This is a genomic window from [Borrelia] turdi, from assembly GCF_030439285.2.
GTDB classification, from domain to species: Bacteria; Spirochaetota; Spirochaetia; order Borreliales; family Borreliaceae; genus Borreliella; species Borreliella turdi.
Genome location: NZ_CP124018.1, coordinates 346,029 through 807,401, shown reverse-complemented (window position 1 = coordinate 807,401; position 461,373 = coordinate 346,029). Strand labels below are relative to the sequence as shown.

The 461,373-nt window shown below is 28.4% G+C and carries 405 protein-coding genes, 25 tRNA genes, 6 rRNA genes, 2 other RNA genes and 4 pseudogenes (2 of these 442 running past the window's edge); 186 read left to right on the top strand and 256 right to left on the bottom strand.

The genetic code is table 11. The features are described from left to right. The 5 genes in view from murG to QIA31_RS04380 are tightly spaced (at most 10 nt apart) and all read left to right on the top strand, a layout consistent with a single transcriptional unit that may run on beyond the window. Positions 1–118, top strand: the 3' portion of a protein-coding gene (gene murG, locus QIA31_RS04400) for an undecaprenyldiphospho-muramoylpentapeptide beta-N-acetylglucosaminyltransferase (RefSeq protein ID WP_301394386.1). It extends 974 nt beyond the left edge of the window; 118 of the gene's 1,092 nt are visible here — the last part of the coding sequence; the start codon falls outside the window, past its left edge; its stop codon occupies positions 116–118. Then, positions 115–603, top strand: a complete 489-nt coding sequence (locus tag QIA31_RS04395) for a CvpA family protein (RefSeq protein WP_301394385.1) — start codon at positions 115–117, stop codon at positions 601–603. The genes murG and QIA31_RS04395 overlap by 4 nt, the downstream gene beginning before the upstream one ends. 10 nt (positions 604–613) lie before the next feature. Further along, positions 614–1,663, top strand: a complete 1,050-nt coding sequence (locus tag QIA31_RS04390; RefSeq protein WP_301394384.1) for a hypothetical protein — start codon at positions 614–616, stop codon at positions 1,661–1,663. Next, positions 1,660–2,808 carry a two-component system sensor histidine kinase NtrB gene (locus tag QIA31_RS04385; RefSeq protein WP_151060405.1) on the top strand — a complete coding sequence of 383 codons (1,149 nt, stop codon included), beginning with the start codon at positions 1,660–1,662 and terminating at the stop codon, positions 2,806–2,808. The genes QIA31_RS04390 and QIA31_RS04385 overlap by 4 nt, the downstream gene beginning before the upstream one ends. Before the next feature lie 2 nt (positions 2,809–2,810). Then, positions 2,811–4,169 carry a sigma-54-dependent transcriptional regulator gene (locus QIA31_RS04380; protein WP_301394383.1) on the top strand — a complete coding sequence of 453 codons (1,359 nt, stop codon included), beginning with the start codon at positions 2,811–2,813 and terminating at the stop codon, positions 4,167–4,169. Between the two features lie 244 nt (positions 4,170–4,413). Here QIA31_RS04380 and QIA31_RS04375 read toward each other — a convergent pair whose 3' ends face one another. Beyond that, positions 4,414–5,298 carry a LysM peptidoglycan-binding domain-containing M23 family metallopeptidase gene (locus QIA31_RS04375; protein ID WP_301394382.1) on the bottom strand — a complete coding sequence of 295 codons (885 nt, stop codon included), beginning with the start codon at positions 5,296–5,298 and terminating at the stop codon, positions 4,414–4,416. A gap of 110 nt (positions 5,299–5,408) precedes the next feature. Here QIA31_RS04375 and QIA31_RS04370 point away from each other — a divergent pair, with 110 nt between their 5' ends. Beyond that, positions 5,409–5,738 carry a nucleoside triphosphate pyrophosphohydrolase family protein gene (locus QIA31_RS04370; RefSeq protein WP_151060402.1) on the top strand — a complete coding sequence of 110 codons (330 nt, stop codon included), beginning with the start codon at positions 5,409–5,411 and terminating at the stop codon, positions 5,736–5,738. A gap of 39 nt (positions 5,739–5,777) precedes the next feature. Further along, positions 5,778–6,635, top strand: coding sequence for a DUF368 domain-containing protein (locus QIA31_RS04365; RefSeq protein WP_301394381.1), 858 nt, complete (start codon positions 5,778–5,780; stop codon positions 6,633–6,635). Between the two features lie 13 nt (positions 6,636–6,648). Here the strand turns inward: QIA31_RS04365 and QIA31_RS04360 are convergent. From QIA31_RS04360 to QIA31_RS04350, 3 genes are all read right to left on the bottom strand, one after another. Then, a tRNA-Leu gene (locus QIA31_RS04360) sits at positions 6,649–6,732 on the bottom strand. Positions 6,733–6,799: 67 nt separating this feature from the next. Continuing rightward, a complete protein-coding gene (locus tag QIA31_RS04355; protein ID WP_301394483.1) occupies positions 6,800–7,459 on the bottom strand; it encodes a hypothetical protein in 660 nt (219 codons plus the stop codon). 46 nt (positions 7,460–7,505) lie between these two features. After that, a complete protein-coding gene (locus tag QIA31_RS04350; protein ID WP_301385884.1) occupies positions 7,506–8,102 on the bottom strand; it encodes an ATP-dependent Clp protease proteolytic subunit in 597 nt (198 codons plus the stop codon). Positions 8,103–8,300: 198 nt separating this feature from the next. Here QIA31_RS04350 and QIA31_RS04345 point away from each other — a divergent pair, with 198 nt between their 5' ends. The 6 genes from QIA31_RS04345 to QIA31_RS04320 all read left to right on the top strand — a co-directional run bounded on the left by QIA31_RS04345 (position 8,301) and on the right by QIA31_RS04320 (position 14,729). Beyond that, on the top strand, positions 8,301–9,368 hold the full coding sequence (locus tag QIA31_RS04345; RefSeq protein ID WP_301385883.1) for an NAD(P)/FAD-dependent oxidoreductase: 1,068 nt from the start codon (positions 8,301–8,303) through the stop codon (positions 9,366–9,368). Between the two features lie 189 nt (positions 9,369–9,557). Then, complete coding sequence (locus tag QIA31_RS04340; RefSeq protein WP_301385882.1) at positions 9,558–10,517, top strand: ribonuclease Z; 960 nt, start codon at positions 9,558–9,560, stop codon at positions 10,515–10,517. Positions 10,518–10,525: 8 nt separating this feature from the next. Then, positions 10,526–11,455: an ABC transporter ATP-binding protein gene (locus tag QIA31_RS04335; protein WP_301385881.1), complete on the top strand. Its 930-nt coding sequence runs from the start codon at positions 10,526–10,528 to the stop codon at positions 11,453–11,455. Beyond that, positions 11,452–12,186, top strand: a complete 735-nt coding sequence (locus QIA31_RS04330; RefSeq protein WP_151060396.1) for an ABC transporter permease — start codon at positions 11,452–11,454, stop codon at positions 12,184–12,186. Before QIA31_RS04335 ends, QIA31_RS04330 begins: the two co-directional genes overlap by 4 nt. A gap of 4 nt (positions 12,187–12,190) precedes the next feature. Further along, positions 12,191–13,699 carry a GldG family protein gene (locus tag QIA31_RS04325; protein ID WP_301385880.1) on the top strand — a complete coding sequence of 503 codons (1,509 nt, stop codon included), beginning with the start codon at positions 12,191–12,193 and terminating at the stop codon, positions 13,697–13,699. 16 nt (positions 13,700–13,715) lie between these two features. After that, entirely contained in the window at positions 13,716–14,729 is a 1,014-nt protein-coding gene (locus tag QIA31_RS04320; RefSeq protein ID WP_301394380.1) for a DUF4340 domain-containing protein, read from the top strand. A 249-nt stretch (positions 14,730–14,978) separates the two neighbouring features. Here the strand turns inward: QIA31_RS04320 and QIA31_RS04315 are convergent, their stop codons facing one another. Further along, positions 14,979–16,088, bottom strand: coding sequence for a hypothetical protein (locus tag QIA31_RS04315; protein ID WP_301394379.1), 1,110 nt, complete (start codon positions 16,086–16,088; stop codon positions 14,979–14,981). 98 nt (positions 16,089–16,186) lie between these two features. Here QIA31_RS04315 and QIA31_RS04310 point away from each other — a divergent pair, with 98 nt between their 5' ends. The 3 genes and pseudogenes from QIA31_RS04310 (at position 16,187) to QIA31_RS04300 (ending at position 18,488) form a co-directional block, all read left to right on the top strand. After that, on the top strand, positions 16,187–16,642 hold the full coding sequence (locus tag QIA31_RS04310; protein WP_301394378.1) for a septum formation initiator family protein: 456 nt from the start codon (positions 16,187–16,189) through the stop codon (positions 16,640–16,642). A gap of 6 nt (positions 16,643–16,648) precedes the next feature. Next, positions 16,649–17,629, top strand: coding sequence for an ABC transporter permease subunit (locus tag QIA31_RS04305; RefSeq protein WP_301394376.1), 981 nt, complete (start codon positions 16,649–16,651; stop codon positions 17,627–17,629). Next, positions 17,629–18,488: pseudogene (locus QIA31_RS04300) on the top strand (ABC transporter permease subunit). The gene QIA31_RS04305 and the pseudogene QIA31_RS04300 overlap by 1 nt, the downstream one beginning before the upstream one ends. An 8-nt stretch (positions 18,489–18,496) precedes the next feature. Here QIA31_RS04300 and QIA31_RS04295 read toward each other — a convergent pair. Beyond that, the gene (locus tag QIA31_RS04295; protein WP_301394482.1) at positions 18,497–19,132 is read right to left on the bottom strand and encodes an endonuclease III domain-containing protein; all 636 of its coding nucleotides are present in this window, start codon (positions 19,130–19,132) and stop codon (positions 18,497–18,499) included. A gap of 97 nt (positions 19,133–19,229) precedes the next feature. Between QIA31_RS04295 and QIA31_RS04290 the strand changes: the two genes are divergently transcribed. Both QIA31_RS04290 and QIA31_RS04285 read left to right on the top strand, forming a co-directional pair. Further along, positions 19,230–19,303 (top strand) — tRNA-Arg (locus tag QIA31_RS04290). A gap of 7 nt (positions 19,304–19,310) precedes the next feature. Next, positions 19,311–19,383, top strand: a tRNA-Pro gene (locus tag QIA31_RS04285). 81 nt (positions 19,384–19,464) lie between these two features. On the opposite strand, the gene QIA31_RS04280 is transcribed toward QIA31_RS04285, so the two are convergent. From QIA31_RS04280 to QIA31_RS04270, 3 genes are all read right to left on the bottom strand, one after another. Beyond that, entirely contained in the window at positions 19,465–21,543 is a 2,079-nt protein-coding gene (locus QIA31_RS04280; RefSeq protein WP_301394375.1) for a P83/100 family protein, read from the bottom strand. A gap of 104 nt (positions 21,544–21,647) precedes the next feature. Beyond that, entirely contained in the window at positions 21,648–23,327 is a 1,680-nt protein-coding gene (locus tag QIA31_RS04275) for a PQQ-binding-like beta-propeller repeat protein (RefSeq protein WP_301394374.1), read from the bottom strand. 35 nt (positions 23,328–23,362) lie between these two features. Beyond that, positions 23,363–24,994 carry an ABC-F family ATP-binding cassette domain-containing protein gene (locus tag QIA31_RS04270; protein WP_301394373.1) on the bottom strand — a complete coding sequence of 544 codons (1,632 nt, stop codon included), beginning with the start codon at positions 24,992–24,994 and terminating at the stop codon, positions 23,363–23,365. 143 nt (positions 24,995–25,137) lie between these two features. On the opposite strand from QIA31_RS04270, the gene groES reads away from it, so the two are divergent. From groES to QIA31_RS04255, 3 genes are all read left to right on the top strand, one after another. Then, positions 25,138–25,410: a co-chaperone GroES gene (gene groES / locus QIA31_RS04265; protein WP_151060385.1), complete on the top strand. Its 273-nt coding sequence runs from the start codon at positions 25,138–25,140 to the stop codon at positions 25,408–25,410. 308 nt (positions 25,411–25,718) lie between these two features. Continuing rightward, a complete protein-coding gene (gene mnmC2, locus QIA31_RS04260) occupies positions 25,719–26,411 on the top strand; it encodes a tRNA (5-methylaminomethyl-2-thiouridine)(34)-methyltransferase MnmC2 (protein WP_301394372.1) in 693 nt (230 codons plus the stop codon). A 95-nt stretch (positions 26,412–26,506) separates the two neighbouring features. Then, positions 26,507–27,103 carry a hypothetical protein gene (locus QIA31_RS04255; RefSeq protein ID WP_301385869.1) on the top strand — a complete coding sequence of 199 codons (597 nt, stop codon included), beginning with the start codon at positions 26,507–26,509 and terminating at the stop codon, positions 27,101–27,103. Between the two features lie 177 nt (positions 27,104–27,280). Here the strand turns inward: QIA31_RS04255 and valS are convergent, their stop codons facing one another. From valS to QIA31_RS04240, 3 genes are all read right to left on the bottom strand, one after another. Then, a complete protein-coding gene (gene valS, locus QIA31_RS04250; protein WP_301394371.1) occupies positions 27,281–29,908 on the bottom strand; it encodes a valine--tRNA ligase in 2,628 nt (875 codons plus the stop codon). Then, positions 29,905–30,900 (bottom strand): tRNA-dihydrouridine synthase family protein, encoded by a 996-nt coding sequence (locus tag QIA31_RS04245; RefSeq protein WP_301394370.1) that lies wholly within the window; start codon positions 30,898–30,900, stop codon positions 29,905–29,907. Before QIA31_RS04245 ends, valS begins: the two co-directional genes overlap by 4 nt. A 185-nt stretch (positions 30,901–31,085) precedes the next feature. Beyond that, complete coding sequence (locus QIA31_RS04240; RefSeq protein WP_301394369.1) at positions 31,086–31,871, bottom strand: septal ring lytic transglycosylase RlpA family protein; 786 nt, start codon at positions 31,869–31,871, stop codon at positions 31,086–31,088. A gap of 105 nt (positions 31,872–31,976) precedes the next feature. Here QIA31_RS04240 and QIA31_RS04235 point away from each other — a divergent pair, with 105 nt between their 5' ends. Continuing rightward, a complete protein-coding gene (locus QIA31_RS04235) occupies positions 31,977–32,984 on the top strand; it encodes an L-threonylcarbamoyladenylate synthase (RefSeq protein WP_301394368.1) in 1,008 nt (335 codons plus the stop codon). A gap of 151 nt (positions 32,985–33,135) precedes the next feature. Here the strand turns inward: QIA31_RS04235 and plzA are convergent, their stop codons facing one another. Then, positions 33,136–33,921 carry a c-di-GMP-binding receptor PlzA gene (gene plzA / locus QIA31_RS04230; protein WP_301394367.1) on the bottom strand — a complete coding sequence of 262 codons (786 nt, stop codon included), beginning with the start codon at positions 33,919–33,921 and terminating at the stop codon, positions 33,136–33,138. 309 nt (positions 33,922–34,230) lie between these two features. On the opposite strand from plzA, the gene QIA31_RS04225 reads away from it, so the two are divergent. From QIA31_RS04225 to QIA31_RS04205, 5 genes are all read left to right on the top strand, one after another. Beyond that, positions 34,231–37,137 carry a penicillin-binding protein 1A gene (locus QIA31_RS04225; RefSeq protein ID WP_301394366.1) on the top strand — a complete coding sequence of 969 codons (2,907 nt, stop codon included), beginning with the start codon at positions 34,231–34,233 and terminating at the stop codon, positions 37,135–37,137. 6 nt (positions 37,138–37,143) lie between these two features. Next, a complete protein-coding gene (locus tag QIA31_RS04220; RefSeq protein ID WP_151060376.1) occupies positions 37,144–37,545 on the top strand; it encodes a ParB N-terminal domain-containing protein in 402 nt (133 codons plus the stop codon). Between the two features lie 22 nt (positions 37,546–37,567). Further along, complete coding sequence (locus tag QIA31_RS04215; protein ID WP_301394365.1) at positions 37,568–39,160, top strand: glucose-6-phosphate isomerase; 1,593 nt, start codon at positions 37,568–37,570, stop codon at positions 39,158–39,160. Positions 39,161–39,231: 71 nt separating this feature from the next. Beyond that, on the top strand, positions 39,232–40,623 hold the full coding sequence (locus QIA31_RS04210; RefSeq protein ID WP_301394364.1) for an L-cystine transporter: 1,392 nt from the start codon (positions 39,232–39,234) through the stop codon (positions 40,621–40,623). 14 nt (positions 40,624–40,637) lie between these two features. Next, positions 40,638–41,969, top strand: a complete 1,332-nt coding sequence (locus QIA31_RS04205; RefSeq protein WP_301394363.1) for a CoA-disulfide reductase — start codon at positions 40,638–40,640, stop codon at positions 41,967–41,969. A 16-nt stretch (positions 41,970–41,985) separates the two neighbouring features. On the opposite strand, the gene QIA31_RS04200 is transcribed toward QIA31_RS04205, so the two are convergent. The 4 genes from QIA31_RS04200 to QIA31_RS04185 are packed head-to-tail and all read right to left on the bottom strand — an operon-like array spanning position 41,986 to position 46,451. Next, complete coding sequence (locus QIA31_RS04200; protein ID WP_301385860.1) at positions 41,986–43,329, bottom strand: ATP-dependent 6-phosphofructokinase; 1,344 nt, start codon at positions 43,327–43,329, stop codon at positions 41,986–41,988. Positions 43,330–43,359: 30 nt separating this feature from the next. Next, positions 43,360–44,331: a MinD/ParA family protein gene (locus tag QIA31_RS04195; protein WP_301385859.1), complete on the bottom strand. Its 972-nt coding sequence runs from the start codon at positions 44,329–44,331 to the stop codon at positions 43,360–43,362. A gap of 9 nt (positions 44,332–44,340) precedes the next feature. Then, a complete protein-coding gene (locus QIA31_RS04190; protein WP_301385858.1) occupies positions 44,341–45,123 on the bottom strand; it encodes a potassium channel family protein in 783 nt (260 codons plus the stop codon). A gap of 5 nt (positions 45,124–45,128) precedes the next feature. Beyond that, positions 45,129–46,451 carry a TrkH family potassium uptake protein gene (locus QIA31_RS04185; RefSeq protein WP_301394362.1) on the bottom strand — a complete coding sequence of 441 codons (1,323 nt, stop codon included), beginning with the start codon at positions 46,449–46,451 and terminating at the stop codon, positions 45,129–45,131. A 96-nt stretch (positions 46,452–46,547) separates the two neighbouring features. Here QIA31_RS04185 and cyaB point away from each other — a divergent pair, with 96 nt between their 5' ends. Beyond that, a complete protein-coding gene (gene cyaB, locus QIA31_RS04180) occupies positions 46,548–47,075 on the top strand; it encodes a class IV adenylate cyclase (RefSeq protein ID WP_151060368.1) in 528 nt (175 codons plus the stop codon). On the opposite strand, the gene QIA31_RS04175 is transcribed toward cyaB, so the two are convergent. From QIA31_RS04175 to QIA31_RS04090, 18 genes are all read right to left on the bottom strand, one after another. Continuing rightward, positions 47,053–48,501, bottom strand: a complete 1,449-nt coding sequence (locus QIA31_RS04175) for a hypothetical protein (RefSeq protein WP_301394361.1) — start codon at positions 48,499–48,501, stop codon at positions 47,053–47,055. The genes cyaB and QIA31_RS04175 overlap by 23 nt on opposite strands. After that, a complete protein-coding gene (gene pgsA / locus QIA31_RS04170) occupies positions 48,498–49,118 on the bottom strand; it encodes a CDP-diacylglycerol--glycerol-3-phosphate 3-phosphatidyltransferase (RefSeq protein ID WP_301394360.1) in 621 nt (206 codons plus the stop codon). The genes QIA31_RS04175 and pgsA overlap by 4 nt, the downstream gene beginning before the upstream one ends. Positions 49,119–49,122: 4 nt before the next feature. After that, positions 49,123–50,868 (bottom strand): threonine--tRNA ligase, encoded by a 1,746-nt coding sequence (thrS, locus tag QIA31_RS04165; RefSeq protein ID WP_301394359.1) that lies wholly within the window; start codon positions 50,866–50,868, stop codon positions 49,123–49,125. A gap of 166 nt (positions 50,869–51,034) precedes the next feature. Continuing rightward, entirely contained in the window at positions 51,035–52,351 is a 1,317-nt protein-coding gene (gene rodA / locus QIA31_RS04160) for a rod shape-determining protein RodA (RefSeq protein WP_301394481.1), read from the bottom strand. A gap of 4 nt (positions 52,352–52,355) precedes the next feature. Continuing rightward, positions 52,356–54,155, bottom strand: a complete 1,800-nt coding sequence (mrdA, locus tag QIA31_RS04155) for a penicillin-binding protein 2 (RefSeq protein WP_151060365.1) — start codon at positions 54,153–54,155, stop codon at positions 52,356–52,358. Further along, positions 54,155–54,637 carry a rod shape-determining protein MreD gene (mreD, locus tag QIA31_RS04150; protein WP_301394358.1) on the bottom strand — a complete coding sequence of 161 codons (483 nt, stop codon included), beginning with the start codon at positions 54,635–54,637 and terminating at the stop codon, positions 54,155–54,157. The genes mrdA and mreD overlap by 1 nt, the downstream gene beginning before the upstream one ends. Next, entirely contained in the window at positions 54,637–55,482 is an 846-nt protein-coding gene (mreC, locus tag QIA31_RS04145) for a rod shape-determining protein MreC (RefSeq protein WP_301394357.1), read from the bottom strand. Before mreC ends, mreD begins: the two co-directional genes overlap by 1 nt. A 3-nt stretch (positions 55,483–55,485) precedes the next feature. Then, the gene (locus tag QIA31_RS04140) at positions 55,486–56,535 is read right to left on the bottom strand and encodes a rod shape-determining protein (protein ID WP_002557301.1); all 1,050 of its coding nucleotides are present in this window, start codon (positions 56,533–56,535) and stop codon (positions 55,486–55,488) included. Between the two features lie 10 nt (positions 56,536–56,545). Beyond that, positions 56,546–57,514 (bottom strand): tetratricopeptide repeat protein, encoded by a 969-nt coding sequence (locus tag QIA31_RS04135; protein ID WP_151060362.1) that lies wholly within the window; start codon positions 57,512–57,514, stop codon positions 56,546–56,548. Between the two features lie 26 nt (positions 57,515–57,540). After that, positions 57,541–57,889: RNase P RNA component class A (gene rnpB, locus QIA31_RS04130), an RNA gene on the bottom strand. A 28-nt stretch (positions 57,890–57,917) separates the two neighbouring features. Beyond that, the gene (locus tag QIA31_RS04125) at positions 57,918–58,676 is read right to left on the bottom strand and encodes a zinc ribbon domain-containing protein (RefSeq protein WP_301394356.1); all 759 of its coding nucleotides are present in this window, start codon (positions 58,674–58,676) and stop codon (positions 57,918–57,920) included. Between the two features lie 13 nt (positions 58,677–58,689). Next, positions 58,690–60,582, bottom strand: coding sequence for an RNA polymerase sigma factor RpoD (gene rpoD, locus QIA31_RS04120; protein WP_301394355.1), 1,893 nt, complete (start codon positions 60,580–60,582; stop codon positions 58,690–58,692). Positions 60,583–60,585: 3 nt separating this feature from the next. Continuing rightward, positions 60,586–62,367, bottom strand: coding sequence for a DNA primase (dnaG, locus tag QIA31_RS04115; RefSeq protein ID WP_301394354.1), 1,782 nt, complete (start codon positions 62,365–62,367; stop codon positions 60,586–60,588). Between the two features lie 5 nt (positions 62,368–62,372). Continuing rightward, positions 62,373–63,404 (bottom strand): endolytic transglycosylase MltG, encoded by a 1,032-nt coding sequence (gene mltG, locus QIA31_RS04110; protein WP_301394353.1) that lies wholly within the window; start codon positions 63,402–63,404, stop codon positions 62,373–62,375. Between the two features lie 162 nt (positions 63,405–63,566). Next, positions 63,567–63,648 (bottom strand) — tRNA-Tyr (locus QIA31_RS04105). 4 nt (positions 63,649–63,652) lie between these two features. Continuing rightward, a tRNA-Thr gene (locus QIA31_RS04100) sits at positions 63,653–63,726 on the bottom strand. An 87-nt stretch (positions 63,727–63,813) separates the two neighbouring features. Next, the gene (locus QIA31_RS04095) at positions 63,814–64,137 is read right to left on the bottom strand and encodes a hypothetical protein (protein ID WP_301394352.1); all 324 of its coding nucleotides are present in this window, start codon (positions 64,135–64,137) and stop codon (positions 63,814–63,816) included. A 5-nt stretch (positions 64,138–64,142) separates the two neighbouring features. Beyond that, positions 64,143–65,915 (bottom strand): hypothetical protein, encoded by a 1,773-nt coding sequence (locus QIA31_RS04090; RefSeq protein ID WP_301394351.1) that lies wholly within the window; start codon positions 65,913–65,915, stop codon positions 64,143–64,145. Between the two features lie 118 nt (positions 65,916–66,033). On the opposite strand from QIA31_RS04090, the gene QIA31_RS04085 reads away from it, so the two are divergent. Then, entirely contained in the window at positions 66,034–67,266 is a 1,233-nt protein-coding gene (locus QIA31_RS04085; protein WP_301394350.1) for a CCA tRNA nucleotidyltransferase, read from the top strand. Here QIA31_RS04085 and rnc read toward each other — a convergent pair. The 14 genes from rnc to QIA31_RS04015 all read right to left on the bottom strand — a co-directional run bounded on the left by rnc (position 67,237) and on the right by QIA31_RS04015 (position 77,437). After that, entirely contained in the window at positions 67,237–67,983 is a 747-nt protein-coding gene (gene rnc, locus QIA31_RS04080; RefSeq protein WP_301394349.1) for a ribonuclease III, read from the bottom strand. The genes QIA31_RS04085 and rnc overlap by 30 nt on opposite strands. After that, complete coding sequence (gene acpP / locus QIA31_RS04075) at positions 67,983–68,225, bottom strand: acyl carrier protein (RefSeq protein WP_006068702.1); 243 nt, start codon at positions 68,223–68,225, stop codon at positions 67,983–67,985. Before acpP ends, rnc begins: the two co-directional genes overlap by 1 nt. A gap of 23 nt (positions 68,226–68,248) precedes the next feature. Continuing rightward, positions 68,249–68,431 carry a 50S ribosomal protein L32 gene (gene rpmF, locus QIA31_RS04070; protein WP_002557290.1) on the bottom strand — a complete coding sequence of 61 codons (183 nt, stop codon included), beginning with the start codon at positions 68,429–68,431 and terminating at the stop codon, positions 68,249–68,251. A gap of 53 nt (positions 68,432–68,484) precedes the next feature. Next, the gene (gene coaD, locus QIA31_RS04065) at positions 68,485–68,985 is read right to left on the bottom strand and encodes a pantetheine-phosphate adenylyltransferase (protein WP_301394348.1); all 501 of its coding nucleotides are present in this window, start codon (positions 68,983–68,985) and stop codon (positions 68,485–68,487) included. Position 68,986: 1 nt separating this feature from the next. Next, positions 68,987–69,526, bottom strand: coding sequence for a hypothetical protein (locus QIA31_RS04060; protein ID WP_301394347.1), 540 nt, complete (start codon positions 69,524–69,526; stop codon positions 68,987–68,989). Positions 69,527–69,857: 331 nt separating this feature from the next. Next, positions 69,858–70,223, bottom strand: coding sequence for a 50S ribosomal protein L19 (gene rplS, locus QIA31_RS04055; protein ID WP_301394346.1), 366 nt, complete (start codon positions 70,221–70,223; stop codon positions 69,858–69,860). After that, positions 70,201–70,917, bottom strand: a complete 717-nt coding sequence (trmD, locus tag QIA31_RS04050) for a tRNA (guanosine(37)-N1)-methyltransferase TrmD (RefSeq protein WP_301394345.1) — start codon at positions 70,915–70,917, stop codon at positions 70,201–70,203. The genes rplS and trmD overlap by 23 nt, the downstream gene beginning before the upstream one ends. After that, a complete protein-coding gene (rimM, locus tag QIA31_RS04045; RefSeq protein ID WP_301394344.1) occupies positions 70,914–71,414 on the bottom strand; it encodes a ribosome maturation factor RimM in 501 nt (166 codons plus the stop codon). Before rimM ends, trmD begins: the two co-directional genes overlap by 4 nt. A gap of 3 nt (positions 71,415–71,417) precedes the next feature. Beyond that, a complete protein-coding gene (locus QIA31_RS04040) occupies positions 71,418–71,666 on the bottom strand; it encodes a KH domain-containing protein (protein ID WP_004791279.1) in 249 nt (82 codons plus the stop codon). Then, complete coding sequence (gene rpsP, locus QIA31_RS04035; RefSeq protein WP_151060348.1) at positions 71,667–71,927, bottom strand: 30S ribosomal protein S16; 261 nt, start codon at positions 71,925–71,927, stop codon at positions 71,667–71,669. A 12-nt stretch (positions 71,928–71,939) separates the two neighbouring features. Continuing rightward, complete coding sequence (ffh, locus tag QIA31_RS04030) at positions 71,940–73,274, bottom strand: signal recognition particle protein (protein WP_301394343.1); 1,335 nt, start codon at positions 73,272–73,274, stop codon at positions 71,940–71,942. Between the two features lie 62 nt (positions 73,275–73,336). Beyond that, entirely contained in the window at positions 73,337–74,545 is a 1,209-nt protein-coding gene (gene badR / locus QIA31_RS04025) for a host adaptation transcriptional regulator BadR (protein ID WP_151060346.1), read from the bottom strand. A gap of 277 nt (positions 74,546–74,822) precedes the next feature. Beyond that, the gene (fusA, locus tag QIA31_RS04020) at positions 74,823–76,832 is read right to left on the bottom strand and encodes an elongation factor G (protein WP_301394342.1); all 2,010 of its coding nucleotides are present in this window, start codon (positions 76,830–76,832) and stop codon (positions 74,823–74,825) included. Positions 76,833–76,906: 74 nt separating this feature from the next. Continuing rightward, positions 76,907–77,437 carry a Dps family protein gene (locus QIA31_RS04015; RefSeq protein WP_151060344.1) on the bottom strand — a complete coding sequence of 177 codons (531 nt, stop codon included), beginning with the start codon at positions 77,435–77,437 and terminating at the stop codon, positions 76,907–76,909. Between the two features lie 89 nt (positions 77,438–77,526). On the opposite strand from QIA31_RS04015, the gene QIA31_RS04010 reads away from it, so the two are divergent. Further along, positions 77,527–77,994 carry a BB0689 family surface lipoprotein gene (locus tag QIA31_RS04010; protein WP_301394341.1) on the top strand — a complete coding sequence of 156 codons (468 nt, stop codon included), beginning with the start codon at positions 77,527–77,529 and terminating at the stop codon, positions 77,992–77,994. A gap of 40 nt (positions 77,995–78,034) precedes the next feature. Beyond that, positions 78,035–78,108: transfer RNA gene (locus QIA31_RS04005), tRNA-Val, on the top strand. Positions 78,109–78,116: 8 nt separating this feature from the next. On the opposite strand, the gene mvk is transcribed toward QIA31_RS04005, so the two are convergent. The 6 genes from mvk to QIA31_RS03975 are packed head-to-tail and all read right to left on the bottom strand — an operon-like array spanning position 78,117 to position 84,399. Next, positions 78,117–79,010 carry a mevalonate kinase gene (gene mvk, locus QIA31_RS04000; protein WP_301394340.1) on the bottom strand — a complete coding sequence of 298 codons (894 nt, stop codon included), beginning with the start codon at positions 79,008–79,010 and terminating at the stop codon, positions 78,117–78,119. Continuing rightward, positions 79,004–79,957, bottom strand: coding sequence for a GHMP family kinase ATP-binding protein (locus QIA31_RS03995; protein ID WP_301385838.1), 954 nt, complete (start codon positions 79,955–79,957; stop codon positions 79,004–79,006). The genes mvk and QIA31_RS03995 overlap by 7 nt, the downstream gene beginning before the upstream one ends. Next, positions 79,948–80,886: a diphosphomevalonate decarboxylase gene (gene mvaD / locus QIA31_RS03990; RefSeq protein ID WP_301394339.1), complete on the bottom strand. Its 939-nt coding sequence runs from the start codon at positions 80,884–80,886 to the stop codon at positions 79,948–79,950. Before mvaD ends, QIA31_RS03995 begins: the two co-directional genes overlap by 10 nt. Then, positions 80,870–82,138 (bottom strand): hydroxymethylglutaryl-CoA reductase, degradative, encoded by a 1,269-nt coding sequence (locus QIA31_RS03985; RefSeq protein WP_301394338.1) that lies wholly within the window; start codon positions 82,136–82,138, stop codon positions 80,870–80,872. Before QIA31_RS03985 ends, mvaD begins: the two co-directional genes overlap by 17 nt. Then, the gene (gene fni, locus QIA31_RS03980; protein ID WP_301394480.1) at positions 82,128–83,192 is read right to left on the bottom strand and encodes a type 2 isopentenyl-diphosphate Delta-isomerase; all 1,065 of its coding nucleotides are present in this window, start codon (positions 83,190–83,192) and stop codon (positions 82,128–82,130) included. Before fni ends, QIA31_RS03985 begins: the two co-directional genes overlap by 11 nt. Next, positions 83,176–84,399, bottom strand: coding sequence for a hydroxymethylglutaryl-CoA synthase (locus QIA31_RS03975; protein ID WP_301394337.1), 1,224 nt, complete (start codon positions 84,397–84,399; stop codon positions 83,176–83,178). The genes fni and QIA31_RS03975 overlap by 17 nt, the downstream gene beginning before the upstream one ends. Positions 84,400–84,493: 94 nt before the next feature. Here QIA31_RS03975 and mnmA point away from each other — a divergent pair, with 94 nt between their 5' ends. Then, the gene (gene mnmA, locus QIA31_RS03970; RefSeq protein ID WP_301394336.1) at positions 84,494–85,561 is read left to right on the top strand and encodes a tRNA 2-thiouridine(34) synthase MnmA; all 1,068 of its coding nucleotides are present in this window, start codon (positions 84,494–84,496) and stop codon (positions 85,559–85,561) included. 42 nt (positions 85,562–85,603) lie between these two features. On the opposite strand, the gene QIA31_RS03965 is transcribed toward mnmA, so the two are convergent. From QIA31_RS03965 to QIA31_RS03945, 5 genes are all read right to left on the bottom strand, one after another. After that, entirely contained in the window at positions 85,604–87,505 is a 1,902-nt protein-coding gene (locus tag QIA31_RS03965) for a methyl-accepting chemotaxis protein (protein WP_301394335.1), read from the bottom strand. 30 nt (positions 87,506–87,535) lie between these two features. Continuing rightward, positions 87,536–89,806, bottom strand: a complete 2,271-nt coding sequence (locus tag QIA31_RS03960) for a methyl-accepting chemotaxis protein (protein WP_301394334.1) — start codon at positions 89,804–89,806, stop codon at positions 87,536–87,538. A gap of 150 nt (positions 89,807–89,956) precedes the next feature. Next, positions 89,957–90,883: an ABC transporter permease gene (locus tag QIA31_RS03955; RefSeq protein ID WP_301394333.1), complete on the bottom strand. Its 927-nt coding sequence runs from the start codon at positions 90,881–90,883 to the stop codon at positions 89,957–89,959. Next, positions 90,855–92,006: an ABC transporter permease gene (locus tag QIA31_RS03950; RefSeq protein WP_301394332.1), complete on the bottom strand. Its 1,152-nt coding sequence runs from the start codon at positions 92,004–92,006 to the stop codon at positions 90,855–90,857. Before QIA31_RS03950 ends, QIA31_RS03955 begins: the two co-directional genes overlap by 29 nt. Beyond that, positions 92,007–93,596 (bottom strand): ABC transporter ATP-binding protein, encoded by a 1,590-nt coding sequence (locus tag QIA31_RS03945; RefSeq protein ID WP_301394331.1) that lies wholly within the window; start codon positions 93,594–93,596, stop codon positions 92,007–92,009. Between the two features lie 256 nt (positions 93,597–93,852). On the opposite strand from QIA31_RS03945, the gene QIA31_RS03940 reads away from it, so the two are divergent. Genes QIA31_RS03940 through QIA31_RS03925 form a run of 4 tightly spaced genes read left to right on the top strand, consistent with a single transcriptional unit; the run spans position 93,853 to position 96,927 of the window. Then, positions 93,853–94,515 (top strand): HAD family hydrolase, encoded by a 663-nt coding sequence (locus QIA31_RS03940; RefSeq protein ID WP_301394330.1) that lies wholly within the window; start codon positions 93,853–93,855, stop codon positions 94,513–94,515. Continuing rightward, a complete protein-coding gene (locus tag QIA31_RS03935) occupies positions 94,512–95,375 on the top strand; it encodes a hypothetical protein (RefSeq protein ID WP_301394329.1) in 864 nt (287 codons plus the stop codon). The genes QIA31_RS03940 and QIA31_RS03935 overlap by 4 nt, the downstream gene beginning before the upstream one ends. Then, positions 95,369–96,415 (top strand): hypothetical protein, encoded by a 1,047-nt coding sequence (locus QIA31_RS03930; RefSeq protein WP_301394328.1) that lies wholly within the window; start codon positions 95,369–95,371, stop codon positions 96,413–96,415. Before QIA31_RS03935 ends, QIA31_RS03930 begins: the two co-directional genes overlap by 7 nt. Beyond that, the gene (locus tag QIA31_RS03925) at positions 96,412–96,927 is read left to right on the top strand and encodes a hypothetical protein (RefSeq protein ID WP_301394327.1); all 516 of its coding nucleotides are present in this window, start codon (positions 96,412–96,414) and stop codon (positions 96,925–96,927) included. Before QIA31_RS03930 ends, QIA31_RS03925 begins: the two co-directional genes overlap by 4 nt. A gap of 40 nt (positions 96,928–96,967) precedes the next feature. On the opposite strand, the gene QIA31_RS03920 is transcribed toward QIA31_RS03925, so the two are convergent. The 8 genes from QIA31_RS03920 to QIA31_RS03885 form a co-directional block, all read right to left on the bottom strand. Next, positions 96,968–97,408, bottom strand: coding sequence for a response regulator (locus QIA31_RS03920; protein WP_002557259.1), 441 nt, complete (start codon positions 97,406–97,408; stop codon positions 96,968–96,970). Between the two features lie 39 nt (positions 97,409–97,447). Beyond that, on the bottom strand, positions 97,448–97,933 hold the full coding sequence (locus tag QIA31_RS03915) for a chemotaxis protein CheX (protein WP_075552324.1): 486 nt from the start codon (positions 97,931–97,933) through the stop codon (positions 97,448–97,450). An 11-nt stretch (positions 97,934–97,944) separates the two neighbouring features. Next, entirely contained in the window at positions 97,945–99,345 is a 1,401-nt protein-coding gene (locus tag QIA31_RS03910) for a CheR family methyltransferase (protein ID WP_301394326.1), read from the bottom strand. Positions 99,346–99,352: 7 nt separating this feature from the next. Beyond that, positions 99,353–101,953, bottom strand: coding sequence for a chemotaxis protein CheA (locus QIA31_RS03905; protein WP_301394325.1), 2,601 nt, complete (start codon positions 101,951–101,953; stop codon positions 99,353–99,355). A 68-nt stretch (positions 101,954–102,021) separates the two neighbouring features. Continuing rightward, positions 102,022–103,047: a flagellar filament outer layer protein FlaA gene (gene flaA / locus QIA31_RS03900; protein WP_301394324.1), complete on the bottom strand. Its 1,026-nt coding sequence runs from the start codon at positions 103,045–103,047 to the stop codon at positions 102,022–102,024. 91 nt (positions 103,048–103,138) lie between these two features. Then, positions 103,139–103,693: a flagellar filament outsheath protein gene (locus tag QIA31_RS03895; protein WP_301394323.1), complete on the bottom strand. Its 555-nt coding sequence runs from the start codon at positions 103,691–103,693 to the stop codon at positions 103,139–103,141. Then, complete coding sequence (locus tag QIA31_RS03890; protein ID WP_301394478.1) at positions 103,683–104,681, bottom strand: N-acetylmuramoyl-L-alanine amidase; 999 nt, start codon at positions 104,679–104,681, stop codon at positions 103,683–103,685. The genes QIA31_RS03895 and QIA31_RS03890 overlap by 11 nt, the downstream gene beginning before the upstream one ends. Then, positions 104,674–105,633, bottom strand: coding sequence for a glycosyltransferase family protein (locus QIA31_RS03885; RefSeq protein ID WP_301394322.1), 960 nt, complete (start codon positions 105,631–105,633; stop codon positions 104,674–104,676). The genes QIA31_RS03890 and QIA31_RS03885 overlap by 8 nt, the downstream gene beginning before the upstream one ends. 57 nt (positions 105,634–105,690) lie before the next feature. Between QIA31_RS03885 and QIA31_RS03880 the strand changes: the two genes are divergently transcribed. Beyond that, the gene (locus QIA31_RS03880) at positions 105,691–106,365 is read left to right on the top strand and encodes a hypothetical protein (RefSeq protein WP_301394477.1); all 675 of its coding nucleotides are present in this window, start codon (positions 105,691–105,693) and stop codon (positions 106,363–106,365) included. A 4-nt stretch (positions 106,366–106,369) separates the two neighbouring features. Here QIA31_RS03880 and QIA31_RS03875 read toward each other — a convergent pair whose 3' ends face one another. From QIA31_RS03875 to QIA31_RS03865, 3 genes are read right to left on the bottom strand one after another with little or no spacing between them, the layout of a single operon-like run. Then, on the bottom strand, positions 106,370–106,819 hold the full coding sequence (locus tag QIA31_RS03875; protein WP_301394321.1) for a DUF192 domain-containing protein: 450 nt from the start codon (positions 106,817–106,819) through the stop codon (positions 106,370–106,372). 19 nt (positions 106,820–106,838) lie between these two features. Next, positions 106,839–107,249, bottom strand: a complete 411-nt coding sequence (locus QIA31_RS03870; protein ID WP_301385815.1) for a hypothetical protein — start codon at positions 107,247–107,249, stop codon at positions 106,839–106,841. A gap of 9 nt (positions 107,250–107,258) precedes the next feature. Next, positions 107,259–107,615, bottom strand: a complete 357-nt coding sequence (locus tag QIA31_RS03865) for a hypothetical protein (protein ID WP_301385813.1) — start codon at positions 107,613–107,615, stop codon at positions 107,259–107,261. Positions 107,616–107,719: 104 nt separating this feature from the next. Between QIA31_RS03865 and era the strand changes: the two genes are divergently transcribed. Together era and lysS are read left to right on the top strand one after the other, a co-directional pair. Beyond that, positions 107,720–108,592 carry a GTPase Era gene (era, locus tag QIA31_RS03860; protein WP_301394320.1) on the top strand — a complete coding sequence of 291 codons (873 nt, stop codon included), beginning with the start codon at positions 107,720–107,722 and terminating at the stop codon, positions 108,590–108,592. Positions 108,593–108,664: 72 nt separating this feature from the next. Further along, the gene (gene lysS, locus QIA31_RS03855; protein ID WP_301394319.1) at positions 108,665–110,236 is read left to right on the top strand and encodes a lysine--tRNA ligase; all 1,572 of its coding nucleotides are present in this window, start codon (positions 108,665–108,667) and stop codon (positions 110,234–110,236) included. Between the two features lie 61 nt (positions 110,237–110,297). Here lysS and gpmA read toward each other — a convergent pair whose 3' ends face one another. Further along, positions 110,298–111,044 (bottom strand): 2,3-diphosphoglycerate-dependent phosphoglycerate mutase, encoded by a 747-nt coding sequence (gpmA, locus tag QIA31_RS03850; RefSeq protein ID WP_301394318.1) that lies wholly within the window; start codon positions 111,042–111,044, stop codon positions 110,298–110,300. A 145-nt stretch (positions 111,045–111,189) separates the two neighbouring features. On the opposite strand from gpmA, the gene rpiA reads away from it, so the two are divergent. Further along, positions 111,190–111,876 carry a ribose 5-phosphate isomerase A gene (rpiA, locus tag QIA31_RS03845; protein ID WP_301394317.1) on the top strand — a complete coding sequence of 229 codons (687 nt, stop codon included), beginning with the start codon at positions 111,190–111,192 and terminating at the stop codon, positions 111,874–111,876. On the opposite strand, the gene psgB is transcribed toward rpiA, so the two are convergent. After that, positions 111,863–112,996, bottom strand: coding sequence for a HemN-related non-iron pseudo-SAM protein PsgB (psgB, locus tag QIA31_RS03840; protein WP_301394316.1), 1,134 nt, complete (start codon positions 112,994–112,996; stop codon positions 111,863–111,865). The genes rpiA and psgB overlap by 14 nt on opposite strands. A gap of 108 nt (positions 112,997–113,104) precedes the next feature. Here psgB and QIA31_RS03835 point away from each other — a divergent pair, with 108 nt between their 5' ends. Beyond that, complete coding sequence (locus QIA31_RS03835; protein WP_301394315.1) at positions 113,105–113,935, top strand: DnaJ domain-containing protein; 831 nt, start codon at positions 113,105–113,107, stop codon at positions 113,933–113,935. Here QIA31_RS03835 and QIA31_RS03830 read toward each other — a convergent pair. The 6 genes from QIA31_RS03830 to groL form a co-directional block, all read right to left on the bottom strand. Beyond that, on the bottom strand, positions 113,932–115,074 hold the full coding sequence (locus QIA31_RS03830) for a hypothetical protein (protein WP_151060310.1): 1,143 nt from the start codon (positions 115,072–115,074) through the stop codon (positions 113,932–113,934). The genes QIA31_RS03835 and QIA31_RS03830 overlap by 4 nt on opposite strands. Positions 115,075–115,099: 25 nt before the next feature. After that, a complete protein-coding gene (gene secF / locus QIA31_RS03825) occupies positions 115,100–115,999 on the bottom strand; it encodes a protein translocase subunit SecF (protein WP_301394314.1) in 900 nt (299 codons plus the stop codon). After that, entirely contained in the window at positions 115,983–117,743 is a 1,761-nt protein-coding gene (gene secD / locus QIA31_RS03820) for a protein translocase subunit SecD (protein WP_301394313.1), read from the bottom strand. Before secD ends, secF begins: the two co-directional genes overlap by 17 nt. Positions 117,744–117,818: 75 nt before the next feature. Next, positions 117,819–118,157, bottom strand: a complete 339-nt coding sequence (yajC, locus tag QIA31_RS03815; protein ID WP_301394475.1) for a preprotein translocase subunit YajC — start codon at positions 118,155–118,157, stop codon at positions 117,819–117,821. Continuing rightward, positions 118,150–118,446, bottom strand: coding sequence for a hypothetical protein (locus QIA31_RS03810; RefSeq protein ID WP_301394312.1), 297 nt, complete (start codon positions 118,444–118,446; stop codon positions 118,150–118,152). Before QIA31_RS03810 ends, yajC begins: the two co-directional genes overlap by 8 nt. A 67-nt stretch (positions 118,447–118,513) precedes the next feature. Continuing rightward, on the bottom strand, positions 118,514–120,154 hold the full coding sequence (gene groL / locus QIA31_RS03805) for a chaperonin GroEL (protein ID WP_151060299.1): 1,641 nt from the start codon (positions 120,152–120,154) through the stop codon (positions 118,514–118,516). A gap of 190 nt (positions 120,155–120,344) precedes the next feature. Here groL and QIA31_RS03800 point away from each other — a divergent pair, with 190 nt between their 5' ends. The 3 genes from QIA31_RS03800 to QIA31_RS03790 all read left to right on the top strand — a co-directional run bounded on the left by QIA31_RS03800 (position 120,345) and on the right by QIA31_RS03790 (position 123,636). Next, positions 120,345–122,033 (top strand): histidine kinase, encoded by a 1,689-nt coding sequence (locus tag QIA31_RS03800; RefSeq protein WP_301394311.1) that lies wholly within the window; start codon positions 120,345–120,347, stop codon positions 122,031–122,033. Positions 122,034–122,131: 98 nt separating this feature from the next. Further along, complete coding sequence (locus QIA31_RS03795; protein WP_301394310.1) at positions 122,132–122,656, top strand: transcriptional repressor; 525 nt, start codon at positions 122,132–122,134, stop codon at positions 122,654–122,656. After that, entirely contained in the window at positions 122,653–123,636 is a 984-nt protein-coding gene (locus tag QIA31_RS03790) for an alpha/beta hydrolase (RefSeq protein ID WP_301394309.1), read from the top strand. The genes QIA31_RS03795 and QIA31_RS03790 overlap by 4 nt, the downstream gene beginning before the upstream one ends. Before the next feature lie 29 nt (positions 123,637–123,665). Here the strand turns inward: QIA31_RS03790 and QIA31_RS03785 are convergent, their stop codons facing one another. Both QIA31_RS03785 and QIA31_RS03780 read right to left on the bottom strand, forming a co-directional pair. Beyond that, positions 123,666–125,210, bottom strand: a complete 1,545-nt coding sequence (locus QIA31_RS03785; RefSeq protein ID WP_301394308.1) for a maltose/glucose-specific PTS transporter subunit IIC — start codon at positions 125,208–125,210, stop codon at positions 123,666–123,668. Positions 125,211–125,256: 46 nt separating this feature from the next. After that, the gene (locus QIA31_RS03780; RefSeq protein WP_301394307.1) at positions 125,257–125,955 is read right to left on the bottom strand and encodes an N-acetylmannosamine-6-phosphate 2-epimerase; all 699 of its coding nucleotides are present in this window, start codon (positions 125,953–125,955) and stop codon (positions 125,257–125,259) included. A 166-nt stretch (positions 125,956–126,121) separates the two neighbouring features. Here QIA31_RS03780 and ylqF point away from each other — a divergent pair, with 166 nt between their 5' ends. The 5 genes from ylqF (at position 126,122) to QIA31_RS03755 (ending at position 130,756) form a co-directional block, all read left to right on the top strand. Further along, a complete protein-coding gene (gene ylqF, locus QIA31_RS03775; protein WP_301394306.1) occupies positions 126,122–126,964 on the top strand; it encodes a ribosome biogenesis GTPase YlqF in 843 nt (280 codons plus the stop codon). Between the two features lie 78 nt (positions 126,965–127,042). Beyond that, entirely contained in the window at positions 127,043–128,086 is a 1,044-nt protein-coding gene (locus tag QIA31_RS03770; protein WP_301385789.1) for an ABC transporter ATP-binding protein, read from the top strand. A 5-nt stretch (positions 128,087–128,091) separates the two neighbouring features. Beyond that, positions 128,092–128,895 (top strand): ABC transporter permease, encoded by an 804-nt coding sequence (locus tag QIA31_RS03765; RefSeq protein ID WP_301385788.1) that lies wholly within the window; start codon positions 128,092–128,094, stop codon positions 128,893–128,895. A 3-nt stretch (positions 128,896–128,898) separates the two neighbouring features. Further along, positions 128,899–129,690, top strand: coding sequence for an ABC transporter permease (locus tag QIA31_RS03760; RefSeq protein ID WP_301385787.1), 792 nt, complete (start codon positions 128,899–128,901; stop codon positions 129,688–129,690). Between the two features lie 19 nt (positions 129,691–129,709). Then, on the top strand, positions 129,710–130,756 hold the full coding sequence (locus tag QIA31_RS03755; RefSeq protein ID WP_301394305.1) for an ABC transporter substrate-binding protein: 1,047 nt from the start codon (positions 129,710–129,712) through the stop codon (positions 130,754–130,756). 46 nt (positions 130,757–130,802) lie between these two features. Here QIA31_RS03755 and QIA31_RS03750 read toward each other — a convergent pair whose 3' ends face one another. From QIA31_RS03750 to zwf, 3 genes are all read right to left on the bottom strand, one after another. Next, positions 130,803–132,158, bottom strand: a complete 1,356-nt coding sequence (locus tag QIA31_RS03750; protein WP_301394304.1) for a Na+/H+ antiporter NhaC family protein — start codon at positions 132,156–132,158, stop codon at positions 130,803–130,805. A 99-nt stretch (positions 132,159–132,257) separates the two neighbouring features. Further along, positions 132,258–133,601: a Na+/H+ antiporter NhaC family protein gene (locus tag QIA31_RS03745; RefSeq protein WP_301394303.1), complete on the bottom strand. Its 1,344-nt coding sequence runs from the start codon at positions 133,599–133,601 to the stop codon at positions 132,258–132,260. Between the two features lie 253 nt (positions 133,602–133,854). Further along, on the bottom strand, positions 133,855–135,291 hold the full coding sequence (zwf, locus tag QIA31_RS03740; RefSeq protein WP_301394302.1) for a glucose-6-phosphate dehydrogenase: 1,437 nt from the start codon (positions 135,289–135,291) through the stop codon (positions 133,855–133,857). Positions 135,292–135,436: 145 nt separating this feature from the next. Here zwf and QIA31_RS03735 point away from each other — a divergent pair, with 145 nt between their 5' ends. From QIA31_RS03735 to QIA31_RS03710, 6 genes are all read left to right on the top strand, one after another. Then, positions 135,437–136,882 (top strand): nicotinate phosphoribosyltransferase, encoded by a 1,446-nt coding sequence (locus QIA31_RS03735; protein WP_301394301.1) that lies wholly within the window; start codon positions 135,437–135,439, stop codon positions 136,880–136,882. A 3-nt stretch (positions 136,883–136,885) separates the two neighbouring features. Beyond that, on the top strand, positions 136,886–140,125 hold the full coding sequence (locus QIA31_RS03730; RefSeq protein WP_301394300.1) for a PD-(D/E)XK nuclease family protein: 3,240 nt from the start codon (positions 136,886–136,888) through the stop codon (positions 140,123–140,125). A 5-nt stretch (positions 140,126–140,130) separates the two neighbouring features. Next, on the top strand, positions 140,131–143,637 hold the full coding sequence (recB, locus tag QIA31_RS03725) for an exodeoxyribonuclease V subunit beta (RefSeq protein WP_301394299.1): 3,507 nt from the start codon (positions 140,131–140,133) through the stop codon (positions 143,635–143,637). Beyond that, a complete protein-coding gene (gene recD / locus QIA31_RS03720; protein WP_301394298.1) occupies positions 143,634–145,466 on the top strand; it encodes an exodeoxyribonuclease V subunit alpha in 1,833 nt (610 codons plus the stop codon). The genes recB and recD overlap by 4 nt, the downstream gene beginning before the upstream one ends. A gap of 36 nt (positions 145,467–145,502) precedes the next feature. Further along, positions 145,503–145,576: transfer RNA gene (locus QIA31_RS03715), tRNA-Asp, on the top strand. 154 nt (positions 145,577–145,730) lie between these two features. Further along, positions 145,731–146,045: a hypothetical protein gene (locus QIA31_RS03710; RefSeq protein ID WP_301385774.1), complete on the top strand. Its 315-nt coding sequence runs from the start codon at positions 145,731–145,733 to the stop codon at positions 146,043–146,045. 74 nt (positions 146,046–146,119) lie between these two features. Here QIA31_RS03710 and pfkB read toward each other — a convergent pair whose 3' ends face one another. Continuing rightward, positions 146,120–147,043: a 1-phosphofructokinase gene (gene pfkB / locus QIA31_RS03705; RefSeq protein ID WP_301385772.1), complete on the bottom strand. Its 924-nt coding sequence runs from the start codon at positions 147,041–147,043 to the stop codon at positions 146,120–146,122. Positions 147,044–147,136: 93 nt separating this feature from the next. Here pfkB and QIA31_RS03700 point away from each other — a divergent pair, with 93 nt between their 5' ends. After that, positions 147,137–149,026: a fructose-specific PTS transporter subunit EIIC gene (locus QIA31_RS03700; RefSeq protein ID WP_301394297.1), complete on the top strand. Its 1,890-nt coding sequence runs from the start codon at positions 147,137–147,139 to the stop codon at positions 149,024–149,026. 22 nt (positions 149,027–149,048) lie between these two features. On the opposite strand, the gene QIA31_RS03695 is transcribed toward QIA31_RS03700, so the two are convergent. After that, positions 149,049–149,774, bottom strand: a complete 726-nt coding sequence (locus tag QIA31_RS03695; protein ID WP_301394296.1) for a hypothetical protein — start codon at positions 149,772–149,774, stop codon at positions 149,049–149,051. Between the two features lie 89 nt (positions 149,775–149,863). Here QIA31_RS03695 and QIA31_RS03690 point away from each other — a divergent pair, with 89 nt between their 5' ends. Both QIA31_RS03690 and rnmV read left to right on the top strand, forming a co-directional pair. After that, positions 149,864–151,135, top strand: a complete 1,272-nt coding sequence (locus QIA31_RS03690; RefSeq protein ID WP_301394295.1) for a M18 family aminopeptidase — start codon at positions 149,864–149,866, stop codon at positions 151,133–151,135. 2 nt (positions 151,136–151,137) lie between these two features. After that, positions 151,138–151,689: a ribonuclease M5 gene (rnmV, locus tag QIA31_RS03685; protein ID WP_301394294.1), complete on the top strand. Its 552-nt coding sequence runs from the start codon at positions 151,138–151,140 to the stop codon at positions 151,687–151,689. Here rnmV and QIA31_RS03680 read toward each other — a convergent pair. The 3 genes from QIA31_RS03680 to QIA31_RS03670 all read right to left on the bottom strand — a co-directional run bounded on the left by QIA31_RS03680 (position 151,671) and on the right by QIA31_RS03670 (position 154,803). Continuing rightward, positions 151,671–151,742, bottom strand: a tRNA-Asn gene (locus QIA31_RS03680). The genes rnmV and QIA31_RS03680 overlap by 19 nt on opposite strands. Positions 151,743–151,784: 42 nt before the next feature. Next, on the bottom strand, positions 151,785–153,881 hold the full coding sequence (locus QIA31_RS03675; RefSeq protein WP_301394293.1) for a LysM peptidoglycan-binding domain-containing protein: 2,097 nt from the start codon (positions 153,879–153,881) through the stop codon (positions 151,785–151,787). After that, positions 153,841–154,803, bottom strand: coding sequence for a hypothetical protein (locus QIA31_RS03670; protein ID WP_301394292.1), 963 nt, complete (start codon positions 154,801–154,803; stop codon positions 153,841–153,843). The genes QIA31_RS03675 and QIA31_RS03670 overlap by 41 nt, the downstream gene beginning before the upstream one ends. Positions 154,804–154,899: 96 nt before the next feature. Here QIA31_RS03670 and mfd point away from each other — a divergent pair, with 96 nt between their 5' ends. Further along, entirely contained in the window at positions 154,900–158,277 is a 3,378-nt protein-coding gene (mfd, locus tag QIA31_RS03665; protein ID WP_301394291.1) for a transcription-repair coupling factor, read from the top strand. Positions 158,278–158,301: 24 nt separating this feature from the next. Continuing rightward, complete coding sequence (locus tag QIA31_RS03660; protein WP_301394290.1) at positions 158,302–159,519, top strand: acetate kinase; 1,218 nt, start codon at positions 158,302–158,304, stop codon at positions 159,517–159,519. Positions 159,520–159,580: 61 nt separating this feature from the next. On the opposite strand, the gene QIA31_RS03655 is transcribed toward QIA31_RS03660, so the two are convergent. Together QIA31_RS03655 and QIA31_RS03650 are read right to left on the bottom strand one after the other, a co-directional pair. Next, positions 159,581–160,135, bottom strand: a complete 555-nt coding sequence (locus QIA31_RS03655) for a DJ-1 family glyoxalase III (protein ID WP_301394289.1) — start codon at positions 160,133–160,135, stop codon at positions 159,581–159,583. Between the two features lie 12 nt (positions 160,136–160,147). Continuing rightward, positions 160,148–160,221 (bottom strand) — tRNA-Met (locus tag QIA31_RS03650). A gap of 211 nt (positions 160,222–160,432) precedes the next feature. On the opposite strand from QIA31_RS03650, the gene QIA31_RS03645 reads away from it, so the two are divergent. Continuing rightward, positions 160,433–162,028 (top strand): glycoside hydrolase family 3 N-terminal domain-containing protein, encoded by a 1,596-nt coding sequence (locus QIA31_RS03645; protein WP_301394288.1) that lies wholly within the window; start codon positions 160,433–160,435, stop codon positions 162,026–162,028. Here QIA31_RS03645 and QIA31_RS03640 read toward each other — a convergent pair. After that, positions 162,006–162,968, bottom strand: a complete 963-nt coding sequence (locus QIA31_RS03640) for a DHH family phosphoesterase (RefSeq protein WP_301394287.1) — start codon at positions 162,966–162,968, stop codon at positions 162,006–162,008. The genes QIA31_RS03645 and QIA31_RS03640 overlap by 23 nt on opposite strands. Positions 162,969–163,085: 117 nt before the next feature. Between QIA31_RS03640 and cdd the strand changes: the two genes are divergently transcribed. Next, the gene (gene cdd, locus QIA31_RS03635) at positions 163,086–163,544 is read left to right on the top strand and encodes a cytidine deaminase (protein ID WP_301394286.1); all 459 of its coding nucleotides are present in this window, start codon (positions 163,086–163,088) and stop codon (positions 163,542–163,544) included. A 1-nt stretch (position 163,545) separates the two neighbouring features. Here cdd and QIA31_RS03630 read toward each other — a convergent pair whose 3' ends face one another. Continuing rightward, positions 163,546–163,917, bottom strand: a complete 372-nt coding sequence (locus QIA31_RS03630) for a hypothetical protein (protein ID WP_301394285.1) — start codon at positions 163,915–163,917, stop codon at positions 163,546–163,548. A gap of 120 nt (positions 163,918–164,037) precedes the next feature. On the opposite strand from QIA31_RS03630, the gene QIA31_RS03625 reads away from it, so the two are divergent. The 3 genes from QIA31_RS03625 (at position 164,038) to rpsD (ending at position 166,182) form a co-directional block, all read left to right on the top strand. After that, positions 164,038–165,387 carry a cation diffusion facilitator family transporter gene (locus tag QIA31_RS03625; protein ID WP_301394284.1) on the top strand — a complete coding sequence of 450 codons (1,350 nt, stop codon included), beginning with the start codon at positions 164,038–164,040 and terminating at the stop codon, positions 165,385–165,387. Between the two features lie 67 nt (positions 165,388–165,454). Continuing rightward, positions 165,455–165,527, top strand: a tRNA-Met gene (locus tag QIA31_RS03620). A gap of 28 nt (positions 165,528–165,555) precedes the next feature. Next, positions 165,556–166,182 carry a 30S ribosomal protein S4 gene (gene rpsD / locus QIA31_RS03615; RefSeq protein WP_301394283.1) on the top strand — a complete coding sequence of 209 codons (627 nt, stop codon included), beginning with the start codon at positions 165,556–165,558 and terminating at the stop codon, positions 166,180–166,182. A 59-nt stretch (positions 166,183–166,241) separates the two neighbouring features. On the opposite strand, the gene QIA31_RS03610 is transcribed toward rpsD, so the two are convergent. The 13 genes from QIA31_RS03610 to QIA31_RS03550 form a co-directional block, all read right to left on the bottom strand. After that, positions 166,242–166,394, bottom strand: a complete 153-nt coding sequence (locus QIA31_RS03610) for a hypothetical protein (protein ID WP_301394282.1) — start codon at positions 166,392–166,394, stop codon at positions 166,242–166,244. 39 nt (positions 166,395–166,433) lie between these two features. Continuing rightward, a complete protein-coding gene (gene lon, locus QIA31_RS03605; protein ID WP_301394474.1) occupies positions 166,434–168,824 on the bottom strand; it encodes an endopeptidase La in 2,391 nt (796 codons plus the stop codon). Then, a complete protein-coding gene (gene clpX / locus QIA31_RS03600; protein ID WP_301394473.1) occupies positions 168,811–170,103 on the bottom strand; it encodes an ATP-dependent protease ATP-binding subunit ClpX in 1,293 nt (430 codons plus the stop codon). Before clpX ends, lon begins: the two co-directional genes overlap by 14 nt. A 23-nt stretch (positions 170,104–170,126) precedes the next feature. Continuing rightward, the gene (gene clpP / locus QIA31_RS03595) at positions 170,127–170,711 is read right to left on the bottom strand and encodes an ATP-dependent Clp endopeptidase proteolytic subunit ClpP (RefSeq protein ID WP_151060243.1); all 585 of its coding nucleotides are present in this window, start codon (positions 170,709–170,711) and stop codon (positions 170,127–170,129) included. 14 nt (positions 170,712–170,725) lie between these two features. Further along, the gene (gene tig / locus QIA31_RS03590; protein WP_301394281.1) at positions 170,726–172,084 is read right to left on the bottom strand and encodes a trigger factor; all 1,359 of its coding nucleotides are present in this window, start codon (positions 172,082–172,084) and stop codon (positions 170,726–170,728) included. A gap of 40 nt (positions 172,085–172,124) precedes the next feature. Next, positions 172,125–172,196, bottom strand: a tRNA-Gly gene (locus tag QIA31_RS03585). Positions 172,197–172,201: 5 nt separating this feature from the next. Next, positions 172,202–172,282, bottom strand: a tRNA-Leu gene (locus tag QIA31_RS03580). Between the two features lie 78 nt (positions 172,283–172,360). Then, positions 172,361–172,434: transfer RNA gene (locus QIA31_RS03575), tRNA-Arg, on the bottom strand. A gap of 23 nt (positions 172,435–172,457) precedes the next feature. Beyond that, positions 172,458–172,530: transfer RNA gene (locus QIA31_RS03570), tRNA-His, on the bottom strand. A gap of 132 nt (positions 172,531–172,662) precedes the next feature. Further along, the gene (gene pepD / locus QIA31_RS03565) at positions 172,663–174,093 is read right to left on the bottom strand and encodes a beta-Ala-His dipeptidase (protein WP_301394280.1); all 1,431 of its coding nucleotides are present in this window, start codon (positions 174,091–174,093) and stop codon (positions 172,663–172,665) included. Positions 174,094–174,201: 108 nt separating this feature from the next. Then, the gene (locus QIA31_RS03560; RefSeq protein ID WP_418905278.1) at positions 174,202–176,178 is read right to left on the bottom strand and encodes an ATP-dependent helicase; all 1,977 of its coding nucleotides are present in this window, start codon (positions 176,176–176,178) and stop codon (positions 174,202–174,204) included. Positions 176,179–176,180: 2 nt separating this feature from the next. Continuing rightward, positions 176,181–176,672 (bottom strand): chemotaxis protein CheD, encoded by a 492-nt coding sequence (locus QIA31_RS03555; protein WP_151060237.1) that lies wholly within the window; start codon positions 176,670–176,672, stop codon positions 176,181–176,183. A 5-nt stretch (positions 176,673–176,677) separates the two neighbouring features. Then, on the bottom strand, positions 176,678–177,892 hold the full coding sequence (locus QIA31_RS03550) for a D-alanyl-D-alanine carboxypeptidase family protein (protein WP_301394279.1): 1,215 nt from the start codon (positions 177,890–177,892) through the stop codon (positions 176,678–176,680). Positions 177,893–177,962: 70 nt separating this feature from the next. Between QIA31_RS03550 and QIA31_RS03545 the strand changes: the two genes are divergently transcribed. Together QIA31_RS03545 and QIA31_RS03540 are read left to right on the top strand one after the other, a co-directional pair. Further along, positions 177,963–179,465, top strand: coding sequence for a lactate permease LctP family transporter (locus QIA31_RS03545; RefSeq protein ID WP_301394278.1), 1,503 nt, complete (start codon positions 177,963–177,965; stop codon positions 179,463–179,465). Positions 179,466–179,704: 239 nt separating this feature from the next. After that, positions 179,705–181,564: an integrin-binding adhesin P66 family protein gene (locus QIA31_RS03540; RefSeq protein WP_301385745.1), complete on the top strand. Its 1,860-nt coding sequence runs from the start codon at positions 179,705–179,707 to the stop codon at positions 181,562–181,564. A 59-nt stretch (positions 181,565–181,623) separates the two neighbouring features. Here QIA31_RS03540 and QIA31_RS03535 read toward each other — a convergent pair whose 3' ends face one another. Genes QIA31_RS03535 through QIA31_RS03520 form a run of 4 tightly spaced genes read right to left on the bottom strand, consistent with a single transcriptional unit; the run spans position 181,624 to position 186,664 of the window. After that, on the bottom strand, positions 181,624–182,376 hold the full coding sequence (locus tag QIA31_RS03535; RefSeq protein WP_301385744.1) for a J domain-containing protein: 753 nt from the start codon (positions 182,374–182,376) through the stop codon (positions 181,624–181,626). Positions 182,377–182,402: 26 nt separating this feature from the next. After that, positions 182,403–183,656 (bottom strand): serine hydroxymethyltransferase, encoded by a 1,254-nt coding sequence (gene glyA / locus QIA31_RS03530; protein ID WP_301394277.1) that lies wholly within the window; start codon positions 183,654–183,656, stop codon positions 182,403–182,405. Continuing rightward, a complete protein-coding gene (locus tag QIA31_RS03525) occupies positions 183,656–185,218 on the bottom strand; it encodes an IPT/TIG domain-containing protein (protein WP_301394276.1) in 1,563 nt (520 codons plus the stop codon). The genes glyA and QIA31_RS03525 overlap by 1 nt, the downstream gene beginning before the upstream one ends. 3 nt (positions 185,219–185,221) lie before the next feature. After that, positions 185,222–186,664 carry a cysteine--tRNA ligase gene (locus QIA31_RS03520; protein WP_301394275.1) on the bottom strand — a complete coding sequence of 481 codons (1,443 nt, stop codon included), beginning with the start codon at positions 186,662–186,664 and terminating at the stop codon, positions 185,222–185,224. A gap of 51 nt (positions 186,665–186,715) precedes the next feature. Here QIA31_RS03520 and murB point away from each other — a divergent pair, with 51 nt between their 5' ends. Next, positions 186,716–187,636: a UDP-N-acetylmuramate dehydrogenase gene (gene murB, locus QIA31_RS03515; protein WP_301394274.1), complete on the top strand. Its 921-nt coding sequence runs from the start codon at positions 186,716–186,718 to the stop codon at positions 187,634–187,636. Here murB and QIA31_RS03510 read toward each other — a convergent pair. Continuing rightward, positions 187,633–189,840, bottom strand: coding sequence for a methyl-accepting chemotaxis protein (locus QIA31_RS03510; RefSeq protein WP_301394273.1), 2,208 nt, complete (start codon positions 189,838–189,840; stop codon positions 187,633–187,635). The two genes, murB and QIA31_RS03510, sit on opposite strands and share 4 nt — an antisense overlap. Positions 189,841–190,106: 266 nt before the next feature. Here QIA31_RS03510 and QIA31_RS03505 point away from each other — a divergent pair, with 266 nt between their 5' ends. Genes QIA31_RS03505 through argS form a run of 3 tightly spaced genes read left to right on the top strand, consistent with a single transcriptional unit; the run spans position 190,107 to position 194,625 of the window. After that, the gene (locus QIA31_RS03505) at positions 190,107–192,254 is read left to right on the top strand and encodes a methyl-accepting chemotaxis protein (protein ID WP_301394272.1); all 2,148 of its coding nucleotides are present in this window, start codon (positions 190,107–190,109) and stop codon (positions 192,252–192,254) included. Positions 192,255–192,275: 21 nt separating this feature from the next. Next, positions 192,276–192,875, top strand: a complete 600-nt coding sequence (locus QIA31_RS03500; RefSeq protein WP_301394271.1) for a hypothetical protein — start codon at positions 192,276–192,278, stop codon at positions 192,873–192,875. Continuing rightward, complete coding sequence (gene argS / locus QIA31_RS03495) at positions 192,868–194,625, top strand: arginine--tRNA ligase (protein WP_301394270.1); 1,758 nt, start codon at positions 192,868–192,870, stop codon at positions 194,623–194,625. The genes QIA31_RS03500 and argS overlap by 8 nt, the downstream gene beginning before the upstream one ends. 28 nt (positions 194,626–194,653) lie before the next feature. On the opposite strand, the gene QIA31_RS03490 is transcribed toward argS, so the two are convergent. Then, entirely contained in the window at positions 194,654–196,591 is a 1,938-nt protein-coding gene (locus tag QIA31_RS03490) for an AMP-binding protein (RefSeq protein WP_301394269.1), read from the bottom strand. A gap of 25 nt (positions 196,592–196,616) precedes the next feature. Continuing rightward, positions 196,617–197,330, bottom strand: a complete 714-nt coding sequence (locus tag QIA31_RS03485; RefSeq protein WP_301394268.1) for a CPBP family intramembrane glutamic endopeptidase — start codon at positions 197,328–197,330, stop codon at positions 196,617–196,619. Positions 197,331–197,446: 116 nt separating this feature from the next. On the opposite strand from QIA31_RS03485, the gene QIA31_RS03480 reads away from it, so the two are divergent. Together QIA31_RS03480 and rsmA are read left to right on the top strand one after the other, a co-directional pair. Further along, on the top strand, positions 197,447–198,706 hold the full coding sequence (locus QIA31_RS03480) for a ComEC/Rec2 family competence protein (protein ID WP_301394267.1): 1,260 nt from the start codon (positions 197,447–197,449) through the stop codon (positions 198,704–198,706). Between the two features lie 27 nt (positions 198,707–198,733). Further along, positions 198,734–199,579, top strand: a complete 846-nt coding sequence (rsmA, locus tag QIA31_RS03475) for a 16S rRNA (adenine(1518)-N(6)/adenine(1519)-N(6))-dimethyltransferase RsmA (protein WP_301394266.1) — start codon at positions 198,734–198,736, stop codon at positions 199,577–199,579. Here the strand turns inward: rsmA and pta are convergent. Together pta and QIA31_RS03465 are read right to left on the bottom strand one after the other, a co-directional pair. Further along, on the bottom strand, positions 199,562–200,599 hold the full coding sequence (gene pta, locus QIA31_RS03470) for a phosphate acetyltransferase (RefSeq protein WP_301394265.1): 1,038 nt from the start codon (positions 200,597–200,599) through the stop codon (positions 199,562–199,564). The two genes, rsmA and pta, sit on opposite strands and share 18 nt — an antisense overlap. Positions 200,600–200,659: 60 nt before the next feature. Continuing rightward, a complete protein-coding gene (locus tag QIA31_RS03465; protein ID WP_301394264.1) occupies positions 200,660–201,454 on the bottom strand; it encodes a 5'-methylthioadenosine/adenosylhomocysteine nucleosidase in 795 nt (264 codons plus the stop codon). 163 nt (positions 201,455–201,617) lie between these two features. On the opposite strand from QIA31_RS03465, the gene metG reads away from it, so the two are divergent. Together metG and QIA31_RS03455 are read left to right on the top strand one after the other, a co-directional pair. Continuing rightward, positions 201,618–203,792, top strand: coding sequence for a methionine--tRNA ligase (gene metG, locus QIA31_RS03460; protein WP_301394263.1), 2,175 nt, complete (start codon positions 201,618–201,620; stop codon positions 203,790–203,792). A gap of 9 nt (positions 203,793–203,801) precedes the next feature. Beyond that, complete coding sequence (locus QIA31_RS03455; protein ID WP_301394262.1) at positions 203,802–204,845, top strand: lipid II:glycine glycyltransferase FemX; 1,044 nt, start codon at positions 203,802–203,804, stop codon at positions 204,843–204,845. Here QIA31_RS03455 and murD read toward each other — a convergent pair. The 3 genes from murD to QIA31_RS03440 form a co-directional block, all read right to left on the bottom strand. Continuing rightward, a complete protein-coding gene (gene murD / locus QIA31_RS03450; protein ID WP_301394261.1) occupies positions 204,842–206,197 on the bottom strand; it encodes a UDP-N-acetylmuramoyl-L-alanine--D-glutamate ligase in 1,356 nt (451 codons plus the stop codon). The two genes, QIA31_RS03455 and murD, sit on opposite strands and share 4 nt — an antisense overlap. A 12-nt stretch (positions 206,198–206,209) precedes the next feature. Next, positions 206,210–207,562 carry an MATE family efflux transporter gene (locus QIA31_RS03445; RefSeq protein WP_301394260.1) on the bottom strand — a complete coding sequence of 451 codons (1,353 nt, stop codon included), beginning with the start codon at positions 207,560–207,562 and terminating at the stop codon, positions 206,210–206,212. 163 nt (positions 207,563–207,725) lie between these two features. Continuing rightward, positions 207,726–209,075, bottom strand: coding sequence for an MATE family efflux transporter (locus QIA31_RS03440; protein ID WP_301394259.1), 1,350 nt, complete (start codon positions 209,073–209,075; stop codon positions 207,726–207,728). A 131-nt stretch (positions 209,076–209,206) separates the two neighbouring features. Here QIA31_RS03440 and QIA31_RS03435 point away from each other — a divergent pair, with 131 nt between their 5' ends. Further along, on the top strand, positions 209,207–209,995 hold the full coding sequence (locus QIA31_RS03435; RefSeq protein WP_301394258.1) for a M15 family metallopeptidase: 789 nt from the start codon (positions 209,207–209,209) through the stop codon (positions 209,993–209,995). Here the strand turns inward: QIA31_RS03435 and recG are convergent. The 5 genes from recG to QIA31_RS03410 all read right to left on the bottom strand — a co-directional run bounded on the left by recG (position 209,992) and on the right by QIA31_RS03410 (position 218,224). Further along, positions 209,992–212,052 carry an ATP-dependent DNA helicase RecG gene (gene recG / locus QIA31_RS03430; RefSeq protein ID WP_301394257.1) on the bottom strand — a complete coding sequence of 687 codons (2,061 nt, stop codon included), beginning with the start codon at positions 212,050–212,052 and terminating at the stop codon, positions 209,992–209,994. The genes QIA31_RS03435 and recG overlap by 4 nt on opposite strands. A 10-nt stretch (positions 212,053–212,062) precedes the next feature. Beyond that, on the bottom strand, positions 212,063–212,617 hold the full coding sequence (locus tag QIA31_RS03425; RefSeq protein ID WP_151060494.1) for a YggT family protein: 555 nt from the start codon (positions 212,615–212,617) through the stop codon (positions 212,063–212,065). 35 nt (positions 212,618–212,652) lie between these two features. Continuing rightward, on the bottom strand, positions 212,653–216,138 hold the full coding sequence (dnaE, locus tag QIA31_RS03420) for a DNA polymerase III subunit alpha (protein WP_301394256.1): 3,486 nt from the start codon (positions 216,136–216,138) through the stop codon (positions 212,653–212,655). Between the two features lie 87 nt (positions 216,139–216,225). Further along, positions 216,226–217,398: a methyl-accepting chemotaxis protein gene (locus tag QIA31_RS03415; RefSeq protein ID WP_301394255.1), complete on the bottom strand. Its 1,173-nt coding sequence runs from the start codon at positions 217,396–217,398 to the stop codon at positions 216,226–216,228. Positions 217,399–217,633: 235 nt separating this feature from the next. Beyond that, positions 217,634–218,224: a hypothetical protein gene (locus tag QIA31_RS03410; protein ID WP_301394254.1), complete on the bottom strand. Its 591-nt coding sequence runs from the start codon at positions 218,222–218,224 to the stop codon at positions 217,634–217,636. Between the two features lie 201 nt (positions 218,225–218,425). Between QIA31_RS03410 and QIA31_RS03405 the strand changes: the two genes are divergently transcribed. Beyond that, positions 218,426–218,950 (top strand): DUF1761 family protein, encoded by a 525-nt coding sequence (locus tag QIA31_RS03405; protein WP_301394253.1) that lies wholly within the window; start codon positions 218,426–218,428, stop codon positions 218,948–218,950. A 16-nt stretch (positions 218,951–218,966) separates the two neighbouring features. Here QIA31_RS03405 and pyrG read toward each other — a convergent pair whose 3' ends face one another. From pyrG to QIA31_RS03385, 4 genes are all read right to left on the bottom strand, one after another. After that, complete coding sequence (gene pyrG, locus QIA31_RS03400) at positions 218,967–220,568, bottom strand: glutamine hydrolyzing CTP synthase (protein ID WP_301394252.1); 1,602 nt, start codon at positions 220,566–220,568, stop codon at positions 218,967–218,969. 166 nt (positions 220,569–220,734) lie between these two features. Further along, positions 220,735–221,586 (bottom strand): hypothetical protein, encoded by an 852-nt coding sequence (locus QIA31_RS03395; protein ID WP_301394251.1) that lies wholly within the window; start codon positions 221,584–221,586, stop codon positions 220,735–220,737. Next, entirely contained in the window at positions 221,574–222,398 is an 825-nt protein-coding gene (locus QIA31_RS03390; protein WP_301394250.1) for an ATP-binding cassette domain-containing protein, read from the bottom strand. The genes QIA31_RS03395 and QIA31_RS03390 overlap by 13 nt, the downstream gene beginning before the upstream one ends. 69 nt (positions 222,399–222,467) lie before the next feature. Continuing rightward, on the bottom strand, positions 222,468–223,544 hold the full coding sequence (locus QIA31_RS03385; RefSeq protein WP_301385719.1) for a glycosyltransferase family 2 protein: 1,077 nt from the start codon (positions 223,542–223,544) through the stop codon (positions 222,468–222,470). Positions 223,545–223,743: 199 nt separating this feature from the next. Here QIA31_RS03385 and pyrH point away from each other — a divergent pair, with 199 nt between their 5' ends. Together pyrH and QIA31_RS03375 are read left to right on the top strand one after the other, a co-directional pair. Continuing rightward, a complete protein-coding gene (gene pyrH, locus QIA31_RS03380) occupies positions 223,744–224,433 on the top strand; it encodes a UMP kinase (RefSeq protein ID WP_301394249.1) in 690 nt (229 codons plus the stop codon). An 8-nt stretch (positions 224,434–224,441) separates the two neighbouring features. Beyond that, positions 224,442–224,525 (top strand) — tRNA-Leu (locus QIA31_RS03375). Between the two features lie 195 nt (positions 224,526–224,720). On the opposite strand, the gene QIA31_RS03370 is transcribed toward QIA31_RS03375, so the two are convergent. Genes QIA31_RS03370 through QIA31_RS03345 form a run of 6 tightly spaced genes read right to left on the bottom strand, consistent with a single transcriptional unit; the run spans position 224,721 to position 231,152 of the window. After that, positions 224,721–225,095 carry a response regulator gene (locus QIA31_RS03370; RefSeq protein ID WP_002557158.1) on the bottom strand — a complete coding sequence of 125 codons (375 nt, stop codon included), beginning with the start codon at positions 225,093–225,095 and terminating at the stop codon, positions 224,721–224,723. A 41-nt stretch (positions 225,096–225,136) separates the two neighbouring features. Then, a complete protein-coding gene (locus QIA31_RS03365; RefSeq protein WP_301394248.1) occupies positions 225,137–226,909 on the bottom strand; it encodes a BB0569 family chemotaxis protein in 1,773 nt (590 codons plus the stop codon). 2 nt (positions 226,910–226,911) lie between these two features. After that, a complete protein-coding gene (locus tag QIA31_RS03360) occupies positions 226,912–228,069 on the bottom strand; it encodes a CheB methylesterase domain-containing protein (RefSeq protein ID WP_301394247.1) in 1,158 nt (385 codons plus the stop codon). A 57-nt stretch (positions 228,070–228,126) separates the two neighbouring features. Continuing rightward, complete coding sequence (locus QIA31_RS03355; protein ID WP_301394246.1) at positions 228,127–230,271, bottom strand: chemotaxis protein CheA; 2,145 nt, start codon at positions 230,269–230,271, stop codon at positions 228,127–228,129. A gap of 15 nt (positions 230,272–230,286) precedes the next feature. Next, a complete protein-coding gene (locus tag QIA31_RS03350) occupies positions 230,287–230,598 on the bottom strand; it encodes an STAS domain-containing protein (protein WP_301394245.1) in 312 nt (103 codons plus the stop codon). Positions 230,599–230,609: 11 nt separating this feature from the next. Next, positions 230,610–231,152 (bottom strand): chemotaxis protein CheW, encoded by a 543-nt coding sequence (locus QIA31_RS03345; RefSeq protein ID WP_151060199.1) that lies wholly within the window; start codon positions 231,150–231,152, stop codon positions 230,610–230,612. Between the two features lie 205 nt (positions 231,153–231,357). Between QIA31_RS03345 and QIA31_RS03340 the strand changes: the two genes are divergently transcribed. The 3 genes from QIA31_RS03340 (at position 231,358) to QIA31_RS03330 (ending at position 233,212) form a co-directional block, all read left to right on the top strand. Next, a complete protein-coding gene (locus tag QIA31_RS03340) occupies positions 231,358–231,936 on the top strand; it encodes a BAPKO_0422 family outer member beta-barrel protein (RefSeq protein WP_301394244.1) in 579 nt (192 codons plus the stop codon). A 98-nt stretch (positions 231,937–232,034) separates the two neighbouring features. Continuing rightward, positions 232,035–232,553 carry a DUF3996 domain-containing protein gene (locus tag QIA31_RS03335; RefSeq protein WP_301394243.1) on the top strand — a complete coding sequence of 173 codons (519 nt, stop codon included), beginning with the start codon at positions 232,035–232,037 and terminating at the stop codon, positions 232,551–232,553. 119 nt (positions 232,554–232,672) lie between these two features. Further along, positions 232,673–233,212 (top strand): DUF3996 domain-containing protein, encoded by a 540-nt coding sequence (locus QIA31_RS03330; protein WP_301394242.1) that lies wholly within the window; start codon positions 232,673–232,675, stop codon positions 233,210–233,212. 19 nt (positions 233,213–233,231) lie between these two features. On the opposite strand, the gene gnd is transcribed toward QIA31_RS03330, so the two are convergent. Continuing rightward, entirely contained in the window at positions 233,232–234,626 is a 1,395-nt protein-coding gene (gene gnd, locus QIA31_RS03325) for a decarboxylating NADP(+)-dependent phosphogluconate dehydrogenase (protein WP_301394241.1), read from the bottom strand. 112 nt (positions 234,627–234,738) lie between these two features. Between gnd and htpG the strand changes: the two genes are divergently transcribed. Further along, positions 234,739–236,589: a molecular chaperone HtpG gene (htpG, locus tag QIA31_RS03320; protein ID WP_301394240.1), complete on the top strand. Its 1,851-nt coding sequence runs from the start codon at positions 234,739–234,741 to the stop codon at positions 236,587–236,589. Positions 236,590–236,625: 36 nt separating this feature from the next. Here htpG and crr read toward each other — a convergent pair whose 3' ends face one another. The 6 genes from crr to QIA31_RS03290 all read right to left on the bottom strand — a co-directional run bounded on the left by crr (position 236,626) and on the right by QIA31_RS03290 (position 242,515). Further along, positions 236,626–237,195 (bottom strand): PTS glucose transporter subunit IIA, encoded by a 570-nt coding sequence (gene crr / locus QIA31_RS03315; RefSeq protein WP_151060193.1) that lies wholly within the window; start codon positions 237,193–237,195, stop codon positions 236,626–236,628. Positions 237,196–237,197: 2 nt separating this feature from the next. Further along, positions 237,198–238,919: a phosphoenolpyruvate--protein phosphotransferase gene (ptsP, locus tag QIA31_RS03310; RefSeq protein WP_301394239.1), complete on the bottom strand. Its 1,722-nt coding sequence runs from the start codon at positions 238,917–238,919 to the stop codon at positions 237,198–237,200. 20 nt (positions 238,920–238,939) lie between these two features. After that, complete coding sequence (locus QIA31_RS03305; protein ID WP_002557145.1) at positions 238,940–239,200, bottom strand: HPr family phosphocarrier protein; 261 nt, start codon at positions 239,198–239,200, stop codon at positions 238,940–238,942. Positions 239,201–239,336: 136 nt separating this feature from the next. Further along, complete coding sequence (locus QIA31_RS03300; protein ID WP_301394238.1) at positions 239,337–240,206, bottom strand: FAD binding domain-containing protein; 870 nt, start codon at positions 240,204–240,206, stop codon at positions 239,337–239,339. Next, positions 240,199–240,666 (bottom strand): hypothetical protein, encoded by a 468-nt coding sequence (locus QIA31_RS03295; RefSeq protein WP_301394237.1) that lies wholly within the window; start codon positions 240,664–240,666, stop codon positions 240,199–240,201. Before QIA31_RS03295 ends, QIA31_RS03300 begins: the two co-directional genes overlap by 8 nt. Further along, the gene (locus tag QIA31_RS03290) at positions 240,653–242,515 is read right to left on the bottom strand and encodes a hypothetical protein (protein ID WP_301394236.1); all 1,863 of its coding nucleotides are present in this window, start codon (positions 242,513–242,515) and stop codon (positions 240,653–240,655) included. The genes QIA31_RS03295 and QIA31_RS03290 overlap by 14 nt, the downstream gene beginning before the upstream one ends. 281 nt (positions 242,516–242,796) lie before the next feature. Between QIA31_RS03290 and QIA31_RS03285 the strand changes: the two genes are divergently transcribed. Then, entirely contained in the window at positions 242,797–244,302 is a 1,506-nt protein-coding gene (locus tag QIA31_RS03285; protein ID WP_301394235.1) for a coiled-coil domain-containing protein, read from the top strand. Positions 244,303–244,326: 24 nt separating this feature from the next. Here the strand turns inward: QIA31_RS03285 and ligA are convergent, their stop codons facing one another. Then, entirely contained in the window at positions 244,327–246,309 is a 1,983-nt protein-coding gene (gene ligA, locus QIA31_RS03280) for an NAD-dependent DNA ligase LigA (RefSeq protein WP_301394471.1), read from the bottom strand. A 256-nt stretch (positions 246,310–246,565) separates the two neighbouring features. On the opposite strand from ligA, the gene QIA31_RS03275 reads away from it, so the two are divergent. From QIA31_RS03275 to QIA31_RS03250, 6 genes are read left to right on the top strand one after another with little or no spacing between them, the layout of a single operon-like run. Beyond that, positions 246,566–246,946, top strand: a complete 381-nt coding sequence (locus QIA31_RS03275; RefSeq protein ID WP_301394234.1) for a response regulator — start codon at positions 246,566–246,568, stop codon at positions 246,944–246,946. A gap of 8 nt (positions 246,947–246,954) precedes the next feature. Next, complete coding sequence (gene fliS / locus QIA31_RS03270; protein ID WP_151060186.1) at positions 246,955–247,374, top strand: flagellar export chaperone FliS; 420 nt, start codon at positions 246,955–246,957, stop codon at positions 247,372–247,374. Next, a complete protein-coding gene (locus tag QIA31_RS03265; RefSeq protein WP_301394233.1) occupies positions 247,364–247,765 on the top strand; it encodes a hypothetical protein in 402 nt (133 codons plus the stop codon). Before fliS ends, QIA31_RS03265 begins: the two co-directional genes overlap by 11 nt. Continuing rightward, entirely contained in the window at positions 247,762–250,488 is a 2,727-nt protein-coding gene (gene polA, locus QIA31_RS03260; RefSeq protein WP_301394232.1) for a DNA polymerase I, read from the top strand. Before QIA31_RS03265 ends, polA begins: the two co-directional genes overlap by 4 nt. Continuing rightward, positions 250,470–251,087, top strand: a complete 618-nt coding sequence (gene coaE / locus QIA31_RS03255) for a dephospho-CoA kinase (protein WP_151060183.1) — start codon at positions 250,470–250,472, stop codon at positions 251,085–251,087. Before polA ends, coaE begins: the two co-directional genes overlap by 19 nt. After that, on the top strand, positions 251,071–251,820 hold the full coding sequence (locus tag QIA31_RS03250; protein WP_301394231.1) for an SPOR domain-containing protein: 750 nt from the start codon (positions 251,071–251,073) through the stop codon (positions 251,818–251,820). The genes coaE and QIA31_RS03250 overlap by 17 nt, the downstream gene beginning before the upstream one ends. Here the strand turns inward: QIA31_RS03250 and QIA31_RS03245 are convergent. From QIA31_RS03245 to QIA31_RS03225, 5 genes are all read right to left on the bottom strand, one after another. After that, a complete protein-coding gene (locus QIA31_RS03245) occupies positions 251,803–253,167 on the bottom strand; it encodes an FGGY-family carbohydrate kinase (RefSeq protein WP_301394230.1) in 1,365 nt (454 codons plus the stop codon). The two genes, QIA31_RS03250 and QIA31_RS03245, sit on opposite strands and share 18 nt — an antisense overlap. Before the next feature lie 3 nt (positions 253,168–253,170). Next, positions 253,171–254,391, bottom strand: coding sequence for a ribose-phosphate pyrophosphokinase (locus QIA31_RS03240; protein WP_301394229.1), 1,221 nt, complete (start codon positions 254,389–254,391; stop codon positions 253,171–253,173). Between the two features lie 173 nt (positions 254,392–254,564). Beyond that, positions 254,565–255,215: a hypothetical protein gene (locus tag QIA31_RS03235; RefSeq protein WP_301394228.1), complete on the bottom strand. Its 651-nt coding sequence runs from the start codon at positions 255,213–255,215 to the stop codon at positions 254,565–254,567. Positions 255,216–255,337: 122 nt separating this feature from the next. Continuing rightward, positions 255,338–255,865 carry a tetratricopeptide repeat protein gene (locus QIA31_RS03230; RefSeq protein ID WP_151073581.1) on the bottom strand — a complete coding sequence of 176 codons (528 nt, stop codon included), beginning with the start codon at positions 255,863–255,865 and terminating at the stop codon, positions 255,338–255,340. Between the two features lie 238 nt (positions 255,866–256,103). Then, complete coding sequence (locus tag QIA31_RS03225) at positions 256,104–256,331, bottom strand: KTSC domain-containing protein (protein WP_004789464.1); 228 nt, start codon at positions 256,329–256,331, stop codon at positions 256,104–256,106. Positions 256,332–256,627: 296 nt separating this feature from the next. Here QIA31_RS03225 and fusA (QIA31_RS03220) point away from each other — a divergent pair, with 296 nt between their 5' ends. The 6 genes from fusA (QIA31_RS03220) (at position 256,628) to QIA31_RS03195 (ending at position 260,817) form a co-directional block, all read left to right on the top strand. After that, a complete protein-coding gene (fusA, locus tag QIA31_RS03220; protein ID WP_301394227.1) occupies positions 256,628–258,715 on the top strand; it encodes an elongation factor G in 2,088 nt (695 codons plus the stop codon). A 15-nt stretch (positions 258,716–258,730) separates the two neighbouring features. Then, entirely contained in the window at positions 258,731–259,429 is a 699-nt protein-coding gene (locus QIA31_RS03215; protein WP_301394226.1) for a Bax inhibitor-1/YccA family protein, read from the top strand. Positions 259,430–259,473: 44 nt separating this feature from the next. Then, a complete protein-coding gene (locus QIA31_RS03210; RefSeq protein WP_301394225.1) occupies positions 259,474–259,872 on the top strand; it encodes a bactofilin family protein in 399 nt (132 codons plus the stop codon). Continuing rightward, complete coding sequence (locus QIA31_RS03205; RefSeq protein ID WP_301394224.1) at positions 259,869–260,513, top strand: tetratricopeptide repeat protein; 645 nt, start codon at positions 259,869–259,871, stop codon at positions 260,511–260,513. The genes QIA31_RS03210 and QIA31_RS03205 overlap by 4 nt, the downstream gene beginning before the upstream one ends. Positions 260,514–260,561: 48 nt before the next feature. Beyond that, positions 260,562–260,634, top strand: a tRNA-Lys gene (locus QIA31_RS03200). A 110-nt stretch (positions 260,635–260,744) separates the two neighbouring features. Continuing rightward, positions 260,745–260,817 (top strand) — tRNA-Lys (locus tag QIA31_RS03195). Positions 260,818–260,944: 127 nt separating this feature from the next. On the opposite strand, the gene QIA31_RS03190 is transcribed toward QIA31_RS03195, so the two are convergent. Genes QIA31_RS03190 through QIA31_RS03175 form a run of 4 tightly spaced genes read right to left on the bottom strand, consistent with a single transcriptional unit; the run spans position 260,945 to position 266,071 of the window. Then, on the bottom strand, positions 260,945–263,752 hold the full coding sequence (locus tag QIA31_RS03190) for a M16 family metallopeptidase (RefSeq protein WP_301394223.1): 2,808 nt from the start codon (positions 263,750–263,752) through the stop codon (positions 260,945–260,947). After that, a complete protein-coding gene (locus QIA31_RS03185) occupies positions 263,733–264,506 on the bottom strand; it encodes a hypothetical protein (RefSeq protein WP_301394222.1) in 774 nt (257 codons plus the stop codon). Before QIA31_RS03185 ends, QIA31_RS03190 begins: the two co-directional genes overlap by 20 nt. Before the next feature lie 15 nt (positions 264,507–264,521). Then, the gene (gene xth, locus QIA31_RS03180) at positions 264,522–265,289 is read right to left on the bottom strand and encodes an exodeoxyribonuclease III (protein WP_301385698.1); all 768 of its coding nucleotides are present in this window, start codon (positions 265,287–265,289) and stop codon (positions 264,522–264,524) included. Between the two features lie 20 nt (positions 265,290–265,309). After that, entirely contained in the window at positions 265,310–266,071 is a 762-nt protein-coding gene (locus QIA31_RS03175) for an MBL fold metallo-hydrolase (RefSeq protein ID WP_301385697.1), read from the bottom strand. Between the two features lie 191 nt (positions 266,072–266,262). Here QIA31_RS03175 and QIA31_RS03170 point away from each other — a divergent pair, with 191 nt between their 5' ends. The 4 genes and pseudogenes from QIA31_RS03170 to QIA31_RS03155 all read left to right on the top strand — a co-directional run. Continuing rightward, entirely contained in the window at positions 266,263–267,558 is a 1,296-nt protein-coding gene (locus tag QIA31_RS03170; protein WP_301394221.1) for a hypothetical protein, read from the top strand. Positions 267,559–267,560: 2 nt separating this feature from the next. After that, positions 267,561–268,175 carry a glucosaminidase domain-containing protein gene (locus tag QIA31_RS03165; protein WP_301394220.1) on the top strand — a complete coding sequence of 205 codons (615 nt, stop codon included), beginning with the start codon at positions 267,561–267,563 and terminating at the stop codon, positions 268,173–268,175. Next, entirely contained in the window at positions 268,159–268,968 is an 810-nt protein-coding gene (locus QIA31_RS03160) for a TIGR02757 family protein (RefSeq protein WP_301394219.1), read from the top strand. The genes QIA31_RS03165 and QIA31_RS03160 overlap by 17 nt, the downstream gene beginning before the upstream one ends. A gap of 175 nt (positions 268,969–269,143) precedes the next feature. Beyond that, a pseudogene (locus tag QIA31_RS03155) lies at positions 269,144–269,299 on the top strand (aldo/keto reductase); the annotation flags it as partial. A gap of 21 nt (positions 269,300–269,320) precedes the next feature. On the opposite strand, the pseudogene QIA31_RS03150 reads toward QIA31_RS03155, so the two are convergent. Both QIA31_RS03150 and QIA31_RS03145 read right to left on the bottom strand, forming a co-directional pair. Continuing rightward, positions 269,321–270,110, bottom strand: a pseudogene (locus QIA31_RS03150) (type III pantothenate kinase). Then, complete coding sequence (locus QIA31_RS03145; RefSeq protein WP_301394217.1) at positions 270,103–271,923, bottom strand: hypothetical protein; 1,821 nt, start codon at positions 271,921–271,923, stop codon at positions 270,103–270,105. Before QIA31_RS03145 ends, QIA31_RS03150 begins: the two are co-directional and overlap by 8 nt. A 104-nt stretch (positions 271,924–272,027) precedes the next feature. Between QIA31_RS03145 and QIA31_RS03140 the strand changes: the two genes are divergently transcribed. Next, a complete protein-coding gene (locus tag QIA31_RS03140) occupies positions 272,028–272,450 on the top strand; it encodes a hypothetical protein (protein WP_301394216.1) in 423 nt (140 codons plus the stop codon). A 1,005-nt stretch (positions 272,451–273,455) separates the two neighbouring features. Here QIA31_RS03140 and nadE read toward each other — a convergent pair. After that, complete coding sequence (gene nadE, locus QIA31_RS03135; RefSeq protein ID WP_301394215.1) at positions 273,456–274,994, bottom strand: NAD(+) synthase; 1,539 nt, start codon at positions 274,992–274,994, stop codon at positions 273,456–273,458. Between the two features lie 389 nt (positions 274,995–275,383). Between nadE and grpE the strand changes: the two genes are divergently transcribed. Genes grpE through rlmB form a run of 4 tightly spaced genes read left to right on the top strand, consistent with a single transcriptional unit; the run spans position 275,384 to position 279,714 of the window. Further along, positions 275,384–275,947, top strand: a complete 564-nt coding sequence (gene grpE, locus QIA31_RS03130; protein WP_151060162.1) for a nucleotide exchange factor GrpE — start codon at positions 275,384–275,386, stop codon at positions 275,945–275,947. A 23-nt stretch (positions 275,948–275,970) separates the two neighbouring features. Beyond that, positions 275,971–277,878, top strand: coding sequence for a molecular chaperone DnaK (dnaK, locus tag QIA31_RS03125; protein ID WP_301394214.1), 1,908 nt, complete (start codon positions 275,971–275,973; stop codon positions 277,876–277,878). Continuing rightward, complete coding sequence (gene dnaJ / locus QIA31_RS03120; protein ID WP_301394213.1) at positions 277,878–278,972, top strand: molecular chaperone DnaJ; 1,095 nt, start codon at positions 277,878–277,880, stop codon at positions 278,970–278,972. Before dnaK ends, dnaJ begins: the two co-directional genes overlap by 1 nt. 1 nt (position 278,973) lies before the next feature. Continuing rightward, positions 278,974–279,714 (top strand): 23S rRNA (guanosine(2251)-2'-O)-methyltransferase RlmB, encoded by a 741-nt coding sequence (rlmB, locus tag QIA31_RS03115; RefSeq protein ID WP_301394212.1) that lies wholly within the window; start codon positions 278,974–278,976, stop codon positions 279,712–279,714. Positions 279,715–279,763: 49 nt separating this feature from the next. Here rlmB and trxB read toward each other — a convergent pair whose 3' ends face one another. The 7 genes from trxB to der form a co-directional block, all read right to left on the bottom strand. Further along, a complete protein-coding gene (gene trxB, locus QIA31_RS03110) occupies positions 279,764–280,744 on the bottom strand; it encodes a thioredoxin-disulfide reductase (RefSeq protein ID WP_301394211.1) in 981 nt (326 codons plus the stop codon). Between the two features lie 70 nt (positions 280,745–280,814). Continuing rightward, positions 280,815–282,515, bottom strand: a complete 1,701-nt coding sequence (gene pheT, locus QIA31_RS03105) for a phenylalanine--tRNA ligase subunit beta (RefSeq protein ID WP_301394210.1) — start codon at positions 282,513–282,515, stop codon at positions 280,815–280,817. After that, on the bottom strand, positions 282,503–284,068 hold the full coding sequence (gene pheS / locus QIA31_RS03100; protein WP_301394209.1) for a phenylalanine--tRNA ligase subunit alpha: 1,566 nt from the start codon (positions 284,066–284,068) through the stop codon (positions 282,503–282,505). The genes pheT and pheS overlap by 13 nt, the downstream gene beginning before the upstream one ends. 11 nt (positions 284,069–284,079) lie before the next feature. Beyond that, on the bottom strand, positions 284,080–290,568 hold the full coding sequence (locus tag QIA31_RS03095; protein WP_301394208.1) for a SpiroCoCo family coiled-coil protein: 6,489 nt from the start codon (positions 290,566–290,568) through the stop codon (positions 284,080–284,082). Positions 290,569–290,587: 19 nt separating this feature from the next. After that, positions 290,588–291,274, bottom strand: a complete 687-nt coding sequence (locus tag QIA31_RS03090; protein WP_301394207.1) for an HAD family hydrolase — start codon at positions 291,272–291,274, stop codon at positions 290,588–290,590. Positions 291,275–291,279: 5 nt separating this feature from the next. Beyond that, entirely contained in the window at positions 291,280–292,530 is a 1,251-nt protein-coding gene (locus QIA31_RS03085) for a hypothetical protein (RefSeq protein ID WP_301394206.1), read from the bottom strand. Next, the gene (gene der / locus QIA31_RS03080) at positions 292,527–293,831 is read right to left on the bottom strand and encodes a ribosome biogenesis GTPase Der (RefSeq protein ID WP_301394205.1); all 1,305 of its coding nucleotides are present in this window, start codon (positions 293,829–293,831) and stop codon (positions 292,527–292,529) included. The genes QIA31_RS03085 and der overlap by 4 nt, the downstream gene beginning before the upstream one ends. Positions 293,832–293,917: 86 nt before the next feature. Between der and QIA31_RS03075 the strand changes: the two genes are divergently transcribed. After that, entirely contained in the window at positions 293,918–294,664 is a 747-nt protein-coding gene (locus QIA31_RS03075) for a GerMN domain-containing protein (RefSeq protein WP_301394204.1), read from the top strand. On the opposite strand, the gene QIA31_RS03070 is transcribed toward QIA31_RS03075, so the two are convergent. The 31 genes from QIA31_RS03070 to tuf form a co-directional block, all read right to left on the bottom strand. Next, a complete protein-coding gene (locus QIA31_RS03070) occupies positions 294,661–295,452 on the bottom strand; it encodes a TlyA family RNA methyltransferase (protein ID WP_301394203.1) in 792 nt (263 codons plus the stop codon). The two genes, QIA31_RS03075 and QIA31_RS03070, sit on opposite strands and share 4 nt — an antisense overlap. Next, positions 295,433–296,221, bottom strand: a complete 789-nt coding sequence (locus QIA31_RS03065; protein ID WP_301394202.1) for a TIGR00282 family metallophosphoesterase — start codon at positions 296,219–296,221, stop codon at positions 295,433–295,435. Before QIA31_RS03065 ends, QIA31_RS03070 begins: the two co-directional genes overlap by 20 nt. Then, complete coding sequence (gene rny / locus QIA31_RS03060; RefSeq protein ID WP_151074182.1) at positions 296,211–297,743, bottom strand: ribonuclease Y; 1,533 nt, start codon at positions 297,741–297,743, stop codon at positions 296,211–296,213. The genes QIA31_RS03065 and rny overlap by 11 nt, the downstream gene beginning before the upstream one ends. A gap of 74 nt (positions 297,744–297,817) precedes the next feature. Next, the gene (gene rplQ / locus QIA31_RS03055; protein WP_301394201.1) at positions 297,818–298,189 is read right to left on the bottom strand and encodes a 50S ribosomal protein L17; all 372 of its coding nucleotides are present in this window, start codon (positions 298,187–298,189) and stop codon (positions 297,818–297,820) included. 21 nt (positions 298,190–298,210) lie between these two features. Beyond that, positions 298,211–299,245, bottom strand: a complete 1,035-nt coding sequence (locus QIA31_RS03050) for a DNA-directed RNA polymerase subunit alpha (protein WP_301394200.1) — start codon at positions 299,243–299,245, stop codon at positions 298,211–298,213. Positions 299,246–299,259: 14 nt separating this feature from the next. Beyond that, the gene (gene rpsK, locus QIA31_RS03045) at positions 299,260–299,652 is read right to left on the bottom strand and encodes a 30S ribosomal protein S11 (protein WP_151060146.1); all 393 of its coding nucleotides are present in this window, start codon (positions 299,650–299,652) and stop codon (positions 299,260–299,262) included. Between the two features lie 27 nt (positions 299,653–299,679). Beyond that, positions 299,680–300,057, bottom strand: coding sequence for a 30S ribosomal protein S13 (gene rpsM / locus QIA31_RS03040; RefSeq protein WP_301394199.1), 378 nt, complete (start codon positions 300,055–300,057; stop codon positions 299,680–299,682). 17 nt (positions 300,058–300,074) lie between these two features. After that, the gene (gene rpmJ, locus QIA31_RS03035; protein WP_151060144.1) at positions 300,075–300,188 is read right to left on the bottom strand and encodes a 50S ribosomal protein L36; all 114 of its coding nucleotides are present in this window, start codon (positions 300,186–300,188) and stop codon (positions 300,075–300,077) included. Between the two features lie 12 nt (positions 300,189–300,200). Beyond that, positions 300,201–301,505, bottom strand: coding sequence for a preprotein translocase subunit SecY (gene secY, locus QIA31_RS03030; protein WP_301394198.1), 1,305 nt, complete (start codon positions 301,503–301,505; stop codon positions 300,201–300,203). A gap of 12 nt (positions 301,506–301,517) precedes the next feature. After that, positions 301,518–301,961 carry a 50S ribosomal protein L15 gene (gene rplO / locus QIA31_RS03025; protein ID WP_301394197.1) on the bottom strand — a complete coding sequence of 148 codons (444 nt, stop codon included), beginning with the start codon at positions 301,959–301,961 and terminating at the stop codon, positions 301,518–301,520. After that, entirely contained in the window at positions 301,954–302,265 is a 312-nt protein-coding gene (gene rpmD / locus QIA31_RS03020) for a 50S ribosomal protein L30 (protein WP_301394196.1), read from the bottom strand. The genes rplO and rpmD overlap by 8 nt, the downstream gene beginning before the upstream one ends. Before the next feature lie 3 nt (positions 302,266–302,268). Beyond that, positions 302,269–302,766, bottom strand: coding sequence for a 30S ribosomal protein S5 (rpsE, locus tag QIA31_RS03015; protein ID WP_301394195.1), 498 nt, complete (start codon positions 302,764–302,766; stop codon positions 302,269–302,271). Between the two features lie 12 nt (positions 302,767–302,778). Further along, a complete protein-coding gene (gene rplR, locus QIA31_RS03010; protein ID WP_301394194.1) occupies positions 302,779–303,138 on the bottom strand; it encodes a 50S ribosomal protein L18 in 360 nt (119 codons plus the stop codon). An 18-nt stretch (positions 303,139–303,156) separates the two neighbouring features. Then, positions 303,157–303,699, bottom strand: coding sequence for a 50S ribosomal protein L6 (gene rplF, locus QIA31_RS03005; RefSeq protein ID WP_301394193.1), 543 nt, complete (start codon positions 303,697–303,699; stop codon positions 303,157–303,159). A 17-nt stretch (positions 303,700–303,716) separates the two neighbouring features. After that, on the bottom strand, positions 303,717–304,115 hold the full coding sequence (gene rpsH, locus QIA31_RS03000) for a 30S ribosomal protein S8 (RefSeq protein WP_301394192.1): 399 nt from the start codon (positions 304,113–304,115) through the stop codon (positions 303,717–303,719). Positions 304,116–304,124: 9 nt separating this feature from the next. Continuing rightward, positions 304,125–304,310, bottom strand: coding sequence for a type Z 30S ribosomal protein S14 (locus QIA31_RS02995; protein ID WP_151060136.1), 186 nt, complete (start codon positions 304,308–304,310; stop codon positions 304,125–304,127). 16 nt (positions 304,311–304,326) lie between these two features. Next, the gene (gene rplE, locus QIA31_RS02990) at positions 304,327–304,875 is read right to left on the bottom strand and encodes a 50S ribosomal protein L5 (protein ID WP_151073553.1); all 549 of its coding nucleotides are present in this window, start codon (positions 304,873–304,875) and stop codon (positions 304,327–304,329) included. A gap of 5 nt (positions 304,876–304,880) precedes the next feature. Next, positions 304,881–305,186 carry a 50S ribosomal protein L24 gene (gene rplX / locus QIA31_RS02985; protein ID WP_301394191.1) on the bottom strand — a complete coding sequence of 102 codons (306 nt, stop codon included), beginning with the start codon at positions 305,184–305,186 and terminating at the stop codon, positions 304,881–304,883. 15 nt (positions 305,187–305,201) lie between these two features. Next, positions 305,202–305,570 (bottom strand): 50S ribosomal protein L14, encoded by a 369-nt coding sequence (gene rplN / locus QIA31_RS02980; RefSeq protein ID WP_301394190.1) that lies wholly within the window; start codon positions 305,568–305,570, stop codon positions 305,202–305,204. A gap of 27 nt (positions 305,571–305,597) precedes the next feature. Further along, the gene (gene rpsQ / locus QIA31_RS02975; protein ID WP_002557078.1) at positions 305,598–305,852 is read right to left on the bottom strand and encodes a 30S ribosomal protein S17; all 255 of its coding nucleotides are present in this window, start codon (positions 305,850–305,852) and stop codon (positions 305,598–305,600) included. 2 nt (positions 305,853–305,854) lie between these two features. Then, positions 305,855–306,055 (bottom strand): 50S ribosomal protein L29, encoded by a 201-nt coding sequence (rpmC, locus tag QIA31_RS02970; protein ID WP_014023713.1) that lies wholly within the window; start codon positions 306,053–306,055, stop codon positions 305,855–305,857. 2 nt (positions 306,056–306,057) lie between these two features. Beyond that, on the bottom strand, positions 306,058–306,474 hold the full coding sequence (rplP, locus tag QIA31_RS02965) for a 50S ribosomal protein L16 (protein WP_301394189.1): 417 nt from the start codon (positions 306,472–306,474) through the stop codon (positions 306,058–306,060). Positions 306,475–306,478: 4 nt separating this feature from the next. Next, entirely contained in the window at positions 306,479–307,354 is an 876-nt protein-coding gene (gene rpsC / locus QIA31_RS02960; RefSeq protein ID WP_301394188.1) for a 30S ribosomal protein S3, read from the bottom strand. A 3-nt stretch (positions 307,355–307,357) separates the two neighbouring features. Next, positions 307,358–307,720, bottom strand: a complete 363-nt coding sequence (gene rplV / locus QIA31_RS02955; RefSeq protein ID WP_151074184.1) for a 50S ribosomal protein L22 — start codon at positions 307,718–307,720, stop codon at positions 307,358–307,360. Between the two features lie 7 nt (positions 307,721–307,727). Next, positions 307,728–308,006 (bottom strand): 30S ribosomal protein S19, encoded by a 279-nt coding sequence (rpsS, locus tag QIA31_RS02950; RefSeq protein ID WP_002557073.1) that lies wholly within the window; start codon positions 308,004–308,006, stop codon positions 307,728–307,730. Between the two features lie 9 nt (positions 308,007–308,015). Further along, positions 308,016–308,849, bottom strand: a complete 834-nt coding sequence (gene rplB, locus QIA31_RS02945) for a 50S ribosomal protein L2 (RefSeq protein WP_151060129.1) — start codon at positions 308,847–308,849, stop codon at positions 308,016–308,018. Between the two features lie 21 nt (positions 308,850–308,870). After that, on the bottom strand, positions 308,871–309,167 hold the full coding sequence (rplW, locus tag QIA31_RS02940; RefSeq protein ID WP_151060128.1) for a 50S ribosomal protein L23: 297 nt from the start codon (positions 309,165–309,167) through the stop codon (positions 308,871–308,873). A 20-nt stretch (positions 309,168–309,187) separates the two neighbouring features. After that, positions 309,188–309,817 carry a 50S ribosomal protein L4 gene (gene rplD / locus QIA31_RS02935; protein ID WP_301394187.1) on the bottom strand — a complete coding sequence of 210 codons (630 nt, stop codon included), beginning with the start codon at positions 309,815–309,817 and terminating at the stop codon, positions 309,188–309,190. A gap of 9 nt (positions 309,818–309,826) precedes the next feature. After that, positions 309,827–310,447: a 50S ribosomal protein L3 gene (gene rplC, locus QIA31_RS02930; RefSeq protein ID WP_301394186.1), complete on the bottom strand. Its 621-nt coding sequence runs from the start codon at positions 310,445–310,447 to the stop codon at positions 309,827–309,829. Positions 310,448–310,482: 35 nt separating this feature from the next. Then, complete coding sequence (rpsJ, locus tag QIA31_RS02925) at positions 310,483–310,794, bottom strand: 30S ribosomal protein S10 (RefSeq protein ID WP_002557068.1); 312 nt, start codon at positions 310,792–310,794, stop codon at positions 310,483–310,485. A gap of 51 nt (positions 310,795–310,845) precedes the next feature. After that, entirely contained in the window at positions 310,846–312,030 is a 1,185-nt protein-coding gene (gene tuf / locus QIA31_RS02920) for an elongation factor Tu (RefSeq protein ID WP_301394185.1), read from the bottom strand. Positions 312,031–312,519: 489 nt separating this feature from the next. On the opposite strand from tuf, the gene QIA31_RS02915 reads away from it, so the two are divergent. Beyond that, positions 312,520–312,909, top strand: a complete 390-nt coding sequence (locus tag QIA31_RS02915) for a hypothetical protein (protein ID WP_301394470.1) — start codon at positions 312,520–312,522, stop codon at positions 312,907–312,909. Between the two features lie 199 nt (positions 312,910–313,108). Here QIA31_RS02915 and QIA31_RS02910 read toward each other — a convergent pair whose 3' ends face one another. The 16 genes from QIA31_RS02910 to QIA31_RS02835 form a co-directional block, all read right to left on the bottom strand. Next, positions 313,109–314,473 (bottom strand): MATE family efflux transporter, encoded by a 1,365-nt coding sequence (locus QIA31_RS02910; protein WP_301394184.1) that lies wholly within the window; start codon positions 314,471–314,473, stop codon positions 313,109–313,111. Positions 314,474–315,029: 556 nt separating this feature from the next. Further along, positions 315,030–316,313 carry a UDP-N-acetylglucosamine 1-carboxyvinyltransferase gene (gene murA, locus QIA31_RS02905; RefSeq protein WP_301394183.1) on the bottom strand — a complete coding sequence of 428 codons (1,284 nt, stop codon included), beginning with the start codon at positions 316,311–316,313 and terminating at the stop codon, positions 315,030–315,032. A gap of 118 nt (positions 316,314–316,431) precedes the next feature. Continuing rightward, positions 316,432–317,253: a TIGR00282 family metallophosphoesterase gene (locus QIA31_RS02900; protein ID WP_301394182.1), complete on the bottom strand. Its 822-nt coding sequence runs from the start codon at positions 317,251–317,253 to the stop codon at positions 316,432–316,434. A gap of 13 nt (positions 317,254–317,266) precedes the next feature. After that, positions 317,267–317,461 carry a hypothetical protein gene (locus QIA31_RS02895; RefSeq protein WP_363325309.1) on the bottom strand — a complete coding sequence of 65 codons (195 nt, stop codon included), beginning with the start codon at positions 317,459–317,461 and terminating at the stop codon, positions 317,267–317,269. A gap of 36 nt (positions 317,462–317,497) precedes the next feature. After that, complete coding sequence (gene lspA / locus QIA31_RS02890) at positions 317,498–318,004, bottom strand: signal peptidase II (protein WP_301394181.1); 507 nt, start codon at positions 318,002–318,004, stop codon at positions 317,498–317,500. Positions 318,005–318,023: 19 nt separating this feature from the next. Beyond that, positions 318,024–318,770 carry a Nif3-like dinuclear metal center hexameric protein gene (locus tag QIA31_RS02885; RefSeq protein ID WP_301394180.1) on the bottom strand — a complete coding sequence of 249 codons (747 nt, stop codon included), beginning with the start codon at positions 318,768–318,770 and terminating at the stop codon, positions 318,024–318,026. A 1-nt stretch (position 318,771) separates the two neighbouring features. Then, positions 318,772–319,461, bottom strand: a complete 690-nt coding sequence (gene pgeF, locus QIA31_RS02880; protein WP_301394179.1) for a peptidoglycan editing factor PgeF — start codon at positions 319,459–319,461, stop codon at positions 318,772–318,774. After that, positions 319,458–320,249: an LPS export ABC transporter ATP-binding protein gene (gene lptB, locus QIA31_RS02875; protein ID WP_301394468.1), complete on the bottom strand. Its 792-nt coding sequence runs from the start codon at positions 320,247–320,249 to the stop codon at positions 319,458–319,460. The genes pgeF and lptB overlap by 4 nt, the downstream gene beginning before the upstream one ends. Then, positions 320,227–320,922 (bottom strand): LptA/OstA family protein, encoded by a 696-nt coding sequence (locus QIA31_RS02870; RefSeq protein ID WP_301394178.1) that lies wholly within the window; start codon positions 320,920–320,922, stop codon positions 320,227–320,229. Before QIA31_RS02870 ends, lptB begins: the two co-directional genes overlap by 23 nt. Next, on the bottom strand, positions 320,919–321,446 hold the full coding sequence (locus QIA31_RS02865; RefSeq protein ID WP_301394177.1) for a hypothetical protein: 528 nt from the start codon (positions 321,444–321,446) through the stop codon (positions 320,919–320,921). The genes QIA31_RS02870 and QIA31_RS02865 overlap by 4 nt, the downstream gene beginning before the upstream one ends. 285 nt (positions 321,447–321,731) lie before the next feature. Continuing rightward, positions 321,732–322,241: a nucleoside-diphosphate kinase gene (locus tag QIA31_RS02860; protein WP_301394176.1), complete on the bottom strand. Its 510-nt coding sequence runs from the start codon at positions 322,239–322,241 to the stop codon at positions 321,732–321,734. 173 nt (positions 322,242–322,414) lie between these two features. Continuing rightward, positions 322,415–322,714, bottom strand: a complete 300-nt coding sequence (locus tag QIA31_RS02855; protein WP_301394175.1) for a YbaB/EbfC family nucleoid-associated protein — start codon at positions 322,712–322,714, stop codon at positions 322,415–322,417. 4 nt (positions 322,715–322,718) lie between these two features. After that, entirely contained in the window at positions 322,719–324,401 is a 1,683-nt protein-coding gene (gene dnaX, locus QIA31_RS02850; RefSeq protein ID WP_301394174.1) for a DNA polymerase III subunit gamma/tau, read from the bottom strand. Positions 324,402–324,628: 227 nt separating this feature from the next. Next, positions 324,629–324,724: signal recognition particle sRNA small type (gene ffs / locus QIA31_RS02845), an RNA gene on the bottom strand. 3 nt (positions 324,725–324,727) lie between these two features. Further along, a tRNA-Ser gene (locus tag QIA31_RS02840) sits at positions 324,728–324,813 on the bottom strand. 16 nt (positions 324,814–324,829) lie between these two features. Continuing rightward, a tRNA-Arg gene (locus QIA31_RS02835) sits at positions 324,830–324,903 on the bottom strand. A 74-nt stretch (positions 324,904–324,977) separates the two neighbouring features. Here QIA31_RS02835 and QIA31_RS02830 point away from each other — a divergent pair. Beyond that, positions 324,978–325,691, top strand: a complete 714-nt coding sequence (locus QIA31_RS02830; RefSeq protein ID WP_301394173.1) for a hypothetical protein — start codon at positions 324,978–324,980, stop codon at positions 325,689–325,691. Between the two features lie 43 nt (positions 325,692–325,734). Here QIA31_RS02830 and QIA31_RS02825 read toward each other — a convergent pair. The 4 genes from QIA31_RS02825 to QIA31_RS02810 form a co-directional block, all read right to left on the bottom strand. Continuing rightward, a tRNA-Ser gene (locus QIA31_RS02825) sits at positions 325,735–325,821 on the bottom strand. A gap of 57 nt (positions 325,822–325,878) precedes the next feature. Continuing rightward, a tRNA-Ser gene (locus tag QIA31_RS02820) sits at positions 325,879–325,967 on the bottom strand. A 63-nt stretch (positions 325,968–326,030) separates the two neighbouring features. After that, positions 326,031–327,341 (bottom strand): tetratricopeptide repeat protein, encoded by a 1,311-nt coding sequence (locus QIA31_RS02815; RefSeq protein WP_301394172.1) that lies wholly within the window; start codon positions 327,339–327,341, stop codon positions 326,031–326,033. Then, positions 327,334–328,851, bottom strand: a complete 1,518-nt coding sequence (locus tag QIA31_RS02810; protein WP_301394171.1) for a fibronectin type III domain-containing protein — start codon at positions 328,849–328,851, stop codon at positions 327,334–327,336. Before QIA31_RS02810 ends, QIA31_RS02815 begins: the two co-directional genes overlap by 8 nt. Before the next feature lie 120 nt (positions 328,852–328,971). On the opposite strand from QIA31_RS02810, the gene uvrC reads away from it, so the two are divergent. After that, positions 328,972–330,783, top strand: a complete 1,812-nt coding sequence (gene uvrC, locus QIA31_RS02805) for an excinuclease ABC subunit UvrC (protein WP_301394170.1) — start codon at positions 328,972–328,974, stop codon at positions 330,781–330,783. A 34-nt stretch (positions 330,784–330,817) separates the two neighbouring features. Here uvrC and QIA31_RS02800 read toward each other — a convergent pair whose 3' ends face one another. Together QIA31_RS02800 and holA are read right to left on the bottom strand one after the other, a co-directional pair. Further along, positions 330,818–331,459, bottom strand: a complete 642-nt coding sequence (locus tag QIA31_RS02800; protein ID WP_301394169.1) for a hypothetical protein — start codon at positions 331,457–331,459, stop codon at positions 330,818–330,820. A 3-nt stretch (positions 331,460–331,462) separates the two neighbouring features. Beyond that, positions 331,463–332,452, bottom strand: coding sequence for a DNA polymerase III subunit delta (holA, locus tag QIA31_RS02795; protein WP_301394168.1), 990 nt, complete (start codon positions 332,450–332,452; stop codon positions 331,463–331,465). A 56-nt stretch (positions 332,453–332,508) separates the two neighbouring features. Between holA and QIA31_RS02790 the strand changes: the two genes are divergently transcribed. After that, positions 332,509–333,657 carry a glycosyltransferase family 4 protein gene (locus tag QIA31_RS02790; RefSeq protein ID WP_301394167.1) on the top strand — a complete coding sequence of 383 codons (1,149 nt, stop codon included), beginning with the start codon at positions 332,509–332,511 and terminating at the stop codon, positions 333,655–333,657. Here the strand turns inward: QIA31_RS02790 and QIA31_RS02785 are convergent. Beyond that, positions 333,651–334,496: a mechanosensitive ion channel family protein gene (locus tag QIA31_RS02785; protein ID WP_301394166.1), complete on the bottom strand. Its 846-nt coding sequence runs from the start codon at positions 334,494–334,496 to the stop codon at positions 333,651–333,653. The two genes, QIA31_RS02790 and QIA31_RS02785, sit on opposite strands and share 7 nt — an antisense overlap. A 209-nt stretch (positions 334,497–334,705) precedes the next feature. On the opposite strand from QIA31_RS02785, the gene QIA31_RS02780 reads away from it, so the two are divergent. Genes QIA31_RS02780 through aspS form a run of 7 tightly spaced genes read left to right on the top strand, consistent with a single transcriptional unit; the run spans position 334,706 to position 341,547 of the window. Next, positions 334,706–335,293, top strand: coding sequence for a chromate transporter (locus tag QIA31_RS02780; RefSeq protein ID WP_301385656.1), 588 nt, complete (start codon positions 334,706–334,708; stop codon positions 335,291–335,293). A gap of 15 nt (positions 335,294–335,308) precedes the next feature. Further along, on the top strand, positions 335,309–335,842 hold the full coding sequence (locus QIA31_RS02775; RefSeq protein WP_301394165.1) for a chromate transporter: 534 nt from the start codon (positions 335,309–335,311) through the stop codon (positions 335,840–335,842). 2 nt (positions 335,843–335,844) lie between these two features. Further along, positions 335,845–337,104: an RNA polymerase factor sigma-54 gene (gene rpoN, locus QIA31_RS02770; RefSeq protein ID WP_301394164.1), complete on the top strand. Its 1,260-nt coding sequence runs from the start codon at positions 335,845–335,847 to the stop codon at positions 337,102–337,104. Beyond that, positions 337,094–337,387 carry an HPF/RaiA family ribosome-associated protein gene (locus tag QIA31_RS02765; protein ID WP_301394163.1) on the top strand — a complete coding sequence of 98 codons (294 nt, stop codon included), beginning with the start codon at positions 337,094–337,096 and terminating at the stop codon, positions 337,385–337,387. The genes rpoN and QIA31_RS02765 overlap by 11 nt, the downstream gene beginning before the upstream one ends. Positions 337,388–337,399: 12 nt before the next feature. After that, positions 337,400–337,681 carry an HPr family phosphocarrier protein gene (locus tag QIA31_RS02760; protein ID WP_301394162.1) on the top strand — a complete coding sequence of 94 codons (282 nt, stop codon included), beginning with the start codon at positions 337,400–337,402 and terminating at the stop codon, positions 337,679–337,681. Further along, positions 337,678–339,783 (top strand): cation:proton antiporter domain-containing protein, encoded by a 2,106-nt coding sequence (locus QIA31_RS02755; RefSeq protein WP_301394161.1) that lies wholly within the window; start codon positions 337,678–337,680, stop codon positions 339,781–339,783. The genes QIA31_RS02760 and QIA31_RS02755 overlap by 4 nt, the downstream gene beginning before the upstream one ends. A 3-nt stretch (positions 339,784–339,786) precedes the next feature. Beyond that, the gene (gene aspS / locus QIA31_RS02750; protein WP_301394160.1) at positions 339,787–341,547 is read left to right on the top strand and encodes an aspartate--tRNA ligase; all 1,761 of its coding nucleotides are present in this window, start codon (positions 339,787–339,789) and stop codon (positions 341,545–341,547) included. Between the two features lie 294 nt (positions 341,548–341,841). Here the strand turns inward: aspS and fbaA are convergent, their stop codons facing one another. The 9 genes from fbaA to dnaA form a co-directional block, all read right to left on the bottom strand. Further along, positions 341,842–342,921 (bottom strand): class II fructose-bisphosphate aldolase, encoded by a 1,080-nt coding sequence (fbaA, locus tag QIA31_RS02745; protein WP_301394159.1) that lies wholly within the window; start codon positions 342,919–342,921, stop codon positions 341,842–341,844. Positions 342,922–343,082: 161 nt separating this feature from the next. Continuing rightward, positions 343,083–344,150 carry an NAD-dependent epimerase gene (locus tag QIA31_RS02740; RefSeq protein WP_301394158.1) on the bottom strand — a complete coding sequence of 356 codons (1,068 nt, stop codon included), beginning with the start codon at positions 344,148–344,150 and terminating at the stop codon, positions 343,083–343,085. Between the two features lie 44 nt (positions 344,151–344,194). Then, positions 344,195–344,923 carry an RNA-binding cell elongation regulator Jag/EloR gene (gene jag / locus QIA31_RS02735; protein ID WP_301394157.1) on the bottom strand — a complete coding sequence of 243 codons (729 nt, stop codon included), beginning with the start codon at positions 344,921–344,923 and terminating at the stop codon, positions 344,195–344,197. A gap of 13 nt (positions 344,924–344,936) precedes the next feature. Continuing rightward, entirely contained in the window at positions 344,937–346,571 is a 1,635-nt protein-coding gene (yidC, locus tag QIA31_RS02730) for a membrane protein insertase YidC (RefSeq protein ID WP_301394156.1), read from the bottom strand. A 13-nt stretch (positions 346,572–346,584) separates the two neighbouring features. Next, positions 346,585–346,920, bottom strand: coding sequence for a ribonuclease P protein component (rnpA, locus tag QIA31_RS02725; RefSeq protein ID WP_151060093.1), 336 nt, complete (start codon positions 346,918–346,920; stop codon positions 346,585–346,587). Continuing rightward, positions 346,901–347,056: a 50S ribosomal protein L34 gene (rpmH, locus tag QIA31_RS02720; RefSeq protein WP_004791483.1), complete on the bottom strand. Its 156-nt coding sequence runs from the start codon at positions 347,054–347,056 to the stop codon at positions 346,901–346,903. Before rpmH ends, rnpA begins: the two co-directional genes overlap by 20 nt. Positions 347,057–347,147: 91 nt before the next feature. Further along, entirely contained in the window at positions 347,148–347,447 is a 300-nt protein-coding gene (locus tag QIA31_RS02715; RefSeq protein WP_301394155.1) for a hypothetical protein, read from the bottom strand. Positions 347,448–347,505: 58 nt separating this feature from the next. Beyond that, positions 347,506–348,663, bottom strand: a complete 1,158-nt coding sequence (dnaN, locus tag QIA31_RS02710) for a DNA polymerase III subunit beta (protein ID WP_301394154.1) — start codon at positions 348,661–348,663, stop codon at positions 347,506–347,508. A 237-nt stretch (positions 348,664–348,900) separates the two neighbouring features. Continuing rightward, a complete protein-coding gene (gene dnaA, locus QIA31_RS02705) occupies positions 348,901–350,358 on the bottom strand; it encodes a chromosomal replication initiator protein DnaA (protein WP_301394153.1) in 1,458 nt (485 codons plus the stop codon). Between the two features lie 177 nt (positions 350,359–350,535). Here dnaA and gyrB point away from each other — a divergent pair, with 177 nt between their 5' ends. The 3 genes from gyrB (at position 350,536) to QIA31_RS02690 (ending at position 355,786) form a co-directional block, all read left to right on the top strand. After that, on the top strand, positions 350,536–352,440 hold the full coding sequence (gyrB, locus tag QIA31_RS02700; RefSeq protein WP_301394152.1) for a DNA topoisomerase (ATP-hydrolyzing) subunit B: 1,905 nt from the start codon (positions 350,536–350,538) through the stop codon (positions 352,438–352,440). An 11-nt stretch (positions 352,441–352,451) separates the two neighbouring features. Then, positions 352,452–354,884: a DNA topoisomerase (ATP-hydrolyzing) subunit A gene (gene gyrA / locus QIA31_RS02695; protein ID WP_301394151.1), complete on the top strand. Its 2,433-nt coding sequence runs from the start codon at positions 352,452–352,454 to the stop codon at positions 354,882–354,884. 119 nt (positions 354,885–355,003) lie between these two features. Then, entirely contained in the window at positions 355,004–355,786 is a 783-nt protein-coding gene (locus QIA31_RS02690; protein WP_301394150.1) for a ParB/RepB/Spo0J family partition protein, read from the top strand. A 268-nt stretch (positions 355,787–356,054) separates the two neighbouring features. Here QIA31_RS02690 and QIA31_RS02685 read toward each other — a convergent pair whose 3' ends face one another. The 3 genes from QIA31_RS02685 to QIA31_RS02675 all read right to left on the bottom strand — a co-directional run bounded on the left by QIA31_RS02685 (position 356,055) and on the right by QIA31_RS02675 (position 358,226). Beyond that, the gene (locus QIA31_RS02685) at positions 356,055–356,768 is read right to left on the bottom strand and encodes a hypothetical protein (RefSeq protein WP_301394149.1); all 714 of its coding nucleotides are present in this window, start codon (positions 356,766–356,768) and stop codon (positions 356,055–356,057) included. Between the two features lie 2 nt (positions 356,769–356,770). Then, positions 356,771–357,523, bottom strand: a complete 753-nt coding sequence (locus tag QIA31_RS02680; RefSeq protein ID WP_301394148.1) for a ParA family protein — start codon at positions 357,521–357,523, stop codon at positions 356,771–356,773. Positions 357,524–357,620: 97 nt separating this feature from the next. After that, positions 357,621–358,226, bottom strand: a complete 606-nt coding sequence (locus QIA31_RS02675) for a YigZ family protein (RefSeq protein ID WP_301394147.1) — start codon at positions 358,224–358,226, stop codon at positions 357,621–357,623. 119 nt (positions 358,227–358,345) lie between these two features. Here QIA31_RS02675 and QIA31_RS02670 point away from each other — a divergent pair, with 119 nt between their 5' ends. Further along, complete coding sequence (locus tag QIA31_RS02670; protein WP_301394146.1) at positions 358,346–358,735, top strand: DUF1893 domain-containing protein; 390 nt, start codon at positions 358,346–358,348, stop codon at positions 358,733–358,735. 29 nt (positions 358,736–358,764) lie between these two features. On the opposite strand, the gene QIA31_RS02665 is transcribed toward QIA31_RS02670, so the two are convergent. Continuing rightward, positions 358,765–359,082 (bottom strand): hypothetical protein, encoded by a 318-nt coding sequence (locus tag QIA31_RS02665; RefSeq protein ID WP_301394145.1) that lies wholly within the window; start codon positions 359,080–359,082, stop codon positions 358,765–358,767. A gap of 225 nt (positions 359,083–359,307) precedes the next feature. Here QIA31_RS02665 and rsmI point away from each other — a divergent pair, with 225 nt between their 5' ends. The 5 genes from rsmI (at position 359,308) to QIA31_RS02640 (ending at position 364,245) form a co-directional block, all read left to right on the top strand. Further along, on the top strand, positions 359,308–359,982 hold the full coding sequence (rsmI, locus tag QIA31_RS02660) for a 16S rRNA (cytidine(1402)-2'-O)-methyltransferase (RefSeq protein ID WP_301394144.1): 675 nt from the start codon (positions 359,308–359,310) through the stop codon (positions 359,980–359,982). A 93-nt stretch (positions 359,983–360,075) separates the two neighbouring features. Continuing rightward, positions 360,076–360,624 (top strand): nucleoside 2-deoxyribosyltransferase, encoded by a 549-nt coding sequence (locus QIA31_RS02655; protein WP_301394143.1) that lies wholly within the window; start codon positions 360,076–360,078, stop codon positions 360,622–360,624. A 214-nt stretch (positions 360,625–360,838) separates the two neighbouring features. Continuing rightward, a 16S ribosomal RNA gene (locus QIA31_RS02650) occupies positions 360,839–362,373 on the top strand. Positions 362,374–362,550: 177 nt separating this feature from the next. Further along, positions 362,551–362,624 (top strand) — tRNA-Ala (locus tag QIA31_RS02645). 157 nt (positions 362,625–362,781) lie between these two features. Continuing rightward, positions 362,782–364,245: ribosomal RNA gene (locus QIA31_RS02640) — 16S ribosomal RNA — on the top strand. Positions 364,246–364,504: 259 nt separating this feature from the next. Here the strand turns inward: QIA31_RS02640 and QIA31_RS02635 are convergent. Beyond that, positions 364,505–364,578: transfer RNA gene (locus tag QIA31_RS02635), tRNA-Ile, on the bottom strand. An 846-nt stretch (positions 364,579–365,424) separates the two neighbouring features. On the opposite strand from QIA31_RS02635, the gene QIA31_RS02630 reads away from it, so the two are divergent. The 8 genes from QIA31_RS02630 (at position 365,425) to QIA31_RS02595 (ending at position 378,950) form a co-directional block, all read left to right on the top strand. Then, positions 365,425–365,985 carry a DNA-3-methyladenine glycosylase gene (locus QIA31_RS02630; RefSeq protein ID WP_301385639.1) on the top strand — a complete coding sequence of 187 codons (561 nt, stop codon included), beginning with the start codon at positions 365,425–365,427 and terminating at the stop codon, positions 365,983–365,985. 132 nt (positions 365,986–366,117) lie between these two features. After that, the gene (locus QIA31_RS02625; RefSeq protein WP_301394142.1) at positions 366,118–366,960 is read left to right on the top strand and encodes a Cof-type HAD-IIB family hydrolase; all 843 of its coding nucleotides are present in this window, start codon (positions 366,118–366,120) and stop codon (positions 366,958–366,960) included. A gap of 168 nt (positions 366,961–367,128) precedes the next feature. Then, positions 367,129–370,057, top strand: a 23S ribosomal RNA gene (locus QIA31_RS02620). Between the two features lie 23 nt (positions 370,058–370,080). Continuing rightward, a 5S ribosomal RNA gene (rrf, locus tag QIA31_RS02615) occupies positions 370,081–370,191 on the top strand. Positions 370,192–370,367: 176 nt separating this feature from the next. Then, positions 370,368–373,296 (top strand): 23S ribosomal RNA (locus tag QIA31_RS02610). A gap of 23 nt (positions 373,297–373,319) precedes the next feature. Then, a 5S ribosomal RNA gene (gene rrf / locus QIA31_RS02605) occupies positions 373,320–373,430 on the top strand. Positions 373,431–373,526: 96 nt separating this feature from the next. Next, on the top strand, positions 373,527–378,011 hold the full coding sequence (locus tag QIA31_RS02600) for an ATP-binding protein (protein ID WP_301394141.1): 4,485 nt from the start codon (positions 373,527–373,529) through the stop codon (positions 378,009–378,011). Between the two features lie 15 nt (positions 378,012–378,026). Then, entirely contained in the window at positions 378,027–378,950 is a 924-nt protein-coding gene (locus tag QIA31_RS02595; protein ID WP_301394140.1) for a GGDEF domain-containing response regulator, read from the top strand. A gap of 21 nt (positions 378,951–378,971) precedes the next feature. On the opposite strand, the gene QIA31_RS02590 is transcribed toward QIA31_RS02595, so the two are convergent. The 5 genes from QIA31_RS02590 to QIA31_RS02570 all read right to left on the bottom strand — a co-directional run bounded on the left by QIA31_RS02590 (position 378,972) and on the right by QIA31_RS02570 (position 383,953). Next, entirely contained in the window at positions 378,972–379,949 is a 978-nt protein-coding gene (locus tag QIA31_RS02590; RefSeq protein ID WP_301394467.1) for a hypothetical protein, read from the bottom strand. Positions 379,950–380,022: 73 nt separating this feature from the next. Continuing rightward, positions 380,023–380,658, bottom strand: a complete 636-nt coding sequence (locus QIA31_RS02585; RefSeq protein WP_301385634.1) for an adenylate kinase — start codon at positions 380,656–380,658, stop codon at positions 380,023–380,025. A gap of 38 nt (positions 380,659–380,696) precedes the next feature. Beyond that, positions 380,697–381,911, bottom strand: a complete 1,215-nt coding sequence (locus tag QIA31_RS02580; RefSeq protein WP_301394139.1) for a TraB family protein — start codon at positions 381,909–381,911, stop codon at positions 380,697–380,699. Between the two features lie 24 nt (positions 381,912–381,935). After that, the gene (locus QIA31_RS02575; RefSeq protein ID WP_301394138.1) at positions 381,936–383,063 is read right to left on the bottom strand and encodes a chemotaxis protein CheB; all 1,128 of its coding nucleotides are present in this window, start codon (positions 383,061–383,063) and stop codon (positions 381,936–381,938) included. Between the two features lie 32 nt (positions 383,064–383,095). Further along, complete coding sequence (locus QIA31_RS02570; RefSeq protein ID WP_301394137.1) at positions 383,096–383,953, bottom strand: protein-glutamate O-methyltransferase; 858 nt, start codon at positions 383,951–383,953, stop codon at positions 383,096–383,098. Positions 383,954–384,189: 236 nt separating this feature from the next. Between QIA31_RS02570 and QIA31_RS02565 the strand changes: the two genes are divergently transcribed. Next, positions 384,190–384,810 carry a diacylglycerol/polyprenol kinase family protein gene (locus QIA31_RS02565; protein ID WP_301394136.1) on the top strand — a complete coding sequence of 207 codons (621 nt, stop codon included), beginning with the start codon at positions 384,190–384,192 and terminating at the stop codon, positions 384,808–384,810. Here the strand turns inward: QIA31_RS02565 and QIA31_RS02560 are convergent. Genes QIA31_RS02560 through QIA31_RS02550 form a run of 3 tightly spaced genes read right to left on the bottom strand, consistent with a single transcriptional unit; the run spans position 384,798 to position 387,081 of the window. Then, entirely contained in the window at positions 384,798–385,577 is a 780-nt protein-coding gene (locus QIA31_RS02560) for a hypothetical protein (protein ID WP_301394135.1), read from the bottom strand. The genes QIA31_RS02565 and QIA31_RS02560 overlap by 13 nt on opposite strands. After that, positions 385,574–386,455 (bottom strand): DNA/RNA non-specific endonuclease, encoded by an 882-nt coding sequence (locus tag QIA31_RS02555; RefSeq protein ID WP_301394134.1) that lies wholly within the window; start codon positions 386,453–386,455, stop codon positions 385,574–385,576. Before QIA31_RS02555 ends, QIA31_RS02560 begins: the two co-directional genes overlap by 4 nt. Further along, positions 386,452–387,081: a hypothetical protein gene (locus QIA31_RS02550; RefSeq protein WP_301394133.1), complete on the bottom strand. Its 630-nt coding sequence runs from the start codon at positions 387,079–387,081 to the stop codon at positions 386,452–386,454. Before QIA31_RS02550 ends, QIA31_RS02555 begins: the two co-directional genes overlap by 4 nt. 170 nt (positions 387,082–387,251) lie before the next feature. On the opposite strand from QIA31_RS02550, the gene QIA31_RS02545 reads away from it, so the two are divergent. Together QIA31_RS02545 and manA are read left to right on the top strand one after the other, a co-directional pair. Next, positions 387,252–389,129: a fructose-specific PTS transporter subunit EIIC gene (locus tag QIA31_RS02545; RefSeq protein ID WP_301394132.1), complete on the top strand. Its 1,878-nt coding sequence runs from the start codon at positions 387,252–387,254 to the stop codon at positions 389,127–389,129. Next, positions 389,130–390,245 (top strand): mannose-6-phosphate isomerase, class I, encoded by a 1,116-nt coding sequence (gene manA, locus QIA31_RS02540; RefSeq protein WP_301394131.1) that lies wholly within the window; start codon positions 389,130–389,132, stop codon positions 390,243–390,245. 51 nt (positions 390,246–390,296) lie between these two features. Here the strand turns inward: manA and QIA31_RS02535 are convergent, their stop codons facing one another. The 3 genes and pseudogenes from QIA31_RS02535 to QIA31_RS02525 all read right to left on the bottom strand — a co-directional run bounded on the left by QIA31_RS02535 (position 390,297) and on the right by QIA31_RS02525 (position 391,861). Further along, positions 390,297–390,908, bottom strand: coding sequence for a DUF3996 domain-containing protein (locus QIA31_RS02535; RefSeq protein WP_301394130.1), 612 nt, complete (start codon positions 390,906–390,908; stop codon positions 390,297–390,299). A gap of 10 nt (positions 390,909–390,918) precedes the next feature. Further along, the gene (locus QIA31_RS02530; protein WP_301394129.1) at positions 390,919–391,524 is read right to left on the bottom strand and encodes a DUF3996 domain-containing protein; all 606 of its coding nucleotides are present in this window, start codon (positions 391,522–391,524) and stop codon (positions 390,919–390,921) included. Further along, positions 391,521–391,861, bottom strand: a pseudogene (locus QIA31_RS02525) (hypothetical protein). Before QIA31_RS02525 ends, QIA31_RS02530 begins: the two are co-directional and overlap by 4 nt. A 213-nt stretch (positions 391,862–392,074) precedes the next feature. On the opposite strand from QIA31_RS02525, the gene QIA31_RS02520 reads away from it, so the two are divergent. Together QIA31_RS02520 and proS are read left to right on the top strand one after the other, a co-directional pair. Then, positions 392,075–392,752 (top strand): DUF2259 domain-containing protein, encoded by a 678-nt coding sequence (locus tag QIA31_RS02520; protein ID WP_301394127.1) that lies wholly within the window; start codon positions 392,075–392,077, stop codon positions 392,750–392,752. 52 nt (positions 392,753–392,804) lie between these two features. Then, on the top strand, positions 392,805–394,271 hold the full coding sequence (gene proS, locus QIA31_RS02515; RefSeq protein ID WP_301394126.1) for a proline--tRNA ligase: 1,467 nt from the start codon (positions 392,805–392,807) through the stop codon (positions 394,269–394,271). Between the two features lie 26 nt (positions 394,272–394,297). Here proS and QIA31_RS02510 read toward each other — a convergent pair whose 3' ends face one another. Continuing rightward, complete coding sequence (locus QIA31_RS02510; RefSeq protein ID WP_301394125.1) at positions 394,298–395,485, bottom strand: dicarboxylate/amino acid:cation symporter; 1,188 nt, start codon at positions 395,483–395,485, stop codon at positions 394,298–394,300. Positions 395,486–395,609: 124 nt separating this feature from the next. Here QIA31_RS02510 and QIA31_RS02505 point away from each other — a divergent pair, with 124 nt between their 5' ends. Further along, positions 395,610–397,133: a hypothetical protein gene (locus QIA31_RS02505; protein WP_301394124.1), complete on the top strand. Its 1,524-nt coding sequence runs from the start codon at positions 395,610–395,612 to the stop codon at positions 397,131–397,133. A 9-nt stretch (positions 397,134–397,142) separates the two neighbouring features. Here the strand turns inward: QIA31_RS02505 and QIA31_RS02500 are convergent, their stop codons facing one another. After that, on the bottom strand, positions 397,143–397,802 hold the full coding sequence (locus tag QIA31_RS02500; RefSeq protein WP_301394123.1) for an ankyrin repeat domain-containing protein: 660 nt from the start codon (positions 397,800–397,802) through the stop codon (positions 397,143–397,145). 238 nt (positions 397,803–398,040) lie between these two features. On the opposite strand from QIA31_RS02500, the gene QIA31_RS02495 reads away from it, so the two are divergent. The 23 genes from QIA31_RS02495 (at position 398,041) to QIA31_RS02385 (ending at position 420,685) form a co-directional block, all read left to right on the top strand. Beyond that, entirely contained in the window at positions 398,041–399,072 is a 1,032-nt protein-coding gene (locus tag QIA31_RS02495) for a hypothetical protein (protein WP_301394122.1), read from the top strand. Positions 399,073–399,085: 13 nt separating this feature from the next. Beyond that, positions 399,086–399,934, top strand: a complete 849-nt coding sequence (locus QIA31_RS02490) for a hypothetical protein (protein WP_301394121.1) — start codon at positions 399,086–399,088, stop codon at positions 399,932–399,934. 73 nt (positions 399,935–400,007) lie between these two features. Beyond that, positions 400,008–400,080, top strand: a tRNA-Thr gene (locus QIA31_RS02485). Positions 400,081–400,107: 27 nt separating this feature from the next. Continuing rightward, positions 400,108–400,287: a 50S ribosomal protein L33 gene (rpmG, locus tag QIA31_RS02480; protein ID WP_301394120.1), complete on the top strand. Its 180-nt coding sequence runs from the start codon at positions 400,108–400,110 to the stop codon at positions 400,285–400,287. 8 nt (positions 400,288–400,295) lie between these two features. Further along, a tRNA-Trp gene (locus QIA31_RS02475) sits at positions 400,296–400,368 on the top strand. A gap of 25 nt (positions 400,369–400,393) precedes the next feature. Then, complete coding sequence (gene secE, locus QIA31_RS02470; RefSeq protein WP_301394119.1) at positions 400,394–400,564, top strand: preprotein translocase subunit SecE; 171 nt, start codon at positions 400,394–400,396, stop codon at positions 400,562–400,564. A 23-nt stretch (positions 400,565–400,587) separates the two neighbouring features. Then, entirely contained in the window at positions 400,588–401,142 is a 555-nt protein-coding gene (gene nusG / locus QIA31_RS02465) for a transcription termination/antitermination protein NusG (RefSeq protein ID WP_151073503.1), read from the top strand. 52 nt (positions 401,143–401,194) lie between these two features. Then, on the top strand, positions 401,195–401,626 hold the full coding sequence (gene rplK, locus QIA31_RS02460; protein ID WP_004791542.1) for a 50S ribosomal protein L11: 432 nt from the start codon (positions 401,195–401,197) through the stop codon (positions 401,624–401,626). Further along, positions 401,626–402,306 carry a 50S ribosomal protein L1 gene (gene rplA / locus QIA31_RS02455; protein WP_301394118.1) on the top strand — a complete coding sequence of 227 codons (681 nt, stop codon included), beginning with the start codon at positions 401,626–401,628 and terminating at the stop codon, positions 402,304–402,306. Before rplK ends, rplA begins: the two co-directional genes overlap by 1 nt. A 4-nt stretch (positions 402,307–402,310) precedes the next feature. Next, positions 402,311–402,799: a 50S ribosomal protein L10 gene (rplJ, locus tag QIA31_RS02450; RefSeq protein ID WP_301394117.1), complete on the top strand. Its 489-nt coding sequence runs from the start codon at positions 402,311–402,313 to the stop codon at positions 402,797–402,799. Positions 402,800–402,869: 70 nt separating this feature from the next. Continuing rightward, positions 402,870–403,244, top strand: a complete 375-nt coding sequence (rplL, locus tag QIA31_RS02445; protein WP_301394116.1) for a 50S ribosomal protein L7/L12 — start codon at positions 402,870–402,872, stop codon at positions 403,242–403,244. Positions 403,245–403,326: 82 nt separating this feature from the next. Next, positions 403,327–406,794 (top strand): DNA-directed RNA polymerase subunit beta, encoded by a 3,468-nt coding sequence (rpoB, locus tag QIA31_RS02440; protein ID WP_301394115.1) that lies wholly within the window; start codon positions 403,327–403,329, stop codon positions 406,792–406,794. Positions 406,795–406,809: 15 nt separating this feature from the next. Further along, positions 406,810–410,943, top strand: coding sequence for a DNA-directed RNA polymerase subunit beta' (gene rpoC, locus QIA31_RS02435; protein WP_301394114.1), 4,134 nt, complete (start codon positions 406,810–406,812; stop codon positions 410,941–410,943). Between the two features lie 67 nt (positions 410,944–411,010). Then, positions 411,011–411,385 (top strand): 30S ribosomal protein S12, encoded by a 375-nt coding sequence (gene rpsL, locus QIA31_RS02430; protein ID WP_151060048.1) that lies wholly within the window; start codon positions 411,011–411,013, stop codon positions 411,383–411,385. 24 nt (positions 411,386–411,409) lie between these two features. Further along, a complete protein-coding gene (gene rpsG, locus QIA31_RS02425; RefSeq protein WP_151060047.1) occupies positions 411,410–411,883 on the top strand; it encodes a 30S ribosomal protein S7 in 474 nt (157 codons plus the stop codon). Between the two features lie 100 nt (positions 411,884–411,983). Beyond that, the gene (gene bmpD, locus QIA31_RS02420; RefSeq protein WP_301394113.1) at positions 411,984–413,009 is read left to right on the top strand and encodes a nucleoside ABC transporter substrate-binding protein BmpD; all 1,026 of its coding nucleotides are present in this window, start codon (positions 411,984–411,986) and stop codon (positions 413,007–413,009) included. A gap of 319 nt (positions 413,010–413,328) precedes the next feature. Continuing rightward, positions 413,329–414,390: a nucleoside ABC transporter substrate-binding protein BmpC gene (gene bmpC, locus QIA31_RS02415; RefSeq protein WP_301394112.1), complete on the top strand. Its 1,062-nt coding sequence runs from the start codon at positions 413,329–413,331 to the stop codon at positions 414,388–414,390. Positions 414,391–414,430: 40 nt separating this feature from the next. Then, positions 414,431–415,450: a nucleoside ABC transporter substrate-binding protein BmpA gene (gene bmpA, locus QIA31_RS02410; protein WP_301394111.1), complete on the top strand. Its 1,020-nt coding sequence runs from the start codon at positions 414,431–414,433 to the stop codon at positions 415,448–415,450. 93 nt (positions 415,451–415,543) lie between these two features. After that, a complete protein-coding gene (bmpB, locus tag QIA31_RS02405) occupies positions 415,544–416,569 on the top strand; it encodes a nucleoside ABC transporter substrate-binding protein BmpB (protein ID WP_301394110.1) in 1,026 nt (341 codons plus the stop codon). Positions 416,570–416,680: 111 nt separating this feature from the next. Next, on the top strand, positions 416,681–418,105 hold the full coding sequence (locus tag QIA31_RS02400; protein ID WP_301394109.1) for an MGH1-like glycoside hydrolase domain-containing protein: 1,425 nt from the start codon (positions 416,681–416,683) through the stop codon (positions 418,103–418,105). A 56-nt stretch (positions 418,106–418,161) separates the two neighbouring features. After that, positions 418,162–419,526, top strand: a complete 1,365-nt coding sequence (gene mgtE, locus QIA31_RS02395) for a magnesium transporter (protein WP_301394108.1) — start codon at positions 418,162–418,164, stop codon at positions 419,524–419,526. 50 nt (positions 419,527–419,576) lie between these two features. Then, on the top strand, positions 419,577–419,996 hold the full coding sequence (locus QIA31_RS02390; RefSeq protein ID WP_301394107.1) for an HIT family protein: 420 nt from the start codon (positions 419,577–419,579) through the stop codon (positions 419,994–419,996). 26 nt (positions 419,997–420,022) lie between these two features. Next, the gene (locus tag QIA31_RS02385; RefSeq protein ID WP_301394106.1) at positions 420,023–420,685 is read left to right on the top strand and encodes a hypothetical protein; all 663 of its coding nucleotides are present in this window, start codon (positions 420,023–420,025) and stop codon (positions 420,683–420,685) included. A gap of 10 nt (positions 420,686–420,695) precedes the next feature. Here the strand turns inward: QIA31_RS02385 and QIA31_RS02380 are convergent, their stop codons facing one another. From QIA31_RS02380 to pdeB, 4 genes are read right to left on the bottom strand one after another with little or no spacing between them, the layout of a single operon-like run. After that, positions 420,696–421,169: an S-ribosylhomocysteine lyase gene (locus tag QIA31_RS02380; RefSeq protein ID WP_151074247.1), complete on the bottom strand. Its 474-nt coding sequence runs from the start codon at positions 421,167–421,169 to the stop codon at positions 420,696–420,698. Then, positions 421,166–422,344 (bottom strand): methionine adenosyltransferase, encoded by a 1,179-nt coding sequence (gene metK / locus QIA31_RS02375; RefSeq protein ID WP_301394105.1) that lies wholly within the window; start codon positions 422,342–422,344, stop codon positions 421,166–421,168. Before metK ends, QIA31_RS02380 begins: the two co-directional genes overlap by 4 nt. Beyond that, positions 422,341–423,054: a 5'-methylthioadenosine/adenosylhomocysteine nucleosidase gene (locus QIA31_RS02370; RefSeq protein WP_301394104.1), complete on the bottom strand. Its 714-nt coding sequence runs from the start codon at positions 423,052–423,054 to the stop codon at positions 422,341–422,343. The genes metK and QIA31_RS02370 overlap by 4 nt, the downstream gene beginning before the upstream one ends. Before the next feature lie 22 nt (positions 423,055–423,076). Continuing rightward, the gene (gene pdeB, locus QIA31_RS02365; RefSeq protein ID WP_301394103.1) at positions 423,077–424,216 is read right to left on the bottom strand and encodes a cyclic di-GMP phosphodiesterase PdeB; all 1,140 of its coding nucleotides are present in this window, start codon (positions 424,214–424,216) and stop codon (positions 423,077–423,079) included. A 125-nt stretch (positions 424,217–424,341) separates the two neighbouring features. On the opposite strand from pdeB, the gene QIA31_RS02360 reads away from it, so the two are divergent. From QIA31_RS02360 to QIA31_RS02335, 6 genes are read left to right on the top strand one after another with little or no spacing between them, the layout of a single operon-like run. Then, on the top strand, positions 424,342–425,109 hold the full coding sequence (locus tag QIA31_RS02360) for a hypothetical protein (protein WP_301394102.1): 768 nt from the start codon (positions 424,342–424,344) through the stop codon (positions 425,107–425,109). Positions 425,110–425,121: 12 nt separating this feature from the next. Next, on the top strand, positions 425,122–426,591 hold the full coding sequence (gene gltX, locus QIA31_RS02355; RefSeq protein WP_301394101.1) for a glutamate--tRNA ligase: 1,470 nt from the start codon (positions 425,122–425,124) through the stop codon (positions 426,589–426,591). A gap of 20 nt (positions 426,592–426,611) precedes the next feature. Beyond that, on the top strand, positions 426,612–427,949 hold the full coding sequence (locus QIA31_RS02350) for a glycine--tRNA ligase (protein WP_301394100.1): 1,338 nt from the start codon (positions 426,612–426,614) through the stop codon (positions 427,947–427,949). After that, positions 427,946–429,163: a tyrosine--tRNA ligase gene (gene tyrS / locus QIA31_RS02345; protein ID WP_301394099.1), complete on the top strand. Its 1,218-nt coding sequence runs from the start codon at positions 427,946–427,948 to the stop codon at positions 429,161–429,163. The genes QIA31_RS02350 and tyrS overlap by 4 nt, the downstream gene beginning before the upstream one ends. A 10-nt stretch (positions 429,164–429,173) precedes the next feature. Beyond that, positions 429,174–431,471 (top strand): AAA family ATPase, encoded by a 2,298-nt coding sequence (locus QIA31_RS02340; protein WP_301394098.1) that lies wholly within the window; start codon positions 429,174–429,176, stop codon positions 431,469–431,471. A 17-nt stretch (positions 431,472–431,488) separates the two neighbouring features. Further along, the gene (locus QIA31_RS02335) at positions 431,489–432,547 is read left to right on the top strand and encodes an NAD(P)H-dependent glycerol-3-phosphate dehydrogenase (RefSeq protein ID WP_301394097.1); all 1,059 of its coding nucleotides are present in this window, start codon (positions 431,489–431,491) and stop codon (positions 432,545–432,547) included. Positions 432,548–432,568: 21 nt separating this feature from the next. Here QIA31_RS02335 and QIA31_RS02330 read toward each other — a convergent pair whose 3' ends face one another. Together QIA31_RS02330 and QIA31_RS02325 are read right to left on the bottom strand one after the other, a co-directional pair. Next, positions 432,569–432,847: a PTS sugar transporter subunit IIB gene (locus tag QIA31_RS02330; RefSeq protein WP_301394096.1), complete on the bottom strand. Its 279-nt coding sequence runs from the start codon at positions 432,845–432,847 to the stop codon at positions 432,569–432,571. Between the two features lie 7 nt (positions 432,848–432,854). Then, a complete protein-coding gene (locus QIA31_RS02325; RefSeq protein ID WP_301394095.1) occupies positions 432,855–434,231 on the bottom strand; it encodes an aminopeptidase in 1,377 nt (458 codons plus the stop codon). Between the two features lie 132 nt (positions 434,232–434,363). Between QIA31_RS02325 and p22 the strand changes: the two genes are divergently transcribed. After that, complete coding sequence (gene p22, locus QIA31_RS02320; RefSeq protein ID WP_301394094.1) at positions 434,364–434,951, top strand: lipoprotein P22; 588 nt, start codon at positions 434,364–434,366, stop codon at positions 434,949–434,951. Positions 434,952–434,993: 42 nt separating this feature from the next. On the opposite strand, the gene mgsA is transcribed toward p22, so the two are convergent. The 5 genes from mgsA to QIA31_RS02295 all read right to left on the bottom strand — a co-directional run bounded on the left by mgsA (position 434,994) and on the right by QIA31_RS02295 (position 440,061). Then, on the bottom strand, positions 434,994–435,377 hold the full coding sequence (gene mgsA / locus QIA31_RS02315) for a methylglyoxal synthase (RefSeq protein ID WP_301394093.1): 384 nt from the start codon (positions 435,375–435,377) through the stop codon (positions 434,994–434,996). A 93-nt stretch (positions 435,378–435,470) separates the two neighbouring features. Next, the gene (locus tag QIA31_RS02310) at positions 435,471–437,483 is read right to left on the bottom strand and encodes an EAL domain-containing protein (RefSeq protein WP_301394092.1); all 2,013 of its coding nucleotides are present in this window, start codon (positions 437,481–437,483) and stop codon (positions 435,471–435,473) included. 20 nt (positions 437,484–437,503) lie between these two features. Further along, on the bottom strand, positions 437,504–438,490 hold the full coding sequence (lgt, locus tag QIA31_RS02305; protein ID WP_301394091.1) for a prolipoprotein diacylglyceryl transferase: 987 nt from the start codon (positions 438,488–438,490) through the stop codon (positions 437,504–437,506). Beyond that, positions 438,490–439,632 (bottom strand): MinD/ParA family protein, encoded by a 1,143-nt coding sequence (locus tag QIA31_RS02300; RefSeq protein WP_301394090.1) that lies wholly within the window; start codon positions 439,630–439,632, stop codon positions 438,490–438,492. Before QIA31_RS02300 ends, lgt begins: the two co-directional genes overlap by 1 nt. A gap of 3 nt (positions 439,633–439,635) precedes the next feature. Next, complete coding sequence (locus QIA31_RS02295) at positions 439,636–440,061, bottom strand: hypothetical protein (protein WP_363325306.1); 426 nt, start codon at positions 440,059–440,061, stop codon at positions 439,636–439,638. A gap of 64 nt (positions 440,062–440,125) precedes the next feature. Between QIA31_RS02295 and QIA31_RS02290 the strand changes: the two genes are divergently transcribed. Genes QIA31_RS02290 through QIA31_RS02265 form a run of 6 tightly spaced genes read left to right on the top strand, consistent with a single transcriptional unit; the run spans position 440,126 to position 446,203 of the window. Then, positions 440,126–441,559 (top strand): S41 family peptidase, encoded by a 1,434-nt coding sequence (locus QIA31_RS02290; protein ID WP_301394089.1) that lies wholly within the window; start codon positions 440,126–440,128, stop codon positions 441,557–441,559. Between the two features lie 3 nt (positions 441,560–441,562). Continuing rightward, complete coding sequence (locus tag QIA31_RS02285; protein ID WP_301394088.1) at positions 441,563–442,291, top strand: 16S rRNA (uracil(1498)-N(3))-methyltransferase; 729 nt, start codon at positions 441,563–441,565, stop codon at positions 442,289–442,291. Further along, positions 442,284–442,877 carry a hypothetical protein gene (locus QIA31_RS02280; RefSeq protein WP_301385598.1) on the top strand — a complete coding sequence of 198 codons (594 nt, stop codon included), beginning with the start codon at positions 442,284–442,286 and terminating at the stop codon, positions 442,875–442,877. Before QIA31_RS02285 ends, QIA31_RS02280 begins: the two co-directional genes overlap by 8 nt. Before the next feature lie 39 nt (positions 442,878–442,916). Beyond that, positions 442,917–443,405, top strand: a complete 489-nt coding sequence (locus QIA31_RS02275; RefSeq protein ID WP_151060018.1) for a CarD family transcriptional regulator — start codon at positions 442,917–442,919, stop codon at positions 443,403–443,405. A gap of 32 nt (positions 443,406–443,437) precedes the next feature. Continuing rightward, a complete protein-coding gene (locus QIA31_RS02270) occupies positions 443,438–444,391 on the top strand; it encodes a hypothetical protein (protein WP_301394087.1) in 954 nt (317 codons plus the stop codon). Positions 444,392–444,403: 12 nt separating this feature from the next. Then, complete coding sequence (locus QIA31_RS02265; RefSeq protein ID WP_301394086.1) at positions 444,404–446,203, top strand: hypothetical protein; 1,800 nt, start codon at positions 444,404–444,406, stop codon at positions 446,201–446,203. Here the strand turns inward: QIA31_RS02265 and QIA31_RS02260 are convergent. Then, the gene (locus tag QIA31_RS02260; protein ID WP_301394085.1) at positions 446,200–447,333 is read right to left on the bottom strand and encodes a hypothetical protein; all 1,134 of its coding nucleotides are present in this window, start codon (positions 447,331–447,333) and stop codon (positions 446,200–446,202) included. The genes QIA31_RS02265 and QIA31_RS02260 overlap by 4 nt on opposite strands. 111 nt (positions 447,334–447,444) lie before the next feature. Between QIA31_RS02260 and QIA31_RS02255 the strand changes: the two genes are divergently transcribed. Further along, positions 447,445–449,007, top strand: coding sequence for a PI-PLC domain-containing protein (locus QIA31_RS02255; protein ID WP_301394084.1), 1,563 nt, complete (start codon positions 447,445–447,447; stop codon positions 449,005–449,007). Positions 449,008–449,027: 20 nt separating this feature from the next. Beyond that, positions 449,028–449,306 (top strand): 50S ribosomal protein L28, encoded by a 279-nt coding sequence (rpmB, locus tag QIA31_RS02250; RefSeq protein ID WP_301385593.1) that lies wholly within the window; start codon positions 449,028–449,030, stop codon positions 449,304–449,306. Between the two features lie 19 nt (positions 449,307–449,325). Here the strand turns inward: rpmB and amrB are convergent, their stop codons facing one another. The 3 genes from amrB to QIA31_RS02235 all read right to left on the bottom strand — a co-directional run bounded on the left by amrB (position 449,326) and on the right by QIA31_RS02235 (position 453,034). After that, on the bottom strand, positions 449,326–450,066 hold the full coding sequence (amrB, locus tag QIA31_RS02245; protein ID WP_301394083.1) for an AmmeMemoRadiSam system protein B: 741 nt from the start codon (positions 450,064–450,066) through the stop codon (positions 449,326–449,328). 17 nt (positions 450,067–450,083) lie between these two features. Further along, positions 450,084–451,517, bottom strand: coding sequence for a pyruvate kinase (gene pyk, locus QIA31_RS02240; RefSeq protein WP_301394082.1), 1,434 nt, complete (start codon positions 451,515–451,517; stop codon positions 450,084–450,086). A gap of 98 nt (positions 451,518–451,615) precedes the next feature. Continuing rightward, positions 451,616–453,034, bottom strand: coding sequence for an NFACT RNA binding domain-containing protein (locus QIA31_RS02235; protein WP_301394081.1), 1,419 nt, complete (start codon positions 453,032–453,034; stop codon positions 451,616–451,618). A 191-nt stretch (positions 453,035–453,225) separates the two neighbouring features. On the opposite strand from QIA31_RS02235, the gene QIA31_RS02230 reads away from it, so the two are divergent. The 8 genes in view from QIA31_RS02230 to rplM are tightly spaced (at most 52 nt apart) and all read left to right on the top strand, a layout consistent with a single transcriptional unit that may run on beyond the window. Beyond that, positions 453,226–453,876, top strand: coding sequence for a LolA family protein (locus tag QIA31_RS02230; protein WP_301394080.1), 651 nt, complete (start codon positions 453,226–453,228; stop codon positions 453,874–453,876). Positions 453,877–453,887: 11 nt separating this feature from the next. Next, positions 453,888–455,087, top strand: coding sequence for a BB_0345 family helix-turn-helix protein (locus QIA31_RS02225; protein WP_301394079.1), 1,200 nt, complete (start codon positions 453,888–453,890; stop codon positions 455,085–455,087). 2 nt (positions 455,088–455,089) lie between these two features. Beyond that, entirely contained in the window at positions 455,090–457,186 is a 2,097-nt protein-coding gene (locus QIA31_RS02220; protein WP_301394078.1) for an ATP-dependent helicase, read from the top strand. A 9-nt stretch (positions 457,187–457,195) separates the two neighbouring features. Continuing rightward, positions 457,196–457,471, top strand: a complete 276-nt coding sequence (gene gatC, locus QIA31_RS02215; protein ID WP_151060006.1) for an Asp-tRNA(Asn)/Glu-tRNA(Gln) amidotransferase subunit GatC — start codon at positions 457,196–457,198, stop codon at positions 457,469–457,471. Between the two features lie 10 nt (positions 457,472–457,481). After that, positions 457,482–458,927, top strand: coding sequence for an Asp-tRNA(Asn)/Glu-tRNA(Gln) amidotransferase subunit GatA (gatA, locus tag QIA31_RS02210; RefSeq protein ID WP_301394077.1), 1,446 nt, complete (start codon positions 457,482–457,484; stop codon positions 458,925–458,927). Further along, positions 458,917–460,374, top strand: coding sequence for an Asp-tRNA(Asn)/Glu-tRNA(Gln) amidotransferase subunit GatB (gene gatB, locus QIA31_RS02205; RefSeq protein WP_301394076.1), 1,458 nt, complete (start codon positions 458,917–458,919; stop codon positions 460,372–460,374). Before gatA ends, gatB begins: the two co-directional genes overlap by 11 nt. After that, positions 460,367–461,176, top strand: coding sequence for a hypothetical protein (locus QIA31_RS02200; protein ID WP_301386057.1), 810 nt, complete (start codon positions 460,367–460,369; stop codon positions 461,174–461,176). Before gatB ends, QIA31_RS02200 begins: the two co-directional genes overlap by 8 nt. A 52-nt stretch (positions 461,177–461,228) precedes the next feature. After that, positions 461,229–461,373 carry the 5' end (the start) of a 50S ribosomal protein L13 gene (gene rplM, locus QIA31_RS02195; RefSeq protein WP_301394075.1) on the top strand. The gene runs 320 nt beyond the window's last position, so 145 of the gene's 465 nt are visible here — the first part of the coding sequence; the start codon lies at positions 461,229–461,231; its stop codon lies beyond the right edge, outside the window.

Genomic DNA, 461,373 nt, shown 5'->3' with positions numbered 1-461,373 from the left:
AGATAAAGAAAAAATCAACTCTCTCAAAACAAATATCAAAAAATTCAATAATAAGCATTCTTCAACTTTAATAGCCAAATTGCTAATAAAAGATATTAAGGAGACAAAATCTAAATGATAATAAACGATCCTGTAAAAATAACCGGAATAGTAGATATACTAATAATAATAATTTTTACATCTTTGGGGTTTAGAGGATTTTTAAGAGGATTTATTAAAGAAATTAGCGGATTTGCCGAGGTTTTTGTTTTAATACTACTACTTTACAAAAAAACTGAAGAATTTAGAAAACTGGTTGAACCTATTATTGAACTATCTTACATTCAAGCGCTACTTGTATTTTTTCTGCTCATACATATAGGATTTTTAATACTACAAGCCTTAATAGAATCAATAATAAGCCAACTTAAATTATTATTCTTCAATAGAATACTAGGTTTAATGCTCGGCCTACTTGAAGCTTTTGGAATAATTGCAATCGTGGTTTACATAATACACTCACAACAAATATTTAAGCCTGAATATTTTCTAAAAGAAAGCAAACTCCTTGATTATTTAAACCCCGGAATAAACTATCTCTTTAAAATCTCAAAAACAAAATAAGGACCTAATAATGACAATACTCCCAAAAATTGCCAAAGACATAATAAACGCATATGATCAAAAAATATTGCCAAATGCAATTCTTTTGCTAGGAGAAAAGTTTTCATCAAAAAAGGTCAGTGCAATTGAGCTTGCAAAAAAAATATTAAATGAAAAAAACTTAACAAACCCTAATTTGCTCATTTTTTCAAATATCGATACAATAGAAACAAAAGCACATCTTTCTGTAGATTCGCATAAGGTAATAAATAGATACTTAGAATACATTAAAACTATAATTTTTACCAAATGTTATTTCAGTAATGAAAAAAATTTAAAAAAAATAGAAAAAAATATAAACTACATCAATTCTGTTTATTATAAAAAAGAATATAATATAAACATAAAAAATGAGCTTATAAAAAATATAGAAAATATAAACAAAGAACTAAATCATAGCATTACTATTTATAATATAAAAAAAATTCAAACTTGGATTTTTTCCGAAAAAGAAAAACCAAAAGTAATCTACATAAACGAAATCGAAAATTTATCATTCAATGTACACAACTCACTTTTAAAAATACTAGAAGAACCTCCTTTAAATATTTACTTTATCTTAGCAGCAAGAAATAAAAACAAAATACCAAAAACAATACTTTCAAGACTTAGGATCTATAATTTTACAAAACCAGAAAGAAGCCTAGGAATTAAAAGATTCAAAGAAAGTTTTCTAATAAACAAAGATATAACAATTGAAGAGTATTTCGCCTCATTTTACAAAGAAGAAAGCAAAAAAATAAAAAAAGAAGTGATAAAAATTTTAAATATAATAAAAGAAAAAAAATCTATATTTAACCTTGAAGAAATCGACTTCTTTATAAAAGATGATCAAAGCTTAAAAATATTTTTAAACGAACTTACAATTAATATTAGAAAAGATTTTTTAGAAAATAAGATAAATATTAACCAATATCTCAAATACACAGAACATTTAAAAAATATTTACAAATATCGCCCTTATAATCAAAATAAAAAATTAATAATAGAAAACTTAATGCTAAACTACGAGGAGATATGAATAATTTTTTTAAAAAAGCCTTAACAAAGCTAAACAAATTATCTAATGAACAAAAAACCAAATTTATTGAACAAATTTATAAAAAAATAGAAATATATGATGGTATATTTGCATCAATTAACGAAGGGATCATTGTACTTGATAAACAAAACAATATAATCTATTCGAATAAGATTTTATACCAAATTTTAGCTTTAACATCTAAATCAAAAATAGAAATTCTTGATGATATTCAAATTCCAATCTTAATAAATTTAATAAAAGAACTGGTTAGAACAGAAGATAAAATAATAGGATTAGAAGTTCCAATCTCAAACAACATATATATTAAAATTTCATTTATGCCTTATGTAAAAGAAAAAAAACTTGAAGGCAATATTATTTTAATTGAAGACATTAAAGAGAAGAAGAAAAAAGAGGAACTGTTTAGAAGAGTTGAAGCTTTAGCCTCTTTTACAAGACATGCAAGAAATATTGCTCATGAAATCAAAAATCCACTTGGAGCAATCGATATAAATTTACAACTGCTAAAAAAAGAAATAAAAAAACAAAAAATAAAAAATGGTAAAGCTGACAATTATTTTAAAGTAATAAAAGAAGAAATAAACAGGGTAGATAAAATAGTAACAGAATTTTTATTAACTGTCAGGCCAATAAAAATCAACTTACAAGAGAAAGACATTAAACAAGTAATAAACAGTGTGTGTGAATTGTTAAATCCTGAATTAGAAAACAAAAATATAAAACTATTGCTTAATTTAAACAAAATAAGCAATATTCTCATTGATGAAAAACTATTAAAACAAGTTATTATAAACATCGTTAAAAACGCAGAAGAAGCGCTACTTGAAACAAAAAAAGAAATAAAAAAAATAGAAATTTTTCTTTTAGAAAAAGATAATAAAATACATATCAACATAAAAGATAACGGAAACGGAATAAAAGATGAAGTAAAAGAGGAAATATTTAAACCCCAATTTAGCACAAAAGAAAAAGGAAGTGGAATAGGTCTTACTATTTCTTATAAAATAATAAAAGAGCTTGGGGGTGAAATTTTTGCTGAAAGCAAAGAGGGTAAGGGCACTATTTTTACAATTACACTTCCCAAACTAAATAAAAAAAATATTTTAATTGAAGGGTATTGAAAATGAGCAAAATACTTGTAGCTGATGATGAAAAAAACATTAGAGAAGGAATTGCTACCTATCTTGAAGATGAAGGATATTTTGTTTTCACTGCTAGCGACGGAGAAGAAGCTCTTGAAACAATTGAAAATGAAAATCTTGATGTAATAATATCTGACTTGAGAATGCCCCAGATATCTGGAGAAAAATTGCTCAAAATAGTTAAGGAAAAAAATTTAGAAATACCTTTTATTATTTTAACAGCCCACGGAACAGTTGATTCTGCTGTAGACGCCATGAGAGAAGGTGCTTACGATTTTTTAACAAAGCCTTTAGATCTTGAAAGACTTTTACTAATAATAAAAAGATCGTTAAATAAAAAAGAACATAACAATGAAGAAAATATCAATTTAAAAAATATACTTATAAGAAAAGATTTAAAATACTATGAAAAAATCATGGGAAAATCACTGTTAATGCAAAAAATTTTTGAACTTGTAATAAAAATAGCAAAATCAAATGCATCTGTTCTTATAACAGGCGAAAGCGGTGTTGGCAAAGAAATAATAGCCGATGCCATTTTTGATCTTTCAAACAGAAATGACAAACCATTTATAAAAGTAAATTGCGCTGCACTTTCTGAGAGCATTCTTGAAAGCGAACTTTTTGGCCATGAAAAAGGAGCATTCACTGGTGCAATTTCCAAAAAAAAAGGCAGATTTGAACTTGCCAACAAAGGTACAATTTTTCTTGATGAGATAGCAGAAATTTCACCTGAAATTCAAGTTAAACTTTTAAGGGTATTGCAAAACAAAACTTTTGAACGTGTTGGGGGAGAAAATACAATTAAAGTTGACATTAGGCTTCTAGCTGCAACAAACAAAAACCTTGAAGAGGAAATTAAAAAAGAAAAATTTAGAGAAGATTTATTTTATAGATTAAATATCATTAATATAAACATACCGCCCTTAAGAGAAAGAAAAGATGACATATCCTATTTGACAAGCATACTAATAAAAGACGTAGCAAAGGAAAATAATAGAAAAGAAAAAACCCTGTCTAATGATGCAATGAAAGCCCTCTATTATTACGATTGGCCAGGAAATATTAGAGAATTAAAAAATGTACTTGAAAGCGCATTGATATTATCAAAGGGTAAGCAAATCACCAAAGAAGACTTACCGGCAAAAATTAAGAATAATGAAAATCTTATATTTAAGATAACACTTCCGATAGGAATTAGCCTAAAAGAAGCTGAAAAAGAGATAATAAAACAAACACTTTTTCATTGCAAAAACAACAAAAGTAAATGCGCAGAAATATTAAAAATAGGAAGAAAAACTTTACACAATAAAATAATCGAATATCGCATTGATCAATAAGATTTATTTTAAATTATCAAATTATAATCAATATAAAAAAATAACATTAATTTAAATTAAATGTATAGTTTTGAAACCAAAAAATTTTTTAATATCAATAATTATATTAAAATGAAACACTTTCTTTCAAAGATCTGATAAAAAAGTGTAAAAATATTTTTATCAAACAATTAATTATATATTATTATCTATTAATAATCAATACAATTTAATAATATTGTATTTAGCTGACTACAAGTTAGTTTTACTTTAAAAGCTTTAAAGGGTTAATAGGAATATTTTTTTTTAATATTTCAAAGTGTAAATGAGGTCCCGTTGAACGCCCCGTTTGACCTACCTTTCCAAGAAATTCGCCCGATTTAATCAAATCCCCTATCTTTACAGAATATGAATTTAAATGCCCATAAAGAGATTTGATATTATTTTTGTGGCCAACTACAACAAAATTACCATAAAGATCATTGTATCCAACTTCAATAACTATTCCAGAAGAAGAGGCATATACTTCTGTATTCATTGGAGCTGCAAGATCTATTCCAGTATGAAAACTTTTATTGCCAGTAAAAGGATCATTTCTAAATCCAAAATCAGAGCTAACAATAAATTTTTTTAAAGGAAAAATAAAGTTGGCATTTAAGAAAAAAAGTAACTCCGTACCTGAAAAAAGTCCATAATCTGAATTCTTAATAAAATCAAAAAAATAAAACTCATAAACTTTGCCATTCCTTTTAATTTTTATTTTTTCGGCCTTGGTAAGATCCCTTGTTGCTAAAAGCAAATTATTAAACCTATAATCTTTACTATCAAAAACAAAAACTCCTTTTTTACTAGGAATAAGAATCTCTTGACCAACACTCACAAAAGGAGAATCTAATAAATTAACGGTAGCAATGCCAGACTGCCATCCATTTATTTTATTAGCAATTTTAAAAAAAGTATCTCCTTTTTTAACCTTATATAAGTAAAAAAACAGGGGAATATGCTGTTTTTTATTATATTTTAAAACTTTAATTTTAAGATCAGAAAAAATAGGATCTTTTCTTGAAAAATTTTTTATTTCTGGATAAGAAAAAACACAAATTATTTTAAAAAAAAAGAAAACTACTTTAAATAAAAAAAAATTATTCATACTGCAAACCATTTCCCGCTTAATTAATCAAATATAATAAAAAACATAAAAAAAATAAATCGGGATTGGACTTGTAAATAATAACAAACTATAATAAACTGTCTCTTAACATGGAGCTAAACGAATACCAAGAAAAAGCAAAAAAAACTGCTAAGTACAAAAACAAAAAAGAAGAATTAATTTTAACAACACTTGGTCTTGCTGGCGAAACTGGAGAAGTTGTTGAAAAAATAAAAAAATTAGGAAGAGACAAAAATTATATTATTGATGATGAATATTTAATATCAATTAAAAAAGAGCTTGGGGACGTTTTATGGTACTTGTCAACTTTAAGTAATAATTTAGGCATTACGCTTGAAGATGTTGCCCTTACAAACCTAAAAAAAATAAAAAAGCGACATGAAGATGGAACGATAAATGGCGAGGGTGATGACAGGTAAAGCATTTAAATTGAAAAAACTTAAAGTCCAAAAATAAAAATGCTTAGTACTTATATCAAGGGAATTTTACTTGGAATTGCAAACATAATTCCAGGTGTTTCCGGAGGAACGTTAGCTTTAATATTAAGAATTTATTACAAAGTTATAAACTCTATTTCAGATCTCCTAAAATTCAAAGAAATTAAAAAAAATTCAACTTTTTTAACTATTTTGGTAACAGGAATGTTAACCTCCATATTATTGACTGCAAAAACATTTAAAACTTATGCATTTGATAATGGAATAATAGAAGCATTGCTAATAATGTTTTTCATAGGATTAACATTCGGGAATATGCTAACACTAAAAAAAGAAATATCTATAAAAGAAATAAATAGTAATACAAAAATATTAAAGCATTTATTGTTTTTTATTGGTATGGCCATCATTGTATTTTTCTTAATAATTAAAGAATCTAATATACAATTGCAAAGTATAATATCTAAAGACAAAAACTCAATAAAATATTACTTATTATTAATATCCTCTGGGACAATAAGTGGAGCATCAATGATCTTGCCAGGAATCTCGGGATCTGCAATGCTTTTACTACTTGGATTTTATAAAGAAATAATACTTATTATATCTGAATTTAACATTGCCCTTATTATAATATTTGCAACAGCTGTACTAATAGGAATAGTTACATCAATATTAATAATAAAAAAAATAATAGATAATCACCTCAATAATTTTATTTATTTATCAAGAGGCTTAATTTTTGGATCAATTCTACAAATGATATTAATCGTTTTAAAATTAAACTTTAAAATTAGCCTTACATCTTTTACATCTTTAGGAACATTATTTATGCTAGGAATCTTTATAAACAAAAAAATAGCTGAAAAATGTAAATAAAAAATTTGGGAAATACCGAAGACCGGACTTGAACCGGTACGGAGCTTCCTCCTCAGGATTTTAAGTCCTGTGTGTCTACCACTTCCACCACTTCGGCATAGAATAATATAATAAATAATAATATATTGCGATGTCAAGTTAAACAAGAAAATAAATCTAAAAACTCAATTGATAACTATTTTTTGGGGAAAATTTTCAATAGAATAGTTGTTATGCAAATAATCTGTAATTACAGACATAAATGAATATAGAGAAACCCTGGCAAAAAAATTAGAAAAAACTCTAAAATCAATTTTATTTGCCAACATTGAAACATTGTTTGAATCATTTATTAGGCTAAAAAATCCATTATTGATTAATAAATCAATAATAACAAATTCAGATTTATCTAAAATAAACATCAATTTATCCATTTGGTCTTTTAAATATAAAATTTGCTCACTAATTTGCAAGCTAGTAGGATTTTTAATAAAATCATTGCTTAAATTATAAATAACAATACCATAACGGGTATCCTTAAATTTAAAATCAACAAGCAATCCTAATTTTAAATCGTCATAATCTTGAATTACACTTAAAACTTTAATTTTTATTTTACGCTTAGAAAGAATGCTAACAGAAAGCCCTTTCCCTTGATCAATAAAATAAGCATTCTTAAAAGTTCTAAATAAAAGTCTATTATTGATTAAATCAAGAACATTTTTATCCTCAAGATTCTTAATAATTATTAAATCAAAACTTTGATTTAGAATATTATAAGCAGAATCTAATAATTCCTGAGAAAAATTATCATTTAAATTAAAATTTGCAACCTTAAGCTCCAAAACACTAAAATCTATATTTACAAAATTACAGGAAAAAAATAAAACACTAAGCAGAAATAAACTCTTCAAGTTGACGCTTTGTCTCAACAACTTTAAATACAAGTCCATACTTTTTTGCAGCACTACTGTCTAACCAAAAATCCCTATCAGTATCCTTTTCTACTTTAGAAATCTTTTGTCCTGTTTCTTTTGAAATAATATTATTAAGCTCTTTTTTAACTTTATTTAACTCATTAGTATAAATCTCAATATCTGTGGCAACTCCTTTGAATCCACTCAAGGGCTGATGCAATAAATACCTGGCAAAAGGTAGTGAAAATCTATTTTCTAATTTTGCAGCCAAAAAAATTAAAGCGGCAGCACTAGCAACAAGTCCTACTCCAACTGTAAAAACTTTAGGCTTAACAAAACGGATCATATTAAAAATAGCAAATCCAGCATCAATATCGCCTCCTTCTGAATCAATATACACGAATATAGGCTTCTTAAAATCTAAGGTCTCCAACAATAATATTTTTTCCTGAAAAAGTCGAGAAACATCCTTAGTAATCTCACCAGCAATAACTATTGATCTACTCTTTAAAGCCAATTTCAATGATTTATCATGCAAAACACAAATATTATCATCTTCTCTACCAGTCATAAAACATCCCTTATACAAAAACATCATGATATATTATAATTGAAAATAAAAGGTTTTTAAATAATAAGAAAGCATAAAAACTAAACACTAGCACCTAATTTCTGAAAATCAAAATACTAATAAATCTTTATTAAACTTCATTATATTTAAAAAATACTCTAAATTTATAAACAAGTAAAATCTAAAAAGGGGTTTATAGTGCATCATGAATTTGCAGTTATCGGGGGAGGAATAGCAGGAAGCACCATTACTTATGAACTACTTAAAAGAAATAAAAGGGTAATTCTTTTTGATGACGAAGATACAAAAGCAACAATAATATCAGGTGGACTTATTAATCCTATTATGGGTAGAAAAATGAATATTGCCTGGAAAGAATCGCATATTTTTGAATTTGCAAAAAACTACTATCAAGAGGTTGAAAAAACTATTAAATCCAACTTTTTTATAGAAAAAAATATTTTTAGACCCTTTACCACTGAAAATCAAAAAAATGAACTGGTTGATAAACTTAAAAATGATAAAAACATGACAAACTTTATTTTAAATATAAAAGATGAAAAAATTTATGATTTCTCAAATGACTCTAACGGCGGAATGATAATAAAAGGCGCTAGGATTAACACAAAAATCTATATAAAAAATATTAAAAAATATTTAATCAAAAAAAATTCATACATAAACAAAAATATCGACGAAAATAAAATTAAACCTGAAGAAAATCTTTTTAAAATAGAAAACTTCAAATTTGAAAAATTAATATTTGCAAAAGGATATAAAGAAAAAATTAAAGGATTTTTTTCCTACCTTCCATTTGAACCTGCAAAAGGCGAAATCATTATATTAGAATGCAAAAAATTAAATTTTAAAGAAGTTTACAATAGGCACGTATCTTTAATTCACTTAAAAGGCAATAAATTTTACCTTGGGGGCACTTATGAATGGAACACTTGGAATACGCTTACAAATGAATGGGCAAAATTAGAATTATTGAAAAAATTTAAAAAAATAACAAATCTAAAATGCAAAGTCATTGATCAAAAAGCACACATAAGGCCCTCAACTCTTGATAGAGAACCTTTCTTAGGAGAACACCCCAAGCATAAAAATATATTTATATTAAATGGTTTTGGAACAAGAGGTATATCTATGGCGCCATACTTATCCAATTTATTAGTTAATAATATTGAAAAAAATGAAAAAATTCCAAATCATTATAATATTAAAAGGTACGCAAAATATTACAATATTTTGTATCATCCTTAAAATCAAAAATTTAAATCCGTGCTAACAAACGATTACATATCTTAATATTTCTAAATTCATAAAAAAATAATATAATGTTTAGGTTAAGCTAGAATAATTCTTATCCAAAGAGAAACTAAAAGTGAAGCAAGATTTAATAAAACAATTAAAATTAATTAACACTTTCAAAACAAACCAGGAGAATAATCTTTGGGATTCAATATTAATATTATAGGAACTGGAGGAACAAGACCCCTCCACAATAGATATTTGTCATCCGTACTAATCGAATACAATGGAGATAATTTTTTATTCGATTGTGGAGAAGGAACTCAAATGTCTTTAAGGAAACAAAAAATATCTTGGCAAAAAATAAAAATGATTTGTATTACACACTTACATGCTGATCACATCACGGGGCTACTTGGAATAGTAATGTTAATGTCACAAAGTGGAGAAACAAGAAAAGATCCATTAATAATTGCTGGACCTGTTGGAATAAAAAACTATACAAAAGCTAATATAGATATGCTTAAAATCTATAAAAACTATGAAATAATTTATAAAGAAATAATCATAGACGAAACCGAAAAAATAATATATGAAGATAAAACAAAAAAAATTGAATATACTAGACTAAAACATTCAATAGAATGTATTGGATATTTATTTATAGAAAAAGATAAACCTGGTAAATTCAATACAGAAAAAGCAGAAGAGTTAAATATTCCTAAAGGACCTATTAGAAAATCCTTGCAAGATGGAAAAGAAATACTAATAAACGGAAAAATTATAAAACCATCAGAAATACTTGGAAAATCTAAAAAAGGATTAAAAGTCGCATACATTACAGATACTGGTTATTTTAAAGAGCTCATAGAACAAATCAAAAATTTTAACCTTGTAATAATTGAGAGCACATTTAAAAATGAGCTTAAAAAAGAAGCAGATAAAAAACTCCACTTAACAGCTAGTAGAGCTGCAAATATTGCAAAGCAAGCAAAAGTTTTACAAACAGGACTTATTCATTTTAGTGAAAGATATACATTAAGAAAAGATCTTGAAAACTTACTAAAGGAGGCAAAATTGGAATATCCAGATGGAGAAATTTTTTTAACAAAAGATGGAATGAGACTTGAAGCAAACAAAAATAAATTTATTATTAAATAGGAGGGTATATGATAAATGTAGAAAAAGTTACCAAAATGTATGGTTCATTTACAGCGCTATTTAATGTTAGCTTTAAGGTTGAAGAAGGAGAAGTGCTTGGCATACTTGGACCAAATGGAGCCGGAAAATCCACATTAATCAAAATCTTAACATCATTTCATTATCCAAGCAAAGGTAATGTAAAAATTTTTGGAAAAGACATTGTAGAGCATTCAAAAGAAATATTACAACAAATAGGATATGTTCCTGAAAAATTAGCTCTTTATCCAGAGCTTTCTGTTAAAGAATATTTAAAGTTCATATCAGAAATAAAAGGTGTTAAAAAAATAAAAAAAGAGATTGACAAGGTAATAAGCATATTCAAATTAAAAGAAGTTGAAGATAAGTTGATTTCTCAACTTTCAAAAGGATTTAAACAAAGAGTAGGAATAGCTGGTGCTTTAATAAACAATCCTAAACTTGTAATACTTGATGAACCAACAAATGGTCTTGATCCAAATCAAATAATTGAATTTAAAGAATTCTTAAGAGAACTTACAAAAGAAAGTACAATATTATTCTCTTCACACATACTAAGCGAAGTAGAATCCATTTGTAAAAGAATAATTATTGTCAACAACGGAGTAATTGTTGCTGATGACACAAAAGAAAATATTATTAAAAATAAGCTCAAAGAGATTGAAATAGAATTAATAGTTTTAAAAAAATCTGAAAATGAAAAAAAAATTTTCAATAGTAAAAATGATATTTTTACATTAATACAACTTGAAGAACACAAGAAAGACTTAAACATTTCATTAAAACTATCTCAAGGCAAAACAGAAGAAGATCTCTTTAGTTACATAGTAAAAAATAATATAATCTTAAAAGCAATGATTCCAAAACACGAAAGCCTTGAAAAAATATTTAGCAAATTAACCAAGGAGAGAGAAAAATGAAAATAGATTTAAAGCAATCTTTATCGCTTTCTAAAAAAGAACTAAAAATATTATTTGGAACTCCAACTGCATACGTTGTGATGCTATTTTTTTTAATATTTATAAACTTTTCATTTATTTTTTTATCAGGATTTTTTATTAAAGACAATGCATCTCTTACCTCTTATTTCTCTTCAATGCCTATTATTTTGATGTTAGTACTGCCAGCACTTAGCATGGGAGTATTCTCAGAAGAGCACAAAACAGGCAGTATTGAGCTTCTTTATGCTCTACCACTAAGTCCTCAAGAGATAGTCTTGGGTAAATTTATTACTCTTAAAATATTTACCCTAATACTATTCTCACTTACCTTACCTCTTACAATAATGACAATTTTCATGGGTGAATTTGATCTTGGGATAATATTGCTTCAATATATAGGGATAATTCTTTATTCTCTTTCTGTACTAAGCATGGGAACATTTATCTCCTCTATTACAAAAAGTCAAATAGTCTCTTACATTCTAACTGTATTTACCCTAATATTAATATTATTTTCTGGAAAATTGGTCATGATCTTTGGTAAAGAAAATATAATAGGAGAAATGCTTAATTTCATTTCAATAACTAATCACTTTAGCTATTTTAATATGGGCATATTAAACTTATCAGACTTTATTTATTTTATTACATTCACAATCACATTTTTAATACTAAGCACACACAGCATAACGCTAAAAAAATGGAGATAAAATTATGAAAAATAAAGAAAATGAGGTTTTAAACCTAACTTTAAACCTTACAATAATCTTTTTGATTTTTTGCAATATATCTATTTTCATTTTTAAAATAGACTTTACAAAGCACAAAGCTTTTACAATATCTAAAGTTACAAAAAATTTGTTCTCAAGCGCAAATGAAACAATATATATAACATATTACAATTCAGGAAGCCTTGAAAACTATTTTGCGTTTCCAAATCAAATAAAAAATTTTTTAATAAGCTTTTCTGATGCTTCAAAAGGTAAGGTAATTTATAAAGAAGTTGATGCTGATAAAATTTCAACACCATTAGAGCACATTGGAATTCCTTCTCAGCAAATCGACTTAAGAGATATTAATCAACTCTCAATACTTAAAATATACTCGGGAATTGAAATTATTTACGAGGGAAAAAGAGAAATAATACCGGTTGTAACAGAAATCAGCAATTTAGAATATGACCTTGCAAATGGACTTGACAAACTAATAAACAATACAAAAAAAGTTTTAGGACTTGCTTTTGGAGATAGCACTTTAAAAGAAGCACACAAAAACTTTTCTGAAATAATGAAAAAAGCATTTGATATTGAAATAAAAGAAATAGATTTAAAAACTGAAAAATTAGAAGACATAAGAAAAGAAATAAATGGATTATTCATTATCGGAGCTAAAGAAATTGATGAAGAGATTGCAAAAAAAATTGACGATTTTATTGTTAATGATGGAAAAATATTTGTTGCAACAAGCACAATTGACTACAACCCTCAAAATCCATATGGCATAACTCCTATTAAATCTAAACTATTTGATCTATTTGAAAGCTATGGTATAAAATACGGCGAGAATATTATTCTTGATAAAAGAGCGCCTACAATCTTTTTAGGTGGCAATTTCCAAATTTACTATCCATGGATCTTAATAGACAAAAGTAATATTGTAAAAAAAGACATACCGCTTCTGAAAAATTTTTATTCTGCTACAATCCCTTGGAGTAGCTCATTAGAACCTGTAAAAAAAGATACAGCAGAAGTAAAATTTTTACCTCTATTTGCAAGCTCCAAACAATCATGGCAAGTTAAAGAGCCTAATCTTTCAAACATATCTTTGAATGCATTTGAAGTTCCAAATAAATTTGAAGAGAATAAACTCAAAATACTAGGATACGCAATTGAAGGAAAAATTAAAAGCCTTTATAAAGAACAATATTCCAAAAATTCTAAAATCATCCTAACAGGATCAAGCATGATATTTAGTGATTATATGTACAATGGTTCTCCATCAAACTTTGAACTATCAGGAAGAATTTCAGATTATTTAATGCAAAAGGAAGAATTTTTTAATATTAAGTCCAGAGAAGTACGAGCTAAATTAAAATTCACAGGCTCTTCAAACGAAATGGTCAATGCAAAGTTTTCATTAATAATTGTTAATTTAATTATTCTTCCAACGATAATATTAATATTTGGACTTGTTAGATTTACTAGAAAAAGAAAAGCAAATTAAGAATAAAGGAGTGAGCATGACAAATCTAAAAATATTCTCAATCAATAAAGAAAAAATAAAAATATTGATAATAATAGTGTTAACATCTACGTTCTTATTGGGAATAATTTTTTCAAATGAAAATAAAGTAGCAAGAATACTGGAAGAAAAATTTTTTGATTTTGACTTGAATTTAATTTCTAAAATTGAAACAGAACTTGAAGGAACACTAACAAAACTTGGCAAAGATTGGATACTAACATATAACAAGCAAAATATTCCCGTTGACAATAAAAAGGTTAATTCTCTAATCAAGGCATTAGACGAGCTTCAAAAAAATAAACTTGTAAGTAGAGATCAAAAAAAACATAAAGAACTGGGAATTGGAGAAAACCCAAGTTTCAAATTATTTGACAATAATAATAAACTGTTAACAGAAATTTTTGTTGGAAAATCAGGAGAAGGCGATTCAAGATTGGCATACATCAAAGGTAGTGACAAAAATGTCTACTTAACAAAAAATATTTTCTTATCATACAAAGGGAATTCTTATAATACATTTTCAGATACTACATTATTTCAAGAAAAAAACACAAAATTAGAAAATTTATCATTCAAAATAATAAGAAAATTAAACAAAGAAAATGAAAACAATATAAATAATAACTATGAGGTTACAACTAAAGATGGTCTTTATTTTTTAAATAATCAAAAAATATCAAAGGAAAGGCCTTTAAATATTATTGCTGAATTTAAAGCTGATGGACTTGAAATTGATAAATTTAAAATAAATGACTATAAGCTTCAATACAAAATTGAAATCAAATGGAGCAATAAAAGTGTTAACAATATGGAGGTTTATTTTAATAAAGACGAAGAAAATGACAAAGACATATTAATCAAAAAAGATAAAGATGAATATTACTATATGACTAGTAAATGGACTTTTTTTGATGTATTTAACTTAGAAAAAAAATTAATGGAAAAAGATAATACCTCTAACAATGATAATCAAGAAGATAGCCATGAACATCACAATAATACAGATTAATTTTGCTATGCATTAAAAAAAATAAAAAACAAAACATATAAAAATAAATATAATAAAATGCAACCATAACAATAAACAACATTTTATCAAAAAATAAGATGTTGTTTTGTTTTTTACCGATAAGTTAATCTTTTAAATTAAAATTAATATGTTGGTTAAAACAAAAAATAGTCTGTCTGTCAAAAATTGACTTAATAAAAACTTTAATACTTTAATAGAAAAAAATAAAATTTAAATGAATAGATTCTTTTAACCTTTGGTGTCTTTAGTAAGTAAAAATTTAACTTTTTTTAAAACTTCATACTCTTGTTTAATTTTAAAAACATTTCTATTAGGATTTAATTCAAGCTCACTTTCTACCCTATCAATGAAATTTATTAATATGGCTTTTTCATCGTTATTTAGCACAACGTTACTTAAAGATTCTTCAGCATTAAATTTGTTCACAACTTTTTCAACATCATTAAAATTAATATTAGAAAAAGAATGATCCTCAGTTATATTTTGAGAACTGGGCTTTTCACAATTAGCAATATCACTGCTTTTACCTTGATCTGCTTCATCTCTCAAATTTTTATCTGAATAGTTAGAAAAAGAGCCTTCAATAGCTTGAGAATTCAAGTCCTTTTTTAAAATGCTTTCAAAGTCATCAATTTCTTTTAACTCAAGACTTTCATCAGAACTCTTAAGAATAGTGGAATTACCACTGTCCTCATGCTCAATGTTTTCATTCTCATCAATTAAATCTAAATGCTGTTTTTTATCTAAAGAACTCTCCAATTTTTCATTATGATTTAACTCAATATTTTCTAAAAAGAAGTTATCGCTTGCAAAATCAATACCTTCTTTTTCAATAAAATTATTAGACATATGTAAATTGTTGGTCAAATTAGAATCTTTATCTCTATTAAATTTAACACCGTGTCGAACCCCTTCATTTTCTTTTGGAACATAATTGATACCTTCAAGCAACGCATCTAATTCTTCTTGTCCAATAGAAATATTAGGCAAATTGTCTTCTTTTTTAGAAAATGAATCGTCAATCTCAGAAGAATTTTTTTCAAAATCTTTCGAATCAGAAGCAATAAAATCTCTTTTTACAAGCTTGAGCCCATTATCAAGCATTTCTTTTTCAACTCTCTCAACACGAAGCTCAACATCCTTTAAACAATTAATCAACTCGCCATGCCTTTCTTTTAATATGTTATCTAGTTTTAAAAGCTTTTCATCCAAAAAAAATTTAATATTATCTGATGCTGTAGGACCAATATCAACAGAATCATTTCTTAAGAATACTTTTTCTATATCAAAATCAACTTCCTTAGGACCTTCTTTGATAAAAAAAATGTTTTTCTTCATGCCAAACCTGCTCTCCAAAACCAACCAATATAACTACAATCTAAATCAACTTTAACTACTTGTAAATATAGTATATTAAGAATATAATTACAAGCTATATGACTATTTATAAAAAAATTGCAATGTCTTTTTACTCAGGAATACTAAGCTATTTTATAATAGCTCCCATATTTGGAGAGAGAGGATTTGTCAATTATCAAAAATTGGACAACAATTTAACATTAATAAAAAATCACATCGAAAAACTAAAAGAAATTCAAAAAGAATTAAAAGCAAGATATATTAATTTGCAAGTATCTAAATCCGAAATTCTAAAAGAAGCCAGCAAATTGGGCTACTACCCAAAAAACTCAACAGTAATAAAGATTAATAATAAAGATCAATATAACCAAGGGCAAATATTAACCTTACAAAAACCCATTTCCAAGAATCAAAATTTTTTCCTTATATCAATAGCAATAGGTTTAATTTATTATTTTTTATCAAGCTGCATTATCCAAACCAAAAAAATTACAAAAAGCAATAACCTTGCTTCCGACAGTTCTAAGGATTAGTTTTTATTGAAAGTATTTATTTTTAAAAATATAATATATTTATTAATTAATTTAATTTGTGCATCATTTTTTTGCATATCGTTAGTAAATTTTTTTTCAAATGAAAGTCAGTACAATCCTTTTGTTAAAACAAATATCCTAAAAAAATATTTGCAATACATTGGAATATGCAAAAGTATAAAAAAATATACCCTGATACATGATTTCAATCCTAAATTAAAATTAGAAAAAAATTGCTTTTTAAAGCATATAGCCGGCAATTCATATATAGTATACAAAACAAAAAATGAAGGAATACTATGGGGTGATTATCGGTACTCTTTACTGAGTAAAGGAAAATCAACCACTAAAATAATTTTTAACAAATTATTTAATACTTTAAAAATCTCAATTCCAGGCGCCCTACTCTCTTATATTGTAGCAATAGTCCTTATTATAATTTGGAAACTTTACATAAAAAATAACCTAATAAATAATTTTCTAGAATATTTAATGCTATTACTCCACTCCATGCCAAGAAACTTAACAGTATTTTTAATACTGTCTTTAATATATTGCTTAAATTTAAATCCAAAAAATTTAATAATAGGTGGATTTGCATGGTTTTTTTCATTCTTTATATTCAATTCTGTAATTTTTAAACAATCTCTTGACAAAACTTTATCAGAATTTTACATAAAAGCTGCAAAATCAAGAGGAATAAATAAATTACAAATAATCTTAAAACATGCATTAATTCCATCAATAACACCATTACTTACAAACATGAGGCCTATTATTACAACTGCTTTTTTTGGAGCATCGATGATTGAATCAATGTTTGAAATTGATGGAATTGGGGCCTTATATTTAAATGCTTTAAAATACAACGATTATGTTATTTCTAAAGATTTGATTTTTATTGGTGTTTTCATTATGCTTATTCCAAATATAATAACAGATATACTAATTTACAAAATCAACCCATATAAGGATACACTAAGCTAATGAAATCAGATATAATCATAAAAAAAATTTATATAGCACTCTTCAACATATTTATTATATTGTTAATCATTACTCCAGAATTGGTTAATGAAAATTCAAAAATTGCAATCTACAAAAAAAATCCAAATAAAGTTTATTTAAAATCTATCAAAAAAATTCCTATGCCACCCACAAAAGATAATCCACTAGGAATTGACAAAATGGGAAGAGATATTATGGCAAGATTAATAATTGCAACCAGAAATTCTATTCTACTATCACTAAGCTACGCAACAATTTCTGCAATAATTGGAATCTTAATTGGAACAATAATTGGCATGTTTAGTTTTGAAATTTGCATGCTAATTTCAAAACCAATCGAAGCGTTGCAAACATTACCTTTTTTTTATATTGTGTCTCTAGTTTTTTACTACTTTTTAAAACAAAAAACTTACAATATGCTTCAAACAGCAACACTATTGGCATTAATTCATGGATGGATTAGGTTTGCTTTTATTGCAAGAAACAATACATTGATAATAAAAAATTTAGATTATATTAAAGCCAGTGAAGCTATGGGAGCAAGCAAAATTAGAATAGTATTAAATCACATTTTTCCAGAAGTATTCTCATCAATATCATCTATAATCCCATTGCAAATGGCAAGAAGTCTTACCACTTTTGAAGTAGTAAGCTTTTTACAAAAACAAAATAAAAATTTATATCCCAGTCTTGGAGAACTACTCAACTATGTGGAAATGGGTAACGAATATCTATGGATATGGATCAATCCCCTACTCATATTAATAAGTATAAACATAATACTAGCAATAATAAATTTAAAGCTGAAAAAAAAATGAAACATTTAATCTCATCTTAACTAAAAAATTAACAAACTCTTGGGGCAAGTTTTTCTAAAAAACAATTAACACAACTTAAATTTCTAGAAGTGCAAATTTCTCTTCCATGCTTATTAATAGCCATAGAAAATCTATACTGTTTACAAGGTTCTATTTTTCTTTTTAGGTCCAGTTCAATCTTAGTAGGAGACTTTTCCAAAGAAAGAGCATGTCTTGTAATAACTCTGCTAAAATGAGTATCTACAATAATTGCGGGCTTATTGTAAACAGATCCAAGAATAACATTTGCCGTTTTCCGACCTACTCCGGGTAGCTTAACAAGATCAAAAATATTATTTGGAATAACACCATTAAATTTTTCCAAAACATCAATAGCGCAATTTACAATATTTTTAGCTTTCCTTGAATAAAAACCGGTCTTATAAATTAATTTTTCAACATCTCTCACATTTGCTCTTGACAAACTTTCAAAATTTCCATACCTTTCAAAAAGATCCGGAGAAATTTTATTTACCAAATTATCTGTTGTTCTTGCACTTAAAATTACCATTATTAAAAGTTCATAATGATTTTTATAATTTAAGAAAGGTTTAACATCAGGATACCTAAACAAAGTTTCATCAACAATCAAATCAAGATTAATCATAAAAAAATTATAAAACATTATAAACACAAAACAAAAAATATACAAAGTAAAGGTATCTAGATTTTATTGACAAGGATTTTTCAAAATGATATACTCATCATTAGCGTTTTAAAAAGCACTAATAGCTCAATTGGATAGAGCAACAGACTTCTAATCTGTAGGTTTTAGGTTCGAGTCCTAATTGGTGCGCTTCATTCGGGATGTGGCCTAGTGGCTAAGGCACCTGCTTTGGGAGCAGGGGATCGTGAGTTCGAATCCCACCATCCCGAAAAAATACTTAAAACTTAAAAAGCTAAAAACAAAGTTTTTAGCTTTTTAATAATTTTCACAAATCCAATAAAACTACAAAATCATTCAACTTTCTTTAAAGAATTTAAATCTAAAGTAATAAGGCTCTTAAACTCGTCTTGCAAATAAATAAAATTATTTCTCACAGAAAAGCTAGTAAAAGGCAAGATTTTATTCTCTGAAAGAATAAACTGATCCAAACTTTTAGGAGAGAATTTAGCCAATCTCCAATCATTATTACTATCCTTAACAACTACCAAAATCATTTTAGAGTCAACATAAAGAGATGAATTTTTATTAATCTCAAAATTAGACTCTGATATCACTTTTAAATTATCAAGTTTATTGAGTATCTGAAGCTTGGCTTTCCCTGAATCCATTTTAATAACAACTAAATCTTTTTCACGTTCATAAATTCCATACCGATGAATGCCTTGTTGAGTACTTTTTTGGAGTCTAACACCAGTAGTTAAATCAATAAGTTGGAGCGTTCCTAAATTTGTAATTGGATCTATAACCTCCAAAAATACAGGACTACTGGAATCTATAGACATAGTAGTCAAATCTCCATTTAAAAAATCAGATTGGCTTTTAATTTGGGACTTAGTTTCTTGCAAATCAACATCTTTGTTATCTACGCCCGATTTTGAATCAATGTCTTTATAAGAAAACTTATCTAAAGGTAATGATTCGCTAACCTCATTGTTGTTAGACTTGGAAATTTTATCTATTTTATCAACCTCAGAAACAAGTTTTAAATCTTTTTTACTATCTATTTTTTTATCCCCAGATAATTTTTCATCTTCAAGTGTCATAAGATTTTTGTTATTATTTAAATCGTCTAAACTTGCCTGTGATTTACCTTTGATTACTTCTTCTTCCTTGCCTTCAATTTTTTCTTTACTAGAATCTTTAGAATTTAAATCTCGATTAAGATCTAATGCTTTATCTTTACTTTTTAAAAGCTCTTCATCATTTTTTTTGATTTCAATTTGCTTTTCAATTTCTCTTTTTTGATTTTCATCACTAGTTTCTTTAAGCTGCTCCTGCAAATCTTCTAGGCTCTCTTTTATCTGTAGCTGTTTATCAGCTTTAGGAGAACTTACATCACCAGGTTTTGGTAAATTCTTTTCTTTATTAATCTCGTTAATATCATCTTGAATCTTCTCTCTAACAGTATCCCTTTGAATATCTAAATTATCTTCATAAGAATCTAATTTTTGTTGGGCTTTATCAAGATTGATTATCTTTTTATCCAGTTCTTCTTTTTGTTTCTTTTTAGCATCAACCTGACTTTCAATCTCTTTTCTATGTTCTTCATCTGTAGCCTTTTCAAGCTGATCTCTTAAATTCTCAATAGTCTCTGTTATATTAGAATCACTTTCATGAATATTGTCTAATTCAAGATCAATTTTATCTTGATCTGCTTTATGAGTTTCACCTTGAATGTCTGTAATATCTCTTGCAAAGTTAACACCTGCTTCATTCTCACTCAAAAGAGCTGACACCACTTTATCTGTAACTAAACTATCAATATCAATGTCAGACTCAACATTTCCAGATAAAATATTTTTTTTAAGAGGAATAAATATTTGTGTATTACCAGCCCATTGACTGTACACCCTGGAAAGACCTGCATTTCCTTTGGCTAAAGACTTCAAAGCAGGCTCAATATAAAAACCTTTATAATAATCCAAATCTCCCCTATAAACAGCATTATATATTGTAATAACCTTAGCAATTAATTCCGCACTAGATCTCTCATAATCGAAAGACTTCATTAAATACCCTGTAAGAATTCTTCTTAGATTCAAGATGCTATCAAGCTGCGACTTAATGCCAATAGAAAAAACATCAACACTTGCTTTTTTATCTTGATCATCAATAAATCTATTAATAAAATATTTACCATAATAGCTTGAGCTACTATTGGAATTAATTAACGGCCTTGCTAAAAACTCCCCAATACCCACTATCTGTTCGTATGTATTTGTAGAATCATAAGGACCTTTATAATTTACAAACTCAAGATCCATATTAACAAAATCCTTTAATTTCTCCTTATCAACTTCCCTTGCATTAAGAGTAAATGCATTCAAAAAGATAAGAAAAAAACTAAAGATTAGTAACATTTTTTTCATAAAAGAAATTCTCCTATAAATTTAATTATAATCTACCTTACCAACTAAATTCACTAATTTAAACCTAATTTTAACATAATCAGATTTATATGCAAAACAACTATTCAGTCTTGAATGCTTGAAATAATTTCATTAATATACTTGTTAATATTTTCAGAAAAATTTTGCCGTCTCATAAACATTAATAAATTTAGATACTTATGTTTACAAAGTTTAAGAAGTTTGTCTGTTGAATTTAAAATTATATTTCTCAAATTTAAGATTACAGAATAAGCTATTTCTAAATTGCCTTGGTAATTTAACACTATATGCTGGATGTAGTTATATATAATACAATTTTGCCCATAATAATTTTCAAACTTGGTAATAGTTTGCACTATGGTAATTATATTATTAATATCTCTTTCTCTAATTGCTAAATTAATAAAACTCTTAATTGAAAATTCATCATTAACATATACAAAATATCTATAAAGCTTGCCCCTTGAAATAATTCTATCAAATCCCTTTTCTGGCAAAAGCCACACATTAAAAGCTTTTTCATATAAATTTAAATATTTTTTGGGGAAATTTCCATCTTTATTTGCAAGAAAATCTAAAATCCCTAAAAATTTATCATAAGCAGCATCACTATAGCTAGAATTAAGAATTCTATCAAGAAGTAAATAATTTTCATCATAATCTACAAAACCCTTCTCTTTTAAATCTATCCTACCTTGATTATATTTATTACCTCTAAAATGATTCCATACACTAACATCAAACTCTTTGTCGTATTCGTAATAATAAGTACTAAGAACCCAATCACCCCCCCCTACGACAATAATACCCGAATTAGCAGTAAGTCCTGACAAATCCTTAAGATTAGCATCTATAAAAGATGGCTCAAAATCTTCTTCAAAAGACAAAATTCCATTTGATTTGGTTGAAATTAAAAGATTTCTATTATTATAAAGAATAGCTTTCTCAATCTCAAGGTTTCTTTTTTTTTTGAATTTAAGCTTAAAATTTCTACTTAAATTAAAAAATATACCAACACTTGAAATTGCTACATATTCACCATTAAACTTTTCAAACAAAAAATTAATAGGAAAGCCTAGCTTAACAGAGCTAACAACTTCCCCAAAATCTCTACCATAAGCAACAATATGACCTGACTTATGACCAACAACTATCTCTTTTTTTGTATTTATCATTAACAAAAAAGGAAAAGCAACCAGCCTGGAAAACCATTTCTTATTACCCAAAGAATCAAACAAAAATATTTCATCATTTTCACTTGCAATGCAAAAATCACCATTATCAAAAACTACAGGAGAAGTAACAGATCTTCCACCTAAGTTGACTTCAAATATTTTTTTCCCACTATTTAAATCAATAGAAAGAACTTCCTTATTAACAAGAGGGATTAAAATGCTAGCATTACCTATGGCAGGAGGATGCAAAGGTGAAAATTTGAGCTTGTACTTCCAAACAAGCTTTCCTCTTTTGATCTTTTGAACTTCATTTCTAACTGTAATAACATAATACCCATTATCAAAATCTTTCAAAAGAAAAGGATGTGGAACCCTATTTAATCTATAAGAATATTTTTTTTCAAATGACATTGTATAAGTAGTCAACCACCTATCTTTTGTTAAAACCGTAATAGTATCACGTTTTTCATCAATAATTGGACTGCCCACAATTTTACCAGTTAATGCTTTTTGAAAATATAAATTAATATTAGAATAAAGCCTTAAAAAAGAAGTTGAAAAGACAAATATGAAAAGTACGCATCTCAAAATAAAAAACCTTTTAACTTTTAAAAAAACTGCTGCTAAAGACTAAAACCAGCATTATCACCATAAAGGCTATTTCTCAGATCCCTAATCTTAGTATCATCAACATACTCAGAAAAATTCATGTGTCGATCAATTATTCCATTGGGAGTAAACTCGATAATTCTATTAGCAATAGTATCTATAAATTGATGGTCATGTGATGTAAAAAGAACAACTCCCTTAAACTCTTTAAGCCCAGCATTTAAAGATGTAATTGCTTCAAGATCTAAGTGGTTTGTAGGCTGATCTAGTATTAAAACATTTGCTCCACTAAGCATAACCTTAGCAAGCATGCATCTTACTTTTTCTCCTCCTGAAAGAACATTTACCTTTTTTAAAGCTTCGTCTTGACTGAAAAGCATTCGACCCAAAAAGCCTCTAATATAAGTTTCATCTTGTTCTTTTGAATACTGACGCAACCAATCAACTAAATTCAAATCTAAATCGAAATATTTTCCATTATCCTTATTAAAATATGAAAAATTAACAGTAGAGCCCCATTCATAATGACCTTTATAATTTTTATCTTCATTTGTAATAATGTCAAACAAAAAAGTTGCAAACATGGGATTTCCCAAAAAAATAATCTTTTGCTGGGGTTCAACAACAATACTAAATTTATTTAAAATTAAATTCCCTTCAAATTCTTTTATCAAATTTTTAATTGTAAGAACATTTTTACCAAGCTCTCTTTCGCTTTTGAAATTAACATAAGGAAACTTCCTTGAAGAAGGTTTCAAATCTTCAACCCTTATTTTTTCAATCAACTTTTTCCTTGATGTTGCTTGCTTAGACTTAGACGCATTGCTAGAAAATCTTTGGATAAATGCCTTAAGTTCAGCAATTTTATCTTCAGATCGCTTTTTAGCATCTTTTAGTTGCTTGTTTAAAATCTGGCTTGTTTCATACCAAAAATCATAATTTCCAAGATACACTTGAATCTTTCCATAATCAATATCAACAATATGGGTACAAACTTGATTTAAAAAATGTCTATCATGAGACACAACAATAACTGTATTTTCAAAATTAATTAAAAACTCTTCTAACCATTTAACAGATTGTAAATCAAGATTATTGGTAGGCTCATCAAGAAGCAATATATCAGGATCACCAAAAAGCGCTTGCGCTAAAAGAACTCTAACCTTTAAAGACCCTTCAATATCGCTCATTAAATTATTATGAATTGACTCATCTATTCCAAGACCTTTAAGAAGAACTGCCGCATCAGATTCAGCCTCGTATCCTCCAAGCTCTGAAAATTCTGCTTCGAGCTCCCCGGCTCTAATTCCATCCTCATCGCTAAAGTCAAGTTTAGTGTAAATTTCATCTTTTTCCCTTTGAACAGAATAAAGTCTTTTGTGACCCATAATAACAGTATCTATAACCTTATATGCATCATAGGCAAATTGATCTTGCTCAAGAGCCGCTACTCTTTGATTTTTAGGAATAAATATTTCACCCTTAGTAGATTCAATCATTCCACCTAGTACTTTTAAAAAAGTGCTTTTTCCTGCCCCATTAGCACCAATTATTCCATAACAATTTCCAGAAGAAAATTTAATATTTACATCTTTGAATAAAACTCTCTCTCCAAATGCAACTTCCAAATTATTTACAGTTATCAAACTATTACCCTGCCTAAAATTGATATTCTAATAAGAAAATTATCTTGAAAATTAATTTAATTTTCAAGCACTATATAAATATATTGACTCAACTCTCAATTTTTTCGTATATTTAATATTATTAACATAAGGAGATGTTTGAAATGAAAAATATTAAGCCTTTAGCTGATAGAGTTTTAATAAAAATCAAAGAAGCTGAGAGTAAAACAATCTCAGGGCTTTACATACCAGAAAATGCAAAAGAAAAAACAAATATTGGAACAGTTATAGCCATCGGCTCTAAGAAAGAAGAGATCACTGTAAAAGTTGGCGATACTGTACTTTATGAAAAATATGCAGGAGCTGCTGTAAAAATTGAAAATAGAGAACATTTAATACTAAAAGCAAAAGAAATAGTTGCAATAATAGAAGAGTAAGAAGCTAAGTTTAGCCACTTAGCTTTAAGCTTAATAAAAAAATGTATCATAAAAATTACTGAAAATAGGGTTTTAGTATGAATAAAAAAATGACTGCGACTTAAAAAGAAAGTAAAAATGGTACAAAGTTTTGTATTTTTAAAAGAAAAATTATTAAAATTTACAAATACTTATAAATCAAAATTTTTATTAAGACTTGCGGCCTTGAATTAAGATTGCAAGCTTATCATAGAAACTTATTATTCTGATCAATCAAATTAAAAATTTCAAGCTTACAGAGTGCTGTAAGCTTGAAAAAGTGAACTTAAATGAGAAATCTAATTTTTAAAGAGAAAACCATATATTCAAGCAAATTCGATGACATATATTACAGTCCAAAGTATGGAATTGAAGAAAGTTTTTATACATTTATTAAAGGTTGCAATCTGGATTTAGAATTAAAAACAAAAGAAAATTTTTTAATAGCAGAGTTGGGGTTTGGAACAGGATTAAACTTTATATGTCTTTTAAAATTCATAAAAGAGAACAACATAACCTCAAAGATTAATTATTATTCTATAGAAAAATTTCCACTTAAAAAACACACAATAATGCAAATTTCAAAGTTCTTCACTAAAGAGATCCCTTATTTCAAATTATTGTTAAAACGTTATCCTAAAATTCCAAAAAAAAATTTAAAACTAAAAATAACAGAAAATGTTAATTTAAAAATTTTAATTGGAAGCGCTAAAATAAAAATTAAAGAAATTCCAAAAAATGTCGAATACTGGTTTTTAGATGGATTTAATCCTAAAAAAAACCCTGAAATGTGGAACAATGAAATATTTAATTTAATTGCTAAAAAAAGCAGCCCAGAATGCAAACTTTCAACATTTTCCTCTGCGCGAATCGTAAAAGATGGCTTAAAGCTTGCTAATTTCAAATACATCCATATAGAAAAAGGATTTGGAAATAAAAGGCATATGATAAGGGCTCAAAAAACTAAAAAATTACTTTTTTAATGCCTTAGACAAAAATCAAAATTTTAGACAAAAACCTAATACAAAAATATTCAACAAATATGATACACTATAAGATAGCAAAAAGGAGAAATTTAATGTCAAAAAAAGTATTTGCTATAGTTTTACTATTTTTAATATCTAATAATTATATCTTTGCAAAAGACACAATCAAGGATTTGTTTTTTATAAAAGATATATCAATAAAAAAAGAAAAATATTCTGAAGTCCTAAGTAATGCGAGCCTTGAGGGTATTATTGAAATTGAACATAAGGGATCATACATTAAAGATTATGATTCAAAAGTTAAACTTATCCTAAAAGAAAACGGATATAGAAGAAATTTTAGTTTTTTCAATCTTTTAAATACTAGCAATATAATCAGAAGTTTAAGCTTATTTGATGAGAGACCAAAAAGCATTAAAGAAAATGAAATCATATTATTGGGCGCAAAAATGATTAAAGAAAATCCCAATAGACGATACAAAGACGATGATGATTTTGAATTAAAGCTGAGCACAACTCGAAAAGGTAATCAAATTTATTTAATTCTTGATTTTGATTTTCTCTTTAGTCGAAGAAAAACGTTTCCATCAATTTATATCAAAGAAGAAGATGTATCAACAATAATAAACAGCTTCATAAAACTACAAGATTCAAACTTTTTATCCCCTCAAACATTCCCTAACAATTAGGAATGCAAAATAGCTATTAACAAAAAGCATAACTTTTGCTTAAAGTTAAAAGCTAGCCCAATAAATTAATTACATAAACAATTAGGAGTGCAAATGCTATTAACAGGAAGCACACCTTTTTGCTTAAAGCTAAAGGCTAGCCCAATAAATTAATTACATAATAATTTTTCACCTTTTTTACAGATTTTTTAAATTAATAATATACCTATTTATCTTATCAATTAAAGAAGAAAATTCTACAAATTTTAATTTTTCAGATTCAATAATTTCTTTAGGAGCATTCATTAAAAAATTTTCATTTTCAAGTTTCTTTGAAACAGAAATCTTAAGCATTTTATACTTTTCAAGCTGCTTTTTAAGCCTTATTAACTCCTTAGTTTTATTTATTAATGACCTAACATCTGCATAAATTTCAAAACCAACTGCAGGCACACCAAGCATATCATCATAATTTTCATTATAAAATATATTTTTAAAATTAATCATCTTTTTTGCAATGCTTTCATTGGCCCTAAAGTATCTCTCATATTTAAAGTCAGCATCAAACTTCAAAGCAACATCGATCTCAACACTAGAAGATATATTAAATTCACTCTTAAGTGTTCTAACAGCCACAATAAAAGTTTTAAATACTTTAAAACTTTCAAATTCTTCTTGAAAATTGTTAGCAATATCAAAACTTGGATATTCACTTAAGGCTAAAATATCTCCTTTTTCTGAAAATTCAGAAAAAATTTTTTCTGTAACAAAAGGAATGAACGGATGTAAAATTAACAATGCTTTTTTAAGAAAAAATAACAACTTAGAAACAGCCATATTCTGAATATCAACATTTTCACTATTCAAATCAATTTTACTAATTTCAATATACCAATCACAAAAATCATTCCAAAAAAACTCGTAAACAAATTTTGAAGCTTCATTGTATTTATAATTTGAAAAAGAAGACTCTACGCCAAGAATGGTTGAATTTAAGCTTGTAAGCAACCATTTGTCAATGTCATTAAATTTCAAATCATTTACTATTTCTCTATTTTTTAAATTTAAAAGAATAAATTTAGAAGCATTAAAAACTTTGTTTGCAAATTTAGCTCCAAGCATAAAATCTTTAGCATCAATATTTAAATCTTGACCTTGAACAGATAAAAAAGATAAAGTAAATCTCAAAGAATCACTTCCATACTTATGAATAATGTCAAGAGGATCTATTCCATTGCCTAAAGACTTTGACATTTTTTTACCTTGTTTATCACGCAAAAGAGGGGTAATATAAACATCTTTAAAAGGAATTTGCCCTGTAAATTCTAATCCCGCCATTACCATTCTTGCAACCCAAAAAAATATTATATCGTAAGCTGTAATCAAGGTATTTGTTGGATAATAATTTTTAAAATCAACAGCATCATCAGGCCATCCAAGCGAAGAAAAAGGCCATAGCCAAGAAGAAAACCAAGTATCAAGAACATCTGGATCTTGAATAAACCTCTTGCCCTTATTCTTTTCATCTAAAGAAGGATCAGTATCACTAACAACAATCTCAGATGTATCAATATTGTACCAAGCTGGTATTCTATGTCCCCAAACAAGCTGCCTTGATATACACCAATCTCTAATATTTGATAACCAATATTTATATGTATTTTCCCACTTTTTAGGATAAAATTTTAATTCACCATTCTCTAAAGCCTTTAACGCTTTGTCTGCTAAGGGCTTCATACTCACAAACCACTGAGTAGACAAATAAGGTTCAATAACCTCACCCGATCGATAACAATGACCAACCTGTTGTCTATGTTTTTTAACACATTGTAAAAATCCTTTTTCCATTAATTCTATCTCTATTTTAGATCTTGCATCCTTTATCCTTAATCCTTGATACTGTAAAGGAACATTTTTATTAAGTTTCCCATCTTGAGTTAAAATATTAACCTTAGGAATATTATGTCTTTTTGAAATTTCAAAATCATTAGGATCATGTGCAGGAGTAACTTTTAAAGCCCCAGTACCAAAGGTACTGTCAACATAAAAATCTGCAATAATTTTTATTTTTTTAGTTGTCAAAGGAATAGTAACATCTTTGCCAACTAAAGACTTATATCTCTCATCATTGGGATTAACAGCAATAGCAGTATCCCCAAACATCGTCTCGGGTCTAGTTGTTGCAATCTCAATAAAAGAAGAATCATCAATAAAATATTTAACAAAATAAATTTTACCATCAATTTCTTTGTATTCAATCTCTTCATCACTAACAACACTGCCAGATCCAGGATCAAGATTAACAAGATACTCACCCCTATAAATCAAGCCCTTAGAATATAAATCCTTAAAAACCCTGTTAACAGCCTTGCAAAGACTCTCATCAAGAGTAAACCTTTCTCTTGAGTGATCATAAGACGCCCCAAGTTTTTTTATCTGATTAACAATTATGCTTCTATGCTTATCTTTTAATTTAAAAATTTCTCGAACAAGCTCTTCTCTTTCAAAATCATCCTTACTTTTACCAATATTTTTAAGATGTCTTTCAAAAACAGCCTGTGTTGCTATTCCTGCATGATCTGTTCCAAAAAGCCACAAAGTATTGTGTTTTTTCATTCTTTTATACCTTACAAGAACATCTTGTAAAACAAAATTAAGAGCGTGCCCCATGTGCAATATACCAGTAACATTAGGAGGAGGCGCAACCATACTAAATTTTTTAAATAAAGAATTGTCTGGAAAAAAAACATTATTTTTAAGCCACTTGCTATAAATTTCATCTTCAAATGCCTTAGAATCATATTTTTCAAGAGATATACAATTCATTGTTTTAAATCTCCTACCATATCAATAACGTTTAAATTTTCAAAAAGCTCTTCATAAGTTTTTGAATTTATAAGATTTGAGAAATACTTACTCTGTTTTTCCTTCTCAGTAAAATATATCTTAAAATATTTTTTAAGTTTATTAAAATCTTTTCCAAGCTCCCAAGTAGCATGAAAATCCTTTATATGGAATTTTAATATATTTAACCTAAAATTTAAATTACTATCCAAAAAGTGTTTTGAAGAGAATTTGAATAAATTTAAATTCTTAAAAATTCCACGACCAAACATAATTCCATCAATTAAATATTTATCAACATAATATCTAGCATCCTTGAGACTCAAAACATCCCCATTGCCAATAATCAGAGTAGAAGGACTAATATCATTTCGCAATTTAACAAGTTTATAAAAAATATCAAAATTAACAGGACCTTCGCTCTGATTAACGGCAAGTCTTGGATGAACCGTTAACATATCAATTCCAAAGCCCAACAAAAAGCCTAGCCAATCATCAACTTCTGGATATAAAAATCCATGCCTGGTTTTAACACTAAGGGGTAAATTAAATCTCGCGCAAGCTTCTTTGCTTGCTAGGATTATTTCTTTAGCCAAAGATTTATTATTAATTAAAGCTGAACAAACTCCTTTTTTAATTATCTTACTCTTAGGACAACCCATATTAATATCAATCCCCCAAAACCCCTTGCCTCCTAATATTTCTATTGCTCTATAAAATTGCTCGGGAATATTGCCCCAAATTTGAGCAATTAAAGGCCGATTAAGTTCATTGGGCTTTAAAAAAATATGCTGAATAGATTGTTTTGAACCATTTAAAATTCCTTTTGCAGAAATAAATTCAGTAAAATAAATATGGGGCTCTCCTTCTCCAGATCCTATTAAGTGAATTAAATTTCTAAAAACAGTATCGGTAACATCCTCCATTGGGGCCAAAATCATAATTGGAAGAGGAATATCAAATAAAAACTTCATAAAATAACTATATAATAATAAAATAGAACTTTAATCAAAACAAAACAGTTGCTTAATAGATTTAAATTTTTTTTAAAAAACATTGCAATTTTTAGAATAAAAAACCACTATAAAAGAATTGACAATAAATGTCATCGTAAAATTTTAAAAAGTAGATAAACAATTTTTATAAAAAAATTTAAAAATTAATCCATAACAAGACTCTCGCCTGGAACCCTGGTCTTTCTTACTAAAGTATCTTTATATCCAGCAGATTTAATCAACTCTATATTTCTTTGAACATTATCAGCACTCGTAGGAATAAAAACAGTATAAAACGGCCCATGAGAATTTACCACAACAAAAAGACCTGCTTTTTTCAATATTCGATAAGCTCTATTAGCATAATCTTTTTTTCTATAAGATCCAACTTGTATATAAAAATCTATTTCTTTGTCAGCAGAAATTGAATAATCGACTGACAAATTTGGAGATTTATCAATAGAAATATTCTTCTCTGATTGCCTAGTTTTCTCTTCTTCTTCAATCTCAGGAGTATTAAATGCTTTTTTAAAATCACCAGATTTTGATACAGAAGGTCTTTTTTCATTTACACTTTCAATGACTTCGATTTTTACAGGAGCAACCCCTATTCCTAAAAAATCAAGCTTCTCAGCGGCATGTTTTGATAAATCGATTATTCTATCTTTCCTAAAAGGACCTCTATCGTTAATTCTTACAACAACTGATCTATTATTTAAAAGATTTGTAACCTTTACAGCAGTGTTAAAAGGTAATTCTTTGTGAGCAGCAGTAAGAGCCATCATATCAAATTTTTCGCCATTAGCAGTAGTTTTACCATGAAAAGCTTCGCCATACCATGAAGCAAGACCTACTGTAGCGGAATTTATATAAGAAGTAACAAAAAAAAATATAAACAGAAAAATAAAGCTTCTATTATCTCTTAAGATGGCATCAATTAAATTTCTCATAATGTTCATTATAATATAAAAACATATTTCAATAAACAATTGAACTCACAAATTGCTTATTTGCATTTTTTTTGATTTAATTATAAAAAGAAAAAAGTCTAAAAAATGATATCAACAGAAATAATCACCAGCAATCAAATACAAAAAGCAGCAAAGCTTATCAAAACAGGAGAGCTTGTTGTGTTCCCAACAGAAACCGTTTACGGAATTGGCGCGAATGCTTACAATGAAGATGCTGTAAAAATGATTTTTTTAGTAAAAAAAAGACCTATTAACAATCCTTTGATAGTACACGTCGACACAGTAAAAAAAATAAAAGAATTATCCGAATATATTCCCAAAAGTGCACTAATGCTAATTAAAAGATTTAGTCCAGGCCCTTTAACTTATGTTCTTAAAAAATCTGTAAAGATATCCAGATTTGTAAGTGGAAACTTAGACACAGTGGCAATAAGAATTCCTGCAAATAAAATAGCTTTAAACTTAATCAAAACATCTAAAGTCCCCATAGTAGCGCCATCTGCAAATATATCAAAAAGACCTAGCTCAACAAACTTTGAAATGGCCTTAAAAGAATTAAATGGACTTGTAAAGGGAATAATAAAGACAGAAAAAAGCAAAGACTTTAACATTGGAATCGAATCAACTGTAATTGGATTTGACCCAAAAGATAATGTGCTAATATTAAGACCGGGCGCAATAACAAAAAACATGATAGAAAAAGAGCTAAAAGGAAAATATACAGTAAATTATGCACAAACAAAAATAGAATTAGAAAAATCACCCGGCAACGTAATAGAACATTACAAACCAAAAATTCCTGTCTATTTATTTAAAAGTCAAGACAACATAAGAAGATATTTAAACAAAGATACAAAAATACTTATCACAAAACCTACTCTAAAATCCTATTTATTTAACTTTTTGTGGGATAAAAAAAATATTACGGTATTTAATACTCTTGAAGAATATGCACAAAATCTTTACAAAGAGTTAGTCAATTCTGAGAACAACTATAAACAAATCCTTAGTGAATTCTTAAAAGACGAAGAACTTGGATACTCGATAAACAATAGAATCAAAAAAGCTAGTTCAAATAGATTTATTAAATAAAAATAAAGCTAAATTATTCTTTTAAGAATTTAAATCGTCTAAAACATAGTACAACAAACTTCTTCCCCACACAACCTTAACAAACCAGTAAATTACCAATCAAACAAACTTAACCCAAGTTATTACAAAAATAAGAAATTCAATCTTTTGACTAATTAAAATAATCATGGATTAGCATAGTATATTCAAGGGGTATTTTGTCCTCATCAAAAGCAATACCAAGCGCAAAAACCTTTCCATTGGGCGTCTGAATAACACTTAAACTTTTTGATTTACCCTCAATAAAAATCTCTTTATCCATAAATTCAAAACTAAAAATCAAATCAATTGAATCATCTTTGACATTCCCATAATCAAAATAAGAAATTATTAAAGCACCCCCATAAGATAAATCTTTTATTAAGCATTTATGTTTTAATCCATTAAACTTGATAAAAGCTTTATCAGAGTCGATTTTTAACTTTCTAATAGAGTCTTTATCAACAATAATTCTCTCATGAATTCTTTGATTTTGCCCAAGTTTTAAATCAAGAAGTTTTCCAACCTTAATAGCAATCTCTTCTGGCACAGGAGATAAAAATTCCAACGTTAATAAATTGTATTCTTTATCTTGAGAAGAATAAGCAGAGGCGCTTAACAGTTTTACAGACAAAAAGGGAAAAAAAGCCGCGCTATTCTTGGAATCTGAATTTTTCTTAAGTTGAATAGAGCCTAAATTTTTATTTTTAGCCAAAGCGGGCAATACAGTATCTTCTTGAAAAATAAGCTTAAGAGAATCCATAGAAATAGAATAAATTACTCCAAGCGCAGAATAAACACCTATCTTCATCTCAATAGTATTGCGAAGATTTAAAAAACTATTTATCTCTGTACTCATTTTAATTTCTTTGCCCCTATACTTAGCTCCATAATCTCTTATTTTTCTAGATAAAAGCATAAACCTCTCCTTTCTCCTTTTTTTTAATATAAAAAATAAAAATACTAAACGGAGTTTAAAACTGCTTTAAATAGCTTTAAACCAATAAAATTATAAACAAACTTAATCAACAATCAATAAATCTACTCTTAAAATCAAAACATAACATCACCCAACTCTTATAACTTACAACATACAGCATTTGTTTAATTAATAAAATTAAAAATGATGTTTACATAGTGTAAAATTATAACAGTAATTTTACACTATAACAATCAACTTATAATATTATTAATTCTTATACACTTATAGTATACTTTAGTAAAAAGTATGAAATTAAATAGGATTAATTTGAAAAAAATAAATAAGCATAAACTACTTATTTATTTAACATGTTTCACAGTTAGTTTTTCTATTATCGCAGTGTCATTAGCAATATCTAAGACTATAAACATACAAAAAGATAAAAATTTCGGATATGTAAACCCAGCAATTCCTTCAAGGCTTTTAGATATCAATGGAAAACAAATAACTCAATTTATATCTGATGAGAATAGAGAATTAATGCCTTTGAGAAAAATGCCTGACAATCTAATTAATACACTCTTAATACGAGAAGATATTGGTTTTTTTTCTCATCGAGGTTTTTCCTTGATAGGAATATTTAGAGCCGCATTTAATATTATTCTTGGTAGATATTTTTCAGGAGGCAGCACACTAACCCAACAACTTGCAAAGCTTCTCTACACAAATCAAGCAAGAAGATCTATTTTGAGAAAATTACATGAAATATGGTGGGCAATTCAACTTGAAAAAAAACTCTCAAAATACGAAATACTAGAAAAGTACCTTAATAAAGTTTATTTTGGAAACGGCAACTATGGAATAGTTGCAGCATCAAAATTCTTTTTTGGCAAAAGCGTAAATAAAATCAATACAGCAGAATCCGTGATGATGATAATCCAACTCCCAAATGCAAAACTTTATTCTCCTCTTTACAATCCAGAATTTTCAAAAAAAATACAGCGTGCGGTTTTAAACCAGGTTGTATCAAATGGAATAGTAAAAGCCGAAATTGCCGAAAAAGAATTTAATGAATATTGGCAAAATTATGATTGGACTAGAATGGCTGATACATCTGCAGTTTCAAACAAAAAAGACCAGGCCCCTTATTTCTCTGAATACATAAGACAAAAAATACTAAAATATTTACCAGATGGCGCAAATATATATAAAGACGGATACTCAATATACTCAACTCTTGACCTTGAAGCACAAAAATATGCAGATAAAGTTACAAACGATATGATTACTAAAGCAAGAACAATGCACAATTTAAATAGATCATCTGAAACAATAATTATTAATTCAGAAATTGTCCCTGTAGTAGATGCAATATCAGATTTATTAGGAATTAAAAATTTAAGAATAAATGGAAGGCAATATAAAAAATTAAGAAAAAGAAAATTTTACGAAGACAATATTGATCTAATTGCAAGCTTTGGGGCAATACTTGGAATTGATAAAATAGATAAGGCAACAAAAGAATATATTATTAAAAATAAATTAACACCAAAACTCATTGCACAGCCTGAAGGAGCAATGATAGCAATAGACACAACAAGCGGAGCAATAAGAGCAATGGTTGGAGGAAGTGGCCATGCTAAAGACAATGAATTTAATCGAGCCACACAAGCAAAAGTTCAACCTGGAAGTGCATTTAAAACATTATATTTTGCAGCCGCAATAGATCTAAAAAAAATAACAGCTGCCACGATGTTTTCAGACTCCCCGGTAGCATTTCTAAATAAAAACGGAGAAGTTTATGCTCCAGAAAATTATGGTGGCAAATGGCGAGGTAACGTTTTAACACGACAAGCATTAGCTTTGTCTTTAAATATTCCATCATTGAGAATATTAGACAAACTAGGTTTTGACTCTGCGATTAGCTACTCCTCAAAACTACTAGGAATAAAAGATCCAAAAGAAATAGAAAAAACATTCCCAAAAGTTTACCCACTAGCACTCGGTGTAATATCAGTTTCTCCAATCCAAATGGCAAGAGCCTTTGCAATTTTAGGAAATAGTGGTAACGAAATTGAACCTTATGGAATAAGATACATTGAGGACAGAACTGGAAGAATAATAACAAATGAAGAAGCAAACATATTAGCTAAAATAAAAAATAAAGAACATCAAACTCAAATAGTGTCTCCTCAAACTGCTTATATCATTACAGATATGATGAAATCAACAATTCAATACGGAACCTTAGCAAATCAAAGATATACAAATCTCAAAAATTTTAAATCTGACATTGCTGGAAAATCAGGAACAACCCAAAATTGGGCAGACGGATGGGCAATAGGATACTCCCCTTATATAACAACAGCATTTTGGGTTGGATTTGACAAAAAAGGATATTCACTAGGAATATCTGGAACAGGAACAGGATTGGCGGGGCCTAGTTGGGGAGAATTCATGGCAGAATATCACAAAAACCTACCTAAAAAAGTTTTTGTAAAACCTTCAGGAATAATTAGTATCCCCGTACAAGCAGAAACAGGACTATTACCAGAAGAAATTGCTGAGGAGAAAATAATAAATGAACTATTTATTTCTGGCACCCAACCAATTGAAAAATCAAAATATTATGAAAATAAATTGGAATTTAAAAATACAATGGAATTTAATATATATGGAATTGATGAGATTAACAACAATGAAATTAATTTTGACACTCCAGAATTTGAATATCTTGATAATAATCTTGAAAACCTAAATAATAATAATCTTGAAAACCTAAATAATAATAATCTTGAAAACCTAAATAATAATAATAATCTTGAAAACCTAAATAATAATAATAATCTTGAAAACCTAAATAATAATAATAATCTTGAAAACCTAAATAATAATAATAATCTTGAAAGCCTAAATAATAATAATCTTGAAAGCCTAAATAATAATAATAAAAATAAAGATGAAATAGAAATTAACATTCAAGAACCCTTAAATGGAATAGAAAATAAAAATTTACAACAAGGTCCAACAAACATTAACAACGATAACAAAGAAGAAATGTTTATTAAAAACACCAAAGAAATTAAAGACGAAGTCATTGTTAATGAAAGAAAAACAGAAGAACAAGACAAAAAAGAATTAGATTTACACAACAATGAAAATAAGAAAATTAACAATAAAGACGTCAACGGAGAAGATATCCAATTGGATTAAAACAATATGTTAATAGATATAGATCAAATAAAAATAAAAAAAAGAATTAGAAAAAATGTAGGAGACATTGAAACTCTTAAAAACAGTATTATAAAGCATGGATTAATTTATCCAATAATAATAGATAAAAATAAAAATTTAATAGCGGGATTTAGAAGATATCAAGCCTTAAAAGAAATCGGATATAAAGAAGCTGAGGTAAAGGTAATCTCAATTGAAAACAAAAAAACTTTACTTGAAATTGAGCTTGATGAAAATAATGTCAGAAAATCATTTACAAAAAGTGAAGCAAACGAAGGTGAAGCCTACTTAAAAATTTATTCTGAAAGTAATTTAATAATAAGATTCCTTAAATTTATTATCTTAAAAATTAAAAACATATGGAAAAGAAAAAATAGAAAAATTTAAACCATAGAAAAGGGGTGTGTTTATGATAAATTACAAAAATCTTAATGAACTTGAAAATTTCAAAGTTCTTGAAGGAATTGCTCCAGAAATGCTAAAAACCGCATTAACTGAAAAAAGAATAAAAGAGTACGACATTACACTAGAAGGAGATAAGGTGCATTACAATTATGCTTCAAAGCAAATTAATGAAAACCACCTTAAAATTTTTCAAAATTTAAGCGATGAAGCAAATTTAATAGAAAAATATAAAGAAGTACTTGATGGGAAAAGAGTCAATATTAGTGAAAATAGAAAAGTCCTACATCACCTTACAAGAGGACAAATTGGTAAGGACGTAATAGAAGACAATAAAGAAAATATGGGGGAATTTTTCCAATCAGAACTTGAAAAAATATATAATTTTGCAAAGCAAATCCATTCTGGAAATATTAAAAGTGCAAATGGTAAAAAGTTTAAAAATGTAGTTCAAATAGGAATTGGTGGATCCAGCCTAGGACCTAAAGCGCTTTATAGCTCAATAAAAAATTATGCAAAAAAACACAATCTGGCTTTAATGAATGGCTATTTTATTTCAAACATTGATCCAGACGAATCAGAAGAAGTGTTAAATAGCATTAATGTTGATGAAACGCTTTTTATTATTGTCTCAAAAAGTGGAAACACATTAGAAACCAAAGCTAATATGCAATTTTTAATAAACAAATTAAAATTAAATGGCATAAAAGAATATAAAAAACAAATAGCCATCATAACACTAAAGAATAGCATGTTAGCACTAGAGGAAAAAGGATATCTTAAACATTTCTTCATGCACGATTCAATAGGTGGAAGATTTTCTCCAACATCATCAGTTGGGCTTACGCTACTTACTCTTTGCTTTACAGAAAAAATTGTAAAAGAAATTATAAAAGGGGCCAATAAAACTGATAAAAAATCATTAAATAAAAACGTAAAAGATAATGCACCTCTATTAGCAGCACTAATTAGTATATACGAAAGAAATGTTCTCAACTACAGTAGCAACTGCATCATTGCTTATTCTAAGGCAATGGAAAATTTTTATCTTCACTTACAACAGCTTGAAATGGAAAGCAATGGAAAAAGTGTAAACAGATTTAACGAAACAATAAACTATAAGACTGTAAGAATAATTTGGGGGGGCATTGGAACAGATGTTCAACACTCATTCTTTCAAATGCTTCATCAAGGAACAGATATAGTTCCAATGGATTTCATAGGCTTTAGTGAAACACAACTTAAAGAAGATGTAATATTTGATAATAGCTCAAGTAATGATAAACTAAAAGCAAATTTAATAGCCCAAATAATAGCATTTTCAAAAGGAAAAGAAAATAGCAATAAAAATAAAAATTTTAAAGGTGAGAGACCTTCTGCATTAATATATTCAAAAGAATTAACACCTTATACAGTAGGGTCAATACTCTCCCATTATGAAAATAAAGTAATGTTTGAAGGATTTTTATTAAATATAAACTCATTCGACCAAGAAGGGGTTCAACTGGGAAAAATTCTTGCTAATCAAATTTTAAAAAATGACACCTCTGAAGATGAAATAATAGAATCTTATTCTAAAAAAATATTAAAACAAGATTAATTAATTTTAAATTTTAAATATATACCCTTAAGTTTAAAAAAGAATGCACTAAGCTTATACAAGAGGTAAGAATGGATAAGGTAAGTATATTATATACATTGATCAATATTGTGGCTATGTTTATTCTAATAAGCATAATTTATCTTTGTAAAAGAAAAAATGTTTCTTTTACAAAAAGAGTGTTTATATCGTTAGGGCTAGGAATAGCATTTGGAATGACTATCCAATATTTTTATGGCACAAATTCATCTATAACAAACGAAACTGTCAATTGGATAAATATTTTGGGTGATGGATACGTAAGACTTCTTAAAATGATTGTAACCCCTTTAATAATAACATCAATAATATCTGCAATAATAAAATTAACCAACAGTAAAGATGTTGGGAAAATGAGCTTATTTGTAATATTAGTACTAGTATTTACAGCAAGCATTGCTGCTGTAATTGGCATTTTCACTGCTTTAATATTAGGATTAACAGCTGAAGGACTGCAAGCAGAAGCGAGCGAAATTTTACAAGGTGAAACATTACAAAAAGGCCTTGAAATATTAAATCAAACACCAATTACAAAAAAAATCGCAGAGCTTATTCCACAGAATATATTTGAAGATATGGCCGGACTTAGAAAAAGCTCAACAATTGGAGTTGTGATCTTGTCAGCTATCATAGGAATAGCTGCCCTTAAAACATCTATCAAAAAACCAGAATCAATAGAATTTTTTAAAAAAATAATATTAACGCTTCAAGACACAATATTAGGAATAGTAACTTTAATTTTAAAGCTAACACCTTATGCTATATTAGCTTTAATAACAAAAATTACAGCAACCAGCGAAATTAAAAGCATAATAAAACTTGGAGAATTTGTAATTGCTTCCTACATTGCCATAGGCCTTACATTTCTTATGCATATGACATTAATTGCAATAAACAAATTAAACCCAATTACTTTTATAAAAAAAATATTTCCAGCACTAACATTTGCATTCATATCTAGATCTAGTGCTGCAGCTATACCTATTAATATAGAAATTCAAACTAAAAACCTAGGAGTAAGCGAAGGAATAGCAAACTTATCAAGCTCCTTTGGAACATCAATTGGGCAAAATGGTTGCGCAGCAATTCACCCCGCTATGCTTGCCATAATGATAGCACCAACTCAAGGAATAAACCCTACAGATACTTTATTTATACTCACACTTCTTGGATTAATAATAATAACTTCATTTGGAGCTGCTGGAGCTGGCGGGGGTGCAACAACAGCTTCACTAATGGTGCTCTCAGCAATGAACTTTCCAGTAGGCTTGGTAGGACTTGTAATATCTGTTGAACCTTTAATTGACATGGGAAGAACAGCTCTTAATGTAAGCGGTTCAATGCTTGCCGGGGTTATATCTGCTAAAAGGCTTAAGCAACTCAACCCAAATATATACAACAAAAAAGAGTTAATAAATAAATAAATGGAAAAACAATTATGAAAATAATAATTATTGGGGGCACAGCAGCAGGAACTAGTGCAGCAGCCAAAGCAAAACGCTTAAACAAAAAACTAGACATTACTATATATGAAAAAACAAATATTGTATCTTTTGGAGCTTGTGGCCTACCCTACTTTATAGGAGGATTTTTTGACAATCCAAATACAATGATCTCAAAAACACAAGAAGAATTTGAAAAAACTGGAATCTCTATTAAAACTAACCACGAAGTTATCAAAGTCAATGCAGAAAGCAATGCAATTGTAATAAAAAATCAAAAAACAAAAAGCATTTTCAACAATACTTACGACAAACTCATGATAGCAACTGGTGCAAAACCTATTATCCCAGCAATCAATAATATCAATCTAGAAAATTTTTATACACTGAGAAATTTAGAAGACGGTCAAAAAATAAAAAATTTAATGGACAAAGAAGAGATTAAAAATATAGTAATAATTGGTGCTGGATATATTGGAATTGAAATGATAGAAGCAGCAAAAAATAAAAGAAAAAATGTAAGATTAATTCAACTAGACAACCACATACTAACAGATTCCTTTGACGAAGAAATAGTTAAAATAATGGAAGAAGAGCTAATACAAAAAGGAGTTGATCTTCATACAAGCGAGTTTGTAAAAAGTTTAATGGGAGAAAAAAAGGTAGAAGGAGTAATAACAAACAAAAACACTTATCAGGCTGATGTTGTTATACTTGCTACTGGAATAAAACCTGCTACTGGATTTTTAGAAAATCAGCTTAAGACTACTACAAATGGAGCAATAATTGTAAATGAATATGGCGAAACTAGCATAAAAAATATTTTTTCTGCAGGAGATTGTGCAACTATTTATAATATAGTAAGCAAAAAAAATGAATACATTCCCCTGGCAACAACGGCCAACAAATTTGGAAGAATCGTCGGTGAAAATTTAGCTGGAAATCGTGTTCCATTTAGAGGAACATTGGGCTCAGCTTCAATTAAAATACTATCTTTAGAAGCTGCAAGAACAGGGCTTACAGAAAAAGATGCACAAAAGCTTCAAATAAAATATAAAACAATTTTTGTAAAGGATAAAAATCATACAAATTATTATCCAGGCCAAGAAGATCTTTATATTAAATTAATTTATGAGGAGAATACCAAAATAATCCTTGGAGCACAAGCAATAGGAAAAAATGGAGCTGTAATAAGAATCCATGCTTTATCAATTGCTATTTATTCAAAACTTACAACAAAAGAATTGGGAATGATGGACTTCTCATATTCTCCACCATTCTCAAGAGCCTGGGATATATTAAATATTGCTGGAAATGCTGCCAAATAAAAAAAATTTAATTAATTTAATTCTTCATGCTAATCGGCTGTCCCGTACTTGAGAGAACATCTCTCCAAAAAGAACCATTTGGATTAACCTTATTTCTGTCGATTACTGCCATCTTAATCGGTATATGCACAAATTTTGTACTCCACAAACTAATTAGCATTTTTGTCTTACCAGACATTGCAGCATGCACAGCGTTTGACCCAAGTCTAGCACAATAAAGAGAATCGCTAGCATTAGCAGGCGAACTTCTAATAATATAGCTAGGATCAATGTATTTAAGAGTAAATTGTATATTTTTTGCTTTAAAATATTCTGTAATTTTATCCTTAATATAAAGCCCAATATCTTCATAAAGCAAATTCCCAGAATCATCTTTCTTGCGAGGAAAATGATCAAAATACTTTTGACCTGCTCCTTCTGCTATCAATATTACTGCATGGGGAATTTCTTCTAAGCTTTCTTTTTCTAAAAGTCGTCTTTCAAGATGCACAAGAAATCCATTAGGACCCTCTATGTCAAAATCAAGCTCTGGAATTAAACAAAAATTAACATCATTAGAAGAAAGCGCGGTATGAGCAGCTATAAAGCCAGAATCCCGTCCCATAACTTTAACAAGCCCAATGCCATTATAAGCGCTATTAGCTTCAAAATGAGCACCAGCAACAGCTGCAACAGATTGTTCTACAGCTGTCTCGAATCCAAAAGATTTTTGAACAAACATAAAATCATTGTCCACGGTTTTAGGAATACCCACAACTGCTATTTTTAAATTTCTTCTTTCTATCTCCTCAGCAATAAGAAGAGACCCCTTTTGAGTACCATCTCCACCAATATTAAAAATCATATTAATATTCATTCTCTCCAAAGTATCAACTATTTCCACAGGCTTAATACCACCTCTTGAAGATCCAAGAATTGTACCTCCAAATTTATTAATATCATCAACAACATCTGGATTAAGATTAATAAAAGGCGAATTTGACTCAGGAAGAAGACCTTGATATCCAAACTTTACACCATAAATATTGCGAACTCCATAAATTTTCCATAAAGTTCTCACAATAGAACGAATAACATCATTAAAGCCGGGACAAAGCCCACCACAAGTAGTAATAGCAGCTTTAACGTGTCTGGGTACAAAATAAATTTTTTCTCTAGGCCCGGCTTTCTCTAAAAGAACATCTTCATATTTATCTCCCTCATCCTCATTTCTATATACACTAAACTTAATTTTATTTTTTTCATTAACAAAATGTGAAGAACCCTCGCCAGCATAAAAATCAATCAAAGGATTGTTTTGCTTGCATTCTCCTAAACTATCTATTTTAAAATCTAAATTTTCATTTTTAATTCTATACACCAAATGCTCCTTTATAGTATTATAACCTATTTACTTTCTAATAAATTGACTTTGATCTTTAATCATATCGTATATGTCATCGTAAATATAAGGAGACCCTTCAACAGGAGATTTAATTAAATTGCCAGCTATGAATTCAAAATATTTATTCAATTTTGAATTTTTCTCAAAATCAATAAATGGTACTCTATTATTAATAGCCTCTCTAAAACTTTTTGCAAAAGGCACAAATCCTATAAACTCTATTGGTATATTAATATTATTTTTAACAACATTAATCAAATTTTCACACATGGCAATCTCTTCGCTAGTTTCTATTCTATTTAACACCACTCTAGGATAAAAATTATTCATCATCTTCTTAACCTTCAAAGAAGAACTCAAAGAAATAAATTCAATCCCAACAACCAAATCTTTAAACCCAAGCTTTGTTCCTTCAATCTTATCTTTAAAAAAATTACCAATATAATCTCGCTCAGGACTTTTTTGTGGAAAGCCTAAATATAAAAGACGGAAAAGAGCATTCTTTAAAAAAGAATAAGCATTAAGTATGGAAGGGGTTTCTGGTACTGTAACAATTATACCGCTATAAGATGCTAAATAAAAATCTATTGTATTATAAGAAGTTCCAGATCCTAAATCTAAAAAAATAAAATCAGCAACAAGATCTTTTTGAATGGCTTCTATAATCTTTTTTTTAGCAGAAAAAGGAAGATTTGCTGTTCCTGTATAAAGAGCATCGCCTGGAATAAGATAAAGTTTATCATAAGATGTTTTACATACTAAATCTGAAAAACTTTTATCCCTTCTATTAATAAAAGAACCAATGCCCACGCCCTTATTTTTAACACCCAAACACGTATGTAGATTAGAACCTCCAAGATCAAGGTCAACAAGTATTACGGTTTTACCTAAAGTAGAAAGCTTATATCCAACATTTGCAACAAAAGATGTTTTTCCAACGCCACCTTTGCCACTTGCTACAGGAATAATTTTAGTCATTATTAAGTCCTAATTATCCTTACGATCTTTTTGAAAAATTTTCATAAAATTAAAAATCCCTACAAATCTTGATTTTTTCTCAGTATCTTTATTTAAACTTTCATCCTCCTTAGAAACCGAAATTAAATCTTTAATTAAATCTTTATTGTTTGTAAAATTTTCAATACTATCTGGTTTCCCACAAATTACAATTTTATCATCTTTTAAAAAAAAATAATCGCCATCGACAAATTCATATCTAGAATTACTTAAATTCCTAACAGCAATAACTGTAATCCCACATTCTCTTCTAAGATCAGCCTCAAAAAGAGTTTTACCAACATATTCTTTAGGAATAACAGTTTCAGCAACAATAATATCATACCCAATAATATTATAAGTTGAAAGATTAGGAGACACTAATAATGGAGTTAATCTTCTTGCAGCATCTTTACTTGGAAATATAATTTTTGTTGCACCAAGAGTTTTTAATATTTCAGCATCATCTCTATTTTCTGTCTTAACACATATTTCCCTTAAACCTAAAAGATTGCAATAATGGGTTACAAGAGCACTTTTGCCAAGATCATCATCAAAGTCAATCACAACAGCATCTGTATCTACGGGAATTATTTTTTTCAAAGCATTTTTAGTAAATTGCTCAATAACAAAGCTTTCTGTAGATATCACATCATATTCTTCAACAAGCTCTTTAGATGTATCTATGATAATAATTTGACAATCAAGCCTGCTTAAATCTTCAAGTAGGTGAATTCCTAAATTACTAAGCCCAATAATAACAAATGTCTTCATATGCTTCAACCAACCAAAATATCTTGCCTTGGCCTTGTAAATTCTTCAAAACGCGACTTTCTTGAAACAAAAACAGCCATTGAAAAAAGCCCTATTCGTCCTGCAAACATAGTAAAAATTATAATAACTTTACCCCAAAATGACAAATCCCTAGTTACTCCAACTGAAAGACCAACTGTTCCAAAAGCAGAAAATACTTCATAGCCCAAATCAATAACTTTCCAATTACCAGATCCGCCCTCAAAAAAAAGAAGCATAAAAAAAGAAAAACTTACAATAAAAATAGCTCTTGCAAAAAATAAAAGCGCAAATCTTATACTGTCTATTGAAACCTTGTAAGACCCAATAATATATCCATTGCCGTTTTGATTTTTAACAACAGCTAATATAATTAAAAAAAATGTCGTAATCTTAATTCCTCCTGCAGTTGAACCGGGTGCCCCACCAATAAACATAAATGGCAAAGAAACTATTTGAGTTCTTCCACTTATCAAAGAATTATCAAGATAATTAAAGCCTGCTGTCCTGGTACTAATCGAATAAAAAATTGAATTAAATATTAAAGTAATCACGGAATAGCCATCTTTTAATTTGTGCATCTCTGTAAAAAAAAATAAAATTGCACCAAATATAATTAAAACAAAACTTAAAGAAAAAACTATTTTGGCATGAAGTGATAGTTTTTTTTTGTTCCTAATAGTATTCCTTACATCTCTATAGACCATAAACCCAAGCCCACCACAAATTATTAAAATAGAAACCACAACTATAGCCTCAGGAACATCTTTCCATGCGTAAATACTCTCAGAATGCATGGAAAAACCCGCATTGCAAAAAGCAGAAATTGTTGTAAATAAAGCCTCTAGAAATGAAATATCAACCCCTCTAAGTTTAAAACAAATAAGTATCAATATTAAACCTATCATTTCAATTGAAAAAGTTATAAACAATATACTTTTTAAAATTCTAATAGGATTATATTCTATATTTGAAAGGGAATACTGCTTTATTATTCTTGCATCTGTTAAATTCATTTTCTTTTTAGGTATAAGCAAATAAAAAGTAGTAATACTTATAAATCCAAGCCCCCCAAGTTGAATTAATAACATTATCAAAATAAATCCAAAAGTAGAAAAACTTTCTATTTTAACCGTTATAAGCCCTGTAATACTTACAGCAGAAACAGCAGTAAAAAGAGCATCAATGTATGCTAATTTGCCATCACCCCCCCAAGAAATAGGCAGCATTAATAAAAGAGAACCTATAAGCATAATTAAAACAAAATAACTAAAAAGTAAAAACTTATCGCTAAATTCAAATTTCAACATATCATACAAAAAGCTGTTTAAATTATTAAAAATCTATCTTATATAGCATAATATTTTAACATTGAAATATTATCATAATTACATTATTTTTAATATATGTTAGAAATAGAATTAAAAGCATTTATTCCCCCAAAAGAGTTGAAAAGAATTATCAAGTTAGCAAATAAAAAATTCAAGTTTATTAAAGAAGAAATAAAAACTGACATCTATTACTCAAACCTAAAAAAAATTATAAGAATAAGAAAATTAAATACCCTAGAAAAAATTGTTACATTTAAAAAGAAAATATTAGACAATAACAATGCTATAGAAATTAATAAAGAAGTAGAATTTAAAATAGATAATGTTAACAATTTTTTAATCCTTATAAAAGAACTTAAATTTAAAAAACTATACAAAAAGATAAAAAAAAGTTTAGTTTATCAAACTAATAATTTAAATATAGAAATAAATGAAATAAAAAATCTTGGATTTTTTTTAGAAATAGAAAAAATAATTAACAATCAAAATGATATAGATTTAGCAAAAAAAGAAATTATCAATATAATTAATCAATTTGGCTTAAAAGAAAATCTTGAAACTAGAACTTACTTTGAATTACTTAAATTGGCAAAACTAAAGTAAAAAATAATTCATTGGAATTAGTACTTAACGTAGAAACTAAAAGCCCTTGATTGCCATAAATTCCAATCTGGGGACTAGTAACATTACTCTTAAAATACTCCAATTTATTTAAAAAATACCAATTCTTATTTTTAAAATAAATTAATCTCACATTGTTACTGTCTTCAAAAGCTAAAAACAAATTATTTTTATAAAGCCCAATATCAATACTTAAACCTTCCACTTCAACATTAGGGCTTATATTAATCCATCTATTGCTTTTCAAAGGACAAATGCTTACAATGGGCCTATTCTCAGAAAGAAAACTCATAATTATTTGATTAAAATTAGAATCAAAAAAACCTTTAATAAAATTAGCCATATAAACAGAAGAAATATTTGCATTTACCCAAGCATTCTCCTTGTTTACAATAAATTCAGATTTAATTTCATTATTTGACTTATAATTATAAAAAATGCCCAAAAAAGGTTCAGATATTAGCCCAATGTTTGATGAATTAACATTAGCATCACCTTTGCTTAAATAAGAATGTATTACATCAGTCCAAACACTTCCATAGCCCATATTTGATATTAAATTTATTTTATATTCACCTTCAATTTCCCTTAAATATGTCAAATACAATCTATCTTTTAAATCAATACTAATATTTAATAAAGATCCAAAATTTTCTATGTACCCAGGACTAATATCAATCCATTTTCTACTATTAAACTTTTTAACTACAAGTTCACTAGCGAAATCAGAGCCCGATTTAGTAACAAAAGCAATATATAAATTTCCTTTTGAATTAATTGAAAAATCAAAATTAACTATATTAGTAATATTTCCATTAACAGATGAATCAAGATTAAACCAACCAACATTCTCAATAAACTCAGCAACTTTAATATCATCGCTATTTTCTAGCTGATAAGCAATATAAATATTGCTTTTATAGATCCTTAATATATGCTTTTTAAGCTTGTTGGTTAAATTTAAAACAGGCAAATCTTTTAAAGTAAAAAATAAATCTTCTTTTTCAATCTTAGGTGTTTTAGCTTTCAAGGAATTGCTATTTAAAATTGAAAAATCTAAATCTGTAAGCGAAAACTTTATGTTTTCATTTTTAGTGCCAACGTATATTATTGCGTAAAGAGAATTTTTATCTAATCTTATTTTAAAATCTCTTCTTTTTATTTTATCAGTTATGTACTTTTTATTAGAAATATCATAAATTTTAAAAACAAAATCGGAATTTGAACTCTTATCTAAAGTCAAAACATAATCAGAAGATTTGCTAACTTTTAAATAAACGCTTCCTTTCCCATTTCTGCTTAAAATACTCAATGGACTAATTTCTGTTAATATTTGATTTACTTGAGCTTGAATAAAAGAAAGATTTATAAATAAAAATAGCAAAATTAATATCTTATTTGTCTTCATATTTTTTTTACATTAAAGAATATTAATACATAATCTAAAAATGATAAAATTGCAAAAAAAGCAGCACAAACATACGTTGTTTGAACAATAAATAAAAATTTGAATTCAAAATTTAAAATGTAGCTAATAAAATTTTGAGTCGGCTCTGTAAAACTTAGTTGATTTAAAGTATAAAACAAAAGACTTGCAAAAGTAGAAACAGCATAAAGAATTGACTTTAATTTTCCCAAAAAATTGGCTTGTTGAACTATATTAAACTGAATAATTAAATTTCTAACAAAACCAATAGAAATTTCACGATAAATAAATATTACAAAAAAATAATAAGGGGTTATGCCTTTGTAAAAGAAAAAAACAAAATATGTTAAATGCTGTAAAACATCCGCATAAGGATCTAAAATTTTACCCACATTACTAACAAGATCAAATTTTCTTGCAAGGTGCCCATCAATAAAGTCAGTAAATTCATTAAAAATGATTAAAAACCAAATAATTCCAAAAAACAAATATGGGGAAAAAACATTTTCCAAAAAAAATAAAATTAATATAATAAAAGAAAGTATAATCCTGGCTAATGTTATTTTATTAGGAGTAATAACCTTGATTAAATTATTCAATTTATCAAATCTCCTTATCTCTTATTTTTAATAAAATAAGCTTTAGAGCTTCATCAAGTTCAATTCCATTTATTTGCTTATTTGTTCTTGTTCTAATAGATATTTTCTCTTCTATTGCTTCTCTTTCTCCAATTATAAACATATAAGGTATTTTTTTAGTCTGATATTCTCTAATTTTAGCATTCATTCTTGAGGAGCTATTATCAAGTTTTATTCTAATCCTTTCATTTTTAAATTTATTAAAAACATTAATAGCATAATCTTCTACAGCATTATTAACAGGAATGATTACTACTTGAACAGGAGACAACCATAAAGGAAACGCTCCACCATAGTGCTCTACAAGAATTCCAAAAAATCTTTCAATAGAACCTAACAAAGCTCTATGAATCATAAATGGTCTTTTTTCTTTACCATCCTCAGCAGTATAAGTCATATTAAATCTCTCAGGGAGATTAAAATCAAATTGAATTGTACTCATCTGCCACTCTCTCTCAAGCGAATCGACTATCTTAAGATCAATTTTAGGTCCATAAAAAGCGCCTCCTCCTTCATCAATTTCATAAGGAACTTCAAAATCAATTAACGCCTCTTCAAGAACTTTTAAAGACATTTCCCAATCAGTATCATTTCCAACAGACTTGTCAGGCTTTGTAGAAAGATACGCCTTTAAGTTATTAAAGCCGAATTTACTCCACATATAAATAGCAAACCTAAGCACTTCTTTAATCTCATCTAGAACTTGAGAATGAGTACATATAATATGAGCATCATCTTGAGTAAAACCTCTTGCTCTCATCATGCCATGCAAAGCGCCTATCTTTTCATAACGATATACAGTACCAAGTTCAGCCCATCTAAATGGCAAATCTCTGTAAGAATGCTTGCCTGTATTGTAAATTGCAATATGAAAAGGACAATTCATGGGTTTAAGATAATAATCGCTTTTATCCATTTCTATTTTTTCAAACATGCTATCCTTATAAAAGTCTAAATGACCAGAAATTTGCCAAAGCCAAGATTTACCAACATGAGGAGTATAAAGAATATCATACCCATTTTTATAATGCTCTTCTCTCCAAAAATCTTCTATTAAAGCTCTTATTTTGGCCCCATTGGGATGAAAAAAAACAAGCCCCGGACCAATCTCTTCATGAATAGAAAATAAATCAAGCTCTTTTCCAAGCTTTCTATGGTCTCTTCTTTTTATTTCCTCTCTCAAATTAAGATAAGATTTTAGATCTTTTTCATTATTCCATAAAGTCCCATAAATTCTAGTGAGCATTGTATTTTTTTCATTACCTCGCCAATAAGCTCCAGCAATACCAGTAAGCTTAAATGCCTTTGGATCAATTTTATTCATATTCTCAACATGAGGACCCCTACAAAGATCAATAAAATTGTGACTCTTGTAAATAGAAATTTCATTTTGTAAATCAAAATTTTTAATCAAATCAATCTTGTAAGGCTCATCTTTAAAAATTTCAAGAGCCTGCTCTACGCTTATTATCTTTTTTTCAAAAGAACTGCCGGTCTTTAAAATCTCTCTCATTCTATTTTCTATATCCAAAAGAGAGTCTTCTGTAATTTGCTTTTTAAATTCAAAATCATAATAAAACCCATCTTTAATAGGGGGCCCTATTGCAATTTTGGTATTTGGAAATAAATCACGCACAGCTTCTGCCATAACATGAGCGATTGAATGTCTTTTTCTGTAAAGAATATCTGCTTTATCTAAATCTTTGCTCACAATAATACCTTTAATCTTTCGATTTTTATTAAAAAATTAAAATTTACATTTATTACTTTTAAGTAAAAATACTTACCTCGAATATTTATAATTACTAAATTTAAATATACAAAAAAATTTTCTAAAAAAATAGAGATAAGAAAACAAAAAAATTAAAAATAAATTCTCAATCCATAGCAACTATTGATTCAATATTAAAATAAAAAGACATTGCTAAAAAAAATGTAATAGTAGAAGAACCCCCATAAGATAGGAAAGGAAAAGGAATCCCAGTAATAGGAAGAACTCCTAAAGACATTCCAACATTAAAAGAAGTATGAAAAAATAAAAGCCCCAAAATTCCAGATATTACCAAAGCCATATACCTATCTTGACATTTATTCATTATTATCAAAAATTTTAAAAAAATAAAAAAAAATAATATTAAAATAGTACTAACACCTAAAAACCCAAACTCTTCAGCAAGAATAGAGAAAATAAAATCTGTGCTTTGAGACGGCACATAATTAGCATGAGTATAAGGCCCCTTTAAAAATCCTTTGCCCAAAAGACCCCCAGAACCAATTGCTATTTTAACCTGATTTAAATTCCAACCAGCACCCTTAGCGTCAATAGCCGGATCTAAGAAGACTAAAAAACGTTTAATCTGATAAGTCTTCATTAACTTTGAAAGGATTTTTGAAAACACTATTGAAACCAATAAAATAGAACTTGCAAAAAATACATAAAAATAAATTATTTTAATACTCAAGCCATATTTAGCAATAAAAAATCCTAAAACAGAAATCAAAAGTATTAATAGCAACACTCCTATTATTACTCTAAAATAAAAAGGATTTGAAAAAATAAGATAAAATACATTGCCCATATTCACCTTATATTCATACCAAACTGGCAAAATTGCAAAAACAAAAGAAAAAAACCCTATCAATGCAAATGCTAAAACGTAATGTAAATCTATCCCTGCAAAAAAAGAAATAAATATAAAAATAGTTAAATATACTATTGCTGTACCAAAATCAGGTTGTAATAATATAAGAATTACCGATGGAAAAATTAACAAAAATGCAGTAGTAAAGATAAAAAATTCATTATAACCTTTTTTTTCAGTATAAAATTTTGAAAGGGTTAAAATAATAATAACTTTACCAAATTCAGAAGGCTGTCCTCCAAGCTTCCATATACCAATCCAAGACCTTGCTCCGTTTATAGTCATTCCAAAAAATGCAGTAAAAATTAAAGCCAATATTAATAAAAAATATAAAGGATATACCATGCTATAAACAAATTTTAAATCATATTTACCTACTATAAAAATTATAAAAAATCCAATAATTACCCAAAAAGTTTGTTTTATATATTCATTCTTAGTTAACAATCCACTAATATTATAATCGCTAGAATAAATCAGCAATATACCAACAAAAGAAACTATAAGCAAACTTATTAAAGCTAAATAATCATAATTTTTTCTAAAAACCATTAATCTACCTGATATACCATGGCCTATAACCTTTAAGAATATCTTCATAACTTTGATTTGCGAAAATACCCTGCATTATTAAATCTGTAGATTTTGCAGGCCACCAATCTACATTGCTTTTTGCCTCAACTAAACTAAAAACAATAATTTGATTCTCAACTGAACCATTATAAGGAGCAAGTCCAATAAAAGAGCTATTTTCAAAACCATCTATACCGGTTTGACCAGTACCTGTTTTGCCTCCAACTTTAACAGCTTTAGTAAGAACCGCGTATCTTGCTGTACCATAAGTTACAACACTTCTCATATATTTTTTTAAAAGCTTAAATGTGTTCTTACTAATAAGATTTGTCTTTCTTAGTATTTCTGGCTTATTCTCAAGAATAACCTCACTTGTACCACCCTTTAAAATTTTATTCACAATTCTAGGCTTATATATAACACCTTCATTTGCAATCATAGCAACCATATTAACAATCTGAATAGGAGTAGCATTTAAAAACCCTTGACCTATTGAAAAATTTACAGTATCTCCTCCTACCCAAGGCTGATTAAAAGTTTTTTCTTTCCACTCAGGACTAGGAAGAAGCCCAGATACTTCATTTGGCAAATCAATTTCTGTTTTTTCTCCAAACCCAAATTCCTTTGCATATTTTCTAATTTTATCAACCCCAAGATACTTAAGTCCAAGTGTATAAAAATAAACATTAGAAGAATGTGCAATTGCCTCTTCTAAATTAACATAACCATGACCACCGGGCTTCCAACAATGAAAAATTCTATTTCCAACTTTAAAATATCCAGGACAATAAATTTTACGATCTTTATCTATAACTCTCTCCTCAAGAATAGCAGCAGCAACAACCAATTTAAAAATAGATGCTGGTGGATAAACAGATTGAATAGCTTTATTTAAAAAAGAGTAATCTTCCTTATTATATTTATTGTAAACATCTTTCATAGAATAATAAGGATAATTGTGAAGAGCAAGTACAGCGCCTGTTGATGGTTTTAATACCACAACAGAACCATACCTTTTCCCTAAAGCATTCTTAACAAGATCTTGAATATCTTTATTAATATTAAGTACAACATCATTACCTGGTACCATATTCCTTATAATAGAACCGTCGTCTATTCTTCTCTCCTTAGAATCCACTTTGTATTTAATTAACCCCTCTTGACCTCTAATATAATTATCATAAACTTGTTCAATACCCAACTTTCCAATCGTAGAAGTATTATCATACCCACTAACATTATAAAACGTTCTAAGTTCTCTTTGATTTATTTGCCCAACATAGCCTATTGAATGCGAATATGAATCGTCGACTAAATAGTTACGCTTAAAAGAATAGGCCCATAAAAGAGCGGGATAATAAAACTTTTTTTCAGAAATTTTAAACAACATCTTCGGAGTAAGTTCGACTATCTCAACATCTTTGAGATATCCACCAGGCTCTTGAAGCTTAGATAAAATAATTGATTTATCAATATCCAAAGTGCTTGATAAAAAGTCTATCATCTCAATTCTAGTAGCAACAGGCATATTATAATACTGTTGCAAACTTATCTTTAAAACAAACATAGTTAAATTATTTGCCAAAATATTAGAATTAGAGTCTAAGATTTCGCCCCTTGAGGCATTGATTTTTTCTAATCTTGTTAAAAAAACATTAGCTTCTCTATCGTAAAATAAATGCTTACCAATTTGCATTTGAAATAAAATCGCTAGATAAAGCACCATAATTGCTATTAAAAAGAATATGCCGAACTTGTATCTAAAATTTGTTATAACACCCACTAATAATCCTCTTTAAAGGTATAAAAATTTCTAGTAAAATAATTTTGAATTGGATATAAAAAGTTAATAACCATTATATTCACAACAAGATCAAGGTTAAAAATTGAATAATTAAAAGATTTTAAATCTATTAAATCATAAAATAAAATAGCTAAAAACCATAATATAACTTTTGAAAGAATAAAAAATATTGTCATGCTAAGCATATTTTTAGGCATTAATAACTTTATTTTATTGTTAAAATAAAATATTATTGTATACCCAAAAACAAAAAATCCAAGTGACAATCCTGTAAAATAATCCATAAGAAGACCATATAAAATGCCGGATAATAACCCCACATTAAAAATAAAATTTAAAGAATTAAAAACTAGAAAAATTAAAAAAATATCTATTGAAAAATAAAAATAAGTTGCAAAATAGTGTTGAAAAATTTTACCTAAAAATGCACTAGAAATAAAATATGTTAAAAATGCTACCATTATTCACCAATCTCTTTGTTGTTTTTAATAAGAAAAACATACTCAAGCTTATCTAAAACTATCGCTGGCTCTACTTCTATTTTTAAAAGAGAATTGTAATCAAGAATATGAAAATTTGTAATCTTTCCAATATAAATGCCAACTGGATATTCACTAAAACCAGCAGTAACAATAGAATCACCTATCTTTAAATCTTTTTCAGCAAGTCTATTAACATAATTCATTTCAAGTCTTTTGCCATAACCATTGCCTTCTACAAGGCCTATAAACCGGCTACTTTGAATCCTTGCCGATACAAAATTTTCATAATTAGTTAAAGGCAAAATTTTAGCAGTATTAGAATAAACCTTTACAACTTTGCCTACAAGACCACTAAATCCATCTTGATATGCAACTGCTATCATATCCTTTTCTATCCCATCATTGAACCCTTTATTAATAGCCATTAAAGTCGATATATTTGAATAATTTAGATATATAATCTCTGCTGAAATAAAATCATTAGGGCTTGAGGAATAAAAATTTAATTGCTCTTTAAGCCTAACATTCTCTTGCCTTAATGATTGTATATTCTTAGTTACTATTTCAAGCTGTTGTATCCTTTTTTTATAAAATTCTATTTTGTCTTTATAATTCTTGTATTCACTTACAGTTTTAAAAACATTGGAAATAAAACTAAAAATTCCATGCATTCTACTTTGAATATAAGAATTAAGAGTAAAAAACAAAAAATTATCAGGCTTTCTCCTTTGAATACTGCTTGAATCATAAATCATAAAAACAAAAGAAACTATCAACACTAAAAATACTTTGATAAAATTTTTGAATTTAACAAGAAAATTCATAACTTATTCATTGATAAAACTGTAAATATTCTTACTAATATCTATTCTGTTAGCATAATCATAAAATAATCCGGCACCAACAGCCACAGAGAGAAGTGGATTGTCTGCAACATAAACAGGAACTCCTGTCTCTTTTGAAAGAAGTCTATTTAAACCCTTAAGAAGGGCACCTCCTCCTGTCAAAATGATACCACGCTCAACAATGTCTGTAGCAAGCTCTGGCGGAGTTGCACCAAGAGTACGCTTAACTTCATCTACAACAACATTAATAGGTTCTTGCAAAGACTCTCTTACCTCCATAGAATCAACAAGCTGCTTTCTAGGAAGACCTGTTACAGCATCTGTGCCCTTAATATCTATTTTTTCTACCCTTAAATTTTGAATATCAGGATATACATTTCCTATTTTAATTTTTAATTTTTCTGCTGTCTGTTGACCAATTATAATATTATGAGAATTTCTCATATACTTTATTATACTCTCGTCAAATTCATCACCACCAGTTCTAATTGCTCTACTTACAACCATACCACCAAGAGAAATAACCGATATTTCTGTAGTTCCACCCCCAATGTCACACACCATGTGGCCTGTAGGTTCAAAAATAGGAATATCAGACCCAATAGCAGCTGCAAGAGATTCTTCTATTACCTTAACTTCTCTTGCACCTGCATTCATTGCACTCTCTTTTACAGCTCTTCGCTCAACCTCTGTAATACAAGTTGGGACACCTATTACCATTCTTGGCTTAAAAAACAATTTTTTACGAGAAAAAATTTGATTAATAAAATATTTAATCATCTTCTCTGTATTTTCAATATCAGCAATAACTCCATCTCTAAGTGGGCGAACAGCTTTAATATTTTCTGGAGTTTTCCAAAGCATCTTTTTAGCATTTCGGCCAACTGCAACGACCTTATTGCCTTTAGTAATATCTATTGCAACAACAGAAGGCTCACTCATAACCACACCATAATCTTTAATATAAACTAACGTATTACATGTTCCAAGATCAATACCAATATCTATCAAAAAAGACTTAAACAAATTCAAATCAACCTCCCTAAAAGTCTTCCAAAGTAATTCCAAGCCTCTCTCTTGCTGATTCTAAATAAGGATTAAGATTGAGAGCTTCTCTCCAGTATTTTCTAGCTTTAGGATAATCTTTATCTCTTTTCCTATATATATCTCCTATTTTAACATAAACACTAGAATTTGAACTATTAATTTCTAGAACTTTATTATAGTAATTAAAAGCATTGTCATAGTCACCTTTATCTAATAGAATGTCTCCATATAGCAAATATACCTTTTGAATTAAATTTTCATCTGTTTTCTCACCCTTTGACAATTTTTCCTGCTCTTCTTTTATTATTTTTTTTATATACTCAATGCTTTTGTTTACATCATTCAACTTATAATTAACATAAGCTAGACTCCAAAGCACTAAATCAGATTTATTTTCATTATAAGCTTTTTCAAAAAACTTTAAACTGGACCTGTAATCTCTTAAAAGCTGATACGAATACCCCAAATATTCAAAAATATCTTCTTTAATATTCATGAAATCAAAATTATCAACACTTAAAGCCTTCTTCAAAAATTTTACAGCAAGTTCACTATAAAACTCTCCTTTATGAGAATATGCCTTTCCTAATATATAATACAAAGGACCTATAGAAACTCCATTATTTATAGAAATTAAAAATCTTAATCTTTCTATGGATTTATCTAAAAATTCTCCTTTTAAATATCCTTCATTTACTATCAAAGAATAATAAAAGTATGAAAATCCCAAAAGCAAATTTAAATTAAAATCAAATCTATGATTTTTAATATCATTCTCAGCATAATCTATTATTTCTTTATATTCTTTTTTATCCCATAGTAAAAGCAAATCAACTTCTGTTGGCCCTGCTTTTAAATAAGAATTAGAAAAAGATTTAAAATATGACAAGATATAATAAATTAAAAAAACAAAAATGAAAATCATAAATAAATAAACAATGTATCTTAAATACCTTATTTTCATTTAAAACTCTCTTTTGGGCTTATGAAATTAAGCTGACACCCATAAGCCGAGTTCTGTACTATGCCATCATCTCTCTTGTTTTTTTATCGCTAAAAAAATCATGCGATCTACCCGTAAACATGTCCTCAAGAACAAAGGAAGCTTACATACTTGATCTTGCTCCTAATGAGGTTTATCTTGCCTGTATTTATTGCTAAATAAGCGGTGAGCTCTTACCTCACCTTTTCACCCTTGCCTTTTTGGCGGTAATTTTCTGCGACACTTTCTTAGGTTTAAAACCCCTAGGCATTACCTAGCATTATGTTCTTATTGGAGCTCGGACTTTCCTCTTAAGCTTTAATTATTATAAAACTAAGCGATGACTGGCTGTCAGCTTAAATAAAAAGTATCAAATTAATAAATTTTATTCAATAAGATCTGCTAAACTGCCAGGAATTATTTCATCACTTATTTGAATTTTATCCTGATAATAGAGTATTCTGCTGCAATAAGGGCAAAATTTAATATCATTGGGCTCCCGTCTTACTTTATTTGCAAATTCAATAGGAAGTATCATATTACAGCCTTTGCAAACATTGTTAATCAAAGGCACAACGCCATTTGATTTATTTCTTATTATTCTTTGAAATTTAAATAAAAAATCCTCATTCATTTTAGAAGTACAATTTAACTCTTCGCGCTCTATTTCTAAAAGTTTCTTTTCAATTTCTAAAAGCTCTAACTCCAAACTATTGCTTTCAGACCTAAAACATTCTTCTTCTTTGCTATGCTTCTCGTTGATATCTAATATTTCCTTTTCTATTTTAGTTTTAAGCCCATTAACATGTGTCATCTTTTTTCTAATTGTAACTTCATCATCAATAATAACCTGAAGCTCTTTTTCAAGAGCCTCATATTCTCTTTGCGTTTTAATGCTATCGATTCTTTCTTCTGCCTTACTCTTTCTTGAATTAATATCTTGAATATCTAACTTTAAAGCAGAGTCTTCTTTTTGATATTCTTTAAACTTTTGTTGCAAATCAATAAGAACTTTAGATAATTCTTCAATCTGATTTTTTTTCATCTCCAAATACTTGGGAATACTTTTTCGCCTTTCCTCAAGCTCAAACTTAGACTTATATATAACTTCAAGTTTTTTTAATGTATCAATATTATTCTCCATCAATCCTCCATTTTCAATTTAAATCTTCAAGATAATCTTTTAATTTTTGAGTTTTTTTGGGATTTTTAAGACGCCTTAATGCCTTAGATTCAATTTGCCTAATTCTTTCTCTTGTAACATTAAAATGAAGTCCAACCTCTTCAAGAGTTAAAGAATAACCATCTTCAAGGCCAAATCTCATTTTTACAACTTCTTGCTCTCTTTCGGGAAGAGTTCCAAGAATCGCCCTTATTTGATCTTGTAAAACTACAAAGGACGTATGATTTGCGGGATTTTTTATTGCCTTATCCTCAATAAAATCACTAAGAACAGAATCCTCTTCTTCTCCAATTGGTGTTTCAAGAGAAACCGGCTCTCTTGAAACACTTTTTACAGTTTTAACCTTTTTAAGTTCCCACCCAAGTCTGTCTGAGAGCTCTTCATCTGTAGGATCCTTCCCTAAAACTTGGATTAAATATCTGGTTTCTCTATTAAGTCTATTTATTTGTTCAATCATATGTACAGGAACTCTAATTGTTCGAGCTTGATCAGAAATAGATCTTGTTATAGCTTGTCTAATCCACCAAGTAGCATAAGTTGAAAACTTAAAACCTCTCTTATATTCAAACTTTTCAACAGCTTTAATTAATCCAATATTACCTTCTTGAACAAGGTCAAAAAAATGAAGACCCCTATTTGCATATTTTTTAGCAATACTTACAACAAGTCTTAAATTGGCCTTAATCAACTGATCTTTAGCATGTTGCATCATTTGTTTCCCTTTAGCAATCTCTTCTGACATACTTATTATTTTATCCATTGGATATTCATAATACATTTCAATTCTCTCAAGTTCTTTTTGAGCAAGCTGAGCCTCTGTAATCTGCTCTTTAATAGCATCTTCTTTAAGTTTAAGAGATTTTTCTATCTCTATTCTTTTTTCAGTAATAGTCAAATCCCTTCCTAGCACCCTTAAGTCTCTTATTTTTTCAATTTTCAACCTGCCTAGAATTATTCTTTGCTGTCTTTGCAAATCCTTTATTTTGTTAGCAGAGTCAATATAATCATCTGAAAAGATCCTTAATTCATCTTGATACAAAGGAATGTCTCTTAAAAGCTCTTTTAGGGCTAATCTTTCCATTTTTAAATTTTTTTCAAAAATATCCCCCCCAAGCTCGTATACCCTATGCTTATTATCTACATAACTTATTAAACGATCTTGAATTGGTTTTAAAGGAATTTTGTAAAAAGAGGCAATTCTTTTTTTTTTATTATAATAATCGGGATTGCTCTCTTTATCCTTATCTTTTTCTCTTTTAAAAAACTCTTCTCTTTCCATTCTTGAATAAATAGTATTAACAAGATTATAATAGTTTTCTATAACAAGTCCTTCATTCTTGAGAATATTCTCAATTATACTCTCCCCAGAATCCATTTGCTTTGCAAGTTCAACTTCTTGATTTCCTGTTAATAGGAACTCTTTTCCTATTTCCTTTAAATAAAGCTTTATTGGATCTTCTGAGTGACTATCTTTCAAGACATTGTTTTTAATATAACCTGAACCTAAATCATCCTTAACGGAAATATTTTCTTCATCACAATCATCCAGCTTTCCATCAATATCAATATCCTCCTCATCACTTTGAAAACCATCATCTAAAATCATAAAATTTCTATCAGATTCAATATCTTCCTCTTCTTCTTCATTTCCATCTTCGGTGCTGACCAGATCTAATTCTGAAATTTTATTAACTAACCTTATTCCTCTATCCTCAAGCATTGAACAAATACAATCAAGTATCTCTGGCTCTAATATGTCATCAGGAAGCAAATTTGATAATTCACTAAAACTAAGAGATTTTCTATCTCCCAAATGAATAATAATACTCTCTATCAGCTTCGAATATTTCTTTTCCAAATCGGACAAAACTTAACTCCCCGAAACATCATCTGTATAGATTTTTAAATTTTTTCTTTGCATATTTAAAAACATTAACTCATTTATTTGAATCTTGGCATCTATCAAAGAGTCCCCATCACATCTTTTTTTGCAAAGCAAAACACGGGACTCTAATTTTCTTCTCTTGATTGCAAGTAAAATATGAACAAGTGTCTCATTATCCACTTCAAATTCAGAATTTAAAATTTCTTCAAAAAAAAATTCACTAACTTTGTAGCTATCCTTTAAAGTTCTTTTTAAATCCATTAATGAAAAATCTTTATTATTTTCAAATAAATACTCAAAGCACATAAAAATTTTTCTGACATTGATATCAATTAAATCGCTATCAATAATGTTGCGCCTTATTATACCAAAATAACTAAAATTCTTCAACAAAGCTACTATTAGATACCTCTCATAAGAATCATCATTATGAGCATACAAATTTCTTTTATTATTGTCAACTACAAATCTTTCTTTTATCCTATAATAATCTTTTAATAAAGTTGCCATGCCAATACCAAGCTTATTGCTTAGTTTGTCTAAAAAAATTTTTTTCTGAGTATCTATTTTTGATAAATTTATCAAATTTAAAAATAAATTAATCATTGCATTTAAATCTGCAGTCTTATTTAAATCGTATTTATTAAAATAAACATCTAAGAGATAATCAAAAGCATCACATCTATTATTTAAAATTTTATGCAAAAAGCTTTCACCTTCATCTTTAAGAGCATCTGCGGGATCACGACCAAAATCCATTTTAACAACACTAACATTAATATTAAACGGCAAACAAATTTGATACGCCTTTAAAGTCGCAGAAAGTCCAGCATCATCACCGTCAAAAGAAAATATTACCTCATTAGCATATCTTTGAATCAAAGCCAAGTGTTCTTTTGAGAAAGAAGTGCCAAGAGTAGATACGGCTCTCTTAACCCCAGATGTAAAAAAAGCAAGAACATCTATATATCCCTCTACTAAGATAACTGACTTTGTAGATTTAATCTCATCAAGCCCTTCGTAAAATCCATAAAGAAGCTCCTTTTTTTTAAAAACTTCAGTTTCGCTTAAATTAATATACTTGGGACCTTTCTCATCTAAATCTCGACCCCCAAAGCCAACAACATTTCCTTTAAAATCTTTAATTGGAAAAATTAATCTTTGAGATAAAATGGAAGCTTTAGGATTTGCTTTTGAGAATAACCCACTTTTTTTTAGTATTTCAGAAGAGTACCCCTTTGAAACTAAAAAACTATAAAGATCTAACCCATCTTTAACATTAAATGGTAGATAACCAAGCTCAAATAAATCAATAACTTCTTTAGATATTGACCTATTCTTTAAAACGTAATCTAAAGCTTTTTTGTTTTTATTTAAAAAAAATTTAATAGTATTTATTAATCTAGAATTCAAAGAGTAAATTTTTGAAACTATGTCTTTATTTTCATTTTTTTTTTCACTTTCTCTATTTATTTTTAAATCATTATAATAAATACCAGATTTTTCACATAAAATCTTAAGAGCATCATTGTAATTAATTTTTTCCATGTCCATTAAAAATCCAATAACATCTCCACTCTTCTTACATCCAAAACAATAAAAATATCCCTGCAAAGGGTTTACAAAAAAAGAAGGGGTTTTCTCAGCATGAAAAGGACAAAGCCCTTTATAAGTAGATCCCGATTTAATAAGCTTAATATACTGCTCCACAATAGCTACAATGTCAAATTTGGCTTTAATTGAAGTTGCAGTTTGCAAATATTCCATACTTTCTAATCCTTAGTAATAAAATTTTTAATATAATCTTTTGCTCCTAAAAGATGTGAAGAATAATCTGATGAAAATTGATGTGTACCTAACTTAGAGTCTTTAACCACAAAAAATAAATATTGCGTATTTTTTGGGAAAAAAGCTGCTTGTAGCGAAATAATACCAGCATTTGAAATTGGAGTAGGAGGATACCCTTTATTAATATATGTATTATAAGGAGAATTTATTTCTAAATCTGAAAAATAAATTCTTTTAGGATGACTTCGTCCTAGCTCCTCTGTAATAACATATTCAATAGTAGCACAAGATTGTAATGCCATACCAGATTTTATTCTGTTATAAAAAACCGAAGACATTATTGAAGCTTCACTTTTAACTCTATATTCACGCTCAACAATAGATGCTATTATTACTCTATTGTAAAAATCTTTACTTGAATAATCACTAAAAACAATACCTATAGATTTAAGCTTATTCAAAAAATTATCAACAAACATGCGAACAATATTCTTTATTTCCATACCCTTATAAAATTTATAAGTATCTGGAAATAAAAATCCTTCAAGAGAGTCATAATCAAATCCAAGCTCATAAATAAACGATTTTTCTTTGATCAAAAAAATAAAATCTTTAACATCATCAATTAAAGCACATTCTTTAAGCTTAAAAGCAATTCTTCTACTGGAATACCCTTCGGGTATTGTAACATCAATATTTATATTAGAAGATCCCCTTAACAATTCTTTATATATCTCAAATGTAGAAAGATCACTATTGATTAAATATCTTCCCTCTTTAAATTGTTTGTCACTATCAAAAATATAAGAAATAAAAACAAGAAGTAATTCGGATTTAATTAATTTCTGCTTTTTCAATTCTTTAGCTATTTTTCTGACTCCCCAACCTTTTTCAACATCAAATTCATAAACTAAACCATTTGATAGATAAGATAGATTTAAAAAATATATAAAAATTGACAAAACAGATCCCAAGAAGAACAAAAGAATAAATACTTTCCCGATTTTAATAAGCACAAGAATCTCCTAGCTAAACAAAAGTATTTGCTAATATAAGTAATAAGAACTTTTCTAAATAAGCAAAAATACAAGAACCGCAATTAAACGACATAACGCATTAAAAGATCATAACCAAAAAATCTTAAAAGGGCAACCAAATCATTTATAATTCCACTAAATTGGGGAGGGTGGGATTCGAACCCACGTAGGCAAAGCCAACAGATTTACAGTCTGCCCCGGTTAACCACTTCGGTACCGCCCCTAAAAGCCGACTGTCGGAGTCGAACCGACGACCTGCGGTTTACAAGACCGCTGCTCTGGCCAGCTGAGCTAAGTCGGCAAATAAAAAACTAATAGTTAGTTTATAAAAATAAAATTCATTAGTCAATAGAATAATAAAAAACAATTAATGCAATTTTTTATCAATCTATTTGTTACCAGAAAGAAAAATTTTAAAAACAAGAGCACAGGAAAAAATCATAAAACTAAAAATTAAAATTAAATAATAATTAATTTTTTTATTTCTCAATAAATAAAAAAATATCAACCTAGTAGATTCAAGCCCAAAAGAAACAGAGCTTAAAATAATAGTAAGATCAAGGTAAAATTTCTGAAAATTGTAAACAAAAATATTGTAAGAACCAGCCAAAAAAACGAATAAACTCAACAAAGAATTTAAAAACAATACAATAACCGAAATTCTAATAAAATTTGAAAAACGTCTTAAATTTTTTACTTTAAAAGCTCCCATGAAATTTATAAATTTTTTATTATAAAAAGTGCTTGGTTGATGATTTCTAAAAGATTACCAATAACATCAGCTAATGTAATTTTTTTATTTTCATTTCCCATTGACTTATAAGAAACTGTTAAAGATTTTCTAATAAAAGCATTTTGATTTTCCAAAAGAGTCAAACATCTCTTTTTAAGCTCAATAAAACAATCTACAAATCTATTTGAAACCTTATCAATAAAAGCAGATTCATTTAAACACCACTTTAAAATCCTTTCTTTATAAGAATCATCAATTTTGCTCTCTCTTTTGTGCCTTTCAAACTCCTCATTTTTATAATCAATCTCAAAGTAAATATTATAAATTTCTTTTTTTAAAACAGCAATATTATTTTCAATATCAACATATATATTTCTCAAATCATGATTATTAATTAATACGACATTATTTATAGTTCTTAAAACTTCCATCATTCTAACATCATATATATTTTTAAAAAAATAATTAAGAAAATATAGCTTTTTAAAGCTATAGCGACTAAGATTTAATTCGTTAAAAATCTCACCCTTTAAATTTAAAATTATACTAGGATCTCTAATAAGACTTTTCATCTCTTTAATCACAAGAACTTTTAAAGAACTATCACGCCTTGTAATAGCTTGTCCCATAACATTTAAAAATAAAATATTCTCATAAAAATTTTTTATATCAAAAAAGGGTACATATTTTTTAGGAGATGCAACTGGGTTTTTGCAATATACCCTAAAAACATCCAAATAAGGTAAAGTTCTCGATAAGCTAACAATCTTAGATACAATAGATAAAACATTTTTCAATACATATTCTACTCGAGATAAATGATCTTCTCTTGAAATTATTTCTGAATTACTAATATCATCGGATATTAAAAAATAGTTTGATATAATACTTTTAACGATATCCTCATCTATCTCAACATCTTTTAATGTATACAAAATGTCAAAAAAATAATTCAAATACTTACTAACACTTGAAAAGCTAGTTCCAAATCCAACCTCAAGATCAACAATACTAATATTTTCAACATTATCTAAAAGATCTACATTGAAAAATGAAAAAAAAGATTTGTAAGGAAAAAACGCTAAACTATTAAAAACATAATAAAACTCAAACATATCAGAGACAGTTTTATAAGTATCTGCTGGGATTGAATTAATATACTCATTTATCTTGATCTTAAGCGATTCTTCTAAATCGTTTTGGGTCTTTTCTTTTTTTAAAAAAAGCTCATATTCGCCTTCGTCCAAAAAATCTTCCAAATTTTCCTTAAAATGAAGAACTTTATTTTGAATAATTTCTAAAATAGTCTGTTCAACAGCAATGCCGCCTTTTTCTAATTTCTTAAAAAATTCTTTCAATTCCATTGAATATCGACAAACGCCAAAAAACATTTCTACAAAACCAACATACAAACATTCTCTCTTAAAATCTATTACTGGATTTTTACACATTTCATTAATTTGATTTTCTAGGCTCTTTATAACATAAGCTTTATAAATATCTTCTTTACTCTTATCCTTCTGAAAAAAATTTAAAATGGTTAACCAAATTCTTATAAGAAATGATTCTTCCATTAAACGCCCTGAAAGAAATTTTTCAAGCTGAGAATCAACATAAGGCTCATTACTACAATTGGGCAAAACAAACTCAGAAGAATTTAAACCCAAACTTTTTCTTATATCATTCATCAACCTATTTTTAGTCTCTTTTGAAAGCTTACATATAGCGTTGTATACACTATTGTTATTACCACTCATAAAACCTCAATAAAACCATTTAAAAAAAATAAATGCACTATTTATAACATAGTTCAAATAAATTAAAATTGTAAATCAATTTTAGAAAAAAATTATTTACACTATAATATAATTTTATATGAATCTGGGCAAAAATAATCAAAATATAATTAAAATTGCTAGAATATTTAAAAAAAACAACTACGAATTTTATTTAGTTGGAGGCGCTTTAAGAGACTTATTGCTTAATAAACAACCTTGCGATTTTGATTTTGCAACAAATGCAACTCCCGAAGAAATAATAAGATTATTTCCAAATAACATTAAAACAGGAATAAAACATGGCACAATTAGTATTATTTTTAATAAAAAAATCTTTGAAATTACCACATATAGAATAGAAAAAGAATATAAAAACAAGAGGGCCCCTAAACAAGTAGAATATACTAAAAATTTAATTAAAGATCTTAAAAGAAGAGATTTTACAATCAATGCAATTGCAATGGATATTTTTAACTTTAACATAATAGATTGCTATGATGGGAAAAAAGACCTTAATAAGAGAATAATAAGATGCATAGGAAACCCAAATAAAAGACTTGAAGAAGACGCCCTTAGAATACTAAGAGCAGCAAGATTTTCATCTACACTCAATTTTAACATTGAAAAAAATACTTTAATTTCAATGAAATATAAAAAAGAAAATATTTTAATGATTTCAAAAGAAAGAATAAAAAATGAATTTCAAAAATTATTAGAAGGTACAAATATACAAAAAGGAATTTATTATCTTAAAAAAGTTGATTTTTTTAAGAATTTTTTTAATTTAGAAGTAAAAACAAAATTAATTAAAAAAACTGCCCTGCTCAACAAGGATAAATTTTATCTAAAGGCAATAACTATATTGACAATTAAAAAACCCATAAAAGAACTAAAAGAAAAATTAACTTTGCTTAAATTTTCAAATAAAGAAATTAAATTAATTTTAATTTATAGAAATATAATCGATAATAGCAATATTTTTAATGTCAAAAAATTGAGTGATATTAGATATTTGCTTAGCAAAAGCACAAGAGAACATTATAAAGAAATAATTGATATATACAAGGCACTCAAAGGAAAAAAGAAAAAATATTTATTTATAATAAAAAATATCAAAAGAAAAAAATTACTAAAAAATCCCCTCTCTTTAAAAGATTTAAAAATAAACGGAACAGATATCCAAAATCTAGAACAAATAGAAAGTAAAAACATAGGCAAAATTTTAAACATGCTCCTAAGCTATGTAATTGAAAATCCCAAACTTAATACTAAAAATCGCCTTATTGAAAAAATCAAGACCCTAAAGATTAATATTTTCCATGGCTTTTAAAGCTACTTCGGCCGCTCTCATTTCAGCCTCTTTTTTAGACTTACCCTTTCCATTTGATATAAACTTTTCTCCAACATAAAGCTCAACGCAAAAAACTTTATCATGATCTGGCCCTATTTCCTTGTCTAACTTATAACTTGGTGAGATTTTATATTTCTTTTGAACATATTCCTGCAACAAGCTCTTATAATCTTTAAAATCTCCCCTATTAAACATCAATCTTATATACATGTCAAAAAGTTCAACTACAAATTCTGTTGCTATTGAAAACCCACTATCAAGATAAATAGCGCCTACAAAAGCTTCAATAGCATCTGCAAGAATGCCTTTTTTATTGCGACCATCATTACTTTCCTCTCCCCTGCCAAGTAAAATATAAGAACCAAGATCAATCTCTCTAGCAATACTAGATAAAGAATCTTCGCTAACAATATAAGATCTGGCCTTACTAAGCTCTCCTTCACTTTTATTTGGATAAGTTTTATAAAGATAATCCGTGATAATCAAATTAAGCACAGAATCTCCTAAAAATTCTAATCTCTCATTATTGTCAGATTTTTGATCCAGCTCATTAGAATACGAGGAATGACTCAATGCTGTATTTAATAAATCAAAATTATTAAAACCAATACTCAAATTTTCCAAAAATTCACTCAATTGGGCTTTTCTTTCACTATCAAAACAATCAAAACAAAAATCGGAAGATTTTTTTTTCATCAACCTTTTCTCTTTTTAATAAAATTAACAACATCGCCTACCGTCTCAAATTCATTGGCTTCGTTCTCTGGGATCTTATCATCAAAAGCCTCTTCAAGCAAATATAAAAGTTCATAAATATCAAGACTATCTGCACTAAGATCTTCAACAAATCTAGAGTCTAGGGTAATTTCATCTTCTTTTTTATCAAGCTGCTCAGATATAATAGACCTAACCTTGCTAAAAATTTCATCATTATCCATGAATACACCTTCCTTGCTACAAACTATAACCCTATTTCTAGATATTGATTATTCCTATAATATCCACATTTTAAACAAATTCTATGCCTAACTCCAAGATTACCACAATTAGAACATTCTTGAAATTGCGGAATTTTCTTTCTCATATTTATGCTACGCCTTGTTCTACTTCTAGATTTTGAAGGCTTAAATTTTGGAACAGCCATTACTTTCTCCTACTACTTTTAAACTAGATTAAATTATCTTAATAATATATATATTAACCAAGGCATTTGTCAATAAACTTAGATTTCAATCTGTTGAACACCAATTCTGGAACAAAATTAGAAAGATCAACATCCTTTTTCCCTATCAACTCCTTTACAAACTCTGACCTTACATATAAATGTTCTGCACTACTTGGTAAAAATATAGTATCAATTTTAAAATTTAACTTATTATTAACAAGATACCTTTCAAACTCTATATCAAAATCATTAAAAGCCCTAATTCCCCTAACAATAAATCTAATAGAATTAATTAATGCATAATCAACAATAAACCCATTGTACCTATCTACAAATACATTTAAAAGATTTAAAGACAAAATAACATCTTTTGTAAGACTAAACCTCTCAATATTGCTTAGCAAATATTTTTTTGATTTGTTTTCAGCTACTAAAACAACAACTTTGTCAAAAATAGCCAATGATCTTTTAATTAAATCAATATGGCCCCAGGTAATTGGATCAAAAGATCCTGGAAAAACTGCCACCTTCATATCAACGAAGCCTAACCCCTCTATTGACATCTTTGAGAATTTTTTTGCGCCATATTGGATGTTCTTCTAAATTTTCAAACTCAATTTCTTTAATAATTTTGAAATATAGATATTCTCCCCTAGAAGATGTATCCACAACAAAAAATTTACCAACACCCCTATAAACTAATTTTTCATTACTTGAAAGATTATTTTCAACTGTTAATTTATTTATAGCACAATCAAAATGAACAGGCCTATCTTCATTTTCAACCTTTAAAGACATACTGCAAACAATATCATTAATTTTTTTTTCACAAATAGCACAAGTAATATCAAGATTTATTCTTGTTTTAAATTTTATATTTTTTCTTCTAAATTTACCTTTAAAACCATTTTGTTTATCTGTACTTAAAACAGTAGATCTATTATTGAAACTATTTAAAGGGGCAACATTTTGACTTTTGCTCTCAGAATTTAATCTTTTATTTTTAAAACCATAAAAACGCTTATTGTATTTATGAAAATTGCTACCCTTAAATTTACTTTGAGTATATTCCAAAATCAACTCTCCTTAACGATAACAAATAAATATTTGCCGTCAAACAAAAACTTAAAGACGAATACTTACACAACTTAAAAGCTTTTCAACAAATCGGGATTTCAAACCCTTGGCTTTTTAAAGGACAAAAGCGAAATTGAAGCCTCATTGAAATTAATAAGAATAATTAGTTAATTAATGCTTTTAATCGTAACAAATACCCAACCAAACTTAACAAGTTAATTTTAAAAACAGTAAAAATTCTAAATTTTTGAATAAAAACTATTAAAACAAAAGCACATTCAAAAATAATTTTTAATCTTAATCTAATTTGCCGCTAAAAACTTAAAAACTAATGCTTAACTTTTTTAATATTAAGGCGCTCCTTTATCTTCATAGCAGCTTTACCAATTCTATTTCTCATATAATAAAGCTTTGCCCTTCTAACCTTTCCCCTTCTTAAAACTTCAACTTTTTCTATAATAGGAGAATATACTGGAAAAATTTTTTCAACACCTATTCCTGAAGAAATTTTTCTAACCAAAAATGTTTTACCAATTCCCTTATTTTGAAAAGAAATAACAATCCCTTCAAAATTCTGTAACCTCTCATTACTACCTTCAATAATTTTATAAACAACCCTAACAGTATCACCCACATTAAAGACAAAACCCTTATTTATCTTATTTTGGGCTTCAATTTTTCTTATCAAATCCATTATCTTCTCCTATTATCTTTAAATATTTAAGGTATAAATCATATCTATTTTTCTTAGTTTTTTCTCTAGCCTTAAAAAGCCTCCAATTCTTTATATTTTCATGATGCCCTGAAACAAGAACTTCTGGAACCTTTATTCCCATGAAATTATAAGGCCTAGTATAATGAGGATATTCAAGCAACCCTTTCATACCAAACGATTCCTCTAATAAAGAATTAGGATTTATTACTCCATCCAACAATCTATATACACTATCTATTAAAACAAGAGCTGCGATCTCTCCAGAAGATAAAACATAATCTCCAATAGAAATCTCAAAATCAACATACAAATCTACAATACGTTGATCAATTCCCTCATATCTTCCACAAATTATAACAATTTCTTCTTTTTTTGACAAGGAATACGCCAAGTCTTGAGTATACTTTATACCAGAAGGGGTTAAAAATATTGTTGTTTTCTTAATAGCTTCTACATGCTCAAGAGCAAAAAACATGGGTTCAGCCTTTAATACCATCCCAGCACCGCCTCCATAAGGCAAATCATCACATCTTTTATGTTTATCTTTTGAGAAATCTCTAACGTCAACAAACTCAAAATCTACTATTCCTTTGTCAATAGCTTTTTTCATTATTGAATTTTCGAAAAATGGTTTAATTATTACTGGGAAAAGGGATATAACTGTAAATTTCATCTTAAAAGATCTAAAACCTTAAGCTCAATTGTTCTTTCTATTACATCTATATCTCCAATATAAATGCTTAAAAAGGGAATAAAAAAAAATTTAATACCCACTTTAACTTCAAGAAATACGCTATTTAAATATTCAAAGAAAGCTACAACTTCTCCGAGCTTTCTATTGTCATTAACAATAGCATAGCCAATCAATTTTCCCAAATAATATTCCCCTTCTTTCAAACTCGATGCAAGCGAATCATCAACCCATAATTCAAAACCAATCAAAGACCTGACCGACTCTGGAGTATTAATCCCTTCAAACTTTAAAAATAAGGAATTGCTCTTTATATTAACATCCACAACCCTAACTTCAAGGGTAAGCCCATTGCTTTTTTTTAAAAGGACTTTATTGTCTTTTAGATTAATAAAATCACAAAAATTATTGGATATGCTTTTAATCTTAGCATATCCATTAACTCCATAAGACGATAATATCACGCCTTTAATAAACATAAATCAATCTAAAATTTCTAATTGCACTCGCCTATTGGTTTTAGCAGCACAAGCTCCAAGCAAGGTTCTAATAGCTCGTGCAATACGACCTCGTCTTCCTATTATCTTGCCCACATCACTTTGAGAAACCCTTAATTCTAAAATAGTTGATTTTTCCCCTTCAATTACATTTAGTTTTACTTCATCTTGTTTATCTACAAGAGACTTTACTATAAACTCTATAAGTTCAATCTCATTTCCATACTCTTTCATTTAAACCTCCTGACTTTTCACATTCAAGTTGTTTTTATTTAAAAGCATTTTCACTGTATCGCTTAAAATTGCTCCCTTGTTTATCCAATCTTTCATTCTATCTTCCTTAATTTTTATTTGTTTTTGCTTTTCAACAGGATGATAATAACCAAGTTCCTCAATTGCTCTACCATCTCTAGGAGAAGCAGAATTCATAACTACAATCCTATAATAAGGTCTTTTCTTAGCCCCCATTCTCTTCAATCTTATCCTAACACTCAAATTTATTCCTCCTTATTTCCCCAAAAGGGATGCAATCTTATTTTGAAAATCTTTATTTTTCATTTTTTTCATAATCAAAGTTGTTTGACTAAACTTTTTTATGAGTTTATTAACATCAAAAATAGTTGTTCCACTTCCCAAAGCTATTCTTTTTTTTCTTGAGGGATTGTTCAAAATCACTGGGTTTATTCTTTCTTTTTTAGTCATAGAAAGAATAATAGCTTCTTCTTTATTAAAACTTTCTTCGGTTAAATTATTGATATTCAGCATTGATTTTGAAACACCTGGTAAAAAACTCACAAAATTAGAAAACCCTCCTACTTGCCTTATACGTCTAAATTGGCTTAGATAGTCTTCAAAATTAAAACTAGCTTTATTAATTTTTTCCTCAAGCTTAATAGCCTCTTCTTTATCAACAACACTTTGAATCTTCTCTACAAGACTAACAACATCCCCCATGCCAAGAATTCTAGAAGCAATTCTTTCTGGATAAAAGGAATCAAGATCTTCAATTTTTTCTCCAACTCCAATAAATTTAATAGGAACTTCACAAATACTTTTAAACGATAGTACAGCGCCACCTCTAGTATCTGAATCAAACTTAGAGAATATAGCACCAGTAAGTCCAACATTTTCATTAAATTCCTTAGCAATATTTACCGCAACTTGTCCCATCATAGAATCTACCACTAAAATGGTTTCTGAGGGCTGTAAAATCTCTTTAATCTTTTTTATCTCTTCAACTAAAAAAGATTCAACCTCAAGGCGACCTCTAGTATCAACTATTACAGAATCAAAAAACTCAGCCTTAGCAAATTTCATGGACGATTTAACAATTTTAATAGGATCTTTTTCACCCTCAAGTGAAAATACTGGAACATCTATTTGGCTACCTAATATTTTTAACTGTTCCGTAGCCGCTGCTCTAAATGTGTCAGCGGCTACAAGGAGCACTTTTCTATTTTCCCTTTTAAGCCTTAAAGAAAGCTTAGCACATGTTGTGGTCTTACCAGAACCTTGAAGTCCAATCATAAGAATATAAGATTGTTTATTAACAGGATTTAAGCTAAGCTCATAATTCTTGCCTCCCAAAAATTTAACAAGATTATCATTGACAATTTTAATAAACTGAGACTTAGGATCAATACCTCTTAAAACTTTTACTCCCTTGGATTCCTCAATTATAGAATTTAAAAAACGTCTTATAACCCTTAAGTTAACATCAGCATCAACTAAAGAATTCTTAATAATCTCAATAGCCTCTGCAATGTTTTTATCATTTATTGTAGATTTTCCAGAAAGATAGTTTATAAAATTTTTAAAATTCGACCCCAAACTTTCAAGCATTAAAAATAACCCTTATTCTCAAAAATAATCTTATCAAATATAAGATACAAAAAAAGGCAATATTAATCAATATCTCCTCCTGTCAAATAAAATTTATTAAAAATAACACTAGAGGCGGGCCCAACAACAGAAACTTCAGTATCTAATGAACTAAGCTTTAATACTATATTCTCTTTATTTCGCTTTTTAATCTCTTCTTTTAGCAAATCGAAAAAAACTTTTAATTTAAAACTTTGACCATAGAGTACTAAATAATTAAAATCAAGCATTCTTTGAATATTGATAATAATTATTGCCAAATATTTAACCGTATCTTCCATAATTTTATTTATAAAATCATATTTTTCATAAAGAGAAAAAACATCATATATTGTAACCTTTTTCAATTTACCCTCATACTTTTCATAAAGTTCAGGAATCTCACCATTCATAAACTCTTTTGAAATCAATCTCTGCAAAGCAAAATTAGATATTAGCATATTAACACAACCCTTATTACCACAAGTTGGACAATTTTTCTCTCCCTCATAATCAATTATCATGTGGCTAACCATACCTGACTTATTATTAAAACCGGGATAAACATTGCCATCTGACCAAATCGAAAGTTCAGCAGTGTCTGTATAGTCAAAAAACATAATATTATCTATATTTTTACCCATAAATTCAGCAAGAGATAAATTTTTAACATAACTTTCAAGATAAACTGTAAGTGAAAAATATTCCTCAAGTATCCTTTTAACAGGAACATCTTTTTCAATCCATGCTCCATAACTATCATTAACAATGCCTGATTCTTTATCTTTTATTAACCCTGTAATGCTAAAACCTAAGCCAATAAATTTATCTCTTGAGAAATTATGTTTCCAAATAATTTCTATCATATGATCTTTTATTTTTTCTAAAATGTCATAAGCGCTAACTGGGGGTTCAAAAGAATGAGTTTCGCTTATTAAAACCTCACATTTAAGATTAGCAATACCTATTTGAAAATAATTGCTAGAAATAATAACTCCCATTGAATACGCATAATCTTTATTAATATCAAGAAGTATTTCTTTTCGTCCATGTTTTTTAACATCAGACACTCTAGACCCAACTTCAATCAAAAGATTTTCTTTTATCATTTGATTAGTTAAAATAGTAACCGCAGCATTCGTTAAAGTTAACTTACGGGCTAAGTCTGTTCTTGAATATTGCATATTTTTCAAACTAAGAAGAATTTTTCTTCTATTCCCACCCCTAATCGAAACCATATTTTCACCCTGCATAATGCACCTCCTTTGTTTTTTAAAATAAAAAAATATTATAAAATATAATATTAAAATCCAATATCATATCCTATATATTCCCAAAAGACAAACATACCTTTATAAGGCTAAAAAATAATTTTATATCATAAAATCACATTCATAAACTATCAGAAACTTAAAGCTTAACAAAAAAAGTAATAAAGTCATTTTTATATAAAAACTAATCAATAAAAATTAATTAAATTTAAAAAATAGCAAAAACAAAAAAAGCTAATTTGCCTTGAAACTAATAAATTTAACTTGCTTTTTCCTTAAAATAAGAAAATTCCATAGTAAAACTGCCTCTTCCCTTGGTAGAACTTCTTAAAATAGAAGCATACCCAAAAAGTTTTTCAAAAGCTGCCTCTGATTTTATCAAATCATACTCCCCAATATTGCTAACTGAATGAATAACGCCTCCTATAATATTTAATGTAGAAATAATTTCTCCTGTATGCTCAATGGGTGTTCTAATCTCCAATAACATTATTGGTTCAAGTCTAATAGGATCTGATTTTTGAAAAATACTATGAAAAGCAAACCCCGAAATTGATTCAAAAGCACTCTCGCCAATTTTGTTAATCTCACAAACAATAGAAAAAACACTAACATTAATATCAATAATAGGATATCCAAAAACTCCACTTACAAATGCCGCTGTAATTCCCCTCAATATTGCAGACTTAATTGAAGAGTCAATAACGCATTCAAAATCAATTTTATTTCCTTCACCCCGTGACAAAGGTTTAATGATCATTCCAATTTTAAAATCAATATTTTTGCCAGCAAAAATATTATTAAACTCAAAAACTTCTTTCACAACTTTACTTGAGCTCTCTCTGTAACTTACTTGGGGTTTCCCCGTATAAACATTAAGATTAAATTCATCTTTAATTCTTGTCAAAATAATCTCAAGATGTAATTCACCCATTCCAGATATAATAAGTTGCCCTGTTTCTTTGCTCTCAGAATAACTAAAAGTAGGATCTTCTTTAGATATTATTTCAAAAATTTCCTTTAGTCTAACCTCATCTGATGATCTTTCAGGCTCAATAGACATTAAAACAACTGGCTCTGGAAACGTAACAGATTCAAGTAAAACATTATTGTTTTCCTCAACAAGAGTATTCCCTGTAACAGAAAACTTTAATCCTAAAACAGCACCAATATCCCCTGGCTTCACAAAATCTATTTGTTCATTTTTATTTGAAAAAACTCTAAAAATTTTTGTAAACTTTTCACGCTTACCATTTGAAGCATTGAAAATTTTTTTACTAGAATTAATCTCTCCAGAATAAACTCTAACAAAATAAAGATGCGCAGCAATTACACTTGAATATTGAACTTTAAAAACAAGAGCTGATAATTTTTTATTTTCATTAGGATCAACTAAAATTTTTTTATTTGTATCTAAAGAAAAAGCTTCAAAACTTTTTTCAAAAGGACTTGGCAAGTAATCTACAATCGAATCAATCAAAGGCTCTATTCCAATATTTTTTAAACTGGTTCCCATTAAAACAGGAACAATAAATCTAGAAATAGTCCCTCTTCTAATCTCACTCTTAATAATGTCTAAACCAATCTCTTTATCTTCAAGAAATAATTGGGTAATCTCTTCACTAAATTGACTAAGAACGTCTATTAACTTTTTTTTAAAAACCCCCACTTTTTCAGCAAATTCTTTTCTAACTTGAGTGTAAGTTAATTTTGGAGTTCCATTTTCCATTGTAAAATGGAACTCTTTATTTAAAATAATATCAACTACTCCTTCAAAATTGCTTTCATTTCCAATTGGAATTTGCAAAACTAAAGGAATAGTTTTAAACTTATTCTCAATATCTTCTACAACTTTAAAAAAATTAGCGCCTAATCTGTCCATCTTATTAACATAAGCAAGTCGTGGAATTTCATATTTTTCTGCTTGCTTCCAAACAGTTTCTGTTTGAGCTTGAATTCCATCAACGGCGCTAAAAATAACAACACCCCCATCAAGAACTCTAAGGGACCTTTCAACTTCTGCTGTGAAATCAACATGTCCCGGAGTATCAATAATATTTATTTGACAATCCTTCCAATAGCAAGTAATAGCAGCTGAACTAATAGTAATTCCTCTTTCTTGCTCTTGAGGCATCCAGTCAGTAATAGTGTTTCCAGAATCTACATCCCCCATTTTATGACTTTTACCAGTATAATAAATAATTCTTTCTGTAGTAGTAGTTTTACCAGCATCAATATGAGCCATAATTCCAATATTTCTAATACCCATAAATCCCTAAAACAACTACAACCTTAATTCAAATAAACCAATCATTATGCAAGTTAAACCTTTTAATACAATTATTATTGCATATCGCACTCACAACATTTGTGCTCATCATGACAAATACAATCACAATTTTCAAGCAATGCCTTATGCATCCATAAATGCTTCTCAAGATCACTCATAATGTCATCTATAATATTACCAGTACCATAATCACAAGCAGCATCAATAAATTTTCTCATTTCAAAAATATTTTTCAAAATCTCAGTAAGGCTGCAAACAATGTTTTGCATTGAAGGTAAAAAATTAGAAGTCGATTCAATATTAAACTCCTTAATAAAGGACTTTTTTATAAACTCAGAATATCTAAATTCAGAATCATATCCAAGCATTCTTGAGCGTTCTGCAACAATATCAATAATCTCTTCAATATATTCATAAAGATCTTGGGCTTTTTTGTGAATAACAAAGAAATTGGTATCTTTTATATTCCAATGAATACCTCTTAAATTAGAATAAAAAATATGCAAACTCGCTAAGAGTTCTTGTAATTTTGAGTGTATTTCATCTAAGTCATCTTTTTTTATATAACTTAAATACTTTTCCATAACTACCTCCTTGATATAATCATTATAATACATAATGATATATAATTATGATTTTAATACCATAATATAATAAATAAAAAGGATCTTTAATGAAAAAATTGATTTTGATTTTTGCACTATTTCTATCTCAAGCATGCAATTTGAATACAATACACCCAATAGATACAAAAGAAGATATGAAAATTCTATATTCAGAAATTGCTGAATTGAGAAAAAATTTGAATCTAAATCACCTAGACATAGATGATACTCTTGAAAAAGTTGCAAAAGAATATGCTATTAAACTAGGTGAAAATAAAACACTAACTCATACACTTTTTGGCACCACACCAATGCAAAGAATACACAAATACGATAAATCCTTTAATTTAACAAGAGAAATACTAGCATCAGGAATTGAACTTGAAGGAGTAGTTAATGCATGGCTTAACAGCCCAAGCCACAAAGAAGCTCTTATCAATAAAGATACTAATAAAATAGGTGGCTATAGATTAAAAACAAATAACAATATAAATATATTTGTGGTTCTTTTTGGAAAAAGAAAAGAGAAGAATTGACACCATTAAAGATTATACTGTATACTACTTATTAGTAAAAGGGCTCATAGCTCAGTTGGTCAGAGCGCCTGCCTTACAAGCAGGATGTCGGGAGTTCGAATCTCTCTGGGCCCAAAAATAACCTAAACTTCAATTATTTTTAGTTGCAAGACTAAGTTTATTTTATAATTTTTAATTATGTTATTAAGCTCTTTTTTAACTGTATTGGCTTTTTCTTGACTTTCAAAAAGAAAAATAAACGCTCCTCCTTTACCAGAGCCACTTAACTTTCCAGAAAGAGCGCCTAATTTAATCCCCCTGCTTATCAACCAATCAAGAGTATCATTAGACAACCCCAAATGCCTTAAACAATAATGCGCAACATTCATTTCATTAGCCAAAGAATATACATCCTTATTCTTAAAAGAAATATAAGCATTGTCTACAACAAGACCAAGCTTTTCAATAAAACCAAATAGATCAGCATTAAATAATAACTGTTTTTTTAAATTAACAACTATTTCTTTAGTTGTAAAATCTCTTTTTATAGCTCCAATTAAAAAATAAAAACCAGAATCTTTTAATTTTCTTGAATTAAAAACATCTTCTTTTTTCTCTAAATAAAAGGTTCCACCAAGATCAATTAGTCTAATATCCATTCCAGAAGATTTGCCATGAAAAATATTTTCAATTTGATTTGCCAATAAAATTTTATTACAATCCCTATATTCAAAATGACTTGTAATATATTCTGCAAAACACAAACTAAGACTAGCAGAAGAACCAAGACCAACTCCAATAGGAATTTCAGAAAGAATAGTAAACTCAATCGGATTAACTTTATTGTAATTTGAAACAATAAAGCTTATAAGGCTATTTAATTTAGTACTAGGTTTTCCCAAATATTTCCAATTTTTAGACACACTACAAATAAGATCCATATAAATTGGAACTGTAGCCCCAATAACTGGAAACCCATAAACAGCACTATGTTCCCCTAAGAACAATATTTTAGCGGGCTTTCTTATTCTTAACATTTATTGCTTTCAAACTTAATGCTTTCATGCTCTAAAACAATTGGAATAATTTTTGATAAATCAAAAGCTTTAATATTAGGTCTATAAACTAAAAAAGTTTCGTTTCCGGCTCCCAAAGCTTTAATCAAATCGCATTGATCTCTAAGATGCTCAAAATTTGAAGGCAAGGCTGCAGAAACTCCTATTGCCTCTCCTATTTCCAATCCTAATTCTTTAGCTCTTCTTAAACTAGAAATTAATTTGGAGTTAGAAGTACCAACACTTAAAACAAGTTTTTTTATCTCCAAATTGCATTTCAATATCAAATCTAAAATAGAATTTCTATGTTTATTGTATTCACAAATAGAAGCGGTGGTTTTAACGGCTTTCAAACCTTGCATCAAATAAAAATCATCAAACTCAACAATGCCCAGCTGCCTGCATTTAGGAGTAAAACCGCCTTCAAACTCAACAACACCTCCAAAAATACTAGTAGCAATATCATATCCGCTACCCATCCCTCCTTGAGAGTGCCTGTAGGCCTCTAAACAATATTTAAAGATTTCATTCTTATTAACAACATTAGTAGAATTGTAAATTAAAAAAAGACCACACACTATACCAATAGCAACAACAGCGCTTGAACCAAATCCCTTTTTAGTTCCATCATTAAAGAAAAAATTACTTGTATCAATGTAAACATCATATGCAAAGCTTTCTAGATTAAAAAAATATTTTTGACTCAAGTAAGAAAACATTTTAAAAACAAAATCATCTCTATTTTCTATTAAAGAAAAATCGTCTATCTCTTTCTTTTTGCTAAAGAAACGCCAAAAATCGCTCTTTTTAAAAGAAAAAAATGCTCTCTTGTTAATCGCAATTGCCAACCCCAAGCCCTTTTCCTCTAAAATAGTATACTCCCCCATTAAAAGCAAATTTCCAGGCACAGAAAAACTAATCAAATCCATTCTAAGTCACGCCCAACCTTTGAAACAATAAAATTAATGCCAGTAAAATTTTGCTTAAGTCTTTTTAAAATAGTATTTAAATTTTTTTCCAAACAAAGAAACTTTACCTGGGGGCCTGCATCCATTGTCTCAAATACAAAAATTCCCTCATTTCTCAAATTAGCAGCATATTTAATTAAATCTATTGTACTGCTTTTAAAATAAAAAATAGAAGATGCAAACATTAAAGCAAACATATTTTGATAACTTTTTACAACATTTGCTCCAAAGTGTATAAAATCTTTTTTTAAAAAAAAATATAAAGCATCTTTAAAAATCTTTTTACTAGAGGCAATCCAAGCATCATAATAAAACTCATGAAGTTTACAAATATTCATTGCAACTCTTGAAGACAATTCTTTTTCATTACTATCAATTACGGCAAATATTATGCGTAAATCATTAAAATAAGATCGATCCCTTAATTGAAAAGATTCTTTTGAACCTTCTTTTAAAATGGTAAACCCCCCATAAATAGCCCTTGCTGCAGAAGCTGATCCTACTCTTGCAAGACTAGATGCACTGCTAAAAGAATATTTATTAAAATATTTCAAAATACAAGCAGCAATAGAAGCAAAGCCTGAACTAGAACTTGCAAGGCCCGCTGCTGTTGGAAAATTGTTTTCACTTTTAATTTTAAATCTAACATTCGGCTCACTAAGAATTTTTCTTGCATAATCAAAAAATACCTTTTCTCTATTTTGCAATACAATTGGCTTTGAATTTAAAATTATTTCATCTTGATCTGAAAGTTCAAGCTCACTTATTGAATAAAACTTATCAACACTAACAGCAAGACTAGAAGTAGCGGGGATGTTTAAAAAAATATCCTTCTTACCCCAATATTTAATTAAAGCTAAGCTTGCATTAACTTTACACTTTACCTTCATTCTCTAACCTTATTTTCTTTAGAATTTTAAAAGCAAAATCAAAAGAATAAATATCCACTTTTTGCATTTCTAATAATAATTTGTCTTTCTCAAAATCAGAAATATTATATTTCATCTTTAAAAAGTAGAGTATTTTATTAACATGCAATCTCATGTGACCCTTTTGAATTCCGTTAAATGCAAGAGCCCTTAATGCAGCAAAATTACTGGCAAGTCCAACACAAGATAGAATACCCATAAATTCAGTCTTACTGCTTACATTCATAATTCTAAAACTTAAAATTGAAGCTTCGCTAAAAGACGTAACCCCGCCTTTAGTTCCAACTTGCAAAGGAATTTCAATTTCTCCAACCAAAGCATTATCAATAGTATAAAATTTACTAAGAGGAAGATATTTGCCGCTTTTTGAAGCAAATCTGTGAACAGAAGCCTCAAGTGCTCTTGTATCATTAAAAGTAGCAAGACACATCCCCGTAATTCCATTCATAATACCTTTATTATTAGTAACAGCTCGCTCCTCTTCGTAAAAACCTATACTAGAAATAAGTTCAATTTTTTTCGCCAAATTAAAAGAATCCTCTTTACTTGATAATAAGTGCTTAAAATCTAAAACAAAACAAGCTTTGGTTGTAAATTCACTAACATCATTGCTTAAAATTTTTAAAACACACTCATATCCAAACTCTAAAAAAATACATTCTGCTACACGCTCTGCAATTGAGTTTAACAAATTAGCACCCATAGCATCACAAGTATCCAAATAAAGATTCAATTTCTGAATACCAAGTTCTTTAATATATTTAGTTGACAATCTCTTAAATCCACCTCCCCTTTGATTCATATTGGATAAAAGAGGTTCAATCCAAGTCTTGATTTTATCGCCAAGATTAACAAGAATTTTACTTAAGTCTTTTTCCGATTTTATATAAATTTGAGAAATTCCCAACACTTCACTCAAAGAATAACTCAAATTAGCATTTTCAAGGGTTTTTGCTGCAAAATTCAAGGCAGCAATAACAGAAGATTCTTCTGTTGCAATAGGCAAAGAATAGTATTTACCATTTATTTTTAAATTTTTTACAATTCCAACAGGAAAAGATAAGTATCCAATATAATTTTCTATCATATTAAAAAGAAAATCTTCATTGGTATTATTATAAAAAAAATCATTAAAAGATAATCCTAAAAAACTTTTTATCTCTTTCCTTTTTTCTAAAATACTTTTATGTCTAAAATTTTTACTAAGTTTCATAAAACTGCTTAAAGACTCCAAGCTCAGTAAGCAAATAGCTACTCAAAAAATACTTATTATTTTTAAATTCAGACAAACTTCTGCTTCCACTTAAAAACATAGACATTTTTAAAACATGCTCATAATCAGAAAAAAGACTAAATACGGCATCTTCTCCTGAATTGTAAAAAGCTCTAAGAACAACAGCTGCAACGCCTATAAGTTTAGCTCCAAGAGCAATGCCTTTAGCAATATCCATGCCTGTCTCATACCCACCAGATGCAAAAACATTGGCCTTTAGAGAATCATCAATGCTAAGCAAAGTAAAAATCGAAGGAATTCCCCAATCAGCAAAACAAGATGCAATATTTAGATTATTGCCCCTCATGCCTTCTACTAAAACCCAATTAGTCCCTCCACTACCCGCAAGATCAATACAAGAAACACCAAGTTTAAATAACTCCTTAACATCATTTGGTGAAATTCCAAAACCTGTCTCTTTGACAATTAATGGAACACTTAAAAAGTCGGACAATTTGGCTATTGATTCTTTTATTCCTTTAAAATTCCTCTCTCCATTAACATTCATTAATTCCTGCCCTGCATTAAGATGCACAATAATTGCATCAACTTCCAATCTCTTGATCATTTCAGCTATCCTAGAAATACCAAACTCAACAATTTGAACAGCACCAATATTGGCAAACAAAGGAATATTGTGGGCATACCTTTTAAGGGTAAAATCTTTTATATACTCCGGATACTTAAACAAAAGCTTAAAAGAACCTAAACCAATAGGAATTTTTAAATAATTTGCAATCTTAACTAAAGATTTATTAAAGTCATTCCCTTCTTTACTGCCTCCTGTCATGGAAGAAATAAAAACAGGCATGCTAATATTGTATCCAAATATTTCTTCTTTTATGTCTATCTCAGAGAAATTAAAATCGCTCAGAGCATTATGTTTTAGCTTAATAAATTTTAAAAAATTACAGCTGCTTTTAACATTGTTCTTATTTAGACAAATCTCAATATGTTTTTTTTTATTTTCTAATATATTAGGCTCGATACCCATAAACTCGGTATCCGTCATTCCTTAGTTCTTTTAAATAAAATCCTCTGGATTCAGCAGGAACTATTTTATTTTGAAAGAAATCTTTATATTCTTCAAAATTTGCATTATTTCTATTTTTTATAAGTCCATCAAGATCCCATGATTTAACAACATCAAAAGCACTTTTTTCAATGGTAAATTCATAAACAATCATAATATTGCCAGATCCATAAGAACAAAATAATATTTTTTCTCCTGTAATATCCTTCTTGGAAAATACTCTTTTTAAATAAAATGCTAAAGATAAAAAAATTGAACCCGTATACAAATTTCCCACCTCCATAGCAGCTTCAACTCCATCGTAAAAATCTATTGACTCTAAATAAGTATTTCTAACAGATTCATCATCACTATAATATTTTTTTAAAATATAATGCATTGAATCTATTGGCATCTTAGCAAAAGGAACATGTAAAATAAACCTATAATTAGAAAATAAATCTTTCATATTAAGTTGCTTTTTGAGAGCAAAATCTCTTAAAGCATTTTCATTTGCATTATTGTAACATTCAACTGAATATTGACCGCGCACCTTGGCCTCAACACTTCCAAAGGGCCTAAAAAAATCATCAACATCATCGGTATAAACTCCAAATTCAGATAAATTGATAGAAAGTAGCTTTGGATTTTTTTCAACAAGCATTGCAGTTGCACCAGCTCCTTGAGTAATCTCAGCTGTAGTAAGATTGCTATAGTGCGCAATATCTGAAGAAAAAACTATACCATATTCAGAATTATTAGAATGACTTAGAACACTTGCTACACTGTGCAAAGACATAGCAGCGCCAGCACATGCATGTTGAACTTGAAAAGTTAAAAAATTATTCCCCAGACAAATGCCAGACTTCTTTAAAGCTCCAAAAACATAAGAAGAAATTGACTTTGAATGATCAACACCTGTTTCAGTTCCGCCTAAAAGTATTCTAATTTTACTCAAATCAAGATTATTGTTGTCAAAAATAAGCTTAACAGCTGAACTTGCCATGGTTACACTATCCTCATTGGGGCCTGTAAATCTAAAACCTTTTTGCAAGGTTGTATCTATTGCTCTATTGATTTTTTTAAAAAAAACTTCATTAGAAGAATATAAAGGATTCTCCAAAAGAACAGAAAAATCTAAATAATTTAAAGGTAAAAAAATCCTAATATCACTAATGCCTATTTTCATATATTCCTCAATACATTAATGGATTTAAGTTATTATATTATAATTTACAAAAATTAGCAAAATATTATATAATAAAACCTAAAAAGGGAAATTTATGAAAATAGCCGTACTTTTATCTGGAGGAGTTGATAGTTCTGTTGCCCTTTATAGAATTGTAAACAAAGGATATACAAGTATAAAATGCTACTATTTAAAAATTTGGCTTGAAGATGAGCTGTCTTATATTGGAGACTGCCCATGGCAAGAAGATTTAAATTACGTTGAAGCTGTATGCAACAAGTTTAATGTACCATACGAAATAATAAACTTTCAAAAAGAATATTATAACAAAGTAGTAAGCTATACTATTGAAGAACTAAAAAACGGCAATACCCCAAGTCCAGATATTTTCTGTAATCAAAGAATAAAATTTGGAGCATTTTTTGAGAAAATCAACGAACAATATGATTTGGTTGTCACAGGACATTACGCTAAAATACAAATAAAAGAAAAAAAATTCTTACTAAAACAAGCCAAAGACAAAATTAAAGACCAAAGCTATTTTTTATCTCATCTATCTCAAAAACAAATGTCAAAACTATACTTCCCCTTAGGAACATTGCTTAAAAGCGAAGTGCGACAAATAGCTAAAAGTATAAATTTGCCCAACAAAGATAGAAAAGATAGTCAGGGCATTTGCTTTTTAGGAAAAATCAAATATAACGAATTTGTAAAATATCATCTTGGCGAAAAAAAAGGCAATATAATTGAAAAAGAAACGGGGAAAATAATAGGAATTCACAACGGATATTGGTTTTTTACAGTTGGACAAAGAAGAGGAATAAAACTTAGCAACGGACCGTGGTTTGTCATAGAAAAAGACCTAGAAAAAAATATTATATATATCTCCCATAACGAGAATTATTTAAAACAAGCAAAACGCAAATTTTTAGTCCATGAAATACATTGGATAAATGGCATACCTTCAAATTTTGAAAATTTCAAAATTAAAATAAGACATGGTGAAAAGAAATACTCGTGTAAATTAAAACTTATCACAAATAACTTAATTGAAATTGCTTTAAATAAAAAAGATCATGGAATATCCTCAGGGCAATTTGCAATCTTTTACAAAAATACAGAATGCCTGGGGGGTGCTAAAATTTTTAAAATAATAGAATAATAATCAGCCAAAAAGTTAGAGAAGATTTTCTTAAGTCTTCCCTTACTTTTCAATCTTAAAGTAATCAACAGATTCTTTTAAATCTTTTACACTCTCTAACATCTTTTCAGACATTGCAGAAAGTTCCTCACTACTTGAAGCTGTAGTCTGAACTAGCTGACTAACCTGTTCTATTGCATTTTTAAATTGCTCTATCTGAACGCTTTGCTTAGAACTTTCATTAGAAATATTTTTTACAAGCCTAGCCGTTTGCTCCATACCAGGAACTATTTGTTCAAAATTTTCCCCAGCACGACTTGCAACAGTTAAGCTTCTATTTGCAATATCAATAATTTCTCTTGCTGATTCCTTACTTTGATCTGCAAGCTTTCTAACCTCAGCGGCTACTACTTCAAATCCCTTACCTTTTTCTCCTACTCGTGCAGCCTCAATTGAGGCATTTAAAGCAAGCAAATTAGTTTGTCTTGTTATCTCATCAATAATTCCAATTTTTTCAGTAATTACAGTCATTGCCTCAATAGCTTTAACAACAGATTTATGCCCTTCTTTAGTTCTCTCATTAGTATTAACAGCAATTTTTTCAGTAGTAGCTGCATTATCAGTATTCTCAGAAACACCTTGTGATATTTGCTCAATATTTGCCGTCATTTGCTCTAAGGTAGAAGCCTGTTCAACAGCACCAGAACTTAAATTTTGGCTTGCATTGGCTATTTGAATTGCATTTTCATAAAGATAATCTAGGTTTTCAATAACCCCCTTTGCAACTGAGGAAAAATTGGTTCTCAATTGCTCAAAACCTTTGTACAAGCTATACAGCTCTATAGTACCCCATCTACAAAAATTAATATCAGCGGTAAAATTACCAGAAGCAAGTCGCTCAGAATATTCTAATATCTTATTCAAAGAAGAGCTCAGCTTTTTCACAAGATAAAGAGTTACAATAGCAAGAATAAGCAATGTAAATACGAAACTAATGCCTAAGATTAAGGATGTAACTCTAGACATGTAATGAAAATCATCCTCTGAGGTCCTCATTAAAAGAATAAATTTATTATTAGACAAGTTTAATGACACCTTTTGACTAATTCCCACATATTTTTTACTGGTATTAGGATCATAATAATAAACAGTTGAAATTTCTTTATTTTTTTGCAACAAATCTTCAGAAGTTTTCTTAAGAATATTGGCATAAGAAGCACTAAGGTCAGTTAAAACATCACCTGGAAATACTGTATGATGAACCAAAAATCTACCTGTAGCATCATAAGCTAACGCACGGCCGCTAGAGAGTATTCCAAAATTAATACCTCTAAAAGACCTATATATATAATCCAATGAATAAAAAAACATAAAATAACCAAAAATATCGCCTGTACCAAAATCTCTTAATGGTATCCCTATTAATATGTAAGGAATCTGGCCTTTTTTATTTTTTATCTTGGAAATGTTTTTAAGTAAAGACTCCTCAATAGACCCAGAATCTGCCAACATAACAAATGAATTATAAACAATGCTTTGAGACTCTTTAAGTTTTGTAAAATATTCTCTATCTCTAATAGACTTGCCAAAATCACTATTATCTTTAACAGCTGTAGTAAAAACTATTTCACCTTCTTTGTTTGTAACCATCATATTGCTACCAGTTTGAACAATTATTTCAGATTGATCTGAAATAAAGCCCAACCTTTTAGATCTAATCTTGCTAGCCCTATTAAATTTTTCAGCAGAATTAAAATACATGGAACTAACCCTAACTTTCTCTTCCATTGAAGAAATATAAAGGTTAAAAGAACTTTTAATGTTTCCAATAAGATTTATCATAAGATCAAACTGCTGATCTACCAATTTACTATTAATTAACATTCCAAACACAAAAAACAATATTGATATAAAGAATGCTATCAGAATAAGAACAAGTAGCAACATCCTAACTTTTAGCTTCATACTAACACCTCTTTTACCAAAAAATAAATTCTAAAACTCTGAAAAATCATCATCAAAATTCAAATCCTTATCAGCAATATCTATAGCTTTTTTAGGATCAACTCGCTTATTAATAGTTCTTACAGGAGTCTCATCCTCAATACTTAAATGGCTATTATGCCCAGTATTATTTAAAATCGAAATTCCATTACTTTTAAAATTTTGATTTTCATCTTTAAAAGAATTTTCAGGACAATCCATTAACCTGAAATCATAATTATCATCATCTTCTAGATTTTCAATCTTAGAATCTTTAATTTTGAAAAATAATACAGATTTTCTGAGTTCTTTAGACTTTTCTAGCATTTTATCGGACATACTAGAAAGTTGCTCACTACTTGAAGCTGAAGACTGAACAACTTCTCCAACCTGGTCTAAAGCCATTTTAAATTGAGCAATCTGATCACTCTGCTTAGAGCTACCTTCTGAAATCTTTTTAACAAGATTAGCTGTTTCTTCTATTTCTGGCAACATTTCTTTAAAGATCACTCCAGCTTCAGTTGCTATCTTAGAGTTATCTTCGACCAACTCTCCAATCTCAAGAGCCGAAATTTTACTAAGATCCGCCAATTTTCTAATCTCACTAGCTACAACAGCAAACCCCTTTCCTTCATCACCTGCTCTTGCAGCTTCAATAGCCGCATTTAAAGCAAGCAAATTAGTCTTTCTGGCTATTTCTTCAATAACACTAACTTTCTCTACAATATCTTGCATAGCAATAACAGATTCTTCGACAGCCTTGCCACCTACCTGGGAACTTTCATTTGTCTTTAAAGCTATTTGCTCGGTTTCATAAGAATTATTTGCGCTCATATTGACACCTGACGCTATCTGCTCAACATTAGCTGCCATTTCTTCAAGAGCAGATGCCTGCTGTAACGCACTAGAACTTAAATTTTGACTTGAACTGGCAACTTCTAAGCTTGCTTTATTTACATAACTAATATTTCTCAAAACACTTGCAATTGCTACAGAAATAGCTTTTTTCATTTTCACAACCTGAAGACTTAACATACTAAGCTCATCAGAAAAATAATCACTATCATCAAGACCCTCAAGAGCATAGTCTTTAGCTAAATTCCCCTTGGCCATATCCTGAACTAAAACTCTAATTGCATTTAAACGAAAACTAATAACCCTATCTATTCTCGCCAAGAGAACCATGCTTAATGCAATAACACCTAAAACAGAATATAAGATATACTGAAATCTTAAGCTAGATATTACTCCGTAAATATCTTTATAAGGAAGCCTGGCTATAAGTATTCCGCTTTTTTCTCCTAATTTACTAGTTATGGGTAACAGTGTATAATAACACTCTTCTCCCATTTCGGTAAAAAATATTCTATCAATAGTATAAACTGCCACTTCAGTAGGCGTATTTGATAAAAGAGGTGGCTTAGAAAAAACATCTTTAAGAACATTTAAAAATTTAGAACTAACCCTGCCAATTTCATTGTATTCTTCAAAAGGATTAACTGCTATATTATTAGGATCTATATAAATAAAATTGCCTCTTTTATAAAAACCAAATCTAAATCTATCAAAACTATCTGCTAAAACATCATTAAGCAAATATCCAGCCAAATATCCACAAACGAGTTTATCTTCTGGAGAGTATACAGGCACAATTATTGCAAAAGCCTTTTTTTCGCTTTGTCTAGACCTAATAGCAACCTCTGCGGATATTCCTTCAGAAAGATTTGAATACCAGCCTATAAATTTTAATTGTTTTTGCTTATAATCCTCAATCGCTTTTTTAAAATAATTAGTATTAGCCTCAGAATGTCCAAAATCCATATTATTTTCATGCCTTGTACTAACAATTATTCTCCCTTCAAAATCAAAAAATGCAAATTCTTCAAAAAGGGTATCATTTTTAAGATTAATCATAAAATTGTATAAATATTGTCGATATTTTTTATTAACCTTTACAGAATCAATAACAAATTTTGAATTTTTTCTTAAATCTACCAATTCAGACTCAGAGAAATCTTTTCCTTTATTCTCAGAAATTGCGAATTCTGATATGGTTTCAAGCGCCAAATTAGAAGCTGCGCCATTGATTATAACATACAGAGTGTCTAAAAAAGATTGCGTAGAAAAAGCGGCTCTTCTTAATTGTGCCCTTGTAAGTTGCTTATAATAATCCTCCAAATAGCCGCATAAAACAAAATTAAAAATCATAGAAAAAAGTAACAGTATGAAAATTAAAGACAATAATAAAAATCCAACAAACCTGTACTTAAGCTTCAAAAGCATAATAAACTACCTCACAAATCATCTACTTATTTAATTAAACTCAAGACCAAAAGGGTATTAAAAAAATAATACAGCAAAAAATTAAAAACTCTTGAAAAATTAAAAGAATTTTCACAATATGCAAAACAAATTATAAGCTATTATTGAATTTTAATGCTTCTTATAAGGTACTCCTAAGAACTTAGGAGCATAATTCTTTTTTGAAAAAAAGATAAGACTTAAAATAACAATTAAATATGGAATAATAACTAGTATTTTAGGAGACATTATTAAAGATAAAAAAGGCGATTGAGCCAAAACAATTGTCAAGGTTTTCACAAATGAAAACAAAAAACTGCCCATTAAAATTCCCAAAGGAGTCCATTTCCCAAAAATTAACATTACAATGGCAATAAAACCTTGCCCACCTGTAACCCCTTGCACATAACTTGATGCAATCACAGTTGTAAGAATAGCACCTGAAATCCCCGCTAAAAAACCGCTCAAAAGAACACAAAAAAATCTAATTTTATTTACACTAACTCCAACAGACTCTAATACCTCTGGATTTTCACCACTAGCATCAATTCTAAGCCCAATCTTAGTATATCTGAAAATAATATGAAACAAAACCACACCTAGCATTGCAATGTATACAGAATATCTTTTACCAAAAATTTGGAATATAAAAGACGTTTTACTTAAAATTCCATCAAAAAGTATCGGCAACTTTATTTCTATAAGCGGAGTTGAAATAGAAGAAAAAATCAAAGTGCCTATAAAAACAGCAATAGCGGGTCCTAAAAAATTAAGCGCCATTCCGGTTATAATTTGATCTGATTTTAAAAAAATTGTAAAAACAGCGTGCAAAATAGCAAGCGCAAGCCCCGATAATCCACCAACAAAAATTGAAAATAATGGGGCATTTGTAAAATATGCGACTGCAGCTCCTGAAAATGCTCCTACTGTCATCATTCCTTCAAGTCCAATATTAATAATTCCACTTTTCTCACTTATAAGCCCTCCCAAGCCAGCTAAAATTAAGGTTTGAGAATTTATTAAAGTTTCACTAATTAAGAATATTATTATACTTGACACCCTTAACACCTTTTAAAAAGATTTTATTTAAAAAATAACTAGCAGAAATTACAAGAACAATTATTCCCATCATTAAAGATACAATTGAAGATGGAAGGCCCATTAAACTTTGAACCCTACTGCTTCCATAAAGCAACATAGAAAAAAGAATACTAGAAAATATTATGCCAATAGGGGAATTGTTTCCTATCAAAGAAGTAGCTATCCCATTAAAACCAATTCCTTCCATATAAGAAAGCTTAAATATAGCTTTATTAACACCCATAATTTGAACAGCTCCGGCAAGACCCGCAACAGCTGCTGAGAGAAACATTGAAAAAATTAAAACAGCTTTTACATTAATACCCATACGCCTTGAAGCCTCAATATTGTTTCCTATGGCATTTATTTTAAATCCAATAATAGTTTTATTAAGCAAAAACCATATTAAAATAGCAAAAATTATACCCAAAATTATTCCAAAATGAAGAGGCGCTTTTAAAAGCTCATTAACAAAAGGATGAGAAGATCTATAAGCAAGACCTTCTGGTGAAAGCTTCCAAGAACCTAAAAAATCAATAAATGCACTTTCTTTAATGGACTTTGAAAAGTCGCTATTATCTCTTTTAATAAAACTAAAATCTAAGATTATATTATTTAAATGAAATAATATCCAATTAAACATTATTCCTGAAATCACTTCGCTAATATTGAATTTAGCTTTTAGATATCCAATTAAAATTCCCAAACTACCTGACGCTAAAAAAGTAATAACAAAAATAGAAATTACATGTAAAATTGGTGGCAAATCAAGCAAAATCGATGCTATTAAAGCAACAATAGATCCTAGTATAAACTGGCCTTCAACTCCAATATTGAAAAGACCTGTTTTTAAAGAAATAGCAAAAGAAAGGCCTGTAAAAATCAAAGGGGCTGCATAACTTAAAACATAGCCTAAATGCTTGGGAGATGAAAACATAATCTCTAGTATTATAAAATACATTCTAAAAGGAGAATAACCAAACACCATCACTACTAATCCAACAATTAAAAATCCAACAACCAAAGCAAAAACACTAACAAATGCTGAAGAATTCAAAAATTTCAATATAAATTTACTGCATACGTTTTTACTAATACCCATTTAACTTAAACCTATCATCATTTTGCCAATAACATCAATATCAAAATTGTCCTCTAGAATACCCACTATCCTTCCATCGTGCATTACAGCTATTCTGTCGCAAACATTAACAAGTTCATCAAGTTCAAAAGAAACTAACAAAACAGACCTCCCGGCATCTCTTTGCTCTATTATTCTTTTATAAATATTCTCAACAGCTCCAACATCAAGACCTCTTGTAGGCTGAATAGCTAAAAGGATATCTGGCTCTAAACTAACCTCACGAGCAATAATAACTTTTTGCTGATTGCCTCCAGATAAATACTTTACCTTATTTAAAGTATCTCTTGGCCTAATATCAAAATAATTTATAAGTTGATTGCTTATTTTTTTTAAGATATTAAGATCAAACCCTACAAATTGTCTTTTAATAAAATTGAAAAAATTAAATTTTAAATCACAATTGCTCTTTGAATAATTTTTTTTAAATCCTAAATAATAAGGATTATCAAAGCTCTTAAGCCCAATATTTTGCATAACACTGAATTCTAAAATAAGACCATGCCTTTGCCTGTCCGAAGGAATATTGCCAATTTTTTTATCTATTATTTGCTTAATAGTTAAACCTTTTAAAGATTCTAAACTCCCTGAAGAATTTTTTTTAAAAATATCGCCTTTAAATATGCTTTTCAAACCTAAAATTGCATCAACTAAATCTTCCTGGCCACTTCCCTCAATACCTGATATCCCAAGAATTTCACCATTTCTCAGATTAAGATTAACATCTTTAACTTTTAAAACACCCCTCTCATCTTTAACGCTTAAATTTTTTATTTCAAGAACATTAAAATGATTGTTAAATTGAATTTTAGATGAACGAAGCGAAATCTCTTTACCTATCATTAATTTTGTAAGATCCCTGTCATCAATCTCAGAAATATTAACAGTTTTAACAATCTTCCCAAGGCGAATAATTGTACAGCGCTTTGCAATAGACCTAATTTCTTTTATTTTATGAGTAATAAGTATTACAGTATGACCCTCTTGGGTGAGAACCTTTAAAATATTTATAAAATCATCAACTTCGCTTGGAGCAAGCACTGCAGTAGGTTCATCAAAAATAATAATATCTGCATTTCGATAAAGAACTTTCAATATTTCTATTTTTTGCTCCATGCCAACACTCAAATTTTTAACCTTTTTCTCTAAATCTATCTTTAAACTATACTTTTCTGAAAGATAATTTATTTTTTTTCTAGCCTGTTTGTAATCAAGAAAACCAAATTTTGAAGTTTCATACCCTAAAATAATATTTTGAACAGCAGTAAATTGTGGAATTAACATAAAATGTTGAAAAACCATTCCAATCCCATTTCTAATAGCCTCGCTTGAATCCTTAAAGCTTACTTCTTGACCTTTTAAAATAATTCGACCGCTATCTACTTGATGAATCCCATAAATAGTCTTCATTAAGGTAGTCTTTCCAGCACCATTTTCTCCAAGAATAGCATGAACTTCGCCCGCTTTAAATTTAATAGAAACATCGTCATTGGCAATAAAATTACCATACTTTTTTGTAATATTTTCTAATATTAGTATATCTTTTTCCATTAAACTTTAAATCCTAATAAATATTAAACATGAATGGCTTACAATATTTTATTCTAATGAAATATAATAAAACTTAAAGTTTATATTTTCAATAGTATTTTTGGATTTCAATAAACAAAATAAATTATTCATAAAGATTGATTTATATAGGATTGATTTATAGAAGATAAAAAATGCTTAAAACATAAAACTTAATAAAGAGAGCAAATAAATGCTAAAATAAAAGAATGATTAAATTATTATAAAAGGGAGTACTATGAAAATCAAAGCCTGCATTTTTGATATGGATGGAACCCTGGTAAATAGCATTATGGATATTGCATTCTCAATGAATTCTGCTCTTTCAAACTTGGGATACGATCAAATCGAACTAAACAAATTCAATGCTCTTGTTGGTAGAGGATTTGACAAGTTTGTAATAGACACTCTAAAGCTATTATCTCTTGAATATAATAATCTCAATTTAAAAGACAAGCTTTACAAAGAATTTGTAAAAGAATATAATAAAAACCTTTCATCTCAAACACAACCATACAAAAACATAAAAACACTTCTAGAAAATATGAATAAACTTAAAATTCCAATTGGAATTTTAAGCAATAAAAACCACGAAGAATTAATAAATTTAGTAAAAAATATTTTTGAAAATATATTTTTTTTTGAAATCAGAGGTTATTCTAAAAAATTTTTACCAAAGCCAGACCCTAAAAATGCTCTTGACATGATATTAGGGTTAAATGTTTGCAAAGAAGAAATTGCATATATTGGAGACAGCGATGTAGACATGCTAACTGCAATAAACGCTGGATTTATACCAATAGGGGTTTCCTGGGGATTTAGAGGTGTCCAAGAATTAAAAGAAAATGGAGCAAGGCACATACTCTATAAACCACTTGAACTATTGGAACTAATCAAATGAATGCAAAACCATATTTCCCTTACCTATATCATTACCTATTCAATCATAAAAGCATAAAAAGTTTATCTGCTATAGAAAAAGAAATTGAAATGCTCAACTATTTAAAAGAAAACAAAAAAACTATTGCTACATTCATTAAGAATGATTTTGAATCAGAAGTAAAAGATCTAATTCAATACATCAAAGATAAAACAGATATAATGATTACGCCATTTGTTTTGTCTGGTATTGAAGCTATTGATTTTAACATTGTAAAGCCTCTTTTTAGCAAAGAATTAACAAAAAACGACTTAAATTTGATATTTAACTTCGTTAAAGTCAACTCATCTTTAAGAAAAGAATTCTTTTATAATTTTAATACTATAAGCAATGGATATATTACATTTTACATAAACAAACTATTTGAAGGAAAAAATTCCTATACAATATATTTAATACAAAAGGAAAATAAAGCCCTTTGTTCATCAGACATTATAAAAAATTATATAAAGATATTACTTCTCTTAAAAGTATTAGTAATTAAATACTGTTTTGAAAAAGGAATAGAATTAACTACCAAAAATATTGAATCGACTTCAAAAGCAATAAGCAATGATACTGATTTTCTAGATGAAAAAACAGCCAGGCTCATAATTGAAAGCTTTTTTAAATATGAGATTTTACAAACAATGTCTCCAATCTCAACATTAATTGCCATTTTTTCAGCTAGAGCAAGAATTCCAAAATATAAAAACAATCCGATCAAAGGTTTTATTGGGTATGATGAAAGTTGGTTTTCAATAAAACAATCGGGCTCTAAAGAGTATGATTCAAGAATAATTAAAGAATTATTAGAAATAGCCAAGGGAAATAAATGGTAAAAAAATTTTCGATTTTCTTAAAAGCAATAATAATTTTTTCAATATTTGAACTTTTAATCGAAGAACTCTCAATAATTCTTTTTTTACCATACAAAATACGATTTGCATTAATATTTCTTGGTTTTCTATTTGACACAATTTTTATTTTTATTTTTTTATACAAAATAACCAAGGCTTACCTTTCTAAAAGATTAGAAATTTATGTTAGAAACAATCTATTCTTCGATATAATCCACTGCCTTATCCCTTTAATATTTTATAGTTCATATCAGCTTAAAAACATAATTGTGGCCCACGAAACCATATTAAATCCAATAATGCTATCACTTTTCAAACTAAGATTTTTAAGACTTCTTAGGTTTAATGACCTAATAATAGAAATCTATTACAATTCAAAAGAAAAAAACTTAATACTAATAGCATTTGCCAGAACATTTTCAATGAGCTTGTTAATACCATTTACATTTTTTATAATAATATCAAGCTCAAAAATTGGAAATTCAATACCAGAAAAACAAGAATTTAATATAATTAAAAATATATCAATAATAAATGAAAAAGCTTACATTAAAGAAAAATATCCTTTCATCTTAATAATCAAAGAAAAAGAAGAAATAATATACTCAAAATCGGACGAAATTTTTGTTTACTATAGTCCCAGTGAATACAGAGTAATAGAAATAGAAAAAACAAAATTTTATATAGATAAATATTTGCAAAGAAAAAGCGATTCTATTCTTGGAATTTTTCTATTTACGTTGTTTGCATCATTTACTATTTTTTTAATGAATTTTTATAAATTTTTTAAAGCAAGCTTTTTAAATCCTATTATTTTAATGACAAAAATTTTACAAGACCCATTAGAGTATCGAAAAATTCAAATTCCTTTTACTTTAAGCGAAGAAAAAGTATATGAACTTGCAAAATCATTTAACAATCTTTTACTAAAAGAAAAGCTAAATTCAAAGCGAAAAAGCAAAATACCTTTAGAAATTGAAAAAGTAAAAAAAATAATTAATAAAAACGAGGAACTACAATGAAAATTCAAATAATTGCAATGCCACTTATATTGTTATATTTTCCACTTAATGCTAGACTTTTAAACATCTCAATTGAAAAAAAAGTAAAAGAAGAAATAAAAAAATATTCATCTTTTAATTTAATTTTAGAAAAAGAATACTATACCGATTTTCCAACAAGCGAAATAGAAAAAAATATTTATAAACTAACCGAAAATTTTGTAAAAAGCATAATACTCAACAAACCTGACTATAACTTGTTAAATTCAAACTACAAGGAAGCAAATAAATATTTAATTCAAAGCGAGCTTATTGATAACAAATTTTTAAAATATAAAATATTTAAAATTAAAAATATAAATGGAATTTTTAAAAGTTATTCACTAATATACACAAAAAAAGGATTTTATAAATTAGAACTTTATATAGAAAAAAATACAGAACCTATAAAAATATTCAATCTTAACATTACTTATTTTTTAAAGAATTTAGATAAAATAAGTAATGAAATGATTTTTTCTTTAAAAGAATGAAAATAATAAAATTAAAGCTTACACTAATTTCATAAACAATTTATTTAACAAATACAGACATTACTCTTTGAAGAACCTTTGCCCTATCCAACGGCTTAACAATAAATGTTTTTGCTCCTTTTATTAAACAATCTTTAACTAATTGTTCTTTACCTAAAGCCGATATCATTATTACTCTAGCATTTTTATCAAATTCCATAATATTAGAAAGACAAGTTATTCCATCCATTTTAGGCATGGTAATATCAAGAGTAACAATATCAATATTAGGATAATGATTCTTGTATTTTATCACAGCCTCTTCCCCATCAGCTGCCGTATCAATAATATTAAAACCCTCTGATGTAAAAATTTGCGTAAGCTGCTTTACGGTAAAAACAGAGTCATCAACAATTAAAACATTAAAAGGAATACCTGTATCATAATTAATTCCCCTAGGTTTAGATGAAGAATCTGCGGCAATTGTAGTCTTTTGAATCATATTAACCTCTCTTTTTTAATAAAAAGAATTTTTTTCATATCAAACCCTCTCTCTTATTGCAATATTAACTTCTATAATTTTACCATCAGGCAAAGAAAAAGGAACAATTAAGGCCTCAGAACCTTTATTGCTTATTTTCATATTTTCTCCATAAATAAAAGCTGGTGGGGTTATATCAAATACAAAACCTTTGGCATGCAAAGTAGTGACAAAATTTCCAGCAATAATGTTGCCAACCTCGGTAAGAGTTGCAGCGACCATCTCTTTTGTTTCCTCATCATCAAAATTATCATACTCTTCAAAATTTAACTTAGAAGCAACAAAAAGAGCTGTTTCTATATCCATATCAATAATTATACTACCCTCAACAGACCCAGCAAGCCCTACTATTACAGAAACACCTTTTATCTTTTGATTTATTGATTTAAGCCCCGGCTTACCCATTTCTATATTCTCAACAAGTAACATATCCCTTAAAACCGAAGAAGCGGCATCCAAAAATGGCTCTATATAATCTATTCTCATTAATTTCTCCTTTAGACTTTCCTGTACAAGTTAAAATATTTTGTGGATTTCTCTTTTATAAAAACATCATTATTTTTAAGCTCTTCGTTATCTCCTAAAACCAAAAGAGCTCCTTTGATAGTTTTAGAAGCGATGATATTTAAAATCAAAACTTGATCTTTACTGTCCAAAAAACATAAAACATCTTTTAAAAAAACCATTCCCAAATTATCAGGCAAATCTGAAAAAAGAGCATCAGAATATTCAAACAAAACACTATTTAAAATTTCTGATTTAAATTTATAAAATCCAGGACTTTGTTCAAAAGAGTTCCTACGATAAATTTCACTAATGCCAATTTCTGACTCTGAAAAAATCAACCTAGAAGTTTCAACAACTTTTGATAAATCATTATCAATAGCTGTCAATTTAAACGGTTTTAAATAATATTCAGACAAAGCGTTAACTAGCGCCATAGTCTCCTTTCCACTACCACAACCAATCTCCAATACATTAAAAATAGAATTTAAATTATCCATAAAATCTAAGCGATTCTTAACAATTTCATTTTGAAATTCTTCCAAACAATCAGCTCCCCACAAATTTCCCGATGATTTTGAATAAAATTCATTTAAAAAACTATCGTAAGGCAAGCAATCAGTATCAACCATATTAAATTTTACTCCAACTTTTTCTAAAAACACATCATTTACTAAAGAAGCATTAAACGAGTATTTCAAAAGATTTCTTTTAATATCCTCCAAATTAAAAGTTGCAATATTATTTAAAGTTAAATTTTCATTGCTATTACTATTTTTTGAAAAGCTATCATTGGAAAAATTACTTTTACAATTCTCTAGTATATTTAAATCATTAAAGCCGCTTACAAAATCGGTGTTTTCAACAGAATTTTGATTAGATTTTATTCTCCCCTCTTCTTCACCATAATTAAAAACTTTAAAAACATCAAGGAGTATATAAAGTTTTTCATTATAATCTACAACGCCTTTTATATAATTTATTAAAGAATCCTGAGATAAAACTGGATGTGGATCTTGAATAAGGCTAGAATCTATTGAAAAAACATTATTAATCTTATCAACAATAACGCCTATAAGAAGATCTTCATTTTTTAAAACCATAATATCTTCAAGATCTTTTTTATTAAATTCCAAATTAAACATTATTCTAAGATCTATAATAGGAATTATTTCACCTCGTAAATTATCAAGCCCAGCTACATATTTTTTAGCATTTGGCACATAAGTAAAATTACTAGATTTTCTAATCTCTTTAACCTGCATAATGTCTACTAAATAATGATCCGATCCAAGCTCAAAAGAAACAACCTTAAAATCGAAATTGGTCAATTTAGAATTACAATTTTTATCATCTAAAATTTTAGGTCCAAAATAAATTTCTTTTATCTGCACAAGAGATTCACTCCTTAGTATCCTTTTTTAAATCAAAAAGTTTAAAAACATCAATTATTAATACAACCTTACCATTGCCAAGCGTAGTAGCTCCGACTACACCTGTAGTTGCTGAGAATTTATCCTTAATAGGCTTTACTACAAAATCTTCCTCACCAAGAATAGAGTCTACAACAATTGCGGTCTTTATATTGTTAGTATTTACAACTATTAAAAATTTCTCTATTAATGAATCATCTCTTATTATATTAAAAAGTTTATCAAGCCTGAGAACAGAAATGATTTCGTCTCTTAAATTATAAACTTCATGATAATTTTCAAGCAATTTTATATCATGCTCAGTTATTCTATGAGTTTCAAGAACATTATTCAAAGGAATAACATAAGTCTCAGATCCCGACTTTACTAAAAGACCTTGTATAATTACCAATGTCAATGGTAGTTTAATTTTAAAAATTGTTCCAATACCAATTTCTGATTCTACTAAAATAGTTCCATTAAGCTTTTCAATGCTTTTTTTCACAACATCAAGACCAACCCCTCTACCTGAAAGGTCTGTTACTTGAACTGCTGTTGAAAATCCGGGAGCAAAAATTAAGTTAATAAGTTCAAAATCAGAATAAACTGCATCTTCTTTTATAGTCCCCTTTTCAATTAATTTGCGCTTAACAACCTTTGGATCTATACCAACACCATCATCTTCGATTTCAATTGATATTACATTACCCTCATTCCTAGCACGTAAAATTATAGTACCTGCTTTGTTCTTCCCCTTTTTAATTCTCTCCTCAACTGTTTCAAGTCCATGATCCATTGAATTTCTAACACAATGCATCAAAGGATCTACAAGATCATCTATAACAGATTTATCAAGCTCAGTCTCTTCTCCTTCCATTTTAAGATTTACAATCTTGTTCAATTTCTTTGAAAGATCTCTAACGACTCTTGTAAACCTTGAGAATATATTAGATATTGGCAACATTCTAGTCTTTAAAACACTCTCATGCAAATCTGTAATTATTCTGGATAATCTCCCAGAAGTCATTTTAAAATTTTGAAGAAGCCTGAAAAAGGAATTTCTCAATTCTGATATATCATTAAGAGCCTTTTCCATTTTAAAATTCATCAAAGAATTAATCTGAGATTCGACCTCATCTTCTAATGTTAAGCCTATATCTTTAAAAATTATCTTTAAATCAATTAAAAAGTTTCTCTGAAAACTTTCTTGATAATCATAAAAATAATTAAAATTATAAAATAATGTAATCATTTCTGAATTTATTTGATTATAAGATGATTTGCTTATTACAGCCTCACTGACAAGATTTAATATGTAATCTATTTTTTTACTATCTATTCTAATTAAATTAACGCTAATTGGACTGTTTTTTTTAATACTTTTATCGGCCTTAAAAGGCACTTCATCGTTTTCTTTTAGATTTACATTTTTAAAAGATTCTAAATCAACATTTTCAATTTCAAAATGACTAACAACATCTGGCAAATTAATCTTTTTAGCAATACTGTCTTCACTAACATTTGATATTAAATAATATATAACAAAATCAAAAAACTTATCTGCCAATAATTCACTAGAATCTGGAATAGACTTAAAAATTTTCCCAAGACTTTTTAATGCCTGAAGCATTTGAAAACCACTAATAGTAGACATGGGATTGTCTTTTACAAAATTTAATCTAACTTTAAATAACTTTTGATCTTCAATCTCAAGAAATAAATCAGAAATTTCATTCTCTGTAAAATCAAAACCATCATTTAAAACATAATTAGAATTTAAATCAATATCTTCAATGCCTCTGTGTTCAAGCTTTTTTAATTCTTCTTTTACATTAAATTCTTCAACCAAATAGCTTTCAATTAAACTAGAGGCATCTAAACTTTTTTTCACGACCTCTATATCTGAATATATCAGATAATAATCTACTCTTGTTAAAAATTTATCTTCGATGATTTGCTCATATTTAGGAATTGTATGTAACACAGACCCTAGATTTTTTAAAATATTAAATATCTTAAACCCACCATTTTCAACTTCAAAATCATTATTTGCATTAAAAATAACACTGATCCTTAAAACCTTTTGTCCAATTCCTAGCCCCTCTCTTATCTCCTCAAAATCTAATTTTGAAAGACAAAAATCGTTTTTAGTTTTAGTTGAATTTTCATCAAACCTCTTAAGATAAGCTTGGTCGTCAATTACTAAAAATTGCTTTAATTTGCTCTTAAGATTACTTATATCGTTCAAATAAACCTTGCCATCAAGGCGAAGTGCAAGCATTTCCTTAATAACATCTAATGAATTTAAAAGCAAATCAATAAGATTGTTGTTTATATTTATTTTATCATCTCTAATAGCATCAAAAACATCTTCGACAATATGAGTAAAATCAGATAGCTCCATCATATCAAGAGAAGCAGAGCTTCCTTTTAAAGTGTGAGCTGCCCTGAATATTTCATCAATAGTATCAGAATTATTAGGATCATCCTCTAATGACATAATATTCTCTTCAAGGATATCTACAAGATTTTGAGCCTCTTCAAAAAAAACTCCTAAAAGCTCTTCATTTTCCAAATCTAATATTTCCATACCATTTCCTATTAACCTTATATATATAAAGCTAACCTTTTAGGTTAGCTTTATATATTAATTTAAACCTACTTTTTTTGGGATGATTCTTCGGGTTTTTCGCTCTCAACCTTTTCTATAAAGTCTTGAAAAGAACCTTCAGGCATAGAAATTTTTTCTCGAAGCTTTAAAACTCTTTTAAAAGTTTCATGTGCCTTTAACTTACGAAGGGATTCAGTTCCACTAGTCTCATAAACTTTAAATACAGACTCACTATCAATGTCAGAATCTATCGAAACACTCAGCTTATCGTAAAGAACTCTTAAATCTTTAACATAAAAGATAAAATTTTGCTCTTTTGAACTGTGTGATTTTGAAACTCTAAAAGCCTTAAATCTCATTTTGCTTGAAGCAAGAGGATAATTTGGAACATCGTCTTTAATTATTCTAGATGATATGTTGGGAATATAGTTAGGATTTGACCAAATTAAATCCGCCCACCCTTTAAACTTTAAAGTTCCCATAGAGTAAGCATACTCCATGCCATTCATATCTTCAAATAAAACTTCAAGATCTATTTCATATCCTAAGCTATATACTGATACTTTAATCTCTTTCATGGTTTTAATATTATCAATAAGGCCTTTACCCAAGAATTGATTCCCACTTTCCCCCGAATAAAAAGGAATTTTAAATGGCGGCATAATCATAGCAGATGATTGAGAATAGCTTGGAAATAAAACTCTTACCCCTAAAATAGTATCACCCGCATACCTTTTTGACTCACTCTTAACAACAGCAGGCGCAACAACTGAATTTTTGACATAAGCCTGCAACCTTGCAGAAGGAGTAAGCAAGACACTCCAATTGTTTATTCCAAGATCCACAACCATATCTTCAGGCTTAACAATACCAGAAGCACCCGAATACACATAATCAACATAATTTGTAAGATCAAGTTTAGTTGGACTTGGATCTCTTGCAAGTTCGGCAAAATCCAAAACTAATTCTCCGGGCTCTAGCCTTTTAGAGCCCCCTGACAATCCATCAGTCTCTTGAGCAAAAAGAGCAGTGGATAATAAAAAAAATAAAATACTTCTCGCTTTCCTCTTCATTTAAGCCAACTCCTTATATATATAGTAAATCTTTTATAAAATTTTCATTTTTTAATTATCTTTAATTAGTAAAATTATAAAATTTAATTTATCAACTTTGCTCCTTTAGCATACACCCTTCAATAAGAATAACAAGCTTTTTCGCCTTGCCAGGATAGTTAAAGCGTATTGTTTTTATTAAAGACATGGCAAACAGGTTAACCTTAACATCAAAAGATTCATAAGATTCATTATAATCTCCACTATTAAAAGAATCATAGAATTCCTTTGAAAAATTTATGTAATAAATTCCATTTTTTAAAAAAGAATATAAAAATCTTGCATCACTTAATAAAAATCCAAAAGAAAACCCTTCATTGCTTCCTAAAAGGAAATCTTTTACTAAAAGATCTAAATTATCTTTCAAATTTTTCTCATCTCTTAAATACCTTAAATTAGCAACAAACCCCTTGTTAGAGTAAAAATAAAAAACCTTTTTTAAAAAAAGATTGTCATAATTTAAAAAAATCATATAAACAGAAAACAAAAAACTTGCTGCCAAAGCCCCTAAAAGCACTTTAATTGTATACTCTTTTTTCAAATTTAAAAATTTATAAATTACAGCATTATTATATTTAAAAAATACATCCGAAATTTTATTTTTCATAAAAATTTATAAATTCCACTAAAGATTTAAGTATTAGGATATTAAACTTGCTCATGTAATTATAATCCAAAATTAATTTAGCATCTAAAATATTGGACAAAAATCCCATTTCAATCAATACAGCAGGCATGCTGCTATTTTTTATTACAAACCACTGCTCTTCTCTGATTGGCCTAATATTAGTTTCGCTTAACTCATTTTTAAATACTTTATACAAAATTTCAGCCAATCTTTTAGATTCATACTTATATTTAATATCTAGTATATCATTAAGCTCGCTTAAGTATCTATTGCCTTTAATATCATATCCTTTAAAATCTTTAATAACCTCTCTTTTTGAATCCTTGGGAAGATACCAAAACTCAACTCCTCTAGCTTGATTATTTGGAGCATCATTAGCATGTATGGACAAAAATATAACATTGTTTGGAAAATTTGGCTTTATTGCATTTGCAAATTCTGACCGCTCTTTTAAAGTTAAAAACACATCATTTATACGAGTTAACAAAATATTTTTATTTACAAAATAATTACTTAAAATTTTAGACAAATATATAGAATAGGTTAATGCAAAATCTTTTTCTTGAAGCACAACATCATAACCATTTATCTTTAAAGTTACAACCGCACCAGTATCATGTCCACCATGTCCAGGATCAATGATTATCGAAGTAATCCTAGGCTTATTATAACTTTTAAGAGAACTAAAATAATTTTCAATTTGTCTTAATACCTTTTGACTTATTAAAATTTCTCCACGAATGTCAATAATTGGATCTACAAACATATAATAACCAGAAGATGTAAGAGCATATTCAAAACCTACCCTAAACTTTAAATACCCTTTATCATTTTCAATTGTAAAGACATCATTTTCAATGTTAAAATCAAACTTAAAAACATTAGTATCAAAAGAATCAAGAACATTTAAATAATCAAGAGTCTTAGAATATAAGCTTAAATATGAAAACAAAGCCAAATTAATCAATAATATCATTTTCCCAAAGTTCAATGGCACTCTTTAAGTCTCCTTTAAATCTTAAGCTATTTTTAGCAATCTCTCCTTTTATCTCCTTAAACTCTTTTTGGAAGAGAAAAGGATTAATTTTGTATTTTAAACAAATTTTACAAAACCTTAAAAAAGAAAAAACAACGCCATTTCCAACAAAAATTGGGACATAATTCTTAAGTAAAAAAATCAAAAAACTTTTATTTTTGGTTAAATTTTCCGGAGAATTTAATGCAGTATACTGAATTCTCAGCTTCCTATAAATATAAACATGTTCGCCAAAATAAATAGCCCTTAGTCCAAAATCTATTCTTTGAAAATATTCATTTTGGATTCTTCTATCAAAACCTCCAAGCTGTAAAAACTTCTCTTTAGAATAAAGTCCGCAATAATCCATGGTAATTAGAGTTTTTTCATAGTCTTTTTCAGAATTCACTAAAATTACCTTAAACTTTTGCTGTTTATCTATGCTAGGAAGAAAAATTGAAGGAATCATTTCCTCTTCTTTATCAAAAAACTCACCCCCAACAAGAAGAACATTTTTTTTGACTATTTCATCGAATATATTTGGAATCCAAAAAGGATTTAACAAGTACATATCACTTTGCAAAACAAAAACAAAATCACAACTGGACTCTTTCATGGCTAAATTAACCTTTTCTCCAGAATTCAAATCATCAGAAAGTAAAATAAATTTTAACTTACCGTAACTTTCTGAGATAAACTGCAAAGAGCTTCTATTACTCTGTTTTTCAATTGAAATTATTTCTCTTATAAAGTCAAAATTTGATAAAAACTCAAACAAATCTTCTCTAAAAATTTTTGTTCCTCTGCTTAATATTACAAAAGAAATTCCAAAAGAAGATTTTTGTGAATAATTATTTTTAGATTGAATAACAGTATATGAATAGCCGCTATCTTTAAAACGCATAAATTACTTTTAAAATCCTCACAATTAAATTATAATAACCATATGTCAAATAATACAATGTTAATTTCAAGAATAATGAATATTTATACATTATTCTATGGTATGATTATTATCATTTTTACACTCATTTCTTGCAACCATAAGAATATACAGTATGACAAGAGAATTAAAAAATTTTTAGATAAAAACAAAATTGAATATAAAATAGATTCGGAGAGTGACTTTATAGCATTTAAAAATATAAACAATAACGAAAAAGAAGAAGTAATCATTAGATCAAGGCTAAACTCATATAAAAATTCAAAAATAAGAGAAATATTTGGAATTGTCAAAGTATTTGATGTAAACACACAAAAAATTAAAGAAATATCTGAATCCCTTATGAGTGACAGCTATAATAACAGAGTGCTCGGTTCATGGGAGATTATTCATAACGCAGAAAGAGGCATTAACTCTTTAGTATATATTGTAAAAGCAGAAGAATTCGCAAGTGAAACACTTTTGCTTGATGCAATCGACGAGATAGCCTCAACAATAACTATTTTCAAAAAAATAATAACAATCAACAATGAAGATATTGGCAATAATGAAACAAATAATAATGTAAATAAAACATCAAATAAACAGTCCCCTTCAAAGCAAGAAAAAACAAATTCAATAAAAGAATCTAATAAAAATGAACTCAAAGAAGATCAAATCGAAGAAGAACTTCAAGAAATTAAAGCCCAATGATTTATCATTCCACCGATAAAGAATTAATATCAAAACAAAAATTCACTTTATCACCTATTTTTATTTGAAATTTAGAAAATGAGCCTCTTGGAAATTCAAGGGCATATTTTGCCTTATAAATAGAATTAACATTTGCCCTAGAAAATGGTTTTAAACCATAAATCTCTTTAATAATTCCATTCGAATCAATATAAGCTATTTCAAGGGGCAAAGATGTATTTTCCATCCAAAAAGATAAATTTTGTTCTTTTTTAAAAACAAAAAGCATTCCATTTCCATATTCAACTTTTTCAGTACCCATATAGCCTTTTGCTCTATCAAATTCATTAGATGCTATTTTTACAAAAAACTTAAATCCATTTATCACAACTTCTTTATCATAAACATGATCGGCAAAAGACAAAAAAGGCATAGACAAAGCCAAACATAAAAACGGTTTTAAAATTCTTTCCAATTATCAACCCTGCTAACAATCATTTATTATAATTTGCAATATGCGATTTTAAAGTCATTCTTAAAATATTTTTATTTAAAACAATAATACACTCCCCAAGATCCCACAAATAATTCAAAGGTGTTACCAACGTAGCCTCGCCAAACCTTTTTTTTACCTCAATAAAAATTGAATACTGAGATATTAATTTTTTATCAAAAACAAAAGTGTATGAAAACATTTTATTTTTGTCAAAATTAAAAACAGCATATTTTAAATGGGTTTTAGCAATGAATTGTAAAGTCTGTTTCCTAGCATAAGGAAATTCAACTTCTTCAACATCATAATAAAAAATAGTGCTCTTGAGAATATTGTCTTTAACAGATTCCATGCTAGAACCCATAACAAAAGATGTAAAAATAGAAAATAAATAAAAAACCGTAATACCCATACAAAACCTTTATCCATAAACAATGTAAAGAAAAAGCATAACAAATAAAAAACTTGAAAATAAATAAAGCAAAACATTAACATTAATCCCAAAATGAAAAAGTCTTAAAAAGACTTTAGACACTACTGCATTACTTATCATTCTTATTCTTTCTTTTCTTTTAAAAGGTTTTTCTTTAAGCTCTTGAAAAGGGCTGTAATGACAATTAGGGCAACCCTCTCCAAAAGCAGAAACTGGCCCTACATGCCGACAATTTGGACATTCAATATCGCCAAGCTTAGCAGCACAGTTAGGACAAATAGATCTATTAAGTCCAACTTTTTCACCACATTGCTCGCAAAAAACTTCAAAATTTACCTTTGCCAAACGAAAATTCCTTAAATTTTACTTAAAAATAAAGTATCTAAAATACTATATAATTAATTATAATAAAAAATGTATTAATATTACATATTTAAGGGATGCTAAACATGAAATCAGGATTTGCAGCAATACTTGGTAGACCATCAACTGGAAAATCTACACTTTTAAATTCAATATGCGGGCATAAAATATCAATAATATCTCCTATTCCACAAACAACTAGAAATAAAATAAAAGGAATCTTTACAGATAACAGGGGGCAAATTGTTTTCATAGACACACCAGGATTTCATCTAAGTAAAAAAAAGTTTAATATTGCGATGATGAAAAACATACACTCTTCAATAGGAGAAGTTGAACTTATTCTATACTTAATTGATATTCAAGACAAACCTGGAGAAGAAGAAAATAAAATGTTAGAAATAATTAAAAACTCTAAAATTAAATTTTTAGTACTACTTAATAAAATTGATCTTCAAAATACAAAAATAAAAGAAATAACACAATTTTTAAAAGAAAAAGGAATAGAAGATAACAATATAATTAAGATATCTGCTGAGAAAAAAATTAACACAGAAGAATTAAAGAATAAAATTTATGAAAATTTTTCAGAAGGTCCACTTTATTATCCACAAGAATACTACACAGATCAAAAAATAAATTTTAGAATTAGCGAAATAATAAGGGAAAAGGCTATTGAAAACCTAAAAGAAGAACTTCCCTATTCTTTATATGTGGATATTGATACTTTGGAAAATAAAAAAGAAAGTCTTTTTATCAGGGCAAACATTTTTGTAGCTAACGAAAGTCAAAAGGGAATAATTGTGGGAAAAAACGGAAAAGAAATAAAATCAATAGGAGAAAGAGCAAGAAAAACAATTACCAAAATTCTTGAAACAAAATGCAACTTATTTCTCCAGGTAAAACTAAAAAAAAATTGGAACAAAGAAGATAAACTAATAAAAAGACTTATAAATTAATAATTAAGCACAATTTTCTAAATTCTTGAAACTTTAAAAATAAAATGCTAAAATTTGGGTTAGGAATAAAATGTGAAGACAGCACATTGGGCAGATTTTTACGCAGAAAAAATAAAAAAAGAAAAAGGTCCGAAAGACTTATACACAGTAGCATCAGGAATTACTCCATCTGGAACTGTGCATATTGGAAATTTTAGAGAAGTTATCTCGGTAGACCTTGTGGCTAGAGCTTTGAAAGACTCTGGATCAAAAGTAAGGTTTATTTATTCTTGGGATAATTACGATGTATTTCGAAAGGTTCCCAAAAATATGCCAGAACAAGAACTTCTTGCAACTTATTTAAGGCAAGCAATAACAAGAGTTCCTGACACAAGAAGTCATAAAACAAGCTACGCAAGAGCTAACGAAATTGAATTTGAAAAATATCTGCCTATGGTAGGAATCAATCCTGAATTCATCGACCAAAGTAAAAAATACAGCAATAGCGCTTATGCAAATCAAATAAAATTTGCACTTAATAACAAAAAAGAGCTGGCTGAAGCATTAAACGAATACAGAACTTCAAAGATTGAAGAAAATTGGTACCCAATCAGCATATTTTGTACAAAATGTAACAGAGATACAACAACTGTAAATAATTATGATAATCATTACTCTGTTGAATACTCATGTGAATGTGGAAATCAAGAATCTATAGACATAAGAACTACATGGGCAATTAAGCTTCCTTGGAGAATAGATTGGCCTATGAGATGGGAATATGAAAAAGTTGACTTTGAGCCTGCGGGGAAAGACCATCACAGCAGTGGTGGTAGTTTTGATACATCTAAAAATATTGTAAAAATTTTTAAAGGTAGCCCACCTGTAACATTTCAATATGACTTTATTTCAATAAAAGGGCGTGGTGGAAAAATATCCTCCTCATCAGGAGATGTCATATCGCTAAAAGATGTTCTTGAGATTTATACGCCTGAGGTCACAAGATTTTTATTTACTGCTACAAAACCAAATACTGAATTTTCAATCTCATTTGATCTTGACGTAATTAAAATATACGAAGATTACGACAGATTTGAGAGAATCTACTATGGAATAGAAGATATAAAAGAAGAAAAAAAAAGATCATTTAAAAGAATTTATGAGCTATCTCAACCATACATGCCAAGCAAAAGAATCCCTTATCAAATCGGATTTAGACATTTAGGGGTAATCTGTCAAATATTTGAAAATGATATAAATAAAATTCTAAATTACTTGAAAAACGTTCAAGATGATCAAAAAGACAAACTAATTAATAAAATCAAATGTGCAATTAATTGGATAAGGGATTTTGCGCCTGAAGATTTCAAATTTTCATTAAGATCTAAATTTGATAGCATAGAAATACTAAAAGAAGACGAAAAAAAAGCTATTAATGAGCTTTTGGATTTTGTAAAGAAAAATTTTGAAGTTGCTACAGAGCAAGATATTCAAAACGAAATATATAAAATTTCAAGAGGGAATAATATAGAGCCCCCTTTATTTTTTAAACAAATTTATAAAATTTTAATTGATAAAGAAAAAGGCCCCAAATTAGCCGGATTTATCAAAATAATTGGTATTGATCGCTTTGAAAAGATTGTAAGTAAATATATTAAGCCTTAAAATAATAAAAAAAATAAGCCATAATTATATGACTTATTAACACCTTAATACCAATAGACCATTATTTTAACTTTCCCTGACTAGCAACAGATTCCATTGCCCTTTTAATCTTGCTTTCATCACCTAAATAGTAATGTTTAATAGGATTTAAATCTTTATCTAATTCGTAAACCAAAGGAATACCCGTAGGAATGTTAAGTTTTAAAATATCTTCTTCGCTTAAATTATCAAGATATTTAACAAGGGCTCTTAAAGAATTGCCATGAGCAGCAACAATAACTTTTTTACCTTCAAAAACTTCTTTTGCAATCCCATCAGTCCAATAAGGAATAACTCTTGCAACAGTATCTTTAAGACACTCTGTTGAAGGAAGCTCTCTTTTAGGAATATATTTATATCTTGGATCTTTTATTGGGTGACGATCATCAGACTCATCTAAAGACATTGGGGGCACATCATAACTACGTCTCCAAATTAAAACTTTATCTTCCCCATATTTTGCAGCTGTTTCTGATTTATTTAAACCTTGTAAAGCTCCATAATGCCTTTCGTTTAATCTCCAAGTTTTTTTTATACTAATATAAGATTGCCCCAGTTCTCGTAAAATAATATTTAAAGTATCATTAGCCCTTGACAATAAAGAGCTAAAAGCAATATCAAAAGAATAGCCTTCTTGCTTTAGAAGCAAACCTGCCTCTAAAGCCTCATCGATACCTTTATCAGAAAGTTTAACATCTGTCCAACCAGTAAAAAGATTTTCTCTGTTCCACTCACTCTCTCCATGTCTCACTAACACTAATTTATACATAAAATCTCCTAGTATATTATTTTATTTACTAATACTAATAATTATAAATTAGCACAAAATCTAGTCAAGATTTTAACCTTAATTAAATAATGATATACTTTAAAATACATTGAGATTTAAATTAATTCAAGCAAGGAAAAAAATTATGGAAAATCAAAAAATGTTGGTAGCAAAATACGCAATTGATCGCTACATAAAAAGCAATATGAATCTTGGGATTGGAACGGGTACTACTATTTATTATGCAATAAAATATTTAAGCGAAAAACTAAAATCAGGCAACTTGAAAAATTTAAAATTCTATACAACAAGCAGTGATACAAAATATTTACTCTCAAAAGAACAAATTCCTTATGAATCAAATTTCTCAAAACTTGACAAAAATCTAGACATCGCAATTGATGGGGCTGATGAAATTCTATTAGAAAAAAAAAGCTTAATAAAAGGAATGGGGGGTGCGCATCTAATGGAAAAAGTAATAGCTTACAATTCAGAAACATTACTAATAATAGCAGATGAAACAAAAATTGTAAAAAAATTAGGAACAAAAATGCCTATTCCCATAGAAGTTGCCCAAAATGCTGTTGGATTTATTATGACTAGACTTGAAGAAATGAATTTAGACACAACCTTAAGAATTTGTAATGAAAAAAAAGGACCGATTATAACTGATAACAATAATTATATTTTAGACGTAAAAATGCACATAGAAAATCCCGAAGGAGCAGAAAAATACTTCAAACTATTTCCAGGCATACTTGAAATTGGAATATTCAATCATAAAAACACAAAAATAGTTTATTACCAAAACAAACAAATCAAGGAAGCCTAAACTTCACTTTAAAAAAGTTATCATAAAAATAGTTTATAATTTTTACTAAATAAAAATCTAACTTAAACCTTTCACGCCCTTTTAATAACATAATATTATTATCAAAAACAAGCTTTCTACTTAAATTTGAGCAATAATTAATAAACTGAAAAAAATTTTTTTCATTATACTCAAATCTAAGCCTAAGAGACCGCAAGTTAACACCTTGAATAGTAGCAAGTCCTTGAATAAAATGATAAATAAAAAACTCTAAATCCTCTAACAATTCAAACGTTGCTAAGTGATTATTTACTTTAGGAAAACCACTATCTTTTCTAATCAAAGCTCTTACATTATTATTCTTGTCATTGCAGAAAAGCAAGCTTACAGCTTGCAATCCCAACCCCAAATAAGGCTTTAACTCCCAACTTAGTTTATTATGCCTGCTCTCATGCCCCTTTAATACAAAATTAGTAATTTCATAATTAATGTAACCATTGGACTCTAAACACTCTAAAGCACAAAACCACAGCTTTTCTGAATCAATCCCGTTATTAGAATTTCTCAAGGAAAGACCTTCCTCTTCATATATAAAATCACTAAAACATATATGCTCAGGCATATATGAGAGCAATTCTTTTAAATCTCGCTTGAGATCAGATTTATTTTGCAAAGGCATGTTGATAGTCATATCAATATTTAAATCAAAAGGAAACTTTCTAATATTGTTAATTAAAATATTCATTTTTTCATAAGAAATTTCAGGTAACCCCATAATCTTTCTAAATTTTAAAGAGAAACTTTGAATACCAAGATTAATTCGAGTAATACAAAATTCATCCAAAAGTTTAAATTTTTCAAAATCAACATAACCTGGAATAATTTCTAAAGTAAATTCTTCTAATAAAGCCAAATTAATATATTCGGACAAAGAAGTAAAAATAAATTTTAAATTATCCTGCCTACATAAACAAAAATCTAAATGCTTAATGTAAAGTGTTTTTATAATTGGATGACCTAACAAAGTTAAATGATATTTTAATTCCTCTAAAATTCTATTAAAAATGCTAAAATCTTTATAACAAAATGACATATTAATATAAAGGCTTAACTCGACAAGAGGTAAAAGATCTACTTTCATAATTGGTCTTTTAAAAATTTAAGTTTAATTATAACATATATAAAGTATAAATATTAAAATATATTAAAAAAATACAATAAATAAAGTAGATTTGAAGGAGATTTTTTAATGACTAAAGATTACTATAATATACTTGGAATACAAAAAAATGCTAGTAATGAAGAAATTAAAAAAGCTTACAAAAAATTGGCAATAAAATATCATCCGGACAAAAATAAAGGAAACAAAATAGCCGAAGAAAAGTTTAAAGAAATAAATGAGGCTTATGAAATTTTATCTTCTCCTGATAAAAAAAGAAATTATGACGCTTTGGGTAGCACTAATTTTAATAACAACGACGACCATTTTGAAAAAGAATTTAACAGCTCAAGATTTAGCAATTTTGAAGATTTAGATTTTTTTTCCCAAATATTTACTGGATCTTCAAGAAAAACAATAGACAAAGAAATAATTTTAAATATTTCACTTTATGATGCTTATATGGGAAGTAAAAAAATAATACTTATAAACAATAAAGAAATCGAAATAATAATTCCAAAAGGAACATTAGAAACAACTAAAATAAAAATAAACAATAAAGGCCCTATTAATCCAATTTCTGGAATAAAAGGGAGCTTAATAGTTAAATTTAATATATCAAGCTATAAAAAATTTAAACTAAATGGAAAAACCTTAGAAACAACAATAGAAGTTTATCCATGGGAAATAGCTCTAGGTTGCGAAAAACTATTTGAAACAATTGAGGGGAAAAAAATAAAACTTAAAATTCCTTCGGATGCAAAAAATGGAGAGATTTTAAACTTAAAAGGACTAGGAATGCCTATAATTGGAAGTAGCACAAAAAGGCATCTTAAAGTCACTTTGACAGTAAAAATTCCAAAAATAATAAATAACGAAGTAAAAGCTATTTACGAAAGATTAAAAGAGATATACAGTTAAAGTGTTTCTGAAAATAAATGCCCAAAATTTTTTAAATTTGCCTCCCAACCTGACCTATATTCATTAAATTTATTTATCTTAGACTCATATTCTTTGATTCCATCCTCAATATTATCAAAATTCTTAGCAATATCCACTGAAAATTGAAAAACATCGCCTTGTCGGGGAGCAAGAGTAAAAAAGGCAAATTTCCAATTTCCAGAATTAATAGTAGATATTATCCTTTTTTGGAAAACATAATCAGATATTAAAACAAATTTTTGAAACTCTTTTCTTCGTAAATAAATAAGCTCATTCCACTCATTAAAAATAGCATCTGGCAATTCGTTTAAACCTATCTCAATTATATTGTTGATAGATAGAAGAATTTGTAAAATTTCCAATAAATTCAAATAATAGCTATCAAAACATTGAATTGTAATCTCAAGCAAAGCAATTTTTATAAGCAATTTAGAAATGTCAAGACTGTGATCTTTCATGATTTTATCAATTCTATCTTTTGTGTGATCTATAATAAATTTTTTATGAGTTTCTTTAATATTGCTACTTTTTTTAATTTGCTCTAATTTTTCATAATAATCATTAATTTCTTTATTAATTACATCTAAATTATTGCTATTGGCCTCATTGGAGAAAAAATCCAACGAATTACTAAGTCGATCTAAAAATTCTTCTTGAATAAAAAATGAAGCAATTCTTATGCAAGAAAATGGAGCTTTACCCTTTTTTTCAAAATTTTCTATTTTTTGCTTAAGATCTACTCTAAAATTTAAGTATTTAAGCTTATCTAAAAATTTATTAAAATGGGAAACATTTTCTAACAATTCATCTTCTTGAATCTCTAAAAATTCCGAATGGGGATGATATTTCCTTATCAAATTTTTAATAACAAGCAAAGTATCTAAAAAAATAGATTTATTAGCATCCCAAGATTTACTGATATTGGGATTAAAATCCTTATAAATCTTATCTAAAAACACAAGTTTATCTTTAAGCAAATTAGCATCGTTAATAAGGCTTGACTGTTCACGATAAGAATAATAATTTATTAAACTATACCTAAAAATACTGAAATTAAGATGTTTTTGAAAATCAAAAAATCTATAAAATCCTAATGAACCAAAATCAAAAAACTTCATGCCCAAATATCATATTATTAAAGACCTACTTTATCTTTTTATACAAATTTAAAAGTATTGGAGATGCTATAAACACAGAAGAATAAGTCCCAACAATTACTCCTACCATAAATACCAAAGAAAAATCTTTTATAGGTCCTTCAGTAAACACGTAAATAGAAAATACTGCAACAAATGTTGTAATTGAAGTCAAAACAGTTCTTGATAAAGTTTGACTGATGCTTATATTTAATATATTTAAAAATGTATTATCGGTTAATCGCCTAACATTATCTCTAATTCTATCAAAAATAATTATTGTATCGTTTAAAGAATATCCAATAATGGTTAGTATTGCCACAATAATATAACTATTAATCTCTATTCTAAATACCCCTAAAAAAGCAACTATAAAAAATATATCATGAAATGTTGAAAGTATGGAAGCAATAGCATAACTTAGTTTAAATCTTAAAGTTATATAAATCAAAATCAGAGTGAATGTTCCTAATACCAAAAATATTGACCTAATTCTCAAAGTAGAAGAAAAGCTTGAATCAATAAAATAAGAGTCTAAAACTTCAATATTAGCATCAAATGTCTTTTTAAGTTCGTCCATTATTGTTTTTTGAACTTCTGTTTTAAAAGCATAATCAATGATATCTGACTTTACCATAATGGAGAATTCGCTTTTATTCTTATTAGATGAAAAAATGCTATTGACATCTAAAGCCTTATAAATCGAAGAAAATATTTTTTTAATTTCATTTTCTTTAATATCTGATTTTTCTATTGAAAGATTAATATTAACTCTAGGAGAAAAATCTATTCCCCAATTATATCCACCATGATGAAAAAAGGTGTAAATAAGTCCAATCAAAGTCAAAATAAAACTAACAATTAAAACATTGCTTCCATATTTTGAAAAATTAATTACTCTTTGCATATTTTGAACTCCAAGATATACTTACAAATTTGCTTTTTCTAACAGATATGATAAATTCCAAAATAAATCTTGAAAAAATCAAACTACTAAAAAGGGATGCCACAATTCCAACAGAAAGAGACCATGCGAAACCTTGAATAACTCCTGTTCCAAGAAGAGTTAAAAAAAGAACCGCAATAAATGTCGTTATATTTGCATCCATAATGGATAAAAAGGCTTTCTTAAAACCACCCTCAAAAGCATTTTCAAATTTTCTACCCTCTCTGATTTCTTCTTTAATTCTCTCATAAATAACTATATTTATGTCCACAGCCATACCCATTGTCAAAATAAGACCTGCAATGCTTGTCAAAGTTAAAGTAAAATTAAAGGCCGACAATATTGCTAAAATTAAAAATACATTATAAATAACAAGTGAAAATCCGGCTACAAAACCACCCAACCCATAATAAATACACATAAATAAAAATACTAAACAAAGAGCAAGCGCAGAAGCTTTAACACCAAGATCAATAGTCTTAGCACCAAGAGTAGGCCCTATTATTCTCAAATCATCTATTTTAATCTCAACCGGAAAAGCTGCGGTTTTAAACACTAAAGCAAGATCCAAGGCCTCTTTTTTATCAAAAGAGTCGCCCTGAATTGAAACATTACCGCCTGTAATAGCATACCCAATTCCTGCCACAGACCTAATTTTACCTTCCATAACAACAGCTAAAGACTTTCCAACATTTTTTTGAGTAAATTTAAAAAATTTTTCACTTCCATCAACATCAAGGTTAAAAGCAACAATATCTCGACCTGTTCTAGGATCATTAGAGACCCCGGCATCTTTAATGTGAGCACCATCAAATGAGTTTTCAGGGCTTGCATCAACTACATAATAACGAACTGAGGACTCATCATCTACCCCATAAGAGTCTTTAACATACCAAGGAAAAATTTGCTTACTATCTGAAAGGTTCATATTTGCCTGAATTTCGGAAATAGAAAAAAGAGAGCCTGCTTCTAATATTTTTTTATGCAAAAGAGATGTAGACTCGTCATCAACCACATAAAAAGTCAAATTGCCCTTCCCACTCAAAAGAGTGCTTACCCTACTCTCATCTTTTTCTCCAGGAATATCTAAGAAAATTTTATTTCCTCCGGCCTCTCTTGCAATTTTAGGCTCTGTAAGCCCAAACCTATCTACTCTATCTTTAAGAATTTGCATTATACGATAAATAGCATCTTCTCTCTCAGCAAAAGTCAAAGAACGACCTAATTTTTTTTCAATATTTGAATAATTAAGAGAAATGGTAACACTCATCCCTCCAGACAAATCAAGTCCAAGATGTATTATTCTGTTCTTACTTTTCTTTATGTTTTCATAATATCTATAAATCTCTAAACTTACTTCTTCCATATCTGAATCAGTTAAAAATCCTTCACGCAAAGTTTTAGCAGTAAAAGAATTAGGCAAAATTTTCATTGAAGACTTATAATTATTTTTTGCTATGGGAATTAAATAAGAAAGACTAGGCGGAATGCTACTATTGGGATCTTTATGATACAACTCCTTAAGCTTAACAAGATCATTCAAGGCTTTTTTCTTTGAATAATCTCTTAAGGCCTCTTGTGAATATGAGCTTATCTTTTTATCCTCAATGCTCATTAAAAAATACCACTTTAAAGTCGGATATATTAAAAAACACGCAAAAAACGTCACCAGCAATATCAATACAAGCTTAGATCCTTTTTTCATTATACAAATCCTTAAAATTTTTACCAAATACCATCATTAGCTACCAGCTCTAATTTCATCTTAAATTATAATACCTTATAATACCTTTTTAACTTCATTTTTTTCATACAAAACTTTATCAATAGAGGTTTTTACAAATACTGCTTCGATATTTGGATTTAATTCTAAAATAACATCCGTATCGCCTAGTTTTTTAACAACTCCAAAAATTCCACCTATTGTTAATACCTTATCGCCTTTTTTTAGATTTTTTATCATTTCTTTTTTATTCTTTTCTTCCTTACGCTGAGGAGATATCACTAAAAACCAAAATATAGCAATAACAGGCACAAAAACTAACAAACTTCGGAAAAAGCTACTATTGCTACTAAATTCTTGCAATAAAAACACAAAACCCCCCTTTTTACTATATATACGTCACTTTTATCTTATTAATATCATCGGGATAAACTACTCCAAATAAAAGCTTAAAGTCGTCTTTTTTGGTATAATTAGAATTACTTATTTTATTATACTCTCCAATTAAATAATTAATAAGAGTATCATCATTTCTATAAAGAGCCTTACTAAAGGCGCTTCTATAAAGCCCAAGTTCAAAAAGCTCCTTAACGCTTTTGCCTCTGTTTTCCCTTAAAAGCTGTCTATCTACTATTGCTTTTGAACAATCATAGCCTATACAAAAAACAAATTCATCCTCACTCAAAATAATTCCCTTGAATAATAAAATATTCCACCGGCAAAAACACAAGCTTCACCGGTGAAACTTTAATTTACATCATCCCCATTCCTGGGTCCATAGGATAACCACCACCACCGCTAGAAGTATTTTTTTCTTCTTTAATATCGGTGATTGCACATTCTGTTGTTAATAAAAGTCCAGCAATTGAAGCAGCATTTTGAAGTGCACTTCTTGTAACCTTAGCAGGATCAATTATTCCACTCTCAATCATATTTACCCACTTAAAGCTAGAAGCATCAAACCCGAGTCCCTTTTTCTCGGTTTTGATTTGATGGATATAAATAGACCCTTCAAAACCAGCATTTGAAATAATTTGCCTCATTGGCTCTTCAAGGCTTCTTTTTACAATCTCAAAACCTTGCTTTTCCTCATAACTTAATTTACTTGTATCTATTGTATCCAAATACATGGCAACTTCAATAAGGGTTGATCCTCCACCAGGCACAACACCCTCTTCAACAGCAGCACGAGTTGCAGAAAGGGCATCTTCTACTCTATGCTTTTTCTCCTTAAGCTCCACTTCAGTAACAGCCCCAACATTAATAACGGCAACTCCTCCAACAAGCTTTGCAAGACGTTCTTGGAGTTTTTCTTTATCATATTCAGATGTTGAATCTTCAATTTGTTTTTTAATAAGCTCTGAACGCTCTTTTATTTGTTTTTTATTTCCAGTATTAATAATAGTAGTATTGTCTTTATCAACCTTAATAGTTTTAGCCTGTCCAAGTTGCTCAATTTCAACTGTCTCAAGAGTAAGGCCTAGCTCTTCACTGATTAAAACACCACCAGTAAGCACTGCAATATCCTCAAGCATTGCTTTTCGTCTATCACCAAAACCGGGCGATTTAATTGCACAAACTTTCAAGGCTCCTCTAACGCTGTTTAAAACAAGAGCAGCAAGAGCATCCCCTTCGATGTCCTCAGCAATAATTAACAAAGGTTTATTTGTTCCTAAAACTTTCTCAAGAACTGGTAAAAGCTCTTTAATAGAACTAATTTTCTTCTCGTATATTAAAATAAAAGCATCATCAAAACTAACGCTCATATTCTCTTTATTGGTAGAAAAATAAGGAGAAAGATATCCTCTATCAAATTGCATACCCTCAACATAAGAAATCGTAGTATCAAAAGTTTTTGACTCTTCGACTGTTATAACTCCATCTTTTCCAACTTTATCCATTGCCTCAGCAATTTTTTCGCCTATATAGCTGTCATTATTAGCAGAAATTGAAGCTACTTGTGCAATCTCTTCTTTTGTTGTAATCTTCTTTGCAGACTGTCTAATTTTCTCAGCAGCTAAATTTACAGCATGATCTATTCCCTTTTTTATTCCAATAGGATTAATTCCTGAAGACACATTCTTAAGACCTTCTCTTGCAATGGCATAAGCAAGAACGGTGGCGGTTGTTGTTCCATCCCCAGCAACATCATTTGTTTTAATAGCAACTTCCTTTAAAAGCTGCGCTCCCATATTTTCAAATGGATTTTCAAGCTCAATCTCACGAGCAACGCTAACACCATCCTTTGTAACTGTTGGAGAGCCGAACTTTTTATCAATAAGGACATTTCTCCCCTTTGGCCCAAGAGTTACTTTTACAGCATTGGATAATTTTTCAACGCCACTAAGTAAGCTTTTTCTAGCATCTTCATTAAAATATATGTCTTTAGCCATAAAAATTTTACCCCTTTTTATTCATAAAATAATTTATATTTAACATTATAAGATTAACACAAACTTAATACATTCGCTATAGCGTATTGCTTTTGTATATTAAAAAATATAAAATGTACAAAACCAGCACAAATTTTTATTATATAATATAAATGTTGACTAATCTTTATATCATAAAGACAAATTGTTTATGTTTAGAAAACTAAAAAAATCAAAAACTTACATTATTATTATTTCAATAACTAAATTTTCAGAGAACAACCTGTTATCAATAGTATCAAATATAAAATATTTAATTGAACACAAGCAGCTAGCTTACAAAATACATTGGACATTCCCAATATACTTTTTTGAAATTCTAAGAGAACATGAAGAATTAAATAAATGGTTATTTGAAAGATTTAAAACTAATAAAGATATATATATGCCTGGAACTTACAGTGGAAGCCCTCATGAATACATGCTACACGATGAAATACATTTGGATTTGTATTGGGCACTAAAAAATCCATTTAAAAGTGGATACAAAGACATATTCCAAAATACGCCTATTATGCTTTACATATACAATATAGAAAAGCTTAGAAAAAAAGTGACTGCGCTTTACAGAAAACTTAATTTCAATTATACAGAGGGCATAAGACAGAGCAAAAATAATAAAACTTACTTAATTTTTTATAAAAATAACTGCCAATATTTATATGAGGTCCAAAAGATAAATTCTCCAAAAAACAACCTAGAAACTCTTATTTATTTTTATGAAATCAAAGAAACTTATGACAATCAAGAATTAAAAAATTTTTTACTTCATTTAAAAGCCTTAGAAAATAACTTGCACAGCATTAAGATACAAAATTTGGAAGGATCTAAGCTTACTACCGAACTACTAGAAATTCCAAAATTCAATTCTCTTAAAGAGCAAGAACCAATAATAAATTTTCAAAACAAAAGACTCAAAGATTATCAAATCAACGAAAAAAGCTTAAGAGAATTTTTAATAAATAAACACCAAGAAAAAATTGTAAAAAATTCAGAATCCATTGTACCTAAGAATTTAGAATACAATATGGAAGGAAATTTCACACTATCTCACGATCAATACAATATCAAATTCGAAAACGGAAAATTAAATAAAATAAGATTTAAAGATAAAAACGCTGAATTTCTAAATACATCTAGAACCTATTTCAAGGTTTTATCTAAAAAAGAATTAATAAAAGAAGCATCTATTGAAAGCTCATTTTCTTTCTCAAATGAAAAAATTTTAGGAATAAAACAATATTTAGCTTTTAGCTCTGCTAAAAAATCAACAATTGATTTTTTTATAGATGAGACTATCTCTAGCTTCTTTGTGTCCATTAAAATAAAATGGCCTTCTAAGATCGATCTAGATAAAAAAACATTGAAAAAGTGCAATCCCGATTATCTTCTTGAATATTCAGCCCTTGAAATACCTGTTTTTGAAATTGCAAAAGGCACTAATTTAAAAATCACAGCAAAATACAGCGATCTTGATACTTATGAAAAAATAATAATAACTAAAAACAATCCGAAGGGTTACATTAATGGTACAGAATTTTTGATATCTAAAGGAAATGATAAAAACAGTAATTTTTTTATAAGTTTTTTAAATGTTGAAAAACAAATCATTCATACAATTAATTATAAAATTGAAAAAATAAATTCTAAAAAATGGTTAATTTTAAACATAGGAGGCTCTTATAACACAGTTAAAATCCAAGATATAATAAACTACTCTCAAACGCTAAATTTAATGATACTGCCATTAAATAATAATTTTGACAACAAAATAAAACTGAATTCAAAAATAAAAAATTTAATTTTTTATACCAATATAAAAAAATATGAAAATAAATAAATAATAAGTAGTAAAATATTAATAACTAGGTATAAAATTATCCTAAGAAGAACATAAAAAATATTTAATCTTTAATTTAAACAAAAAGGTATAATAATATGAACGATAACATAATAGATGTCCATTCTACATTAGAAAAAGTTGGCATTACAAATGATCCTGTATTATTGAAAAATTTAACATCAGAATTGGGAATGAAAGCATCTCATTCTAGAAACAGAATTATTCTGTACATAGCATCAAACCCAAAAGAATACTTTACAGCAAAAGAAGTTTATAACAAGCTTATAAAAGAAATTCCAAGCCTATCAAAAGCAACAGTATATAACACGCTAAACATTCTAAAAGAAAGAAATATCCTAAGAGATATAAAAACTACTGATCAAAAAGAAACAAAATTTTATCTAAGCTTGGCTTCCACAATAGCTCACTTTAAATGTAATAAATGCAATCAAGTCCATCCTATTCAACTTGACGATATTAAAGATATTTTGAAAGACAAGCTTGGGGAAAACTGGGAAACAAAATCTATTGAAATAATTTACTCAGGACATTGCAATAATTGTTATAAAAAAGGTACCCATAACAATAATGACATAGACAGCAAGGGAATCACTGTATGAATATAAAAAATATCATTTTTATAATTATATTTTTATTGCTTTTAATATTAGTTAGTCCAAGGATAAAATTTAAAAATGAATTTTCAAAAAAAACAATTCCTAAAAACATAGAAGAAATTGATAATTACCTATTAAAAGAAGAATTACAATTTAGTTTAGAAAAAAATACAAAAAAAGAAATACTCTGGTATAAAGAAGCACAAAAAACAAAATATTCTGTAGTCTATATTCATGGATTTGGAGCATCAAAAAATGAAATTTATCCGGTTCCAAATAATATTGCAAAAGCTCTTAATGCAAATATTTTTTTTACAAGATTAAAAGGACACGGGATTAACAATAAAAATGCATTTCGGGGAATAACTATCCAAGATTGGCTGAGAGACATTGATGAAGCTATCAAAATTGGCAAACTAATAGGTGATAAATTAATACTAATTGGGACCTCTAATGGAGGTGCTGCCAGCATCTGGGCCTTAGCAAACTATCCAGATGAAATAAACTCAGCAGTATTAATTTCCCCTAATATATTCCCTTATGACAAGAGAACAAGCATAGTTTACTATCCCTGGGGACGACAAATTGCACATATTATAACAGGCGGTTACCATAAATTCGAAACAACAGAGAGTAAACGAAAAGAACACATAGCTATAAAAAGCTATTTTTCAAGAATACAACATGTAGACGCAATTATTGCGATGATGGGACTTGTTAAATTATTAAATTCATATAATTTCGATGAAATCAAAACACCTTTAATAATTACCCACACACCTAATGATCATACAGTAGACCCAATAAAAATAAACGAATTCATAAAAAATTATGGGGGTGAAAAAAAAGATATCCCCATTATACTTCTTGAAAATTCACATGCACATGTACCCATTGGAAACCAAAGCTACAAAAGCGCCCAAAACACATCATACTTTACAAAGTATGCGGTTGATTTCATAAACAATATTAATAAGCAATAGCCTTTAAAGGCTATTGCTTATTAAAAAAATCAATTATCTAGTAATTCTTCTATTTCATTCTTAAGAACACTAACGCCTGGTCCGTAAACTACTTGAACCCCATTACCTTTAATAATTACCCCTTTAGCGCCAGTTTTTTTTAAAATTTTTTCAGAAACTTTAAGAGCATCTCTTACTGTAATCCTTAGCCTGGTTGCACAACAATCAAGTTCAACAATATTTGAAGCCCCACCAAGCCCAATAACAACTTTAGTAGCATAATTTTTTTCAAATTCACTATTCTTAGAATTTGAAAAATCTTTAGAATTTAAATCTTGCGTTCTACCAGGAGTTTTAAAATCAAACTTATTTATTAAAAATAAAAAAGTAAAGTAATAAAGGAAAAACCAAACAATACCTACAGCTGGCACCAAAAGCCAATTGGTTTTTGAATTTCCCTGCAAAATACCAAAAAGAAGAAAATCAATAAACCCTCCAGAAAACGTTTGCCCTATTGTAATTTGAAGAATGTGCGCCAACATGAAAGCACCCCCATCAAATGTAGCATGAACAACATAAAGAATAGGAGCTACAAAAAGAAAAGAAAATTCAAGGGGTTCTGTTATACCCGTTAAAAACGAGGTTAGAGCTGAGGACATTAAAAGACCAAAAATTTTTGTTCGCTCCTCACGCTTTGCAGTGTAATATAGTGCAAGTGCGGCTCCGGGTAAACCAAACATCATAGTAATAAATCGCCCACTCATAAAACGACTAGTTCCAATAAAAAATCTATTTGTACCTTGAGCAGCAAGTTCTGCAAAGAAAATATTCTGAGTCCCTTCAATCAACTTTCCATCAATAATAACAGATCCCCCAAGGCCTGTTGTCCAAAATGGCAAATAAAATATATGATGAAGCCCAAAAGGTCCAAGCATTCTTAAAGAAATTCCATAAATAAACGTTCCAATATACCCGGTTGAATCTACTAGGCCTCCTACTTTATTAATTCCATTTTGTACAAATGGCCAAAAAATAAACATAATTACAGCAAGAAAAATACTAGAAAAAGAAACAACAATTGGCACAAATCTAGATCCTGAAAAAAATCCAAGAACCTTGGGTAAATCTACCCTGTTAAACCTATTATGAAGATAATAAGTTAAAATACCAACTGTAATCCCACCAAAAACTCCTGTTTCTAAAGTCTTAATTCCAAGAATCAAACCCACAGAACCGCTAGAGAAAGACTCTGCTTTGCCTGACATATCAATTAAAACTCCAATAGTAGCATTCATTACAAGGTAACCAATAAATGCTGCAATTCCAGCTGTACCTTTATCCGACTTGGCAAGTCCAACAGCAATCCCAATAGAAAATATTGGCGCCAAATTTGAAAAAATAATAGAACCTGATGCGCTCATTATTTTGAAAACTGACTGCAAGAAAAATATATCTAAAAAAGAATACGCCTTAACAGTTTCTGGATTAGAAAGAGAACCTCCAATTCCTAAAAGCAAGCCTGCTGCTGGCAAAATAGCAATGGGAAGCATGAAAGAACGACCAAATTTTTGAGCTTGTTCAAAACCCTTTACCATAAAAACCTCCTAAAATAAATAATAAATTAACTTTATAAGCTTAAAATCATCTTTTAACCTGATTTATTTTCTCTACAAATTTTTTAGTAATCTCAACAGGCCTTGTAATGGCTCCCCCTACAACTATTAAATCAACCCCCATTTTAAAACATTTTTGAGCCTTTAAAGGGGTGTCTATTTTTCCTTCCACTATTAAGGTGGCTTTCAATTTAGAATTAATCAAGGTCTTTAAAAAATGAAAATCATTGTCTGCAATATTCAAACCATTAGTACTTTTTGTATATCCATACAAAGTTGTTCCAATAAAATCAAACCCCAATTTATCGGCATTAATAGCCTCATCTAAAGAAGAAATATCTGCCATCAAGCACTGATTTGGATATTTTTTTTTAATCTTTTCAAAAAAATCATTGAGTAATACGTCATTAGGTCTATTCCTAAAAGTGGCATCAAGAGCAATTATATCTACCCCTTCATTACAAAGCTCATCAATCTCTTTCATAGTAGGAGTAATAAAAACATCACAATTATTATAATTTTTTTTAATAATGCCTATTATTGGCAAATCAACTTCCAACTTAATCTGGCTAATGTCATTAACTCCATTAGCTCTTATTCCAACAGCTCCACCCATTTTAGCTGCTAACGCCATCTTGGACATAATAAAACTACTGTGTAAAGGCTCGTCCTCAAGAGCCTGACAAGATACTATTAATCCGCTTTTGATTTTTACAATAATAACCAAACCTCCTATGAAATTTATTTTTTAAAAAAATAAAAACTTAAATTACAGGTTATATTCTTTCTTTAAAAAAAACAATTCTTTTAAAGAAATTTGACTTAAGTTAACAACATTAAAAACAAAAATAAAATAATTTATTATTCAATAAAGATTAAGCTATAATTTAGGCATGATAAATAAAATTAACTGGTTTCCTGGTCACATGAAAAGAGCCTTAAATCTTATAAAGAATAATTTACAAAAAACCAATATTGTGTTAGAAATACTTGACGCGAGAGCTCCATTTAGTAGTAAAAACCCATTAACCGAAAAAATTATTAAAAATCAAACCAAAATAATTCTTTTACACAAATCCGATATTGCTCAAACAACTGAAATTATAAAATGGAAAAAATATTTTGAAAATCTTGGCAATACTGTAATAATAAGCAATATTTACAAAAAAGGAATGCGCAAGCAAATAATTGATATTATTAAAAAAATAACCGTTGTTAAAAAAATAAAAAACTATAAAGAAAAAATAAAAGTTTTGATTATTGGAGTTCCAAATGTTGGAAAATCTTCAATAATAAATCTACTATCTGGGAAAAAGAGTGCCAAAGTTGCCAATAAACCTGGATATACTAAAAATATACAAATAGTAAAAATAAATGAAGAAATCAATCTTTTTGATATGCCAGGAATTTTATGGCATAATCTAGTAGACCAATCTATTGCAAAAAAACTTGCAATATTAGATATGATTAAAAATGAAATAGTAGACAATATAGACCTTGCATTATATTTACTTGAAATAATGGATCAAAATAATAAAAACATTTTACTAAAAAAATACAAAATAATATATCATAAAAATTCACTTGATATTCTACAAAATTTTGCAAAAGCAAGAAAATTAATCCATAAAAAAAATGAGATTGACCTTGAGAAAGCATCAAAAATATTAATTAAAGAATTCAGAGAAGGTAAATTTGGGAAAATAATTCTTGACAAGAATTATAATACCTTTTAAAAAAGCCATTTACATAAATAATAATATTAAGTATAATCTTGATCTGTATTAATACAGCCACAAGGAGGTTAGAATTAGTTGGATAACTATATCCTAGAGATTAAAAATCTAAGTCATTATTATGATAACAATGGAAACAAAACTTTAGATAACATAAATTTAAAAATTAAAAAAAATGAGTTTATTACATTATTAGGCCCATCCGGATGTGGAAAAACAACATTAATAAAAATATTGGGTGGTTTTTTAAATCAAAAAAATGGAGAAATTTATTTCTTTTCTAAAGAAATATCTAAAACTAACCCAAATAAAAGAGAAATTAATACTGTATTTCAAAATTATGCACTTTTCCCGCATATGAATGTTTTTGACAATATTTCATTTGGACTTAGAATGAAAAAAACACCAAAAGATACAATAAAAGAAAAAGTAAAAACATCTCTTTCGTTAATAGGAATGCCAAAATATGCATACAGAAATATTAACGAACTATCAGGGGGACAAAAACAAAGGGTTGCAATAGCAAGAGCAATAGTAATGGAGCCTAAGCTTCTATTATTAGATGAGCCACTTTCTGCTCTTGATTTAAAAATGCGACAAGAAATGCAAAAAGAATTAAAAAAAATACAACGCCAACTTGGAATTACATTCATATATGTTACTCATGATCAAGAAGAAGCATTGACAATGAGCGATAGAATTGTTGTAATGAATGAAGGAATAATCCTGCAAGTAGGAACACCTGAGGAGATTTACAATGAGCCTAAAACAAAATTTGTAGCCGATTTTATTGGAGAAAGTAATATCTTTGATGGAACATACAAAAAGGAGCTAGTTGTAAGTTTACTAGGGCATGAATTTGAATGCCTTGACAAAGGATTTAGAGCTGAAGAAGCAGTTGACCTTGTAATACGCCCAGAAGATATAAAGCTACTTCCAAAAGGAAGTGGGCATTTAAGCGGAACGATAACATCTGCAATTTTTCAAGGAGTTCATTACGAAATGACTCTAGAAATTCAAAAAACAACTTGGATAGTTCAAAGCACAAGACTTACAAAAGTTGGAGAAGAAGTTGACATATTCTTAGAGCCTGACGATATTCATGTTATGCATAAGGAATAATGGTTGTGAAAAAATTAATATTAATTGTATACTCTATATTCCTATTAACATTTAGTATTCTTCCCTTACTAATAATATTATTGCTGGGATTTTTAAATGAAAAACATGAATTTACAATCTATAATTTTATTGGGCTTTTAAATTCAAGTTATCTTAGTATCTTTTCAAGGAGTCTAAAACTAGCAACAATAGCAACAATTTTCTGCATTTTAATAGGCTATCCTGCCGCCTGGCTAATTTCATTATCAAAAAAAAGTGCTCAAAACAAATTAATAATAATGATAATACTTCCCATGTGGATAAATACATTACTTAGAACTTATGCATGGATGAGAATACTTGGAAAAAACGGATTTATCAACAACTTATTTGAAAAGATTGGAATTGGAAATTTGGATCTTCTTTACAACGAACAGGCTGTTACAATAGGCATGGTATACAATTTTCTGCCTTTCATGATCTTGCCAATATATACAGGATTTTTAAAAATTAAGTCAGAATACATTGAGGCAGCACAAGATCTTGGAGCAAGAATATGGCAAATACTAATTTATATAAAAATACCCCTAACGCTCTCTTATCTGGCAACAGGAATAATTATGGTCTTTATTCCTTCAGTTACTGTTTTTGTCATTTCAGATTTGCTAGGAGGCTCTAAGCAAATTTTAATAGGAAATCTAATAAGCAAACAGTTTCTCTTCATGGAAGACTGGAATACTGGAGCTGCAATTTCATTTATTTTAATGTTAGTAATATTAATTTTTAATTTAATAATAATAAAATTAATGCGAAAAAATGATGGAGAGTAAAATATGTTTAGGGTTTTTAAAAACATTTTCTTATTTCTAATACTCAGCTTTATTTACCTCCCAATAATAATCTTAATAATTTACTCTTTTAACTCTGGTGACAGTGGATTTATATGGCAAGGACTTAGTCTAAAATGGTATAAAGAAATTTTTGCCTCAAGTCAAATCAAATCAGCAATATTTAACACCATTTTAATAGCTACAATCTCATCTTTGACCTCTGTTGTTATTGGAATTATTGGTGCTTACGCAATCTACAAAACAGAAAACAAAAAATTAAAAACAATACTATTATCAGCAAATAAAATAACAATAATTAATCCAGACATCGTAACAGGAATAAGCTTAATGACATTTTATTCTACGATAAAAATGCAATTGGGATTTTCCACAATGCTAATATCACACATAATTTTTTCAACACCATACGTAGTAATAATAATTTTACCCAAATTATATTCTCTTCCCAACAATATTATTGATGCTGCCAAAGATCTTGGAGCCTCAGAAATTCAGATATTCTTCAATATAATTTATCCAGAAATCGTTGGAAACATAGCAACCGGGGCTCTTATTGCCTTTACATTATCAATAGATGATTTTTTGATATCATTTTTCACCACTGGACAAGGATTTAATAATTTAGCTATTTTAATAAACTCACTAACAAAAAGAGGCATCAAACCTGTAATAAATGCTATTTCTGCTATATTGTTTTTTGCAATATTGAGCCTTTTATTTATTATTAATAAATTTATAGGAATTAAAAAATTAACAACAGATGCTGAGATTTAAAATAAAAAAAGGAGAACTTATGAAAAAAATTTTTATGTTAATAACAATTCTTACAACTTTTGCGTGCACCAAAAAAGACGCAATAACTTTAAACGTATTTAATTGGGCAGAATATATTGACAATACTTTATTAGATCAATTTGAAAAAGAAAATAATATAAAAATTAATTATGAAACCTTTCATAACAATGAAGAAATGATGGCTAAATTTAACAACACAAAAAACTACTACGATATAATAGTTCCATCAGAATATTTAATCCAAGAATTAATAGATGAAAGCAAAATTGAAAAATTAGATTACTCAAAATTGCCGAATGTAACAAAAAATATTTCTCAATATCTTACAAACCTAGAACATGATCCTGGCAATCTTTATTCAGTGCCAGCCTACTGGGGATTAATGGGCATACTTTACAATAAAACCAAAATAGATTTAAATGACATGAGAGGTTTTGACATACTCTTTAATAAGAAATATAAAAAAGAAATTACAATGCTAGATTCTCCTAAAGACAATATTGGAGTTGCCCTTAAAAAACTTGGATACTCAATAAATGAACATGATATAGATAAAATCAAAGAAGCCGGCAAACTTTTAAAAATCCAAAATCCACTATTAATAGGATATTTCTCAGATGTGCCTGCAAAATCATTAATGCTAAATGGAGAAGCATCTATTCAACTTACATGGAGTGGTGAAGCACAAAACGCTATGCTAAAAGATAAAAATCTAGATTTTTATGCGCCAGAAAACACCAATTTATGGATAGATGTATTTGTAATTCCTATTGATGCTCCAAATAAAAACCTAGCTTATAAATTTATAAACTTTCTATACGACAATGAACCATCTTATAAAAATTTCAAAGAAACTAGATATAACTCTCCAAATAAAAATGTAATAAAAAGAATCGAAGAAGAAGCAAAAAATAATCCTGAAATGAAATTGTATTTAGAAGAAAAATTTTTACCAAAAGATTTTTCCAAATTTGAAATTTTTAAAAAAATACCTAAAAAAATAAAAGAGGAGATGCTTGAAATATATTTAAATATATCTTCTTAAATATTTAAATACAAAAAAATCTTAAAAGCTTTTAAAATGGAAGCTTTTAAGATTTTTGGCTGTTCCTTAAAAAGGATCTAAATACTAATCTTATATCAAGTCCAATTATAGACAAAATAATCAATAAGAACAAAAACCCTTGATAAATTAAAAATGGAAAAATGTCAAAAGGAGAAAGCTTACCTTTTGTAAAATCTATAAGAGCTATAACATGCATACTATAAGGCAAAATACTTAAAAAAAAGCAGGAAGACATACAAAGTAAAGCTGCAATACGCCTTGAGTTTAAATTATTCTCTTTAGCTATTGATCTTACAACAGAACCGCTCATCAAAATAGCAAGTCCATTGTTTGCAAGAAACGCGGTCAAAATGCCAACTAAAAACACAATTACAAATTCTGAGGTTCTTTTAGACTTTGACATTTTTTGCAATTTTAACAGTAACCAATCAAACCCGCCATACTTAATTGCCATATAAGAAGCTCCTCCCGTAAAAACAACAAGAATAAACATTTCCCCTAAGCCTAAAAATCCTTCATTGATTTTTTTAGCCAGCAATAAGAAAGTAATATCTGAGTAATAAATTCCAATAATACCAGCAACAACAATACCTAAAAACAAGGCCAAAAATACATCAAAGCCCGAAATTGCAACAACCATAACAAAAATATATGGAGCAATTTTAAAAAAATTTATCTCACCGGGCTCAATAATATAACCATCAGTCTTGCCATAAGAAGAGCCTAAAAACGCAAAAACAATGCTTGCTAAAATTGCTGCTGGGAACGTATAAAAAGCTCCATTTTTGAAAACATCTATAATATTAACCTTTTGAGTATTACTTGCAATAATAGGGGTATCTGATATTAAAGACATATTGTCTCCAAATGCTCCGGCACTAAGAATAGCTCCTGCAACCAATGGAAGAGAAATGTTTACCTTATCTGCAAGTTCCAAAGCAATAGGAGCAACGGCAACAACAGTCCCCATAAAACTTCCAGTAGAAAAAGATAAAAAAAGGGTAATTAAAAAAATACCACATACTAACAAATTCAATGGAACATACTTAAGACCAATATTTACTACAGCCTCAACACTTCCTATTTCTTTGCAAACAGCAGAGAAAGCACCAGACAACATAAATATTAAAGATATAAAAATAACATCTTGTTGAGCGCACCCTTCAATAAATTTATTCATTTTTGATAAAAAAGATCCCTTAAAAACAATAAATGTTAAAACAATAGCAATAAACATAGCAAATATGGGGGGCATTTGATAAAATGCCCTTTCTACATCATTAAAATAAAGAACAAGTCCTGTGCCAATATAAACCCCTATAAAAATAAAAAAAGGCGTAAGTCCCCAAAAATTTGGAACTATATCGGGTTTTCTTTCCAATTTCAAACCTCCCAAATCATATAATACAATTTAAAACAATTTATTCTAAATAAAATAAATAAAAATTAAACAGGTCAAATCTTAAAATTTTTAAAATTTTTATTTTTTTAAAAAAAATAAAAAAAGTTTTTTTATATCAATTCCCAAAATAGATAAAATCACAAAAAATAATAAAAATCCAAAATAAACTAAAAATGGTAAAACACTAATTGGCGATACAAGTCCATTTGAAAAGCCTACTAAAATAATCATTTGAGCACCATAAGGAATAATGCCTTGAAAAATACAAGAGAACATATCTAAAATAGAAGCACTTCTTTGAAAGCTAATGTTATTTTCAAAAGCTATCCTTTTTGCTACTTTGCCGCAAATAAGTATGGCAATTGTGTTATTAGCAAGAAAAACGTCAACTATTGAAACAAAAGCTCCAATAGAAAATTCGGCTGAACTTTTTCCTCTAATTAAAGATTTAAATTTAATAAGCAACCATTTAAAGCCTCCATTATGGATAGTAGCAAAAGAAACTCCCCCTGTTAAAATTGAGAGAAAAATTAAATCTGCCATATTTAAAAACCCTTTATTAATGTTTTTCATTACATCTAGAAAACATAAATCACTATACAAAACACTAATAAGGCATATCGAAAAAATGCCCAAAAAAAGAACTAAAAAAACATTCGTTCTAGCCAAAGAAAAAAATATAATTATTAAATAAGGAACGGTTTTCACTAAATCTATTGAACTTTCATATAAAAAGTTTGTAGTATTAAACAAATTTCCAGAAAGAAAGAAAAAAGAAAAAAAAGTTAGTATAGCAGATGGAAAAGCATAAAAACTGCTACTAATAAAAACATCTAAGATGCTACTACCTTGAGTTCGACTAGAAACAATAGTTGTATCTGATATTAAAGAAAGATTATCTCCAAACATAGCCCCACACATTACAGATGCTGCTATTAAATTTGGATTAATATTGCTTTTAAAGGCAATATTAAAAGCAATAGGAGCAATTGCAACAATAGATCCAACAGAGGTACCTGCAGCAAAAGAGAGAAAGCAAGTTATCAAAAATATACCAGAAACAATCCAATTGGGATTAATATATTTAATCCCCAAATTTGCTACAGCTTCAACACAGCCTATTTCTTTACAAAGAGAAGAGAAAGCCCCAGAAAGCATAAAAATAAGACACATTAGCATAATATCGTACTGAGCGGCTCCTTTAATAAATATATGAATTTTATCGGAAAATTTTCCTTTAAACACTAAAAAACAAACAATAGAAGCAAAAAACATTGCAACACTAGCCGGCAACTGATAAAAGGCCATTTCTATACCTAGAGCCCCTAAATAAATTCCTGTGCCTAAATACATAATAATAAAAACGAAAAAAGGAATAAGCCCAAAAAAATTTGCCTGACCCCTTACTTCAATATTTTCCATATACATCCTTTTAAATATAAGTACTTTTTTTAAAAAAAGATTGTTTATATTTTTTTAATGATACTGTAAATTATTAATTCTCGCATAAATTTGAAATCAATTCAATATCAAAAATCACCAATTCTCTTGAGATATTTAAAAAATAAAATTTATCAAAAACCTACTAGTAAGTCACAAAAAATAAAAACCTGAAAACTTTAAATTACAAATAAGGTAGGCATAAAAATGAATAGAGAAGGAAACTATATAAAAATTAAATTTTACGCCAAAAATGATCTTTTTCTAAAATAGAATCTATCTCTTTTGGACCCTCAGATCCATAAAAATAATTACAAATTTTAATATCCGTCCATTTGTTTGCAATATCTGAAACAAATTCCCAAGAACTCTCTATCTCATCACTTGTAGCATACAAAGTGCCATCCCCTAAAAAAGCGTCTAACAATAGCCGCTCATAAGCCTCATCGAATAATCTTTTAAATGTCCCATGATATGAAAATTCCATATTAGCAGTTTGGATTTCATAATTATATCCGGGTTTCTTTGTATTGAACTTAATTTCAATTCCATCTCGTGGCTGAATCCTAAATATTAAAGCATTAGAAAAATCAACAGAACTATTGCTAAAAAGAGTAAAGCTTGGTTTTTTAAATTGAATATATATTTCTGAAAATTTCCTAGCAAGACCCTTACCAGTTCTAAGATAAAAAGGAACACCAGACCAACGCCAATTATTAATAAACACTTTCATAGCCAAATAAGTTTCAGTACTTGAATTTCCCAAAGATTCTGTTTCATCTTTATAGCCTTTTTTAAAAACCCCTTGAACTTGTGAACCTATATATTGCCCCTTAATAATACAATTTTTAATATCCTTTTTGCTAATTTTTCTCAAACTTTTTAAAACTTTTACTTTCTCGTCATGAATAAACTCAGAATCAAATTTAATAGGAGATTCCATTGCAACAAGACTTAGCAATTGTAAAATATGATTTTGAACCATATCCTTCAAAGCTCCAACAGAATCGTAATATTCAGCTCTTCCATCAAGACCTAATTCTTCTGCCACTGTAATCTGAACAAAATCTACATAACGATTGTTCCAAATATTTTCAAAAATAGAATTTCCAAATCTAAATGTAAAAATATTTTGAACTGTCTCTTTACCTAAATAATGATCTATTCTATAAATTTGATCTTCTCTAAAAGCAGAATAAAGTAAACTATTTAATTTTTTTGCCGTCTCAAGGCTAGAACCAAAAGGCTTTTCAAGAACTATTTTTGACAAAGTCAATCTTTCACTTAAAAAATACTTTTTCAAATGATCAATTATTCGTTCATAAAATGTAGGAGACGTCGAAAGATAATATATTGTCTCTCGTCTTTTATCTAAAAATTTAAATAATTTCTTATAAGACTCCTTTTCATTAAAATCACCAGATACATAAATAAAGAAATTTAAAAAAATTTCAATCAAAGAATCAGTCTCTTCCTGCCATAAAGAATCTTTAATATATAATCTAAACTCTTTATCTGTAAAAATTTTACGAGAAAAACCAATAACTCTAAAATTACTAATACATTTATTTTTAAACAAATTAAAAAGGGAAGGAATAAGTTTTTTTCTAGACAAATTCCCAGTAACTCCAAAAATTACAATATCAAAATTAGAAGCACTTTTTTCTTTCATAGACTTTAGTCCAATCTGGTCAATTTATTTATTATATATTGCAAAATATATATATTCATAAATACTAACAAATAAAAATTAAGCAAAATTAAGCTCAAATTAAATATCATTTTTTTACAAACAAAACTAGTATATAATAAGGAGAATGAAAAATCTATCACTATTTACAGATTTTTATGAAATTTCAATGATGAATGCTTATTTTACAAAAGGTATTAATCCTAAAGCAAAATTTGAAGTATTTTTTAGAAAAACCCCATTTAAAAATGGGTATATTGTTTTGGCTGGAATCCATACATTAATTAATGAATTAAAAAATATTCGTTTTAATAAAAACGAACTAATATATTTAAAAAGCTTAAATATATTAGATGAGCAGTTTTTAAACTTTCTCAAAGAATTCAAACTAAACATAAAAATAAGCTCAATAGAAGAAGGTCGCCTGGTTTTCCCCTATGTACCAGTAGCTGTGATTGAAGGGCGTCTAATAGAATTACTATTAATCGAAGGACTAGTTTTAAATATAATAAACTTTGAAAGTTTAATAGCAACAAAAACCGCCAGAATAAAAGAATCTGGTGCAAAAATTTTAGCAGAACTTGGATTAAGAAGAGCTCAAGGAATAAATGGAGCTCTATCTGCCAGCAAGGCTGCCTACATAGGGGGAGCAGACTTTACCAGCAATATGCTTGCTGGATATAAGTACAATATACCCGTTACAGGAACAATGGCTCATAGTTGGGTAATGAGTTTTGAAAGCGAAGAACAAGCATTCAGAGAATATGCAAAAACATACCCAAACAAAGTGAGCTTACTAATTGATACTTACGACACGCTTAACAGCGGATTAAAAAATGCCATTAAAATATTTAAGGAGTTAAAACAAGAGGAAAAAAATAATTTTTCAATAAGAATTGACAGTGGGGATCTTGAGTATCTAAGTAAGGCAGCAAGAAAAGAATTAAATCAAAATGGATTAAATCACGTAAAAATTATCGCATCTAATGAACTTGACGAAAATATTATTATGTACTTAAATTCAATAAATGCTCCAATTGATATTTGGGGCGTTGGAACAAATTTAGTTACAGCAAAAGGAGATCCAAATCTTTCAGGAGTATATAAAATGATTTCTATAGAAAAAAATGGAAAATTTATACCAAAAATAAAAATATCAAATAACACAGAAAAATCGACATTACCTGCCCAAAAAGAAGTTGCAAGAATCTATTTAAATGGTCAGATGATCTTTGATTTCCTATTTTTAAAAGAAGAAAAAGATAAAATCAAAGATCATCTAACCTCAAGAAAAGAGTTTGCCATTTTTCATCCAATACAAGACAACGTTTTCAAAGTCATTAAACAATATGACGATTTTGAATTTTTGATTCACACTGTCTTAGAAAATGGAAAATTTCACAAAGGCTATGAACCTAGCTTAAGCAATATTAGAAATAAAACCAAGCTTGACTTAAGCAAGCTTGAACATACTTACAGAAGAATCATTAACCCTCACATATATAAAGTGAGTATTAGTAAAAACTTAAGAAAGTTAAAAAACAAACTCATAAAAGATAATAAAAGTAATTAATCTGTGAATATATATAAAACTAACAAAGTAAGTAAAATTTATAATAAAATCAAAGAATTGACCCAAAACGACAATATCTTTAAAAAAGAAACACTAATTATAGTAAAAAATGATCTTTTAAAAGAAGAAATTAAAAAAACTATAGCAAGGCTAAATGGAATTTCTTACAATTTAAATATTAAAAAAAATGCTATAAAAAGCATATATGAAATTTCTTTAAAAAATCCCAATATAAAAAAATATATAGAAAAAAACACTTTTTCATTTTATTTGGAAACAGAAAAATTCATTTTATATAACATATTGAAAACTGAGAAACTCAAATACATAAAAGATTTCAAATCAACAAAGAATAGATACTTTTTTGCATCAAAAATAATAGATTTATTCCACCATTATTACTCAAAATTTTCAAAATTAATCGAAACCTGGCAAGACAATGGATTTTTATTTCAAGAAGAGAATTTAAAACCCTACGAGAATATGCAAAAAGAACTATTTAAAAAACTATTTGAAAAGCAAAAAAATATTTTAAACTTACATAAAAAAATAATTCAGGAAAAACCAACAAAAAATATAAAAATTGAAATTAAAAAAATAATATTTATTGGCAATAATAGAGAAATTGAGAAAAAAATTCTCAACTCTTTAGAAAAAATTTTTGATTTTGAAGTGCATGTGTTAATTTTTAAAGATTTGTTCAACTATAAATCTACTCTTATTAAAGAATTATTGTTAACAAAAACAAAGATTAACCCAATTCAATATCAAGCTATAGAAAAAGAAGATATTGAGTTGTTTAAAGGTAAAAATTTTTTAACAAGCATTAAAAATAACATCATAGCAGAAACCCCAATTTCAAAATTAGACGATAGCTTTAAAATAATAGAAGCTAAAAATCAAAAACGTGAAGCAGAAATTTTGGTAAATCAAATAGTACACTCAATGCAAAAAAATAACCTAAAATTAAGCGAAATAGCAATAACTTGTTTACAAGAAAAATTTAATGAATATTTGCCATATATAGAAGAATGCCTAAATAAATATGAAATTGAATACAGCGTTCTATCTTATAACAATCTATCAATAGGAGAGAGTATATTAGCCTTAAAAAGGCTAATGGATCTTTTTATATCAAAAAACGAAACAATTAGCGATTTCAGCAGAAAAGAAGTATTCAACCTACTAAGTAACAACAAAGTAATGAAAAAATTTAATATATCAGCATCTGAATTAAACTATTTAATAGAATTTAGCGATGCAATGAACATTAGTTTTGGTGTAAACAACACCCACAAAGAAAATTTAAAATATGATCAAAACTTTTTAAACTCATGGGAAGACGGATTTAATCGATTTTTAATGTCTGAAATATTCGATGAAAAATACGAAGAAGAAATTCAAAAAGAAAGCATAAGGTTTCAAGATCAAGAATCAATAATAAAACTTATAACAATAGTAAAAAGCTTGTATGAAGATATAAACTATTTTAAAAATAAAGCATATAAAGTATATGAATGGGCAGAAATAATAGAAATTTTTATTCAAAAATATATTGATCTTGAAGAATTTAATACAACTGATGAATATTTAAAAAATAAAATAAAATCCTTTAAAAATTTCCCCAAAGATTTTAATGACAATCTTCACAAAAACTATTTAAAAGAAATTAATGAAATCAAAATTGAATTTTATCTTTTTAAAATTATGCTTGAAGAAAGCCTTGAAAAAGAAAAATATGGGGTAATGTATAAAAAAAATGGAATATTGATTGCAAATTTTAAAGAAATAGAATATCTTCAAAAAAAAGAAATTCATTTTTTAGGATTTCATAAATTCAACTCTAAGATAAGTTATGATAATATGAATTTATTAAATGAATACTACGAATACGAGAACACTGAAAAAGAAGCAATCTCGGCTCTTTTTAATTTAATTTTTGCAACATCAGAAAAATTTTACCTTTACTACTCATTACAAGACAATCTGAACCTAGAAATTAATATATCAAAAACAATAAACAAAATTCTTGATCACATACAAAAATATGAAAAAAATTTTCAAATAGAAAAGCATCCAAATGAAAACCATGACCTAGCATATTTTAAAGATGTAAAAGAAAATTATTTGATAAACTATGATTTAGAAGCCTTTAATATTGCAAAAATACTACAAAATTCCAAACCAATTAGGTTTAAGCAAAATAAAATTCAACTAGAAAGTCCAATTAAGCTAAATTTATATGAACTAAAAACTGCCCTTTCTAATCCTTACAAACATTTTTATGAAAAGACTTTAAACGTGAAAATACAAGACATAAGATTAGAAAATGAAATCAAAGAAAAACAAGAAGAACAAATTTTCAGTGTTATTGAGATTATTTACAGACTTATAAAAAATTCAACACTACTGCATGAATATATAATGGGGAAAAAAGATGATGGGGATAAAACAATAGAAATTATTAAAAACCATATTAGATATGAAATACAGCAAGGAACTATTCCTTTAAATATAGATCAAAAAACGCTTGTAAATGCTATCTTCAAAAGAATAAATAAATTAAAATTTAATACTACTAAAAGCTTAAAAAACCTTTCAATAATGATAAAAACCAAAATTAAATTTTGTCAAACAATAAAACTAAGTTTTCAAAAAAAAAATATAGAATTTGAATTAAAAAAAGATATTGAAAATCTATATAAAATCGAAAACGATTATTTTCATTTAAATTTCGTAAAAATAGACTATTCCAGCATCCAAGATAAAATAAAAAATGAAATAGATTTATATATAACAGGACTACTAATAAAAAAAGAAATACAAAATTTCAATTCACTAACAGAAGTAAAAATTGATCTTGAAAACTTATCTGCAAAAACAACTATTTATTATCACCACAAAGAAATAATAATTGATGACATTGAAAATATACTTATGCAATTTGCATACATATCAAGCTATCCAACTCCAATTTACCAAAGCTTAATAATTAAAATTTTAACAAAAACAAATCAAAACAATTTTTCAAGTTGTTTTGAGGATTTCATAAAAATGCAAATAAAAAACCCTTCCAAAGCTTATTTTACAAGCAAAGCACATGAGAGATTCTTAAAAACTAGCGAAATAACACTATGTGATTACTACAATAGATTTAAAGACACTCATGATTTCAAGCTAGACAAAAATTTATTAATATTGATAGAAAAATTTTATATTAAATTTGCAAGGACAAAAAACTAAAATTCATGGACCAAATCATAGAAAAAGTTCAAAATAACGCAACAATATTAATAGAAGCATCAGCGGGCACTGGTAAAACTCATATACTTGAAAACGTAGTTATAAATTTAATAAAAACTAAACTATATTCTATAAATGAAATCTTGGTATTGACTTTTACAAAAAAAGCCACAGAAGAAATGCACACAAGAATACTAAAAGCAACAGAAACTGCTTATTTTAGCTCAAAAACAAATGAAATTTTAAAAGAAGCTTATGAACAATCAAAAAAACTCTTTATATCAACAATTAATAAATTTGCATTACATGCCTTAAATAATTTTCAAATCGAAATAGAAAATTATTCCAAATACAAACCTAAAGAAAAATTTTCAAAAGAAATAGATGAAATAGTTTATAGCTTTTTAAGAAAATCAGATAGCTTGATTCAAGATCTTGATATTAAAGACTATGAACTTAAAGTATTTAAATCTGCTGCTAAAAAAACTGAAGAAATTGTTTTAAAAATAAAAAAAGCTTACGAAAGAGACACAACTCAAGAACTAGGAGATTGGCTTAAAACTCAAACATCATTTGAAAACATTCTTCTCAAAAAAGAAGAATTAATCAAAGATTACAACAAAATAATAGAAGAATTAGACAAAATGACAACAGATGAAAGATTGAGTTTTTATAATAAACATATTCAAACTGGTAAACTTGAAATAGAATATTATAAAGAAACCGACATATTCAAAATAGCAGAAATATTATTAAAAAATAAATTTTTTTCAACTCTAATAGAAAAAGAAACTAAAAAAAATACTAAATTATCGCCCAAAGAACTTCAAATTAAAAATGACTTAATCCGTTTGGGGATTAACATTAAACATGAAAAATACAAATCAGAAGACAATAGAAATAAAAATAGAAATAATTTAAAGCAATATGTTATTTTAAAAGTTGAATACAAAATACTAAAATATATAGAAAAAGAACTAGAGAAAATTATTAAATCAACAAACACAATAGATCAAAATTACATAATTTCAAATTTAAAAAATTACTTAAAATCAGAAGACAAAAAGCTTCTAAATGCAATAAAAAATCGATATAAAATCATTTTAATTGATGAAGCACAAGACTTAAGCTTAACACAAATTGAGATATTCAAAATATTAAAAACAGCAGGAATAAAATTGATATTTATAGCTGACCCCAAGCAGATAATATATTCCTTTAGAAAAGCAGACATTTCTTTTTATAACAAAGAAATAAAAAATAAAATTAATACAGATGCTAGAATTGTACTAAAAATAAACCACAGGTCAAGTAAAAAACTTATCGAACCTTTGAATAAAATTTTTAATAATATATACAATAATACAATAGTCGATGAAATTGAAAAAATTGAATTTACCAATTCACTTCCAAATCCAAAAAATGACAATAATAAAATTTTCATCAACGGACAAGAAACAGAAGGAATCAATATAATAACCACAAATACCGAAAACGAAGAAGACATTTACCAAAAAACAGCATTAATAATAAAATATTTACTTACATATGGAAAAATTGCTGAGAACAGCAAGATTAGAAATATTAAAATGCAAGACATTAAAGTACTTTGTAGAGGAAAAAATGAAATCGATTTAATAGACAAAGCATTAAAAAAAGAACAAATCCAAACAAACAAAACTCAAGAAAAATTTTTAAAAACCAAAGAATTTAGCGAAATTTTTTATATTCTCAAGTGTTTAGACCGAAAACAAAATTTTAAAACCTTAAATTATATTCTAAACAGTACAATATTAAATGTCCCATGGAATTTACAAAGAATTTTAATCAAACAAGACAAAATTAACCTTATAGAAGAATTTATTGAAAATATAATAGTTTTGCTTGAAAAAAATGAAATTGCATTAATAAATGCAATTAACAAAATCACATTAGAAAAAAACTTGTGGATCAAAATTGCAAATAGCACCAAAGATCAAAAAATTATTGAATGGGCAAAAAATAAAATAAATTACAAAGGTCTTCTTATTAAAGAAGGTAAGCTTGAAAATTTAAAAACCTATGAAACAATACTCGAGATTGTCTCTAAAATATATTATAAAGAACAAAATATACAGTCTCTAATTTCTACTTTAGAAAATCTAATAATAAACGAAGAGCCTGAAGAAATAGAAGAAAGGGTTAATAATATAAACAACGATAATGAATCTATAGAGCTTATGACAATACACAAATCAAAAGGGCTTAGCATGAATATTGTATTCTTAATAAATACCTCTCCAATAGAAAATAGCAATTTTTCAAAAAAAAATCATTTTTACAAATTTTATAAAGATGGAAACATTGAATATGATTTTTTTAAATTGGAAGAAAACAAAAAATATGCAAGACTAAAAATACTAAGTGAAGAAAAAAATATATTTTATGTGGGAGCAACAAGAGCCAAATCTTCTCTATTCATTACAAAAACAAATAGCATAACTAGCAAATTATTAGAAATGGCAAAAATTTTTACTATCGATGGTATAAAATATGACTTTAATATATATGAATTTATTAACCAAAAGAAATTCAATAAAAAAAAGAACAATGCAAATATTAATACAAAATTAATTCCACCAAAATCAATAACTAAAAACATGTTTAAAAAAGAACATACATCTAGTTTTTCAAGTTTAACAGCACAAGCTCATCACACAACATTTTACGAAAACTATGATTTTGAAAATACCGACTACGAAAGAGAAACAGACCTTGATTACGACATTACATTAGAAGAGACTCTGCCTAAAGGAAAAGATAGCGGAAACATTTTGCATGCTGCAATGGAGGAAATAATCTTTAGTACAGCAAAAGATACATTTGATAACTTTAAGAAGAATAACATTGAAATTATTAAAAACCAAATACAAAAAATTAACTCAAATCTCAATACAATAGAAATACAAAATTCACTAACTAAAATGATTTATAATATACTAACTTATAATATAAGAGCAATTAATATCCGTTTGTGTGATATTGAAGAATTACAAAAAGAAATGGAATTTTTAATCAAAATAAATCCTAAATTTCAAAAACAAAAACATCTTTTTGAAAACCAATTTGAAGATCTTTGCATAAAACTAAATGATGGATATTTAAAAGGAATAGTAGATCTCATATTTAAAGCTAATAATAAAATATATATCCTGGATTACAAAACAAACTATCTTGGAAAAGATAACGACGACTATAATATAACAAATTTAGAAAATATAATAAAAAAAGAATATTATGATTTTCAATATAAAATATATGCACTGGGAATAAGAAAAATATTATTTAAAACCCAAAAAGAATATAATCAAAAATTTGGCGGAATAATATATCTTTTTACAAGAGCATTTAAAGACAATATTAAATGCTTGCAATCAAAATTTGAAAATGGCATTTATTTTGATCTTCCAAAATTTAATGACGTAGATTTAGATAAAATTATCTTAGAATTAAGTATTAAAATGCAATTATGAGAGATTTTTTAGTACTAAGAGAGTTTTTAAAAGATAAAAACAAAAAATTCTTAACCCCAGAACTTAAGCTTTATGAAATAATTGAACTTTTAAATATCAATAAAAAAAATTTTTATAAAGCACAAATGCTTACAAAATCTATAAACAATGAAAATATTTTAATATTTTTAATATTTTTATTTAACTACTTTGACAAAGGTCACTTAAGAGCTGATATAAATCTATTATCAAAAGATATTCAAAATACAATAACATTCGCAAAAGACAATCTAGAAAAAAGCAATAAAGGCTATAACAAATTAATAAAAATACTAAAAAGACTAGAAATATTTGAAAATCTAGAGACTATTAATAATATAGTCTCCCTTTTAAAGAAAAATAATATACTAATGGAATTTAACAAACTTAAAATTACAACTCCCCTAATCCTAGAAAACAATATCTACATTTATACTCAAAAAAACTACAGAGAAGAAGAAGAGTTAATAAAACAAATTATAAAAAGATTAGAAAATCATAAAAGTGAATTAAATGACAACGAAATACAAAATATAATATCAAATTTGGACACTAATAATTTAAACAAAGAGCAAATTACATCGGTGAGAAAGGCACTAAAAAGCAACTTCTTTCTATTAAGCGGAGGCCCTGGAACAGGCAAAACTACAACTATTAACTATATCTTAAAGGCAATTAATAAAATATTAAACAATAAAAAAAAAAGATTAGTAGCTATTACAGCACCTACAGGAAAAGCTAGCTTAAGGCTACAAACAAGTATCGACTATTCATTCAAAAATTTAGAAATAGAATGCAATACAATCCAAAAAATATTGGGAATCAAATTTATAAACAAAAAAAATCTATATGATGAAGAAAATCAACTAAATTTTGACGTAATAATAATTGACGAAGCCTCAATGGTAGATGCATATACCTTTTTAAAGCTATTAAAAGCAACTCCAATAACTACTAAATTAATAATGGTAGGAGACAAAAATCAGCTCCCATCAGTAAATGAAGGAAATGTATATTCAAGTATTCTAGGAGTCAAAAAAATAAATAATGATAATATAGAGGATCTTAAAGAAAATTTCAGAAGCAACAAAGAAATAAACTTGCTATCAAAAGCCATATACAAAGAAGATAGCGCTTTGATTTGTAAATACATTAATAACAATAAAAATATTCAATTAAAAGAAATAGAAAAAATAAACTTAAAAAAAGATCTAATAGAATATACAAACAATTTATATAAAAAAATAACCACTTTTAATCTTAAATTACTACAAGAATCAAAAATTGAAAAAATACTTGAAACTTTACTTGAAAATATAATTTTAAGTTCAAAAAATTTTGGAAAATTTGGAACTAAAAAATTAAATGAAATAATAAAAAATTACCTAAAAAAAACCTATGGAAATCTTATTGGTCAAATAATAATGATAACTAAAACTGACTATAAAAACAAATTATTTAATGGAGAACGGGGTATCATTTTTAATGAAAATTCTAAATTTTATGCTTTATTCCAAAGAAAAAATGAAAAATATAAAAAAATAAATTTAGATTTACTAACAAATTATGAATTCAGCTTTGCCACAACAATACACAAAAGTCAAGGATCTGAATACAAGCATATAAAGGTAATATTAGAAAATAACCCCTTTTTGACAAAAGAACTTATGTATACTGCAATAACAAGAGCTAAAGATAGTTTAGAAATAATTTCTAACAAAGAGACTATTCTTAAACTGAGCAAAAAATCTAGCAAAAGAGATTCAAAAATACTAGAACACTTAAACTCATTTAAAGAAATTGACAAATAAATTAAAAACCACTATAATCTTAAAAAGTATGATTTTGGGGGCGTAGTTCAGGTGGTTAGAACGCCTGCCTGTCACGCAGGAGGTCGCGGGTTCGAGACCCGTCGCTCCCGATAGCAACTTTTAAAAGTTATTATATCAACAGTTTTTTTTAAAGAATCTATTACTAACTTAGAGCGTTTTGAATAATAAAAAATTACAAATGTTTAATTTAAAAGTTATAATTTAAATAATTCAAAAAAATAAAACCTAAAAGGAGAAGGTAAAATGAATCTTAAAAAATACTTATTTTTCACTACTTTACTATTGATTTCAGCATCTGTTTTCGCACAAACCAATACAGAAAGAGGAAATATAATTACAAATGAAAACTTAAGCCAATTTGGAGTAGAAGAAATCTGTCCAATATGTGGATATGTTAACTGTGTTTGCGATGAGAAAACTACAGAAATCGCTGCAAAAATCACTCAACCAAATACAACAAACAGCTTGTTTGCAAGCATAACTATGTTTGCATTCTTAGCAATTACAGGATTGGCCATAGTAATAAATAAATCATATAAATCAAAATTAAAAATTTAAGAAAACTAACTACTGTAGCTTTTAAAAAGCTACAGTAAAGTTTTTAAATAAAATCCTTAACTCTATTTAAAAGATTAAGAAATACAAATGTCTTCAACCCTAATATCACAAAGCATATTTTTAACATCTTGAAATTCACAAAGATTGCCTTTTAATGCCGTAGCTGTACCAGCTGCAACACCAAATTTAAATGAATCTTTTAAAGTATTTCCATTATCAAAAGCATACAAAAATCCTGCAATCACAGAATCTCCTGCACCAATGGTGCTAACAGGGTTAATCTTTGGAACAAAGGCCCTATAAGCAACATTTTTATTGCCAACAAAAATAGCTCCGTCACTTCCCATGGAAATTATAATATTTTGAACCCCACTTTCTACAAGATTTTTCCCGATTTTAATCAATTCTTTTGTAGAATTACATTTAGCATTAAAAAGATCCTCAAGCTCATAAATATTAGGCTTTATTAAAAAGGGATTTAATCTGAGAATTTTTTTTAAAGGCTTGCCACTGGTATCAATGACAAGCTTAACATCATTAGAAATGCTATTAGATATTCCATTATATGCATTCTCACCAAGAGCCGCAGGAACACTTCCTGACATTACCAATATACTATTATTTGTTAAACTTTTAAGCTTATCTTTTAAAAGTTCAAATTCATTCTCAGAAATATTTGGAGAATTGGCATTAATTTCTGTTTCTCTACCATTTGCTATCATTTTAATATTTAATCTTGTATCATATTTTATTTTAATAAAATCATTTTTTATGCCCTTAGAATCAAGGGACAATCTTATATAATCACCTGTAAACCCTCCCAAAAATCCAAGAGCCACACTGGGCTTCCCCAAATTTTTAAGAACAGTGCTTACATTGATTCCCTTACCACCAGCAAAGAAATTGTTATTCAAAGCATAATTAAGACTTTCTTCATGAAATTCTTTTAAAACTATTTTATAATCCACAGCAGGATTAAGCGTTAGAGTATATATCAAGATAATCTCCTTTAATTAATTGATAAAATCAATTAATTAAATGTAAAATTTAATTAATGTATATACACTATATAATATATAAAGGTGATTATTATGCAAAATTTATTTTCAAAAAACTTGATTGTTTTAAATTACAATGCAACTAGCAAAGAAGATGTAATTAGAAAAATGGCTTGCATGCTTAATGAAAATGGATACTTAAATGACATGGAAGCATTTATAAAAGAAATTAAAAAAAGAGAAGAAATTAACGGGACAGGAATTGAAGAACATATAGCCATACCCCATGCAAAAGGTGATTTCATTAAAAAACATGGAATTGCCATTTTAAGAGTTAATGGCAATGGATTTGATTTTAACTCTTCTGATCAAAAACTTTCAAAACTGTTTTTCATGATGGCTCTCCCTAAAGAAACTCCTAGCAATGCACACATAAAAGCTATATCATATCTAAGTAATACTTTTAGTAATGACTTATTAAGGCATGAACTTATGAGCACAAATAATGAAAATAGATTTTTAGAAATAATTATGAGCAATAATAATGTAAATGAATCTAATATGAGCAATAATAATGTAAATGAATCTAATAATTTAAATACAAAAAAAGATTTCATTCTTGCCGTAACAGCATGTCCTGTGGGAATAGCTCATACCTATATGGCAGCAGAAAGTCTAAAAAAAGCGGCTTTAGAATTAAACATAAACATAAAAGTGGAAACAAATGGGTCTAGTGGAACCGAAAACCCAATAACAGAAGAAGAAATAAAAAATGCAAAAGGAATCATTATTGCATCTGGCAAGACTATCAACAAAGAAAGATTTAGTGGAAAACCTTTAATCGAAGTAAGCGTAAAAGACGGCATACACAAAGCAAAAGAGCTTATTCAAATAATTCTAAAAAACGAAGCACAAATTTACAACAAAAGTAATACAAATAAAACCGCCGAAAACCCTAAACAAAACCAAAAAACAGGAATTTATAAACACCTAATGAATGGAGTCTCATTTATGCTTCCATTTGTAGTCTCAGGGGGAATAATAATAGCAATATCATTTATGTTTGGAATTAAAGCATTTGACATAAACGACCCAAGCTACAATAAAATAGCAGATATTCTGATGCAAATCGGCGGTGGAAGTGCATTTGCTTTAATGATCCCAATACTTTCTGGCTATATTTCATTTAGCATAGCAGAAAGACCGGGACTTGCGCCTGGAATGATTACAGGATTAATGATGAATAATGGAAATGCGGGATTTCTGGGGGGCATCTTAGCAGGATTTATTTCAGGATACGTTACACTAATTGTAAAAAAAATATCTGACAAAATCATTCCTAATAATTTAAGAGGAATAAATCCAGTATTAACTTATCCTTTTTTATCAGTTATAATCTCAGGAATTTTAATATATACACTGCTTAGTCCAATAGCATTTATTAATGAATCAATAACAAATATACTAAATCAACTTAGTGGAACTAATATGGCAATACTTGGGACTTTACTTGGAGGAATGATGGCAATAGATATGGGAGGACCTATAAATAAAGCTGCATACGCATTTGGAATTGCAATGATAACTGCAAAAAATTATATTCCTCATGCAAGCATAATGGTAGGAGGAATGGTGCCGCCTATAGGAATTGCTATTGCTACAAGTTTATTTAAAAATAGGTTCTCAAAAGAAGAAAGAGAATCTGGAAAAGTTTGTTATTTTTTGGGAGCATGCTTTATTACAGAAGGAGTAATTCCATTTGCAGCATCAGATCCTTTAAGGGTAATCCCTGCATGCATACTAGGTTCATCTGTGGGAGGATTTATTTCTGCACTTTTTTCAGTAGAAGTTATAGCACCTCATGGCGGAATATTTATTCTACCAATAGTAGTAAACCCATTAATGTGGATAATATCTATCTTAGCGGGTTCAATTATAACGGCTGTTTTAATAGGAATTTTTAAAAAAGACTATAAACCTTAATCGTTTATATTCTTAAGGTCTGTCAATAAGCTAATCTAAGTTTTATTGGTGTCTCAAGACTCAATCCTTTAACCATGTCTATCTCAAACTTTAGTGTGTTTGAGTTAATCTGTTTAAATCCAAATTGTTCTTTAATATTTCTAGAAGTCTTAACTATAAGATTAAGTCTTGAATTGTCAATAAGTTCATTTGCCCTGGAAGTAAAATCTGATAAAAAATAAACCAAAACATCTTTATATTCTTCAGCAGACATTGGAATCTCATCTGATGGCAAAAGAGCAGCAAGTGCATCACTAATATATTCTTTATTTTCATTAATATTCTTAGTAGCATTTTCCAAATTAATATTAAGTTCAATAATATTTTTACCGTCTTTTTTTTCAATCTTAAACACAGACATATCATGTTTTTCCATATAATCGCCCAAAATTTTAATTAAATTATCAAACTTAACAACTAAATTAATAGAATCTCCTTGGGTTTTAATACTCAAAAGCTTAAGCCCAAGTTTTTCCTCTCCATTTTTAAAGTATTTTTTTATTTCGTCTACAGGGAAAAGAGACATATTTGCAACTTCTTCGCCCAGCAAAGTTGTTAAGAGTTCTTTTCTAATTTTCTCAAATTCTCTATTAACATTAACAAATATTGAAACAATACCACTAATATCATCTTTTAACTCAATTTCAACATTAGAACTACAAGCAAAAAAAATAAACAATAAACTCAAGCAGACAAAACGTTTTTTCATAACAAACTCCTATCCTAACTAATATACAGCTAAAAACTATTATAATAGAATATATAGCTATAAAGCAATAAAATTAAAGGAGAATACCCATGGTGCACGATAAAACATTAGAACCAAAATTTTTTCAAAGCCTACTAGACAATAGTCCTACCCCTTATCACTTAGTAAACTATATTGAAGAGAAATTAATAAATTATTTTAATGCACAACAATTAAAACTTGATGAAAAATGGAAAATTGAAACAGGATCGTATTACATAAAAAAAGAAGGAACTAGCCTTATTGCCTTTAATATTGATGTTGAAAAAAAACATGAACCGTTTCTAATAGCAACAGCACATACAGACAGTCCAGGATTAAAATTAAAAATAGATGCAACAGAAAAAACAGGTGATGTATTCTACAGTCATATTGAAGTTTATGGTAGCCCAATAATTTCTACTTGGGTTGACAGAGACTTAAGCTTAGCAGGGATTGTATATTTCAAAAAAAATGAGAATATTAATTCAAAATTAATCAATATTGAAAACATAGGAATTATTCCAAACCTTGCAATCCATTTAAACCGACAAATTAACGAAGGATTTAAATATAATACTCATGACAATTTAACAGTAATCAATAGCACTAAAAAAACAATAAAAGATAATATCTTAGAACAACTTGGAATAGAATATGAAAATTTTCTATCTTGTGATCTAATATTCACAGAATCACAACCTTCTAAAATAATAGGAACTGAAGGAGAATTTTTAGCTTCTAAAAATCTTGATAACAAATCAGGATGTCATGCAATCATGAACTCTTATATCCATACAAACAATAATAAAAATAAAATAGCTGTATTTTTTGACAACGAAGAAATAGGATCTTTAACCTCAAGAGGCGCTGATTCCAATTTTTTATCAGAAGTTTTAGAAAGAATTGATCTTGCTCTTAACTTAACCAGAGAAGAGCATTTAATAAAAATAAACAAATCATTTAATATATCGATCGACAGCGTTCACGGTATTCATCCAGGATATGCATTCAAACATGATCCAAACTATCAAGCAACTTTAAGTAAAGGCGTAGTTGTAAAAAATAGCGCCAATTTCAGATACGCAACAACTTCAAAAGGATTTGCAAAATTAAAAAATTTGGCTATTAAAAGTAATATTAAGATTCAAGAAATAATAATGAAAGCAAATGTTCCTTCAGGCACAACAATTGGTCCAATATCAAATGCAAGAACAGGAATAGAAACTATTGACATTGGAACACCAATGTGGGCAATGCACTCCCTACGCGAAACAGTATCAATAGCTGACCATATAGAAGCAATTAAATTGCTAAGAGCTTTCTTTGAAAAAGGAATTTAAAATTGGAAAAAATACAAGAAATAATTGTAGTTGAGGGAAAAGATGATCTTAAAAGGATAAAAGAATCTTTTGACTGCACAGTAATAGAAACAAAAGGATTTGCTTTAAAAAGCGAAACCATTAAATTGCTAAAAAAAGCCTTAAAATACAAGGGAATAATAATATTAACAGACAGCGATAAATCTGGAAATATTATTAGACAAAAAATAGTCAAACATCTAGGAGAAAATAATAAAATCAAGCATGCATATCTTAATATTAAAGACACTGAGGTTGAATCAGTAAATAAAACAGAAATAATAAAAATACTTAAAAAAGTTGGAACTTTATCTAAAGATGAAGATGCTCAAAAAGATTTATTAAAATTAAGTGATTTATTAGAACTTGGCATAATAGGAGAAAACTCAAAAGAAAATAAACAAAAAATACAAACACACCTTTGCTTGGGGTATGGCAATAGTAAAAAACTCTTAGAAAGACTAAATTACTTTAAAATAACAAAAATGGAGCTAAAAACTCAATTAGCTTTAATTAACTCCCCCAGAAGGACTTGAACCTCCGACCTAGTGGTTAACAGCCACCCGCTCTACCACTGAGCTATAGGGGAAATTGAACACTAGCAATATTATCTTAAATTTCAAAATTTTTGTCAATTATTTTCTAATATTTTTAAAATCCCATTAGCAAGAATTTTGGAATCTTGATCTCTAAGCTTAGAAGATCTAATAGACCAAGCTTCTTCTGGAAATGCTAGATTTCTAACTTCTATTAAAAGCTTAGTCATTACTATATTGTTTCTTAAAACATGTAGATTTTGACCCTTAATATAAAAACTTCTTTTCATTCCTTCTGTAATTTTTTCTGCTACAGACTTTGAATGAATATCATATTTTTTTTCGTCATCTTGCTGATAATAAAATCCCATACTCTTAGGGGCTCCAACGCTATTATCCGCATGTAAACTAAAAAAGGCTATATCCTTATCCTTAATATTTTTATATTTACTAACAATGTTTTTAACAACGACCAATCTTTTTTTAAGGCCCAATGGAGTGCCGTTTATCCAGGAATCAACAGTATCATTTTTATTGAGATCATAATCATTGTAAACCTCATTTTTAACATTAACAAAAGTATTGTTGGCAAAAACACTATTCCTAATTAAATGATCGGGGGCTAAAATAGTAAGTTCAACATTAGCTCCTTCTTCTTTAAGGTACACATAAAGCCTTAAAGCAATGTCATACACATATTCATCTTCAACAACAAAAACTTCGTTTCCAAGACCATCTCTGGACTTAACAATAGCTCCAGGATCAAGACCCCCGTGGCCAGGATCAAGAATTATTAACTTATCTTTAAGCCTTGATCCTTTATTAAACCTAGAATTTACTAACTTTTCAAAACTTTTGAAAAGTTGCGTAGCCTTTTTATAAGAATTTAAAGGAGAATGCCAATCTTCTGAATAAAACTCACTTGGCTGACTTATCTTTTTCGGCCTATACCAATAATAGAAATCACCAACAACTTCAAATATTGGTATTTTGGAGTCTAAAATAACCAAAGAGTTAATATCAAAAAGGCCTCGATTAGAAGTAATCTCAAAAGTATTTAAATTTAACTTTTTGTTTTTACTTGAAGGAAGATTAACTATTGTTTGAAATTTATCAGAAGAATTAAAGCTAGAATCAACCTTGTTTTTAATGTAAGAATCTTTTTTAGATTTAATTACAGTAGAATCAAGTAAAAGTTTTTTATCAAAAATTTTCAATTTTTGATCATGCATAATACTGTTGCCGCTTAAATTATTCCAATTTTTAAGATCCTCAATTAAAACACCGTAATGCCTGGCAATGCTATACAAAGTCTCCCCTATAGCAACTGAATGATAGATAAACTGATTATTTGTTTCTTTCTCGATTTTCAAATCTTTCTCAACAGGCTTTTTCAAATAATTATTTGCAATCTTTAAAACATTTAACAATGAACCTGCTTTAAGATTAACAGCACGATTGCCATTAAGAGCTACAAGATCCTTAGCAGTAACACCATAAATATAAGCTATTCTACCAAGGGTTTCTCCTTTTTTAACATAATGAAAACCAACATTCTTAGTAGCTTTCTTTAAAAAAAGCTTTTGGCCAATCTTTAATTTATCATCATTAAGAAAATTAAATTTTAAAATATCTTTAGAACTAATATCAAAATCCTTAGAAAGTTTTGAAAGTGAATCGCCTTTCTTAACTACATAAGGCTTTAAAAAATCAGGCTCAGTTAATACAAGCTTCATACCAACCTTAAGATCTTTAGAGCGCAAATCATTCCAAGCTATTATCTCTTCTTGACTTAACCCAACAAGCTTTGAAACACTCTCAACAGTGTCGCGCTCTTTTACAGTGTAAAGAATTGCACCTCTTTTAACATATTCTAACGAATCGAGAGAATGATTGCCCTTATAACTAATATTTTGATCTAAATTAGAATCGCTTGGAATAATTAATATTTGGCCTATTCTAATATTGTCAACATTAAGCTTATTAATTTTTTTAAGATCTTTTACTTTAACTTTATGTTTAATTGAAATTGAAAAAAGGGTATCTCCTTTAACAACCTTATACTCAAAATCAGCATTAAGACTAACGGGATTTATTATTAAAAAATAAAATAATATAATAAGTTCTATAATTTGCAAAATACAAAAAGTTTTATTTTTCCTTAATGCCAGTATTTTGAACAATGTAGTCATAAATTATCCAATAATAATCATATTTTTTGAAGAAAAAAGTATATCTTTTGGAAATATAAAAATGCCCATCGTCAAAATATAAATCAGCAAGCACTTTACCCGCAGTATCAGAATAAGTTGTCTCAATAATAGAAAATTCATTTGGTGCTTTTGCAATATCTGAATTATTAGAATTCCACAAATATTCCTTATATTCTTCAACTACATTTTTATTAGAAGCAGATGATAACTTTTGCTTGTAAAGATATGCCTTGCCTTTGTCATTTAATAATAAGCCTTCAATATCAAGATATAAAAAGAATTTTTCTTTTTTTCCAAGCTGCAATGCCTGTAATAAATATTTGACAATCTCATCAGGAGACAGTTTTTTCTTTCTTAAGATATCTTGAATATCCTTATTTACAGACAAATTAACAAGATCTACACTCCCTGGATTTTCATCAAAATTATCATTTAAAAAAAGTGTAATAATATTGGATTCTTTTTTCTTAGATGGATCTGAAATGTCTGGGAAAAAAATACCCTTAACAAAATAAACTCCATCCTTACTAAACTTAACAAATTGATTTAAGTTAATAACTACAGAAAACTTTTCATTAGGTCTCAAGCTCATATTCCTAACAGGAATAGCAACATTTTTAGATCTCCTTTTAACATATTCAATAGGTCTTTTAACTTTAATATTGGTGGTATCAGTAACATCAAAATCAAAGCCATAAGAATTAATATCACCTATTTCTAGGGTTAAAACACTGTCAGATAAATTACTAAGAGAAACTTCAATAAAAACATTACTATTGATGCGATAAATAGATTGATTAAAAAACTTAATTTTAAAATCAAGGCCTTTGTAATCCCCTGCAAACAAAACAAAAGAAATATTTGTAAAAAAGATACAAAAAAGCAATTTTCTAATTTTCATAAGCTCCCCTCAAAACCTAACCATATTATATATAAAGAAAGTAATAATACTTATAGTATATTATTATACTAAATTAATTAAACAAAAAGGTAAAAAATGAATATATATGAAGAACTAACAACAATATTAAAAAATAATTCCAATTTAAAAAAAATAAAAGAATTTTTAGAACAAAATACATCTTTTTCATTAACAGGATATGAAGGCTTCTTCAAAGCTTTCTTAATTAAAAAAATCCAAGAATATAGCAAAACCGGAAAAATAATATTAATAATTAAAGACGAACATACATTAGATCAAATCAAAAATGATTTAAAAGTAATTACAAATCAAATCTTTGAGCTCAACTATTTTAGTCCCCTTGTATATAAGGACATTGGCTCAAAAAATACAATCTTCAACGAAAGAACCAAATTCTTAATCAATTTTTATAAAAATAATCCTGGCATATATATTGCAGTCTTAAAATCATTACTCAGTAAAATACCTGATAAAAATACAATACTGAAGAATATATATAAAATTCAAAAAAATACAAAGATTAATACAATAGACATGGAAAAAACTCTTATAACGTTAGGATATGAAAAAACAGCACTAAAAGTAACAATTCCAGGAGAATTTACAATAAAAGGAGAAATTATAGACTTATACCCTTTTGGAGAAGAAAGCCCAATAAAAATTGGGCTAAACTTCGACAAAATAGGAGAAATAAAAAAATTTGATCCTTTAACCCAACTAAAACAGGATAATGAAATTTTAGAATTCCAAATTGTTCCAAAAAAAGAAATCATTTGGAACAATGAAGTTATTAACAACTTAAAAACAAAAATTAAATCTGTTCAATATAAAAAGATTCTTGAAGAGCTGAATTTTAAAAAAGAAGCAAAAACAGAAGAAATGTTTTATCCACTAGTAGCAAATACCTACTTAATCGATGAAATTGAAGATAACACGCCTATTATAAACCTTGAAATTAACAATTTCGAAAAAGAAATTGAAAAAATACATCAAGAATATGAAAAGCTTTATAAAGAAGCCAAAGAAGCTGGTAAAAATAAAATTGATCCAAAAAGAATTCTCCTAAATTCTAAAACCTTCACTCTAAAAAGTGATGTTTTATTTTCAAAGATTAAAAGCTCTAAATTCAAAGAAGTCATAGAATTTAAAATTGAAAGTGAGAGAAGCTTTTTCTCAAATATTATGCTTACAAAAGAAGAATTTAAAAATTGGTTAAACCATGGATTTAAAATCATTATTGCAGCAGAATCTGAATCACAAAAAGAAAAACTTAAATACATTTTCAAAGAATTCCCAAAAATATCAATTGGGGTTTTAAAAATATCCAGCTCTTTAATAATAGAAAAAGAAAAAATTGCTATTATCCTTGAATCAAACATCTTTAATACGGGGCAAAAAATAAACAGAGCCTTTGAATCTTCAAAAACAAAAGCTATTGACTCTTTTATTGAGATTGAGAAAAATAGTCATGTAGTTCACATAAATCATGGAATTGGTATATTCCGGCAAATAAAAAGAATAAAAACAAGCTCTCTTGAAAAAGATTATATTGAGATTGAATACGCTGAAGGAGAAAAATTATTTATTCCAATTGAACAAACAAATTTAATCCAAAAATACATTGGTGGTGATCCCAAAAACATTAAATTAGACAAAATCAGTTCTAAAACATGGATAAAAAATAAAGCAAACGCAAAAAAAAGAATCGACGAGATTGCCGACAAATTAATAGAACTTTATTCAAAAAGAGAAAGCATTAAAGGTATTAAATACCCAAAAGACAACGAATTACAATTATTATTTGAATCTGAATTTCCATACGATGAAACTCCAGATCAAATAACAGCAATAAAAGAAATTAAAGAAGACATGATGAGTTTCAAAGTGATGGATCGTCTTCTTTGTGGAGATGTTGGATTTGGGAAAACTGAAGTCGCAATGAGAGCTGCATTTAAAGCTGTAATGGGGAATAAACAGGTTATTGTACTTTCCCCAACAACCATCTTGGCAGAACAGCATTTCAATACATTCAAAAAAAGATTCAAAAATTATCCAATCAAAATCGAGGTATTAAGCAGATTTGTAAGTAATAGCTCAGAAAAACAAATTTTAAAAGAATTGAAAAGCGGAGAAATTGATATAATAATAGGAACACACAAAATTTTTTCAAAAAAATTTACTTGCAAAAATTTAGGATTAATAATAATTGATGAAGAGCAAAGATTTGGTGTAAAGGAAAAAGAAAAACTTAAAGAAATAAAAATTTCCATTGATTGCCTTACTCTTTCTGCAACACCAATTCCCAGATCTCTTCACATGTCACTAATTAAACTTAGAGACATTTCTGTTTTAAGAATTCCGCCTAAAAACAGAGTAAAAATAGAAGCTTATTTAGAATCGTTTAGTGAACTTTTAATAAAGCATGCAATTGAAAGTGAACTATCTAGAGATGGTCAAGTTTTTTTAGTAAATCATAATATTGAAGAACTGTATTATTTAAAAACGCTAATTGAAAAATTAACTCCTTATGCGAGAATTGCAATAATTCATGGAAAACTAACAGGAGACGAGATTGAAAACATAATGCACAATTTTATTAAAAAAGCGTATCAAATTTTATTAGCAACAACGATAATTGAAAATGGAATAGACATTCCAAATGCAAATACAATAATAATTAATAATGCAAACAAGTTTGGACTTGCGCAATTATATCAGCTAAAAGGAAGAGTCGGAAGAGGATCCAAGAAAGCTTATGCTTATTTTTTGTACCAAGATAGCGAGAAACTAAATGAACGCTCTATTGAAAGACTAAAAGCAATAACCGAATTTTCAGATCTAGGATCAGGATTTAAGATAGCAATGAAAGATATGGAAATAAGAGGTGTTGGAAATTTGCTTGGTAGAGAACAACATGGAGAAATTGAATCGATTGGATTGGATTGCTATCTAACAATGCTAAATAAGGCAATTGAAAAGAAAATGGGGAAAGCCCCATCAGAAGAAAAAGTTGATATTGAAATTAACCATAGTGGATTTATTCCTGACAATTATGTAAAAAATGAACAAGATAAAATACTAATCTACAAAAAAATTTTTGCAATTCAAACTGAAGAAGAAAGTGAAAAGATAAGATCGGAAATTCACGACAACTTTGGTCCAATACCTAAAGAAATAAACAGTCTATTAATGTTAGCTGAACTTAAAATTTTAGCAAAAAAATTAAATATATCAAAACTAAAAGAAACAAACAGAACTTTGGAAATAGAATATAAAAATGCAAAAAGCATTCCTATGGAAAAAATAATAGAAATACTTAAAAAGTATCCTAATCTATTATTATTAAATCCATCGTATCAAAAATCAATATTTTTAAGCTTTAAAAATATTGAAAAATCTGACAAAATGAATTACATATATAATAATATTAACTTACTAAATACAAACACATAGCTTGTCAAGCATAAAAGGAAAAAAATGAAAATATTAATCATAAACACAGGGAGTTCTTCATTAAAATTTACTATTTATCAATATGAAAATTCAAAAAAATTAATATCTGGAATTGTTGAAAAAATAAAATCACAAAAATCAATCGTAAAAATTATAAATGCTGACGGATCAATAACAGAAAAATTTGAGAAAGGAATTGAAAATCACCAAAAAGCAATAGAAAAAATGTTCCAAATATTGCTAAATAGCAATTCAAAAATCCTTAAAACTATCAGTGAGATTAAAATAATAGGTCATCGAGTTGTACATGGGGGATCAAACTTTAAAAATTCAGTAATTCTTAAAAAGAGTATTTTAGATAAATTAAAAAAAATTTCTGAACTTGCTCCGCTTCACAACCCAAGCGCAATCACCACAATAGAAGCAGTGCTTAAAATTCTACCAAATACAAAACAAATTTTATGCTTCGATACCTCATGGCATCAAACTATAAAAGAACACGCTTTTCTTTACGCAACTCCATATTCTTGGTATAAAAAACACAATATTAGAAAATATGGCTTTCATGGCCTTTCTTATTCGTATATAACAAAAAGATCCTCTGAAATTTTAAATAAAAAAATAGATAATTTAAATTTAATAATATTACATCTTGGAAATGGAGCAAGCATTAATGCCGTTAAAGATGGAAAATCATACGACACAAGCATGGGAATTACTCCGCTTGAAGGCCTTGTAATGGGGACAAGAAGTGGTGATATAGATCCATCAATTATTAATTTAATGAGCACCATATTAAATAAAACCACTAAACAAATTGAAGAAATATTAAATAAAGAAAGCGGCATACTAGGAATTTCTGAAAAATCAAATGACATGAGAGATATTTGGAACAAAATTGAAAAAGGAGAATATCGATCAAAACTTGCAGTAAATATAATGACATATAGAATAAAAAAATATATTGGATCTTACATTGCAATTCTTGATTTTAATGTTGATGCAATAATTTTTACGGGTGGAATTGGTGTTGTTGATTATGAAATAAGGAATCTTTCACTAAAAGGGTTTGAAAAAATTGGAATAGAGATGGACCTTGAAAAAAATAAAATGGCTCAAAACAAAAATTTAGAATCCGAAATATCAACCATTAAGAGCAAAGTAAAAATACTAGTAATACCGGCAAACGAAGAATCAACTATCCTTGAAGAAATTTATAATTTAATTCCAAAAAATTTATAATTTTTAATTTTAAAATCTAAATTTGATTTATTTATTACAACCATTTTAAATAGTTTTATAACTAACTCTCACAAAGTAAAGTTGCTTTTTTAACATTTTCCAGTACTTGCCTTCCCTTTACAATTTCAAGAAGAGTAAAAGCAAATTCAAATGCAGTTCCAACTCCTTTAGAAGTAATAAAATTATTACTTCTAACAACATTTTTATTTACAAATTCACCATCAAGCACATTTTTTTCTAAACCCGGATAACATGTAAACTTATTAAATCCTAAAAGACCTTTAGCAGCAAGCACTACCGCTGGAGAAGCACAAATAGCTGCAATAAATTTACCTTTAACATTCATATCTTTTAAAATCAAATCCAATTCTTTTGAATTAAAAAGATTAGCAGCTCCAGGCATGCCTCCCGGGAGAATTATTAAATCAAAACAACTTTCCTTACAGTTCGATATTATATCATCCGCTAAAAAAGAAACGCCTTTTGAACTTGTTACAACATTGTTATCATTTACACTGATAACTTTAAGATTAACATTGCCCCGTCTTAAAATATCAATCGGGATTATAGCCTCAATATCTTCAAATCCATTTGCAAGAATAATTCCTACTACCATTACAACCTCTAATGCTGATGGAGGGACTTGAACCCACGACAACTCGGATATGAGCCGAGTGCTCTAACCAGCTGAGCTACATCAGCTTAAACTTTTATTAAGTGTATAAATTCAATAATGCTTTGTCAATGTCATTATTCAAAAGCATTATTATAAAGTATAATACAAAATGATTTGCTAATAAACATTAATACTAATATTAGCATTTATTATTTGTATGGTTAAATGAAAAGAAATTTTTATCTCATTCTCCTTTTTATAGCTAACAACTGCTTCTCCATTGATTTTTGGGATACTATGGAAAGAGAAAAACTAATAAATGAAATGGTAAGCAAAATGGAAGATCATGAGCTACTAGGACAAATGTTCATGATAAGCTATCCAAATCAATCAATAACAAATTTTGTTCTTGATTTTATAAGTAAAAAAAACCTTGGGGGAATTAAAATTTTTGGATGGAACGCAAAAAATTTAAAAAACTTAACAGAAAGCATTAATAAAGCTCAAAAAACATCTCAAAATAATAAATTTAAAATTCCTTTATTTGTGGCAACAGATCAAGAAGGAGGACTAGCACAACACATAAAATTAAATACATCAGAAACAATTGGTAATCTTGGAATTGCAGCATCTCTATCCTCAAAAGATTCTTATAATACGGGATATTATATAGCACAAGAGCTAAGCCAACTTGGAATAAATTTAAATTTTGCACCCATAGTAGATATATATAGTGATGAAAATAATTTTGCAATAGGACCAAGAACATATTCAGATAATCCCAAAATAGTATCACTTCTTTCTCTGGCCTTTTATAAAGGGCAAAAGCAAGGGGGGATAATTTCTACTGCAAAGCATTTCCCAGGGCATGGCAATACTACTCTTGACTCCCATATAAACATTCCAATAATAAATTCTAATTTACTAGAAATAAACTTAAATGAACTTTTGCCATATAAAATACTAATCCAAGAAAACATCCCGGTAATAATGACAGGTCATCTAGCATATCCAAAGCTTACAAATGGAGAAAATATTCCTGCATCATCTTCAACAAAAATAATTAAAGATATACTAAGAAAGAAATTAAAATATAATAACATAATAATTACTGACGACCTATTGATGAGCGCAGCAAAATACAATAATGAGAGCATTTATAACACAATTGAAAGGATAGCTAGAACCAAAAGTGATATTTTTTTAATATCTTTAAATGAAAACATACAAAAAAATGCTTATAATATGCTATTAGACTTAATGAAAAAAGATTCAGAAATAAAAAACAATATTATTGAATCTAATAAAAGAATATTAAGAATCAAATTGGAATACTTAAAAGAAAATAAAAATAAATCTGTTCTTTATCCTAATTTCAATAAAAATGAGAAAATATATTCAAAAGAAGGTGAAGAATTTTTCAAACAAAACACATTAAGAGGCATTACAAAAGTAAGAATAGAAAAAGAAATATCTAAAACTAAAAAAACTCTTATAATATCTCCTTACCACAAAATGATTATAGAAGGCAAAAAAATATTTCAAAATACATATGCTTATTATTACAACTATTATCCCTTAAACAAAATCAACCCCCAAAAACTAGAAGAAATTAAAAAATTAATTAAAAAATTTGAGCAAGTTATTTTTAATTTATCAACACCTGGAAGCTCAAAATATTTAGAAAATTTAAAAGAATATAAAGATAAAATAAGCGTAATTGCATCTCTTACGCCTCAACATATTAAAAAATTAGATTGGATAAAAAACATAGTAATTATTTATGGAACAACACCTCTGGCATTTAAATCTGGACTTTTAACACTCACTAAGGATTTTGATCCAAAAGGAACCATCCCTTTAAAAAATATTATAGACAAATATTATCCTTAATGTATGCTAGCATTCGATTTTTTACAATTTCTAAAGAACCTTGTTTAATTCTAAACCCGCTAGCATTTTTATGTCCCCCACCTCCAAAATCTTCTGCTAATTTTCCAACATTAAAAGAATCTTTAGATCTTAGCCCAACTATAATCGAGCCATCCTCCATTTCCTTTAAAATACCTAAAATTTCATTATTCTCAACATTGCTTAAAATCATATAAAAAAGCTCATTAACCCCACTAACACCACCATCTTTGCTAGAACTAGAAAAAGATAAAGACGCAAACAAAACCTTTCCATTCCAATAAGATTCAAGACTATTTAACATTAACTTGAGAATTTCTATTGATTTTAAGCTTTTAGTTGCTTCTATATAGCTATAAACTTCTTTAAGGCTTATTCCTTTTGAAACTAGCCTTGCAACCATTTTAAAAGGCTCTGGGTCGCTTCTTGAAATAAATTTAAAAAACCCAGTATCAGTACAAAACCCTACTAAAATATACCAGGCCTCTTCTTTTGTAAGATCATACCCAAACTCTCTGATCAATTTTTCAATTAAAAAAGTAGTAGAAGGCGCAAAAGGATCAATATAACTTTCACATTTTAATTTTTCACCAGACATATGATGATCAATTACTAAAATAGGCATATCCTTTACATAAAATATAAATTCATCACCTATCCTATCTAAAATTGAGCAATCTAAAATAATAACTGAATAATCTAAAAGCTCAATATTGGGCCATTCAGATAAAAATTTATCCCTAAAAGGAATTATTTCTTTTCTGGCAAAAGGACCTTCATTTAACAAAATAGAATTTTTACCAATCCTTGAAAGAAAAGAAGATAAAGCCAAAGACGAACCTATACAATCAAAATCAGGATCTTTATGCCCAATAATAATAAAATTATTATACTTCTTAATAAAATTAATAACATCTCTCATAATAAAGTCTACAAACCCTTCGTAAAGCAAGTTTTTAGATTGTTTTATATTGACTATATTACAATATTTCAATAAAATAAACCACAAGGATTAATAAAATAAAAAGGCAGGGACATTGTGAAAAAACCGAATCAAGAAGATATCGATAAAGCATTTTGTCTGGCAGAAAAAGCAAGAAACAATTCATATTCTCCATATTCAAAATTCAAAGTAGGTGCCTGCATTAAAACTAAAACAAACGATTTTTTTATTGGAACAAATGTAGAAAATGCAAGCTTTGGAGCAACTTATTGTGCAGAAAGAAACGCTATTTCAAGTATGATTGCAAAAATTGGTGTACAAAGAATAGATTTTTTATTGCTTAATACAAGCCCTGAAGCTATTCCATGTGCTATGTGCCTACAAGTAATGGCAGAATTTTTTGATCGAGATACAAAAATAATAATAACAGAATCTAACTCATTTAATAAAAACAAAACGCTAATAAAAATTTATATATTAAAAGATTTACTTAAAGCTCCTTTTAATAGAAAAGAGCTAAAAAGAGTAACACAATCTCAACTTACAAAAAATTAAATCAATCTAATACCTTTAGAGAAACTAAAGCGCTCCCAAGAAGCCTGTTTAATTTATCACTTTCAAGAGTATCAGAGGATAAATCAAAAACATTTAAAATAAGTTTTTTCTCATCAAAATTAAGATTATATTCCAAATTTTCAAATAATAAAAAATTAATAATTGGAATAAATTTTTCCACAAAGCTGTATAAACTACTATTATGATCATAAGCTTCAAAATAATAATTAAATATATGCTCTAATGACTTTCTGTCAAACTCTTTTAAAAAATCACAAAAAATATTTTTAATATTTTCATTTAAACTATGCAAATCATTATTATTTAAAATAATTTTTTTACATTTTTTCACAAAAAAATTCACTTGCCGCATAAAATATTCCTCACTTTTGTCTTAATAAGCCAAGATTGAGCTTGAATTTAATAAATGATAAAATGTAGCATTAACGCTATATTAATAAAATTATGCAACAACTAGGAGAATGATACAATTATGATCAAGGTAATAAACTTAAAAAACATTCATAAATTTGCGTATTTAAAACTAGATCCTTTAAAAAAAGAAGATATACACATCGTTTATATTGAAAAAAATTCAAAATTAATTGCAAATCTTAAAGCAAAAGCTAAAGATAACCAAATTGAAATAATTCATTTTTATATTGATGATGATTTTAAATCGGAAGGCATAGAAAGAATAATGATTAGCAATTTAATTTACTACGGCAAAAAAAATAAATTTAAAGCAATTTCATGCAAAATTACTGAAATACAAGAAGAGCTTTTAAGCTTGGGATTTGAAAATATAAATTTTCAATATAAAAAAGAATTAATATCCGAAATAGAAGAAGATAAACTTGTAATGGGAATAGGAATAATCTCTATATTTACCGAAGTGACATCAATATCTTCCAAACTTACTATTGGAATACTGTTTAACTCATTTGCACTTATTGCTGATGCTTTTCATGTCATGGCCGACTTTGTTTTATCTATAATAACTTACTTTAGTTTAAAAATTACAAGCAAACCTGAAACTATACATTATCCTCATGGTCACAAGCTAATGGAAAGCTTAATAGCTTTTATCATGGGAATAATCATACTTATGGCAGGATTTACACTATTTTTAAATACAACCGGATTAAATAAATTTATCACTCTTGGAGGAGAGTATGGATTTAATTTGCACATACACCAAAACAAAAATAAAAATGATAATATATATGAACATGACCACAGTCATCCACACGACCACGACTACGACCACAATCACAGCGAAGAAGACAAAAAAAATATACTAGAAATATTTTCAAATAAATCTCTTAAAAAAAGCTTATGGATCCCAATAACTCCCTTCATTTTTTTTATAGTGAAAATAATAGAATATTTAACAAAATTTCAAATAGGGAAAAGATACAATAACCAACTTCTCTTAGCATTAGCATCAGCTGATAAAAACTGTATATTCTCACATGGTGGGATTACACTAAGTTTACTACTGGCAACTTATATGTGGAGCGGTTTTGACAAAATTATGTCTATATTAATTGGCTTTATCATAATAAAAGAGGGGCTTAATGTAATAATAAATAACGCAAACAATTTGCTCTCAAAGCAAAATATAGACCTTAAAAGAAGTGTAAAAGATACATTAAAAAACTCGCATATAAACTTTAAAACACTTGATTTTCATAATCAAGGCAAAAAACTTCTGCTTTATATCAAAATAAATTTGAATTCAGAAAATGATTTTCAAAGTTTTACAAATAAAACAAACAATATAAGAAAAATCATAAAACAAGAATATAAAGAAATAGATGATATATATTTCTTAGTCTAATTAAATTAATAATAAGCAAATAATTGACACTTATAATAAAGTTGTGTTAACATTTTAAACTGTAAGACGCAGGGTAGAGCAGTTGGTAGCTCGTCGGGCTCATAACCCGAAGGTCATAGGTTCGAGTCCTATCCCTGCTATACTTTATTTTTAGTATGTGAGGAATTGATGAATAGAAAAAAAATAGCTAAAGGTAAGCTGGTAAGGAGATTTGGTATTAACATTTTTGAACAGCCAAAATATGACAAAATCCTTAAAAAAAAACCACACCCTCCCGGAATGCATGGAAAATCCAGAAAAGCTAAAATCACAGAATATGGGAAACAATTGGTAGAAAAGCAAAAAATAAAATTTACTTATGGTGTAAGCGAAAGACAATTAACTAATACTTTTAAAGAAGCAAAAAAACATCACGGTGTTACTGGGGATAACTTGCTCTCAATACTTGAGAGAAGAATTGACAATATTGTATATAGAGCTGGATTTGCCATTTCAAGAGCACACGCAAGACAAATAGTTTCTCACGGTATTATTATACTAAATGGAAGAAGAGTTACAATCCCTTCAATAATACTAAGAGCAAATGATCAAATTCGAATAAAAGAAAAAGACAGTCTAAAAAAATTGATAAGATCAAATATAGAAAAAACTTCGACTCTTAGAAATTTACCAACTTGGATAGAAGTAAACGCCGATGATTTAAACATAAAAGTAAAGCATGCTCCATCAAGAGACGAGATACCTACACTTGCTAACGAGCAAATGGTTGTAGAATATTATTCTAAGAGAGCATAACATATCTTTTGTTTTGTATTATTAAAATAAAAAAGTGGCCAATTAAAAGCCGCTTTTTTTTATTTACCCTTTTTTTTACCCTTTAAAAAATTTTTTCCCAAATTATTTTTAGCAAAAAAAGAAAAGCCATTATTCTTTTTTAAAGTTTTAGAATAAGGCTGAGCACTAAAAGACGCTCTGCTGCCTGAAGGCTTTCTAACTCCATCTTTCATATATCTACTCCTAAAGTATAAATTTAAATATGTAAATTTTTAAATAATATTCAAATAATCAAAAACTTCTTCCAAACTAGAAACAAACTTAACATCTATATTATCCTTAACTTCTTCTGGAAGTTTGAAATAATCTTTTTTATTGTCTTTAGGTAAAATAACTTTATTTATACCATTTCTATAGGCTGCTAAAACTTTTTCTTTAATGCCCCCCACAGGAAGAACAAAGCCTTTTAAAGTCACCTCGCCAGTCATTGCGAGATCCAAAGGAACTTTCTTATTAGACAGTATTGAAGCAATTGCTGTTGCAATGGTAATACCCGCAGAAGGTCCATCTTTTGGTGTTGCTCCTTCTGGAAAATGTAAATGAATTTCGGGACTTTCTTTTACGTCAAAGTTCAGCTTAGAAGAATAGGTCTTAACTATAGAATATGCAAGCTGTGCACTCTCTTTCATAATAGCCCCAAGACTACCTGTTAGGATAATATCTCCTTTTTTTTCAAACTTAGTCGCCTCAACAGGAAGAACTGTACCACCATAATTTGTCCAAGCAAGTCCATAAACAAATCCAGAAGAGTCAATTTTAATCAAATTCAAATTATACTCAGTATTAACATAATTATAATAATTATTAATATTGATTATTTTATAAATACCTGGAATATCAGGATCATGGGTAAAAAGCGAATTATTTCCATGTATCAAAGAACTTGGTGAATAAAAATTACCTTTAATGATTTGATCTTTAGAATACTCATAAAGCAACTCCCTTACAAGCTTCCTAATCAAATTAGTTAAAACTCTCTTTAGCCCCCTTACTCCAGATTCCATAGTATAGTTTCTAATTAAATTCAAAATAACATCATCTTCTATTCTTATATAAACTTTGTCTAAAAAACTTTCTTTAATTATGCTTGGAATCAAAAAAATCTTAGCAATCTCTAACTTTTCAATATAAGAATAACCTTCAACCTTAATTATCTCCATCCTATCAAGAAGTGGCTTTGACATGCCATTAAGAGAATTGGCCGTTGTAATAAATAAAACATTAGAAAGATCATAGGGGATTTCTAAATAATGATCTATAAATTTATAATTTTGCTCAGGGTCTAAAACTTCTAAAAGGGCAGATTCGGGATTTCCTTTATAACTGTTATTAATTTTATCTATTTCGTCAAGAAGAATAACAGGATTGGATTTGCCTGATCTTTTCATTGCGCTAATAAAAACACCTGGCAGAGAGCCAACATAAGTTCTCCTATGCCCCCTAATTTCTGCCTCATCTCTTAAACCACCAAGAGATATTTTAACAAATTCTCTAGACAACGATCTTGCAATAGATTCTACAAGAGACGTTTTACCAATACCAGGAGGCCCTACAAGACATAAAATGGGAGCTTTGACCTTAGAATTAATTTGATAAACAGCTAAAAAATTTATTATCTTTTCTTTTGCTTCATCCATACCATAATGAGAATTTCTCAAAATGAACTCAATTTCGCTTAAATGATTTTTCATAACAGTATTTTCATTCCATGGAAGATCTAATATTAATTCTATATAACTTCTAATAATATTCGCATCAGGAGAATTCATCTGCATTTTAGATAATCTAGAAATTTCTTTTTCAATCTTAGATTTAACATCTTCTGGAATATCTTTAGAATTTAATCTGTCAATATAATCATTCTCATCTTTACCCAATCTTTTTTGTATCTCTTTAACTTGCTCAGAAAGAAAATAATCCCTTTGCCCTTTATCCAACTTGGCCCTAACTTTAGAATTAATATCTTTTTTAAGATCCAAAAGGTCAATTTCAATGTTTAAATTAACAATTAACTTTTCTATTCTGATTTTAACATCTAACTCTTGCAAAAGCTCTAATTTTATACTATTTTCTAAGTTTGAATTAGAAGCTATAATATCTACAAGCTTGCTTGGATTCTCAAAATAATTAATTGCCTCATTATCACTATCATAAGATTTTAAAGACAAGGAATTTCTATAAACTTCATAAGTTTCTTTTAAAAATTTAGAGTAAGTAAAAAGCTCTCTGTTTAATCCGCCAGAATCAGACACAAAAGTAACTTTGGCTCTCAAATAATCATTTTTTTTTGAAACACTGCCTATAAGAACTCTGCTTTGACACTCAACTAAAACCTTTACTACATCTTTACTAACCTTTATAACCTGGATAAGTTTAGAATAGGTTCCCACAGAACATAGGTTTTTAACCCCTTCTTTACCAGATTCGCCGCAATTAAATTCATTAGGATAAGCAAATAAAATCAATCTTTCCTCTAACATGGATTGGGCTATGGAATTAATTACATATTCATTATCAAAGGTTACCCACAATGTTACATTTGGGAAAAGAACATTTTCTTTTAAAATAACAATCGGAAGATCTTCTTTTCTATTTTTTATCATATTTAAGATTGATTTCATATAACTCTTTTGCCCAAGGTTTTTTAATTGCATTTCCCACCAAAATTAATGGGTTAATATCTGCATTTAAAACAGATTCTTTTGTAACAACAACCTTCTTGGTTTTAGTAATCGAAGGAACCTCAAACATAACATCTTTAAAAAGACCCTCTAAAATAGATCTAAGACCTCTTGCTCCAGTATTTTTTAGAATAGCTTCATCTACAATTGATTCTAAAGCATCTTTTTCAAATACTAACTCCACATTGTCCATTTTAAACATATGATAATACTGCTTAACAATAGAATTTTGGGGATCAACTAATATTCTCATCAAATCTTCTTTATTTAACTTTTCAAGATACGAATGTACAGGAAGTCTACCAACAAACTCTGGTATCAAACCAAATTTAATTAAGTCTTCCATTTCCAAATACTTTAATGAAGTATCCTCTCTTATATTCTTTTTTTCAATTGCTGAAAACCCAATAGAACTTTTATTTATTCGATTCTTGACAATATTTTCAAGCCCAACAAAAGCACCACCACATATAAAGAGTATATTTTGGGTATTAATTTCAATAGTATCCTCATAAGGATGTTTTCTTCCACCTCTTGGAGGAACATTGGCAATAGTCCCCTCAATTATCTTTAACAAAGCCTGTTGAACCCCTTCTCCAGAAACATCTCTTGTTATTGAAACGTTTTCATTTTTTTTAGCAATTTTATCTATTTCATCTATATAAATAATCCCTTTCTCAGCTAAACTAACATCTCCATGAGCAGCATGTATTAATTTAAGTAAAATATTTTCTACATCTTCGCCAACATATCCAGCTTCTGTTAAAGTTGTAGCATCCGCTATTGCAAATGGCACATTCATTTCTGCAGCTAAAGTTTTTGCAAGCAAAGTTTTACCGCTACCTGTAGGACCAACCAAAAGTATATTAGATTTTTCAATCTCAATACCATCATCATATTTATTATTTTTCAATATTCTCTTATAATGGTTATAAACAGCCACAGATAAAACTTTTTTTGCATCTTCTTGCCCAACAACATGCATATCTAAATGATCTTTAAGTTGTTTGGGAGTTGGCAAACCATTGGACTTAGAATCCAACGGCTTACACAATTTTTCTTTAAAAAGATTGTGACATATTTTAGAACATTCAGGACAAATCGCTACTCCATTAGATATAACAACATTACCCCCAAGCTCAGCAACGCTAAGTCCACAAAAAGAACACTCTTTTACTTTTTGACCTTTTACTCTTGCCATAAAAACTTTTACCAAAAATAAAACTACTCCCTCACTAAGACACTATCAATAAGACCATATTTAAGAGCATCACTTGAAGTCATAAAATAATCTCTTTCCATATCAAGAGCCAGTTTTTCTTTATCAACCCCTATCTGATTAGACATAATATCTATTATTAATTTTTTAAGTCTTAAAATTTCATTAGCTTGTATATTAATATCGCTAGCCTGACCGCTTATTCCTCCCCAAGGCTGGTGAATCATTATTCTAGAATAAGTTAGAGACTCTCTTTTGCCTTTGGCCCCACCAGCAAGCAAAAAAGCTCCCATTGAAGCAGCTTGCCCAATACAAATTGTCCTCACATCGGGTTTTATATATTGCATAGTATCATAAATCGCAAGACCTGCAGTAATACTGCCACCTGGAGAATTCAAATAAAGATAAATATCTTTATTTGAATCTTCTGATTCTAAAAACAAAAGTTGAGCAATAACAGTATCTGCCTTAGGATCATTAATCTCGCCACTCAAAAATATTATACGCTCTCTAAGTAATCTTGAATATATATCAAATACTCTCTCATAATTTCCTGTATGCTCTATCACGGTAGGTATTAAATTATGCATAAACTCCATTTTTCTTACTCACAAATTTTATAATTAACAAAATCTTTAAAAGAAATTTGACTGCCTTTTACTTCTTTAAGATTTGCCAAAATTTTTTTCTTAACTCTTTTTCTTTTGATATCATCCTTTAAATAAGAAATCAAATTTTGATCTTCATAAAATTTTTTAACCTCTTCATAACTCACGCTAGAATTATCAGCCCGTCTAGCTATCTCATACTCAAGATCACTCTCAGTAACTTCAATTGGATCTAAATCCACCATTTTCTGGATTATCAACTTAGACTTCAAATTGCTAAGAATTTCATCTTTTAAATTATTGCTACCAACAAATTCTGAAGAATAAAACATACTTTTAAACTCTTCAAGACTCATTTTATTATGCTTTGAAGCATCCTTAAAGGCAATTTCAATTTCAGCCTCAAGCATTGAATGAGGAATATCTATATCTAATTTTTTAGAAATAACAGAAAAAAATCTATTTAGCTTTAAAGCTTCTTTTTTTTCTTCAATAAGTTGTAAAACATTAGATCTTATAAAATTTTTAAGATCATCTAGTGTATTACATCTGTCGCTAATATCTTTTGCAAACTCATCATCTATTAAAGGGAGATCTCTTTTTTTAATACTCTTAATCTTAATTTTCAATTTTCTTGAAGAACCTGCAAGTTCTTCAAATTTGTAATCCTTAAGATAAGATTTTTCTATAATTCTCTCCTCATTTATTCTCATGCTAATTACATCTTTGTCAAAATCATAATAAGTCTCAGATTTTCCAACTGTAAAAACAAAATCTTGTCTTTTTGTTGATACTATTTCATTTGAAATATCATCAAGTTCAACAAAATCCACTTTAACAATGCTATCTTTTTTGACAAACCCTTCCTCATCTTCAATCATAATTGAATTTTCTATTTGAAGACGCCTAATTTCATTCTCAATATCAGAATCATCAATAAAAACTTCAGGAACCTCTACTTCAATATCAATACCATCAATACTTGGAACTTTAAATTCAGGATAAGTTTCATATACAAAAGTAAATTCAAAATCTTTATCAAGATTTAATCTTAAATTTTTTTCTTTTATAATAGGAGAAGCATAACTCAAGGGCCTTTTGGGCTCTTCTTCAAAAAATTCTTTAAGAGAATTATTAACCACTTCTTCTAAAACAGAAGCTCTTAAAGCCTCAGAATATTTGTTCTCAATAATATTAATAGGAACTTTTCCAATTCTAAAGCCCTGAATCTTAAGTCGAGAAGAATAATCTTGCAATAATAAGTTATATTTTTCTTGAATAACACTTTTTGAAACCCTAATTAAAACCTCAACTTTTGAACCAGGAAGAAGCTTAATATCTTTACTTAAAATCACTACTAATGCCTCAATTAAACCTTATTGATAATTATTAAAAAGCGAAAGACGGGATTTGAACCCGCGACTTCCACCTTGGCAAGGTGACACTCTACCCCTGAGTTACTTTCGCACTTTTACAGAAGGTGGGAGTCGAACCCACACGCCAAAAGCACTAGATCCTAAGTCTAGCGTGTCTGCCAATTCCACCACTCCTGCATACTTCATACTCAAACTAGTATACAAAAACTTAAAAGCTTTTGCAAGTATGCTTAATCTAACAAATAAATAATATTTCGCACTCAGCAGGACTCGAACCTGCAACCTTTGGATTCGAAGTCCACTGCTCTATCCAATTGAGCTATGAATGCAGCTAAAAAGAAAATTATTGCAGGGTGATTGACGGGGCTTGAACCCGCGACATTCGGAACCACAACCCGACGCTCTACCAACTGAGCTACAACCACCAATAACAAGTAACTATGATTACCTATAATATTTTATAGATATTTAATTTCTAAGTCAATAAAAGATAAAAATCATAAAGAATATGCAATTTTTTATTAGAAAATTCATATTAAAATATCAAATTTTTAAAACTAGATTTTTTGAAATCTTTCTAAACTTTTTTTCAAAAAATCATAAACTCTAATAGTTGAAGAAATATTTACTCTTTCTCTAGTAGTATGAGGTGATTCAATCCAGGGCCCAAGAGTAACAGATTCTATACCCCCCAACCTAGAAGATATTATGCCTGTTTCAAGCCCTGCATGCACTAAAGAAACATTGGCATCTTCAAGATACATTTCTTTATACACATCCTGAAGATGTTTTAAAAGATTACTATTCTTATCAGACTGCCAAGAAGGATAGTCATAAATTACGCGCAAATCAGCTCCTGATAAATCGCCTATTGATTGCAAATGATTAAAAACATACTCTTTATCTGAATCAAATAAAGATCTTATTAAAAAAGTAAAAATATAGTCGCCTTGCATTTTGGAAAGACTTGAAAAATTTAAAGAAGTCTTGATAAGCTTATTTTCATAATTTTCTACTTTTTGAACTCCATGTAAAAATCCCATTCCCATATTTAAAAGCTTGCTTTTGCTATTTTTATCAAGAACTTTAACTGATGAAAATTCTCTTTTATTAACAATAATATCAAATTCATTTTCAAGAGAATATATACTTTTAACTTTAAATACGAAAAGTTTAAGCTCTTTGCTTAATAAAGTATAATCACTATCATTAATAAAGATTAAAGCCCTAGATTCATTTGGAATTGCATTGCTACTCTCTCCACCAAAAATACTTTCAATCTCAAAATCAATATTTGCTTTAATTTCAAAAAGAGCAAAAAACATTAATTTTAAAGAATTTGCTAAATCTAAATGAATATCTGCCCCAGAATGGCCACCTTTAAGCCCTTTAAATAAAATTTCTACTTTTGTTTTTTTTGTTGAAAGACTATATTGAGGAGAAAAAACAATCTCAACAAGTCTTGATCCCGCACAACCAAATAAAAAATAACCCTCTTCTTCTCCATCAAGATTAATAAGGCTTTTACCACTACATAGCTTAGAATCAAGACCAATAGCACCTATTAAGCCTATTTCTTCATCAACGGTAAAAAGAAGTTCTAAATCGGGATGAGGGAAACTATTGGCTTCACTCATAATGCTTAGCATCATAGCTATTCCAATCCCATTGTCAGCTCCAAGGGTAGTCCCTACTCCTTTAAGATACCCATCCTCTTCAACAATTTTAATTGGATCTGTTTCAAAATTATGTAAACTAGATTCATTTTTTTCACAAACCATATCAACATGGGATTGTAAAATAATAGGATGCATATTAATGTTATTATTGGATTTTATCTGAACCACAATATTACCAACACTGTCTTCTTTAAAAGAATAACCAAGTTTTTTAGACTTCTCCTTAATAAAATTAATAATTCCTTTAACATTTTTTGAACATCTTGGAATTTTTGATATCTCTTTAAAAGAATCAATTACAATACTCATAACAATTTTCCTTTGATTATATTAAATCCATAAATATGCTTAATATTTAAATTATAATTAATCATATACTATACTAAATTAATCTTAAAATTCATTCAATAATATTCATTAAGCTTTGCTTTCAACAAAATCCGTATAATAATTAAAATTTAAAAATTCTTTAGGAATTTCTGCAATAAATCTTGAAGGCAGCTGTTCAAAAATTTGCCTATCTTTTTTCCGCTTATTAGCCATAGTAATAATAAGAGAATCTTTTGCACGAGTTAATGCAACATAAAAAACTCTCCTCTCCTCTTCCAAGCCAGCATCACTATCTTCAATAATTCTATGATGTGGAATAATATTGTCTTCAACAGCAATAAAAAATACATAATCAAATTCCAAGCCTTTAGCAGAATGTACTGTCATTAAATTAATATTAATATTTTCAGATTCTTCACTCACTTCGTTAGATTGAAGAACTAGATAGTTTAAAAAACTACCTAAATCTCTCAATTCATCAAATTGTTTAGATTCCCAATTTTTAATTATACTTAAAAACCCCTCTACATTTTGATATTTATATTCAGCCACCTTGATTGAATTTGGATTTTCATTAACTAAAAATCCCCAATATTCAATACTTTCTATCATTTCTCTGATTATATTAGAATACATGTTTTTTGTTATACTAAATTTATATTGATATTCTTCAATAAAAGATACAAAATCCTCTATGCTTTCAATTACCTGTTTATTTAAAGCCTTATCGTAACTAGAAATGTTTGTAAAAGAAAAAGTAATATCACAAAGCGCATCGTAAATACAGCAGCCCTTTTTGTCTGCCATATCTCTAATTTTTTTCAAATATTCCTTACCAATTCCTCTTCTTGGAACATTAATGATTCTAAGCAGATCATAATCACTTTTAGGATTTATTATTACATTTAAATAAGAAATAATATCTTTTATTTCTTTTCTCTGAAAAAAAGATGTTCCCCCCGAAACTTTATATTTTATGCCCTGTCTTTTTAAAATCATCTCAATGTTTTTAAAAAGAGCATTGGTTCTCATAAGAATTCCTATCTTTTTAGATTGAAAACCCTCTAGCCTTGAAAGCTCTATGATTTGATTTGCAACAAACTCAGATTCTTGAATTTCATCCTCAAATATAAAAACATCTATAACTTTATTACACATCTTTGAAGACCACAAAGTCTTCTCTTTTCTATTTTTATTATTTAAAATCACAGAATTAGCAACATCTAAAATATTTTTTGAAGAACGATAATTTTGTTCAAGCTTTATTTCTTTGACCTTATAATCCTTTTCAAATTGCACTATATTGTTGTAACTAGCACCACGCCAAGAATATATTGATTGATCATCATCTCCAACGCAACATAAATTACTATGATTTATTAAAAGGCGAACAAAATTATATTGAATCAAAGAAGTATCTTGAAACTCGTCAATCAAAACATACTTAAATCTTTTAGAATATTTATTTCTAAGATCAGAGTTGTTACTTAACAATTCTTTTGGCTTTAAAATTAAATCGTCAAAATCAAAAGAATTATAAAGCCTTAATCGCTCTTCATAAAGTTTAAAAATATTTATATCTTCTTTATTTAAATCATTAAGGACAAGAATCCCATTTTTTAAAAGTGAAATAACATTACTAAGTGAACTTAAAGAAACTTTTTTATTTAAAAGGCCTTCATCAAGTAAAATCTCTTTAAGAAGAGAAATTCTATCATTATCGTCATAAATGCTGAAGTTTTTTTTATATCCTAGCAATTTATAATTTTCTTTTAAAAAGAAAAGCCCAAAAGCATGGAAAGTTGAAACCATAAGGTTACTAAGAGGTCTTTTCAAAATTTTTTTAATTCTATCTTTCATTTCATTAGCCGCCTTATTAGTAAAAGTTAAGGCTAAAATTTCCTTCTGAGCAATACCTTTTAGAAGTAAATATGCTATTCTATGAGTAACAACCCTTGTTTTTCCACTGCCAGCACCAGCAATAATTAAAAGAGCGCCTTCAATAGTGGTAACTGCTTCATATTGAAATTGATTGAGAGAATTTTTAAAAAAATCATCAAGCAAAATTAAAAAACCTTTGTTCCATCTGGATATTCAACAATAACTTTAAAGTTTTCGGGAAAAGCAAAAATCTTTCGTGACTTAGATTGATCAAAATCTTTAGTTAATATTGGAATACGATACTTATTTAATGTATTAACAGCAAACTCTGAATTTTCAAGTCCCACTTTAACCGCTCCTTTTGCCATAAAATTAGTTCCTCCAAAAAGCTTGGCCTTAAGATTGTTTTTATTAGCTCCATTTTCCAACATCGCATTTATTAACATGGGAATAGCATAAACTCCATACCTTCCCCTTTGGGCAAGAGATATATCAAGGTCTGACTTAACTAGAACATAATGATTCATTCCAATTAAATTGCTTGATTCGTCCCAAAGCACAACAGCAATACAAGAACCAAGAATTGTAGAAATAACTCTTTTGTTTGAAACAAAAGCTTCACCTGGGACTATTATTGTAACATCTCTTTTTAATTTAAAATTAAAATGATTTAACATAAAACTTAATCTCTCTTAAAAAAATTTATAAAACTCTTATAAAGACCTTGCCAAAACCCTAGTTTATTTACCTTACTACTAAACAAAACAACATCTCCTACTTTTTCATTTTCTAAAAAAATCATAGCCTTCCCAACAGGCATATCCCCACTAAGAGGAGCAACCAACTTATCAACAGCATAGCTTATATTAATTTTATCAAATTCATCTTTAGTTAAAACATAATAAAAAGGCTCTTTGGGAGAAAGAGCAACTGTATCTACTGTACCATTATAAACTTTTTCTTTTAATTTTACTATTAAAGAAACTTTAGAATATTCATTAAATCCATATTCAAATAAATTTTTTGCAATCAAGGCTCTCATCTTTTCTCCAGCCCCATTAATTGCTTTCTCAACTCCCAATATAACTGCTATTAATCTTCTTTTATCCTTTTGGGCAGTAGCAACAAGATTTAAGCCTGATTCCTTAATGTATCCTGTTTTAAGACCATCTGAATAAGAATAATCATATATTAATAAATTGGCATTTCTTTGTTTTAAGTTTAAAAATTTTGATGATAAAGTAGTTCCTAAATTTTTACTCTTTGGATAAACAAAATACTTTAAGGAGTGGATATTAAGCATAAATTTGAACTTTTCTATATAAGATTTTACAAAAAAAGCCATATCTAATGCCGTAATTTTATTCTCATCACTGTATCCAGAAGGTTCTACAAAATGCATATTAAAAAGCCCTAAATTTAAAACATTAATATTCATCAAATTAACAAAACTATTTAAATCACCTACTACAAACTCAGCAATTGCAATAGAAGCATCATTACCCGACGAAACTGCAAGTCCCTTTAAAATCTCTTCAAAATTAACAATTTGACCTTTTTCTAAAAACATTAAAGAAGAATTCAAGGGTGCATTATAATATGCAGCAGACTCGCTAATAGGAACTATACTTTTTAATTTTATATTTCGCTTTTCAGCCTCAATTAAAGCCGTATAAATCGTAACAATCTTTGTAAGCGATGCCGGAGGAACAATTAAATTGGGCTTCTTAGAATAAAGTATGCGCTTAGTATCAAAATCCATTAAAACTATTGATTTTGCATGCTTTGATAATTCATTAATTTTGGCTAAATTAACTGCAAAAAGATCATCACAAGACAAGGGAAAAACTAAAAATAAAGTTAATAATAATCTTTCAATAACATAGATATTGTTCATGTTGTAATATTAAAATTATATATTATTTATTGATTGTTATTATAACACAATTTAAAAGGAGCAATTTTTTATGAATTCTTATGATTTTATAATGGCTTTAACACCAATAATCCTAATCATTATTGGACTTGGAATAATAAAAAAGCCCGCTTACTATGTAATACCTATATCATTAATAACAACTGCTGCTATAGTGATATTTTATAAAAACTTAGGAATAGTAAACGCAAGTCTTGCAACACTTGAAGGAGCCTTAATGGGGATATGGCCAATAGTAACCGTAATTATTGCCGCCATATTTACATACAAAATGTCAGAAGATCAAAAAGATATAGAAATTATTAAAAATATATTATCAAGCGTATCTTCTGATAAAAGGATTATAGTTTTGCTAGTAGCATGGGGATTTGGAAATTTTTTAGAAGGAGTTGCTGGATATGGAACTGCCGTTGCAATCCCTGTGTCAATATTAATAGCAATGGGATTTGAACCATTTTTTGCTTGCTTAATCTGTTTAATAATGAATACCCCATCAACCGCTTATGGATCTGTGGGAATTCCTATAATATCTTTAGCTCAAGCAACTAACTTAGATGTTAACACTGTTTCATCTGAGATTGCATTGCAACTAATACTTCCAACCTTAACAATACCTTTTGTATTAGTAATTCTTACAGGAGGAGGTATTAAAGGATTAAAAGGAGTATTCCTTCTTACCCTGCTCTCCGGAATGTCAATGGCAATATCTCAAGTATTAATATCAAAAACTTTGGGGCCTGAACTTCCTGCAATCCTTGGAAGCATTTTTTCTATGACAATAACAATAGTTTATGCAAAGTTTTTTGGAAATAAAGACGTGTACAAATACCAAAACAAAAACATAATACCCCTATCAAAAGGAATTATTGCTTGTTCACCATACATTTTAATAGTAGTATTTATAGTGCTTGTATCTCCTCTTTTTAACAAAATTCATGAATACCTAAAAACTTTTCAAAGCACTGTTAGCATTTATCCAGGAGCAAATCCCCTGCACTTTAAATGGATTACCTCTCCAGGCTTTTTGATTATGCTTGCAACAATAATATCTTATTCAATAAGAGGAGTCCCAATATTAAAACAACTAAAAATATTTACACTAACCTTGAAAAAAATGGCACTATCTTCATTTATAATCATATGCATTGTTGCAATATCAAGATTAATGACATACAGTGGAATGATAAGAGATCTTGCTAATGGAATCTCAATAATAACAGGTAAATTTGGCCCATTATTTAGTCCATTAATTGGGACTATTGGAACATTTTTAACAGGGAGTGACACAGTTTCAAATGTTCTTTTTGGACCTTTGCAAACACAAATGGCAGAAAACATTGGAACAAATCCTTACTGGCTTGCAGCAGCAAACACAACAGGAGCAACTGGGGGAAAAATGATTTCTCCCCAAAACATCGCAATAGCAACAACAACTGCTGGATTAATTGGACAAGAAGGCAAGCTTTTAGCAAAAACAATGCCTTACGCTTTATACTACATTTTAGCAACGGGATTACTGGTTTATTTAGTATAAATTAATCATTTAAAATAAATAAGATTAATTTTATTGCAAATTAATCTTATTTATAAATTTAAATAATCTAAAAATCATAAAATACTAATATGGTTTTGAATTTTTACCCAATAGTTTTAATATTGTATACATGCTATTATGTACAATATAATGACATGTATACAATACATTTTATTAATGCGTTTAATAAATAACTAGAACTAATAAAAAGTTTATAGTTACAACAGGAAGGTATAATTATGAAAAATCATATTCTATATAAATTAATTATATTTTTAACTACATCTGTAGCAATATTTGCAGCAGATGAATTAAAGGAAAAAGATATATTTAAAATAAACCCGTGGATACCCACATTTGGAATTGAAAACACAAGTGAATTCAGATTCGATATAGATGAGCTTGTCCCTGGATTTGAAAACAAAAGCAAAATTACTATTAAACTTAAACCATTTGAGGCTAATCCTGAACTAGGCAAAGACGATCCATTCTCAGCTTACATTAAGGTAGAAGATCTTGCTTTAAAAGCAGAAGGCAAAAAGAATGATCCATTTAAACTTGACTTGGGAGATATAACAGCCCAAATCAATATATACGATTTTTCCATTAAAATAAGTACTATGACAGATTTTGACTTTAATAAAGAATCTCTATTTAGTTTTGCGCCTATGACCGGATTTAAAAGCACTTATTATGGATTTCCAAGCAATGATAGAATAGTAAGGGGTACAATTCTTGCAAGAGGTACTTCTAAAAATATAGGAACAATTCAAATGGGATATAAACTCCCACAAATTGACCTTACATTTGCAATAGGGGGAACAGGTACAGGTAACAGAAATCAAGAGAATGACAAAGACACTCCATACAATAAAACTTATCAAGGAATTCTTTATGGATTTCAAGCAACATGGAAACCAATAAAAAATCTACTTAATCAGAATGAAGATACCGAGTCTGTAATTGCAGAAATACCTTTTGAATTAAATTTTGGCTTATCAGGAGCTTATGGAAATAAAACATTCAATAATTCATCAATAACATATTCCTTAAAAGATAAATCCGTAATTGGTAACGATTTATTGAGTCCAACTTTATCAAATTCTGCAATTTTAGCATCTTTTGGAGCCAAATATAAGCTCGGATTAACAAAAATCAACAATAAAAATACCTATCTTATTTTACAAATGGGTACTGATTTTGGAATAGATCCTTTTGCAAGCGATTTTTCCGTATTTGGACACATCTCAAAAGCAGCAAATTATAAAAAAGGAACATCCTTAGATCCTAATAAAAAAGCTGAAGATACATTCGATCCAAATGGCAATGCTCTTAATTTTAGTAAAAATACAGAACTGGGCATTACATTTTCAACAGGAGCAAGCATAGGACTTGCTTGGAATAAAGACACTGGTGAAAAAGAATCTTGGGAGATTGGGGGATCTGATTCTTACAGTACAAGACTATTTGGAGAAAAAGACAAAAAATCTGGAGTTGCATTAGGAATAAGCTATGGACAAAATCTTTACAGATCCAAGGATACAGAAAAAAAATTAAAAACCATATCCGAAAATGCATTTCAAAGCTTAAATGTTGAAATCTCAAGCTATGAAGACAATAAAAAGGGACTTGTAAATGGACTAGGATGGATAACATCTATTGGTCTTTATGATATTTTAAAACAAAAATCTGTAGAAAACTATCCTACAACAAGCTTAACTACTAATGAAAACAATAAAACTGTACAAAATTCAACAAAAAACCAAGCTATAGCCCCTAATCTTACATTTGAAGACGCAATGAATCTAGGTATAGCTTTATATCTTGATTATGCAATTCCAATAGAATCTATTTCAACAGAAGCGTATGTAGTACCTTATATTGGAGCATACCTTTTAGGGCCTTCTAATAAAATCTCAAGCGATGCTACAAAAATTTATCTAAAAACAGGACTTAGTCTTGAAAAACTAATAAGATTTACAACAATTTCAATTGGATGGGATTCAAATAACATTATAGAACTTGCTAATAAAAATGCAAATAACGCCGCTATTGGTAGTGCTTTTTTGCAATTCAAAGTAGCCTACAGCGGAAGCTAACAGTAAAAGAAGGGTTTTTGACCCTTCTTTTTTCATCTTTTAAAACAAATTAATATTAATTACTTTATATTTCTTTCTTTACAAATCTTTTCATAAGCATCTTGAATTTTAATAAATTTATCATTTGCATCTTTTTGCCTTACAGGATCATTTGCAAACTTATCAGGATGATATTTTATAACAAGACTTTTATAAGCCTTTTTAATCTCATCATCACTGGCGCTATAAGTTAACCCCAAAACACTATAGGGATTTACAATTTTAATATTAATATCTTTATAAGCTTCATAACCATCAGATTCAAGTTCAAGGAAAACGCCAACATAAGAAATAAATTTTTCAGCTTCCAAGTTTTTATACCTAGAAAGCTTATTAATTTCTTTAAGAGCAGCAAAAAGCCATATAAAAAGATCTTTATGTTGAAAATAGCCAAGCTTGAGGGTATACAAAATTTTATCCGCATTATTATTCTTATTAATAGCAGAATGAAAAATAGTATACAATTCTGATTTGCCACGTTCAGACAAATTCAAAGAATTGATAATAAAGTTAACATAACTTAGCTGTTCTCCTGTTACAGTTCCCAAAATAGATAATAATTTGGCCATTAATAAAAAAGAAAGTTTATAAAATTCAAACTCTCTAGATCTAGAATATGAATAATCTCTTGTAAAATAAATTCTAAAAACACCTAAAAAGCTAAATAATATCAAAATAAAAGGAAATAATATAAAAAGCATTCCTATTAAAATGGGATTAAAAATGAAAATAAAAAACAACACTAAAAAAAATGTTCTAATTAAGCTTGGCATTTATTGCTCATAACCTCCAAACATAATTAAGGCATATCAAAATCTCTAATAAATTTTACAACTTCCTTTTTTATTTGTTTTAATTCAATATCAGACCTTGTCTTTAAAGCTCTAACAATAAATTTAGCAACATTTAAAGAATCGCTTTCATTTAGACCTCTAGAAGTAATAGCGGCGCCCCCAATTCTAATACCAGAAGCCAAAGAAGGACTTTTTTTATCAAAAGGAATAGCATTTTTATTTAAAGTAATATTTACACCTTCAAGCAATTTCTCAGCATCAGCACCCGTGATATCCAAGTTACTAAGATCAATCAAAAATAAATGATTGTCTGTGCCTCCACTAACAATTCGAAACCCTTCCGATTTGAAATATTCAGCCATAACTTTGGTATTTTTTATTACATTAGCAATGTATTCTCTAAAATTTTCTTGAAGAGCCTCTTTGAATGCAATAGCTTTGCCTGCAATAACATGAACTAAAGGGCCTCCTTGAGTGCCAGGAAAAACTGTAGAATTTACAGCATTAAACAAAGCTTTCTCTTTTCCATTAAAATTTACTAACCTGTTAAAATCTTTTCCGGAAAGTATTATTCCACCTCTTGGACCTCTTAAAGTTTTATGCGTAGTACTCGTAGTAAGATGTGCCACATCAATCGAAGAATTATGAAAACCAGTAGCAATAAGGCCCGCAATATGCGCAATATCACATAAAAGATAAGCAGAAACTTCGTCTGCTATTTCTCTAAATTTCTTAAAATCAATTTCTCTTGAATAAGAAGAAGCTCCGGCTATTATTAAATTTGGCCTACAATCTCTAGCTATTTTTAGAACCTCATCATAATCAATCAGCTCAGAATCCCTAGAAACACCATAAAAATAAGTGTTAAAAAATATGCCAGAAAAATTTACTCTACTGCCATGAGTTAAATGTCCCCCATGAGACAATTGCATGCCAAGTATTCTGTCACCCGGATTAATAAGAGCCATTATGGCAGCCATATTGGCCTGAGATCCGCTATGAGGTTGAACATTAGCATACTCTGCACCAAAAAGCTCTTTTGCCCTTGAAATTGCTAAAGTTTCAATCTCATCAATAAAAGAACAACCACCATAATATCTATTCAAAGGATATCCTTCAGCATACTTATTAGTTAAAATACTTCCAACAGCCTGCCTTATTTCTAAAGATGTAAAATTTTCAGATGCAATAAGCTCAATATGTTCTTTTTCTCTTAATTTCTCTTTATCAATTAAATTAAATATTTGATCATCTCTCATCAAAAATTATCCTCCAAAACAAACCTATGCATTAAAGAATACGATCCGTTTGTCAAGCTTTTATACTTTAAAAACCCAGAATCTAAATATCCATCAAAAAATTCATTTTTATCATAATCCTCTTTGCACCCATATTGAATATAGTTTTCAGACATATTTAAAAAATACTTAGAGTTATCCTTAAATAATACTGCATTTATTATATCAAAATATACAAAACCAACCCCATCCAAAAAAAATTCAAACCAAAAATGCTCATTCAATTTAAGAGAATTAGGATCATAGTAAAGCCCAACTATATTTCTCAGCGGAATCTCGTACTTTAAAAATAATAAATTAGTAAGAACTATTAAATTGCTAGATGAAATTTTTCTTTCTTTAATAGAATCCTTTAAACTCAAATTATTCTCGACAATTTCAAAATTTAAAATCAAAGCATCAATAATTGCTTTAGCTAGCTTATAAGCTGAATTATTTCCAGCAGTTATAGATAAAATTATAGAATCTAACGACATTAAATCAACAGAGCCATAAGGCAAATAATCTTTTTTTTTGCTCTGAATATATGTTTTGTACTCTTGGTTGTTAATATCTCTATTAACCTCAATACTTTCTAAATATTTAACATCCAAAAATTGTAAATTAAGTTTATGGGTCTTTACCCTAGTCTTAAAAATAAATTTATTTGTCTTCAGATTTGCAAAAAATAAATTACTAATATTAAAATTAAAATCAAAATGCTCATTACTGCACTCCGTAATTTTTTGACGCTCATTCTCAACAGGCCTTAAATAAAAGATATTAAAATTAATATCTTCGGGGTTTGAATCAAAATTGCTGCTAATATTTTGAGTAAAATAAATTTCCTCAATTATTGTAAACTTTTTTGAATCGCTCAAAGTCCACTTGAAAAAAGAATCTTTAACAGAGAACGGAACCTTATTACTTTGAAGATTGTCCAATAAGACATAAAGCTTACCACCAGAATCTAAAGTTTTAGGAGAAATGAATTCTACTCTATTTTCAGAAACATTTAAAATATTTTGGGGCAAAATTGTATAAAGTTTATCCCTAGTTTCAAGAAAAATTTGAATATCGCTAGACCGTGAAAACAAATTCATACCCTGCAATAAAGTTGAAGAATTTGCATTTAAAATTATTTTATTTTCTGAAAAAATAAAAGGTATATTTTCTCTATTAACTTTAACAGGAACTTGTCTACTAATAACAAGAAAAAGTTCGTTACTAGTCCCGCTTCCATTTTTTACAAAAATAAGTCCAGAATTTACTTCGTCTGTAATTTTAAAAACTATTTCATTATTATTCCAACTAATGATACTACTTTTAACCAAATAATTATTGTTAATATTAATCTCTCCTGTACTATAGCCCAAATTTTTGCCTTTAATAACAATAATATCCTTGTGAGAAGTGGGAATTGGAGATATATCATAAATAATTGGCTTTGAATAAAATAAAAATCCTGAAAAAACAAATAAAAATAAAAAAATAATAAAAATTAAGCTTAAATAAAAATATTTGTTTTTTAAAAAAATAGCCAAATACTAGCCTCTTTTAACCTTGGTTCCTTCCTTAGTATCAACCAAAACAAAACCCCTTTTAGCAAAAAAATCCCTAATCTCATCAGCTCGCTTAAAATTTTTTTCACATTTGGCTATTCTTCTCTCTTCAATCAAAATTTTCATATTGTCGTCAACAACCACATCATGACTTTTTAAATTTTTTAAAACCTCTTCCCTTAAATTAAGCGAAATAATCTCATCAAAAATAAAAGCCAATCTAAGCTTTGAAACAAAGCTTAGATTTTCAGACTTAATTACCTCCCAAAGCAAAGCCAATCCTTGAGAAACATTCAAATCAAAAGAAACTTTTTCTATAAAAAAATCGTAATATTCTTTTTCTATGCTAAAACCAAAATTTTTTAAATCCTTATTAAGCATATTTAAATCACCTAGATCTAAAGATGCATAAAAATAACTTAGCCTGTTTATCATATTTTCTCTAGCAATCTTGCTTGCTTTAAGATTATTAAATGAAAACTTTAATTGATTTCTGTAATGTGATGTCAAACACAAATATCTAAAGTCAAGAGGAGAAAAATTTTGCTCTTCTAAGTCTTTAATTGTAATAAAATCCCCACGTGACTTTGACATTTTGTTATAATCCATTATCAAAAATTCTCCATGAACAAAAATATCACACCATTTCTTATCTAAAAAACATTCTACTATTGCTATCTCATTTATATGGTGAACCCCAATATGATCAACTCCTCCTAAATGAATATCAAGTGTATCTTTGAAATACTCCAAATTCATAGCAGCACACTCCAAATGCCAACTCGGATAACCAAATCCCCAAGGAGAATCCCATTTCATTTCCTGATCTTTAAATTTAGAATTAGTAAACCATAAAACAAAATCGGTTTTATTCTTTTTAAACTTATCAACATCAACCCTAGAAAAAGTCATATCCTTATCAATCAAGTCAATGCCAGCCATCTCACCGTAGCTTTTAAAACAAGAAGTATCAAAATACACATTACCATTAGAAAAATAAGTGATTTTTTTTTCTTCAAGAATTTTAACAACCTCTATCATAATAGGAATATGTTTACTTGCAATAAGAACTTTATCAGGATATGTAACGTTTATTTTTTTACAATCCTTAAAAAAAGCTTCTGTAAAGAATTCACTAATCTCATAAACTGTAAGACCTTTCTCTCTTGCAGTTTTAGCAACTTTATCTTCTCCATCATCAAGATCACCCGTTAAATGCCCAATATCTGTAATATTCATTGCATAGTTAACTTTATACCCTAAAAACCTTAAAGTTTTAATTAATAAATCTCCAAAGATATAAGTTCTAAGATTTCCAATGTGAGCATAATTATAAACAGTAGGCCCGCAAGCATATACTTTAACATCATCAAAGTTTGTTAATTCTGAAAAATCCTTCGTTCTAGTATTATATAATTTTAAAATCATACATTTCTCAAAATTGAAAAAATAAAAAGTCTAATTTATTATTAAATAAGTATGTTTAAAAGCCTAAATAATTTTTTTAAAAAAATCAATATAAAGCCTCAAACAAAAAATCTAATTGACTATACAACATATAAAATTGGAAATATTTCAAAATTATTTCTCATTCCTGAAAATATTCAAGAAGCCGAAAATATTTTTAAAGCAGCAATAGAAGAAAAAATTAAACTATTTATTCTCGGAGGAGGATCTAATATTTTAGTCAATGATGAGAAAGAACTTGATTTCCCAATAGTATACACTGGCCATCTAAACAAAATAGAAATTCACGAAAATAAAATTGTCGCTGAATGTGGTGCAAATTTTGAAAATTTATGTAAAATTGCACTCAACAACGGTTTAAGTGGCCTAGAATTTATCTATGGACTACCCGGAACACTAGGAGGCGCCGTATGGATGAATGCTAGATGCTTTGGAAATGAAATCTCTAAAATAATAAAAAAAATTACATTTATAAATGATAAAGGAAAAACTATTTGCAAAGAATTTAAAAAAGAAGAATTTAAGTATAAAATATCACCTTTTCAAAATAAAAACTTTCTCATATTGAAAGTTGAATTGAATTTAAAAGAAGAAAATAAGAAAATTATTGAAGAGGAAATGAATAAAAACAAACAAACAAGAATAAACAAAGGGCACTATTTATTCCCAAGCAGTGGGAGCACTTTTAAAAACAATAAAGCATTTCTCAAACCTAGTGGACAAATAATTGAAGAGTGCAAACTCAAAGGGCTAAGCATTGGGGGCGCTGCAGTATCTAAACATCATGGAAACTTTATTATCAACATTGACAATGCCACTTCAAATGAAGTAAAAAGCTTGATTGAAAAAGTAAAAACTGAAGTCTACTTAAAAACTGGGCTTTTACTCGAAGAAGAAGTTCTTTATATAGGATTTAAAAATCAAAGAAACTAGAAAAGAATATCTTTAATCTCATCATTAATCTTTTGAATCAATTCCTTTGTCTTTAATATCTTACCCTTAGAAGATTTCACCAAAGATGAATATTCTTGAAGAGAAGCTACTGCATCTAAATTCATCTTAGAAACTTTAAACTCTTTTAAATCCTGACTAAAATTGTTAAACTTGCTGCTAACAAAAAAATGATTATTAAATATTTCTTTATACATATTCTTAGCATCTCTGATCTTAGTATCATAAGATAAATACCTTTCTTTAAACTCGCCAATTTCTTTAAAATGCTTAGCAAGAGTAAGATCTACTTTTTCATGTCTTGAAAAATTGCTGTCCACATTATCTTGAATATCTATAAAATTTTTATAAATTGTGTCAATCTCTGAATTAATTACCGCAATAATACTATCAACCGTTTTAAGTTCATCTTTAATAGTTTTAGAATATTTCCCAGAATTAATAGCAAGCTTTCTAATCTCCTCAGCAACAACTGCAAAACTTTTACCCGCATCACCTGCTTTTGCTGCTTCAATTGCTGCATTCATAGCAAGCATATTAGTCTGAGCTGAAATTGAAACTAAAAGTTTATTTGCACTTTGCAAGCTGTTCGTTTGAGATAAAAGATCTGCAAAATTTTTATTTACATTTTCAAAAACAATATTTAAATCAAAAACTTTACTTTTAATATTTTCAATATCAGTAGAATTTGTAGTAGCAACTTTATTAAAAATTTCTAAATTTTTATCTATACTATAAAAAAAACTAACATTCTCTTCAAAATTTGATGAGATCTCTGACATATACTTATTGTGGTCATTAATCGGATCAGCAACAGATTCAAAGCCTTTTAAAATATCAACAATTGATTTTTCAAATCTAGAAAAAGTATCTCTTAATTGCTCATAAGCCAAAACTCCAGAATCTATACTCTCAGTATTTAATATTGCAGTTTCTATTTGTTCCAAATAATCATTTAAATCTTCAGAATAAAATTTTATCTTCTCAAAAGACTCTTTACTCTTATACGAAAGGCTGTCTAGCCTTGAACTAATATAAGAAATAATAGCCGAAGAATACTTAACCTCTAAAGCGGGCTCAAGACTAAAAGAATCTATTTTTGATTTTTGATAATCAACAATTTTGTTAAAATCATTAATTAATGAAAAAACAAAAGTATTGCACAAATAAAATATAATCACAAAAGATGATAATAGAAATATAAAAAATATAACCCAATTTGACTTAAACATAATAGGAATAGAATTGACATTAAAAATCAATCCTTGAATTAAAAAATCATCAGTTTTTACAAAGCTTAAAGAATAATAATCACCACCATAATTAAAAGTGTGCTGAGAATCAGAAGAATCTTTTCTAGTATAATTTATAACTTTGCTCAAAACATTCTCACTATAAACTGTAGAAAAAGATTTGAACTTAAGATTATTAAAGTTGAAAAAAATGGGCATATAATTTCTATCAAGCATAAAAAAATTATAGTTTTTACTGCTAAATTTCAGTGAAGAATACAGCTGATTTTCAATCATATCAAATGCCTCATCAAAACATACTAAAATCCCTATAACGCCCAATGTTGAAACAGAATCTCTTACGGGGAAACTTACTACAGAATAAATTTTCCCATCTATTCTCATGTACCTTGAATAATATTTAGAATTTTTTTCTACAGGAACAGAATAAATTGGATCTAATCTAATGTCTTTTAACCCCAAAGATGAAAAATTTGAATTTGATATTAAAACATTTTTCCCTATAGGAACATAAAATATACCTTCTAGCGAATTTTCTGATACAGGAATAGTTTTAAAAATTTTATCTATAGAGCTAAATTCTCTTGACTTTAAAAACAACTCGCTATTTTCATCCAAACTATCACCCAATTTTAAACTTGAAGACAAAAGAAAGCTTTTAGAAGAATTCACTAGTATCCCAAACCTATAGCTATCTTTTACAAGTTCTTCAAGAAATCTAGAGGATTCCAAATACTTAGCCTTAATAACAGCAGACACACTGTTTAAAAACAACTTAGCATCAAATTTAAAGCGATCCAAATATTCATTTTTATGATTCATATAAGAATAGCCTATAAATAAAAAATTTAAAAAAAGAAATCCCAATAAAACTAGATAAAGAAATCGTTTAGTATTTTTCAGATTAGCATCGATTAACTTCTCATCGGTCATAAAAGCTCTCCAAACATAACATTAATATGATTAAAACCTTAAAACAAAACTTTCACCTTAATAAATCACATATAAATAATTACTAATAATAATTGGCAAATTAGACTTTTCTTTTTGAATTTTAAAGATCAAATCCCCAAATATTTGCAAATAATTATTTTATTATTTAGCTACATGCATATATAATTATATAATAAAACATATAGAATACTAAAAATTTAATATTTTAAAAATTTTATGAAAAATTAAGATTTTAAGAGGACCTAGTGAAAAAAAAGAAACTTAACTCTGACCTTTTTTATAAATTTAATTTTATAATTCTGGCATATACAATAATCATTATTGCAACAACCTTCTTACTACTAGATCAAGGTTATAAAAAAATCATAACAAAAGAACTTCAAGATTTTACAAAATTTATTAACCAAGCAATGATTAAAAGCTTTTCTGATGAATCTAAAGAAATAATAAAAGCTTTAAGCACATTAACAGCCAGATATGATTATAAATCTGCGATTTTAAATAACAAAAGCGAGGAACACTTAGTATCTGATAAGATTTTAGTTACACTCCCGGCCTTTATTAAAATAATAGAGTATGCAAACAAAGATGGATACATAATCGCATCAAGTGAAAAAAAAAGAACCGGCCAATATATGAGTTTAAAAGAATTGATCTTGGGCAAGGCTATAACTACATTTCAAATTTCAATTCTTCACAACAGTTTGGCAAAAATAAATAACAATTTTTATATTCCAATAGCATATAAAATAACGGATTCAAAAAAATCTAATATTGGATATATTATTTTATATGCTGACATTTCAGAGAAAATTTCTGAACTAAAAGAATATCTTTTATTGCTTTTGGAAAACTCGTTACTAGAACAAAATGCAAGCAGCCAAAACTCATCAAAATACTTTAATGTATACATAATAAACGGAAATGGAGATGCATTTGGGGGAAAAGATGAGGTTTTGAAAAACATAAAGCACATATTTGGCTTTAACACAAAAACATTAACTCAAATATTAAACGCATTATCTCAAGGAAAAGCAAATTACAATACAAGCAATTCAAATGAAATAATTTCCTTAGCAAGAATTGCATCATCGAATTGGTACCTAGGAATAAAAATAGATTATAACAACATATTCTCAAAAGAATTTAAAAATATGAGAGTGGTTTCGCTTAGCATTATATTTATTTTGGTAATAATTTTTATATTAATAATGATATCAACCATAAAAACTTTAATAATCTCAAAAATAGATAAACTTAATGTTGTAATTCCAAAAGTTAAAAACGGTGACTTAACATTTAAAATAGAATCAAAAGGCAAAGATTCAATAAGCTCAACAATAAATCTTTTTGGTCATTTTATTGAAAATCTAAAAAATGTAATCAATTCACTACAAGAACGAGTAAGGCTGTTAAAAGAAAATGGAGATCATTTATTTAGTGAAATAAATAAAACCCACAATACAATAAAAAATTCAAATCAATACATAGAAAAAACACAAGAAGAAGTAGAAAAACAAGTAGAATTCATATCTAACACAACAAACGTAATTGAAAGTCTTTCAAAAAATATTTCATCTCTTGACAACTCAATTGAAACTCAAGCCGCAAGCGTTGAACAATCCTCATCAGCTATTGAAGAAATGATAGGAGGAATACAATCAATAACAGAAATAACTCAAAAAGCTGCAAAAAGCACAGAAGAGCTAAAAAGATTCTCTGATGATGGACGAAAAAAACAAGAAGAAGTTATTACTCAAATCAAAGAGATTTTCAAAAACTCAACAAGATTACAAGAAGCAAACTCTTTAATTTCATCTATAGCTAGTCAAACCAATCTGCTCTCAATGAACGCTGCAATTGAAGCATCTCATGCTGGTGAAGCTGGAAAAGGATTTGCTATTGTTGCAGAAGAAATAAAAGACCTAGCAGAACAAGTAACATCACAATCAGAATCTGTTGCATCATCAATTAACGAAATAATGGATTCAATAACCAAAACTGTAAACACTTCTGAATTAACAAATAAAGCTTTCAACCAAATATTTGATTCAATCAATCTAGTCGTTCAAGTAATAGAAGAAATAAATCATACAATGCAAGAGCAATCAATAGGTAGCCAAGAAATTTTAAAGGCTTTAAATACAATGCGAGAAATAACATATGAAGTAAAAATTGGCTCAAATGATATGTTTAGAGGCAACAAAAAAATCATTAGCACTGTTAAATTATTAGGAGAAATTAATATTACGGTCTCAAACTCAATGAAAGGTTTAAAAGAAGAGATTAATAAATTAGTAGAAGCAATTGAGCGTATTAAGGTTTTAGGAACTACAAACTCAAGCCATATTTCTGGAATCAGTGAAAGTACAAATCAATTTAAAACCAAATAAAATAAATAAAAAGGAAATAATATGCAAAAAAAGACATTTTATAACACTGAAAAATATCTTAAAAGTCATTTAATGTTATTTCCTATTTTTGCTTACACAAAAAACTTTTTAGATGCTAGCATCATATCTATCTGGATTTCACTATGCATTATATTTCCTGCCTTAATAATCAATCAAATAGAATTAAAAAAACATAAAAGTCATATACTAGGAATATACCTATTAATAATAGGAATTTTTACTAGTTTAACTTACTTATTCATGCTTTATTTAACGCCAACTTTATACAAAGAGTTCAAATTTTCAATACCTATTTTAATGGCCATAATAATATCATTCCATAAAAATGAGCCTTTTAAAATCCTAAAAAATCCATCAATGATAATTCAATATTCTAAAATTCCAATTTCAATTTTTATTGTTCTAAGCTCAGCAATTTCGCTTATTAGGGAAATATTAAACACAGGAAGTTTAAAACTTTTTAACAAAGAAGTGTTTATAATAGAAGGGCTTATAAATACAAAAATGGCAGCCCATAGCTCAAACATTTTTATTGCGACGTCTTTAATTTTCCTATTAATAAATATATTAACAAGTGTTAAAGAAGGAAAAAATGAATAAAAGTGTTAAAAAAAATATTAAAGACGAAATCAGCATTATAGTTGCCAATCTAGCATTATCAAAAAACATAAAGCTAGATAAAATCAATATAAATATTCAAAAACCTCCCAAAAGTGACCTGGGAGATATTTCCATATTAATATTTGAACTTAGCAAAACCCTGAAACTTCCTATTTCAACTATCTCTGAAGAAATAATAAAAGCCCTTAAAGCTAAATACGAAATTAAAGCTACGGGACCTTACTTAAATATTAAAATTCCTAGAAAAGAATATATGAACAATACAATACAAATGATAAATGCCCAAAAAGATACCTATGGAACAAGTAAATATCTAGACAATAAAAAAATAATATTAGAATTTTCATCGCCAAATACAAACAAACCGCTACATGTGGGACATCTTAGAAATGACGCAATAGGAGAAAGTCTCTCAAGAATATTAAAAGCTGTAGGGGCAAAAATTACAAAAATAAACTTAATAAACGATCGTGGGGTTCATATCTGCAAATCAATGCTTGCATACAAAAAATTTGGAAACGAAATTACCCCAGAAAAAGCTTTTAAAAAAGGAGACCATTTAATTGGCGATTTTTATGTTAAATACAACAAATACTCACAAGAAAATGAAAATGCTGAAAAAGAAATTCAGGACCTCCTTTTAAAATGGGAGCAAAAAGATGCAAGCACAATTGAACTTTGGAAAAAGCTAAATAAATGGGCAATTGAAGGAATAAAAGAAACATACAAAATTACGAACATCTCATTTGATAAAATATACTTTGAAAGTGAAATTTTTGAAATTGGGAAAAATGTCGTATTAAAAGGACTTGAAAAAGGATTTTGCTATAAACGAGAAGATGGCGCAATATGCATTGATTTACCCCCAGATTCGGATGAAAAAGCAGAAACTAAAGTAAGACAAAAAGTACTAATAAGATCAAACGGAACATCTATCTATCTTACCCAAGATTTAGGAAATATAGCGATTAGAACAGAAGAATTTAATTTCGAAGAAATGATTTATGTGGTTGGAAGCGAACAAATTCAGTACTTCAAAAGTTTATTTTTTGTATCAGAAAAATTGGGAATCTCTAAAAACAAAAAACTTATTCATTTGTCACACGGAATGGTCAATCTTGTTGATGGCAAAATGAAGTCAAGAGAAGGCAATGTAATTGACGGAGATAATTTAATCTCAGACTTAATGGAATTAATAATTCCTGAAATTACGCAAAAAATTGAGAATAAGAAGAATATTGAGAAAAATGCTTTAAATATTGCACTAGGAGCAATTCATTATTATCTGCTAAAATCAGCTGTATATAAAAATATTGTATTTAATAAAAAAGAAAGTCTATCCTTTACAGGAAATTCTGGACCATATATTCAATATGTCGGAGCAAGAATTAATAGTATTCTTGAAAAATACAATTCACTTTCTATTCCAATAGTGGAAAAAATTAATTTTGAACTTTTAAAACATGAAAAAGAGTGGGAAATTATTAAAATAATATCAGAATTAGAAGAAAACATAATCAAGGCAGCAAAAGACTTAAACCCTGCAATACTTGCAAGCTATTCATACTCACTTGCAAAGCATTTTAGCGCATATTATCAAGAAGTTAAAGTAATAGATATAAACAATCCTGATTTAACAGTCGCAAGAATTGAATTTTTAAAAGCTATATTACAAACAATAAAAAACTGCATGTACCTACTAAATATTCCTTATATGTTAAAAATGTAGACAAGAAAATTTTGTAGAATTTTCTTGTCTAATATCCGTTTAAATCTAAATCACTTTTACTAAAAATTAATTTTATTTTATCTTCATACTTTTGAGATACATAATATCTTTTTAGCTTAAGAGTATTGGTAAGCTCTTCTCCAATTGAAAAAGAATCCTGAAGCAAAACAAAGCCTACTATTTTTTCAAAATTTTTAAAACCCAATTTAGTATTAATAGTATCTGAAATATGCTTAGAATAAAGTTTATTAACATCCTCATTAGCTAATAAATCATTCCTAGAGGAAAAAGAAATTCCACTAGAATTTGCCCACTTTTCAAGATTATCAAAATTGGGCACAATAACAGCTCCTAAAAATTTTTGATCTTGACCAACAATCATAATATTTTCAATAAATAAAGATTTACCCAAAACTCTCTCAAGGGGCTCAGGTTCAATATTTTCTCCTCCCCTGAGAACAATTGTATCTTTACTTCTACCAACAATTGAAATTTCATTATTAATTGTTAATCTAACTAAGTCTCCAGTATTAAGCCAACCATCTTCTGTTAAAACTTCGCTTGTCTTGGCTTTATCCTTGAAGTAACCGCTCATTATTTGTGGTGACCTTACCCAAAGCTCACCTTTTTCTCCATAAGGCAAAACTTTCCCATCAACTCCAACTACTTTGTACTCAACATCCGGCAAAATGGGTCCTACAGTTCTTGCTACGGGAGCTTTAAGGCGCCTAACGCTCAAAATAGGACCCGTTTCAGTAAGACCATAACCTTCAAGAACTTTAATTCCCACAGCCTTGAAAAAATAATCAACATAATCAACCAATGCTCCACCACCAGAAACTCCAAATTCAAAATTTCGCCCAAGAGCATTTTTTATTTTTTTAAATACCAAAATATCGCCTAATAATTTAACAGGAAAAATTAAAATAATCCCAACAAATAAAAATAACTTTGAAAAAATCGAAATAAACAAATTGGGTTTTTTATAAACAGGTGAAAACCCTAAAAATTTTTCCTTAAGCTTCGCATAAACAATTCCAATTTTTAAAAACCCTCCAAACACAAGCTTCTTAATCAAAGATTCCGACACCTTTTTAATAATGCCTATTCTTATACCTTCCCAAATTCTGGGTACAGAAATAATCATTTGGGGATTTAAAAGTAAAAAATCTTTTAACAAAACAGGGCCTATAGGCTTTGAATATGCAATTGCTATACCCTTTAAAGCAACTATATATTCACAAGCCCTCTCAAAAGAATGCCAAAGGGGAAGAATGGAAATCATTATCTTGCCCGGCTTGAGCGTTGGAAGATAATCATAAAGTCTGTCTAATTGAAAAATGAAAGATTCATGCCTCAATATTACTCCTTTTGGCATACCTGTTGTACCAGAAGTATATATTATAGTTGCAATATCTTTTAAAGAACCTTTTTCAATTTCCATATCAAATGATTTTGGATTAACTCTTAAATACTCGGCTCCAAGTTCTAATAATTTTTTATAAGAAAATATAGTAATGTTTCCCATCTTTTCTTCATAAGATTTATCATCATCAATAACAACAATGCACCTTACCAATCTAAGCTCATGTTTTTTGGATAAAACTTTTTGGAGTTGTTTATTGTTTTCAACAAAAACAAAAGTAGATTCAGAATGGTTAATAATATAAGTTAATTCATCCTCAGAAGAATCATTTCCTCTAGGAACATCAACACAGCCTAACCCTAAAGTAGCAATGTCAATTATTATCCACTCTCTTCTAGAATCAGAAATAATTACAACCTTTTCTCCCCTTTTAATGCCATAATGCAAAAGCCCAGAAGCCACTCTTTTTACTTCATTCCAAAAGTCGGCATATATTTGCTTTTTAAAACTTTTAGAATCCCCTTCTTTATATATAAAAATATCAAGCTCACTATAAAGAGCTATCACCTCTTTAAAACGCTTGGGCACAGTATCTCTCATAAATCCCCCTCAAATCAATTTAAAATTAACTTAAAACAAGTAGCAGGCCACTAACAATAATATTATAAAAACTATGTATAAAAATCACATAATATACATTTTTATACCTTAAATAGATAAAAGCAAAAAATATCCCTAATATAAATGTAACCAAAAATCCTAAAATTCCATAATATAAATGTCCATAAGCAAAAAAAATACTACTGAGGAAACCCGTAACTATAATAGGAAATCTCATTTGTATAAGCTTGGTAATAACAAAAGCCCTATAAAACAACTCTTCAAAAGTTCCTGTAAAAAAAGAGGTAAAAGTCATCAAAAACAATGCTGTTTTACTGCTAATTTTCCAATTAAATCCAACATTGTTTTGAAAATAATGGGCAAATGCCGATTCTGACAATAGATATTCAAGTAAAAAAGCTATTAAAAAAATAAATACCATTGCAATCAACATTGTTTTAATAAAAATTAAAACAGATTCCCAAACAAAAATAAATTTAAATTTAGGAAAAAAAAATTCTACTCTAAAATCATCATAAGAACTGGTAAGTTTAAAAAAATAAATTATAAAAATAATTAAAAAAGATCTTGAAATCCAAAAATAATAATGATTTTCATTAACATTCCAAAATTCTGAATCGACATTTCCGAAAGGAGATGCAAGATGAATAACAATATAAACCAAAAAAAGATCAAGCAAAGCCAGCTTGAATGGATATTGATTTTTTAACAATTGCATAAAACATTGTAATTAAATAATTATAAATTGTCAATAAATGATTATTGATTAATTAATTAAAACAAATTAAAATTTAAAGAATAATTATTTATAAATAAAAAATGAAAATATTGTAAATGATTTTAATATTTCTACTAATTTCACTTAATTTATCAATCCAATATTATTTAAAGCTCAATTTGATTTACTTTAACACAATACTAACATTATTTTTTGCAATAAAAAATAACAAACACTTAGCACTTAGTTTTATTTTTTGTACAATATTGCTATTAGGCTTTCAAGCTCGATTAAATTTTAAAACATTGGAAAAAAATACTTATCAAATAACAAACATTAAAAATTTTAAAAAAGATTCAAGAACTATTATCGAAGTAATTGATGCTGGCTCAAATACACAGAAATTCAAATTCAAAAATATTGAAAATATTTACAAAATCGGAGATATTATAAAACTTAAAAGCCAAAAAATAAAACTTATTAAAAGACCCTTTTTTGCCAAACTTAGAGAAAAATATAAAAACACTTTAAATATTTTTTTTACCACATTAAATCCTAGTTATTCCCATTTTTCAAAAACAATAATTTTGAATATCAAATCAGAAATAACAAAATATGAAAAAACATTATTTCAAAATGCAGGGATTGCCCACATTTTAGTAGTGTCTGGACTACATTTTTATCTAATAAGTTTAATAAGCTATTATTTACTTTTAATAATCGCAAATGAAAAATTAAAATACTTAATACTAAGCATAATTTTATTAAATTATCTAATATTAACTGGATTTACACCTTCAACACTAAGAGCATTTATAATGACAGAATCTCTTATAATATACAAACTAATTTACGGAAAGATTAGTTTAATAAGCTGTATATCTATTAGTTTTATAATAAATGCTATTGCATTCCCCGAAACACTAAGTTCAATAGGATTTCAACTCTCCTATCTTGCAACAATAGGAATATCAGCATCCGTTTATCTAAAAAATAGATACAATCTTAAAAGACTAACATCATCAATGCTTACAACATTTTTTATTCAAATACTCACTTCACCAGTAATTTATTTTAACAATTTTGATCTTACACCAATCTCAATATTATCAAACTTAATAATTATTCCATTAATATTAATTTTCTTAGTAATAACAATATTAAGCTTAATAACTTATTTTTCAAGCTTAAATTTATTTTTTCTATTTGACCTTGTAAACGCCTATATATTCCAAACAATAAAAATTACAGCAACATTTTTTAGCACATTCTTTATAGTCAAGCATCAACAAATACCTATATTTTTAATATTAAGTATTCTACTTATAGCTTACATTATTTATAATAACGAAACTAAAAAAAATCAAAATAATTAAAAAATAGGTGCAAATATAAAGAATAATATGCTACTATCTCTTTTATCTATGAAAATCAACTATAATAGTATAATTAGCATAAAACAAACATTAAAGGAAAGAAAAATAGCTCCAAGAAAACTGTGGGGACAAAATTATCTAATCAACGAAAGCATAAGACAAAAAATAATAGAAAGCTTAGATATAAAAGAAAATGAAAAAATCTGGGAAATTGGTCCTGGCCTTGGCGCAATGACTGATATTTTATTAAAAAAAACTAATCGGTTAACCGTATTTGAAATTGACTTAAAATATTCAGAAATATTAAATGAAAAATTTGGAAAATTAAAAAACTTTAAATTGATAAAAGGAGACTTTTTAAAAAAATACAAAAACGCAAATAAAAACATTGATAAAATATTTTCAAATTTACCATACAATATTGCATCAAAAGTAATATCTAAACTAATTGAAGAAAATTTTTTAAAAGAAATGGTATTCACAGTACAAAAAGAATTGGCCGACAGAATAATTGCAAAAATAAATAGCAAAAACTACTCTTCATTTACAGTCTTAGTACAATCACACTTTACAGTAATTAAAATAGTAGACATAGGAGAAAACAATTTTTATCCTGTACCTAAAGTTAAATCCACAACGCTAAAATTAATTCCTAAAAAAAATAATATAAAAGACTTCAAAAAATTCAACAAATTGATTAGGACTGTATTCTCAAGCAGAAGAAAGAAATTAAAAAACACCATTATTAATTTCATCGCAAATAAAACTACTTTAAGAGAAAATTTTTTAAAAGAATATTTAGACAAAAGGCCTGAAAACATTTCTGTTGAAGAATTTATACAGATTTCCAACACTTTAACTGATTATCATTAAAGCACTTGCAAATACAATTTCATCAACAGAACAACCCCTTGAAAGGTCACTAATGGGCTTAGAAAAACCTTGTAAAAAGGGCCCATAGGCCTTAGCAAAAGCAAATCTCTCTACTAATTTATAACCAATATTGCCAGCATCTAAATTAGGAAATATTAAAACATTAGCAGAACCCGCTACTAAAGATTCTTTGCATTTTTTTTCTGCAACATTTTTAATTATAGCTGAATCAAGTTGAAGCTCTCCATCAATAAGCAAATCATTCTCTTTATTTTTCACAATATTTAAAGCATTCTTTACCTTTTCGGTTTCTTTAGCATTAGAAGATCCTTTTGTTGAAAAGCTCAAAAGAGCAACCTTGGGCTTTGCATCTAAAATATCTTTAAAAGATTTAGCACTTTGTAATGCAATTTCTGCAAGCTCTAAAGAATTGGGATTGACCACTACAGAACAGTCTGCAAAAAATAAAATTCCATTATATCCAAAACAAAAATTAACGTTACGAGCAACATTCAAAGTATCCATAATCATAAAAGATGATATAATCTTAACACCATCCAACTTAGGAATTATTCTCAAAGCATTAGACAAAACCTTAGCAGAAGTTGAAATAGCCCCACAAACACAAGACTTGACATAGCCAAGCCTTACCATAAGCATAGCAAAAGTAATTTCATCTAAAACTTGAGTTTTTAAACTTTGCTTCGTAGCACCTTTTGTCTTTAACAAACTCCAATATTCATCCAAATACATTTCAATATCGGGGAAATAATTAGGATCAACAACTTCTATTCTTTCTAAAATATTATTACAATTGGAAAATTCTTTTAAAGAATTAATAACAGGATCTTTTTTACCTATCAAAATAATTGAATTCGCAAGATTTTTTTGCAAAACAATAACAGCCGCCTCCAAAACTCTAGAATCACTGCTTTCGGGAAAAACTACACTGGCCTTAAGCTTATTCTCTTTTACAAATACTTTCGCCTTCTTAAAAATATAATCTTTTAAACAAAACACTTTATAAAAAGAATACAATGCAAATTAAGAAATGCATAAAAAAACATTTTTATGCATTTCTTAAAGAATTCTTAAAATTTCTTGTACAACTTTAGCTGAATTAAAAGCGGCTAATTTTAAAAATTTACTATATTCGACTTCATTTGCTTTTTTATTTACAATGTCAGATATAGACCTAATAACTATAAAAGGTATATTAAACATATGAGAAACATGTCCTATTGCTGCACCTTCCATCTCAACAGCTATTACATCTTTAAAGTTTTCCATAATCTTGTTAATATAAGTCGGGACAATAAACTGATCGCCTGTTAATATTAATCCTGAATATGAATTAGAACCTCTAACCTTTGATTTAATGGCCTCTTTAGCCTTATTAACTAAATTTTTATTGGCACTAAATTTTTGGGGTAATCCCGTAAGCTGCCCCATCTTGTATCCAAATCTAGTTAAATCAACATCATGATATGCAACCTCTGAAGACACTACCACATCTCCTACTTTAATATCCTTGTATTTATCACTAATAACACCACCAGCAACTCCAGAATTAATTACATGACTTATATTGTATTTTGACAAAATATAGCTAGTCCAAACACCTGCATTAACCTTACCAACCCCACAAAGAATAGTTATAACATTACGATTAGACAACTTCCCCTTTAAAATCTTTTTATTAAGACCATACTCCTTAAGCAATATTTCTTCCTTATTAGACATAAGCTTAGTTATCTGCTCAAGCTCAGAATCCATCGCAGTTACTATTAAAACACTGCTATTTTTAGAAAAAGCAACATAGCCGTTTGAAAAAACTAACAAAAAAAGCAAAAATTTTATTAAAAAATTGTTCATAAAATCATACTCCTTATAGTAAAAAAACATATTATATTACTATTTTACAAAATAAAAAATTAAAACTAAGTTACTTTTGAAATAATTTTTGCAAAAGATATTGAAAAAAAATATCCTATCCATATTACAATATTAATAGCTTAAACAAAAAGGGGAAAACTAAATGAAAAAAATGAATCTGGTTACAGCTGCTCTACCCTATGTTAACAACATTCCTCATCTTGGAAATTTAGTGCAAGTATTGTCAGCCGATGCTTTTGCAAGATATTCTAAAATGTCAGGAATTGAAACTCTTTATGTCTGCGGAACAGATGAATATGGAACAGCCACAGAAACCAAAGCCTTAATTGAAAAAACTACCCCTTTAGAACTTTGCAATAAATATTATGAAATACATAAATCAATTTACAAATGGTTTAATATTGAATTTGATATCTTCGGTCGAACAACCAACAAGCACCATCAAGAGATTGTACAAAATTTTTTCTTAAAATTAGAAAAAAATGGTTATATAAAAGAGCGAGAAACTGAACAGTTTTTTTGTAACAAAGATTCAATATTCTTAGCTGATAGATATGTAATAGGAGAATGCCCAGAGTGTCAAAGCATAGCTAAAGGAGATCAGTGCGACAACTGTTCTAAGCTTTTAAATCCAATAGACCTAATAAATCCAAAATGCATAATTTGTAAAAACAAACCTATTTTAAAAAAAACAAACCATCTTTATATAGATCTTCCTAAAATAAAAACAAAACTTGAAAAATGGATAAAAAATTCGGCTACTAATAAGAATTGGAATACCAATGCCCTTAAAATGACAAATGCTTTTTTAAGAGATGGTCTTAAAGAAAGAGCAATTACAAGAGATCTAAAATGGGGAATTCCTGTGCCTAAAAAAGGTTATGAAAATAAAGTATTTTATGTCTGGTTTGATGCTCCAATAGGATATATTTCAATTACTAAAAACATTGTAAAAAATTGGAAATCTTGGTGGAAAAACAATGAACAAGTAAATCTTGTACAATTTATTGGAAAAGACAATATATTGTTTCATACAATTATATTCCCTTGCATAGAAATTGGAAGTAAAGAAAATTGGACAATATTAAATCAGCTCTCATCAAGCGAGTACTTAAATTATGAAAATCTTAAATTTTCAAAATCAGAAGGAACAGGAATTTTTGGAAACGATATTATTAGCACAGGAATCCCTTCTGATATTTGGCGATTCTATGTATATTATAACAGACCTGAAAAGTCTGATTTTCAATTTATGTGGCAAGATCTTATGGAAAGAGTAAATACAGAACTTATTGACAATTTTTCAAACCTTGTCAACAGAGTATTAACGTTTCAAAAAAAATTCTTTGGAGATGTAATAGAAATAATAGAAATTCAAAATAAATTTTGGAAACGAATAACACCGAAATATAATAAAATACTAAATCTTTTTAAAAAAACAGAACTAAAATCTGCGCTCAAAGAAATACTTAAAATTTCAGCTCTTGGAAATAAAATATTTCAAAATAACGAACCGTGGAAAAAAAAAGACACCTCTCCACAAGAAACAAAAGAGCTGATCTCAAACTTAATATACCTAATCAGAGATTTATCTATTTTAATAATGCCATTTATTCCCGAAACAAGCAAAAAGATACAACAATTCTTTGGCAACAGTTATCAATTTTCTACAAAAATTCTTGGAACTAAATTGGGAATTAAAAAAATTGAATTCACAGAAATATTATTCAATAAACTAGAACAAAAAAAAATCAACAATTTAAAGCTAAAATATTCAGGGGAGAAATATATGGAAGAAAAAGAAACGCCAGAAAACTTATTTAGAGAAAAAGTGCTCTTAAAAGTCGTAAAAATAAATAAAATAGAAAGAAATCCTGAGGCTAAAAACTTATTCATATTAAAACTAGATGACGGAACTAATGGGGAAAAACAAATAGTAAGTAGTCTTGACGGGCATTATACAGAAGAAGAGCTTTTAGGAAAACATATAATAATAGTAGATAATTTAAAGCCTGCAAAATTTAGAGGAATAAAATCTGAAGGAATGTTAGTAGCTGCTGAGGATAAAAATAAAAATTTTAAAGTTATAATCGTAGAAGATTCAATCAAAAATCCTATTGCTGGAGAACGAATAATACTTGAAAACGATCAAAATAAAGATCTTGCCTATCCACCTAAAATTAGCATAGATAAATTTTCAAAAGCTAATATAGTAACAGAAAGCGGAGAGCTTAAAATAAATGGAATAAACTTAATATTAGAACATTCTAAGAAAAAAATATTATCCAAAGATATTCCAAACGGAATAGTTTGCTAAGAGTTACTAATGACTATTAAAAAAATAAAAATAAAAGAAATGGAAGAAAATTATCTTCAAAGCGAATTGTGGGCATTAATAAAAACAACAAAAAACAGAAATTGGAAAGCCATAGCATTTAAAAGTGATATTCTTGGTAAAATCGTTGTACTGCAAAGAAGACTATTTAAAATTTTTTATTTGGCATACATTCCACATCCAGAATTTTCAAACAAAACTCTTGAGAACATTAATATTGAGGAAATCAGCAAAAATATTAAAGAATTTAGCATAAAAATAAAACCTTACTTAAATAAAAATACAATTTTTTTAAGATTCGATTTAATGTATTACTATCAAAGAACACTGAATGACAAATACTGTCCATTAAAAATTAAACTCAAATATCTAAAAAAATCATTTGATGACATACAGCCTTCAAGCACAACAATATTAAACTTAAATAATTCTCTTGAAAATATTTTGCTTAACATGAAAAAAAAAACAAGATACAATATAAAGCTCAGTACAAAAAAAAATTTAAATATAATAATAGATGATAAATTTAAACATCTAAATGCATTTTACAATCTTTACAAAGAAACTAGCAAAAGAGATAAATTTACTATCCATTCAGAAGAATATATACAAAACCTAATTGAAATGTTCAAACAAGACAAAAATGCTCAAATAAAATTAATAATTGCATTTTATAACAACATAATTGTTTCTGGCATAATAATAGGGATTTATAAGGAAAAAGCAGTCTATCTTTATGGGGCTTCTAGCAGAGAATATAGAAATTTAATGCCCAATTATGCAGTTCAATTTAAAGCAATACAAACTTTAAAAAAATTAGAAATAAAAGAATATGATTTTTTAGGAATCCCCCCAATTGCAAATAAAAAACATCCCTTATCTGGTCTTTTTGGTTTTAAAACAGGATTTGGAGGAAATATTATTCACAGAATTGGCTGTTATGATTTTACTTACAAAAATTTTATTTACAAAATTTATGCAAATCTTGAAAAACTCAGATACTTTTATTACAAAGTAATAAGAAAAAAAATTTAACTAAGCATATTGACTAAATTTTTGAATTGTAAGCCTCTATCAAACTCATTATTAAAAAGCTCAAAAGAAGCACTAGCAGGAGAAAATAACACAATGTCACCTGGACTTGAAATATTGAGCGAATAATTTACTGCGTCTCTTAAAGAATCAAATACAAAATATTGTATGTTACTTTTTTCTAAAATCTTAATAATTTTTACAGTTGCACTACCTTTTATCAAAATCCAAGTTTTCACAAGATTTATGATATTATAAAAACTTAAAAAATTAAGTTCTTTATCAGTTCCTCCAACAATTAAGTTAATACAATTATCATTTGTTTTTAAGCTTTTAACAGATAAAACCGTAGAATCAGGAATAGTTGAAGCTGTATCATTATAAAACATTACATTTTGAACTATTTTAACAAACTCTAATCTATGCTCAATGCCTTTAAAATTATTTAAAATATGAAACGTATGATTAAGATCCATATTTAAATAATAAGAAACAAAAAAAGCAATAAGCTTAAAGATCATAAAAACAACCGGTGACTCAGAAAAACTTCCAATTAAGTTATCATTAAAATATACTTTGCCCTTACTACAATAAAAAATATCTCTATCAAAATTACAAGGATTAAATTCGGAAAATAAAATAACTTTGGCTTTTGATTCAAATTTTGAAAAATATTTGTAATAGGCCTTATCTTGAATAATCACAATTCCTGAAGTTTGATTTACAAAAATTTTTGACTTATCAATAATATAGTCATCAAAATTTAAATAATAGTTTTGATGATCGTTATAAATATTTGTAATAATACTAAGAATAGGATTAAAATTCTCTAAAGATTGCAACTGCCAAGAAGAAAGCTCTAAAATCAAAGGAGATAGTCCATCAAGTTGATCAAAAAAGCTCAAAGGAGATACACCAATATTTCCCCCAAGTTTTACCTTTGAATATTTTTTTTTCAAAACCTGATACAAAAGAGACACAAGGGTCGATTTACCTTTAGTACCTGTTACTGCGATTATGGGGTTCTTGTTGAACATTAAAAATAAGCTAATATCCGTTTCAACTCGTTTTGCAAACTTTAAATATTTATTATTGGGTTTAACGCCAGGATTTTTAACAACAATATCAGCTTTTTTAAAATCATTTATATCGTGTTTACCTAAAACATACCGAATTTGATCATCAAACTCTCTTAAAGAATTAATACTTAAGTCTAATTCTGCCTCACTTTTAAGATCAGTAATTACTAACTTTGCCCCATGCTTTAATAAAAATCTAGAAAGAGCTACTCCTCCTCCATTAAGACCTAATCCCATGATTAAAAAATTTAAATTTCTAATTTCGTCTAAACGCACAATAAGATTATATCAAACCCACCAGCTTGTTTTAACAGATTTAATCCACCTTTCACTATAAAAATAAGGAAGTGAAATGGCAAGCTTGATTGCATCCTCAAGAGCTGGAATAAAAACAACAATTTCAAAAGGCAAATTTGTATAATTTGCTAAAAAAAAAGCAATGGGAATAGTATAAATAAATGTTACAGAACCTTCCATAATAGCACCAAAGCTTGGAGATGCTCCCGCACGAAAAAATCCAAAAAGATACTGAAAAGCAAGCGCCATAAAAAAAGCAGAAATAGAAGAATACCTTAAAATAATTCCTATAAGGTGCGAATATTTTAATGTATAAAAAATATAAGGAGCAAAAAATGAAAACACAAATAATACAAAAGATGTTAAAAAAGCAAGTTTAAAGCCGATTTTACCTAAATAGATTGCAACTTTCATGACTTCTTTTTTACTATTATGCATTTCATAGCCCATCATAATATTTAAAGAAATACAAAAAGAATTTATTATATTAAAGATAATAAAATAAACAGAAAAGGATATACTGTAAGCAGCATATTTATGAGTATCAATTCCTATAAAAATTGATGTCAATACAAGATAGCCAAAAAACCAAATAAAATCATTTAAAAGGATTGGAATAAAAAATTTAATTAACTGAACAAACGACTTAATACTTACATTTAAATCTTCAAGCTTAAGGTTTAAAATTGAATTTTTGTTAAACACTGTATAAATAAGATATATAATAAGCTCTAAGCTGCGAATAACTGTTGTTGCAATAGCAGCTCCAACTACCCCCATATGAAAAACAAAAATAAAAATATAATTTAATATTAGATTTAAAAGCACTGAAAAAACAGAAATGTAAACTTGAAATTTAACAATTTCAACAACTTTAAGAGCATTAGCAACAAGTCCTTTTATGATTGCAAATACGAAAGAAAAAATAGCTATGTTTAAATAAATAGCTCCATAATAAACTGCCTGCACATCATTAGAAATTAATCTAAGTAAAAAAAAAGGATTCACTCTAGAAATCAATATAAATGGAAAAGAAAATAAAATAATAATTAATATACTAATAAAAAATGTATTCCTAAAACTCTTAAAATCGCCTCGATTGTATTGCCTTGTGGCAATTATATTATAAGCTCCTACCATGGCAAACCCAATAGTAACAAAAAGTTCGAAAAATTTATTTGCAAGAGAAACTCCTGCAACAGGATAATCCCCAATATATGCAACCATAGCATTATCTGTAAGAGAAATAAAATTAAATAAAAAAAACTCAATAGCGGTTGGAATTGCAATTTTTAAAAGATTTTTATAAATTTTATCTTTTTTAAACACGCTTAATGAATACATAAATTTCTCCAAATAAAAATCAAGATTTTTGCAAATAAACTACTAAAACACTACGATAAAACAAAAGGAATTGCTTTTAAAGCAATACAATCTTAATGAATTCTAGATTCATTAAGATTATTAAAATTTTTATTAACGCCAAATATATCATACTATCCCATAATCAATCAAGCTCTTCATAATCAATCTCCCGTATCCAATCATCGTGAAAAAATTCAATTATAATAAATACGTTTTTAATGATCTCTTCTGCATTTACAATAAAAACCACTATTGGTAAACTTAAATTTGTATAAAACACTAATAAATAAGCAGCTGGAAGCGTATAAAAAACAATTACTCCTGATTCAATAAAAAAACAAACATTTGGTATACCACTAGCCCTAAAAACTCCAACAAGAACTTGCGCCGTAAAAGCTTTAAAAACTACACTGCTTGCAAAAACGTAAATAAAAACACTAACAAGTCTAGGAGAATTTAAATTACTAAAAATATAAGGTGCAAAACTCGATATTCCAATAAGTAAAATAACTACAAAAATGCCTAAAAGAAAGCCTACAAAAGATAAAAAAAATCCAACCAACCTAACATGTTTCTTATCATAAATCATTAAATGCCCAATAACAACACCTGTTGCAAGTCCCACGCCATGAAGCAATACAAAACAAATGTCAAAAAGATTTGATGCAACAGCAAATGAAGCATATTCAATGCTCCCAACACGAGCATAAAATGCATGCAAAATAGTTATGCTCAAGACCCAAAAAATTTCATGAGATAAAACAGGTATAATTAGTTTCAAATTAGCTCTAGCAACTATCTTTGAAACAAAAAAATCGCTAAACTTAATCCGATAATATGAATTATTACTTAAAAGTCTATATAAAAAGTAAAAAACAAACTCAACAATCCTAGCAAGCACAGTGGCATATGCAGCACCTTTTATTCCCATGCTCAAACCAAAAATAAAAATATAATTAAAAACAATATTTATTAAAACAACAATAGAAGTAACATATAAAGGTGTTTTTACCTCTTTAGCACTTTTAAACCCCATAGCTGATAAAAAAGAATATGCCATTAATAAATAAGACCATGAAATAATTTTTAAATACTCTGATCCAAAATTTAAAGAACTCTGATTATTTGTAAATAGTTTGATAATGTTTTTTGGAAAAAAAAATGAAAAAATAAAAAAAATTATTCCCACTGTAGTTCCAATTGATAACATATAGGCAAAAGATTGTTTTATTTGAAGAAGCTTCTTTTTTGCAATTGCTTGAGACACATAAGCGCTTAAAGCTGTACCAAGTCCAAACACAATAATAAAAAAAAGAAAAGTTACTCTATTTGCTAAAGAAACCCCTGTAACGTGAAAAGAACCTAAATAAGAGATCATAAAATTATCAAAAAAAGTTACCATTTGAAATAAAAGCGATTCAAAAGCCGTAGGAATAGCTATAACAAATAGCTCTTTTATTATCTGATCATAATTTTTAAACTTTTTGATCATATTCCCTGTACAAACTCTCCTTTATTTATTCCTTTTAACTAAGTTTAACCCAATCTAGAATATACATATATATAATTAAATAATTAGAATTAATTATTTAATTATACTAAAATATACTATAATTAAATATTATGAAATCAATTTATGTTTTATTGCTTCTACTTATTAAACTGTCTTTGTTCGCCAACGGCATTTCAAAAAAAGACTTAAAAATATTATTAGAGATTACCAAAACAATGAATGAACAGTCTAAAAACTTTATTGAAAAAAATCCCATTCGGTTCTTAAAAGAAATAAAGCCTTTAGTAAATGCAGAAAAAAACAATCTCTTAACTCTAATAAATAAAAAAATACCAATTCCTGTAGATTATAAAATATCTGATCTGGTAAATGTTAATGATTTTAAAAATCTTAAGAATCTTGGGAAAAAAACTCTTCGAGCAAGAAGAATCTTAATTAAAGATTTAATTCAACTAATAACAGATGCAAAAAAAAATGGAATTGAAATTAAAATCAAATCTGCTTATAGAACTCGAGAATACCAAAAATTTTTATTTGATTACAATGTAAAAACTTATGGCAGAAAAGTTGCAGAAACTCAATCAGCAATTCCAGGTCATTCTCAACATCAGATGGGAACAGCAATAGATTTTATAAATCTAGATGATAATTTGCTAAACACAAAAGAAGGAAAATGGCTTTACGAAAATTCTTTAAAATATGGATTTTCTCTTTCCTACCCAAAAGGATCCGAAATAGAAACTGGATATAAAGCAGAGCCTTGGCACTACTTATACATAGGCCCCAAGCCATGCTTTATTCAGAAAAAATATTTCAATAATCTACAATATAAGCTTCTTGAATTCTGGAATCATAACAAAACAAATCTTATTAACTTAATTGAAAAGTACACAAACTAAATACTTCTTCCGACGTTCAAATAAGAACAAAAAAGATTGTCTAGCAAATCAATATCAAACTTATCGTAAGCAGAATTATCATGAAAAAATAAGTTGAGCTCTTCTCGAATCAAAACTATGATATCTCTATCATCAGCAAAATTAGCTATTTTTAATTTTAAATACCCTGCTTGCTCAAGCCCAAATAAATTACCAGGCCCTCTTAACCTTAAATCTTCTTCTGCTATTTTAAATCCATCCAAATTTTCTTTTATGGTTTTTAATCGAAATTTTCCAGTACTTGTCAGAGGCTCTTTATAAAGTAAAAAGAAAAAAGATTGCAAATTACTTCTACCAATACGGCCTCTAATTTGATGCAAAGTAGAAAGTCCAAAACGCTCAGCATGCTCTACCACCATACAAGTTGCATTTGGACAATCAATTCCAACCTCAATAACGCTAGTAGCCACCAAAATATCTACTTTTTTAGAATAAAAATTTTTCATAATTTCTTCTTTTAAATCAGATGGTAACTTAGAATGAAGCATCTCAACAACATATTCGCTAAATACTTCCTTCAATTTTAAATACATATTATTAACATCTTTTAATTCAAATTTTTCCGAAGATGAAATTAATGGATAAACAAAATAAACCTGATGACCCTTTGAAAGCTCTTTTCTTAAAAACTCATAAACTTTATCTTCATTACCATGTTTTGCTAAATAGGTAGTAATAGGCAAACGCCCCTTAGGCAAGGTTTTAATAAACGAAACTTCAAGATCGCCAAAAAGTGTTAACGCAAAGCTTCTAGGAATAGGTGTTGCAGACATTAGAAGCATATCTACCCCTTCTCCTTTATTTTTAAGTTCTTCTCTTTGAGCAACTCCAAATTTATGCTGCTCGTCAATGATAACATATGCTAATTTTTTAAATTCTGTACTTTCGTAAAAAATAGAATGAGTTCCAACTATTAAACCAGAAGTTCCACTTTTAATATTTTCCAGCACTTGTTCCTTATCTCTTTTTTTTAAACTACCGGTTAAAAGAGTCACTGAAACGTTAAAAGACGACAATATGTTGGATAAATTATCATAATGTTGACGAGCCAAAAGATCGGTAGGAACCATAAACGCCACCTGATATCCAGCTTCAATTAACGGAAGCCCTGAAAGCAAAGCAACAAGGGTTTTACCACTTCCAACATCACCTTGAAGCAATCTATTCATTGGCCTAGAAGAGCCAAGATCTGAGAATATCTCGTCAACAGAAATTTTTTGATCTTCTGTAAGTTCAAAAGGCAGGCTTGAAACAACTCTCTCAAGTAAATCTCTTGATAAATGTTTTTTTTCTCGGAAAAGAGCCTTAGAAGATCTATACCTTGAAAAAAACTGAAGCAAGAAAATTTCTCTGTGAATTAAAGTTTTTTTTGCCTTTTCAAGCATTTCTAATGAACTTGGAAAATGAATCTCTTTTAAAGCATCACCTAAAGATAGCAAAGAATACTTTTCCATTAAAAATTTAGGAATATCTGTTTGACCAAACTTAAAAAAATATTCAAGAGCTTCCTTTACGTATAACGAAATCTTCTTTGATGTTAATCCTTCTGTCAAAGAATAAACTGGAAAAATTTTTTTAAACCTTTCAGGATTATCACTAAAAACCTCACTGTCAAAATTAGAACAACTCCACAAACCACTATAATCGTTATAAGTAAATTTAGAATAAATATAGAATTTTTTATCTATTTTAAAAACATTCTCTAAAAAAGCTCTATTGAAAAGTAAAATTTCGAAATGCTCATCATTTACACTTCTAGCTGTTAACTTTAAATTTTTTTTAGAACTATCCCCAAATTTTTTATGCCCAACAACAGTGAACACCGTCATCATATCACAACTTTTAGCCTTAGAAAAATCTGGAAAAGTTTGTATATTTTTACGATCCTCATATTTTATAGGGAAAAACTCAATAAGATCTTTAACATTTAAAATTTGTAGATTTTTTAATCTTTCAACCCCTTTCTCACCAAGACCACCTATACCTTTAAGCTCATACTCAAACTCATGTAAAAACATTTTAATCTCCTTAAAAAGGTAAATATCTTTCTAAAGATACAATAGCAAATACAACTTGTTCAATAATGATGATAAATGCTATTATTAAAGCGCTACCAACAATTAAACGAGAAATATAAGACATATGTTTGTCGGTGACTACACCACTTATCCTAGTGGATAAAGGAAGTAAAAATGAATCGACTGTTTTTAAAAAGTCTGAACCTTGAAACAAATTTAAAAGCAATAATAACAATCTCAATAATAAAAAGAAAACTGTAGCAATAAAAATGCTTCTAAATATTCCCCAAACTTCAACAATAAATAAAATAATAAATGTAGAAAGCTTATAATTCCCATAAGCTAACATTCTTTCAAAAATAGTTAGAGTTATTAAAGCTGCAATTGGAGAAAAATCAAACATACCAAATGTAAAAAAAGGAATTCTTCTGAAAAAAGATAAAAATGGCTCTGTTACAATATGTATAAATCTGAAAAACGCATTAGTACTAATTCCTGAAGACACAAGCCAGCTAAGGATAATCCTAATTAAAATTAAAATCCTATAAATTTGCAAAAATACCATTAAAGTTTCTATTAAAACAACTAACACAGAACCTCCTAGTCAACCCAAACATCTTCAACTATCATACACTTTCTCAACTTATCAAGCTTATCTTCATCTGGCTCAAAATTTAAAATTGAATTCATTTTTAATTTTAAATCCTTACCATTCTCCCTTAAATAAAAGTAAACATTTGAAAATCCAGAATTATCCTCAAAATTACTTATACTCTCTTTTAAAGAATTAAGTAATTGCAAGTCATTTAATTTATTATTTAAAAATTTAATATGAATATTATTTACTTTATCTTCAGAGAATTTCTCAATACTTACAACTTTTTCAACTACAATCGAAAATTTATCTCTGTTAAACGTAAGCCTACCTATAACCCCAATAACATTACCTTCAAGTAAAAAATTCTTATATTTCTCATAACTTTCTGTAAAAACTACAATATCTATTGCACCTTTAAAATCTTCAATAACTCCAAAAGCCATTTTTGCATTATTTCTTTTGGTTTGAATAACTTTTACTGAATTTAAAATACCAGAAAATTGGACAATGCTATCTTTTTTTGCAGCAAGATCTTTTAAAACATTTAAACTAGAAAAACTATTAATTGCCTTTTTATAAGGATCAAGAGGATGACCCGACACATAAAATCCTAAAAGTTCTTTTTCAAATCCTAAAAGCTCAGAATAAGAATATTCTTTGAAAACCTGATAATTAAAATTTTGCTGAATTGGATCTTGACTTTCAAGAACATCAAATAAACTATTCTGACCAAGCTTTTTATTATTTTTATCTTCTAAAACAACATCAACCAAGCGATCAAGATTTTCAAACAAAGTTTTTCTATTTTGATCCAAACTATCAAAAAGTCCAGATTTTATTGCAGATTCTAAAAATTTCTTATTAATTACTTTATTATCTACACGTCTGATAAAATCCTCAAAAGAACTATATTTGCCGTTTTTTTCTCTTTCGTCAATTATTAAATCAACAACAATTCCTCCAAGATTTTTAATCCCATTAAGTCCATAAGAAATTCCAGAGTCAGTTACACGAAATTCTCTAAATGATTGATTTATATCGGGCTTGAGAACGTTTATACCTATAGCTTTTGATTCCTCAATGTAATAAGAAAGTTTATCATTATTATTGATTTCATTTGTTAAGTTGGCAGCCATAAAATACTCAGGATAATTAGCCTTAAGATACGCGGTTTGATACGCTATTAAAGAATACGCTGCTGCATGCGATTTATTAAATCCATACCCTGAAAAAGGCTTTAAAAGTTCAAAAATTTCACTAGCAATTTCTTTGTCATACCCTTTCTCAACAGCACCTCTTAAAAAGTCGACCTTCATCTCATCCATCTCGTCTTCTTTCTTTTTGCCCATAGCACGTCTTAAAATATCGGCCTTGCCAAGAGAAAACCCTCCAATTATTTTTGCAACTTCCATTACTTGTTCTTGATAAACAATAACTCCATAAGTTGGTTTTAAAACCTCCTTTAAATCTGGATGAGGATACTTAATTCTTTTAGTACCTTTTTTAGCAGCAATAAATTGGGGAATAAATTGCATAGGACCCGGCCTATAAAGAGCATTTAAGGCTATTAAATCTTCAATATTATCAGGCTTTGCGTCTTTTAGAATTTGCTGCATTCCCTCAGATTCAAATTGAAAAACAGAAGCACTTTTCCCCTCTCCTAGCATCTTAAAAGTATTAACATCATTATCTGGAATATTTTTTATTTTAAAATCGGGATTTACACTTCTAATAAGATTTTCTGCATTTTTTATTAAAGTTAATGTTTTCAAACCAAGAAAATCCATTTTAACAAGTCCACATTCTTCAAGCAAATCCATTGTATATTGAGTAGAAACAGAACCTTGCTTATAATCCTTATAAAGAGGCACATAATCGGTTAAAGGGGTTTTAGAAATTACAATTCCTGCAGCATGAGTTGAAGCATGCCTATTCATTCCTTCAAGAACCAATGCAGCATCCATTAATTCTTTATAAACAGGCTTGCTAGTAAAATATTCTTTTAAAGAATTGTCATCTAAAACCTCTTTTAAAGAAACTTTAGGCCCATCAGGAATAAACTTGGTAAGTTCATTCGATTCGGCAAATGGAATATCTAAAACTCTAGCTACGTCTTTAACTACAGCTTTAGGCTTCAAGGTTCCAAAAGTAATTATTTGAGCTACCTTATCTTCTCCATATTTATTGGTAACATATTTTATAATCTCATCTCTGCCTTCAAAACAAAAATCAATATCAAAATCGGGCATAGAAATACGCTCAGGATTTAAAAATCTCTCAAAAAGCAAATTATACTTTAAAGGATCAATATCAGTAATTCTAAGAGCATAAGCTACAATTGAACCAGCACCAGAACCACGCCCAGCTCCAACAGGAATATCGTTATCATGAGCAAATTTAATAAAATCCCAAACAATCAAAAAATAGCCTTCAAACCCCATTCTAATTATCACGCTCAATTCATAAAAAGCTCTATCTTTTATTTTGCTTGTCAAAGTTTTATATCTAAACTTTAAACCTTCAAGGGTGAGATATTCTAAATATTCACCAAGAGTATTAAATTCAATAGGAATTTGATAATCAGGCAAAATAGGCCCTGGAAAAGTTATTTTAAAATCATCACACTTTTCTGCAATCCTTACAGTATTTTCTAAAGCTTCAGGCAAATCATTAAAAAGTTCACACATTTCCTCTTGAGATTTAATATAAAATTCATTGGTCTCCATTTTCAATCTATTCTCATCGCTTTTCTTAGAGCCAGTGCCAATGCAAACAATGATGTCTTGAGCAACTGCATCTTCTCTATTAACATAATGAGAATCATTAGCTACTGTTAAAGGAACTCCAAGTTCCCTAGAATACTCAACCAACCTTTCATTCACAATGTCTTGAGCTTTAATGCCATGCCTTTGAAGTTCAAGATAAAAATCATTACCAAAAACTTTTTTAAACCAAAGAATTTCATTTTTGGCATCTTCAAATCTATTAGCCAAAATAAGCCTTGGAATGAGTCCTCCAATGCAAGCTGAAGTACAAATCAATCCTTCTGAATATTTTTCAAGATCCTCTTTATCTATTCTTGGGCGATAATAAAACCCTTCAAGATAAGAAATACTTGTTAACTTTAATAGGTTTTTATAACCCAGCTCATTCTTGGCAAGCAAAATTAAATGATAAGACATTTTTCCAAGATCGTCGTGTTTTTTTAAAAACTTAGAAGTTTTTGCCATATAAGCTTCAATGCCAATTATTGGCTTAATTCCTGCTTTTTTAGCTTCTTTATAAAATTTAATAGCTCCAAAAAGATTCCCATGATCTGTTAATGCAATATGAGACATATTGCATTTTTTTGCTTTTGATATAATATCTGATATTTTTGCAGCTCCATCTAAAAGAGAATAATCTGAATGAACATGGAGATGAATAAACTTAGCCCTAAAACTCATACCTAAAATTATTCTATCAAAATAAAACTTGATTTTTAACAAACCATAGCCAAATAAATAAAAATTTAAAAGGCCACAATAATTTTAAATCTCTAATCTAAATTATTCCAACAACCTTTATTAAAACAATCAAGAAAAAATATTAATTCCTTGATTATCTAATTCAATTACCATTTTTTTAATGTGCTCAAATTTTCTGACAATTTCTTCGGATAAACTCTCAGCTTGAGACAAAAAATCTTTAGCTTGCCTTAAACTACTATCATTACAATTCTCCACCCTAAATATAATTAAAATTTCAGCTGCAAACTTATTAATATTTAAATAAGGGATATATACTTCTTCCCACAACTGTTTAACAGCCTCATTTTTGGGGGACAATCCTTTATAAAACAATCCAAACCCATGCTTGGAAGCATCCGCTTGAACGAATACTGCCCTTTGCCCTTCAACAATTAATCTCAAGTTATTCATCCAAGAAAACTGCTCTGAGATAATAAATTCTAGCTCTTTTAAAAATTCATCATTAGAAAGCACAAAAGTATCAGAACTAATCAAAGAATCACAGTTTTTTGAATAATAAACCATACTAGCATCTATGCTCTCAAGATTTTCAATCAATGAAGAAAATTCCTCTTGACTTCTTGAAAAGCGCTTGAATATACCCTCAAGATAATTAAGCTGTTCAAGAATCTCAGCAAAGAACTTATCAATATCAATCTGCAAATCCTTAAGGTTATGAGAAATTAAATCTTTAGAAACCTCCTCAATTTCCTTTACAGAAATCATATTCATAACACCTTTTGCCTGATCAGAAAGTCGCTTAATCTCATCTGCAACAACAGAAAATCCTTTACCATATTCTTTAGCTCTTGCAGCTTCAAGCTTTGCATTAAGAGAAATCATATTGGTAGCACCCAGAAAACTACTTATTGTTTCTAAGCTTCCTTGAATTCCAATAATAACAGAAGATATTTGATTTAGCTTTTCCTTATTATTTTTATCAAGATCACTAAAAATAAGGCCTATCTGATCACGGGCATTATTTGTCATCTTAACAAGAACAGAAAATATATTATCAAAATCTTCTATTCCAGAAAACAAAATTCTTTGTAATGACTCAAATCCTACTTTTAAAGTAGCAATGGAAGCTTTAGTATGATAAAATCCCTTTAGCATTTCCTTAACAGGGGCTTTATATTCATACATACTCAAATCTTTTTTGTCATTATCGACAATATTTAAAAGTCTTGAATCAAAAGCTTTTTCTTTCTTTTTCTTTAAAAACGAAAATTTTTTCATAAAGGGATTCTACCATATTTTTTTTTTTTTGAATAGAGCAACAAGTACTTAATTTGACACATTATTCCAACTTTAATATCAAATTAAATACTTCAATAAGCAAAAAATGTTTTTACATTTAAATAGTAAAAATTAACACTTTGAGATAAGCTTAAGTCTCACCTTAAACCATAAAACCATCTAAAGATACAAATCATTCTCCCCATTTAATTAAATTTACAACCAATATTAAATTTTATTTACTTCTTTTTATCCAAGAGTAACGCCCACTAACCTCATTATACTCAAAAAGAGCATCTCTGTAAGAAAAAAAACATAAGAAAATATTAATAAACTCCTCTAATTTAACCTTAACTTTTGGCAGGTTAAAATCATTATCAAAATTAAAAATATCGTCTGATCCTGTTGTCAATAATTTATCATCCTGCTTAAGAATAACTTTTTTGGGCTGCCAAAAAAGAACATTGTTTTTTTTCTCTTGAAGAAAAAATCTATTAAATTCATAATCAAGATCAACTTGATCAGTTTTTGCTTCAATAATGCCAACAATAACACATCTTTCATGGTCAATTCTTTTAATCAAAACAGCATCCGTAAGAACAACTCTCTCTCCAACCTCAAGAGCAAACTGCTCTTCTATCTCATATTGCTTATTAAAAGAAAGATTTGCAATTTTCCTAAAAAGATTGAGAAGTATGTACTTAGTACTCATTTCTTTGTTATTGATCCTAAGACAAGGAATCTTCATTCTATATTTAAGCTCATCGAAAAAATATTTAACTAGTCTTTTCATTAAAATTGTCTTTCTAATGTCTTCTTCTTTCATCCAATCCTCCTAATAAAAATTGCCAAAAATTAAAACTATTGTACAAGTATAATAAAATACAAGTATAATAAAATACAAGTATAATAAAATACAAGTATAATAAAATACAAGTATAATAAAATACAAGTATAATAAAAAATCAAAACATCTGATTATATACTAATTATAATTAAATCATTAGCTAAAATGAAGGGAGAAATTATGTTAATCAAATTTATGTTTTCAAATATTAATTTAATATTAATATTCAGTATAACTTTATTTAAAATATTATTAGAAATAATATACCGAAAAGTATTATTAAAAAAAATAATCGGCAATGTCAATATATTAACTACTCAAAACAATCAATACAAAATAATTGTTATTATGGTTTTAGCTTTCAATCATTTACTACAAAGTTTTTTAATCAACGCTCTTATCAATTTATTCAACAATTTAATAACCCTAACTAACAACTCTCTTGAAAGCTTGACAGACTTAAATTATAATATATTGTCTGCAATACTAATATCTAGCATAACTTGGCTTGCATTTAGCCTACCTAAGGTAATAAACGATATAATCTATGAAAAAATGCCATTCAATTTAACAATAGCTAATGCTTTTTTTGACCTTTTAATAATATTATTACTAACCACATTCTCTAAATTATTTTTAAGCTACAAAATATTACAATTTGAAAACACTACAAACATCAATTTTGAAAACCTACCTACTCACTAAGTAAATAAACAGACAATCAAATACAAGCTTTAATTAACCCTAAAAAAAGCTTGGCTGGATTTTCTATTCTTGTAATAAGTTCTGGATGAAATTGACAAGCTATAAAAAATTTATTTTTGGGAATTTCTATTAATTTTGCTATTTTAAAATCGCTTGAAAATCCAGATACTATAAGTCCATTCTTTTCAAATAAATCTATATAATCATTATTAACTTCATACCTATGTCTAAATCTTTCAATTATCCTGTCTTGACCATAAAGCTTAAACGCTATTGTATTCTTTTTAAGAATTACAGGATACCCTCCAAGCCTCATTGTAGCACCCTTATCTTTAATTCCCTTTTGATCGGGAAGTAAATGAATAACAGGGCTTTTTAAGGGTTTATCTTTTGCTAAATTTTCCTCCGTATCAGCATCAAGTATTCCACAAACATTGCGAGCAAATTCTATTACAGCAAGCTGCAAGCCAAGACAAATTCCAAGAAATGGAATATTATTCTCCCTAGCATATTTAATAGCAATAATTTTACCTTCATATCCTTTCCCTCCAAAACCGCCAGGAACAATAATGCCATCAAACTGCTTTAAACAAGCTTCATTTAAATCATTGGAATCAATTAGGGCACTTTTAATAAGTAAATCTAAATTAGCTCCAACATGGACCAAAGACTCTCTAATTGACGCATAAGAATCATCAAGTTCAGCATATTTACCACAAATAGCAATATTAATAATTTTTTTAGGCACAAAAAAATTAGATTTTATAACTCCTACAAGCTTTGAAAGCTCTTCTATTTTTGGATCAACCTTAATATTCAACTTAGAACTTAAAATCTCATGTACACCTTGTTTGTAAAAAGATATAGGAATTTCATAAATACTAGAAACATCAACATTATCAATAATACAAGCGCTCTCAACATTACAAAACATTGCTACTTTTTTTCTGATTTGATCTGTTAATACTTGAGAACTTCTAGCAATAATCAGATCCGGAAAAATGCCTGCTTTATTTAAAGTTTTAACACTCTGTTGAGTAGGTTTAGATTTTTGCTCATTAATTCCGACCGGACTTGGCACATAAGTTAAATGAATAAAAGAAATATTGCAACTTCCAATCTCATGCCTTATTTGCCTTACTGTTTCAATAAATAAAATATTTTCCATATCCCCTACAGTTCCACCAATTTCAATTATCAACATCTCGCTATTTTCAGAACTTGCAATCTGAAAAATTGTAGACTTGATCTCATCAGTAACATGAGGAATAAGCTGAACCGTTCTTCCCAAATATTTACCCTTTCGCTCATTTTCAAGTATCTTTTTGTATATTTTGCCCATTGTAATGTTCCAGCTAGACTTCGCATTAAGATTTAAAAACCTCTCATAATGGCCAAAGTCCATATCAACCTCTCCTCCATCATCAAGTACAAAAACTTCTCCATGCTCAACAGGATTAATAGTCCCAGGATCAGTATTTAAATATCCATCACATTTAATGGGAGTAACCTTAAAATCATATCTAAACAACCTTGCAATACTTGCCGATGTAACTCCTTTGCCAATCCCAGAGATCACGCCTCCTGTTATTACTAAAATCTTTAAGTTTTTTTTCATGTATACCCCAAAATTAAACCTTTAAATTTCAAATCAATTAAGCTTTCACTTAAAAAGAACACATAAATAAAATATAAAACATACTTACTTGCTAAAATAAAAATTATTAATACTCAAGCCAAAAAGCTATTTTTAAGCCCTTATTTTAAATCTTTTTTTAACCATTTTAATCATACTTAACAAAGCAATATAATGAGCCTTTAGTTAAATAGTAATAATTAAACATTGCTAAAAAAATTAAAAATCCTAAAATAGCAAACAAATTGCTCTTTTTTCTAATACTTCCAAACTCTACTATTTTAAAATATGAAGCTAAATATAAAAAAAATGCCGAACTATAAACTATTTTTAAAAAAAAATCACCTAAAAATCTATCAAAAGAAAAAATTAAATCTAAAGAACATGGTGAATATTTAAAAACCAAATAAAGAAAAGACATAAAAGAAAGCAGTAAAACAATAGTTCCTAAAAAAAATATTAAAACCTTAACAAAAGGATGTGTCTTAAAAGACATTCTAAAAAACATGAAGATTGGAAAAATAGATAAAAAATTAAAATACCTAAAAAAGAAAAAATCAGAAAGATACCTTAATTCTAAAAAGACAGCATTCTCTTCTCTTGCAAAAAATGCACCATCTAGAAATAAAAAAATATTAAGCCCAAAATAATAAAAAAATATTAAAATCAAAGGCAGCGCAAATAGATATTTAATTAAGTTGAAAAAATAACGTTCAAAAGTTGAAACAGGCAAAGATAAATAAAGAATATTTCTAAACGGATCGTGAATTACTTTGTAGTAATCGCACATAGCAAACATTGATATAATCAAGGCTAAAACCATAATCTTAGGAACAAAAAATCTTAAAAAATCAGTTGCTGCAAAATTAAAATAAAATCTAACAAGCAAATAAGATATAAATATCATTCCTAAAATTTTAACTATCAATAAAATATAGAATTTTTTATTATAAAAAAAATCAAAATGAAATAAATTTAAAAATCTTTTCAAGCTAAACATCTTTTATTGCCCCTACTTTTATTTTCAGTAACATATAAAAAGAAAAATTCAATATCAACAATCTCAGCTCCATTGCTGCTCTCAAAATAAAGCGCTTTAAACCCATCTTTATTTTTCTCATAATATAATTCATTACCATTAAGTTCGCTGATAATTTTAATCTTATAATTTTTATTAATATAAGATACTGAATTAGAAAAAAGAATTGACTTTTCTCCAACAATAATTAAATAATCTATAATTCCTGTCAAATCCCTTACATTGTGACCTGTGATAAAAATGACTCTATCATTTAAATTAGAAAGCACATTTCTAAAAGCATTTTTTGAAACAATATCAAGACTATTTGTTGGCTCGTCAAATAATAAACAAGAAACATTTGTGGCTAGAGAAAATGCAATAATACTTTTTTTCTTTTGTCCAAAAGAGGCTGAAGACAAATCAAGAGAAATATCCAGATTAAAATCTAATAAATATTTTTCAAAATCCGAATTATTAAAATTTGGATAAAATCTAGATAAAGCTTTGCTATATTCAGCCAAAGACAATCTAGGAAGTGAAAATTCTTCAGGAACAAAAAATAAATTTACTAAATTCAAAGGATCTCTTGGAAAAGCTGCTAAAGAGTTGAATAAAATCTTTCCTTTTAGTGGCTCTAAAAGCCCACTTATAAGTTTAAGCAAAGTTGTTTTTCCAATTCCATTTTTGCCAAGAAGCAAATAAGCTTGGGGGGTCTTGATGTTTAAATTTAAATTCGAGTAAACTTCTTTTCCCTTATAGGAAAAGCTTACATTAACAACTTCAATAGCCATAAATACTCCCTTTAATATTAAAGATCAAAATATAAAAAAATTAATTACTTCCCCCTAAAAACTATAAATTCAATTTTTTATAAACAACTTATAAATAAATATAGAAAAATTTACATAAAGTTTTGAACTAAAATTCCAAATTTTTAGCATAATCCTAGGCAAAATTTGAATTTCGTTAAATCTAAAATTTTTTAAATATTCATAATAATCTTGAAATTCAGACAATCCCTTAATCTCATCAAGAACAGAAATAAGCTTTTCTTTGTAAGCCCTATAAACAAGTTTATCTGAAATATTCCAACCAATAATATAAACCTGCTTAAAAGAAATAAAATAGTAAAATTGCAAGAAAAATCTTTTATATAAATGTTGATATTCGTTAAAAACACCTTCTTTTTTTAACAAAGTTTCTATTATATTAAGAGATAATTTAGCTTTATGTAAAACACTAATAGAAGAGCTCATACTTCCCATTCTTTGGAAATTAGTATAAAAATAATTATTTACAAAAGAAACCTTAGAGGCTTTTAAAAAAATTTGCATAACAAAAACTATATCTTCAAATACTACATTTTGCTGACGAATATTATTTTTTAAGATTAATTCTCGTCTAATTAATTTATCCCATAACGTTCCAACAACAAAATTCTTCTTTCCAAAAGTTGCATAGACAGTAAAAAGCAAATTTTTAAATGCTTCCTTACCTGTTAATGGATAATTGGGAAAAGGAAGCAGAGATTTTCTTTTTACATTTATTGCAAGAAAATAAATATAAAATTGCGAGCACACAATATCAGAATTGTCTGCCTTTGCCCTATTATATAAAACTTCAAGCATAGTACTCTCTACAGAATCATCACTATCCCAATAAATAACATATTCCCCTTGAGCCTCAGAAAGTCCCCTATCCCTAGAAGCAGGAAGCCCCATATTTTTTTGACTAAAAATTTTAATAAAGCTATACTTATCAGCATATTTTTCTGCTATCTCTAAACTATTATCATAAGAACCATCATTAATTAATATAATTTCTTTATCTTTTAATGTTTGATTAACAGCATCCTTTATCATTGCATCAAGAGTTTCAGCCGAATTAAAAAAACAAATAATAACAGAAACTTTATACTTATGCACAATATCCTCCAAAATAAAAACTGCTAAGTAAAACCAAAACTAAAAAACTTACCAATAAATTCTTTTAATTTTTTGCATAACAATTAAATTGTAATATATAATTAACAAGTTTGTATTGTTTTAAACTTATTTTTAATGAAAAGTTTAGCAGAAATTGTTATATTGTTAAAAGTAAAAATTTAAAAAATATTAACCTAAATAAGGAGCTTGAATGCTTGAAATAATAAGTCTTGGAGGAGGAGTAATAAATTCAAATCAAATCAACATAGAATTTATTAAAAACTTTAAAAACTTTGTTTTCAAATGGTTACTAGAAAATGAAAAAAGAAAAATCATTTTAATAGTTGGTGGAGGGAAAGTTGCAAGAGAATACCAAGACGCCTATAAAAAAATCAATCCCGATTTTAAAGTTCGTGAACTTGATGAGATCGGAATAATGTCAACAAAGTTGAATGCAGAATTTCTATGTAAAGTAATGAATCCCCTTTGTAAAGACAAAATTGTAACTAATCCTTTAAAAAATTTTTCTTTTAAAGGGAAAATACTAATTGCTTCTGGCTGGAAATCGGGATTTTCAACAGATTACATTGCCGTAAAATTTGCAGAAAAATTTAAGAAAAAAGATATCATAAATATAACAAACGTAAGTCAAGTTTATGATAAAGATCCAAAAAAATTTAAAAACGCAACAGCTTTTAAAAAATTAAATTGGAAACAATTACAAAATATTGTGGGTCAAAAGTGGAATCCAGGCTCAAATTTACCTTTTGATCCAATAGCAACAAAGCTCTCTTCAAAACTTGGACTTACCCTTTACATAGTAAATGGAAATAATATTAAAAACTTAGAAAAAGTTTTTAACAAAAATAATGATTTTTTTGGTACTGTTATAGTAAAATAAAAGTTAATACCGGTATGGCGGAATTGGTAGACGCGTCAGACTCAAAATCTGATGAGGGCAACTTCGTGTCGGTTCGACTCCGACTACCGGTAATCTATTGCTTTTTTAAAAACTTAAAAATTGCCGAGCATTAATATACAATAATTGATCCTTTTAAGTAAAATTTAGTATTATTACAATATAAATACCTTCTTCAATATGCTATCTTTATATTAAAATAACATATTAAAAATCATTTTAATATATAATAAAACTTTAAAGTCTACAAATTAATTGTAAATAAAAACTTAAAATATCTTTGAGATTGTTTTCATTAAAGCCTCAGGATTAAAAGGCTTAACAAGCCAACCAGTAGCACCTGCTTTACGCCCCTCATCAACCTTAGATTGCTCAGATTCAGTAGTAAGAACTAGTATGGGAACAAAGCTGCCAAATTCTCTTATCTGCTTAATAACACCAATACCATCTAAATTAGGCATGTTAATATCTGTAATAACAAGGTCAAAATCTTTATCTCCTTGTCCAACTGCTTCTTTAAACTTTAAAACCCCTTCTAAACCATCCTTTGCTTCTGAGACTCCAAACCCATTTTGTTCTAAAATATAAGCAACACTTTGCCTTATTGCCCTATTGTCATCAATAACCAAAATTCTTTTTTTCATCTAATTTTCTCCTAAAGCCCTCCCAAAAAAGTATATAAAAATTAAAACAAAATTACACTACCTTCATCAAAAGAATGAACATCTTTAGCTTCCTCTATTAAAGATAATAAGTGCTTTTTATGAACAAATAAAGTAAATCTATTAGCAATTCTATTAACAAATTCTTTATCTTCAATTTCAACAGATTGAATTCCGGCTTTAGATAATTCTAAATTAAGATTAAAATTTATTTTACTTTCCATATTGCTTAAAAAGTTATCTATATCCAAAAGAGAATTTTTTAAATTCCTAACATTGTAGACTTCTAATTTTATTTCTTCAAATATTTCCATAAATTCAATTGAAAAAACTTCATAAGACAAAATATTATCAATAGCTACGTTTTTAATATCAAAAATATCATTTTTAATTTCCATAAATAATTTTTTAAATTTATTAAAATAATTTTTTTCAAGATAGAATCTATTATCATAATCCTTAACAACTTTTTCAAGAAAAAAGATTATTTGATCTAAAAATTCTATTCCCTTGGTGATATTAGAATCAATTTCTTTGATAATTTTCGACATTTCTGAAATATTCCCTTCCATAGCTTTAAGTTCTGATCTTTTGACAACTTCTATCTTTGACGCTATATTAATATTTTGAAACCTTGCAGAAATAGCTGAAATATTTGAAAACATTAACTCTAATGATTTTATAAGCTTAACCTGTTCATAATATAAATTCAAAAAATTAGAATTATTCTTCTCAACATCATCAATTCTTCTAAGCAGATCAGACAAAATGCTAGAAAATTGTTCTATTATCTTAGGAATATCTATGTATAAAGAATTATCAGACCTTAAATCATTAATAGCTTGAATAGAACTAAAAGAGGTATCAATAAATTTTTCAAAAGCAGTATAATTTTTTTCAAGCTTTTCAAGAACATCTTTTACTATAACTTTTGATGTATCAGTAAAAACTGATAAAATTTTTAATTTTTGAATCTCACTTATATCTCTAAATTTAAAAACATCAATATTAGAATACATAATATTTAAATGTTGCAAAGATTGAGTTAGCCTGTCTTGGAACTGAAGATAAGAAATAGAATTTACAAGTTTAAACTTAAATTCCAATAAAACTTTTAAAATATCATCATAAAGAGCAATAACACTTCCTATTCCATCTGAAAAGGCATCTATTTTTTTCATTAAATTATCTCTAAATTCTTCAAGAATTTTATTTTCAGCCGTATTGCTTTCATATACTTGATTTTTAGCTCTATCTAGACCAATTTTAACTTCGCGCCCCTTGCTAGTAAGTTGATCTGCCTGTTTGATCATAGATTGAGTTAAAACTTTAATTTCACTAGTAATATAAGAAAAAGCTCCGCCAGCCTTACCAGCTCTCATGGCAACTGTTAACGTATTAATAGACATTATTTCCATATCAAGAGAGCTTTTTTTCATCCTCTCAATCACATCTTCGAGTATTTCTATATCTTTAACTTTGCTCTGTATTATACTAAATTGCGATTCAAGAGAAGTTGTTGAAGAATTAAAATAAGCAACAAAATCATCTAATGCTCCTATAATTTTAGATATAAAATTATTCAAAGAAGTATCATTGTCAAGATCAAGATTAGAAATTAAGTCAATACTAAAAGATAAATCCTTCGAGTCTTTAGAAATTTTTTCTATTAATTTAGGAATTGATTTGCTTAAACTTGAATAAATATGCCTTGCATTCTCATCAAAAACTTCAAGTTTATAAAATAGGGTCACCAAATAATCATTGGCAAAAAAATCATTACTGTCGTTATACATTACTAAGATCTCCTCAAAACATGATCAGCTATTTTGCTTAAAGGAAGGATTTTGTCTACAGCCCCTATTTTTATAGCTTCCATTGGCATACCAAAAACAACAGAAGTCTCTTGATCTTGGGCAATAGTATAAGCACCATTTTGTTTCATTTCAAGCATACAAATAGCACCATCATCTCCCATACCCGTAAGGATAACTCCAATAGCATTAGAACCTGCATACATTGCGGCAGACCTAAAAAGTACATTTACAGAAGGCTTATGTCTACTAACAAGAGGTCCATCTAATAAATTTACAAAATAATTCCCACTACCATATTTTACAATCAAATGATAACTTCCATTAGCAATTATTACAAGACCCGGACGAAGAATGTCTCCATCTTCGGCTTCTTTAATATCAATATCAAACTCATTGTTTAAGTTTTTTGCAAAAGATCTTGTAAATCCTCCCGGCATATGCTGAACAACAATAATTGGAGGGGAGTCTTTTTTAAAAGAGCTTAAAAAAATTCTTAACGCCTCTGTACCACCTGTTGAAGAGCCTACAACGATAATTTTACCAGTTTTGTACTTATTAAGAAGACCTTGATACTTAATAACAACATCCGGATCATTTTTAGGAGCAAAATTAATAACATCAGAAGCTCTATAGCTTTTTCTTATACTTGAATCATTTAAACTATTTTCTCTCAATTCTGCTTTAGAACGATTAGAAAAATCAGGTGCATGAATCCTTTTAACTTCATAAGAAGATATTAATTTATTTTTTCCTAGATTTTTTAACTCCAGCTTTATTAAAGCCAAATACTTGCTACGAAATAAATCAACTGTAAGCTTGAAATTAAGCTTATTTATTATTAATTTAACTTTTTCTTTACTTTGCTCAAGACATCCAAAATTTGGCAACATTTCATTTTGCGCAATAAATACAACCGGAAGAGATATATTATTAAGAACATTGTTCAAAGAATTTCCAAAATTAGATCTTGCCGTATTCTCATCAATAATAACTAAATCTGGAAACTTTTGTAAAAATACATTAATAAGATTCAAAGAATTAAAACCAGCATTTAATATCTCAACATCATTATCTTTAGAAAAAGCCCTAATAAAAACCTGCTTTATAAGGCCTTGAATATCAATTACTAATATCTTCATTGTTATATTTTAATATTTTTTTACCTTTAAAACCAAAAATCTGTATTTTAGATTTCTTTATCTTATAAGCTTGGTTATTGCATCTATATCAACAACTAAAGCCAAACTTCCATCGCCAAGTATAGTGGCTCCAGAAACACCTTCTACTCGAGAATAAATTTTACCTAAAGCTTTTATAACGGTTTGATGTTGCCCTAAAACTTCGTCAACCACAATCCCCATTTTCCCACTATTAGTGTTCACAACAACGACTTGCTCATTTATACTCTTGCCGCCAGAAACCTGAAAAAACTCTCTAAGACTAATAAAGCTAATCATGCTACCCCTATAATTCATTACATTGTTTTTAGTCTCAACCCCATCTATTTGAGAAATCAACTTATTAGATTCTAAGCAAGACTCAACATTAGAAAGAGGAATAATAAAGTGCTCATCTTTTACCCTAACAAGCCAACCTTCAATAATAGCCAAGGTCAATGGAAAAATTAATTTAGTTCTAGTATATTTGCCAAGCTCACTTTCAAGTACAACATGCCCTCTTAAAGATTCAACCTGTTTCTTGACAACATCCATACCAACCCCACGCCCTGATATATCAGTAACAGAAGTTGCAGTTGAAAATCCAGGCTCAAAAATCAAATTATAAACATCAATATCTGATAAAGTTTTGGCAGCTGAATCAGAAATTATATTGCGCTCTATGGCCTTTTTAAGTATTTTACTCTTATCAAGACCTCTTCCATCATCTTCAATAACAACAATAACAGAATCCCCAGACTGACATGCTGAAAGCTTAATAGTACCTTTAGGATCCTTCCCCAACCTTTCTCTTTCTTCAGAAGACTCAATCCCATGATCTATTGAATTGCGAATTAAGTGAACCAATGGTTCATTAAGCTTTTCAATAATACTTTTATCAAGAACAGTATCTCCCCCATAAGCACGATAAAGAATTGACTTACCAAGATTAGTAGATAAATCTTTTACTATCCTTTGAAATTTTACAAACAAAATCTCAATAGGAACTGTTCTAAGCCCTGTTGTATAATCTCTAAGTTCATTAATTAGTAAAGAAAACTCTGCTGATATTGAATTTAAAATATTACTATTCCTATTTTCAGCCTCTTTTGAAAGTTTTGATTGTATTGTAACAAGTTCTCCAACAAGATTTACCAAATGATCAAGCTTTTTAGAATCTACCTTAATACTAGCAATATTAATCTTACTTCTAGCAGTATCATCTTGAACATTATTAAATCTATTTTTATTCACATTTAAAAAGGATTTCCCAACAAATTCTGATTCTTTAAATGAAGAATTTGCAGTATCCTTGATATTTCTATCCAAATTCAATAAATTAAAATTTTCAAACCCTACATTATCGCCTTTATCAGACTCAAAGCATTTATCCAATTCTTGAATATCAATTTTTGATTGAGAATCTAAAAATAAAAAAATATCTTCAATGCTCTCCCTACTCTCTTCTGTATTTAACCTTATCTCCCAATCAACATAAACATTATCAGGAGAAATAAGCTCTAAATCAGGAATTTTATCTACCTTAGCTCTAACATGACCACTGCCTAAATCAATTAGCTTGTTCAATAAATTTATAGGCTTGTGCCCATGAAACAAAATACCCTTAGCGGGAGAAAAAAGAATTTTGTAACTCTTAAATTCAGATCGAAAAGCCTCGTCATCAAATTTATTATCTGAATTTACTTTAACAGTCTCTTCCGAAACAGAGCTGTTATCAAACTTTGAAAAATCATTTTCTAAAACCTCTTGAAAAGCACCCTTATCATTAAAAGCTCCAAGAACCTTTTTAATTTCATTTACCAAAAACTGCTTACGATTATCAAAGTCAATCTCAGAAATTTCTTCATTACCTTCAATAAGCTCCCTAATAAAATCAACTGACATTAAGGTAGCATCAATAACAGCTTGATTAAAAGACGCCTTACCATCTTTTACAACATCAAGAACTGTTTCTATTTCATGTACAAGCGATGCTGTGAAATTAAAACCAAACATACCAGAGCTTCCCTTTATGGTATGCAAATTTCTAAAAATAGAATTAATAGTGTCTTGATCTGAGCTTACCTCAAGATTAAGAAGTGCTTGTTCAATGTCTGAAATATTTTCTATTGATTCTTCCTTAAATGAGTTCTTAAATTTATCAATAACATCACTACTATCCATAAGTCTTCCTTAAGCCTAAAATCCAACTAAGTTAAGTCCTAAATCAAAGCTATCAACATCTTCAATATCTACTAAAAACCCACCATATATTAATGAACTTAAAACCTCGTCGGATGGATACTCAATTTTTACAAATAAATTTCTATTTTTGGCATATTTACTAGATGCATACAAAATTTGTATAAAAGTAACATCTATTTTTTCAACGTTTGAAAGATTAATGGTAAGAGTATCTCCCTCTTTCATTTGCTTAAAAATATGCAATAAATCTTCTTTTACCTTGAAAATATTATTTACTACGAGCTCGCCTTCCGGCCTATAAATCATGACTAAAACTCCTATTGCTGCTGATATTCAGGATCATATATTGTTGTATTTCTAAATCTAGAAAGCTCTCTAACGTCAAATAAGTTTTCTACATCTAAAATAATAATAAACTTATTATTGCTCTTACCAATTCCTGAAATAAATTTCGAATTAAACCCTGATCCAATCTTAGGAGCATCGTCAATACTAAATGGATCTAATTCAAGAACTTCGTTGACATAATCTACCAAAATTCCAAGATTAAATTCGTCTCCTTCGTAAACTAAAGTCAATATAATAATATTTGAAATATTAACTCCCTTATTTCTCTTTTTCTCATCCTCATCAATAACACGATCTCCCATTCCAAATTGTTTTCGAATATCAATTATTGGAACGATTTTACCTCTATTATTTATTATTCCTGCCATGTAACTGGGAGTCCTTGGGATTTTTGATATCTTAGTATATTCTAAAACCTCAACAACATATTTAATCTCAATAGCATAAAGTTCGTCCAAACTAAATAAAAGATACTGACTTAAAGAATCTTGCATATCTGAATCCATGCCTATAAACGCCCCTTTAAATGAAATTTAAATCGCAAATAGAATGCTGATATCAAGATTAATATTACCTCATATATTAATAAATACAAATTAGAAATTAATAAAATTTAATTTCTAATAAACAAAAAAGACGTGATTTTAATAGAATTCTATCTTATAATTTAGATATAAAATTGTAGTTTAATTTAAATCTCAAATAAAAAAGTTAACAATGCAAAGTAAAAACAAACTAATTAGATTATTAATAATTATTACATTATTTTTCAATGTTGAAAATATTTTTACAAACGAAAAATCTAAAAGCAGTAAAGCTAATCTAAAAATAGAAAGCTCAAAAACTAAAATAAAATTTGGCTTTATTTTGCCTTATCCTACTGCAATAGAATTCAGCATTAATAACTTTGATATTGGGTTAGGAGTAACAATACTAAGCGTCTCGGAATTTTTTCCAAAATCACCAATAGCATTGCTATTTAAAGCATATTTCGACTATATGTTCTTAAATTTAAGAATTCAAAATTCAAATTTTATCTTTTTCTTGGGATCTGGCCTATTTTTTGAAATAGGCAAAATTACAAACTCAAATTTAACAAATGTTTTTTCTGGGATTACCTATAAAATCGGATTGGGTCTGCCCTTAGGAATAATATATGAAGCTCATTGTGACGTTATTGAAATTATCATAAAAACAACACCATCGATTTTTATTGGCCAATTACCCAATGGAAATTTAATATTTCCAATAAAAGGCAACTTATCTATAGGAATAAAAGGCTCTCTTAAAATATAGTTTCTATCTTTTAGATAAAAAAATTATTGAACAAAAAAAAATATTGAACTAAAATTTTTTTAAAAGCTAGTATGTTGCACTTAGGAGGTAACAAAACAATGAGAACAAAAATAATTATTATGTTAATTATTATTTTATTAGCCTCAATCTCAGGATTTGCTAATTCAAAAGAATCTGCAAGGGGTAAATTTGGAGCAGGAATTATACTCCCATTACCAATTGCTTTACAAATTAATATGGGAAACTTTGATCTTGACATTGGGCTTTACAGCGGAGTAAATAACTTATTTTCAGACTGGAAGACACTGTTTATAGCATTAGACTACATTTTTTACATACATATATTCCCAGGAGCTGCTAATATTTTGAATTTTTCAGTTGGAGCTGGAGGATATGGAACAATATGGTTTTCAAGATTTGGCGGCAGTCGATCAGGCTCTGGGCCAATGAGCATTGGTGCAAGATTACCTTTGGCTTTAAATCTTGCAGTATTTAGAAAAAAATTTGACATATTTTTACGAATAGCACCTGGACTTGGAATGAATATTTGGAGCCGTGGTATTGGATTTAGATGGGAAGTATTTGCAGGATTGGGACTAAGATTCTGGTTTACTTAATAATAAAAATCAAAACACTCCAAAAAAATTAAACATAACATTTAAAAAAGTTAAAAGCTTGTTTTTATTGTTTTAAAATTCAAAAATCAATATAATAATACAAAATTTGGGAGACAATAGTGAAAAAAATCTTCATGTTATTCATCATGATTGCAAATATATCTACAAATAGCTTTGCAAAAGATTCATATTTAAACAGGGGTATTGGCTTTGGAGCAAGCATTGGAAATCCAATTATTAACTTAATAATGTCATTTCCATTTATTGACTTTGAAGTAGGCTATGGTGGTAGCAATGGAATAAATTTATCAGACCTTAAACTTGAATCAAAATTTTATGATTTTAATTTATTAGCAATAGCAGCACTTGATTTCATTTTTACAATACCTTTGATAAAAAATTTAAATTTGGGGGTTGGAATAGGAGGAAATATAAGTCTATCATCGCACACATCTAGATTAATACATATGGAATTAGGATTTGGAATAAGAATTCCACTGGTTATTTTTTACGACATTAGAGAAAATTTAGAAATAGGCATAAAAATAGCACCCTCAATAGAATTCATCTCAAACACAAGATCCCTTGCACATCATAAAACCCATTCAGGAATAAAATCGAACTTTGCGGGGGGAATATTTGCTAAATACTATATCTAAATCCCTATACTGATTTATTTTATTGCCAAGCACTATGAAAAAATTCACCTCGTTTTGAGTCTAATCTTTCAAAAGAATGAGCTCCAAAAAAGTCTCTTTGCGCTTGAATTAGATTAGAAGACAGATAATTAGTAGAATAAGAATCTAAAAACGAAAGACTTGCATAAAATGCCGGCAAAGGAATCCCAATTTCACTGGCTTTTGAAACTATTCTCCTTAAAGACTTGTGATTATTTTTTAATAAATCTAAAAAATAATCATCAAAAAGCAAATTAATAAGATGAGGATTTTTATCATAAGCTAATTTAATTTTGTCTAAAAAACTACTGCGAATAATACAACCTTCTCTCCAGACTAAAGAAATTTTACCCAAATTTAAATCCCAGCTATAATTTATAGATGCAGTCTTAAGCATCATAAAACCTTGAGCATAAGCTACTATTTTTGAAACTAAAAGAGCATAATAAAGATCTAAAATCCAATCACTAATCTCAAATTCAAAAGAAACAGTGTCCATTTTAAGCAAATCACTAGCAATAATCCTTTCATGCTTTAATCCCGACATAAATCTTGAAAAAACGGATTCAATAATTAAATTTACAGGCATATTAGATTCAAGAGCATCAATAGATGTCCAAACACCGGTACCTTTTTGATTTGCAATATCTAAAATCTTATCAACTAAATACTCATTATTTTCTTTATACCTAAGAATCTTAGAAGTTATTTCTAATAAATACCCTGAAAGATCGCCTTCATTCCACTTTTCAAAAACCTCAGAAATTTTTGAATTATCTAAATTGAAAGCTTTTTTCATGAAAAAATAAACTTCGCTAATAAGCTGCATATCAGCGTATTCTATCCCATTATGTATCATTTTAACATAGTGCCCAGAACCATTCTCTCCAATATAGGTTGAACAAATATCATTGTTTTTAGTTTTAGCTGCAATTTTATTTAATATAGGCTCAAGAACTGAGTACGCTGATTTGCTCCCCCCATACATTAAAGCAGGACCAAATCTTGCTCCTCTCTCCCCTCCAGAAATTCCAAGTCCCACAAAATAAATATCTTTAGCAAACAACTCTTTTTCCAATCTCATTGTGCTCTTATAATGAGAATTTCCACCATCAATAATTATGTCTAATTTGTCCAAAAAGGGTAAAATTTGTTCAACAACCTTTTCTACAGCCAAGCTTGTCACCATTAAAATGATTTTTCTTGGGGTTTTCAAGCTTTTAACAAAAGATCCAATATCTTTAAAGCCATTTATCTTTTTATGAGAATTTTGTTTAACAAAAATTTCAGTTTTTTCAGTATCTCTATTGTAAACAGAAACATTAAAACCGTTATCAGCAATATTTAGAGCTAAATTACTACCCATAACACCAAGACCATAAATTCCTACATCCATTGCATTCTCCTTGATTCTAATTTTCCATTTTAAACAAATTGCTTTATTTATTATTTCTAGATTATGTTATATTATAAAAAAAGTAAAGATTAAATTGAAAAGGAAAATTTGCATGAAAAAACAATTTGACACAGAAGTAAATGATTTGCTTTATTTAATCATTCACTCTCTTTACTCTCATAAAGAAATATTCTTAAGAGAATTGATATCAAATGCGTCTGACGCCATTGATAAGCTCAAGTTTTTAAGCTTAACAAATGAAAAATTCAAAAACATTTCTCTAGAACCAAAAATAGAAATAACATTTGACGATAAAAGCATCCTAATTAAAGATAATGGAATCGGGATGAATGAACAAGATTTAACTAATCATCTTGGTGTAATTGCTAAATCAGGAACTAAAGAATTTATTAACAATTTAAAACAAGATGAAAAAAAATCTGCAAGTCTAATTGGCCAGTTTGGAGTTGGATTTTACAGCGCATTTATAGTATCAGAAAAAGTAGAAGTTACGTCAAAAAAAGCACTAGAAAGCGATGCTTATACTTGGTCTAGCGATGGCAAAACAGGATACGAAATAGAAAAAGCAAAAAAAGAAGAATCGGGTACAGAAATAAAGCTTTATCTTAATAAAGAAGGACTTGAATATGCTAATAAGTGGAAAATTCAAGAAATTATCAAAAAATATTCAAACCATATAAATTATCCCATTTATATAAAATACAGCGAACCTATAATGAAGGACGGGAAACAAGAGGGAATAGAAGAAAAAGAAGAAAAAATAAATGAAACTACTGCTCTTTGGACAAAAAATAAAAGCGAAATTAAAGCAGAAGAATATAATGAATTTTATAAAAATACAACCTTTGATTATGAAAATCCATTGATGCATATTCATACAAAAGCTGAAGGAAATTTAGAATATACCAATTTATTTTATATCCCAAGTAAAGCTCCTTATGATTTATATTATCCAAACACTAAACCTGGGGTAAAGCTATTTATAAATAGAATCTTTATTACAGATTCTGAAGGCAGCTTGCTTCCAAACTATCTAAGATTTATAAAAGGAATTATAGATTGCCAAGATTTACCACTCAATGTAAGTAGAGAAATTCTACAACAAAATAAAATTTTGTCTAAAATAAAATCATCTTCTGTAAAAAAAATACTAAGCGAGCTTGAAAAGCTAAGTAAAAAAACCCCTGAAAAATTTTCAGAGTTTTCGAAAGAATTTGGAAGATGCATTAAAGAAGGTGTTTATTCTGACTTTGAAAACAGAGAAAAACTTATTTCATTAATAAGATTTAAATCTTCAAATATAGACGGATTTGTATCTTTTAAAGAATACAAAGAAAGAATGAATGAAGGCCAAAAAAGCATTTACTACATAACAGGTGGCAAAGAAAATATATTAAAAGAAAACCCAATAGTAAACGCGTATAAAGAAAAAGGATTTGAAATCCTAATCATGGACGATGAACTTGATGAGGCTATTTTAAATCTAATTCCAGAATACGAAGGATTAAAGCTAAAAGCAATAAACAAAAATGAAACTAGCAATGAATTAAAAGATGAAAATTTCAAAAAAATTGAAGAAGAGTTCAAAGATACCCTTATAAAAGTAAAAGAAATCCTGAAGGAGCACATAAAAGAAGTCAATCTCTCGGCAACATTGATAAAAGAGCCTTCAGCAATAATAATTGATAGTAATGATCCAACTTACCAAATGCAAAAAATTATGATGTCAATGGGACAAGAAGTAAAAGAAATTAAACCAATACTTGAATTAAATCCTAATAATAAAATAATCCAAAATTTAAAAAATCTAGAGCCTGAAAAATTAGAAAAAATAAGCATTCTCCTTCTTGAAGAAGCTCTACTAACCTCAGGAATGCCTAGCAAAAATCCAGGAAGATTCACAAGTATAATAAACGAATTTCTAGAAAAAACCTTATTATGATTAAAATAAAAGAGAGAGTTTCAAGCTCTCTCTTTTTTACTTTTTAACTCGCAATACTAAATCTTTGCCTGCTGTAACAGGCTTTGTTTGAGATATTTTATGTCTAATTTCTTCTGTTAAAACAGTTGACGACAACAAAATATATTCAGAATCATTTTCAAGCCTCCCAAAAGAGTATTCTATGCTTGAAACTTCATCTGAATTTGCAATAACAACTGGAGTAATAACAGATTCTGAATGCTCTTTTAAATATTCAAGATCAAGCCTAATAATAACTTCGCCTTGTTTAACATTAATGCCCTCCTCAGCAACCCTTGTAAAACCCTTGCCATTTAAATTAAGAGTATTAATTCCAAAATGAACAAAAATTTCAACACCCTCTTTAGTTTCAAGACTAAAGGCATGATTGGTTTTAAAAATTTTACCTATTTTACCATCACAAGGCGCTAGTAACTCATTACTTGTTGGAAGAATTGCAATTCCATCACCAACTATTTTTTCAGCAAACGCTTCATCAGGAACCTTATCAATTGACATAACTTTTCCACTAATCGGAGCAATCAAATCCAATGTAGCGGTTTTTTTAAAAAAATCTAAAAACCCCATAACTAATCTCCTATAAATTTATCAAAATAACTTAAAGTTTCTTGCTCAGAATCACTATTTAAAACTCTATTTGCCAACTCTTCTAATTCTATTATTGTGTACTTTTTAAGCAAATATTTAACTCTAAGGGTAGCACTAGGAATCATACTTAAAGATCTAAATCCAAGGCCCACAAGAAGCAACGCTCCAGCATCATCTCCCCCAAGCTCGCCACAAACAGATACATCAATTCCAGAGCTAACTCCATCGTCAAGAACCTTTTTTATTAATTTCAACACAGCAGGATTATACTTATCATATAAATTTGATATTTTTTGATTACCACGATCAACAGCTAAAACATATTGGGTTAAATCATTAGTTCCTATACTAAAAAATTTCAATTTATTGGCAAGTTTAGAAGAAATTAAAGCTGCAGAGGGAACTTCTATCATACAACCCACTTCCAAATTTTCATCAAAAGGCAAATTTCTAGACTTCAAGTTAATTTTTGCGTTATTCACAAAATATTCGATCGTCTCAATCTCTTCATATCTGGTAAGCATAGGCACCATTACCCTTATCTTCCCATAATGACTGACCCTAAAAATAGCATTAAACTGTGCTTGGATCAATTCTTCATATTCCTTATACATCCTAAGTGCCCTAAACCCCAAAAAGGGATTCTCTTCTTTCTCAAAATTAAGATAGGGAATTTCCTTATCCCCACCAACATCAAGAGTACGAATTGTAACAACCCCCTTTTTTTCCATTGTATCTATAACTCTCTTATAAGTTTCAAACTGCTCATCTTCTGTTGGGGGTTGTAAAGATTTCATATATAAAAATTCTGTTCTAAAAAGACCTATCCCTTCAACGCCATATTTATTAACATAGGTAATATCAACAGGTGTTCCAATATTTGCCTTTAAAAATACTTTTACGCCATCTTTTGTTTCAGCATCTTTCTCTTTTAAAGAAAAAAGCTCTTTTTCCATCTCTACTTGACGCAAAATCTTACCATTATAAAAATCAAGCTCATCAGAAGAAGGATTTTTAATAACAATAGAAGATATTGTATCGACGATTATTTTATCGCCATCCTTTAACGCATCAATATCTAGCAAAGTCATAACAAGCGCTGGAAGCCCCATTGTTCTTGCCAAAATAGCAGCATGAGAAGTTTCTCCTCCAACTGCAGTTAAAAATCCTTTAACATAATTTAAGTCAAATTGCATAGTATCAGATGGAGTTAATTCTTCGGTAACAAGAATAATATCTTTATTAATCTCAGAAAAATCGGTTACTTGACCTAAAATAATAGAAATTAATCTATTCCTAATATCCTTATAATCAGATGCTCTTTCCTTTAAATAAGGATCTTTATAGTCTTCTACGCTTTTAACCAAATTTTCAAACGCTAAATAAACAGAATAAGCAGCGCTATAATTTTCCTTTATAATAAACCCAATAACAAGCTCAGAAAGTTCATCATCTTCAACGATCAACACTTGACCTTCAAAAATACCTTTTTTGTCATCTCCAAATTGAAGCACAGCCTTTCTATCAAGAGCTTTTAGCGCTTCAATTGATTTTAACTTAGCCTTATTGAATTTTGATATCTCACTATCAACTTGAGAAAAGTCGATTTTTTCCCTACTTACAATTTTATCAAAATTTTTCCTAATACAAAGAACTTCTCCAATACCTATTCCTTTGGATATTCTTTTACCCGATAAAGTCATAACTTAAATCCTTCTAAAATTCATTCTTTAAAAGATTCGATAAGCTCTGCAAGCTCTGAAGCAGCAATCTCCTCATCCTCACCCTCAGCACATATCAAAAGCTTTTTACCTGATGACAATTCTAAAGTTTGAAGCCTGAACAAACTTTTACCGCTAACAGACTTTCCATCAGATTCTATTGTTATCTCGCTAGAATATTCTTTAGCTTTTTTTACAAAAGTTGATGCAGGCCTAACATGTAAACCGTTTACAGCCTTAATAATTGCTTCTTTTTTTACCATAAGTACAGAAACCCCTCATTATGAATATTATTTTTTGATTAACTTTTTACATTATAATACATAAAAATAAATTATATATTCCCTTTATATAAGAAATATAGCATACTAAAGATAGTAATTAAACTTATTCAAACCATTAAAAATTAAAATTCATTAATACATCTAAATAAAAATTCTTTATTAGTTTTAAATTTTTCTCTCCTATATTAAAATTTTTAGAATCTCTTATATTTTTATCCAACATTTTAAGAGAATTTTCTATCTCAGAAAATGAAAGCGGCAAAGATTTGTTTAAAAGTAAAACCTGAAAATCCTTTATAACAATCACCCTATCATCATAAAATATTTTTAACAAAAAATCACTTATAACATCTCTTTTTATGTTTAAAAGAATGCATATAAATATGATGTCGGTTTCTTCTAAAATGTCAAAAGACAAAGTATTGAAAAATATTTTGTGATAAAAGCTTCTGTTCCATAGATTCATCATTGGAAATTTAAATTTAGTAACAAGAAAAGTACTTCGATTTGCAATATACTCAACTCTATTTAAGCTATAAGCACTAAAAACATAAGTTTTTTTGGTTAAAATATTTTTAAACTCAATTTGTGCATCAAGACTTAATAATAAAGGATAAATATCAAAAACGGTGTTTTTATAATAAAACCCATTTGCAAGGTTAATGCTATTTAAATATGTTTTATCATTAAATTTTGAAATAAACTCATAAAATAGACTTGGAATATTTTTCTTACCAATCTGAAGTATTTCGTTGTAAGTAACACACGGTCCCATCTCAAGAAAATTACCCCTTAAAGAAACCTTATTAAATTTTTCAAAATTACCAACAAGGAAAAAATTATCAATAGGTGTTTCCCTATTAAACAAATTAGGATTTTTTTTAAAATCTAGCTCATTATAAATGATATAATTATTTAAATTTTTATTAAATAAATTAGATAATATATTAAAATTTTCAGGATAATAAACCTTAACATCAACCATTTTTTCTATACAACTCTTCAGCTTTCAAATAAAGAGATAAAAAAGTATTAACATCCATACAATTACATTTTAATGAATTTCTATAGCCTAAAATATCTGATCTGCTTATAATCTTGTTTTCCAAAAAATAATAAAACAACAAAATATTAGATTCAAAACAATTGCTACAAAAATTAAAATCGTCTTCTAATAAAATTTTTTGCATATGCTGATAAAAACTTTTTCTCTTAAGTCCCTCAAGAGTAACCACACTACGACCATTTAAAATAAAAGCAGGAATTAAATTCGAATAAACAAGTCTAAAATCTAACAAAATTAAAAAAAATCTGTTATTAATAATATACTCCGAACTATTACTCTTGGAAAAAAAGATAGACTCTAAAAGACTTCTAGTTGACAAAGAAAGACTAATCTTTTTTGAAATACGCTCCCCATTTAGATTAAAATTAATTAATATCAATTTTTACACTCCAGCTATTTAAAATTTCTTCAAAATCAAGAGGTGTCCTGCTTGCATTAAAATCAAATATCTGAATTAACGCAGTTCGAATTGCAGAAACAGAAACGATAAAAAAACTTCTAAAAGAAAAAACAAACTCACCATCTTCAATAAACTCTAAGTTTAAACAATCTTTAATATCACAATTTACATTAGCACTACAAAATACATAATCAACTGCTAACTCAAATATTGTATAAATTCTTTTGTTATTTAACTTAAGCTTGGTAAATTTACCTTGCTCTACAAAAAAACTTACATTAGTAAAAACAGCACTAAGCGAATAAAATTCAAATTTAAGTTCAACAGAACACCCAAGCACACAATCATTAACAGAATCAGCGGATATTTTTTCTTTAAAAATAACAGGATATTCATTTATAAAGTCTTTACTTATCAAAGAAGAAAAATTATCCTTAATGGTTAAAATTGCTTTTTCAATCACATAAGGATCTTTAAAAAGAAGACTATAAAAATTAGCAAAATCTAAAACATTCTCATTTATCAAAAAATTTATACTACTATAGGCCAAGCCCAATGCTTTAGCCAAGCTATTTTTCAAATAGTTGCTTAAATTGTTGTCAATAATACTGTAAGGCAAAAATATATCTAATTTATCCTTATATAAGAGAGCAATAAAATATTGCTCTTCGATTAAAAAATAAGTGCTTGAATTTAAATAAGCAAAGCCAACTCCTCTGCGACTAGTGTCAAAAATATTATAATTCTTGTTAAAACTTAAAACAGAAGATTTTTTTATTAAAGAATTCTTTAAGTCTAGTTTTTTAAAAACTTTAAAAAATCTACTATAATCACCCTTGATCTGCGTAAGCAAATAACCTATTGGCTCACAAGACATCCCTAAGGCAAGATTATAAAAATTAGAATAAATAAAATTATAAACAGAGGTCTCAAATGCCAAAAGATTGTCATAAAAAAATATGAAATCACTTTTATTCTCAACAAAAAAAATTTCTAAAAACCCATCAAAAAATAAATTTTTAAAAATATTATTAATAAATTTAAAATAAAACTTATATAAAAAATTTAAAGGTCTATTTATTATAATTTCTAAAATAATCTTTGAAAGTTTGTTATCTGCCAATAAACAATTAGAAACTGAAAAAGTTAAATTTAAATTATCTAAAATTCCAAAATGCCTTTTGTAGTAAATAACATTAACCCTTTTATTAATTTTTTTTGAAATTACAATGCCTTGTAAAATTGCATTAAAAGAAATAGGAAAAATACAACTAGACCAGTAATTATTAAAAGAATTAATTTTTATTTTGTCTTTATCCATACCAAAATTTTCACTAATAAAAAATTTCAAAAAAGAAATATTGTCTACATTAGCATCAATAATTAAATTTTCAGAATCAAAAAATATTTTAACTAAAATAAAGTCATCTGAAAAACTATTATAATCACTAAATTCATAACAAGCATTCAAAACATTGTAAGTTCCAGATTCTTTTTCTTTAAATCCAGAAGAGTAATTATTACTTCCATCACCAATTCTTAGATTAAAAAGAACACTTTTTTCTGCTTTTAGCAAATACTCCAAATTATCTGAATACAAAACCAAAGGAATTTGACCCTTAAAGTTTACCTTATTATCAAAAAGCTTTAAATTAAATTCATTAGAATCAACAAAATCTCTAAACTTTAAAGTTATATTGTCTTTATAGCTAATACTAAAAATTGAACTTACAGGGTCATCTACAAAGCTAAAATCTTCAATAAAAGAATCTTTAACATTGCAGCAAACTGGCAAAGCCCAAAATTCATTTGCATCCACATTTGTCAAATTCGCAAACTCCAACTAAACAAAAAATTAAATCAATAAAAACCTATCATTACATAAATAAAAAGGATTTAAAAATAAAACTTCAAAAACAGCTTACCTTACCAACATATGCAACAATTTTAAAGCAACTTAATAAGAAATTCACTTAAAACTAATTTGAAATCAGCGCCACTTGCCAATAACAATAGCACCTCCGGTGATTTTTTATCACTTTTGATAAATGGACAAACTATGATAACATTATAAATTATAGATGTTTTCTAAATAAAAACAAGGACCTTATGAATAAAAGAAAAAATCGAAACTTTAAGTATTTTATATTGCTTTCATGTATATCATTATTTGGGGCTAATAATACAATAAATTATTCTAGCATTAAAATTCCTTTAGAAGACTTAAGTGAAGAATTTAAAGATACTGAAAATAAAAACGATCAAATAAACACCTCAAAACATTTAAACAAAAACATAGTTTCTTACAAAGATCCAAAAAAAGGTAAAGATTTAAAATTACCAGAAAACATAAGAGACAAAAACCTATTTAAAAAAAGAATGGACGAAAATGATCTAAAATCTGTAATTGAAAATTATGAAAATAAAATTAAAAATATAGAAAAGCTTTTAAAAACAAAAAATCAAAAAGCACCGACAAATGAAAATAAAAAAATAGAATCAATAGAAAGAAAAGCAAAAAAGTATGAAATATTAACAAATAAATTAAAAAACGAAATATTAGAAATAAAAAAGCTCCTTAACAAGAAAGCCAGATCCGAAGAAGATGAAAATTATGAAGAAAAAATAAATATTGAAAACATTGAAGAAGAAGAAGAAGATGATGATGATGATGATTTTGAAGAAAATTATGAATATAATGATGAAATTGAAGAATTAAATAAGGACAACTATCCCTCTAGCGAAAGAATAATAAACAACCTAAAAAAAAATCTTGATGAGAATGAAAAACATTATGCTATTAATGAAAACAAAATAGATGAACTTGAAGACAGAATCAATGACAATGAAAATACTATTTTAGACTTGCAAAGAGAATTAAGAAGTTTTAAAAAAAAAGATGACTCAGATAAAAACTTGGAAGAAATTAAAGAAAATTTATCTTCAATAGGAAAAATAATAAACAATCTAAAAGGAAAAATTCACGCAAATGAAGCAATAAATAAAGAAAATCAAAAAAAAATAAGAACCGATAAACATAAATTCAAAGAATTAGAAGATAAGATAAAAGAGAATGAAGAAACTATTTTGAAACTTCAAAAAGAATTAAACAATTTTAAAAAAAAAGAAATTTCTCAAAAATCTTTAAACGAAGAAGCCCTAATTCCAACTATTACAAACAAAAATGATGAACTAGAAGAAATTAAAAAATTAGAAAAAAAATATTCAAAGCCTACAGAAAAAAATGAAAGCCAAAATCTAGAAAAGCCTACTAAAAGCAAGCCAAAAACAACTATAATAAAAACAGCAGATTTTCAAATCTATCCTGACATATACCTTAATAACTATAAATTTAAAGAAAAAGGGAATCAATTTGCATTCAAAAAGGAAAACACATACTATATTGAAATAGATCCATCTAATAATTTAAATGAAGCTCTAAAAAATCATGAAATAATCTCAAAATTCAAATTTGAAAAATATTTCATTAACCCTACTCTAAAAAATAAAGAAGAATTTTTTAGAAACTTAATAGAAGTCAAAAACATCCATGAATTAGGCATTATGTATAAAAGCCTAAAGCCTGAATTCAAACAAATAAAAATAATTAAATAGAAAATAAACCTTTTTAAATCTAGCTCAATCCAAGTAGCTCTTAATATCTTCAAAAGAGATAATTTTTATATTCAAATCCAAAGCTTTTTTAAGCTTTGATCCAGCTTTTTCTCCTACAACAAGAAAATCCAAACTACTGGTTACACAGGTTTTAAAAACTGCCCCTTTATTTATTAGTCTATCAATAACAATAGACCTAGAATAACCATTGAAAGCTCCAGTAATGCAAAACTTTTTATCAAGTAATAACTTATTTCCATCATCAATCATGATAGACTCTTCCATTTTAAATTCTAAATTTTCAAAAAATTTAAACTTATTAAGCATTATTGAATCATTAAAAGCTTCAATAATATTTGAAGCAATTTTTTCTCCTATGCCTTTAATTTTCAATAATGTTAAAAAAGCAAAATCTCTATCTTGACAAAGCCTAAAAAGCTTTGAAAATGAATTTAAGTTATTAATAAATAACAACCTTATAGCATTTTCTCCTAACTCTTTAATTCCCATACTAAGAAGTAATTTACTAAATGGCTTTTTTTTGCTAGCTTCAATTGAATTTATCAAATTATTTACCTTTTTATCTTTAAACCCTTTAAATTCAAGAAGTTTATAAAAATTAAATGTATAAAGATCAACTTCTGAAGAAATAAATTTCTTCTCAAAAAGAAAAGAAATGGTTTTATCAGAAAGCCCTTCAATATCCATACAATTTTTACTACAAAAAAATTTTATCTTCTCAACTACCACTGAAGGACAATTATTATTTACACAAAAAAAATGGGCTCCCTCTTTTACTAAAACCATATTGCAAGCTGGACAATTATCAGGAACCTTGAAAAACCCTTTTGAAAATTTATTTACTACCATTTCAACAGCAGGAATCACATCTCCTCTTCTTGAAACCTTAACAACATCACCAACATTCAAACCAATAGATATTATATAATCTTGATTATGCAAGGTTGCATTGGTAATAAAAGCCCCTGAAACAAAAACTTTATCAATATTAGCAACCGGAGTAATTTTACCACTACGCCCAACCTGAACAACAATACTATTTACCCTGCTAAAACCCGAAAGAGCTTCAAATTTGTAAGCCATTGCCCATTTAGGGTGATGCGAGGTATAGCCCAATCTTTCTCTTAAAGTAAAATCGCTAACCTTAAGAACAACTCCATCTATTTCATACTCAAAAGAATTTCTTTTTTTTGTTATATCTGCTATGTAATTTAAAACTTTCCCAATAGAACTTTTTTGATCAAAAAATCTAATTAAAGGATCAACTTTAAAACCCAATTTCTTTAGTCTTTCAATAGCCAAATCATTAGCTTCAAACTCCAATCCAGCATTCAAAAAATCATAAATGAAAATATTTAAAGGGAAATTAGCAACCTCCCTGCTATCAACCCTTCTAAGTATCCCTGAGGCTAAATTTCTAGAATTAGTATAAGGTTTTTCCAAAAATTTATTTATTTTAAAAAAATTTTTTTTACTAATATAAACCTCTCCTCTTAATATTAAATCAACCTTTTCATCAAGAAATAAAGGAATATGCTTAATGGTTTTAATGTTTTTAGTAACGTCATTACCAAATTTTCCATTACCCCTAGTAAGAGCTTTTTCAAGAATACCATCTTTATAATAAAGAACAATAGAACATCCATCAATCTTTGGTTCAACAGAAATATTAAAAGAATTGTTAAAATCAATCTTATCTATCCATGATTCTAACAAATTAAGATCATAAACCTTGTCAAGACTTAATATAGGAACAGAATGTTCAACTTCTTTAAAGTCATTCAAAAGATCACTGCCAAACTTAAGAGTGGGGGAATCTAAGGTCTTATATTCAGGATACTTACTTTCCAACTCTTGAAGCCTTAAAATATGCTTATCATATACAAAATCTTCAACACTGGGCAAAGAATCGACATAGTACTCTTTATCCCACTTTCTAATCAACTTTTTTAAGTTTGCAATTTCTTGCTGTATTTTACTGCTCATAAGAGTAAAATTTAACACATTCTTCATTATTTTATCAAACAATCTAAATTCATAAGCAAAAGCCACCTTGTTATTATTATAAAAACTATCAAATAACACCAAAAAACACATATTATTTTATTTTTACTTATATTCAAAGTAAAATAATCTTTAAATAAAAAATCAATCAAAAAGGCAATATTACAAAAATGTGAATTATATTTTAATTGTCGTTAAAGATATTTTAATATGTTAAAATGAACAAAGGAGTGCTTGTTTGAAAGAAAGTAAAAAAGCTTTAATAGCAGATGACTCACTTTTTATGAGAAAAAACCTAATAAACATCTTAAAGCAATTAGGATTCAAAGAATTCTTAGAGGCCGAAGATGGAATTCAGGCTGTTAAAGAATTTGAAAAACAAAATAATATTGATCTAATAACACTCGATATAACAATGATGGGAATGGATGGAATTACGGCTCTTGAGAGAATGTATGAAATTAATAAAAAATTGCTTAAAAAAGTCAATATATTGATGGTTACAGCTATTGGAAAACAAGAATTAATACAAAAAGCTTTATCGCTTGGGGCTAGAGGATATATTACAAAACCTTTTAAAAAAGACCAAATAATAGAACAAATCAAACTTTTAGATTAGAGGAAATTTTGATATCAAAAGAAAAAATATATAAACAAACACAAATAAACACATCAAACCCCCTCTCAATATTGATAATGCTTTATGATAAAGCAATACAAGATTTGAAAATTGCCAAAGAACTTATAAAAGATGGAAATTGGCAAAATACAATTAAAGCTAATGAAAAAATTTTTCATGCACAAGAAATCATTACTGAATTAATGTCAACATTAAATTTTGAACAAGGTGGAAATATCTCTACAAACTTACTCTCAATATACTCATTTCTAAATAAAGAGCTAGAAAATGTTTTTTTAAAAAAAGAAATACACAAAATTGACAATGTTATAAAACAATTGCAAATATTAAGCCTCACTTGGAAAAAGTTAAAAACAAAAGAAAATAATACTACTCACAATAAGTTAGGAATCAATATTGTCGGCTAATGAAATTTTAAAAAAATATTTTAACAATTTATTATTAGAATTGAAAGAACTAAAGCTGATATTAACAATAGAAAATGATAAATTGCAAAGAGAAGAAATAAAAATATTAAATGTAACCAATCCTAAAAAGGATTTAATCTTAGAATCAATCAAAAACTATTATAAAACAATAAATGCATGGTTAAAACCTAAAAACCAAAAATTGGATAATTTCAACCATTTGATTAAAGAAATTAACCTACTAAAAGAAGAAATATATATTAAATATCAAATTTGTTATAAACTCTTACAACAAATTGCAAGTGCAAAAAGAAAAGTCTCAAAAATTAAAAAACATCAAAACCACATTACAGTAATCAATACACCTATAATGCTAGATATTAAAATATGAAAGAACTTTACTTAATTGACGCACTAAACATAATATTTAGAAATTATCACGTAATGAAAAATTATCCACTTTTAAACACACAAGGAGAAAATGTTAACGCATTTATTGGCTTTTTTAAAACATTATTTTTCATAATAAAAGAAAAAAATCCCGAACATTTGATTGTTACCTTTGACTCAGAAATACCAACTTTTAGAAAACAAAAATATCCAAACTATAAAGCAACAAGAGATGCGCCTCCGAATGATTTAATACCTCAAATAGGATGGATAAAAGAGGGGCTTTTAAAGGCAAAAATACCAATCTTTGAGATCGAGGGCTACGAAGCTGACGATCTTTTAGCTAGTTTTGCTAAAAAAGCTACAAAGAATAACTATTTAACTTACATTATTTCTCCTGACAAAGACTTGCTGCAAACAATGTCAGAATACACAAAGATACTTAAAATTGAAAACAACAGCTTTGTTGAAATGAACAATGAGTACGTAATAAAAAAATTTGGAATAAATAGCTTTCAAATAAAAGATTATTTAGCTATTGTTGGAGACAGATCTGATAATATACCTGGAATAAAAGGCATTGGGCCAAAAGGAGCAGCAAATTTATTAAAAGAATTTAAAACCTTAAAAGAAATATATTCAAATTTAGAGCTAATAAATAAAAAACATCAAGAACTTTTAATCAAAGAAAAAGAAAATGCTTTTTTAAGCTATGATCTTATAAGTCTTGAAGAAAATTTAAAAATTCCAGAAATTGAAAACTTTGCCTTAAAAAATTTTAGTGAAGATATAATATCTTTGTTTGAAAAGCATTCAGCAATTACGCTAATAAAAACTTATAAAAAAGATATCCTAAAACAAAAAGAAGAAAATATAGGCCAAAAAAGCCTTTTCAATCAAGAACCTACTACTAAAAACTCAAATACCCTAAATACAATTGACACAGAAAATGTTAAATATCATACAATAACAACAAAAAAAGATCTTGACAATTTAATAGAAAGCCTTAAAAAGGCTAAATACATATCAATAGACACAGAAACATCTTCGCTTGACACATATACGGCAAAATTAATTGGAATTTCCACTTCATTCAAAGAATTTGAAGGTTACTATATCCCAATCGAAGCTAAAGGAAAAGTTTACATAGAAAAACATTATATAATACAAAAATTTAACAATCTCTTTGAATCAAGCCCAAAAATAATTGGTCAAAATTATAAATTTGACTATAAAATACTAAAAAACAATGGATTTAGCCCTATCCCACCTTATTTTGATACAATGATTGCAGCATACCTTATTGACACAAACTCAAAAATATCGCTTGATTTTCTTGCAGAAAAATATTTAATGCATAAAAATATCAAATACGAAGATGTGATACAAAAAAATGATAATTTTGCAAACATATCTCTAGAAATGGCAACAAGTTATTCATCCGAAGATGCTGATATTACATTCAGATTATTTAAAATATTTACCAAAAAATTAAAAGAAGATGGGCTTGATAAGTTAATGCACGAAATAGAAATGCCTTTTAACAATGTAATTATAGAAATGGAAGAAAATGGCATTTATCTTGATAAAGAATATTTAAAAGAATATGGAAAAGAACTTGGAAAAGAATTAGAACTAATTGAAAGTAAGATAATAAAAAGCATAGGAATTGATTTTAATCTAAATTCTCCAAAACAAATGCATGAAATTTTATTTGAAAAACTAAATCTAAAATTACCAGAGAAAATGAAAAAAGATTCAACTGATATAAAAGTGCTCGAATCTCTAAGAGGACAGCATGAATCAATTGAAAACCTAATAAAACACAGGCAAATTGCAAAATTGAAGAGCACCTACACAGATAATTTGGCAGCACTAATAAACTATAAGACAAATAGACTGCATACAAGCTTCATACAAACAAAAACAGCAACTGGTAGAATCACCAGCATAAATCCCAACTTACAAAACATACCAATAAAAGATGAGAAAGGAAGAAAAATAAGAAAAGCATTTAAGCCGGAAAATGGAAGTATTTTTATTTCAGCTGATTATTCTCAGATTGAGCTTGCTATACTTGCTCATTTATCACAAGACGAAGCACTTATTAAAGCATTTGAAAATAATAAAGACATTCATGCAGAAACTGCTTCTAAACTTTTCAAAATAGAGGAAAAAGAAATTACTCCCAACTTGAGAAGAATAGCAAAATCTATTAATTTTGGAATAATTTATAGAATGTCAGATTTTAGACTCGCAAAAGAACTGGGAATTACAAAAGAAAAAGCAAAAGGATTTATAAACTCTTACTTTGACTCTTATCCAAAGATTAAAGAGTTTATAATAAATCAAATAAACTTCGTAAGAAATACTGGATATAGTGAAACTATCTTAAAACGAAGAAGATATATAAAAGAAATTAATAGTAATAATTATTTAGAAAGATCTGCTGCAGAAAGAATAGCAATAAATAGCATAATTCAGGGAAGTGCTGCTGATATCATGAAAATTGCAATGGTCAAAGTATTTAATGAATTTAAAAGTAAAAAAATGGAATCAAAAGTATTACTGCAGGTACACGATGAAATGCTTATTGAATCTCCTATTAAAGAGGAAGATGAAGTAAAAAAAATATTAAAAATTATGATGGAAAGCGCTTACACATTAAATCTACCCTTAAGAGCAAATATTGAAACGGGCAAATCATGGGGAGAAATCCATTAATCATTGGAATAACAGGAAAAATTGCATCTGGAAAAGATGTTACTTCTAAAATAATTAGCAATAAATATGGATTTTACGAAATAAATGTAGACAAGCTTGGACATTTAGCCTTACATGAAAAAAAAGAAGAAATAGTTAAAATATTTGGTCAAAAAATATTAAATACTAAAAATGAAATAGACAAACTCTTGATAAGAAATCTTGTATTTAATAACAATAAAGAATTAAAAAAACTTGAAAGTATATCGCATCCAATAATACTTAATAAAATAAAAAAAATCCTAATTCAAAACCAATCTACAAAAATAATAATCAATGCTGCTTTACTTTTTAAGCTAAATTTAGAAAAACTTTGCGACTATATAATTGTAGTCAAAGCAAAGATTCCTATAATAAAAAATAGATTATCATACTCTATGCCAAGCATAGACTCAAATATAATTAATAAAATACTCAAAATTCAAAAAGATATTTTTTTTAAAAAAAATATTATAAACTTAAGAATAATCAATATAATTAATAACAAGAATTATACATATCTAGAAAAAGAAATTGAAAAAAAAATGCAGGAGATAATTAACTATGAAAGATTTGAATGAAAACAATGATAACAACAAAGGATTTTTTGTAGCATTAACCTCAATTGCAACAGTTTGTATCATAATATTTCTTGGAACAATTATTTTTTTCCCAAACAAAAATTTGACTTCAGATATTGCAGAAAAGAATATTGTCTTAGAAGAAACTAAAGATCAAAACACCTTAGAAAACACTGACCAAAATGAAAAATCTTTAAAGGTATCTGAAACTCCAAACGAAATAATCATAGATTTAACACAAGATTTAAATAAAGAAAAAAAACCTACAAAAAAAACACCCAACACTTCTCAAAAATCAAAAATTATTGAAAAACCTCAACCTATAGCCAAAAAAATAACCAATACTTCCCACCAAAAATCAAAAATTATTGAAAAACCTCAACCTATAGCCAAAAAAATAACCAATACTTCCCACCAAAAATCAAAAGTTATTGAAAAACCTCAACCTATAGCCAAAAAAGCCTTAAATATTGACAACATATATGATCCTAATACAGAATATTACATACAATTTGTATCACTCTCAGACCCAATCAATGCTGACAACTATATTCAAAAATTACTCAAATATAATATTGTTGCCAAAATATATTCTGCAACAATAGATAATAAAGATATTTACAGGGTAAGATCTGGTCCTTATAAAACAAAATCAGAAGCAAAAGCAGACTTTAAAAAAATAACAGGAATAAGCGAATTTAAAGAAACTTATATATTACCCGTTAACAAATAGACTATAATTATTAATATATTTTTGATATTTTTCTAAATATTCTTCATGAATCTCAATAATAGGCAAGACAACATGCTTAATCTTTGCAAGCTTGAAAAAAGCGTCATTTAAACTACTAAATTCTCCTAAAGAATAGAATGCCTGAATTGCTCCCCCAATAATCTCTGAATGTTTAAAATCAAAAATCTTTAAATCTTTGCCAAGAATATTTGCCTTGATTTGATTTAAAAGCAAATTATCGGAATTAGATCCACTAACAAAAATACTCAAAATTTCTTTTTTACAGGCTTTTAACTCTGCTAATCTGTTGTAAAAAGCAAAACATACAAACTCAAGTATTGCCAAACCAATCTCTAATGGATTTTTAATACTACCAAAAATTCCTTTATTTAAATCTTTGCAAATAGAGGGATCCAAAACAAATAAATCATTAAAAAGTTTAATTTTGCTTGGATAAAAATATACATTATCTAAAGTAACACTTTTAACAATCTTTTTTAAAAGAAAATCAAAAGTTAAACTTTTTTTATAAAAACTGTCTTTCAGTAATTGAATCAAATATCCAAAAGGAACAATTCTCCCAATAATAAAATATCCTTCTAAAAAATAAGGATATTCCAAAGAAAACCCGGGCAAATACGTACTTGAAACAAAATTAAACCCTTCGCTTGTACCCATTCTATTTGACACAATTCCCTCTTGAAAAGCGCCGCTTCCCACCAAAACACTCAAATAATCTGCTCCAGCATTAATTACATTAATGCCGCTATTTAGCCCAAATTCAACTCCTGCTTTATAAGTTACAACACCAATATTTTCTCCCATTTTTATGAACGGAGGGAATTTGTTCTTATCAAGTCCATATTTTTTTATCTCTACATCATCCCAAATAAAAGGAATATACTCTGTGCTTGGAAAGCTTGTAAAAAGCTTTTCTGTAAGCAAATAAATAAAATACTCAAAACAAGAAACAAAATAGCTTATTTTAGAATATATGCCTCTTTCAACAGTGCTAAGCACGTAAGGTAAAAATACAGACTTCCCCCTAAAATCGGACTTAATTTTAAGAGAATTCCAATGTAATACTTCTAAAGGAATTAAATTTGAATTTAAAGCAATTAAGCATGGTGAAATGCCGCTAACAGAAATGCAATCTATTTTGCTAGTTTGAAAATTGGATATGGCTTTTTTAAAAGAAAAAAGCCATATATTGAAATCAAAATTTTCGAAATCGACATTAAAATAATCTGAATAGCTAACATCAATATAACTTAAAACTCCATTTTCAGAGCTAACTAATGCTGCCTTTAAAACACTAGTGCCAATATCAATGCTAAGGGCATTCATAAACTAACCTTTGGTAATCAATTTTTGAATATCGTCTTTTCTATCAAGAATTTTTTGTAAACCAACCTTATTATAAATTGCAAATATTGCATTCGCAAAAAGATGCGCAACATTAGCTTCATGATACCAAGGCTTATTTATTAATTCATCATTATGGCAAACAGCATTGGTTCCGATTATTTTATAAAAATAACCCTCCTCATAAGCTTTGTCAAAATATTTAATAGCATCTCCATTGAAAAACGGCAAACTAATCCCACATATAATCTTTTTAGCGCCCATATTTTTAAGCAATTTCATTGCCTTAATCAGAGTACCCCCAGTAGCTAACATATCATCGCTCATAAAAACATTCTTACCTTCAACATCTCCTAAAAGTTTAGTTACAGAAATATTTGAATCAGAAACATCATTTGAAACTCTTGAATAATCCCTCTCCTTATAAAGCAGAGCAAGAGGACTCTTAAGGCTTGATGCAAAAAATTTATTTCTACTTACAGCGCCTGTATCGGGCGAAACAATAACCAAATTAGAATCTTTAATGTCAATCAAATCCCTAAGAGATTTAAAGATTTCATAAGAAACATTTAAATTTTCAAAATAAACCTTCCTAAATACATTCTCAATTGCCTTTGAGTGAATGTCCAAAGTTAAAATATGTCTAATCCCCAACTCTTCTAAAAATCTTCCAATAAGACTTGCTGTTAAACATTCTCTTGAATGTTTTTTATCTTGCCTTGAATAAGGATAAGATGGGATAATAACACTAACAGAGTTGGCTTTAGCCTGCATGCAAGCATCTATTGTTGTCATTAAATTCATTATGTGATCATTAACTGTCATAATTATTTTTTCACTACTGTTTATTTCAACTTCATAAGTATTAGCAACATCTTGGACAATAAAAATATCCTTATTCCTAATTGTTTTTAAAATTTCAGTTTTAAATTCACCATTGGCAAACTTAACAAATTTAACAGGAATTTCCAAAGACTCCCTGTTCTCAAGAGAAGAGAAACTAAACCCTTCTAAAAAAGGAGATAAAACTTTTTCAATTCTAAAAATTTCTTCCTTTAAGGCTTTACAATCTTGACATACATTGGCTACAATGTCATTTTCAACATTTACAAATATTCTTTCAAGCTCTTCCATTATTTTACTGGCAAAAACTCTACCCCCAGGACAAGCAATAATTCCTATTGATTTTTTTTTAAGTAAATTCACCTAGTTCCTCGTTATTTTTTATAAAAAAATCTTAATAATATTAATTTGATAATTAATATCTCCCATACATACAAAATAACTAAAAATATTTTAGCCTTAATAGTAAGAAGAAAAAATCCTATTAATATAAAAAATAGATATTATAAATAATCCCAAAACAAAATTGACTTAAACTAAACAATACCAAATTCAAATCCTATCCCAAACTTAAAATCAGAAAATTTAAAGTTTTGAATATTCCAAACATAATAACCTTCAAGAATTAAAAAAGAAAATGAAAGCCTAGCACCAATATCCCAGCCCATTGTTCCTAATTCTGCTAAAACAGAATCTGCAGCAGCAGTAGCTATATTAATCTTAGGACCTGTGAAAAACGCTAAAGCTAAAACAAAAAAATCTAATTTTGTATAAAATCTCGGTGTTATCGCCATGATAAACGAGAAATTTTCATTCGCAGTTCCATCTGAACGCTTTATTGCTTTAAAAAAGTTCATGTCAAGCAAAAGCTCAAATCCAACAGAAATAAAATCATCAAATTTAGCACCAAATTGAGTATAAATCCCATATTTTAATCCAGCTTTAGCAATATTGGCCAAATCGGAAAAATTTTGGACTATATCTTCTTTTTCTATCAGGGATAAATTTGAAGGCGAATTTTGCTTAAGCTTTGCATTAATATCTAAAGCCTCATTATAAAAGCTTGAAAAGGGACTAACAGGAAAAGCGGCCCCACCACCAAAATTGAATTCAAAATTAGTATCTGTAAAACCATTAATCACAACGATCCCAAACAAACACAAGATTAAAACTTTAATCCTCATCATATACAAACTCTCCTACAAAAATTTACAAAAAATAAAACGGGGTTTATATTGCATACCTTATTATATAATAATTGTCATATAGTAAAAAAGTAAAAATTAAACAATTAACAATTAATTAAAAATTAACTCTTAATAACAGAAGAAACTATTTCTTCTGCACCACTTGGTATAGAATGATTTAGCTCTTTATATTTTAAAATATATTTTTTTGCATTTTTTTTATCGCTCTTTAAATGATAAATGTAAAAAATATTGAATAGGGCTTCTTTATTTGCAGGCGCAAATTCTAGAGTTTTCAAATAGTAAATCAAAGCATTATCTAAATCATTTTTCTTAAAGAATAAATATCCCTTCAAATTAATTAACAAAATATTTTCTGGATCTTTTTCTATAATGGAATTAAGTTTCAACTCAGCCTCTACATATTTTTTCAAATTAATGTAAGCTAAAATAAAATTGTAACTTGAATCATCACCAGCATTAATATTAAATTTAATAGATTTTTCATAAAGCAAAACAGAAGTCTCATCATTACCAAGCTCTTCATTTAATTTAGCAAGATTATAATATTCCCCTGATATATTTTGATATTCCCTAAAAATAGAGCTGCAAGACAAAATAAAAACAACAATAAATAACACTTTATGCATAAAAAATTTACCTGAATTCTCAATACTATTTAAAGCAGCAAAATAACACCAAATCTAATAACAACCAAAATATAAAACTTTAATGCCTCCAATGCTATTAAACTTTAAAATTAAATAGCCCATATTGATGATTATAAAATAAAATTACCACCCTAAAAGGCTAATTATAAATAGGCCCCCCTTCTGTTTAAAAACAAAAGGGCTTTAATACTATCTACCTATCTATCTAAAAAACAAATTAAAGCTTTTCTTGGTCATACTTATTAAATATGTTTTCTGTTAAATATTTACCAACTGATCTTTTGTCCTCAATAAGTTTAGATATTACACTAAAATGTCTTGGTTCAATCTTAAAATACTTATAAGCTCTTCCATCCTTAAAAAATACAGAAAGCTCAGACACAGAAGAATCATACCCTACCTGTGATATCTTGCTCAATTCATTAGATATTGTTAAAGTTTCCAACTCAAATTCCTCCAAATAATTATTTTAGGAGTATAATAATAAAGTAAGAGTTAATTCACCAAATAAAAAGTTTTAATCAATAAAATCAAAATCTACTAAATGATATATTCCCTATAATAAGGATATACATTAATACAACTTTAATCAAGCAAACTGCAAACATCACATAAATATTTTAATATTTAAAATATTTAGTAACATAAAATGCTATCGGATAGATTTTTAAAAAAAAATTTTGTAAAATTATTAAGATAGTTAATCTTTTACTCACATATCATCAGGAGGGACAATGTCCAATGGACTATAATAAATTAAGAAACATAGGTATTAGCGCTCACATCGACTCAGGGAAAACTACTCTTACAGAACGCATTCTTTTTTATTGCAATAAAATTCATGCAATTCACGAGGTAAAAGGCAAAGACGGAGTTGGAGCAACAATGGATTCAATGGAGCTTGAAAGAGAAAGAGGAATCACAATAGCGTCAGCTGCAACTCACGTTGAATGGAAAAATTTTCCAATAAATATTATTGATACGCCCGGTCACGTAGATTTTACAATTGAAGTTGAAAGATCTCTTAGAGTGCTTGATGGAGCAATATTAGTTCTTGATTCTGTTGCAGGAGTTCAATCTCAATCAATAACTGTTGATCGACAGCTTAAAAGATATGGTGTTCCTCGCCTTGCATTTGTAAACAAATGCGATAAAACTGGAGCAAATCCCCACAATGTAAAAGATCAACTAAGATTAAAACTTGACTTAAACTCTGTTTTAATGCAAATCCCAATTGGATTGGAAGACAAACATATTGGAGTTGTAGACCTTGTATTAATGAAAGCTTACTATTTTGAGGGAAAAGATGGAACAGAAATAATAGAAAAAGAAATACCCTCAGATCTATTAGAAGAAGCAAAAAATAAACGAGAAATAATGCTTGATACTCTTGCCGATTTTAATGATGAACTTATGGAATTGCACATGGAAGGAGAAGAAGTTCCCATTGAAATAATATACAATGCAATTAGAGCGGGAACATTGGCTTTAAAATTGTGCCCCGTATTTATGGGATCTGCTTATAAAAACAAAGGAGTGCAATTGCTCTTAGATGCTGTAACTAGATTTTTACCATCCCCTCATGACATAAAAAACACTGCTCTTGACCTCAATAATAACGAGAAAGAAATCGATCTTAAAATTGACAACGACCTCCCAACTGTTGCTCTTGCATTCAAACTTGAAGACGGACAATACGGTCAATTAACCTATGTCAGAATCTATCAAGGAACTTTAAAAAAAGGACAAGAACTTATCAACTCAAGAACTTCTAAAAAATTCAAAGTTGGAAGACTTATCAGAATGCACGCTAATAATACAGAAGATATTGAATTTGGGGGAAGCGGAGACATTGTTGCTTTATTTGGAATAGAATGTGCATCAGGAGACACATTTTGTGATCCATCAATCAACTATTCAATGACATCGATGTTTATTCCAGACCCAGTAATTTCTCTTTCTGTAAAACCGAAAGACAAAAAATCTGCTGATAATATGGCTAAAGCTCTTGGAAGATTTACAAAAGAAGATCCAACATTTAAAACTTATGTTGACATTGAATCAAACGAAACAATAATTCAAGGCATGGGAGAACTACACTTAGAGGTATACATTGAAAGAATGAAAAGAGAGTTTAAAGCAGAAGTTGAAACCGGAATGCCACAAGTAGCTTATAGAGAGACGATTACAGGAAAAGCTGAGTTCAACTACACTCATAAAAAGCAATCTGGGGGAGCTGGTCAGTTTGGACGAGTTGCTGGATTTATGGAACCTCTTAACCAAGAAGGAGAAACATATGAATTTGTTAACCTGATAAAAGGAGGAGTAATCCCAACAGAATACATCCCATCATGTGACAAAGGATTCCAAAAGGCAATGGAAAAAGGGACATTAATTGGTTTTCCAATAGTTGATATAAAAATCACAATCAATGATGGCCAATATCATATTGTTGACTCATCTGATATTGCATTCCAATTAGCAGCAATTGGTGCTTTTAGAGAAGCTTACGAAAAAGCAAAACCTACAATCCTTGAGCCAATAATGAAAGTTACCCTTGAAGGGCCTACTGAATTCCAAGGGAATATGTTTGGACTTTTAAACCAAAGAAGAGGAATAATAACAGGCTCACTAGAAGACGGGAGTTTTTCAAAGGTTGAAGCTGAAGTACCCTTAAGCGAAATGTTTGGATTTTCAACAGTCCTTAGATCCTCTACCCAAGGAAAAGCAGAATTCTCAATGGAATTCTTAAAATATGGGAAAGTTCCAAGCGCTATATTTGATGAACTTCGCAAAAAATTTAACGATCAAAACAAATCTAAACAATAATAAGGAGGCTTTATTATGATCGAATTAACACAAGAAAAACAAGAAATATTAATAAAAAACAAATTTTTAGCCAAAGTTTTTGGGCTTATGTCAATCGGACTTTTAATTTCAGCAATATTTGCATATGCAACCTCAGAAAATCAAACAATAAAAACAATAATATTCTCAAATCCAATGTCATTTATGGCTATAATACTTATACAATTTGGACTTGTATACGCAATAAGTGGCGCTCTTAATAAAATATCAAGCAACACCGCAACAGCCCTTTTCTTGCTATACTCAGCACTAATAGGAGTAACATTATCTTCTATATTCATGATTTATACACAAGGATCAATAGTATTTACATTTGGAATTACTGCTGGAACGTTTCTTGGAATGTCTTTTTATGGATACACTACAACAACAGATCTAACAAAAATGGGAAGCTATCTAATAATGGGCTTATGGGGAATCATTATTGCATCTCTTGTTAATATGTTTTTTAGAAGCTCAGGCCTTAATTTTCTTATATCTATTTTAGGCGTAATCATATTCACAGGACTAACAGCTTATGACGTTCAAAATATTGCTAAAATGGATAAAATGCTACAAGACGATACTGAAATAAAAAATAGAATGGCAGTTGTAGCATCACTTAAGCTTTATTTAGATTTTATAAATTTATTCTTATATCTTCTAAGATTTTTGGGCCAAAGAAGAAACGACTAAAATAACAATAAAAAAACATATTTTTATGAAAAATTAAATCAAAAATGAATGCTTTAAGTTATGGGCATTCATTTTTAGAGGTTCCAATGAGCATAGATAGCTTAGAATTCGAAGAAAGCAATACTCAAAATGTAATTAAAAAAAATTTTGAATTTGAAGGATATGTTGAAAGCAATAAACCAATAATAATAGAAGGAAATCTTAAAGGCTTAATAAACTCATCAAACTCAATCTATCTAAGGGAAAAAGCTAATGTTGAAGCGGAAATAAAATGCCAACACTTACTAAATCATGGAAAAATAAAAGGAAATATTGAGGCTTTAAAAACAATTAAAATCTATAAAACCGGCAAATTAATAGGAAACATTAAAACTAAAGAACTTTTTATTGATTCTGGAGCAATATTTAAGGGGAATTGCGAAATGGAGGATTTTGAAGAATGAATTTTTTTTTTCTATTACAAATGACTTTAATTCTGCTATCCAATTTAAGCTTATTATTCGGACAATCACAGATTAAAGAAAAAGAAGACTCTCTTCTTCTCTATAAAGAAGGAAAATTTAAAGAAGCTATTTTAAATACGTTAGAAGAAATTCGTTTAAATCCTAGCAACTTAGATGCTAGAACAATATTGATATGGAGCTTAATAGCTATAGGAGAATACAAAAGAGCCGAAAAAGAAGCGATTGTGGGTCTTGGCATTAAAAAATATGACATAAGAATTATTCAAGCGCTAGGAGAAGCTTATTTTTTCCAAAAAAATTATGAAAATGCATTAAAATACTTTCAAGAATATATTAGCCTTGATTCTAAAGGAGCAAGAATAATAAAAGTTTATAATTTGATTGCAGATTGTTTCTATGAGCTAAAAAGATATAATGAAGCAGATTTTGCATACGAACATGCATTACGATTTGCCCCTAATAATCAGAATTTATTAATAAAGTTAGCAAGATCAAGAATAAATGCAAAAAATAAAATATTAGCAGAAGAAACACTAATTAAACTTCTTGCGATCTCTCCTAACAATCTAGAAGCAAAAAATTTACTAGAAGAATTAAAAAAAAGCAACAGTAAACCTTGACATTCGATTTATAAAAATTTATTCTTATTATTAGCAAATTAATAAAACGGGCTGCTAGCTCAAGTGGTAGAGCAGCGGACTCTTAATCCGTGGGTTACAGGTTCAAGCCCTGTGCAGCTCAAATTGTTAAGTACCTTTTTGGTATAAATTGTCAATTTTTTATGCTAATTTAACTTGACATTATTGGAAATTGAATATATTATTACTTTTGGTGGTCGTAAAATGACTTTTGGGCTCATAGCTCAGGTGGTAGAGCAGCGCCCTTTTAAGGCGTTTGTCGTAGGTTCGAGTCCTACTGAGCTCACTTTTGTCCTCTTCGTCTATCGGTCAGGACTCCAGGTTTTCATCCTGGCAAGAGGGGTTCGATTCCCCTAGAGGATGTTTTTTAAAGAAGAATTATATTTAACTTATTAGATTTTACTACACATAAGCTATTCAGGTATTAATACTATTTCTGTTTTTTCCTTAAGATTAATCTTTTTAAAAAGTTTGTTTATCAAATCTTTGCTTAGATTTGTTTCTATAAACTTAACACCAAAATCATTTTTAAATACTCCGTGCCAGGATAATGATGCCAATATATTTGAAATCCAATAACTATTTTGATCTGAATTTATCTTTGTATTTTTAATATAATTTTTCTTAACATAAGAAAAATCTTTATCATTAAAATCTATTTTTTGCCTTTCGATCATATAGCGATTAATAGAATTTAAAACATTATCCAGCTCTTTAGGCTCAGTAGTAAAAAAAATAGACAAAATACCATCGGAATCTACATATTTTCTTAATTTGGAATCAAAAAAAGCTTGAATTGCATAAACACTAGACATTTTTTCTCTAATATTTTTTATAAGGCCATCCGTTAAAAGATCCGCTAAAGCATTTAAATTTAATGAGATCTCTTCTAAATAAGAAAATTTAAAAGGATAAATCACATAAGCAAAGCTAGTTGAATCTTTCCCCTTCCTTACAACTATTTTATCAAAATTTTTACTGTAAGAGTAATCTAAATCTTTATACTCGCTTATTTTTTTAAAGCTAAGATTACCTAAATATTTTTTTGAATAAGCTTTTATTGTCTGAATATCAGAATCTCCAACAAAGACAAACTTAAAATTATTTGCATAAGTAAACCTTTTCTTATAAAAAGATAAAATATTTTCTTTTGTAAAATACTGTAAATCACTATCTTTTACATCTTCAAATCTAGGATCATTATTGTTTAAAAATTTACTAATAGCTTTTTGAAAATGATATTTAGAACTATTTTCATTACTTTTTATCAATGCTTTTATATTATTAACAGCATTTTGCAAAAAAACATCATCTATTTTGGGTTCCTTAAAAGTCAAATATATAAGCTCAAAAAGAGTTTTAAGATTTTTTTTATCTGAACTTCCAAAAATATATGATTCTTGAGCTCCAACACCAACATTTAAAGAAACAGCTTTATCTGACAAATATTTTTCAATTTGCAATGCAGAATAATCACCGTACCCTGAACCAGATACTACTTCGGGCGCAAAAGTTAAAACGGGTATAAGTTTTAAATCCTCATTGATTAAACCACCCCAAGAAGTTGCTCTAAAGTCGACTACACCCTTATTTTGATCATTATATTTAAAATAAACTTCAACCCCATTTTCAAGAACAAATGATGAAATTTCATTTTCAAACTCATTTTCTCTAATAATATCTTTATTATCTAAAGACTTCTTAAAAAATTTACCTTCAATTGAAGAGTTTTCATAAGGCTTAAACTCTCTTTTTAAAGCTATCTTTTGAAGATTATTAATGTCTTCAAAAGACAAAGTAGGATGCACTTTCCCATGATAAGAATAAAAAATTGCACAATTTTTCACATCAAACTCTCTTGCTACAAGATTGTTTATTATCTTTAAATCAATTTTTTCTAAATATTGAAAAGAAAGATCATAATATTCGCTCATATCAAATTTATTAGAACCACTAATAGCAATTTCTATTAAATCTTCAAAAATAGTCCACGAATTTGTTTTATTTATATTATTTTTCCCTAATTCTAAAAATTTGAAGAATTGAGATCTAACTTTTTCAAACTCGCCCTGGGTAAATCCAAATTTTCTTATTCTCTCAAGCTCATAAAAAAAATCCTCTATTCCTTCCTTAAAATAGTCTGGATTAAAGTTTAAGGAAATTGATCTTGCAATAATAGTGTTGTTATCTGATTTAAATGAAAAAAAATCTCCATTTGAAACATCTTTAAAATGCTTTATTCCAGAAGTCTTTAATTCAGAAAATCTATTTTCAAAAAGAGAAGTCAATAAAGACTTTTTAATAGCATTTAAAACGTTATTCTTGGTCTGTTCTACATTAGCAATTCTCTTTTCAAGAAACATTAAGCTGGGCTCCCCTACTTCCAAATCCTCTAAAAGTAAAAACTTATCTTTAAGCTTTACATCTAAATTTACTTTTATCCTTTTAATTTTATTATCAGTTGGATTTTTCCAAGAAATAAATTGCTTCTTTATTTTCTCTTCAATTTCTCTAGGATCAATATCTCCTACCACAATAACACTTGCAAGTTCTGGCCTATACCACTTTCTATAAAATTTTTTGAAATCTTCTGGTTGAAAAGACAAAATCTGTTCTTCAAGTCCAATAGGACTTCTAAATTCATAAATACTTCCGCTTACCAAAAACTCATATATTTTCTCATAAACCCTTCTAGGATAAGTTTCGCCAAGCCTTTTTTCCTCGATAATAATATTGCGCTCTAAGTCTATTTCTTCTTTCATGAAGCTAATTTGAGAAGCCCAATTCCTCAAAATATTTATAGATTCATCAATTTCATTTTTATTATTACCGTCTGACAAATCAAGTCTATAATAAGTGAAATCAAAACCAGTAGCGGCATTAATATCAGAACCAAATTGCATTCCAAATTTTTTAAGAACATCAACAATGGAATTACCTGGATAATCTTTTGTACCATTAAAAGCCATATGTTCAAGATAATGAGCAATACCTCTCTGATTATCTTCTTCATTAATAGAACCCACATTAAAAACAATCCCCATATTAACAGCATTCTTTGGAATTTGATTTTTATAAATAAAATACCTCAGTCCATTAATAAGCTTTCCCTTTACTAAATTTTTATCTAGCTTTAACTCATTAGAAGAAACACATGAAAACAAAAAAAATAGAAAAACACTTGTAAATTTACAATAATTTTCAATTCTTTGACAATTCATTTACACGCCCTCTTATTGAATTTATTTTTTCAGAATAAATTTTATTTAATGCTTTTAAAATAGATGAAAATCCAAAATCATTCCAATCTTTTAAACTCTTTAGCTTAGAAACTGGAAATAGTTCATAAAATAAAAACAATAACTCTCCTTTGCTTAATTTTGGAAGATCATTTAAGTAAACGTTTTTATTAAAATCTTCAAGATAAACAAAAGGATTTGATCGCCTATCTAAAAGAAATTTATTTAAATTAGGCATTATAATGCTTTTATTATAAATTTCAATAGTAGTATATTCACTTGGAATATCATTATAAAAATCATTATTCAAAAAAGAATCTAAAATAACAAATTTACTATCCTTAACACCTACATTTCTTCCATCTAAAGTCTTTAAAAGCCCATCCTTACTAATATGAACTAAAGCATTTAAATTCTTTGTAGCATTAAAAATAAGCCTTGCATTGTTATAGACCTTAGATTGTCTTAAATGCTTAATATTACTATCTGATGCTAATTCTTTGTCATTTTTTGATAATAAATTTATATTTTTTTCTTTTAACGCCTTATAAGCTAATTCAATATACTTTGAAGCACAACTATTTGCCAAAGTCAGTTGCTCTTTATTTAGCAAATTAATAATAAACAGCAATTCTTCCTTTTCAAGACTACGATAAAAATCAAAATCATTTAAATCAATGCCAAAACTAAAAGTAGTGCTAAATATTAAACAAAAAATTGTAATGTTTTTTTTCAATCTAGCTTCCCCTCTTTAACTAACTATATCAGCCAACTCTAAAAAAACAGGACAATGATCGCTTCCCATTACTTTGTCCAAAATTAGAGATTTTTTAACATTTCTCTTAAAAAATTCATTAACAATAAAATAATCAATTCTCCAACCCATATTTCTCTCCCTAGCTCTTGTTCTATAGCTCCACCAAGTATAATAACCAGGCTCCTTATTAAATATTCTAAATGTATCTACATATCCTTTGTTCAAAAAACTATCTAACCAAGTAGTTTCTTCAATATAATATCCAGGCGAGTCTCTATTAGAATCAGGATTCATAAGGTCAATCTCAGTATGAGCAATATTAAAATCACCACAAATTACTACATTTTTCCCAGCATTTACAAAAGAATCCATAAGATTCTCAACATAAGATAAAAAATCAAGTTTATAAACAAGTCTTCTTCTTAAAGCTTGAGAATTGGGAAAATAACCGTTAATCAATACAAAATCATCGTAGTATGCTATAAGACCTCTACCTTCATTGTCAAAAATTTCTTTTCCAAGTAAATTTACAGCAATAGGCTTAACTTTGGAGTAAATGCAAACACCACTATAGCCTTTAAGCTTTGACCTTGAAAAATAAGAATAATAATTTTCAAGAATTAAATTCCTTGGCAATTGCTCTCTCAAAGCTTTGGTTTCTTGAACGCATAAAATATCTGGCTTATATTCTTTTACAAACTCAAGGAAACCTTTCTTTAAAACAGCTCTAATTCCATTTACATTCCATGAAATTAATTTCATAAATCCTCTTTAAATTTAAATCAAACATAAACCTTTAATCCATCATAAGCCAAATAGATATTGTCTTTTCCCAAATAATCAAATTCTTCATGCATTATATCATGTGCAATATGTGTAAAATAAGAAATTTTAGGATTGATTTTTTTAACCTCACAAAAAGCCTCTGAAAAATTTAGATGAGCAGGATGGGGTTTAATCCTTATAGCATCTATTATAAGTAGATCTAAATCCTTTAAATAATCATAGGACGCTTCAGGAATAAATTTAACATCAGTAAGATACGCTAAATTGCCTATCCTATAACCTAAACTAACTATCTCTCCATGAATCAAAGGAATTGGCACTATCTTTAGGCCTTTAAAAAAAATAGGCTCAAAATCTCTAATCACATTGGGAATAATGTCAGCCTTTCCACTTACAGAAGGTTTTGATGAAAAATTATGAGAAAAAGCATTCATTATGTGAACCATAGTAGTATCTCTAGCATAAATGTTTAAAGGAGCCTCCCGTGTATAAAACTTAATATCATCAAGCCCCATAATATGATCATAATGTTCATGGGTGTAAAGCACTAAATCAAGCTTATCTATATTCTCTCTTAAAAGTTGTTGTCTAATGTCAGGACCTGTATCAATCAACAATTTAATGCCAGAAGATAGATTGAGAAAAAAAGAGCTTCTCAACCTTTTATTTTTGCTAAAACTAGAAACACAGACTCTACAGCTACAATTTAACATGGGAACTCCACTTGAAGCACCAGTTCCTAAAAAGGTTCCAACCATATGTTCCTACCTTTCGCCTGTAACCTTAATCTATTTTAACACAACATTTTATATTAAACAAAAATAAACTCCCTTAATAAAAAACTCCTTTAAATCTAAAATTAAATTAAAACTATTTAATAAGCAATTATTAAAACTATTTTGGAAAAAACACTTTTATGCTTATAATTATTTAAGGAAAAATTATTTTTATGGATACGCAAATTTATGAACTCATTTTCTTAACCAGCTTTAGCATATTTTTAATAGTAAATTTATTTAATTTTAAAAAAGAATTTACTTATGAAGACTACTTCATAATGTTCCCAGGTACATTTTTTATAATAACTTTATACTTCACAGAAATCACTCCATTAATGTTATATATTGGCAGTATATTCTTAATCTTTATGGCAATCATCTTCTTTAAAAACATAAAAACAATAATAAATAGAAGAAGAAGAAATAACATAAAGCCTATAAAACAATCAAAAGGAATATTTCTTTCAATTTTGCTAAAAACAATTCTTGTAATGCCTGCTATTTTAACTGTTATTATTGCAACCATTTTTTCATACTTAGCGCTTTTTGTAAATTATCCCAAAGATGAAAACAATAACTATCAAATTGGATTCACAAGAATTAAAGATCACAAAAATGATTTAAACTTATCGATTTGGTATCCTGTAAGCTTAACATTGGGCCTAAAAAAACAAAATCCATTTCTTTTGTACGAATTTAATCCTTTTTTCATAAACGAAATGAATTATTTACCAAAACAAAATAATATATATAAAAAAGCCTTTATTAGCGATAATCAAAAAATATATGATTCTATTTTAATTATACTTCCTTATTATTCTCACGATTCAATGTTCAAATCCCTAATCAGCAAGCTTGTTAAAAAGGGGAAAATTGTTTATTTATATTCACCAAAATATAAACATATGAAAAGCTACGACTTTATTAAAAATAGCCACAAAAGCATATTTAGCTATGTAATCAATAAAAGTATTAGCTATTTAATTGAACCTGTCAATATTCTTAATGAAAAAGCTGATATCGCATCTACTGAAAATGATATTCAAAACATTATTGAACTAGTAAAATCAAGCCAAAATTTAAAATTTTTAAATTCAAAAATGAACCTTAATAAACTAACGTTAATTACAATGGGAAATCAAGCAAATATTGCTAATTTTATCCTTGCTAAAAATACAAACATAACAAAATATATCAATATAGGAGGCAAACCGCAAACAATAAAAAATTTAAAAAATTTACAACTAATCCTAAAAGAAAATGAAAAAGAACTACTCCTTATAAAAACTACTAATCCAAATTCTATAAAGCTAATAAACATAAGCAACATTGCAGAAATTTCTGACCTTATTTTTAGCAGAAACTATTTAAAAAGTTTCAATTTTTTAAAAAACAAAAAATCAATGCTATCAAGATTCAATTCTATAGTTACTGAAATTAATAAATTTATTGAAGAGGAAAAATAATAATGATAAAAAAATTCTTGCTATTTACAATGATCAACATACTCCTAACAAGTAAGACTCATAGTAATAAAGAGGTAATCGAAATAAGTACTGAAATACAAAAAGAAAAATATATTCCCTTTTTAATAAGTAGGGGCAAAACTCAACTGGAAGACCTTGTAAAATATACTCTAGAAATAAATCCAGACCTTGACAAAAACTATGTAAATACTATTGCTAAAACCTACATAGACGAATCTTTGATTGAAGGTATTAATTATGACATTGCCTATGCTCAAATGCTACTAGAAACAGGCATTCTAAAATTTAATGGGATAGTCTCAAAAGAACAACACAATTTTTCGGGCATAGGCGCTACTAATAATCTTACAAAAGGAAATTCTTTTTCCAATATTAAAGAAGGGATTAAGGCCCATATTCAACATTTAAAAGCTTACGCATCAAAACAAAATATTAACTCAAATATAGTTGATCCTAGATTTTATCTCGTTGAAAGAGGATCTGCTCCAACAATATATGATTTAACTGGAAAATGGGCAAAAGACAAATTTTACGATAAAAAGCTTAAAAAAATATTATTAGAACTATTAGAATATAATAATGCAAATAAAAGCTAAAAACTCGCTATATGATTTTCTAGAAGAAATATATCTAAAATACAATAAAAAAAAATTTATACATCCTGATCCTTTAGAATTTTTATATAGGTATAAAAAAAAAGAAGACATTGAACTTGTAGGCCTAATTAGTTCTTCATTGTCACTTGGAAGAGTAGAAAAAATTTTAGAAGCAATAGAGAGAATACTCAAACCACTTGGCAAATCTCCTTCTGAGAGCCTTAAGCTAGTAAATGAAAAAGACTTAAAAGAAATGTTTAAAGGATTTGTTTATAGATTCTTTAAAGAGAAGGACATTGTAAGGCTACTATATACCCTCAAGACAATAAAAGAACAGCATCATACGCTTGAAAATCTTCTTCACAGTATTTATTATAAAAATCAAAATTTTATACTTAGTATAGATGAACTAATAAAGCATATGGAAAAAATAAATGGGAGAGAATTTGGAATGTTACTTCCAAAGCCTTCAAAGGGAAGTTCTTGTAAAAGACTTTTTTTATTCTTAAGATGGATGATACGAAAAGACGCCGTCGATTTGGGTATTTGGAATAAATTCAATCCCAATAAGCTTATAGTGCCAATGGATACTCATATGACAAGCATAGCATCAAAACTATTTAAAATCAAAGAAATAAAAAACGTAAATCTTAAAAAAGCAATAAAAATCACAAGCTATTTTTCAAAAGAAAATAACGAAGATCCTGTAAAATATGATTTTTCTTTAACCAGATTTGGAATAAATAGAGATTTTAATAAAGAAAAATTACTAAAAAACATTGATAAACTATAAAGCTTTAGTTAAAAACTCTTTGAAATAAGAACTACTTAAATTATTTAAATAAAACACCAATATAACAATAAAATAAAAAAGGAAAATCTATAAATAATCTTAAAGAAAAGATAAATACTTATAACTGATTATGTAGACATCTACTATACGCTGGAGTAAAAGCGATTTTGACCTTATAGTAGGGTTCGGCAAGAAAAGTCATGTATAATCAAACTTGAATTCATTTAAAGCGAAAATTAATGACGAAACATACAAAAAAATTACATCAATCTTAGATGATTTTAATCATCTAACAAAAAGTTTCCCAAATTTATTTAATAAAAAAATTTAAAACTTTATAAAAATAAATATTTCAATTAATAAACTTAAAAAACAATAGAATTTCCTAAAATTCTAACACCTTCTACAGTTAAATGAATATTAAAAATAAACTCTATTTCAATTAGTGGCAAAAGTAGGCTTGCATTACCTCCAGTAATTATCAAATTAAATTCTTTTTTATACATCTTTTTAATATCCTGGTAAACACCTTCTATTAAATACTTATATTGATAAAACAAACCGCTATTTACACTCCCAGACGTAGTTCTCTCTAAAAGATTGCTAGGAGTACTTATGGGGAATTTCTTTAAAAGATATGCATTATCTAATAAAGAATTAAAATTTATTAAAGGACCAGAATTAATAAGACCGCCAAGTATTCCATCCTGCCTACTAACAGCAAAAATAGTACAAGCTGTTCCAAGATCTACTACCAAAACATTTTCCAATAAATAATTTTCAATAGCTGCAACCAGATTAGCAAAAACGTCTGAACCTAACAAAAATTTACCACTTTTGTAAGGATCAAATGTTAAATCATATTTTAAATCAAAACTAATAAACAGGGATTTTATCTTAAAAAAAGAAAAAATGACTTTTTCAAATATCCCGTTAAGAACAGGAACAACGCTACTTATAAAAACTCGACTTACATTAAAATCAAAATTTTCCTCAAAAAAACTATAAACCTCATCGTGTCTTAACATAAGATTTGTTTTCATTTTAATAAATAAATCAATTTTATTATTCTTAAATACAGCAAAAGCAATGCTGGTATTCCCAATGTCAATGATCAATTCTGATAATAAAGGCTTATTCATAAATATTTATTTTTTTTGGAGCTTTGTCAAATCTTAATAAAAGATTAACGATTTTCTTTTTCTTAGGCGTTGTTTTAATGACCAAAATTTTATGCAAAGGATAATACTTCCAACCATCAGAATATGTATAAAACTTATAATCTGTAAACCAATCAATTTCCCTAAATCTAACTAAAGTTGGATTTAAAATATTCCCAAAAAATATATAGTTTGAATAATTAATCTCTTGATCAAAATCAATTACGACCTTGGAATTAGTAATTTCACGATTTAAAACTCCAGAAGCAGCATATATCCATCTAATAGATTCATGTCCAGTAATGAAAATAAATTGGGGCATATATTGATTATCAATAATATCAGAATAATAGCTTTCATAAGGAATTCCTTTGACATGATCACTAATTAAAGAATAATAAATCATATTAAATGAAAGCTTTAATATTAAATTATCTTTCAAATAAGATGCTATTCTTTTAAGAACACCAGAAATCTTTAATACATATTCAACAACATCAGATGAATTAATATTATTATTATTATTTAAAATATACACTTTTCCTTCATCCGTAACACCAAATAAAGTAAATACAAACTTATAAAGCTCCTTTTTAAAATTTAAATAAACAAAATCATCATTGTTAATCTTAAGAAAAGTAAGATAATTAGAGAGAATGTTATATACTTGGCTAAAATCAAAATTAGAACTTAATATTTTTTTAGGATCTTTGAGAAGATTTAAAGCATCATTTAATTTGGAAACATTTTCTGATAAAAAAATTTTTTCCAAAAGACGAGAATCCTCCTTTAAATAAACAATAAGTCTGTCTTTTTCAAGAGAGTCAATAAAAGTTTTATTTCTTGATAAATAAGAAAAAAATTTATCAATTTGATCTGAATTAGCATAATAATTTAAACTTAAATAAGTAAGTTTATGTTCATTCTTAACCAATAAAGAATCTAATTTTAAAAATATTGATTCGTAATCTCCTCTAATTAAAGATTCTGCTAAAAAACAAACCATTAGATTTTCATTAAAGCTATAAGCTCCGTACTTAAGCCATCCTCCCCTTGAAACATTAAAATTAACAGGATTGTTCCAAAAATCATAAGCACTTTGTCTAAAATTATTTAAAGTATCATTAAAAATTTTATTATCCACCTCTTTAATTTTTGAATGAATAGCAGAATGATCTAATATATTGGTTAGATTGCTATCTATAATGGAACTTGGAATATTTTTCTTTGGTGGCTTGATATAAATAGCATTACCAATTCTAAATGTTGCTCTAGGAAAAATTAAAATATCTTTTTCTCTTAGCTTTACATTTTCTCCTAAAAAGACTTTATATTCTAAATTATCTCCTTGTCTTATTGAAATATTAGACTTATCAAATAAAACTTCATAATGGTCTTCAACTTCATAGCTTAACAAAAAGCTCTTAGAAAGATTTGATTCAATAATAAAATTATTTTCTGAATCAAACAAAAATCCTAGAAAAATATTATTCTCAAAATAAACATAAATACCCATGTCTTGCACTTTATAAGAGATAGGTAAAAGATTTAACCCCGTTTCTAAAACAATAAGTGGATTAAGTTTGGACAAAAGCATTCTAAGTCCTCTAACATTAACAACAATATCATTTAAAATATATTCACTATTTTCAACCTTATTATTTACTTCTAATTTTATATCTTTTAGAAAAAAAATATTTAAGTTTAAATTCCTAAATTGTAAAAAAATAACAACAAATAATATTAAAATACCAAGCAATAAATTAAAAGCTCCTGCCCTTAAAAACCCTTTCATATGATGATTCTAATCATAAAAAATCAAAATATCAATATTGATTGAATAAAAACAAAAAAAATAATAAAATGTATAGGTTGGTTATCTGAATGGGAGTGAAATTTATGAAAATTCCTAAGAATTATATTCCAGGAACAAATCCTTACAAGTCTTTACCTAAAAAGCCTGTTATTGAAAACAAGAAAAAAATTACTAAAAAACAAGAGCAAATTAATTTAGAAATTATGAAATCGCAAGAGCGTATTTTGAAGTTATATATGAGACGCTTGCAAAAAAAAGATCAAATAACTCTTCAAAATTTTATTCTAGAAGGACATAAAGTTGGTTCCAAAATTTTCAACAATTTACCAAAAACATTAAAAGAAATAGTAGCTTTAATGAATATAGAGTCATTGAAAGTGCTAAAAAAAAATACAAAAAATCCAATTAAAATGCTTTACATAAAATTTTCAAGCTGGACCTTAAATAAGCTAATAAAAACACTCGACATTGAATCTAATAGAAATAGAACTATAAAACGTAAATAACAATTTAAAAATTCTTTTTAAGAATCTTACTTATTAAATTTTTTATTTGCGACTTTTCTTACAATGTCTATTGTTACAATGTCTATTGTTAATTTACTATCAGAATAAATAAAAAAATCTTTCAAGGACCATCTTTTTGCTTATTAGGCTCTAAAAATGACATTAAATCTGGGGATATCTAATGTCATTTTATTGCTATAATAAAATTCACCAACTATGTCTAAGTTACTTCCAATAGCTAAAATGCTGCAAATATCCCAAAGTCCTAAAAAGAAAAATAGGCCTTTTAATAACATGTAAAAAGCACAGCAAAAGGATAAACACAAAATCCATTAATATGAGAATAAATATTAAGATTAAATGACCTTACAATAAACTTTGAAACTGCAAGCAAAGCATAGATATTGTAACATTCAGAATTAGTAAAAACAAACTTATTAAAAGCTTTTCTTAAAAAGATAGTTACCAATGTTTTTTTCACATAAATACATTATTTTTATAGGTAATAAAAAACTCTCCGCTTAAAGAAAAGGAAATAATACACTCAATAATTTTGCCACCACTAACACGCGCTAGTGATATTCTATATTAAAGAAGGTCTACTGTAAAGAATAAATTCTGTCAATCGGATCAATAATAAAAGTACTTTCTGAGAGTGCCTCATCTTTGACATACTATTCTTCATAAATAGATATTGTCTTTTCCCCAAAAATAAAATTGCCAAATTTTTTGATTTCTTTAAATAAAAATTGCTTAATCTGATTATCAACCTAAATTACAATAGACTCATCATATTTAAAATCTAAGCTTAATTTAACACAACCACTTAATGAAAGCCTAGTTGAATCATTTAACAAAAATGAAATTTTTTAAAATCCCATACCATAATATAATATATATATCGCTTATAAATTCAATAAACAATTATTGACATAATTTAATAGCATATCATTAATTAGATTTTTAAAAAAAAAGAATTCAAAAAACTAAGCACTCTTAATAATTTCAAACCATATTATTCAAAATAGGAATTGAAAGTTCAAATCCAAAGGTTTTTTTTGAAATCTTAACTATAGGAGCTCCTTGTCTTCTTTTGTATTCATTTTTAAAATAAAGATTTAAAACTTTATCAACTACACCTTTTTCAAAATTAAGATAAATTGAATCTAGAGATTCATTATCAATCAAATATTTATTTAAAATAAAATCAAGAACTTCATATTTTGGAAGATAATCACTATCTTTTTGATCAGCCCTTAACTCTGCCGAAGGCTCCTTTAAAATAATATTAGTAGGAATACATTGATCAAACTTTGCGTTAATATAATTTGCAAGATCATAAACCTCAGTCTTAAAAAGATCTCCAATCAAAGCAAGTCCCCCACAAGTATCCCCATAAAGGGTACAATATCCAACCGCAATCTCGCTTTTATTACCAGTATTTAAAAGCAAAGAATTTTGAGAATTACTATAAGACATTAATAAAAGTCCCCTTAACCGCGCTTGTAAATTTTCTCCAGTAACGCCTTTAACATCAAAATACCCTTCAAGAAATCTACTACCTACCTCAAACAAGTCTTTTATTGGCATTTCAATCAATTTAAAACCTAATTTTCTAGAAAGCTCTTTAGCATCAGAAATAGAATCTGTTGATGAAAATTTACTAGGCATAGAAATTCCAGTAACATTCTCAGAGCCCAAAGCAAAACATGCAAGACACGCAACAAGAGCAGAATCAATACCCCCAGATAACCCAAAATGCACTTTAGAAAATCCCGAACAATAAATATATTCTTTTAAGACAAGAGATATTGCTAAAATAATCTTTTCAAAAAGCTCATTACATGCATCAAATTTCAAATCTTGAAATGCATCATTAGATATAAAATCAAATTCAAAACCTTTGGCTTTTTTTATCTTTCCAAAACTATTAATAAAAAAGCTACACCCATCGTAAACTGCAGAATCTTCAGCTCCATAAAAATTTGAATAAACAACCTCCAAATTATTCTCAACAGCAACTTTCTCAAAGAATTTTAGCCTAAGATTATTCTTTTTCTTAGTGAAATAAGATTTGGACGGTATTATTAAATACTGAGCCTGCTTTAAATTCTCACCAAATTCAGGACTTAAGTCTTCAAACAATAAAGCATCCTCAAAATTTAATACAGCAAATACAGTGTCCTTATAAGTAAAAAAACTGGGTAAATTGCATTGTAATACAGTTAGAATAACTTTATGATTACTAATGACAGAAACAACATCTACAAATTTACCGCCCCCCTTATAAACACTATATCCAAAAACAATTAAAGTGCTCCCATTAACCTGTTCTCTCATAAATTCAATGCACTTACATATATTTTGAGAATACTTAGAACGAACAAAAAGCCCACCATGCTTAGCCTTGCTTAAAAACATAGAGGGGAAAACTAAAACGTCTGATCCCCTTTGCAAGGCTTTCTCATAATTAATTTTAAAATCAGAAATACATTCATCAAAATCTAAAAATCTATATTTCGTTTGAGCAATGCTTATTTTCATAGGTAAATAATAAGCAATAATACATCAAATTACAACAAAAAAAGCTTAATGCCTTGCAAAGCCAATGCTCATCTATATTTTAACAATACCCTGAAATTAGGAAGTATATATAGACACACCAAAAATAAATAAAATCAAAAAATGATATCAAAAATTTTTTTGTCAAAATAAAAAAATAAAATTTTTTATTTTTTTATTTTGACAAAAAAATACACACCGACATTTTATTGAATAAAAATATGTATCAATACAACACTATTACTAAAAGCTTAAGAAAAATATATATCTTGCAAATGCTCAAAATGAATCAATTTTGATAAATTCTTAGAAAGAAAAAAATTTGTATTTTTTTTTTTAAAAAGATAAAATGCTTTATCAAAGGAGGAAAAATGGAAAAAAAAGAAACTAAAAACGAAACCGAAAAAGCCAATAAACAAGATAATAAAAATACAAAATCTCAAAAAAAAGAAAACTTAAATTCGGTAAATTCTGATAAAAAAATTACCGAGCTTGAAAATGAAATCTCCAATCTTAAAGATTTGTATTTAAGAAAACAAGCAGAATTTGAAAACTTTAGAAAAAGATTAGAAAAAGAAAAAGACAATTTTGTTAAATTTGCAAATGAAACCATAATGAAAGATGTCGTTAATTTTCTTGATAACCTAGAACGAGCTATCAACTCTTCAAAAAAATCAAAAGATTTTGACAATCTATTAACAGGAATCAGCATGATTGAAAATGAAATACTGTCAATCTTTGATAAAAAATATAATTTAAAAAAATTTGGAGAAAATGGCGAAAATTTTGATCCAAGTCGTCATGAAGCAATAAGTATTGAAGAAAAAGAAGATCTTAAAAATCCAGAGATAGTAGAAGTATATCAAAAAGGATATTGCTACAACGACAGAATATTAAGAACAGCAAAAGTTAAAGTTGCTCAAAGTAAAAATTAATTAGAAAAAAGGAGGTTTATAATATGGGCAAAATAATAGGTATTGACCTAGGAACAACAAACTCATGCGTAGCTATAATGGAGCATGGCAAACCAGTTGTAATACAAAATTCAGAAGGAGGAAGAACTACTCCATCTATTGTTGCCTACACAAATAAAGGCGAAAGACTTGTAGGACAAGTTGCAAAAAACCAAATGGTTACAAACCCTGAAAACACAATTTATTCTATTAAAAGATTTATGGGAAGAAGATTTGAAGAGGTTGCAAGCGAAATCAAAATGGTTCCTTATAAAATAGAAAAGGGACTAAATGGCGATGCACGAATAAACATTTCTAATATAAAAAAGCAAATGTCGCCACCTGAAATCTCAGCAGCAACTCTTACAAAGATGAAAGAAACAGCAGAAGCTTACTTGGGTGAAAAAGTTACAGAAGCTGTAATTACAGTCCCTGCTTACTTTAATGATGCTCAAAGACAAGCTACAAAAGATGCTGGTAAAATAGCAGGACTTGAAGTAAAAAGAATTGTTAACGAACCAACCGCAGCTGCTCTTGCTTATGGAATTGAAAAAAAACACGAAGAGATTGTTGCTGTTTACGATCTTGGTGGGGGAACATTTGACATTTCAATATTGGAGCTTGGAGATGGTGTTTTTGAGGTAAAGTCAACCAATGGAGACACACATCTTGGAGGCGACAATTTTGACGATGAGATAATAAAGCACTTAATTTCAGAATTCAAAAAAGAAAGCGCTATTGATTTGTCAAATGACAAAATGGCACTTCAAAGACTAAAAGAGGCCGCCGAAAAAGCAAAAATAGAACTTTCAGGTGCCCAAGAAGCTTCAATAAATCTTCCATTTATTACAGCAGATGCAAACGGCCCAAAACACCTACAATACACCCTAACAAGAGCAAAATTCGAACAAATGGTAGACCATTTGGTTCAAAAAACAAAAGAACCATGCCTTAAAGCTATTAAAGATGCTGGGCTTAAAGCTTCTGACATCAATGAAGTAATACTTGTAGGCGGATCAACAAGAATTCCTGCTATTCAAAAAATTGTAAAGGATATATTTGGGCAAAATCCCAACAAAGGAGTAAATCCAGATGAAGCTGTAGCAATTGGAGCTGCTATTCAAGGTGGTATTTTAACCGGAGAAACTAAAGACATGGTTCTCCTTGATGTTACTCCACTCTCACTAGGAATAGAAACTCTAGGTGGTGTGATGACCAAACTTATTGAACGAAACACTACAATTCCCACAAAAAAAAGTCAAGTTTTCTCAACAGCCGCTGACAATCAAACCTCTGTTGATATTAAAGTTCTTCAAGGTGAACGCGAGATGGCAGCACAAAATAGAATACTTGGTAATTTTATACTTGATGGAATACCAGCAGCACCAAGAGGAGTGCCTCAAATTGAAGTTAGCTTTGATATTGACGCTAATGGAATAGTTCACGTGTCTGCAAAAGATATGGGAACAGGCAAAGAACAGAAAATTAGAATTGAATCATCATCAGGGCTCTCTGAATCAGAAATAGATCGCATGGTAAAAGATGCAGAAGCTCATGCAGAAGAAGATAAAAAATTAAAAGAAAATATTGAGACTAAAAATACAGCTAATTCTTTAATTTATCAAACAGAAAAATCATTAAAAGAATATTCTGAAAAAATTTCAAGCGAAGACAAAGAAGCTATTGAAAATAAAATAAAAGAATTAAAAGAAAGTCTTGAAAAAGAAGACATTTCACTTATAAAATCTAGAACAGAAGAACTTCAAAAAGCTTCTTATAAAATAGCTGAGATGATGTATAAAGATTCTTCCCAGCAAAATGCAACCAACCAACAAGAAAATGGTACCCAAAGCAATACAAGCGAAGAAGGGAAAGAAGCTGATTACGAAGTTGTTGACGAGGATAAAAAATAGTGAAAAAAGATTATTATGAAATTTTGGGGCTCTCAAAAGGAGCCTCAAAAGATGAAATAAAAAAAGCTTATAGAAAAATAGCAATTAAATATCACCCCGACAGAAATCAAGGAAATGAAGAGGCCGCTTCCATCTTTAAAGAAGCCACTCAGGCTTACGAAATTTTAATAGATGACAATAAAAAAGCCAAATATGACAGATTTGGGCATTCAGCTTTTGAAGGAGGGGGATTTGAAGGATTTTCAGGTGGATTTAGTGGATTTTCAGACATCTTTGAAGATTTTGGTGATATTTTTGATTCATTTTTCAGCGGAAACAAAGGACAAGAAAAAAACAGAAAAAATGCAAAAGGCGAAGATATAGGATATAACATAGAAATATCCCTTGAGGATGCATACTTTGGTTACAAAAATAATATAAACATAACAAGACAAGTATTATGCCATTCTTGTTTAGGAAAAAAATCCGAAAAAGGCACAAGTCCTTCGATATGTAACATGTGTAATGGCAGCGGAAGAGTAGTACAAGGCGGAGGATTTTTCAGAGTTACAACAACATGTTCTAAATGCTACGGTGAAGGCAAAACAATATCAAACCCTTGTAAATCTTGTAAGGGAAAAGGAAGCCTTACAAAGCAAGAAACCATTCAATTAAACATTCCTTCGGGCATTGATAATAACCAACAAATAAAAATGAAAGGCAAAGGAAATGTTAATCCAAACAACCAAGAATATGGGGATCTTTATGTAAAAATATTGATAAGATCTCATAAAATATTTAAAAGAAATGGCAAAGATCTTTATGCAATGCTCCCAATAAGCTTTACTCAAGCAGCCCTTGGAAAAGAAGTAAGAATAAAAACAATTGCTTCAAAAGAGATTAAGATACAAATTCCAAAAGGAATAGAAAATGAAGAACAAATTTTAATTAAAAACTCAGGAATGCCCATTCTTCAAACAGAAAAGTTTGGAAGCTTAATATTAATTACCAAAATAAAAACACCTAAAAATTTAAATTCTAATGCAATCAAACTTTTTGAAAACTTGAGCAAAGAATTAAGAGATGGTGATGAAATAGATTTACTCAAAGTATAATATGTATATAACTCATGCCAATTCAATAATTGAAAGCATAAAAAATAATAAAGGATTTGAACTTTATATATCAAAAAAAAGTTCAAAAACTAAAGAAATTGAAAGTCTGGCCAAAACACAAAATGTAAAAATAATAAGAATAAGTATGAATGAACTTAATAAAATTCTTAAAAACACAAACCATAGGGGGTTTGCATTAAAATTAAAACTTGAAAAAAATAAAAATGTAAAAACACAAACCAAGGATTTTGAAGAATTACTAGAAACATTTAAAAAAAAAGAAAATGTTTTCATTTTACTTCTAGATGAGATAGAAGATCCCCAAAACTTCGGAGCAATCCTTAGAACAGCAGAACAATTCAGTATAGACCTTGTAGTTACTACTCAAAAACGTAGCGCAAAAGACAATTTAACAGTTTTGAGAACTAGCTCTGGTGCAAGTCAATATGTAAAAAAAATAACTGTGACAAACATAAACAACACAATAAATTTTTTAAAAAAACACGACTTTTGGATATACACTGGTGATGTTAAAGGACAAGATATAAACAAAATCAAAATAAACAACAAAAAAGTTGCACTTGTTTTAGGAAATGAAGGTAAAGGTGTACACAAACTAATAAAAGAAAATTCTGATTTTTTAATAAGGATTCCCACTAGCGGCAAAATAGACTCACTTAATGTTTCTGTGTCTACAGGCATTTTAATCTTTGAAATCAAAAGGCAATTAAATATGCTCTAAAACGTCAAATAAAAACTTTATTTAAAAATAAAAAACATCTCAACAAAAACTATTTTAAAAAATTTCCTAACTCAACAGATGCAATAAACCCCTCAGCAGCAGCAGTAATGGCTTGAGCATAAAGCTTATTACTAACATCTCCACACGAAAAAACACCATCAACACTTGTTTTAACAACATCTTTAGTTATAATAAACCCTTCTTCATCCAAATCTAAAAATCCCTTTAAAAATTCTGTATTCGGCTTATAGCCAACAGCCATAAATACAGCATTTACTTCTAATACATAAACAACATTATCTTTTTCATTGAAAATCTTAACCGAAGAAACAGAAGATTTACCATCTACTTCTATGGCTTCTGAATTATACAAAATTTCAATATTTGGCAACTTTGCAACACTATCTCTTAACATAGCAATAGCTCTAAGATAATCTTTTCTTACAATAAGAAATACCTTATCCGCTAATTTGCTTAAATAAATTGCTTCTGAAAGGGCAGTATTACCTCCACCAATTACTGCAACCCTTTTACCTTTAAAAAGATGTCCATCACAAATAGCACAAACCGAAATACCCTTATTCCAAAATAAATCTGAATTTTTAAGAGTTTCAAGTTTTTTAGGTTTTGATCCCACAGCAATAATAATAGCTTTACTTTTATAAACATAATTTTCTGTATAAAGATAAAAAATACCATCCTTTCTTTTTATAGAAAAAACGGTTTTGGGAAAAGTTTTGGCTCCAAGATTTACTACTTGCTCTCTCATATTTAACATCAAATCTCTACCACTTATTCCATTTTTAAAGCCAGGATAATTATAAACTTCTGTGGTTGTAGTAAGCTGCCCGCCAGGCTCAGGTCCTTCTAAAATAGCGGTTTTATAATTGCTCATAACAGAATAAATCCCAGCTGTTAAACCAGCTGGACCAGAACCCACAATTATTACATCCTCAATAAATTCTATCTCTTTTTGAGATAAATTTTCCTTTTTGGTCAGATTTATATCAATAGTTTCAAATTCTAACATATCTAAACTTCAACTCTCTCTTAAAAATTTGAATATTAACATTAACGCTACTAAAATTAATATTCAATACTTAAGATCGACTCATAAGCTTATTGATATTAACCTCAAAAACAGAACATGGAATAAAAATTCCAAAATTATTTAAAACATAAGGTGAAATTTCACCAAAACTACCTACATTCAAGTCTTCAATTAAAATATCCGCGCCCCTACCATTAATATAAAAAGTAGCCTTTGATTCCCTTAAATTAATCTTAATATTTAAATAATAAAAAAGCGTTGCAACAATTGAATTAATCTCATTAAAAGAAATTTCTTTGCCAGACATTAAAAAAGCTAAATTAGTAAAAGTGCTTGTTCCTTCAAAAGTATCCAAATTCTTTAAAGCTACCTTACCAACCTCAAAAATTTTATGTGGATAAGGAAAATTAGAACTAACACTTTCTGATTTTAATAAATTAGGAATTATTGATGCCCTAATATATTCATAATTCTCTGTCATTGGATTAGATACTTTTAAAAAATTTCTATCATTAATATTCATTCTATCAATAAAATCTTTCTTAGAGCCCATATAATTATAAATCATCTCCTGAAATCCCATACCTACCATTAAATTTCTGACATTCCTTGAAAACTCTTCCAAATTGCTAAGCTTTCCAACTGCAAAAGCCTTAGGAAGCTCTGGATTAAAACTTGCAAGACCTTCTCCTATCATTACATCTTCAATTACATCAACCTCATGAAGAAAGTCGTTTCTATAAAAAGGCGGGATAATATAGTTTTTAAAATCTCTAGAATAAGAATTTACTCCCATTTTTTTTAAATTAAGACAAATGCGTTCTAATGTTAAATTGCTTCCAAGCAGTCTATTAACATTTTTAACATTAAACTCCACTTCTTCTTGAAAATAATAAGGGCATACTAATTCTTTAAATTCTAAGCCAAAAGGCTCTCTAAAGACAGTTTTTACGGGCAAAATTTCAAAACCCATATCATAAAAATCACAAGCTACTATAGATAACGCTAACAAAGTTGCTTCAAAATCGATACCTGTAACCTCAATAAATAAATCAGTATCACCGACCTTTAAAGATCCAATATTGTTAGAATTAATTATTGGGGGATAAGAGACTACATTATTATTATTATCTAATAATAACGGATACTTATCAAAATTTTTGATAATATGAGAATATTCCAATCCTTTAGGATGCTTTTCGTTTATTTCTAAAAGGGAAAGCTCACAATCCATTCCTAAAGGAATAAACCTATGATTAGGAGATGAAGCAATATAACTTATTGGGAATTTAATAAACTTAGAATTATACATCCCCATTGCAACTCTTCTCCTCTTTTGTCCATAACTTTGACAAAGTTTTTCTTGAAATTGAATTAATGCCTCAAGCATTCTATTATTAATAATCAATCCTTTTACTAAAAATCCAAAAATAAACGGTCTGATTTGAGATATTTCATTATCCACCAAAATTTCACCATGGCACTTTCTAAAATCCCCTTTTTTTGAAAAAAAATCATAATAAGGCATTTCTCCAAAAAGATACGTTTTTATTTGACGAGCAAGTCCAGTATAAGACCACAAATCTGGTCTATTTGTATCATTAAATTCTATTTTTATTTTTCCTGAACTTTCATCAAACCCATCAAATTCTGCTTTAAATAGTTCAAGTAATTCTGAAATCTCTAAATCTGTAAAATTTCTTCCTATTTTATCTAAAAAAAGATTTTTGTAAATTTCTATCTTTGGCATCTTATATTTCCTCGCCTTAAAACAACATCACTAATATCATAAGTAAAAAGATCTCTTAAATCATTTAAACCCAATTGCATTAAAGCCATTCTATCTATTCCAATCCCCCAAGCAATAACAGGAATATCAATGCCTAAAGGCTTTGTAACTTCTGGTCTAAAAATTCCACTTCCTCCAAGTTCAAACCAGCCAAGAACAGGATGTTTTACATGCATTTCAATCGAAGGTTCAGTAAAGGGAAAATATGCAGGAACATATTTAACTTCTGTAGCACCTGCAAACTCTTTGGCAAAAATTTCAAGAAGACCCAACAAAGTTTTAATGCTAACATTATCCTCAATAACAATACCCTCAGTTTGATAAAAATCGACTCCGTGAGTTGCATCTACTTGATCATATCTAAAACATCTAATAACTCCAAAATATCTGCTTGGATTTTTGGCATTAATCAATTGTTTTGCAGAAAGAACAGTACCCTGAGTTCTTAAAACCAACCTCTTAGAAAGATCTTCATTAAAACTATATCTCCAGCCTCTTGAACCTGTTGTATGGCCTGTTTCGTGAGCTAATTTTACATTAGAAAAATAAGGTTCGGGCAAAGATTTTTGCATACTAGGATCTGAAATATAATAAACATCCTTAATATCACGAGAAGGATGAAATTGAGGCATAAAAAGAGCATCATTGTTGAAAAATTCTGTTTCTACTAAAGGACCGTCAAACTCTTCAAAACCAAGACCTACTAATTTGTCTTTAATTTTAGAAATATAATCTAAATAAGAATTAAAGCGCCCAATAAAAGTTTTAGCTGATGGAGTATGAATATTGTAAGCTCTAAATTCTTTATTCTCATAAGTTTTATTTTTTAAAATTTCAGGAGTAAGCTTAGTAAGCTCATCTCCTGTTAATCTACTTTTAATTAAAAAATTTTTTACTTCCAATCCAAAACTAGATAATCTAAACTTTAAATCAAGTTTTTCTATTATTTTAAAAAATACAGAATCCGATCCTTTTTTCTTAGCAAAATTTGATATTAATAAAAGCTCTTCGGTTGTTAAACTTTCTCTAATAAGATTGCTACTTTTTGCCCTTTCTAACAAAACACGTATTTTTTGATAATTAGCCTCTATGCCGTCGTATAAACAATTTATAATAATCTTTTTATTTAAATCAAGAGAAAGAATGCCCTCTTTTAATAAATTTCCAAACGCTTTTTTTACTTCTTTAGCATCAAGATCCAGCTCTAAAGCCAAATCTGAAACCAATACTGCATTTTTAGAGACCAGATTTATTATTTTCTCTTCAACAAACCCATCTCTTAAAACGTTAAGCCCCCTTTCTGTTGCTTTATAAAATACATTTAATTTCCTATGAATTTCTTCAATAATCCTTTTAGAATTTAGCCATTCAATTGTTTTATTTGCCTGACCTTCATTAAACCCTAATTTTTCAATAATAATTGAAGCAGAAATATCATCCTTTTCTTGATTATTTAAAATTACTTTTATCTCAAGAGGATGTAATGTTTTTATTAAATTTAAATCTGCCTTCATAAATATAACCTTTAATCACCCTTATTACTTATACCAAGCTCTAAAATAAGCTCAACTTCACCAATAGATAATTTAGTAGCTCTAGAAATTTCTTCAGCACTCCACCCTTGCCTCATTAATTTTATTACAGAATTTCTAACAGTTTCATTATTAAAACCAACATTATCTTGATATTTAGAATCTGTTTTAACAAGAATACCAAGAGTTTTTATTCTCTCTTCTGCTGCAACATTTAAATTCTCCAACCTTGTCTCAGATTTAACTACTTTCTCTCTCATAATTAAAGTATTTTTCAACCTATTTTCAATATCTAAGAGCATTTCCTTTAAATTTTCAGCATTAATCAACACTTCTTCTGACAACCCTTTGTTTAATAAGAGACTAGAAACAACATTTTCCATATCTTTGAGATTGTCCTGAAACTTAGCGCTCTCTTTATTTAAAGTATTAAATCTTTTTTCCACTTCATTTATTAAATCAAAATTTTTATCAACGGACTCTATAGTACTCTTTAATATACCCTCTTTGTTGCTAATCCTTTCATAATTATCAAGAATAGTTCTCTGCTCATCGGCTATCTCTTTTATTTTAGCCTTATAAATTTGCATTTCATCATAAGATTCGATCAAACTCTTATATCTACTATCAAATGAAGAATAAAATTCAAAAAATCTATTAAAATCATTCTTAATAACCTTAATAGATTCCTGTTCTAACTTTAACTCATTAAAAGTTTCAATAATACCCAATGTTTCTTTTTGAATATTATGGAATTCTTTGTTAACATTTTCAAAATTATTTTTATATTCCTGAGCAGAGTCTATCTCATTCTTTAAAGTCTCCCATAATTTTTCCAACTTGTCCTTAAGAGAATAAGCCTCCAAAAATATCGAATTATTTTTTTCAAGCTCAGCATCTAATTTTTTAAAATTTGCAATTTGCAGATTTATTTTATTATAACTATCTTCAAATTCTTTTCTCAAATCAGATTTATATTCAACCAAATTGTCTTTAATGTCACTAATAAATTTATTAAATTCAATATCACAATTTAATATTTTAGATTCAAGCCCTAAAATATTAGTATCAACTTCTTTTAATAATTCTTTATGATTTTTCTTAAATTCAGCTTCAAATTTATCAATTTGTTCTTGTAGGCCATTCTTTATGGTTTGAATCTCCAATGTTGAATGTTTTAAACTTTTTTTAAGCTCATCCTCAAGTAAACTAAACTCTGATTTTATTGATTTAGAAAACGAATTATATTCATTTTCAATTGATGTCTCAATATTATTTCTATATAAACTAATTTTTTCAGAAAATTCTGAAATATTTTTATGCATTAATTCAATTTGACCCTCAAAACTTTCTTTATCACTAGAGATTACATCAACCATTTCCCGCCTTACTTTATCAAGATTAGAAGACAAGTTCGTAAATTCATGCTCCAATTTTTGATTAAGCTCAAAAATCCTATCTTCAAGATTCTTTTGCTGAGTTAAAAATTTCACTTCTGCTTGAATTAAAATGTCTTCAGCTTTCTTATTAACCCTTTCGTCTATCTTTTCTACTTTAAAATCAACAATTTTTTCAAAATCTAAAACTTTAAGATTTAATGATTCACCAATATTTTTAAAATCAAGATGAACTGATTGTTCAATTTTTTTAGCCTCGCTTTGCAAATTGCCAAAAATCTCTTCAGCCTTAATTTCAAAACCATCTTTAAAAGATTCTAAACCAATCTTAACATTAAGAATATCATTCTCAAATGACCTAATTTCAAGCTCAGCAAGACTTATTTTCTTTTCTATTGCACTATAAGATTTTTCTTGCCAATTTTTTACATCATCTTTTATATTTAAAAACCAAGAATCAATAATATTTTGCCGATTATTTACAAAATCAATAAATTCATCTACCCTCCCGGTAATATTAGTTTCCATTAAAGCTATCTCATTCTCCATATCTTTTTTTTTATAAGAAAATTCTTTAGTAAAATCCAAATAAAAATTTTCTTTATCATTTTTGATTTTTTGTTCAATATCTAGGCTAAAACTTTGAATAAGCTCTGTTTTGTCTTCTAAATTTTTAGATAAATTATGTTCTAAATCTTGAATTTTATCATTATATGAAGAAATAAAGTTTTCCAAAGAATATTTAAGCTCTTCACCTCTAATTTTCAAATCCTTGAAAAAATCTTCTTCTAATAGCTTAAGATGTGATGAAACATTATGATAAGACTCCTCTTTTAATCTAATAACATCTTTTTCAACATTATTTAAATCAGATTCAAGATTTTTAAGATTTTTCAGTTGAGATTCAAGCTCAAAAATCATCTCTTTATTCGAATGCTTAAACTCTTGACTTAAAGTTGTAATATAAGAATTTAATCTTTCTAAAAACTCATCATGCATATCAACATACTTTTTCTCAAGACTATCATATTGACTTAAAGCTAAATTATCAATGGCTTTAATTTTGTTGTCAATTTTACTCTCCAAATCTAATTGACCTTCATTACACCTTTCTTCAAGTTCAATATACTTAAGATTAAAATCATTGGCTATTTTATCAATACATCCATTCACCTTGTCATTCAAATTTTTTTCTATGCTATCAAAAGTATTCTCAATCAATTTTAAAGAATCAATTCTTTTATGAATTTCATTTTCATACTTTACAATGTCATCGTCAATTAAAGTGTTTACCCTTTTTATACAAACTTCAAAATGATTTTTTATACTCTCTTCAACGCCTACCTTAATCTCTCCAAATTGAGAATTTATAATGCCGTAACAATCTTTAATTTTATCTCTTAATTCTTTTTCAAACTCTAAAATATCTTTTGATCTTTGCTCTATTATTTCAAAATTATGATCCATTTCAGAAATCTTAACCTGCAAATTTTCATCATTGATTGTAAGTGTTTTATAAATCTCATCTCTAATTTTTGAAATAGCTCCCTCGCTCTCAATTAAAAATGTAGAATATCTCTCTTCAAAATTACTCTCAATAAGTTTAAATCTTTCCCTATAAAGATCGTTTAAAAACTCAGACTTACTCTCAATATTATTCTTAAGATCATTTGTTATCTCTCCAAACCTCTCTTTTGCTTGCATAATATCACTATCAATCGCTTTTCTATAATCAATTGCTTCCTCTAATCTAGATTTATAATACTGCTCAATCTCTTTAACAAACTCACTAATTTTTGCCTTTCCATCATCTGTTAGATCTTTAACTTTTAATTCAAATTTTTCAACTTGATATTTTGATACATCAAAAGATTCCTTAAGTTTTTGAAGATTTTCATCCATACCTTTACTAAGACTATCTATTTTATCTGTTAATCTTCTATTTAGATTTTCAATCTCATGCATTATTTCATTTTCAAGTTTGCTAAAAATATTTTCTGAATACCCTCTATAATTAGATATCACCTCATTATATTTCCCATTAATTTCTTTGTTTATATCATTAAACTTTATACTAAGAGAATCAAGAGTAATGTCTATATTAGCCTGAAAAGACGCAATATCAGTTCTTTTGTCCTGCAATAAACTATCAACCTCTTTAACAAATTCCTCTGAATTATTTAAAACTACAGCAAACTTTTTTGACAAATTTTCTTCAAGTTCTCTGGCCTCTTTATCAAAATGATTGATTATATCTTGTAAAAGCTCGTCAGAATATATAGCACCTTGATTTCTAAACTCATCTATTTTCTCAAGATAATAACTCTCAAGACTTTCTATAGAAAATTTAAGCTCTTTGATTTTTGTAGTTACCTCAGAATCTATTAAATCCAGATCAACTTTACCCGAAGACAATAAATTCTCAATTTTAACGGTTATTTCGTTTAATTTGTCTTGCCAATCACTAAGCTTGTTATCTACTTCATTGTTAATTGAATCTTTCCTATTTAAAATATCTTCAGAAATTCTATCTAAAAAATCATCAATTTGCTTTTGATTGTCTGATTTTATATTAGATACAATTTGTAATTTTGATTCAATAAATTCATTAAGATCAGATTTAAAATTATTTAAAATATCTTCTGATTCAATCTTGAAATCTTTTAACTTATAATCACATTCTTCAATCTTGCTTATAATAAAATTATTCTTATCATCAAACTTTTTATTCAAATCTTCAAGCATAAATACACTTTTATCTTTAATTATTTCTGTTTGCCTATTAATAAATTCTTTAATTCCCAATATAGCCTCATCACTTTGTGAATATGACATATCTTTTAATTCTTTATATTTCTCTATCACCAAACTCTCAATATCGCCTGTTTTTAACAAAACATATTCCATTCTATCGCTAACATCTCTTTCTAAATTTTCTATCTTTAAAGTAGCAGACGAAAGTAGCTCTTCACTAGAAATCTTAATATCAAGCAACGATTTATTTAAAGCAATAAGCTCATCTTTCCAATTACCATGCATGTCCATAGCTTTTTTTTGAATATGATCTGAAAGATCATTAAAAACACTCTCACTAAGCTCTATTCCTTTGTCTTTCTGAATCTGAATTAAACTTAAAAATTCTTCATTTGTTTTATTTATTTGAGATTCAATGTTTTTTAAATTAGAATCCATTTCCCCTTGCCACTTTGAATATTGAAGTTTGCTTTCTTCTAGTTTACTAACAAAAATATTTACCTCATCGTAATAACGATCCTTAAACTCTACTATATTTTTACCAATTTCATCTTTAATGTTAATTAAGCTAGTATTAAAATCTTGCTTTAAAATCTCTTGATTTTCTTCAAAAGAATTACACAAAGATCTAATTTCATTTTCTAATTTTTTGTTTAAATCTTGGAATTCTTGATAATTATTAATCGCATTCTGAGAGAGTGTGTCAAATTTCTCACCATAAATTAAAGAAAACTCATCCATTTCTGCTGTTAATTTATCTGTAAAGTCTTTATATTTGGATTCCATTTGATCTTCAAATTTAGAGCTGCTAGAATCTAAATATTCAAAAAGAGTCGTGTACTTGGCATTTATATTATCAGTTAAATTTGAATAATTATTATTAAACTTTGCATTAATTTCTTCAAAATTAGAAATCAAATTATTATTAAGCTGAATAAGCTTGTCTTGAATATTTGAATCAACATCTAAAAGTTGAGATTCTAATTGCATTTTAAGTTGATTAATATCATTTTTAAAACTTTCACCAAATACTTCAATATCTGCCCCAAATTTATTTTTAAATTCAAGATATATTCCATTAGAATCATCTTCAAGCCTTTTCATTAAATCTATAGCACCTACTTGAACACTTTCCATTTTAGAATTCAAATCTAACAAACTAAGCTCTACCTTTTCTCTAATATTTTTATTAACTTGTTTTATTTTATCTTCATAATCATCATAAATATTTTTAAGATTCAATTCAGTTTGAGATCTAAATTTATCAAAAACATCATCAACCTGCTCCTCATACTTTCCTACCTCTATTCGTATTGATTCCTCAAGTGAATTAATTCTTGAATAAACATTATCCTTAAAAGAAGAAGTCATAGTAGAAATTTCATTCTCCACTAAAATCAACTTATCCTCAAGTTTATCTTGAATTTCCTTAGAACGATCATCAACGTATGTAAAGATATCATTAAATTTATTTTGTAATTCTTCATTCAGTCTATTTAAAATAAAATCTTCTTTCTCATTAATTTTATTCTTTAAGCTCTCCATAATAAGCTCTATAGAATCTTCTATTAACTTATATTTGTTCTCATAAAAAATAAAAGAACTTTCTATATCTTTGTTATATTTGCCAATATTAAATTCAACTTTTTCAAGAAAATCGTTAAATTCTAAATCTAATTTTTCATTACCCTTAACTAAAATATCCTTTTTTCTCTCTTCAATATTTGCTAAATTTTTTTCGTAAAGATCAATTTCTTTATTCAAATTGTCCATTTTAAAAACAAGATCCTTAATATTAATATCAAACTTTTCCCAACTAGCAATTTTGATAGACTCGAGATTTTCTTTATTAGTCTTGTCAAATTTTTCTAACACTGAATTTAAATTTGATTCAACCGAATCAATCTGAGCATTAAACCCTTTTAAAGTTTTTGAAAGTTTATCTACTATTTTCCCATCAACTTGCAATCTTTGTATATTTTCTTGAACTTTAAAGGTCATTTCATCAAGATCTTTAAGCATAGAATCATGATAAGCTATTTTTTTTTCAACCTCTGCAAAATCGTTGCTTTTGTTTTTAATCTTTTGCTGAACTTCGTCAATCTTCTTTATTATTTCTATACTAGATCTTTGATAAGCTTCCATATCAACAGCAAGATCATTAATCTCTTTTGTCTTATCTTCAATAAAATCTTCAAGATTAACCTTTGCAAGATCGATAAACTTTTTAATTTTATCTAAAGCTCTAGAACGCTTATCATATTGCCTATAAACAAACAAAACTATTGAAACCAAAAAAAGGTTAACTAAAATAGTTGCAAAATCTATCATAAAATATTATACCCATATTCTATATATTCATACGTATATATTCTCTTAAGTCTTTATAATTATGAAAAATAAAATCAACCATCTCTTTGCAATTTATATTCTTTTTTGAAAAAAAAGCTGCTTTCATTGAAACGTTCTTAGCACCCACAATGTCATATTCATAAGAATTCCCTACATACAAAATATTATTACTACTTAAATTTAAATCCTCAATAACTTTTAAAAAAGGCACTTTATGTGGCTTTAAATATCCAGTATCTTCTGAGGAATAAAGAATATCCCAAAAACTGTCTTGAATGCCTAATAAATTTTTGACACGATCTAAAATAGGAAAGTCTGACATTACTCCTAATTTTATTCCCTTAAATTTAAGCCAATAAATTAAATCTTGAACGCCAAGATATGGCTTGAGTTTTTTAAACTTATCGCTAAAAATCTGACTGTAATATATTTTATTTAATAAAAAAGCACATCTATTCTCATTAAGATTCAAATGCCGAGAAAGCATTTTAACCTGAAGAGAAAACAACTCATCCCGATTTGAAGGCGAAAATTGATTGTTTTGTAAAATTCGTATTTTTTTCCTAATCTGTTTAAAAGCTAAAAAAAACTTTACATTAGTTAAAAATTCAAAAAACATTAATTTATTTCTATCCACCTCAGGGTATAAGGTGCCATCTAAATCAAATACTACAGCTTTAATCATGATGATTAATTATTTGCCTTTATAGGTATAGGTACTATCGGTAAATTTCTAGGAATCTTAACTCTAACTAAATGAATATAAGAGTTTGGATATCTTTTTTGAAGTGACTTTATTGAAGTCTCAGCATTAACCTCGTTAACAGAAACTCTAAAAATCCTATTTTCATCAAGAAATGGAAGAAACAAAACAACATGTTTATGAAGCACCATACCTGATAAATTGCTAACATCTGTGCTAATAGATCCAAAATAAATATATCCGGGCTCGTCTAAAGCTAGACTATATAATAAAAACTCTAAATTTTTAATTTTATAGCCACGATTGTCGATATAATCAAAAAACTTAATATTATTGACATCATTTTCCTTAATTTTAGATAAATCTAAATCCATATTAATATTATTTATCCTATAAGCAATATTACGAATCCAATCAAGACCAAAAAAAGGATCTCTGTTAAATTCATGACTTTTAGTAAAAGCACCGCCTCTAACACCAATATGTCTAAGCTTAAGATCATCAATTCTTAAAAGTCGTCCCGTCATTGATTTATAAATCGAATCTGCTACCCATTTAACAAATCCTGAACAATTAAATCCTACAGAATCTTTTTGCAACAAACCAGTTTTTATATACACCATTTTACCATGCTCATCCATTGCACCATCAGCAACCTCAGCAATAGAAAAAGACTTAAGAGCCTTCCTTAAACTAATTACCATATTAGAAATATCTTTATAAATATCAAAATATTCAGGAATAAAGTACCTAAAGTCAATAACCTGACCAATATAATTTATTATATTGCCAAGCGAAATTACTGCAATGTCCTCAATCTTAAAAGGCAATTTAACATCTTTATAAATTAAAGTATTTATTAAGTAAAAATCAGCACTAGAAGAAAATTTTGCAGGCCTTATTCTAATAAAAGAATCTCCTCTGTTTATGAAAAATATTTTTATCTGTTCAATACCGTCTTTGCCTACTTTAATAACATAAGACCCTGGAAAAATATAATTTACATTCTTTTTTTTATTAAAAAAAGAATAATAAACATGCCCAGAAGAAACTTCACTTGAAACTTCAATATAATAATTTTCTGTAATAAAATGCTTTATCGGACTTATTTTTTTTTGCACATAGCTTGAATTAAAATATTTTGAATACATAGTCCTTATATCAAAATCATAAAAAGAACTCTCAAACGCAAAAAGATTTGGACTCTTAATCATTAATAAAAAAAATATATATTTCACTTTAAATCTCTTATTTTTTCTCTCAATTCTACTAAAATTGGAACATTGTTATATCCAATTTTACGCAAATTATTTACTAAATAATTATAGTAAGAATTTGGAAAATTCTTTATTTTATTTGTAAAAAGAATAAACTTTACAGGATTGGTATTAACTTGTGTAATATATTTTATTTTATAAGAAATATTTAAATGATAATCTTTGATCCATAAATTTAACATTTTATTTAAATCTGGAGTGCTAGTTTTAAGCTCAAGCTGATCTTTTAACTTAAAAACCTCTTTAAAAAGAGAGTCTATACCCATCCTTTTATGAACAGAAATTCTAAATATAGGAGCAAAATTTAAAACAGGAAAAAAAAATTTCACACGACTCTTTAATGCTTCAAAATAATCTTTAGATTCTCTCTCCACAAGATCCCACTTACTAAACACGATAATAATTCCTTTCCCCTTTTTAGCAATATAATGAGCAATCTTTTTATCCTGAGAAGTCAATTCTTCTTTAACATCAATCAACAAAAATACAATATCCACCATGTCGATTACTTTTAATGCCCTATTAACAGAATAATATTCAACAATTTCATTTACTCTTGCTCTTCGCCTTATCCCAGCTGTATCAATAATCTCAAAAACTTTACCGCCTCTAGTTAACTTAGTTTTAATAAAATCTCTAGTAGTGCCGGGTTGATCTGAAACAATTGAAATTTCACTTCTAGATAAATAATTAATAAGGGTCGATTTGCCTGAATTAGGCTTACCTATAATTCCAAGCCTAATATTAACTTCATCTTCAATATTAGCTTCACCAACTTCTGATTTTAAAAAATCTCTAAGCTTAGTAATGCCTCTACAATGAGCTGCGCTAACCAGAAAATAGCGCTTGAACCCTAAATTATGAAATTCATGAGCTAAAAATTCCTTATCTTTAGTGTCTACTTTGTTTAAAACCAAAATTACCTTAGTACTATATTTCCTCAGTCTTTCAATAATCTGATAATCTTCAAGTAAAATTTCATTAACATCTAAAACTAATAAAATTAAATCGACTTTTTCTAAAGAGCTCAAAACTTTTTGCACAATAATTTTACTAATCTCATCTTTTAAAGTCGTAAATCCACCAGTATCAATTAATTTAAAATTAAAAGAACCAACCTTACAAACCTCTTCAACTAAATCTCTAGTAACACCGTATGTACTCTCAGTGATACTTCTTTTTGAATCTAAAATTCGATTAAATAAAGCAGATTTCCCGACATTTGGTCTACCAACAATAAGAACCTTTTTATAACTAAGCAAAGCAAATACACCTCTTTATTTATTCCGATATTTCCATTATAATATCAAATATTAGTATTTATGCCAATTGCAAATGAGTGTTTATATTGAAAAGAAAAAAAGGCTCAAGCTCAACCAAATCAGACACACTTTTAATTTTAGTTGCTATTATTTTAACAATAATTAGCGCAGTATTAATAACTAAAAATCCAATTATTATGCATATTTTTAAGGAGAAAAACTACGATAACAATTTGCTTGAATCAAGCCAAACACCAAATAATCAATTAATTGAAGCTGTAAAAGACACCAATAAAAATACAAATATAAAAATGCTTAAAAATGAAAATTTTTTAATCCAGCCACCAGAAATAAAAAAACTTGAAGAAGAACTCAATCAAAATCAAAGAAATAATAACCTTAAAAACAAAAAATTTATTAAACTTTATTTTATAAAAGTCACGCCAGAAGGCTATTTTTTAAGACAAACTGTAAAACGAGCTATATATTACGACAAAAATATTCTTGAAGAAACGATAAAATCTTTAATCAAAGGGCCAAATGAATACGAGCTAAAAAATAATTTTTTAAGTTTAATCCCTATAAAAACTAAGCTGTTAAGCTTAAGCCTAAGCGAAGGAATTGCCAAAATAAACTTGTCTAAAGAATTTTATGAAAATAGTTTCGGAATTGAGGGAATAATTAATCAAATCGCTCAAATAACCTTAACATGTATTGAAATTAAAGGAATTTCTGGAATAATTTTAACAATAGAAAATAATCCAATAATACTTGAGGAATTAAACTTAAACTTCTCAGGAATATTAAATAAAAAAATTTTAGACAAATATTAAAATTCAATGTTGTTAATCAATTGCATAGAACTTGCAATATCTAAAACACTTGACCTAACAACTAAAAACATAAATTCTTGATTGCCTTTTTTACCTTTAGTTTTTAGCTTTAATATATTTTTAACTTGTAATTTATTTTTATAGAACTTTTCAATTACACTTTGCAAAATCATCTTTAAATACTTGCCATTCACAACACCATTAAAATTTTTTATATCTAAATTTAAACCTTTAAGCTCAAACTGAGGTTTGATCAAAACTATAATAAAATTATCAGAAAGTTTATTTATTAAATTTACACATATGCTTATTGACGATCTAAAAGAAACATCTACAACGGCAAAATTAGGCACAATTTCAAATTCTATAACATCAAAAATATTAGTTCTCTCTAAAACCCTAACTCTTGGGTCAATTCTCAATTTATAAGAAAGTTGATTAATGCCTACATCAATTGAATAAACAAAATTAGCACCACACTGCAAAAGGCAATCAGTAAAACCACCTGTTGAAGAACCAACATCAACACAAACCTTATTTTTAACTTCGATCTTAAAATCCTCAAGAGCTTCTAAAAGCTTATACCCCCCCCTTGATACAAATACTTGAAAAGTATTCTCAACTAAATCTATTTTACTTGTTTTGTTTATTAACATTTTAGGATTTTTTTCTTTATGAGAATTTACATATACATTCCCTGTTAAAATCAAAACTATTAATTCTTCTCGTGTTTTTTCTGGATACCTTTTACAAAGTATATTTAATAAATTATTTCTGAATACTTTCAATTTTTAAAGCACGGCCTGTCTTTAAACTAGAAGTAATGATAACTCCCTGTAAAATTATATCATTTTCTACAACTTCAGCTCTTAAAGAAGTATATTCAAGCAAACCTTTAAGAGAAATATCAGGATTAAATCCTATTACAGAATTTAATCCGCCTGTCATTCCAACATCACTAATATAGGCTGTCCCTTTTGACAATATCCTTTCATCCTTAGTCATAACATGAGTATGAGTACCAACTATGCCTGTTACAAGTCCATTTAAAAAATATCCAAAACTTTCTTTTTCATAATTACTCTCAGCATGAAAATCTACAAAAATAGTTCTAACCTTATTGCTTAGCATATTAACCAATTTTTTTGTGTTATCAAAAGGATTCTTGACAATAAAATTCATATTTAAAACCCCTTGAACATTAACCACAGCAACCCTTTCATCTCTAATAGTCAAAAAACAATAACCATGCCCATCTAACAAATCTGAAAAATTATTTGGCCTTAAGATATACGTCTGCTTATTTAGGTAATCATTTATTTTGTAATTAGAATATACATGATTACCAGTAGTAATAACATTAACGCCCGATCTAAAAAGATTATTTGCTATTTCTGGAGTTATTCCAAAACCATTTGAAGAATTTTCTCCATTAGCAATTACCAAATCTATTCTATACTTGTTCTTAATATTTTTAAGATTAAAAAAAACCTTTTTTAATCCACTCTCGCCTATTATATCCCCAATTATTAAGGTTTTAATAGTACTATCTGGCATATTCAATAACTCTGGTTTCACGAATAATTGTAACTTTAATTTTTCCAGGATACCTCATTTCAGCTTCTATTTTCTTAGCAATGCCTCTTGCAAGCAAAATTGATTTTTCATCATTAACTAAAGCATTGTCAACAATAATCCTAACCTCGCGACCAGCTTGAATAGCATAACATTTTTGAACACCTTCAAAACTATAAGCAATATCTTCAAGTCTTTTAAGTCTATTTATATAGTTATTTAAACTTTCCCGCCTTGCTCCAGGACGAGATGCTGAGATAGCGTCTGCTATTTGAACAACAATGGCTTCAAGGCTCTCAGGTTTTACTTCGTTATGATGAGCAGCAATAGCATTAACAACAATTTCACTTTCGCCGCAACTTTGAGCAAGTTCGGCGCCAGTAATGGCATGTCCTTCGCTATTCTCAGAAATACTTTCCATCCCTTTTCCAATATCATGCAAAAGACAGGCTCTTTTTACTACAATAGGGTCTAATTTCATCTCTTTAGCTAAAATTTCTCCTATTATAGCCGTTTCTTTAGAATGGCTTAAAACATTTTGACCATAACTACTTCTAAAATAAAGCCTTCCCAATCCTCTAATAAGTCTCTTATCAAGCCCATGGATATTAAGATCAAAAACTACTTTTTCACCTTCTTCTTGAATAATGCTATTTATCTCATTAGTAACATTATATACAACTTCCTCAATCCTAGCAGGATGAATTCTACCATCTGTAACAAGTCTTTCTAATGTTCTCTTAGCAAGCTCTTTTCTTATTGGATCAAAGCAAGATATAACAACAGCCTCAGGAGTATCATCAATAATAATATCGGCCCCTATTAAAGTCTCAAGAGCCCTAATATTGCGACCTTCTTTACCTATAATCCTGCCTTTCATTTCATCATTGGGTAATTCAACAGAAGCTACTGTAAACTCCGAACTTACCTCTGTAACAATACGCTGCATAGTAGATACTATAATATCTTTTGCAACTTTATCTGCCAATAACTGGGCTTCCTGTTCACTTTTATTAATAATAACTTGAACATCTCTTCTAGACTCATGCTCAACTTTTTCAATTACAATTTTTCTTGCATCTTCTCTTGTAAGACCAGAAATATTTTCCAATCTCTTAACAAGATCAGCCTCTTTTTCCCTTATTGCTTTTTCTTTTTGTTCAAATTCTTTAATTTTAAAATCAATTCTGGACTGCTGTTTATCAAGAGCAGATATCCTCTTGTCTAAGGTTTCTTCTCTTTGTAATAATCTTTTTTCTAGATTAACAATCTCATTTTTCCTATCTCTTATATCCCTATCTTGCTGGTTTTTTTCTTTAAGCATTTGAGATTTTGCATTGGCAATAATTTGCCTTCTTTCATTTTCTATCTCTAATTGTGATTCTACCCTTACTTTTGTCAGATTCTTTTCTAAATCTAATAAAGACAATCTACCTAAAAAAACTCTTACTAAAAATCCTAATATAAAGCCAGCAAAAATAGAAGAAAAAATAATATATATCATATCATTTAACTCCTATGCTGTTTAAAAGTAATTTAAACTTTAATCTTTAAAACAGTGCGCTCAATTATCAATAATTATTCAACTTTCAAAGGTTTTTCAACTAACTCTAGGATAGCCATTTCAGCTGCATCTCCATATCTTTTTCCCAATTTAATAATCCGAGTATACCCACCACTTCTTTGTCTAAAAACAGGAGAAATTTTGGTAAATAGCTTATTTAAAATATACTTATCATGTATAAATTTTGATAATTCTCGCCTATTATGAACAGTATCAACCTTCGCTTTTGTAATTAATCTTTCAGTAAATCTTTTAACTTCAAACAATTTTGCCCTAGTAGAAGAAATTTTTTCATGTTTTAAAAAAGAAATTACCATATTCTTTAAAAGCGCTCTCCTATGGCTAGATTTTCTACTTAACCTATTAAAACCCAATTTTGTTTTCATGAAACAACCTAAACTCTCCTTTTATTCAGATATTTTAACATTCTTACTCAATACAGATAAAGCATCTTCTTTAGACATTCCTAAAAACAATCGATAAGAACCGAGCTTTTCAATTATCTCTTCTAAACTTTTTTTCCCAAAATTTCTCGCCTTAGAAAGCTCTTCTGCATTTTTACTTATAAGTTCCCCTAAAGTTCTAACATTTTCTTTAACTAAACAATTTAAAGACCTAACTGATAAATCCAATTTTTCAATACTCATATCAAGCAAGTTAGAATTTTCTGATTTTGATTTTTCAAAAGATATATTAATATTATCTTCAAAATCTACAAGAGGAAATAAAAATTCCCTTACTATTGATGCGGCCTTTTTTATTGCATCCTTAGCAGAAATCACACCTGTAGTCCAAATTTCCATTACAAGCTTGTCATAATCTGACCTTTGGCCAACCCTAGTATCTTCTACAGAATATGAAACTTTTTCTATAGGCGAAAATATAGAATCTAAGGCAATAACATTAACTTCTTCTAAATACTTGGAATTTTGCTCAGAAGACACATATCCTCTACCATAATTAATTTGAAATTCAAGATCTAAATTAACATCACTTGATAAAGTAGCTATAACTAAATCCTTATTAAAAACTTCAACTCCATCTCTTTCAAAATGAGAAGCTTTCAAAACATTGGTATCTTTACCACTAACACTAAAACTTATTGTCTTCCTTTGTTCTCCTTCTCCAAGTTTCAAATGAATATTTTTAATATTAGCAATAACTTCAAGAGTATCTTCAGAAACTCCAGGAATCAAATCAAATTCACTTGAAACAATCTTTGACGAAGAGTCTTTATTGTTAGACTGAACTCTCATAGCAGTAATTGCATATCCTTCAATAGAAGAAAGTAAAACACGCCTTAAAGTATTACCTATAGTAACTCCAAAGCCTCTTTCAAAAGGATATATCGTAAATTTGCCATAAGCTCCATCATCTTGGCTTTTTAAAAACTCAATTTTTTCAGGTATAGTAAAATCTTTTAAAAATTTTTCTACAGACATCATAACTCCTCTATCTAAACTCGTCTAGTTTTCTTCGGTCTGCACCCATTATGAGGGATAGGGGTAATATCTGAAATTGATTTTACAGTCATCCCAATCGAACCAATAGCTCTTATTGCAGATTCTCTGCCAATACCTGGACCTTTTATATACACATGAACATAATTAATCCCAAAATCTCTCACTTTATTTAAAGCAGATTCTGCTGTTATTTGAGCAGCATATGGAGTCGACTTTTTAGCCCCTTTAAATCCCATCCCACCAGCACTTGCCCAAGCTAAAGCATTCCCCTTTATATCAGACACAGTAACTATGGTATTATTAAAAGTAGCTTGTATATAAACTTTTCCTTCCCCGATATTTCTTTTAATTTTTTTTTTACTATTAGTTGATAATTTTGCGCTCAACTTGCCCTCCAAATCTTAAAAACTATTTCATTTGCTAGCTATTTTCTTATTAGCTACAGTTTTTCTTTTTCCTTTTCTGGTCCTTGCATTCGTTTTAGTTCTCTGTCCTCTCAAAGGCAATCCTTTTCTATGCCTAACACCTCTATAACATGCTATATCCATAAGTCTTTTAATAGACATAGCAACCTCACTTCTGAGTTTTCCTTCTACAACATAATCACTCTCAATTACCTTCCTAAGTCGATTAACCTCATCATTATCTAAATCTTTAGCAATTTTACTTGGAGAGATACTTGCCCTATCGCAAACTTCCATGGCTCTTGTTCTACCTATACCATAAATAGAAGTAAGAGCTATTTTTAATTGTTTATTACTTGGTAAATCTATTCCCGATATTCTAGCCATCTTATTCCCTCTAATTTTTACTTTTGCCTTTGCTTGTGCTTTAAATTATCACAAATAATCCTTAATATACCTTTTCTTTTTATAACTTTACATTTTTCACAAATTGGCTTTACACTTGCCCTAACTTTCATAGTCAAACACTCCTAAATTTTTTGCAAAAATGCATAATTCTTTTTATTTCTATAAGAAAATCCTTGAGTTTTCAAATAAGCATCAATATGAATCAACGTATCAAGCGAAACTCCTATCATAATAAGCAAAGAAGAACCCCCCATTATTTTAGAAACATCATGCGGAAATCTAAAAATATTTTGCACTAAAAATGGAATAATTGCAATAATTGATAAAAAAATAGATCCTGAAAATAAAGTCTTATTCATAATTTCGTCTAAATATTTTTCCATCTCGTCAGACTTTATTCCGGGAATAGTGCCTCCATTCTTACGAATATTATTGCTTATATCTTTAGGACTTAACTGAATCTTAGAATAAAAATAAGTAAATCCGATTATCAAAACTACATTCAAAAAAGTGTAATAAAAGCCATTAGGCCTTAAATAAGATAAAATTTGCCTAGCTATCGAAGAAGTTTCCGCAAAACCGCTTAAAATTTGCAAGGGCAAGGTAATTAAAACAGAAGCAAAAATAACAGGTAAAACACCCGATGGATTCAACTTGATTGGCAAATACGAGCTAACAGTACTATTAGAATTTGCCCTAGCATAATGAATAGCAATTCGCATTTGAGCTTTATATTCATATATAATTAAGATAACAACCAAAATAAATATACTTATAACAAGTATCACAAAAACAGGATTAACATTTTGAGAAGGATCTTGCATGCTTTGGAATAAGTTAAACAAAGCTGCCTGAAGTCTAACCACTATGCCGGAAAAAATTATCAAAGATGTTCCATTGCCTATACCTCTTTGATTAATCTGCTCTCCAAACCACAAAAGAATAAATGTCCCTGTAGTAACTGTTAAAATAGCAATAAATATATATCTATAAAAAGGAATAGTAACCGCGCCTGGAATACTTTTAGCATAAAGACTTGTTGCATATCCTTGAACTACAGCTGCAACTATTGTTAAATATTTTGTATATCTTTTAGTCTTTTGTCTCCCACCATCACCTTCTTGCATTTTTTTCAAAGAAGGGAAAGAATAAACAAGAAGCTGAACAATAATAGATGCTGAAATGTAGGGACCTATACTAAGCATAAATATAGAAAAATTACTAAAAGCTCCGCCTGAAAAAAAATCAAAATAATTAGCAATTGAAAAATCTGATTGTGACTTAAAATAACTTTTAAGCGCTACAGAATCTATTCCGGGTATCGGCAAGTAAGAACCAACTCTAAAAAGAAAAAGAATAAATAAAGTAAACAAAAACTTATTTCTCAAATCCTTAATAGTAAATAAACTTAAAAACAATTCCTTCATTTTTATTCCACTTTAAACTAATTTAATAGTACAGCCAATTTTTGTCACAAGGCTTTCGGCCGATTTAGAAATTTTAGAAACCTCCAAGGAAACTTTTTTTGTAAGATTGCCATTAGACAAAATCTTAATTTTTTTATTTTTCTTTTTCTTTCTTATAAGTTTATTTTCAAGCAAAGTATCATAGTTGACCACTTGTCCATCCTTAAATTTTTTATCTATATCTCCAAGATTAACAATTGCATATTCCAATTTATAATCATTATTAGAAAAACCTCTCCTCGGCAATCTTCTATAAAGAGGAGTCTGCCCACCTTCAAATCCAAGTCTTGGCGAAGTATTTCTTGCTTTTTGACCCTTTTGCCCTCTTCCAGAAGTTTTGCCAAGTCCTGAACCTGGACCTCTGCCAACAATTTTACGTTGCTTGCTAGCTCCCTCGGGCTTTAATAGGTTAAACATTTCTTACCTCACTTAATAAAATCATATTAATAGTCTCGTTAAGCATGCCCTTAATAGATTTATTTAAAAAATGAACCCTTTTGTCGCCTATTTTATTTAAACCCAATGCTTTTAAAACTTTGACCTTTTTATTTAATTTTCCAATAAGACTTCTTACAAGAAAAACCTGCACATTAATATTGCCTTTAGAAATAATTGCCCTATTCTTTTCTATTCTTCTAATAAAACATTTATTCTTAGCCCTAGACCTTGAAGCATTAAACCTGGCCTTCTTTAGCTGTAATCTTAATTTCCTTTTAATCATATATTAACCCCATAAAGTTTTCAAAGTTTTTCCCCGCATCTCTGCCACTTTTTCAGCATCCAAAATCAAATCAAATGCCTTAAAAGTTGCCTTTACTACATTCATAGAATTATTAGAACCAAGAGATTTGCTTAAAATATCATGCACTCCTAAAGCTTCCATTACAGCACGAACAGGACCTCCTGCAATAACACCAGTACCATGAGTAGCTGGCTTGATTAAAACTTTAGCTTTTTTAAAGCAACCAATAACCTCATGCGGCAATGTCCCTTTTCGAATAGGAACAAATCTTAAATTTTTCCTAGCACTTGTTAAACTTTTTTTTATTGCATCGCTAGCATCATTAGCCTTGCCAAAGCCCCAACCAACATGTCCTTCTCCATCTCCAACAACCATAAAAGCAGCAAAAGAAAATCTTCTCCCACCCTTAACAACTTTAGTAACTCTATTGAGTGATATTAATTTTTCTATTTGCTTTCTCTGAACCTGAACATCTACCATAAATACACTCCCTTAAATATTAATACCAAACTCCCTCAAAGAAGTTGCAAAGCTTGCAATAAGTCCATGATACTTATAACCATTTCTGTCAAAAATAAGATTGTTTATATTTTTCTCTTTAAGCCTTTTAGCAAGAACTTCTCCAAGTTTTTTTATATCATCAATATTTTTACTTAAATTAAGATTTTTTTCAATAGTAGAAACACTTGCAACAGTATGTCCCTTAGTATCATCTATAACTTGCGCATAAAAATATCTATTAGATTTAAATACAGTAATTCTTGGCCGGCTAGTTACTCCACGACCTATTTTATCCCTTATTCTTTTTTTACGCCTAAGTTTTTTCTGCTCTGCTTCTTTTATTTTTTTCATAACCACCTAACCCAAAATTTATTTTTTTACACCAGATTTTCCAACTTTTCTCCTAATAACTTCATTATCATACTTAATTCCCTTTCCTTTATATGGCTCTGGTTTTTTTAAACTTCTAATCTCAGCAGCAACCTGACCAACCTTAAACTTATCTATTCCTTCAATAAAAATTTTAGTATTGCCGTCAAGCTTTACACTAATACCATCTGGAATAATATATTCAAACTGTGTTGAATATCCAAGGCTTAAAAAAAGACTATTACCCTGTTGCTCTGCTCTATATCCTATGCCATTTATAGTAAGAGACTTAGAAAATCCTTCAGTTACTCCTTTTACCATGTTAAAAATCAAACTTCTATAAAGACCATGGTAAGCTTTCGACTTTTTATCATTAAAAACTCGATCAACAATAACACTACCATTCTCAACTTTAACATTAATATTATCTTTTATATCTTGAACTAATCTCCCTTTAACGCCCTCAACTATTACCAAATTGTCTTTAACATCAATCCTAACAGTATCTGGAATCTTTACAGGAAGTCTTCCAATACGCGACATATTATCCCCCTATTAAACTACCAAACTGAACAAATCAACTCACCACCTATTTTTTTATCTTTAGCTTCTTTACCAGTAATAATACCTTGAGAAGAAGATACGATTAATATCCCATATCCATTCTTTATTCTTGGCATATTCTTATATGAAGAATAAATTTTTCTACCGGGAGTGGAAATGGCATCTATTTTGTTTATAACAGGATTTCTTTTGCTGTCATACTTTAATAAAACCCTAATAAAAGCAATTCCTTCTTTTTCTAAAAAATTAAAATCTTTGATATAGCCCTCTTCTTTAAGAATATTTAATATTGATTTATTCATATTAGACATCTTTAAATCTACAGACCCATGCTTAACTCTGCTTGCATTTCTCAATTTAGTTAGCATGTCCCCTACCGAATGAGTAATCGCCATAAAATCCCCTTACCAACTTGATTTTGAAACGCCAGGAATTAATCCTTCAGACGCATACTTTCTAAAACATATTCTACACATACAAAAATCTCTCAAATATCCTCTTGGACGGCCACATAACTTACATCTATTATTATGCCTTGTTTTATATTTAGGCTTTCTTAAAGCCCTAATAATCATTGATTTTTTAGCCATATACCTATAAATCCCTTTAATTACTAAATGGCATTCCAAATTTCAAAAGCAAAGCTTTGCTTTCTTTATCATTTGAAGCTGTTGTCACAATTGTGACATTCAAGCCAGATATTCTCTCTATTTTATCATAATCTATCTCAGAAAATATTATTTGTTCCGTTATACCAAAAGAATAATTTCCATTACCATCAAAAGCATCTCCATTAATTCCCCTAAAATCCTTAACCCTTGGCAATGCTAAATGAATAAGCTTATATAAAAATTCATACATTACATTGCCTCTAAGTGTAACTTTAGCGCCTATTTCTTGCCCTTGTCTAATTTTAAACCCAGCTATTGCCTTTTTTGCTTTTGTCTTTACAGCTTTCTGCCCAGTAATCTGAGCAAGCTCTAAAACCGCAGAATCTAACAGCTTCTTATTTCTAACGGCCTCACCAACACCTACAGAAATTATTATTTTCTCAAGCTTGGGAACTTGCATTATAGATTTGTATTCAAATTCCTTAACAAGCTCTTTTATAACACTGTCTTTATAATATTTCTTCAATTCAGGAACATAATTCATAAACTCTATATCCTCTGTCCATTTTTTTTAAGATATCTTATTTTTTCATTATTTTCAAATCTAATGCCTAATCTTGAAGAAGTTCCTTTGATAAATATCATCACATTTGAAATATCTATAGCGGCCTCCTTATCTATTATTTTACCTTTTTCTTGGGGTGTCCTAGCTTTAACGACTTTTTTAACCATATTGCAAGATTCAATAATAACTTTATTTTTCTTTCTATTTATACTAGCAATCTTACCTATTCTTCCCCTATCTTTTCCAGAAAGAATTTTCACACTATCACCTATCTTCAACTTTGTCTTCACAAAACCCCCTTCTTGCTATATCACCTCTGAAGCCAATGATACTACCTTCATAAAATTAGCATCCCTAAGTTCTCTTGCAACAGGGCCAAATACCCTTTTGCCTCTAGGGCTTAAATTAGCATCAAGTATCACGCAAGCATTGTCATCAAACCTAACATAAGTTCCGTTCTTGCGTCTTACTTCTTTAGAAGTTCTAACAATTATAGCCTTACAAACATCCCCTTTTTTAACAGAAGAATTAGGAATTGCTTGCTTTACTACAATAGTTATTATATCGCCAATTTTGGCATAACGCCTTCTACTACCACCAAGCACTTTAATACATTGGGCCACCTTGCCACCAGTATTATCAGCAATTGTTAAATAAGTTTGCATCTGAATCATAATCAACCTCCTTTAGAAAAATAAAAACTATTTTAATTTTTCTAAAACCTCAACAAGAGACCATCTTTTATCTTTACTAATAGGCCGAACTTCAATAATTTTAACCTTATCACCAACCTTTGAAACCTCTTTTTCATCATGCGCTTTAACTTTCTTGCTAACTTTTAAATACTTATGATAGATTGGATGCATTTTCCTTTGAACAATTTCTACTACTATGGTCTTAGACATCTTGTCACTAACAACCTTACCAATTAATTCTTTTTTATTTTCTCTTGCCATATTTAAACCTTCCTAATACCTAATTCATATTCATAAATAATTGTATTAAGCCTTGCAATATCACGCCTAATCTCTCTTTTCTTTAAAGGATTTTCAACATGACCAACAACAGATTTAAATCTTAAATCCAAATATTCTTTCTTTAATTCTAGCCTTTTAGCTTTCATATCCTCAAGAGTAAAATTCTTAAAATTTTTTAACATAATTACCTCAAATCTCGCCTTACAACAAACATAGTTTTTACTGGAAGTTTAGAACCAGCAAGTGACATAGCCTCTTGAGCAAGCTCCTCTACAACTCCAGCCATTTCAAACATAACAGTACCAAGCTTAACAGGAGCATTCCAATGATCAACACCCCCTTTCCCTTTACCCATTCTAGTTTCAGCTGGTTTTTTAGTATACGGGATATCGGGAAATATTCTTATCCAGACTCTCCCACCTCTTTTTATTTTACGAGTCATCGCAATACGAGCAGCTTCAATTTGTCGAGCAGTAATAAAACTTGTTTCCAAGGAAACAAGACCATATTCACCAAAAGAAATTTTACTGCCCTTCTGAGCCTCTCCAGACAATCTTCCCCTCTGCTTTTTTCTATATTTAACCTTTTTTGGACTTAACATCTAATTAACCTCCAATATTCTGATCACTAGAATCGACCTTTTCTTTAGAAAAAGAGGAAGTAGATTTATTTAAAAGACCTATTTCATCTTTAGACAACCCATCTTTTTTATTTAAAACCCTAGCTTGTTTTTCATTAGTCTTCTCTCTATTATTTAAAATTTTATCAAAATTTTTAACAGCCTCGCCTCTTTCCCTAAAAGGTTTTTTATTTATTACTTGACCAGCATCAGAATTGGTTTGCCTACCTAAAACTTCACCTTTAAATAACCAAACCTTAACTCCAATAATGCCATAAGTAGTTTGAGCTTCAGAAAACCCATAATCTATATTGGCTCTAAGAGTATGTAGGGGAACTCGACCCTCCTTAACCTCAAAACTTCTTGCAATCTCAGCTCCACCAAGTCTCCCAGCAATCTTAATTTTTAATCCTTGAGCACCTTTTAACATAGAAGTAGAAAGAGATGATTTTAAAACTTTCCTATAAGACACTCTATTTTCTACTTGCTTTGCAATCCCATTAGCAATAATTTGAGCATCAAGTTCTGGTCTTTTGACCTCTTTAATTTTAATACTAATCTTTTTAGAAATTTTTTTAGTTAACAATTGACCAATCTTTTCAAGATTAGAGCCTTTAAGGCCTATCACAGAACCAGGCCTTGGAGTAACAATTACTACTGTTACTTTTTGAGGATTATTTCTAATTATTTCTATATCAGAAATATCAAATTTAATTCCATTAAGAAACTTCATAATTTCCAGTCTTATTAAAAAGTCTTCATGAAGAATTGTAGAATACAATTTTTTATCAAAATACCATTTTGATTTCCAATCCTTATTAATTTTTACTCTTAAGCTATATGGATGTACTTTTTGGCCCATAACCTATCCTTTAATATCTTTTTTTTCATCAACTTCAACAAAAATATGACAATTTCTATTAACAAGCCTATCGGCCCTACCTCTAGCTCTAGGCCAAATCTTTTTACGACGACGGCCGTCATCAACCATAACTATTTTAACAAATATCATATCCTCGGAAAGATTTTTATTATGATACATCGCATTTGATGCCGCTGATCTAACAACTTTTTCTAAAAGTTTAGCTCCTTTATTAGGCATAGAACAAAGCACTGCAATAGCTTTAATATAAGACTTCCCTCGTATATTATCAGCTATTGGCCTAACTTTTTTTGGAGAAGAGGGTAAATTTTTGCCCCTTGCTGTATATCTTCTATTTACAAACATAACTACTTTACTTCCTTCCCTTTTTATCCGACTTAGCATGCCCTCTAAAAATCCTTGTAGGTGAAAACTCGCCAAGCTTATGACCCACAAGATCCTCAGTAATATAAATAGGTATAAAAGTCTTGCCATTGTAAACAGATATAGTAAGACTTACCATCTCAGGAATTATTGTTGAAGATCTAGAGTAAGTTTTAATAACAACTCTCTTCTCACTTCCAAAAGATGATAAAACTTTTTGATAAAGACTCTTTTCTATAAAAGGCCCTTTTTTAATAGATCTTGCCACTACACTCTCCTACTTATTTCTTCTTTTAATAATAAATTTATCTGAATATCTCTTCTTCTTGCGAGTCTTATAACCCTTAGTAGGCTGTCCCCAAGGAGAAACAGGATGGCGACCTCCAGAGGTTTTTCCTTCACCACCACCATGCGGATGGTCAACGGGATTCATGGCAACACCCCTAACCTTTGGCCTTCTCCCAAGCCACCTACTTTTACCAGCTTTCCCTATAGAAATATTGGCATAATCTTCATTCCCAATCTCACCAATTGTCGCAATACATTTTTTGAAAATTAACCTCATCTCGCCAGATGACAATTTTACAGTGACATAGTTCCCATCAGAAGCAAGTATCATGGCATATCCACCAGCACTTCTTACAAGCTGCCCACCTTTTCCCACATTAAGCTCAATATTATGAACAGTTCTTCCAATAGGAATATTTTCAAGAGGCAAGGCATTGCCAATTTTAATTGGGGCATTCGGACCACTTTCCAAAACATCTCCAACCTTAATGCCTTTAGGAGAAATAATATACCTTTTTTCTCCATCTTTATAAACAAGCAAAGCTATATTGGCACTTCTATTAGGATCATATTCAATAGAAGCAACTCGAGCGGGAATGCTAAATTTATCTCTTCGATTAAAATCAATCACCCTATACTTTCTCTTATGCCCACCACCTCTTCTTCTAATACTAATCCTACCAGAAGAATCTCTACCTGATTTAAACTTTTTACCTTTTGTTAAAGATTTCAAAGGATCATTACCTTTGCTCAAATCATCAAAAGATAAAGTCGTCTTATAGCGCAAAGAAGAAGTTTTTGGCTTATAAGTCTTAATACCCATATTTATTTTTCTCCAAAACCACTAAAAAATATCTATTTTATCTTCCTTTTTGAGATAAACATACGCCTTCTTCCATGAAGAAGTTTTCCCCTTGCCTATAGGATATCCTCTTCGAGACACCACAATCTTGGCTTTACTTTTAATATTAAGCAAATTACACGATACTGGAGCAACATTGAAAAGCTTTTTTATTGCTGAACAAACCTCTTTTTTATTTGCTCTTTTATTAACCTTAAAAACATAAACATTAATACTTTCTCTTTGAGTATTGGTTTTTTCAGTAAGCATAGGTGAAATTATTATATCATAAGCTTTCATACTTATCCTCAACATCTTTTTTATTTAACGTAAAACTCATTGAGCTTGATAACAGCAGATTCCAGAGCTATTAAATTCTTAGCATAAAACAAATCAACAACTCTAAGTTTATCAAAAGACAAAATCTTTAAGTCTCTTATATTTTTACCAGCCCTTTTAATCATCTGATCATCATTGCCCAAAAGAATAACCACCTTACCATTGGAACTTGCAAAATTTTTTATTATCAAAGCAAGATCTTTTGTTTTCCCTGATTCAATATTAAAATTCTCAATAACCTTAAAATTATTTTCATCAGCGGCACGTAAACTTAATATAGACTTAAATGCAAGCCTTTTTACCTTTTTGGGCAATCTATAGCTATAATCTCTAGGTTTTGGCCCCAATGCTATGCCTCCGCCAACCCAAATAGGATTTCGTTTTGTGCCCACTCTAGCTCTACCAGTTCCTTTTTGCTTCCAAGGCTTTTTAGAACTACCCCTAACCTCTGATCTAGTTTTAGTTGAAGATGTTCCAACCCTAAGATTAGACAATTCATTTTTTATAGCATTGTAAATAGACCCATGACTAATTTCTATATTAAAAATTCTATCATCCAAATTTATAGTTCCAATCTCTTTCCCATCTTTAGAAAAAACTTTTCTTTCCATACTAAATACCTACTTTTTAGATTTCTTAACAACAACAAAGGAACCCTTAGCACCGGGTACAGCTCCTTTTACTAGAATGGCTCTCTTTTCTTCATCAATTAAAACAACCTCAAGATTTTGAATAGTTTGTTGATTTCCACCCATTCTACCAGCCATTTTGGTACCTTTAAATGTTCTTGCAGGAGTAGTAGCCTGTCCTGTTCCACCAAGATGCCTATGGAATTTTGACCCATGAGAAGATGGCCCACCACTAAAATTATACCTTTTCATAGCCCCCTGGAAACCTTTACCCTTAGTAGTGCCTGTAACATCTACATACTTAACCGACTTAAAAACATCAACTTTAATCTCATCACCAGCATCATATCCGTCAAGCCCCTTAAGCTCTATTACATATTTTTTAGGCTCAATGTCTTTTAAACTCTTATATTGACCTTTTATAGGCTTTGAAACTTTAGAACCTTTAAGATCAACAGAGCCTGCTATAAGAGCGCTATAACCATCTCTATCGACTGTTTTCTTCCCTATAATATAATTGGGCTGAAACTCTATAACAGTAACGGGAACCACAATGCCATTTTTCTGAAATATCTGAGTCATACCAACTTTTTTTCCAATCAATCCCAACATTAAAACACCTCAAATTCATATACTTAAAATATCATTTACTGTTTAATATCTACCTCAACACCTGCTGGAAGCTCCAATTTCATTAAAGAGTCCATTAAAGCAGAAGTGGGTTCTAAGATATCAATAAGCCTTTTATGAGTTCTCATCTCAAATTGCTCTCTTGACTTTTTATTGACATGAGGAGAACGTAAAACAGTGTATTTTTTTATTTTTGTCGGCAAAGGAATTGGACCCTTAATTTGAGCTTTAGCTTTCTGAACAGCCTTAACAATAGATTCGGCACTCTGATCTAATATTTTAACATCAAAACTAAATAATCTTACGCGTATCTTATCTTTAGCAATCAATTTATTCTCCTAAACTTTAAAGAGTATTAAATATATCCCTAAAGTCTTAAACTATTCCAATATCTCAAGAATTCTTCCTGAAGCAACAGTTCTCCCACCTTCTCGAACAGCAAATTCTACATTTTTATCCATAGCTATTGAAGAGATAAGCTCAACAACAATATCAACATTGTCACCAGGCATAACCATTTCTTTACCTTCTAAAGCAACAACACCGGTAACATCGGTTGTTCTGAAAAAGAATTGTGGTCTATACCCTGGAAAAAACGGCTTGTGCCTACCCCCTTCTTCTTTAGTCAAACAATAAATTGAAGCTTTAAACTTCTTATGTGGAGTAATTGTACCTGGAGCTGACAAAACTTGTCCCCTCTCAATATCTTTTTTATCAACTCCTCTTAAAAGAAGACCAACATTATCCCCCGCTTGACCTTGCTCAAGAATTTTCTGGAACATTTCAACACCAGTAACAGTAGTTTTTCTGGTTTCTTTAATACCAACTATTTCAACTTCTTGACCAACCTTAATAATACCTCTTTCAATACGTCCAGTAGCGACAGTACCTCTCCCTGAAATAGAAAATACATCTTCAACGGCAAGTAAAAATGGCTTGTCAATATCTCTTTCTGGAAGATCAAAATAATTATCCATAGATTCAAGGAGTTCTTTAACGCATTTTGTAGATTCAGGATCTTCTGGATTTGACATAGCTCCAAAAGCTGAGCCCTTGATTATTGGAGTATTAGCTGAAAAGCCATATTTTTCAACAAGCTCTAAAACTTCAACTTCAACAAGTTCAACGAGTTCAGGATCTGCCAAGTCTAATTTATTTAAAAAAACTATTATTTTTTTTATTCCCATTCTTTGGGCAAGAAGTAAATGCTCTTTTGTTTGGGGCTCAGCACCACTGTCAGCAGCAACTAAAAGTATAGCCGCATCCATTTGCGCTGCCCCTGTAATCATATTTTTTATATAATCAGCGTGGCCTGGACAATCTACATGAGCATAATGTCTATTAGCCGTTTCGTACTCAATATGCCTAGCATTAATTGTTATTCCCCTTGCTTTTTCTTCAGGCGCATTATCAATATCCTCATACTTTAATGCTTTTGCATCTTTATTTAATTTTGAACAATAAATACTAATAGCCGCTGTTAATGTTGTTTTACCATGATCAACATGACCTATTGTCCCAACATTCATGTGTGGCTTTGTTCTTTGAAAAACCTCTTTTGCCATGATTATCCTCCTAAATTTTACATTTTAAATAGCTACTTACATTTAATCTCTTAAAAAAATTTTTAAAAAATTTATTCTCATCAAAATAAAAGATAGCTACAAATAATCAAAAAAATAAAAAATCAATTTTTAGAAATTGACCCGCACTGCGTGTTTTCCTAAAAAATTTTAATAACTTCAAAAGTTTACACATTTTATAAAATATAGTCAATATGCTTAAACTTTTAAGCTTAATTAATAGTAATTATAATAACATTAAAAATTAATATTAGCTTTATATTACTTAAAGAAAAATACAAAATACTAAAAAATCAAGCTTTAAAAGCAACTACTTAAAATAAGAAATATTCAACCAATACATTAAAAACATGAAATTCAAAACAATAGTAAATAATTTTTAAAATCTAGTCGCAATTTAAAATTGATCAAGCCCCCTTATTTTATCAAAAAGGTTAACACTAGTCTAATAAAAAAATATAATAAAAAATGATGGAAACTCTAAAATTTAAGTTTAAATTACTGTCAATGCTTACAATTTCTAGCATTTCAATTATTTTTATGTCTTGCCTTAAAACGAGCACAATAAAATCAAAAGAATATGCGCAAGAAATTACCTATCTTATTAGCACTATAAAAACCAATAAAAAAATAGAAATAGTAAACTATAAATCCGACAACAAAAATAATCTAATAATTACTCTTAAAAACAGAAGTGGAGAAAATATAAATGCAAATTCATTAGCAATTTTTAAAGAAGGCAGCAAAATAGGTGAATTAATTAGAGAAAAACTTAATGGATTTGAGACAAAAACTTTCCATTTAAAAACTAAAATCAACACTAAAAGAAAAAATACACTATATGTTTTTGAAAAAAAATAATAAAGAGAAGTAATTTAAAACCAAAATTATTAAAATTAATTAAACTTAAAATAAACTCTATTACAAATAAACTATTTAACTCAAAAATAGATTAATAAAAAATCTAAAATCTATTTTAAAAGTCAAAAACATTAAGCTCATTTAAAAACAAGCCAACCATTTTCTTTATTAAAATGCAAATATAAATAAATTTTAATTGCTATTTGTATTTTTTAATTAAAATAGGTTTAGTCCAATAACGAGTACAAGTAAACCCAATTAAAATTATAATTGATAAATAATTTGAAATTATAAAAGCATAACCTAAAGAATTTTCAATTATGCCAAAATATTGAAAAATAAAAACTACTGGAAGACGAATGAACCATAATCTGATAAAAATAATAATCATAGCGATTTTTGTCCTACCAGACCCAATAAGCCCTCCAAAAAATACTTGTTGTAATCCATATCCAAAAGTACCAATGGTTGTTAACAATAAATAATTGTTAGCATAATTTAAAACTTCTAAATCATTTGTAAATAATCTTAATATAAACTCTTTATTAATAAGAACAATTGAATTTATTATTAATAAAATTGCTAAAGAAATAAAAAATCCTTTTTTTAAGACTTCTCCAACCCTATTGATTTTCTTGGCACCAAGATTTTGACCAACAATTGAAATAATTCCAGTACCAATTCCCATAGCAGGCAGAAATAAAAAAGAAATAATGGTGTTTGTAAGTCCATAGGCCGCCAAAAATTTTGAACCAATTTCAATAACGATATAATTGAAGATAAAAAAAGACACCGAAACCATTATTTGTCCAAAAGTTGAAGGTAATCCCAAATTAACAATTTGTTTAATAGATCTTATATCTAACACTAAGTCCTTCGGATAAATTTTTAATCCACGATTTAGCCTATAAGTCAAAAACAAATAAAAAGCAACGGTTAATAATTTTGAAAACAAAGTAGCCCAAGCGGCCCCAGTAATGCCCATATTAAAAGTAAATATTAAAATCGGATCAAGAATAAAATTAACAATATTGGCAAATAAAACTATTATCATTGAAAGGATGGTTTCTCCTTGAGCATTTAAAATATATGTAATTGAAATGCTTAAAAACATAATAGGTATTCCAAAAATTGTCACATAAAAATAAGCTCTTGAAAGTTCTTTAAGCTCGCCTTTTGCACCCAATAAATCTAAAAGATGCTCAATAAAAAAAAAAGCACAAATAGCAACAAATAAAGATAAAGCAAAATTTAAAACAATAAGTTGTCCTGCATATCTTGAAAAACGAGAAAAATTTCCCTCTCCTATACATTTGGACATTAAAGAAATACTTCCCGTAGCCATACCCATAGCAATAGCTATAATAAAAAAATTTACAGGACCAGCAAGCGAAAGCGCTGACAAAGGCATGGCCCCAAGCTTACCAACATAAAACATATCGGTAAGATCATAAAGAGCTTGAATAATATTGGTTATAACAATAGGAAAACTTATTAATAAAAGAACTTTGTATAAATTGCCATTTAATATTAACTCTCTAGTCTTACTCCTATTTGTAGACATAAAATTTTATCCTTGTCTAAAATATTTTTTTTATAAAAACCCTAACCACAAATTTACTTATTATTGATAAATAAATTTTTGATTTTTAATTTTTGAAATTAAAAATCAACATACAATGTCAAAACAATTAGCAGTTAATGTGTTATACATCGCAATGGTTAAGCTACAAATAAATCTATTAACCTGTTGCATTAAAAAACATAACTAAAAACAAAAAATTAACATCCGATATAAAAATTTAACAATATTTATGCTTAGCATAAATAAACAGCAATTAATAAAATTAAAACTATTCTAACAAATTAAAGCAGAGTAATAAACACTTATTTAAAATAATAAGTAGCATTATAAAGACAAAAACTTAAAATCAAAAATACCTCTACAAATTTTTCTCAATTCTTTTATAATATTTTTATATTAAGATCTTTAAACTGTGCAATTGAATAAAATTCAATATATTCCCATTCATAATTCAACCTATTAATGCCCCCTGTTTATTCGTTGTCAAAAATATTTTCCATAAATCATGTATAATATAATAAAGCTTAATATCAAGCTATTGACTTTTAACTTTCTTTATTTTTGCTCCCAAGCTAGTTAATTTATTAGTTACATCTTCATATCCCCTTTCAATTTGATAAACATTTTGAATCTCGCTGCGACCCTCAGCAACAAAAGCAGCAATAAGAAGAGACATTCCAGCACGTACATCTGGAGAAGATAAAATATCGCCCTTAAGAGGAGATTTACCCGTAACCACTACACGGTGTGGATCACAAAGTACAATTTGAGCTCCCATTTTTATTAACTTGTCTACAAAAAACATCCTGGATTCAAACATCTTCTCAAAAATAAGAACTGTACCTTCCACTTGAGTTGCAGTTACTATGATAATACTCATAAGATCTGTTGGAAAGGCTGGCCACGGACCATCATCAATTTTTGGAATGTGCCCACCAAAATCTAGCTTAACTTTTAACTCTTGTTTATCTTTTACATATACATTTTCCCTGTCATATTCAAAATTAATACCAAGTCTTGAATATATATGCCTAATTAATCTGAAATGTTGGGGATCTGCTTTTTTAATTTCCAACTCGCCCCCTGTTAATGCAGCAAGACTAATTAAAGAACCAACTTGCATAAAATCGGCTCCTATTTTAAATATGGTTCCACTTAATTTTTTAACACCCTTTATTTCTAAAATATTTGAACCAATCCCTAAAATATTAGCACCCATTGAATTGAGCATATTACATAAATCTTGAACATGTGGCTCACAAGCAGCGTTCATAATAATAGTATTTCCTTCCGCAAGAACTGAAGCCATAATAATATTTTCTGTAGCTGTAACAGAAGCTTCATCTAAAAACATTTCGGTTCCAATAAGCTTTTTTGCCTTTAAAACAATCCTTCCATCTTTTCTACTTAATTTAGCACCCAGCTTGCAAAGACCATAAAAATGGGTGTCAAGTCGCCTCTTACCAATTACATCTCCTCCTGGAAGCGCCATATCTATTTTCCCAAATCTAGAAATAAAAGGTCCCAATAAAAGTATGGAAGCCCTAATTAAATTTGTAAGAGAGGAATCTATTTCTGTTTTTACAATATTTAAAACTTTTATTTTTAAAGTATTTCCCTCTCTTACAATATCTACTCCTATATCACTTAAAATATCTAAAACAACTTTCACATCATTAATATTAGGAATATTTTTTAAAATAACATCTTCATCAGTAAGCAAGGCAGCTAAAATACAAGGTAAAGCAGAGTTCTTATTACCACTAGCTGTAATTTTACCACCTATCTTAAAACCACCTTCTACAATATAACTATACACAACACATCCTCCTATACATAATAAAACTAATAAAATTAAATCTCGCAAATTAAATTAATTAATTAATTAATTAATTAATTAATTAATTAAATCTAAAGAATATCTTAAAAAATGAATATCAAACAATATCTACATCTTTTAAAATTGATTTACAATCTACATATTCTCTAACAGTCTCTACAGAAAAAGAATGCCCATTCTCATCAATATCAATTAAAACACCATTAAAACCAAGACCTTCCCAAGATTCATCAAATCTCTGATTTAAAAATCCTTTCAAAAATTTATCCACCTCTAAATTGGGGACATATCCAATAACGCTGTCCAAACTTCCAACTCTGCCTAAATCAGTTATAATAGCAGTATTATCTAAAATTCTCAAATCAGCTGTTAAAATCCTTTTACCAGTTCCAAGACAAGCGCTAACTCTTGATTTTAGATAAAAAAACAAAGCATTAACTTCAGCCGTAGTATTTGAATCAAAAAGAACAATAATATTGTTTGTTTGCATTTTGATTTTTTTATAAAAAAAATCAAAACTATAAAAAGGATGATTAAATTTATACTTAGTTATTCCAGTTTGACCTACAATTCTCATCACAGCTAATTTTTTACCATTAATATTATAAACAAAATAAGAATATCCTTTTAATTTTGTAGGACAATTTAAAGGCTTTAAAATAAAATTATACTTATCAAGATCATCAGACAAATCAGGCCTTGTAAAAGCATTTTCACCTAAGGTTAATACATCAACTCCATACTTTTTCAATAAAAAGGCATGCCTTTTCCCAAGACCTTTTAAACCCGTAGTAAAATTATTACCAGATATTACAAAATCAATCCTTTTTCTAACCTTAAAGGATGATAAAAAAGATTTTATCGCAATAATCCCAGCTTTACCAACAACCTCGCCAGCAATCAAAACTCTTAAAGACACAAAGCCTCTCTTTTTATTGATCCAGTTTAAATAACTTAATAAGCAAACTTCTTACAATAAAAATTGACACATAATAGCCTACCAAAACAGCAAAAATAATCATTATGAAAATCAATATAAATTGCAAATAAGGCTTTACAATAAAACTAAATTTAACAACTAAAAGAAACTCTAAAAAAAAAACTAAAAACGTTAAAGATAAGTTCATTAAAGCACATAAAATAAAGCCTAAAATCTTCATTTATTAAGCGCTTTTCTTTTTATAAAAAAAATCATAAACCAAAAATAAAATCATTCCTATAACAACATAGCTATCTGCAAAATTAAAAGTAGGCCATCTATCAAGCCCAAAAATTCCATAAAATTTGAAATCTAAAAAATCCACAACTCCAGAGGGTCTAAACAGCCTATCAATAATATTGCCCACTCCTCCTGAAAAAATTAATAAAAGTGAAATTCTGGCAATATAATTTTTCTCTTTCAAAGAAAGAGAAAAAACAAATACTAAAATGAAAATAGGCATTATGAGAAAAAAAATTGTTTTCAAGCTATAATGAATATTAGAACCCATAGAAAATAAAATACCCGTGTTTCTTACATGTATTATCCTAAAAAAATCCTCAAAAAAGGAAAAATATATTGAACCCAATTTGACATACTTTACAACTAAATACTTAGCAAGTTGATCAAAAAAAATTAAGCTAATAATAAATACAAAAATATTAAAATACTGTTTACTTTTAGCGCTCATAAAAAAATCCTTATAATCCTTATAAATTAGTATCTTTACAAATAAATTTAACCTCTAAATCTTCCTGAATTTTAAAATCTTCCATTAATTTAATTAACCCAAAAGTTTCAGTAAAATAATGACCTGCAAAAATCAAGCTCACACCGCATTCTTCTGCTAAAGAATATATTTGATGAGAAGTATCTCCAGTTATAAACAAATCTATACCATGATATAAAGCCTCTTCAAAAAAAGAGTATCCAGAACCACTAACAATAGCAACCTTATTCACTGATTCTTTAAACTTTTTAGAAAAAAGAATATGTTTATTTTCCTTTTTGATTTTTTCTAAAATTTCAGAAAAGCTAAAATCAGAGTCTGCAATAATTCCTAGATTAAACCCCCCGTAATTTGCAAAACCAAAAGGATTTTTTAATCCTAAAAAATCTGAAAACACTTTACTGTGTGAATAAACAGAATGAGCATCCATAGGTAAATGAATTGAATAAAGAGCTAAATTGTTTTCAATCAAAAGCTTCATTTTATCATACATATTAGAAACAATACGCTCTTTTTTTGACCAAAAAATACCATGATGGGTAATTAAAAAATCATTTCCTTTTGCTTCTTTTAAAGTTGAATAGCTAGCATCAACTGCAAAAGCAACCCTAGTGACTTCAAAATCAAGGCTCCCTACTTGAAGACCGTTTAAGTTTTTATCAACATATTCATACTTCTTTATGTCAAAAATTGAATTAAGTTTAAAAGACAAATCCCTTACTTTCAAATTAAATTCTCCAAATTAAAGCGTAGCTTTGACCTTCTCTTAATCTTCTATAAGAATAAAGATTCTTTAAACAATGCGTACAAAGCTTTGAATTATAAATATTTAAATTAAAATTAGAAAGCAAATTTAAATTAAAACTAGCATTATCAAAATACATTTTACCATCTCTTATTGCAAAAGCAGTATTTAATAAACCTTTGCTAAATTTATTACTTACCTCTTTCAAAAAAATTTCAGAAACTTCATAACAACAAGATCTGTTATAAGGTCCAAAAACAATTTTTAAATTTTTAAAAGATGATCCCATTTTTTCAAACATAAGCAACATTTTTAGAATAATCAAGTTAAAGCTTCCTTTATATCCACTATGAACAAGTCCTATAAATTTTTTCACTGAATCATAAAAATATATTGGAAGGCAATCTGCAAAGTAAGCAATAAGAACTACATCTAAAGAACTAGATATAAGACCATCTCCTTCTTGGAAATTTATAAAATCATCTTCAACTTTATAAATAATATCTGTATGCAATTGCTTTAAATACTTTATTTTTTTTGTCTTGGGGACAAAATCTAAATTATCATTACTAAGTTCTTTTAAATTCAGCTTAAAAGGTTTTTTAGTATAAATCATTCTAACATCGTCAGCTATCCTAAATTCATAATAAAGTTCATGATCTATTGTTTTCATAATTTAAATTCTTCTCCCAAATAAAGCTTTTTAGCTTTTTCGCTACTTACTATATAATCAACATCGCCTTCATCAAGTACTTGCCCCTGATAAACAATATAAGCTCTATCAATTATATCAAAAGCATCCCTCACATTATGATCAGTAATAAGAACTCCAATATTTCTTTCTTTCAAAATTTTTATTATATCTTTTATATCTCCAATCGCAATAGGATCAATACCAGCAAAAGGTTCATCTAAAAGTAAAAAATAAGGATTTACAGCTAAAGCTCTTGCTATCTCTGCTCGTCTTCTCTCTCCACCAGAAAGGGTATAAGCTTTTTGGCTTTGTATTCTTTTTATCTCAAATTCTTTAAGTAAACTCACAAGCTCTATCTTGCGCTCAGCCTTAGATAGATCTTCTCTTCTCTCTAAAGCAACCATAATATTCTCTTCAACTGTAAGTTCCCTGAAAATTGAAGCATCTTGAGGAAGATATACAATTCCTATCCGTGCACGCTCATACATATTAAGAGATGAGATATTATAATCATTTATTAAAACTTTACCTGCATTGGGCCTAATAAAACCTACAATCGTATAAAATGTTGTTGTTTTACCTGCACCATTTGGACCAAGAAGCCCCACAACCTCACCTTTATGGATGTTGATAGTAATACCATTAACAGCAAGCTTTTCACCATACTTTTTAATAATGTTATCCGCTCTTAAAATAACATTATTTACAGAATTAAGATTAAGGCTTTCCTTAATTTCTTTTACTTTATTTTTTTTCTTTAGAAACATCATTTTCAACTTGAGTAAACTCTCCCTCAACGCTTCCCTCAAGCTTATACCTATTAGTTTTTGTATTGAAAATTATTCTTGAAGCAGAATAATAGTTATCTTTTTGATAAATTGCTGGAACCCCCTCAAGAATCATTTCTTTTTCTTCTTTATTATAAGTCCCACTCTCAGATCTTGCAAAAGTATCATCTTTATATATTTTAACAGAATATTGCATAATGTAAACATTAGTCTTATTACTACCTTCAACTCTTTCTGCTTTAATAAGCATATTGTTTTCCAAGTCTTCAAGCTCAACCCCTTTTTGAAGATAAAAATTATCCAATTTTCTATTAAAAAACAAAAACTGCGCCTTGACATGCATCTTATTCTTATAATCTTCATAAAAAACATTGCCCCTGGCTTCAAGACAAGATCCATTTTCTCCATAAATTTCAATTTCATCTGCTATAAGTTTAAAATCTGACGAAACAACCTCTGAGTTCCCTTTTAAAACAATTTTTTTATAAAAAGAAGAAACTATTCCTTGTGCAAAATCTGACTTAAAGGTAAAATTAGTACTTCTCTCCTGATTTCCCTTAACCATATCAGATTTAGACCTAGATTCTTTTTGTATTGCTTGAATATTGTTAACAAAAATAATTAAAATCCATATTAAAATCAAATCCTTCAATTCATGATTCCTTCAACTCCAGAATCAAAATAAAAAACATTGCTCTTTAAAAAATAAGAAAATCCTTTTCCTTTTATTTTGCTATCATTAAATCTAATTAATACTAACTCATTTGGGGGAGATTGCAACTTCTTATCTTTATTTTTCCATAAAATTCTATTTGAATTAAGTAAGTAATAACTATTCTTATCTTCTATTTTAAATTCTACAGAATCTCTCATATCCAAATCTTTTGTAATATAAGAGCCTTCTAAATTATTAAACTTACCTGAAATTTCATTATCTAGCGAATGATATAAAAACCTTCCATTCTCTGCCTTATAAATTTTATAGTCATTAAAATAACTAAAGCTTAAAGACTCTAAAACAGTTTGCTCTTTATTATATACAACATCATAATACTTGATTCCTAATATCTGTATTGAAGGAAACTTTTTAGCCGCATCAGATCTATTAGAATATTTATCATAATCAAAAGTGCAAGCAAAAAACAAAAATAACAAATAAAGCCTAAGTATTCTCATAAATATTTTTCACAAGATTAAAAATTTCTTATTTCAATTGACAATCTGTTAAACATAACAATATAACATTAAAAACTTTATCAAACAACTTATTTATATAATCAATTATAATGTAAAACATAAAAGCAAAATAAAAATACTGCTTTCAAGAACAGTTTTCTTATAAAAATCCTTCTAAAAATGCAACAAATTAAAACAAAAGTATGAAAATTGCTTTTACTTTGGACAAGTATTAAATTGGCAAGCAATTTAATACTTGTCGCTTTAAAAAATAGATTATAAAAATTAACAATAATAGTGTTCACATTCATCATCTCTTTTGTAGTTTAAAATTTCATTTTCTTTAAACCAAATTGGTATTTCACGAATCGCATCTACCTCATTTGCAGATGCATGAATCACATTGTAAATTGAAAAACCTTTTTCATTTGAATACCTAAAACTATGATAAGAGAAATCTCCTCGTATTGTTCCTGGAATGGCTAATCTTGGCTCAGTAGCGCCACAAAGCTTTCTGACAACCTCAATGCTTTCAACTCCTTCAACAACAAATGCAAAAACAGGAGAATTTGAAATAAATTTAATTAAAGACTTCCAAACCGACTCACTATGCCTAAAGGCAATATCATCATACAAATAATGTTTTTTTGCTAGACTTTCATTAACAATAAGCATTTTAGCAGCTACTATTTTTAAACCTACCCTTTCAAATCTAATAATTACATCGCCAATCAAACCTCTCCTAACCCCATCTGGCTTAATAATACATAAAGTTTTTTGCAATAACATTGACATAAAATCCTCCTAAAATTTAGGACACGTATTTAAAAAATCATCAAATAAAATTAAAATATTTATTTAATGCTAAAAGCATATCTTATTAATTAAATTTATACGGAACACTACAAGTTATAAAGCGCTTAAAATTACATTAAAAAATCATAATACAGCTTTTACAAAATTAATAATTATATTCCAAAAGGAAGAACTCCCATAGTTTTTAATTTTATCTCTTCTTTAACCTTAGAAACAGCATCATTTAAAGCAGATTTAACCATTTGCTCAAAAGCATCATTGTCTAAATCATTAAAAAATTCCTTATTAATTGAAACTTTTTTAACATTAAATTCACCATCCATCTCAATAACAACAATATCACTGCCGGCTTTACCACAAACAGTAATTTTAGACATTTCCTTTTTAATATTATCAATATTATTCTTAACATTAGACATATTTTTCAAAAAATCTAACGGATTTACTGCCATATTTTTATCCCTCCAAAACTTCACTTGCTCCAAAAATATTTTTTACAGTTTTTAATTTTTCAAAATCCTTTTCAAGAATTTTGAAATTTTTTTGAAACACAATGCTTAAATTGGGAAATTCTTTATAAAATTCAGACCTTATCTCACCTTTATAATTTTGAAGCTCATTATACTCGAATTCACTAAATACCTTATAATAAAGAATATTGCCATCAATAACAACCTCTCCTGAATGAACTAAAGTTTGAATATATCTTGAGACAATATAGACAAACTTATCTCTTATATCAATAAAATCATTTGCTTTACTTGAATTATCATCCTCAATAAAAATTTCGTCAATCTCGTTAATGCTATTGGCCTCCAAAAGATTTCTATCAATTTTTGTTGACAAATTTTCATCACAACAAGTCTTTTCTTTTTCTAAAGATTTAATCTTAGAAAATTCATACTCTAAGCCAGTTTTTGTTGGAATAAAAGCTGAATCAGCCTTACTCTTTTCATTTACCAAAACATCAAATTTGTTTGAATCTAAAGCCATATTTTCTAATAAATCGTCCTCAAGATTTTGAATTTGTTTTATTAAAACATGATTTGGAATATAGTTTTTAAGTCTTAAAATTTTAATAAAATTAATCTCAAGCTCATATCTTGGATTAACCGAAAATTGCAAATCCCTGTAAGTTTCAAGCAAAACTACAATAATTCTCTCAAGATAATTTAGATCAAAATTAATTAATTTCCTTCTTAAATCCTCAGATTTAATCCCAATAAACTCAAAATTTTTAATACCTATCTTCAAAAACAATGCCTCTCTAAAAAATTCAATTGAATCTAACAAAAATTGCTCATAAGACACGCCCGCCAAAAAAATAGAATCAAGAACGCAAATCAACTCTTTTACATCTTCACTAAGAATGCTAACTGATAATTTCTCTAAAAATTCATCATTGGTTAGGCCCATCTTAGATCTTATTTGATCTAACTTAATGTCAGAATTAGTAAAAGAAACCACCTGATCAAAAAGAGTGTAGGCATCTCTTACACTACCACTACTTTTATATGCAATCCATTTTAAAGCCTCATCTTCGTATTTAATATGATCCTCAAAACAAACCTTCTTAAGCATATTATAAATATTTTCTAAAGATAAAAGCTTAAAACTAAAATGTTGGCATCTGCTTTTTATTGTCTCTGGAAGCTTATGTGACTCTGTAGTAGCAAAAATAAAAACAATATAATTTGGAGGTTCTTCAATTGTCTTTAAAAGAGCATTAAAAGCAGAATTAGAAAGCATATGAACTTCATCAATAATATATATTCTATATTTAGAAATTGCAGGAGGAAACATTATTTCTTCTTTAATCTGTCTAATATCTTGAACCGAAGTATTTGAAGCACCATCAATTTCAATAACATCAAGACTACTATCATTCTCAATAGATTTACAATTTCTACACTCTCCACAAGGCATAACTGTCGGACCATTTTTACAATTTAAGCATCTAGCAAAAGCCCTAGCTGATGAAGTCTTACCAACACCTCTTGGCCCTGAAAAGATATAAGCATTTGCTATTTTATTTTTCTCTATAGAATGCTTTAGGGTTTCAACAACAAAATCTTGCCCTTCAAGAGAATTGAAATCTCTGGGGCGTTTCTTAAGAGCAGTACCTCTTGAAGACGCCATTAACTTTTTACCTCCCAATAATTTAATAAGCAAAATGCTATAAATACATACTATACAACATATTTATATCTCAAAACTATTGCTTTAAAAGAATTTTATAAATTTTTATAAAACATAAAAAATATCTAACAAAAAAGGCTTCCCAATAAAACATAATAAAGCTGAAAACTTTAGCAAGATAAATCCAGATCTTAACATAAAGCAAAGTATTATTTTGACTTAAAATTAAACCTAAGACTTGCGTACTCACCAAAAAATCACTTACCGCTGCTACCTTCCAGTCCTGACGGGATTTGGCGACACTTGATAGTACGGGTCCTAGGAATCGGAGAGAATGGGATTCGAACCCATGATACATTTTACGTATACACGCTTTCCAAGCATGCGCCTTAAGCCACTCGGCCATCTCTCCAAACTAATAAACTTTTCGTGTCCAAGAGGACTTGAACCTCCGACCTTAAGAATCGCAATCTAACGCTCTATCCAACTGAGCTATGGACACAAACAATTAGTTTTTATTGTAATAAAAATTACTATTTATTACAATAAAAACATTCAACAGAAAATGGAGAAGTTGTGAGAACCAAAATAATCATTTTTCCTTTAATATTATTATCTATTTTATCATGCTCTAAATCAGTATCAAGTGAAGTTAATTATGAATTTAGAATTAAAACTAAAAATATCAAAAAAAAAGAAATACTAAAAAATAATAGTATTCTCCACATAGATGCAAAAATCCCTTTTATGGAAAATACAAACTTCGAATTTGAAAATTTTATAAAAAAATGGAAAAAAGACGTCGAAAATAAAATATCAAAAACCAAAAATTCAAAAAATGAATATTTTTATTTTTCCAGCTTTACAATATTTAAAAATGAAAATATAGGCATTACATCTATTTTATATAAAGAATCATTTAAAGAAAAAGAATCAAGCGCCCTCTTAAAATATTATTCTTTAAACTTAAAAGGAAACAAAAAAATAGAAATTTCAGAAATAATATCAAAAGATCAGCTAGACTCTCTAATAAACGTATTAAAAGAACAGATAAAACGCAAGATTAAAGATCTTAATGCTAAAGATCCGCACAATCCAAAAGAATTGGAAAAAAAATTTACAACAATCTTTCCAAGATATAAATACTACTTTAAAAATAACCAAATTATTATTTTTTATAATCCATTCTTAATTGATTGTAAAAAATGTGATAAAATTGAGTTTCAATTCCCTATACATGAAAATACAGAAAATGAACACCGGCCTAATAAAAACTTACAGTTTTCTTAGCCTTTTTAATGCTTAAAATTAAATTACATAATTATGATAATTACGGAGAGGGTGAGATTCGAACTCACGGTAGGCCTACACCTACAACGGTTTTCAAGACCGTAGCATTAAACCACTCTGCCACCTCTCCGGGATTTAAAATAAATTTTAATAAATAAAGTATTCACTGTCAAGATTTATATAATTACGGAGAGAATGGGATTCGAACCCATGGTCCCCTTTTAAAAGGACAACTTCTTAGCAGGAAGCCCCATTCGGCCACTCTGGCATCTCTCCTACAATATTAATACATATTATCTTAGAGGTATTACTATTGTCAACTAAATAGAATTACAAATATTAATAATTTATTCTAAACTCTTTATAAGCTTCTATTAAATTTTGAAAATCTCTAATAGAAATGCCAATTTCAGAATAAATACATTCTTCATACAAAATCTTTTGAACCATTTTTTCCTCATTATTGCTAAATTTTAATTCAATGCACTCATTTTTAATTCTCCAAATATATGTATTTACTCTTATATTGTGATCAAAAACAAAAACAGGATCTCTCAAATTTAAAGAATTGTCAATAAAAAATAAATACTCCAAATACCAATTTACTCTTAAAGATGCTGCAAATTCTTCAAGCAAATTTTCAATTAACATATCCTCGCTAGATTCAAACAATTTTAAAAATTTTGAATAAGGCCCTGGATTAAACTCGCAAAGTTTTTTCATGTAAAAATAGGCATCCTCAAGATCACGATTTCTAAGAAAAAACAAGGTTGCATACAAATATATCAAATCTAGGTTAGAATAATCATTAACCATTCTCTCAATAGACTTTTTGGGAGAAAATTTCAAAAGCTCAATTGTTGCAATATGCATATTATAGATTGTATAAATATTTGAAAAATTCAAAATGGCTTTAACATAAGACGTTGTTGCTTGAGTCATATTACCTATTTTATGGAATATAGTTGCCCTATTGTGCCAAATATACTTAGAATAATAAGAATCTGTTAAAAACTTTTCAGAAAGCTCAATTGCCCTACTTATTTCTCCAATAGAATAGAGATAATACATTAAATAATTAACAACAAGGGCAAGATTGGCATCAAAAAAAATTTCGTCTACTTTCAAAAAACTTACCGTTTCGAGAAATTCGCTATTTTTTAAAATCCAAATATTAAGCTTAACTAGAGAATTGTTTTGATCCAAATCTCTGGCCTCAAAAAACAATTTCAAAGCCTCGTCCTTGTTGCCCAACATTTCAAATAAAACAGCACCATTGTTTAAGGCTTGTATAAAATCGGGTTTTTGCTCTTTGGCTTTCAAAAAACAACTTAACGCAAGTTTATATTCTCTTAAATTAAAATAAAAAACACCTAAATTATAATTCTCAAAAGGGCCTAGATCATTTTTGTTTTTTTCAATTTTACCATAATCTATAAGCTTAACTAAAAAATTATATTCACTCAAAACATCAGGATAGGTATTTAAAATATATAAAAGCGCCTTATAATCCTTTTTCTTGAAATAAATAAGCGCTTTAAGTGAAAGAGAATCAAAATTTTCATCAAAAACATCTAAATTATCAAGAGAATTTTTAAAATCTCCATTTTTATAAAAATTTAAAGCTTTCTCAAAACTAAAGTTATTCATATTTTTTAAAAATCTCCATAGGCCTTACAGAAATTTCCTTCGAAAAAGAAGTCTTATTAACGCTTTTATCTAAATTATAAGCAGCAATACTAATATAATAAAGCCTTCCATCTTCAAGTCCTGTAATCTTAAAAGAAGTTTGATTTCCAACATCAATAGGAGAAGTTAAAACGCCCCCGATTTTTCCATAATAATTTCCAGAGGAAACCCCAATATAAATATAATATCCTTCAACACTACTATTAACAACAGGAATCCACTCAATAAAAACTTCTCTTGAACCTGGAATAACTTTTGTTATCACAGGAGGAAATGGAGCTGCTTCGGGAACATAGGTGATCGACATACTATAAAGAGAAGGACTACTTACAGAATCTCCACTAGGATAAAATTCAACTTTTATTTGAATATATTTTGATATCTTTGAATCTGGAAAGTCTTTTTTAGGATCAAAATGAATCCATGCCCCAGTTAAATTTTTTTTAATATTTCCATAACTATCTGTATCATAAAATACCTTATTATCTAATCTGTAATAATAAATAATCTCTGTATCCTTAGGAACATTAGAATCAACATCAAAAGACAATACTTGAGAATAATATTTAGAAAGCTTAATAGGTTCTGTAATAATGAATCCCATATTCTTTGAAAAAAAAGCATTATTAACCTCTTCAAAACTTTTATGTATTTCCAAATTCTCAACAGCACCAGTAAAATAAGTTCCCAAAGTAAAATCAATAAAATTGCCAATACTTAATAAGTATCCTGCCCCCTCCTTCTTGTCATCTGTTATATATTCTATTGCCTGAGGTTTAGAATCTATCAAATATTCAAGTATGCCGTCCCTTTGCCTATATCGCAAAGTATGCAAATGCCATTTCTTTGGAATAAAATCATCATTGCTCTTCATTCTAATTTTGATAGGATTTTTATTATCTTTTAAAAATACATTGTTCAAAACCCAAACAAAATTACCCTCGTCACTTTCTAATCTAATAGACTGATCTACCCACAAATTATTAATATTTTTGTAACCATCCCAGCTAAAAATAATCTCTCCTGTAACAGAGGTTGTTCGATATACCCAAAACTTAATAGTAAAATCAGAAACAGTATTCCCCGAGGAAAAGAAAGCTTTCTTTGTTAATGGCTTAAACTTAACAGGATTTTGATTTGAATAAAAAATTAAAGAGCCGTTAGATACATTACGAAATTCATTTGAAACTCTCAAACTTTTTGCACTAACCAAATAGTTTGAAGATGCGTCTTTTAATTTATTATCCCTTCCTATTTCTAAGCGCAAATCAATATTATTTAAATCTAAAACGGCTTTATATCTATCCAAATAAATGCCTAACAAACCTCTCATATCCCTTTCAAAAGTAATATTGCTAGAATCTTGAATAAATTTAAAATTTTTTTTTGAATCAAGTATTAATTTCAATTCTTGAGATAAAAGAACAGAAAAGCACAAAAAAAATATCAAGGGCATTAAAATTAATCTCATTTTTGACCTTTATTTGTTATTATTTATATTTTTAAATATCTAAGAACATAAAACAACCTGTCTTATGATACAATATTATATCATAAGATGATTTTTAAAGTCTAAAAACTACCTGACATTATGAAAGAGACCCTAACAAGTTTATTCGAAAAAGTAATAAAACTGCCAACTACATTCGGTTGCTATAAAATGCTAAATGAAAATAAAAAAATACTCTATATTGGAAAAGCAAAAAATTTAAGATCAAGAATAAAAAGTTATTTTTTAGAAAAAAAAAGTCATAAAATTAAAATTTTAATGAAAAATGTAAAATCAATAGAAGTTATTACAACAAACAGCGAATACGAAGCATTGCTTTTAGAATGCAATTTAATCAAAACTCACAAACCTGATTACAATGTAAAATTAAAAGACGGGAAGGGTTATCCCATGGTAAGAATAACTCATGAAAAATATCCAAGAATTTTCAAAACTAGAAAAATAATTAATGACCAAAGCGAATATTTTGGCCCATTCACCAATGTAAAAAAATTAGACCAAGTATTAGATTTTATTAACAAAACATTTAAAATTAGAAAGTGTAAAAAAAAATCCAAGGTTCCTTGTCTATATTACCATATGGGACAGTGCCTTGGAGTATGCTACAAAGAAAACCTTGAAAAAGAATATCAAAAAGAGCTATATAAGGCAAAATCCATACTAAAAGGGAATATATCAGGAATATTAAGCCAAATTGACATTAAATTAAAACTTGCTGTACAAAAAGAAGACTTTGAAGCTGCTATTAAATTAAAAGAAATTAAAAGCTCTTTAATAGAAATTAATCAAATCCAAATCGTTACAAAAACCAATAATTTAAACATTGACTATGTACATGTTCATACAGGAGAAAATATAAATATAATAATGGTATTAAAATACAGAAATGGGAAATTAGTTGAAAGAGATGCAAACTTTGATGTAAGTATATGTAGAAAAGATGAGTTGGTTTTACAATTTTTGACTCAATATTATACATCTATTAATATGATAGTGCCTGACAAAATTCACATATTTATTAAAGATGTTGACACTAAAAATGTTGAAAAATTAATAAATGAGATTAAAAATACAAAAACAGAAATTATTTACAAAGAAACAGAAAAAATTTTAAAAATAAGGGAAATGGCCATATCTAATGCTGAATTATCTTTAAAAGAGTATGAAAATAAAAGCAACAACGCGCTTGAGAGTTTAAAAATTTTTCTAGAAATGGATAAACTTCCCAAAATAATTGAAGGATTTGACATTGCTCATCTTGAAGGTCAAGAAACAGTAGCTTCTATGGTTGCTTTTAAAATGGGCATACCCCTTAAAGAAAGCTATAAGCTTTACAGGCTAAAATCACTATTAAAAGGAGAGGTTGACGACTTCAAGGCAATAAAAGAAGTGATTTTAAGAAGATATTCAGAAATAATCAATAAAAACTTAGAACTACCAAATTTAATTTTAATTGACGGAGGAAAGGGACAATTAAGCGCTGCTTTTTCTGTCTTAAAAGGCTTAAAAATAGAAAACAAAGTTAAAGTCTGCTCGTTGGCAAAAAAACAAGAAACAATATTCTTAACAACCAACAAAAAAGGAATAAATCTGCCCCAAGGACATCCTGCTCTTAGGATACTGCAAAATGTAAGAGATGAAGCACATAGAAAAGCTAACGGATTTAACAAAAAAAGAAGGGAAAAAATAACCCTATTATATACAAAAATAAATGGAATTGGAGAAAAAAAAGCCCAAAAAATATTAAAATTAATTGGAACCTATGAGGATATATTACCTTTAAGTGAAAATGAAATTTCAGAAAAAATAAAAGTAAATATTCAACTTGCAAGAAAAATAAAAAAATTTGCAATAAAAGAAAACTCAATAAAAAATCATAATCACAATAAATAAATTTTAAATTTAATCAAAATTTTAAACTGGATTATTATTTATTAATATTTTTTAAAATAAAAACACTATTTGAAATTCCAGGTGATAAAGCCAAAAAAAGATCATTGATAAGCTTATTTCTAACTTGCACATCTAAAATATCTCCTAAAAGCTCTATTTTATAGTCTCCATAAGAACTCTTGACTACTCTAAAAAAATGAACAATCTCAATGTAATCAAAATTATCTAAATCTCCAACAACTTCATTTACTAAATTGTCAAATATTTTTTTACGCTCTTTTTTTTCTAAAATTTTAATCTTTGAAAATCCTCCTTCAATTTTATTTAATTTAGCCAAAAATTTCTCTATCCCGTTTTGAAAATTAATATTTTTAATAATAACTTTAAATTCAAAGCCGTTAGAAATATTTTTTTTACCTATTATTTCATATCTTAGATTATTAAAAAATAAAGGATAAAAAATAAAATCATTCTTTACCTGAGATTTTAACCCGCGAATTTTTGCCTTCAGATCATCATCACCTGGAATATTTAAATAATCAAAAAATATTTTGGGATTGCTTTGCAAATTTTTAACAGAATCAAAAAACCCTATTAAACAAATTTCTGCTAATCTGGATTCAGATCTACAGGATAAAAAATAAAACAATAAAATCCAAATTAATTTTTGCTTCATACATTAAAAATTAAATTTTGATTCTGCAGAACAATGTATTAAAAAATTATTATTGAGCTTTAAGATTGAAAATATTAAAAAATATGACAAATTTTGATGAATATTTTTAGAATAAATCCTCAAATATAAATCAAACTTATATAAAATTTTTAAAACAATTTTTATTTCTGCAATTGAATAATTTTTAATCCCGATTCTATAAATTTTATTTAATGAAAAAAAGATTTTATTTTTATTCAATGCGCTCTGCAAACTTCCACCTGCATTATAATCTATTTGCACCTTTAGCAATCTTTTAAATTGCCAAATAAGACTCATTAAAACATTAATAAAATCTTCTCCCTGATCCAAAATAGACTTAATCTTTATCAAAGAATGAGTCATATCTTTTTTTAAAATTGAATTAAATAAAGAAAAAGAGTTCTCAAAGCGAACAAAACTAATCCAAGAAGCTATATCTTCCTCATTAATGGTATTGTTCTTAGCAAAAAGTGCAAAAGAATCTATATAAAATTTCAAAATTTTAGTATCTGAATTTAGCATTAAAAGCATTAAATTTATTGCAGAATCTGTAATTTCAATATTAAGATTAAAAAAATTTCTTTTTACAAATGTAAATTTGTCATCATCAGAAATCTCATAAAAAACTTTTTTTATAAACTTAAGCTTATTATTAAAATCAATGTTACATGTATTACTATTAGAAATAAAAATCACAGTTTTATTGCCAGCCTTTAAAATTGCACTACATACTAGCTCTAAATCTTTTTCTGCTTTTAAAAGTTCAGACTCATAAACAATAAAAATTTCCTTTTTCGAAAAAAAAGAATTGGAAAACAGTTTCTCAACAAATTCAACAGCTGAGAGTTCTGACAAAAAAATTTTAGTAACTGAAACTTCTGATTTAAAAGCATCCATCTTGATTAACAGCTCTTTTAAATAAGCTTCTTTTAAGCCCTGCTCACTACCTAACAATAAATAAACCACTTGCATTAAAGTAAATTATAATCCAAATGACAAATATATTATACTTAAACTAGGAGGAGAATATGAAAGTTGCAATATTTACAGATACATATATCCCAGAAAAAAATGGGGTGGCAACATCAATAAAGCAAATTAAAGAAGGATTTGAAAAAAATGGCTATGAGGTTTACATATTTTGTCCAAAATCCAAAAAATCTTCAAAAGAAAAAAACGTTTACAGATGCCCATCTATTCAAATAAATAAAAAACTTGATGCTGTAATAGCTTTTCCCAGCAAAAACAAAATATCTAAAATAATAAAAAGCTATAAACCGGACATCATTCATACTCACTCCGAATTTTCTATGGGAAAAATTGGGAAACAAATTGCATTAAAACAAAACATACCAATAGTTCACACAAGCCATACAATGTGGGATTATTATTTACATTACTTAGGAATTTTTAAATATTTTATTAAACCCGATAAAATGATGCAAAAACATTATAATAAAATAAAATATTTTATTTACCCATCAAGTAAAGCAAAAGAAAGGTATTTCCAACTTTCAAATAACTCTAACTATAAAATAATTCCAAATGGAGTTGATAGAAAGCTTTTTATAAAAACTTTAAGCAAAGAAAAAAAAGACGAAATCTTTAAAAAACACAATATAAAACAAAAAGACAAGATAATCATATTTGTTGGAAGAATAAATAAAGAAAAAAACATAAATTTATTAGTAATACATTTAAAAGACCTTTTAATACAAAACAAAAATTACAAGCTTATCATTATTGGCAAAGGAGGCGAAGAAAAGGAAATAAAAAATTTTAGCATCAAGCATGGACTTGAAAAACAAATATTGTTAATAGGAACAATCCCATGGGAAGAAATATGCTATTACTACAAAATTTCCGACATCTTTACTAGTTTATCAAGAAGCGAAGTATATCCAATGACAGTAATAGAAGCATTAACTGCTGGAATACCTGCTATTTTAATAAATGATTATATCTATAAAGACGTAATAAAAGAAGGAATAAATGGATTCTTAATAAAAAAGTATGAAAACTTATCCCAATATATAGACAAAGTAATAAAAGATGATAAAATACTAAAAACATTTAAACAAAATGCAAAAAAATCCTCTATTAAATTTTCAAGTCATTTTTTTACAAAAAAAATTGAAAATTATTACTCAGAAATTATTGCAAGACAAAATCATTGATATACCTTATCAAAAGGTATAAAACAAATTGGAAGCTTAATTTTCATATCCAATAAAATATTTTTAATAGATTCTCCAATAAAATATTGAAAATCCCAAAAAACCTCTGTATTAACAAAAAATCGAGCCTGTACAACTATGTAATAGGGAGTGTATTTTTTTACAATAAGAGTAGGAGAGCAAATCTCAACATTAAATTTTTTATTATCAAAAATTATTAAATTCTCTATTTTATCTTTTAATAAAGCAATATTCGTATCATAGGGAACTTGAAAAGAAATTACAACTCTTCTTCTAGGATTTGCCGAAAAATTAACAACAAAATTAGAGGTAAGCTTACTGTTTGGAATTTTAATAATCTCTTCGTCAAATGTTTTAAGTGTAGTAAAAAAAATTTGGACATTCTCAACCAAGCCTTCCACATCGCCACATTTAATATGATCTCCACACTTAAAAAACTTAGAATTCAAAACAATAAATCCGCTAACAAAATTAGATAAAATGCCCTGAGCAGCAAGCCCAATAGCAAGCCCTAATGATCCAAATACAGCAATAATAGATGTTGTAGGCACCCCAAGGTATGGCAATATTATTAAAACAATAATAAAATCTGTTAATATTTTAAAAAAAGATTTTAAAAAGTTAAAAACTGTAACTTCTAGCTTCTCCTCTAATCTAGACTTTTCCAAAGTTCTAAATAAAATTTTACCTATTTTCTTAACTATTAACTTTAAAAAATACCATAGAGCTATGGCTATCGAAACTTTCAAACCATAGCCTATCACACTCTCAAGGATATGATTAAAATAATCTTGAAATATAAAAAACTCCTTAAACAAACTAAACTTTCCTTTTAAGCTTCATATAAATTAATTGAAATTATAGCACAAAAGCAAATAAAATTTTCTAATAGAAAAACTCTAGTAAACACAATAAAGAAATGTTTCAAAGTCACAATAAAGCATGTTTTAATCATCTTTATTCAACAATAAAATACACAATACAATAATATTTGTGGTAAAATTAGTGCCGAAGGTTTTTACTAAATTTGACAAAACAAATAAATAAAAAGAAACAAAAAAAAATATATGAAATTCTGGACTTGTTTTTACTTGTCTTTAAAACAACAACACTTACAATTGGCGGAGGATTAATAATTATATCTGAGCTTAAAAAAATACTTGTCAAAAAAAGAAAAATAATGTCTGATGACGACTTTAACAAAATACTAGCAACATCAAATGTTATTCCTGGAGTTACAGCGATTAACTTTGTGTTCCTAGTAGGAAAAAAATTTGGAGGTTTCCCATGCGCACTTTTACTCGTTGTTGCTGGAATTTTGCCTTCCATTATTGCAATAATAATAGTTTTCCTTTATCTAAAGTTAGTACCGGGGAATATATATATTGAAAAATTTCTAGAAGGCGCAAAAGTCTCTTCAATTATCATAATGTCAGCAGTTGTTTTAAAATTTTCAAAAAAAATGTTGAATAATTCCATAATAAAATGGACAATATGTTTTCTTGTGGTTTTTGCAATTTTTAAATTAAAAATAAGAATATCATACATACTGCTAATTTTCTTTTTAATATACACATTAAAATATATAGCAATAAAAAAAATATTAACTAAGTAAAAAAAAGGATATCGGTTGATTTTAATAAATTTATTCATTACATTTTTAAAAATCGGATTATTTAATTTAGGAGGCGGCAATGGAATTTCGGCGATAATAAACAATGAAATAATTAATAATAAACAGTGGATAACAAAAGAAGAATTTGTCAATATGATTACAATATCAAGAATAACCCCTGGGCCTATTGCCACAAACATAGCAACATACGTTGGAATGAAAATCGCAGGAATTACAGGAGCAATAATTGCAACAGTAGCACTAATAACAGCTCCAATAATAATAATGATTATAATCCTACTAATGCTACACAAAATAAGCTTTTTAAATTATTGTCTAGAAAATCTAAAACCTATTATTGTTGCACTGTGGATAATTACAATAATCATTTTGCTAGAAAACACATATTTAAAGATAGAGAACGGCAAAACAGAATTTTTAAAAACCTTGACTATTGTGGGAATTAATTTTTTTATTTTATTTTTTTATAATAAAACAAGCCCCGCATTAGTAATTATACTTAGCGGATTTTTTTATATATTAATATAAATATGATTAAACAAAAACTAAAATTATCTCAAAATTTAAACTCAATTCAAATACAAACAATAAAAATATTGAGCCTTAACAAAAAAGAATTAGCACACCTTATACTAGAAGAATACGAAAATAACGAATGCCTAGAAATAGACTCAAATAAAATATTTTTTGAAACATTAAAAACATATAGGTTTAAAAAAAATTTTTATAAAAAAGATGGCATTATAAAAAATCAACACGACATAGCTCTTGAAAAAACACAAACAAATACTTCTTTAAAAGAACACCTTTTGCTACAATTGAGAATTCAAAGAATAGATGAAGATGAACTTAAAATAGGTGAAATATTAATAAACAATCTAAATAATAAAGGTTTTCACATAATAAATCCTTATGATCTTTTTAAAAAGGAAGAAAGAGAAAAAGTAAAAAAAATAATTGAACTTATTCAAAAATTTGATCCGATTGGAATTTGTGTACCCAATATAATAGAATCGTTAATTTTACAAGCAAAGCATCATAAATTAGAAACCAATATTATTAAAATTCTTGAAAAAGCAGAGCTTCTTGAAAAAACTCAAGAAAAGCTAAAAAAAGAACTCAAAATAAGAAGTAAAGAATTTAACAGGGCTTTAGAAATTATCAGACAAAAACTCAACCCCAACCCAACACTTGAATTTAAAGACCCAGACGATACTAATTTCTATATTGATCCAGATATATTAATAATAAACCACAATAACAAATTTGAAATTAAAATCAAAGAGGTTAGCATTTTTAAAAAAGAGCTTAAAAGAACAACTAAAAATCCCCAAAAACAAAAAAAAGCAAAATGGTTAATCGAATCATTACGCTATAGAGACGAAATACTTGCAAAAATAGGAATAGCTATATACACATTCCAAAAAGAATTCCTAAGAAGGGGTTTTAAAAGCTTAAGGCCAATGAACTTAAACATTTTGTCAGAAAAAATCAGTGTATCAAAATCAACAATATCAAGAACAATAAAAAATAAATATTTAAAATGCGACTGGGGCACCATATTAATCAAAGAGCTCTTCAGCTCTGTTGGTGGAGCAAAAACAAATGAATTTTCAAAAATAAGCATTAAAGTAACAGTAAAAAAGCTGTTAGAAGTAAATAAAAAGATGTCAGATAAAGCAATTTCTGCTATACTAAAATCCAAAGGAATCTCTATTTCTAGAAGAACAGTAAATAAGTATAGAAATGAATTAAAGTCTGAGAAAGGAAGAATATATTATGGAACCTAAAATCCAAACAGTTAATTATAGCTTAAATGAGGGTGAAAAAATTTTTATTTTCAAAAAACTAGAAAAATTCGACACTCATATCAAAAAACATGTAGAAAATTTAAAAATTACAATCAAAAAAGAACATGAGCTTTTTGAATTAGACGCACATGTTCACTTTAATTGGGGGAAAATAATACATATAAGAGAAGATGGAAAAATACTTCTAAGCCTTATTGATAGCACAATAGAAAAACTTTATAAAGCAATAGCTAAAGAAAAAGAGAAAAAAAATAACAAATAAAATAAGTAAAAAATGCAGGAAGTAGAAATCGAGATAATAAATAAAAACGGAATACATTCAAGGCCAGCAAACATCATTGCTGAATTCTTAAATAAACACTCTTCGTGTGATATAGAAATAACAACAAAAGATGGTAAAAAAACTAAAGCGAAATCTATAATAGGAATCATCATATTAGGAATAGTACACAAAGAAAAAGTAAAAATAGCCGTCGTCGGGGAGAAAGAAATACCGGCAATTAAAAATTTATCAAACTTAATAAAATATAATTTTTCAAAAGAGCTTGAAAAATGAATAAAAAAATTTTTTGCATAACAGTGCTACTGCATTTGCCCAATCTTCTATTTTCATACTCAATAAAATATGATATTGAAGCAAAAATGTCATATTTTGTCATGAGTCTGGCGATCATTGTAATCTCATCAATTTTACTAGGGAATCTAGTAGCAAAATTAGGGATTCCAAAAGTAATAGGACAAATAACAGCAGGAATAATTCTAAGTCCGAATGCCTTTGGAAAAATTCAAATTCCTTTATTATTCCCATTAGGGATAACTCAAATTGGAGAAAATTATTTAATAGACGAAAAAATATTCGCAATCTCTACCATAGCTTCAATAATATTGCTTTTCACAGCAGGACTTGAAACTGACTTAAAATTGTTTATCAAATTTTTGCCTCGTGGAGGAATTATTGGAATAACTGAAGTTGTTGGAACCTTCACAAGTTTTGTACTAATGGCTAGCATAATTTTTAATGTTCCTCTAATAAGTCCAACCTCGCTTTTTATTGGAATAATTGGAACTCCAACATCAGCAGGAATAGCAGCAAGTATACTCTCAGCACAAAAAAAATTGAGTACTTCAGAAGGAGCTACAATAATATCAACTTCGATTATTGATGATGTACTTTCAATGCTTATGCTTACAAGTGTAATAACTATATCAAGATCTATGTCAGATCTTGATATAGCAAGCTCGATTAAAACTATAATTCAAAACATAGTAATTTGGTTATGCTTAACTTTCTCTTTAATATATATATCAGAAACACTCTCAAGACTGTTGAAAAAATTAAACAGTGTCACCTTGGCAACCGTAATAACGCTCTCGCTAGCCTTTACTGTTGCAAGCATTTTCCAAAATCTAGGAATGTCTTTTGTTGTTGGAGCTTATGTATTTGGACTTGCCATGTCAAAAACAGATATTGTATACGTAATTCAAGATAAACTAACAATCTTTGAAAGATTTTTTATCCCAATCTTTTTTACATCAATTGGGCTTATGTCAGATATTAATGAAATACTCTCAAAAGAAGTTCTTATTTTAGGAATAGCAATTAGCACAATGGCAATAATTACAAAAAGTATATTTTGTTTCATTCCCACACTCTTTTTGGGATTTAACAAACTTGGGGCCTTAAAAATTGCAACCGGAATGGTTCCAAGAGGAGAAGTTTCACTTATTATTGCAAATGTCGCATTATCTTCGGGATTTATTAGCCAAAAAATATTTGGAATCATAATAATAATGGTATTTTTGCCAACAATAGTTGCAACACCCATAATAAACTTTTTATTCAAAATAAATAAAAGCGGACTTAAAAAAGAGCTCCCAATAGACCAAAATACACACATATGCGTATCATTTGAATATGATAATTTAGCCAAAATTCTTGTATGGGACTTAAAAAATGAGTTAAGAAAAGAAGGGTTTTTCACACAACAAATTAAAAATGATTCTTCACAATATATTAATGCAAGAAAAAACAATATATCCTTCTCAATCAAACGAGAGGGTAGTAAAATCACATTCGAATGCCCAAATAATCACTTAATTATAATACAAGATCTTTTTAGAGAAACAATTTTAAACCTAGAAAAAATAACCAAAGAAGTTGAAACGGTTTCTTTAAGGGCAAAAAAACTAGATTATTCAATAAATTATGATAAAATCCTTAGTAATATAAAACTAAATAAAAGAATAAAAAAGGAAAACATTATTTTAGAATTAAAAGCAAGCAATAAGGCTGATGTACTAAGAGAACTTCTAAGCGTAATAAACATTGAAATTGACAAAGAAAGAATATTCCAAGATTTAATGGAAAGAGAAAAATTAATTACTACTGCACTAAAAGAGGGTTTTGCTATTCCCCATTTAAAAACAAACCTAATCTCAAAAATACATATTGCAATAGGAATAAGCCATGAAGGGATTGACTTTAATGCTCTTGACAAGAATTTAAGCCATGTTTTTATATTAATACTATGCCCAGCAAAAGATTACGTTAGCTACCCTAGAATTTTAGCATCTGTTGTAGGCAAAGTTGATCTATATAAAAAAGAGATTTTAAATGCAAAAACAGACAAAGAAATTTATAATATAATAGTGAGTTGAATTATGTTTAAGATCATCAAATGTAATGAATTGAATGAAAAACTAATAAACAAAAAAGTTGAAATAAATGCTTGGGTAAAAAAAATTAGGCACCACGGAAAATTTACATTTCTAAACATAAGAGACAGATATGAAAAAGCACAAGTTTTAGTAACCGAAGAAGACCTTTTAAAGATTGTAGAAAAAATAAAACTTGAATATTGCATTAAAATTCAAGGATTATTAATCAAAAGGCCTTCCGACATGATAAATTCAAATATGAAGACGGGCTGTTTTGAAATATTGGCAAAAAACATTGAAATTATCTCAAAGTGTAATGAATTGCCATTTATGATAGAAGATGACAATAATGCAAGTGAAAACTCAAAGCTTGAATATAGATACTTAGATTTAAGAAGAGATTCATTGAAAAATAAAATTATTTTAAGATGCCAAGCTACTCATCTTATTAGAAATTTCTTAGTAAAAAGAAAGTTTTTAGAACTAGAAACTCCAACTTTTGTAAAATCAACTCCAGAAGGCGCAAGATCCTTTGTCATCCCCTCAAGGATTCACAAAGGATCTTTTTATGCCCTACCTCAATCTCCACAACTTTACAAACAACTTATAATGATAGCGGGATTTGATAAATACTTTCAAATAGCCCGTTGCTATAGAGACGAAGATTCAAGAGGAGATAGACAGCCGGAGTTCACGCAGCTTGATCTTGAAATGAGCTTTATCAAAAAAGAAAATATTTTTAAATTAATAGAAAATATGCTTTTTTCAATATTTAAAAATTGCCTTAATATTAACTTACCTAAAAAATTTAAAAAAATAACATATAAAAAAGCAATGAACAAATATGGAAGCGATAAACCAGATACTAGATTTGAGCTTACATTACAAGATATAAGTCGCAATCTAAAAAATTCAGAATTCAATGTATTCAAAGATACCCTAAAACACAAAGGTTCAATTAAAATTTTAATAGTGAAAGATAAAGCGGATCAGTTCTCAAGAACAAAAATAAATAATTTAGAAGAAATTGCAAATCTTTACAAAACACAAGGGTTTTATTTTACAAAAATTGAAAACAATAAATTTTCTGGAGGAATTGCAAAATTTTTAAAAACAGAAGAACAACAATTAATAAAAGCCTATTCTCTAGAAAATAATGACATAATTTTCTTTACAGCTAATAACAAATGGGAAACTGCCTGCAAAGCAATGGGACAAATTAGAATAAAAATTGCAAACGATCTTGGACTAATAGATGAAAATAAATTTGAATTTATATGGGTCTATGACTTTCCGCTGTTTGAATATAACGAAAATACAAAAACCTATACACCAGCTCATCATATGTTCTCGCTTCCCAAAAAGCGGTATATTAACAATTTAGAAAAAAATCCAAACAAAACTATAGGCGAAATTTATGATCTTGTTTTAAATGGAGTAGAGCTTGGTTCAGGTTCAATTAGAATACATAATAAAGAGCTTCAACAAAGAATTTTTAATATAATAGGATTCCAAAAAGAAAAATCAGAAGATAGGTTTGGATTTTTTCTAAAAGCATTAGAATATGGAGCTCCCAATCATGGTGGAATTGCAATTGGTATTGATAGGCTAATAATGCTAATGACAAAATCAACCTCAATAAAAGATGTAATACTCTTTCCTAAGAATTCTTTTGCATCAAGTCCTCTTGACGATTCTCCCTCTAAGATCTCAAATGAACAACTCAAAGAGCTGGGAATCAATATTGTTACTGATAATGCTTAAATTCATAATATAATTTATACCATATACCTTTAAAATTATAAAAATCAAGCAATCCATATTTCTTGGGATTTTCCAACATTCTACTGTTCTTTCAAGAAATTAAACCTCAAAGCTCAAATTTAATTTTTCACAAAAAACATATAAAACCAATCCAAAACAAAAATGCTTTTTTAAAATTTAAAAGCAATATATTGAATAATCAATAACTTTATAATCCAATATTCTAAAACAGAATAAAACAATAAAAAAGTTATTCAAAAAGCAGTTTGCAAATAAAAATTCACTAATTTTTATTTAATTCCTATTAATATTATTAAGGTTTTTGCATGCAATCTTCACACGGTCTTTCATGGAAATTTCAGCTTCTCTTAACCAAGCTCTTGGATCATAAAATTTCTTATTTGGAATATCAATATCCTTGCCATCTCCTAATTGACTTTGCAAACGACTTTCATTTTTTTTATAATAACTTAAAACACCCTCCCAAGCAGCCCACTGTGTATCTGTATCAATGTTCATCTTTACAACCCCATAAGAAAGTGCCTCATTAATCTCATCAATTGTAGATCCAGATCCCCCATGAAAAACATAAGAAACCGGCTTAGCAACATTTACTCCTGTTTTTGATATAACATAATCTTGACCATCTTTTAATACTTTTGGAGTAAGCTTAACATTACCTGGTTTATATACTCCATGTACATTTCCAAAAGCTGCTGCAATTTGAAAATTTGGGCTAATCTTTAAAAGTTCTGAATATCCATAATAAATATCCTCGGGAGTTGAAAATAATTCATGTGAAGCTCTATCCGAATTGTCAACTCCATCTTCCTCCCCACCTGTAATTCCAAGCTCTATTTCTAAAAACATTTCAATTTTTGCCATTCTCTCTAAGAATTTTTTAGAAATTTCAATATTTTCCTTAATAGGTTCTTCTGATAAATCTAACATGTGTGAAGAAAATAATGGCCTTTTATGCTGACTATAATATTCCTCACCATATTCTAAAAGTCCTTCAACCCAAGAAAGCAAATTTTTAGCACAATGATCAGTATGAAGAACAACGGGAACACCATAATGTTCCGCCATTAAATGAACATGCATAGCTCCAGAAATAGCTCCAACTATTGAAACCCCTTGTGATTTTTCCATCTTCAATCCTTTCCCACAAATAAAAGCAGAACCACTATTAGAGAATTGTATCATAATGGGAGAATTAATTTCTTTTGCTGCTTCCAAAACCGCATTAATAGAATTTGTTCCTATACAATTGATAGAAGGTATGGCAAATCCTTCCTTTTTGCATATTTCATATAAAGAATGCAGTTCTTTTCCATAAACTACACCTGGTTTAATTTTATCTAAAACACCCATTTACATCACTCCTTTTTATTTTATTTTTTCTTTTATCAAATACCTATAACAAATTATACACCTAAGAAGTTAAATTGAATTTAAATAAATCAACAATTATTGAACCAAAAGCAAACATAAAATTTATTAAAATTTATCATTTTGCATAAAAAAATTTAAAATCAAAACCTATCGGCAGACTCTAACGCTTTATACCACTGTGAGAATTCTTTTATTCCCTCTTTAATAGAAGTTTTAGCCCCATACCCCACATCATTTTTAAGTTTTGAAATATCACAACAACTTTCCACAACATCTGCTTTTTGCATAGGCATATAATTTTTTAAAGCCTTTTTATCAAAATTAGCTTCAAGCTCTTTAATAAAATCTAACAATTTAGTTGCATGTCCAGTTCCTATGTTATATATCCTGTAAGGAAAAGAAGATGTTGACGAATTTGGATTTTTAACATCAAAATTGCAATCACTCTTAGCGGGTCTTTTCAACACTTTGCAAACACCATTTGCAATGTCCCTAACATATGTAAAATCTCTGGCCATATTCCCATCGTTAAAAATATTAATAGGCTCACCATTTTTAATTCCCTCCGAAAATAAATATAAAGCCATATCAGGTCTTCCATAAGTTCCATAAACTGTAAAAAATCTAAGCCCTGTTGTGGGAATATTAAAAGATGCACTATAAGCATGCGCTATCATCTCATTAGATTTTTTACTAGCTGCATATAAATTTAAAGGATGATCCGTAATAGAATCTTCGCTAGAAGGAATATTCTCATTTATACCATAAACCGATGAAGTTGAGGCATAAACAAAATGCTTGATGTTTTCTTTATAAACTCTGCATACATCTAAAACATTAAAAAATCCAACAATATTTATTGAAACATAGCTATCAGGATTTTCAAGACTATCTCTAATGCCAGCTTGAGCAGCCAAATGACAAACATGTGTAAACTTATGACCTTTAAAAAGTTCTAATAGTTCATCTTTATTTAGTATATCAAGATAAGCAAAAAATAAATTATTATATTTCTCACTCTTAATAATCTTATGAGATTTAACATTCTTAAAACAAAATCCTAAAGCTTCTAATCTTTCATGCTTAAATTTTAGTTCATAATAATCATTTAATATGTCTACACCCAAGACTTCATGTCCTTCTTCTACAAGCTTTTTAGCTACATGAAACCCAATAAACCCTGCAATTCCAGTTAAAAAAATCTTCATATTATCACTCCTACTTAAAATTCAATATAAACTAACACCATTAATCATTTTTTAAAACCGAGATCTCTTTTTTGGTAACTGCGAGAATTATTACCGCTAAATCTATTATTTCTGATATAAGAAACTCTTATTCTCTTTATATTTCCATCACCCTCGCTTTCAGTTTTTATATCACTATAACGATTCAAAGTTGTATGAATAATTCTTCTTTCAAAAGGATTCATTGATGGCAATAAAATAGAACGTCTAGTCCTTTTGACTTTATGAAAAGAATTTATTGCTAAATTAATAAACCTAGATTTAAATCGTTCTCTATAATCTCCAATATCCAATATAACCCTATTAAAAGTACCAGTCTCACCAATAAGCTTGGCTGTATAAACATTTGTCAAAAGTTGTAAAGAATCTAAATTTTTACCCTCTCGCCCAATCAAAATATTTGGACTATCTGTCTCAATGGAAATTTTAATATGCCCCCCTTCTTTGGGCTCTATTGTCAAGTTTACAGAATATCCCATTTTAATTAGCATTTCTTTTACAAATTCTAAAATTTTATCACAAATTTCATCCCCAATTTTAATTTCAAAACCACCTTTTTTAACTTCCTTTATATGAGGAGAAACCCTTATTTTAATCATTTCTTTCTTAAATAAAAATCCAACTTTTTCTTTATCTAAAATTTCTACATCAAACTCACCTTCTTTTAATTCCAGGTCTCTCATTGCTTTCTTTATTGCTTCTTGTTCGGTTTTACCGTAAAATTCATAGCTCATATTATTCCCCCTTTTAAGACAAATGCATTTTTATATAGTATTGCTGCAAAATAGTAAAAATATTTGTTGTAATCCAATATATCAAAAGCCCTGATGGCATATTGTAAAGTATGAAAAAAAACATAATAGGCATTCCAAAATATAAAAACTTCTGTTGTGATCCAAGATTTCTTAAATCAATATTAGAACTAACAATTGTAGACCCCAATTGAGTAAACATCATAATAAAAGGCAAAATTCTAATATCAGTCCAAGAAATAAAATAAAGCTTATATCCAAAATGATATACACTGTCACCAATAGACAAATCATCAATCCATCCTGGAATAAAACTAGCTCCTCTTAATAAAAACAAATTATTTACAAGCGAGTAAAGAGCAAAAAATATAGGAAGCTGTAAAATTACAGGAAGACATCCCCCAAGAGGATTAACCCCTTCTTCTTTATAAAGCCTTCCCATCTCTTCATTTAACTTCTTAGGATCATGCTTAAACTTTACTTGAAGTTCTTTCATTTTAGGTTGAAGTTTGGAAAGCTCAGCAGTAGCTCTAAATCCCTTAAATGTTAAAGGAAATATAAGTATTCTAACAACAATTGTTAAAAAAATAATTGAAAGCCCCCAATTAGGTATAACATCATAAAAAACTTGCATTACCATTTGCATGGGCATTTGAATCAAATACCACAAACTCTTTTCTACTGACATCCCAAAAGAAATATCAGACAAAGCAAAGGTATTCTCACCATTCTTATCAAAAATATCTAGGTATCTACTGTCCTTAGGCCCAGCATAAATAAAAAATTCATCACTAATGTTATTTTTATTTCTAATATTATTGACAATAAACGCCTTGAGAATTCCTCTTTCCTTCTTAAACTCAACCTCCATATTCTCTTTAAAAACCAACACCTCAAAATACTTAGTGCTAGAACCAATCCATCTGGGATTGGTAATCCTTAAATCAGCTTTACCATATTTAAGTTTATTGTCATAATAAATTATTTGAGGCAAATAATTACTATATTGCAACTTGGCTTTATTACTCAGCCTTTCAATCTCAGAACTAAAAATAATTTTATAATAATCAATATCAAATAAATTACAATCCCCAACACAATTTAAAGTAACTTTAAATTTAATCAAGTATTCATTTTTCTCCGAAAATGTATACTTCTTTACATACTCATAAGTTTTGCCATTATTTTTAAAATAAGCCTTAAATTCATGATTAAAATCATCTATTTTTTTATACAAAAACAAATCCCCTACTAAATAGTCTAAACTAACATCGAAAAAGACTTCATTTTTATAATCAACATTAATCAAATCTGTAGGATCTTTTTCCAAATTTAAATGATTTTTAAGCTTTAATGAAACTAAATTTCCCCTAAATGTTGAAAAAGTAGCAAAATATATTCCTGTTTCTACAACAACATTTTGAGACTTATTAATCAAGTTAAAACTATTGCTTTTACTTAAAAACATTTCATTATCATCAAAACTTTTGTTTAAATCAAACTGCACTTCCTTATCAGAAGACTTAAAGCTTAACAAACTCGAAGAAAGAATATCATTAATAAGCATATAAAGACCTATTAAAAATAAAGACAAATAAACTGTTCTTAAAATTCTTTTATTTTGATTCACTTATGCCGCCCCTTCACACCATTAAAACTAAACTTTTCATAAGAGATTCAATACCAAAATACGTCAAATTTAACTTGTTACAAGAAACTACAAAAATAATATCTATAGCTTTACCTTCTAGCAATTCTAATCTTTTTCTAAAAGCTTCTTTAAAAAGCCTCCTAACACGATTCCTTTTAACAGACCCTCTAAAACTTTTAGAAAAAGTAACAAGAAGTCTAGAATAAATCAAATGATTTGACTTACAAAACATTTTAAGATTAGGATTACTGAATCTAATCAGATTACCTTCTTTGAAAATTTTTTGAATTTCTATTTTTGATTTTAGACTAATATTTCTTTTTTTCATCAGAAACAGTTAATTTTATTCTTCCTTTTGCTCTTCGTCTTGCAAGAATAAGTCTTCCACCTTTGGTTTTCATTCTAGCTCTAAACCCAAATTTTCTATTTCTTTTAACCCGACTAGGCTGATAAGTCCTTTTCAAAACGCTCCTCCATTAAAAACAATTTCCCGCTACTAAGCTGCAAATTGAACACTACCATGGTATAGTATATAAATGCGATTGTCAATAATAATTACTTTACTAAAACCTTTATATCTATTATTTCAATCCCCGTTAATTCTTTTATTGACTTTATTATCTTTGACTTATTGTTCGATATGCTATACAAAATACTTGAATTACCTACTTCAAGAAAAAGAACCTGTCCATTTTTAAAATCTAAAAATTTCACATCATCTGATAAAGCCTGAAAGATCTGATTCCATTTATCAGCAATTAATAATTTTGAACCTATATTTTTATTAACAAGCAAATTAGATTCTAAATATTCTTCAAGAACATTGCCTATTTTTTTAAAAGTAGAATTATTCATAACAATTTTTATACCACAATTCAAAAAATAATATTAAAATAAACCTTAATAATTCACTTTAACCTAAAGACATCGGCATTATCAAGTGCGTAAAATTAAAATTTTCAGGCTCACTCAATTTTAATACATTTCCGGAATTAAACTGTATTTCTATCTTTGAAGTTTCAAAAACACTGATAGCTTCAATAAAATATGAAATATTAATAGCCATAATCTCATCTAATCCATCATACAGATAATTTGGATTTTTAATAAAAAATTCACCTTTTCTCCCGGTAATCAAATCTTCTCCAAGAAGTTTTAATTGGAGCTCAGAAAAAGCTAAAACTAGCTTTTTTGACTTGTCAACATATAAATTAACTCTTGCAAGCCTGTCTTTTAAAATGACTAGCGAAACCAAAGATCTATTTTTCTGCTCCTTAGGTACAATGCTTTTATAATCAGGATAATTACCATTAATTAAACTACAAGCTATTTTATAATTGTCAAATTCAACATAAAATTTTTTATCTGAAGATTTTATTTTAATCGTACCTTCTCCTGACATAAGATGTTTTAAAAAATTAAATATTTTTACAGGAACTATAAAATTTACATCTTCTTCAACTAGAACTTCTGCTTTACAAATAGACATTCTGTGTCCATTAGTAGAAACGAGCAATAATTTGGAATCTTCATCTTTTGTAAAATACACACCATTTAATACATTTTTGGATTCATCAAAATGAGCTGAAAAAGCTATTCTGTTTATTACTTTTTTAAAAGTTTTTTGCTTTATTTCAATTTCAAATGTATAATCTTCATTAATCATATCATAATTGTAATTTTCTATTTCTTCGTATGAAAAGGTAGGCTCTTTTAAATGATCTTCATATTCTTCTTTCTTATCTTTCGATTCTCCCATAATTTCCAATTTATTGTTATTCTCATCAAAAATTATTTTAATCTCCTTGTATAGACTAAATGCTTTTACTGCATCATAAAAATTTGAAGCATTAATTAATACTTTAAAATCTGTTTTTGAAACAATTGGAATTGTACTTTCAAAAAATATATTTCTATCTGTTGATTTAATTATAAGCTTAGATTCTTTTACTTCGATTAGTAATGCGCTCCAAATATCATTCATATTTCTGTTTAGTATTATTCCTTTTGCTTTTTCTATCTCACTTGTAATTTGATTTGTTTCACAAATAAAAAATGTGTTATTTATCATAATGCCTCCTTATATATTTTATTACATTTTATTTTTGCAAACTTTTGTGGTTTTTTATTTTTAATTTTTTTATATATATAATAATAATAGTAGTAAGTCACTGTTTGATTGTTTAATTGTATTTAATATTATATAATATAAAGAAATAAATCGTTAAATTTAGGTCATTTTTTGTTGTAATTTTGATAAATTATTTGTTTCGATTGTTTAAAAGAATTTGTTATTTTTTAATTAAGTTTAATTTTTTTTTATTTTGTTCATAAGCTCTGTGATTAAATTGTTGATTTCTTTGTCATTATTTCTATCTCTATCTATTTTATTTATCGAATAAAGCACTGTTGAATGGGTTTTCCCTCCAATAATTTTTCCGATTTCAACTGTTGATAATTCTGTAAAATTTCTCAAAAGGTATGCATAAATATGCCTGGCTTTTGTTATCTCTGGTTTTTTACTATGCCCCTCAATGTCTTTATGTGCAATTTTAAGCTCTCTTAAAAGTATTTTTTTTATATTTTCGATATTAATTTTATTGTTTGATTTATTGATTGTTTCTTTTTCATAAATTATTATTTCTTTGATTATCTTTTCAACAATATCAATGTCAATTTCTATGTTGTCTAAATCTATATATGCTTTTAGTTTTGTTACAGCAGCTTCAAGGTCTCTTATATTTGTTGTAACTTTTTGGGCAACCAAATTCAATATATTTTTAGGGACTTTTATACCATCCTCTTCTGCTTTTTTTTCAATAATAGCTACCCTGAGTTCAAAATTGGGTTTTGATATATCAACATTTAGTCCTCTTGTGAATCTGCTTTTTAGTCGATCTGTAAAATTTGTAAGTTCAGAAGGAGATCGGTCACATGTAAATACTAATTGTTTATTGTCTTCATAAAGAGCATTAAATGTATGAAAAAGCTCTTCTTGTATGCCTTCTTTTTTTTGTAAATCGTGGATATCATCTATAAGCAACATATCTAAGTATCTATATTTTTTTTTAAATTTTTTTGTTTCGTGTGTTTTTATGCTTTCTACAAACTCATTTAAAAAATTTTCAGCAGTAACGTATAATATTTTAAGGTTATAGTGTAATTCTTCTGTTTTGTTTCCTATGCTTTGAAGCAAATGTGTTTTTCCAAGTCCAACTCCACCGTAAATTAAACACGGATTATATTTTTTCCCAGGATTTTTTGAGATTGCCAAGCTGGCATTGTATGCAAGTTTATTATTTGGCCCTATAATAAAATTTTCAAATGTATATCTTTTTTTAAGAAAGGGGTTTTTAAAATTTGTAGGCTCTTCTTCTTTTTTAATATACATTTTTATATGATCTTTTATATTCTTAATTGGCTCTTTAGATGGCTCTTTAGAGGGTTTATTTTCTTTAAGTTTCCCAAAATTTGGAAAATTGTCATTTAAAGCCGTTTGTTTGCTAAGATAGCTCTTAGGTGGTTGATTTGTAAATTCAATGACTACAGTATTGTAGCCATTTTTTGTAAGAATTTCTTTGATTTTTTTTGTAAATCTTTTTTCTATTTGATTTTTGTGAAATAAATTTGGAGTAGATATTTGGATATTGTTACCCATTGATTCTAAAAAGTACAAATTTTCAAACCAAACATAAAATTCTTCTTCTGAGAGTTCTTTTTTTATTTCTGTCAAAATCAAGCTCCATATATTTTTTGATTTTTCCATTATTTTGTCCTTATTGGTTTTAGCACTATACTTTTAACATTATATAGTATAATGTTAAATTAGGATTCTATCTAAACCGTTTAAAAATTTTTGGGACTTTGTATGTAATAGATATTATTTTTTTTTTAATGTAGAATTTATCTGTATCTAGATTTTGATTAAATGTATGGAAGGTTTATGAATTATGTTGCTAGTAACATTCAGGTCTTAAAAGGACTTGAGGCTGTTAGGAAAAGACCTGGCATGTATATAGGCTCTGTTTCTGTTAATGGGTTACACCATTTGGTTTATGAGGTGGTTGACAATAGCATTGACGAAGCTTTAGCTGGGTTTTGTAATAGAATAGATGTTATTATTAATTTAGATAATACCATAACTGTAGTTGATAATGGGAGAGGAATTCCTACTGATATTCATGAAGAGGAAGGAATTAGCGCTCTTGAACTTGTTTTAACGAAATTACATTCTGGTGGGAAGTTTAATAAAGGTACTTATAAAGTTTCTGGAGGATTGCATGGTGTTGGAATTTCGGTTGTAAATGCCTTGTCTTCGTTTTTAGAGGTTTATATTAATAGGGATGGAAAAATTTTTAGGCAAACTTTTTCAAAAGGCATTCCAACTTCTAAAGTAGAAGTTGTAGGAGAATCTTCTACAACCGGTACTAAAGTTACTTTTTTAGCAGATTCTGAAATTTTTGAAACTTTAGATTATAATTTCGATGTTCTTGAAAAAAGGCTTAAAGAGCTTGCCTTTTTAAATGATAGAATATTTATTTCAATTGAAGATAAAAGATTTGGTAAAGAAAAATCTTCGAGATTTTATTTTGAAGGCGGGATAAAATCTTTTGTAGATGATTTAACTAATGACAGTAAAGCTTTTCAATCGGAACCTTATTATATTGATGGTTTTATTAATGATATTATTGTTAATGTGGGGCTTAAATGGACTGAAAGCTATTCTGATAATATTCTTTCTTTTGTTAATAATATTAATACAAGAGAAGGGGGGACCCATGTTATGGGCTTTAGAAGTGGCCTTACTAAGGCTATGAACGAAGCTTTTAAAAATTCAAAAATAAGTAAAAAAGATATTCCAAATCTTACAGGAGATGATTTTAAAGAGGGACTTACAGCTGTTATTTCTGTGAAAGTTCCAGAACCTCAATTTGAAGGTCAAACAAAGAGTAAGCTTGGTAATTCTGAGATAAAAAAAATAGTTGAGCTTATTGTATATGAGCATTTATTGAAAATTATTAATTTAAATCCTTTAGAGATAGATACTATTCTTGGAAAAGCAATAAAAGCTGCTCGAGCTCGTGAAGCTGCAAGAAAAGCAAGAGAATCGGAAAGAAAAAAAAATGCATTTGAAAGTTTGGCATTGCCGGGGAAATTGGCTGATTGTACTTCTAAAAATCCCTTGGAGAGAGAAATCTATATTGTAGAAGGTGATTCTGCTGGAGGAAGTGCTAAAATGGGCAGAAATAGATTTTTTCAGGCCATTTTGCCATTATGGGGAAAAATGCTTAATGTTGAGAAAACAAGAGAAGATAAGGTAATTACCAATGACAAGCTTATTCCTATAATTGCATCTCTTGGTGCAGGAGTTGGAAAAACTTTTGACATTAGAAAACTTCGTTACCACAAAGTCATTATTATGGCAGATGCTGATGTTGATGGATCTCATATTAGAACGTTGCTTTTAGCTTTTTTCTTTAGATATATGAGGGATTTAATTGAAAATGGTTATATATATATAGCAATGCCCCCTCTTTATAAAATAAAGTATGAGAATCGTGTTTATTATTTTTATGACGAGAAAGAAAAAGAAAAATTTTTAGATTCTATTGAAACTAAAAATCGCAATAGCATTTTCCTTCAAAGATATAAAGGGCTTGGGGAGATGAATCCAACGCAGCTTTGGGAAACGACTATGGATCCTGCTAGAAGAAAAATGAGATTGATAAATATAGATGATGCTGTTGCGGCTGAAAAAATTTTTGTTACTCTTATGGGAGATTTAGTTGAGCCTAGAAAAGAATTTATCGAACAGAATGCACTTAATGTAATTAATCTTGATGTGTAATTGGAGTGGTAATGGCAGTTGGAGAAAATAAAGAACAAATCTTAAATATTAAAATAGAGGATGAAATAAAAACTTCTTATTTGAATTATGCTATGTCAGTTATTGTGTCCAGGGCTCTTCCAGATGTAAGAGACGGTCTTAAACCAGTTCACAGGAGAATTCTTTATTCTATGTATGAGATGGGACTTCGTTCTGATAAAGCTTTTAAAAAATCTGGAAGAATAGTAGGGGATGTTCTTGGAAAATATCATCCTCATGGAGATCAATCAATTTATGATGCGCTTGTAAGACTTGCTCAAGATTTTTCACTTAGATATCCTGTAATACGGGGACAGGGAAATTTTGGATCTATTGACGGAGATCCTCCTGCTGCTATGCGATATACTGAAGCTAAAATGGAAAGAATAGCAGAATATATTGTTAAAGATATAGACAAAGAGACTGTTAATTTTAAGTCTAATTATGACGATTCTTTAAGTGAACCTGAGATTATGCCCTCATCATTTCCATTTCTTTTGGTAAATGGCTCTAGTGGGATTGCTGTTGGAATGGCTACTAACATGGCACCACATAATTTAAGAGAAATTTGTGATGCTATTGTTTATATGTTGGATAATGAAAATGCTTCTATATTTGATTTGATCAAGATAGTTAAAGGCCCTGATTTTCCAACTTTTGGGGAGATTGTTTATAATGATAATTTAATTAGAGCATATAAAACTGGCAAGGGAAGTGTTGTTATTAGGGCAAGGTATCATATTGAAGAAAGAACAGAAGATAGAAATGCTATAATTGTTACAGAAATACCTTATACAGTAAATAAATCTGTACTTCTTATGAAAGTTGCTTTTTTGGCAAAAGAAGAAAAGCTAGAAGGGCTTTTAGATATAAGAGATGAGTCTGATAGAGAAGGCATTAGAATAGTTCTTGAAGTTAAAAGAGGATTTGATCCTCATGTTATTATGAATTTGCTTTATGAATATACTGAATTTAAAAAGCATTTTAGTATAAATAATTTGGCTCTTGTTGATGGTATTCCTAAACAGTTGAATTTAGAAGAATTATTATTTGAATTTATTGAGCATAGAAAAAATATCATCAAAAGACGTATTGAATTTGACTTGAAAAAGGCAAAAGAGAAGGCACATGTTCTTGAAGGATTAAATATTGCTCTAAATAATATAGATGAGGTTATTAAGATTATTAAATCATCTAAATTAGCAAAAGATGCAAAGGAAAAACTCGTTGTGAATTTTAGCCTTTCAGAGATTCAAGCCAATTCAGTCCTTGATATAAAGTTGCAAAAACTTACAACTCTTGAGCTTTTTAAGCTTGAAGAGGAGCTTAATGTACTTTTAAGCTTAATAAAAGATTATGAAGATGTTCTCTTGAATCCAGCAAGGATTATTAATATTATAAGAGAAGAAACTATAAATTTAGGTTTAAAATTTGGCGATGAACGTCGAACTAAAATAATTTATGATGAGGAGGTTTTAAAAACTAGTATGTCGGATTTAATGCAAAAAGAAAATATTGTTGTTATGCTTACAAAGAAAGGTTTCCTTAAAAGACTTTCACAAAATGAGTATAAATTGCAAGGTGCTGGAGGAAAAGGTCTCAGTTCTTTTGATCTTAATGACGGAGATGAGATTGTTATTGCTTTGTGTGTTAATACTCATGATTATTTGTTTATGATTTCAAATGAGGGAAAGCTTTATTTAATAAATGCTTATGAAATAAAAGATTCTTCAAGAGCTTCAAAAGGGCAAAATATTAGTGAGCTTATTAATTTAGGAGATCAGGAAGAAATATTAACTATTAAAAATAGTAAGGATTTTACTAATGATTCCTATTTATTACTTACAACTGCAAGTGGAAAAATAGCTAGATTTGAATCTACAGATTTTAAAACAGTAAAGTCGCGCGGTGTTATTGTTATTAAACTTAATGATAAAGATTTTGTTACAAGTGCAGAGATTGTTTTTAAGGATGAAAAAGTCATTTGTCTTTCTAAAAAGGGTAGTGCATTTATATTTAATTCAAGTGATGTTAGGCTTACTAATAGGGGTACTCAGGGTGTTTGTGGAATGAAATTAAAAGAAGGCGATTTGTTTGTTAAGGTTTTGGCAGTTAGAGAAAATCCTTATCTTTTGATCATTTCTGAAAATGGATATGGAAAAAGATTGAGTGTTTCTAAAATATCTGAGCTTAAAAGAGGAGCCACTGGCTATACTAGTTATAAAAAATCTGATAAAAAAGCGGGTAGTGTTGTTGATGCTATAGCAGTTTCAGAGGATGATGAAATCTTACTTGTAAGTAAACGTTCAAAAGCTTTAAGAACAGTAGCTGGAAAAGTATCTGAACAAGGTAAAGATGCTAGAGGAATTCAAGTATTATTTCTTGATAATGACAGCTTGATTTCTGTTTCAAAATTTATTAAATAAAGAATTGGTTTTTCTTATTTAAGAATGTTCCACGTGGAACATTCTTTTTTTTTATTCTTAAATTGTAATTCAATATTATAACCTGGTAAAATTTTGTGTTGTAGGAGGGTTTAATAAATATGGATGGAGCTTTTAAAATGATAGATATTCAACTTTTAGATATTGATAATGATCAGCCAAGGAAATCTGTTGGTCTTGTTGAATTAGAAGAGTTAAGTATCTCCATAAAGGAAAATGGAATTTTGCAACCCATAATTGTTTGTAAAGCAAATGAGAGATATAAAATAATAGTAGGAGAAAGAAGGTTTAGGGCCGCTAAACTTATTCAGATGACAAGTGTTCCTGTTATTGAGGTTAATATAAAAGAATCTTGTAGGGATTTTATGCCTTTGGTTGAAAATATTCAAAGAGAAAATTTTACGCCTGTTGAAGAGGCCTATGCCTATAAAAATGTAATGAATAAATATTCTTTAACTCAAAAGGATTTGTCTGAAAAAATTGGTAAAAGTAGGGCCTATATTTCAAATTTAGTTAGAATTTTAGATCTTGAACAAGAAATATTAAATGCAGTGCATAGGAAAGAAATTTCTTTTGGACATGCTAAAGTTATTTTATCTTTAAAAGATAAACAAGATAGGTATAATCTTTATTTAATAATACTGAAAAAAAAAATTTCTGTAAGAGACGCAGAAAAATATGTTAAAAATTTTTATAAATCTATAGCAAAAAAAAAGAAACTTGAACAAGATCCTTTTTTGCACAGTATAAAAGAATTTTTATTTGATAAAATTCAAACAAAAATAGATATTAAAGGTAATCAAGATAAGGGAAAAATAGAAATAGAGTATTTTACATCGGGTGATTTAAGAAGAATTGTTTCTTTTTTTGGCCATATTAGTTAAATTTTTTGTATGATTTAAAGATTGTAAAATATTTTTTCTTAATTTCATGATAGTTTTGATTTTTTAGGTATTTATTACAATGCGTAAATTTTTTAAGCTTGTTTTTGAATTATTTAGTTGTTATAAAGAAATCTTGACCTTAAATAAAGCTTAAAATTTATATTTTGTTATTTTTATTGAAATTTAAAATTTAAAAACAATCTTTTATTTTGTAAAATAAACAATAATAATATATATTTTCTTTATATTTATTATTGTAGTTTTAAATTTAGATGGAACTATTTTTAATATATTTTATTTTTTTCTTTATTTCCAAAATAGAATGAAAAAATAATTTTAAGTTTTCTTGGTTTAATTTGTTAAATTCAATATTTTTAAATTCTTTTATATGCTTTAATATAAAATCTAATGTTTCTTTTATATCGTTTTCATATTTTTTATCTTTTTTAATTGATGATTTGTATATATTCTTTAATTGGAAATTTTTTTTATAAATAATTTTAAATTCTTTTAAAGAATTTATTTTACCATTTAAAACTTCGGCTTTTAAAATAGAGGGGCAAGATTTTTTAGATATTTCATATGATAATGATAATGGTAATTTTTCTATAATGAGCTGCTTGTCGGAATTTTCGATAAGCAGATTATACCTTGATATTAAAGCATAAACCTTGTCTTTTTTAAATCCCATACTTTTAAACCATTGATAAAAAAGTCCGTTATATTGATTATTCCCTTTTAATTTGTCTTGAGTGTCTTTGAGTATCTTTCCAATTTTTGTATAAGTGTTATTAAAAATATTGAAAATTTCATATTTCTTTTTTTTTAAAAAATCAGAAATGTCTTTATCTAGCTTATTGTAGTCAAAAGTTCTTTTTTCAATTGAAATAATTTCTTTTTTTTCGGTATTTTCCAAATTATTTGAAGATGTTTCTAATTTTTTCCCCATTAAAAACATTAAAGTTTCTAAATTGTCAGACATAGCTATTCCTCAATTTTGTTTAGTATCTCTTTTGAAAGTTCTAAGAAATCTTTTGCAGCATTGCTTTCTTTGTCATATTCATATACAGGCATTTTTGCTTCTTGAGATTTTGAAATGGTTATATTTTTTCTTATTTTTGTATTTAGAAGCTTTTCTTTAAAAACTTTTTTTAATGAGATTACATATTTTTCTTTACTTTTGTTTCTTATGTCGTATTTGTTTATAAAAACACCCGCAATATCTAAATTTTTATTTATTTGCTTTATGGTATTTATTGTGTCTATTAGTTGATTTATACCTTCAAATGCAAAAAATTCTGTTTCAATTGGTATTAACAAGTAATTGCTTGCAATAAGGGCATTTATAGTCAATATTGAGAGTGTAGGAGGGCAATCGATAATAATGAAATCATATTTATCTTTTTCATACAGTGTTAATGCATTTTTTAAAAAATTTTCTCTTGAAAGTTCATTTATCAATTCTTTTTCGAGTAAGGCTAATTTAATGCTAGATGGAATTATATCTAATCTAAAATGACTTAAAGGCTTGACCTTTATTTTTTTATTAATAAGTTCATAGCTTGAGTTTTCGGGAATATATTCTGAGGTATTTGTTCCGCTAGTAGAGTTTCCTTGTGAATCAATATCTATTAGAAGAATTTTTTTATTAAGCAGAATCATTGAATAAGAAATGTTAATGGCGCTTGTAGTTTTTCCTACGCCTCCTTTTTGATTGATTACAGATATTATTTTCATATAAATTATTCTCTTTTTATTTGGTTTTGTTTTTATATTTTAAAACAAAAATGGTAAAAATAATAATACTTTAAAGTATTATTATTTAATATGTATATTATTCTTTATGAAGCTTGAAAATTTCCTGAATTAAACCATTTTTTATAAAAAATTCTGATATTTTTTGTTTATGTTTTGTTTTAAATTTAATTGAAGTGTTTATTTTGTTTAAAAAGTTTGAATCTATTATTTCTATTTCAAGTTTATTTTTCATTTTTAATAGTGAATTATATTGGTTATAATTTAAATTTAAACTTAGAATTTCTAATTCTTCTTTTTCTATTAGGGGAGCATTCTTAATAACTTCTTTGGCAGACTTGTAGTATGCTTTGATTAATCCTCCTCTACCAAGCAAAGTACCTCCAAAATATCTCAATGTGATTATTAGGGTATCAGTTAAATTATTATGTATTATGGCATCTAATGTGGGCTTTCCAGCCGTTAGATTAGGCTCCCTGTCATCACTCATTCCATTTAGAAATGAGTTCTTGTTCCCAATTCTAAATCCATAAACTATATGTGTAGCATTTTTAAATTTTATTTTATATTTTTTAATAGTTTTATTTATATCTTCTTTTTTTTCAATATTAAAAATATATGAAACAAAGATTGATTTTTTTATTTCAATTTTAGAATTACTATTGTTTTTTGGTATTAATATCATATGGCGTAAGTATACCATCTTTTTAGATATTGCAGTATTTATTGTTTATGTATATTATTAATATTGTTTGTTTTTATTATTGATTATTATAAAGTATGGTCAAAAAAAAGGGGTTTTAAATGATATCAGGATTGAATCCAACATTAAGGTTATTTAAAGATCATAAAATACTTTATTCTAACATGGAAAGGGGATTAAAGCCTCTTTTGGAAGTAGATAATTTTATTAATAAGTATATTCAGAATAAAGAAGGGCTTGAAATTTATGATAAAGTTGTAGGCAAAGCGGCGGCTATTATTATTTATAATATAGGGCTTCAAAATGTTCAGGCTGGGGTTGTTTCTCAGCCGGCAAAGGATTTTTTAGAAAGTAGAGGAATTAAAGTAGTTTATAAAAAATTGGTGGAAAAAATAAATGACAAGGCAGAAAGCTTGATTGAAAGTCTGGAAAATCCCGAAGAGGTTTATAAGTATATGATTAAAAGAGGCATTATAGTTAATAATATGTAAATTATTAAAATAATTAAGTTGTTTTTTAGCTAGCTATGTGACTTTGAATATACGGTGATAATTAGGGCGATGTTGTATATCAATATTATTAAATTTCCCCAATTTAGATAAAAATTGCTTTTATCATGGTTAAAGATCCAAATTCCAGCATAAACACCTAAAAATCCTCCTATAGAAGATGTAAACATAATTAAATTAGGTTCTATTGTATGTTGATTAATTTTGTTTTGATTCTCTTTGGTATCAGATTGTTCAGTAAATTTGCTGTCAATAAAAATCATGGCAAAACCTGCAAGAGTAATGCATAGAAAATAAATTGTAAATATTTTTCTAATTAATGCAAACATAAATTTTCCCTTTCTTTTGACTTCTTAATCATTAATACTTAATGATATAACTAAATGTAATACAAAAGCAAGTATTTTGATAGGCATATAAAATATAGCTTTTAGTTTACTTTGTATTTGGTTATTTAGTGAGCAAAGTATTTTAGATTTTTCTTCTTAAGAAAGATGCTTTTAATATATTCTCAATATATTAATTTTTAGGTTTTGGAGGAATTAAAAGGAGCTATGTTATATATTATTGGTACGCCAATAGGCAATTTAGAAGATATTACTTATAGGGCGATTGATGTTTTAAAATCGGTAAATGTTATCTTTGCAGAAGATACAAGAGTTACTAGTAAGCTTTTGTCGCGATATAAAATTAATAAAAAAATGATTTCTTGCAATTCTGTAACAGAAAATAAGAAGATAAGCTTACTATTGGACTATTTGGCAAAAGGTGATTCTGTTGCTTTTGTTAGTGACGCAGGTACTCCGGGACTTAGTGATCCTGGTAGTCTGTTGGTTGCTGCTGCTTTTAGAGAGGGATACAAAGTTTGTCCAGTTCCTGGAGCAAGTTCTTTTAATGCGATTGTAAGTGTTAATCCTTTTAGAGATAAATCAGTGCTTTTTGAAGGATTTTTACCTAACAAGGGGCTTAAAAGATTTAAAAGAATTTCTGAGCTATATAAAAGAGGTGATGCATTTGTATTGCTTGAATCTGGTCATAGGCTTTTGAAACTGCTTGTTGAAATTTCTTCTGTTAGTTTAGATGCGAAGATTCTTATTGGCCGAGAGATGACAAAAATTTATGAAGAATATCAAATTGGTAATCCTTTAGAATTAAAAAAATATTTTGAATCTAGCAAGGAGAAGATTAAAGGAGAATTTACTATTTTGGTCAGCAGAAGTCGTTTATAGCAAATTTTTTCTATTCAGATTTCAAACTTTATTTATTGTTTGTTTTACCCGATTGATTTATTGTGTTATACTTAAGTTTTAATAGGGGTTTTTATGAAAATTTATTTAGCTTCTCCATTTTTTAACGAAGAGCAAATTAAACTGAGGGATGAGGTTTTGAAATTTCTTGAAGAGTTCAATTTAGATGTATTTTCTCCAGAACATCATGCTGTCAAAAAGATGGGATTACTTGAAAAGGTTGATTATAAATTTGCAAATAGAGACATAAGAGAAAAAGTAAGAGAAATAGATCTAAAAGAGTTGGTTAGCAGCGATATTATTTTAGCCTTGGTTAATTATGTTGATGCAGGTACTGCTTATGAGAGAGGATTTGCTTTTGCTAAGAAAATACCAAGTATAGATTTTTTTAAATATAAACAAGATTCTGATTTTTATAATTTAATGTATAGTGATTGTAATGCGTCTTTTTCTAATTACGAGGATCTTAGAGAGGGAATTTTAACGTTTAAAGAGTTGTGGATTAAATTCAAAGGAGATAATGAAAATTTTAGAACTTTCTTTGATTATTTAAAAGCTAAATTAGGAGATAAGTTAAAAAAAATTCTTACAACTTTGCCTGTTAATGAAAGATGTGGTTGTTAATGTTTTTATCACGGTTAATTGGTGAAATTTATTTTTTTATATTTTGTGTTAATAAAATTAATGCAAAGGTATTGACAATATGATTCTTCTTTTGTTAGAGTATTAAATGTTGAAATGATTATTGGAAGATGAGAGAAGGGAAGAGTTAAGTAAGGTTGAAAGCCAAGCAAAAGAATAAACAAAACTTGTTGATTTTTTAAAATAAAAAGTAAGAATAACGAAGAGTTTGATCCTGGCTTAGAACTAACGCTGGCAGTGCGTCTTAAGCATGCAAGTCAAACGGGATGTAGTAATACATTCAGTGGCGAACGGGTGAGTAACGCGTGGATGATCTACCTATGAGATGGGGATAACTATTAGAAATAGTAGCTAATACCGAATAAGGTCAATTAATTTGTTAATTGATGAAAGGAAGCCTTAAAGCTTCGCTTGTAGATGAGTCTGCGTCTTATTAGTTAGTTGGTGGGGTAAATGCCTACCAAGGCGATGATAAGTAACCGGCCTGAGAGGGTGAACGGTCACACTGGAACTGAGATACGGTCCAGACTCCTACGGGAGGCAGCAGCTAAGAATCTTCCGCAATGGGCGAAAGCCTGACGGAGCGACACTGCGTGAATGAAGAAGGTCGAAAGATTGTAAAATTCTTTTATAAATGAGGAATAAGCTTTGTAGGAAATGACAAGGTGATGACGTTAATTTATGAATAAGCCCCGGCTAATTACGTGCCAGCAGCCGCGGTAATACGTAAGGGGCGAGCGTTGTTCGGGATTATTGGGCGTAAAGGGTGAGTAGGCGGATGTATAAGTCTATGCATAAAATACCACGGCTCAACTGTGGAGCTATGTTGGAAACTATATGTCTAGAGTCTGATAGAGGAAGTTAGAATTCCTGGTGTAAGGGTGGAATCTGTTGATATCAGGAAGAATACCGGAGGCGAAGGCGAACTTCTGGGTCAAGACTGACGCTGAGTCACGAAAGCGTAGGGAGCAAACAGGATTAGATACCCTGGTAGTCTACGCTGTAAACGATGCACACTTGGTGTTAACTAAAAGTTAGTACCGAAGCTAACGTGTTAAGTGTGCCGCCTGGGGAGTATGCTCGCAAGAGTGAAACTCAAAGGAATTGACGGGGGCCCGCACAAGCGGTGGAGCATGTGGTTTAATTCGATGATACGCGAGGAACCTTACCAGGGCTTGACATATATAGGATATAGTTAGAGATAATTATTCCCCGTTTGGGGCCTATATACAGGTGCTGCATGGTTGTCGTCAGCTCGTGCTGTGAGGTGTTGGGTTAAGTCCCGCAACGAGCGCAACCCTTGTTATCTGTTACCAGCATGTAATGGTGGGGACTCAGATAAGACTGCCGGTGATAAGTCGGAGGAAGGTGAGGATGACGTCAAATCATCATGGCCCTTATGTCCTGGGCTACACACGTGCTACAATGGCCTGTACAAAGCGAAGCGAAACAGTGATGTGAAGCAAAACGCATAAAGCAGGTCTCAGTCCGGATTGAAGTCTGAAACTCGACTTCATGAAGTTGGAATCGCTAGTAATCGTATATCAGAATGATACGGTGAATACGTTCTCGGGCCTTGTACACACCGCCCGTCACACCACCCGAGTTGAGGATACCCGAAGCTATTATTCTAACCCGTAAGGGAGGAAGGTATTTAAGGTATGTTTAGTGAGGGGGGTGAAGTCGTAACAAGGTAGCCGTACTGGAAAGTGCGGCTGGATCACCTCCTTTCTAAGAGAAAGGTAGATTAAGGCTAATTCCATTAACTCTTCTCTACTCTTTTCTTTTTATAAAAGAGTTTTTGAAACTAGAATTATTTTCATAAGTTTAAGATAAATTTTTGCATTTAGTTTTTTATTAATGATATTAAAGGATTTTATTTAACTTAAGCTTCAATTTAGATTGATTGGGGGTTTAGCTCAGTTGGCTAGAGCATCGGCTTTGCAAGCCGAGGGTCAAGGGTTCGAGTCCCTTAACCTCCATTAGGCATCTTATTTAGATTAAGGTTAAGTGGGTTACGGGATAGGTTTTTTAAAGGTTAAAATAATTATTAGAAGAGCCAAGACAGAATAAAAGAGTTAGGTAGAATTAGAGATCAAACAAAAGAGTAAGTAAGGACTGTTTATTTTTTAAATAAAAACAATGAAGAGTTTAGTTTTGTGGCAGAGTTAACTTTATTAGTTTATTAAAGCATATAAAGCAACAGGATTTAGTAGATAATGGGCGATTTATTTATGAAATGGGAATAGTTACTAAAAATAGTAGTCGATATTAAGTAAGTTCAATTAGCTGGATTTATTAATCGATGAAAGGAAGCCGTTAAAGTTTTGTCTGTAAATGAGTTTATATCTATTAGGTGCTTAGCTAAGTAATAGTTTACTAAGGTTATGATGGAATTGATACACGATTCGGACAGATTTCTATGGGAAGCAGAAGCTAAGAATCTTTTAAAATGGGTGAAATTTTGATAGAGTGGCGTTGTGTAAATGTAGAGGGCCTACTCGTAAAGTTTTTTATAAATAAGGAATAAGTTTTGTAGGAAATAATAAAGTGATGATGTTAATTCATGAATAAGCTCTAGCTAATTACGTGCCATCAGCCGCGGAGATACTTGGGGCAGGCCTTGTTTGGGATTATTGAGTGTAAAGGATAAGTGGTCAGACATATAAGTCGAAGCATAAAATGCTAAAGCTCAACTGTTTTGCTATGTTAAAAATTATATATCTAGAACTTGATAGAGAAAGTTGTAATTTTTTGTGTAGGGGGGAGAAATCTGTTGATATCAGGAAGAATGTCAGAGGCTAATGCGTAGGAAGCAAATAAGATTAAATTTCTCCTGTAGTTTGCGCTGTAGGCGATGCACATTTTTTGTTAATTAAAAGTTAGTGTCAAGCCTGACGTGTTAAGTGTGCCGCCTGGGCAGTATACTTGCAAGAGTATAGCCTAAAAGGAATTGACCGGGGGAGCTGACTTCTCTGCAATTTGTAGAGCATGAGGTTTAATTCGAGGATGTGTCAGGAATATTGTCACAGCTAGGTATATATAAGATATAGTTGGGGATAATTATTTCCTGTTTTTGGTCTACATACAAGTGCTGCATGGTTGTTGCCTGCTTATGTTTGGAGGTTTTCTAGTTTAAGTTCTCGCAACGGGGAGTTCTATCCTTGTTATTTGTTGCCAGTATGTAATGGCTGGGCTTTATATAAGGTTGCTTGTGATAAGTCGAAGTATATTTTAATGACTTCAAATTAACACGCCTTTTATGTTCTAGGCTGGGCTAAATACATGTCACAATGGTCTGTGCAAATCGAAGTAAAACAGAGATGTGAAGTAAAATGCATAAAGCGGGTCTTAGTTTGGATTAAATTTAGGCCCAACTTTATGAAGTTGGGATTGTTATTAATTGCATATCAGAATGATACGGGGAATATATTCTTGGGCTTTGTGCGCTTTTGCCACACCATCTGAGTTTATGGTATGCTTAAGGCTATTATTCTAATCCGTAAGGGGGGAGGAAAGTCTTTAAGATGTGTTTATTGAGGAGGAGTGAGGGTTGTAACAAGGTGGAGTCGTATTGGAAAGTGCTGTTAGAGCTCTTCCTTTTTAATCGAAAAAAATAAATTAAAGTCAATAATACTTGACTTTAATTTATTTTTTTCGATTAAAAAGTTTTTGGAATCAAAATAAAAATATAGTTTGAGTTTTATAAAAAATAAATATTTAGTAAGTGCTTGGGATTATATAGTTTTAAATTAAAATTATATTAGAAATATGTCTCAATTTAAAATGAACCAAATGTTTTGTTGTTCTTACTAATTATAGCTTAAGGTGGCATTGCAACATTTATAATAACAGAATACATTGGGACCAGGATGAGTTGAACATCCGACCTCAGGTTTATCAGACCTGCGCTCTAACCACCTGAGCTATGATCCCTTAAGTACATTAATTCTTTACAAATTTTATTTTAATCTTTTGACTTTGTCAATATCTCTTATGTCTTTTTAAGATGTAAGAGATATTGTATATAGTTTGCAATTTTTTATATATTTATCAATATTTGCTATTTTACATATGTGTTTTATAAGATTTTGTGATTTTATTTTGATTATTTAAAAGATTATTGCAAATTAATATCAGGTTTTTATATTGAAATTGTAGTATTTTATTGCTTTGTTATTGGGAGCAAATTTTAATTTTTTTTAAATCTTAATATTTTTTCTTTATTCTACTTTTCCAAAAAATTTAAATAAAGAAAAAATACTACTTTTGTTTTAGAGGCTTTCAGAATCATCTTGGGAGATATATTTAAAAGGCAAAAATATTTTTTATTAATCGATAGATCAGTTTAATAAATTTTTTATAAAATATATTTTATTTTTGCTGATTGGATATTTTAGATTAATATTTTTATATAAGCCTATTTAAGTCTGATCAGTTCAACTTTTTAATCCGATTTTTCAAAAAATGCAAAACATTTTATTAGTAGGTATTTGTAATTGGAAAAATCTATAAAAACATACTTCAAGAATTAATTTTTATTAATAGATGGTAATTAGACCTTTTAGCTAATTTTATATTATCAATTAATCTTTTTAAGAATTTATTATTGAAAGTTTTTCATATAAGTAGGTCTAAAAAATATGATTTTATGTAATTTTTAATTTTTTGTTCTTTAATAAAGAGAATTTATTAACTAGCTAAGAATTTGATTAAGATATTTATTTATCGGGTAAGTCATTTTAGTTTTTATTATTATTATCTTGTTTTAAAATGGGGTTTATGGATCGATATTTTTTTTTACAAGATGCTATTACTGTTGCAAAATTATTGCTTGGCAATTTATTGATCAGAAAGATTAATAAAAAGGAAATAGTTGTCAGAATTGTTGAAACGGAAGCTTATATGGGAGTAATAGATAGCGCCTGTCATTCTTATGGCGGCAAGAGAACAAATCGCACAAATGCTATGTATAGCATGGGAGGATATTCTTATGTGTATATAATATATGGCATGCACCATATGTTTAACATTGTGACTGCGGATAAAAATAATCCCCAAGCCGTTTTAATTAGGAGTGTAGAGCCTATTTCTCCATTATTAGAGAATAAAAGCATTCTTACTAATGGTCCTGGCAAACTTACAAAATTTTTAAACATTGATTTAGCCTTTAATGAAGTTGATCTTATTGGAAATAGTGAGCTTTTTTTACAAAGAGGTTTGAATCTAGATTTTAATATAGTTTGTTCAAAAAGAATAAATATTAATTATGCGCAAGAGGTTGATATAAACAAGCTTTGGAGATTTTATATTAAAGATAATAAATTTGTTTCAAGGCATTAATTTCCATTTAAATAATGTTTTTAAAAAATTTCAAAAAACATATTGTTATTAAACTCGATTATTGTATGATTAAGATCAATTTATTGAGAATAAATTGTTTATGATGTTATATCATACAAGAGAGATTTATATATGAATTCTAATTATAAAAAATATAAAATGCTAGTTTTTGATCTTGATGGCACTTTATTGAATAATAGTCATGAGATTAGTTTTCTGACACTTGAGGTTCTTTTCACCTTAGGAAAAGATTTTAAAATAGTTATTGCAACTGGTAGAAGGTTGATTGAGTTTAGGAATATCAGGAATCAATTAAAAGAAAGCAATATTAGCGAAAATTATCTTGTAACGGCTAATGGAGCTGAAGTGTTTTTGAAAGAAAATTTAATTTTTAGATATGCAATGAGTTATGACTTAGTAAAAGAAATTCTCAAGATACAAAAAGACAATGTTGATGTTAATCTTTATGCTTTTGATACTTGGTATTCTGATTCAGATGTTAGAAGCCCTATTATGAAACATTTTGTTAAGGATTTGGGTTTAAATGTTGTGATTAGAGATTTGACTAAATTAGATGTTGATTCTATTTCTAAAATTGTTTATCATTGCAACGATTTGGCAACTCTTAATAAACTTGATAATGAAATTAGGGGCAAAGATTTTCAAGACATAAGAGTGTTTTTTTCTTTTAAGGATTTATTAGAAGTTACCAATATTAATGCTAATAAATATAATGCTATTAAAAATATTGCTTTTCTTGAAAACATTTCATTGTGTGATGTTTTAGCCTTTGGAGACAATAACAATGATTATGAGATGCTTAAAAATCTTGGCAAGGGGATTTTAATGAAAAATGCCAATGAATTTCTTAAAATTAATTTAGCAAATAATGAAATAACAAAATTTAGTAATAATGAGGATGGTGTTGCTAGATTTTTAATTGATTTTTTTGAGCTTGATATTAAATATAAATAATTTATATCTGAATGTTTAGTGTATTTGGTTTTTATCAAAATTTTCTATTTAAAATAGAAAATTATTTATTAAAGTTTTAGTAAAGTATTGACATAGATTAAACAAAAATATATATTATTCTATGTTGCATAAACAAATTGGCAAAGTAGAGATGGAAGATAAAAATATGGTCAAAGTAATAAGAGTCTATGGTGGATGCCTAGGAGCTTTAAGGCGAAGAAGGTCGTGGTAAGCTGCGAAAAGCTTGGGGGAGAAGCAAACATTTATTGATCCCAAGATTACCGAATGGAGTAATCCAGCTAGCAAGATGCTAGTTATCTATTATCTAAATAATAGAGGCGATACCAGGGGAAGTGAACCATCTAAGTACCCTGAGGAAAAGAAATCAAAGAGATTCCCTTAGTAGTGGCGAGCGAAAAGGGAGTAGCCCAAACTTTAAATGTGTCAAGCCGCAGAGCGTTGCATTTATGGGGTTGTAGGACGTTTAAGCTTAGTCTGTGATAAGCAAAAAAGTTACAAAATATTTATATAGAAGAATAATCTGGAAAGTTTAACCAAAGAAGGTGATAGTCCTGTAATTTAAATGTAAATATCTTTTTAAAATGTTCCTGAGTAGGACGAGGCACGAGAAACCTTGTTTGAAGCTGGGGAGACCACTCTCCAAGGCTAAATACTAAAAAGCTACCGATAGAGAAGAGTACCGTGAGGGAAAGGTGAAAAGAACCCCGGGAGGGGAGTGAAATAGAACTGAAACCGTAGACTTACAAGCAGTCAAAGCCGCGATTTATTGCGGTGATGGCGTGCCTTTTGCATAATGAACCTGCGAGTTATCATGTCTAGCAAGATTAAAGCATAGAAGTGTTGGAGTCGAAGCGAAAGCGAGTCTTAAAAGGGCGATTTAGTTAGATGTGGTAGACCCGAAGCCGAGTGATCTATTTATGGCCAGGCTGAAGCTTGGGTAAAACCAAGTGGAGGGCCGAACTCTAGTCTGTTTAAAAAGGCAGGGATGAGCTGTGAATAGGAGTGAAAGGCTAAACAAACTCGGAGATAGCTGGTTCTCCCCGAAATGGATTTAAGTTCAGCCTTATTTTAGTTTAATAGAGGTAGAGCACTAATTGAGCTAGGGCCTGTCAAAGGGTACCAAACTCAGTTAAACTCCGAATGCTATTAAATGGTGAATAGGAGTGAGGCTATGGGCGATAAGGTTCATAGCCGAGAGGGAAACAACCCAGATCAACAGCTAAGGTCTCAAAAATGTGTTAAGTGGAAAAGGAGGTTTAGGTACGTAAACAGCCAGGAGGTTGGCTTAGAAGCAGCCATACCTTTAAAGAGTGCGTAATAGCTCACTGGTCGAGTACTTAAGCGCCGATAATGTAACGGGGCTAAACACATTACCGAAGCTTTGGATCTTAACGCAAGTTAAGATGGTAGGGGAGCGTTCTGTAAGCCGGTGAAGTTAAACTGTAAAGTTTGATTGAGGTATCAGAAGTGAGAATGCAGGTATGAGTAACGAAAAAATGGGTGAGATCCCCATTCGCCGAAAACCTAAGGTTTCCTGGGTAAAGGTCGTCTTCCCAGGGTTAGTCGGCCCCTAAGGCAAAATTGAAAAGTGTAGTCGATGGGAAACGGGTTAATATTCCCGTACCTCTTATAGTTTCGATGGAGTGACGCATGAGGTTAACTACTGCTAGGCGATGGTTGTCCTAGTTTAAGCATTAAGGTGATGATCTTAATAGGAAAATCCGTTAAGAGAGCTAAGATGTGATGATGAGTGTTATTTAGGTAACATGAAATGTAGGTAGTCAAGGTGCCAAGAAATAGCTTCTAAGGTTAGGCTATAAGGGACCGTACCGCAAACCGACACAGGTAGGTGGGATGAAAATTCTAAGGCGCGCGAGAGAATCCACGTTAAGGAACTCTGCAAAATACATACGTAACTTCGGGATAAGTATGACCTAAGCAATTAGGTAGCATAAAAATGGTCCAAACGACTGTTTACCAAAAACACAGGTCTCTGCAAATCTGTAAAGAGAAGTATAGGGACTGACACCTGCCCGGTGCTGGAAGGTTAAGAGGAGATGTTAGTTTGTTCGAAGCATTGAATTTAAGCCCCAGTAAACGGCGGCCGTAACTATAACGGTCCTAAGGTAGCGAAATTCCTTGTCGGGTAAGTTCCGACCCGCACGAATGGTGTAACGATTTGGACGCTGTCTCAACGTGGAGCTCGGTGAAATTGAAGTATCGGTGAAGATGCCGATTACTTGTGGTTAGACGGAAAGACCCCGTGAACCTTTACTATAGCTTGGTATTGAGATTTGATTAAATATGTGTAGGATAGGTGGGAGACTTTGAAGCTATCTCGTTAGGGGTAGTGGAGTCAATCTTGAAATACCACCCTTGTTTAATTAGGTTTCTAACTTATAAAAATATGAGGAGAGTGCCAGGTGGGTAGTTTGACTGGGGCGGTCGCCTCCTAAAAAGTAACGGAGGTGCGCAAAGGTTACCTTAGAGTGGTTGGAAATCACTTTGTAAGTGTAAAGGCATAAGGTAGCTTAACTGTAAGACTGACAAGTCGAACAGATACGAAAGTAGGTCTTAGTGATCTGGCGGTAGCGAGTGGAAGCGCCGTCACTTAACGAATAAAAGGTACTCCGGGGATAACAGGCTTATCCTTCCCAAGAGTTCACATCGACGGAAGGGTTTGGCACCTCGATGTCGGCTCATCGCATCCTAGGGCTGAAGCAGGTCCTAAGGGTATGGCTGTTCGCCATTTAAAGCGGTACGCGAGCTGGGTTCAGAACGTCGTGAGACAGTTTGGTCCCTATCTGCCACAAGCGTTGGATATTTGAGAGGAGCTATCTTTAGTACGAGAGGACCGAGATGGACGAACCTCTAGTTTACCAGTTATCCTGCCAAGGGTAAGTGCTGGGTAGCTACGTTCGGAAAGGATAACCGCTGAAAGCATCTAAGTGGGAAGCCTTCCTCAAGATGAGATATCCTTTAAGGGTCCTGGAAGAATACCAGGTTGATAGGTTAGAAGTGTAAGTATAGTAATATATTAAGCTGACTAATACTAATTACCCGTATCTTTGGCCATATTTTTGTCTTCCTTATAAAAACCCTGGTGGTTAAAGAAAAGAGGAAACACCTGTTATCATTCCGAACACAGAAGTTAAGCTCTTATTCGCTGATGGTACTGCGAGTTCGCGGGAGAGTAAGTTATTGCCAGGGTTTTTATTTTATACTTTAAGCTCTTAATTTATTTTTTATGTTTTTTAAATGTTCATTTTTTTAATATTTAAAAAACATAAAAAATAAATTAGATATTGACATAGATTAAACAAAAATATATATTATTCTATGTTGCATAAACAAATTGGCAAAGTAGAGATGGAAGATAAAAATATGGTCAAAGTAATAAGAGTCTATGGTGGATGCCTAGGAGCTTTAAGGCGAAGAAGGTCGTGGTAAGCTGCGAAAAGCTTGGGGGAGAAGCAAACATTTATTGATCCCAAGATTACCGAATGGAGTAATCCAGCTAGCAAGATGCTAGTTATCTATTATCTAAATAATAGAGGCGATACCAGGGGAAGTGAACCATCTAAGTACCCTGAGGAAAAGAAATCAAAGAGATTCCCTTAGTAGTGGCGAGCGAAAAGGGAGTAGCCCAAACTTTAAATGTGTCAAGCCGCAGAGCGTTGCATTTATGGGGTTGTAGGACGTTTAAGCTTAGTCTGTGATAAGCAAAAAAGTTACAAAATATTTATATAGAAGAATAATCTGGAAAGTTTAACCAAAGAAGGTGATAGTCCTGTAATTTAAATGTAAATATCTTTTTAAAATGTTCCTGAGTAGGACGAGGCACGAGAAACCTTGTTTGAAGCTGGGGAGACCACTCTCCAAGGCTAAATACTAAAAAGCTACCGATAGAGAAGAGTACCGTGAGGGAAAGGTGAAAAGAACCCCGGGAGGGGAGTGAAATAGAACTGAAACCGTAGACTTACAAGCAGTCAAAGCCGCGATTTATTGCGGTGATGGCGTGCCTTTTGCATAATGAACCTGCGAGTTATCATGTCTAGCAAGATTAAAGCATAGAAGTGCTGGAGTCGAAGCGAAAGCGAGTCTTAAAAGGGCGATTTAGTTAGATGTGGTAGACCCGAAGCCGAGTGATCTATTTATGGCCAGGCTGAAGCTTGGGTAAAACCAAGTGGAGGGCCGAACTCTAGTCTGTTTAAAAAGGCAGGGATGAGCTGTGAATAGGAGTGAAAGGCTAAACAAACTCGGAGATAGCTGGTTCTCCCCGAAATGGATTTAAGTTCAGCCTTATTTTAGTTTAATAGAGGTAGAGCACTAATTGAGCTAGGGCCTGTCAAAGGGTACCAAACTCAGTTAAACTCCGAATGCTATTAAATGGTGAATAGGAGTGAGGCTATGGGCGATAAGGTTCATAGCCGAGAGGGAAACAACCCAGATCAACAGCTAAGGTCTCAAAAATGTGTTAAGTGGAAAAGGAGGTTTAGGTACGTAAACAGCCAGGAGGTTGGCTTAGAAGCAGCCATACCTTTAAAGAGTGCGTAATAGCTCACTGGTCGAGTACTTAAGCGCCGATAATGTAACGGGGCTAAACACATTACCGAAGCTTTGGATCTTAACGCAAGTTAAGATGGTAGGGGAGCGTTCTGTAAGCCGGTGAAGTTAAACTGTAAAGTTTGATTGAGGTATCAGAAGTGAGAATGCAGGTATGAGTAACGAAAAAATGGGTGAGATCCCCATTCGCCGAAAACCTAAGGTTTCCTGGGTAAAGGTCGTCTTCCCAGGGTTAGTCGGCCCCTAAGGCAAAATTGAAAAGTGTAGTCGATGGGAAACGGGTTAATATTCCCGTACCTCTTATAGTTTCGATGGAGTGACGCATGAGGTTAACTACTGCTAGGCGATGGTTGTCCTAGTTTAAGCATTAAGGTGATGATCTTAATAGGAAAATCCGTTAAGAGAGCTAAGATGTGATGATGAGTGTTATTTAGGTAACATGAAATGTAGGTAGTCAAGGTGCCAAGAAATAGCTTCTAAGGTTAGGCTATAAGGGACCGTACCGCAAACCGACACAGGTAGGTGGGATGAAAATTCTAAGGCGCGCGAGAGAATCCACGTTAAGGAACTCTGCAAAATACATACGTAACTTCGGGATAAGTATGACCTAAGCAATTAGGTAGCATAAAAATGGTCCAAACGACTGTTTACCAAAAACACAGGTCTCTGCAAATCTGTAAAGAGAAGTATAGGGGCTGACACCTGCCCGGTGCTGGAAGGTTAAGAGGAGATGTTAGTTTGTTCGAAGCATTGAATTTAAGCCCCAGTAAACGGCGGCCGTAACTATAACGGTCCTAAGGTAGCGAAATTCCTTGTCGGGTAAGTTCCGACCCGCACGAATGGTGTAACGATTTGGACGCTGTCTCAACGTGGAGCTCGGTGAAATTGAAGTATCGGTGAAGATGCCGATTACTTGTGGTTAGACGGAAAGACCCCGTGAACCTTTACTATAGCTTGGTATTGAGATTTGATTAAATATGTGTAGGATAGGTGGGAGACTTTGAAGCTATCTCGTTAGGGGTAGTGGAGTCAATCTTGAAATACCACCCTTGTTTAATTAGGTTTCTAACTTATAAAAATATGAGGAGAGTGCCAGGTGGGTAGTTTGACTGGGGCGGTCGCCTCCTAAAAAGTAACGGAGGTGCGCAAAGGTTACCTTAGAGTGGTTGGAAATCACTTTGTAAGTGTAAAGGCATAAGGTAGCTTAACTGTAAGACTGACAAGTCGAACAGATACGAAAGTAGGTCTTAGTGATCTGGCGGTAGCGAGTGGAAGCGCCGTCACTTAACGAATAAAAGGTACTCCGGGGATAACAGGCTTATCCTTCCCAAGAGTTCACATCGACGGAAGGGTTTGGCACCTCGATGTCGGCTCATCGCATCCTAGGGCTGAAGCAGGTCCTAAGGGTATGGCTGTTCGCCATTTAAAGCGGTACGCGAGCTGGGTTCAGAACGTCGTGAGACAGTTTGGTCCCTATCTGCCACAAGCGTTGGATATTTGAGAGGAGCTATCTTTAGTACGAGAGGACCGAGATGGACGAACCTCTAGTGTACCAGTTATCCTGCCAAGGGTAAGTGCTGGGTAGCTACGTTCGGAAAGGATAACCGCTGAAAGCATCTAAGTGGGAAGCCTTCCTCAAGATGAGATATCCTTTAAGGGTCCTGGAAGAATACCAGGTTGATAGGTTAGAAGTGTAAGTATAGTAATATATTAAGCTGACTAATACTAATTACCCGTATCTTTGGCCATATTTTTGTCTTCCTTATAAAAACCCTGGTGGTTAAAGAAAAGAGGAAACACCTGTTATCATTCCGAACACAGAAGTTAAGCTCTTATTCGCTGATGGTACTGCGAGTTCGCGGGAGAGTAAGTTATTGCCAGGGTTTTTATTTTATACTTTAAGCTCTTGATTTATCGTGTATACTTATTTTGCACATTAGTAAAATTGTTATATTTTAATAAGGAAATTTTAAAATAACATGAAAAAAGCAAGCTTTTTAAGTATTAATTTTTTAATTTTGCTTTTGGTTTGCTTTGTCAATGCCAATTTATTTTCTAAAGATACTTTTAAGTTTAAGTTTGTAGGTCAATATTTTCCTTTTTACTATAAAAATAATAAAGGAGAATATGTCGGGCTTATTTTTTCTATTTTAGATAAATGGGCAAAAGATAATAATGTTGATATTAGAATTGAACCTGTTGATAATTTAAATGAAGGGAAAATCGAAGACGAAGCAATATATTTAGGATTAACTTATAATTCAAAATTAAATGATTTTTTTTACTTTAAAAGTGAGCTTGCTAGGAGTATTTCAATTTTATTTTCTAAAAGCCCTAATAAAAAATATAAAGATATTCATTCAGCCTATTTATCTAACTTTAATATAGGAGTTGTTAAAAATACAATATATGAAGATATCTTGAGACTAAGAGGTGTTAACACCATTTTTTTGGTTGACAATGTTCAAGAGCTAGTATTAGCTTTAAAAAATGATAAAGTTGATTATATATATGGCGATTGTAAGACTTTAGCTTATATTGCAAAGGGTGTTTTAGGTGAAGATCTTGCAATTTTTAATGGAGATGTTTTTTATAGTGTCAAGAATAGAGTGGCTATTAGTAGAAATGCTCCTGAGATAATAAAGAATTTGAATTTAGATTTGTTTTCGTATTTGATGAAAATTCCTGATGAATATGTTGTTTCTTTTTTAGACAGTACTTCTAAGGGTAATTTTATTGATGTTGGGTTATATAATGATTATCCACCTTTAAGTTTTATTAATTCAAAGGGAAAGTTGTCTGGTATTTTAGTAGATTTGTGGAATCTTATTTCAAGGCAGCACATTTTTAAGCCCATTTTTAAAGGATTTTCCAAAGAGGATATTAAGAAGTCATTAGATGGAAAATCAGTGGGCATTTTTGGAGGAATTATTAGCAATGATAGTGTGTTTGAAAATGTTAATTATGTAGTAAGTAAGCCAATATATCCTCTTAATTTTAAATTTTATTCTAAAGGTTTAAATAATAATATCGGTCCAATAAATTCTCAGTTTATTGATTTTGATTTTAATAATATCCAATTAAATAAGAATCAAGATATTGTTAATAACTTTATAGATATTGTTAATAATTCATATGGGTTTATAGAAAATTCAATAACAACAAAATATTTATTAAAATTAAATGGATATAACGGCAGATTAAAATCTTACGATTCGATTTTTAATAAAAATAGGTTTTTAGTATTAGCCATTGATAACAGGGTTTATAAGGTTATTAGATATATTCTTAACTCTATATTTGATGATATTTCATTTGAATCTTTGCTTCAAATAGATAAAAATTGGTTGGATAAAGAAGAGATTAATAGCTCTCGAATAAATAGTTATAAAATTATGAATAAGGCTAAATTTAATATAGAAGAAAAAATTTGGCTATTAAAAAATAATAAATTAAATCTTGCTGTTAAAAATTGGTATCCAATAGATTATGTTGAAGCAAATAGTTACAAAGGAATAAATCAATTTTTGCTTGATAAGATTAGAATGTTTTCGGGTTTAGAATTTAACGTAATTGAAGCGCGCAGTATTTTGGATCTCAAAAAATTAATCAAATCTGGAAAAATTGATATGCTAAATACTAATGCGCTCGATTCAGATTTAGATAATGTTTTTAATATAGAATTAAATTCTAGAATTCCACTTTTTATTTTTTCAAATAAAAAAAGGGTGCTTCCATCTAGATCTTTAAAGGGGTTTGCTATACTTAATTTTTTATATAGTAAAAATTTGGTTTCTAACATTAAATCAAAGCTTATTCTGGTAGGTAGTTTTAAAGAAGCCCTACTTCTTCTTTATAAGGGAAAGATAGATGGGATTATTAGCGATGAGTATACAGCTACTGCTGTTTTTGAAGAATTAAATATTGTCGATGTTGAAAAACTTCCTACTTTTAGAGATTTGGTTTTTGATTTGAGTCTTGCTATTTATAATCAGGATTATATCTTAAAAGAAATTATTCAAAAAGTTGTTATGCGCTCGAATGCTGATAGTCAGATATATTTAAATGATTGGAAATTTGATGTTTATTATAAATCTAAAGGTAGTAGATTTAAAAATCTCAAATTTTTGGTTTTAACAGTCATTATATTTTATTTTACTTTTTTAGGGTTTGTAATAATTTTTCTGTTCAGGTTATCATTTGAACAGAAAAGAGAATATTCTTTTATAATGAATAAAAAAAAGATTGCAGAAGCTGCTAATACTGCTAAAACTATTTTTATAGCAAACATTAGTCATGATATTCGTACGCCCATTAATGGAATAATGGCAGCTACGGAGCTTTTGGACACCACTATTCTTACGGATGTTCAAAAAGACTATGTTAGGATGATAAATTATTCATCTGATTCTTTACTCTCTTTAATTGATGATATATTGTATTTGTCTCAAATAGATGTCAATGAGTTACATATTGATAGTCAAGAGATTGATTTAGAGAGTGAAATGGAAACGGTTTTAAAAACCTTTCAATCTCAATGTGCAAAGAAAAATATTGATTTATTCTCTTATTCTAAATCTATTTTTAATAATTATATAAAAGGTGATATTGTAAAAATTAAACAAGTTTTAATTAATTTAATAGGCAATGCTTTTAAGTTTACAGATGATGGTGTTATTGTTTTGAACTACGAAGAAGTATATAGAATAAGAGTTGATGGTAATAGGGTATTGGTTACAGTTGAATTTAAAGTAATAGATACAGGTAAGGGTATTAAAAGAGAGAATCTTTCTAAGATATTTGAAATATTCAAACAAGAGGATGATTCTTCTTCAAGGGTTCATGAGGGTGCGGGATTAGGATTGTCAATATCTAAAGAACTTATAAGGCTAATGGGTGGACTTGGTATTGCTGTTGATAGCAAGGTGGGTGAGGGTACAACTTTTTCATTTATGTTGCCGTTTTTTTTGGGTGGTGAGCTTAAAAGTAAAAATTTATCAATCAATAGATTTCAATCAATGGATAGCAATAATAAAGTGTTGAATGTGCTCTTGAGTCAAAAATCTATTAAAATTTTTGAGGATTGTTCGGCTTTGTTAGGCTATTCTTCTAATTTACACTATGTGGCGTCTTTTAAGGATGCTTATAAATTTTTTAAGGAATACTCTTTTTATAATTTTGTTTGTATAAATGTAAATAACGATACTATTGAAGATAGTATTCGATTTGCTAATGATATTGAAAGATTAAACTCTAATATACAAATTGTTTTTTTATTTTATTATTTGGATAATAAAGCGTTAAAAAATTTAAAATATATTCATGTTAAAAAGCCTTTAATGGGGCTTAGCATATCTTCTATTCTTTCTAAAAAAGAGTTTAAAACAGAAATAGATTTTGAAGATTTAGTTCCAATAGATAGTGCTTTTAAGATAAAAGATCCTATTAATGTGTTAATAGCTGAAGATAATCAAGTAAATCAAAAAGTGTTGAAAGATATTCTTGTTGTAATAGGTATTAATGAAAATTTTATTGATATTGTAGATGATGGGGTAAAGGCTTTACAATCTTTAAAAGATAAAAAATATGATATTGCTTTTATTGATATACGAATGCCCAAATATGATGGATTTTCGGTGGCTAAAGAAATCAGAAAATTTGAAAAGGCAAAGAATTTAAAGGCATGTGTTTTGGTTGCTGTAACAGCGCATGCTTTGAAAGAGTATAAAGAGAAGTGTTTTGAAAGTGGGATGGATGATTATATCTCAAAGCCAATACACATAAGTTCAATTAAAATTATATTAAAAAAATATTTAGAGCTTGAAGTTGATGATATTTGGGAGAATAAAGATTTAAATAAACTTGTTAGGTTTCCCAATTTAGATGTTAATAGGGCTTTAAAAGAATTAAATCTTTCATATGCATCATATTCTGAATTATGTAGGGGACTTGTTGATTTTATCTCTATTAATATTGTTGATTTAGAAAAAGCTTTTGATGATGAAAATTTATCTTTAATTAGGGACATATCTCATTCAATATCTGGAGCTCTTTCTAATATGCGTAGCAAATTGTATAAAGATTTTAAAAAAATTGAAACAAGCAAAGATTCAATTTATGAACTTAAGAAAATGTATTCTTTTGTAAAAAATGATTTATTGCAACTAATAAGCGACATAAAGGAGAATGTTTTGTTTGAGCCTGAGATTGTTAGCGAGAATAAGCTATACTTTAAAAATAATGATCAATTTTTAAACCTTCTCAATAAACTTTTAATTGGTATTAAAACTAGAAAGCCAAGAGAATATAAAGAAATTCTTAAGAGCATTGAAAAGTATGTTTTAGATGATAATATTCAAGTATTATTTAGTGATCTTCGCAGGAACTTAAGATTATATAAATTTGTTGAGAGCTCTAAAATTCTTAAAGAGATTATTGAGATGTTTAGCAATAAGAGATATTAGTAAGAGATATTAGTAGTGGAAATGATAATTAAAGATAAAGCTTTTGAAGTAGAAAATCAAAAGCTTTTAATTGTGGATGATTCTCCAACCAATTTAGATTTATTGGTAAATATATTACAAGATTCTTATGAGGTTGAAGTTGCAACAAACGGACTTGATGCTTTAAAGCAGGTTGAAAAAGATAGTCCTGATCTTGTACTCCTTGATATAGGCCTTCCAGATATTAATGGCTATGAAGTATGTAGAAAGCTAAAAAGCGATCCTGATACTAAAGATATTCCTGTAATTTTCATTAGCTCAAGAAGTTCTACAGATGCTCAACTTGAAGGATTTAACGTTGGCGGAGTAGATTATATCTTAAAGCCTTTTAATAGTCGAATAATTGACGCTAGGGTTAAAACTCATCTTGAATTAAAACGATTAAGAGATTATTTTAAAAGCTTATCTAGAATTGATGGGCTTACTCAAATTCCAAACAGAAGATTTTTTATGGATAAATTTTCTAAGTCGTGGATTAAAGCCTTAGATAATAAAGAAATAATAATTGTTGGGATGTTAGATATTGATAATTTTAAAAATTACAATGATAATTATGGCCATACCAATGGTGATGAGTGTCTTAAATTGATTGCTAAAGCCTTATATAGGGTTTCTTTAAAATATAAAATAGACGTTGCTCGATACGGAGGAGAAGAATTTATTTTTTTTTCTGTTAATAAGAGTCTAGATGAAATGATTAGTATTATTAAAACAATGATTAATGATATAAAGTGCTTAAGAATAGTTCATGAGTATAGTAGTATTTCTAGCATTGTAACTGTTTCAATTGGGCTTGCTCAAGAAATTCCTATTGATAATAATTTTACTAATATCATAAAGCTTGCTGACAGCAAGCTTTATGAGGCTAAAGTTTCTGGAAGAAATCAGTTTAGATATTAAAATTTTTATATTTATTAGACTTTAGTATTTATAAGTTACAGAGATTCCAATAGAATCGTAGTAAAAGTAAGAATTACCAGTTGCTATTCTTTTTGAAATATCAGCTAGTCCTGCTGTATTGCCTGTATATATTGGATTTGTAGATAATTTTAATTGAAGGCCAATTGTTAAAGATTTGACAACTTCAAAATTAGCAATAATAGAAATATTGTGATAAAAAATGTCGCTTCCCCAACCTTTGTTTTTCCACGAGCTTATGTTTCTTTCTTTGCCAATTTGTGTTTTCCCTTCATAAAGTAGACCTATGGTGTTAAGGGGTATTGGCATTTTGTAAGCTAAAAGAGCATAAGGCTTTATTAGCATTCCATTTATATTTTTACCATCGTCTGCTTTATATTTCCAAAGTTGATCTTTATTTGCATGAGGATTGATTAAGTATGTAAAATCATTGCCAATAACCGTAATAATATGTGTCCATTTTTCTTGAAAAATAGCGGTTAAATCAAATTGGAATCGCCCCCCGGCTGTTATTTCTGAATAAAATTCAATAGTATTTGAATATTTCCCGTTTTTAATGTGTACACCAATTCCCTTAAATCCAAAAGCTTCCCAACCCATACCAATTTCGTTTGATGCATATAAATTTAAAAAAGCAATAGGAGTAAAACTTAGTATGCTTTTAAATGAGATGCTTACAGGAGACAATCCAATATTTAAGTCAACGTCTATGCCATTGTTTTTAAAAAACATAGAATTAGGATTGTGTAAGGCTTTAAAATTTTTATAGTATCCTAAGTATGATATTAATTTTATTCCTCCCCAATAATTTTCTGTAATTTTTAAAATTGGTTCAATATTTTGGAAGTTAGGATGTCTAAAGCTTTGTGAGAAGTTTCCCCCATTTGTTCCTAGCTCGTGAGGAGGATAATAAGCAGCTTGAAAATTAAAGTAAAAATATTCATTATTGAATTCTAAGTCTTGATCTTGGGCAAGAATTATTCCTGCTTGTAAAAATAATAAGCAAAAGTATTTTTTTTTTAAACAACATTTTCATTTTAAATACCCTTTCCATTTAATTTTTTCTAAACATTATTCTAATTATCTTTTTTCTGATTTCATCAATTTTAACAGATGCATCAATATTATTAATTCTAGAGCATTTTGAGTAAAATTCTATTAGTGGTTTTGTTTGCAATTTATATTCTTTAAGTCTTGTTTTTAGGCATTCTTCTTTATCGTCTTCTCGTTGGTAAAGATCACCTCCGCAAACGTCGCAAATGTTATTGGTTTTTGTAGCTAGGGTATATATATTGAAAATATTATTACAAGATTTACAGATTCTTCTTCCCGAGAGTCTTTTTATTATTAATTCTTCATTAATTAAAAAGTTTATTATTTTTACATTTGGCAAAAATTTGTCAAGAGCTCTTGCTTGACAAATATTACGCGGGAATCCATCTAAAATAAAATTTTTGTTTTTTTCAATAGCTTTAATTTTGTCTTCTACTATTTTGATTGTAATTAGGTCGGGGACCAGTTCTCCTTTTTCAACAATTTTTTTTATTTCTTTTCCAAGAGCTGTAGAATTTAAAATGTTTTCTCTAAATAAATCTCCTGTTGAAATGTGATGGTATTTAAATTCGTTAGAAATAATTTTTGAAATAGTTCCCTTTCCAGAACCTGGAGGACCTAAAAATACAAGTCCCATATATGTACTCCTGTTTATATATTTATTATTTTAAGGGTTTATTTGAAAACATTTAATAAAAATTTAAGCCCCACAATTGTTCCAACTGTAGATCCAAGGTTTACAAAGAGTACTATTAATAGAATTCTTGTAACTTTGTTTTTGAAATATCCTTTTGTTGTTGATAGTTCTTCTTGCAGGTTCTCAAAATCTTTGACCTTTGGTTTATTTATGTAAGCTTCAACAAGTCCTGCTACCATACCTGTTCCTACAAATGGTATTAAGGAGAATATTGGAGAACCTATAATAGCTGTTAAAATTGTTAAAGGGTGAGATTTTAATAAGATGGATGCAATACCTGAAAAAAAAGAGTTAGATATTATCCAAAGCTTTAAATTTTTAAAAGCAAAATCAAATCCTTTAAAGTAAAAAGAGCTTACTATTAGTAAAATTATTGAAATTGCAATCAAATAAGATAGCGCTTTGCTAAATGAAAAATGTTTTTTAGGTATTCTGTCGAGCTCTTCAATATTTATTATTTTTTTATTTTGGCTTATGTCTTTTAGATTTCTCATTATTCCGTTGACGTGGCCTGCGCCTACAATAGCCAGAATAATGCCGTTTCCTTCAAGTATTTTATTTGTAATAAATTCGTCTCTTTCATCAATTAAAACTTTTTTTACTTTTGGGATTTCTTTGGAAAGTTCTTCCATTACTTTTGAAAGAGCGTCTTGTTCTTTAAGTTTTTCAATTTCATCTTTTGTAATTTTTGTATCTGTTAGGGAAAAAAGGCTTGAGATTATTTTTATTTTTTCAAATATTGGAATAGATATCCAGGCTCTTTTTAGAGTTGTTTCAATTTTTCTGTCAGAAAGAATTAGTGGAATATTATGCTCTTTAGCTTTTAAAATAGCTGTTTTCATTTCTTCTCCAGGGTTTATTCCCTGTTCTTTTGCTAATTTTTTTTGAAAATTAGAAAGAATTATATTTATTATGAGAAAGAAAGCTTTTCCTTGTTTTAATGCTTTATCTATATCTAAGTTTCTCCATTTTTCATTTTCATCGGTGTTTAAGATTGAATGATAGCGAGCTTCATCAAGTTCAACGGCAATATAGTTTGGTTTTAAGATTTCTATTAAATTTGCAGTATCTTCTGAGCTTTTTTTTGACACGTGAGCAGTTCCAAGTATATATATTGTCTTATTTTGTATATTAAATTTACTTACATGGGAAAAGCAGTCTTTCGTCTTGGTGTTTTCTTTTTTGTTATCCAAAAAAATATTCCTTGTTTAAAAAATTTAGCTATTAGTTAGTATAGCTTTTAATAATTTTACCATATGGTTTAGTGGAACTATATAGTCTATATTGTTTTCTTTTATCGCTATTTTTGGCATTCCAAAAACCATAGAACTTTCTTTATCTTGCGCAATAGTTAGTCCGCCAGCTTTTTTAATATCGCCAATTTCTCTTGATCCGTCATTTCCCATTCCAGTCATTATTAAGGCAATTGCTTTTTCTTTTGCGATCTCTGCAATAGATTGAAATAATACCCCAATAGATGGTTTGTGGCCATTTATATGTTTACCATCGAAGGTTTGTATTTGATAATTTCCATCTATTTTTTTGATTTTCGTATGATATCCACCCGAGCTTATGTATGCATGCCCTTGCTTTAATATTTCTTTATTGGTGGTTTCTTTTACGCATATTTTGCAAAGATTATTAAGATTTTTTGCAAATTCCTCTGTAAATCCTTTAGGCATATGTTGAACAATTATTATTGGTGGAAAGCTTTCAGGTATTTCTGGCAATATTGATTTCAAGGCCACAGGCCCCCCTGCTGATACTCCAATTGCTATTATGTCAAATTTTCTCAGTTTAAGTTTTTTTATTTCTTTTTCATTTAATATTTTTTCTTTTGTATATTCTTCGACTTGAGTTAATGAGAAAATGTCATTTTTGTGATTTAGAAAAAAGTTAGCTCTTTCATAGTTACTTGTTTTTATACCCTTATTGCAGACAATTTTGTTTTTTATAGATATTGATCCGTAGGTCAAAAGAGAATTAATAATTTGTTCTTTTTTATTTTCATGTGATTTTTTATTTTTAGATACTAGTATAAGATCATCAGCGCCCTTTAAAGCTGCAATATTTATTAGGTTTTGATTTGAAGATGTGACGACAATTGGTATTGTTTTGTTTATATTGTTTTTTTTCTCCAAAAAGAGAATATCTTTAATATTGTTTTCTTCTAAATTCATTAATATTACTTCAGGGTTATGTTTTTTAAGTTTATTTGTTGCGAATTTACCATTAGAAGCAGTTGCAATGACTTGAAGTTTAGGAGACGAATTAATAAGGTCTGATATAAGCTTTCTCTTTACAGCAAAGTATTCTATGATGAGTACAGAAATTTTTGTTTCCACTGTTACTTTTTCCCTATTTAACTCTTGTTAAATTATAACTTATATTTATTTTGTAATTTAAATTTTTCTTTTTGGCAGCTAGTATCTTTTTTTTCATATATTATTGCCCATGGTGTTTTTAAAAATTTAAAGGGAAGGTTAAGTCCAAAAAGTGATTCTGAATGTCCTATAAACAAATAACCGTTTTTAGACATGTTATTGTAGAATTTTTTAAGAACTTTAATTTTTGATTTTTCATCAAAGTATATTAATACATTTCTACAAAAAATAACATCAATTTGTGAAAAATTACTTTCAAAGTTTAGGTTATGATAATCAAATCTTATGTGATTTTTGATTTCATTTTTAATTTTATATCCATTTGAGTAAGAATATATATAGTGTCGGTATTCTTTAGGAATATTTTCACATTTATTTGATGAGTAATATCCTTCTTTTGCTATCATTAAAGACTTTAAACTTAAATCAGAAGCAATAATGACAAAATCTATTTCTTTTGGAAGTTTTGATTTGAGTACAAATGCTAATGAATAAGGCTCTTCTCCTGTTGAGCATCCTGCAGACCAGACAACGATTCTATTTTTTTTTTCTATGGTTTTAATATTAATTAAATTAGGAATTACAAATTTTTCAAAAGTTTGAAAATGGAGTGAATTTCTAAAAAATCTTGTTAAATTAGTTGTTACTAAATCTAAAAAATATTCTTTTTTAAATTTTTCACTAATTATTAAATCGTAAAGTTGTGATGGACTTTCAAGAGCAAGTTCTCGTACTGCGTCATTAATTCTGCTTTGAAGAACAAATTTATTTTTTTCGTCAAAACGCATTCCGCTGTTGTTGTATATAAAGTTACAAAATTTTAAAAATAGTTTATTTTCAATTTCCAGCATTCTTGGGAACCCGCTTAATTATTCTCTTTATAATAAGTATTGCCTATTTATAATAAATCTCTAGGTAAGAATATTTTTTTTAAAAAAAATTGTAAAATTAATATAAATAATTTTATTATAAGACTTAGATTTATAAAAAGGTTTTTGTGTATTTTAATTTATTTCCACTAGTAAATAAGAAATTGATAGGTGCTGGAAAAAATTTTACAAATGCCAATTAATATAAAGATTGAATGATGTTTAATGGGCTTAAAAGAACAATCTTTAGAGAAGATGTTAAGTATGAAATTTTTAGAAAATTTTTTCATATTTCCAGTTTAATATTTTTATTTTTTTATGGAATGAATTTTTGGATAGGATTTGTTTTTAATATATTTTTTATGATTTTATATTTAAGTTCTGAAGTTTTTAGAATTACAAAAAAAAAACTATTTTTCTTTAAAAATATTTCAGACATAATATTAAAATCAAGGAAAATATTGCCCAATAAAATATCTTTTTCTCCTGTTTTTTTGTTTTTAAGTATATTGATATCATATTGTTTTATTATGGAGCCCTTTAATTATATTGGAATATTCTCAGTATGTCTTGGTGATGGATTTGCAAGTCTTGCTGGAAAGTTAATCCCTTCTTTTAGGCTTGTAAACGATAAAACGATTTCTGGCAGCCTTGTAGTATTTTGTGCTACTTTTTTTTCATATTATTATTTTTTTCCTTATTTAACAACAGCTTTAATTCTTGGAATTTTAGCAGTATTTGTAGAACTTTTTGATGCCGCTAATTATGATAATTTATTTTTACCACTTGCTGTTTCAACTTCTTCTTATTTTTTGACTTTCTTTTTTTATAGCCAGTAAAAGAAAATTTTTCCTGATTTTTTTAAGTAGATTGGTATCCCAATTGAAATTGGGATAAAAGCGTAAGGTATTTTTAGCAAATTTAAGTAAATTCCACTTAATATTAAAAGCATTGAAACAAAAAGTAAAAAATAGTCAAAGTTTTTTTTTCTTAAAAAGGCTACCATGAAGTTTATTAAAATAAGCAACAAAAATGCATCTATGTAAAATTTTATACTTTCGATTTTAAAAATGCCGTAGTTTTGACTATTTTCGTACGAATTAATAGGCATTGTGTAGCTATATATGCATGCAAAGGTCATAATAATATAAATTGTATAATGTATTGATTTTATTTTGAAATCGCATATATATAGACTTAGAAAAAATAAATTTAATAATGAAAAAGTATTTACAAAAAGGATAAATTTTGTAAATAAGTAATAACTTGAATTTAAGTTATTACTTAAAAAAAAATCTTCAGAGATCAAAATAGGCTCTAATGTATATGAACTAATAAAACAATAGAAAAGTATAAATTGTATATTATTAGTTCTTTTGTAGTTAATATATGACCATAGTGAGCCTATTATTCCAGCAATAAAGATGGCGAATTTATTAATCAATATTATAAAATTATTATTGTAAATTTCTAGAAAATAATTTTGATAATTTTCATTATATTTTATTTTATAATAGAAAATCAGGATAACTAGTGTTGCTAAAAGAAAAATTATAAAGAGAAAAAGATTAATAGAAGCGTTTAATTTTGTAAATATTTTTTTCATTTAAACCCCCAAGAGTGCGTGTTTTGTATTTTTTTGATCTTTTTTTTAATTTTTGAATCAAGTTTTTCAAAAAAATCTATTTTTGTTTTTTTCTCAATTGAATCTACGTTAACAACGTAATTTTTCAAATTCAAGTCTTTTGCTTTTTCATTTGGGATAATAAAAGAGATTATGTCATAAAAATTGTTATTATTAATTGCTAATACTATTTTATAAAAATTTTTAGGTATCAAAATTTTGTTTTTACCGATAAATCCTTTATTTTCCATTAAAATTCCGGCACTAATGATATATATATATCCTTTTGAGATTGCCCATTCTCTTACTAGTTTTTCAAGTTTTAGCCAAATTCCAGAATTAAATTCGCTTTTTTGAGGTGATATATTTGATAAAAAATATGTATCTTTCATTGCATTTTCAGAAAAAGACATGTCCGCAGAACTTACTATATGCCCTCTGTCATAACCGCTTTTAAAGTAATCTTCAAGTTTTGGAAAGGTACCTTTAATGTTGATATCTTCAAAAAATTTAAGACTTCTTTTTATTTTTTTTGATTTTAACAAAGTCAATGCTAGCTCTACCATTTCTCTTTTAAGCGGATAAGCAGCCCATTCGGATTGTCTTGCGCTTTCAGCATATCCCAAGGTATAGTGTTTTTTGTTTATTATTTGGGTAGTAAGATATCCTTTTGGAATTAATTGGGATTCTTTTATTGGAATAACTTTTGTAATGTCAATATATTTATTTTCTATTATCTCTAAATAGTCATAAATTTTGTGTTTGATTTGTTTTAGGAGTTTTGGATTTAAGAAAAAAAATAAAAATCCTGTTAGACATAAAATATAACAATATAGAAAAAATTTTGATCTTTTTTTCATGTTTTTATCTCTTTTTTGTCCTTAAAATTATATCTAATGGTGAAATTAAAAGAAATGTTAAATGTATCTAAAAATAAAAAATCAATTTTAAAGTCTAATTCCATTAAAGGGATTGCATTTTTTGTAGAAATTTCAATAAACATATAAGGCTCTATTACATAAGGCAATTTTTCATAAAATTGGATGTCTCCTATAAAGTTTGTAGACAAGTAAAAACGACTGCCTATGCCAATAGTAGAAGAAAAATATTTTGTTTTTTTAATTAAGTTTGCAATGTGCCAGTTTATTCCTCCCCCAATATAAGATTTAAAGTATTGCATTTTTTGAAGAATATTAAGATTTTCTTTTGTTAATATCATAGCAACTATTAAAAAATCAAAAGTATTATTAGAGAATATGTAGTAAGGTCTAAAAATAAGATGTTTAATATTTGAGTTTAGGAAAAATCCAATTCCAATTCCAATCCCTGTTGAATATGTAAACCCTCTTTCTGGGCTAAAAAAATTAGAGCTTTGTTCGGAGTGGTTATTTTTTTCATTAGTATTACTTTCTTCATTGGCTATCACATTTAAAGTGGAAATGATGAGTAGTGTTAAGGAAATACAGATGTTTGGATTTTTTTTCATAAACAGATTGTTTTAAATGATATAAAAATCGCGCTGTCTTTTCAATATTACAATATGTATGTGGTGAAAATTTTACTGTTTGGTATAAAAAAATTTTTATATTAGGTGTCTGTAATATGCTATTTTATTGTATATTATACAATATGTTTAATTGCTAGGAGACGACATTTATGTTTTTTAATTTTTTAAAAAAAGATCTTGTATTTATTTTGCCAGAAATAAATACAAAAGAAGATGTAATTGATTTTTTAGTTGAAAAAATCAATGATAAAGGATATGTAGATAGTAAAAAAGAGTTTCTTAAAGGAATTCTTGATAGAGAGAAAATAGGCGATACTTCTTGGGAAAATGGGGTTGCAATTCCTCATTTTATAGGAGATGTTGTTAAGACCAGTTTTATTTCATTGCTTTACATTAAAGGTCCTGGAGTTAAGTGGTCTGAAGATAACCCCCCTGTTAATTTGATATTTTTGATTTGTATGTCAAAAAAACAACAAGGTAATGAACATCTTAAGGCGATTGCGTTTATAGCTAAACTTTTTGAAGATAATGCTTTTCAAAAGGCTTTAAGTGGGATCGTTACTGCTGATGACATTTATTATTATATGGAGAATATTCAGAGAAAAGTCAAAGAAGAGGTTTCTAGAGCTACAAAAACAGAGAATATAGTGGCTGTAACTGCTTGTCCTGTTGGAGTTGCTCATACATATATTGCAGCAAAGAAAATTGAAAATGAAGCTAAAAAGCAGGGTTACAACATTAAAGTTGAAACCCAAGGATCTATTGGTATTGAAAATGCCTTAACAGAAAAAGAAATTAGGAATGCGGCTATTGTAATACTTGCTGTTGATAAGGATGTTGATGAAAAGAGATTTGAAGGTAAGAGAGTTTATAAAGTTTCAACTGTAAAAGCGATAAACAATACGGAGAATATTATTAAGGAGGCGTTTAATGCTCCGGTATTTTTTTGTAAAGACTCTAGTGTTAATAGCAGTTCTAAAGGTTCGATTGCAACAGGCAAAGGTAGTTTTTATAAATATTTAATGAGTGGAGTATCTCCAATGATTCCTGTTGTTGCGACAGGGGGGATTTTAATTGCCCTTAGTATTGCCTTTGTTGGGATTGGACCCGATGGGCCAAATTTTTCTGAGTATCCATTTTATAAGCAAATCTCAGATATTGGTTCTGTGGCCTTTGGAATGATGTTGCCCGTGCTTGCTGGTTTTATTTCAATGGCAATTGCCGATAAGCCTGGTCTTGCGCCCGGTCTTGTTGGTGGAGTAATGTCTGGAAATGTAAAAGCAGGTTTCTTAGGTGCAATATTTGCAGGATTTCTTGCAGGCTATGTTGCAAGGGTTTTAGCAAAAAGGTCTGTTCCTGAATGGTTGAGGCCTGTTATGCCTATATTTGTGATTCCATTAATAAGCACTATTGTTGTAGGCTTTTTTATGTTGTATGTCGGTGTTTATATTGGAGAATTTATGGGGGTGCTTGAGGGTGGGCTTAAATCTTTGCAGAATAATTCAGAAACTTTTGGCGTGTTGGGTAAAATTTTTTTAGGTTTAGTATTAGGTTCAATGATTACTGTTGATATGGGTGGGCCTTTTAATAAGGTGGCATTTCTTTTTGGTGTGGGTCTAATCCCTCAAGTGCCAGAAATAATGGGGATGGTAGCAGTAGCAATTCCTGTCCCTCCTATGGCCATGGGGCTTGCAACTTTTTTAGCGCCTAAATTATTTGAAAATGAAGAAAAAGAATCTGGCAAAATAGCCTTTTTAATTTCATTTATTGGTATTAGCGAAGGCGCTATCCCTTTTGCTGCTAGTGATCCTGGAAGGGTAATTCCTTCGATAGTAGCGGGAGGAGCCGCGTCAAGCATTATTGCTGCTTTTTTAGGCGTTGCTAATCATGCTCCACACGGAGGGCCAATAGTGCTTCCTGTTGTTGATAATAAATTTGAGTTTATTATTGCAATTGCTGTTGGAGTTGCAGTTGCAACAGCTTTGGTAATTTTTTTGAAATCTTTAAAATCAAAGGAATCTGAATGAATGAATGAAGATAATATTTATTTAATGCAAAATAATATTAAAGAATATGATTGGGGAGGGATTAGTTTTATTCCCAATCTTTTGGGCAATAAGATTGATGGAAGGCCTAAGGCTGAAATGTGGCTTGGAGCACACAAGACATTTTCTAGTAAGATTTTACATAATAATGAATATGTGTTTTTAAGTGATTTTTTAGAAGAGCATAAAGAGCTTTTGGGCAGTAGTGACGAATTTCCTTTTTTATTTAAAGTATTATCTGCAAATAAGCCTTTATCTATTCAAATTCATCCTTCTAAAGATATTGCCTTAAAAGGATATGAATTAGAGAATAATAAAGGAATAGATATTGATGATCCTAGAAGAATATATAAAGACAAAAATCCCAAAATTGAACTTATTTATGCTTTGAGCGATTTTTATGCACTTAAAGGCTTTTTGCCTTTGAGTGAGATTAAAAAAATTTGTGAAATTCTGAAATTAAATTTCGACTTTCAATCGCATAAAGACTTTGTAAAGACTATTTTTGATTTGCAAACCCACGAACTTGAGAGGAGTATTAAAAAAATTTTAAAAAATTTGAATCTTATTGATAGTTTTAGAGGTTATTGGTTTAATGAAATTTACAATATTTATGGTGTGGATGTGGGTCTTTTGGTATTTTTGGGCATGAATATTTTAAAACTAAGACCAGGAGAAGTTGTTTATACGAATAGCCAAGAGGTGCATGCATATCTTAAGGGAGACTGTATTGAGCTTATGACCAATTCAGATAATGTTATTAGAGCTGGACTTACTAGTAAGTATATTGATAAAGAAGAGATGTTAAGAGTTGGTCAATTCGAGGAAGGAAAGGTGTCATTTTTAAATCCAGATTTTCAAAATGTTTTTACTGTATTTAGACTTCCAAATACTAATTTGAAACTAATTCAAAAAAAAATAAATGAGAGCATTTGTATAAATAGAAATAGTGCAATGGTCTTGCTAGTTTTAGATGGGCGCGTGAGCATAAATAAATCTTTAGATCTTAACAAGGGTGAGAGCATTTTTATAGGCAGAAAATCTGGAAACTTATTTATTAATGGGAATGGTCAAGCTTTTATTGTTGGTTTTGATTAAAATTAAGCTTACTTATGTGAGCTTAATTTTAATACCAATTTAATTATTTGGTTAATTAAATGCAAATTTTATGAATCCAAATCCAAAAAAATTGAATTTAATTCCTTCAAATAAAATTTTTGGCTTTGTTAGTAAGATTGTTGGTCCTAGTGCGGGGTAAATTTTGAATCCTATGTATAAATTTTTTGCAAAGTTATATTCCATTACAAAAGGAATTCTTATAACAGTGCCTATTCTTTCATAATCAGTTTCTTTTTCTTCATTGGGAGGTATAAGAGATGTTTTTGACCAATCAGCGCCTATTCCAATGCCGCCTCCGATTCTCATGTATTGTCCAATTTGTTTTTTAAAAACAATATCTATTGCTCCATTTAGATAATTTTCAAAATTGTTTGATTTAAGGCCAATAAAACCCCCATATCCAAAATCAATGTTTACATAAGGAATTGTAACTATAATGTTTGCAATAGGATTACCTATTCCAATGCCCATTGAGAATAGATCGTAACTTTTTTTTTCTTTTACACCTTTAAGCTTTGCAATACAGGTGGTTGAATCTTCTTCTTTGCTGCATCTGACCATATAATTGTCAGATGCAAAAGAAAGTTGTAATACACCTAATACTAATGTTAAGATATATATTTTTTTAAAATTTTTTATCATTTATTCTCCATTATATATATATTTTTATAAAGCCCGTGCCCAAGAAATTGAATCTAGCTCCTTCAAATGACAGTGGGTTGCCAAATAGCATAGTTGTTCCAATAGTAGCAACAGCTTTAAATCCAATCACAATATTTTTAAGAAAACTGTATTCTATTACCAAGGGTAGTCTTATTACAACTCCTATTCTATTTTGAAGAGAAGCCGCTTGTTGAGTTTCATTTTCTTCTTCTTCTTCAATATTTGATTTCTCAGGACTTCCTTTTGACCAATCTGCGCCTATTCCAATACCTCCGGAAATCATAGTGTTTTTATGTATTTCATCTTTAAATAAAAGATCTATTCCCACCACAACATAGGGCATGAAATTGTTGGGTTTAAGCCCTATGAATCCTCCGTAGCCAAGGTCTATGTCTACATATGGAACAGATATTGTAATGTTTGTAAGCGGATGTCCAACCCCAAAGCCTATGCCAAATAAATGACGCACAGACTCTTCTTTTGTAAGAAGTTTCTCAAAATCAAAGTCATCTTCGATCATAGATTTGCTTTTTGATTGAGCAGTTAATAAACCTGTTGTTAATATAAATATTATTATTGCTAATAGCATTCTCATTGAAATTCTCCTTTTTTATATCCAATAATTTTAGATATTATCTTTACAATATTTTTAATAAAGCATAAAAAATTAAAAATATTAATATTTATTTGTTTATTTTGATAGCAAAACTTTATTGTTAAACTTTTTATTGTTTTGTTTGTCAAAGTTTTGCTTGTCAAAAAATTTTTAATTACAAATACAGATATTATTATACTACTTGATTGTATGTTGATGTTAATCTTGTTTGTTTGCATAAGGGTTTGGTCTTTAAAAAAAATATAAATTGATAAATTGGTAATAAATAGCTTTTATTGTAATGCTTTATTTTAAAACGCTTGCAATAAAACTTCATTTGCTTGAAAGTTTTTAAAGTTAATTTTAGGCTATCATTCTTTTTGTTCAAAAATTTATCCCAAAAATTTGAATATTAAGTTTTTAATCTATAAACAAATAATATATCAAAGTTTTGAATTTGAAATGCTGTTTGATATTATTTTAATTAAGACTAAATCAGTTATACTAAGTTTGGTATATGATTTGTTGTTATTAAACTTATATAAAGCTTATGATTAAACTGTATATCGTTTTTTTTTATTTTTTTTCTTTTTTATTGGGATTTTCAGAAAATATTTTTTTTAAAAATTTAGGATTCTCTAGTAATGATCAGTATTTTATGTTTGGTGAATACGGATTTGAAAATGGATATTATTATTCTGCTGTGTACTTTGTTGATGTTATTAAAAATAATTTTGCAAATTCCGGAGCGCATTCTAGGATTTTTAAGGAGCATATTGAGTATTCAGACAGCTATGATAAAAGTCTTTATGAACTTTTAAAGATGATTAATTTTAAAGTTAAAGAATTTAAAATTAATCATTTAAGAAGAGGACGAGAAATTTATTTTTATATTAAAAGTGAAATTCCAGAAACAGATTTTTTAAATTTTGTTGATTTTAAAACAGGAAACGAATATCAAGTTTTTGTAAATAAGGATATTAATTCTCAAGAACTTTCTTCTTCTTTTAATATTTTTTTATCTGTTAGATATTGTAATTCAACTCTAGAAAAACATTTGACTGTTGGAAGAGGGAATTTTTATAGAAAGAATGTTATTGATTATAAAATAAGGGAGATTTTTTTATTTCCAGATGAAGATGGAATTGTTTTTGTTTTAGAAAAAATCATGTTAAATTCTTATGGGAATAAGTATAAACGGTTTATGGTTGAAGTTAAAAAATATTGAATATAATTATTTAGTCTTTTAAAGAAGTGTAATGCTTTAAAAAGGATAATGTATGAATGATTTTATAGCATCAAAAGAAGATGATTATTCTAAGTGGTATTTAGATATAGTTCAAAAAGCAAAACTTGCTGATTATAGTCCTGTAAAAGGGTGTATGGTTATTATGCCTTATGGATATTCTATTTGGAGCAAAATTCAGAGTATACTTGATGAAAAATTTAAAGAGACAGGGCATGAGAATGCCTATTTTCCAATGCTTATTCCTTATGGGTTTTTAGAAAAAGAAAAGGATCATATTGATGGATTTTCGCCTGAGTTTGCTATTATTAAGGATGCTGGCGGAGAGATCTTGGCGGAGCCTTTGGTTTTAAGGCCCACTTCTGAAACAATTATTTGGAATATGTATAGCAAGTGGATTAAGTCTTACAGAGATCTTCCTCTTAAAATTAATCAATGGGCAAATGTTATTCGCTGGGAAAAGAGAACAAGGCCTTTTTTGCGCACTACTGAATTTCTATGGCAAGAAGGACATACCGCGCATGCTACTGAAGAGGAGGCAATCGAAGAAACTTTGCTTATTTTAAATTTATATAAAAGATTTATGGAAGATTATTTAGCCATTCCAGTTTTTTGTGGTAAAAAATCTGAAAAGGAAAAATTTGCAGGGGCTGTTTCTACTTATTCTATTGAGGCATTAATGCAAGATAAAAAAGCGCTTCAAGCCGCCACATCTCATTATTTAGGTTTAAATTTTGCAAAAGCATTTGATGTAAAATTTCAAGACAAAGATGGCAAGATGAGACATGTATTTGCTAGTAGTTGGGGTGTTTCTACTAGATTGATTGGTGCTTTAATTATGGTTCATTCTGATGAGAAAGGCTTGATTTTGCCGCCTCGCATTGCTCCTATAGAAATCATTGTTATTCCTATTTTTAAAAAAGAAGATGAGATTAATAAAAAAATTTTGGATTATTCTGATTGTATTGTGTGTACTTTAAAAAAAGCAGAATTTAGAGTTGAAATTGATAAGGATATTAAAAGTTCTCCAGGATTTAGATTTTCTGCTGCTGAGTTTAAAGGCATTCCAATACGTCTTGAAGTAGGAATAAATGATATCCTTTTAAATTCTGTTACTCTTGTAAGAAGAGATAAAGACAGAAAATTTAAGTATCAAATATTGCTTAATTCTCTTGTTAGTAAGGTTAAGGTAGAACTTGATTCTATGCAAAATGATTTATTTAAAAAAGCATTGAATTTTAGGAACCTAAACACTAAAGAGATTTTTAGAAATGGTAAGGATAGTTATAAGCTATTCAAAGCTTATCTGAATGATTATTCTGGATTTGTGCTTTCTTGTTGGTGTGGTTGTTTGAATTGTGAAAATATCATTAAAAATGAAACTAAAGCTACAATAAGATGTATTCCTGATGATTTTAAGGCTAAAGATTTAACAGGCATGACTTGTATTTATTGTTCTTCTAGGGCTAAATACTTTGTTTTATTTGCCAAATCTTATTAATTTGTTTGACTTTAATTGATTTTTTATTAATCTTTTAATTCTTTAAAGTTTATTATGTGAATGATTGCAATGTTAAAGGCAAAGTCGATTAGCAAGGCTAAAGAGATTAATACTGGAAGCATTGGCGTTATGTTAGAAACATTTAGCTCTATTCCTTTTGTATAAGTAGAGCAAAGCATTGTAATTATATAAATTAAGCTGCTTGGTATATGAGGAAATGCAAGAACAAAAAAAAATGATAAAGTGCTCATGTAGCTTATTTCGTAGATAGAAATAGGTAGGCTAGAATATGATTTTAAAATTATAAAAAATGATATTACTGAAACAAAAATAGTTCCAAATTTAGAAACAAAATTTATTAGGGGTATGTTTATAATTATAGATTTTTTTATATTTATTCTTTCATTTTTAATATCTTCTATTAATATCACATAAGGAGAGTAAGAATCTTTTGATAGTCCTGAAAATATTATGTTTTGAAATGATACAAAAATCCCTTTATATATCATTTTAAAATTTTTTGTTAATCTATAACTAATTATTGGCAATATTACGAATAAAATGATAATCGTCCATGTCAAAAAGAATGTTATACTATTTATATAATTTTGGTAGTCTTTAAAGCTTTTCAAGCTTGTAATATAATCTGCTGCTATAAAAATGATTCCTATATTTAATATATTTGCAATAAATCCATTGGCATGGTAAAAAAGATTGGATGCGCTTAGCATAAGTTCTCTAGCTATTCTACCTTTTTGTTTTGCATAATAAAAACTGGTGCCTATTATTATTGAAATCATATAGATGCTCAGTAGATTTGGATTGCTAGATGTAAATATTTTGAAAATATTTTTTGGGAAAAATGTTTCTAATAAAGCTTCTTTTTCAAAAAAATGTGTATTTTGTATTGTTTTTTCTAGTATTGGAATTCTTTGTGGAAGATATATTATTGCAGCTATTATTGATATAGCAACTCCAGATAGGTTGGTTAAAATTCCATAATAAATTGTTTTACTAAAGAGTTTCTTAAAGTTTTTATTTTCAATAATATTTTCAATTCCTAATGGGATTGAAAATATTAAAAAAGGAATAAGAGATAAGTATGATAATCTTATAAAAGCATGAGATAAAGAGCTGTAAATTCCAAGGGGGAAAAATAATCCCAAAAAGATTCCAATAGATAGAGTGAAAAAAAAATTGATTTTTATATTCATACGATTTTTCCTTTCAGAGATTTAAGATACATTGTGTATAATAAATAGTACTAAATTTTTTTGTAAATATAAACTTTAGAGTTACAATTGTACTTGTGTTGCTTGTGGGTGTTTTGGGGGTTTTTTGTATAAATATCCTGATTCTGTAGATACAGATTTAGATTCAAGATTACCAAATATTTTAACTTTAGAAGAGCATGATAAGCAATTTTTTACTAAAGATTTTTATAAGAATCTTATTTCAAGTAGTAAAGAGATTGGTCTCAAACTTCATAAAGTTTTAGTAGATTATTTAAATCCGAAGTCAGAAGAGGTTGATAGGGTTTTAAAATATAATCAAGTGATTAACATGTATTGGTCTTTTCTCAGATCAATTGCAAAAAATATTTCAAAATTGACCATAGAGCAGAAAATTTTATTTAGATTTGCTGCTCTTATTCCAAATGCACTTGGATCTGAAATTCAGTTATTAATTTCAAAAACTATTTGGGACAATCGCTATAATGAGTCTTTTATTTATTTTGATGAATGGCTTTATGGGGTTAATAGTTTTAAGCTTAGTAGATTAGCAACTGATTTGCCGATGGATAATTTTAAAGAAGAAGATATGGAAAAAATTTTACTTAACAAAAAAGAAAAGCTTTTGGCAAATATTGATTTTGCAAAGAGTAGTCTCAAGAGAGCTGATAAGATCAGAGAAGAAGCTCTTTGTAAGTTAAAAAGTATGTTTGAATTTTTATTTTCAAATAATAGCCAAAACGATTTAACTTATATGTCTGAATACGGAGTACGAAATCCTTATGCTAATTCGATTTTAAAGCCTTTAAATTTTGCTGGTGATTATGTTGATGATCTTATTAAATCAAATCGAGATATCAATGTTTTTATCAATAAAATTGAAAATGCTAACAGGGAGCTTTTTGAAATTCAAAATAAAATGAATAATATTGGAATGTCTGATGAATCAACTATTGCATATGATGAAGTTGAAGTTATAAGAAGTGCTAATAAGCTTGCAATAGGGCCAAGGGGTAATCATTTCCCCATTCTTTTGAAAAATAATGTAGTTCCTAATCCTCAATTTTTCGGCAGCAGGGAAAGAATTATGCAGCTTGTTTGGGAAATTGAAGATATTCAGCCCAGGCTTTTTCAAAAAGCGTATAGAGGAGATTTGCTCAGAGTGGTTCCTTATTTTATATTAATACCTTCTTATGGTGATAAAGGAATTTGTTGGGAATCAATTGATGTTAAAAATAGAGCAAATGGAAGGGGTAAAATATTAATCCCCATGTATGCTAAGAACTTAAAAAAAGCGGTTATTTTAGGTATTGGTGATTTTGTTTGGGAACTTGCAAAAGAACAAGCTTCTTATAGATGGATGGAAACAGGAATTACAGGTCAATATTATGATTATTATGTTAAATTTATTAAAAAAGGAAATATTAAAAATTTTTTTCTAGAAGATTATTTTATTTGGATAGAAAAGGAAAGTAAAGGAATTCAAAAACTTGAGAAATTGGTGCGCGGCATAATGTGGAGAAATTTACCCTTTTCTAAAAATTTAAAAGAGTCACTTGCTAAAAAATCCTTTATATACAAAGATCTTATTGATAAAGATAAAAATATTCAAGTATCTGATGGGTATTAAATTTATTTTCTATTTTACCAGAATTCTAATTATTTCTTTGTTTTTCAGCGATTTAATTTCTTTTTTGTAATTGTCGTCAATGTAAATTTTTTTCTTTTCTAGAGATTTAATTAATTTAATGTTTTCTGTTTCTATTGCGGCTTGCATCGGTGTTTTTCTATTTTCAAGTGTAGAGCTTAAATCGGCTCCGTTTTCTTTTAAAAATTCAAATGCTTTTTCGTTATTAGTATATATTGCCCAAAATATTGGGGAATGACCGGTATTATCTATTTGATTAAGGCTTATCCCATAATCCACCAATATTTTTATAATTTCAAATTCATTATTTATTATCGAAATTGAAATTGGAGATATTTTATGTTTAAGGTTTATTTCTGCCCCAAGATTTAGTGCGATTAAAACCCCCTTTTTATTGCTGAAAAAAACAGATATTATAAAAAGATCATTTTTGATTTTTTCTAGATTTTGTAAGGTTTTTTTGTCGTTTATATTTATTGAATTTACAAATTTATTTAAAGTGTCTTTATTTTTTTGATATTCTTTGCTATTGAAAACATACAAATTTTTTTGCAATTCTTTTATTATTGAAATATTTGTATTGGCAGTTGTTGAATTTAAATTCATTATTATTTGGAATAACAGTAAAGGTATAATGAATTCTTTTTTCATGTTTTGTAAGTTTTACATTCCTTTAATAAAGTATTTAACTTTAGATGATTGCTTTTTTAATAAAAGTATTAGATTAATATTTATTATAGGTTATTATAAGATTGTTTTTCAATGTTTTTTGTATTGGCTGGTATTAATAAAAATGTGGGTATATTAAGTTAATATTTATAAAAATTTTGACAATTTTAAAATTGAGTTGGTATTTTATTATGTGTAGTTTATATTGTAAAATACTCTTATGAGCCTGTTTATTAAAGTTGCTAAATTCATTTTGATTTTGTTTTTATTTACTTCTTGCAAACAAAAACAAAGTGAAATTCAAAATCTTACCTATCTTTTAAAATCTTCTAATAAGAATAGATTAGATAAATTTCTTATTGTTGATAGGGTTGTTAATATATATATTGCAAATAAAAATTATGAAAATGCTTTAGAAATTGTAAATAGTGGAATTATTGATGATGAATCTAGAGAATATTATCCTTTGTATCTTTATTTAATGGGCAATATTTATAATTCTATGGGAGAAGATTTTGTAGCTTTTAGCATTTACAAGCACATTGTTGATAATTTTGATGATTATATTTATGAAAACTGTTCAGTAAAAACAAGAGTAGCTAAAAAGATTGTCAATTTAAATATTGATTCAATCGATAAGATCAATTATTACAAATTTATATTAAATACAGGGATTGATAATTTAAATAATGCGGAAAAGGGTAATTATTTTTATAATCTTGCATTAAGTTTGGAAGATGTTCAAGATTATGATGAATCTTATTTTTACTATAAAAAATTTCTTTCAATTCCAAGGTCAAATTTAAAAATAGATTCTAGAGACTATTTTAATGTTGTTACAAAAATTAATTACTTTAATAATCCAGAGTTTGTTGTTTATAGAAATTTAGGAGATTTAATCCAGGATGTTAAAAATTTTGTTCTCTCTGGAGAAACTTCTAAATTGCTTAATATAAGAGATAAAAATAATTTTTTTATTCAAAGTTGGGATCAAAAGGGCGGAAAAAGTAATTCTATTAATACTAACAGCTTTTTAACCACGATGATTAGGCTTGGAGGGAGAAGAAAAAACGGAATACAATTTGCAAAGCAGCTTGAAGCGGATTCTAGCGATGATATATCTTACCTTGAATCAAGCGGATGGGATCATATTAGGGAATGGTATTTTGTTTTTAAAAGAATTGTTTATCCTAAAGATCCAGAAATCAATAATGGTTGGACTTGGATAGGTGTTTATTTAGGCAAAAAATAATAGGAAGGAGATAATGCATTTTTTTAAGTTTCTTTTTAGTTATTTATTTCTACTTTATTCGAATGTTTCTATAATAAAAAATGAAGTTACCGAGACAAGTGTATATAGAATAATTGATTGGGATAAGAAGGTTATTTGTTTTGACATCGTTAAGGAAATTAATGAAAATGAATTTAGGCCAGTAGGTTTAAATACGGCTTCTAAATTAATAGCAACTATTAATGACTTTAAAGATACTTTAATAAGAGAGTCTCTTTTTAAGATAATTATGGATTCTGAAAATACTTTTAAAAATTATTTTGATCTGAATCCGAGCTTAATACTTAATTTTTCAGGTCCCAATAGTATTTTGAAAAGATCTTATATAAAATATTCAGAAGATTTAAGAAGCTTAACTGTTAGGTATGAGCTTAGTCTTTTTCCCGATTTTATAAATTTATTTTTTTCGCATGAAAAGCCTTATAAAGCTTTTTATCCATTGATAAATGCTGATATTGATAAGACCGATTATACAGGAATTGTGATTTATGTAGGTGAAGTCTACAATAATACTTTTGGTTCTAAAAAATTGGAAGACTCTTTTTTTATCAAAATTTATGATGAAAACATTAGGCCATATTTTGATAAGAGAATGGTTTCTTCGGAAGCTTTGAGAAAATGGGGAATGCTTGAGTATAGTAATGATGTTCTTTATAATAATAAAAATAGGGTTGGGCATCGTCCTTTAAAATTAGTTGCCAAAGGCATTTATGGTAAAAATAATACAGATATTATACTTGATGAGCATTCTATTAATAAATTGTTTTCAAATAGTAATAACATTAAACTTTTGCAAGACGGAAAACTTGTTGTAATAAAGTAAGAAAATTAATATCCGTACTTGTTTTTTTTCAAACAATCAACTAAGATAATAAAGAGTTTTATAAGGAATTAATGCCCTTATAGCTCAGTTGGTAGAGCACCACCATGGTAAGGTGGGGGTCGTCGGTTCAAGTCCGATTGGGGGCTTTTATTGGTAGTTAGGAGTTTTGTTGTATGGGTAAAAAGAAGGGAAAAGGAGCCGTTGAGCTTATATCTTTGATTTGTGAAGAGACAGGGATTAGGAATTATACCACTACTAAGAATAGACGTAATAAGCAAGATAAGTTAGAATTGATGAAATATTGTCCAAAATTGCGCAAACACACTCTTCATAAGGAAGGAAAAATAAAATAATAAATAATAGGTCAGTAGTTCCAACGGTAGAACGACAGTCTCCAAAACTGTATGCTGGGGGTTCGAATCCCTCCTGACCTGTTGTTAGAATTAAAGTGAGGCTTTAATGTTTAGGTTTATAAAAGATAGTATTTTGGAACTTAAGAAGGTAACGTGGCCTAAGTATAATGAAGTAGTTGAAAATGGAAAACAAGTTTTTTGGTTAATATTATTTGTTTCAATTTTCCTGGGTATAGTCGATTATCTTATGTTTCTTGTTGTAACTTATGTATTTTAGTTTTATTGTAAGAAGGGTAAATTATGTCTAGAGCTTGGTATGTAGTTCAAACTTATTCTCAATATGAGAAAAAGATAGAGCAAGACATAAAACTTTTAATAGGCGAAGGTGTTTTTGGTAGTGTAGTATTAGACGTTAAGGCTCCTATTGAAAAAGTAGAAGAGATAAGAAATGGCAAGAAAAGAATAAAAGAAAGAAAAATTTGGCCAGGTTATATTCTTATTGAGCTAGACCTTCCAGAAGTAGGCTGGAAAGATATTGTTGCTAATATTATTAAAGTTCAAGGTGTTATTAATTTTGTTGGTGTTAGTAAGGGTCAAAGGCCTATCCCTATTAATGATGAAGAAGTAAAAAGCGTTTTTATGCTTACTGGTGAAATTAAAGCAAATAAATCTATTTTTATGCTTTATGACTTTGAAGAAGGAGAAAGGGTTAGAATTAAAGGTGGACCTTTTGACTCTTTTGAAGGGCTTATTAGCTCTATTGATTACGAAAGAAAGAAATTAAAAGTTGCAGTTCAAATTTTTGGAAGGTCAACTCCCGTTGAAGTTGATTTCCAGCATATAGAAAAGATTTAAAAATTTGATACTAATGGGAGCTTTGTAAGCGTTATTACCATAAGGAGATAATATGGCAAAAAAAAAAGCAATTTCTTGGATTAAATTACAGGTTCCAGCTGCTCAAGCAGCTCCAGGAGCCAAGATAGGGCAAGCGCTTGGACCTCATGGAGTTAGCGGCCCCCAGTTTGTAAAGGAATTTAATGAGAGAACCGCAAAAATGGATCCCGGCATTGTGGTTCCTGTCATCATTACTGTTTATAGCGACAAAAGTTTTTCTTTTATTGTAAAAACCCCCCCAGCTTCGATTTTAATTAAAAAGGCTATTGGGATAGAATCAGGATCTAAAAAATCCAATACAGACAAAGTTGGAACTATATCAAAAGAAAAGCTAATGGAGATAGTAAAAATTAAAATGCCTGATTTAAACGCAAAATCAGAATCAGCAGCGTTTAAAATTATTTCAGGAAGTGCTCGTTCAATGGGTGTTGAGGTAGAGAAATAATGTCAAAAAAGGGTAAAAAATATACTGCGGCTTTTTTAAAAGTAGATAAAAGTAAACTTTATAGCATTGAAGATGCAATTTCACTGTTAAAAGAAATTAAATTTGTTAAATTTGATGAAACCATAGATATATCCATTAACCTTAATTTAAAAAAAAATCATACTGTTAGAGATACTATAGTTTTGCCAAATCAGTTTATGAAGCCAAAAAGAATACTTGTTTTTGCAAAAGGCGAACGAGCAGATGAAGCTAGAGCTTTTGGTGCAACTTATGTTGGAGATGATGATCTTATAAATAAGATTAAAAGCGGTTGGGATGAATTTGACGTTGTTGTTGCAACTCCTGATATGATGAAGGATGTTGGAAGACTTGGTCCTATTTTAGGGAAAAGAGGCTTAATGCCTAATCCAAAGGCCCAAACGGTCACAAATAATCTTAAGGATGCAATCAATAGCCTTAAAAAGGGGCGAACAGAATTTAGAGCAAATAAAAATGGTGTAATAAGTTTTTCTTTTGGTAAATCCTCTATGGACAATGAAAAGATAAAAGAAAATTATGAGGAATTTATCAAGGAAGTTGTTAAAAAAAGACCTAGCGACTTAAAGGGAGCTTTTATAGATAGTATTTATATTTCATCTACTATGGGGCCTTCTATAAAAGTTAATTTTGTTTGGAGGTGACATTATGAGCGTAAAGATAAATTCTAAGAAGTTGGAAATGTTTGATTTATTGAAAAAATTTATAGACAACAAGCAAAATCTTTTTTTCTTAGATTATAGAGGTTTGAGCGTGTCTCAGTTAACAGATCTTCGCAATAAAATAGAAGGCGAACATGGAGCTTTAAAAGTTGTTAAAAACAATATAATGAAGATGGTTTTAAAAGAAAAGAATATTAATGTTGTTGATTCTTGTTTGGTTGGCCCTACGGTAGTTGTTGCTGCATTAGAAGAGGCTAATGTAGTAGCAAAAATTTTTTATGATTTTGTAAAAAGTAGTACTTTAAAAGTAAAGGGCGGTTTTGTTTTGGGAGAGTTTTATGATGAGGCTAAAGTTCAAGCTTATAGTAAGCTCCCTACCAAAAAAGAGTCTATTTCTTTATTTGCTAGCGTGTTAAAAGCACCAGTTTCTAAGCTTGCAAGAACATTGAAAGCTTTGGCTGATATTAAAAATTAACATGGCAGTGTTAGTCTTAATTTTTGAGTGCATGCTATCACTGTAAAATGAAAATATATAAGGAGTTAATATGGCACTAAATAAAGAAGATATTTTGACCTGGCTTGAGGGTGCAAAAACTATGGAAGTTGTTGACCTTGTAACAGCCATTGAGGAAAAGTTTGGAGTAACTACTGCTGTTGCCGTTGGTGGGGGAGGCGCTGTTTCAACAGGTGTAACTGATTCTGAAGAACAAACCGAATTTGATGTAATTCTTATGTCTTTTGGTGATAGCAAAATAAATGTTATAAAAGAGGTTAGAAGTATTACAGGTCTTGGTCTTGGAGAAGCTAAGGCCTTAGTTGAATCTGCTCCTAAAGCTATTAAAGAAGGTCTTTCTAAGTCAGATGCTGAGGAATTAAAAAAGAAACTTGAGGCAGTTGGCGCAAAAGTTGAAGTTAAATAAAAAATTAAAAATATATCAAAGTTGTTATTCCGCATGTCGTTATGATGTGCGGCTTGTTATGTCTTAAAAAAGGAGTCTTTTAATGATAAAAAGAGTTCATCTGGGACAAGGAAGAGCTGATGAAATTTTAGACTTACCTAACCTGATAGAAATACAATTAAATTCTTATGAAAAATTTTTACAACTTGATAAATTAAAAAATAAAGAACCTTTACTTAATGAGGGCCTTGAGTCTGTTTTTAGAAATGTATTTCCCATAAAAAGTGGAAATGGCGATGTTGCTCTTGAGTATGAAAGATACTATATAGAAAATGATTCTCTTAATTTTACAGAAAAAGAATGCAAAAGAAAGGGGCAAAGTTATGAAGCTGTTTTAAAAGTAAGGCTAAATTTGCAATTTTTGACTACTGGGGAAATAAGGCAAAAAGACGTATACATGGGAACTATTCCTTTAATGACAGAAAGGGGGACTTTTATTATTAATGGGGCTGAGAGGGTTGTTGTTTCTCAGATTCACAGATCCCCAGGAGTTGTTTTTTATAAAGAAAAAGATTTGTATTCTGCTAGAATAATTCCTTATCGTGGTTCTTGGTTAGAATTTGAGATTGATTCTAAAAAAGATTATCTTTATGTAAAGATAGATAGGAAAAAAAGAATACTCATAACTCTTTTTTTAAGAGCTTTAGGTTTTGATACAAGAGAAAAAATAATAGAAACTTTTTACAATACTAAAAGAATTAAAGTTGAAGACGGTACAAAAAGAGATCTTCCGGGTCAATATTTAGCCAAAAGTATTAACATAAGAGAGAATATGTATTATCGAGCAGGAGATAAGATTACCCTACAAGATGTTGAAGATTTTTTACAAAATGGAATAAATGAAATAGAGCTTGTTGATTTTGATGGTTATGATGATATTCCTGGAAAGCACTTTGTGAGCTCTAATGTTATTTTAAATTGTCTTGAAAAAGAAGATGCTTTTTTTGCCTTAAAGGATGGCTCTAAAGAGCTTCCAAAAGAATCAGTTATGCTTGCTGTTTATGGTTCTCTTTTTCCTGGTGAGCCAATATCGATTGATAATGCTGAAAATGATTTAAAAACTATATTCTTTTCTGAAAGAAGATATGATCTTGGACGTGTGGGGCGCTATAAACTTTCTAAAAAATTTGGATTTGATGATTTAAGTACATCGGTTTTAACTATGGATGATATTGTTAACACAATATCTCATCTTTTGAGAATATACGAAGGTCATGATATTCTTGATGATATTGACCATTTAGGAAATAGAAGAGTGCGTTCTGTTGGAGAGCTTCTTACTAATATATATAAAGGTGCGATGTCAAGAGTTGAAAAAATTGCAAAAGACAGAATGTCTAACAAGGAAGTTTTTAATCTAAAGCCCCAAGAATTAATAAGCGTTAAGCCTATTGTATCTGCTGTTAAAGAATTTTTTGCAACTAGTCAGCTTTCGCAGTTCATGGATCAGGTTAATCCTTTAGCCGAACTTACTCACAAAAGACGTCTTAATGCTCTTGGGCCAGGGGGACTTTCAAGAGATAGAGCGGGATTTGAAGTAAGAGACGTACATTATACCCATTATGGCAGAATGTGCCCTATTGAAACTCCTGAAGGGCCAAATATTGGACTTATAGTTTCTTTGGCTACTTATTCTAGAGTTAATGATTATGGTTTTTTAGAAACTCCCTACAGGAAAGTTGTTAATGGAGAAGTAACTGATGAATTAGAGTATTTGTCCGCTATTGATGAAGAGAAAAAGTGTATTGCGCAGGCTAATGCTGCTTTTAATTCTAGCGGAAAGTATCTTGAAGATTTAGTTTCTGTTAGAATCTCTGGTGATTATACCACAACAAGCCCTAAAAATATAGACTATATGGATGTTTCTCCTAGGCAGTTAATTTCAGTATCTTCAGCATTAATTCCTTTTCTTGAGCACAATGATGCAAATAGAGCTCTTATGGGTTCTAATATGCAAAGACAAGCAGTACCCCTTCTTTTTCCTAAACCTCCGATTGTTGGTACGGGCATGGAAAGTGTTGTTGCAAAGGATTCAGGAGTAGTAGTTAAGGCTAAAAGAAGTGGAGAAGTTATTCTTGCAACAAGTAGTAAAATAGTTGTCAAGCCTTTTGAATCAGAGAATGCTAAAGATTTAGATGAATATCATATTGTTAAGTATGAAAGAACAAATCAAGATACTTGCTTTAATCAATCCGTTTTGGTTAAAGAGGGTCAAAAGGTTGAAAGGGGTGAGATAATAGCTGATGGCCCTGCTACTAGATATGGGGAGCTTGCTCTTGGCAATAATTTATTGCTAGGAGTTATTCCTTGGAATGGATTTAATTATGAAGATGCTATATTGATTTCTGATAGAATTGTAAAAGAAGATCTTTATACATCTATTCATATTAAAGAATTTAGTATAGAAGTAAGAGAAACTAAACTTGGTCCTGAGAAGGTTACGGGAGATATACCGAATGTTAGCGAAAAGATATTAAACAAATTAGATGAAAATGGGATTATACGTATAGGAACTTATGTAAAGCCAGGCGATATTCTTGTTGGTAAGGTTACTCCAAAGTCAGAAGGAGATATTACTCCTGAATTTAGACTTTTAACTTCCATTTTTGGAGAAAAAGCAAAAGATGTTAAAAATAATTCTTTAAAAGTTCCTCATGGTACTGAAGGCACTGTTATTGATGTTCAAAGAATTACTAAAGAGGATGTTGGCAATCTTTCTCCTGGGGTTGAAGAGATACTTAAGGTTTATGTTGCTAAAAAAAGGAAGCTTAAAGAGGGTGATAAAATGGCTGGACGACATGGTAATAAGGGTGTTGTTGCAAAAATTCTTCCTGTTGAAGATATGCCTTATCTTGCAGACGGAACTCCTCTTGACATATGTTTAAATCCTTTGGGAGTCCCATCTAGAATGAATATTGGGCAGTTAATGGAATCTCAATTGGGCCTTGCTGGCAAATATCTTGGTGAATCTTATAATGTTCCTGTTTTTGAATCTGCTACAAATGAACAAATTCAAGAAAAATTAAAAAAAGCCGGATTTAATCCAACTTCTAAAGAAATTTTATATGATGGTTATACAGGAGAGCCGTTCGAAAATGAAGTAATGGTTGGGGTTATTTATATGCTTAAGCTGCATCACCTTGTTGACGATAAAATGCATGCAAGATCAACCGGTCCATATTCTCTTGTTTCTCAACAACCTCTTGGAGGGAAAGCCCAATTTGGTGGGCAAAGACTTGGAGAAATGGAGGTTTGGGCTCTTGAAGCTTATGGTGCGGCGCATACTCTTCAAGAACTTTTAACAGTTAAATCTGATGATATGTCGGGTAGAGTTAAGATATATGAAAATATAGTAAAAGGTATTCCTACTAATGTATCAGGTATCCCCGAGTCTTTTAATGTGTTAATGCAAGAGCTTAGAGGGCTTGGACTTGATTTGTCAATTTACGATGATAATGGGAATCAGGTTCCTTTGACAGAAAAAGAAGAAGAATTGATTAATAAAAGTTAGGTTTTTGGAGTTTTTATGAAAGAGATAAAAGATTTTGAAAAAATAAAAATTAAGATAGCATCTCCTGACCAAATTAGAAATTGGTCTTATGGAGAGGTTAAAAAGTCTGAGACTATTAATTATAGAACTTTGAGACCCGAGAAGGATGGGCTTTTTTGTGAAAGAATTTTTGGTACTACAAAGGAATGGGAATGCTATTGCGGTAAATTCAAGTCAGTTAGATATAAGGGTATTATTTGTGATCGTTGTAATGTAGAGGTTACTCATTTTAAGGTGAGACGTGAAAGAATGGGGCATATTGAACTAGCAGCTCCAGTTGCTCATATTTGGTATTACAAATATATACCCTCTAGAATTGGTCTTTTGCTTGACATTACAGCATCTAGTTTAAATTCTATTCTTTATTATGAAAAATATGTAGTAATTGAACCAGGTGATACTGATCTTAAAAAAATGCAACTTTTAAATGAAGATGAGTATACAGAGGCTAGAGAGCGATATGGAATGTCTTTTAATGCTTCGATGGGAGCTGAAGCTGTTAAAACTCTTCTTGAAAATCTTGATCTTGATGGGCTTTCATCTAAGCTTAGGGTTCAAATGATAGACAAAGATGATAAAACTGATAAAAAACTCTTAAGACGTCTTGAAATTATTGAAAATTTTAAAATTTCTGGGAATAAGCCAGAATGGATGATTATGGAAGTTCTCCCTGTTATTCCCCCTGAGATTAGGCCAATGGTTCAGCTTGATGGAGGGCGCTTTGCAACATCTGATCTTAATGATCTTTATAGAAGAGTTATAAACAGGAATAATCGTTTAAGGAAGTTGCTTCTTCTTAATGCGCCAGAGATTATTGTGAGAAACGAAAAAAGAATGCTTCAAGAATCGGTGGATTCTCTTTTTGACAATTCACATAAACGAAAGGTTGTCAAAGGATCATCGAGTAGGCCCCTCAAGTCGCTTTCTGATGTTTTAAAAGGTAAGCAAGGAAGGTTTAGACAAAATCTTCTTGGTAAAAGAGTGGATTATTCTGGTCGTTCTGTGATTGTTGTTGGACCTGAGTTAAAGCTCCATCAATGTGGATTGCCTGCAAAAATGGCTCTTGAGCTTTTTAAGCCTTTTGTGATAAGAAGGTTAATTGAAAGTGAGGCTGTGTTTAATATCAAAAGAGCAAAGAATTTAATCGAACAAGAAGTTGACGAGGTATGGCAAATTTTAGATCTTGTTATCAAAGAGCATCCTATTCTTTTAAATAGAGCACCTACTCTTCATAGACTTGGAATACAAGCTTTTGAGCCCGTGTTAGTTGAGGGTAAGGCAATAAAATTACATCCTCTTGTTTGTCATGCATATAATGCTGATTTTGATGGTGATCAAATGGCAGTGCATGTGCCTCTTACTCCATCAGCGCAAGCTGAAAGCTGGGCTTTAATGCTTTCAACAAATAATCTTTTAAATCCTGCTAATGGACATCCTATTGTTTTTCCATCTCAAGATATTGTTTTGGGCCTATATTATTTAACAATGGAAAAAAAGAATACTGCTGGAGAAGGTAAAAAGTTTTTAAACTTTAGCAATGTTATTCTTGCTATAAATAATAGAAGTCTAGATTATAATGCTTCTATTTATGTAAAAATTGATGGTGAATACAAAAAAACTACAGCCGGTAGGGTTGTATTTAATGAAGCTTTGCCTAATGGAATTGAATTTGTAAACAAAACTCTTAGTGATTTGGAACTACAAATTTTAATATCAAAAGTTTATGTAGTTCATGGTTCTTCTACTGTAATTGAAATGCTTGATATTATTAAGGAGCTTGGGTTTAGGTACGCTACTAAGTTTGGATGTACAATTAGTATGAGTGATATTATTGTTCCTGATGAAAAAAAAGCTTATGTGGATAGGGCTAATAAAGAGATTGCTAAAATTCAAAATGATTATGCCAAAGGTGTTATTACTGGTGAAGAGCGTTATAATAATGTAGTTTCTGTTTGGTTAAAGACAAACGAAGAACTTACTAATAAAATGATGGAAATTTTAAAGAAGGATAGAGATGGATTTAATGTTATATATATGATGGCAGATTCTGGTGCTAGGGGCAGTAGAAATCAAATAAGGCAACTTGCTGGTATGAGAGGATTGATGGCAAAAACTTCTGGGGATATTATTGAGCTTCCAATTATTTCCAACTTTAAAGAAGGTCTTTCTGTAATAGAGTTTTTTATATCTACAAATGGAGCTAGAAAGGGCCTAGCAGATACTGCGCTTAAGACAGCTGATGCTGGATATTTAACCCGAAGATTAGTAGATATTGCTCAAGATGTTGTTGTTAGAATAGAAGATTGTGGGACTATAAACGGAATAAAAGTTGAAACTGTAAAAAATGGCGAAGAAATATTGGAATCTTTAAAAGAAAAAGCTGTTGGGAGTTATTCTATTGAAAGAATAAAAAATCCAATTACTGGTGAGATTGTTTTAGATGCAAATGAAGAAATATCAGAAGCTAAAATAGAATTATTAGAAAAAATTGGTATTGGAAAACTTGTGATTAGATCTGTTTTAACATGTGAAGCTGAACATGGTGTTTGTCAAAAATGTTATGGTAGAGACTTTTCAAAGAACAAACCTGTTAACATTGGTGAGGCTGTAGGAATAATTGCTGCTCAGTCTATAGGCCAACCAGGTACTCAATTGACCATGAGAACTTTTCACATTGGTGGGGTTGCTCAGGCTGGTAGTGAAGATGATAAAATATCTTTAAAGAATGCTTTTATACTTAATAGCATAGAAGGTTTTAATGTTAATGTTGACAATGGAATTCTTTTTACAAGAAAGGGAACTTTAAAAATAATTAATGTTTTTTATGAGGAAAAAATTAAGAACATAAAAGAAATTAAAGTTTTAGATTCTCAAAGGGTAATCAAAGGGATTCTTTTGTTTGTTAATAAAAAGGGTGTAGAGATTTTCTCTTCTTATATTGGGTATATTAAATTAAGAGACGATAAATTTTTAATAGTATCAGAAGAGCAAGAAGTTATCTTGAAAGCTGGTACAAAGCTTGAAATAGGGGTTGGTGATTATGTTGAATCTGGCAAGGTTATTGGTACATTTGATCCATTTGCAGAGCCTATTATTGCAGAGGTTAGGGGTAAAATTAAATTTAAGGATATTATTTTAGGAACCACTCTTAAAGAGGAAATAAACACTGAAACAGGTAATATTGAGAAAAGAATTACGGATAATGTTTTTGAATCTCTTGATCCTAGAATTTTTATTATTGATAGTAGTGGTATGGAGGTCGCATCTTATGTATTACCAGGTGATGCTTATCTTCAAGTTGAAGATGGTCAGAATATTAATATAGGAGATGTTATTGCTAAACTTTCTAAAGGCTCTGAAAAAACTCAAGATATTACAGGGGGATTGCCTCGTGTTAATGATCTTTTTGAAACAAGAATTCCTAAGAATTTAACTGAAATGGCTAAAGTAAGTGGGATTGTGCAATTTAAATCAATTCAAAAAGGTAAAAGACTTATTAATATTTTAGATGAGTACGGGGTTGAGCATAAGCATTATATTCCGGCCGGTAAGCATCTTTTGGTTAGAGATGGAGATATTGTTAAGGCAGGCGATATGCTTTGTGATGGTAGAATTAATCCTCATGATGTGCTTGAAATTCTAGGTGGGATTAGTTTGCAAGAGTTTTTGTTGGCAGAAATTCAGGATGTTTATCGAAAACAGGGTGTTAGTATTAATGACAAACATATTGGTGTGATAATTAAACAAATGATGAAAAAGGTTAAAATTGTAGCAGTTGGTGATACTAATTTTGTTTATGGGCAAAAGGTAGATAAGCATACTTTTTATGAGCAAAATAGAAAAGTAATCGAACAAGGTGGTGAGCCAGCAATAGCAAGTCCAATTCTTATAGGAGTAACTAAAACGTCCCTTAATATAGATTCTTTTATTTCCGCGGCTTCTTTCCAGGAAACAACTAAAGTATTAACAGATGCTTCTATTGCCGGAAAAGTAGATGATCTTAGGGGATTGAAAGAAAATGTTGTAATTGGACATTTAATTCCTACTGGAACTGGTATGGGACTTTATAAAAAAATTAAAGTTAGCGAAAATATCGATTCTGAAGTTTAACTTGAAAATAAGCGATATATTTGTTACCATTTTACTAATAATTTCAAGAAAAGGAGAGCGTTGATAAATGCCCACAATTAATCAATTAATTAGAAAGCCTAGAAAGAGTCAAACGGAGAAGACCGCGTCTCCTGCGCTTCAAAATTGCCCTCAAAGAAGAGGAATTTGTACACGTGTAATGACCATAACCCCTAAAAAGCCTAATTCAGCTTTAAGAAAAGTAGCACGTGTTAGACTTTCAAATGGATTTGAAGTAACAGCATATATTCCAGGAATTGGTCATAATTTACAAGAACACTCTGTGGTTCTAATTAGAGGTGGTCGAGTTAAAGATTTGCCCGGAGTAAGGTACCACATTGTTCGAGGAGCCAAGGATACTCTTGGAGTTAACAATAGAAAAAAGGGTAGATCTAAATATGGAACAAAAAAACCTAAAGCTTAACTAAAAGGTAGGTTAATATTAAATATGTCAAGAAAAAATAAAAAAATAAAAAAGAAAATTTTTGTTGATACTAGGTACAATTCTAGAATTGTTGCAAAGTTTGCGAACAGAATGATGTACGATGGAAAAAAATCAATAAGCGAGAGTATACTTTATAGTTCGATTGATTTGCTAGCTGATAAGCTTGAAGATAGTGACAAGATGGCTGTTTTTTGCAAAGCTTTAGATAATATTAAGCCATTAGTAGAAGTAAGAAGCAGACGAGTAGGTGGTGCTACCTATCAAGTTCCTGTTGAAGTTAGAGAAGAGAGAAGAGAGGCTTTAGCTATGAAGTGGATTATTTTTGCTGCCAGAAAGGCTAGTGGTAAGTCTATGAAGGAAAAGTTGTCAAACGAACTTTTAAATGCATATAATTCTACTGGAGTTGCTTTTAAAAAGAAAGAGGATACTCATAGAATGGCTGAGGCAAATAAAGCTTTTACTCATTATAGATGGTAAAAAAAACACCTTTTTTAAGGTGTTTTTTTTATTTATATGTTGTGGTATTACTAGAGCTATTTGTATTTTTTTTATTAAAGTATTAAATAAGGGGGTTTTTGTGTTAAAAAAAGTTTATTGTTTTTTAATTTTTTTATTTATTGTTGCTTGTTCTGGCTCTGATGAGAAGAAGTCAGGTTCAAAAACAATTTCGCTTATAGTTGACGGCACTTTTGATGATAAAGGATTTAATGAAAGTTCTTCTAAGGCAATAAGAAAATTGAAGTCAGACTTTGATATAAATATAATTGAAAAAGCATCTACAGGCAATTCTCATTTGGGAGATATTACAACTCTAGAAGATGGTGATTCAGATTTGATTTGGGGAGTTGGATTTAGATTGTCAGATGTTCTTTTGCAAAGAGCTAGCGAGAATGTTTCTGTTAGTTATGCAATCATAGAAGGGGTTTATAATGAAATTCAAATGCCCAAAAATCTTCTTAATGTTCATTTTAGATCCGAAGAGGTAGCTTTTTTAGCAGGATATTTTGCGTCCAAAGCGTCTAAAACCGGTAAGATCGGATTTATTGGAGGAGTGAGAGGAAAAATTTTAGAATCTTTTATGTATGGATACGAAGCTGGTGCTAAGTATGCAAATTCCAATATTAAAGTTGTATCTCAATATGTTGGCACATTTGGAGACTTTGGACTTGGTCGCTCAACAGCATCCAATATGTATCGAGATGGAGTTGATATTATATTTGCAGCAGCAGGACTTTCTGGCATAGGAGTAATTGAGGCTGCAAAAGAATTGGGACCCGATCATTATATTATTGGAGTAGATCAGGACCAATCATATCTTGCTCCTAATAATGTTCTTGTTTCGGCTGTAAAGAAAGTTGACTCATTGATGTATAGCTTAACAAAAAAGTATTTAGAAACTGGAATTTGGGATGGAGGAAAGAATATTTTCTTTGGACTTAAGGAAGATGGACTTGGCTTGGTTTTAAATGAAAACTTAAAATCAAATTATTCTAAGATTTATAACAGATCGTTGAAAATTGGGCAAAGTATAATGAATGGTATAATAAGAGTGCCTTATGACAAGGTATCTTATGATAACTTTGTTTTACAAATAGCAAATTAACTTGATTTGTATGGAATTGGTTTGTGAGAAATGTTTTTAGGCTTTTTAAAGAGATTTTAGAAAATCTTTTAATTGTTGTAATTTTAAATTCAGATCAATCTTGCAAAAGAGTTTAAATTTAGATATTATGGTGATGATAGGAAAAATTATTTATTCTATCATCATATTTTTACTAATGCTAGAAGTTTTTTAAAAAAAGGTTTGTTGAAGTTTTTATTTTATAAATAAGGAATTTTACTTATTAGTAAAATAAAGTTAATGTTTTTATTTTTGAAAATTCTAAATTTTTTAAATAAGCTTTATAAGGAGAGGATTGATTTTGTTTAAAAGGTTTATTTTTATTGTTTTGTCTTTATTTGTATTGGCTTGTTTTAGACCTAATGGGAAGTCTGTTAAATCTGAGAAAGTTGTTATAGGTGTTTTGGCTAATGGTAGCTTTCACGATAAAGGCTATAATCAAAGTGTTCATGAGGGCGTTGTAAAACTTAGAGATGATTTTGGAGTAAAACTTATAACTAAATCTTTAAGGCCTTACCCTATTGAGGGTAAAAGACTTCTTACTATTAATGAGGCAATGACAGAGGATGCTTATGAGGTGCAAAAAAATCCTTTAAATATTTTTTGGTTGATTGGATATCAATTTTCCAATTTATCAGTTAAGCTTTCTTATGAACGGCCAGATATTTGTTATGGGATTATAGATGCTTTTGATTATGGTGATATTCAAGTTCCTAAGAATTCCTTAGCTATTAAGTTTAGAAATGAAGAGGCTGCATTTTTAGCTGGATATATTGCTGCTAAGATGAGTAGAAAGGGAAAGATTGGATTTTTAACAGGTCCCGAAAGTGAATCTTTAAATGATTTTAAGTTTGGTTTTAAGGCTGGAATTTTTTATGCTAATCCCAAATTAAGATTAGTTTCAAAAAAAGCGCCGTCTCTTTTCGATAAAGAGAAAGGCAAAGAAATGGCTAAGTTCATGTATAAAGAGGATAAAGTAGGCGTTATTTTTCCAATAGCTGGCATAACTGGTCTTGGGGTTTATGATGCTGCTAAGGAACTTGGATCTAGATATTATGTTATTGGTTTAAATCAAGATCAATCATATATTGCACCTCAAAATGTTATTACTTCAATACTTAAGGATATTGGTAAGGTTATTTATTCTATTTCATCAGATTATATTAAAAATAAAGCTTTTAAAGGCGGGGTTGTTATTGATCGAGGGTTAAAAGAAGGAGTAATAGAAATTGTTAAAGATCCTGATGTTTTAAATGATAGGTTAGTTAATGAGATTGTTGATCTAGAAAATAAAATAATAAGTGGAGAAATTATTGTTCCTGATAGTGAATATGCATTTGATTTATTTAAATCAAAGTTATAAACTACTTAGGTATAGCTTTATTTGAAAAGAGGAACAGTTTATGAATAAATTATTATTATTGATTTTACTTGAAGGTGTTATTTTTTTATCTTGTAGTGGCAAGGGCAGTCTTGAGAGTGGAATTTCCAAGATAGCTGTAATAGTTGGTGGAACTTTTGATGATAAATCTTTTAATGAAAGCGCTTTAAATGGTATAAAAAAAGTTAAAGAGGAATTTAAGATTGAGCTTCTCTTAAAAGAATCCTCAACAAGTTCTCATTTATCTGATCTTGAAGGGCTTAAAGATGCGGGTTCAAATTTAATTTGGCTTGTTGGATATAGATTTAGCGATGTGGCCAAGGCTGTTTCTTTACAAAATCCCGAGGTAAAATATGCGATTATTGATCCTGTTTATTCTAACGAGCCTATTCCTTCAAATTTAGTAGGCATGACTTTTAGAGCCCAAGAAGGCGCGTTTTTGACAGGTTATATTGCTTCAAAAGTTTCTAAAACAGGTAAAATTGGATTTTTAGGAGGAATAAAGAGCGAGATAGTAGATGCTTTCAAGTATGGGTATGAGGCTGGTGCTAAGTATGCCAATAAAGATATAAAGATATTTACCCAGTATATTGGCAGCTTTGATGATCTTGAAGCTGGTAGAAGCATTGCAACTAAAATGTATTCTGATGGGATAGATATTATTCATCATGCTGCAGGTCTTGGAGGAATTGGGGCTATTGAGGTTGCAAAAGAACTTGGTCCTGGGCATTACATTATTGGAGTTGATGAGGATCAATCATATCTTGCTCCTGATAATGTTATTACATCTTCAACGAAAGATGTTGGTAGATCTTTAAATATTTTTACATCTAATTATTTAAAAACTAATACTTTCGAAGGCGGAAAATTAATAAATTATGGCCTTAAAGAAGGAGTTATAGGGTTTGTAAGAAATCCCAAAATGATTCCATTTGAACTTGAAAAAGAAATTGATATTCTTTCTAGCAAAATAATCAATAAAGAAATTATTGTTCCTTGTAATGAAGAAAGTTATAAAAAATTTCTTAAAGAATTTATTTAAATAAAGAGTCAATTTATATTTTTTATTTTTAATAATTTAGGTATAAAAACACATTAGTTTTGTTTAAATAATAGAAATGGAGAATCTTTCTGTATGAGTATTGTAATTTTTATATTTGGAATTTTGTTGACTTCTTGCTTTAGTAAGAATGGAGCTGAATCTGGTTCAAGTAAAATTAAGATATCTATGTTGGTAGATGGTGTTCTTGATGACAAATCTTTTAATTCTAGCGCTAATAGGGCGTTATTGCGTTTAGAAAAAGATTTTCCAGAAAGTATTGAAAAAGTTTTTTCTAGTGCTGTCTCTGGAGTTTATTCCAGTTATGTTTCAGATCTTGATAATTTTAAAATGAATGGTTCAGGTTTGATTTGGCTTATAGGGTACATGCTTACGGATGTTTCTTTATCGGCTTCATTAGAGAATCCAGAAATTAGGTATGGAATAATCGATCCTATTTATGGCGATGATGTTCAAATTCCTAAAAATTTGATTGGCGTTGTTTTTAAAATAGAGCAAGGTGCTTTTTTAGCTGGCTATATTGCAGCTAAAAAAAGTAGTTCTGGCAAAATAGGTTTTATAGGCGGAGTTAAGAGCGGTGTAGTAGATGCATTTCGTTATGGCTATGAAGCTGGTGCAAAGTATGCTAATAAAGGCATAACGATTATAAGTGAATACACCAATTCTTTTTCTGATGTTAATATTGGTAGAATTATGGCTAATAAAATGTATTCTAAAGGTATAGATATAATTCATTTTGCAGCCGGGTTATCAGGATTTGGTGTTATTGAGGCTGCAAAAAAACTTGGTGATGGTTACTATCTCATTGGAGCCGATCAAGATCAGTCGCATCTTGCTCCCAAAAATTTTATTACTTCTGTTATAAAAAACGTTGGTGATGCATTGTATTTGGTTACTAGCGAATATCTTAAAAATAATAATGTTTGGGAAGGTGGAAAAATTATTCAAATGGGGTTAAGAGATGGTGTTGTTGGCTTATCTAATGCGAATGAATTTGAATACATAAAAGTCCTTGAAAATAAAATAATCAGCAAAGAGATTATTGTTCCTTGCAATCAGGAAGGGTATGAAATTTTTATAAAACAAATATTAAAGTTATAGATTTTTCAAGTAAAAAGATTTTAATTTTCTAATTTTGAATTTTTTAATTATGTTATATTTATTGTGTTATAATAAATAGAAGTACATTTCTATTTATTAGAGGATTTAGCATTGAATAAAAAGATGTTTCCTAAAATTTACTATTATGATCAAGACTTTATTGATATTTATAATAAAAGTTTATCTTGGATTCAAGACAAGGTTGTTTTACAAAAAGTTGCTGATAAGGGCAAAAAAGATAAAAATTATTATTCTGAAAATTGTAATTATATAGACCAGATGCAAGCTTGTATGTCAAGCTTTTTTCTTGTCTATAGTAATGGGGAATATTCATCTACATCTGCAATTGATAAATTTTATCAATTGCAGGAAGAATCTGGTGCAATCAGAGCTAGATATGACAATAACAATGCTATTATTGATCTTGATGATAATGAAGAGAATATTGGATTTCCTATTTTTGCATGGGCTGAATATAATTTATATCACAAAACGGGAAATAAAAAGAGAATTTCTGAAGTTTTGCCAATTCTTGATAAGTATTATAAGTGGATAGAGAATAAATTTTTAAAGGAAAATGGTCTTTATTCAATTGATGTAAATAAAATTTTTTATAAAAACTCTCCAAGAGTAGGTGCATACTATCCTATAGATTTTAATTCATTACAAGTTCATAGTGCATATTGTATTTCTAAATTAGCAGACATTTTAAATGATAAAAATTTGTCACTTGAATACAAAAAACGATTTTTTTCTCTTAAGGTCAAAATTAATTCTTTAATGTGGAGTGAAAAAGATGGATTTTATTATGATCTTGATGTTAATGAAAATATTCTTGAAATTAAGACAATAGCAGGGTTTTTTCCAATGCTTTCTGAGATTCCCAGCGAGGATAGAATAGAAAGAATGATTTTTTATTTAAAAAGTACTAAGCATTTTGGGACTCCAAATCCTTTCCCAACTCTTGCTGTTAGTGAGCCTGGTTTTAGTGAGGATGGTAATGGATATTATGGCTCGGTTTATACTTATATAAATTTTTTTGTGATCAAAGGCCTTGAATATTGTGGTCGTGCAAATATTGCAAGAGAATTCACCATAAGGCATTTATATTATATATTAGATACTTTAATGCCGCTTAATAAAATTAAAGGGCACATTTGGGAAGCTTACAAGCCTATGCAAGAAGGGCCTGCATATTTTGATTCTAATAAAAAAACTTATACTGAGAAAGATCTTATTTGTTATCTTGCTCTTTTTAGCATTAGCTTGATGATAGAAAATATTATTGGGCTTACAATTAGTTTGCCCGATAAAACTGTATATTGGAACATACCAACTCTTGAGATTATGGGGATAGAAAGCTTATCTCTTAAAAAGAATCAAACTACAATAATTTGTAATAAAGGGAAAAGAGGCTGGGAAATAAAAATGGAATCTGAAAAACTTTATTATTTTACAATAAATATATTAAATAAAAAAGAAAAAACCCTTCCCATTCCTTCAGGAAGGTGTTCTATGTTGTTAGATAAGCTTTGATGAATTGGTGGATTCATTAAATGTCTTGTGAAATTTAAATTTTTGGAGGCCTTTTAATGATAGATATTGATGAATTGAGAATTTTTCTTAAAGAGAAGAGTTATTCTAAAATTAAAGAAAAATTTTTAAAGCATGATTCTTTTGACATTGCTGAGGCTCTTAAAAGACTTAATGGATCTGAACTGATTTTACTCTACAGATTTTTGCCAAAAAAAATAGCAGTTGAAACTTTTTCTAATTTTGATCAATCTACAAAAAACAAATTAGCAAATTCTTTTACAAATAAAGAAATAAGTGAAATGATTGATGAGCTAAATCTTGATGATGTTATTGATCTTTTAGAAGAGGTTCCTGCAAATGTTGTTCAAAGATTTTTAGCAAGTTCTACAGAAGAGAATAGAGAAATTATTAATAAATTTTTGTCCTACAGTGATGATTCTGCAGGTTCGATTGTAACAATTGAGTATGTTGAACTTAAAGAAGATTTCACAGTTGGCAAAGCTCTTGACTATATTAGAAGGGTAGCTAAAACCAAAGAAGATATTTACACTTATTATATTACAGATGATGAAAAACATTTAAAAGGAGTTATAAAAATTGAGGATTTAATCTTAGCTCAAGATGATGTCATTTTGTCATCAATAATGAGAAGTAGTGGGTTTTATATTGTGGGGGTTAATGATGAGAAAGAAGATGTTGCGCTTCTTTTCCAAAAGTATGATATTACTAGCGTTCCTGTTGTTGACAATGAAGGGAGAATGATAGGGGTTATTATTATCGATGATATTTTAGATGTTATTCAATCTGTAAATACTGAAGATTTTCAAATGATTGCGGCTGTTAAGCCCCTAGATACGTCTTATCTTGATACTTCTATTTTGGTTATGACAAAAAATAGGATAATTTGGCTTTTAATCCTTATGGTATCTTCTACTTTTACAGCGACAATCATTTCAAATTATCAAAACTTAATGTTGTCTTTAGTACTTTTGGCTAGTTTTATTCCCCTTTTAATGGATACTTCAGGCAATGCTGGCTCTCAGGCATCTGCTTTAATAATTCGTGAGCTTGCTCTTGGTACTGTCAAGGTAAAAGATTTTTTTAAAGTTTTTTTAAAGGAAATATGTGTTAGTATTCTAGTGGGAGTAATTCTTGCTAGTGTTAATTTTTTAAGAATTGTATTTTTTGTAGCTCCGCAGCATTCTGATAAGCTGAAAATAGCGTTTGTAGTTTCAGCCTGCCTGATGGTAAGTTTGACAGTAGCAAAGATATTGGGGGGTCTTTTACCTATTGTTGCTAAAATTTTCAAGCTGGATCCAGCGCTTATGGCAGGCCCTTTAATTACTACGATTGCAGATGTTATTACTTTGATAGCTTATTTTAATATAGCAAAATGGGTTTTGGTTAGTTATGCTGTTTAAGTTTCATTTAAATATATTGATTGTTATTTTTTTTATAATAGGATATTTTAATGTATAATTGTATTTTTTGTAAAATAGTAAATAAAGAGCTTCCTAGTTATAAAGTTTATGAGGATGATTTAGTTTTAGCATTTTTGGACATTAATCCTTTGGCTGTTGGGCATATTCTTGTTATTCCTAAAGAACATAGTGAAAATTTATTGAATATGGATGATAAATTTAACGAGAGAATTTTAAGTGTATGTAAAAAAATTTCTAATGCTTTAAAGAAAATAAATTTAGGCATTTATGGTGGAATAAATATTTATTCTTCTTTGGGAGCTGTTGCAGGGCAAGAGGTTTTTCACACCCATTTTCATATAATTCCAAGATTTAAAAATGATGGGCTTGGTTTTAAGAGAGGCAATAAAATTGATCTTGAGGTTGAAAAATTTAAAGAGTTGTCTATACAAATAGGTATGAATATTTAATTTTATTTTGCCAAAAAGGATTCTTTATGAGAAGAAACTTTATTTTCTTTTTTGTTTTTATGTTTAATGTATTGAGAGTTTATTCAGGAATTCCTGGCTATCTTAATGTATACAATGGAATTGGGGTTGGTGTTGATAATTTTACTAAAGATTTATTCTTCTACGAAAGACTTAGGTATCAATTTTTCAGCGGACTTGGTATTAATGTTTCTCAAAATTTTGCATTTGGTGGGGAATTTAATTTAGATATTAAATTGTTGCCAAGCCATACTCCTTATACTAAAGAAATTATGTTTATGTTGGATGATCAAATACATTTAAAGCATTCTCTAAATTATTTTATAGTAAAAGATATTACATTCTCAATGAGAATATATGGCAATTATTATTTTTTGCCTTATACTCCAATGTTTAGTTTAATCTTTTTTACAGGGTTAAAATTTTCATATATTGGTGCAAAAATTTGTTTTGAAGGTTCGCATGATTGGGCATTATTTAATAATGTCATTTTAGGGGTAGACATTGGAGCTAGAATTAATATGGATGTTATTTTTTTGGAATATTCAATTTCTCCAATTTTTTATAACAAGTCTTTGCTTTTAAATCAAATGCATAAAATAACTTTAGGCTTTATTTTTCAGCTTGATGTAGCAACAAAAAATGACAGCGAGATACTTTCTATTTTGTAAGCTTTATAAGCTAGGGATATTTTAAATTTTCTTCTTTGATATTGTTTAATATTTGTAAGTATTTAGAAGATTCATATTTAGCCATATCAAGGTTATGTTCTTTGTAATTCCCGCATTCTTTATCGCTTGCTCCTGGAATAGGTTCTGAAAAATTTACAATTTCGTAAAAAAGCCATGATATTAAGTCAATAAGATCTTTGCTTTCATAGTTTCCAAAAACTATTAAGTAAAAACCAGTTCTGCACCCCATGGGACCAAAATATACTATTTTTTCGGCCCAAACTTCGTTATTTCTAAGCAAAGTAGCTCCTATGTGCTCTATTGTGTGTATTGCTGCGTTTTCAATTATTGGCTCAATGTTGGGAGCTTTAATTCTAATGTCTATTGTAGTAAATATCACATTTTCAAAGGTATCTTTTCTTGAGACATATATTCCAGGGTTTAATTTTGTATGGTCTATTGTAAAGCTTGTTATTTTTTTCATTTTTTTAGTACCGTTTGTATTTTTTTTACAAAATCTAATTTTTCCCATTCAAATTCATTTTTTCCAAAATGACCATAAGTACAAGTTTTAAGATATATGGGTTGTTTTAGGTTTAATTTTTTAATTATACCATTGGGAGTTAAATCGAAGTTATTGACAATGAAATTTAATATTTTGTTTGCGTATTTAGGATCATTTATTCCTGAAGTTATTTGAATAGATATTGGGTTTTCAATTCCAATTGCATATGCAAGTTGTAGCTCGAATTCTTTAGAAATACCGGCTGCTACCATATTTTTTGCGATATATCTTGCCATGTAGGCAGCTGATCTGTCTACTTTTGTGGCATCTTTTCCGCTATATGCTCCTCCTCCATGTCTTGCAAATCCTCCATAACTATCGGCAATAATTTTTCTTCCCGTAAGGCCCGTGTCTCCTGTAGGACCGCCAATTACAAAATTTCCAGAAGGATTAATGCAATAAGTAGTATTGTCATTAAGTATTGATTTGTCTTGAATGGTGGGCTTAATAATTTCTTCAATTATTGTTTGTCTTATTAGCTTTTGGGAGATATTTGGATGATGTTGGTGAGAGACTATAATATTTTTTATTTTGATAGGCCTTCTGTTTTTATCGTATTCTATAGTAACTTGAGATTTTGAGTCGGGCCGCAACCATTCTATTGCTCCTGATTTTCTAAGATTGCTAGCTTTTTTTAAAATTGAGTTGGCGAGTTCATAAGGAGCAGGTAAAAAATTTGTTGTTTCATCGCAAGCATATCCAAATATTATTCCCTGATCACCTGCTCCAAGGGTATTAGATCTTTTTTTTTCAATTGCGTTTATAATATCACGTGATTGATTGCCAATGGTGTCTATTACCGTTATTGTTTTATAATCAAGTCCATAATCAATATTTGTATAGCCTATATCTTTAATAATTTTTTTAGCAATTTCTTTTATATTTATGTGTTTTTTTTCAGGACTATTTATTTCTCCTGCTATTACTACTAAATTTTGTGTAATTATGACTTCGCAAGCTACTTTTGCATTCTTATCTACTTTTAGCATTTCGTCAAGGATGGCATCAGAGATTTGATCTGCAATTTTATCTGGATGTCCTTCAGATACAGCCTCAGAAGTTAAAGTTTGGTTAGCTGCTATTATTTTATTCATATTAGCCTAATAAGTTCCTTTGTCATTTTGCTTGAATTTATTGATGATGTTTTTAAAAATTTATTAAAGTCTATATGGTTGTCGTTATTGTTTGGTAAATCAGAAATTGAACGAATTATTATGAATGGTATTTTAAATATGTGTGCCACTTGAGCTATTGCAGCTCCTTCCATATCTACGGCTAAAGCATCTTTGAAATTTTTTTTAATTGTCTCAAGATTTTTTTCATTGTCAACAAATTGATCTCCTGTTAGTATTAGGCCGATATGGATATCAATGTTTAAAAGTTTGTTGTCAATAATATTGGTTACTTTTTTCAATAGCTCTTTGTCTGCTTTAAACTTTTGTGGTAAATTAGGGACTTGTCCTATTTTGTGTCCAAACTTGGTTAAGTTAAAGTCATAGTATGCTGTTTCTGAGGATACTATGATATCTAATATTTTAAGGTTAGAGCTTTCTTTTATTCCTCCAGAACTTCCAGAGTTTATTATATGAGTGATTTTATATTTAGATATAATTTGATTGCTCCAAGTAGCTGCGTTAACTTTTCCAATTCCTGTAGTTAAAGATATTACATCTTTTCCTAAGATTTTTCCTTTATAAATTTTTTTATTTTCTAGGTAGCTATTTAATACAATCTCTTCTTTCTCATTAATCATTTTATTTATTTCTTCTGATTCTTCTTGCATAGCTGCTACGATCAAAATCATGCTTTTTCTCCTTTTAAGTGTTTTATATGTTATCTGATAAAGAATGTTTATTTTTAATTAGTTCTATTTCATTTTGATTGAGTATTTTTTTTATTCCTGTATTTGTGTTTGGTATAGCCTGAACGCTAACTTGCTCACTTTCGTCTACAACTTTTCCATTTTTTATTATGTAGTTTATGTATGGAAGTTTTGGGTTAGAATCGTCTATGTCTACTATTTTGGCTATAGAATTGTCATTAAGTTCTACAATAAAGTCTAAAGGGCAAGAAGATATTGCATTGATTATTAACTTTAAAACTCTTTTGTCAAATTTTTTGTCAGCATCTTTAATTAATTCAATAATAGATGCTCCAGAATTAAAAGATTTTTTGTATGCCTTGTCTAAAATGATAGCAGAATAGGCGCTAGCAGCGCCTATTATATTTGATTCTATGCTTATGTTTTCACTTGTTAGTCCTTTAGGATAACCTGTTCCGTCTAAATTTTCCTTATGTGTTAAAAGCGTTAAACATATTGATCGTGACAAATTGCTTGTTGAGGCTACTTTATAATTGATTATGGGATATTTTTTTATTATTTCTAGTTCTTCGTCAGTTAATGCTTCTTTTTTTTCGCTGATTTTTGATGGGATAAACAGGAATCCTATTTTATGTAAAAGAGCAATACTACAAAGTTCTACTGTTTTATAGTTATTTAGTCCCATTTCATTCCCAAGGGCCACTGTTAAGATAGCTGTATTTACTGAATGAATAATGTGGTAGTTTGCAGAAAGCTTGGGAATTCTAAAATATTTGATAAAAATTTTTTTCTGTTTCTTATAAAATTCTATTACTTTTTTTACAGTAGGCATAATGTCTTGGTAATATATTTTTTTATTTCTTTTGCAATTTTCATAAATTTCTTCTAAATTGCTTATTATTACATGATAACTAGAAATAGCCTCGTCATTGAATTTTTTGTGTATTTCTTCATATTCTTTTTTAACAGAATCATCACTGAAAAAATTTGCTCTCTCTTTAATGTATGATTTTAAGTTCCATTTTTCGATAAGCTCAATATTTTTGTCTTCAATAAATGCATTCTTAGGCCAAACCAAAAATTCCTTGTCTATTAAATATGATGAATTTTTTATGTTTTTGATAATGCTTTCAAAATTTTGCATTTATTTCCTTGGAATTAAGCTCTATTAACCATGTATATCATATTATTTATTAATTGTCTATCTATTAGTATAATGTATTTATTATATCTCAATTTTTGAATTAAGCTTCTTTTGAAGAGATTTTTATGGTAGAAAAAATACGCTTAGGCTTTAATATTGTATTTCTTGGATTATTTATTTATTTTCTTGCAATTTTAAGATTTCAAATGAAATTAAGCTTTATTTTGTTTAATTGCCAATTTATTGTAATTTATTTTTTACTAGTGGTTGTTTTTAATGTTATTTATTCTCAATATTTTTCTTCAAGATTGTATTTTATTTTAAATGGGATAGAAGATACATTTACTTTTTTAAAGCTTAAAATGGTTCGTAAAAAGCTTAAAAGTGTTTTTGAAATATCTATTTTTCTTAGGCTTATTTTAATAAAACAAGATAAAAAAAGCCTTGACGAGCTTTATTTGTATTTAAAAGACAATAAATTAAAGCATAAGACAATAGTAGAGCTTTATTCTGTTCTTATTAGCTTTAGAGAGAAAGAAAAGGCTTCTAGTTTAATTTTAAATCATAAGAGCAATAGAAATAAGTGGGTGAAATACTGTGAGGCTCTTAGCATGTTGTCATTTGAAGAGCATTTAAAGTTAAAAGAGTTAGTGAATTTTTTAAGTAAGTTTTTTTTAAAAAATGATATTTTTACTATTTATTTCTATTATTTATTGCGAAAATCGAAAATATCTTTTGATTTGCTTGAAATCAGGAAAATTGAGATTAGAAATCGATATTTTAAATTTAAAAATAGAATAGATTCTAAGCATACAAGGCTACTTAGTTCGAATTTATTTTTTGTTGTTTTTTATTATATTTATGATTTTTCTAAAAAAGATGTTTTTTATTGAAGGAGTTGTGTTTTGAGTATAAGAGTTCGTTATGCGCCTTCTCCAACGGGTTTGCAACATATTGGGGGGATTAGAACAGCTTTGTTTAATTATTTTTTTGCAAGGTCTTGTGGGGGTAAGTTTTTACTTAGAATTGAGGATACAGATCAGAGCAGATATTTCTCAGAAGCTGAAAATGATCTTTATTCAAGTCTTAAATGGCTTGGCATTTCTTTTGATGAAGGCCCTGTTGTAGGAGGCGATTATGCACCTTATGTTCAGTCTCAAAGAAGTGCAATATATAAGCAGTATGCTAAATATTTAATTGAATCTGGGCATGCGTATTATTGTTATTGTAGTCCTGAAAGGCTGGAAAGAATTAAAAAAATTCAAAATATTAATAAGATGTCACCCGGATATGATAGACATTGTAGAAATTTAAGTGATGACGAATTTAAGAATGCGTTAATTAAAAAAATCAAGCCTGTTGTTAGATTTAAAATTCCTTTAGAAGGAGATACTAGCTTTGATGATATTTTGCTTGGAAAGATTACATGGTCAAATAAAGACATTAGTCCTGATCCTGTAATCCTTAAGTCAGATGGACTGCCTACTTACCATCTTGCAAATGTTGTTGATGATTATTTAATGAAAATTACTCATGTATTAAGGGCGCAAGAATGGGTTTCTTCAGGCCCGTTGCACACGCTTCTTTATGAAGCTTTTAAATGGAAGCCACCTATTTATTGTCATCTTCCAATGGTTATGGGAAATGATGGTCAAAAATTAAGCAAAAGACATGGGGCAACAGCCTTAAGGCAGTTTATTGAAGATGGGTATCTCCCAGAAGCTATTATTAATTATGTTACTTTGCTTGGTTGGTCTTACGATGATAAAAGAGAATTTTTTTCAAAAACTGATCTTGAGCAATTTTTTTCAATTGAGAAGATCAATAAGTCGCCTGCGATTTTTGATTATCATAAGTTGGATTTTTTCAATAGCTACTATATTAGAGGGAAAAAAAATGAAGATTTATTTAATCTTTTACTGCCTTTTTTCCAAAAAAAAGGGTATGTTTCTAAGCCTAGTACTCCAGAAGAGAGCCAAAAATTAAAATTATTAATTCCTCTTATAAAGGGTAGAATTAAAAAACTAAGCGATGCTTTAAATATGACCAAATTTTTTTATGAAGATATTAAATCTTGGAATTTAGATGAGTTTTTAAGTAGAAAAAAAACAGCTAAAGAGATTTGTTCTATTTTAGAATTAGTAAAGCCTGTTTTAGAAGGATTTGAAAAAAGATCTTCAGAGGAAAATGATAAAATTTTTTATGATTTTGCTGAGAATAATGGTTTTAAATTGGGAGAAATTCTTCTTCCTATTAGAATTGCAGTACTTGGCAGCAAAGTCTCTCCGCCGCTTTTTGACTCTTTAAAATTAATAGGCAAGTCTAAGGTCTTTGAAAGAATAAAATTGGCACAGGAATTTTTAAGAATAAATTAATAGCTATTAAGGATATTTTTATGGTTAGAATGGAAGATATTATTTCTCTTGCAAAAAGAAAAGGTTTTGTATTTCAGTCCTCAGAAGTTTATGGGGGTCTGTCAGGAGCTTGGGATTATGGTCCTTTGGGAGTTGAACTTAAAAAAAATATAAAAAAAGAGTGGTGGAAGAGCATGGTGTATTTACACGAGAATATTGTAGGATTAGATAGTGCTATTTTTATGCGACCTGAAGTTTGGAGAGCATCTGGGCATATTGACGGTTTTTCAGATTCTATGATTGATTGCAAAGATTGTAAAAGTAGATTTAGAGCTGATTTTGTTGATTTGTCAAAAAATTGTCCGAATTGTAAAGTTGGAAATAATTTTACTTCTCCAAGAAGTTTTAATTTAATGTTTAAGACTCATATTGGAGTAGTTGAGGATAGTTCTAGTGAGATTTATTTAAGGCCCGAGACAGCGCAAGGAATTTTTATTAATTTTAGGAATATTTTAGATTCTTCAAGGCTTAAGATACCTTTTGGAATTGCTCAGGTGGGCAAAGCGTTTAGAAATGAAATAGTTACTAAAAATTTTATATTTAGAACTTGTGAGTTTGAGCAAATGGAAATGCAGTTTTTTGTTCATCCCAAGCAAATAGATGAATGGTTTAGTTATTGGCAACAAAATAGAATGAATTTTTTTGTAGAAACTCTTAAAATTAGGCCTGATAGATTAAGATTTAAAGCTCATGATTCAACACAGCTTGCTCATTATGCAAAATCTGCATTTGATATTGAGTATGAATTCCCATTTGGATTTCAAGAAGTAGAAGGTATTCATAACAGGGGTAATTATGATTTAACACAGCATTCTAAATTCTCTAATAATCCTAAAATATTTGAATATTATGATTTGTTAACAAAAGAAAGATATGTGCCTTATGTTATTGAAACTTCTGCTGGGCTTACAAGGTCTGTTTTGATGTCCCTTTGTGATGCTTATTCTGAGGAAGAGCTCTCAGATGGGGATAAGCGTATTGTTTTACGATTACATCCCAAGTTGGCTCCCTATAAGATTGCTATATTTCCTCTTGTTAAAAAAGTTGAGCTTGTTGAGATTGCTAGAAGGATTTATGTAGAGCTTTGTGATGATTTTCATATATTTTATGATGATAGTGGAACAATAGGTAAAAGGTATAGACGTCAAGATGAAATAGGGACTCCTTATTGTGTAACAGTAGACTATGACACTATTGAGGATAAAACAGTTACTATTAGGGAGAGAAATAATATGACTCAGAAGAGAATTTTTATTAATGATTTATATTCATACATTAAAACAGATATTTTAAATTATAAAGGGGATTTTAATAAATGAATCTTGCTTTAAATCTTTTACATAGGCGTGGATTTTTAAAGCAATGTACATCTTTGAAAGTTTTAAGTGATTTAATGGACAGAGAAAAGATAGTTTTTTATGCAGGAGTTGATGCAACATCTAGCTCTCTTCATATTGGTCATTTGATTCCTTTTTTAGCAATGATGCATCTCAGACAACATGGTCACATGCCAATTGTTTTGATTGGAGATTCTACAACAAAAATAGGTGATCCTTCTGGAAAAAGCGAGCTGAGAAAGATTTTATCTTCAAAAGAGATTAGTAATAATGCTTTGTCGATAAAAAATCAACTTCAAAGAATAACTAAGTTTAGTTCAAGATGCTTTATTCATAATTCAAATTGGTTAGATAGTCTCAATTATATTGAATTTTTAAGAGATATTGGCATCCATTTTTCTGTTAATCGTATGTTAAGTTTTGAAACTTATAAAAGAAGGCTAGATTTTGGACTTTCATTTATTGAGTTTAATTATCAGCTTTTGCAGTCTTATGATTATTATATGCTTAATAAAATTAAAAATTGCCGACTTCAAATTGGTGGTGATGATCAATGGGCCAATATTATTTCAGGTGTTGACCTGATTAGGAGAAAAAATAGAGTAGAAGCTTTTGGGCTTACTTTTCCATTAATTACAAGAAGTGATGGAAAAAAAATGGGTAAATCAGAAAAAGGTGCTGTTTATCTTGATTCTAGTCTTTACAGTATTTATGATTTTTATCAGTATTTTAGAAATACCGCAGATTCTGATGTTAAAACTTTTTTATACCTTTTTACTTTTTTAGAAGAAGATGAGATTGAATTACTTTCAAATTTTAAGGGAAATTCTTTAAATAGAGCCAAAGAGATTTTAGCTTTTGAGATAACTAAAATTGTTCATGGAGAAGCAGAAGCCTTGAAGGTTCAAGAGGCATCTTTTGCTGCATTTAGGGGTAGTGGAGATAGAAGTAATATTCCATTTTTTAAGTTTAGCTTTTCTAGTGTAGAAGAAGAGGTGTTATTGGTTAATTTAATGCTAGATTCAAAAATTGTGCTTAGTAAGTCAGAAGGTAGAAGATTAATTAATTCTGGAGGAGTATATATTAATGGTAAAAGGGTAGAAAATCAGAATCATTGTCTTACTAAAGAGGATTTTAATAATAATGAAATTGAATTAAGAGTAGGTAAAAAAAAATTTTTACGAATTGTTTTATAGTTGATTTTTAATGTATGACAGAAGAGCTTTAAATTGTTTGTTTTTTAACACATTTTTGTTTTTCATGGAGTCTAAGCATCTTGTTTTTACAGAAGAGCACATTTTTTATGGGTTGATTAAAAGTGATAAAATTAAAGAGCTACTTAATTTTTGTACAATTGACTTTTATAAACTTAATAAACAGTTAGAAGAATTTTTTAGTAAACTTCCCTTAAGAGACAATTATATCCCAGATAATGTTTCTAGTATTGATTATTTGTACGAAGATATAATTAGTATTCTTTTTTTTTATAAAAAACCTTATAAAATACAAGAAAAAGATTTATTGTGGGTGCTTGTTAAAAAAAGAAAAAATAGCATTTTAGATGCGTTACTTAACTCAGGCTTTAACTTAACTATTTTTGACAAACTCATTGAAGTTCATGATTATTTGGCTTTAAATACTAAATCTGCTTCAGGTTATGATGGCGAATTAATTGCAGAATATATTCATAATAATGCACCAAAAGGTAAAGGAGGCTTTCATATTTTTAATGATAATCGAAGTAAGTTAGATCAAAATAATATTTTCTTAGAAAATAAAGATTCCATTGGCAATTTTTTAACAAACGTTATTGATTCTTTAGATTTAAAGCACAATCCTTTAATTGGCAGAAAGCAAGAATTATTTCGGTTAATTCAGATAATACTTAGGAAGCATAAAAGTAATCCTATTCTATTTGGAGAACCTGGTGTTGGCAAAACAGTACTAATCCAAGGTCTTGCATATAAAATAAAAACAGAGAATGTTCCAAAGGATTTAATAGGGTATGAAATCTATTCTCTTGATATTGGTAGGCTTATTTCTGGTACTAAATATAGGGGAGATCTTGAGAGCAGAATTAACAGGGTTTTAGATTTTTTAAACTCAAGAAAGAAAGTTATTCTTTTTATTGATGAGATTCATATGATAGTGGGGGCAGGAGCTACTTCATTTGGCAGTATGGATATTTCTAATTTATTGAAGCCTATTCTTACTTTGGGAAAAATTAAATTTATTGGGGCTACTACTGAGTGTGAATATAGAAAATTTTTTTTAAAAGATAAGGCTTTAATGAGAAGGTTTCAGAGTATAGAGCTCAAAGAGCCAAATTTTGATGACACCTATAATATTTTGCAAGAGATTAAAAAAGATTATGAGAGATATCATAATGTAGAATATACTGAGGAGGCAATACAAGCTTGCATTGTCATGTCTCAAAAGTATATTAAAGATAGATTTCTTCCAGACAAAGCTTTTGATATTTTAGATGAATTAGGTTCTAAGTTTAAACTTGAAAACATAAAAAGGATCATAACAAAAGATGATGTTTGTGATTTGATTAAGTCTCTTATTGGTTCTAATATTTTTAATTTTGAAGAGTACAATAGTGAATTGTTGATTAATTTAGAAAATAGAATAAAAAAAGAACTTATTATAAATGATAGTTTGGCATCTGATTTAATATTAAATATTAAATTATTAAAATTTAATATACTTGCTAATAGAAGTACTATTGGTATATTTGCTTTTATTGGTGCTTCTGGAGCCGGAAAATGCAAATTGGTGGATATTTTGTCAGAAGAGCTTAAAATTCCAAAATTTACTCTTAATATGAGTGAGTATGGCGATTTTAATTCTCTTGATAGATTAATTGGGCCTGTTTTAAGTAATGAGGGGTATTATGAATCTACTAGATTTTTCAAATTTTTGAATAAATTTTCTAATTCTATTGTTTTCCTGTCAGATCTTGATAAATGTAATAAAAGGGTTTTGGATTTTTTTTTAGAGGGGTTTAAAACAGGTAAACTTTTTGATGGTCTTGGGAGAAAGGCAAGTTTATCAGAAAGTTTAATAGTAATAAGTGTCAATGCAGAGAATAATGAGCTTAATAGCATTGGCTTTAAAAATAAAATGGCAGGAGAAAATGATTTTAATCTTATATTAGAGAAGAGGTTTCCCAATGAATTTTTAGAGTTAATAGATTATGTGTTTTTATTTAAATTTATTGATGAGTTAGATTTTGAAAAAATTATTTTTAATGAGCTTAATCGTTTTGCAAGGATATTAAGAGATAAAAAATTTGATATTTTTTTTGAAAAAAGTGTTGTTGATTATATTCGGGAAAAGGTTTATGGGAAAGGTTATGGATTAAGAAGTGTTAAAAAATTTATATTCAAAGAAGTGGGGAAACTTTTAATAGATGAAATTCTTTTTAAGAAAATTGAAAATTCTGGTAAAATAAAAATCTATTTAGATGAAACAATAATAAAATATGAGTTTTTATAAGGTTATAGGGAGTATTTATGAAAGTGTCAGTAATAGGAGCGGGGGCTTGGGGGACAGCTATTGCTAAGTCTTTGGCAGATAAATTTGATTTTAATATTTTTTTATGGTCTTTTGAAGAAGATGTTAAGAATGGTATTAATAATAATAATGTTAATGGCAAATATTTAAAGGGAATTAAATTGCCAAAAAATTTAGTTGCAAGTTCAGATTTATTTGAAGTTGCAGCTATGTCTGATTATATTTTAATTGCAACGCCTTCTCTTTTTACTGTTAATATTTTAAAAAAATTGGATCAATTTTTTAATTCTTTAAAGATAAAGCCAAAATTAGCAATACTTACAAAAGGGTTTATTACTTTTAATGGAAAAACTCAGCCCGTTGTTGAAGCTGCTGAGAGAGTTATGAAAGGATATAAAGATGAAATTACCTATATTGTTGGCCCAAGTCATGCTGAGGAAGTTGGACTTGGTGTTATAACAGGCCTTGTTGCGGCTAGTAACAACAGGGAAAATGCATATTTGTTTATTAATTTATTTGGGAAAACCCCAATTTCTTTGTTTTATAGTAATGATATTTTTGGGGTGCAAATAGCAGCAGCTTTAAAAAATGTGTTTGCAATTGCATTTGGAATTTTAGATGCATATAAATTAAATTATCCCAATTTAATAGGTAATAATACAGAATCATTTTTATTTTCAATATCCTTAAATAATATGAAAGATATTGCAATTGAGCTTGGGGGAAAAAATATTGAAACGTTTTTATTTTTGTCTGGTTCTGGTGATTTAGATGTTACTTGTAGAAGCATATTGGGAAGAAATAGACGATTTGGTAATGAAATTGTTAGCAAAAACATTTTAGAAAACTTTTTTAGTCTAGATGATTTGATAAGCAATATTGAAAAAATTGGATATTTGCCAGAAGGAGTTTTGGCGGCCAAATCGATTTTTTCCCTTTTAAAAGAATTAAATCGCGATCTCAATCCTAATAGCTTGTTAAGTGTTATATATAAAATTTTGAATAAAGAGTTAGGGCCTGAATCTGTTATTGAGTATATGAGGGATATTAAACAATAAAATAAAGCCTCTGTGGAGGCTTTATTGTTTTTGATCATTCATCATATATAAAATTTTGTTATAGACATCTTCTATTATTTCAAAATTCATTACAACTTCTGTAAGTTCATTAGATTTAATAGTTCCTATTATGTGTTCATTTTTTGTCAAATCATCTCTTTTTACTAAAGAATTACTGTCTACTAAAATTTTTATTCTTGTTATGTCTTTTTTTATATTTTTAATATTTTTGATTCCCCCAAAGCATTCTATAATATGCTCTGCTACTTTGATTTTATTTGTTTTTTCTAGGTCTGCCATAGCAATTTTATTCCTTGTAGAAAGCTTTATATGCTAAGTAAGCATTGTATAAGTCAAATTTGGAAGTTATTTCCATTGGAGAATGCATGCTTATAACAGCAGGTCCCATGTCTATTGTTCTTATTCCATAGCTAGCTAAGAATTTAGCAACAGTTCCTCCTCCGCCTTCTTCTACTTTTCCAAGCGTTGCTACTTGCCAGGCTATATTGTTTTTATTTAATAATTGCCTAATATAAGAAACAAGCTCGGCGTCAGCATCGCTAGCCATACTTTTTCCACCATGTCCTGTATATTTCATTATGGGTATGCCATAGCCAAGTTGAGGAGCATTTTGTTCGTCATGAACTGAGCTAAATAGTGGGTTTATTGCTGCACAAACATCAGCAGAAATGCTTTTTGAATTCCATAAAGCTTTTTGTACATGAAGGTTATTATATTCTGATTTTTTAATTTTAAAAATCATGTCAGAAACAAAATATTCAAGATATCTTGAGTCTAGTCCAGTTGAACCTGTTGAGCCAATTTCTTCTTTATCTACAAGAAAGCAAATAGCTGTTTTATTTGGAACCTCTTCAAGATCAAATATGGATTCTAGCGAAGTGTAGGCGCATATTTTGTCATCTTGTCCGTAAGCACCAATTAAAGCTTTATCAAGTCCAATGTCTTTTGCTGTTCCTGCAGGTACTATTTCAATTTCTGATGATACGAAATCTTCTTCTTCTATTTTGTATTGTTCTTTTATTAGTTGCAGAGTTGCCATTTTGACTTTATCTTTTTCTTTTGTTTCAATTGGCAGGCTTCCAATTAAAATTTTTAGATTTTCTCCCTCAATAATTTCATCTGATTTTCTATTTCTTTGTATTTTTCTGTCAAGATGAGGTAAAATGTCGGGAATTACAAATACAGGATCGTTTTCATTGTCGCCAATATTGATTTCAACCTTTTCTCCATTTTTTAAGAATACCACACCTCTTATTGAAAGGGGTGTAGATAACCATTGGTACTTTTTTATTCCCCCATAATAGTTAGTTTTAAGAAATGCAAGATTGTTTTCTTCAGAGATTGGCGAAGGTTTTGCATCAAGCCTTGGTGAATCCGTATGAGAAACAATTAAATTCATTCCATTTTCAATGGGATTTTTGCCAATAATAGCAAAAGCAACAGATTTTTCTCTACAGGTATAAAAAATTTTATCGCCTGGCATTAAATTTTTTTTCTCCTCAGCGTTAAGAAATCCCCTTCTTTTTGCTTTATCTAGAGCATAGGATGTAACTTCTCTTTCTGTTTTAAATTTACTTATAAATTTTTTGTAACTTTCAGAAAAATTGAAAATTTGATTTTTTTCTTCTTCGCTTAAAGATAGCCATGGATTTTGTTTTTTCATTAATAAGTCCTCCTGTTTAATTTTAGCATTTTAATTGTTTTTAAAGTGTATACAAAATAAATTATTTATTGTAAACTTACCTTTAATTTTAATATTATTAATTAATTAATTAATTATAAGGGAGAATTTTTTATGTATAAAAATGGTTTTTTAAAAAACTGTTTAATGGGGTTTTTGTTTTTTTTAATAATTGCGTGCACTTCAAAAGATACCTCAAATGAATATGTTGAGGAGCAAGAAATGGATAGCTCTTCTAAGCTTGATGATACTTCTAAAATAGATGAACATACTATTGGTCATGTTTTTCATGCTATGGGAGTAGTTCATTCAAAAAATGATCGAAAAAGTTTGGGGAAAAATATAAAGGTTTTTTATTTTTCTGAAAAAGATGGCTACTTTGAAACAATACCTTCAAAAGAGAACGCAAAGTTAATAGTTTATTTTTATGATAATATTTATGCAGGAGAAGCCCCAATTAGTATTTCTGGAAAAGAAGCGTTTATTTTTGTTGGGATTGACTCCGATTTTAAAAAGATTATAAATAGTAATTTGCACGGTGCTAAAAGTGATCTTATTAGTACTTTTAGAGATCTTAATATTAAAAATTTAAAATTAGAAATTACAGTTGATAAGAATAATTCAGATGCTAAGACTTTTTTTGAATCTATTAATTATATTATCAACGGTGTTGAGAAAGTTTCACCTATGATGATGAATTAATTTATATTTTTGATTTTTTAGGCTTTAATTTTAAATTAAAGCCTATTTTGAAATCAAATCCCCAAGTCCTTTTATTAAAATTTCTGCTGTTTTTATGTTGGTTGCAAGTGGTATTTTATGTACATCGCAAAGCCTAATAAGAGCTGACACATCTGGTTCGTGAGGCTGACTTGTTAGAGGATCTCTAAAAAAGAATATGGCCAAGACATTCCCTTCAGCTATTTCAGCTCCAATTTGTTGATCTCCGCCCATAGGGCCCGATTTATATTTGATAACCGTAAGATCAGTAGCTTGTTGAATTCTAGACCCTGTTGTTCCTGTTGCAATAAGCTTGAATTTGGATAAAAAGAGATGGTTTTGTTTGACAAAATTTACCAAATCATCCTTTTTTTTATCATGTGCAATTAATGCTATTTTTTTTTCCATTAATTTTATTCCTTTCCCAATGTAAAATATTTTTTTTGAAATTTAATAAAATTTAGTCATGAATATATTTTTAGATTTTACTGTTTTTAGAATTTATATTGGTTCTGGTTTGTGCCATAAAAATCCTTGTCCATAGTCTATTTCTAGTTCATTTATTTTTTTTAATATTTCTTCATTATATACAAATTCGGCAATAATTTTTATATTTTTTGTATCTGCTATTTTTTTAATTGATTCTATTATTACAAAATCTATTTCACTAGAGTTTATTGCTTTTATAAAAGATCCATCTATTTTGAGTAAGTCTATTGGTAGTGTTTTAATATATGAGAGTGATGTATGTCCGCTTCCAAAATCATCAAGCGCTAGTTTGATTCCAAAACTTTTTAATTCTTGAAAATATTTATTTATTATCTCAAAATTTTCAAGAATTCCAGTTTCTGTTATTTCTAGGCATATATTTTGAAGTGGGATTTGGCTTTTTAATAAAATATCTCTTAAAAATATTCGAAAGTTTTGAGATTTTAGCGAATAAGGAGATATGTTAATTGAGAAAACGTGTATCCCATTTTTTGATACAAAACTTTTATATTCCCTTAAAGCTTTTTTAACCACTAATTGATCAACTTCAACGGTTAAATTATATTTGTCTATTAAACTAAAAATTTGATCATTTGGAATTGGTTTTCCCATATGATCAAAAAGTCTTGTCAAGATTTCTATTTTGGGCTTTAAGTTCTTTTTAAGAGGATTTATTTTTTGATAATAAAGAGTAAAAAAATCATTTTTTATTGCTTTGAGTATATATTGAAAGATTTTGTTTTGATTTTTTAAAATTACCGCTTCTGGTAGCTCTTCTTTGTATATAATAGGATCAGATTCTTTGTATTCTGATGATATTTTTGTAGCCATCATTAATTTAGGGATTTTGAATTCTAAGTTTTCTCTTAAATTTACTTCTATTATTCCAATATTGAATTCGAATATAATAATATCTTCTTTTTTTAATGCTAGCGTAATTGTTTTTTTGATTTTTTGGGCAATTGCAATTATTTTTTTTTCATCGCCACTTGTACATATGATTACTATTAAATTGTTGTTTTTTAGCTTGAAAATATATTCAGAGTATAATGACATTATTTTTGAATACATTATTTTAAGTATTTTTATATTAAGTTTTTCTTTATTCTCTTTATATTTATATTCTGTTGTTAGAGATAGGTCTAAATTAAGCAAATATGTCCTTTTTTTTTTGTAAATATCTATATGGTTTACTAGTAATTTTTCAATTTCTTTGAAAGCTTGAATCTCGTCTTGTGAATCAACAATTTCTAGGTATTTATAGTTTTCTATGTTATTGGGGCTTGGTATTTCTTTTATTGTTATTAATTTGTCAATATTGTTTTGATCGATTATACTAATAAATACATCTACATGTAGTTTTTTATTATTTTTTAATGTTAAAAGACAATCAGTTATTAATATATTTTTAAATTCAGGAATAGAATTTGTATGCCAACTTAAATCTATTTTTTTTAACTTTTCCCAATCTCTAATATCTATGTCAGTTACTTTGATTGTGTTTCCAGAGGTTTTCATTGGAAGATTAAGATTTTTACTACCTTTTTCATTGATATAAATAATTTCATTTTCGGTATTTGTAATGATTACTATTTCTTTAATGAGTTCTGATAAATTTAAAAAGAAATCCAGAGCTGTGTTTTTATTGTCGCAAAATAGTTTTTTTTGGTGTATTAAACTTTGTTTATATTCTAATTCACTTATATCTTTTATTATTTCTATGTGATTAAGTTTTAAATATTCCTTATCAAATTTTTCATTGCTAATTATAATAGAGTGAATTTTGTTTGTTTTTTTTAATTCATTTGCAATATTTATTGAAAAATCTATTGGTTTTCCATAATTATAAATAATAGCGAATTTAATATTATTTTGTTTTACATATTCACTGTATAAAGCTTTTTCAGATTTTACGATTTGAATTAAGTTAAAAATTGATTTAAGTCTTATAAGATCTTTAATATTAATTTCTTTTTTAGAGATTACAATAGAATTTATATTTTGATAATTATTAACCTCTTGCATTTTTTTGGCTTGCTCTTATTTTAATTTTTGTATGCCAGGTTATTATTATTTTTTATTTTTTTATCTGCTATTTTTTTAGTTACTATTATCCAGATTAAACCTGAGAGCATTAGTGCTAGTGATAGAATTTGTCCCATTGATATGTTTAAAAAAGAAAATTCGGACAGACTTTTAATTGGCTTGTAGTTTATTATAAATCCAAGTTCTTTGTCAGGTTCTCTTAAATATTCAATAAAGAATCTGAAAAAAGCGTAAAGCATTATATATATACCAAAAATAAATCCATCATATTTTTTGATTTTTCTAAATAAAAACCATAGTAACATAAAAGTTACAGGTCCTTCGAAAAATCCTTCAATAAGCTGAGAAGGTATTCTTGGAAGGTTGATTACTAGGTCATGAGGCAGAATTTCAAGCCCTACGGATGATGCAAATTCTTTTACACCTGGTATATTTGTGTCAAATGGTTCTGCATTAGGGAATATTATTCCTCCTTTTATTACTCTTCCATAAAGTTCTGCATTTGCGAAATTAGCAAGTCTTCCAAGTATGTATCCAGAAGAAAAAGCTATTGATCCATAATCTGTTAGTTTTAGAAAATATTTTTTAACATTTGTGTTTTTAAGTTTTGTATTTATTGTGATTAGAGGAGCAATTATTGCGCCTAAAAAACCACCATGGATGGCCATGCCTCTAAAGCCTGTAAAATTCCAATTTTGATCGAATGGCAAAAGGATTAACCAAGGATGAGAATAATAAATCCCTGATTTGTCGTAAACTAAGGTAGATGCTAATCTGCCTCCCAAAATTGCTCCAAGTACAAGTGAGAACATAAATGTTTCAAAATCTTCTTTCTTAATATCAATTCTGTCTGATTGTAGTTGATACCAAATAAACTTATAAGAGATTGTTATTATAAAAATGTAAGATAGGCTATACCATGTAATTGGTATGCCTTGAATTACTTCAGGATGTAACCAACTTGGATAATTTATATAATTTGGCATTAGACCTCCTTAGTCTTTTCAAACTTTTCAAAAAGCTTTTTTTTAAATAATATATTTTGCTTTCTTAATGTTTCGATTTCTCTTTTCTGAGATTTTATTATATCAATAATTTCACTACTTTCTATTGTTTTGTTTTTTATTAGTGATTCAAGGTATTCAATTTTTTCAATATATTCTTCTTGAGCTTCTCTTAACACGAAATCGTAACTTTCATTTAAATCTTCTTCGTTTAAAAGCTCAGCATCATTTGTTAAATCTTCAATTTCAATCAATTTTTTGGCAATTTTTTTTATACTTTTAGAGGTTGAGCTTGTAGGTTTGTATATAGTGATAGGGATTTTGCTGTTTAAGGCTTGATCAACTATTTCATCTTTATAGATTGCTCCAATACTTTGTAAATTTATGCTTAAATAGTTTTTTGCTGATTTTATTATTTTTTCAGTTTTTTCAATGTCATTGGGAGTTTTGAGCATATTAAATATCATAAAAGGGCTAATTGATTTAAACAATTTGTTAAATTTGGAGTAATTTTCAGGATCTTCGCTTTCTAGTTTTAACAGTAAATTAGGTATATACACCTTTTGAAGATCGATTGAGTTTTGTTTTATTGCCCTGAGAATTTCATTTCCTTTTGTTCCTCTTTTAAAGACGCTTGACAACAGCCTAAATATTATATTTTTAAGAAATAAATATGCATTCATTGTAGCTGTTACTGTTGGTGTTGTTACTATTACTCCTCTTTTTGACATTAAAAAAAAGTCAATAATATTAAAAGTTGTTCCTGCTCCCAGATCAATCACCAGGTAATTATATTTTAAAGATTTTAAATTTTTTATTATAGTTTTTTTTTGAGAAGTGGCTATATTGGCAAGTTCTGGTATGTCAGAATCCCCCGCAATGAAGTTTAGATTTTTAATTCCAGATTTAATAATAATGTCTGAAAAATTAATCTTTGTTTTTAAAAACGTGCCGAGACTTTTTTTTGGTATAATGTTTAGCATTGAATGCAAATTAGATGCTCCAAGGTCAAGATCAACAAGCAAAACACTTTTTCCTTCATTTGCTAGGCAAATTGCTATGTTTACCGAAAAAAGGGATTTGCCAACTCCCCCTTTACCACTAGCTACAGGAATAGTAATCAAGCTTTACTCCATTGTTTTTCTTTTTGAGTTAATTAGTGCTAAAATTATTATATTAAATACTAGATAAACTGCTGTAATCCCTAAAAGGATAGCCAGAGAGGTTTGATAGATGTACATTTTAAAAGTAAACCCCAGAATAAATAATAATATTGTTAATATTATTTGGAACAATTTAGTTATTGCTATAATACTGTGAAGAATTTTAAATTTTTCGTAGATAAAATAATAGAGTGTTAAATTAGCCATGAAAAATTCAGGTGAGTATAAGATAAATGTGAGCATAAACTTTATGGAGTAATTATTAATAAAAATTAATCTATTAATGGCTTGGTATAGTAAGGCTAGAACTAAAAGACTCTCGAGTATTTGCAATGCAATAAGGCTTGCTCTTTTAAGGCTTTGGTTTTTTTTAGGATGTGAGTTTAACATAGTTTTAAAATATTATATTATGGAAATAAAATCAAGTTTTAATTTTTGCATTAGGAATGAATAAATGAAAAATAAATTTTTAATATGCTTGTATTTTTTGTTGACTCTAGGTATAAGCTCTTTAGTGATTGTTGAATCTATTTTTGCTGTTGATAAATCTAATAATAAGTTATCAAGATCTAGCTATGAGCAGATGATGATTCAAGCTTTTGAATTTGTAAAAGAAAATTATGTTGAACCTGTAAACGATGAGGTGATTTTTGAAGGTGCTTTAAAAGGGATATTTCAAGCTCTAGGCGATCCTTATTCTCAATATTTGACAAAAAAAGATTTAGAAGAAATTTCAAAAACAACAGTAGGAGATTATGTTGGTATTGGAATTTCTATAATAAAAAAAATGCATTCTCAAGATAAGCAAGACAAGATAAAAAATCTTGATCCTAATAGCGATAGCGCTTGTGTTTCTATTGTTACACCTTTTGAGGGAGGTCCGGCGTATAAGGCTGGAATTAAATCTGGAGATTGTATTACTGCTGTTGATGGTAAGAGTGTTTCTTCTATGGAAGTAGATCAAGTCGTTGATCTTTTAAAAGGTAAAGAGGGTACAAAAGTTAAAGTATCTATTCTTAGGGGAAAAAATTTAAAATTGGATTTTGAACTTACAAGAGAAAAGATAGAAATTCAAACAATCAAGTATGATGTTATTAATTCAGATATTGGTTATATAAGAATAGTAAGCTTTAATCCACATACTTCTGTAGATTTTAGCAAAGCTTTAGACAATCTTAAGAATAGAAATATTAAATCTTTAATTTTGGATTTAAGACTTAATACTGGTGGATATTTTCAGGCAGCTATAAAAATGGCGGATGATATTTTACCTAAAGGAACTATTGTTTCCACAAAATCAAGAAATTCTAGCAAGCCTATTGATTATAAGGCAAGCGCAAAACAAGTTTTGCCTTCAGATATAAAAATTGTTGCTTTAATAGATAGATCGTCAGCATCAGCATCAGAGGTTTTTGTAGGTGCTTTGAAAGACCATAAAAGAGCCTATATTATAGGCGAAAAGTCTTACGGCAAGGGGGTTATTCAACATGTAGTTCCTTTTTATACTGGTGGATTTAAAATTACAAGCTCAAAGTATTATACTCCATCTGGAAAGAGTATTCATAAGGTTGGGATTGAGCCTGATTTAGAAATAAAATCTCCAGATTTTTCTGAGGAAGAAGCAGCAATATATAAAGAAATTTTTGATAAAAAGCTAATAGAAGGCTTTTTGAAAGACAAAAAATCCATTACCGAACAAGAGATTGATGTTTTTGTTGAGAATCTTGTTAAAGAAAACCCAAAATATAAAATTGATAAAGAATTTTTGGGCAAGTATGTGTTTTTTAATTACTATCAAGATAATAATAAAGAATTGCCAATTTATAATCTACATTATGACAAGGCTTTAAAAGCAGCTTGTGAGTATTTATCTAAATTAGGCAATTAAATTGTGAAGCAAATTGTTTTGGATGCAAATTGTTTAGTAGGTGATTTTATTATTGTTAAAGATATGAGCGTATACCATTATCTTGTTAATGTAAGACGACTTAAAAAAGGTGACAAGCTGAACATTCTTTTAAAAGATAAGGAATTAAGAATGTCAGAAATAGTAAAAATTGGTACTAATTTTATTAGGTTTACTACCAATAAAATAGACAAAATTGAAAAAAATAATTTTGAAATAAGTATTTTTATTTCTAGTTTAAAGGGTAGAAAAATAGATTCGGTGTTAAGGCAGGTTGTTGAAATTGGAGTTTCAGAAATTAATATTATTAATGCAGATCATTCTGTGTCCAAAATAGATATAAGAAATACATCTGCCAAATTTTTAAGATTTTCAAAAATAATAGATGAGGCTTTAAAGCAAAGTGGCAATAAAATTGTTCCTAAAATTAATTTTTATAATAATTTTTTTTATTTACCTTATTCTTTAACTACTAGATATTATGTTGCTCATCAGAGTGGAATGCTTTTAAGCAAGAATGAACGTTTTGATAATTTAAGCAAAATTGGGATTATAATAGGTCCTGAAGGATGCTTTTCGAAGTCAGAAATAGCCTTTTTCAAGGGAAAAGGCTTTAATTTTGTAAGATTTAATACTTCGGTTTTAAGAGCGGATACGGCTATTATTTATTCACTTGCTTATTTTAAGGCATTATTAGGGGATTTTAATGGCTAATTTAAAAGACATATATTCAAAACCAGACAGATTTTATTTTTTAGGCGTACCTATAGATGTTTTTGATAGTCGCAGTAAGCTTATAAGCAGATTTGCTTATCTTTCAGGGCATCCTTATCATTCAATAGTAATTTTTATTGGGCTTAAAGCTTTCCTAAAGGTTTTGATTTTTAAAAAGTTTAGAAATCGCATTAAAAATTCTTCCCTTGTTTTTTTAAATTCTAAGATTGTAAGATTTTTTTGTAGGATTTTTAAAAGAGTTAATATTGATTGTTATGATTCAAATACAGTTCTTCTCATATTAATGGGAATACTAGAAAATGCCCATAAAACATGTTATATTATAGACAAGGATAAAGTAATTTCAAAGAAAAAATTTTTAAGATTGAAAGAATCTCATAAAGAAATTAGTTTTATTGGGTATTATGATTTAAAAGCTGTAAAGAGAAATAAAGAAATGTTTTTTGCAAATATCAATAAGCTTACTCCTAGTGTAATAATAAGTTTTTGTAATGATAGATATCTTGAAAATTTATTTTATGAAAATAAATCTAGTATTAGAACCAATTTAAGTGTTTTTTTATGATCCTTTAAATTTTAACTATCTATATTTTATGAGGTAAGTATGGCATTTTTGCTAAATCAATCAGTAGTTTATCCAATGCATGGAGTAGGTACGATTAAGGATATTAGGACTAAAGAGTTTAATGGTGAGATTATTGATTATTATGAAATACATTTTCCATTTAGCGATATGATTTTTATGGTTCCTGTTTCTAAAGTTGATGATTTTGGAATTAGAGCTTTGGTTAGCAGGGAAAAGGTAGAAGAAGTCTTTGATGTTATTAAAGACTTCGAAGGTCAAATAGATTCAAAAAAAATAAAAGATGGCGGTCATGAATTTTATAAAAAAAGCGATATTTTGGATACAGCAAAGTTGTATAAATTTTTATATAAAAAATCTACTCAAAAAGAACTTCCCTTTTACGAAAAAAGGATTTTGAATGATTTTGAGTTAATACTAGAGCACGAGATCAGCTTAGCTTTGCAAATTAGCTTTGAAGAAGCTAAGAAGAAGATTAAAAATATTTTGGTCGATAGCAAAAAGGCTTAAGGGTTCTCAATTTTTGAGGGGGAGGATTTGCTATGTTTGATTCTTTAAGATTGATCTTTTTAATAATTTATAGATTTATTTTAATATTTTGCCTTTTTTCCTTAATGTTTATCTGCACCTTTTATTTAAGATATAAGTTTTTGTATTTCAATTTTTCTATTTTTAGTTATAGCCTTTATTACAATGCCTATATTTATTCTTTCCCTTTGTCGCTTGTTGTTACTTTTATGCGGATGTCTCATCCTTTTTATGGAATGGTTTTAAAGCCGCCCAGAGAAACTTTTTATTTTTATTTTATTATCTTTATTCTTATTTTATTCTTTTCTTATTTGGGATTTTTGGTTAGCTATAGTTTTCATTCTTACTACATTAATGGCAATAGAAATAATAATTTTATCCTTAAAGACGAGGTTGTACATTTTTTAAATGGTAAAATAATATTTTCTAGCAATAGTCCTCCTAATGTTTATGGTTTTAATGGAGCTTTAATCGTTTCAGGGGATGACAAAAAGGATAAAAGTTTTTCTTACCAATCAAATCTTTTTAATTCTAGTAATATTGATTTTATTGGGAATAATTTTTTAGAGCAAAAGATTTTTAATAATTTTGTTGATTTTATTTTTAGAGATTTGAAAATTTTGAATAATTTTTTATTCTCACTCAATTATTTAAATTTAATTTTTAATATATTAGGAATTTCTTTGTTGTTATTTGCGTTTTTTTATGTTTTTAATCTTATTTTTTCAAATAGCTTTGCAATATTTCTTTATCCCATTTTTATTATACTTTTTTTAAAAATTTATAATGTCTATTCGATTGAGTTTCCCAAGATTTATAATGTAATAATAGGAAAGAGCATTATATCTGATTTTATTCCTTTTGTTTTTTGTGCTTTAACCTTTTTTTCCACTTATTTATTTGGCTTTGTTTCAGAATATATTAAAATAAGCAAAGATTTAGATGATAATTTATATAATGGTAATTAATTCTTAAAGTTTATGAAAAGAGAAATATATGCATTTTTGAGCAACTTTATTATTTTTTTGTGTTTTTTTATAGGTTTAATCTTTAGTTATTCTTATTTTTTTGGAGAAAATTTTTTAGAAAAGCATAGGTTAATAGCAGCTTTTTTTGATTCTATTTTGCTTTTTTACAAGTATTTTTATGGATTTTTTATTTTTATTATTTGTATTTACTTCGCTTTTTTTGTTCAACAAGAAATAAAGAGTTATTTAAAATCATATAATGGGTATTTATTTTCTAAACTTTATGCATTTTTACTATTATTTTTTATTATAGGGGTTTTTTTTACTTTTATATTTAATTTAATATTGCCTTATATAATTGCTCAGAGAAATGAGTATAAGTTTAGTTACGATAGATATAATCTTCTTGAAAGTGAAGCAAATGAAATATCTCTTAAAATTAAAAATATAGATATAGATTTGTCTTCAAATAGATTTTTTTTATCTTCTGATTTATTAAATTCAATGAAACAAAAGAGAAAACATCTTGAAAATTTGATTAGAATATATGATAAAATGCGAATTATTTATGTAAATAATGAAGAACTTTTAACAAATTATTATTTAGTGAAATCTGAATATAGTAAAATTCCAAGTTATGACGTTGATTCGGAAAAGGTTAAAAAAACTTTTTCAAGATATTCTTTGCAAAGCCTTAAAAAACAAGATTTTTTTAATATTGTCAATGAATTTATTTCTCAAAATGATTATTATACGGCCAATTACTTTGCTTATATTGCTTATGTTGCAACAAAAGACGATAATTTTGTTGCGCTTTTAGATTTGACTTTAAAGTTTATTAATGAAAATAGAAATTTTGAAAAAGAAAAAATGCAGCTAATCTCTGAAGAAAAGCAAAAAAATTTTTTGTATCTTAATACCGAGAAATTTAAATTAGCTTATTACGGGTTTTTAAATCTTCATAAACTATTGCCCAGTGATAATGAAATTTTGAATTATAAAAATAAATCACTTGAAAAGCTTAGAAAAAGATATCTTTTTTTTAATGAGATTGAAAAATATTTTGAATATTACGGAATAAACAATGTATTTTTATTGCAACCAGATTCTAATAGAGGCTTTTATGATTATATTTATATGCAAAAAGTTGTTGCCCTTAATAATCATTCTAAAATAATAAAAAATTTTGAGCTTATTAGATTTAACAAGACAGGAAATGTTATATTGCATATTAAAATTCCATTTGCTACCTTGAGAGGTAATTTTGTATATCAAAATGTTTTAGACAAAGATAATGAGCAGAGTGAAATTACTCTTACTAAAGTATTTGTGTCTATGGATAGTTTTGATACAAATACTTTAGAGGTTGTCAAGATTAATGAAAATGTAGAAAATTTAGCTTTATTTTCAAATTTTACTGAGGTTGGATTTTTTTTAAGAATTCAAAGTTTGTCAAGCGCTTTTCATAGGGTTGCCATATTAAATTTGAAATTAATTAATATTTTTTCTTTAAGTTTGGTTTTACTAATTTCTCCGATTTTGCTAGTTTTAATGGGGGTGTTTTTTATTTCTTTGTTTTCTAAAATAGAATTTAATTTCAATTCCAAGGTTATGATTTTCCTAATCTCACTAATGATAGCTATTTTTTCAGGAATTACTTGTCTTTTTCTAAATTATTTTTTAATTGTTTTTACCTCCCTTATTATATATGTTTTTAATAGTGTTTACACATCTTTGGCTATTCTTTCTACTTTATTGTTTTTTCTTATTTTTAAAATAATTATTGTAAATTATAGGGAAAGGTATAATTAATATTTAATTTTTTTTAGATTCTTAATTCTAGAAAAAAACCATTCATTTATTAGTAAATTTTCTTTTTCAATTGTTTTTTTGCTTAATGCATAAGAATAACTATTGATTTGAGTTTCGTCAATAATAAAAGGAGATATCCCATCAATTGAGTGTTTTATTTTTAAATTTAATTCTTTGTAGGGAGTAAAACCATTAGCAAATCCAAAACATATATTTGATTGGGATTGATTGCTAAATCCGATTAGTTTTTTTTGAGTTTTTTTATCTAAAATCCATTGGATAAACTTTTTAGTTAGAATAGACGTTTCTAAAATACCAATAAAATTTGGGCTTGATATAACAATTTCATTGTTGTTGTTGATTAAATATGAAAATTTTATTTGTGCTTTCTCTTGTTTGCTTAAGCTATTGTAGAAGGTTAGATCACTCAATCCTGTTATTAAAAGAGATTTTTTATTAAGCAATATTTTGTTTAGTTTAAGGTAGCCGTATTTATTAAAGAAATCTTTTTGTAACTCTATTTGTTTTGTATTTAAAAATGATGAGAAATATTCTAGCATTTCTAGAATTTTATTTTCATTGTAATTTAATTTATTCTTTTCAAAAGAAAATCTTGCATCGTTTATTTCAGAAATCACATAAAATAAATTTTCAGAAACATAGGGCGATATAAAAAATTTTCCATCTTTAATGAAATTTTCGTATTCTTCTTTTAAATATTTAGTGTTTATGTATTTTTTAATGTGGTATGTATTTTTATAGATTAAAATGGGAATGTCAAAGCTTAATGGAATAATTTTGTAGTTAAATTGCTTGAAAATATATTTTAAAATAGGATAATCTGGATTATAGTTGATTTTTATAGATTTAAAATGATTGGCAATATTTGTATTGCCAATGTTTTTAGAAATAATTATTTGTGCATTTTCTTTTTCTATTGTTTGTGGATCAATATTATTTCTAAACTTAATTATAAAATTGAGTTTATTTTCGATATTAAATTGATTTATATAAAATGGTATTGCTTTATTGTCAGTTAGTACAACTATATTCTTATTTGTTGAACAGCTGAGGTTAATCAGTAAAATTGCTATTAGTATTAAATTTTTTGTTCTCATAAAATTATTCAAGTTTTTTATTTTATTTTACAATAAATTATGTATAATTTTTATAGTTAATTATTGGCTTCTATGTTTAACTGCAAAATAGAGCAAGGGAATTGAAAAGTTTTTAGGGGGATGATGAATTTGGGGTTATTTGATTTTATACTTTCTATGTTTAGTATTAATAAAGAACTTACTTCTGAGCAAATAAAGCAAAAAAGGTTAAAAGAAGTTAAAATTAGTTTAAGCAGAGTAAGCAATTTTTTTAATGCTTCGAAAATTCAAGCTTTACCCCAATTTTCTAGGTTTCTTTATAATTTTTATAAAATTTTTTCTCCCTTAAGGCCATTTGCCCAAAGATATAAAAATTCTAACAAAATTGTTCATTTTGTTGTTGAAAAATATTTAAGTGAAAGCCAGAAGAAATCTTTAGATTATATTTATTCTTTTTCTGCAAGTGATAACATAAATTTTGATTCAGATCTTCCTAAAAAATTACATAATAATTTATCTTTTTTGTTTAAAAACATAACTCAAGAACAAATTAAATTGATAGATGAAACTTATGAAGCTTTGCATAATTTTTTTGATTTAGTTTTATATCAATACTATTTGGTTCTTAAAAATTTTGACAGTTTGCTTCCAGAAGATGATTTTGTATATAGGCCTAGATTTAGCTCTATAGGATGTGGGGTTATCATAGATGATCTTAAAGATTTATTAGAATGTATCTCTTGCATTAAGAATATTTCTATTTGGAAAAATCTTTATGACATTATTTTAGAAATTTATGGAAGCAAAGAAGATTTTCCTATTAAATCAAATGTCTGGATTAAGATTATTTCTTCTATTTTAGATATAAATAAGAGTAAAGAAATATTATATTTAATAAGATATGTTAGTGGGGATCCGGATTATTTTCCTATTTCTACTAGTCAAAAAATCAATCCAATAGCAAGAATATTTTTTAATGATCTTACCAAGCATGTTGCCACTGAAATTGAAAAGATTAAAGTTTTGCAAAAAAGTAGTAAATCCAAAATATTGGCTGAGCAACTTTTCCCAGGAGTATCTTTTTTAAATTTGGATAATTATAATGAAAAAATGAATGAAAAGATTTTATCTAAAATTATGAGCACTACAGGGTATATTTATTGTGAGCTTTTAGTTTATTTGAGAACATATACTATTCATTTTGTTAAAAAAGATCTTAATGATATTATTAATTTGCTTATTATTAAAGGCCAATGGAAGCTTATAGAGCTTTCAAGAGAAATGTCTAATGATATGCATGCCTTAATTAATATTTATGCAAGTCTTATTGATTTTGATTCTAGTTTAGGAGAGCAAGGCGGATATGGTAATAGAATAAATGCATTACTACACAGAGCTTCTGTGGGGGATAAATCTTCAGAGAAATTATTGTTAAACATTATAGCAGATGTTAATAAAAAGGCGTTTGCCATATCAAGTGAATATTATTCTAAAGTTTATTCTATTGAGCAGCGCTTGCAAGATTGTCTTTCAGATTATTCAAAGGTCTCTTTGGAAAGAGAGCTGATTTATAATTGGAAAGAGCTTGATATGGAACTTGCTAAAAGCTATGGAAACAATTTAAACTTTGGAGGTATAATGAAAAATATTTTAGGCAGTTTAGCTTTATTTTTAAAGTTAATGGATTTATATTTGGAGAAAAAATGAATAAATTAAAGGAGTGTTAAATGGCTAGGAAGTGTGAAATAACAGGGAAAAAGACCATGTTTGGAAACAATGTTCCAAGAAAAGGTCTTGCCAAAAAAAAAGGTGGAGCTGGGCAACATATTGGAGTAAAAACCAAAAGAACCTTTAAGGTTAATTTAATAAATAAAAAATTTTTTATTCCAGATCTTGGAAGAAGTGTTAACATTAAGGTTTCTGCTAATGCATTAAGAAGTATTTCAAAGTTAGGACTTGATGTTTTTTTAAAGAAAAACTGCAAAAAAGTAGAAGACTTTTTATAAACTTTAATTTTTGACAATTTTATTTTATTAGAATACTGCTTGATATTAAGTATTCTGGTGGATTGTGCGTTATTTTTGAGTCTGTAAATTCAAAATTTTTAAAAAGGCTTGAAATAGTCATGATCGCATTTATGTTTTCTGGAAATATTTTCTTTGATTTATAGCTTTCTAATATTAGATTGAGGCTAGGAGGCCTTTTTTCGAGGAATATGCGCTTTAAATTCTCTTCGAGCTTGAGAGCTTTTTTTATATTTGTAGATTTTGAAATAAAGTAAGATAGTAAAATAAATGAATTTTCTTCTTTATTTATAAAAGGTGTTAAAAACTCACAAAATCTTATTAAATGCTTATTGCAAGTTTTTCCAAAAATTATTGGAATTATTTTTATGTCTTTCTTTATATTGCTAATAAAATTCAATGTGATTTCAATTTTATGATCATTTTCGATTAGTTTATTGTCTATATTTATAAAATTTAAATTTTTTAATAATTTTAATATTTTTAGGTTTACTTTAATATGCTTATTAAATATTTTCCATATATGATGATTGGATATATTGATTAAAAAATTGCTTTTTGCTTCAGATATTATAAATACATTATTAGTTTGATTTGATATTATTTTTTTAAAAAAACATTCATTTTTTAAAAAAAACTCATAGTTTCCATAACTTGTTAGGATGGCTTTGTGAGTTTTTTTTTCTGACAACTTTAATGATAAGCTGTTTGTATTATTTGAATAAAATATGTTTTCAACCAAGGAGTTTCTAACTTGTTTTATATATTCCGCCCCTTGATTGCATCTTCTACTGTATTTATTTCCATAAATTCTGTTCCTTTGTCAATGTCTCTATTTGGGTTACCAGAAATGATTATTACAGTATCTTCGTCATTAACAATACCTTGTTCTTTTAATATTTTAAGAGAAGTTACTACAAATTCAGTAGTTCTTTTAAAATTATTGTCTACAAGATTAGAATAAACCCCGTAAGACAATGCCAATTCTCTTGCCAGCCTTTCACTATTTGTTGTAATAAATAATGGAACGCTTGCTCTGTAGGTTGCCATTATTCTTGCGGTTTTGCCCTTTAGAGAATCTACAATAATTGCTTTTATATCCAGAAGTTTTGTGGCATCGATTGCACATTTTATAATATAGTTTCTTGTAATGCTTTTATCGTAAAAAAGTTCATCTTTATATAAGGTCATTTTTCTATGTTTTTCAACTTTTTTAGCAATGTTTGTCATCATTTTTACAGCTTCAATTGGATATTTTCCATAAGCGGTTTCTCCAGATAGCATAATTGCATCTGTGCCGTTTAAAATAGCGTTAGCTATGTCAGATACTTCTGCTCTAGTAGGTCTTGGGTTTTCAATCATTGTATGAAGCATTTGAGTTGCTGTAATCACAGGTATTCCATACTTTATGCAGGTTTGTGTTATTTTAAGTTGGGCAATAGGCACATCTTCTGCGGGAATTTCAACTCCCATATCTCCTCTTGCAACCATTATTCCATAAGATGCTTGTACAATTTCTTCAATATTGTCAATTCCTTCTTGATTTTCGATTTTGGATATGATTTTTACATCAGGATTTCCAGCAGCATTTAAAATTTTTTTAACATCTTGAACGTCTTTTGAATTTCTTACAAACGAATGGGCAATAAAATCAATATTATATTTTGCTGCAAGCTCAATAAATCCTTTGTCTTTTTCGGTTACTGATTGCAGTTTAAGAGAAATGCCAGGAGTATTGATTGATTTTTTATTTTTAATTTGGCCATCATTTTTAATTTCGCAAATTAATCGGTCAGATAGCTTGCTAACAACAGTCATTTCAAGCTCACCATCATCAATTAGCACTTTAGATCCTTGAGGCACTTCTTGAACAAATCCACCATAATTGGTTTGAAAGCTATTGGGTTCATTAATGGGCGAGGTTGAGATGATTACTTTGTTTCCAGTTTTTACAATAATAGGATTTTCAATGTTTGCTGTTCTAACTTCTGGCCCTTTTGTATCGATCATTAGAGCTATTTTATTTGAAATTTTTCTAACATTGTCTATTACTTTTATTGTATCTTCGTGTGATTGATGAGCAGTATTTAGCCTTATGACATTTACTCCTGCATCGTATAAATCTTTTATATGTTCTGGTTCGCATCTAAGATCAGATATTGTTGCTACAATTTTTGTTAACTTTGAAATCATAAAGTTCTTCCTCCACTTCTATAAATTTTATGCTTTTTGTCTTTGAATAACAATATTTTATAAAAAATTCAAAACTTTGCTTTACTATATAGCGGTATTTAGTTTTGATTTTTTAATTTTTTTATTAGGGTTTCATCTAGCTTAATATGTAAATTTTTTTCTGCTTTTGGAATTACAAGACCTAGCTTTCCGTTTTTAACTCTTCTTAAATTTTTAACTTGAGTATAGTAAAGATCCGCTTTTCCTGATTTTTTTGCTAATTTTGTATAAAATACACATAAATTACCAGCAGCTAAAAGGACGTCAAGGCAAGGAGTTTTATTTTTTTGACCTTTAATAAAGACATAAGCCCCAGGATAATCTCTTGTGTGAAGCCAATAGTCATTTCCTTTAACATAGTGTCTTAAAAGTTCATCGTTTTCTTTTGCGTTTCTTCCAATAATAATTTCAAATCCACGACAGGTAACCCGCAAGCCTATTTGTGGTGTTTTTTCTTTTTTTTTAATAGCAGTTTCTTCTTGATGATATTCTTCTTTTGGAATGAAATTTTCGATCTTTAACATGGTTATTTTTGATTGGATGAGATTAAATTTGTCTAGATTATCTTTTAATTGATTTTGTATTGTTTTAAAAGAATTTTTGTTTTTTTTATATATTTTAAAATATTGTAAAGCATTTTCTTTTAGTGATAATGCTTGGTTTAACGATATTTTTATTTTTTCTTCTTTGTAATTTAAGAGAGTTATTTCTTTAATCCCTTTTTGTATTTTGTTAATATTTAATAAAATCAACTCACCTTTTTCTTTTTCATTTTCAATGTTTGCAATTAGCTTGATTTGTTTTTTTAAAGATTCTATTCTTTTTTCTAAAACAATTAACTCTTTTTCATATTTTTGAATAAGCAGTTCTTTTATATTGGTTTTTTTAATTTGATTGCTGAGTGATTCATAGTAATTTTCAAGAAATTCAGAATAGGATGTATAACTTGCATTATTGTATTCTTCTTTTAGGCCCATAATTTTTTTATCAGATATTTTATTGCTTTCATGTATTTCTTTAGCTTTTAAAAAGATTTCACCCGTTGTTTCTTTTATTTTTGGCCTTCTATAATATACATCTAGTATTTTAAAATTTGGGGTTGTAGCTATTATATTTGGAGAGGATGGCCATAATTTGATAAATAAGATAATTATTTCCTTTTTTAAAATCTCAAGAGAAATTATTCTTTCATTTTTCATTTGGAAAGCTTTTATAATTTTTCCATTTTGAATTTTTGATTTTAAGAAGTCAGAAAATCTTAACTTTAAGGCATTATTTTTGAAATTTTTTTTTGTTATATGGAGTCTGGTAGTGCTTGGATTTAAAGAGATTAATATTTTAATTTTTTTTTTATCAATTTTATTATAAATCTCTAAAATCAAATTTTTGTAATCTGGTTGTATTATTTTTTTTATTAAAGAGTTTGTGAGAGGAATTTCTTTAATCAAAGTATTTATTTCAACGTAATTCAAAGACATTTTTGTCAAATCCTAATTCTTTAAAGATGTTTATACCTAAGTTTTAAATTTCTATTTTATGTATTAAACTATTACTATTAATAATAGTTTATTTCCATGATATGTAGTATTATGGAAATAAAGTTTATTGGCAATAAAATATTAAATGTGGTTTTGTTAATAGCTTAAGCTTAATAATAAGAGTTCATAGAATGGTAAAAACAATTCTTTTATTGGTTTTATATCCTGTTGTTGTGTTTGCTCAAATATCCGCAAATCAATACTTTGAAGGAATTTATGCTAAATATCAAAATATAGAGGATATGCAAGCGACAATTAATTTCACTTTAAAGGGGTTAAAGCAAACAGGTATTTTATTTTATAAGTTTCCAGACAAGTTTATTATTAATCTAGATTCAAATAATCAAGTTTTTGTAAGTGATGGTGAATTTTTGACTGTTTATGTTCCATCTCTTGGGACTTCGTTTAGTCAACAATTAATAAAAGGTAGCAGCGGGGGAGGTCTTATGAAAGTTTTAAATAGTGAGTACAGCGTGTCTTATACCAATTCTCCAAATCTAGAAGCTCTAGATTCATCTGAGTCTGGAAAATATATTAAATTAACCTTTTCTAGAAAGCTTTACAAGGGGGCCGCTACTATTAATTCTTTTATTATTGCTTTTACTTCGGATGGAATAATTAGAAGAATTACTGCTTATCCTACTAGTGGTGGACGTGAAATAGTTATTGATTTAATTGCCGTGAAGTTTAATATTGGGATTCTTGATAGCAAATTTAAGTATGATCCTCCAAAATCTTCGAATAAGGTAGATAATTTTTTATATGATATTAAAAAAAATTAAGGTTTAAATCTATGGAAGAAAATGATTTTATTAAATTTGGGAGCTATTTGAGAAAAGTTAGAAATGGTAAAAATTTGACTCTTGAAATGGTAGCTGATGATATTAAAATTTCTATTAAGTATCTTAAAGCTCTTGAAGATTCTAATATTGAAATTTTCCCAAATGAAGTTTTGGCAGTTGGATTTTTGAGAACTTATAGCGAATATTTAGATATTGATTCTAGGTTAATATCAACACTTTTTAAGGATTATAAAAGTAAGCTTAATAATAGTTATATTGGGATTAGATCTGAAGATAAAGTTTCAAATTTAGGATTTTTAGGCGATAATAAAGCGCTGGACAAAAAATTGGTTTTTTTTAATTTAGAGCCTTTAAATGTGTTTAAAATCCTGTTGGGAATTGTTGGTGTTGTTTTACTATTGTTTGTATTTTTTGCCTTTAGAGAAGTAGAAGTTTATTTTAAAAAATTTTTTAAGCTTAGCAAGGATGAGAAGATAATTTCAAATATTCATGAAGTATCTTTTGATAAAAAGAATTTTTGGAATCTTTCTCTTAAAGAGGGGGATTTTTTATCTTTAACGCATGGTGATAACATTGCAAAATATAGAGCATCTTTTATTAGTGATGATTTAGTTATTGTTGATGAGTCTAAAAAAAATAAAGATATTTTTAATTTAGGAGAGTTTAAAGAGATAAATCTTGATGATAATTTGAGAGTCAAAATTATTTATGAGAATTATTATTATGATAAGTCAAAAATAGCTAATGTAAGTCTAGAGTCTTTTGCTTTAAATATTAAATATGTATCTGAAACTAATATTGACAATAGATTTAATATTTTAAATTGGCAGTTTGATGTTAAGGGGGCTGAAAAATTACCAAGTAGTAATTATCTTACCCTATATTCTTCTCAAAAACTTTCAAATGTTGATTTAAAAATCGATTTTTTAAATGATACATTTTTTAGATATGCTGATGAAAACAATCTTTATGGTAAGTCTTTTTTTGCATCCAAAGGGATTCCTATTAATTTAGCTTTTGAAAAATCTTTGATACTATTTTTTTCAAGACTTTCTGATGTTAATATTATTCTCAATGATAGAGACATTACGCCTTTTTTAAAAGAGCAAGGAAAAGAAATTTTTGCGATTCAATTTTTTTGGGTAAAGACGCCTTCAGGATTTGATCTCAAGGTTTCTGAAGTTTATTAGTAATGGATAAAATAAAAAATTTTTTTTCTAGCTTAAATTTGTCTCAGGAAAAAATTGTTTTTAGCAAAAGTAAAGATCCAATTCTTGTTTTAGCGGGGCCTGGAAGTGGCAAAACTCGAGTTATAATTGCAAAAATTGTGTATTTAATAAAGCATATGAATATAAATCCTAATGAAATCTTAGCTTTAACTTTTACCAATAAAGCTGCAAGCGAAATGAATGATAGGATAAATGATCTTTTAAAATTTGACAAGAAGCTTCATATTCAAACTTTTCATTCTTTTGGGTCTTGGCTTTTGAGGGTTTACTATAAGGATTTTGATAAAAATTATGATTCAAATTTTACAATTTGGGATACTAATGATGTTGCTAGATTTGTCAAAGAAATTGATCTTGCTTCAAATCTTGAAATGGCAAAACATATTGCATCTTTGATTTTAAAAAATAAGGAAAATTTTTTCTTAGAAAAATTTATTGAATTTACAGAAAGGGAATATGAATATATCAAAATTTATGAGGAAGAGAAAGCTAAGAATAATGCTTTTGATTTTTCTGATCTTATTATTAAGCCTGTTTTAATGCTGAGGCAGTCTAAATCTATAAAAGAATCTGTTCAATCTAAATTTAAAGTTATTTTTGTAGATGAGTATCAAGATACGAATTATTCACAGTTTTTATTTTTGAAAGAACTTTATTCGGATGGTATGTATTTTATGGCTGTAGGAGATGAAGATCAGTCAATATATTCTTTTAGAGGAGCTAGAATTGAAAATATTCTTGAATTTGAAAAAACTTTTAGTAATGTTATTAAATTTTATTTAGTGCAAAATTATCGTTCAAATTTAAATATAGTGAATATTGCAAATGGGGTTATCTCAAAAAATAAAAATAGGCATGAGAAACAAATAACAACTCAAAATGGTTCTAGTAAAAAAATGAAATTTTTAGTTTTTCAAAGCACATCAGATGAAGCTGAATATTTTTCTAACTTGCTTGTTGCTAATGATATTGAGACAGCAATACTTTATAGATTCAATTCCCAATCTTTCCATTTTGAAACATTCTTTTTAAAGAAGAATATCCCATACAAGGTTTTAGGGTCAATTAAGTTTTATGAGAGAGAGGAAATAAAAGATATTATTTGCTTGCTTAGGCTTTTTATAAATAAGAAAGATAAAATAGCTTTTTTAAGAATGATAAATAAGCCTTCTAGAGGAATTGGAAAAACTGCTCTAGCCAAAATAATTAGTGCTTTAAACGATGATGATGTTAATTTTAATTTATTTTGTGCGAGCAAAAAGGCTTTGAGTTCACTTAAAAATAGAGCCAAAGAGTCTCTTTTATTGTTTATAAATATTTATGATGAGCTGGTTAAGAAATTTTCTAAAGACAATTATATCAATTTATCTGCTTTTATTGAGGATGTTGTAATTAAGTTTGGTCTTTTAGATTATTATAAAAAGTTTGATAAGGATGAAAAATTAAGAAATATTGATGAGCTTATTAATAGTGGAATTGAATATTCAGGTACATTTGAAGGTCTTGCTATTTTTTTAGAAAATTCTTCACTTTCCCCGTTAATTTCTGGAGATTTTAAGTCCAATATATTTTTGTCTTCAATTCATGGTGTTAAGGGGCTTGAATTTGATAGAGTTGTGATTTCTGGACTTGAAAAGGGTCTTTTGCCAGCTGAAATTGAAGAATTAACAGAAGATAGGCTTGAGGAAGAGAGAAGGCTTTTTTATGTTGCAATCACAAGAGCTAAATCAGAGCTTATTGTTACTTTAAATTTAAAGCGAGCTTTTAGAGGTTCTTTCAAAAGTACTGCACCTTCCATTTTTTTTCAAGATATTGACAAGAATTTTTATGACATTGTTTTTATACCCGAGTATTTAAAAGAGAATTTTAATAATTTTTTTATTGATAATAAAAGGGATATTAGATTTAATATTGGAGACCATATAATTTATAATGGAGAAAAGGGAATGATTATTGATAGCTGGTACCAAGGCAATTTCCAGTTTGTTAAAATTAGTTTGATAAATGGTAAGAAGGCCATTTTGAATTCTGAATATATTAAAAAAATTATCAAAGCGTAGAGGTTTATTTTGGAAGATATACATTTGGAAAATAGCTTAAAGTTAAGCTTAGTTAGGCTTAACAGAGAGAGTGAAGATAAATTTATTTTAAAATTTGAGAAAGTTATTAGATTGGTTAATGAAATTTCAAATTTTGATGTTCAAATTAATTTTGATGCTAATAAAAAAAAGGTTTCTACATTGCGTGAGGATAAAGCAAGATTTTCTCTTTCTATTGAATCAATTAAAAAGCTTAGTAACTCGTTTTTAGATGGATATTTTTCATCTCCTAAAATATTAGAATAAGGAGAAGGTCTTGGACTTAAGTAGTTTAACTTTAACCAAAATTCAAGAATTAGTTTTAACTAAAAAATGTAAAATTTATGATATTTTACTTGCTTATAAAAATAATTATGAATTAAATAAAGGTATTAATGGATATATTGAATTTTTTGATGATTCTTTAGAGATTGCAAAAAATTATGATGATTGTTTAAAAAATTGCGAATTAGAGGATTTGCCTTTAATTGGTATGCTTATTGCTGTTAAAGACAATATTTCAATTCAAGATAAATCTTTAACGTGTGCTTCTGAAATTTTAGAAGGATATATTTCTCCTTATGATGCGACTGTGATTAAAAGGCTTAAGGATAAAGGGGCAATTTTAATTGGTAGAACCAATATGGATGAATTTGCCATGGGCTCTACTTGTGAATTCTCCTATTATGGTGCAACCTTAAATCCTTTAAATAGAGAATATGTTATAGGGGGTAGTTCTGGAGGCTCTGCGGCTGTAGTTGCATCGTTTCAGGCGCCGTTTTCGCTTGGTAGTGATACTGGCGGCTCTGTTAGGCTTCCCGCATCTTTTTCAGGAATTTTAGGCTTCAAACCTTCTTATGGAGGTCTTTCTCGCTATGGGCTTGCATCTTATGCTTCATCTTTTGATCAAATAGGGTTTTTTTCTCATTCTATTGAAGATATTGCTTTAATATTAAAGCATACTTGTGGAGTTGATGAAATGGATTCTACTAGTGTAGATATCTTTGATGATTTTTATCCTCTAAAAATTGAGTCTTTGCAAGGTAAAAATTTAGCCGTAATTAAAGAACTTAACGAAGATCTAATGGACAAAAATGTTGCAAGTAGTTTTGTCAAATTTAAATTTGATCTTTTGTCCAAAGGTATTAATATAAAAGAAGTTTCAATAAAAGAGATTGATTTTATTTTATCAATTTATTATACAATTTCTCCTGTTGAAGCATCCTCCAATCTTTCTCGTTATACTGGACTTTGTTACGGCAAGAGAATATCAGAGAATTTGAGTCTTAATGATTTTTATTTTAAACATAGGAGTAATTTCTTGTCAGAAGAAGTTAAAAGGCGTGTTGTTCTTGGAAATTATTTATTATCAGAAGGTTATAATGCCAAATATTATACAAAGGCTTGTGAAATTCTTCAAAATTTAATTATTCCTAAATTTAACAAGCTTTTTACAAGTTGTGATTTTATTATTACTCCAACAAGTTTTGTTAAGCCTTTTAGAATTGGCTTAGATTTTGATGATCCTGTTAAAATGTATTATTCAGATATTTGTACTGTAATTGCAAATCTTATTGGAGCTCCTGCTATTTCGATTCCTTATGTTAAGGATGAGGAAGGATTATCGATTGGAATGCAAATTATTGGGCGCAGTAAGAAGGATTTTGAACTTTTAAGTTTTTCAAAAAATGTGATTAGGGAATTGGGATTGAATGGAATATAAATTAGTTATTGGATTAGAAATTCATATTCAGTTAGGTTTAAAAACAAAGGCTTTTTGTGGATGTAAGAATGAGTTTGGAGGAGTGCCTAATTCTCGCATTTGTCCAGTTTGTCTTGGATTGCCCGGTTCATTGCCAAGTGTGAACGTAGAGCTTATTAATAGCGCAATTTTAGCAGGACATGCTACAAATTCAAAAATTAGACATGTTGTTAAATTTGATAGAAAACATTATTATTATCCGGATTTGCCAAAAGGGTATCAAATCTCGCAAAATGATAAGCCGATTTGTGAAGGAGGAAGCTTATTAATTGAAGCTCCTTCGGGATTTAAAAAGATTAACATTATTAGAATTCATATGGAAGAAGATTCGGGCAAGAGTCTCCATTTGCTTGATGGTGAGAATCAAAGTTATATTGATTTTAATCGTTCAGGGGCTCCTTTACTTGAGATTGTTTCTGCTCCAGATATTAGTAGCGGAGATGAAGCGGTTGCTTTTTTAAGTTCTTTAAGAGAAATTTTTAGGTATCTTGATTTGTCAGAATGCAATATGGAGAATGGTTCTTTTAGATGTGACGTAAATGTTAATTTAATTATTAGAGAGAATGGTGTTGAGCATAAAACTCCTATAGCTGAAATAAAGAATTTAAATTCTTTTAAATCTATTAAAGCTGCCATTGAATATGAAGAATTAAGGCAGCAAGATGAGTGGATTAAATTTAGGAAAACTCTTGATAATTATGGTAAGCATACTAGAGGATTTGATGATAAAAGTGGGGCAACGGTAATTCAAAGGGATAAAGAGACAGTAGCTGATTATCGATATTTCCAAGAGCCCGATCTGCCTTTAATAGAAATTGATGATTTTTATATTGATAATATTAAAAAATTAAAGTTAATCGAACTTCCATTTGACGCAAGAGTTAGGCTTAAAAATCAATATGGGTTAAGTGATTTTGATGTTATTACTTTAACATCAGATAAGCACTTGCTTAGATATTTTGAAGAGGCTGCTATTAATGCAAGTGATCCTAAAAAAGTAGCCAATTGGATATTGTCTGAAGTTTTAAGCGTTCTTAATGATAAGGAGATTAGTGTTCTTGAATTTAATTTGCTTCCAAGCTATATTACAGAGCTTGTTGAATTTATTGTTGCTGGTAAAATAAGTGGCAAAATGGCTAAAAAGGTGTTTTTAGAAATGATGGCTAGAAAAGTTCCTGCTTCTGTTATTATAAGTGAAAATCAACTAGAGCAAATAAGTGATGAGCTTGTTATTAAAGAGATTGTGCTTGAAGTTTTAAATGAAAATCCTAAGTCAATTGAACTTTACAAAAAGGGCAAAGATCATGCTATTAAATTTATGATGGGGCAAATAATGAAAAAATCTTCAGGGAAAATTAATCCTATACTTGCAAATGAAATTCTTTTACAAAGTTTATCAAATGTATGATTTGTCATTAATAGATAATTTGCCAGTTATTAAAAGGGCAAGATTTTTTTATCTTTACGATATTTACGGTAAGAGGTATTTGGATTTATATCTAAATGGTGGAAAAAATTTTTTAGGTTATAGAGTTCAAGGATTAAATCGACTTTTTAAGCAGACTATGTCAAGGGGCTTGATATCTCCTTATCCTTCTGTTTTTAAAAATCAGTTTATAAATTTGGTATTTACTTTTTTTAAAGAGGCCGGATCTGTTTATATTTTTAAGCTAGAACAAGATGCAAAAGAGTTTTTATTTTCTTTAACTGGCAAGGATAAAGTTTTTATGCCTTGGGAAAAGGAAGAAGGAATATATGAGTTTAAAGTAGGATTTGGTGATATTAAATATCCTATGATTTTTAATATTCCTTTGCCTGATTTTATGTCTGTTAGTATTGTAGTTATAGATAATCTTTCTAGAAAAATAGAATTTAAAGATAATTTTGATGCTTTAACCTTGTCTTTGGCCAAACATATGTTAAGCAAGCTTATATTTTATAAAAAAAATCTCAATTTTGATTTTAATTCTTTTACTACATCTTTGTTTAGATTGACTGGTAGGTATATGTTTCCTCTTTATGATGCTTGTTATCATGCTGAAATTTTTAATAAATTTCTTAAACATGGGTATTTAATTAGTCCAAATTTTAGTATTCCATCTATTATTCCTTTGAAGTTTTCTAAAGGAGATCTGGATAATTTTAAAAAAATTTGTCTTGCCCTTAAGAATGAGTTTATTGATGGGCTTGACAGTAATCCTTACAAATAATACAATTAATAGGATTTATGCATAAAATTTTATGTAAGGGTAATGTGTTATTATGAACAAAATAACTAGTAATGTTACAATTTGGATCAAGCCAAAGACTGTTGAGAAAAAATGGTATGTAATTGATGCGGCAGATAGAGTTTTAGGTAAAGTTGCTGTAGATGTTGTTAAAATTTTAAGGGGGAAGCATAAAGCTT

Coding starts and splice junctions, on each gene's coding strand:
- QIA31_RS03520 (WP_301394275.1), bottom strand. CDS start 186,664: ATGATTTTAAAATTATATAATACTAGAACGAAGGATTTTTCAGAATTA.
- QIA31_RS03630 (WP_301394285.1), bottom strand. CDS start 163,917: ATGCGGCAAGTGAATTTTTTTGTGAAAAAATGTAAAAAAATTATTTTA.
- recB (WP_301394299.1), top strand. CDS start 140,131: ATGGACCAAATCATAGAAAAAGTTCAAAATAACGCAACAATATTAATA.
- QIA31_RS02390 (WP_301394107.1), top strand. CDS start 419,577: ATGTATAATTGTATTTTTTGTAAAATAGTAAATAAAGAGCTTCCTAGT.
- QIA31_RS02290 (WP_301394089.1), top strand. CDS start 440,126: ATGAAAAATAAATTTTTAATATGCTTGTATTTTTTGTTGACTCTAGGT.
- QIA31_RS03395 (WP_301394251.1), bottom strand. CDS start 221,586: ATGTTTAGCTTGAAAAGATTTTTAAATTTATTTCATTTTGATTTTTTT.
- rpsQ (WP_002557078.1), bottom strand. CDS start 305,852: ATGGCAAGAGAAAATAAAAAAGAATTAATTGGTAAGGTTGTTAGTGAC.
- QIA31_RS04295 (WP_301394482.1), bottom strand. CDS start 19,132: ATGTTTTATAATTTTTTTATGATTAATCTTGATTTGATTGTTGATGAA.
- rplD (WP_301394187.1), bottom strand. CDS start 309,817: ATGGAAAGAAAAGTTTTTTCTAAAGATGGGAAAGAGATTGGAACTATA.
- QIA31_RS02235 (WP_301394081.1), bottom strand. CDS start 453,034: ATGTCTTTGAATTACGTTGAAATAAATACTTTGATTAAAGAAATTCCT.
- recD (WP_301394298.1), top strand. CDS start 143,634: ATGAGAGATTTTTTAGTACTAAGAGAGTTTTTAAAAGATAAAAACAAA.
- QIA31_RS03975 (WP_301394337.1), bottom strand. CDS start 84,399: ATGAAAATAGGCATTAGTGATATTAGGATTTTTTTACCTTTAAATTAT.
- QIA31_RS02760 (WP_301394162.1), top strand. CDS start 337,400: ATGCAGGAAGTAGAAATCGAGATAATAAATAAAAACGGAATACATTCA.
- mreD (WP_301394358.1), bottom strand. CDS start 54,637: ATGGTAGCATTTTTAACATATTTTATTTCTAGTGCATTTTTAGGTAAA.
- rpmD (WP_301394196.1), bottom strand. CDS start 302,265: ATGATTAAAAGGAAATTAAGATTACAGCTAAAGAAGGCCAGGTTTAAT.
- QIA31_RS02680 (WP_301394148.1), bottom strand. CDS start 357,523: ATGAAAATAATATCTGTAATCAATCAAAAAGGAGGCGTAGGAAAAACT.
- crr (WP_151060193.1), bottom strand. CDS start 237,195: ATGGGGTTTTTAGATTTTTTTAAAAAAACCGCTACATTGGATTTGATT.
- gnd (WP_301394241.1), bottom strand. CDS start 234,626: ATGGATGTAGGAATTTATGGTCTTGGTGTTATGGGTAGTAATTTAGCT.
- era (WP_301394320.1), top strand. CDS start 107,720: ATGAAATCAGGATTTGCAGCAATACTTGGTAGACCATCAACTGGAAAA.
- mgsA (WP_301394093.1), bottom strand. CDS start 435,377: ATGGAAAAAAAAATAGCATTAATTGCACATGATAAAAAAAAGGATGAT.
- QIA31_RS03960 (WP_301394334.1), bottom strand. CDS start 89,806: ATGCTTTTGAAGCTTAAGTACAGGTTTGTTGGATTTTTATTATTGTCT.
- tyrS (WP_301394099.1), top strand. CDS start 427,946: ATGAATCTTGCTTTAAATCTTTTACATAGGCGTGGATTTTTAAAGCAA.
- QIA31_RS02330 (WP_301394096.1), bottom strand. CDS start 432,847: ATGGCAGACCTAGAAAAAACAAATAAAATCAAAGTAGCAGAGCATATT.
- QIA31_RS02360 (WP_301394102.1), top strand. CDS start 424,342: ATGGTAGAAAAAATACGCTTAGGCTTTAATATTGTATTTCTTGGATTA.
- trmD (WP_301394345.1), bottom strand. CDS start 70,917: ATGAAATTTACAGTTATATCCCTTTTCCCAGTAATAATTAAACCATTT.
- rpmG (WP_301394120.1), top strand. CDS start 400,108: ATGGGTAAAAAGAAGGGAAAAGGAGCCGTTGAGCTTATATCTTTGATT.
- pdeB (WP_301394103.1), bottom strand. CDS start 424,216: ATGCAAAATTTTGAAAGCATTATCAAAAACATAAAAAATTCATCATAT.
- ffh (WP_301394343.1), bottom strand. CDS start 73,274: ATGCTTGAAAGTTTGGGGTCGAATTTTAAAAATTTTATAAACTATCTT.
- QIA31_RS02225 (WP_301394079.1), top strand. CDS start 453,888: ATGGAAGAAAATGATTTTATTAAATTTGGGAGCTATTTGAGAAAAGTT.
- QIA31_RS03335 (WP_301394243.1), top strand. CDS start 232,035: ATGAGAACAAAAATAATTATTATGTTAATTATTATTTTATTAGCCTCA.
- QIA31_RS03660 (WP_301394290.1), top strand. CDS start 158,302: ATGAAAATATTAATCATAAACACAGGGAGTTCTTCATTAAAATTTACT.
- QIA31_RS03950 (WP_301394332.1), bottom strand. CDS start 92,006: ATGGGTATTAGTAAAAACGTATGCAGTAAATTTATATTGAAATTTTTG.
- QIA31_RS03830 (WP_151060310.1), bottom strand. CDS start 115,074: ATGAAGTTTTTTGATTTTGGTTCATTAGGATTTTATAGATTTTTTGAT.
- QIA31_RS02310 (WP_301394092.1), bottom strand. CDS start 437,483: ATGCAAGAGGTTAATAATTATCAAAATATAAATTCTATTGTAATCTCT.
- QIA31_RS02265 (WP_301394086.1), top strand. CDS start 444,404: ATGAAAAGAGAAATATATGCATTTTTGAGCAACTTTATTATTTTTTTG.
- QIA31_RS03410 (WP_301394254.1), bottom strand. CDS start 218,224: ATGAAAGAAGAAGACATTAGAAAGACAATTTTAATGAAAAGACTAGTT.
- QIA31_RS03445 (WP_301394260.1), bottom strand. CDS start 207,562: ATGTATTCATTAAGCGTGTTTAAAAAAGATAAAATTTATAAAAATCTT.
- QIA31_RS02550 (WP_301394133.1), bottom strand. CDS start 387,081: ATGAAAAAAAATCCAAACATCTGTATTTCCTTAACACTACTCATCATT.
- rplP (WP_301394189.1), bottom strand. CDS start 306,474: ATGTTAAGTCCAAAAAAGGTTAAATATAGAAAAAAGCAGAGGGGAAGA.
- murB (WP_301394274.1), top strand. CDS start 186,716: ATGTTTAAAAGCCTAAATAATTTTTTTAAAAAAATCAATATAAAGCCT.
- QIA31_RS04040 (WP_004791279.1), bottom strand. CDS start 71,666: ATGAAAGAGTATGGAAATGAGATTGAACTTATAGAGTTTATAGTAAAG.
- QIA31_RS02865 (WP_301394177.1), bottom strand. CDS start 321,446: ATGAGAATACTTAGGCTTTATTTGTTATTTTTGTTTTTTGCTTGCACT.
- QIA31_RS02690 (WP_301394150.1), top strand. CDS start 355,004: ATGGATGGAGCTTTTAAAATGATAGATATTCAACTTTTAGATATTGAT.
- QIA31_RS03710 (WP_301385774.1), top strand. CDS start 145,731: ATGAATCTTAAAAAATACTTATTTTTCACTACTTTACTATTGATTTCA.
- QIA31_RS03735 (WP_301394301.1), top strand. CDS start 135,437: ATGAAAAATCTATCACTATTTACAGATTTTTATGAAATTTCAATGATG.
- QIA31_RS02670 (WP_301394146.1), top strand. CDS start 358,346: ATGATATCAGGATTGAATCCAACATTAAGGTTATTTAAAGATCATAAA.
- QIA31_RS03510 (WP_301394273.1), bottom strand. CDS start 189,840: ATGACCGATGAGAAGTTAATCGATGCTAATCTGAAAAATACTAAACGA.
- QIA31_RS03795 (WP_301394310.1), top strand. CDS start 122,132: ATGAACGATAACATAATAGATGTCCATTCTACATTAGAAAAAGTTGGC.
- pyk (WP_301394082.1), bottom strand. CDS start 451,517: ATGATTTCAAAGTTAACAAAAATTGTAGCAACAATATCTGATCTTAGA.
- metG (WP_301394263.1), top strand. CDS start 201,618: ATGAAAAAAATGAATCTGGTTACAGCTGCTCTACCCTATGTTAACAAC.
- nusG (WP_151073503.1), top strand. CDS start 400,588: ATGTCTAGAGCTTGGTATGTAGTTCAAACTTATTCTCAATATGAGAAA.
- holA (WP_301394168.1), bottom strand. CDS start 332,452: ATGCAAGTGGTTTATTTATTGTTAGGTAGTGAGCAGGGCTTAAAAGAA.
- QIA31_RS04010 (WP_301394341.1), top strand. CDS start 77,527: ATGAAAAAATTGATTTTGATTTTTGCACTATTTCTATCTCAAGCATGC.
- QIA31_RS04315 (WP_301394379.1), bottom strand. CDS start 16,088: ATGAAGAAAAACATTTTTTTTATCAAAGAAGGTCCTAAGGAAGTTGAT.
- QIA31_RS03640 (WP_301394287.1), bottom strand. CDS start 162,968: ATGAGAGATGTTATTAATTTTATTAAGAAGTATAATAATTTTATTATT.
- QIA31_RS02915 (WP_301394470.1), top strand. CDS start 312,520: ATGGAAACTCTAAAATTTAAGTTTAAATTACTGTCAATGCTTACAATT.
- QIA31_RS02495 (WP_301394122.1), top strand. CDS start 398,041: ATGAGCCTGTTTATTAAAGTTGCTAAATTCATTTTGATTTTGTTTTTA.
- QIA31_RS04195 (WP_301385859.1), bottom strand. CDS start 44,331: ATGACTAAAATTATTCCTGTAGCAAGTGGCAAAGGTGGCGTTGGAAAA.
- QIA31_RS03095 (WP_301394208.1), bottom strand. CDS start 290,568: ATGATAGATTTTGCAACTATTTTAGTTAACCTTTTTTTGGTTTCAATA.
- QIA31_RS04255 (WP_301385869.1), top strand. CDS start 26,507: ATGTCAAAAAAAGTATTTGCTATAGTTTTACTATTTTTAATATCTAAT.
- coaD (WP_301394348.1), bottom strand. CDS start 68,985: ATGAAGGTGGCAGTTTTTCCAGGATCTTTTGATCCAATTACCTGGGGC.
- QIA31_RS03965 (WP_301394335.1), bottom strand. CDS start 87,505: ATGAAGCTAAAAGTTAGGATGTTGCTACTTGTTCTTATTCTGATAGCA.
- rlmB (WP_301394212.1), top strand. CDS start 278,974: ATGTATATAACTCATGCCAATTCAATAATTGAAAGCATAAAAAATAAT.
- QIA31_RS02295 (WP_363325306.1), bottom strand. CDS start 440,061: ATGTTAAACTCACATCCTAAAAAAAACCAAAGCCTTAAAAGAGCAAGC.
- QIA31_RS04380 (WP_301394383.1), top strand. CDS start 2,811: ATGAGCAAAATACTTGTAGCTGATGATGAAAAAAACATTAGAGAAGGA.
- QIA31_RS03230 (WP_151073581.1), bottom strand. CDS start 255,865: ATGCATAAAGTGTTATTTATTGTTGTTTTTATTTTGTCTTGCAGCTCT.
- QIA31_RS04335 (WP_301385881.1), top strand. CDS start 10,526: ATGATAAATGTAGAAAAAGTTACCAAAATGTATGGTTCATTTACAGCG.
- QIA31_RS03895 (WP_301394323.1), bottom strand. CDS start 103,693: ATGAAAAATAAAATTTCGGATGTATTTTTTAAATATAATAATGCTGTA.
- QIA31_RS02570 (WP_301394137.1), bottom strand. CDS start 383,953: ATGCTGGAAATTGAAAATAAACTATTTTTAAAATTTTGTAACTTTATA.
- rplV (WP_151074184.1), bottom strand. CDS start 307,720: ATGTTTGTAAATAGAAGATATACAGCAAGGGGCAAAAATTTACCCTCT.
- plzA (WP_301394367.1), bottom strand. CDS start 33,921: ATGCTTTTATCTAGAAAAATAAGAGATTATGGAGCTAAGTATAGGGGC.
- rpoN (WP_301394164.1), top strand. CDS start 335,845: ATGATTAAACAAAAACTAAAATTATCTCAAAATTTAAACTCAATTCAA.
- grpE (WP_151060162.1), top strand. CDS start 275,384: ATGGAAAAAAAAGAAACTAAAAACGAAACCGAAAAAGCCAATAAACAA.
- QIA31_RS04085 (WP_301394350.1), top strand. CDS start 66,034: ATGAATCTGGGCAAAAATAATCAAAATATAATTAAAATTGCTAGAATA.
- QIA31_RS03880 (WP_301394477.1), top strand. CDS start 105,691: ATGTTAATTTCAAGAATAATGAATATTTATACATTATTCTATGGTATG.
- QIA31_RS03540 (WP_301385745.1), top strand. CDS start 179,705: ATGAAAAATCATATTCTATATAAATTAATTATATTTTTAACTACATCT.
- rpsH (WP_301394192.1), bottom strand. CDS start 304,115: ATGGCGATTACTCATTCGGTAGGGGACATGCTAACTAAATTGAGAAAT.
- QIA31_RS04370 (WP_151060402.1), top strand. CDS start 5,409: ATGGAGCTAAACGAATACCAAGAAAAAGCAAAAAAAACTGCTAAGTAC.
- proS (WP_301394126.1), top strand. CDS start 392,805: ATGAATGATTTTATAGCATCAAAAGAAGATGATTATTCTAAGTGGTAT.
- argS (WP_301394270.1), top strand. CDS start 192,868: ATGAATAAAAGTGTTAAAAAAAATATTAAAGACGAAATCAGCATTATA.
- QIA31_RS02535 (WP_301394130.1), bottom strand. CDS start 390,908: ATGATAAAAAATTTTAAAAAAATATATATCTTAACATTAGTATTAGGT.
- QIA31_RS02280 (WP_301385598.1), top strand. CDS start 442,284: ATGGCTAATTTAAAAGACATATATTCAAAACCAGACAGATTTTATTTT.
- manA (WP_301394131.1), top strand. CDS start 389,130: ATGAATGAAGATAATATTTATTTAATGCAAAATAATATTAAAGAATAT.
- QIA31_RS03985 (WP_301394338.1), bottom strand. CDS start 82,138: ATGAAACTTAGTAAAAATTTTAGACATAAAAGTATTTTAGAAAAAAGG.
- bmpA (WP_301394111.1), top strand. CDS start 414,431: ATGAATAAATTATTATTATTGATTTTACTTGAAGGTGTTATTTTTTTA.
- QIA31_RS02675 (WP_301394147.1), bottom strand. CDS start 358,226: ATGATATTAATACCAAAAAACAATAGTAATTCTAAAATTGAAATAAAA.
- QIA31_RS03250 (WP_301394231.1), top strand. CDS start 251,071: ATGAAAGATTTGAATGAAAACAATGATAACAACAAAGGATTTTTTGTA.
- QIA31_RS03745 (WP_301394303.1), bottom strand. CDS start 133,601: ATGGAAAATATTGAAGTAAGGGGTCAGGCAAATTTTTTTGGGCTTATT.
- QIA31_RS03405 (WP_301394253.1), top strand. CDS start 218,426: ATGTTAATCAAATTTATGTTTTCAAATATTAATTTAATATTAATATTC.
- mvaD (WP_301394339.1), bottom strand. CDS start 80,886: ATGAAGGTAAAGTGTAAAGTTAATGCAAGCTTAGCTTTAATTAAATAT.
- QIA31_RS04235 (WP_301394368.1), top strand. CDS start 31,977: ATGATATCAACAGAAATAATCACCAGCAATCAAATACAAAAAGCAGCA.
- QIA31_RS02655 (WP_301394143.1), top strand. CDS start 360,076: ATGAAAATTTATTTAGCTTCTCCATTTTTTAACGAAGAGCAAATTAAA.
- QIA31_RS02790 (WP_301394167.1), top strand. CDS start 332,509: ATGAAAGTTGCAATATTTACAGATACATATATCCCAGAAAAAAATGGG.
- rplC (WP_301394186.1), bottom strand. CDS start 310,447: ATGTTGGGATTGATTGGAAAAAAAGTTGGTATGACTCAGATATTTCAG.
- QIA31_RS04350 (WP_301385884.1), bottom strand. CDS start 8,102: ATGACTGGTAGAGAAGATGATAATATTTGTGTTTTGCATGATAAATCA.
- QIA31_RS02230 (WP_301394080.1), top strand. CDS start 453,226: ATGGTAAAAACAATTCTTTTATTGGTTTTATATCCTGTTGTTGTGTTT.
- QIA31_RS03935 (WP_301394329.1), top strand. CDS start 94,512: ATGAATGCAAAACCATATTTCCCTTACCTATATCATTACCTATTCAAT.
- QIA31_RS04390 (WP_301394384.1), top strand. CDS start 614: ATGACAATACTCCCAAAAATTGCCAAAGACATAATAAACGCATATGAT.
- QIA31_RS02715 (WP_301394155.1), bottom strand. CDS start 347,447: ATGAATAATTCTACTTTTAAAAAAATAGGCAATGTTCTTGAAGAATAT.
- gatB (WP_301394076.1), top strand. CDS start 458,917: ATGGAATATAAATTAGTTATTGGATTAGAAATTCATATTCAGTTAGGT.
- rimM (WP_301394344.1), bottom strand. CDS start 71,414: ATGTTTATTAAAGGCGTGATATTATCGTCTTATGGAGTTAATGGATAT.
- secY (WP_301394198.1), bottom strand. CDS start 301,505: ATGAAGGAATTGTTTTTAAGTTTATTTACTATTAAGGATTTGAGAAAT.
- rplB (WP_151060129.1), bottom strand. CDS start 308,849: ATGGGTATTAAGACTTATAAGCCAAAAACTTCTTCTTTGCGCTATAAG.
- fbaA (WP_301394159.1), bottom strand. CDS start 342,921: ATGGGTGTTTTAGATAAAATTAAACCAGGTGTAGTTTATGGAAAAGAA.
- QIA31_RS03655 (WP_301394289.1), bottom strand. CDS start 160,135: ATGGTAGTAGGAATTATTCTTGCAAATGGATTTGAAGATATTGAGGCT.
- QIA31_RS04015 (WP_151060344.1), bottom strand. CDS start 77,437: ATGGAAAAGTATTTAAGTTATATAAAAAAAGATGACTTAGATGAAATA.
- QIA31_RS04320 (WP_301394380.1), top strand. CDS start 13,716: ATGACAAATCTAAAAATATTCTCAATCAATAAAGAAAAAATAAAAATA.
- rsmA (WP_301394266.1), top strand. CDS start 198,734: ATGCTACTATCTCTTTTATCTATGAAAATCAACTATAATAGTATAATT.
- pgeF (WP_301394179.1), bottom strand. CDS start 319,461: ATGAAAACAATAGATCATGAACTTTATTATGAATTTAGGATAGCTGAC.
- QIA31_RS04175 (WP_301394361.1), bottom strand. CDS start 48,501: ATGAAGACAAATAAGATATTAATTTTGCTATTTTTATTTATAAATCTT.
- rnpA (WP_151060093.1), bottom strand. CDS start 346,920: ATGAAAAAAAGAAATATTAGTCTAAAATCAAAAATAGAAATTCAAAAA.
- QIA31_RS03940 (WP_301394330.1), top strand. CDS start 93,853: ATGAAAATCAAAGCCTGCATTTTTGATATGGATGGAACCCTGGTAAAT.
- QIA31_RS03490 (WP_301394269.1), bottom strand. CDS start 196,591: ATGAGAGATACTGTGCCCAAGCGTTTTAAAGAGGTGATAGCTCTTTAT.
- pepD (WP_301394280.1), bottom strand. CDS start 174,093: ATGAGTATTGTAATTGATTCTTTTAAAGAGATATCAAAAATTCCAAGA.
- QIA31_RS03170 (WP_301394221.1), top strand. CDS start 266,263: ATGGATACGCAAATTTATGAACTCATTTTCTTAACCAGCTTTAGCATA.
- groES (WP_151060385.1), top strand. CDS start 25,138: ATGAAAAATATTAAGCCTTTAGCTGATAGAGTTTTAATAAAAATCAAA.
- QIA31_RS03545 (WP_301394278.1), top strand. CDS start 177,963: ATGAATTCTTATGATTTTATAATGGCTTTAACACCAATAATCCTAATC.
- QIA31_RS02995 (WP_151060136.1), bottom strand. CDS start 304,310: ATGGCTAAAAAATCAATGATTATTAGGGCTTTAAGAAAGCCTAAATAT.
- rpsE (WP_301394195.1), bottom strand. CDS start 302,766: ATGGTAGATGTTCAGGTTCAGAGAAAGCAAATAGAAAAATTAATATCA.
- QIA31_RS03435 (WP_301394258.1), top strand. CDS start 209,207: ATGAAATCAATTTATGTTTTATTGCTTCTACTTATTAAACTGTCTTTG.
- secF (WP_301394314.1), bottom strand. CDS start 115,999: ATGCAAAGAGTAATTAATTTTTCAAAATATGGAAGCAATGTTTTAATT.
- QIA31_RS03370 (WP_002557158.1), bottom strand. CDS start 225,095: ATGAAAAAAAGAATTTTGGTTATTGATGACAATAGGGCAATAAGGCAA.
- QIA31_RS03645 (WP_301394288.1), top strand. CDS start 160,433: ATGGAAAGAGAAAAACTAATAAATGAAATGGTAAGCAAAATGGAAGAT.
- QIA31_RS02340 (WP_301394098.1), top strand. CDS start 429,174: ATGTATGACAGAAGAGCTTTAAATTGTTTGTTTTTTAACACATTTTTG.
- p22 (WP_301394094.1), top strand. CDS start 434,364: ATGTATAAAAATGGTTTTTTAAAAAACTGTTTAATGGGGTTTTTGTTT.
- acpP (WP_006068702.1), bottom strand. CDS start 68,225: ATGGATAATGATGAAATTTTTAGCAAGGTTAGGTCTATTATATCTGAG.
- QIA31_RS02500 (WP_301394123.1), bottom strand. CDS start 397,802: ATGAAAAAAGAATTCATTATACCTTTACTGTTATTCCAAATAATAATG.
- rpsL (WP_151060048.1), top strand. CDS start 411,011: ATGCCCACAATTAATCAATTAATTAGAAAGCCTAGAAAGAGTCAAACG.
- cyaB (WP_151060368.1), top strand. CDS start 46,548: ATGTTAGAAATAGAATTAAAAGCATTTATTCCCCCAAAAGAGTTGAAA.
- QIA31_RS03340 (WP_301394244.1), top strand. CDS start 231,358: ATGCAAAGTAAAAACAAACTAATTAGATTATTAATAATTATTACATTA.
- QIA31_RS04245 (WP_301394370.1), bottom strand. CDS start 30,900: ATGAAGTTTTTATTTGATATTCCTCTTCCAATTATGATTTTGGCCCCA.
- valS (WP_301394371.1), bottom strand. CDS start 29,908: ATGAATTGTATATCTCTTGAAAAATATGATTCTAAGGCATTTGAAGAT.
- rpmC (WP_014023713.1), bottom strand. CDS start 306,055: ATGTTAAAAAATTTTAAGAATTTTACTCTTGAGGATATGAAAGCTAAA.
- fni (WP_301394480.1), bottom strand. CDS start 83,192: ATGGGTATCGAGCCTAATATATTAGAAAATAAAAAAAAACATATTGAG.
- QIA31_RS04375 (WP_301394382.1), bottom strand. CDS start 5,298: ATGAATAATTTTTTTTTATTTAAAGTAGTTTTCTTTTTTTTTAAAATA.
- fusA (WP_301394227.1), top strand. CDS start 256,628: ATGGACTATAATAAATTAAGAAACATAGGTATTAGCGCTCACATCGAC.
- QIA31_RS04190 (WP_301385858.1), bottom strand. CDS start 45,123: ATGAAGACATTTGTTATTATTGGGCTTAGTAATTTAGGAATTCACCTA.
- QIA31_RS03050 (WP_301394200.1), bottom strand. CDS start 299,245: ATGTCTGTAGAAAAATTTTTAAAAGATTTTACTATACCTGAAAAAATT.
- QIA31_RS04325 (WP_301385880.1), top strand. CDS start 12,191: ATGAAAAATAAAGAAAATGAGGTTTTAAACCTAACTTTAAACCTTACA.
- badR (WP_151060346.1), bottom strand. CDS start 74,545: ATGCAGGGTGAAAATATGGTTTCGATTAGGGGTGGGAATAGAAGAAAA.
- clpP (WP_151060243.1), bottom strand. CDS start 170,711: ATGCATAATTTAATACCTACCGTGATAGAGCATACAGGAAATTATGAG.
- QIA31_RS04210 (WP_301394364.1), top strand. CDS start 39,232: ATGGATAAGGTAAGTATATTATATACATTGATCAATATTGTGGCTATG.
- QIA31_RS02255 (WP_301394084.1), top strand. CDS start 447,445: ATGAATTTGGGGTTATTTGATTTTATACTTTCTATGTTTAGTATTAAT.
- rpmB (WP_301385593.1), top strand. CDS start 449,028: ATGGCTAGGAAGTGTGAAATAACAGGGAAAAAGACCATGTTTGGAAAC.
- pheT (WP_301394210.1), bottom strand. CDS start 282,515: ATGCCAAAGATAGAAATTTACAAAAATCTTTTTTTAGATAAAATAGGA.
- QIA31_RS03215 (WP_301394226.1), top strand. CDS start 258,731: ATGATCGAATTAACACAAGAAAAACAAGAAATATTAATAAAAAACAAA.
- QIA31_RS03090 (WP_301394207.1), bottom strand. CDS start 291,274: ATGATTAAAGCTGTAGTATTTGATTTAGATGGCACCTTATACCCTGAG.
- rplE (WP_151073553.1), bottom strand. CDS start 304,875: ATGAATTATGTTCCTGAATTGAAGAAATATTATAAAGACAGTGTTATA.
- polA (WP_301394232.1), top strand. CDS start 247,762: ATGAAAGAACTTTACTTAATTGACGCACTAAACATAATATTTAGAAAT.
- QIA31_RS02520 (WP_301394127.1), top strand. CDS start 392,075: ATGATTAAACTGTATATCGTTTTTTTTTATTTTTTTTCTTTTTTATTG.
- QIA31_RS03800 (WP_301394311.1), top strand. CDS start 120,345: ATGTTTAGAAAACTAAAAAAATCAAAAACTTACATTATTATTATTTCA.
- rnc (WP_301394349.1), bottom strand. CDS start 67,983: ATGAAAAAAAAATCTTCCGATTTTTGTTTTGATTGTTTTGATAGTGAA.
- rplO (WP_301394197.1), bottom strand. CDS start 301,961: ATGTTTAACCTATTAAAGCCCGAGGGAGCTAGCAAGCAACGTAAAATT.
- QIA31_RS02860 (WP_301394176.1), bottom strand. CDS start 322,241: ATGTCAATGTTATTGCAAAAAACTTTATGTATTATTAAGCCAGATGGG.
- QIA31_RS03140 (WP_301394216.1), top strand. CDS start 272,028: ATGAAAATTCCTAAGAATTATATTCCAGGAACAAATCCTTACAAGTCT.
- QIA31_RS04090 (WP_301394351.1), bottom strand. CDS start 65,915: ATGAGTGGTAATAACAATAGTGTATACAACGCTATATGTAAGCTTTCA.
- QIA31_RS04185 (WP_301394362.1), bottom strand. CDS start 46,451: ATGTTGAAATTTGAATTTAGCGATAAGTTTTTACTTTTTAGTTATTTT.
- QIA31_RS03065 (WP_301394202.1), bottom strand. CDS start 296,221: ATGCCAGATAGTACTATTAAAACCTTAATAATTGGGGATATAATAGGC.
- fusA (WP_301394342.1), bottom strand. CDS start 76,832: ATGGGTATTAGAAATATTGGAATTATGGCTCATATTGATGCTGGTAAA.
- QIA31_RS03480 (WP_301394267.1), top strand. CDS start 197,447: ATGATTTTAATATTTCTACTAATTTCACTTAATTTATCAATCCAATAT.
- QIA31_RS04135 (WP_151060362.1), bottom strand. CDS start 57,514: ATGAAAATAAGGTATTTAAGATACATTGTTTATTTATTTATGATTTTC.
- ptsP (WP_301394239.1), bottom strand. CDS start 238,919: ATGACTTTATCGGGTAAAAGAATATCCAAAGGAATAGGTATTGGAGAA.
- QIA31_RS03160 (WP_301394219.1), top strand. CDS start 268,159: ATGCAAATAAAAGCTAAAAACTCGCTATATGATTTTCTAGAAGAAATA.
- QIA31_RS02220 (WP_301394078.1), top strand. CDS start 455,090: ATGGATAAAATAAAAAATTTTTTTTCTAGCTTAAATTTGTCTCAGGAA.
- QIA31_RS02740 (WP_301394158.1), bottom strand. CDS start 344,150: ATGAAGATTTTTTTAACTGGAATTGCAGGGTTTATTGGGTTTCATGTA.
- QIA31_RS02665 (WP_301394145.1), bottom strand. CDS start 359,082: ATGTTTGCATTAATTAGAAAAATATTTACAATTTATTTTCTATGCATT.
- rpsC (WP_301394188.1), bottom strand. CDS start 307,354: ATGGGCCAAAAAGTACATCCATATAGCTTAAGAGTAAAAATTAATAAG.
- QIA31_RS03610 (WP_301394282.1), bottom strand. CDS start 166,394: ATGAAAGATGGAGTTAGAAAGCCTTCAGGCAGCAGAGCGTCTTTTAGT.
- pheS (WP_301394209.1), bottom strand. CDS start 284,068: ATGAAGGCAGATTTAAATTTAATAAAAACATTACATCCTCTTGAGATA.
- QIA31_RS02545 (WP_301394132.1), top strand. CDS start 387,252: ATGTTTTTTAATTTTTTAAAAAAAGATCTTGTATTTATTTTGCCAGAA.
- bmpB (WP_301394110.1), top strand. CDS start 415,544: ATGAGTATTGTAATTTTTATATTTGGAATTTTGTTGACTTCTTGCTTT.
- htpG (WP_301394240.1), top strand. CDS start 234,739: ATGAAAAAACAATTTGACACAGAAGTAAATGATTTGCTTTATTTAATC.
- QIA31_RS04225 (WP_301394366.1), top strand. CDS start 34,231: ATGAAATTAAATAGGATTAATTTGAAAAAAATAAATAAGCATAAACTA.
- metK (WP_301394105.1), bottom strand. CDS start 422,344: ATGAATAAAATAATAGCAGCTAACCAAACTTTAACTTCTGAGGCTGTA.
- recG (WP_301394257.1), bottom strand. CDS start 212,052: ATGTTTTTACATGAGTTTGAGTATGAGCTTAAAGGTATAGGTGGTCTT.
- QIA31_RS02380 (WP_151074247.1), bottom strand. CDS start 421,169: ATGAAAAAAATAACAAGCTTTACAATAGACCATACAAAATTAAACCCT.
- QIA31_RS04095 (WP_301394352.1), bottom strand. CDS start 64,137: ATGGGAGCTTTTAAAGTAAAAAATTTAAGACGTTTTTCAAATTTTATT.
- QIA31_RS03175 (WP_301385697.1), bottom strand. CDS start 266,071: ATGGTTGGAACCTTTTTAGGAACTGGTGCTTCAAGTGGAGTTCCCATG.
- groL (WP_151060299.1), bottom strand. CDS start 120,154: ATGGCTAAAGACATATATTTTAATGAAGATGCTAGAAAAAGCTTACTT.
- QIA31_RS03925 (WP_301394327.1), top strand. CDS start 96,412: ATGAAAATTCAAATAATTGCAATGCCACTTATATTGTTATATTTTCCA.
- QIA31_RS03165 (WP_301394220.1), top strand. CDS start 267,561: ATGATAAAAAAATTCTTGCTATTTACAATGATCAACATACTCCTAACA.
- gpmA (WP_301394318.1), bottom strand. CDS start 111,044: ATGTATAAATTAGTGTTAGTGAGACATGGAGAGAGTGAGTGGAACAGA.
- QIA31_RS03245 (WP_301394230.1), bottom strand. CDS start 253,167: ATGAATGCCCTTAGCATTGATATTGGCACTAGTGTTTTAAAGGCAGCA.
- QIA31_RS03675 (WP_301394293.1), bottom strand. CDS start 153,881: ATGACTACATTGTTCAAAATACTGGCATTAAGGAAAAATAAAACTTTT.
- dnaG (WP_301394354.1), bottom strand. CDS start 62,367: ATGGAATATTTGCAAACTGCAACTTCAATTAAAGCCAAATTTGACATT.
- QIA31_RS02600 (WP_301394141.1), top strand. CDS start 373,527: ATGAAAAAAGCAAGCTTTTTAAGTATTAATTTTTTAATTTTGCTTTTG.
- gyrB (WP_301394152.1), top strand. CDS start 350,536: ATGAATTATGTTGCTAGTAACATTCAGGTCTTAAAAGGACTTGAGGCT.
- trxB (WP_301394211.1), bottom strand. CDS start 280,744: ATGTTAGAATTTGAAACTATTGATATAAATCTGACCAAAAAGGAAAAT.
- ligA (WP_301394471.1), bottom strand. CDS start 246,309: ATGAGCAGTAAAATACAGCAAGAAATTGCAAACTTAAAAAAGTTGATT.
- QIA31_RS02530 (WP_301394129.1), bottom strand. CDS start 391,524: ATGAGAATGCTATTAGCAATAATAATATTTATATTAACAACAGGTTTA.
- QIA31_RS02895 (WP_363325309.1), bottom strand. CDS start 317,461: ATGAACTTATCTTTAACGTTTTTAGTTTTTTTTTTAGAGTTTCTTTTA.
- dnaA (WP_301394153.1), bottom strand. CDS start 350,358: ATGGAAAAATCAAAAAATATATGGAGCTTGATTTTGACAGAAATAAAA.
- mnmC2 (WP_301394372.1), top strand. CDS start 25,719: ATGAGAAATCTAATTTTTAAAGAGAAAACCATATATTCAAGCAAATTC.
- QIA31_RS02560 (WP_301394135.1), bottom strand. CDS start 385,577: ATGAAAAAAATATTTACAAAATTAAACGCTTCTATTAATCTTTTTCTC.
- QIA31_RS02200 (WP_301386057.1), top strand. CDS start 460,367: ATGTATGATTTGTCATTAATAGATAATTTGCCAGTTATTAAAAGGGCA.
- QIA31_RS03390 (WP_301394250.1), bottom strand. CDS start 222,398: ATGGCTATTGAAGTTGTTAATGTAAGCTTTTCCTATAAGGGAAAAGAA.
- QIA31_RS04330 (WP_151060396.1), top strand. CDS start 11,452: ATGAAAATAGATTTAAAGCAATCTTTATCGCTTTCTAAAAAAGAACTA.
- lptB (WP_301394468.1), bottom strand. CDS start 320,249: ATGTTTCTAAAGAAAAAAAATAAAGTAAAAGAAATTAAGGAAAGCCTT.
- mvk (WP_301394340.1), bottom strand. CDS start 79,010: ATGTTAAGAATAAGAAAGCCCGCTAAAATATTGTTCTTAGGGGAACAT.
- QIA31_RS03440 (WP_301394259.1), bottom strand. CDS start 209,075: ATGATCAAAAAGTTTAAAAATTATGATCAGATAATAAAAGAGCTATTT.
- pyrH (WP_301394249.1), top strand. CDS start 223,744: ATGCTTGAAATAATAAGTCTTGGAGGAGGAGTAATAAATTCAAATCAA.
- QIA31_RS03915 (WP_075552324.1), bottom strand. CDS start 97,933: ATGAGAATAGATTATATAGAGCCATTTTTGGATGCCGCTTCTTCGGTT.
- QIA31_RS04240 (WP_301394369.1), bottom strand. CDS start 31,871: ATGAGAAATTTAATTGATGCCATCTTAAGAGATAATAGAAGCTTTATT.
- QIA31_RS02490 (WP_301394121.1), top strand. CDS start 399,086: ATGCATTTTTTTAAGTTTCTTTTTAGTTATTTATTTCTACTTTATTCG.
- QIA31_RS03695 (WP_301394296.1), bottom strand. CDS start 149,774: ATGAAAAAACGTTTTGTCTGCTTGAGTTTATTGTTTATTTTTTTTGCT.
- QIA31_RS03920 (WP_002557259.1), bottom strand. CDS start 97,408: ATGATTCAAAAGACTACAATTGCCGCAGATTCTTCATCTAAACCTAGG.
- pyrG (WP_301394252.1), bottom strand. CDS start 220,568: ATGAAAAAAAACTTAAAGATTTTAGTAATAACAGGAGGCGTGATCTCT.
- rplN (WP_301394190.1), bottom strand. CDS start 305,570: ATGATTCAGATGCAAACTTATTTAACAATTGCTGATAATACTGGTGGC.
- flaA (WP_301394324.1), bottom strand. CDS start 103,047: ATGAAGAGGAAAGCGAGAAGTATTTTATTTTTTTTATTATCCACTGCT.
- secE (WP_301394119.1), top strand. CDS start 400,394: ATGTTTAGGTTTATAAAAGATAGTATTTTGGAACTTAAGAAGGTAACG.
- QIA31_RS04365 (WP_301394381.1), top strand. CDS start 5,778: ATGCTTAGTACTTATATCAAGGGAATTTTACTTGGAATTGCAAACATA.
- QIA31_RS03835 (WP_301394315.1), top strand. CDS start 113,105: ATGACTAAAGATTACTATAATATACTTGGAATACAAAAAAATGCTAGT.
- QIA31_RS03455 (WP_301394262.1), top strand. CDS start 203,802: ATGACTATTAAAAAAATAAAAATAAAAGAAATGGAAGAAAATTATCTT.
- rpoC (WP_301394114.1), top strand. CDS start 406,810: ATGAAAGAGATAAAAGATTTTGAAAAAATAAAAATTAAGATAGCATCT.
- rplS (WP_301394346.1), bottom strand. CDS start 70,223: ATGGATTTGATAAGAAAAATTGAAGCCCAAAATAAGATAAATAAGGGT.
- QIA31_RS03670 (WP_301394292.1), bottom strand. CDS start 154,803: ATGAAAATTAGAAAATTGCTTTTTTGTATCTTTTTTACAAATATTTCT.
- QIA31_RS02625 (WP_301394142.1), top strand. CDS start 366,118: ATGAATTCTAATTATAAAAAATATAAAATGCTAGTTTTTGATCTTGAT.
- rpsD (WP_301394283.1), top strand. CDS start 165,556: ATGAATAGAAAAAAAATAGCTAAAGGTAAGCTGGTAAGGAGATTTGGT.
- QIA31_RS02855 (WP_301394175.1), bottom strand. CDS start 322,714: ATGGCAGTAAATCCGTTAGATTTTTTGAAAAATATGTCTAATGTTAAG.
- QIA31_RS03790 (WP_301394309.1), top strand. CDS start 122,653: ATGAATATAAAAAATATCATTTTTATAATTATATTTTTATTGCTTTTA.
- QIA31_RS03360 (WP_301394247.1), bottom strand. CDS start 228,069: ATGAAGATATTAGTAATTGATATTCAAGGCCTTATAAAGCAGGTTTTT.
- QIA31_RS02685 (WP_301394149.1), bottom strand. CDS start 356,768: ATGTCTGACAATTTAGAAACTTTAATGTTTTTAATGGGGAAAAAATTA.
- rplF (WP_301394193.1), bottom strand. CDS start 303,699: ATGTCGCGTATTGGAAGACTTCCTGTAAAGATTCCAGATACTGTTAGG.
- QIA31_RS02755 (WP_301394161.1), top strand. CDS start 337,678: ATGAATAAAAAAATTTTTTGCATAACAGTGCTACTGCATTTGCCCAAT.
- mnmA (WP_301394336.1), top strand. CDS start 84,494: ATGAAAATAGCCGTACTTTTATCTGGAGGAGTTGATAGTTCTGTTGCC.
- QIA31_RS03555 (WP_151060237.1), bottom strand. CDS start 176,672: ATGTTAAATCATTTTAATTTTAAATTAAAAAGAGATGTTACAATAATA.
- QIA31_RS02385 (WP_301394106.1), top strand. CDS start 420,023: ATGAGAAGAAACTTTATTTTCTTTTTTGTTTTTATGTTTAATGTATTG.
- QIA31_RS02335 (WP_301394097.1), top strand. CDS start 431,489: ATGAAAGTGTCAGTAATAGGAGCGGGGGCTTGGGGGACAGCTATTGCT.
- QIA31_RS03365 (WP_301394248.1), bottom strand. CDS start 226,909: ATGTATAACGACAGTAATGATTTTTTTGCCAATGATTATTTGGTGACC.
- secD (WP_301394313.1), bottom strand. CDS start 117,743: ATGAAAAAAGGATCTAAGCTTGTATTGATATTGCTGGTGACGTTTTTT.
- rplW (WP_151060128.1), bottom strand. CDS start 309,167: ATGAAAGCTTATGATATAATAATTTCACCTATGCTTACTGAAAAAACC.
- QIA31_RS03355 (WP_301394246.1), bottom strand. CDS start 230,271: ATGGATAGTAGTGATGTTATTGATAAATTTAAGAACTCATTTAAGGAA.
- QIA31_RS02270 (WP_301394087.1), top strand. CDS start 443,438: ATGTTTGATTCTTTAAGATTGATCTTTTTAATAATTTATAGATTTATT.
- rpoB (WP_301394115.1), top strand. CDS start 403,327: ATGATAAAAAGAGTTCATCTGGGACAAGGAAGAGCTGATGAAATTTTA.
- QIA31_RS03690 (WP_301394295.1), top strand. CDS start 149,864: ATGGTGCACGATAAAACATTAGAACCAAAATTTTTTCAAAGCCTACTA.
- QIA31_RS03755 (WP_301394305.1), top strand. CDS start 129,710: ATGAAAAAAATTTTTATGTTAATAACAATTCTTACAACTTTTGCGTGC.
- QIA31_RS03145 (WP_301394217.1), bottom strand. CDS start 271,923: ATGAAAGGGTTTTTAAGGGCAGGAGCTTTTAATTTATTGCTTGGTATT.
- rny (WP_151074182.1), bottom strand. CDS start 297,743: ATGATATATATTATTTTTTCTTCTATTTTTGCTGGCTTTATATTAGGA.
- rpiA (WP_301394317.1), top strand. CDS start 111,190: ATGGAAAATCAAAAAATGTTGGTAGCAAAATACGCAATTGATCGCTAC.
- rplQ (WP_301394201.1), bottom strand. CDS start 298,189: ATGAAAACAAAATTGGGTTTTAATAGGTTAAGTAGAAAATCTAGCCAT.
- QIA31_RS03550 (WP_301394279.1), bottom strand. CDS start 177,892: ATGAACAATATCTATGTTATTGAAAGATTATTATTAACTTTATTTTTA.
- QIA31_RS03700 (WP_301394297.1), top strand. CDS start 147,137: ATGCAAAATTTATTTTCAAAAAACTTGATTGTTTTAAATTACAATGCA.
- rpsM (WP_301394199.1), bottom strand. CDS start 300,057: ATGGCTAGAATATCGGGAATAGATTTACCAAGTAATAAACAATTAAAA.
- xth (WP_301385698.1), bottom strand. CDS start 265,289: ATGAAATTAATTTCATGGAATGTAAATGGAATTAGAGCTGTTTTAAAG.
- QIA31_RS03415 (WP_301394255.1), bottom strand. CDS start 217,398: ATGAAAAAATTTTCGTTTTTAAAGAAAAAGAAAGAAAAAGCTTTTGAT.
- tuf (WP_301394185.1), bottom strand. CDS start 312,030: ATGGCAAAAGAGGTTTTTCAAAGAACAAAGCCACACATGAATGTTGGG.
- QIA31_RS03885 (WP_301394322.1), bottom strand. CDS start 105,633: ATGCGTTTTAAAGATAGCGGCTATTCATATACTGTTATTCAATCTAAA.
- QIA31_RS04310 (WP_301394378.1), top strand. CDS start 16,187: ATGACTATTTATAAAAAAATTGCAATGTCTTTTTACTCAGGAATACTA.
- QIA31_RS02565 (WP_301394136.1), top strand. CDS start 384,190: ATGTTTAATGGGCTTAAAAGAACAATCTTTAGAGAAGATGTTAAGTAT.
- QIA31_RS02325 (WP_301394095.1), bottom strand. CDS start 434,231: ATGAAAAAACAAAATCCATGGCTATCTTTAAGCGAAGAAGAAAAAAAT.
- QIA31_RS04280 (WP_301394375.1), bottom strand. CDS start 21,543: ATGAAAAAAATGTTACTAATCTTTAGTTTTTTTCTTATCTTTTTGAAT.
- QIA31_RS03535 (WP_301385744.1), bottom strand. CDS start 182,376: ATGCCAAGCTTAATTAGAACATTTTTTTTAGTGTTGTTTTTTATTTTC.
- QIA31_RS03210 (WP_301394225.1), top strand. CDS start 259,474: ATGAATGCTTTAAGTTATGGGCATTCATTTTTAGAGGTTCCAATGAGC.
- lspA (WP_301394181.1), bottom strand. CDS start 318,004: ATGAGCGCTAAAAGTAAACAGTATTTTAATATTTTTGTATTTATTATT.
- QIA31_RS02370 (WP_301394104.1), bottom strand. CDS start 423,054: ATGATTTTGATCGTAGCAGCTATGCAAGAAGAATCAGAAGAAATAAAT.
- QIA31_RS03485 (WP_301394268.1), bottom strand. CDS start 197,330: ATGCAATTGTTAAAAAATCAATATCCATTCAAGCTGGCTTTGCTTGAT.
- QIA31_RS02630 (WP_301385639.1), top strand. CDS start 365,425: ATGGATCGATATTTTTTTTTACAAGATGCTATTACTGTTGCAAAATTA.
- QIA31_RS03760 (WP_301385787.1), top strand. CDS start 128,899: ATGTTTAGGGTTTTTAAAAACATTTTCTTATTTCTAATACTCAGCTTT.
- QIA31_RS03995 (WP_301385838.1), bottom strand. CDS start 79,957: ATGGATTTGATTAGTTTTTCTGTGCCTGGAAATTTGCTTTTAATGGGG.
- coaE (WP_151060183.1), top strand. CDS start 250,470: ATGGGGAGAAATCCATTAATCATTGGAATAACAGGAAAAATTGCATCT.
- QIA31_RS04395 (WP_301394385.1), top strand. CDS start 115: ATGATAATAAACGATCCTGTAAAAATAACCGGAATAGTAGATATACTA.
- QIA31_RS03190 (WP_301394223.1), bottom strand. CDS start 263,752: ATGAATTGTCAAAGAATTGAAAATTATTGTAAATTTACAAGTGTTTTT.
- QIA31_RS02815 (WP_301394172.1), bottom strand. CDS start 327,341: ATGAATAACTTTAGTTTTGAGAAAGCTTTAAATTTTTATAAAAATGGA.
- psgB (WP_301394316.1), bottom strand. CDS start 112,996: ATGAAAGTAGATCTTTTACCTCTTGTCGAGTTAAGCCTTTATATTAAT.
- QIA31_RS03425 (WP_151060494.1), bottom strand. CDS start 212,617: ATGGTATTTTTGCAAATTTATAGGATTTTAATTTTAATTAGGATTATC.
- QIA31_RS02275 (WP_151060018.1), top strand. CDS start 442,917: ATGGCATTTTTGCTAAATCAATCAGTAGTTTATCCAATGCATGGAGTA.
- QIA31_RS03235 (WP_301394228.1), bottom strand. CDS start 255,215: ATGATGAGGATTAAAGTTTTAATCTTGTGTTTGTTTGGGATCGTTGTG.
- rodA (WP_301394481.1), bottom strand. CDS start 52,351: ATGGTTTTTAGAAAAAATTATGATTATTTAGCTTTAATAAGTTTGCTT.
- QIA31_RS04215 (WP_301394365.1), top strand. CDS start 37,568: ATGATAAATTACAAAAATCTTAATGAACTTGAAAATTTCAAAGTTCTT.
- glyA (WP_301394277.1), bottom strand. CDS start 183,656: ATGAGAGATGATCAAATATTTAATTTAATTGATAAAGAGAAATTAAGA.
- QIA31_RS02765 (WP_301394163.1), top strand. CDS start 337,094: ATGGAACCTAAAATCCAAACAGTTAATTATAGCTTAAATGAGGGTGAA.
- QIA31_RS03500 (WP_301394271.1), top strand. CDS start 192,276: ATGCAAAAAAAGACATTTTATAACACTGAAAAATATCTTAAAAGTCAT.
- QIA31_RS03350 (WP_301394245.1), bottom strand. CDS start 230,598: ATGATTTATAGGCCGGAAGGCGAGCTCGTAGTAAATAATATTTTCAAG.
- dnaX (WP_301394174.1), bottom strand. CDS start 324,401: ATGGCGTCTTCAAGAGGTACTGCTCTTAAGAAACGCCCCAGAGATTTC.
- QIA31_RS03945 (WP_301394331.1), bottom strand. CDS start 93,596: ATGGAAAAAGATATACTAATATTAGAAAATATTACAAAAAAGTATGGT.
- QIA31_RS03625 (WP_301394284.1), top strand. CDS start 164,038: ATGATCAAGGTAATAAACTTAAAAAACATTCATAAATTTGCGTATTTA.
- QIA31_RS02585 (WP_301385634.1), bottom strand. CDS start 380,658: ATGGGACTTGTATTTTTAGGTCCTCCAGGTTCTGGAAAGGGAACTATT.
- rplL (WP_301394116.1), top strand. CDS start 402,870: ATGGCACTAAATAAAGAAGATATTTTGACCTGGCTTGAGGGTGCAAAA.
- rplA (WP_301394118.1), top strand. CDS start 401,626: ATGTCAAAAAAGGGTAAAAAATATACTGCGGCTTTTTTAAAAGTAGAT.
- QIA31_RS03905 (WP_301394325.1), bottom strand. CDS start 101,953: ATGGAAATATTAGATTTGGAAAATGAAGAGCTTTTAGGAGTTTTTTTT.
- QIA31_RS02910 (WP_301394184.1), bottom strand. CDS start 314,473: ATGTCTACAAATAGGAGTAAGACTAGAGAGTTAATATTAAATGGCAAT.
- rplR (WP_301394194.1), bottom strand. CDS start 303,138: ATGAAAAAAATAAAAGAAGCAGAGCAGAAAAAACTTAGGCGTAAAAAA.
- QIA31_RS02510 (WP_301394125.1), bottom strand. CDS start 395,485: ATGAATATAAAAATCAATTTTTTTTTCACTCTATCTATTGGAATCTTT.
- QIA31_RS04385 (WP_151060405.1), top strand. CDS start 1,660: ATGAATAATTTTTTTAAAAAAGCCTTAACAAAGCTAAACAAATTATCT.
- rsmI (WP_301394144.1), top strand. CDS start 359,308: ATGTTATATATTATTGGTACGCCAATAGGCAATTTAGAAGATATTACT.
- mfd (WP_301394291.1), top strand. CDS start 154,900: ATGAATATATATGAAGAACTAACAACAATATTAAAAAATAATTCCAAT.
- QIA31_RS03205 (WP_301394224.1), top strand. CDS start 259,869: ATGAATTTTTTTTTTCTATTACAAATGACTTTAATTCTGCTATCCAAT.
- QIA31_RS02800 (WP_301394169.1), bottom strand. CDS start 331,459: ATGAAGCAAAAATTAATTTGGATTTTATTGTTTTATTTTTTATCCTGT.
- clpX (WP_301394473.1), bottom strand. CDS start 170,103: ATGGCAAGAGTAAAAGGTCAAAAAGTAAAAGAGTGTTCTTTTTGTGGA.
- zwf (WP_301394302.1), bottom strand. CDS start 135,291: ATGAAAGAAAAAAGTGCTTCTAATTTTGATATTGTAATTTTTGGAGTT.
- ylqF (WP_301394306.1), top strand. CDS start 126,122: ATGATAAATAAAATTAACTGGTTTCCTGGTCACATGAAAAGAGCCTTA.
- QIA31_RS02810 (WP_301394171.1), bottom strand. CDS start 328,851: ATGAGATTAATTTTAATGCCCTTGATATTTTTTTTGTGCTTTTCTGTT.
- lgt (WP_301394091.1), bottom strand. CDS start 438,490: ATGCCAAATTATATAAATTATCCAAGTTGGTTACATCCTGAAGTAATT.
- nadE (WP_301394215.1), bottom strand. CDS start 274,994: ATGAAAATAAGCATTGCTCAAACGAAATATAGATTTTTAGATTTTGAT.
- QIA31_RS04220 (WP_151060376.1), top strand. CDS start 37,144: ATGTTAATAGATATAGATCAAATAAAAATAAAAAAAAGAATTAGAAAA.
- mgtE (WP_301394108.1), top strand. CDS start 418,162: ATGATAGATATTGATGAATTGAGAATTTTTCTTAAAGAGAAGAGTTAT.
- QIA31_RS03465 (WP_301394264.1), bottom strand. CDS start 201,454: ATGAACAATTTTTTAATAAAATTTTTGCTTTTTTTGTTAGTTTTTTCA.
- QIA31_RS03305 (WP_002557145.1), bottom strand. CDS start 239,200: ATGGTAAAAAAAGAAGCAATTATTAAGGCTGTAAACGGTTTACATGTT.
- mreC (WP_301394357.1), bottom strand. CDS start 55,482: ATGAATTTTCTTGTTAAATTCAAAAATTTTATCAAAGTATTTTTAGTG.
- aspS (WP_301394160.1), top strand. CDS start 339,787: ATGTTTAAGATCATCAAATGTAATGAATTGAATGAAAAACTAATAAAC.
- lon (WP_301394474.1), bottom strand. CDS start 168,824: ATGATAAAAAATAGAAAAGAAGATCTTCCGATTGTTATTTTAAAAGAA.
- QIA31_RS03930 (WP_301394328.1), top strand. CDS start 95,369: ATGGTAAAAAAATTTTCGATTTTCTTAAAAGCAATAATAATTTTTTCA.
- rpmF (WP_002557290.1), bottom strand. CDS start 68,431: ATGGCTGTTCCAAAATTTAAGCCTTCAAAATCTAGAAGTAGAACAAGG.
- QIA31_RS03870 (WP_301385815.1), bottom strand. CDS start 107,249: ATGGGTATTACGGTTTTTTATTTATTTTCTATTTTTACATCTTTTGTT.
- QIA31_RS02555 (WP_301394134.1), bottom strand. CDS start 386,455: ATGAAAAAAAGATCAAAATTTTTTCTATATTGTTATATTTTATGTCTA.
- QIA31_RS03285 (WP_301394235.1), top strand. CDS start 242,797: ATGAATAAAAGAAAAAATCGAAACTTTAAGTATTTTATATTGCTTTCA.
- gyrA (WP_301394151.1), top strand. CDS start 352,452: ATGGCAGTTGGAGAAAATAAAGAACAAATCTTAAATATTAAAATAGAG.
- rplJ (WP_301394117.1), top strand. CDS start 402,311: ATGAGCGTAAAGATAAATTCTAAGAAGTTGGAAATGTTTGATTTATTG.
- uvrC (WP_301394170.1), top strand. CDS start 328,972: ATGAAAGAGACCCTAACAAGTTTATTCGAAAAAGTAATAAAACTGCCA.
- dnaN (WP_301394154.1), bottom strand. CDS start 348,663: ATGATAAATAACACATTTTTTATTTGTGAAACAAATCAAATTACAAGT.
- QIA31_RS03785 (WP_301394308.1), bottom strand. CDS start 125,210: ATGGTAAAGGGTTTTGAACAAGCTCAAAAATTTGGTCGTTCTTTCATG.
- QIA31_RS04125 (WP_301394356.1), bottom strand. CDS start 58,676: ATGGAGAATAATATTGATACATTAAAAAAACTTGAAGTTATATATAAG.
- rpmJ (WP_151060144.1), bottom strand. CDS start 300,188: ATGAAAGTTAGGGCAAGTGTAAAGCCAATTTGTGAAAAATGTAAAGTT.
- QIA31_RS02350 (WP_301394100.1), top strand. CDS start 426,612: ATGGTTAGAATGGAAGATATTATTTCTCTTGCAAAAAGAAAAGGTTTT.
- rplK (WP_004791542.1), top strand. CDS start 401,195: ATGGCAAAAAAAAAAGCAATTTCTTGGATTAAATTACAGGTTCCAGCT.
- jag (WP_301394157.1), bottom strand. CDS start 344,923: ATGAGCTATGAATTTTACGGTAAAACCGAACAAGAAGCAATAAAGAAA.
- QIA31_RS04205 (WP_301394363.1), top strand. CDS start 40,638: ATGAAAATAATAATTATTGGGGGCACAGCAGCAGGAACTAGTGCAGCA.
- dnaK (WP_301394214.1), top strand. CDS start 275,971: ATGGGCAAAATAATAGGTATTGACCTAGGAACAACAAACTCATGCGTA.
- rpsG (WP_151060047.1), top strand. CDS start 411,410: ATGTCAAGAAAAAATAAAAAAATAAAAAAGAAAATTTTTGTTGATACT.
- QIA31_RS03300 (WP_301394238.1), bottom strand. CDS start 240,206: ATGGTTGATGTTAAGGTTTATTATCCTGAAAATTTTAATATATTATCT.